This window comes from Francisella hispaniensis FSC454, from assembly GCF_001885235.1.
Lineage (GTDB): Bacteria > Pseudomonadota > Gammaproteobacteria > Francisellales > Francisellaceae > Francisella > Francisella hispaniensis.
In genome coordinates, this window is the sequence record NZ_CP018093.1 from 1 (window position 1) to 461,373 (window position 461,373).

Below are 461,373 nucleotides of genomic sequence, written 5' to 3' on the forward strand. Positions count from 1 at the left end.
ATGACTACATGGGATAAATGTTTAAAAAAAATTAAAAAAAACCTTTCTACGTTTGAGTATAAAACGTGGATAAAGCCTATCCATGTAGAGCAAAATAGTAACTTATTCACAGTTTTTTGTAACAATGAATATTTTAAAAAACATATAAAATCTAAGTATGGAAATCTTATTTTATCAACAATCCAAGAGTGTCATGGTAACGATTTAATTATAGAATATTCTAACAAAAAATTTTCTGGTGAAAAAATCACTGAAGTTATTACAGCTGGACCACAAGCTAATTTTTTTAGTACGACAACTATTGAGATAAAGGATGAATCAGAAGATACAAAATTAGTACAAGAGCCTAAAATATCGAAGAAGTCTAATACTAAAGATCTTTCTTCATCACAAGAGTTATTTGGTTTTGATGAAGCGATGCTGATTACAGCAAAAGAAGATGAGGAATACTCTTTTGGCTTACCATTAAAAGAAAAATATGTTTTTGACAGCTTTGTAGTTGGAGATGCTAACAAAATTGCTAGAGCAGCAGCTATGCAAGTATCGATAAATCCTGGTAAATTGCATAACCCTTTATTCATCTATGGTGGTAGTGGTTTAGGAAAAACTCACTTAATGCAAGCAATAGGTAATCATGCAAGAGAAGTTAATCCTAATGCTAAAATTATCTATACAAATTCAGAACAATTTATTAAAGATTATGTAAATTCTATTCGTCTACAAGATCAAGATGAATTTCAAAGAGTTTATAGATCTGCAGATATTCTTCTTATAGATGATATTCAGTTTATCGCTGGTAAAGAAGGTACAGCTCAGGAGTTTTTCCATACTTTTAATGCTTTGTATGAAAATGGTAAACAGATAATTCTAACCAGTGATAAGTATCCAAATGAAATAGAAGGACTTGAAGAAAGACTAGTTTCGCGTTTTGGCTATGGTTTAACAGTTTCTGTTGATATGCCAGATTTAGAAACCAGAATTGCTATCTTGCTTAAGAAAGCCCATGATTTAGGTCAAAAATTACCTAACGAAACAGCAGCATTCATTGCTGAGAATGTGCGCACTAATGTTAGAGAACTAGAGGGTGCTCTAAATAGGGTACTTACAACCTCTAAATTTAATTATAAAGATCCTACTATTGAGGTAGCACAAGCTTGTTTAAGGGATGTTATAAAAATACAAGAAAAGAAAGTAAAAATAGATAATATTCAAAAAGTTGTTGCTGATTTTTATAGAATTAGAGTGAAAGATTTAACTTCTAACCAAAGAAGTAGAAATATAGCTAGACCAAGACAGATAGCAATGAGTTTAGCACGTGAACTAACATCACATAGCTTGCCAGAGATAGGTAATGCTTTTGGTGGTAGAGACCATACAACAGTTATGCATGCTGTTAAAGCTATAACTAAATTAAGACAAAGCAATACTTCAATATCAGATGATTATGAGTTGCTTTTAGACAAGATTTCTCGTTAAATAAAATTAATAACTTTATCAAAGGGGTTTTAAAAAATGAATTTTGTACTAAATAGAGATGACTTACTAAAGCCTTTGCAATCTATGCTGTCAGTCGCAAATAGTAAGAGTACAATGCCTTTATTATCGTGTATATTATTTGACATTGATAATAATAATCTCAAAATTACAGCTTCAGATCTTGATACAGAAATATCATGTAATATAGCTGTTAGTTGTAACACAAGTATAAAGTTAGCATTAAATGCTGACAAAATTTATAATATTGTCAGAAGTTTGAATGAAAATTCAATGATAGATTTTAGAATTAATGAAAATAAGGTAACTATTGTCTCTAATAATAGTACTTTTAACCTTATATCATTAAATGCTGATAACTATCCTCTTATAGATAGTAATATCAATGAGCAAGCAAGTTTTGATCTTTCTCAGCAAGATTTTCATCATATTATCTCAAAAGTAGATTTTTCAATGGCCAATGATGATACAAGGTATTTCTTAAATGGGATGTTTTGGGAAATTAATGCAAATTTACTAAGAGCAGTATCTACAGATGGTCATAGAATGTCTATAACAGAGGCTATAATTGATAGTAGAGTGTTAGATAGTGCCTCTCAGTCGATAATACCAAAAAAAGCAATTTTAGAACTTAAAAAAATAGTCGGCAAAACAGAAGAAAATATCAAAATTTGTCTTGGCAAAAATTATCTAAAGGCAATATTTGGTAATTATGCTTTTATATCAAAGCTCATAGATGGCCGTTATCCTGATTATCAAAAAGTAATTCCTAAAAATAATACAAAACTATTAGCTGTCGATAAGCAGTTTTTCAAAAATTCATTACTAAGAACATCAATACTTGCTAATGATAAGTACAAAGGTGTACGTTTGAATATATCTCAAAATCAATTGCTTTTATCAGCTAATAATCCAGATAATGAAAAGGCTGAAGATAAAATCGAAGTTCAATATAATGATCAAGCAATGGAAATTTGTTTTAATTACAAATATCTTTTGGATATTATAAATGTACTTAGCGAAGAAACTATGACTATTTATCTTGATAACCCTAATATGAGCGCATTAGTAAAAGACGAAAAAGATAATAGCTTATTTATTATTATGCCAATGAAAATATAGCTAATAATTAGCCTTAACTTAGCTATTATTTTTCTAGAAAAACTATTTTGATAAATCCTTTGGAATGAATAATAAGGCAATAAAAAAAGGTATACATAAAAACATTATATATAACGCTGGGATTAGATAATTTCCAGTAGTAGTAATTAATAAAGTCATAAGAAAGGCAGCAGTTCCTCCAAATAAAGAAACGCTTATATTAAAACTTATTCCAAAACCACTATTTCTATTTTTAACAGGAAATAACCCTGCAGTATTTGCAAATATAGGACCTATTACAGCACCACTTATAATAGCAAGAGAAAAAATAGCTATAGATACTAATTGATGGTTTTTTATAATAGTTTGATATATTGGTAAAGCGGCTATAAATAGGACTATACAAGAATACATCAGAACTTTTTTACCACCAATTCTATCAGCAATATACCCAAATATAATTGAAGAAAACATTAATACTATTATATTAAGAGTACAAATCAGTAATACATGCTTAAAATCATAGTGTAAATAATGGCTTGCATAGGTGGGCATATATGAAATTCCCATAAAAACTAATACAGCTATTAATGATGATAGAAAGAAAGTAATAATCATATTATTCCATTCATATTTAATAGCGTCACTAATAGGATTTTTAACAGTTGATTTTTTTGTTTTGAGCTCCAAAAATCCTTGAGTTTCTGATGATTTATATCTGATATATAATCCCGAAAGAATAATTATAAATCCAAAAATAAAAGGAATTCTCCATCCCCACTTTAATATTTGATTATTGCTCAACAAATTTAATAAGCAATAACTAACACTGCTAGCCAGTAAAAGAGCAAAAAAAGAAGAACTTATAAGTAGAGCACCAGAAATATTTTGTCTATTTTTATTAGAGCTTTCTAAAATAAATGCAGCTGCTCCACCAATTTCCCCACCAACAGCAAATCCTTGTAATATTCTGATAAGCATCAGAAATATAGGAGCATATATACCTATAGAGGCATAGGTTGGAAGTAAAGCCATAAGTAGAGTTGGTATACCCATAAGTAATAACGAGTAGAATAATATTTTTTTTCTGCCATATTTATCGCTAAAATAGCCAAAGAAGAGGGCTCCTAAGGGTCTAATAAAAAAACCTAAAGTAAAGGTTAAGTATGTATATAAAAGAGCTATAAAGTATTCTTGTTGTGGTAAAAATAGCTTAGCAATAACTGGCGCAGCAAACATACCATACATATAAAACTCGTACCAATCTGCGATATTTCCAGCTAATGCTGGTAATATATTTTTTCTAAAATTGCTCTTACTCATGAAAACTTCCTTTGATTTATTAAGGTTTTTTTGATTCTAAATTCTATCATTATAATTTTTTAGTTTATTAAATGTTATAGTACTTTTTTTTAAAAATATTAGTCACATATTATATAAGCTTCTTTACAGTAAAATATTGATTATTTATTTTTATCTGAGTCATAATATAACTATTTTAAAATCAATATTTTATCAAAAATATGAAAAATATAAAAAAACCTAGTCTATTTACTGCTATAGCATTAAGTATCGGCACTATGCTTGGTAGTGGATGGTTATATGCACCTTATTATGCATCACAAGCAACTGGAGCAGCATCGCTATTCTCATGGATTATAGGAGCTTTTGTAGTTCTTTTGATGGCATTTTTATTATCTGAGCTAGCTGTAAAATATCCAACAAATGGATTATTTACTCGATTGGTAACTATATCACACAATCAGCATTTTGGTTTTGTGACAGGATTATCAAATTGGATGTTAGGACTTATCCTAGTGCCTTCAGAGGCTATGGCTACCACACAATATATATCTTCTATATATGAGCCAATTACACCTTATGTATTTAGTAATGGCAAGCTTACCTTTGTTGGAGTTTTAGTAGTTGCAGCATTCATGCTATTGTATACTTTGATAAACTATTGGGGTATCAAGGCATTATCAAAAATTAACAACTCACTGACATCTCTAAAGATAATCATACCAATAGCCACATCGGTGATAATTATGCTGGCAGCATTTCATTCGAGTAATTTTAGTGGAGAGAATGTTCGCTTTATGCCAGATGGTGTTAGTGGTATTTTTAATGCGATTGTTACTTGTGGTATATTTTACTCGTTTTTTGGCTTTCAAATGGCAGCTAGTTTTTCAGCAGAGTTAGAGAATCCAAAGAAAAATATCCCTATAGCGCTAGTTAGTAGTGTGCTGGTAGTGTTATTTATATATCTGATACTACAGATATCATTTATTGGTGGTGTGCCTGAGAAAATGCTAGAAAATGGTTGGGGTGGCTTAAACTTTCAGTCTCCTTTAGCTCAATTAACTGGGATATTAGGATTAAATGCTTTGGCATTGGTACTTTATGCAGATGCTTTGATTAGTCCATCAGGTACAGGTATTATTTATCTGGGTGCTAGTACACGTATGTTAAATGAAATGTCAAAAGCAAAGCAGATGCCCAGGTATTTTGCTCGAGTTACTCAAAGTGTAAATGTTTCACGTACTTCATTGGTATTTTCGTTTATTTGTTCTTTAATTTTGATATTTTTCTTTAGAAATTGGCAATTGATAGCTTCTTTGACAACGACTTTTATATTAGTATCATGTATAGCGTTACCTATTGCATACGCCAAAATTAAGAGTAACAAAGAAGATCCTTTACCATTAAGTTATTTACCTTTTTCTAGAACTATTGCTTTTCTAGTATATATGTTTTTGACGTACTTATTGATGATTGCAGGAGTGCTTAACTTAGCTATTGCTCTAGTTCTACATATAGTATTCTTCTTAATATATGCTTATATAGATAGCAGAGAAGATATTTCTAAAATTACAAAAATATTTGCCTCTTCATGGGTTATTTTTGCATATTTAATATCTGAATTGATATTTGGATATATATACGAAAATATATCTTCTTACGGATTATTTACTTTAGTATTTGTAATTATATCGTCATTTTTATATATTTTATTGGTAAAACAAAAAAATTATATCTCTAAATAAAAAACCTAATAAACACTAATTTATACTGCTAAAATTTATTATATTTCAAACAGTGCTTTTATAATTATGAATCATATTTTATTTTCTTATATTTTAGATGGTAAAGGTGGAGCAACTTCACTAGAGGTTGATGCTATCAATAAATCTATCGAAAATAATCAAAATCTTGTTTGGACACATTTAGATGCTAAAAGTCCACAAACTAAAGAATGGTTAAACCAACAGCTAAGCTCACTAGACCCTTATATTGTTGATGCTTTAGTTGCCGAAGAAACAAGGCCAAGATTTACACAAATAGATGATGGTATACTAATAATCTTAAGAGGCATTAATCCTAATAGACAGGATGCCCCTGAAGATATGATTTCAATAAGATTATGGATAGATAAAAATCGTATAATTAGTACACGCTTTAGATCTTTGAATGTGTTTGATGATATAAAAGAAAGTTTTAGAAATAAAATAGGACCTAAAAATTCGGCTGATTTTATAACAACGTTAATAGCAAAATTATCTAGTCGTATCGAGCCAGTTTTAATAGACCTTGACGATAGACTTGTAGATATAGAAGAGCAAACTATAGCAATAATAGATACTGATTTAAGAGAATCTATAGCTGAGTTACGTAAGCAAACAATAATTTTTAGAAGATATATAATTCCACAAAGGGATGTGATTGAACAACTAAGATTGAGTAGTTTAAGCTGGCTAGGAAGCTCACATAAACGTCATTTAGTAGAAATATATAATTATGTGGTACGTTATATAGAAGATCTTGAAGAGGCTCGTGATCGGCTACAAATTGTAAAAGATGAAATCAGTAATACTCTTAGTGATAAACTTAATAAAAAAATGTATTTTCTATCTATTATTGCAGCTATATTTTTGCCATTAAGCTTTTTAACAGGATTATTAGGTATAAATGTTGCTGGGATACCAGGAGCGCAAAATGTACATGCCTTTTGGATTTTTTATTAATATTATTTGTTTTAGTAATTTTACAAATATATTTATTTAAAAAATTAAAATGGTTTTGATAGTATTAAATTTTTAAGGCTTAATGATTCTGATATTAAACTCTTTTCTTATATCTTTTAATGGTGTATCTAAATAGCCATCATAGTTATACCAGTCCCATTTTTTAGTCATTCTAGAGGCTTTAAATGCTGCTAATAAACATATAGGTACATATCTTAGTATTACCAGATATACAACAAATTTATATTTATATTTTTTAAGATAGCTATTTATAATAGTTTTATAGTCAATAAATTTAAAAAATTCTTTATAACCTTTTAAGGTAACATTTGTACCGAATAAAGACCAAATATCATTTATAGCTTCACCCCTAATCTCAAAAGGAATAGTTGCAAACAGCACATGAGTAATATCATGATTTCTATACAATTTACTAGCTTGATCATGACCATCATTACAGTTTAGAAAAGGATAGTTATTATTGTATTCTTCTAAGCCTTGTTTTAGTGATAATTTACAATCTTGTTTTAGGTATTGCATTTTTACATTTTTGAAATAGCTAATTTATAGATTATTATATATAGAAAAATAACAAAAAATATACAAATAAATCTAGATTATTGAGAATTATCTTGAGTGGCTTGTTGGTTTTTATCGCAGCATTTTTTATTAGTTTGATTTTTATTGCAAGGACATTTACAGTCAGGGCCGCAGCCACAATTGCCTTTGCTATGGTATTTAGCAGCAAATAATACTAAAATTATAGATATAACTACGAGCCATGTATTTTCACGAACAGAGCCAGGGAAAATACATAGAATTAGTGTAATAATTTTTAGTGCTACAGCTACACCTAGAATCGTTAAAAATACAGCTAACGCACAAAACCAAAATTGCTTGCAACAAGATTCATTTTCTTTAAATGGACATTTCATTTCTATTCTCCTAACTCTTTTAATGACAATTATATTTTATCAAAGAAATATAGCTCTAGTATAGAAAATATTAATTTAGAAATAATGATTTAATGTTTGGTTATGTAGTTAAGGCTAACAGCAGAAAGAATAATTATCAAAGATATCCAAACAGTGATATTAGATGGATCATGGTTGATTAAAATTCCAAAGATAACACCAAACAATGGAACTAGATAATTAGTAAAAGAAGTAAAAACTGGACCTGCAAGTTTTATCAATGAAGCATAAAGGAAATAAACAATACCAGCACAAAATATTCCTAAATATACTAATGAAGATAATGCGAAAACAGAAGAGTCAATACTAGCATAGTTTGGTCTAAATATAGCTAATAAAAAGCATAATTGTATAGTAGAAGCTATAAGAATATTTCTTGAAACAATAATCGGATTATCATGAAAACATGACTTACTTAAAAGTAATAAAGCAAGGGCGAAAGATGTAGTCGCTAGCAATATCGCCAATATTCCATATATATTTATTGAATGATTTTCATTAGCTAAATTCGGATAAAATAATACTACAAGTCCTACAAAGCCAACTGAAATACTTAAGATGTTGGCAAAAGTTATTCTTGAGTTAATTACTAAAGGTCCTAATAATACGACAAAAAAAGGCACTGTCCCGGTTAATATGGCGGTGATTGAAGGGCTAGTAAATTTTTGTCCCCATGGAATTAGCATAAATGGCATAGTAGCTTCAAGAAATGCTATCAAAGAGTAAATAACGAAATCTTTTTTGAAAGATTTTGATTTTAAGCCTAAGAAATAGCAAACACTACAAAGAACAACACAACCAATAAAAGATCTTGCAAAAGCTATTAAAATAGGTGGAAAATGTTCTATAGCTTCTTTTTGGAAGATAAATTGAGATCCCCAAATTATACCTATAGCAAAAAGTAAAGAATATTTTTTTATCATATGTTTTAGAATGTCTAAATTTTAATTACTGAAGGTTATTCTATAAAAAAAATTGTCGGATAATAAACTTTTTATTAAAAAATAGTTTATTTGTATCTTTATAGCTTTTAGTTTAGAGTAAAAGATATACAAAAGGAGATAATATGAAAAAACATAATCAGTTTAGTAATTTTATTATCATTTAGTTTTTGTTACGCAAAAAATTTGCAGCCTATGCAAGCAAATATTCAAAATGTTCAGCAAGATCAAAATTATAGTGAAAATAGTCAAAAAGCAACTATCTTAATCATAGCATTTATTTGGTCAACATAAAAATCAAAGTTAGTTTTAAAATTTTTAATAGTTGAAAAAGTCAAAGAGTTTTTTATTATTTTGAGTTTTATTGATAAATAATGTTTTTTGTTGTCTTTTTACTAGAGGAGAAGAGCTAGATGTAGTATCTCTATCATATAAAGTACAGCCATTTAAGAGTATAATCACTAACGTATAAACTGATAATTTTTTCATTGTAAAAATAATGAAGGTAAGTTTTATTTAGCTAAATAATAGCTATTTAGCGATTATTATTCAAAGTTTTTTGGTGGAGGCGGCGGGATTTGAACCCGCGTCCACAAACTCTCGATCTTTGGATCTACATGCTTAGGCTAATCTATTTGAGTTTAGCTTAGCTACTCCCCAATTAGCCAGGGTAATAGTTAGCGAGTCTGTTAAATACAGCCTTAACTCCCAGACAAAAAGCAAAGACCGTCTTATGCGGAATATGAACGGATGTAAAGATAGTGTCATAAGAAAGACTATCATATCCGTGCGCATCTAGGTTATTAAGCTAGACTAGGCAGCTTTAGCAACAGCAGCAAAGTTGCTGTCGTTAGCCGCTACGCGGTTTGCTTTTTTGTTGCCAGTTATTATTGGCATTTGTACTGTTATTAACGAGGTTACGGTACTTCCTCGGCATGCACCTTAGATTTTGACATTCATGTCGAAACCATATTCGCCCCCATTTGGGTGGATACAATTTATACCTTATTATGTTAAATGTCAAATTTTAAGTATAATTCTAGAATAAAACGTAGATTGCCGAAGATAGTGCGATAATACCGACAAAAAGTATAAAACTATCAGCTAAAAAGTTTTTATAAGGCTTTAGATATTTGATTTTATATATGCTATAAATAGGCATAATAAACAGTATTACAGCCAAAACAAGGCCACCTATGCTAGAAATCATATCTAAAATATTTGGGTTTAAGTAAGCAACTAACCAGCATGATAAAAACACTACTGATAGTGTAATTGGTTTTATAGTTTTTTGATTGATTGAGTTTTTTGAAATTTTGCAAACTATACCATCTATACCTTCTTTTGAGCCTAAATAATGACCAAAAAAAGACTTACTCATAGCAACTAGAGCCACTAATGGAGCTATATAGTCCAGAGAGTAATTATCAAAATGACTTGCTAGATAAGATAATATTGAAACATTCTCTTCTTTCGCAGCCATCAAATCATCTGGCGAGAGAGTTAGCATTGAGCTAATTACAAAAATAACTACCGTAGCAATCATTAGGATGTTACTAAAAGCAATAATTCTCGATGCTTTTTTATCAGCGTTTTGTTTATATTTAGTTTTTGCATAAACTGCTAAGGATGAAATAATCGGTGAATGGTTAAATGAGAATATTAGTATTGGCATAATTATCCATATAGCCAATAAAACTCCAGAAAAACTATGATTATATTCAAAACTATTACGGAGTATATTGATATTCCAGTATGGAATCATCCAAAGCGAAAGCACTAATAATGCAATAATAAAAGGAAAAACCAAAAAGCTCATTACACGGATAATTAGCTTTTGACCGAAGTTAATGACAAATACTAGTGAGAGTATAGTAAAAAAGCTTAAAAGAAATCTATTCTCGATATCATAGTGAAGTTGATATTTGAAAAAACTAGCTAGAGTATTTGTAATACCAACGCTATAAACTAACAGTATTGGCAATATAGCAAATAGATATAAAATATTAAAAATAATACCGCCAAGTTTACCAAAATAGTCATCAGCGACTACTGTGATATCAGAGTCAGTATTTGGATTAGATATCACAAATCTACATAATGCACGATGTGATAAAAACACCATTGGAAAAATAAAAACTAATACTACAAGTATTGGTATAATTCCTGAAATTCCAGTTTGAATCGGTAAAAAAAGTATACCTGCCCCAATAGCCGTACCGTACAGGCTAAGTGACCACATGAAGTCTTCATTTCTTTTCATATTAAAATATCTAACTAAAAATAACCTATGTAGAAAGCTAAAACTAGCAATTCGTAAGCCTATTCCAAAAATAATTAATAAAATTTAATGTAAAAAAAAGAAATTGTCAAAAAACAAAGCTATAAATATCTAATTAAATTTAGTTTTATCATTTAAATACTAAAAATAACAGAGTTATTCTATAGCCTACTAGGCATAAAAGAGTACATTCTGTCACCCTTAACTCATTTCAGGATCTCAATCAAATCAATGCTTAATAGTGAGATGCTGAAATAAATTGACTATGACCTTTTTATCTGTAGGGAGCTATAATAAATTTAGCTATACGCCTGTATTTTAGATTTTCTAGAAAAGGAATTTTTAGATTCTCGAGATAACTAAATCAAACAAATCATTTAAACTTTAAAATGCTTGTATAAGCCATATAGTATTTGCAGTGAAAGGTTGTTTATCAAGTTTTTGAACTGCTAAAATTATAAATATAAAGATAATAGAGGATAATCTAATAGAGTTTTTCTCTGTACCAAAATAGGTGGCTAAAATGAGTAAGCAAGTTGGCATTATTGGTTTAGGAAATATGGGATCTGTTATTATAGATCATTTTGTAACCTCAGGATATAAAGTTTTTGTTCATAATAGGACTAAAGCGAAAGCTGAAAAATGGTTAGAAAAATCACAAGTCGTTTGGTGTGATTCTCCAAAAGAGTTGGCTCAAAACTGTAAGGTAATAATTTGTTCTCTATATGATGATATTGCTGCAAAAAATGTTTATCTTGGTGAAAATGGCTTAACTTCTATAAATTTATTAAGTCATACAATATTAGATGCGAGTACTCTTTCTGTAAGCTGTTTTGAACAACTTAATAAACATGTCACCAAAAATAATGGTAAATTAATAGATATGCCAATATCTGGAAATCCTGCGGCATTAGAAGAAAAAAGAGCTTCTCTTATGCTTGGAGCAACAGAAGAAGAATGTAAGAGTTTTGTAGATATTTTAGAAACTCTTAGTAATAAAGTATTGTATCTAGGTATTGCTGGGGCGTCACTTAAACAAAAACTTTGTATCAATGAAATGCTTTTTACTCAATGGTTTAGTTATTGTGAAGCAATGTTATTAGCAGAAAACAATGGTATTAAAAAAGAAGATTTTTTAATGCAATGTCACAAAGTGTTATATCATCACCTCTTTTGGTACAAAGAAGTCAATACTTCTTCGGATATAATGTAAATCCTGCTGATTTAAATATGATTTTAAAAGATATAGATATAATCCAAGATTTTGCAAATATAGATAACTATGTATAAAACTAATATGCATAACACTGTTCCACGGAGCAATTATGTTTTCTGATATATGCTTTTTTCTCAGACCATTTACTCTCTATTGGATTTAAATCTGGTGAGTATGGAGGTAAAAACTCTATAATATGCCCTGCATCACGAATCATTTTTAACATATCTATATTTTTATGGAATGTAGCATTATCCATTACTATAACAGTTGTAGTTTTTAAGATAGGTAATAAGAAATGTTTTACCCAAGTTGTAAACACAGTCGTATCAATATTGCTTGTAAATAGTCCAACAGCAAATAATACCTTGCCAATCAAAGCACCTATGACATTGGTTCGACCTCTAGCTCCCCAGTTGCATACCCCATAACATCTTTGCCCTTGTGTAGAGTAACCATGAGTTCGGGGCATATCTAAGGCATGACCAGATTCATCAAGATAACATATAGGTAACCCTTGATCTTTATAAGATTGAATCTTATTCCTGAATAATTCTCGCCTCTCTTCGTCTACTTTGGGGTGAATTAGAGTTTTTTTATATGTAATATTTAACTTTTTAAGGTTATAGCTTATACAAAACTCACTTACGACCAACCTAGTAGCTCTTTCTTGTAAATAACTATCAGGATAATCTATAACGTCTTGTTTTAGCTTATTCATATCAAGTTTTGTATTAGGTTTATTTCTAGTGCCTTTAGGAAGATTCCCTTTTAACCATTGTTGGATACTTCTAACACTTATATTAAATTTATCAGCCAAGATTAGAAAACTCATACCCTCTGATTTTAACTTTAATACCTTCTTTATAAAGTGATGTGAATAGGCCATAGCTTAAATAAAAAATAGTATACTACTTTTATTAATAGTTAGCTATAAATCAAAAACAGAAGTTAATTTATTACATAAATTTAGAGAAATAGTTGAATATGCTATTAAGAAAGATTTTACTAATCAAGATTTTTATGGGTTATATAGAGCTTATAAAGAAATCTATAAAAAATAAAAATTTAATTTTTAGCTATTAATAGAGATAAAAGAGCCATTCTAATAGGAATACTATATTTGATTTGGTCAAAATATTTTGCACACTCAAGTTTATCAATTGATCTATCCATCTCATCAACTCTAGGTAGAGGATGAAGAATTATAAAGTTACTAGTAGCTGAAATATGCTTTCTATCTAAGTAGCATAAATCTTTATTTTTTAGATAACCTTCTTCGTCAGGAAATCTTTCTCTCTGGACGCGAGTTACATATAGTATATCTAAGTCTTCTAAAACATCGGCACTAACTTTATCTAACTCAGTAAAAGAATTACCATTCTCCTCAACAAAATCTCTTAGCTTATTAGGGATTTGTAGTTCTTTTGAAGATATAAATTTAAACGAGGCATTATATTTAGCGAGGATATTGGTTAGTGAATGAACTGTACGTCCATATTTTAGATCTCCTAAGAAACCAACTTTTAGATTATCAAGAGAGCCTTTTTCAGAGTAGATAGTATATAAGTCAACCAATGACTGAGTAGGATGTTCATTTTCACCATCACCAGCATTTATCACAGGAGAGTTGACATATTTTGAGAACTCTTCAACACTATGTGGTTTAGGATGACGCATCACGATAATATCAGCATACTGATCCATCATTCTACCTGTATCATCAAGAGTTTCACCTTTTTGAGTAGAGCTAGAAGCGCCATTTTCTAATGATATTACTTTACCACCAAGTCTATTCATCGCCGACTCAAATGAAAACCTTGTTCTAGTGCTAGGTTCAAAAAATAAAGAAGCTAATATTCTACCTTCTAAATCTTTGATAGGCTCTGAATTAGCTAGTTTATCTTTGTAAATATCAGCTTGATTAAATAGTTTATTTAAATCATCTTTAGTAATTTGATCACCACGTAATAGCTTTTGAAATGATAGCATTTATTAATCCTCAACATTAATGTCATGCTGAATTTATTTCAGCATCTCACAAGAAGTATTGCTTTTATTGAGATCCTGAAACTAGTTCAGGATGACTGGTAAATAGTAGTTTTTTACTAACTATTAATCCATTCTTTAACAGTTTTAACATCAAAATCATTATTGATTTTGCGCATATCTTTAACAGCAATTACAAAAGCCTCAAAAGCTCCAATCGTTGTGACATAAGAAACTCTACTCATAATAGCAGCTCTTCTTAATGCTAAACTTATTTTCAGCTCTTGCCTTATTGATGTATTAACCAATAAGTCAACTTCACCCGCTTCGATTGCTTTGACAGTACTGTGTACTTGATTGTTACCAATATTATCAGAAGCCTTATCAAAAAGCTTACATTCAACACCATTTTCTTTTAAGAAACGCTCAGTACCTTTCGTCGCAAAGATATTAAAACCAAGGTCTATTAGCTCTTTAACTGGTTGCAGTATCTTAGGTTTATCAGTATCACTGACTGATATTAAGATATTTCCTTTTAATGGTAGCTTGTTAAAAGACATCTCTTGAGCTTTGTAAAATGCTACACCAAAGGTTCTATCAATCCCCATTGCTTCACCTGTAGATTTCATCTCAGGACCTAAATAGCAGTCGACATCAGCAAATCTGCCAAATGGGAATACCGCTTCTTTGACAGAGAAGTGTCTAGGTATAGGGTTGTTTAAGATAAATTCAGATAGTTTTTTACCAAGCATAAGTTTAGTAGCGATATTTGCGATACTGTTTCCAGTAGCTTTTGCAACAAATGGTACAGTCCTTGATGCTCTAGGGTTTACCTCGATTACATATAGCTCACCATTTTGATATGCAAATTGGACATTCATTAGACCTATGACATTTAGCTCTCTTGCTAGCTTGATAGTTGCTTGTTTAACCTCTTCGATTTGCTCATCCGATAATGAACGAGTAGGGATAGAACAAGCTGAATCTCCAGAGTGAATACCAGCTTCTTCAATATGCTCCATAATACCCGCAACAAATACACGCTCACAACCATCAGCTAGAGCATCAACATCTAGCTCTGTAGCATCTTCTAGGAATTTATCAATAAGTATAGGACCTTCAAGGATACATTTAGCATTTGTTTTAATGTATGTATCTAGCTCGTCTTGCGAATGGACAATTTCCATTGCTCTACCACCTAAGACATTAGATGGTCTTACAACAACAGGGTAGCCAACGTTAACGATCTTTTTCTTTAATTCATTAATTGTATAAGCAATTGTATTTAGAGGCTGTTTTAAGCCAACTTTATCAAGAAGTTCTTTAAACCTTTCTCTATCTTCAGCTAGATCAATCTTATCTGGATCTGTACCAAGTATAGGAATGTTGTTTTCATGAAGAGCTGATACAAGTTTCAAAGGAGTTTGACCGCCAAACTGTACAATAACTCCAAGAACCTTGCCTTTACGCATTTCATTTTTGATTATGTTAAGAACATTTTCAGCCATCAATGGTTCAAAGTATAATTTATCAGAAGTATCATAATCTGTAGAAACTGTCTCAGGATTACAGTTAATCATGATAGTTTCGATACCTTCTTCTTTGAGAGATTTAGCAGCGTGAACACAAGCATAATCAAACTCGATACCTTGACCAATACGGTTAGGACCACCACCTAATATTATGACTTTCTTTTTGTCCGAAATTTCAGACTCACAATCACGCACGATTTCTTCGTAGCTATAATGCTCATAAGTCGAGTATAAATATGATGATTGTGACTCAAATTCAGCAGCACAAGTATCGACTCTTTTAAATGTAGGGTAGATTTCTTTACCGAAACGGAAGTTTCTAATATATCTCTCAGTTCTACCAACAAGCTCAGCAATTTTCGCATCAGAGAATCCTAGATTTTTATAAACTGAGAATTCTTCTTTGCTATTTGGTAGACCAGTTTTTTTAAGTTTTTCTTCGGCATCTACAATAATTGCAATCTGCTCAATAAACCATGGATCTATCTTACAAGCATCATGAATTTCTTGCTGTGATATTCCGTATCTAAGCGCTTGAGCTACTCTTAGTATTCTCATAGGAGATAACTCTTCTAATGATTTTAGGATAGCTGCTTGGTTTTCTTGTTTGGTATTTGACTCACTTACACCAGCTATTTCAACTTGATCAAGACCTGTTAAACCAGTTTCAAGTGATACAAGAGCTTTTTGTAAGCTTTCTGTGAAAGATCTACCAATCGCCATCGCCTCACCAACAGATTTCATCTGTGAAGATAGATTTGATGGAGTAGTTGGAAATTTTTCAAATGTAAATCTAGGAATTTTGGTAACTATATAATCAATTGTTGGCTCAAATGACGCTGGAGTGACTTTTGTGATGTCATTATCAATTTCATCAAGAGTATAGCCAACTGCTAGTCTTGCGGCAACTTTTGCAATAGGATAGCCAGTAGCTTTTGATGCTAATGCCGAAGAGCGAGATACACGCGGATTCATCTCGATTACAACAAGCTTTCCATCTTTAGGATTCACAGCAAATTGTACATTTGAACCACCAGTCTCTACACCAATCTCTCTAAGTACAGCGATAGAAGCATCACGCATGATTTGGTATTCTTTATCTGTCAAAGTAAGTGCTGGTGCTACTGTGATACTATCACCAGTATGGATACCCATAGGATCAATATTCTCAATTGAGCAAACGATGATTGAGTTATCGGCTTTATCACGGATAACTTCCATTTCGTACTCTTTCCAACCTAATATTGATTCATCAATTAGCACTTCATTTGTTGGTGATAGGCTTAGACCATTTTTTGACAATTTTTTCAAATTCTTCTTTTGTATAAGCGATACCACCGCCACTACCACCGAGAGTAAATGATGGTCTGATAATAGCTGGTAAACCGATATCTTCTAGAGCCTTATAAGCTTGCTCCATCGTTTGTACCACAACATTTCTAGGTACTTCTAAGCCAATTTTTTGCCATGGCTTTGTTAAATCTTTCTCTATTTTCTGCTTTATCGATAGAGTCAGCCTTTGCACCAAGCATTTCAACATTATATTTTTCTAAAATACCAGCTTTGTCTAACGCTAATGCACAGTTAAGTGCAGTTTGACCACCTACTGTAGGTAAGATTGCATCAGGTCTTTCTCTAGCAATAATTTTGCCAACACTCTCAACTGTAATCGGTTCGATAAAGATCTTATCTGCAGTTGTAGGATCTGTCATGATAGTTGCAGGGTTTGAGTTTACTAGAAAGACTGTGTAGCCATCTTCTTTTAAAACTTTACACGCTTGAGTTCCTGAGTAGTCAAACTCACATGCTTGACCGATAACAATTGGACCAGCCCCTAGTACTAAAATACTTTTTATATCTGTTCTTTTTTGGCATCTTCTTAATTCCCTTTCTTACTTTCTGCTATCATCTCAGCAAATTCATTAAATAGATATTTACAGTCATGCGGACCAGGTGAACTCTCAGGGTGATACTGTACCGCAAAAGCTGGTCTGTCTTTGAATCTTAAGCCCTCAACCGTACCATCAAATAGTGAGCTCATATGAATCTCGATATTATCTGGAACCACATCGTCACATACCACGAAACCATGGTTTTGGCTTGTGATAAGAACTTTCTTAGTATCGGCATCGAGCACGGGTTGGTTCACACCACGATGACCTTTGTGCATTTTTTTTAGTTTTTAGACCAGCAGCTAGAGCTAATAACTGGTTACCTAGACAGATACCAAATATTGGCATTTTGACTTCTAGAAGTTTTTTGATAACTGGCATAGTGTAGTCAGAAGTAGCAAATGGATCACCAGGACCATTTGATAAAAACACGCCATCAGGATTATGCTTCATGATATCTTCATAAGTACTATCAGCAGGTACTACAGTTACTTTAAAACCAGCATCTACTAGGTTTCTTAGGATATTGTACTTGACACCATAGTCGATAACTACAACACTATACTTATAGCTTTCTTGTTGTTTGTATACTTGTTGACCTAATGAGAATGTATGCTCATTCCAATCATATTCTCTATTTGTAGTTACACTGATTGCAAGGTCTCTACCGTTTAGGTTTGATTTGTTTTTGATACGTGATCTGACATAATTTGCATCTAGAAACTCACCTGGTTTGACCGAAAGTATAGCAACTCTTACCGCACCTTCTTTGCGTACTTTACGTACAATTGCACGCGTATCTACACCACAGATACCTACTATATTTCTATTTTTTAGCCATGTATCTATATGCTTTTTAGCTCTAAAATTTGATGGGTTAGTTAAATTCTCTCGTACGATTAAACCCTTAGCAAATACACCTAGTGACTCGTTATCTTCGTTATTGATACCGACATTACCTATATGAGGAAATGTAAATGTGATTATCTGACCAGCATAAGAGGGGTCTGTAAGAGTTTCTTGATAACCTGTCATTGATGTATTGAAACAAATTTCGCCGTCTGTCCAACCACGAACCCCTATTGATCTACCTAGATAGTATGTACCATCTGGAAAAACCAATATCGCATTAGTCATATCGTTAGCTAATATCATAATAAAACAACCTTACTGTGATGAATGAAACTTGGAGAAAAAAGTATTTGAAAAACTTTTTTGTCATTACTTTTTACAAAGTTAATAGGCAAATTGAAAGTATTGTAGGCATTTGAGAGCTATATGTAAAGAGTGTTTTTTTAAGTTTTGCCTAAAGTTGAATTTGGTCTAGTTTTAAGGCTATTTTTATATTACAATTAATTTCTATCTCTTTTGATTTTTCACTTTTCTATAGAATTCTTAAACTAATCTATATATGAATATAAAATCATAGTTTTCATTTTTTAAAATGATAATATATTGTAAATATTAAAAAAAACGTACCTAAATCATTTATGAAAAAAATTTTTGCGACATTAATATTATTGTTATTTTTGATACCGGTAGGCTACTCAAGTAAGCTAGTTTTTGTATCGATGATTACACGCCATGGCGATAGAGCACCTTTTGCAAATATCCAAAATGCTAATTATAGCTGGGGAACTGAGCTATCAGAACTTACTCCAATTGGTATGAATCAAGAGTATAATTTAGGTCTTCAGCTAAGAAAAAGATATATAGAGAAATTTGGCCTTTTACCGGAGTATTATGTTGATCAAAGTATCTATGTGCTATCAAGTCACACAAATCGCACAGTGGTTAGTGCTCAAAGTTTGCTTATGGGTCTATATCCAGCTGGTACAGGACCGTTAATTGGAGATGGTGATCCTGCAATTAAAGGTAGGTTTCAACCAATACCAATAATGACCCTCTCAGCAGACTCGCACCTTATACAATTTCCTTATGAACAATATTTAGCTGTATTGAAAAAGTATGTCTATAACTCGCCAGAGTGGCAAAACAAGACAAAAGAAGCTGCACCAAATTTTGCAAAATGGCAACAAATACTAGGTAATAGAATCACAGGATTAAATGATGTTATTACAGTTGGTGATGTTTTGATTGTTGCTAAAGCACATGGTAAACCTTTACCAAAGGGTTTATCTCAAGAAGATGCTGATCAGATAATTGCTCTTACAGATTGGGGTTTAGCACAACAGTTTAAATCACAAAAAGTAGCCTATATCATGGGTGGTAAATTGACTAATAGAATGATCGAAGATCTAAATAATGCCGCTAGTGGTAAATCTAAATATAAAATGACTTATTATTCAGGGCATGATCTGACACTTTTAGAAGTTATGGGTACTTTAGGCGTACCACTAGATACAGCGCCAGGATATGCAAGTAATCTTCAGTTTGAGCTTTTTAAAGAAGGAGATATTTATACGGTTAAGCTTAGATATAATGGTAAGTATGTCAAATTGCCGATAATGGATAAAAATAATAGTTGTAGTTTAGATGCTCTAAATAAGTATATGCAGAGCATTAATCAGAAGTTTGGAAAATAAACCTATCAATATTTTTACTTTCTTAGATACGTTGTATAAAATTGCATAGTCATTCCTTCAGTCTTTCGATATTCAGGAATAGATTCTCTTTGCTTACTATCAATTAATTTAAATTCAATATATGGAGAGAAGTTCTTTATTAACTCAGCTTGAGTAGCGCTAAAAGGTGGAGTCTGCGATTTTTTATCATGCTCCATCACTAATAGGAGTATTTGTGTTTTATCAGAGCATACTTGTAGCATCATTTTTGCATACTTAGCTCTTAGGTTATTAGGCAAAGCGATATAAGCTCCTCGATCATACCAAATATCAAAAGTTGGTAGATTCGCTATCTTAGGTAAGTTAAAAATATCTGCTACATATATCTCAATATTATCACCTTTATAGAGTTTATAGTCATCACCTTGTATAACTTCATATTTGATATTATTTTGACTAAAAAATGATAAGACAGCTTTTTCTGATAGCTCAATACCAACTACTTTAACTCCCTTAGATAAGAAGTACAGCATATCTATACTACAGCCACACATCGGGATTAAGCATATTGAAGAATCATTTATATTCAGTTTAGAAAAGTGTTTAACCAAAAACTCATTTGGAGATTCTTGACAAAAACCGACATCATTATTTTGCCATCTATCAAGCCAATATTGATTATTATTAGTTTCTACCTTACTCATGCTTATAACTTGTAATTATTAACTTATTAGACATATTAACATGAACAATTATATAAATATTACTTTTAAATATGGTGATTTATATTATGGTTCTTTATAATTTCGATAGATTATAAAGGAGGAAAAAATGCAAAATCAAAGTTTACTTATCAAAAATGCTACAGTTGTAAATGAAGGCAAAACATTTAAATCTGATGTTTTGGTAGAGAATGGTAGAATTGCCCAAGTTGCTGCAAATATAGACAAACCAGCAGATAAGGTCATAGATGCAACAGGGCTTCATCTGCTACCAGGTATGATTGATGATCAGGTACATTTCAGAGAGCCTGGCCTTATGCACAAGGGCGATATCGAGTCAGAATCGCGTGCTGCTGTAATGGGCGGTATCACATCATATATGGAGATGCCAAATGTAAATCCAGCTACTACAGTAGTTGAGCGACTAGATGAGAAAAAAGAGCGTGCTGCAGCTAGGTCTCATGCAAATTATGCTTTCTATCTTGGTGCGACTAACGATAATGTTGAGGAGCTAAAGCGGCTAAAACCAAATGATGCTTGTGCTATCAAAATCTTTATGGGTGCCTCAACTGGTAATATGTTAGTGAATAATCCTGAGACTTTAGAAGGCTTTTTTAGAGATAGTCCACTACTAATAGTGACACACTGTGAAGATACGCCAATGATTACGGAGCTTGAGAACAAAGCGCGTGAGAAATACGGTGAGAATGTACCTTTTGACTTACATCCGGAAATTCGCTCGCGTGAGGCATGTTTTAAATCATCTGAACTTGCAGTAAATTTAGCAAAGAAATATAACTCAAGATTGCATGTACTTCATCTAACAACAGCTGAAGAGATGGTGCATTTTGATAATACTATCCCGTTAGAAGAGAAACGAATTACAGCAGAAGTTTGTGCTCACCACTTGTTTTTCTCACGTAAAGATTATGCTGATAAGGGTTCACGTATCAAATGTAATCCAGCAATCAAAGAAGAAAGCGATCGTCTGAAACTGCTAGAGTGTGTTGCAAATGATACTATTGATGTAATTGCTACAGATCATGCGCCACATACTTGGGAAGAAAAGCAAGGTACCTATTTCAAAGCTCCAGCAGGTTTGCCACTTGTTGAGCAGGCGCTTATCTCAGTATTAGAGCATTATCATAAAGGTTTCTTAACTTTAGAGCAGGTAGTGCAAAAGACAGCTCATGCTCCAGCTATAGTCTATAAGGTAAAAGATCGTGGCTTTATCCGTGAAGGCTATCATGCTGATTTGGTATTAGTAGATCTTAATGATCCGCATACAGTGACAGATGAATGTTGTCATTATAAATGTGGTTGGACTCCATTTGATGGCATCACTTTCCAATCAAAAGTTCAAACTACAATTGTAAATGGTGTAGTTAAATATCATAAAGGTAAAGTTGTGAGTGATCAAAGAGGACAGTGTTTAGAGTTTAATCATGAGTTTTGATACTGATAAAGAGTTAAGTTCCTTAAATATATCAATATGTACTTTTGAAAGCTTTAATGAGATTGATTCCTTTATAGCTTTTCATATATTATCAAGGTTAAAAAAATATTTTCCTGTTGTTAATGTTTATATGGTAAGTGACAAAAGTAATGTTACTTCAATGAATGGTATAACAATAACCATTGATAAAAGGATTTCTGAAATTATTAATGATGACATCATTATATTTGGAAGCTCTAGCAATACAGATAAAATCATAGATAATAACCAAATAATCTCTGAGTTAAAAAAAAGTATATCTCCTCAAAATCAAATTATATGTTCACAATGTTCAGGAGCATTGTTTTTAGAAAAACTAGGACTTATCCATGATGCCTCTGTTATTGCTACAGATATTAAAACAGCAAAAAAATTAAAACTTAAAGGTTATAATATTGCAGATAAGCCAATATGGGTTGATGATAATATAATATCTTCGGGAGGATGTTTATCGGCGATATATTTATCCTCATATATTATTAAAAAATATTTTGGTGTCAATATATTAGATAAGGTTTTGCAAGAAATTACTAGTACTAGTGAATTGAATATAACGATAGACAATATCCTTAAGATTATCAATTAAATCTAAAAATCATACAAAAAAGCATAAATATTTTTAAATTTTCGCTACTAACCGCTAATGTGCAGGAATTCCCCTTCAAATATTGAAGGGGTGGATTGCAAAGCAAGACGGGGTAGTATTTTCACTATTTAATATACTCATCAAACCAAGCGATCTGCTTAGCTAATATTTTCTTTAATGGTTCACCTTCATAACATTCATAATGACTAATACCCTCCAGAATCATTAGCTCTTTTGGGTTATTAGCTTTTTCATATAATATATGTGACTCTTCAATTGGATTTACAGAGTCAGTATCAGAAGCTACTATTAGTACAGGAATTTTTAAATCTCCAATATAGTTTTCAGGTTTATGCGACATAGTTTCATTAACTGTCAGAAATGGAATTTTAATATCAAAAGCATCATACTCTTTACTATATCTCTCATAAAAGCCTATAGATTGCTCATCTGTTAGTACCTTATGTAAAGGTACCATCATCTCTTTACCAGTTTTTTCTTTTTTAGCTAACATTTTATCTATCATACCGATGAATTTCTCTTTTTCTTCATCTGACATATCACCTGTAATTACTCTCTCACCATTAGCAAAAGTTAGCTGAACTGATAGACATTTGACAAGGTCATTTTGCGCAGCAGCTGTGATAGTATTAGCACCACCATAAGAAGTGCCCCAAAGCCCAATTTTATTAGAATCAACAAAATCTAAACTAGCTACATAATCAATTGCAGAATGAATATCTTCGATTTGTAGTTTTGGTACTAGTCGACCTCTTTCGCCTTCACTTTCACCAAATCCTCTATAGTCAAAGTTAAGTACAACATACCCAGCCTTTGCAAAAGCTTCTGCATACGCAGGTAGTAACACTTCTTTAAACCCAGCAAAACCATGACATAAAACTATCGCAGGATATTTGTTATTTTGATCAAAGTTTTCAGGTTTATATAGTTGTGCTGATATATTACATCCATGAGATGTGAAGTTTACTTTTTCCATATTTCTTCTAATTGCTAGTTATATATTTGTAACTTTATTTTAGCAGAAATTAACCTTGGTAACTTACAGAAGAGATTTTTATATACAAACTTATTACAACAAAAGAGTATACTAAGTGTAAGTAAACTCCATTATCAATATCAAATATGAATAAACAGCAAATAATTATAGCTACACAAAACTGGGTTAAGACATTTGTTGTAGGAATGAATCTTTGCCCATTTGCTAAACGTGAAGTTGTTAAAAATAGAGTTCGCTATTTTGTCTCAGAAGCAACAACTATAGAGCAACTATTAGCAGAAGTACAGGCAGAACTTGAGCTTTTAGAAAGTGATACGAGTATTGAGACAACGTTGGTTATTCATCCGTATATTTTACAAGACTTCTACGACTACAATGACTTTCTATATGATACAGATAACCTTTTGAATGATATGTCATTGGAAGGAGTTTATCAGATAGCAAGTTTTCATCCTGATTATCAGTTTGAAGGGGTAGACTCGGATGATGTTGAAAACTACACAAATCGTTCGCCTTATCCTATGTTGCACTTGATTCGTGAAGAGTCTCTTGAGAGAGCAATAGCAAACTATCCAAACCCTGATGATATACCTCAAAGAAATATCGATTTGATGAATAAGCTTGGAATAGATAAAGTTAAAGCTTTGTTAAAGTCTTGTATGGATATCTGAGACTAGAAAGTCGATTTGATAGCTCTTGACCTCATTAATAGGTAAAATGATATTGTATACGATGGGCACTATATCCAATAGTTTCAGATTGACTAACCATCTCATAATTAGGGACTTTTTATAGTAATATTTGTCTAATAATATACTCATTCAAAGATTCAGATATAACATCTAGAACTCTCTCGCCGACCTCTATTAGTAATAATATAAATAAGGCAATAAAGATTCCTAAAGCTCTATATGCACCATCATCAAAGCTAAAAAGTTCTGATTTTGTAGGAAAACAAACTATCATAAATACTCTATTTGCTTGTTCATAGGCATATCCATATAGTGGATGCTGTAAAGTAAAATATATAAAGATTGTTGAGAAAACTATAAATAGCGGAAATATCAAAATTGGTAAATAACTTGATATCACAATACAAGCGATACCACAAGAAACCCCTAATAAACAACCGAAAAATCGCCGATGAAATATAAGAACAGTTTTATTTATCTCAATCCCAGAGATAACTACGATAGTTATAATCATATTAATTGAGCCACCTGGGACATTCACAAACATCCAGAACAATACAGCTAAACTCATTGCGATAAATATTCTAGTTACATTTAATAGAGCATCTTTGTTTGACATTGATGGAGCTGGAGAGAACCCTTTTCCTTTTTTCATCGGTAATAACATCACAAAAACTAATGTGCATAAGACACCAACAATATTAGTAAGTATTCGATATTCAGTTAGATAAAAAGCATTGGCAGGCTCTACAATACAACCAGCTCCTATAAAAGAGATATGTAAGCCAATAAAAAGAAGAAAATAACCTTCCTTAGGATATGTTTTTGACAAAAACAAGAATATAGATCCTATTATGAAAATAATCATTACACCCACAAATGAAAATTCAACTAAGAGTATGCTTAGGTATAGTCCTATAATTGAGCCAATAATTGTTGCAACAATTCTTCTCCATGTTTTATAGAGTGTAAGTGATGAACCTGTAGAGAATATCACTATGGCAGCTGTAGCAGCCCAAAAAGGATAATCAAAATTTAGAGCATCATTAATAATAATCGCTACTGCGCCACATATGGAAATCGCTATAGATATTAGGAGTACTTCTAAAGACTCTTCTTTTTTAATATCATAAAACTTAGAACCATACATGAGCATCTCCACCTAGTCTAAAGTTTTTTGTATCTTTGGATAAAACTTCTATAAGTACTGGAAATCTGTAGTCTAATCTAACCCAGTCGATATTTCTTTCTATGTTATATAGAGCTGAGAAATTATTGTATTCTGGTCTAGTGATTCCCTTATCAATATCAACTATTCTGCCTGTATATTTTTTAAACCCTGTTAGGCTCGTTGTTATAGTGACTGTTTGCCCAATAGATAAGTATTTAATATTACTTTCTTTGACATTGGCTACTACATACCATTTATGAGTATCAACTATAGAAAATAGCGCTTGTCCTTGCTTAATAAAGTCGCCTTTTTCTAGTATAAAATTTGAGATATATCCACTAGTTGTAGCCTTGATAGTGCATCTACTTAAAGAGTATTGTTTTTGATCAATCTTTGATTGCGTTACTTTTTGATCTGATAATAGATTATTTTGTCTTATTTTTAGATTATCTACATTCTGACAAGCTCTAACAAATTGAGATTCACTAGATATTAGATTTTTTTCAGCTAGATCTTTCTGTTGATCAGATACTGCTCCTTCTTTTATTAGAATTCTATATCTCTCAAAATTTCTTTTTTCAACAATTAAACTATCTCTTGCTAGATCTCTTTGTTTTTCAGCAAGTTTTATTTTAATAATAATATCTTTGAGTTCTAGAGCTATTTTTTTCTCTTGAGATTTTAGTATATTGAGTTTTTTTGTGATGTATCTACAATCTAGTACAAATAGCGTATCACCTTTTTTTACATATGATCCTTTTTTGATATATATCTTCTCTACCCGCGCATTTTCAACACTATTTACTCTGGTAAAGTCAGCATATAGATAAGCATCTCTTTCAAAGCTAGCATCAAAGAATAAAAAAACACATATAAGAAAAATGATTATGAATAAAATTATTATAGTAGCCATTAGCTTAGATATTTTCATAATGGAATCTCTTTCGTTTATGAGCCTCTAGGGTACTGAAATAATAAGTGTCAGAATAGGCTCTTGGTTACGTTATAACTGTTGGTTAATTGTGTCTAATAGAGCAGAAGACCTAATTGAATCATCATGATCAGCACACTTAATCATAATTTTTGTGTTATTTTTGGATATTTTGGCGATAATAATTTCTAGGCGATCGTTTGGATCTTCATTATTAACAGCGGTTATTGTGGCTTTATTATTAATTTCACTATTTTCTAGTAAGTTATATGCATGACCGTTTTCATCGTAAGTAATCCCAGAACTGATAGAATTGATTGTTGCTTGATATACATCATTGAAATCATGATTAAGTTTAGCAATATAATATCCATTTTGATACCCTGTTTCGCTGTCATTCATGGAAGTACAGCCTGCAACAATGATTGTTGCTAATATTGTTAAAAGTGTTCCTAGTAATAGTTTTGAAAGCTTTTTCATAAAATTACTCCTTATATAGTGCATATTTTTATATCTAAAAATATCTTTTATATATTTTCACACTAAAATTGTTTTTAAAAAACATATAAAATAGCAATTATGTTTTTCCAAATAGGAAATAATAATATGGATAAATTTGACTGTATGAAAAGCTTCATACTAGTAGCTAAAAATCGTAGTTTTACAATAGCGGCAAGAAAACAAGGAATTGGATTAGCAAAAGTTAGTAAACAAATTAACTTTCTTGAAGAATGGCTATCATCATCACTATTCATACGCACTACTAGGAAAGTAGAACTAACAGCTAAAGGAGAGGTTTTTCTCAATTATGCTGAAGATATCATAAAACGTCTAGAAGATGCACAAAATGATATTGAAAATAGTGATATACAACCAAGAGGAGAAATTGCGGTATCGATAACTGCGGGACTTAATGTCGCTTTTTTTATTGAACACTTTGCTAATTTTTTATCAAAATATGATCAAGTAAAACTAAATATACATAATATTAATTCGCCACTTACAGTTTTAGAAGGGACTTGTGATATTTCTATAAGTTCTATAGATGTTTCTGATCCTAGATTAGTCAAATATACCTTTTGTTCATTCAAACGTAAATTATATGCTTCGCCTAAATATTTAGAAAAGCGAGGAGTACCTAGTTGTTTAGCAGATTTATCGAATCATAATACTTTGGTAAATACTCTTACTCATCCTAAGGGATGGCAGTTTGGTAAATCATCTGTAAATTTAAATTATGATTACCTGTCAAGTTCTACCGATGAGTTAAAAAATGCAGCTATACATGGGCTTGGGATTATATGGTCTATTGATCCTTTATTTAGGCAAGAGGTTAGCTCTGGACAGTTAGTCGAAATCCAAATCGATGAAGCTCAAGAGGATGTTAAGTTATATTGCTATTTTTTACAGACATCAAAACAAGATAAGAGACGAATACTAGCTGAGTACTTAGTCGAAAATGTAACAATATTATAATTATTTAATCGGTATCATAACTTCATTAGTACGTAAGAATGGTATTGTCCATGGTGGATTATAACCAGCTGCCTCAGGTTGACCGACTATCTCGTAGTTGTTGGCTTTTATCCATGTTTTAAGTTTAGTAGTATTAGTATCTATAGAGTCTTTGTCTAGGGAACCACTAAATGTAATTACAGCCATTTTTGTTTCTGGTTTTTCAACTAGTTTGACTTTATCATTAGTTGGTTTTGGAGCATTTTGTAGAGTATATTGAGCCGGTAATACAAAAGCTATAGTCCATGATTTATCATCGCTAGCTATCATTACTGGAGCAGTCATCTGAATTTTTTGTGATGATTGTTCTATTTTGACAGGAGCTGTCATTTGGATATCTTGCTTAGCAATATTTGCACCAGTTATGTATTTAAACAAGTAGCCGAAACCTTTATTGACAGCAGACTTATAGTCAGAGTCTTCGACAGTTACTTGAGCTTCAGTAAGAGGAGCATAAACTCTAACAGAGAAATTATCATCTTTTTTAATATTTGTGTATTTTGCTTGTGGAGTATTATTGATTCCAACTATGCTACAAGATGATAGTGTAAGTGCAGAGATTATTGTGAGAGATTTTTTTAGCATATCTTGAACTCCTTAAAATTTGCTGTAAAAGATATCTATATTAATAATTATAAATCACAATATAGCTATACAAGAGTTAAAGTTTTGTAAGGTTAAGTCTATTCTACTTATACAAAACTAAAAATAATGTGGGATTTTTAATATGAATAAATTGGTAAAAGTAGTGGCGGGAGTATTTTCGTTAATGTTTGGTTTTTGTTATGCAGGAGTTGATAAACCTCTTGGCCTTTTAGTTGAAAGAGCGGCTTTAATGCAAGGTGTTGGAGTATGCAAGCATAAATTTAACAGTCCTATTTATGATGCTGCACAAGAGATTAGAGTTTTACAAAATGCTCAAAACTTAGCAAAAGAAAATCATTTAGAGACTAACTCATTTCTTGCTTTCATTCAGATACAAATGGATTTATCTAAACAGATAGAGGATTACTATTGGAACAATGCAACCCAACAACAGCTTGAGCAACAAAGTACAGATTGTCTAGTTAATTATCGCGATAAGGTTAAAAAGGTTGATGAGCAACTCTATCCAGCGATAAGTAAAAATATTAAAGCGATTAGGAAAGATAAAAGATTAAATGTAAAGCTTGGTGAACTTGTTAAAAAACAAAATATTCAAGGCATTCCGCAAGATCCGAACTATATAGATTTGCTAGCAAATAGTTTACAAAGTATTAAGAAAGCTAAGTAGTGAGCTTATCGAACGAAAAACCTAAAGAAGAGTCAAAAATATCAAGTTTTTAGTTGTTTTTTATCCATCTTTGTCTTAAGTCTAAAGTGAAAGGGTACTCTTTATTCTTAGGCATTTGATGATAATTAAATTGCTTAGAACTACCTTTCTTATCAACAATAACTCTGTTAGTTTCATTACTGTAAGCAGCGTTACCTGTAGCTGATACAACCGGATCATTTTCAACAAGATCGCCTTGTGAGTGATTAAAATCCCAGTATCTGGTAATTCTACGCGATTCTGCTTCATATGAGTTAACAGGGAATGTCTCATAACTTCTACCACCTGGGTGAGAAACGAAGTAGTTAAACCCACCTATTGACCTATTATTCCATTTATCAACGATATCAAAAGTTAATGGGGTATCAACACCGATTGTAGGGTGTAAGGCTGACCAAGGTTGCCATGCTTTGTATCGAACACCACTGACATACTCGCCTTCAACATTTGTCTTTGATAATGGAATTTGCACTCCATTACATGCAACAGCATATCTCTCATCATTAAAGTTTTGGATCTTGAGCTGTAATCTTTCTACAGAAGAGTCTACATATCTTGCTGTTCCTTGAGAGCTAGATTCTTCACCTAGTACGTGCCATGGCTCTATAGCCGCTCTTATTTCACAGTGTATATTGTCAATAGTAGTCATACCATATAGAGGGAATCTAAATTCAAAGAATGGATCAAACCATTCAAGTTTAAACTCGTAGCCTTCATCATTTAGGAACTGTACAACTTCTCTGATGTCTTCTTTTACATAATGCTCTAATAGGAATTTATCATGTAGTCTTGTCCCCCAACGCACCAAGTCATGTTTATATGGTTTTCTCCAGAAACAAGATACTAATGCTCTTACTAATAGCATTTGCAGTAGCGCCATCTGAGAGTGAGGTGGCATGTCAAATGCTCTAAGCTCTAAAATACCTAGTCTACCTGAGCTACTATCGGGTGAGTAAAGTTTGTCGATACAAAACTCACTTCTGTGTGTGTTACCAGTAATATCAGTTAGCATATGTCTAAATAATCTATCAACTAACCAGAATGGTACATTTGAGTCATCATCTGGTATTTGTGAGAAGGCTATTTCTAATTCGTATAGATTCTCTAATCTTCCCTCATCAACTCTTGGTGCTTGTGAAGTAGGGCCAATAAATGCACCACTAAACAGATATGATAAACCAGGATGATGTTGCCAAAAAGTTATCAAACTTCTAAGCAAATTAGGTCTTCTTAATAGTGGTGAGTCACTTGGCTTAGCAGCACCTAGAGTGACATGGTTACCACCTCCGGTACCAGTGTGCTTGCCATCAATAGCAAACTTCTCCGTGCCAAGTCTACACTGTCTAGCATCTTCATATAAACCAAGTATATTATCACTTAACTCTTTCCATGAGTGCGCTGGTTGGATATTTACTTCGATAACACCTGGATCTGGAGTTACTTTTATTCTATCTATTCTATTATCTTGAGGAGGTTCATAACCCTCTATGATAACCGCCATATCTAACATTTTAGCAGTCACTTCGATAGATGCTATAAGATCTAAAAACACTTCTGTATCATTTATAGGTGGTAAGAAAACACAGAGTTTATTATCTCTAATTTCTGTAGAAATAGCTGTTCTTACAAAAGCGCTATAAGTATTATGAGGTGTAGTATTTGAACTAAGATTTTTTGCTCTTTGCTCAACGGGAGTTATATAGTCACCAAGAGCAGGGCATGATGCAAATAAATCAATTTCAAAGGACTTTTCAATCTCAATATGTGGTTTAAGATTTAGTGAGTCTAAAGGAAGTCTAAAGCCAAGTGGAGAATTACCTGCTAATAAAAATAAATTTCCTCTTCTGAATTCCCACTTAGAACTAATCCATTTTGTTTTACCAAAAGCTAAAGGTAAAACATATCCAACTTCTTCATCTAAACCAAAGCTAAGTTTCTCAGCAATAGTACGTCTCTCTAAAGGATCTTTTAGATTATATTTCATCGGATCTATATCTATAGGAAGTGCAGCCTCTTTCATTATGTAGTAGATAGGATCTTCAAATGCCGCGATAATATTTTGATCACTAATTCCTAAAACTAATGATAGTGTTGATAGAAACTTTTTAGCATCTGATGTTTTATATGGATATGATTTATTCATATCTGCTAACAAATTTGGGTCTTTCCATACAGGATTACCGTCTTTTCGCCAATAAACTGTTGTTTGCCATCTTGGAAGAGGCTCTCCAGGATACCATTTACCTTGAGCATGATGCAATAATCCACCATTTGTGGTAGATGCTAATAATTTTCTAGCTAATTTATTAGCTAATTCTCTTTTGTGAGGGCCGTCAGCTTCTGTATTCCATTGAGCTGACTCCATATCATCGATAGACACAAAAGTAGGTTCTCCCCCCATTGTTAAGCGGACGTCGTTTTCAACTAGATCTTTATCAACCTTAAAGCCTAAATTATAAATATCTTGCCATTGTTTTTCTGTATATGGCTTGGTAACTCTTGGAGATTCAAATATTCTTGTGACTTTATTTTCGTAGAAAAACTCTGTTTCACATACATCAGTAGCACCTTCAATAGCATGAGCACTATTATAATGAGGCGTACAAGCCAGAGGGATATGACCTTCTCCAGCAAAAAGACCACTGGTAGAGTCAAGACCAATCCAGCCAGCACCAGGTATATATACTTCTGTCCAAGCATGTAAGTCTGTAAAATCTTCTTCTGGTCCATTAGGTCCATCTAATGATTCAACATCGGCTTTTAATTGTACTAAATAGCCTGATACAAATCTTGCAGCAAGTCCAAGATGCCTTAGAACCTGTACAAATAACCAAGAAAAATCTCTGCAGCTACCTAGCTTTTTATCAAGAGTCTCTTTAGGAGTCTGAACTCCTGGTTCAAGTCGGATAGTATAATTAAGAGTATTATATATTTTTTGGTTAATCTCTACTAAGAAGTCTATTATAGATTTTTTAGATTTATCTATAGATGCGACAAAATCTCGTAACTCTTTTGAGTCATCTTCTAATTCTAAATAAGGAGCTAACTCTTTTTTCAAATCTTTTTTGTATTGAAAAGGATAATCCTTTGCTCCTTCTTCGACAAAGAAGTCAAAAGGATTAATAGTAATCATGTCAGCAATAATTTCAACATCAATACAAAACTCATCAGTTCTTTCAGGAAACACTAGCCTTGCTAAGTAGTTTCCAAATGGATCTTGCTGCCAATTAATAAAATGATTCTCTGGTTTGATTTTTAGTGAGTAAGTTTCTATTGGTGTCCTGCTATGCGGAGCTGGTCTTAACCTTATTATGTGCGGTGATAATGAAACTTTCTTATCATACTTGTATTGAGTTCTATGAGAAATAACTACTTTTAAAGCCATAATCAACCTGCCTTTTATACTTTTGTGATGAAAAATATAGATATAAATACCTACATATTATAATGATACATAAATTTAAGAATTTTATGAAAAGTAACTTAGTTTCTATAGATAAAAAATTATCCAATGTAAAAAGCAAAAAATTAGAGAAATCTTATTTATAAGCTTTGTAATATAAAATATTCTGTTTGAATATCTATGAAAGTAACAAAGTCAAAATCTCTGTACACGATGATTTTTTCATAACTTAAAGTCATAGTTTTAGTAGTTTTTTTCAACTTTTTTATCGCGTACAGACCTAGAGAGTACATTACTTGTTGATATACTTACAGAGTAGGGTAAAATTTATTTTTAATTTAACAAACCAAAATGGTGAGTATGAATGAATAGTTCTTTGTCTCCTAATGTATGTGATAAATTAAAGCTTCGGAAAAAAGCTTGGACGCTTCCTAAGTTGGATGAGGTGACACCACAGGAAGCGATCGAGAGCATAACCATCGCTGGTAAGCCTAACACTAATCCATCTGAGATCCTTGGCCTTGAAAGTCCGTCTTAAGTTGGAGGGTAGTGAGGTTCCTTGAGGATATGTGGCTTAAACAAAATATTTAGAGATGAATTTGTAGTAGTTATTAAAGTATTTAATTTGTTTAATTATCACTTCTAAAAAATTTATGAAAAGTAACTTAGTTTCTATAGATAAAAAATTATCTAATATAAAAAGCAAAAAATTAGAGAAATCTTATTTATAAGCTTTGTAATATTAAATACTCTGTTTGAATATCTATAAAAGTAACAAAGTCAAAATATAGTTTACTATCACCATAAATTAAACTAATATATAGTTTCAACATCGATTAATCGTTTGAGAAACTCAATGAAAATAATGTTCTCAGCAGATGGTATCTCTAAGTCAGATTTAGAGAAAACAGCCACTGTATCAAAGTATGTTGACTGTGTTAAGATTGGTCATATTCTATGCTCAACTCTATCTTTTAAAGAAATTCATGAGCTAGTAGGCGATAAAGATATTTTTCTAGATTTTAAGCTACACGATATTCCTAATACAGTTAAAACCGCAATTGAAAATTATTCAAAAGCTATTCCAAATTTCAAATACTTCACATTTCATGGTACTGCTAGTGATGAGATGGTCAAAGCAGCTCTTACAGCAGAGACTCAAGCTATACCATTAGCTGTGATTACTCTTAGTAGTGATGCTAATTTTGATAAGGCAGATAGTCTAGCAAAATTTGAAAGATGTGTGAATTTAGGTGTGGAAAACTTTATATGTCATCCACATTTAGTTGCAGATGTTAGAGCTAAATTTGGGGATAAAATCAAGCTATATGTTCCAGGTGTAAGGCTTGAGAGTGACTTAAGTGATGATCACTTTAATGCTTTGACACCTAAAAAAGCTAAAGAGCTTGGCGTTGACTACATCATCGTAGGTAGGCCACTACTTCGTGCTGATGATATTGTTAAGAAGTTAAAAGAGTTTGAGTGTTAAGATGCAAAATCAAGATCTTAAAAGAATAATAATTTCCCCACCTTTTGGTAAATATCTTAAATTTGCAGAAACTTCGAATGTTTATGGTTCTTTTACAGTTAATAGACGTTGGGGACTTATCAAACAAGCGATCAAAACTATCCGTAAAATAGATAAAAATGCATGGCGTAATAAAATTGGTTTGCGTAATCCGGGGTTGGCAAATGCAAATCCACCCAAAAGAGCTCAAGATATAATATCATTAGCGGCATTAGAGATATCCGACTGGCATAGTTTTGCAGAGACTTTAAAGTTACCAAAGTTTGCAAATCATAAAAATATTGAGATAAATATAGGTTGTCCTAATGCTAGTATTGTTGATTTTCCAGCTGAATTAGCTCCGATATTTGCTGGTAGAAATATTAGTATCAAAATGCCTCCAACTGTTGATCATAATGCTAAAATAAGAGAATATCTTGCGGTAGGAATTACAACTTTTCATTTATGTAATACTATTCCAACAGCTAAGGGCGGTATTTCAGGTTATCCATTACATGAGTATAGTCTGCCAGCTATCAAAAAAGCTAGAGAAGAGTTCGGTGATAGTATCACTATAATTGGCGGCGGTGGTATTTATACCTTAGATGATGCTAAAAAATATGTCGAAGCAGGAGCTGATCATTTATCACTAAGTTCTATAATGTTTAATCCTATTAGAGGTAAGAAATTAGTTAAAGAGATTGTTAAAAATTTTGGTTAGATTAATTTTTAAAAGCCTTTATTATTTGATTTCGCTACTTACTACGTAAGTTTTAGCGACATACTTTTTTCATGGCAGCCACACCCCGCCATTAAAATGGCACCCCTCTCAAGAGGGGAATTGTATGCAAAACTGCCTAGCACTACGCTATCGTAGTTTAAAGTAAATAGAAAATAAAAAACTCACTTCGTTCAAACAGTTTTATTTTCAAATTATTTACTTTTGAAACTACTAATCGCTAATGTGCGCCTTAAATTATCTAGTATTAGTGCTTATGTAAGAAGTTAGTAGCCTTTCTTTTTAAGTAATAGTTTATCTGTATTTTTATATGATTGTGGTGCAAAATTCCCCATCCATTCTTTAACTGCTTTGAAATTCTCAATAAAAGTTTGTTTGTCACCATCTGATACTTTTTCAGCATTAGCGTTTACAAATTCAGCAAATTCAGCGATAGTTTGCTGTCTTTGCTTATCTGACATAATAATATCAGCATATAAGCCAGGACCTTGACTAAAAAGCCTACCTACGATGTTTAACTCCATTTTATATACAGGGCTCGCTAGCTTTAGCATCTTTTGAATATCAACATTTTTATGCTTAAGAAATAACCCTAGACAGTAGACACTAAAATGCTCAATACCTTGGATAAAAGTCATTGCCTCATCATGTTCTTCAGCAGTCATTTTTTCGATGTTAAAGCCAATTTTCGCTAGATCATCGATAAAGTATTGATACTTATCTTGTTGCTTACCATCACAGACTACAATTACTTGGTTCTCAGGAGAACTAATTGTTGGACCAAATATAGGATGTAGACCTACTACAGGTCCATTATAATTGGCTAACATACACTCTAGAGGTTCTTTTTTAATACTGGTATAGTCAGCTAAGATAGTGCCTTCAGAAAGATAAGGTATAGTTTTTTTGATAATTTCATCGGTTAGATATATTGGCACAGAAAGTATTACAATATCTTGATTAGCAAGTTTTTGTTGAGGGTTTTGCCAGTCTCTTTCATCGAATATAGTTAGTGTATATTCAGGCAGGAATTTACTAAATATATTTTGAGTCATCTGCCCCATCTCGCCTTTACCACCAATTACACAAATTCTTTTTTGCATTTTTATACCTTAAAATTAAATGTTACAGGTCCATCATTTGTCAAAGATACTTTCATATCAGCACCAAATATTCCTGTTTGGACTTTATCATATTTATTCTTGAATATATTTACAAACTCATTGAATTTTTCTTTTGCTATTTCTGGGGGACAACCACTGCTAAAGCTTGGTCTATTACCTTTCTTTGTATCCGCAGCAAGTGTAAATTGTGGTACAAGAATTATCTCTGCATCAATATCGGCTAGTGATAGATTCATCTTACCAGCATCATCTTCAAATATACGATATTTAATAATTTTATCAGCCATTTTTTCAAAGTTTTGTTGAGTATCTTCTTTCTCAACGCATACTAGCGCTAATATACCTTTATTTATATCAGCAACTTTTTGACCATCAACTACTACATTTGCACAATTAACTCTTTGAATAATACTAAGCATGCTATTGTTTAGAAAATTTATAAATATTTTTAGATTGTATCAAAAAATAATTGATACAGTATAAGTCTTATAGTGATGATTAATAAATAATTTGGCTTTAATGTAGAATTACACTATAACGGTTTTATTGTTTCTTATATAAACTATGAAAACTAAAACAATTATAATTAAACAAAATATTGGACCAATTATAATAGGTACTTGCTTGTCGATATGCTCACCTAAAAAACCTGAAATAAATAGACATATTGAAGCACCAATAGAACCAGACATTATCAAGTAGGAAGAAACTTTTGGGCTAGAGTAGTTAGCATTGTTAATACCATATCCTAAAAGTGTCGGAAACATCGCAGCACAGCCAAAACCTAAGACAACACCTCCTATAATAAATCCAGTTAGAGTATTAGCAACTAAAAATATTATAAAGCCAATTAAAGTGATAAATGAGCTAATCATAATATACACAGCAGGCTTTATTTTTGTCAGTACAAACAAGCCAACAACTAAACGTGAAAGCGCGATAATTCCCCAAAATAAGCCGATGATAAGACCTACATCTGTAACCTTTATATGCTTTGCCTCTTGTAAGTATGGAGAGAACCAGTATGAAACAATATATTCGATATATACATAGATCATTATTGCTATAGCAATTAAGATTACACTAATATTTAAAAGTTTAGCTTTGGTCGAGTTAGCATGGTTATTAAGTTGTTTATTGATATTTACGCTGTCTTTTTCTTCAAATTTTGCCAAAGCTATAGTTATCAATAGAATTAAGTACAAACTGCCCATACCAATAAACACAGCTTGCCAAGAGAATTGCTGTACTATATGACCACCAATAAAAGGTACAAATGCAGATCCTGCTCCAAAGAAGAAATTTAGAACGTTTAATCGCGATTCACTCTTACCACTATTACTATATGCGGCATGTATTGTTTGACTAACAGCAGGTACGAGTAATCCAACGCAAGTACCATTTAAAAGAGCACAAATAGCATAGATATATAAAGGCCAAGCGCTAGCTATAGTAAATTGCGCAATAACACCGATAGCTAGTGCGATTAATAGAGTATTTCTACAGCCTAGCGAACTCATGGTTTTTGAGCTTAAAGCGTTACCTACTAGAAGTCCCAAGATATTCAAAACATCAATATAAACAATATGAGAAACATTAACACCATAATGACTAGATATTTGTGGTGATACTAGCCCAAGTATTGCTCCAAATCCACCTGTAATAAATGCTGCAAAAAAGCAAATGCTAACAGCTTTTAGTTTTAAGTTATCAGGAACTGTGAAGGTTGATAACTGGTTATTTGTATTAATTGATGCCATCTGTACATTCTCTGTTTTTTATTTCCATATTGAATTTAGTTCATATAATTTGATAGTTAGATCCTCTTGGTCTACAGCTGTTACTTTCATAGTATTTTTCATTACATTGGTTGCTTCAAATCTCATAGTAATTGATTCTTCTCCTTTATTAACAAAAAGCTCAATACTTGTTGTGTCTAAGAAGATATCTACAGATATTTCTTGCGAGCGTATATCTTTTATAAAAGCTTTATCTATAACTTCATTAAGACTATTTTTCACTAATATCTGATTATTTTGATAATGAATATTAATCACAAATCCTTGATTACCCTCTAAAAGATCTAGTTGCCAGTTATTATCCGAGCTGAAATCTAAATTTAGTTCGATAAGATTTGATGGCAGATTAATGCTTTGATTAAAGTTTACTGACTGTAAGTGTTGCACTCTGAGGTTTTTATAAGTATCAATTGGATACGATATAAGTCTATTATTTTTGATTCTAAACTGTCTCATTAAGCTCATTGCCCCAGCCGAATCCTCTTTAGCTCGGTTTTTATAGTCCTCCCAACAGTTCATCCAGCCTATGGCATATCTATTACCATTAGCTTCAAAAGTTTGTGGAGCATAAAATTCCTTCGCTGAATCTATATATCTAAGAGGAGTCTTAGGTATGAAATGTTTACCATCAAAATCACCAATATAGTAATACGATTGATAGTTAAAATCCTTTTTACCTTTAGTTTCAAATATTGACAAAATAAGAACATAGTTACCATCAAGGTAAAATAGATCTGGACACTCTAATGTTCTACCTGAGAGAGTTTTTTCTTGAAATAAGATACTATGATAAATCCAATTTTCAGCATCATCAGATCTATAGAGTACAACACTCGGATATCCATTTGCATAGGTGCCAATAACTAGGTAATAACAGTCAAATTTTTCATCAAACCACACTTTAGTATCTCTAAAATCATAAGAACAAAAATCTGGCTTACGATTTATTACAGTTTCGGTTTTGAGAAGTGAATTCCATCTTTGCTTTTGATGAGATTTTGTTTTTCTTATAAAGATATTTGGAGTATTGTCTAAATCTTCAAAGTGCTCTGTATAAGTCAGAAAAAGCTCATTATTGACAACTGTAGCACTTCCTGAGAAAGCGCCACCAATATATCTATCATCAAGATCGTTTTGTGGGTAAATAGCAATAGGTAGATGTTGCCAATGTACCATATCTTCAGATACTGCATGTCCCCAGTGTAGCATCGGTGTATGCTTACCATAAGGATAGTGTTGGTAAAACATATGATATTTACCTTTAAAGTAAACTAAACCATTTGGATCATTTAACCATGCTTCTTTCGCAGTGAAGTGATACTGTAGACGCTCAGTATTTCTTATATTCGAATTATCATGAGAATGATATGATTGCCATTTACCATGTTTTAGACTAAAGCAGATACCTCCTTGCTCAAGCAAAGAATCATCATATATCCAACCATTTTGAATATTCAAGTTTTGTATATCGCCAACTATTTCGAAAATATATTCTTGATCAGCTACTAATGACCATTCAACATGGTAATATTTTGATTTTAGATTTGTCGGTATTATCGCGACACATTCAACAATATTCCCATTATGTTTTAGTCTAAATTGACCCTGATTGACAGAGTTATAGTCAAAAGAGATTACAGAGTTATTTTTAATATTGATAGCAAAACAACTATTATTAAGTTTTTGTATGAGCATTGTTTTAAAACTAAAAGGATATAATCAAAGTTTATGTGACTAAATGATTAGAGTCAATTTTTAGATTATCTTAGCTATATTTTTTTTATAATTTGATTAGTAAATTCTTTAGTAGAAGCGAGTTTAGTTCCTTGAGTGTATATATCTTGAGTTCTAAAACCATCTTCAAGAGTTAGATTAATTGCATTTGCAATATCTTCAGCTTCTGAGACTAAGCCAAATGAATAAGAAAGCATCAATGATGCAGATAAAATCTGTGCGATTGGATTTGCTTTGCCATGACCTTTGATATCATAAGCAGAACCACCAGAAGGCTCATATAGACCAAACCCATCTTTGTTTAAGCTTATAGATGGTACCAGACCAATTGATCCAGGTAATACAGATGCTAAATCAGAAATAATATCACCAAAAAGATTACCAGTAACCATCACATCAAACTGACTAGGGTTAAGCACCATTTGCATCGCACAATTATCAACATACATATGATTAACTTTTACACTTGGATAATCTTTAGCTACTTCATTGACAATATTTCTCCATAGTCTTGATGTATCTAGGACATTTGCTTTATCAACGGATGTAAGTCTATTTGAGCGTTGAGTAGCTCTTTCAAATGCTTGTGCGACAATATTTCTAATTGTATGTTCATCATACTCAGCAATATCAGTTGCACATCTTACGCCATTTTCATCTGTAAAAGTTCTATGTTCACCAAAGTAGATATCTCTAGATAGTTCTCTAAAGATTTCAATATCTGCACCATTTGCAATACGACTATGTTTTAGTGGGCAGGCTTCTCTAAGAGCTGGAAAAATTTTGCTAGGACGAATGTTTATATTAAATCTAAAATGTTTTCTAAGGGCTAGAATGCTATTAGCTTCACAGCCTTGCCATTTTTCTTCATTTTGAGCTTCAACAGGTCCACCAACAGAGCCAAAAAGTATTGCGTCAGAGTTTTTACATATCTCTAATGTTTCTTCTGGACAGTGACTCTTATATTTATCATAAGCTGCGCCACCAACTAGAGCTTCTATATAGTTAAATTTATGATTATATTTTTTAGCGATAGCATCAAGAACTTTGATTGCTGATTCCATTACTTCAGGTCCGATTCCATCACCTGCTAATATAGCAATATTTTTTTCCATTTTAGCCTCTTTGTGATTGTTCAAATCTTTTGATTATATCTAGATGCTCAATAAGATAAGTCATATCATCAAGTCCTCTGATAAGGCAATCTTTACGGAAAGGGTCATACTCAAAGTTATAAGTATTGCCATTAGCACTAACTATCTGCTCTTGTAGATCAACAGTCATACTAAATTTTGGATCTTCTGCTTTATCACATAATTCTTTGACAGTATCTTTGTCTAAAGAGATTAACAATAATCCATTTTTAGCAGCATTATTGAAGAATATGTCAGAAAATGATGGCGCAATTATAACTTTGATACCTGCTTGAGTTAACGCCCAAACAGCATGCTCTCTTGATGAACCACAGCCAAAATTATCTCCAGCAATCAATATTTCAGAATTAGAATAGTTAGGGTTATTAAAAACAAAGCTACTATCTTTTTCCTTTAAGTTATGGAATAAACTTTTACCATAACCATCTTTTGTTGTTTGAGTTAGAAAGTTAGCAGGAATAATCATATCTGTATCAATATCACTTAGCCATAAAGGAATTGCGCTAGATGTTAGTTTTTTAAAAGCTTGCATTCTTATAGCTCCTTGTCTAATTTATCAACACTACAAATCTTACCCATAACAGCACTCGCAGCAACTGTTTGTGGTGAAGCAAGATGGGTTATACTTCCTTTACCTTGACGACCGATGAAGTTTCTATTTGAAGTACTAATACATCTTTGACCTTCTGGAACTTTATCATCATTCATTGCTAAGCACATTGAGCAACCAGGCATTCTAAATTCAGCACCAGCATCAGCAAAGATCTTATCTAACCCTTCTAATATTGCTATGTTTCGCACTTGCTCAGAGCCAGGCACTATATACATAGTGACATTTTTAGCGACTTTTCTGCCTTTTAAAATATTAGCTACAGCGCGCATATCTTCAATACGACCGTTAGTACAACTACCAACAAATGCCCATTGAATTTCCTTACCTAGGATATCTTCATCAGCATTAAATTTAGTATAATCATAAGCTTGTTGAGCTAGTTTATGTTGATGAGCTGGAATATCTTTCAAGCTTGGAATCTTAGCTGAGATACTGATAGCATGTTGAGGGTTTATTCCCCATGTAACCATTGGCTCAAGTCCTTCAATGTCGACTTTGATAGTTTTGTCATAGTGAGCATTTTCATCACTGATGAAGCTATTCCAATATTCTACAGACTTGTCAAAATCATTACCTTGAGGCACATATTTTTTACCTTTTAGATAGCTAAAAGTTTTCTCATCAGGAGAAACCAAACCAGCTCTTGCACCAGATTCTATCGACATATTACATAGCGTCATACGCTCTTCCATGGTCATATCTTTGATCGCTTGACCAACATATTCGATGACATAGCCTCCAGCACCACCAATACCAATATTAGCGATTAGCTTCATGATAATATCTTTAGCGGTAGCTGATTTTGAAGGCTTACCAACAAATTCTACTTTCATTGTCTTTGGTCTGTATTGCAAAATACAGTTAGTCGCAAGTACATGACCAACTTCAGATGTTCCGACACCGAATGCTAAAGCTCCAAAGGCACCATGCGTAGATGTATGAGAATCTCCACATACAAGAGTTGAAGCAGGTAGTGTGAAGCCAAGCTCTGGACCTATCACATGGACAATCCCTTGGTGTTGGCTTTCAAAATCATAAAAATCAATTCCAAACTCTTTAACATTGCTACGTAGCTTTTCTACTTGAGCTTGGGCAACTTTATCCTTCATTTCTAGACGATTGATAGGTGATGTTGAGATACTGTGATCTACAGTTGCAATTATTGATTTTGGATTATTTATAGGGATATTTAACTCTCTAATTTTATCGAAAGCTTGTGCTGAAGTTACCTCATGCATTAGCATTCTATCTATATACAAAATATCTGGAAAATCAGGTATTTGTTTTACAACATGAGCATCCCAGATTTTATCAATAATATTTTTTGCCATTTTATTTCCTATAGTTTGTTTCTATATATAGTTTGTTAGTTGCTACTATTAATGCTTTAAGCGAAGATATTTCAATATCTTGATCTATAGCAACACCTTCAACAGCATGGCTATTATCGCCAGTTTTAATTATGATTGTTGTTTCAGATTTAGAATTAATTCCAGCATCTTTTAGTGATCTAGAGAAGTAATCTGAAATATTTACATCAGGGATATACTCTTGGATACCTTTTAGTAAAGCCGATAGAGCAGAATTTTCGCCACGATCTGTAATTCTGTAGTCGGTATTACCAAAGAATCTTCCTTTAAGCTCAACATAGGTTTCACCATTAGATTTACCATAATCTATAGCTGAAACATCAATAGGTGATTTAATCCGTTTATAAGCCTGTATTAGCTCTTCATCGGTGATACCTTTTCTACGCTCATGATAAATATCTTTTATTTGCTGAGCTATAGCTGCTTTTTCTTTATCATCACAAATATAACCATTTTCTTCAATAATTTTTTTAGCATGGTTACCGCCAGATAGTGGACCAAAAATAAAGCTAATTTCATTACCAACAGATTCTGGGTGGAATGGCTGATATGCAAGAGGATTTTTTAATATCGCATTTGTATGTCCACCAGAAGTATGTCTTGCTGAGTTCAGTCCAGTAATAGGGTGATGAGGTTGTCTTGATAACATTCTTTTGCCAATAAAATCTGAAATAGTTTTAAAATGTGCAATATTAATGTCATTGTAGTAATGACAGTCTTTTTGCTTACCAAAAAGATTTATAAACATCACACACTGCTCTAAAGAGGCGTTACCAGCTCTCTCACCAACTCCATTGATACACCCCTCTACTTGTCTTGCTGGGCCATCAAATACTGCGTTCATAGAGTTTTCTAAAGCTAAGCCTAAATCATTATGGCAATGAGCTGACCAAATTATATTCTTATTAGGAAACTCTTTTTTGATGATTTCTGCATGTTTAGTCATATTTTTGACAAAATAGTTATCATTTTCACGCTCACATGCACCACCAATAGTATCAGGGCAGTTAATAACTTTAGCACCAGCAGATACAGCAGCCCTAAAAACATCAGTAACATAGTCAAAAGTATCACCTAGTCTTGAGTATCCTTCGGCACTAAACTCAACTTCAAAACCTTGATCACTAGCTAACTTAACTAACTCATAAACATTTGCAATATTCTGCTCGTTATCATTTTTGCTACCAAGGCTAGCTTGAGCTAGGTTTGGATCTACAGGTAAATACATATGTATTCTAGCTTTACCTATTGCTAAAGAAGGACGTAAAGCATCCATAGTGATTTCAACTTGGTTCTTTCTTAACTGGCATAATCCAGCAATAACCATATTAGAGTTTTTCTCAGCCATCCTTTTTGAGATAGTATTTACTATTTCAAAATCTGTATTACTTGCTGAAGGAAAACCTGCTTCTAATATATCGATATTTAGCTTATCTGCAAGATCTGCATATGTAATATTATCTTCAAAAGACATCCCAGCTCCAGGAGATTGTTGTCCATCTCTAAGAGTTGTATCAAAAATATAAATTTTTTGCTTATCCATACTGGACTCCTTATATGTAAGTTAGAGCTTCCTTATAAACCAATCCTTGCTTTAACTGTTCAAATACTTCTTTTATTTGATTAGTTATCGTATAGTCAGAACGCTTTAATTTATTATCATCAATGCTAGCTACTGGTGTTATCTCCGCAGCTGTTCCACAAAAAAATGCTTCATCAGCATTTATTAGTTCGTCAACTTTAAATAAGCGTTCTGTAACTTTATATCCTAAGTCTTTAGCAATTTGGATTACAATTTTGCGAGTTATACCATCTAGTATAGTTCCTAAAGGAGTTGTTATAACTTCGCTATCTTTTACAAAAAAGACATTCATTGCCGCACCTTCAGCTACAAATCCATCAGCATCAAGAAGTAGAGATTCATGATAATGTGTATCTAATGTTTCTCTAGTTGCTAACAAACTATTTACATAATGACCGCCAATTTTTGCATCACATACAGTTGAGCGCGGATGAATTCTGATATATTTACTGACTTTGATATCTACTTTATCTGCAGCCATATATTTACCCATATCTATACAATAAATAGTTATATCAACAGGATGATCTTTCGCTGGTAAAACATTAACTCCTCCTTCAGCAAAATATGCTAAAGGTCTTATATAGCAAGATTTTTTACCACTAGCTTTGACAGTATCTAATACAGCTTGACATAGCTCATCAAGAGTATATTTGCATGGCATACCTAAGACATTCATTGAGTACATAAATCTTTGCATATGTTCTCTTAGTTTTAGGATACCAACTCCATTAGGCGTATCATAAGCTCGAATACCTTCAAATACAGATGAACCATAGTGTAAAGAATGAGTATTTATACCAACTTTTGCCTCTTCATAGGAGATAATTTCGCCATTTTTCCAAATTTTATCTATCATATTGACCCTCGATATTTGTAATTATTTGTAAGTATTTTTTTATATAACAATGTCTTTAGTTATAGACAGAGGAGTTTTGTGCTGAGGGAGAGGAGTGCTTGAGAAGAATTACTTAGAGATTTGATTTTTTGGTTAAACATAGCAGTGGCTATATTGCCACCACTAAATGCTTTGACAGCAGAGAAATTATATTCCCGATGTCTTCGTATCTGTATACATGAATCTACTTTTTTATTCATTTTCCCTTAGCTTTGTGATTAAACGATATTTTATATATATAACATCGCTATTTAAAACTCGATATAGTTATTGTAGCTATATAATATTTTAGTGTAAACCTAGATTATAGCTTAATTAATGATTTTTTTTGAAAATGAAAAAATTTATGAATAAAAGTGATCATCTACGATCGGCGTATATTTTTGCTTGAGCTGCAGATAACCTTGCTATAGGAACTCTAAAAGGAGAGCAAGATACATAGTCAAGATCTAAATCATGACAGAAACCAACAGAATATGGTTCACCACCATGTTCACCACATATTCCCATTTTAGCATTAGGGTTTACAGCTTTAACACCTTCTTTAGCTATTTGCATCAGCTTACCAACACCTTTAGGATCTAGTCTAGCAAATGGATCAAAGCTTAGTATACCTTTCTCAAGATAATCTTTAATAAATTTATTAGCATCATCTCTACTAAATCCAAAAGTCATTTGGGTTAGATCATTTGTACCGAATGAGAAAAACTCGCTACCAGCTTCAGCAAGCATACCAGCACCTATAGCACCACGTGGAGTTTCAAGCATTACACCAACTTTGTAATCAATATCAATTTTTTCACGCTTTAGGATAGTATCAGCAACTTCTCTGACAATACCACTTAAGAGCTTAAACTCACCAAGAGTACTAACTAGAGGAATCATAAGCTCTGGCTTAACTTCTATACCCATACGTTTACTTGATATTGCAGCATAGATTATAGCTTTAGTTTGCATCTCAATGATTTCAGGATACGTTACAGCAAGTCTACAACCTCTATGACCCATCATAGGGTTTACTTCGCTAAGTGCTTCTATACGTGCTTCTAGTTCACTATAGCTAATATTAAACTCACGAGCTAAGTCATCAATCTCATCTATCTCGTGAGGCAAAAACTCATGTAAAGGAGGGTCTATAAATCGGATTGTTACAGCTAGGTTATCCATAGCTTCAAATAGCTCTTCAAAATCTTGTTGCTGTACTGGAAGTAGCTTATCTAGAGCTCTTTGTCTTTCTTTTTTATCTTTAGCCAAGATCATTTGTCTAACATAAGAGATACGATCCTCTTCAAAGAACATATGCTCTGTTCGACATAGACCAATACCTTCAGCACCAAATGCTCTTGCTATAGACGCATCTTTAAAAGTATCAGCATTACATCTAACACGAAGTTTACGTACGCTATCAACGAACTTCATAAACTCTTCGAAATCTTTAGTAACTTCAGGATCAACAGTCTTAATAATACCTCTATAGACACTACCTTTTGTTCCATCAAGAGATAAATAGTCACCTTCTGTAAATACTTGACCTCTTTCAAATGTTATAGTCTTCTTTTCTTCATCAATTCTTGCTGATTCTAACCCAGATACACAGCATTTGCCCATACCGCGAGCAACAACAGCAGCATGAGATGTCATACCACCACGTAGAGTTAAAATACCATTACAAGCATTCATACCTGCTATATCTTCAGGAGAAGTTTCGATTCTAACCAAGATAGTTTTCTCTTCGCCACGTGCTTTTGCTGCAAGTAGTGATTCAACATCAAAGTATATTCTACCACTGGCAGCGCCTGGTGAAGCACCTAAAGCAGAACCAAGAGGACGCTTAGAAGCTAGAGCTTTCTCATCAAATTTAGGGTGTAGTAATTGCTCTAATAAATGAGGCTCAACCATCATCACCGCTTCTTCATTTGTGATTAGCCCTTCTTTAGCCATATCAACAGCTATTTTCAAAGCTGCTTTTGCAGTTCTTTTACCATTTCTTGTTTGTAGCATGAAAAGTTTACCATCCTCGATAGTAAACTCCATATCTTGCATGTCTTTGTAAACTTTTTCTAAATTTTTAGCAATTTTCACAAAGTCGTTAAAAACTTCTGGCATTTTATCTTTTAAGGTTGAGATATGCGCTGGGGTTCTGATACCAGCTACAACATCTTCTCCCTGCGCATTAATTAGATATTCACCAAAAAGCTCATTTTCACCAGTAGATGGGTTTCTAGTAAATGCTACTCCTGTACCAGAATTATTACCAGAGTTTCCATATACCATTTCTTGGACGTTAACTGCTGTACCCCAGTTATTTGAGATATTATTAATCTCTCTATAGATGATGGCTCTTTCAGCATTCCATGATTTAAAAACAGCTTCTACAGCAGCCAGAAGTTGCTCAATTGGATCAGTAGGGAAGTCTTTACCGACTAAATCTTTATAAATTTTCTTATATTCTGTAACTATATCTTTATAATCTTGAGCTGGTAAATCACAATCATTTTTCACCTTTCTTTTAGCTTTTTTATCTTCTAGAACTTTATCAAAAGGTTTCTTCTCACAATCCATAACAACATCTGCAAACATCATTATGAATCTTCTATAGCTATCATAAACAAATTGCTCATTGTTTGTCTTTGCTACCATAGCTTTAGCAACAGTATCATTTAGTCCTAAATTAAGGACAGTATCCATCATCCCAGGCATAGAAACTCTTGCACCAGAGCGTACTGATACTAGTAGAGGATTATTGCCACCACCAAAAGTCTTACCAGTTCTTTTCTCTAAATCTTTTATATGCGCAAATATTTGTTCTTTAACTTCATTACTTAACTTTTGGCGATCATCATAATACTTAAGACATGCTTCTGTAGTTACGGTAAATCCATCTGGTACAGGTAGACCACTATTTAGCATTTCACTAAGATTTGCACCTTTTCCACCTAGTAAATCACGCATAGACTTATTACCTTCGCTAAAGGCATAGACAAACTTCGACATAAAAACTCCTCTCAAGTTTTTTATAAATTAATTTGAAAACAGTACACTCTCAAGCATACTTAAGTCTTATCCTATCACATTTTAATAGATATATTAAAGAGTTTTATTTTATTATTTCTATTATAAAATAGACTGAGAATAATGCTTTAATATAAAAGCTTTCTTCATTTATTAAGTGTTTGATATATTTTAAAGAGATCTTTTTTTGACTTTATAAAATAATTTATAGAGTTAGTATTTAAATATATGTGATTTTTATAACTTTCCATATTGGTTAAATATTTATTGAGTGAATAATATTCAGTTATATTTACTGCTTTTTTAGACTTGCTAAAACATTATCAGCTTTAGATTCGATAATATTATTGATCTGTGACTGGGATAAGCTAAAAGTTTTATCAGACTTAAATTCCATAGAATCATCATTTTCAGGAAATATAGCGGTTAATATACCCTTATCATTCTTATATATTATCGCCTGATTCGCTTTTATTACGACATCTCCAATAGCTAAGGTAGCGTTGGGTTTATCAATTATAGATCCGTAGCTTGATAAAGAGTATAAGCTCAAGATGATTAATAAAAATAGTATTCTCATTTTAAAATAGCTAAAATTAATTATTGTAATACGTTATTGTACCAATGACATAAATAAATCTTATAATTTTTACACCAAATATTTCTAGCTATTCATAATCTGTAAGAGTGGAATTTGTATATTTAAGAATAATAAAACTTTAAGCTTATTATAATTCTAATTTTTTTAAATTTTTTAAAGGTCTATTTTTAGACAGTATATTTTAAATTGGAATTTTAAGAGCATTTCTTACTACTACAACTAGAGCAACCGGTAAGATTTGCCACGAAATTTATTTTTGTTGATAAATATTTCATCAAAAAAACTATCCCAATGATGTATGCCATAGCTATAACAATACAAATGATAGCACTACTAGGATGCTCAGCAATATTGAGTAATTGATAAACAACAACAGCAGCTACATATGCGATAGAGACGCTCCAAAGTACTGATAAAATTGCCCAGCCACGTGTAGATTCTCTTACCATTGCACCAACAACGGAAATACAAGGTATATATAGCAATACGAAGAGTAGATAAGCAAAAGCAGCCGATAATGAACCGAATTTTGTTACCATATTTCCCATCGCACCATTATCCATATTAGCATCAGCTTTACTGGCTTCTATTGGATTCATAAGAGTTGCTAGATCTATACCTTTGATATTATCAATAGTTGTATTCCACGATTCTTTGATACTATCTATTAGACTAAACTTATCAGGAATGACATTGTCTTCACCTTGAGTATAAATAGTATTTAATGTTCCAACCACAACTTCTTTAGCAAGTGTACCAGTTATTAGACCAACAGTTGCTGGCCAGTTATCATCATTTATGCCCATAGGATTTAGAATTGGTGTAATTTTTTTACCGGCATATTCAAGTGCTGTGGTTTTATTACCAATATATATACTATTTAGACTACCAACAATTATAGCTACAGGAACAATAACTTTACCTGCCCTAATTAAGAAGGATTTTAGTCTATTCCAGCTATAGATCATCACTGTTTTAAATGACGGTGTATGATAGTTTGGGATATCCAAAATAAATGGAGCAGTACCACCCTTTAAAAATGTGAATTTGATGATATAGCCCGTAATTATAGCTCCAACTATACCAGCTAAATATAGCAAGAATATTACAGTAGCACCATTATGAGGAAAAAATGCACTAGCAAATACCGAAAATATCGCAAGCCTAGCACCACAAGACATAAATGGCGACATCATCAAAGTCATCAAGCGATCTTTACGTGTTTCTAAAGTCCTAGCAGCCATGATTGAAGCAACATTGCAACCAAAACCAACAATTAACGGCACAAAAGCTTTGCCGGATAAACCAATAGATTGCATAAATCTATCCATAACAAAAGCAGCTCGAGACATATAGCCAGAGTCTTCGAGTATTGACAAAAATATAAATAAAAAACCAATCTGAGGAATAAATCCTAGTACGGTATTGATACCTGTACCTAAACCATTTGCAAGAATACCTGTAATAGGCGTCGGTAGACCAAGCATGTTTGAGTAATATGCTAAGCCATCAACAAAAATTGCATGAGATAAATCATCAAACATTGGTTGTATTGCCCCACCTAATGTAATTGAAAATAAAAACATCAGATACATCATCAATAAAAATATTGGCACACCTAAATATTTGTTCATGCAAAGTGCATCGAGTGCTTTAGTAAAGTTAAAGCGAGAGACTTTTTTATTTTCAGTAATACTAGCCACAATTTCAGCGACAGCATTATACCTGACTTTAGCAACATCAATGTCAGAGTTTGATTGTAAAAGAGACTTTAGGTTATCTAGTTGGCTAGCTGTGATCTCTTGTGAGAGTTGTAGCTCTCTACCATCAATTAATTCAGTAGCAAGCCACAGACTACCAATATCATCATTTCTCTGTGTGGTTATTTGTTGTGCTAACTCAGAGACTATCCTTGGATAGTAACTTTTTAAGTTAAAACTAGAGATCTTTTGATGATCTGCTAGCGTTTCTTTTAACTCTTTAATACCAATACCTTTCGCTGCAACGACTGGTAATACTTTACAGCCTAATGCTTTCTCTAATCTATCATAGTGAATAATAAGTCCTTTTTTATTGGCAACATCAATCATATTAACCGCTAATATAACTGGTAGTCCAAGCTCAATAAGTTGCATAGTTAGATAAAGACTTCTATTTAAATTAGAAGCATCTAGAACATTGATAATAGCATTAGGTTTCTCTTTAACTATGAAAGAGTAAGCTATTTGTTCATCAATAGAATTTGCATCAGATACTGATAATGAATAAATTCCTGGAATATCAACAACTTCAACTTTTTTATCTTTTGAATTAAAAAAACCAGTTTTTTTATCAACTGTAACTCCAGACCAGTTACCAACTTTTTGGTTAAGTCCTGTTAAAGCATTAAAGATTGTTGTTTTACCGCAGTTTGGATTGCCAACTAAAGCATATTTCATAATCAATTCTCAGGGATTTATACTGTAGATTCTCTAAAGAAAGTGGGGATATTATATCAAAATGATTATTAATTGGTAGATGTAATAATGATAATTATTATCAAATATTTATTATTATATTTGAATTACCTGTGCTATCGGTATTATTATGATTATAAATCATATCACATTGAGCATAAGCTTTTATTATTCCTGAAGATATCCTTACCTTAATACCTTTTTGATATTGTGGCAAAGTTGCTGTTATTACTGAGCAATCATCTGAAAAAGAGTTTTCAGCCTTACATACTTTGATTTGAGTTCCTGTAAATGAAATATAGAGCTTTTGGTTATTTTTAAAGAATTTATCATTATTGCGATAGTAGGTTAATGTAGCAGTTGTAGTTTTATCTTTTATCGCATCAAAACTAAATGCTTGGATATCATTATTCCAATCATTAATAAATGCTTGATACTTACCATTGTCAATTACACATTGAATATATTCACCATATCTTGGATTGGCTTTTATGTCAGCTATTTGTTGTTCCTGTTGTTGTTTATAAGCTAACTCTTGGGCCCTTTGTTTAGCATCAATATCGGCTTGTTTTTGAGGAGTCATTTTTTGCCACGTTTCATCAGATATCCCAAGAGGGTGAATTGTACAGCTAGCTACCAATAAGCTAACAATCATTAAAATTAGTATTTTTTCATTTGTCGTAATTATTTTAAATTGATAAAAGTTTTTGTCGATAAAATTTTAGTTCGGCAATTGATTCACGAATATCATCTAAGGCTTTGTGAGTATTTTTTTTCTCAAAGCCTTTGCTATCGCCCCAATACTGATTAAGCAGTTTTAGAGTAGTGACATCTAGCATTCTGTAGTGACAATAGTCATCTATTTTTGGCATATACTTTGCAAGGAATCTTCTATCTTGCCAAATTGAATTGCCGCATAAAGGAGAGCTTTGGTATGGTACAAACTCTCTTATAAATTCTAAAATTTGTTGTTCGGCGGCTTCTGTAGAGATTGTACTAGCTTTGACTCTTTGTGTAAGTCCTGTTTCAGCATGAGTTTTTATACACCACTCATTCATAGTAGCTAAAACCTCATCAGGCTGATAGATTGCAATTGGCTCTGCTTCAGCGATTATATTTAGATCTTTATCAGTAATAATTGCAGCTATTTCGATAATTCTGCAGTTATCAACATCAAGACCTGTCATTTCAAGATCAATCCAGATTAGATTATCTGCTGATTGCATGCTTAGTCCTTTACTCTAGATACATAAGTTGAAGTTCTAGTATCAACTTTTATAATCTCACCAGTTTGTACAAAAAGAGGAACTCTAACAACTGCACCAGTTGATAATGTTGCAGGTTTACCACCTGTACCAGCTGTATCACCTTTTAAACCAGGATCTGTTTCGACAATCTCAAGATTTACGAAGTTTGGTGCAATAATAGAAATAGGTTGACCATTAAAAAGAATTACTTGGTATTCATCCTGATCCTTAAGCCATTTTTTTGTCTCACCAAGAGCTTCTTCAGAAACCATGTATTGTTCAAATGTCTCAGGATGCATAAATACATAGCTATCGCCATCAAAATATGAATATACAGTTGTTAGTTCTTCTACATCTGCAGCCTCTACAGATTCACCAGATTTAAAAGTTTTTTCAACTACTCTATCATTAAGTAAGTTTTTTAGCTTAACTCTATTAAAGGCTTGACCTTTACCAGGTTTGACAAACTCATTCTCAACAATAACCATAGGGTTACCATCAATCAAAATTTTTAAGCCACCTTTAAACTCATTAGTACTATAACTAGCCATTTTTAATAATCCTCAACGTGTTTTTTAATAATAAATTTAATTCCAACATTCAGTAGGGGTTTTATTTACTATACCACCATTAACCTCAATCTCTATATTTCTACATGGAGTATCAGCTGTTTGTGAACCTTGTGCTACCGCGGTTATTACATAGCTTACGCCTAAACACTCAGAATCACCCGAACAGTATGATAGATGGTAGTAGTTATTTTGAGTATTTTCATGATAGAAACTATTTATATCGCTACCAGAAGGAAATGAGCCAAAACGGATCTCAAAATTATCAGCGGCACTAGCAGCTGATAGCAGTTCAGATGTTGCTTCGCTACGATGATTTCTAAGTATGTAATTGTTATACATAGGTATACCTATAGATGCAAGAATAGCTATAATTGCTATTACCACCATTAACTCAACTAAAGAAAAGCCCTTTTTATCTAACATCTGATAAAAGCCCTAATATATTTGTGGTTCGCCGTTTGGTCTAGTTCTGTAGCGACGATGTTGCCATAGGTATTGTTCCGGATATTTTCTTACCGCATCTTCTAGGAATTTATTTGTCATTTCAGCATCTTTATAAGAGTCACCTGTAAACTCGAAAGGCTCTCCAGTTACTATTTTGTATTTTTTAAGACATTTTTCTCTAACATAGTATGCTGGAATTACAACAGCGCCTGTTTTTTGTGCAAGCCAAGGAGTTACAGTTAAAGTTGAGCATAATTTACCAAAGAAAGGAGCAAATATCGAATTCTCTAATCCTGTGCTTTCTAAACCAAAGTCTTGATCAGGAGCATACCACATTGTATAGCCTTTTTTTAAACTTTTAATCACAGAAACAAAGTTTTTACTATCAAGGCACTTATACAGGCTTTTTTCGCGATACTGTTTAATTAGTTCTTCTATAAGATCGTTACCATTTTTTTGGTACATTACTGTAAAAGGAGAAAACTCTTGCCCCATATATCTACCGATTATCTCGATACAATGAAAATGAAAACCTAAAATAATTAGTTTTTTTTCAGGATCATTGTGATATTTTTCGAATCTTTCCCTAGAGCCTTCTTCCCATTCAAACTCTATTTTATTGAACCTTTTTTTAGAAAGAAACCATGCCGCCGTTGTTTCAGCACCAGACAGTACCATTGAATAATAGCTTTTTTTGACTAGTTTTTTTATTTCTTTGTTAGATTTTTCAGGAAAAGCTATTTTAAGGTTCTCACGAGCAATATCATTACGACTTTTTAAAAAAGGTTTAATAATAAATCCAATAGTTGACACTATATATTTATGAGTAAATAAAGGTAATTTTGAGCCGCAGTTCATTATACCAACGACAATCCAAATCCCCCAATTTTTAGGACTAAACTTGTTATTATTCATTTGCTTCTTAACATTAAAACGCTATTGACATTCTAACATATACTTTAGTAATCATAAATACTAATAAATTTTTTCTTCACCTGGTGGTCTTGTTTTATAGCGGCGATGTTGCCATAAGTATTGTTCAGGGTGTTTTTTAATTATTTCTTCAAGGATTCTATTTGTTAGTTTCGCATCTTCTAGATCATTACCACTAAATGTTATTGGCTCTCCAGTTATAATACGATATCCAGAAAGGTCGGGCTTTCTGATATAGTAAGCTGGGATCACAGTAGCATTTGTTTTTTCTGCTAACCATGGTGTTACAGTTAGGGTAGTACAAAGTTTGCCAAAAAATGGCGCAAAAACTACATGTTCCTTAAAATCTTGATCTGGAGCGTACCACATAGAGACTTTTCTTTTTAAACTTTTGATAACTGCGATGATATTTTTTCTTTGGAAGCATTCAATCACATACTTTTTGCGTGATGAGGTAATGATATATTCCATCAGAGGGTTATTATGGTATTGATACATCACTGTAAACGGACTATAGTTCTCACCAATATAGCGACCAGCTATCTCAAGGCAATGAAAGTGAAAACCTAGTACCAGCAGAGTTTTATCTTTATCATAATGAATTTTATCAAATGATTTTAGGTCGTTATCAAAGGGAATTTTGTTAAAGTTCTTTTTAGTCATAAACCAAGCGATTAGACTTTCAAAACCTGCCATGCTAGCTGATTTATAACTTGCATCAGCTAGTTTTTTTATTTCTTGATCTGATTTTTCAGGGAAAGCAATCTTAAGATTAGTAATTGCTATTTGTTGCCGTTTTTTTAGTAGAGGTTTTGCTAGAAAACCAATACCTATTGCAAGACGCATTAATATTTTGTATGGAAGTATATTTACTAGAATCTTGGCGATCCAAATTATAATCCATACACCCCAATATTTTGGTTTAAGTAGAGATTTATTCATGTATGTTTATTTTTTATGAGTAGCTTGATAGTGTCTTGTAATAATCCACTGTTGTGAAATACTGATTAGGTTGTTCGTCAGCCAATATAATACTAGACCAGATGGGAACGATGCAAATAGGAAGGTAAATATTACTGGTAAGAACATCATTACCTTTGCTTGCATAGGATCAGCAGGAGCTGGTGATAGTTTTTGTTGTAAAAACATCGACAGCCCCATTAGTACTGGAAGTACAAAGTATGGATCTTTCATTGATAGATCATGAATCCAGAATATAAAAGGCGCTTGTCTTAGTTCTACAGACTCAAGTAGTACCCAGTATAATGAGATGAAAATTGGGATCTGTATAAGCATAGGTAAACAGCCACTAAGCGGATTTACCTTCTCTTCTTTATACAACTCCATCATTTTCTTACCAAGAGCTTGGCGATCATCTTTGTATGTTTCTTGCAGACGCTTAATTCTAGGCTGTAGCATTCTCATCTTTGCCATAGAGCGGTAGCTCTTCGCAGAAAGAGGGTAGAAAATAAGCTTAATCAAACACGTTACTAAAATAATTGCTAAGCCCCAGTTACCAACTAGAGAATGTATATGATTCATAACCCAAAAAATTATTTCTGAGAAGAAAGACAACATTCCATAGTCAAGAGTTTTTTCTAGATTTGGCGCTAAGTCTACTAGGTTAGCCTTTATTATTGGACCAGTATATAAAATAGAAGAAATATTTTCTGACTGGTTTGGTGCTATTGTCACACCCGTAAATGCCCCAGCTTCAAATACATCGCCATTTAGGTTTTTATAATAAATTTTTGCATTGGTAGATTGTGGTATCCATGCGCTTACAAAGTAATGCTGTAAAAATGCAACCCAACCTTGACCATCACTATTTATTACTGTTGGCTGACCATTGGTTTTTGAGATATCTTTAAAGGATTCTTTTCTAAAGCTATCTTTAGCTGTAGAGTATGCGACACCTGTAAAAGTATAGCTATGAGCGTTTAATAAGCTAAAGCTATCACCAGCAGGATCAAAATCTCTAGCAAATGAATCATCAACGATTAGATTAACTGGTGCGGATGTTGTATTTTTTATACTTTGTGACACTGTTATATTATACTTAGTATCATCAAAAGTATATGTTCTAATTATTTGTAAGCCATCAGTATTAGCAGTTAGAGTTAGGATTTGCTTACCATTTTCTGTTTTGATGCCTTGGCTTTCAAAATTGATGCTAATAGGCTGCTTATTTACGACTATCGTGCTCTTAGCAATGTATTCAGAACCTGATTTATCTGTAAGTAGACTCATTGGAGTCTTATCATCAAGACTAATAGTATAGTCTTTTAAAGACGCCGATATAATTGCACCATCTACTAGACTGACTTTTAGATCTTTGAAAACGCCAGTATTAATTGTGATACTTTTAGCATTATCATATTTAGAAAAATTAGTCTCTTTAGCTAAAGAACTTTTTGCATCAGTTGCAGTTATATTGGTATTTGTGGTTGCATCTGCATTGTCGTAATGACTATTATTTTGTGTTTCTGATGTTTGCTGTTTAGTATTGTCAGCAGGGAATGTTTGCTCCCATTTTCCCATCAATGAGATAAACATTATTGCTATTGTGACTAATAGTAATATTCTTATATGATTAGCTTTCATTGTTTATTTTAACCTTTTTTATTTTTACAAGGAACCGGGTCATAGTAGACTCTTTTTGAGAGTGGATGACACCTCAAGAGCCTACGTGTAGTTAAGTACAATCCCTTTAGTATACCATGAGTTTTCAGAGCTTCTAGAGCATATTCTGAACAAGTTGGATAATATCTACATCTAGCAGGTATAAAAGGACTGATACAGTAGCGATAGAGGTTGATTAGCATCACAAAAGGAACTAGTGTAATTCTTTTAAAAAATATTCGAACTCTGTTATAGATTGCCACAACTCTTCCTTAGTAGCTTGTGCTGCTGTTTTCTTACTTAGCACTATCAAGCTTTTGTGATCTAAGAGATCCTTGTGTAAACGAAATGATTCTTTAACTATTCTTCTACAAAGATTTCTTTTGGTAGCTTTTTTTATGTTTTTCTTTGTTAAGATCACACACAAGCCAGGGTCTTTTATGTTTCTCTTAGCTAAAAGAAACGTGAAGTGTAGCGTACCTAATTTGCTTTCTACGCTATCAAAAGCTTGTTGGATTTCACTTTTATCAAGTATATTTTGCTTTGTTAGGCAAAAATTATGCAGCAAGCTTTGCTCTACCCTTAGCTCTTCTGTTTCTGATAACTTTTCTACCACTTAGAGTTTTCATACGAGCACGGAAGCCATGAGTTCTCTTTCTTTTTAGGTTTGAAGGTTGGAATGTTCTTTTCATTTTATTTTCCTCTTAAAATTCTAATCTTTATTTAATACATTACAGAAATAGTTTCGATATTCTATAGAAAAGCCCTAAATTAGTCAAATACTATTTACTTGGGTTTGTGCATGGTATTAGGTTCATTTTACTTAGCTCGTCCCATGATTGATCGGGACACTCTTTGGGTTGTTCGGCAGGGAAGCAATAACCTTGCCAACCTCTATAATTTTCAGTACTTAAGCATTTTTTAAATTTTTTGACTTTCAAGTACGCGGGTGTCCATGTTGATGAGTCTGAACCAACTAACTGTTGATGTTGTTTTGGTTGATCTATAGTCGGAATATTATCTTCTCTTATGTCTTTACCTAGAGGAGTTGGTGTTGCATTCATTGCCATTGGCGTAGCATGATCACTTGGTTTGACTATTTTAGTTTTTTCAGTTGCTGTACTTATTACTATACTAGAACCGCTATTGCTTTGAGTTGATAGATTATTTGTAGTTATTTCATCACTAAACCCAGATACAAAACAAAAACTACAAATAAGTAAAATAGATATTTTTTTCATTTTCTTAATTAGATTATTGATTAGGTAGTTCTATAATATTTATTTTCTCTTTTGTATTCAAGCTAATCATTGGTACTATGTTATAATCTTAAAATAAACTCTTTAAAACGTTCAGTCTATGAAAGATTTGTATCATGTGATTGGTTTTCCAGTGAAGCATAGCTTGTCACCAGCAATTCAAATGAGGTTAGCACAACAATATAAACAAGATATGCTTTTTACAGCTATTGAAGTTGCACCACAAGACTTGGAAGCAAGAATTCAAGAATTTAGAGATAATCCTCAAGTTAAGGGCTTAAGCATTACTGTACCTCATAAAGAGAGAGTTTATGCTTTATCAGATGATGCTGATATTACTGCTAGAGCTGTTCAAGCAGCTAGCAATGTTATATTCACAGCCGAGCGTAAAATGATTGCTTTGAACTATGATGGGCTTGGTATAGTTAATGATATCAAAAATAATTACAATGTTGATTTTGCTGGTAAAAAAGTACTTGTGATCGGCGCTGGTGGAGCAGCAAAAGCAGTTGTTGCAGCAGTCCTTAAAGAATCGCCACTATCTCTTAGTATTACAAATAGGACACAAGCAAAAGCAGAAGCTATCAAGGAGCTTTTTAAAGCTCATGCTGAGATTGAAATTATCGATTTTCACAATATTAGTGATTCTTTTGATATAGTTATTAATTCAACATCATCTAGTATTTATGGTGAGTTACTTCCTTTAAAAGATAGTAATTTCAATAAAAATTCTTTTGCATATGATCTAATGTATGCTAATGATGGCACTATTTTTACAAAATGGTGTCAAGCTCATAATATAGCAGCAGCAGATGGTAAAGGTATGCTTAATGAGTTAAGTATTGCTGTATTTAAATATTGGCGTGGGTTGTGATTAAAAATAAGGATTGTGCTAAAATATTTATATCAGTTCATCATTATTATATTTGCTACAGAAGGCTAATTTGAATAAAAAAATATTATTTCTTGGAGTTGGTGGCATAGGAGTATCAGCTTTAGCTATTGCAGCTAAAAGGCTTGGTGCTGATGTTGCTGGTTATGACAGTATTCCAAATAAACTAACAGCAAAACTCCAAACTTTAGGAATAGCAATATTTACTAGCCCTAGTGGTGTTGATGTTGCAAATTATGATATTGTTGTATATTCAAGTGCTATACTTAATAATCATCCGCTGTTATCACAAGCTCGAACTTTAGGGATACAGTGCTTGCAAAGAGCGATGTTTCTAGCGGTTTTAATGAAAGACTTTAGTTATAGTCTTGCGGTTACTGGTACACATGGTAAAACAACTACCTCAAGTATTTTGGCGACATTGCTCTGTGAGTTAGATAAGCATAGTAGTTTTGTTGTTGGTGGTGTTGTCAAACATGTAGATTCGAATATACAAGTTAACGGGACTGATAAATTAGTTATCGAAGCTGATGAAAGTGATGCTTCATTTCTCTATCTGAGCCCACAGGTTGCTATAGTCACTAATATTGATTTAGATCATATGGCAACTTATAAAAATAGTTATCAAAACTTACTTGAAAACTTTGCAAATTTTATTAGTAAAGAAAGTGTAAAGAGTATTTATCTATGTGCTGATGATCAAGGTTGTAGAGATTTACTAGCTAAATATACTCTGACAGACAAAAATATTACATCCTATGGTTTTTCTAATGATGCTGATGTACAAATATATGATTATCATATTGCTGATGAAATTACTCATTTTAAAATTATTTATAAAGGTGATGAGTTAAGTTTTAAGCTTCAGCTACCAGGTAGATATAATGTCCAAAATGCGACAGCTTGTATTATCGCCTGTCTTGATTTAGGGTTTAAATATGAAGATATTAACAATGCACTAATTACAGTTGCTGGGGTAGCAAGACGATTTGATATCTATACGAAGATAATTTCGGGATATCAAGTGACAGTTATTGATGATTATGGACATCATCCTGTTGAGGTTGCTAATAGTCTAAGCGCAGTTAGAGATAGATATCCAAATAAGAAGATTATTCATGTTTTTCAGCCACATCGATACACGCGCAACAGAGATTTGATAAAAGATTGGCCAAAGGCTCTTGCGCTGGCAGATCAACTTATTCTATTACCGACATACTCTGCAGGTGAGCAAGTTATAAAAGGAGCAGAGAGTCAAGATATTGCTAAAGGATTATCTCAGTATCTACTTGCTGATAGTTTTGATCATGCAATATATTTTTTAGAAGAGCTTGCTAATGATGATACGGTTGTATTGGTTCAAGGTGCCGGAGATATTACAAACTTAGTGGAGATGTTGGGTGAATAATTTGGAAAAAGCAACCCTTTATGTTGTTGCTACACCTATAGGTAATTTAGAGGATATCACTTATCGAGCACTAAATGTTCTAAGTAATGCTGATGTAATTCTAGCAGAAGATACCCGTGTCACAGCAAAGCTTCTAGCAAACCTTAATATCCGTAATAATCAAAAGTTAGTTTCTTGCCATGATTTTAATGAAGAGTCGCGTGTACAATATGTTAAAGAACTTCTCGATGCAGCTAAAACTATTGCTTTAGTAAGTGATGCAGGAACACCATTGATTTCTGATCCTGGCTATAAGATAGTAGCAAACTTGCGTAAAGAAAATTACAAAGTCGTGCCAGTACCTGGAGTAAGCGCATTAATTACTGCTTTATCAGCGGCAGGGATGCCTTCGGATAGTTTTATTTTTAAAGGTTTTTTATCAGCTAAGCAAAACAAAAGACAACAGCAGATTCGTGAGTTTCAACAAATAAATACCACAGTAATCTTATATGAGTCAGTACATAGGATAAATTATCTTTTAGAAGATTTTTTAGAGCTTCTGCCTAATACTAATATTGTTGTAGCAAAAGAGCTTACCAAACAATTTGAGAACTTCGTCTTTGGTTCAGTGCAACAGGTTTATGATTATTTTCAAGCCAATCAAGATACTCTTAGAGGCGAATTTGTGGTAATTATTGACTGTAATTTTGACAGTAATCTAAATGATAGTGATAATCTGAAAATAGACATCGATGAACTTCTAAAAGATCTGCTTGATGAGATGCCGCTTAATAAAGCTGTAAAATTAGTTACAAAAATTACTCGAGCTAAGAAGAACTTTGTTTATGAAAAAGCATTAAAGCTTAAAGACGCTAGTTTACCTTAAATTTATTGGTTTCTAGCTTACTATAAAAACCAGCTAAAAATTGCTTTTTAGCATTAGTTTTTTTAAGAAAATTATATTCTGAATTATATAGCAAAGTCCCAATGATATAGCTAATCTCAGCAACTTGCTCTACTGAAAGTTTATATTTCTCTCCTTCTAAACCTGCTTTCATTCCCTTAATAAACTCTTGTTTAACAATAATCTTTGAGGTTGTAGAATTGTTTGGAATTTCAAAAAAGTTATAGCCTAAGCTATAGCTAAACTGAGAATTAGTAATTTGTTGAGGTAAAGACTTTGGATCAGTGCTAAGAAGCTGGTTTAATCTATCTTTTGCTATAAGTTCATATTTAGGCTTAAGCTGATTATAATGATCATATACTCCTTGTAACACTGTTTGAGGATTATAATGAATATTTTCTGACTTAGGACTAAAGAGCTCTCCTTTTTTTAAACTATTTGCTCCAGTAATATATCCCATGCAAAAGCTTATCTTATTTTTATCACTATCTTTGATAGCTAAGTTCTCTGAGTTATTTGAGATTTTGTCACTGAGAGCTTTATAAATTTCAGTTAAGGAGTATTTTTGTTTGGTACCACTTATAGTTCGTTGTTTAAACTTAGCTGCTACTGTAGCACCTTTGTTATAGTAACTAGAAGTTTGAGTGCTGGTTTGGGAGCAAATTCCTAGTGAAGAAAATAGCACAGAAAGTGTCATAGCTATAATTTTAAAAAATCTTATTAGCATAAGGAAAATACTCCTTTATGTTAAATAATTATTTTGTTGCTATACTATAAACACAAATTTCGAAAAAGAATACTCTATGTTACAGCGTGGATTGTATACCTTGAAACAGATGTTTAAACATCGTAAAAAACTTTGCCGATTATCACAAGGATACCAGATTGATAGTATTGTAAACCTATCGACCAAGTTATTAAGGCAACAAGGAATTAATTATTTAGCATTAGACTTTGATGGTGTTTTAGCAAGTCATGGCAAGTCTGAAATGCATCCTGAGGTTATGATTTGGCTTAAGGATTTTGTTACTGAATTTCCCCAAGAGAGAATATTTATCCTCTCAAATAAACCAACTGAAGCTAGACTTAAGTATTTTAAGGTTAATTTTCCTAAGATTAGGTTTATTGCTGGGGTCGCAAAAAAACCATATCCAGATGGACTTAATAAAATCATCCAAGTAGTAGGTTGCCAAGCAAAAGAGTTAGCTCTTGTTGATGATAGATTGCTTACAGGCTGTCTAGCATGTTTAATTGCTGGTTGCTATCCAATACTTGTTACTAAGCCCTATATAGATACAGATAACTATACTAAAGAGGAAAAATTCTTTAAATTTTTGCGTTATATTGAGCAAAAGATCTTTCTATGAATTTTAATATCTAGTATTTTATTTGATTATTACTTAACATTATATTAGTAGTTTTAAATTTAAATTTATTTATGAAAAAAATATTCTAGTAGTAATTTTGCTATCACTGTGGTGCAATGCTTTTGCAAGCTATACATTTACACAGACATTTTTTAGTTCTTATGATCATTCAGTAGAGAATAATTTTGCCTATAAAAATGATGATTATCGTGATGATGCCAAAATAGAGAAGTATAATCAAAAATTTAGCAAAGATGACTCGGATAATTATAATTGTTCTTTTGATAGTTCTGGTCAAATAAGATGTGGTGATTACAAAATCAAAAATCCTAAATATGAAGATAAAGATGTAGCTAAAAAAATCAAAGCAAATTTTAAAAAACTTCAAGATGTTAAAAATATTAGTAAAGGTGATGATTTTAATTGTGCTCTAGATGATAAAGATGATGTATATTGCTGGGGTAGCAATAAAAGAGGTCAGCTAGGTAGTGAGACTGATAAGACTAAAATCAAAAAACCTTTAAGAGTTGATATTGATAGTAAAATTAACTTTAAAAAAGTATATACAAAAGCTCACTATGCTTGTGCTTTAGATGAAAATGGCTACGCGTATTGTTGGGGTGATGGTAGTAACGGTGAGGTTGGCAATGGTGAGAAAGGACATTTCACAACACCACAAAAAGTCAAGACAGATATTCAATTTATTAGACTAAGTATGGCTAGAACCTACACTTGCGGTGTAGCTAAACAAACCAACCAAGTCTACTGCTGGGGTAAAAGTAAAAAGGGTCAGGCTAATCTTGACTCTGCAGTACCTGTTAAGATATAAGCGATGATTCAAGATTCTAAACAATTTCTGACAAATTCTAAAAAAACAAAGATATTAGATGAGATTATTAATCAGTTTGAGAATTGTGAAGAATTTATCATAAGTGTTGCCTTTATTACTTTTAGTGGTATTGTATGTATCTTAGAGGTATTACGTCAGCTAAAAACTAAAGGAATAAAAGGTAAAATTCTTACAGGCTGTTATTTAAATTTTACCGAGCCAAAAGCGCTTGAGAAACTCCTCGAGTTTGATAATATTGAGTTAAAAGTTCTTAATAATGAAAACTTTCATGCTAAGGGTTTCTTTTTTCGTAATAAAGATAGTTGGCAAATAATTCTAGGTAGCTCAAATCTAACTCAATCGGCTCTTACAATTAATAATGAGTGGAATTTGCTTTTTAAGACAACTTTGAATGATGTGACTACACAGCAAATTCTTGCAGAGTTTGATTATCTTTTTTCTAAAGCAAAATATCCTAGAGATATCTTAGATGAGTATATTCAGGTATACCAGCGTACTAGTAGGTTTGTTAACATAGGGATTGATCGTATAAGCTCTATAATAAAGCCAAATAAAATTCAATATGAAGCACTTGAAAGTTTACAGCAGCTAAGAGATGGTGGCAAAAACAAGGCCTTAATAATAAGTGCTACTGGTACGGGTAAGACTTTTTTAAGTGCTTTTGATGTTGCAAGAGTTAAGCCAAAAAGATGTTTATTTATAGTGCATCGTACAAATATTGCTATAAAAGCAAAAGAGACTTTTGCTAAAGTTATTGGTGATAAAACTTTAGGTCTATATACAGGAGATAATAAAACTTCAGCAGAGTATTTATTTGCCACAGTACAAACACTTAAAAATCCAAAAGTTTTGACTAATTTTAAAAGCCAAGAATTTGAGTACATAATCATTGATGAAGTTCATCATGCCGAAGCTCAAAGCTACAAAAAAGTTTTGGCACACTTTGAACCAAAATTTTTGCTTGGAATGACAGCGACTCCAGAGCGAAGTGATACTGCTGATATATTTAAACTATTTGATTACAATATCGCTTATGAAATTAGACTTCATCAAGCCCTAGAGCAAGATTTATTATGTCCATTTCATTATTTTGCTGTTGAAGATTTGTATCTTGAGTCCGAAGAGATTTTAGCTAAAAATTTCGCTAAGTTAGTGAGTGATGCACGTGTTGAGCATATCGTCGAAAAGATCAACTTTTATGGTTATAGTGGTCAATCTAGGGCGGCATTAATGTTTGTCAGTAATGTGGATGAGGCAAAAGAGCTTGCTGCCAAGCTTAGTGATAAAGGTATAAAGGCTAAAGCTTTATCAAGTCAAGATTCTGAGCAAATACGCCAAACAACTATAGCACAGCTTGAGAGCGGCGAACTTGAGATTATTGTGACAGTTGATATCTTTAATGAAGGGGTTGATATCCCATGTATTAACCAAATTATCCTTTTAAGACCTACCCAAAGTGCTATAGTTTATATCCAACAGCTAGGAAGAGGCTTACGTAAATATAAGAATAAGAAATTTGTTATGATCCTTGATTTTATTGCAAACTATACAAATAATTTTCTTATTGCTATAGCTTTAAGTGGTGATAATAGTTATGATAAAGATGAGCTTAAAAAGTTTGTTGTATCTCCAAATAATTACCTAGCTGGCAAAAGTACCATTAGTTTTAGTAGTATTGCTAAAGAGATTATTTATAGGAATATCCAAAAAACAAATTTTTCACAGTTAAAAAATATCAAAAGAGACTATGTTCAACTTAAAAAAGAGCTGGGTAGAATTCCAAGCTTGGTCGATTTTCAGTGGTATAACTTTATCTCTCCAGAAGTTATTTTATCTACCAAGGATACTTACTATGATATTTTAAAAGCTTTTAAAGAAGACATTATTAATTTAGATATACGCCAGTATAATATCTTGAAGTTTCTCTCAAAAGAATTTACTCCAGCGAAAAGACTTTATGAAATATTGATATTAGAAGAGCTTTTAAAATTTAATTCTATGACTATATCTGAGCTTGAAACTTCAGTAAGAGCTAGTTTAGTTGACTTTGAAGAAGCTAGTTTTACTAATGCTTTATTACACCTTTCTTTACAGATATTTACTATTAACGCAGGTAGACAGGGTTATGAGCCATTAATATCCATTAATGCTCTAAAGGTTAGACTTTTGGTTGCTGATTTGATAGTCGAGAATAGCTTTTTGTACAATCAAATTATTGATTTAATAGCTTACAATAAGCTGATTTATGCTAAAAAATATCGTAAAAATAAATCTCATGGATTAGTAATGTATGCAAAATATACTAAAAAGGAAATTGCTCATGTGCTTAACCAAGATTATACAAATGGAGGCGTAAACCTTGCAGGATATAGAGCCTTTGGTAACAAAGCACTCTTATTTATGACATTTGATGAGTATAAAAAATTTGGTATATATGATAATAAATTTATCTCACAACAGGTTTTCTCATATTATTCTAAAACTGCAAAAACCCTTGATGATCCCTTAGAAAAAGCACTTGCTGAAAATAGCTATCAAAGCTATGTTTTTGCTAGAATAAATAAGCATGATAGTTATTTTTTTCTAGGTTTGATATCTAAATGTTTAGAAGCTAAAGAACTAAATACTAGCAAAAAACTTGTCAGCTATATTTTTGAGTTACAAAATCCAATTCCTAAAGAAATCTGGCAGTATTTTACAACAATCTATAAAAATAAAAATTGATGTTTAATTAAATGCTTTTTTATTTTTGTTTGTTATAATGGAAATTAGAAGGAAAAGTAAATAGGGAGATTCCTAATGGCGTATAATAAGGTTTTATTAGCGGTAAATGTCTACGAAAACGCTGATATTGTGATTAACTCAGCTGTAGATTTTGCTAAAAAGAATAATACTCAAGTTTTGAAAGTTGTCACAGTTATTGACTGTGTAGCTCCATTTGCACCGTCGATAGTTGATTTTCAGCATTCTATTGAGCGAGAGGCAAAAGAGGCTTTAGATAAGCTGGTAACTAAAATCTTAGGAATTAAAGTTGAGCAAGAGGTGCTTGTCGGTAACCCAGCAGCAGAAATAGTTGCTTATGCAGAAGAAAGTAACTGCGATGTTATCGTTTTAGGGTCTCACGCAACTCATGGTATTAATCTACTTTTAGGTTCTGTTGCTAATGCAGTGTTACATAAAGCTAAGTGTGATGTATTAACTGTAAGAGTTAACGATGATGAAAATGCAGATAGCAAAGCTCATAATTATAAAAGGCTGCTTGTACCAACAGATCTTGAAAATGACTCTTGTGTTGTTGTTAATAAAGCGAAAGATATTGCCAAGCTATATGGTGCAAAAATTGATACAGCTTTTGTGATACCAAATGATAGTATTTCATTAATGACTTATGAAACAGATAAAGTTGAAAGTGCACTTGATAAGTTTGCTGAGAAGAATGGTATAACTGGTGAAAAGTCTGTGATGATTGGTGGCATCTCAAATAGTTTATTAGAAAAAGCGGCAGAAAATAAAAATGATCTAATTGTTGTCGGCAGCCACAGAAGAGGCGCTATCGGTAGATTCTTTTTGGGTTCAACTGCAAACAGTATTTTGCATCAAGCAGATGTTGATGTTTTAGTTGTAAGGCTTAAATAAATAGTAATTTTTATTATTTACTATCAAAAATAAATTCTAAAAAAATATCCTAATATACTCTAAAAACTATATTTTGAGCAAAAATATATTTAAATAAAAATACAATATTTTGGGAATGATTTAACTATGAAAAAATTATTAGTACTTTTGGCAAGTTCTGCTGAATGGTATGAGTTTACCGTGTATTCATTTTGTGCTGGCTATATTGGCGCAGCATTTTTTCCTGGTGATCCATTTGTTAAGTTTTTAGCAGCTTTTGGAGCATTTGCGGCAGGGTTTTTAGCGCGTCCTTTAGGAGGTATAATATTTGGTTATATTGGTGATAAAAAAAGCCGTTCTACTGCTTTAGCATTAGCAGCATTTTTTATGGGAGTTCCTACTGTCGGTATGGCGTTGTTACCATCATATGAGACTATAGGCATTTTAGCTCCGTTATTACTTGTAGCATTTAGAATATTACAAGGTATCGCAATAGGTGGGCAATATAGTGGTTCGGTAGTTATCTTGGTAGAAGCCGAATCTACACTATACGCTAAGGCTAAGGCCGGGGTAAATGTAATTACTAGTGCTTTTGGTGGGATTTTATTAGCAATCGTGACCTTTCAGGTTACTAGGTATCTGATACCAGATGAAACTATGGCAAATGGTGGTTGGCGGATACTTTTTGGTATAGCAATTATACTGGTAGTGTTATCATTTTTTATTAAGCATACCGGTGAACAAAAAAAATCACACAAGTCTGATATTAGCTTAACAAAGATTATAATTAAAAATTATAAAAGCTTAGTTTATATGATTTTGTTGTGTTTTCCTGGTGCTGTCGTTGCGTATTTTCAGATCACGATTTTACCTAATATCATTAAGGAAATTCTCAAGCAAGTTGATGTTAATGTTGCAATACTTACAACCATTAGCATTATAATGTTTATCATTACATGTAATATTGCTGCAAGATTGACAAAGTACTTCAAAATAAAAACTATTACAGCTTTTGGTTTAGTTTTGATGATTGTATTATCGTTACCTATGTATGCCTTGTATAAGGTAAATAATGATTTATTGATAGTATTCTTTGTAGTTATGGGAGCAGTATTTGGTATATTCTATGGTAATATTATGGTGCTATTTACAGAATGCTTGCCAAGAGAAATTCGCTATACAGGTTTTGCTTTAGCTTATAATATAGGCTTTGGCATATTTGGTGGATTATTACCATTTTTATGTTTTTTCTTTGCAGAAGAAGTATCAGACTATATAGCTGTTGCGATGATATGTGTAAGTGGAATTGTTGGTTTAATAACACTATATAAGCTTGAACCAGAGAGTCTTAAAAATTCAATAATAAATACAAATGACATCGAGTAACTAATTATTTAGGTGCTATTTATGAATCATTACTTTTTAAACGAAAGTTGTTTTATCTACAGTGTTAGTGATAAATTGTCTTTAGAGGATAATCTTAAAATCTTAAATATTTATCAGTATTTTATTAAGGATAGTAGTTTTTGTCGTAAATATGCTATTTATGATATTGTTCCGGCATATAATTCGATTGCTTTTCACTTTAGTTATCAGTATATTTATGATTTAGAGAGAGCTATTTTAGCTAAAATTAGAAATATAAACCTTAGTGCTAGTATTAAGGCAAAAACTCATTATATTGATGTCAGTTATACTGGGATTGATTTGCAAAATGCCGCTGAAATACTTGGGCTAGATGTTACCGAGATTATAAAAAGGCATACTCAAGTTGAATACCATATTGCAATGCTAGGATTTAAGCCATATTTTCCATATTTGTTAGGCTTAGATCCAAGCTTAAGCTTACCGCGTTTGGCAACACCACGAAATAGAATCGCTGCAGGCTCAGTTGCAATTGGTGGCTCGCAAACTACAATTTTTCCAGAGCAGTCGCCAAGCGGATGGAATATTATTGGGATATCTGATTTCAAAGATTTTGCTAAATTTAGTCCTGGCGATAAAATAATTTTTAGGGAGAAATAATGCTTTTAATAAATTGTGATTTAGGAGAGCGGGGTGTTGCTCATGCTATTGATGATAGGCTTGTTGACTACATTGATATAGCAAATATAGCTTGTGGAGGTCATGCGGGAGATAAGGCAAGTGTTGATTACTATGTAAATCTTTGTAGAAGAAAAAATGTCAAGATTACCGCGCATATATCCTATCCAGATAAACAAAATTTTGGTAGAAAAGTGATTGATATTGACCATAGTGTTTTATGTGAATCTTTTGATCAACAATTTGCATTATTTGATGGTGAGATTAGGGCTATAAAACCACATGGAGCTTTATATAATCAGTTAAATGTTGATCAAGAACTAGCAAAAACTTTCATACAATGGTGTATTAAAAATAATATAGATGAATTGCTTGTTAGTCCTTTTGGTGTGGTCGCAGCATATGCTAAAGAAAAAGGCATAAAAACCATCAAAGAGAGCTTTGCAGAAAGAGGCTATATGCTTGATAATCATAATAATCCAATGCTAATACCACGAGGTCAGCCAAATGCTGAGATTGATGATGTGATATTAGCTGTAGAGCAATATAACCAGCTCAAACAAGGATTTATCAAAATTACTGGCGAGAAGATCACTTTTAAATCTCAAACTATATGTATACATTCAGATAGTAAGATAGCCTTAGAATTAGCACAAGAGTTGTATAAAAATAAAGGTTAAGTTTATGCAAGATATTCTCTCAACAAAAGGTGGTTTGATCTTTACTGTTTCACTACGCCAATATGGCTTGCAAGATAAAGGCATATCACCTCAAGGTGCCCAAGATCAGCTTAGTTTTACTACAGCTTATAATCTTATCGGTAAGCCTACTAATTTCGAAGCTATAGAGATGATCTACCCAGCAGAAATTACAGCTAATCAAGATGCTTTAGTTTGCTTATGTGGTGCAAGCTATGAGGATACTTATATAGATTCTCATACAAAAGTGAGCTACAATCAGGCTTTCTTACTTAACAAAAGACAGAAGTTAGAATTTAAGGGTATAAAAAAAGGTTTTCGGACACTTATTTTAGCAGTTAAAGCTGAGCCCCAAATGCAAAATTTAGTAGCTAAGACAAGATCATCACAACTTGCAAGTTATATAAGCGAGAATTACCGCAATAACCTAATAAGAGTGCTTAAAGGTCCAGAGTACAGTATCCTAAAAAATAAATCGTTTTTTGAAAATACTTGGACAATTTCAGCAAACTCTAGTCAGATGGGCTTATCATTAGATGGAGTTGCTCTTGATACACAAAAAATTGAAATGATCTCCCAGCCTGTAACAGATGGTACAATACAATTAGCTCCAAGTGGTCCAATAGTGTTGTTGCGACATCGTCAAACTGTTGGTGGGTATCCGCGTATAGCAAATGTTATAGAAGCTGATATTAATAAGCTATCACAATTTCCACCTAATACTAAAGTTAAGTTTAAACTAGTAAGTTTAGATGAGGCGATACAAGAAAATATTAGATTACAAAAACTTATCGAGTAAATATTTTTATTTTGAGTTATCTACTACTAGACCTGATTTAGGATCTAAAATCAGTTTTGGTGTTTTTTGGTTTTTATTAAAATCAAACATGTTTAAGATATTGTTTGAGTATTTATCATTACTATACTTACTAACTGAGCCAATACCCCAGTTATACTCTATAAACTTAAGTACAGATGCTTGATTAAGTAATGAATGATCAACATAGTTTGCTTTAGCATAAGGAGAAATAACAAGCATTGGTAATCTTGGACCATAACCCTGTCTTCCTTTGATATCGCTAAACTGTGATTTTGGACTGTAGACATGGTCATAATCACCATCAGAGTCATCATAAATAATTATAATTGCTGTACTATCCCAGTCTTTTGATTGTTGGATTCTATTAATAGTATTGACTAACCATTCTTGCTCATCTAGAGGGTTTGAGTAACCTCCATGACCATCTTGGTAGCCAGGAGCTTTTAAGTAACTTACAGCAGGCATATTGTTTTGATCAAGAGTCTTCCAGAATTCACTTATGTCGTACTGATGATTAGCTTGGTCATTACTACCTATATATTTTTCATCACTTGGTGCTAGATGATGAGGGTTTGACGTTTCTTCCCAGTAGTTAAAAGGCTCATGATGAGGTATATAGTCTCTTGATTTTACACCGAATTTATTAGTACTCATTGCATCACATATTGCTGTTTTACCAGAGTAGCTTGTTGGTTTGAATCCGCCTTGAAACCAACCCCAAGTAATACCTTTTTGAGTTAGATAGTGTCCAATATTATAACCATCAGTAATTTTTGCTACAGCTGTATTTGTATCACCAGATTTACTTGTACCATAAGAGCAATCATCGTAGTATGGGTTAGGATCATCAATGATATAACTATTTTCAATATTTTCTAAATTACCAGTTGGACTGATTGCCGGACCATTTGCACCAGCTATAAGGTTAAGCGCTCCAGGTGTTGAAGGACCAAAAGTTGTACCAAATGTATTATCATTTAGGGCAAAGTTTTGTGCGTAATTCCATAATGCTGTGACAGTGTTACCATCATAATATCCCATAACTTGGCCATCACAGTTTTGTTTATAGGTGCCATTATCATGACCACCATGTTCAACAAATTTGTTCATTAATCCACCATTAAAAGAAGAAATTTCTTGATGATACTCATGATTTTGTGAACAAGGTTGGAAATTTCTATCTAAGCGATAAGGGTTTTTTGTATTAGGATTGCTCTCTAATAATTGTTTTGTCAGACCATTAACATTTGGAGTATTTTCTTTGGCTACAAATTTTGGCTCGCCATCTGGATTTTTGGCATTAGGATACATCCCAAAGTATCTATCAAAAGAGTTATTCTCTTGAAATATTATAACTATGTGCTTTATTGGCGTAGTGGTTTTTAGGATATTTGCATTACTAAATAATTTTTGGAATATTTTTGCAAGAGTTCCATAATCATTTGGTTTGCTATTATTTATATCTGTGGCAAAAGTCGTTGCTGCTATACCTATACTTAAAATTCCTAAAGTAATTTTATTGAGTTTCATATGATACCTTTAGTTGTTAGATTCAAAGGAAATATTAGTAAGAAAATTAAATAAATTATTGCTAAAAAATTTTTTTTAAGAAAAAGATTTAAATATTTATATTTTTGCTCTAAAATATTTACTTTTTTATATAAAACATCAATATTTAAAATAAGAGGGTGATAATTATATTTTAGACTTCGGTGTAAAAGCAATATTTTTTTGGATATTTTTTTAAAAATGATTTCTTGTTGTTATTATCTATTTTTTTGTTATAAACTTTCAACTGTTGAATATATAAAATAAGTTAGTTAGGAGATTATATAAATGCTGCGTAAGCTGGTTAAAAAACTGATTCCAAGTCAAGATAAAATCTTTTTTGATTTAATGATAGAAGCAACAGAGGCTGTTGAAGACTCGGCTAGAATTCTTGATAAGCTAGTTAAAGAAGAAGATAATTTGACTATCTCTGAGTTATCAGAAGAGCTAAGATTAACAAGAACAGTAACAGTTGAAGTAGCTAATAAAATCGATCATGAGTTAGCGCGTTACTTTGTAACTCCTGTTGATAGAGTAGAGATACATAATATCACTATTTTGCTTTTAAAATTAAATCGAAGAATTGTTAAGATTCATCGATATATGCAAATTTTGATGGAAGAAGAGCGTGGCAATGTAAATATATACTTAGCTAATAGTGTTGAAACACTTCGCAAAATGACAAAAGTTTTAGATGATATGATGAAAGCTTTTGTCAATGGTGATAATAAAGAGCTTAAAAACCTTTATATAAGACTTACAGCCTTAGATGAGAATGTTCTAGAAGAATTAGGTCATGCGCTTAAGAAATTTTCTCATTATGAAGAAGGTGATGTAATTTTTATTATGAAAGTTAAAGATATATATAAGGCTATAGAAAATGCAATATCTACATGCACATCTATAGCAGAGTCTATTATGCGATTATATGTTAAAGAAGTTTAACTAACAAGGTAGATAAGATGATTACATCAGTGCTTATAGCCATTATTGTAATAGCATTGTTTTTTGAGTTTACAAATGGTTTTCATGATGCAGCAAATGTTGTTGCAACACCTATTGCAACTAAATCACTAACTCCTTATCAGGCAATAGCTTTAGCAGCATTTTTTAACTTTTTAGGAGCTTTCTTTGGTACAGCAGTTGCTGCAACAATATCAAAAGGACTTGTAGATACTAATGTGGTTACAGATATTGTTTTGATTTCTGCGCTACTTGGAGCGATAAGTTGGAATTTTTTTACTTGGAGCTTTGGGATTCCTTCAAGCTCATCACATGCTTTGATAGGTTCTCTAGTTGGTGCAGTGATTATTAGCTCAAGCTATCAGAATGTAAGCTATATGACGGTAGTTAATAAAGTTTTGATTCCAATGGTTACTTCACCTGTTGTGGCATTCTTTTTGGCATTGATAATATGCATAGTGCTACTAAATATTTTTATGCGATTTTTTAGGGTTAGAACTACAAATAAATACATAAGAGAAATGCAGGTATTATCTACTAGTTTACTATCTTTCTCTCACGGATCTAATGATGCTCAAAAAACAATGTCAATAATAACACTAGCTTTACTAAGTGCAGGACTTGTTAAGACTACTCAAGTTCCTGACTGGGTCATTATACTTTGTGGTGTTGCTATGGGATTAGGAACTTTGTCTGGCGGTAAAAAGATAATTAAAACGCTAAGTGCTAAGCTATCAAAACTAGAACCGGTCAATGCAGTTTCAGCAGAGTTAAGTTCTGGGATCTTAGTTTTAGGGGCTTCACATATTGGTTTACCAGTTAGTACGACTCAAGTTGCATCAGGTTCTATTATGGGTGCTGGTTATGCTGACGCTGGCGTAAACTGGAAAGTCGTCAAGAAAATGGCAATGGCTTGGATTCTGACTATTCCGGCATGTATAACTGTTACTAGTATAATATATATGGTTATTTTTAATATTTTTGGAAATTTCTAAAAGCTAGAAGAATATCAGTTATTACTAAAAGAAAAAAACTTAACATGAAAAAATTATCTTAATAATCTTCCTATTAATTATAGGTGTAATACTTAGCTTTGCTGGTTGGAAAGATGGAGGGTATTTATCTCAAGACCAACTTGTTAATACAATCGATTTAATCGGAGCGCCTCCAGCTACTGATTCTTTGGCTTTTGCTAATGACAAAGCTATATTAGAATCTACTTTTAGTATTGATAAAGACTCATATCGCTATCAACAGGCTATTTATCATGCAACTAATGATGATAGTATTATTATTGCAGATTTTAGTAAGGCTTTGGTCAAAAGATTAGCGAAAATGATACGCCAGCTATTTTCAAACTATTAAATAAAGCTACTATAGATGTAAATAATGCTAAAGATATTGCTAAAGACTTTTATAAGAGAAAAAGACCTTATGTATATTTTGATAGATAGCCTTGTGATTCTTCTGAAAATCCTAATAGTTATGCTTACCCTTCGGTACACTCAACAAGATCATGGACTTATGGATTAATTTTAGCCCAGCTGAAAAAAGTAGAGTCATTTGTGGTGTGCATTGGCTTAGTGATATTAAAGCTTCACAAACCGTAGCTATGAGTGAGTTTGCAGTATTACAATCAAATCAACAGTATAAGCAAGATTTTCATAATGCTCAAAAAGAGCTAAAATAATATTATCGACAAGTTATATTAACTTTAGTATGAATCAGAAATTCTCTGGATAAATCTTAATCCTTTGGGTTTAGGTTATAGCGGCATTTTTAGTTATTGATATAACATAACTACACCAAAGAGTAGTACGTCATTCTGTCAGGCTTGACCACGGAATCTACACAAACAATTTAGTTTTAAGCTATTTCAGTTAGTATTAGTACTACTTTTATACCTAATAGGTTATTACTATATTTTGAAAACTCTTTTATAAAAAAATTTCTCTTAGGATAGAAAAAGACTATAATTTAGCATACTCAAAAACCATCACTAACTTTAATGCAAACAAAAATAAATAAGCTTATGGTATCTATCCATTGGATTACAGTCATTCTTATAATTTTAGCTTTTGTCACAATAGAGTTCAGAAGTACTTTTGGTAAAGAGACATTATTCCATGATGTTATGAAGACGTCACATTTATATATAGGATTTTTAGTACTATTTTTGACTATTTTACGCTTGATTGTAAGAAAGTTTGTTGAATTCCCAATTATTGGTCAGAGACTTTGCTATAACAAATTTAGGGCGATAGTCGCTAAAATTGTCCATGGTTTTCTGTATGTTTGGTTAATAACTATGCCTATACTAGGTTGGTGTATAATAAGTGCAAAAGGAACTTACACAATTCCATTTGGTTTACCGTCAATTACGCCAGTTTTAGCAAAAGTTTACGTTGTCAAACTCAAGGATATCCATGAGATTTTTGCATATATTGGCGTAGCTGTGATATTTGTGCATGCGACGGTGGCTATTTCAGAATATTATATTTTAAGGTTAAGATCTAAGAAATAAATTGTTTTAAAGATATTGAACTTGTATTTTTTTGATACCGGATCTGACGATTTTTATAAGCTCTTCGGCATATTTAGAATGCTTATATACAAGTATTAAGTGCGGCTCTAATGGAAATTCTATTTCAAAGCCTTCTATTTTTACGATATTATCATTATCTTTTAGTACAGCATCATAGTAAAATTTTGGCATAAAGCCTATAGTGTTTTCACTTTTAAGTAGATTGGCTTTTTGAATTTCATTATCAACGGTAAACATAACTTTATCAAGATTGAGTTTGTAGTGCTTATCGCCATGTTTAAATTCGTTTATACCCAAAGAAAAGTCATATCTGTTAAAAACAAGTGGTGCTTCTAGTACTTTTTCAGGATTATGATGTAAATCTTTTACAAACTCTCTATTACCATATACATAAGCTGGTAGCTTAACTGCATCTACTGATGAACAGACTATCCAGTCATCAAGATCTATATGTTCAAGATGTTTATTAAATATTTGTATAACATTATAAGAATCGAACTGAAACTGACTACCATTAAGGTTGTCAACTTGGTAGCTATCAAGAGCAAAGTTAAAAGCATCATTATTTATTTGCTGTATTTGTGGTAAGGCTAGATCAATTATTATTTTGATAAATAATGGTGTACCAAGTATTTTTATCGATTGACGTTGTCTAAAACCACTTTGCTTTACATTATGGATTGTGTTTTCAAGGTCATTAAATATTTTATTACAAGAGTGAAAGTATTTCATACCATCACTAGTAGGTGATATACGATTCTGTACATTTCTTATAAGCTTAAGATCAAGATATTTTTCGAGTATCTCTATTTTATTTTTTATGGTGTTTAACTCTACATTATAGTATTTTTTCACTGAGCTATATGATCCTAACTCTACTAGCTTGAGAAAATAGCGAGTCGCTTCAATTATATCTTTATGAATAGCACTCATTGGATATGTCACTTTAGTACAGTTAGTTTATTACTGATTATAATAACATCACAGTATAATTTTCTAAAGAATTAAAAGAAACTAACAAAATTATTGATAGCTTCTCTTTCAGTGCGATAATTATTTACAGCCGCACTAGTATCTTCATAACCTATAGCTATACCACATAAAAGAATATAATCATCAAATCCTGTTAATTCTTTTTTAACTATATCTGGGTAATGACCTAAAGATGCTTGTGGACATGTTGCTAAGCCTAAATCAGTAGCAGCTAAAAGAATCGATTGTATCAGCATGCCACAGTCCATGTAGCCACTAATTCCAGTATTTGGGTCTTTAAAAATAAACATTGCAGTAGGCGAATTAAACGAAAGATAGTTCTTCTTCCATTGTTCAATACGCTGTTGCTTATCTTCTCTAGCTATACCTAGAGCATTATATAAATCATGTCCACACTTAATTGCGCGCTCTTTAAGCTTACCTTCTAAAATAACATCACCATTGTAATCATATTCCATTCGAGGTTTTTCATTATTATTACAAGCTGCTAGAATTTTATCCATTAGGTCTATTTTCTTTTGTCCACTAACTACAGCTATTTTCCATGGTTGAGTGTTTTTACTAGAAGGCGTCCACCTTGCAGCATCAAAGAGTTGTTGTAGCTTTTGTTGAGCAATCGGTTTATCTAAAAATTGCCTAACACATTTACGAGTTTTTAGTGCTTGTAGAGTTTGCATAATTTCACCAATTATAGTTTATTGTCTATGATTTGCTTCAACCTTCAAAATATATACTCTACTTTGTTTAGCTCCAAAAAGTCAAATTTTAACTAGCTAATCAACAATCTAAGCATAACTTAGGCCCATAAGTTGACAAAGAAAATACTTCTTTGTATATTTTATTTTTGCCTCTTTACAAATTTAATTTGATAAAGAGGATTATATATTGAAGTTTAAAAAGGAGGTAAATATGAATTTAGCACGAATATTTACAAAGAAAATTTCTTTATCTAAGACTCTTAGTGAGAGACCTCAGGGACTTAAATGCTTGATAAAGAATCATGCTGAAGAAAACAAAATTAAAAAATAATTTTTTATTCTAAAAGCTATATAATAGTTTCTAAACGCTCAAGGAGGATAAGAAAGTGTTTACGAAGAAATTAGCTTTTACTTATTTTATTACAGTTATATTAATTTTTAATTCTGGCTGGATTGATAGCGTAGTTTTATATAACTCTTTTGGTGCCAGTGTTGCAGTAATGTCTGGAAACTTAAGAATTCTAGGTCACAGTATAGCTGGCTCAGATTGGATCTTTATGTATAAAGTAGCAATACTTATAGTTGGGTTTGTTGTTGGAGCGGCTATAAATGGTGTTATTATGAAAACTGATACTTATGTAATATCAGAAGATCATACTAAAACATTAGTTTTACAAAGTGCCGTAATGCTTACAGGTACTTTGCTTATAGATATTTTTAATAACCATCGTGTTATTGATGATTTATTTTTAGCAATCGCTATGGGGATGCAAAATAGTTTTACCACGTTATTTTTTGGAGGTTTTGCTCGAACAACACATATGACAGGAACTACTACTGATTTGGGCATTGAGATAGGCAGGGTTCTACGTGGTAATATGGATAATCTTTGGAAGATACCTTTTTTTATCACATGTATGACAATGTTTGTAATAGGTAATGCTGTGGGCGTCATTTGGGTTCAGATTACGGGAGAGTATTTTACATTAATGCTGTTCCCTTCGGTGATACTACCTATTTTTGTTGGTATTGTAATTTTATTGACTTACAATATGAAAGTTAAGAATCACAGTCTTTAATTTAAAGTTGGTAATAAATCAAAAGAGCTCATAATTTGTAAAATAATAATTAAAATCGCAATAAATATTATAAATATCGCTATAGCAGATGTGCTAACCAAGGCTTTTTGCTTACGGTAGTTAATAACCCATAGCATCATAACTGGTAGCGCAACCTGAAGTATAGCAACAAAAATACTGGCGTAGCCTAAAGCTGTTTTAAAACCATTAGGATAAGCTATAGCATAAATATATGCTGGCAAGAAAGTTATTATAAAAGCAAGTATTTTATGTTTGTGTATATTTTCTGATATTTTATAAGTGCTGCGATTAAAATCAAATAGTCCTAGAGCTACTCCTAGAAAAGATGTTGCTAAAGCAAAAAAACCAAATAAAAAAGATATTGTTGAGATATAGCCAGAACTAGTACTAAAGTGATTGATTATCACTGAGGTTATTTCACCAGAATGCTTACCTAGTATGCCAGTTGGTGTTGCAACAGGAAGTGAACCAAGAGTAGCAAAAATCCATAATAGATAAACGATCAATGGTATTGAGCTGCCTATTATAATAGCCTGGCGTAAAGATCTTTTATTTGATCCTACATAGGTTCTAAGCGTAGGAATTATATGATGAAAACCAAATGAAGTTAGTAGTATTGGAAACGCTGCCCAAATAAAATTTGGATTTTTAATTTGATAGCTAAGATGATCTAGAGAAATATGAGGTATAAGTACAGCAATTAATAATAAAAATGCTAAAAGTTTACCAGAAAACATAATTTTATTAATATGATCAACAATCCTAGTACTGATATATATAAAAATTCCAAGGATAAGGATAAAGATAATACCTGTAGTTTTTTCTGATAAGGTAATCCCAAGACTCTCAAGAGTTGTTGAGATGAGTGAGCCACCACCAACAGTATAAGCAGCTACAAGTGAATAAAGTAGTAGCACATAGCAAATCCAAACAATACCAACGCCAATTGGACCAAGAGTTTGACTTGTCATTTCGACAAAATTAGCACCATCATCCATCTTCAAATTAACTTCTGCTAAAACTAAAGCCGTGAAAGTCATTAATCCCCAAATACAAATAATTAGTATAGAGCCAATCAAAAAGCCACAACTAGCTACAGTAGCGGGAATTGCCAACATTCCAGCACCAATACAAGTGCCAGATATAATCATCGCCGCACCAAATTTTCTTGATAAAATCATATTAATTTGTGTTAAAGTTGGAGTTTAAAATCACAACTCTATCTTTTAAAGCTTATAATATAATTATTATAGCTTATATAAGATTGTTATTTCTATAAAATGGACATTATGAAAGATAAAATTAAGCAAGCTCTTAGTCAACTAAGTATTCAAGCAACTGATATGCAAATTACCCAATGGTTAGACTATCTCAAATTATTAGAGAAATGGAATAAAGTCTACAATATGACCGCGATTAAGAAGCTTGATGATATGTTAGTTAAGCATTTATTTGATAGTTTAGCAGTTGCTAAGTATATCAAAGGTGGCTCAACTGTTGATGTTGGCACTGGAGGAGGTTTGCCTGGAGTGGTTTTGGCGATACTATATCCGCAACACCAGTTTACTCTTATTGATAGTATTGGTAAGAAAATTATGTTTCTTAAAAATGTCAAAAAAAGCCTGAATTTAAATAACATTAATCCACTAAATATACGGATTGAAAACTTTGATGGTAACTTTGATAATATTATTTCGCGAGCATTTAGTTCGGTGGATACATTTTATGAATTATGTAAGCAGCTCTTAACTGAAGATAATCAAATGTTAGCAATGAAAGGTCCAGATTTAGAGGAGCGAAACTTAGAATCTTTGCCTTTAAATATTGAGAAATATAGTATTAAAGTTCCTTTCTTAAATGCTGAGAGAAATCTTATTGTAATGAGGAAGAAGTTATGATTGATAAAGAATTTATCCAAAAATCATATACTAGTATTATGCAAAATATAGACTCAAAGGCTAGGCTTTTGGCTGTTAGTAAATATCAGTCTATAGATAAAATAATGTACTTGGCAAGTCTTGGGCAATTAGACTTCGGTGAGAACTATTTTCAGGAGTTAGAGCAAAAGGCTCAAAAGTTACCTGGTCTAAGATGGCACTTTATCGGTTCGCTCCAGTCGCGTAAGATAAAACATATTGTTAAATATGCTAGTTCAATTCAAAGTGTCGAAAAGTTAGAACAACTTGAAAAAATTGACAAAGCAGCAAAGCAATTAGCCAAAAAAATAGAGGTTTTTTTACAGATAAATATAGATGACGATATTAGTAAGTCTGGTTTTGAATCGACACAGTTAGAGGAAGTTGTCGCAAGTATAATCAAAGCTAAAAGTTTTATAAACCTCAAGATAGTTGGGTTAATGTGTATCCCTGCAAAAACTAACTCTCCAGAGAAGAGTTTTGCAAAGATGAAGCATTTTTTTGATACTGTCAACTCTAGATTAAATGATGATCTAAAGCTATCGAGACTATCAATGGGGATGAGCGCTGATTATAGATTAGCTATACAATATGGTAGTACGGATGTGAGAGTAGGTAGTAGTTTATTTGGTGCAAGAACTGCCTAACCTATTCTTTTATTTACATAATTGGCAAATATCCTTTTATATATCTCATTTACTGTTAGTACAATTCCTACCGCTATAAGTGTTTCTAGTGCTCTATCTAATGCAATAGTATATAAATCTGGTTGGGACAGTGAGATCATCTCCCAGCTAATAACTATACATGAAGCAAAAAGTGATAATATTAGGTAGTAAGAAATGGAACAGCTTACTAAGAAAAAAAGGACAAATACTAAGAGAACCTGAAGGTAATAATGGTTTTTAAAGAGAGTCATCAATATTGCCATTATGATTGGACCTAGAATATTAGCTATACCTCTTTTAAATGCAGAAACCTTGACTCTTTGATAAGTGTAACCTAAAACTAAAACTATAGTCATCATAATCCACCAGGGATTGGTGTTAGGTATATATAGAGCCATAATTTTAGTTACGAAGTATCCAGCGACAAGAGAAGCCAGAGCAACGATCATCACATGATGGTATATGTCTTTGACTTTTTCTCGCTTAGAATATGGCTGATCTCTATATAGCAAAATATTTATTAAGGCATAATAAAATAGGAGTATAATAGTTATTATAGTGGCTGAAGCTATAATGACACTTAGGTTTAAATGACTGTGTCCAAAAGTACTTGAGATATATCCGATAAAACAGAATTTTGTCAGTATTTCAGGCATTAGTTTAAACTTTGTTGGTAGATAAAAAGTTAAAGCACCAATGATAAATGTAACGTATGGTACTAGCAGCGGTAGCTGAGATATAGTTGTTCCGATAATTATAGATATATTTATAGAGATGACAGTGACTATAATATATGTGTAGCTTTTCCTATATACTCCATGAATTGGGGCAGCACAAAATGCTGCAATTCCAACCAAACTAAAAACAAAAATCTTGGGTAAAATAATATAGCTTAAAAGACCAATTAACCCTATTAGTATAGTTAGTAAAAGAGATTCTATAATTATTTTCTCGCGTAGGATTAATTTTAATGTTATTTGTGACTTCATAACTACTTATTTTGTTAGAGAAGTATTGTAATGATAATTGATAAGGTAAAAGATATAAAGAAGCTATTATGCCACTAGATACAAATTTGACTATTTATGACTAAGTTTACAAACTCTTTCACTTTTGGTTGTACAAATTTGTTTTTTGGATAGTAAATATAGATATCTTGCTGATCGAAAAAATCATCTTTTAGTAACTCTATAAGTTGACCATTTCGTATTTCGTTCTTTACAATGTATTCATGAACTGAGCAAAGCCAAAATCTTTCAAAACACATTCTTTTATAAAGTCAATATTATTAGCTGAAATGCTATATGGCAATGTCTGTGGATTTATTTTGTTGTTCTTAGTATTAACAAGCGCTGTGGTTCTAGATTTATGAGGTATATAATTGTGGTTAGCTAAATCTGATAGGTTGCTTGGAAAACCATTTTTCTTTAGATATGTAGGACTTGCGCATAATATGTATCTTGTTGTTGCTATTTTACGTGCTACTATGTCTTCTGGGGGTGTCCAATTGACCGCAAAAATTATATCTACTTCATTAGCTTTGAAGTCAGGAATTTTTTCTTCAATGCTCACCTCAATTTTAACCTTGCTAAATTTCTTTGAATATTCTTTGATGAGGTTAATAAGAATATTTTGTGCAAAGAATGATGAGGTGCTTATTTTTAGAGTGCCTGATGGCTCTTTATGAAAAGATTCTGCTAAATCACGAATATTATCAATCTCACTTTGGAGTGTTTTACAATAATTGAATAAAAGCATACCTTCATGAGTTAATGATAGCGAACGTGTTGTCCTGTTAAGTAAATCAACCCTTAGTTCTTTTTCTAATTGTTTAATAGTATGACTAACGGCAGCTTTTGAAATCCCTAGAGCTTTCGCTGTATTAGTAAAGCTACCATGGACAACAAGCTTATAAAATGCTTCAAAAGGCTTATTGATATATTCTTGTGCTTGTTCATTGTTAAATAAATCTAAACTTATGTCAATATATACTTGTATTGTAAAATATATTTTTTAATTTACTATATCTCATAATTAAATTTTTATGAAGAGGATTAAATTATGAAAACTTATAAAATTATAATTTTATTGGCTTATATAAGCATAGCTAGTGCTTCTGCTGTAATTATAAACCCAGCTTTACCTAATATTGCGAAAGACTTTGGTTTGTCGAGTGGTGCGGTTGAATGGTTGGTAAGTATATTTTTATTAGGCTATGTGCTAGGTCAAATAATATATGGACCAATTGCAAAGAAATATGGAGATGTCATAACCCTAAGGGTAGGGATGATTGTAAATGTTATCGGTGTGCTAATTTGTTTATTAGCTTCTTCTATGACAATGTTGCTTATAGGAAGATTTGTAACAGCAATAGGAGCATCAGCAGGGCTTGTGTGTACTTTTATCATATTAAATAACTCAGTTGCTGCTGACAAAGCCAAATTAGCTTTATCTTTTGCAACTTTATCTTTTGCTATATCACTAACGCTAGCGACGTTAATAGGTGGGATAATTAGTGCTTATACTCATTGGTATTATTGTTTCTATGTACTATTGATACATGCTGTAATAATGTTTGGTGCTAGTTTCTTATATGAAAATAAAAAAGATTTTGAATTTAATTTAAAGGTATCAGCTATTTTTGAAGGTTATAAAGATGCTTTTAGTAGTTTTAAATTAGTGGTATTTGCATTGACATTAGGTGTTATGACGGTTTTTAGCTATTGTTATTCTGCAGCTGGACCTTTTATAGCTCATAGTATGTTTGACCTAAACAGTGCTCAGTATAGTTTATGGACTTCGATGACTATGATTGGTATTGTGCTTGGTTCAATGTTAATTGCTAAAATAATAAATAAACATGACACTCATAAGATACTTATTGTTGCATTAATTTGTTTTCTTGTGTTAGTTGTAGTTATGGCATGTTTAAAAATTGCTAATTATATGTCGCCGTTAATATTTTTTGTATTAATAACTTTGATGTATTTTGTGTGTAATTTTATATACCCTACAGCATCATACCTTGCATCAACTGCAATTGAATGTAAGTCAAACGCATCTGCAGCAATGAATTTTATAAATATGCTAACAGCTGTTGTAGCGGTTTCTATAATGGGTTATATACCGTTTGAATACATTTGGAACTTTTTATTGATGTGTGCAATACTTCCAATTATTTGTTTTGTACTAATTATCTATAATAAATTTTAAAACAAGTAATCTTTCTAGATATATCCTTGATAAGAGATTTGGTTGAGAATTTCTTTTTTTAAATTAAATATTTTAGAAAAGTGTTCTCTAGGTTTGATAAAACCCTGTCTATCTTCCTCTTTCCTTTGTTTGTATTTCGGTGTCTTTTTTTAAAACTAAAATCAAGCCTTTTAATACAATCATAAAAAGTACTTCTAGGTATTTCAGGTGCCTAAAGCTTCCCTGATATCTAAAGCACTAGCATCTGGATATTCTTTTAAGTATTTTAATATCGCTTCTTTATCTGTAAAAGTTGCCAATCTACCACAACCTAAACCTTGTTTGGATCTATACTCACCAGTTGTCTAATACAGATTTATCCATGATCTAGTCGTATTGATATCTATATTAAAAAATCGCTTAGTTGCTTTTCTGTTAAGCCTTCTTTGTATTTAGCTATTACTATATCTCTGAAATCTTGGCTATATGATGACATTTTTTCTAAATATTATAACTCTTATGTCAGGTAACCATCGGACTAACTAATATATTAAATTGAAACACCGCACATTTTTGGAGATGATAATGATTGCTTTGACTGAAGTACCTCTTTATGAGTTCTAACGGGATCAATAAAAAGTTTATTTATATAGTCTAAATCTAATTCTGATAAAAAACTGCTATTAATTCCAGTATATTCTGGAGGGATACTAGTTGTTGTTGGGAAAACTAATTTTTTTGGATATAATCTCCCACTCCATAAAGAACTTTCATCACTCATAGTTTTAACTTTTGAATGATCAATAAACTTTAACATAAAACTATCTTTAGGAAAGCGTAAACTATTTTCTGCAGCCGGAAAATCATTTTGAACCAACCATTCAACTATATTATTTTGCCTAGTTATTAATTCATCTTCTTTAAATGAAGCTGTTAAGAGTATAGGTATAATAATCCCACCTAGCTCCCTATAACGTTCAATAAACTTTAATCTATGTTCCAACTGCGCATTAGTATCTAAAGCGCTGAGTGATACCCTCATTTCAGCTTTAGTTAAAGCAATATATTTTAACAAAATATCAGGAACTTTAGTAAAAGCCTTTGTTATAAATATAGTTAATAGATCATTTTTTCTTAAAATATTAGCTATTTTATAAGATAGCAGCCAATTCCAAGATGGATCACTGTTCCAGCCACAACGTAGATACTTCTGATTTTTAGGTAACCTTAATAGATCTTTCTTTAGAAGATCTTCATCTATAATATTAGTAATTTTTTTACCAAAATCAAAACCTTTTTGCCAACTACTTTTAGCAGCAAAACACATTCCATAGCAAGCAGATGATTTAGGAAGGCACCCCATAGATACATCGGAAACTAAACTATTAAAAGGTAATCCTCCTGCAATACCTGCTCTTATTTTGGTACTAGAATATGGTTTTAAGACTTCATTATTTTTTATAAATGTTTTGTTACTATTAGATATAGCTTCTTGTATTATTTTCTCAGTAAATTGACTCAAACTTAAATCCTTCATAATATTCCTTACTCCTTAATTATTAAGCCAGGTATTTTTGTTTGAAAGTTATTATCAGGATAAATTTTCATTCCTTTTAAAAAACGGATTCCTTCAAAAGCCTCCCTTCTATGAATAAGCTTACTGTTATCAAATAATAATAAATCTCCCATATCCCAAAAATGTGAATAAATATTTTCTGGATTAAGTATTTTTTTTAGAAGAGTATCTTTAATTTTTTCTGACTCTTCTAACTTTTTTCCTTTATCAAGAAAATCTATTGTATTTTCACTAATATATAGTGAGTCTCCTGTGTTTGATTTTAAAACAACAGGATGGGATACAACAATTTTTGGAACATTATCATGATTATAAGCTGGCTTTCTAGTAGAGCTTAACTGTTTTATTTTTTCAAGGATTTCTTTAGGTAAGACAAGGTTATCTATCAAAGTAGATGCAAAACTTGTAGCACCTGTATTATGTTTTGGAGGAATTATGCAATGTAATATAGATATTGATGCTGGATCCACTCTAAATTCCTGATCAGAGTGCCAATAATCCGTAGTATTTTCTGGAAACCCAAGCAAATCATTCTTTAAAGTTTTTAAATTAGTTAGATAAGCAACGTAGCGTCTTTGTTTTGACAAGCTAATATTCCTAGCAGATTCTTCTAATTTACCATTGCCTATTTGTTTAGCAAATCGTATAAGTTGCTCATCACTCAAACACTGTCGCTTAATTATAATTAGGGGATAATAAGTCAAAAGTTTTTTAATTTCTTTTAGAATATTATCGGATATTTCTGAAATATTATTACATCTTATTTCAGCAATAAAATTATATTCAGTCTCTAGAACTTCAATCTTATCATGGTTGCTAAATTTCATCTAAGCACTCAAAAATTTTAATAAATACTTAAAGAAAAAATAATATATTTTTCTGGACTAATGGTATAATAAAGTCGGTATTAAAGCAATAGATGATATAGTAAAGTTTGACACATATATCCTACTAGATATATAGGTAGTATACTTTTTTCGTTTAATCTATGACGTATTCATATCACTTTATAAATATGTTAATAGCTGTTGTAGCAGTTTCTATAATGGGTTATATACCGTTTGAATACATTTGGAACTTTTTGTTGATGTGTACAATACTTCCAATTATTTGTTTTGTACTAATCAATCTATAATAAATTTTAAAACAAATAAGCTTTCTAGATATTATCTATTCAAAACTAGTAGCATTAAAACGTTGAACTATTTTATTATTTTGTAGGATAACGATACTTTTAGCAGGAATATTTATTTTATTATAACCCTTAGCAGCATCAGCGAAATTAGCAATTACAATAATACCATTTGAGAACTCTGTAGACTGGAGTAATCTATCGTTGCTTAAATAGTTAAAACTAGTCATTTTCTGTTGTACTAAAACCTTATGCCATTTTGACCAAATTGGTAGATATTTACTTAAGAGATTTTTCTGCTGTTTCCAAGTCGCTCTATCTAAATGTAGCAAAGGAGGGTAGTTATATAAAAATGTTTTTAAGATATTATTTTTTATCTGTGATGGGAATTTAAAAGTATTATATTCCCAGTGATCAGAAGTAATAATACTATTATTGTAAACCATTTGATAAAGAGGGACTTCAAAAATGGGATTATAATATATATAACTTAGAAGAGGTTTTAGAGGTGTGGGTTTACCATATCTAGGAGGAATACCTGACGCAGACCAGTAGCTTCCCATATAGTATTTAGACTTTTTATTTTGGCGCATGTCTTTATCCCAGATTCCTTGAGAAACTATACCTTGACCATAAACTGCTACTGGTGCAATATAGTCTTTACCATCCTCTGTGCCAACCACTAGATTATAGTGTTTTGCTGCCCATTTGAAATAATCTATTTTATTTTGAGCATCTTGAGCTTGAGACATTGGATGTTTAGTAGAAAAATCGTTATATAGAGCTCTGCACCATCACTATCAAAAAAACCATGAATTAAATTTTATATTATATATGTTTATAGCTTTATTTAAGCGTCGCTTGACTTGAGGCATTGCATATGAGGAGTTTAGTTCACGTTGCCCATTTAAAAATCCTTGTAAATATTCTCCATTTTGTTTAATTATAGCAGCATCATTAAATAAATTTTCTTTAGTATCAAAATAGGCTGTTGGCATAGAGTCAGGATCTTTTTCTATCAATGAGTTGTAAGAGTCATATGGTGCAATAAGGTATCCGACATTTTCAGCTTGATTGATAACATTAGTATGATAGATACCATCAGAAACATCATTTAGTCCCAACCAAGCATTTTTTAGACCAATATTTTGTAGCTGTTTTATCATCCATACTGAAACGCCGTTTCCCCATTGAGAAACAGGAGCCATATACTTAGAATAAGCTGACTGTATTAGATTTTTATTAAGCTCAATAGTGTTCGCAGGTGTTCTAGGTTCATCGATTAATTTAGCTGCAGTAGGATTAAGCTTAATTGAACTAAGTTCTTGTTTATTCCATAAACTAGGATATTTTACTAAATGTTTAAGTGCGTTATCAACATTTGATTTTAGAGACTCATAAAGCCATTTTTGTTTTGCAAATTCTTCGAGTGAATTATCAGAGTGTTCTTTGAGTATTTTATTAAAGTATTTTGTAGGATTATTTGTTTTGCTTGCAAGTTGTTGTTTAACAAACTGTTGGAATCCTTTCCAGTTAATGTTTGTTTCTCCAACTAGTTCATCTCCCCATAAATAAATAAATGGAGCGCCGTAGAGCTTTGTAACTTCTGGAACTATTTTAGCTTTTTCGGAGAGTGTTACAAACTGAGCTTGATCTATTTTGTGTTGACGATAAGTATTAGCAATCACTGCAGGATTATTCTCAAGTATTTTAATTGTAAACCCAAAAGGTTTATCATCATTTAGGATATTAAAAGTATGTCTAAAATGTAGAGCTAATTTTTGTTTACCTGTAAACCAGAAATTATTATCAAAAATATTATTAATTTGATAATAAATAGCATACTTTTCGAATCCTGAAGTTAAAAATTGCATTGATAAACTAGCAGTACCATTTAAAGGAGCTTTTTCACTAGTAGTCGATATTAAGTACTCTATCCAATTTTTATTATCTGTTGGGATATCCCATCCTTCAAGCATAGGCAATAAAAAAGATTTTGATCGATTAATAATAGGGAATGTGATAGTTTTATTTTCTGTTCTTGCTAGTTTTTGATTATTTTTGAAGCGTACATTTAATTCATCATTATCTAGTTTAAATTCAACATTAATATTATCGCGTATAAAATCTAACTCTTTTTTATTTTGTATTATAATTTTGAAGTCTTGTTTTGCCTGTGCGGCAGAAATAGGAAACTCTAGAGAGTTTTGTTTAAGGTTTACTTTTAAGGTTGCTGGATTAATAATAAAACAACTATCTTTTTTACAAAGATTTATAGAGTTGGAAAAAGCTGTGCTTGATACAAATAATGTTAAAGCAAATATATGTTTTAGATTCATTATCAAGAAAAAATTTATTTATAGTATCTATAATGTTATATAGATAGCTTTTTAATTAAATAATTTTTATAGCAAAGTTTAAATAGGGTTTTAGATTAAGCTGAAATACTGGCTATTACACTAGCTATCAAAAATCTAATATAGTAAAATTTTCTTAAGAGACAAGCTTAGAGAGAACAATGACTTCTTTAGACAAAATCAATAGTTATTTTGAAAGTAGTATTCAAGCTAAAATAGAAACTGCTAATGCCTTGCCACCAGCTATAGCACAAGCTGCGAAAGCAATGGTTTCTTGTCTAGAAAATGGTGGCAAAATACTAGTTTGTGGCAATGGTAGTTCAGGGGTTATCGCACAACATTTTACTTCTAAACTATTAAATCACTTTGAGATGGAGCGACCTCCTCTTCCGGCAATAGCTTTGACAGGAGATGTTGCAACTATCACAGCTGTTGGTAATCATTATGGCTTTGCACAAGTTTTTGCAAAGCAGGTTGCCGCTCTAGGTAATGAAGATGATATTTTGTTAGTTATCACAACTAGTGGTGATTCTGAAAATATCCTTAGTGCTGTTGAAGAGGCGCATGACCTAGAAATGAAAGTAATAGCTCTAACGGGAAGTAATGGCGGTAGGCTTCAGAATATGTACAATGCTGATGATATTGAACTAAGAGTGCCGTCAGATAATATAGCAAATATTCAAGAAAATCATTTTCTTATAATTCACTGTTTATGTGATATTATCGATCAAAAATTATTTGCAGGCTTAGAAGATTAATATAACGATGTTTAGACTAATAACCAAGAATCTATGTTTATTAATAGCTATGCTTAGTTTATCAGCATGTGGGATTATTGAACCTTATACGGCTCCAGTACCACAAGGTAAAGAAATAAAAAATAAAAAACTTTTTGAAATTAAGCCAAATATGACAAAAAGTGAGGTTACTTATATTCTTGGCTCTCCAGACATTATAGATACTTTTAATCCTAATGAGTATATTTATATAAATACGTATAAAAAACACATGCAGGATAAGGATTATAGTGAGTCAAAACTAATACTAACTTTTAATAACCAAGATAGGCTAATAGGTATATCAGGTAATTATGCACCACCAACTAAAGATCCTGTATTCTAGGATTTATAATAACTATTGTGTTAGAGATAATATCCTAAAAGTAGGATACAATTTGATAAAATTATTAAATTAAGCAGCTGTAGCAAGAGCTTTGATTTTAGCACTTAGACGAGACTTATGTCTAGCAGCCTTGTTCTTGTGGATTAGACCTTTAGAAGCATACTTATCTAGGATAGGAACAACCTTAGCAAAGTTTTCTTTTGCTGCTTCTACATCACCTTTTTCAATTGCATAAGCTGTTTTCTTTAAGAAAGTTCTCATCATTGAACGACGAGCAACATTGTGTTGACGATTTCTTTCAGCTTGAATAATTCTCTTTTTTGCTTGTTTTGAGTTAGCCAATTTAATTCTCCAGTTTTAATTTTTTTACTTTTTATAGTCTTAAGTTTCTCTAGGGGGATACGCGAGAAACACAAATATATAAATTAATAGCTAAAGTATTTTGCATATATTGTACATTTTTGTCAATAATATTTGTAATATAATTGACTAATATTTAGTTATTTAAATATCGCAATCACTACATTTTAAAGTCATTTTGTAGCATAATAGGTACCTAGATTTATTAAATAAACAATTACTTTCTAGTAGTAACAAGAGCTAAATATTATGAAAAATATCAGAAACTTTTCGATAATTGCTCATATTGACCATGGTAAATCAACTCTTTCAGATAGGTTTATACAAGTCTGTAATGGTCTAAGTGAGCGTGAAATGAAGGAACAGGTGCTTGACTCTATGGATATAGAAAGAGAGCGTGGAATTACTATTAAAGCTCAGTCTGTAACGCTTGATTATACAGCTAGAGATGGTCAGACCTATCAGCTTAATTTTATTGATACACCAGGTCATGTTGATTTCTCGTATGAGGTGTCGCGCTCATTGGCAGCTTGTGAAGGAGCGTTGCTTGTAGTAGATGCTGCTCAAGGTGTAGAAGCCCAGACAGTAGCAAACTGCTATACTGCGATTGAGCAGAATTTAGAAGTTATACCAATATTAAATAAAATTGATTTACCATCTGCAGAACCAGATAGAGTAGCTCAAGAGATTGAAGAGATAATTGGTATCGATGCTACCGGAGCTACTACATGCAGCGCGAAGACAGGTATCGGTGTAGAAGATGTTTTAGAAACTATTGTTGCTAAAGTTCCAGCCCCTGAGGGCGATGTTAATGCAAAGCTGCAAGCCTTAATTATAGATTCATGGTTTGATAATTATCTTGGGGTAGTTTCACTCGTCAGAGTCAAAAATGGTACTATCAAGAAAGGTGAGAAGTTCAAAGTTATGTCAACTGGAGTTGCTTATCAAGTTGATAGACTTGGAGTATTTACACCAAAAATGAAAGATCTAGATCATCTCAAAGCAGGAGAGGTTGGCTTTATAGTTGCTGGTATTAAGGATATTCACGGCGCACCAGTTGGTGATACACTCACGCATGCGCATAATCCAACAGATAAACCTGTACCTGGATTTAAAAAGGTTCAACCTCAAGTTTATGCAGGAATGTTTACTATAAGTTCCGATGATTATCCTGATTTTAGAGAAGCTCTTGAAAAGCTAAGTTTAAATGATGCTTCACTATTTTTTGAGCCAGAAGTATCTCAGGCATTAGGCTTTGGTTTTAGGTGTGGCTTCTTGGGTATGCTACACATGGAGATTATTCAAGAGAGACTAGAACGAGAGTATAACCTTGATTTAATCACTTCTGCACCAACAGTTGTTTATAGAGCTATTAAGAAAGACGGTGAAGTTATCGAAGTTGATAATCCTTCTAAGTTACCTGAGCCAGGTGCAATTGCTGAAATACATGAGCCAATTGTAAGAGCAAATATTCTTGTGCCAAAAGATTATGTTGGTAGTGTTATAACTATATGTATTGAAAAAAGAGGTGTACAGGTTGATCTTAATTATGTAGGTAATCAAGTCTCTATAACTTATGATTTACCAATGATTGAAGTTGTGTCAGATTTCTTTGATACTCTTAAGTCTGTAACGAAAGGTTATGGATCATTAGATTATGAGTTAATTCGCTATGAGCCAGCGAACATGGTGCGCTTAGATGTACTTATCAATGGTGATAAGGTTGATGCTCTGGCGAGTATCGTACATAAAGATCAAGCTAAATACAAAGGTAGAGAATTGGTTGAGCGTCTAAAGGAGCTTATCCCTAGACAAATGTTTGAGGTCGCAATTCAAGCAGCTATAGGTGGAACTATCGTCGCAAGAAGTACAGTTAAAGCGTTGCGTAAGAACGTTTTAGCAAAATGCTATGGCGGTGATGTTTCGCGTAAGAAAAAACTATTAGAGAAGCAAAAAGAGGGTAAAAAGAGAATGAAAAATATTGGTTCTGTTGAGATCCCTCAAGAAGCTTTCTTGTCAGTTTTGAAAAAGTAGAATCAACTAGTTATTATGAAGACTTCTGAAAAAACAACATTCGCTAAATCTGTTAAAGCTTCTGTATGTATTTTTATATTCAATGATAAGGAAAAGCTTTTACTCCAATTGCGTTCTGCTAATGATGATTCATTTCCATTACATTATGACTATAGTGCTGCAGGTGAGGTTGAAGTAGGAGAGAGTATCGAGACAGCTGCACATAGAGAGCTTATGGAAGAGTTAGGAGTAAAAGCTCCATTAACATATATAGGAGAAGATGAATATGATGGTGAAAAAATGTATTTATTCAAAGCTCAGTTAAATGATGGTTTTAATTTAGGCATGGAAGTTGATTTAATTAAATTTGCATCAATTTCAGAAATTTTTCAGATGATTACGGATAAGGAAAAGTTTCATCCTGACTTTTTATATGTTTTTAAGAAGCTTTTCAAATAATTCGATAAATAATATATAATCTTTACAAAATAGATTCTAAGTAATAAAAAAATGCCACAAAAAGTAATAGTTGGTATCTCAGGAGGTGTTGATTCATCTGTTTCAGCTTTGCTCTTAAAACAACAAGGTTATGATGTAACCGGTGTGTTTATGAAAAACTGGGAAGAAGATGATACAGATGAATTTTGCTCAGCAGAGCAAGATATCGCCGATGCTCAAGCAGTTTGTGACTCGATTGGGATACCTTTCAAGAAGATTAATTTTGCAGCTGAATACTGGGATAATGTTTTTGAGCATTTTCTAACAGAGTATAAGGCTGGAAGAACACCTAATCCTGATATTTTATGTAATAAAGAAATTAAGTTTAAAGCTTTTTTGAGCTATGTCCATTTGTTGGGTGGTGACTATATTGCCACAGGACATTATGCTCAAACAAGACAAGCCGCTGATGGTTCAGTACAGTTAGTCAAAGGACTTGATGATAATAAGGATCAAACATATTTTTTATATACACTAGGTCAAGAGCAACTTAGACAGACGATATTTCCTATAGGCAATATTGAAAAATCTAAAGTGCGTGAAATTGCCAAAGAAAATAATCTAGTAACATTTGATAAAAAAGATAGCACAGGTATCTGCTTCATAGGTGAACGTAAGTTTAAAGAATTTTTGTCTAAGTATTTGCCTGCTCAAAAAGGCGAAATCCATGATGAAAATGGTATCAAGATTGGTATGCATGATGGATTGATGTATTATACAATCGGTCAAAGACAAGGGCTTGGTATAGGTGGTGTAAAAAATCGCCCTGAAGTACCTTGGTTTGCTGCTAAAAAAGATCTAGCAAACAATGTCTTGATTGCTGTGCAAGGTCATGATCATCCATTACTATTTAAGCAATCACTACAAGCTATCGAGCTAAGTTGGGTTGCAGGTATGGCTCCAGCAGATAAGTTTAGATGTGCAGCAAAAGTCCGCTATAGACAAAAAGATCAATCTTGTGAAGTCGAAGTAAATCAGGATGGTTTAGTTAATGTAACTTTTGATGAGCCACAAAGAGCAATTACACCAGGACAATCAGTAGTATTTTATATTGATGATGTTTGCTTAGGTGGTGGGGTAATTATTTAGAATTACTTATTTAATTTCTATTTATTGTTACTTGCTTGAGTTGTTTTAGGTATATCTGCTGTATCAGATTGTGTAGTTGTACTAATTTTTACAGAAGGCTGCAATATGCTACCACTAGAAGTAATACTTTCATTGATGGTTGATTCTGTTTCAGCAACTTTAGTGCTACTACCACTTGCTAATTCAGCTTTTTTGTTCTGACGCTGTTGATCTACCTTAGTTATTATATCGTTATCTAACGCTGCGACACTACTTGCGACCTCTTGGTGAGAGTAGCCAGTATCTTTTTTATCGCTGTCGACAACATCTTTAAGATAGTCATCAACTTTCTTTTTAACATTTGTTTGACTCTTCATAACATCTCTTTGCATGAATTGAGCTTCATGAACAGTATCGATAGTCATGTGTGTATATAAATACTCAGGGTCAATAATAAATGGTCTAAGCTCAGTACTATACTCTTTCTCTAAGCCAGGAAAATCAACGGTATAAGCAACTTTTATACGTTTTTTACCGTCTTTATCATTAACAACCATTGCTACAAGATTTGAATCTATTTCATATTCTTTTCTAACAAGATGATATTGTTGCTTTCTATCAAGGACAATCTGCCTAACTGGAGTTGCAAAAACTTTTTTAGTTTTAATTGGTTTATTGACCGTGGTAATTCCAGCTTTTCGTAACTCTTCTATAGCGTAGTTTCCATAGTCGTCCTTAGCAAGTTTAACATCTATTTCAATCATTTTCGCTAAAACATATTCTCTAAATTCACGCGCTTGTTTTAATGTAAATGCTAAACAAGTACCTGTATCATCTTTCTGGAAACAGCCATTTCTTTTATCAATTAGCACAAAAAGTTTTTGTGTTTTATCATAATAAAGCTGATAATCAGGTGAGTTCTGACCATGACCTAGGTAAACAAACTGGTCGTTAGATAGCATACCACATGATGCTATAATTACGCTTAGTAATAATATTAATGATGTTTTTTTGAATATATTGCGCATACTAAATTCCATGATTTAACAACAATTACAGGAGATAATTTTTGCGTAATGCTGCTAAAAAGTAAAGTATTGATTATACAAAATAATCAAAAATTAACTCTTAGCATTTTCTTGCATTATTTTTTTATACTTTTTCTCTATCATTTTGCGCTTTAGTGAACCAAGATGGTCAAAGAAGGTTATACCATTAAGATGATCTATTTCATGTTGGATGCATCTAGCTAAAAAACCATCTTTTTCAACTTCAATCTCTTCACCAAATTCATTGAGCGCTTTTATCTTGACTACAGTAGCTCTATTTACCTTTGCGGAAACACCAGGAAAAGAAAGACAGCCTTCTTCATCAATTATTTTACCACTTTGCTCAATTATTTCAGGGTTAATGATAGTGATTATTTCAGGGTTTTGCTCTTCTAAGTTATCATACATAATAAAGAATCTTTTTTTGATACCAACTTGTATTGCTGCTAAACCCACGCCATTTGCTTCTAGCATTAGCTCACGCATTTCAGCAATAGTTGCACGTAAATCATCATTGATTTCATCTTTTGTAACTTCTTTAGCAACCTCTTTTAAAACTGGGTGAGGGTACTTTAGAATTTCTAAAGACATATTCATACTCCTTGTTCTAATATATCTTTCTTCATCTTTGCCATCGTTATGGCAGCTTGGATAGAGTATTTACCTTTATGACCTTTTTTGCCACCGACTCTTTCTAAGGCTTGTTCTTTGTTGTGTGTGGTTAATATACCAAAAATCACTGGTAAATTATATTCATGCATAACTTTTTGCGTACCATAACTTACTTGATCACAAACATAATCATAGTGGTCAGTCTCGCCACGGATTACGCAACCTAGTAGTACTATTGCATCAAATTCTTTAGTTTCTGCTAGGAGTTTTGCTGCATATGGAAGTTCAACTGCCCCCGGAACTTTTTTGATACAAATTTGACTATTTTTTAAGCCTTGAGTATATGCCTCTTCTAGTGCACCCTCAAGCATTTTATCAGTTATTAAAGAGTTAAATTCACTTACAACGATTGCTAACTTTCTCATAATTTATGCCTATATTCCTTTAATTGTGTGTTTTGCTTTAACTTTTTTGGTTATCAAGTAGTTCCTATTGTGAGAGTTTACAAATGCCTCACAATATACAGGTTGTGTTTCTATATCAACGTTTCTAAGAGCAGCTAGTTTTTCAGGATTATTTGATATTAGTCGACAACGATTGACATTGTTATATTTTAGGACTTGTATAGCTAGATCGTATTTTCTTGCATCAGCAGGTAAGCCAAGAGCTAAATTAGCTTCAAGGGTGTCCATATTTTCATTCATCTGCAAATTATAGGCTTTAAGTTTATTTGTTAAACCAATACCTCTACCTTCTTGATCAAGATATATAAAAAAGCCACCTTCTTCACTAATCATTTCAATTCCTTTATGTAATTGATCTTGGCAGTCACAGCGTAGCGAGCCAAAGATATCTCCTGTTATGCAAGATGAATGCATTCTTACTAAAGGGTTATTACCAGAGTAAGGTTTAGATAAAACAATAACCTCATCACCACTAAAATTATCTTTATATACGCTCATTTCTAATTCACCAATTTTCTTAAATGGTATAGTAGAGCTTGCCATTTTGGTGATAAAAATTTCAGTTGCTAAACGATATTGGTAAAGCTCAGCAATAGTTAAAAGAGGCAAGTCATACTTTTTAGCAAATGCTTCTAGCTCAGTTGTTTTCATCATGGTGCCATCTTTATTCATTAGCTCACATAGAACTCCAGCGCTATTAAAGCCACTTAGTTTCATAAGATCAACTGTTGCCTCAGTATGACCATTTCTACCAAGTACGCCTTTATCATTAGCGATAAGAGGAAATATATGTCCAGGTCGAGCTAATTCTTCTGCTTTAGCATCAGCTTTTGAGGCTACTTGGATAGTGTGTGCTCTATCTTTTGCAGATACTCCTGTGGTTACGCCTTCTTTAGCTTCTATAGTTATGGTAAATGGCGTAGTAAAAGTACTATTATTTTGATCAGCAGCTACCATGGGAGCTAAGTTTAATTGTTGAGCTTTTTTTGAATCGATTGCCAAACAAATGATGCCACTTGTATGCTCAAGCATAAATGCAATATTTTCTTCTGTAGCCTTTTGACCAGGTAGAATTAGATCACCTTCGTTTTCTCTATCATAATCATCAAGTACAACTACTGGTTTACCTTGCTTAAGAGCTCGTATGGCATTCTCAATATTATTTTTTATTTGCTTAAACATTTTCTTTAAATCCTTGTATATATTTATAGATATATTTGCCTGTTGCATCAGCTTCAAGATTTACCATAGAACCATTAGTATAGTTTTTTGCTATAGTGACCTCAATAGTATGAGGTATCAAAGTTACAGTAAATGAATCTTTGAGCACATCTATTACAGTTATACTCATACCATCTATGGTTACAAAACCTTTCTTTACTAAGTATTTTAGAAATTCTCTAGAGGCAGAAATTTCAATTAACCATGCACCACCGACATTTTGAATATTTTTGATTTGCCCTGACTCATCAATATGACCTTGTACCATATGTCCACCAACATGATCACCATAGCGCATTGCAAGTTCGATATTTACTAGTTGATTCTCCTTTAGAGTATCAAGGTTAGTTTTTTTAAGTGTCTCTGGTACAGTATCAAAATTTGCTGTTAAGTTTTGCTTATCAAGTTTTGTAACAGTAAGGCAAGTACCATTAATTGCAACACTATCACCAATGCTGCATTGAGAAGCGTTATCAAATTCGATACAAAAAGTTTTTAGGTTACCTTTGGCTGTTATCTTTTTAATTATTCCTAGTTGCTGAACTATGCCACTAAACATTCTGATTTTCCTTAAAACAAGAGTTTATTATTATATCTTCGCTTACAGAGATTTGATTAAAGCTTAGCTGTTGTTTGGGATTATAATCTGCTATTATTACTGGAGCTAAGTATGTATAAAATTCATTAACGAGCTTTTGATTGATAAAACTATTTAGAGTTTTACTACCTCCTTCAACAAGTAGGCTAGTTATTCCAATGTTACCCATCTTCTCAAGTAGAGTGTCTAAACAAACCTGACTTTGACTTTGTGGTAATAGCCAATATTCAATGCCAAGTTGGTTAAGCTTAGTGGCTATTTGTGCAGAGATCTTTGAACAAATGAAAATTGTCTTGGCATGACTTTGATCTAAAACTTGCCAGTTGTGATTTATTGTTGTCAGATGATTGGAAAGTATAAATCTAGTTGGATGCTTTATTTTATTGATATTTATTCTTACATCAAGGCTTGGATTATCATCAGTTAAGGTTTGTTTACCAATTAGGATAGCATCACAAATATTACGTAGCTGATGAGTATTTATAAATGCTTGGTGTGAACTTATTTTTTTTGAATCATCATTATTAACAGCTACCTTACCATCTAATGACATTGCCCACTTTGCATAAACAAAAGGTTTTTTGGTTTTTTGATAGTGGAAAAATATTTTATTCAACTCTTGTGCTTGTTTCTCTAGTAAGCCTACTTCGACTGTTATACCAGCATCTTTAAGCTTTTTAACACCTTTGCCAGCAACTTTTGGATTTGGATCAAGTGTGGCAATAACTACTTTTTTTATACCAGCTTTGATTAGAGTATCAGTACATGGAGGAGTTCTTCCATGGTGGCAGCATGGCTCTAGTGTTACGTATACTGTAGCTCCTTTTGCTTTGTCTCCTACTTTTGTCAGTGCATGAACCTCTGCATGAGCTTTTCCTACAGTTTCATGCCAACCTTCCGAAATGATTGTACCATTTTTTACTATTATGCAACCAACCATCGGATTAGGTGATACTGTAAGTCTACCTCTATTAGCTAGAGTAAGTGCTTGTTGCATGTAATATTTATCGATATTTTTCATTTACCCACTTAACTTACTTACATTTAGGGCAGGATGAGGGAAGAATTATTACTACAAAAATACCACAAGACTATAAAACCATATTTATAGCCACAGTGATAATAGCGTGATGATGTTTTCCTCAATCTTCTTTCATCCAGACTGTAACTGTCGGCTTTGGAATTGCACCAAATCTGCTTGTCCTTTCTGTTTTATTAGAAAGCGCTCGCGGGCTTCTGCTAAAGCAGTTACCGCCGGTAGGGAATTTCGCCCTGCCCTGAAGATTATTTTATAAGTATATCAAGATGAATTCTAAAAATAAATTATATTAACGGTATAAAGATTTTATTTATCTGATTATAATTAGCACTCAAATTGAGATGTTTAAAATTTTATAAGAAGGTTAATTTTGTCAGAATATTCTTTGTTTGTGATGCTCTGTGTTATCGCGGCTATTTCAAGCTATTTTAACTTGAGATTTCTTAAGCTGCCAAAAGCTATAGGTTTAACTGTAGTTAGTGCTTTAATATCACTAATGTTAGTAGTGCTGATCAAGCTAGAGCCTAAGTTATTTTATCCAGCATATAACCTACTAAATAGTATTGATTTTAAGATATTGGTATTAAAGGTATTACTTGGTTATCTACTTTTTGCAGCTGCAATGCATCTAAACTTTTTAGAGATAAAAAAATTTCTAGCTAGTATCATTGTTCTTTCAAGTTTAGGGGTTATTATTTCAACTTTTATAATTGGAACATTGTGCTGGCTAATTGCTCCGTTAGTTATAAAGCATGATGTTAATTATATATATTGTCTTGTAGTAGGGGCAATATTTTCACCAACAGATCCTGTTACCGTGTTTGCCGTTTTTAAAATTAGTAAAAATGTCCCAAAGAAGGTTAAGTCAATATTATCTGGTGAGGCAATGTTTAATGATGTCTTTTCGATAGTTATATTTCTAATATTGCTATCAATAGTTATTAGAGGAAAGACAGATATTAGCTTTAGCCATTTTATACTAATGTTGTTTCAAGAGGGAGCTGGAGGTATATTTTTAGGCTTACTGCTTGGTTGGCTTGGCGTTTGGTTAATGAATAAATCAGATGATGGTAATACACTTATCATAATATCTCTAGCTTTGGTAAGTTCCGGCTCTTGGCTTGCAACAAAAGTCGATGTATCTGAGCCACTTACTATGGTTATCACAGGTATAATTGTAGGAAATTCGAGATCGCAACAAGGGGTTTCAATTGATGCAAAAAGAACTTTAACAAATTTCTGGGTAATTATTGATGAGTTATTAAATGCGTTTTTGTTTGTTTTAGTAGGGATTGAAGTTCTAGAGATGAACTTTTCAGCACGATTTATTGTTGCTGGAATCATTATTTTCTTAATATCATTAGTCGCTCGATACTTAAGTGTGGCTATTTCAATATTATTGACTGAAATGTCAATAAAGAAGAACTTTTGGAAGAATAATTTAGTTATAACTTGGGCAGGATTAAGAGGAGGAGTCTCAATCGCACTGGCGTTATCAATACCTGTTGAGCACAGAATCCTGCATATTTTTTCGATAATTTATATAGCCGTATTACTTTCAATATTTATACAAGGAGTTTCTTTTAGAAGAGTATTAGAAAAGGCATATATTGAGAAATAGTAGTTAATTTAGCCGTACATTTCCTTAAGATGAGTATTAAAGAAGTTAAGAGTATTACCATAATCATACTTTCCTGTAATGACTTCTATATATACACCACTTTGGTGCTCTCTAGCTTTTTCCAGTGCTTCAGCTAACTCTTTACCTGTTTGAACCTTTATAGTTAGCCAATCATTACAACCAAAAGCTTTTGGTAAATCTTTATAGTTTAACTGTGCAAGATCATCATAACTTGGGTCAGGATCTAGTTCTAGAGCTCTCTCGACCATAAAGCCATCATTATTTATACAGATTATTATAGGATTTACTCGGTATCTTCCCATTACGCCTAGTTCATTTAGGGTTAATTGATGAGATCCCTCACCTGTAATTAATATTGTTCTAGAATCAGGATTAGCTAGTGCTACACCAAGAGTAGCAGGTGTCGCCCAGCCAATAGAGCCCCATAAAGTCTGATTATGGTATTTTACACCTTCAGGTAAAGGTAGTTTAGGCATATTAAGTGAGGATGAACCTGTCTCGACTACAAGATTATCTGTGTTCTTTAAGAATTTTAAAACTTGGGTATATAGCACTCCAAGTGTTAAGTTCTCTTGTGTTACAGGAGAGTCTTGGATAGTCATTTTAGAATATTCAGGACGATAGTCTATACTCTCAGCTTTCTCTAATAATTCATCAAGCAGTTCGGATAAATAAACATCTGCTAGATAGCTCTTCTTGTCTCCAACAAATAAAGGTCCTAGATTTAGCACCTTATCTAAATCTAAATTATTAGTAAACCCCGCCGTATTGAAATCTGACCATAAGGCATCACCTAGATTAATTATAAGATCTGCACCCTCAACTATTTCAGCAGTATTTGTGTCTGATAATAAGCCAGCATAAAAACCTATATAGTTAGGATGTGCTTCAGATATGACACTTTTATCATGAGGCATAATAGTAAAAGGGATATTTAACTTTTCTATAAGTTTGATAGCCTTTTCAGTTACTCCAAACCTGTCTAATTTTATGGATGGAATAGCAACAACTTTTTTAGCCTTGCTTAAATGCTCTAGCACTAGGTTTGTAGCTAATTCAAGCTGATGTGAGTCACTTTTTAGATAGCTGCAGTCTATATCATCGGGTGTAATATCTGTTACAGGACGATTACCACTATCCAAAGATACGCTTATATAAGCAGGCTTGCGATATTTGAACGCTTCAGCTATCACTCTATTCATCTCTCTACGAGCATTTTCAGGAGTGATAACTGCTGAGACACAGGCTGCGGAAGCTGATAGATCAAAAAAGTTTCCAAAAACACCATCCCCTAATGTATGATGAACCTGTCTCTTCTTTCCTACTGCGCCGTCACTTGGACTACCGACTAAATGAAAAACAACAAGATTTTCAGCTTTTGAGCCCATTACACCATTTAGGGCACTAAGCTCACCAACAGCATAAGTAGTCGAGAGAATTGCAGCCCCTTTGACTCTTGCGTAACCATCGGCTGCATAGCTAGCATTTAATTCATTAGCATTAATTATATTCTGTAGTTTAGGGTTATTGATTAGTGCACGATCTAATGCAAATGAGAAATCCCCTGGTATACAAAAAGAATGAGTAATTCCTAAGTCAACAAGTCTTGCAACGATATATTCAGCAACATTAGTAGCGTTTCTACTAGTATCAAAAAGCTTTTCTCCAGTTATATATTTTTCCATAACCTTTTCCCCTATAAAATAATTTTTATTGTGAACTCTATTTAAACGTATATTAGGTAAAATGTATATAGATAAGCTATTAATAGCAACTAATGTATATCTATAACCATCAAGAAGTTAATTATTTTTATTAAATACGTATTTTTCAACTATTTCACCGCCAATTAGATGTTTTTGGATAATTTCTTCTAGAACTTCAGGAGTGCAAGAATGGTACCAGACATTATCAGGATGAACTACAGCAATAGGTCCATTTTGACATATTCTTAGGCAATATGTTTTTGTTCTATAAATATGACCATTTTGTGATAAGCCTAATTCTAGAAGTCTCTTTTTTAGATATTCCCATGCTTTCAGAGAAATATCGCCGGCACAGCATTTTTGTCTTTCTTGATCACAGCATAAGAAAATATGTTTTTGAATATTATTTAATCCTAGGTTCGCTGCTTTAGTATCTAGTGTTACTGCCATTGTGTGGTTCCTGTGTTTTGATAGTGTATTTTTAAACAAATAGATTTAAAATTAATAATGAAATATTAACAAATATGGAGATAAAATGGAAAATAACATTTCCAACACAACACTAGAAAAATTAGCCCAAGCTTATCTAAAGGACATTAAGAGTAAAAGGCGTTGGCGTTTTGTCATGCGATTAATAATTATTTTAATAATTTTATTACTGATAGTGCCTGGTTTATTTAGCTCATCTAAAGAGTTGGTTCCTCACATAGCTTTGGTAAAGGTTAATGGAATAATTGCTGAAGATGCAGAGGCAAATGCAGAAAGAATTAATAAAAGTTTAGATGATGCTTACGCCAACAAGGCTGTTAAAGGTGTGATTGTTGAGATAAATAGCCCTGGAGGATCGCCTGTACAGTCTGATGAGATATATTCTCATATGCAATATTTGCAGCATAAATATCCAACTATTCCTATGTATGCTGTATGTACAGATGTTTGTGCTAGTGGTGGTTATTATATCGCTGCTGGAGCAAAAGATATTTATGCTAATCAGATGACAATAACAGGTTCAATAGGTGTTATTGGCAGTCGTTTTGGTTTTACAGGACTTATGGATAAGTTAGGTATTGAGCGTAGAATATACACCTCAGGAAAAAATAAAGATTTCTTAGATCCTTTCTCACCACAAAAACCAGAGCAGACAGCTCAGTTTAAAAAACTTCTTGATGAAACCCATCAGGTTTTTATAGCGGCAGTTGAGAAATCAAGAGGAGATAGACTAAAAGATAAGTCTATGGATACAACATTCTCTGGTGAACCTTTTAGTGGTATTCAAGCACAGCAAATGGGCTTGATAGATGGTTTTGCGTCAGTAGATCAAATTAGAAATGAAAAGTTTAATAATATTGATATTGTTGACTATACTCGACCACTTGATTTTTTAACAGCAGTATCACATAAATTAGGTAATAGTATTTATTATAAAGCTCTCTCAGAAACCAGCTTTAGTTTAAAATAAGTGTTTTAAGTGTTGAAACATACAATAACGATGATTATAATCGAAGTTATATTATGTTTTATAAACTAAACAAGCAAGGAAGAAAAATTATGAAAAAAACTATACTAGGAGCAATGATCGCTGGTGGTTTAATGGTTTCTGCAACTACAGCTATGGCTAGTGGCGTAGGTTTTGCTAATGTCCAAGATATTTTTGAGACTTCACCACTTGGCAAAGCAAAAGTAACAGCTGATGAGAAAAAGCTTAAACCACAAATGGATCAACTTAAGCAAAACATTACTGCTTTACAAGAGAAAGTAAATGCGTACACTCAAGAAAAAGATGATGTTCAAACAGATGATTCTAAAGGCGATACTAAAGATGCTCAGGCTGCAGATAAGGTAGAAAATCAAGATAAGCAACAAGCTCAAGCAGATCTTGAAAAAGCTATGAAAGACTACCAAAACCTAATGAATCAGGTTCAAAAAATGGCTTCTGATGATGCTGATGCGTTCAAAGATGCTTTAACTAAAGCTTCTGCACAGGTTGCTAAAGAGAAGCAGCTAGATGCTATTTTACCTGCTGAAATGAGTCTATATAATGTTGATAGTATTGATGTTACTAAAGATGTTATAGCTAAAATGCAATAATTTTTTCAAAACAACATTCAATTATTTTTCTAAAAACCTTTTAGGGTATTACAGTTAAAAGCAGCTTTTTTTTATATCTAAAGCTATGTATAATCTTAGTTTAGGTATAAAAATAATAAAATAACAATAACTATGGAAAATTTAGGCTATTTTGTATCACAAAACTTGCTGTTTTGTTTATCTTTTATTTTGCTGCTAGCTATTTATATAGTTTTTGAGCTGACTCAAACTAAAAAAGCTCAATATACTTTATCTGTTGCGGATGCTGTAATTACTGTCAATAAAGGCAAGGGTGTTTATCTAGATATACGTGATCATGAGACTTTTAGCAAGGCACATATTATCGGCGCGCAAAACATTCAGTTTGATGAAATAGCAACGAAGCACAACAAGCTTGCTAAATATAAAGCTAAGCCAATAGTTGTATATGGCGATAGCGCTGAAAAAGCTATGCAACAATTACGTAAAGAAGGTTTTGAGCAGGTTTTTGTACTTAAAGGTGGCTTAACAGCATGGTTACAAGCTAGTTACCCAGTTAAATCATTATCAAAGTAAAATTTATAAAAAATATTAAGGATCATAGTATGGATCAGCAAGCACAACCTCAATTTCAAATCCAAAAAGTATATGTAAAAGATCTTTCTTTCTCTATTCCAAACTCAGATAAGATATGGACTACAAATTGGAAACCAGAATTACATACAGATCTAAAAGTAGAAGCTACTAAACTTCCAGAAGAGAATACTTATGAGACAGTTCTAACTCTAGAGGTTAAAGTTGAAAATGATGGTATGGTTGCTTTTGAGGCTGAAGTTAAACAGGCTGGCATTTTTACAGTTGCTAATATGCAAGAAGCCCAAATTGAGCACGCTAAAAAAGCATTTTGTCCAAATATTCTTTATCATTATGCGCGTGAAGCGATTTCAGATTTAGTGATTAGTGGTGGATTCCCGCAATTATGTTTATCTGCGGTAAATTTTGATGCGATGTATCAAGATTCGTTGAAAGAATCAGCAGATAACAAACAACACTAAAAAACTAATAGGAGTTAGTTAATATGAGTAAAGAAAAAGCTCTAGAATCAGCCTTATCACAAATTGAAAAACAATTTGGTAAAGGCTCTATCATGAGACTAGGCGATCAAGAAGCTGCTCATGATATTGATGTTATACCTTCAGGTATTATTGCTCTTGATGTTGCACTGGGAATAGGTGGATATCCAAAAGGTCGAATTATTGAGATATATGGACATGAGTCATCAGGTAAAACAACACTGACGCTTTTAGCTATTGCACAGTGCCAAAAGCAAGGTGGTACCGCAGCATTTGTTGATGCTGAGCATGCACTAGATCCAAAGTATGCAAAGCTTTTAGGTGTTGATGTTGATAATCTGATAGTGTCACAGCCGGATACGGGTGAACAAGCTTTAGAGATTGCTGATATGCTAGTACGTTCTGGGGGAGTTGATATTGTGGTAATTGACTCCGTTGCAGCACTTACGCCGAGAGCAGAAATTGAAGGTGACATGGGTGACTCACATATGGGCTTGCAAGCAAGGCTAATGTCACAAGCACTAAGAAAGCTTACGGCAAATATCAAGCGTTCAAATACTCTAGTAATATTCATTAACCAAATTCGTATGAAGATTGGGGTAATGTTTGGTAATCCTGAGACTACAACTGGTGGTAATGCTCTTAAGTTCTATTCATCAGTAAGGCTTGAAGTTAGAAAAGGCGGTAGTATTAAAGATGGTATTGATGTTAGTGGTAATGAAATAAAAGTTAAGATAGTCAAGAACAAAGTTGCACCACCTTTTAAACAAGCTGACTTTGAGCTTATTTATGGTGAGGGTATTTCTCTTGAAGCTGAGCTTATTGATTTAGGCGCTAAGTATAACATTATTGAGAAGTCTGGTGCTTGGTATAGCTATAAGGGTAAAAAGATTGGTCAAGGTAAAGAAAAGTCAAAAGAGTATTTAAAAGAAAATATAGCTGAGCGTGATGAAATTGAAAGAGCTATTTTAGAGCTTTTACTGCCAAGTAAATACGCTAATAAAGTTTCTGATGATAACTCTCAAAAAGACTCTAAAGCCAAGGCTAAAATAAATTCAGCAGCTACTCAAGATGAGCTTATCTAAAGAAAAAAACTATCTTCTTTATTTACTTGCAAAGCAAGATTATTCACGTAAACAACTTTTTGATAAACTTACTTTACGCAATAATATTTCTCTAATAGAGATTAATAGTCTTTTAGATGAATTTGAGCAAACGGGATGGTTGTGTGATGAAAGGTTTGCCGATGTTTTTATAAGTAATGAAATTGTCAAGCTTAGAGGTGAAAAACGCATTATAAACACGGCAGTTTATCAAAAAGGGTTATCGTTAGAATTAGTTGAAAGTTGTCTTGATAGTCAAGAAATAGACTGGTTTGAGTTATGTAGGCAATGTTTGGACAAAAAGTATAAAAATATTAATAAATTACACTTAGATTTTAAGCTTAGGCAAAAAGCTATCAATTACTTGGTATATAATGGTTTTAGCTTTGATGAGATAAATTTTGCTCTTAGTTTATCTAAGTAATTTGAAAAAGTGTTTTATTAATTTAGTTTGTAGTCTCTAGTAATAATTTTAAAGTTGTTTTCATAAAAAATAGTAAAAAATTATTTGAAAGACTTATAACAATAGCATTTTTCCTGTAAGCTGTAATATTAGTAGCTTTTAATAAATATAGGAGTAAAAAATGGCTAAAGGAACTGTAAACAAGGTTATTTTGCTAGGCAGATTAGGTAATGATCCAGAAGTTAGAACGACACAAAATGGTACTGTTGTAGCAACTTTGAGTATCGCAACTAACGATGGTATGGGCGAGAATATAACTACAGAGTGGCATAGGGTTGTTATATTTGGTAAATCTGCCGAAGCTATCCAAAGGTATGCAAATAAGGGTACGCAGATTTTTGTCGAAGGCCGATTACGCACAAATAAGTGGCAAGATAAAAATGGTAATATGCAATATACAACTGAAGTAGTTGCGAGTAATTTTCAATTTATCGGTGGTGGTAGTTCTCAAGGCGGGGCTAATAACCAAAATACACCAAACTTTAATCAGCAACCGAATAATAATTTTAACCAAAGCCATCAGCAACCATCAAGACAAGATAATATGCCTGATTTTGCTGAAATTAATTCATCCAATTTTGATGATGATATCCCATTTTAAAAATCTAAAATTAAACTGTATTTCTATAAATTTAAAAATTCTTAATAGCTTAAAATCTCAGTGTTGTAACACACTAAGCACGTTATATAAAGGTTATTGTTTAAGCTTACTTTGGCAAGTATAACAAAACAAAGGTAAGCTAATATTTTGATAGTGTTCTAAAATAACTACAAAAACCTTAATCAAATTTACTATACTAAATTTTTTGTAATTTATTATGAGTTACTCTTATCTCACGTAGTCCTTGTTGTGTAAGAATATCTTTGATTTTTGTTAGTATCTGCTTTTTAATTTCATCATTAGCTATATCAAAGACTATAGTTCCTGATGAATGATTAATGCTAGCGCTATATGAGTGTAGTTGACTAGATAGAAGACTGTCATTAAAAAGTTTTTTGCCTAGTTTTATATATTCTTTATGCTGGAAGTTAGATTCTTTAACAGTATTAACCGTGATACTAAGCTGATCTTTGTTTGAGCAAGCAAAAGCATTAATACTAATACTAATACAAATTAAGTATGACTAGTAGTACGTGTTTCATGATATCTTAATTTTACTTATGTAATGATGGCAACTATAATACTAACTTTTGTTATAAAGTGTAATGTTTTTAAAACTAAATATGAAATAAATAAAAGTTTGACGTCTAAAGATTGCCTAATATGATATTGCGATTTACAAGCTGATTTTACTGCTATTAGAACTAATCTTAAAAACACAGCATACTATGCTGTTACTGTAATTTATCTTATTATATAATGTAGATATCTCTTTATATATATTTCTGATTTTTAATTATGTCAAATATTTTGGTTTTAAACTGCGGCAGTTCTTCAGTTAAGTTTGCACTTATAAATCCACGTACTTCACAATCCTTAGTTACAGGTCTTGCAGAAAATATCGCTACTAAAAATTGTAAAGTAGTTTTTAAAGCTGAGTATAAAATTGAAAAGTACCTTGAGAATGGTAGTTACAAAGATGTATTTGAAATGCTCAAAGATTTTTTGGTAGAAAATAGATATTTAGAAAAGATAGTTGCAATTGGCCATAGGGTAGTTCATGGAGGTCAGTATTTTTCTAAATCAGTAGTGATAAATGCTGATTCATTAGAAAAAATAAAAGAGTGTATTGCCTTAGCACCATTACATAATCCAGCGCATATTGAGGGTATAAGATTTTGTCAGCAAATATTTCCAGAATTACCTCAGGTAGCTGTGTTTGATACTGCATTTCATCAGACTATGACAAGCTATATAGCAGAGTATGCAATACCTTATGAGTTTACACACAAGCATAATATTCGTAAATACGGCGCACATGGCACTTCACATAAGTATGTCTCACAGCAGGCAGCAAAGATCCTAGCTCAACAAAAAGCTAATGTTATAGTTGCACATTTGGGTAATGGTTGTAGTATTACAGCTGTTGTTGATGGTAAAAGTATTGATACTAGTATGGGGCTTACTCCTCTAGATGGACTTGTTATGGGAACACGCTCAGGCTGTATAGACCCTAGTGTTTTTTCGTATATATCCAATAATCTTGGTTGGAGTGTTGAAGATATTACAAATATGCTAAACAAGCAAAGTGGTCTATTAGGTATTTGCGGACATAATGATATGCGCGAAGTTTCTCAACTTGCTGCAAAAGGAGATAGTCTAGCGAAGTTGGCTATAGAGATCTTCTGTCATAGAGTAGCAAAGTTTGTAGCTAGTTATATGATTTATTTTAATAAATTAGATGCTTTAGTATTTACAGGAGGTATTGGTGAGAATGCTGCTAATATCCGCGAGAATGTTATCTCTAAGCTAACAAATCTTGGTTTTGCGATAGATCGTCAAAAAAACACTAATTCAGAGACATTCATAAACAACAAAAATAGCTATACTATAATGATAATAGCAACTAATGAAGAGCTTATGATTGCTCAAGAAACACAAAATTTAATATAAGAGTTTGTTATGAAAAAATCTATATTTATCCTGCCAACTTCAAAACATACCGGTTTACGTTTATTAGCAAGTAGTATGGTATACGCATTACAGCAAAAAGGACTAAGGGTTAGTTCATTTCATCCTATTTATGATATGCAGATGAGTATAGAGAATATACAGGAGTATTTGCTTAATAATCGTGTTAAGGATTATGTTGAGATTGTTTTAGATAAGTTTTATCAAAAATCACAAGACTTTGATTTTATAATAATCTCTGGTTTATTTAGACAGGGTAATAATGCTCACAAACTATATCCAATAAATGCTATTGTTGATGAGCTAAATATAGAAATTATTAAAGCTTTAAGTTCAGAAATAATTATAACTTCATATCATGGTAACAAGCCATTAATCGATATCAATGATGAGCTAGATTATGCAATGCGTAGTTTACCAAAACAAATTAATATTATTGGTGCTGTAATCACTAAATTAAATGCTCCATACGATGATGATGGCAGAGTAAGCTTTAGTTTAACAGATGAGGATATTTCATCAGAGCAACAGCAACAAGTAACTGTAAATATGCTTGGGGAATTACCAGTCTTTGCACAAAAAGGTTTAAATCTAATAGGTGTTGTAGAATGGCAGCAAGAAAAAACTTCACCAAGAATATTAGATATTAAAAATATTCTTAAATTAAATCTTATCTCAAAAGTAAGCTTAGAGGCGCGTGTTGATAGGGTTATGATGTGCTCAAGAGGCGTTGATAACTTTATCAATGATTTAACGCCAAATTCTTTAGTGATAACATCTGCGGATAGATCTGATATTCTTGTGACAGTATGCTTAGCTGCAAAAAATGGTATGAAAATTGCTGGAATTTTGCTAACTGCCGAAGAGTATCTTAATGATAAGGTCAGAGAGCTTTGTGTTGAAACAGCTGAAAAAGTTGGTCTAGCAATTCTTACTACTAAGAATAAAAGTGTCAAAACTATTTTACGAATTGCTGATATTGATTTGATGGGTATACCGCTTGATGATAAAGAGCGTATTCTGCAAGTCAAAGATGTTATTTGTAATTCATTAGATAGAGATAAAATAATTAGTGCTATTACAACAGATGTGCTTGGGCATCAAGTGATGTCGCCACCGGCATTTAGATATCATCTACTGAAAATGGCAACAAAAGCTAAAAAGAGAATTATCTTACCTGAGAGCTATGAGCCAAGAACCTTACAAGCTGCAAAAAACTGTTATGAGCAAGATCTGGCCGAATGTGTGCTTATAGGAGATAGAGATAAAATCCATAAAGTAGCAGAAATGAATGGCTTTTGCCTTCCTAAAGATATACAAGTTGTTAATATTGATGATCAAGCTGAGACAAAATATCTAAATACCTTAATGGGCCTTAGAAAACATAAAGGTCTATCTGAAAGTATGGCTCGAGATGCTCTTAAAAACCCTATAGTAGTAGCAACACTTATGCTTTATCTTGGTGAAGTTGATGGACTAGTTTCAGGTGCTGAGCATACTACAGCAGATGTACTTAGGCCAGCACTACAGCTAATTAAGACTAAGCCAACTTCTTCGTTGGTATCATCAGTATTTTTTATGTGTATGCCTGATCAAGTGATAGTATTTGGTGACTGTGCTGTAAATCAAGATCCTTCGGCTGAGCAGTTAGTTGATATAGCTATACAAAGTGCTGAATCTGCCAAGAAATTTGGTATTGAACCGCGTGTCGCGATGATTAGCTATAGTACAGGATCATCAGGCTCAGGTGTGCAAGTTGAAAAAGTACGTACAGCTACAGAATTACTTAGAAAAAAAGCTCCAGATTTACTAGTTGATGGTCCACTTCAATATGATGCTGCGATGATTGAAAGTGTCGCTAAGAAGAAAGCTCCAGATAGTCAAGTTGCAGGTAGGGCAACTGTATTAATCTTCCCAGATTTAAATACTGGTAATACAGTATATAAAGCAGTCCAAAGAAGTGCTAATGTTTTAAGTATAGGACCAGTATTGCAAGGTATCAATAAACCTGTAAATGACCTTTCAAGAGGCGCGACAGTTGATGATATAACATATACAATTGCAATTACAGCTATTCAGGCAATATAAATTTAGAGGTATTTATGTCTAATAATCTTTTAAACAAAGTAATAAGTAAATATTCTTTTGCTGGTAATAGAAGCTTTAGAGTAATTAACCCTGCGACTAACGAAGTTATATGTAGCCTTGAGCAAAAATCAGCCGAATATGTTGAAGATAGTATTTTGGTTTCAAAACACGCTCAAAATGCCTTTAGGAATAAACTTGCTGCTGAAAAATCAAAGCTTTTGGCTAGGTGGTATGATTTAGTTATAAGTAATATTGATGACTTAGCAGAAATTATCACCTTAGAAAGTGGCAAGCCATTAGCTGAGGCAAAAGTCGAAGTTCAATATGGTGCAAATTTTATTCAATGGTACGCTGAGAAAGCCAAAAGAATAGACTCACGCGTTTTTGATCCTAATATTAGTAATGCTGAGGGTAGGGTGGATTATTATCCTGTTGGTGTGGTTGCAGCAATTACTCCTTGGAACTTCCCATTTGCGATGATTACGCGTAAAGCTGCTCCAGCGTTAGCTGCCGGTTGTAGTGTCATACTTAAGCCATCAGAGCTAACTCCTCTTACAGCACTTGCAGCTAGAGAGCTTTTTATCACTAGTGGAGCTGATGAGAATCTTTTGCAGGTAATTTGTGGTGATTCAAGTGTTATCGGTAAAGAACTACAAAAGAGTAGCTTAGTCAGAAAAATAACTTTTACAGGCTCTACAAGAGTTGGTAAGATGTTAATGCAACAAGCAGCAGAAACTGTCAAAAAGATTTCATTAGAGCTAGGTGGTAATGCGCCATTTATAGTCTTTGAGAGTGCTAATTTAGAAAAAGCTGTTGAGGGTCTTATTGCAGCTAAAATTAGAAATGCTGGTCAGGTATGCATAGCACCAAATCGAATCTTTGTGCATAACTCTATCAATAAAGAATTTATCATGGTATTAAAAGCCTCGCTTATAAAACTTAAACAAGGTAATGGTTTAGATAATGATGTAAAAATAGGTCCTTTAATTAATAAGGCTGCGGTTGAGAAAGTCCAACAGCATGTAGATGATGCTTTAGCAAAAGGAGCTAAGTTAGTATGTGGTGGTAGAATAAACCCAGAACTAGGTGGAAACTTCTATGAAGCTACTATTTTAGCTAATATGCAAGATACCATGATTGCAAGTTCTGAAGAAACTTTTGGTCCTATTATCGCTATTTTTGGCTTTGATTCTGAGGATGAGGTTATCCAGCGAGCAAATAATACTAAATATGGCTTAGCAAGTTATTTCTTTAGTAATGATATTAATCAAATCAGAAGAGTTAGAAATGCTTTAGCATATGGTATGGTTGGTATAAACACCGGGTCAATATCAAATGAAAAAGCACCTTTTGGGGGTATCAAAGAGTCGGGACTTGGTAGAGAGGGATCTGATGATGGTATTTATGAGTTTCTTGAAGCTAAGTATAGTTTGCAGGTTTTTGGTTAGTTAGTTAAATTAATAAATTTATTTAAGGAATTATCTTGCGTATTAAGTCAGTAATTATCTCAAGTATTGGCAGTACTTTTGAGACTTTTGATTTTCATATATTTGGTTTATTTGCTTTGCAGATATCGATGTCGTTATTACATAAAGATTCTTTTAACAGTTCACTTATCTTGATTTTTGCTATTTTCGGTGCAGGTTATTTTGCTAGACCTTTGGGAGCTGTATTTTGGGGTAATCTTGGTGATAAATATGGTCGTACCGTACCATTTAAGTGGACAGTTATTCTAATAGGTGTAGCGTCTTTAGTAATAGCTGTATTGCCAAGTAGTAGTGTTATTGGTGTATTTTCGCCATTGATATTAGCAGCTTGCCGTTTAATTCAAGGCTTTTCATTTGGAGGTGAGCTAATTGCTGCAGTTTTATTAGTCTATGAGCAGCCGGCAAAGAGTAGAAGTTTCTATACTTCAGTAGTTATTTTTTGTGCAACTTTTGGGATGATCTTAGCGTCAATAGTTTACTATCTTCTAAGCCTTGTACTTACTACAGAGCAGTTTTTTGCCTTTAGCTGGCGTTTGGCATTTGCTTTTGGCGGCATTGCTGTATTAGTGAGCTATTTTTGGCGTGCTTCAATTCAAGAAACATTAGTTACTGAGTTTACTGGTAAGCGTAGCTTTGTTGCTTTAGAGCTACTAAAAACCAATATTAGATTACTCTTGCGTTGCGTTTTAACTGCTGCAGCTACAGCAATATTTCTCTCGATGTTTATAGTGTTTTTACCAACATTTTGCCAGAAAGGTCTTGGTTTTGATAAAGTTACAACATCTGTGTATGTTTTAGTAACTATAGTAACTTATGCAGTCTCAGCTTTAGCTGGTGGCTACCTTGGTGATATTATTGGTAATAAAAAGACACAAGCGCTAGGTATAATTTTAGCGATAATTATACTTATACCACTAGCTATATCATTATTAGCAAAGTCTTCTGTGGCTTTACTATTTATAGTGTTATTTGCAATTGTGAATGGTTTGATAAATGCAAACTATATGATTGTTGTCTTAAATAGATTTAATAAATCACAGAGATTTAGTGGCTTAGCTATTACGCAGAATATTTCAATGGCTATATTTATGGGGGTTTTACCTGTATTATGTGCCTATTTAGTCGCTGATTTGAAAATCCTATCAGCACCATTTTATATTTTGTTTGTTCTATATATTGTAGCTTTGATGTCGTTGTTTGATTAGAATTTGATAGTTTTTGCTTGTACCATCAGTATTTTAACTTAGATATATAGCTTTAACTTAATTTGTTTGCTTGCTTGTTAATATTTGTGCTTAGTCTTCTTTGTCATTTCCTGCTATAATAACGTGATTAATTTTATCTATTTAAATTATTATAAAAATTTTAAAGGGTTAGTTTGGATATGAGAACACATTATAGTTCAGATATTAATGAAAAATTGCAAGGGCAAAAAGTCACAGTATGCGGTTGGGTTCATCGTCGTAGAGATCATGGCGGTGTTATTTTCTTAGATATTAGAGATAGAACAGGTTTAGTACAATTAGTTTTTAATCCTGATAATGACAATTTTAGAGTTGCTGATAGTTTAAGATCTGAATTTGTGATTAAAGCTGAAGGTGTTGTTAACTTAAGACCAGAAGGTCAAGAAAACAAAAATATTGTCAGTGGTAAAGTTGAGATAATTGGTGATAGTATAGAGGTTATTAATAAATCTAAAACTATTCCATTTCAGTTAGATGATTTCCAATCAACAGGCGAAGATGTCAAGCTTAAGTATCGTTATATTGATCTGCGTCGTCCAGAAATGCAACATAAGTTAATTACGCGTTCAAAGGCGATTAGATATGTTCGTAACTTTCTAGATAATAATGGGTTTTTAGATATTGAAACACCGTTTTTAACAAAAGCAACACCAGAGGGCGCAAGAGACTATCTTGTGCCTAGTCGTAATTTTAATGGTAAATTTTATGCGTTGCCGCAATCACCACAACTTTTTAAGCAGCTATTGATGGTTTCAGGTTTTGATAGGTATTATCAAATTGTTAAATGTTTCCGTGATGAAGATTTAAGAGCGGATAGACAGCCAGAATTTACCCAGATAGATATTGAGGCTTCATTTATCGATGAGGCTTTTATTATGTTGACTATGGAGAGAATGATAGCGGGGCTTTTCAAAGAAACTATCGGTGTTGAGTTTACAACTCCTTTCCAAGTAATGACTTTTGCTGATGCTATTGATAAGTATGGTTCAGATAAACCTGATCTAAGAATTCCACTTGAGTTTGTGAATATCAAAGAAGATATGCAAAACGAAGAGTTTAAGGTATTTTCAGGTCCAGCAAATGATCCACAATCACGAGTTATTGCAATGAGAATTCCTGGCGGTAATGACAAACTTACGCGTAAGATGATCGATGAGTATACTAAGTTTGTTGGTATCTATGGCGCTAAAGGTCTTGCATATATCAAGATTAATTCATTATCACAAGGCAAAGATGGCTTACAGTCACCAATTGTAAAAAATATCTCCGAAGAAACCTTGTTCAAAGTAATTGAGAAAACTAGCGCTAAAGAAGGTGATTTATTATTCTTTGGTGCTGGTAAGGCTAAGATTGTAAATGATTCAATGGGTGCATTAAGAGCTAAGATTGGTGAAGATCTTGATCTATTTGATAAAGATTGGGCGCCTTTATGGGTTGTTGATTTCCCAATGTTTGAGAAAGATGATAATCGTTTATATGCAATGCATCATCCATTTACAGCTCCAAAGGTTAGCTCAGTTGAAGAATTAGAGCGTAGTAATCCAGAAGAATTAAGTTCAAGAGCATACGATATGGTTATTAATGGTTATGAAGTAGGTGGTGGATCAATCCGTATTCATAAACAAGATATCCAGGCGAAAGTATTTAATTTATTGGGTATTTCTGATGAAGAAGCGCGCGAGAAGTTTGGATTTATGCTTGATGCTTTATCATATGGTACACCTATCCATGGAGGTATAGCTTTTGGCGTTGATAGACTTATTATGCTACTTACAGGAACTACAAATATCCGTGATGTAATAGCTTTTCCTAAGACACAGACTGCAAGCTGTTTAATGACAGAGGCACCTTCAACAGTTTCTTTAGAGCAGCTTAATGAGCTTGGTATAGCTGTTAAGAAAGAAGAAAGCAAATAGCAAATTAATATTTGTGTTACTGCTTTAACTTAAAATTTTTAATAATATAAATCACTCTAATAATTCTTTTATAAATACTAAAATGTATAATAAATCTATACTTATTATTTATATTATTTATTTGAGAGTGAATCATGAATATAGTACAAGTCTGTCCCGCAATTATTCCAGTTAATAATTATGGCGGCACAGAAAGGGTCATCTATTGGCTATCTGGAGCTTTAGCTGAATTAGGGCATCAGGTTTTATTGATAGCACCAAAAGGAAGTTATCATGAAAATACTAATGTCAAAATTATTGAGTGTGAAAATTTTAGTAATATAGCTAAATTAATACCACAAAATGCAGATATAGTTCATATTCATGATATGAATTATATAAATCAAGTAAAATCATTTAAGTGGTTATTAACGATACATGGCAATGATAAAAGAGCAGTTTTTAATAATCAATATCCTGAAAATATCGTTGGAGTCAGTAGAAATCATGCAATTGCTCATAACCTTAGACACTATGTATACAACGGAGTAGACTCAAAAGAGTTTATCTTTAATCCAGATAAGCAAGATCATTTTTTGTTTTTTTCTAAAGTATCTTATCGTGCAAAAGGAGTCGATCAGGCAATCAAAGTTTGCTGCAAGAGCAGTACTAAGTTAGAAATATATGGTGGTAATAGGAAAAAATTACTTAGAAATCCCAAATCATTTTTATTGAGTTTCAAAAAAAATATAAATATCAGGGGTTATGCAACTGGTCAAAAGAAGGCACAAGTATTCTCTCAAGCTAAAGCTTTATTATTTCCAATACAGTGGTCAGAGCCATTTGGGCTAGTAATGGTTGAGGCAATGATGAGTGGAACTCCTGTTATCGCTTTAAATAGAGGCTCTGTATCGGAAGTTGTTAATTTTGAATCAGGCTTTGTAGTTAATTATTTAGAACAAATGATAGATGCAATCAAGAAAATTGATACAATTGATCCATATAAATGTAGACAGTATGCGATAGATAACTTTGACATAGCTGTTTGCGCTAAAAATTATCTTCAACACTATCAAAGAGTTATTACAGTTACTAGTTAATTCTATTTCATATCTCTTATAAACAAGATATAAGCTTTGCTATTTTCTTTAAAAGTTATTGAGAGGATAAAAAGAGCTTTTATATAGATTAGTTGATATCTTTATAAGTACTTAGTTTTAGTTGTTAGAGAATATTAGGATTTAGTAGGTAGAAAACAAAATAAAGTAGTATTAAGATTAATTCAACAAATTACTCAAATGAGAAAATCTTAATTTGAAAAAGAATAACAACTCATTGGATTTACCTAAGTATTTATAGTTATATTTAATAAGGGGAGCGATTTTGGTCATTAAAACTCCTTCAAGATCTGAAAAAAATCTATTAATTTCAGTAGGTCTAGTTTTAAGAATAAAATCATTTATTGTATATTCAAGTTCTTTTTGATTACTCCTAGTTATTGCTTTATTTCGAAATTGACTCATCATCATATGTGAAGTAACCGTTGACGGTCTTCCAAGGCGTATTTTATGGCCTAATTCTAAGATTCTTGAATTTGCTTTAACAGGACTAAAACGCATTGATTCTAAAAGAAGAAATAAACTAGACATAGATTTTTTTTTAAGTAATTCTTGAAAATTCTGCGAGACCTCTGTCATAAACTTTGCATATTTTAAAGTATCCCAAAAACTTACAATATAATCGTGATCTATTTTGGTATAATAACGTTTTCCATTAAATAGTCCTGTACCAAAATTACAGATATGAAAATCATTTTCTATTAACACGCAAACATAAAATAAAATTTGTATTAGTCCAGGGTAATCTTTTTGATCTCCATTGAGTGATTTATATTCTTGAAAATCACTTATGCCTTTTGAAGCAATACCAATAATTTTCTTTTCATGCTCAGATAATAATAATAGAGATTTTGAAGCACGACTTCCAATAAAATAATTCCAAATTTGAGCATAGATAACTTCAGCAATTGCATTTTCAACTTCATTATTATTGAGAGATTTAACAAAATAATTTATTTTTTCATTCTTTTTATCTTTATAGCGAGTCACTACATGTGCAGAAGCTGTAGAATTTCCTATTTTGGAAATATTTTGAACAGGTAAGAAAACATCAAAAACAGGATTATTTGTAATAGGTAAATTGTTTTCTATGGGAGCTAAATTCTTGGTTTGTTGGAAAACATTGTTAACATAAGTCCACAAAGAGCTTGGATGCTTATTTCCTCCCCTTAATAATGAAGCATCAGCTTTTATTTCTACTTTACTAATTGTTTTTTCATGTTGTAATTTGAGTTTTAAAAGAACCTTTTCTAGTTCTTCAGATTTCTCTAAATAATGTTTGATTAATTGATTCATTATTGTTAATGTAGGACAGTACAAGATATAATCTTTTAATAGCTTTGCTCTTTGAATACCGGTGTTGCTATGTCGATGATGTATATTTAAAAAGTGGCTTTTATGTGGGTGGTTAATATAGATATCAATTGATTGCAGAAAATCTTTGCGTATTATTTCAAAATTTTTCATAAACGACCACCCGTTAAGACTTTAGGATCAGTACATAGTATCAATAAATAATTTTCTCTACAAGCTAGTGTTATAGCGTCTTATAAAACACACCTTATATCAATTTTTCGATTAGATAGAATATATTACGGTAATTTAGCATAAACTGGATATATAAAATTATGATAGAATTCAACTTGTATGAAGTATACTTGAATGTAAAAATAAGAGCTTATACAACGAAAGTTTTGCTTAATAAACCTTATTCAATAATGAAATATATATTTATATCTTTTGCTATTAAGTTCTAAAACAGAAGATTATCTAACTCAGATAAATGTGCTAGTTAATGTTAAAAAATCTTTGATAACATACTTTTTTTGAAATCTGTATTATTTAAATATAAAACGATGCTTTAATAAATCTTCCAAGCTTAGTTATATCTTTTGTTTACAAGCCTTTTTAAGAAAATTTTTTACTTTTCAACTAAAATTTATTTTGCTATGCTGCTTATAGCTTATAGCTTATAGCTTATAGCTTATAGCTTATAGCTTTAATTAATATTGAGGAAATATAAAAATGACTGCCAGAAAGAAGCTATTAATAGGAACCGCGATTATATCCAGTGCAGCTATCTTAGGAAGTTATAGCAAGAGTGAAACCGATACTGAGTTACGCATAGTAGATCAATGTAATACTGCCAATGATCTATGTAAGTTTGAGCTAACTAATGCTGTAGTATCGCGTTATACTAACTTATTAGGTAAAACTATAGAAAGAGTAGAAAGCCAACTTCCACTACAAGATATCCAAGGGACGATTACATGGAATCCGCCAGCTGGAGCTACACCAGCGAATAATGCAGATGTAGTGACACAGCTTGGTTCAGGTTGTCAGAATGATAGTTGTATTGTAAATGCTAACCCAACTGCTTATAATCTAGCAGCAGGGAGTAACGCTATCAGTGTATCAGGTAATGTTACTGTCAATGGTAAGACAGTTGATTTAGCTACAGCTGTACCACCTGTAACTGTTGATACCATTCAAGTTTCTCATGTGTTTCAATGGGCAGCGAGTCCAACTCTCCCTACCCGTCAAACAATTCAAGACGTAGTGGATGCGCTCAACGAGCACCAGGCTGAGGCTCATGGGGTATTTTCTGTCGAGGGTAATAGCTGGAAGATAACATGTAATCCTGGATATCAGTGGCTTAATGATCAGGATCCCGCGTGGGGGGGAGTCCAGAGAAACTGGTGGACTTAGTAGAATTTCCTCCATGGTGCGTTGGGGCGGAACATCTTGGAGAGCTGGGTCGATATCCTCAAATGTCACGCGGAATAATTATTCAAACTTGAGAGTATTTACCGCAGGTTGTTGGCCAGTTTCATGACATCATTAATTTCCTTTATTCTGTAAAGAATATAGCTATAAAACCCGCAAATAATACGTAATATTCTCTTAATCATAGGTAATTCTAGTTGGTATAGTTAGAAATAAATATAACTAGAAAGTTTTTTCTAAAATAGAGTTTTTTATCAGGATGTTTTATTTAAATTAAAATACTTCTTCATGACAAGTAAAGAAATCAGATCTTCTCTTTGTTTGTTTTTGAATTGATTGATATATTCGTTTGCATTTTTAATTATTTTCAGAGCTTTTTCTGGATGGTTATTATAATAGTCGATTTTTTCTTGAAGGTCTGAGTAGTCTTCTTTTAAAAGTACATAGTGATGATTTGGTATTAGGGCACCTTCCATAAACCAAGTTTCATATTTTGGTTTAGTCATAAAACAAAGTGAATTTGAGTTCATAATCCATTTGAGATTAGTAGCTACATCGTAGCCCTCTATACTAATAATATATTTGTATTTAAGCTGGTCTTGTATGCTCAAAAAGCCTTTGTTATATGGTTGACCAATTGATTCTTTGCGTGTGTCACCAAAATTTGTATTAGGCAAGTCATAATAATTTCTTATAAAATATTGTCGAGCAGGTTGATGACAAGCTCCTCTGAATACTGCCATATTAAGTTTATCTTCAAATTTTTGATTGTCTTCAAAAAGGCTAAAGTGTCTTAGCTTATCAAGCTTTAGAATAATAGAGTTTTGATTATCATCGGCTATTGGCCTACTTTTTACAAAAGTTGGTTGTTGGGGTATTTTAGTAAGATCATAAAAAGCTGTAGCAAAACTATCGGTTTTGCTAAAGTATACTAAAAATTCTTTAAAATCATAGAAGTATGCTGAGTTAATAGACTTTCTGACAAAACTGTGGTCAATAATGTCAAATACTGGGAGATTTCTTTTAAAGGTTTTCCAGTTAAAACTATTTTCTAGTGAAAAGGGTTTAGATAGCTTGTTATAGTAACTAACTCTATAATTGACATATTCTTTGTCAAATTTTGCGATGTTTTTTAGCTTATGCTCCAAACTTAACTCAAAAAGCTTTTTAGGTATAATAGCTCTGCTAATATTTTTTATATAATATTTTAATTTTTTCATATTTTATGTACCTAATCTTTTCAAAATAAAATATATTCGTTTAGTGCGATGATTAAGCTTAGCGGCTTGCTAATATTATTTTATACATAGCAAGCCATAGATTTTAAGACTAAACTTTTACTTCATCTAGCAATTGAGTAGAATATCTATAATTAATAAGAATGATACAGAAAAATGCAAAAAAATTCTCTAGTAATATTTAAATCTAAACCAGCAAAGGTTATTAATATCTTAGATAAAAAAATTGAAATTGAGACTTTAGATGGTAAAAATATTAAGTTACCTGCAAAGAATGTTCAATTACTCATAGAATCAGAAAAGAATTTTGAACTTGAAAGTTTAAAAGAGCTAGAGATAGCTGAACTTGAAATTACATGGGAACTATTACAAGAGCAACAACAAACATCTGTTGAAGAACTAAGCGAGTTACTTTTTGAATCTGTGGGGGTAAATCAGGCTTATACAGTATGGCTTTTAGTTTCAGAAGGAGAGTATTTTAGCTTTAATGATGATTTTACTATCAACATCCACTCACAAGAACAAAAAAATGCAATAGTTAGAGAAAAACAAGAGAAGATTAAAAAAGAGCAAGAGCTTAATGATTTTATTGAACGTCTAAATAACAAAAGTTTCAATGAAGAGGATAGGAAATTTATTAAAGAAATAGAAGCTTTAGCGACACTTAAAAGTACGAAATGTCGTTTTTTCAAGTATTTAAACATGGAAGAGTCTGAGAATAGTGCTTATAAGTTACTCTTGGATATTGGTTATTGGGATGAGTTTTTTAATCCTTATTTACATCGATATGGTGCAGAGTTAGAACATAATTCTGTAGAGTTTAACTACAATTCCAAATCAGATAACCAGCGAGTAGATCTGACATATCTAAAGGCTTATGCTATAGATGATGAAGGTAGCAATGATCCTGATGATGCAATTAGTTGGGATACCCAAAAAAATAAAATGTGGGTGCATATTGCTGATCCTTCTTCTAGTATTAATTTTGGAGATGAAGTCGATCTTCAAGCTAGAGCACGAGGGTCTAATTTATATGTGCCTGAAAAGATAGTTATGATGTTACCTCCTCAAGCAACAGCAAAATTAGGCTTAGGCTTACAGGAGATATCTCCTGCTGTATCTGTAGGATTTAGGCTTGATGATAAAGGTGATATCAGCGATATTGAAATATGCTTTAGTAATATAAAAGTTACGCGATATTCTTATGAATTTGTTGAAGAAAATATCGACGCTCTAGAGCTTGGTGATATAGTAAATTATGCAAAATATTTCACTGATAAGCGTTTATCTAAAGGTGCAGTTGAGCTTGATTTCCCAGAGATAAAGATATCATTAGATGATAATAAGAATGTTAAGCTGACTGATTTACCACGTTTAAATTCAAGAACACTTGTGCGAGATACAATGCTAATGGCAGGTGTTGCAGTAGCACAGTTTTGTATTGAAAATAATATTAGTGTACCTTTTTCGACACAGCCAGAGCATGACATCGAGCAAGATGGTTTAGAGAATCAAGATTCAATAGCTGAAATGTTTGCAATACGTAAGAAACTCCAAAGAGGTAAATATTCTACGCAACATAGTATTCATGCGGGGATGGGATTAGAAGTCTATGTACAGGTAACAAGCCCACTAAGAAGATATCTTGATTTAATTGTGCATTATCAGTTACGCAATTTTTTGCAGCATAAAGAGATGATAAGTACCCAAGAGATTGATAATATAATTGCTCAAGTAGATATTCCTATAAAATCAAATAGACAAACTGAGCGTTTCTCAAATTCACACTGGAAGTTGGTTTATCTAATGCAAAATCCTAATCTAGAGTTTCAAGCAACAGTTATTGAGAAATTAGAGAAAGGTAGATTAATGGTTTCTATCGCAGATTTAGCGATGACAAAGAAACTTTCTGTAAGTGGTAAATATGATTTAAATGATCAAATAAAATTACAAAATACCTCTGTAAACCTTGTCACACAAGAGGCTTTCTTTAGAGTTATAGAAGAAAACTAACTATATCCTAACAATAAATCAACAGTCTTATCCACAGGGTGTGAAAAATACTTATAAATAAGATATTGAGTACTATTTAGATCTTCAAGATATTGAAAATAAAGCCTTTGAGATGGGTGATTAAAATTTGCCATACTAATAAATTAACATTTTTCACAAAAATCTCATATAGATATAAACAAACTTATCCACAGAGGATGTTGATAATATTTTTCTAAAGCTTGAATTACCTAGTGTGCAATACTTTGAGATAGGTTTAGTTTTTTAGATATTAATAAATTTCTTAAATTAATGTATCATTCTACCTAATATTAGAAGATTTAGAAATTTTATGAATTACGAGCTTATTGAGCCAGCAAAGCAGGCTAAGTTTTGTGTTATTTGGCTGCATGGCCTTGGTGCTGATGGTCATGATTTTATAGATATTGTTAACTATCTTGATGTTTCTTTGGATGAAATCAGATTTATTTTTCCTCATGCAGATGTCATGTCTGTGACTATAAATATGGGGATGCAAATGCGTGCATGGTATGATATTAAGTCACTTGATGCAAATAGTTTAAATAGAATAGTTGATGTTGAAGGTATATATAGCTCAATAGCAAAACTCAATAAATTGATAGATAGTCAGATCAGTCAAGGTATTGCTAGTGAAAATATTATCTTAGCAGGATTTTCTCAAGGTGGAGTGATTGCAACTTATACAGCTATTACTTCTGAAAGAAAATTAGGTGGTATTATGGCTTTATCGACATATTTACCAGCATGGGATGACTTTAGAGAGAAAATTACCTCTATAAATAAAGGTTTGCCTATATTAGTGTGTCATGGAACTGATGATCAAGTATTGCCTGAAATTCTTGGCCATGATTTATCAGATAAACTAAAAGCTAGCGGTTTTGCTAATGAATATAAACATTACGTAGGTATGCAGCACTCTGTATGTATAGAAGAAATAAAAGATATCTCAAACTTTATCGCAAAGACATTTAAAATATGAAACAAATAACTATCGCTAGTAGAGAAAGCAAGTTAGCATTATGGCAGACAAATTTTGTTAAAAAATATATTCAAAAAGAGCTAAATATTCCTTGTGAAATAACTACTATGAAAACACAGGGTGATATTATTTTGGATAAGCCGCTAAACAAAGTTGGTGGTAAAGCATTATTTATGAAAGAGCTAGAAATAGCTATGCAGAATGGCAAAGCAAATATTGCCGTACACTCTCTAAAAGATGTTCCATATCAATTACCACAAGGTTTTTGTTTAGCAAGTTTTATGCCGAGAGAGGATCCTCGAGATGCTTTTGTATCAAATAAATATAGCTCTATAGATGATTTACCTAAAGGAGCTATTGTTGGTACCTCTAGTCTACGTCGAAAGGCTCAACTTCTGCACTATAGAGATGATCTTGTGATTAAAGACCTAAGAGGAAATGTCCAAACAAGGTTATCGAAGCTTGATAATGGTGATTATGATGCGATTATTTTAGCTAGTGCGGGACTTATTCGTTTAGAGCTTAATGAAAGAATAACTCAGTTTATCCCAGTAGAAATATCTCTGCCAGCAGTAGGTCAAGGTATAGTAGTTATAGAGGCTTTAGATAGAGATGTTGAGCTTTTAGAAAAATTACAAAAATTAAATTGTAGTACGAGTTTTCGTATGGCAACAGCTGAGAGAGCTTTTAATCAAGAATTAAAAGGCGGCTGCCATGTAGCAATAGGAGCTTATGCAGAATTAAATAATAATCAAATAACTCTGACAGCAATGGTTGCAAGTAGTGATGGTAAGAAAATTCTCAAACGAAAGATGATTGGGGATGATCCTACTAAGCTTGGTAAATTATTAGCTCGAGAAATGATAGAGCTAGGAGCATATAAAATATTGGAGAGTTAAATGGGACTTTTATTATTGTTGGTAGGTGTTGGTGGTGGTGTTGGTGCAATGGCAAGGTTTGGATTGACTCAAGCAACCGCAGGTATTTCTAAGCAAATTCCTTTAGGGATTTTATTATGTAATGTTATTGGCTCACTAATTATTGGTATGATGGCTGCATTCTTGATAGAAACTAAGCTTTTTAATGAAGATGTTTCGACGTATGTCAGATCTCTTTTAGTTACAGGATTTTTGGGAGGCTTTACTACTTTTTCTAGTTTTAGTTTGGATATTCTAAACTTATTACAACGAGGAGAGATTTTCATAGCTATAGGATATATTATTGTTAGCGTCTTAGCATCATTAATAGCAGTTATATTAGGGTTTTATATAATTATGGGAGTTTATAAGTGAGAAGAAAAATAATAGCGCTATTTTTATTCTGTTTGCTTATAGCAAGTTGTATGCCTTTTTTAGGAGGTAATATGATTGTTAGAGATAATCGCTTTGAGACTGATGGTGGACAACATATTCTCCAGATGCAACAAGGTATAACTGTTAAACAATTATATGATGCAATAAGAAAGGCTGTAAAAGCTAATCCTGGTGAGTTTGATATAAAGGCTGATGATTATAGTAATCAAAAAGCTACATTATGGACATTTTCAAACAAATATAATCAACCAGTTACTTTCGAAGCGGCACAAAGAGCCGGTCAAGTTTATTTAGGTATAAGTATAGGTGAAGAGGGGCAGGCAAGAGTGAATAACGAGGTTATTTATTATCTACAAGATTTAGTTTTGAATAATTTATAATAGCCTTTGCTTTAGAACCTGCTATTATATCTATCAGAAATTTTTATATCATATATAAATAATACTAGTTTAAATTTTCATAAGTTTAATATTAAAATTATAAAAAATAATAAAGCTAAACTCGGATCACTTAGGGAAGTTATGCGGAAATACTCACCGATTATTTTGTCACTGTTGTTAATATCATGTTCAAGTAATCCTGAAATCACAAGAATAGGTCCTGGAGTTATTAAGTCTGAACAGCAACTGATTAGTCCAGAACAACTAAAAAAAGATGAAACCAAAAAAGATGTTCTAGCTGGAGCAGGTGTAGGAGCTGGTTCAGGAGCAGCAATTGGTGCTGGTAGCGGAGCTATGGCGGGAGCTATGATAGGTGGGATGCTTGGAATAATTGGAGGAGGTATTTGTACAATTCTCACTTTTGGGCTTGGTACAGTACCTTGTTTCGCTGGTGGTGTTGGTGGTGGTATGGCAGTAGGAGCAGGAGTAGGTGCTGGTACTGGAGCATTAATTGGAGCTGGTACTGGAGCTTTGGTTGGAGCTGGCGGTGGTTATATTTATGTATCAAATAAAGACGACATTATTGGTAAATATAAATATGAAGTTTTAGAAGATGGAAAAACATCACCAATAACTTTTGAACAATTTCCTGATAAAAATTATTCGGTAGGTGAAAAAGTTGATATATATACAAGTAAATATAAGGGAGAGAAAACTTATTTTATTAAAGCAATAGAACAAGTTTATAAAGAAGATTAGGATTCTTTTTCTACTTTAAAAGTCGTTCCACAGTAAGGACAACTATTAGTTTTTTTGTCTTTTAAGTCAATATATACCCTAGGGTGTAAATTCCAGTTTTCATGATATTTCGTTGGGCAAGAAACACGCTCGCCTGGACGAACTTTAATCACTTTTTGCTCTTTTTTCATCGTATTTTAAAATCTAGCAACTATTCAATAGCTAAATTTTAACAAAAATATTATCAAATTAGTAATACAAAAATAAATATAAATAACTTATACTAACAGCGTTGTTAAAAAAACAAAGAGATTTGACATATGAAAAGGTTGTATAGCACTAATATGTCAGCAAAGGTTTCTCGCACAAAGTGGGATATTTTAGCTTTATCAATTATACTTTTAATATTAAGTATCTTTGTATGGTCAACCTCTGACCTTGGTGGCTCTATTGATTATAAAAGTCAGGCGAGTGTTCTAAAATACTCAGATATTTCTTTAAGTCTTTGGCTCTTGCCTTACTATACAGCAGAAACGACGATTAGAATGTTTATAGGTTTGTTTATTTCACTACTTATAACATTTATATTTGGAACATGGGCAGCAAAAAATAAAAGAGCTGAAAGTATAATTATACCGCTTGTTGATATTCTACAGTCAATACCAGTTCTTGGTTTCTTTGCTATTACTGTAACCGGATTTTTGGTTATATTTCCAACCTCACTATGGGGAGCACAAGCTGCCGTAATTTTTGGAATCATAACAGCTCAAGCTTGGAATATGATTTTAAGCTTCTATCAGTCATTAAAGACAGTGCCAAAAGAGCTAAGAGAAGCTGCTGATATGTACCAACTTTCAGCTTGGCAGAAATTCTGGAAACTAGAAGTACCATTTGCTATGCCTGGTTTAGTTTGGAATACGATGATGTCAATGTCAGGAAGCTGGTTTATGATAGTAGCTTCTGAGACAATTATGGTTAATTTTAGTGCATCGCAGTCAATTCCGATAAATTTACCTGGTATTGGTTCTTTTATTGATGCTGCTAATAATGCGCAGAACTTTACAGCAGTTGGTGCGGCAATAGTTACTATGTTAGTTACAATAGTTCTATATGATCAACTTTTATTTAGACCATTAGTTGCCTGGTCTGAAAAGTTTGTTATTGGAGATAATCCATCAGAAACATATAGTAAATCATGGTTTTTAACTATTTTACAGAAAGCGTATGTTGTTAAAATTTTCACAAGATTTTGGACTAAATGTTCTAATAATATAGTAAATATCAATTTTTTTAAGAAAAAACTTGATAAAGCCTATAATCAAAAAGTTCATAAAAAAGCAGAAAAGCATGAAAGTACAATCAAGAGAATACTCTGGAATGTTATTATCATTTTGATGATATTAGCATTGCTATATTTTGTCTATCAGACAGTTTATGCCAAAGATAAAGATATAGGTATTGAAGAGACATTTAAAGTATTTGTATACGGGTTATTTACAGGCATCAGAGTTGCAGCACTTATATTGATAACTTCATTAATATGGGTTCCGATAGGAATATGGATTGGCTTAAGACCTAAGATAGCTCAAAAAGTTCAGCCTTATGCGCAAATGGCAGCGGCTTTCCCTGTGAACGTGCTATATGGTGTATTTGGAACACTAGTAGTAATGTTTAATCTTAATTTTGATATATGGTGTATCCTACTTATGGCACTTGGAACACAGTGGTATATTCTATTTAATGTTATCGCTGGGGCTTCAGCTATACCAGAAGAGTTAAAATTAGCTGCTGAAAATATGCAATTAAAGGGTATTATCAAGCTTAAGAAATTCCTTGTGCCTGCAGTGATGCCATATTACGTCACTGGAGCTATAACAGCGGCGGGAGGTTCATGGAACGCAAGTATTATTAGCGAATACATAAACTGGGGTAAAGACTCTGTAATTCAAGCCTCAGGAATAGGTGACTATATTACAAAGTATACTAATATGCCAGGAGATCATACTTCAAATGTTCTTTTAGGTGTGATAGTGATGTGTATCCTAGTAGTAGCCTCAAATAGGCTGTTTTGGCGCAGATTATATAACTATGCAGAAAATCGTTTTAGTATGAATATGTAAGGCATAGGAGATTTTATAATGACTAAGAAAATATTTACAGTAGAAAAAGTTAATAAAGAATTTAATATCAAAGGTGGCCATTCTCTTAAAGTTTTGGATAATATAAATTTTACTCTTTATGAAGGTGAAATTGTTGCTCTATTAGGTAAGTCCGGCTCAGGTAAGTCAACCTTATTAAGAATAATTGCAGGCCTTTTAAGTCCAACTAGTGGTGATGTACTCTATCGCGGTAAAAAAGTCTCTGCACCTGTACCAGATATTTCTATGGTTTTTCAGAGTTTTGCACTGATGCCATGGTTAACAGTTTTGCAAAATGTTGAGCTTGGGCTTGAAGCACGTAAGATAAGCTTAGAAGAACGTCGACAAAGAGCACTAAAGGCTATCGATATGGTTGGTTTAGATGGTTTTGAGAATGCTTATCCAAAAGAATTATCCGGTGGTATGAAACAGCGAGTTGGTTTTGCTAGAGCTCTTGTACTTGAGCCGGATGTTTTATTGATGGATGAGCCTTTTTCTGCACTTGATATTCTAACAGCTGAGAACTTAAGAGAGGACTTACTGGATCTATGGGAAAATAATGACGCTATGAAAGGTATTTTGTATGTGACCCATAGTATCGAAGAGGCAGTTTTAACAGCAGATAGAATAATTATATTTGGTAGTAACCCAGGATTTATCCGTGGTGAGCTAAAGATAAATATTCCACATCCAAGAAGCTCTCAGGATCCTGTAGTTGCTGATCTTGTTGATCAGGTTTATCGTATGATGACTACAGCTCAGACTAAAGAGCTTACAGAGCGTATGAACAAAAAGACTGCGATGACTATCGGCTATCGTCTACCGGATGTTGATATTTCTGAGATGAATGGTCTTTTAGATGAGATGGCAGAGATTAAGAATGTTGATGCGGTTGATTTACCACAGCTTGCTGATGATTTACATCTTGATATTAATGATTTATTCCCAATCATTGAGATTTTATCAATTTTAAGATTTGCTGAAGTTTCTGATGGCGATATCAAAATGACGGCAATCGGGCGTAAGTTTATTGATTCAAATATTGATGAGAGAAAATTTATCTTTGGACGCTTATTCTTGAAATACATACCATTAGCGCGTCATGTAGTTAAGATTCTTAGCGAAAGAGAAAGTCAGTCAGCTCCTAGAAGTAGGTTTTTAGCAGAGTTGGATGATTATTATCCAATGGATGTTGCTGAGCGAGTTTTTGACACATTTATTGACTGGGCTCGTTATGCTGAACTTATCTACTATGATGCAAATACCGGAGTAATATCTTTAGATGAAAATGCTGCGCAATATATCAAGAAAATGTAGTTAAAATATTTGCTGTTTAAATTTTTTTAAAAACAGTGTCGAGAATATAATAACTCTAAGGGTGAATAATCTCGAGGGATTGCTGTGAATTTTTTTATAAAAATTCTAACAGTTTTCCTGATGATTGCTTTTCTGTTTAGTATTGGACGCTCTGCTATTAAGCAAACAGATGAAGAACAGAATCTAAAAAAGGATATATCAGTCCTGCGACTTCAGATCTTTTCATTAAAAAAGCAAATAAATCAGGTTGAGGAATATCAAGATTCTAGAAATACTAGCTTATGTTCAGATTTTGCTATTTACAGTTCAAAAGTAACTAATACTTTGTCTTCTGTAAGTCCAATGAAAGTAGATGTTCGTTTAGGATCTAGATCTAATAATATTGCAAGAAGGATATCAAGTAATGATTCATTTGACCAGAACTTATTTATACATGGAAATAATCAAGGCGTCTTTTTTTCAAATGGTTCGATTGATGTTGGTAATGCCCCAGCTATAACAACTCAAGGACAGATAACCTATTTAGGTTCATATTCTGGTAATAATACTATACCGCTTGGGCAAATATCAAAGAATCTATATGCTTCTACAATAATTGGTCAAAGAAATAAGTTTCCTAATTACTCAATGTTTTTTGGAGGATACTTTGAAGAAGATGCTCAAACATGGTTCGGTAGTCAAATAGGTAGAATTGGTGGAGCTTCTGATTTCCCAGCGACTGGTCAAAATATATATATGACAACAGTGGACTTATATTTCCTAGCTAATGTAGGAAAATATATTACAGCGGTGTTTGATTTTCTTACTAATGATAATAGTGATTTTGGACTTAGGAATGGTTTTGTTATCTTAGGTAATTTAGATACATCACCTTTTTTTATTACCGTTGGGAAAAATAGAAGAATATCTGTAGGAACATATGGTGGTGGAGGACCATGGAGTAATGGACTTTCAGAGGATTTTCTGGCTCCCGGATCAGTTACGAATATATCATTAAATTATAAAACTAGTTCGATAAATGCCAATATAACAACCTTTGGTACACAAAATAATCATTTGGACTTTTCAGCTGCTATTTTTTATGCTAATAAGTTAACAACTAACCTTTCTTATGGTCTTAATTTTGGATACATATTTAACCTTGCAGGAGCTGATAATACGAGTATCTCCAAGTTTCTTGATGGTATAGGCAAGAGTAATGATAGTGTTGGTACAATAGATGTTGATGGAACACTAGCATATTCAATTTTAGGTGGGGTTTTACAGCTCCAAAGTGGTTGGGCGACGACGACAAATAAGGAAGATTTTAATAAGAATGGGACAAATGTAAATACTGGAGCGTGGTATTTTGGTTTAGCTTATGGAGTTAGATTATATGGTAGGAATACAAATTTTAACTTTAGTTATGCACAATCATACAATGCTGCAAATATACCAATGTCTTTATCAATTGCTTCACCAAATTTTGGACTTACTGATTCAGGAATAAAAAAACAAATAATCGTTTCGTCTCAGAGATCATATTTTGATAATAATGTGCTAATAGGACCAGAATACTCATACCAAAGTCTATATAATGGCGAAGATAGACTTATCGGTATATATATAGTTTACGTTTATCGTTATAACATTGATAAACAAGTCAATATCATATAATATTTAGAATTCTTACTACAGCGTTTTTATATTCAGGGTATTTATTTTGAATAATAGTATGGAGCTATTTGTACATTCTTCTAATTATATTTTACTAGCATCTGGCTTGATATTGTTTTTTGCTATTGTGTCTCAATTTTTATCTTGGAGATTAAGGCTACCATCGATACTTTTTTTAATTCTAAGTGGAATTATCTTAGGACCTTTATCAGAGGCAATATTTCAAGGTGGTTTCAAGCTTGTCGATGGTAATATCATATTTGGTGAAGCGTTGTCACCTTTTGTCTCAATCTGTGTTGCAATAATTCTCTTTGAAGGTAGCTTATCACTAAATTTTAGTAAGATAAAAAGTGTAAGTAGCGTTGTTATACTTCTAACTACTGTCGGCTTAGCAATCACTGTTGTGCTTACAGCATTGTTCTGTTATTACATTGTTGGTTTGAATCTAGAGTTATCTATGCTTATTGGTGGTATTACTTGTGTGAGTGGTCCAACTGTTGTACCTCCTTTGATGAGAACTATTAGACCTAAAAAGCATATTGCGAATATCCTAAAATGGGAATCTATACTTGTAGATCCTATAGGAGCATTAGTTGTTGTATTTATGCTAGCATGGTTTGTTATAGGGGGTAATTTCGCTAACCAACCTAACGCAATAAGTACATTTATAGCGTATATCGTGTTTGTATGTATTTTAGGAATAACATCGGGATTTATTTTTGGCTATTTAATTGGGTTAAGCTTTAGAAAACATTATATTCCTGAGTATCTAAAAAGCTTCTTTGTACTAGCAGTAATTGTGCTGGGTTTTATTATTTCTGATGCAATCATGCATGGTGCTGGACTGTTAATGGTAACAGTAGCAGGTCTGGTAATGGCAAATATGAAAGATATTAAAATGTCTGATATTGTCTCATTTAAAGAGAACCTAAGTATTGTGATTATTTCTGTTCTTTTTATTGTTCTAGGAGCAGAGATAGACTTTAGTTTATTTAAAGATTATTGGTTAGATCTAATTGAAGTTTTTTTATTTTTACAATTTATTTTACGACCGATAGTTGTTTTCTTATGTTGCTTAGGCTCTAAAACAACTTTTGCAGAAAGAGTCGTTATGGGGATTATTTATCCTCGAGGTATTGTGGCAGCCTCAGTAGCAGCCTTAGTAGCAGTTAAGATTATTAAATCACATCCTGAATTATACACTGAAGCGAATACTCTAGTATTCTTTGTCTTTATGATAATTGTTTTTACAGTTGTTTTCCAAAGTATCGTTACGCCATATATTTCAAAAGTGCTTGGGGTTACTGAACCCGAGGGTAAAGGCTTCTTGATAATAGGTGGTAATAGATTCGCACGCGAATTAGCAGAAATTTTTGTTAAGAATGATATCGAAGTTGTAATTACAGACTCTTCTTGGGGTAACGTGCAAAAATGCCGTCAATTGGGTTTAAATACTTATTATGGTAGCCCTGTTTCTATCCATGCTGATTGGAGTATTAATTTGGTTGGCATTGGCGCGATGCTTGGATTATCAACTAGTGAGTATGTAAATGCTGTATCAGCAATGAAATATAAATATGAATTTGGCTCAAGTAATGTCTATGTATTGCGTACAGCGCAAAAGGAGAGTTACAAAGGTATTGGTGCTATAGAAACAAATCTTGCTAATTTATTATTTGATGAAGGTGTTGATTTTAATATCTTGATAGAGATGCTTAATCAAGGAGCTAAAATCAGAAGTACAAATATTACTCCTAATTATACATTAGAGAAGTTTTTTAGTGATAATCCCAATGCTATTGGATTATTTATTATTGATGATAATAGTTATGCACAACCTTTTAGTAAGAATAAAAAGATTAAATTTGAAAGTTATAGTTTGATATCATTAAGAGATGATAAAAGTAAGGATCAGCTATGTCTAGATGTATAAGAGGCTTTAATGGTAGAGATCCTAAAGTAGCTGATTCAGCTTATGTTGATGAGTCAGCAGCAGTAATCGGTGATGTTATCTTAAAAGAAGATTCATCTATATGGCCACAGGTCAGTGTAAGAGGAGATCTCTTAACAATCACTATTGGTAAAGGCACTAACATACAAGATTGTAGCACACTTCATACTACTGAATACCCTAAAGATTCTGGTCAAGGCTTTGCCTTAACTATAGGAGACTATGTGACGGTGGGGCATGGCGTTATCTTACATGGCTGTGAGATAAAAAGTAACTGCCTAATAGGTATGGGTTCGATAGTTCTCGATGGAGCAGTAATTGAGCCTTGGGTTTTTTTAGGTGCAGGTAGTTTGGTACCGCCAGGAAAAACTCTTGAGTCAGGTTATATGTACTTAGGTTCACCAGTTAAAAAGATCAGACCAATAAGTGAGCATGAAAGACAAATTATTAAAGAAAATGCTGAACACTATGTCAAAGTTAAAAATAGATATAAAGCACAGATTTAGTTTAGTTATTGCTTTAATATTGATTATCTTGTTGTCATCTTGTGCAACAACTCAATCTAATATTACAGCTATTAGTACTAAGATGGTTTTTAATCAAGAAAATACTTACAATAAGTTACTTAACCTTAAAAAATGGCAAGCCAACGGTATTATTGGTATTATTTATGATAATCAGGCTGAATCCGCTAATTATACATACCTACAAGATGGTGATAATTTTAGTATCAAACTTTATGGACCACTAGGGATAGGTAGTGTTGAGATAAAAGGTGATACAAATAGTGTTTCGCTAGAGAATAGTAAAGGACAAAAGCTAACAGCAAAGGATACTAAAACCTTGATGCTTGAACAATTAGGTTGGTATGTTCCAGTAGACGGATTAAAGTATTGGATAAAAGCGATAGCAATACCAAGTATTAGGCAAACATCAGAATTAAATACGAATAATCTTTTAAATAAACTATCCCAAAATGGTTGGAATATTGTGTATAGTAATTATCAACTAGTTGATTCTACATATCCATTACCAACAAAGATTAGGATGTCTAGAGATAATCTAACTCTAAAAATTGTTATAAAATCATGGCAAATATAAAAGCTAAAAAATACTATAGTCATGCAAAGATAAATCTATTTTTGCATGTATTAAACAAACGCACAGATGGCTATCATAATTTACAGACTTGGTTTACCTTTTTGGACTTAAAAGATCAACTAACTTTTAGTTTTAATAATTCGGGAGAGATTAATATCTCGAGTAATATTAAGATTGCTGCAAAACAAGATAATTTGGTATACAAAGCTATCAAAAAATTTCAGCAAAGCTATAGCGTGCAAGACATAGGTGTTGATATTGAAATTAAAAAAAATATCCCGATGGGAGCAGGGCTTGGTGGTGGAAGCTCAAATGCCGCCACTACACTTATAGCTTTGCGTGATTATTATTTGCCGCAGTTATCAAATGAGGAGATGATTCCATTAGCAGCAAAACTTGGTGCCGATGTGCCAATATTTGTTTATGGTAAATCTGCATGGGCAGAAGGTATAGGTGAGATATTATGCCATAAGGATTTTGATCCGCAGTATGCACTATTGATTAAACCGGATATCCATATTAGTACAAAAGAGTTTTTTACAAGTGAGGATTTAATTAAGTCTACAGTTCTAATATCTAAAAATTTAGGCTTTGATAAGAGCATTATGCATAACAATTTTGAGAATGTTTTTTATGCAAAATATCCAGAATTTAGTCAATATCTAAAAGAGTTAGATAGTGATTTTAGAATGACGGGTACAGGTTCTTGTTTTTATTTACTTTCATCAGATAAAAATAAACTTGAGCAACTTGCAAGAAAAATTAATAAACCTCTTGACAAATGGCTAGTCAAAACATTAAACTATGTCTACTAACTTAATGTTAGTCTCTGTTGGGCTATCGCCAAGCGGTAAGGCAACGGGTTTTGATCCCGTCATTCCCAGGTTCGAATCCTGGTAGCCCAGCCATAAGAAACTCAAAATTAATTTATAAATAAAAATATTTAAATTTTAATTAATTTAATATAGAATAAAGTCAATGTTTAGTTAAATTTTATCCTAACCCAATGCTATTAAATATATTTTCTTACTTGCAACCACTTTTACTTTTGATTTTTGTATACTTTTTGATAAGACAAAAAAGGGTTGCATGGCTATTTGTTACTTTGGCATACGCTTACCCATTACTGAGTGAGATTATTAATTTTAGTCAAGCAGTTACAGTACCTGTAGATTATTATTTATATGCTATCCCAAATGCTTTATTGTACCTTGTGGTAGCTATATATGGGCTGTTATCATCAAAATTTCAACAGCTAGTAGCTATTAGACAAAAGAGTGATTATATTAAGGTGTTCTTTAGAACAGCTATAGTATTGTTTATCTATTTAATTATTAATCTAATAATAGCTTTTCGATTTACCATAGAGAATTTTGAAGCGAATACTTTTTTGTCGGCTTTATATATGCTAGATGATATTTTTACGTTATTAGGTTTGGTATTAGCTATCCTACGTTACAGGATTTGTTTGTTATTTTTACTGGTAGGTTTTACTTTAACAGGATTAATAAATATTTATTTTATTTTTTCTCTACCACAATATTATCTACATTCTATAGCTAATTATTATTTCTTAATAATAACAATCTTAACTGTGATAGTACTACTATATGGTTATCTAAAAAATAATAGATAAAAATTTTGCAGAGATAGGCTATTAATCGTTATACTATTTGCATAAGTGAATTTTATTAAATGGAATTAATATGTCTACACAATATCATATCGGAACGCCTGGTAAAAAGTGGGGCTCTCAAGAAAAAAGTCAATGGCTATCAGAGCAAATTAAAAAAAGATCATATCAAGAAGAAGCTGAAAAAAAGATTTTAGCATTGTCAGCATATTTTGATATTGATGAATACGGTCAAATTAATTATCCAGTTGGTGATTATAAACTATATGCACTAAGAACTAAAAATTGGGATGCTAGTAAACCTTATGTTTTAGTTACAGGAGGTGTACATGGTTATGAAACAAGCGGTGTTCAAGGCGCAATTAGCTTTGCTGCAACTAGAGCACAAGAGTTTACTAGCGACTATAATATACTTATCTTGCCTTGCTTGAGTCCTTGGGGGTACGAGACAATCAATCGTTGGAACCCTAATGCTGTAGATCCTAATAGATCATTCTATTTAGAAAGTGGTTGTCAGGAGGCAGTTTTAGCAATGAAATATGTTTTCTCATTAGGTGTTGAATTTTTGATGCATATCGATTTACATGAGACAACAGATACAGATGATAGTGAGTTTAGACCAGCATTAGCAGCTCGTGAAGGAATAACTATTAATAAATGGGGTATTCCAGATGGTTTTTATTTGGTTGCAAATAATAGAAATCTACACTATGACTTCCAAAAATATATAATTGATGCTGTGGCCAAAGTCACTCATATAGCTCCTACTGATCCAAGCATAAATATATTAGGCGATGATATTATCAGAGATGGAATTATGGCTTGTGATTCTGATAAAGAAAAGCTTTGTATGTCATTCACATCTGCAGAGTATACAACTACAACAGAGGTTTATCCTGGCAGTCCAAGAACAAACCCGCAAGAGTGTATTTTAGCCCAAGTAGAGGCGATAGTTGCAGGATTAAACTTTCTTAAGCATAAAAAGTAAAAGGAATAATAAAATATGTTAAATGCCTTAATTAATGTTGCAAGTTTTTTAATAAATATAATCTTTGGATTATATGCGTTTATATTGCTATTTAGGTTTTTTCTCCAGTGGGTGAAGGCAGATTTTTACAATCCAGTTTGTCAGTTGATTATGCGTGCAACAAATATTGTCATTCTGCCACTAAGAAAATTTATTCCTGGATTTTTAAATCTAGATTGGTCGTGTATAGTTGCAGTTTATATTGTATTTGTTATTGAGGATTTACTTCTGGGTTGGCTTCATGGTTTTAGTTTTGAGTTAACTTTTATTTTGCTTAAGCCCATTATAGATATAATCTTCGCAATAATAAATATGTACGTTTATTTGATAATAATAAGGGCTATCTCTAGTTGGTTTGTCCAAGGAGGTTATAATCCACTTATTATGGTTGTATACCAAGTTACAGAACCACTCTTAGCAAAGGCAAGAGAGATAGTTAAACCTACAAAATCAGGTTTTGATTTCTCACCGGTTATAGTATTAGTTGGATTATTATGTATTCAGATATTTCTTCAAAGTATTATTGTGTAACTTTTTCATTTTTAGTATTTAGCTAATGAGTTTTATTTTGGTTGTCTATATTCACATAATTTTACTAAAAGTGAAGTTTGCCGAGTTTCTGATAGGCTGCCAAAGATAACGTAGCCTCTCCAGCTGTAGATGGCAAGCAAACAAAGCTTTGGTTGAGCTTATTGCTAAAGAGCAACATTTAGAAAAAATTATTAGAAATAAAGCTCTTCTAAATTCCAGATAACTTAGACTCGATATAATTTGTAAATTAATTGTTTTATAGTTTATTATAAAATAAACAATCCATATAAGATTCTCTTATAAAAAGGTATGATATGAAAAAGGTAATTTATATTTTAATAAGCATGTTTATATTTACACATATACAAGCTTCAGTAATCTTTGTTAATTCATTAGCGGCAGGTAAGAATACTGGTCAAAGCTGGCAAGAAGCTTATACAAGCATACAATCAGCTTTGGAACTGGCAAAAGCAAATGATCAGATTTGGGTAGCAGAAGGTACTTATTATCCAACTAAAGGTAATAATAGAGATAAAAGTTTTATTATACCAGAGAAGGTTACTTTGCTAGGAGGTTTCAAAGGTGATGAGAAAAGTATAAATCAACGAGATTTTGAAAAAAATAAAACTATACTAAGCGGCGATATTCTTCATAATGGTATCAAAGAAACATTTAGTAAACATATTGTATTTCTAAAAGATGATGCGGTCATTGATGGTTTTACTATTGAAAATGCATATAATATCGAGACCTTAGCTAATAAATCAAATCATCTAACTCCTACTCTAATACAAAATAGTAATTTAGAAGGAACAGGCGGTGCTGTAGTTAATTTTAAAAGTACTGGAATAGTCAATAATTGTATTATTCAAAACAATACCGCGGAGAAAGGAGCTGGGGCATATAATATGGCCTCTGGTAAAACAGCAATATTTAATAATGTGCAGTTTCTAAGAAATTATTCAACTGTACGTGGCGGAGCAATGAGTAATGACTTGGGAACAAATGTAATTTTATTAAATAGCAAATTTGAAAAAAATAAGTGTGATGATAAGGGTGGAGCCGTATATAATGATTTCTTTTCCAATACATTAATAATAAATACTACTTTCACAAAAAATGAAGCAGAGAATGCAGCAACAATAGGTAATGATGGTGGTTCAAAAGCTATTTTACTTAACTCAGATATTACAGATAATACAGCTCAAATACTTGGCTCAGCTTTATATCAAGGCTCGTATAATGCTAACATAAAAGATGGCAGCAATTCTATGGTGCTAATAAATAGTACTCTTAGTAATAATATTTCTTTAACAAATGGTACAAGCATTTTCACTTGGGGCGATGATAAGTACTATTTTTATAATACAAATGTCAAGGATGGCTAGATCAAAGTATTAATGATATCCCGCAAAAGTATGATGTTTTAATTAAATTGGTTAGTCAAAATGTAACTATAAATACGATTAAAAATATTAAGCAATGGATGGAAAAGGAGTTTTCTCTACCATCAAAAGAAAATGGGGAAACTTCTTTTAATGATGAAGATGCTAAAGTAAATACTAGTATTAATATACCAAATAACATATATTTTGTAGTACAAAATAATAAATCTAAAAAGCAACTGGATGGACTTTCTTGGGACAAAGCATTTAATTCTATACAGCAGGCTATAGATACTGCTGCTAAAAGTGGTGGTGGCCAGATATGGGTTGCTAAAGGAACTTACTATCCTAGTATAGATAAAAAAATCCCCAAGGGAGTCAAGCTTTAGGATGAAAGAAAATATAGCTATTTATGGAGGCTTTAGTGGAAATGAAACGTCAGCTTCCCAGAGAGACTTTGTTAAAAATAAGGTTATCTTAAGTGGTGACATTGGTAAAGTGCTTGGGAAAGATATTCATAGTTATCATGTAATTATAGGAGCTAATAAGAGTCTAATAGATGGTGTGACAATTACAGGAGGCATTGCTGATGGCCAAGGAAGTAATCGTTATGGTGGTGGCATACAAATGATTGGATTTGGTCAAGCAATGAATGTAGAGAATTGCATATTCAAAAATAATGATGCTTATTATGGTGGAGCAGTTTATGCTTTCAATAATGTTTATAGTTATTTGAATAATGTCTTATTTATAGATAATACGGCTATTATGGGGGGGAGGTATTTATATGTCATTTGGCTCAAATATGTCTATCAATAATAGCGCATTTGTAAGAAATATAGTTAAAAGTAGAGGCGGCGCTATAGTTGTAAACTATGGTTCAAACCCTACAATTACAGATGGAGTTTTCGCCAATAATTATTCTAATGGAACTGGAGGAGCTATTTGGGTATATGATCAAGCTTCTCAATTCGGAGGAACTAGTTTAAATATATTATCATCTAAATTTATTGATAATAAATCAGACTATAAATCTAATCAAGTAGAAATAGTTAGTGGAGGAGTTACTTATAAGGGAGAAAATAATTTAGTATTTTCTTCTTAATAGCATTTTATAAGCACTATCACCATTCTCATAATAATTATTAATTTGCTTATTTGTAACAAATCCTAGCTTCTGATATAGAGAAATAGCTATTAGGTTATTTGTATTTACTTCTAATGAAATATTTTTGTTAGTGTTGTTTAAGATATATTCTAAGAGTTTTTTGCCAATTCCATGTCCTTGATAGTTTTTGCTTACAGCAAGGGAATACACCCTAATCGTTTTTTTATACTCAAAACATAGAATATAACCAGCTAACGAATCTTGTCTCTTAGCGACAAAAAAATATTTTTGCTTGTTAATATTGTAGGTAAATTGTTTTCTTGAAATTTTATCTGACAAAAAAGTAGAGTTTTCTAGATCTATAAGTGCTTGAAGATCAGTCAGTTGAGCCTTAGATATTTGCATATGGTAACTTCTTGTAGTTCATTCTGTTTAGAAATTCTAGCATTATAGTGGTATAGAGTTGCTCACCGATATAAGCATCCTCAATATCTGAATCTATAGATGGATTATCGTTAATTTCAATAATAATTGGCTTATTATCAACAACTTTTATATCAATGCCATATAAACCATTACCGATAGTTTTAGCGGCCTTAAGAGCAATTTTAATTACAGATTTATCAACTTGATGAATTGCAAATGCTTCGGAGCTACCGTGCTGAGTGGTTTTCTTATTATGGTTAGTAATTTGCCAATGACCTTTTGCCATGAAGTACTTACACGCATATATTGGCTTATTATTTAATATACCAATACGCCAGTCAAAATCAGTATAATAATATTTTTGCGCTATTATTATCGAAGACTGCTCAAACATATCGTTAAGTATTTGCTGCAATTCACCCGCAGAGTTAGCTTTTTTGACACCTTTTGAAAATGAGCCATCAGGTATTTTTAGAACTATTGGTAAACCAAGCTCATCGATCAATTTTTGTGGTGAAAAGCTTTCATCTTTGAAAATAAGTTTACCTTCTGGAGTTGGAATTTTATTTTTAATCATCAAATTATGTAGATAAACCTTATTAGTACAACAGGTTATCGATTTTGTATCATCAATAACCACAAGATTATTATCTTCGGCTTTTTTTGCAAAACTATAGCTATAATGATTAATTGAAGTCGATGTTCTAATAAAAAGTCCATCGTATTCAAGCAAACTCATATAATCATCTTTAGTAATTAGATCTGTATAAATCCCTAAACTATGAGCAGCTTTTTGAAAATTCTTAAGAGCCTTACTATCACTAGGAGGCAATATCTCGTCAGGATCATGTAATATTGCTAAATCATAATAGTAGTTCTTTTTGATTTTTCTCTTACGCCAAACTTTACTACTAAATTTGTTTAGAGCATTTGCAAAAATTGTTTGTTCAGTATCACTAAGTGAGCTTATGCGCCCTATAGCTATTTTCTTGATTTTCCATAAAGAACTTTGTTTTTCTAATATTACTTCTAATATTGGTGTAGGATATGTTTCAAATATTTTTTTAGCTATTTTTTCAATACCTTTTATATTAGCAACTCCAAAGAAAATCTTAATAGCTAAAAAATCGACATTTAAAGTGTTTAAAGATTTATAATCTTTATTATTAACCAAATTAGATAGTAGAGTTTGTTCGAAATGACTAATACTATTTAAAGTTTCAACGGTTGGTATAATCGTATCTTTATTTGAATGTGCTAAAAGACAAGCATAATAGCCTTGCTCTAGGTAATTCATCTGTTCAGATAGATTTATAATATAGTTAGGTTTGGTACTAATATTTTGTAGATATTCGTGAGTTGTTTCTAAATTTGAATAAGGATAATACGGTGACCATATATCTTTGTTATCAATAAGTATTTTTAAAGGTTTCATATAACCTCTTGTTAGAACTAAGGCGAGCGTATTATCTGCTTTTTTTTATAAATTGCAAGAGTTTTTATAAGTCTTATCTTAGTAACTTTTATTTATAAAAAAAGTAAAGTTGTTAGTTGTAGATTAATTAGGGTAAGATTGTACTTAAGTAATAATATTTTGATGTCTATATGTCAGTTAGACAAAGATGTTTATTAGCTATACTTTTATTTATAAGTAGCGTTTGTTCTAGTTATACTTATGATAAGCTTGAGGAATTTAAATATAATCAAAATATTTTACTTACTGGTATTGTCAGTGGCATTCCAAAACTACAAGATGATCAGTATGAGTTTATTTTTCATAGCTATAAGTATGGTGATATATTACTCAAGGCAGCTAAGTCGTATCGCCACTATATAATACCAGCCAATAAGCTAGAAATAGAAGCAAAAATCTATAAGCCGCATGAGTATGATAATTTAGCTGCTTTTAATTATGCTGAATATCTTGAGCATAATGATATTATTGCTCTTGGCAGGGTTATTGATAACTCAGCTATTGCATACAAGGGTACAGCAAGCTTATATTTGCCTGAGCGAATAAGGTATTATCTATATAACTATCTACAAAATCACTTAAGAGATTATAAACAAAAAGATTTTGCTATAGCACTACTTATTGGAGATAAGAATTTTAATCAGTTTCAGCAGAATCTTTTGATTAGTTCTGGAACCTCACATCTAATGGTAATTTCTGGGCTACATGTTGGACTTTTAGCACTTATTGCATTTATTATTTTTAGAGGGTTATGGTCATTATCTCCACGTTTATGTCGCAAGTTGCCAGCACAATATATTGGGGTTATAGCTTCTGTTATTATAGCTTTTATCTATAGTTTACTAGCTGGCTTTAGCTTACCAACACAACGAGCATTAATAATGCTTTTAGTAGTAGCTATGTTATGGCTTTTTGGAAAGCGCATTTCGATAGTTAAGTCGTTACTAGTTGCTTTTGTCATAATACTTTTGCTTGATTTTGAGTCAATTTATAGTATTAGTCTTTGGTTGAGTTTCTCAGCTGTGATCTTATTGGTTATTATCTCCATAGCACTGCAACAGTATAGGTCAAAGTTAGCAAAAACTTTGCTTGCACAAACTTATTTAGCAATCTTTTTAGTGCCTATATCAGTTTATTATTTTGGTGGTTTTTCTATTGTTTCAATTTTAGCAAATATCGTTGCGATTCCTTTAGTGAGCTTTGTGATCGTACCGTTATTACTTTTATCTTTGTTGTTGTCTTTTATTGGCGTTAAGCTATGGTTATTACCGATGTTATTTTTAAAATTTCTAGTTGCTTATTTAAGTTTTCTGACTAATTACGCTGGCTTTATAAGCTATTGGAGTTATTTTTCATTTTTTAGTCTAGTAATTACAATTCTAGGGATTATTTTAGTAATTTTTCCTTTTAGTAAATCTCTTAGGATCCTTGGATTAGCTATGTGCTTAGTATTTTTCCAGTCTTCACAAAACAATACTGAAAAATATCAACGCTTTCAAATAGATATTTTTGATACTCAAGATCAAATGGTATTAGTTCAGGATGAAGGTAAAAATCTTTTATATACCACCGCAAAAAATTTAGCTAATGAGTATCTTTTAGTAAATATACTAGAAAGCTATTTAAGATTCACAGGCATTAAACAAATAGATTATCTTATAATTGTTGATGGTAATAAAAATCTAAACCTTAAGCTTATTAGGCAAATTACTTCGATCAAAACAGTTATTACAAATATATCTACTAATGAAGATGTACAAAAATGTAGTTATACTAATAATTTTAAATTAAATAATCACTCGTCAGTTAAGCTACTATCAAATGCTCAAAGTTGTTTTATTTCATTAAATTATCAAAGTAAAGAGTTTTTATTAGCAGATAACTCAAATCAGAAGGCACAGCAGCAGCTCTACATTTTGTATAATAGAGTTATTAAGCCACAGATAATAATTACATCAGCAATTTTAGATTCTAGATTTTTAAGCCAAGGTGTAGATTATCTAGTCTATATTTCTAATAAACCTTTGAAGGGACAAAATGATCAAAATACTAAACTAAAGATTTTTGATACTTATGCAAATGGTGCGATAGCTATTACTATTGATAATCATAATAACATTACTATTAGTTCACAATTGAAGCAATACTAAACTATCTATAATAGCAGATATATACTGTTTATAACTCTAATTTTGATTAAGTTAAAGCAGCTTTAAAAGTTAATATTCGTTAATTTTATCTCTATAGCCTTTTAAAAAGTCTTATATAAATGATACTATTTAGGTAGCAAATAACAATTTATAACAATATTAAATGATAAATATATTGAAGTATGGCTACTATGCACTATTTTCTGTAGTCTGTTTTGCATCTAGTGCTACTATTGCTTTTATACCGATACTTATTTTTTCGTTAGCTAAGCTTTTAATACCAATAAAGCGTGTGAGACATTTATGTACCTCAGCAGTACAATTATCTGCAAGTTTATGGGTAAGTTTTGCTATTTTAATAACTAGATTATTCTCTCCAACAAAATTTGAGCTTGAGCAAAATGCAAAACTTGATAATCAAGGATCTTACTTAATTATATGTAACCATAAAAGTTGGCTAGATACTTTTATATTGATGTTGGTATTTCACAAAAAAATAGCATTCCCTAAATTTTTTATGAAATTTCAGGTATTTTTTATACCAGTGTTAGGCTTGATTGCATGGGCATTAGAGTTTCCGGCAATGAAACGTTATTCAAAAGAATATTTAAAGCAACATCCAGAAAAAAAGGGTGAAGATCTACAAAAAACTCTAGCATATTGTAAAAAACTATCGCCAAGACCAACTACAATTGTAAATTTTGTTGAGGGTACTAGATTTACCTTAAACAAAGCACTAAAAAGTAACTATAAAAATCTCCTTAATCCTAAGGCAGGTGGAATAGCTGTAATTCTAAAAAGCTTATCAGATAGAATGGTAGGTATTTTAAATACAACAATAATTTATGATAATCCAGAACAAAATCTATGGGATTTTATGGTTAGAAAGACAAAGAAGATAAAAATAAAAGTCGAACTAATCCCTATATCTGAAGTCCCAGTAGGTGATTATTTTAACGATGATAAAGATAAGCATAACTTTCAACTTTGGTTGAATAAACTTTGGCAGAATAATGATCAATATATCTCAGAGCAGTCAAAAAATATTTATTAGAAAGTTATTACAATTTGACTAATATTAGAGATTAATATTATTCTATAATTAAGTATATTGATAGATTATTTGAGCGAGAAAGATTATTTGAGTGTAAGCGCTATAAGCTAGTTAGCTTGAGAATCAAATTCATCTAATTAGTTTATATAGTTAAAATTATCAATAAGCTTCAATTTAATTTCTTAGTGAAAATTATACTAAAGGTTTAACTTACACTACTACTTGAATATAGAGATCTAGTGCTAGATTAAAATTCATAATGTGGGCTTCAAGGAAGTGGCGGAATAATAAAACTCTTTCTGATTAACTATATGTTTTAAATTAATACCGCGATGCTACAATTAAATCGTATACATGAGATTAGTAGTTTTAGAGACTGAGGCATTATTCAAAAAGATTATTATTTAATATCAGAAAAATAATTACTAGCTTAAAGTATGAGGTAACCAAGCAATTTCAACAAATAAGAATAATGCTGTATAAATACCCATGAAGATAAAAGGCATATATATTTCTAATATTCTAATAGGCTTAAACGAACCTTTTTCCTCAGCGATGTGCTCTTCTGTTAACCATACTCTTGAAGGAAGACGTCTTTCAAGTGATGGCACAATACTATTTTTTATTTGTATGTGGTGTCTAAAGAACCTAATAATTTTCCACCACGCATAGCAAAATACCAATCCAGCAAAATATGGAATACTCACAAGTATACCAGAGGGAGGATTTTCGACATTAATATTGTTACTGATAGCTAAAGCAACAACTCCAACTAGAACAAGATTAAAAACTAAAAAGAATAGGTTAATAACAATTCTTCTATAGCTAGTTCTATCTGTTAATTCAACATAAATTCTATACTGTTCGATCAGCAGTGAATTATATTGCTCATTTGATAAATTACTTTCGTCTTCATTACTCCATAATTTATCTTGTATATCTTTATGACTAATCTTTTCCATTTTATTCCTTTCTAATCCAGTTATCCAAAAGAATTTACACTGATAATGCTATTACATTTTAAGCTATTTATCAAACTTTTCGTATATCAATAGTTATTTATCTATACTGCTGTTCGCTAATTATATCAATAATTCTAGATGGTTGTGAAGACCTAACTTCTGTTTCTAGTACATAAATATTATCAAAGGTTTTAGTTATCGATTTAGCATCATTGATGAAATCTTCTCCCGATATATTAGCACTAGTTGAAATAATAGCATCATTAATATTTTCACAAATATAAGTTACTATTTCAGTTGTTACTAAGCGTATGGCAATAGTTGTTTTACCACCAGTTAACCATTGAATATCCTTCTTACCTGGTACTATCCAAGTAGTTGGTTGAGTTTGTTTAGAGGATATTTTATTGATTTGCTGATTAGATATTTTAGTTGTATCTGCATACTTGAGTAAATGTTCATAATTATGTGATATTATAATAAAACCTTTACTTGAATCTCTTTTTTTTAAGTTTATAACTTTTGCTACTGCATCTTTAGAGATGTTGCAACTTAAGCCATATACTGTATCTGTAGGAATACTAACAACATTATCTTTTATTATTTCACTGATGATTTTATCCAAATCTTTTGTAAGCATATTTTATCGAACATGTAACTAAATTAGGCATATTTTATTACATTTTACAAATAAAAAAACCTATAGGCTATTGATTTATTAGCTTATAGGTTTAGATTATTTAAGAGTGTTAGATATAGAAGTTAAATTTACTTCTTATTTAGTTGTTCTTTGATTAGATCGCCAAGAGTTGTAGGAGTCATTTGCTCTACTTTGTAGTTAGACTTACCTGCAGCAGAGTTATCTTCATCAACAGCTTTGATAGAAAGAGCGATACTTCTCTTCTTAGCATCAATGTTGATAATTCTAGCTTCTACTTCTTGTCCCTCGCTTAACTCATCACGAACATCTTTTGTATGCTCAGCAGAAATTTCAGAAATTCTGATGAAACCATCAATGTTGTTATCTTCGTCAAGCATAACTACCGCACCATTATCTTGTACTTTAGTCACTTTACCTGTTACTAAAGAACCTTTAGGGTGGATATTTATGAAGTTCTTGAATGGATCTTCAGAAAGTTGCTTCATGCTAAGAGCAATTCTCTCAAGGTCAGTGTTGACAGAAACTAGTACAGCTTCTACTTCATCACCTTTCTTAAGTTCTTTGATAGCTTTAGCTGGATTATCCCATGCAACATCTGAAATATGTACAAGACCATCAATGCCGCCTTCAAGACCAATAAACACACCAAATTCAGTAATTGATCTGATCTTACCAGTAACTTTGTCACCTGGCTTGTAGTTTTTCTCAAACTCGCTCCAAGGATTAGGTCTGCATTGCTTGATACCAAGAGATATTCTATGATTATCAGCATCTAATTCAAGTACGATAACTTCAACTTCTTGACCAATAGATACAGCTTTATGAGGGTTAACATTTTTATTAGTCCAATCCATTTCAGATGTATGCACAAGACCTTCGATACCTTCTTTTAGCTTAACAAAACAACCGTAGTCAGTAATGTTAGTTACTGTACCCATAAGTTTAGCACCTACAGGAAGTTCATTAGCAATATTTAACCATGGATCTTCACCAAGCTGCTTAATACCTAAAGATATTCTTTGCTTCTCTTTGTCGAACTTGATTACTTTAACATCGATTTCTTGACCTATAGATAATACATCTGTAGGGTGGCTGATTCTGCTCCAAGAGATATCGGTAATATGTAATAGACCATCAACTCCGCCAAGATCGATAAATGCACCGAAATCTGTGATGTTTTTAACGATACCTTTAAGAACGCTACCTTCAGAGATTTTTTCTAACATAGCATCTCTATCACCAGAGTTGTTCTCTTCGATAACTGCTTTTCTAGAAACAACAATGTTGTTTCTCTTAGTATCGATTTTAACAACTTTTAACTCGATATCTTTATCTTCTAAATGAGCTACATCTTTGATAGGTCTTGTGTCAACTAATGAACCAGGTAAGAATGCTCTTAAACCTTCAACATCCATAGTGTAACCACCACGAACGTGATTAGTGATTTTACCAAGAACTGTTTCGTTATTTTCGAAAGCTTTTTCAATTCTATCCCAAAGCTCGATTTTCTTAGCTTTATCTCTTGATAATCTAGTTTCACCGCAGCTGTTATCTAGAGCTTCTAAAACAACGTTGATTCTATCACCAGCAGCAACTTCTAGTTCACCATTGCTATTTTTTAGAGAAGACACAGGAATGAATGATTCTGACTTAAGACCAGCGTCAATCATTGCGAATTCTTTGTCTATGCTTACTACAGTTGCTTCGATGATTTTACCTATTCTCATCTCTGTTTGTTTAAGAGATTGCTCAAATAGTTCTTTGAAATTTTCTGACATTTTTTGATTTCCATTTCCAGTGTGGTTGGTTATACATAGTTTGGCAAGTACCCACCGGATATTATATAAAAAGTACTAGCAAACAATTATGTAATATATTATCTTATCTAAGAGACTCAAATTCTTCAAGAAGAAAATACTAAAACTTATGTCTAATTATTCAAATGAAGATATTTTTTTTATGCAAAAAGCCTATGAGCAGGCATTATTGGCTCATCAGGCTGGTGAAGTTCCGATAGGGGCGGTACTTGTTAGGGATAGTCAAATAATAGCAGAAAATTTTAATCAAACTATAACCTTAAATGATCCGACAGCACATGCTGAAATCTTGGTTTTACGCTCAGCAGCACTAGAAGTGGGTAACTACAGATTAATTAATACAAAATTGTATGTTACTTTAGAGCCATGTATAATGTGCTTAGGTGGTTTGATTCAGGCAAGAGTATCTGAATTGGTTTATGCTTGTGATGATAGTCGAGTAGGAGCTTTTTCACGTGAGAAGATTCATCAAAATAAGAATATTAACCATAACCTTGGAGTAACAGCTGGAGTAATGGCTGATGAATGTGCCAAACTTCTGAAGGATTTTTTTAAACAAAGAAGAAATTAAATTATGAAAAAGGAAAAAATTGTTGTTTTATATGGTGGCGACTCCCCAGAAAGAGAAGTTTCTTTAAAATCTGGTAAAGCAGTTTTGGATTCTTTAATAAGCCAAGGTTATGACGCTGTAGGTTTAGATGCTAGTGGTAAAGAGCTAGTAGCAAAACTTTTAGAGTTAAAGCCAGATAAGTGTTTTGTTGCATTGCATGGTGAAGATGGTGAGAATGGTAGAGTATCAGCGTTACTTGAAATGCTTGGAATTAAGCATACAAGCTCATCGATGAAATCATCGGTAATTACTATGGATAAAATGATCTCTAAAGAAATATGGATGCATCATCGTATGCCTACGCCAATGGCAAAATTTCTTACTGCTAAACTATTTGCCGAAGACGAAATTAGTTTCCCTGTTGCAGTTAAGCCAAGTAGTGGAGGCTCAAGTATCGCTACTTTTAAAGTGAAATCTATACAAGAGCTCAAACATGCCTATGAAGAGGCATCGAAATACGGTGAGGTAATGATTGAACAATGGGTCACAGGTAAGGAAATTACTGTAGCTATTGTTAATGACGAGGTTTATTCTTCTGTCTGGATAGAGCCGCAAAATGAGTTTTATGATTATGAGTCAAAGTATAGTGGTAAATCAATCTATCATTCACCAAGTGGTTTATGTGAGCAGAAAGAGCTTGAGGTTCGTCAATTAGCTAAGAAAGCTTACGACTTGCTTGGCTGTAGTGGGCATGCAAGAGTAGATTTTATCTACGATGATAGAGGTAATTTCTATATTATGGAGATAAACTCTTCACCAGGAATGACCGAGAATAGCTTATCACCTAAGTCAGCAGCTGCAGAAGGAGTTGATTTTGATAGTTTTGTGAAGAGAATAATAGAACAGGCGCAATGATAAAAATTATCAAGAAGTTTTTAATACTGAGCTTGTTACTGTTAGTAATTTTAGGTTCGTCTATTTTTGTTGCTGCTAAAACAGATAAAACAGTTTCAAAGATTGATGTCGTATCTAATGATGGACTTATTTATATATCTAAGCAAGATTTAATCAACAAAATTGCTATGCTTGATAATAAGCAATGGTTTGGTATTAATATTGCTAGTATTGAGAAATATATTTATTCAATTGATGGGGTTGACTATACGTTAGTAAAGAAAGTCTGGCCATCTACGTTAGTAATATATTTATATGACCATAAGCCTATAGCTTATTGGAATAATAATCAGATTCTCCTTGATAATATGCAAATTATCACTCCAACAGTTTTTAACTATAATGGCGATTTACCATATATCCAAAGCAAAGATGATAGTAGTAAAGACTATATATATCAAACCTATAATGAGTTAAATAGAATTGCCAAGCAAAATCATATGCAAATACTCAAAATCTCTTATAACGGTAACCAGTTTAGTATTTTACTCTCAGATGATATTGAAGTTGTGCTTGGATCAGTTAAGCTAAAGAAGCGCTTAGAATTATTTTTTAAATCTTATATGAAAATTAAAGATTATAAATCAGTTAAATATTTTGATATGCGCTATAGTGATGGCTTCGCAGTAAAGTATAAATAGAAAAGTGTTTATTTTATTGGTTTTCTATGATAATAAGCTTATAATGTAATATAAGTATATTATTTAAGTAAATTTATCTGTCTTTGAGTTGGGGCTAATTAAATGGGTTTTGGGAATAGTAGTTTTTGTGCTGTAGATTTAGGCTCACACAAAATAACAGTTGCAATTGGTCAACTTGCTGAGAACAACAGTATAAAGATATTGGGAGTTAGTCAGAAACAATCAAAAGGAATCAAGCAGGGTTCTGTAATTAACCTTGAAATGGCTATGGAAACGCTTAATGCGGCTCTTGATGAGGCTAAAAGTATAGCGGGCGTGGATGTTAAGGAAGTTACTCTAGGGATTAGTGCTCCTAGTATTAGTGGCTTTAACTCGTATGGTTTAGCAGCAGTTGAAAACGGCGAAGTCAGTATTGAAGACTTAGCTATGGCGATTAAAACTGCAAAAGCGGTTCCAATGTCAGCAGATACAGAGATGTTACATGTTTTACAAAGGGATTATATTGTCGATGGTCAGCCTGGAGTTACAGAGCCAATAGGTATGTTTGCTGTAAGGCTAGAGTCTAATGTGCATATAATAGTGGCATCATCACGCTTATTACAAAATGTGCGTAAATGTGTTTCAAGTTGTGGTTATACTATTAGTAATCTTGTTGTTGAGCATTTAGCCGCAAGTAGTGCAGCTCTTACTGACAATGAAAAAGAAATGGGTGTTTGTCTTGTAAATATTGGTGCTGACTCAACAAGTTTTTCAGTGTTTACTGATGGAGGTATTTGTTATACCTCAAGTATTAAGACAGGCGGTGCAAGTATTTCTTCAGATATTTCTAAAGTATTTAGACTTCCTATAGAGGCAGCTGAGAGCTTGAAGTTACAATATGGTTATGCTGCAAGCAAATACCTTAAAAATCCTGATGAAAAAATAGATATACCAAACTCATTAGGGAATGCTAAAAAAAGGATATCATTACAAGACTTATCTTTGGTTATTGAAGCAAGAGTAGAAGAGATATTTGAAGCATTATATCGTGAGTTGGATCAACGCCGACTGTTAGAAGTTATTTCATCAGGTATTGTTTTCACAGGAGGTGGAGCTAAGCTTAAGGGCCTTGCTAGACTTGCTGAAGACATGTTTAAGCTACCAGTAAGGGTTGGTGGACCTATTGAGGTCTCTGGAGCTAATGAAGTTATTCATAATCCATCGTATGCAACTGTTGTTGGACTATTAAAGTATGCAGCTGAGAATAGTGATACAAGTAGTGAGCAGAAGATTGAAGAAGATGTGATGGAAATAGATGAAAACACTGGGAAGTCTAAGAAAAAGATAATCTCATCTGTAAAGGGCTGGTTTTCAAATAATTTTTAAGTTTAAGTGGTTTTAAAGGTGAATCTAAAGTAAAGGAGTAAAATATGTTTGATTTTAACGATTCAATGGTTTCAAATGCCATAATTAAAGTTGTTGGTGTTGGTGGCGGTGGTGGTAATGCTGTACAACACATGTGTGAAGAGGTTTCTGATGTTGAGTTTTTTGCCCTAAATACAGATGGTCAGGCGTTATCAAAATCAAAAGTTCAAAATATATTACAAATTGGTACAAACCTAACAAAAGGTTTAGGTGCTGGTGCTAATCCAGAGATTGGTAAGAGAGCTGCAACTGAAGACAGAGCTAAAATCGAGCAACTTTTGGAAGGTGCTGATATGGTTTTCATTACTGCTGGTATGGGTGGTGGTACAGGTACAGGTGGAGCACCTGTAGTTGCAGAAGTAGCAAAAGAAATGGGTATACTTACAGTAGCTGTAGTCACTAAGCCTTTCCCTTTTGAAGGACCAAGAAGAATGAAAGCTGCTGAGCAGGGTATAGATGAGTTAACAAAGCATGTTGATTCAATAATTACTGTACCAAATGAGAAGCTTCTAAGTGTGCTTGGCAAAGGTGCATCGTTAATAGATGCGTTTAATGCGGCAAATGATGTTTTGGGTAATGCGGTAAAAGGCGTATCTGAACTTATTACTAAACCTGGTCTTATCAACGTTGACTTTGCTGATGTCAGAGCAGTTATGACTAATATGGGCTTAGCAATGATGGGTATGGGTGAAGCTAGTGGTGAAAATAGAGCTAGAGAAGCTGCAGAAGCTGCTATCTCAAGCCCACTTTTAGAAGATATTAACCTTGATGGTGCTAAAGGTGTAATTGTAAATATTACAGCTGGTATGGATATGTCTATTGGTGAATTTGAAGAAGTTGGTGAAGTGATTAGATCCTTCATTTCTGATGAGGCTATCGTGATAGCTGGTACAGTTATTGACCCAGATATGACTGATTCTATGAAAGTGACTGTTGTTGTTACTGGTATAGAGAAAGTTGCGATGAAAAGAGGCTTTGGTATAGAGAAGACATCTAACCAACAACAAGGTACTTCAAGTTTTACAAATAAAACAGCAGCACCTTTTTTAAGAAAAGAGACTGAGATTGTTGCTGGTGCTACTAATACACCAAAAACTGATTCTGATGATGTAAATAAATCAGATATTCCTAGTTTCTTAAGAAGAAGATAATCAGAAAATAAAAATTAAGAGAGAATGATGAAACAAAAAACTATAGCAAAAGAATTTTCTGTAACCGGTGTTGGTTTACATTCTGGTGTAGATGTTTCTATGACTGTTAAGCCAGCTGATGTTGATAGCGGTATAGTATTTCGTCGTGCTGATTTAAATCCAGTTGTTGATATCAAAGTTACTCCATCTAGTATTAAAGAAGCTATTATGTGTACACTTTTAACAAAAGATGGTGATCAAAATCTATCGGTATCAACAATTGAACATTTGATGTCTGCATTTGCTATGTTTGAGGTTGATAATGTCTTGATTGAGGTTAATGCTCCAGAGTTGCCAGTAATGGATGGTAGCTCTTATGAGTTTACACAGTTACTAAAAGAAGTTGGTATCATTGAGCAAAACTCTGCTAGAAAAGGTATCAGAATCTTAAAACCTGTAAGAGTTGAGCATGAAGATAAGTTTGCTGAGGTTTTACCTAGTGAGACATTAAAATATGAGTTTAAGATTCACTGGGATCATCCTGTAATTGCAGCGACAAATGATCATATAGTTTTTGAGTATGATCTTGATGAATATATTAAGATGGTTTCAAAGGCTAGAACATTTGGTTTCTATGAGCAGCTTGCATATTTACATCAAAACAATCTTGCTAAAGGAGCATCGTTAGATAATGCCGTTGGTATTACTAATGAAGGTGTCCTTAACGAAGGCGGTTTGCGTTATGATGATGAGTTTGTCAGACATAAGCTTTTAGACGCGATTGGTGATTTCTATGTTGGTGGTTATATCTTAGGTCATTTCAATTGTTTTAAGTCAGGTCATACTCTTAATAACAAGCTTCTGCATGCTATCTTTGCGGATAAAGGCGCTTGGGAATATATCTAGGTTTTTAAATCTAATCTGTTAAAACTATATTTTGATCTTTTATATTAATTGCTAGAGCTTGTTTAATAAGCTTTGTATTCTCATCATTATGAATCTTATTTATAGCATTTTCACGCTTAATCTCAGCTGGTGACTTTTGAACAGTTGAGACTCTATCTATAGGTAGGTTTTTGATATCTAATCTAAAACTAGCATTATTAAGGTACTCACTAATACTTGCTTGAAGTTTAGCTATACTTTGAGGATCAAGCTCAAGGATTTTTTTGGCATCTTCATTTAGATGGATTACAAATGTTTCAGTATCATCACTAATAAGATGACTATTAAAAGCTAGTGTTTTTGTGAAACCCTTTAATTTTATCCTATTAAGTAGATTAAACCATTTTTTATCTAATGATTGTTCTTGAGTATTTTCACTAGCTGTTGAATTATTATTTTGTGTTACAATAGGTTTTGTAGCTTGTTTAGGCGGTTCTGACTTAAATGTGTTTTTAAGTAGATTTATATCATTCTTAGAAATTATTGGGCTAATATCCGTCTTAGAGACTTGGGTTGTATTAATTAGGGTTTTTTTTTGAAATGCTATAAGTCTAAGTAGAGCCATAGTTACACCAGTTTCGAAATTTGGTGCTAAAGCAATATCTTTTTTGGCAGTTATTGTTAGTTGATATAAAAAATGCGCTTGTTCGATTGATATTTTTGCCAAAATATTATTGATTATATCAACATCAATATCATTAACAGCATCTAAAGACCGTGTAAAGCTATAGATACAACAAGCAAACCAAATTTCTGCAATTCTATCTAGTACGCTATCAGCACTACTTTCTGTAAGTGCTAAATTTTTTACAGCTGGCAGTATGGCTTTTGGATCATTATCAATAATTGCATTGATAATACTATATACTTCCTCACTATCGATAATTCCAAGCATTTGTTTAATCTGAGCTTGCTTAAGTTCACCACCACAAAAGCTAATAGCTTGATCAAGTAAGCTTAAAGCATCTCTTAAGCTGCCTTTAGCATGATAAGCTATATACTCAAGTGACTGCTCATCTGAGTTTATATTCTCTTTAGCTAGGACTGTTTTTAGTTGATCTTTGATATCAGCTTGTGAGATATGCTTCAGATGAAGTTGAATACATCTAGAAAGTATCGTAACAGGGATTTTATGATAATCTGTAGTTGCTAGGATAAATTTGACATACTCTGGTGGTTCTTCAAGAGTCTTTAGCAAGGCGTTGAAGCTTTGCTTAGATAGCATATGTACCTCATCTATCAGATAGACTTTATAGCGTCCTTGTGAAGGCATATATTGGATATTATCTAGGATTTCTTTAGTCTCTTCGACACCTGTACGTGAAGCAGCATCGATCTCAATCAAATCTATAAAGCTGTTATTATTGATTGCTATACAGTTTTCACATTTGTTACAAGGTTCAGCAGTAACACCAGTTTTACAATTTAAACATTTTGCTAAGAGTCTACCAAGCGTTGTCTTACCAACTCCACGCGTACCTGTAAATAAGTAGGCATGGTGGACTTTTTGAGTTTCTAAAGCATGCACTAAACTGTTAAGAGCATGCTGTTGTCCAGCTACTTCTGAAAATGACTGAGGACGATATTTTCTTGCTAATGCTTGATATGACATTTACAAATTAATCTATTAGAAAATCTTATATTAAATAATAACAGACTTAAGCTAAAAGAATAAGAGGGTATTTAGATAACTTTCAAGAGTCTTTGTTTGTAAAATCTAGTGTAAAAATATAAAATCTATAGACAAAATTTATACTAGTAAAAATCTAAAAATGGAATCTATAAATTATAAGCTTGTGTTAAAAGATTTAACGGCCCGTATTCAATCTTTACGGGACTATCTTTGACTATGATGCTAAGAAAGAAAAGCTAACAGAAGTGCTAATGGAGCTCGAGGATGGTTCTATTTGGGACAATCCAGAATATGCACAAAATTTAGGTAAGCAAAAAGTTGAGCTAGAAAATGTCGTGCATAATTGTGAGCATATTTCAGAAACATTACAAACTCTAACTGAGCTAATTGATCTTGCTGAAGAAGATGAGTCTTTGATGCAAGAAATTGCTAAAGATACACAAGATGTAGCTAGTGAAATTGAGAAGCTTGAGTTTCGGCGGATGTTTTCAGGTAAAATGGATGCTAATAACGCCTTTTTGGATATTCAGTCAGGCTCTGGAGGTACAGAGGCGCAAGATTGGGCAGAGATGCTAATGCGGATGTATATGCGTTGGGCAGATAGTCATGGCTTTAAGGTAAGTGTTGATAATGTCTCAGATGGTGATGTTGCAGGTATCAAAGGGTGCACCTTAAAAATAGAGGGAGAATATGCCTATGGTTGGCTACGTACCGAAACTGGTATTCATAGATTAGTACGTAAATCACCTTTTGACTCAAACAGTAAACGTCATACATCTTTTGCATCAGTGTTTATCTCACCTGAAGTTGATGATGATATTGATATTGAGATAAATCCTGCTGATTTACGAGTCGATACTTATCGCGCATCAGGTGCTGGTGGTCAGCATGTCAACAAAACTGATTCAGCTGTGAGAATAACGCATATTCCAACAAATATTGTGGTACAAAGTCAAAGCGATAGGTCACAGCACAAAAACAGAGATAATGCCATGAAACAGCTTAAGTCAAAGCTATATGAGATGGAGCTACAAAAGCGTAATGCTGAGAAGAATGCACTCGAAGATTCAAAGGCAGATATTGGTTGGGGTAGTCAGATTCGTTCGTATGTGCTAGATCAGTCGCGTATAAAAGATTTAAGAACAGGAGTTGAGAATACTAATACTCAAGCAGTATTAGATGGTGATTTGGATAAGTTTATTGAGGCTAGCTTAAAAAGTGGGCTATAATAAATAAGTTATTATAAATAAGAAGTTTTCGCTACTTACTACGTAAGTTTTAGCGATGTACTTTTTGATGGCAGAAAAAGTATGCAAAACTGCCTAGCACTTGCTGACTTATTTGGATAATAATGGTATCTATAAAAGTTGTGCAAGCTCAAACAGCTGTAGATACTTTTGATTATGATTTGCAAAAGTTAACCACGTAACGACAAAAGTGCAAAAAATATAGGGTGAAAAGATGAGTAGTAAATTAAAAGATTTTATAAAAACAGCGATAAAAGAATATTTAGAAGCTAATGATATAACAGTTAAAGATGCTATTAGAGGCAAGATTAGAGAGCAGATTAGTGAGTTTTTAGGCGAAGTAAATGAGATAAATGAGCAGGTCAAAGAACAAGTCGCAGCACTTGTGAAAAAGCATATAACAGAATTACAAGAAAGCTCACAAATTGCTTTAAGAAAAGAAAAACTAAAAAATTTAGCTCAACAAAATAATGGTATAAGTCATCCAAATAGTTTCCGAAGAAATGCTGTTGCTACAGAGTTGCAAGCTCGCTATGCTGATAAGACTAAGCAAGAACTAGAGGAGTTAGATAACAAACAGCAATATAAATTGACAGGTAGAGTAGTTCTTCGTCGCGTGATGGGCAAAGCATCTTTTATAACACTACAAGACTATACTGGTAGAATCCAAGTTTATCTAAAAAAGAGTGATTTACCAGAAGGGCAGTATGAAACTTTCAAGAATCTATGTGACTTAGGTGATATTGTAGGTATTTCAGGAACTATGTTTAAGACAAATACCGGTGAACTTTCTGTTGAAGCAAATCATTTTGAGATTTTGACAAAGGCAATTCGTCCTTTACCTGATAAATTCCATGGTTTAGCAGATCAAGAAATGAGATATCGCCAAAGATATGTTGATTTAATTACAAATGAAAAGGCACGAGAGGTCTTTAAAGTACGCTCAAAAGTTGTTAGCTTTATCCGTAACTACTTTGACAAGTTAGATTTTATGGAAGTAGAGACACCAATGATGCATGTTTTACAAGGTGGTGCAGCGGCTAAGCCATTTAAGACGCATCATAATGCTTTGGATATGCCTTTATATCTGCGTATAGCTCCAGAACTTTATCTTAAAAGGCTCGTTGTTGGTGGTTTTGAACGTGTTTATGAGATAAATCGTAACTTTAGAAACGAGGGTGTATCTTCACGCCATAACCCAGAGTTTACAATGCTAGAGTTCTATATGGCGTATGCTGATTATAACGATCTTATGGATCTTACAGAAGATATGCTTTCTAAGCTTGTACAAGAAGTTATCGGTAGCGAGGTACTTGAGTATGGAGAGTATAAAATCAACTTTGGTGGTAAGTACGAGCGTATCTCAATGGTTGACTCAATTGTTAAGTATAATGATGATATTACTAAAGAAGATTTGGTAACATTTGAATCTGCTAAAAAGATTGCTGAGAAACTAAAAATAAAAGTCGAAGCTTACCATGAGCTCGGACATTTAATAAATGAAATATTTGAAGAAACTGTTGAACATCAACTTATTCAGCCGACATTTATTACAGATTATCCAGCAGTAGTTTCACCTTTAGCGCGTAGACAAGACAGTAACCCTGAGTTTACCGATAGATTTGAGTTTTTTATTGGAGCACGTGAAGTTGCTAACGGTTTCTCTGAGCTAAATGATGCTGAAGATCAAGCAGAGCGTTTCAGAAAACAAGTTGAAGCAGCAGCATCTGGAGATGATGAAGCAATGCCTTATGACAAAGACTATATCCGCGCACTAGAGTATGGTTTACCTCCTACAGCGGGACAAGGAATCGGTATTGATAGACTTGTAATGTATCTAACAAACTCACAATCAATTAGAGATGTCATTCTATTTCCGCATATGAAGCCTGAGTAAAAGGTTAGCAATCTAGAATTTTTATTTTGTATATTCGTAACTTTTTGCTAAGTTGATCGTAGAAATATGAAATTTCAGCAGAGAAGTTCTCATTTCCAATATATTTCTGATAAATAGACATTTTTATATTGTCTATTTTTTTTCCATCAGTTGGGTTCATGTGAATATTTGTAATAAAATGTGCTAAGTAATGGCAAAAATTTCGGTCTTTATATAATTTATTATTTTTTAATGTTGTACACGCATTTTTATAAAATATAGGTATGATATTTTCCTTGTCGGAAATCGGCAGCTTGAGTTTATCAGAACAGTATTTTAAAAAAGTAAATTTTTTAAAGCCGTTAAGGCGGATCAGCTCAAACTCTTTTTCAATTTTATCTATTTGAAGTTCACCTTCTGAAAATATTTTAGATCTAATATACTGACTTTTATCAAGATTACTGTAGGAAGCTTTTTGTTCTAGTAGATCTAGTTCTTGCCGATTCAATCTTACATAAGTTCTTCTGGTTCTTAAATCTTTTTCTTTCATTTGGAGTCTTATAGAGTCTATAAGACTCCAATATTAAGTATTAAAATCAGAATTGTCAAATTAATACTATTCTTTTTATGTGTTTATCATTAAAAAGAGGAATATTTATGAGAAGTCTAATAATAAAATTATCAGAAATAATTATTGTAAATTTTGTTGTTTGCTGCTTATTTAACTTAAATGGATTTGAAGAAATAATACTGAATATATTGGTTATAATAAATATAAAAATTTACTTAAAAGTTGATTTAAGAATAATTGTTTCTTAGAAATATCTGTTAGGAATAACTCTTTAGATATTTTTTAAAAGCTTAGTTATTTAAATATGTTTTTTACTAAGTTAAATGCAAATACTTCGTTTTGATCGAAGATTAGAAAAATAGGTTTATTGTAAAAGACAAAAATTTAATGATCATCATCATAGCTAGCTTTATGAGATTTGCCTTCAATAAACGAAGTAAATGCAATAAGTAGCGCAGATATTACAAATACCATATGTATAGTGGCAGACCATGCTAAATCTCTGTCAGTTGCCTGAGAAACTTCTAGGAACTTCTTTAAAAGAGAAATAGAAGAAATACCTATAATTGAGCCAGCGATCTTTAATTTAACAGCATTTGGAGATAACTTTTTGATCCAAACTGGTTGGCCACCACTTTTTTTATCAAGGTTCATTTTACTTACGAAGTTTTCATAGCCACTAATAACTACAATTACGACAAGGTTTGCAACTAGTACAACATCACATAGTGTTAGAGCTATTATAATAAGTTGGTCTTCATCAATAGTATGGTAATGAGTAAATAGATGATATAACTCATGATATATCTCATAGATAAAACCAAATAGAACTAGTGATAGAAGTAAATATATTGGTGCTTGAATCCAGCGAATTCCAAATATGAACATTTCTATTATTGATAATATTTTGTTTATAAATTTACTCATGAATCTAATCCTTATAGATTTTAATTGATTAATCCGTAATTAAAGATATATGAGTTAAAAAACAAAAGCAACTAAAAGAGATATTTGATAACGAATATCACAATATCTGACTAGAAGATTTAAAAAACCTATGAATTTATGAAGAAACCTTTTCTAAGAGTCTTGCTATATGATGGTGATTATTAGCTATAGCATCTTCAAGAGGAGTTCTGTTCCATCTATCTTTGGCATTTAGATTGGCACCTTTGCGTATAAGATATTTGACAATATCTTCATGACCCTCTGCCGCAGCTAAGTGAAGAGCGGTCCTTTTATCATAATCACCCTTACTAATATCAACCCCTAGAGCAACGGCTCTTTTGATTTCTGATAAATCACCATTACTCGCTGCCCAAATTAGTTCAAGAGTTAGGTTTGAATCTATAGTTCCTCTACCTTCAACAGGATTGATTTTATCGCAATGTGCAATATGATCATAGTTATGAAAACTAAATTTTTCTACTAATCTTTTACTAAACTCAACACCTCTAACAGAGTTATGATTATTATCTAAACGTGGAGAAAAAATTGCGAATCCGCCTACATTAGGTATAGCTATAGCTAGTGCTCCTGAGACACCTGATTTAGCTGGTAATCCAACTGAGAATGCATATTCACCAGAAAAATCATACATTCCGCATGAATACATCATTGATAAGCAGTTACGAATCGTTGTTGGAGAGAATATTTTTTTGTGTGTGAAAGGGCATATACCTCCATTAGCAATAGAGCTCATAATCTTTGACATTTTTTTCGCATTTACTTGTATAGAACATGTTTGGAAATAAAAATCGAGAGAAGTGTCAATATTTGTATTCTGTGGAAACGCTCCGACCTCTTTCATAAAGTATGCTAAAGCATAGTTTCTGTTAGCCGTTTCTTTTTCAGAATGATACACAGCGTTATCAAAACCTATAGTTTCACCACCAGCTAGATTCTCCCAAACATTAGTTATATATTCAAATCTATCAGCAAGGTTCCACTCTGGTTTAATCAATGAGCACATCATTATTGCGCCAGAGTTTATCATTGGATTGTGAGGGCGGTCATATTTATTTAGTGCTATTGCATTAAACGTAATGCCACTAGGCTCTCTACCAACATGCTTATGAACCTTATCTTCACCATTCTCCTCTGTTGCGATACAATATGTTATAGGCTTAGCTGTTGATTGAACACAATATGGATGTTCAAAGTCGCCAAGTGTAATCATCTGACCATCTACACTACAAAAAGCAACAGCAAAAAGTTCGGAGTCTACTCTCGCTAATTGAGGAATATATGTAGCGTTTTTACCAGAAACATTTTTTTTAGTTTCTTCATAGATTTTCTCAATCTCTTTTCTAAAGTCTTTAAAATTTGGGATTATAAAACCTTTATTAACAGCTTTTTCAATAATACCTGTACTATCTGAAGTCATTTCCCTAAATTTTTTAAAGTCGATCTTATCGATGACTGTTAGTTTATTTATTTCAGCTCTTAATTTTGTAGTACGGGGATTATCACTAGCAATACCTGCATCATCTAAAATAGCTAGAATATCAACCTTTGTCAGAAAACCATCTTTATCACAAATAGCATTGAAAATATTTGTATAGTAGTCCTTACCAGTAGATCCAGCTCTAATTAATTTTGTTTTCATTTATTATAGTGTTATTAAAAATAGTATGGATTTATTTTACCGAAAAAAAGAAAGATTTGATATAAAGATAATATTAGTTAATAGCAGCATTTGCTAGAGCCATAGCAACTACATAAGGATCTGCATTTGCGCCAGGTCTTCTGTCTTCAAGGTAACCATAACCTTTAAGTGCAACAGGTCTAGGAATTCTAATAGAACATCCTCTATCAGCATCACCGACACTGAAAGTGTTCATGTCAGAAGTCTCTAACTTGCCTGTTAATCTTTCATGAAGATTGTGACCATAGTTTAAGATATCTTTTTTATGATTTTTTTCTAATGCTGCGCATATCTTTTTAATAGCTTCTCTACCAGTTTCAGGATTTCTAGTTTTACTCGTAGAGAAGTTAGTATGAAGACCCGCACCATTCCAGTCACCTTTGATAGGTTTGTTATCAAAGGATATATCTATACCATATTCTTCACCAAGCCTCTCTAGTAGCCATCTAGCAAGATGAGTATGGTCCGCAACATTTAATATCCCAGCATCCTCACCATCTACACCTCTATAGCCAATTTGAAATTCCCATTGCCCTGGCATAACTTCGGCATTTATACCATAGAATAAAATTCCCGCTTCTAGGCACGCCTGCATATGAGCCTCAACTAAGTCACGACCAAAAGCTTTGCTATTACCAGCACTGCAATAATAAGGACCTTGAGGACCAGGAAATCCAGTAGTAGGCCATCCAAGCGGTCTACCATCTTTGAACATTGTGTACTCTTGTTCAAAACCAGCCCACATATCTTGGCAGTCAGCACTAGCTAATAGAGCTCTTAGCTTAGCACGATTATTTGTCGCATGCGGAGTTTGCCCATCTGGATTATAAACTTCACATAATACTAAGTAACCATAATCTCTTAGTGGATCAATTACAAAGTTAACAGGTTTAAGAATACAATCTGAATTATCTCCTGTAGCTTGGTTTGTTGAAGAACCATCAAAGCTCCATTCTGGGAAGTCATCTGGAGTTTCAAATTCTTTAAATGGTAAAACTCTTGCTTTAGATCTAAGATGAGGCACAGGATCCGAACCATCAACCCATATGTATTCAGCAGTTATTACTTTCATATCTTTACTATATTCCTTAACATTGGTTAATTCTGTTTAATGATATCAATTGTCTAAAAAAAGTAAATGCTGCTATTACAGTTGCAATTAAAATTTAGCAAAAATCTTAGATAGTTTTTTAGAAGATATCAAAAACAATTTCATTAAGCTTAAGCTGAATATTGCCTTTTCTTGCGCCTTTGATACATAGGTCAGTATCAAGGCATTTTTCCAGTCCTGCTGAAATTTTTTTAGAACTAAGCTTATTTGCTAAACTAGTATAAAACTTCTGTTTGGCTGGCCAAATATTATTATCTTTAAATATTTTTTGATGATAAGTTATTTGAGTGTTTTTTAGTTGGGATAGTATCCTTAATTCTCTTTTTAGTGCCCAGAGTACAAGAGGAGGTTTGTCATTTTCATTTAGAATGCTATTAAGTATCTTTAGTGCTTTGCTTTTATGTTGAGAGAGAATTGCTTCAGAAAGATCAAATACATCAAAACTGGCATGTTCATGAAGAAAAGGACGAATTGAATTTTCATCAAATATTTGACTACCTTGGCGTGAGAGTAGTTTTATGATTTGTTTTGTTGCTATCAAATTACCTTCAGTCTTTAATGCTAAAAGTTGAGTTGCTTCTTTTGTAAGACTTAAGCCGAGTTGTTGTGTTTCATGATTTATGATATTTATAGAATTATCTAAACTTGGTTGAAAAATACGAATATGAATAGCCTTATGCTCTAAGCTTTGAAACCACTTTGCTGTAGTGTTTTGCTTTTTCATGCCACTAAAAACAAGTAGATAAACATTATCATCATCATTTATAAGCTTATCAACCAACACTTGCTGAAGCTTTTTCTGTGGAGGTTTATCAAAGTTAAATTGGATAAATTTATCGATGCTAAATAAGCTAAGACTATCAACTTCGTTATACAAAACATCTATATTTTGTTCACTCAAATCATGATAACTGATTTCATAATTTTTAGCTTTAAACTGATTAGTTATTTTTTCAATAGTATTGTGTTTTTGTAGAGGTTCATCGCCTGTTATGATAAAAAGTTTATAGGCAGTGAGATCATTTTTTTGTAGTAGCTCAAAATAACTTAATTCCATAATATTAAAAACTTTTAACTATTGTTATATATCGTAGTTAGTTTACTATACTGTTTAGCATATAAAAAATCAAAAGAGGTTTAATTATGAAAAAGTTAGTTTTAGTAATACTAACAACAGCACTAATGTTGCTGTCAGGTTGTGTAACCAAACCAGCAAATATAAACCCAGTTGAAAACTTTCAAGCGGATAAATACCTTGGCAAATGGTATGAGATAGCAAGGTTTGATAATAATTTTGAAAAAGGTATGACAAATGTTTATGCTGACTATAGTCTAAATCCAGATGGAACTATAAAGGTAGTAAATAGCGGTATCACACCATCGACTGGTAAGAGAAGTTATGCTACTGGAGTTGCTAAATTTGTCGAAGATAAAAATATTGGTTATCTTAAAGTATCTTTCTTTAGACCTTTCTATGGTGCGTATGTGGTATTTAAGCTTGATGATAATTATAAATATGCGTATGTGGCTGGTGCTGATAAAGATTATTTGTGGTTGCTTGCGCGAACAAAAACAGTACCACAAAATATCAAAAATGATTTTATCAAACGAACAAAAGCATTAGGTTATGATACTGATAAATTAATTTGGGTTAAGCAGTAAACAAGATTGAGTATAAATATATTAGCAAAGCTTGATTTAGTATAAATTACTAGTATGTCTATCATCCTGTGATTGATAAGTTAATTTTTATCAATAATGCTTTAACCATAAGTTGAAAATGTTGTTATTTAGGCATTTTTAATTAGCTTCAAAGAGGTTAAAATATAAGCCATATTTGTGTATATTGTTTTTAAATGAAGAGTTTACGGAATTTTGATAGCTTTGATTTTGGTTGGCTAGTTGTCAGTATCGGTATGGCTGTTGGTGCGGGTATAGTTTTGGTGCCAGTAAGTGTTGGTGTGGTTGGCTTTGCTGTTTTTGTAGTATCGATACTTATAGCATATCCAGGTATTTACCTTTTCCAGAAGCTGTATATCGAGACTTTATTTGCTGCAAAAGAGCCAAGACCATATAAGGAAACGATTGCTGAACTATTAGGCGGAAAATGGGCGACTTTTTTAGGAGCATTGTATTTATTAATGATGTTAACATGGACAGTAATCTATGCTGAAGTTGTGGCAAAGTCTCTAGCCGCTTACTTGTATATGTTTAAACTTACTGCTAACCCACAACTTGAGCATAATGCTTTGTACAGTGCGATTTTGATGATAGTGCTAATTTTCATAGGCATGAAAAGTCAAAAGCTTTTTGTTAGAGTATCAACTTTTTTAGTTGTTATTTTGATTGTGGCAATTATTTTAGCATCTATTTTTTTAATTCCACTATGGTCATTTAATAATGTGTTACAGTTACCTGCTGATAGTGGTGAGTTTATCGCTAAGAGTATTATTATGCTGCCATTTTCCTTAACATCAATTTTATTTATCCAGTCATTAAGTCCTATGGTAATAGGCTATAGGTTACATTATCGTAAAAAAGAAAAAGAATTTGTCTTGGCTAAGACACTTAAAACAATGACTTTAGCGTTTATTATCTTAGTTATCATTATTGGCTTTTATGTGCTTTCATTTTCATTAGTTATCCCAAGAGCAGATGCTTTAGAAGCTACACAACATAATCAATCAGCGTTTATACTCTTAGAAAAACAAGGCTTATCTAATGGTGTATTGTATGTATGTGGGATTATTATTAGTTTGTGTGCTATTTTAACTTCGTTTTTAAGTGTTTTAGCAGGTATGGAAGAATCCTTAAAAGGATTATTGAGAAAAACGGTAACAAGTCTAGGTTTAAAAGATGATACTAATAATATCTTAAGCTTAAATACACTTGTAGTAGTTATAATTTTTCTACTGACATGGCTTTCAATAGTCTTTGATGCGCCAGTATATAAGTTAGTGCCTTTATCTGGTCCTGTATTTGGTATATTAGGTTGTTTGGTACCGGCATATATTGTTTTTAAAACACCAAAGCTAGAAAAATATCGTACTAAAAGTATCTATTTTGTTATTTTTGTTGGACTTATATTAGTAATATCGCCGTTTTTGACTTCGGCGTTATCTTAAAGAGCAGTGGCTATATAATCCAGAAGATATAAATGGCTAAACATAGTTGAAGTCTATATTTTAAAGTAAAAGTTTATTTCGACAAGCTCAACGCACTTTTATTAGACTTATTGGACAATACCTTAAAGTATTAGAGTGGTTTTTAACCATCAATGTCTAAAATGTCTCATTCCTGTGAAGACCATAGTTATACCAGCTTTGTTAGCTGCATCAATAACTTCTTGGTCATTCTTTGAGCCGCCTGGTTGGATTACAGCTGTTGCTCCAGCTTTGATACATTCTTCTAAACCATCAGCAAATGGGAAGAAAGCATCTGAAGCAACTACTGAGCCTTTAGCTCCTTGATGAGCTTGGGCTTTTTCAGCACCAATACGTGCAGAATCAACTCTGCTCATTTGTCCTGCACCAATTCCTACTGTTTGAGTATCTTTAGCATATACAATCGCATTTGATTTGACATATTTTACAGCTTTCCAGGCAAACATCATATTAGTCCATTCTTTATCAGTAGGGACTCTATCTGTAACTACTTTACAGTCAGCAATATCAACACCACCATTATCATAAGATTGTGACAGAATACCACCATGGATATTTTTGCTTATCATGCGTGATGATTTTGTATCAAAAACTTTTTCAGTTTCTAATACTCTTAGGTTTTTCTTCGCTGCTAAAATATCTAAAGCTTCTTGAGTATAGCTTGGTGCAATTATTACCTCTAAAAACATTTTACCTAGAGATTCAGCAAATTCTTTATCAACTTCACAATTAAATGCGACAATACCACCAAATGCTGAAATTGGGTCACAAGCTAGAGCTTTTGTCCAAGCTTCAAAAGCATTTTTACCAGAAGCAATACCACAAGGATTAGCGTGTTTGATGATTGCACATGAAGGTTCAGAATATTCACAAACCATTTCAAAAGCACCATCAGCATCATTTAGATTATTGTACGATAATTCTTTGCCTTGTAATTGTCTTGCATTTGTAATGCTTACACAGTCAGCATCTGTAGAGTATATAGCTGCTTTTTGATGAGGGTTTTCGCCATATCTTAGAACCTGCTTTAGAGTTCCTACAGAAAAGAGTTTCTCAGGATATTCTTCATCTAGCTGTTTACTAAACCAATTTGCAATATGACTATCATATTCAGCTGTATGGGCAAACGCTTCTTTAGCAAATTTACGACGTGTTGCTAGAGTAGTTTGGCCATCATTCTCAGCTATTTCTTTAATAACTAATTCATACTGACTAGGATTAGTCACGATAGTTGTATGCTTATGGTTTTTTGCACATGAGCGCACCATAGAAGGTCCGCCGATATCTATGTTTTCGATACAGATATCAAAATCAGCACCTGATTTAACAGTATTTACAAAAGGGTATAGATTAACTACTACCATATCTATTGCACCGATATGATTTTCTGTCATAGCTTGTATGTGCTCAGGATTATCTCTATCTGCTAAGATCCCACCATGAATTAGCGGATGAAGTGTTTTTACACGACCATTCATGATTTCTGGAAATTGTGTATGCTCTGAAACATCTATTACATTTATTCCAGCATCTTTAAGGGTTTTTGAAGTTCCACCTGTTGAAAGTATTTCGATATTATACTTACTTAATTCTCTGGCAAACTTAATTATACCTGTTTTATCAGATACAGATATTAGTACCCTTTTTATTTTTGACATGCTTATTCCTTGTTATTGCTTATTTAAAGTCAGATTTTAACTATCATTATAACAATTTTAATCATAAATTCTTAGTTAAAACACTTTTGTTAAGCGATATTTTACTAGTAAATTAGTTACTAATATATTAGTATATTTACTATCAAAATTTTAATCTCATAGTATTCAAATTTAATATGTCAAATATCGTAATCGTAGGCGCTCAGTGGGGTGATGAAGGTAAAGGTAAAATAGCAGATACTTTAGCTGAGAAAGCGGATTTGGTTGTTCGCTATCAAGGTGGCAATAATGCTGGTCATACATTAGTCGTAAATGGTAAGAAGACATTTCTTCACCTAATACCTTCAGGGGTTTTGCATCAGCATACCAAATGTGTAATTGGTCATGGTGTAGTTTTAGACCCTGTTGCCTTAGATGAGGAAATTGCACGTTTACAAGCAACAGGTATAGCAATTTCAGCAGAGAATTTATTTGTTTCTGAATCTTGTACGATTATTACTTCTTATCATAAGCTTTTAGATGCAGTTAGAGAAAGTAACACTAGTGAAAAAATAGGTACAACTGGTAAAGGTATTGGTCCAGCATACGAGGACAAAGTATCGCGTAAAGGTATCAAATTTAAGCATCTATTTGATAAGGATGTATTAAGATCAAGATTGGCAATTTCTTTAGCAGAGAAAGAAACTTTATTTAGAGATTTATATAAAATTGAATACCCAACACTCGAGCAAGAGCTTGATAAACTTTTTGCTTTAGGTCAAAAACTTAAACAATATGCAGCAGATACTTTTTCAATAATAGATCAAGCAATTGCAGCAGGTAAGAATGTTGTTTATGAAGGCGCACAAGGTGTGCTTTTAGATGTTGATTATGGTACTTATCCATTTGTAACATCTTCTAATACTTCAGTAGCAGGAGTGTATTCTGGTGCAACAACTGCTGGGCATAGTTTAGATCATGTGATAGGTATTACTAAAGCTTATACTACAAGAGTTGGTGAAGGACCTTTCCCAACGGAACTTTTTGATGATGTTGGTAAATCTATTCAGCATAAAGGTGGTGAAATAGGTGTGACAACTGGCAGAATTCGTAGATGTGGCTGGTTAGATTTGCCTCTTTTAAAATACTCAGCAAAGTGCTCAAACTTAACGTCAATAGCTTTAACAAAAGTTGATGTTTTATCTGGTATGGAGACATTAAAAGTTTGTATTGGATATAAGTATGAGGGTAGAGAAATATATTGTGCTTATCCTGGTATAGATTTGTCCAAGGTTGAGCCAATTCTTGTTGATATGGAACCATTTTGTATAGATGAAACTGTAACAAAAGATAATATACCGGCAGCACTTAAGACATATCTTAAGACCATAGAGAATCATATTGGTATTCCAATATCTTCATTAGCATATGGACCGTCTAGAGAACAAATTTTATTCTTTGAGGATTATTTCAAAAAGGGTTGATTTATGACTTATTCTGCAGAAAATACCGAAGTTTATATAACAAGCCAACAACTTGAACAAGCTGTTACTAAATTAGCGGAACAGATTAATCAAGACTATTCAGGTCAAGAAGTTACGCTTGTGTGCGTTTTAAAAGGGTCTTTTATGTTCTTTGCTGATCTTGTGAGAAAGCTGCGAATTGATCTAAGGACACAGTTTATTACAGCATCATCGTATGGTTCTAGTACTAAAAGTTCTGGTGAAGTAACTTTGACAGAGACATCTCTAAAAGAAGAGTATGTTAAAGATAAAAATATTATCATCATTGAAGATATTGTTGATACTGGACATACTTATCATAAGCTAATAGAGGGGATTAGTAAATATAATCCCAAAACTCTAAAGTTTGCAACTTTATTATTTAAGCCAGCAAGACTTGAAAGAGATGTTAAGCTTGATTATATTTGTTTTGAAATAGAAGATAAATTTATCGTTGGCTATGGCTTAGACTTCGATGAGAAATATCGTGAATTACCGTATATTGGTCTTATAAAATAGATATTCTCTATATTAATAATAACTACTTAGAAAAGCCTCTCTAAGAAAATCTTCAGCTAATCTCCAAGCTCTTTTATTTGAAAGTTTATTAAATACTGTACCAAACTCAGGATCATTGGCATTAGGATTTGTGAAAGCATGATAAGTATTGCCAAAACTGTGCAGCTGCCAATCTGCTTTACGCTTATCCATTTCTTGCTGAAATTTGTTGACTTGTTCTGGTGGCACCATTGGATCATTATAGCCATGTAATACTAGTATTTTGGTATCTATATTTTGCTCTTTGACGATATTAGACTCTAGTAAACCATGAAAGCTAATAGCAGCTTTAAGCTCAAAATTTGATCTAGCCATATCCAAAACACATTTACCACCAAAGCAAAAACCTATTGCAGCGATATTTGACTTATCAACTTTTGGCATTCTTTTTACTGTACTATACGCTGTTCTAAGCCTTGTCATTAAGGCATATTTTTCAGCTAAGAGATTATTCATCAAGGTAGCATTTTCTTGTTTAGATTTACCTACTTTTGCATCACCATAGATATCTATAGCAAAGCCAAGATAGCCTTTTCTAGCCATCGCTATTGCTTTATCACAGGCAAAATCATCTCTACCTGCCCATGTTGGTGCTATTAGTACGGCTGGTAAATGAGCGCCTCTATCTGGGTATGCGCAAAAGCCTTTTAGCAAGATACCATCACCACGATATTCAATTTCTTTTGTAATTATCATTTTAGTTCTCTGGATTAGCTTAAACTATTTAGAATTAGCGTAATTATAAATATAAAGCTAGTTCTGGTATAGTCAAATAATTGTAGATTAGTAAAAATTATTGAAACTTATTTTTTATGACGCTTACTAGGTATAAAATACAGATAATAGTTGTAATAAAAAAACTAATTGGTACATCGATGTAGTAGGCGGCAACTATACCTGACCACACTGTCAAAACTGAAATTAAAGTGCTTAGAGCAATAGGTTTATAAAAGCCGTCAACCCATTGAGTTGCAATAGCAGCAGGCCCGATTAAAAGTGAGAATACTAATAAAATACCAACGACTTGGCAAGCCATAGATACAGTTATTGCAATACATATAAAAAGTAACATAGATAAAATTTTATTTGATACTTTTTTTGACTCAGCAAATACCGGATCTATTGACGATATGAATAGTGGTCGTGCAATTACCGTAAGCAGTGCTATCGTAAATATTGCTAAACCTACCAAAATATATATTTGTTCAAGACTAACTGTGAGTATATCTCCAACAAGGATAGACATTACAGAACCAGAATAACCACTCTGGTATAAGAATAAAAAGTAAGTTCCTAAACCTAAGAAAAAAGTTAGAACAATACCTATAGCAATATCATTCTTTTTAATCTTATCACCAAAAGCCCCCATAAGTAATCCAGCAACAAGATTTATAGCAAGTTGTCCAGTCATCGCTGATAGATTGAGCAGCACAGCACCAGATGCTCCTGTAAGACTAATATGTCCTAAGGCATGTGAAGCAAATGATAATCTTCTAATTATGACAAAAAAGCTAATAATGCCACAGATAACCGCTATTATTGTTCCTGCTATAAAAGCATATAGCATAAAGGTGTAACTAAACACAAATATCCTCCTGTAAACAAGGTAGCTCATTACAATAATGGCATTGACCATCCTTGAAATGAATAAAAGCATCTAGTTGAGTGCTAATCTCTTTCATATCATGTGATATTATCAATAAAGTGATATTTTCTTTCTTATGAATTTCTTTCAAGCAAGCTAAGAATTGTTGCTTTGCATCTGGGTCAAGATCAGATAATGGCTCATCTAAAAGAAGTATTTTTGGTTCATTAATCAAAGCTTGTACTAAATATACGCGTTTTTTTTGACCACCAGAAAGGTTCTTAAAAGGCTTATGAATATAATCTTGAGTTTGCGTTAGTGTGATAAGGTACTCTAGTTTTTCTTTAAAACTTTTATTAAATAATGGTAGCCCCCATGAGTTTGGTTTATAACTATATTTAACAAGCGTAAAGCCAGAAGTTTTTTCTTCAAAGTTTATTTCTCGCTCTTGAGGAATATAGCTAATAGTATCGACATCTATCTTTTTATTATTAATAGTTATTGAACCAGAAATAGTTGGTATTTTACCTAGGAGTGTCTTAAAAAACGTTGATTTACCAACACCATTCTTACCAACGATACCAATCCATGCATTTGTTGGGATTTCTAGGTTTGGTGCAGATATAATTGGCTTATTATAGCCAATCACAAGGTTAGTACATTTAATCATTTTATTTTTGTACTTTATCTAATGCGGCGGCAGTTGCTTGTAATGTTTCAATCATCCAGTTGATAGCGTCATCATTTACAGGCATAGTTTCGGTAATACCGACCACTGGTATATTATTTTTCTTAGCAAGTTCTAAGACATCGCTTGTGACATTATCTGTGACTTGTTTGTTATAGAAAAGCACTTTAACTTGTTTATCGTTAAAGAGTTTCTGATAATCAATCATCATTTTAGGGCTAGGTTCAGAGTCGTTCATTATCACCCATTGGAATGCAAGACCTTTCATATCCAATCCTAATGCATTAGCCATATAGCCAAATAATGGTTCTGTAGCAGTTACAGGAGTACCTGAGCTTGACTGTTTTATTTGTTTAACTAGATCATAAACTTTTTGATATTTATGATTAAAGTTTTCAAGATTTTTTTCAAATAAGCTATTATCGATGGAATCTTGCTTAGAAAAAACATCTTTTAGTTTCTCTGCTAAAGCTGGGAATGTATCAGGGTCATACCAAAGATGTGGATTAATACCAAGTTTTTTGGTTTGTGGATAGTTTATTAGGTCTTGTACCTTAATAATTTCGGCATTTTTATTACTTTTTAATATTGGTGTAATCCATGAGTCATAATTGGCACCATTATAGATAATTACATCTGCTTCAGCTAAAAGTTTAGCATTTTTTATAGAAGAGACAAAAGTATGTGGATCACCATCAGCATTATTTATTATGTTAGTAACTTTAACATTACTACCACCAATAAGCTTAGCGATACTACCATATTGATTTTCAGCGGCAACAACCGATATATCATGACTACCTTTGGTTGTCTGTGGCTTATCACTTTCTGTCAGAATATTGATAGCTACCAAAGCTACAATAACAACAGCGGCTAAAGCTATTAGTATATATTTTTTCATGATTTATATGGTATTAAAATTTTTGTACAACAAATAATAGAATAAAAAAAAGCGAGAGTAAAGTAGTATTATTCTAGCTATTAGAATCTTTGATAAATATAGCTATTATAAAAGACAGTAACATCAAAATAGGAATGATTACCAATGTTGTTTGGAAAGCATAAAGTGCTTGGTGAGTTTCTTTGAGATAGGTAATCATCGTTCCTGTAATTGGTTGTAATATACCACCACTTAGTGGTAAAAACATATTTACTACAGCTAAGCCAGTAGCTATTTGAGTCGCTGATACTGTGTTTCTTAGTGCAGAATAGTTAAGTACATGTACAGCTTGAACGCCACCGAATAAAACGCAAAGGATATATGCAACAATAATATTTTGATTGTAAAATAATAAGTAAGTCACGATGAAAAAACCAAATATAGGAGAAATTAGAAGAAATCTTTTCTCGCTATTTACGGCAGATGCTATAACTCCCCAAATCGGACTAAAGATACATACGCCGATAAAGATTAGTGAAGTACAAAGACCAGCTTGACTTTGACTAAAACCATATAAGGTCAGATATCTTATACCCCATAAATCTGCAAATAGTACAGTAGTGCCATATATCGTAAAACAGAATAAACCGTTAAACCAGATTTGCTTGTTCTTTAAAACTGCTAAAATATCTTTTAGGGTTTGGCTTTGTTTGTTGTTATGTTTATTTTCTTTTTTATAATCAGGATGAGTTTTGATAACAAAAATAGTGAATAGTAGTAGTATAAAAGAAATTACAAATATTAAAGCCATAATTTCTGAGATGCTAAGATATTCAGACAGAAAAACTAAAGGGGCAGCAGAAAGTGTCGCACCAATGTATAACACAAATTGAGTTAGACCTGTAAATGCTGGAAATAACCTATTTGGTAACCAAATAGCTATTGATTTTATTGCACATAATATAGCAAAACCGCCACCAAATCCTGCTAGAATTCTATATGTTAGAAGCATAGATTCAGAGTGAGCTATAGTTGCAATAAGCATAGCTACAGAAAATATAGCACTGCTAACTATCATTACCTTTTTAACACCAAATTTATCAACTATTATTCCTGCTGGTATTTGTGAAATTATATAACTCCAATAGAAAGATGAGCTAAACAATGCTGTTGAAGCAATACTAAGGTTATAAGGTTCTTTCATAAAATCATCAAGCAAGGCGCCTGTTGAAGACCTTACAAAGTACTCAAGGGCGTAAAAGAAAGCACAAATAAACCAGATACTTAATCCTAAAGTAGTAATCTTTGTCTTATACATTTAATCTAAATTCCTCTTTTTTAAAAATTAGCTAAACGTTAGTGTACTGTTAGCTTCTCGAGAATAGCGGATTATATACTAAATGATAATTATTATGAAAGCAAATTTTACTTATTTTTAATTTTATACTTAAGCTCTTGCAGGTACTATTCGAGTATTATTACCAGACATATATATAGTCACTTGATCACCAATATTAAGACCATGCTTATCTTCTTGTAATATTGCTATGGTTCTTCCGCTATCAAGTTTTAGTGTAAATTGATAGCCTTTTGATGATGTTATAACATCTTCCGTTGCTCCACCAGCAATTCCTCCTACTATTGCCCCACCTATTGAGCCTGCGATACTTGTAAAGATATTACCACTTCCTGCTAGAGCTCCTCCTAGACCACCAGCTAAGCCACCAACTCTTGCACCGATATTATCAGAGCCTTTGATATTGACTTGTTGGATATCAATAATTTGTCCTTGTTCAACTTGAGATACCTGACCTACAGAGTTAGCTGAATAGCTTGGTTCAGAACTAGAGCAGTTTGTCAACAAAAAGCATAATAATAAAAGCCAAATCCAAAAAAATCTCTTCATTTATGTTCTCCTAGCAAGATAATTTATTAGCGATTTCAGCAACGCGTTTGCCTAGTGTTTTACATATTTTTATCTCATCGTCAGACATAGTTTTATTAGGTGAGAATGTGTTTAAATGTGAGGCTCCATAAGGTGTACCGCCAGTACGAGTATGTTCTAAGGCTTGCTCACTATATGGTACGCCAACTATCAAGCAACCATGATGAATAAAAGGAATCATCATTGATAATAGAGTACTCTCATGACCAGCATGCATTCCTGATGCGGCTGTGAAAAAACCTACTGGCTTACCGATTAGGCTACCTTTAAACCATAAATCACTATGTATTTCTAGAAAGTATTTAAGTGGCGATGCCATATTACCAAAATATGCAGGACTTCCGACTATTAGACCATCACAATTAGCCAAATCTTCTTTTGTTGCATAGAGGTCACCATTATCTGGGATTAAAGGCTCAACTTGTTCAGTTTTTGCTGAAATATTTGGCACAGTTCGGATAGTTGCTGTCGCTCCTGTAGCTTCAACTCCAACGGCTATAGTATGCGCCATTTTCTTTGTACTTCCACCTTGGCTGTAGTATAGTATTAGTATGTTTTTCATTGTCATTATTCTATGTTTGATATCAGATTATACAAAAAATATTTGCTAATATTAAAAAACTATTGGATCTGGGTCTTTAAAGAATATCTCCGTAAAGACTGTCCCACAGTAGCTGCTTCAATAACTCTTACGAGTTTGTTTGCTATCGTACCAGCTTTTTTCATTATAATAAATATTTTAGATGCTTTTAATGCTTTTAGTTCGCTTTCTGAGAGTCTACAAAATTTTCTTTTTGAAAATATGCTTCCAGAGACAGCAACAACAGTTCAGCAGTATATCACAAAGATTTCTCATAAAATGACTTCTTTACCTATTACATCAGTTATAGTCTTACTTGTGGTGATCTTTTTGATGATAAAAAGACTAGAAATTACCCTAAATAAAATCTTTTATGCAAATAGGCAACGTCCCATGCTTCAAAGTTTATTGGTATACTGGGCACTAATGACAATGGGACCACTATTGATGGGATTTGTATTTATTTCAAGTACTTATCTTATATCTATGGCGTGGTTTGTTAAAGATATTGGCATGGAGCAATATCTCTTAAGTGGTTTATCGCTTATTTTCTTAACAGCGGGTTTTTTTGTTGTCTATAAAATATTACCTAATACAAAGATCAATTCACAAATTGCCTTATTAGCAGCATTTTTAGTCGCAATTGTATTTACTCTTGCTAAGAAGATCTTCGCTTTATATATGTTTTATGTCCCTACATATTCAGTAATCTATGGATCATTATCATTAATACCAATATTTATTCTTTGGGTTTTTGTTACATGGCAAATCACACTTTTAGGTGCGGTAATGATTCGTGCGATGCAGTATATGAAGGTAACTCTAAATTTTAAAAAAGAAGTAAAAAGAGATGATCTTAGTATAAGTGTTAGTATGCTTAAAGAGTTACACCTTGCGCAAAAAGAACTAAAAAATGGTATGAGTATTAATGATTTATACCAAAAAACTTCAGTAGCAGATTATGATAAGATTAAAAAAATTCTTTATGCCTTAGAAAAAGCTAATATCATTAGGATTACAGTCCAAGATATTTGCTACTTAAATTGCGATGTTTTTGATATAAGCTTATATAAAATTTACTTGGCTTTTAATCCTACAATTAATTTTAAAACTAGTTCTATTAGAAAAATTAATGTTATAAAATCTCAGCTATATAAACAACTTGATATAAAATTATACGAGTGTTTTTAAATAAATAAGGATTGGATTTATAATGTTGTTTGAGACTCTTGATTATTCTGGATTAGTTATAAATGTCTTATATACTATCTACTTGGCTAGATTAAAAGTATGGTCTTGGTCATTGGGTATAGTTGGAGCCATACTGCTATTGTTTCTATTTGCAATTAAAGGTACTTACTCGTTAGTACTATTGCAATTTGTTTATGTGATATTTTTCAGTTATGGTTGGTATAAATGGTATACCCAAGGTGTTGATGGAGAACATAAAACTGTTAAGTGGATGAAGTTTGCTGATTACATTCGTTATTTAGTTTATGTGATTGTTTTGTGTATATTCAGCATTGGTTTTAACTATATTACAGCTTCGACTGATATTATTTCTACTGGTATACTCACTGGTATTACATTTACAGCTATCATTATGACCATAGAAAAATTTATGGAGAATTGGATAGTTTGGATTATTTCTGATTTATATTTTGTTGTGGTGATGTATCAACAGCAGTTATATGGTCAAGTTGTACAAAATTTCATATTTTTTATTACTGCTGTTTATGGTTTTTACTATTGGTATATGAATACAAAGGTAGTGGAAACTGAGAAATGATTGTTAAGGTAGCTTTACCAGTACCACCTAATTATATCCTTGATTATAGTGTTGATAGCCAAAAGGTAGAGCTGTTTGAGCGGGCCTTGGTTCAAGTAGGCAAGCGTCAGCTGATAGGATTTATCATAGCAAAAGATGTCAAGATTGATTATGAACCTGAAAAGGTCAAAACTATTATAAGGACTCTTGATAAACCGATTAGTCCTGCGATACAAAATCTAATATTATGGTTATCACAATATTACTGCTGTGATATATACAGTGCAATACGCTTAGCTTTACCAAATGACTTTCTCAAGCTGCAAGAGATTAAACCACAGCAAGATACATATGTATATATTAATCAAGTAAAGTTGCAGCAGCATAAACTAACAGCAAAGCAGCAAGCTTTAATAAATGCTATTGCTGCAGAAGATTTAATTAAATTAGAAGAGCTAAAACAGTTAGCTTCAAGCTATGTTATTAATAAATTATTTGACAATAATATCATTAACAAAACTTATAAGCTAAAACAAAGCGAAAATACTCTAAATGCTGATAAAGCTAGGAATCTTAATCAAGAACAACAATATGTGCTAGAGCAAATATTAGCTAATACAAAATTCAATGTATCGTTGCTATATGGTATTACTGGGAGTGGTAAAACTGAAATTTATTTACAAGCTATAGCTGAGTTTTTAGCTAAATCTCGACAGGTATTGATTTTAGTTCCGGAAATAAATCTTACTCCGCAAACAATCAAAAGATTTGAAAATAGGTTTGTAGATAAAAGTGTTGTTGCGCTACACTCTAAATTAAGTGATAAAGCTAGGTTGACTAATTGGCTAAAGATAAAGCGAGGTAAAGCAGATATTGTAATTGCGACACGTAGTGGGGTCTTAGCTGATTTTGATAATCTTGGAATAATTATAGTTGATGAAGAGCATGATAGTTCATTTAAGCAGCAAACTACTACTATTCGCTACAATGCTCGAGATGTTGCGATATTTAGGGCCAGACAGCTTGATATACCGGTAATACTAGGAAGTGCAACACCTTCACTGCAGAGCTACTATAACTGTGTTACTGGTAAATATCGTCTACTTAAACTAACACAAAGAGCATTAAACTCGTATAAAAATCAAATTGAACTTTTAGATTTAAAATCAACTATTGTTGATAATGGCGTTAGTAGTCAGCTTTTTAATCTTTTACAAAAAAATATTCAATCACATCAGCAATCTCTAGTTTTTATCAATAAACTAGGTTTTGCTAAAGCATTAGTATGCAAAAGTTGTGGTGAAGTTGTTGAGTGCAAGAAATGCGATAAACCTTATACTCTACATACGCAACCATATCAATATTTAGAGTGTCATTTTTGTGGTTCGCGTAAGCCGTTGGTTACAACATGTCCTAGCTGTGGAGTACAAGAGTTATTTCCTTATGGTTGTGGGACTGAAAAAATCCAAGCTCGAATAGAAGCAAAATTTCCTTATAATAGAGTTGTACGTTTTGATCGTGCAAATATTAAAACTATAACTGATTTACATGCTATCAACCAGTTGATAAATGATAATCAGGTTGATGTTATAGTTGGTACACAAATGATTGCAAAAGGACATCATTTTGAAAATATTACTCTAGTTGGCTTAATAAATATTGATTCAGGTTTATATAGTAATGATTTTAATGCTATTGAGAAAACAGCGCAGCTGATTGTACAGGTTGCTGGCAGAGCAGGCAGGGCAGATAAACCTGGGAAAATTGTATTGCAAACTTATCAACCAGAAAATAAGCTACTTCAGTTATTAGTAAATAATGATTATTTAGAGTTTTTAGATTATCTTTTACAGCAAAGGGAATATGCCGGTTACCCACCTTATACATATCAAGCGCAAATTATCGCAGAATCAAAAAAGCAAGAGCAAATTCTAGAGTTGTTGAATGATATATATTCAAGCATATCAGGCAGTATAAATATCAAAGTATCTAAGCCTTTGCCAGCATTACACCTTAAACGTAATAGTGTTTATAGATATAGCTTATTACTAACAGCAAAAACGCGTAAAGAGATTAACTCTATAGTTAATTGGCTTGGTAATAAATTCATTATAAATATACCAAGTTCAGTAAAAATGTATTTTGATATTGATCCTATTGAATTACTATAAGTGTTAAAGTGAAAATTTAATTTTGTTACTACCGGATAAGACACAAAATACTATATTAGCTTTTTGTTTAATTGATTTTGCTAGTTTTGGCTAGCTGCCAAAGTATAATTGCTAGACAGCTAAGCAATATGAAAATAAACACTATTTGTAAAATACTTTCAAGCTTAATGTATGAAAATATTATTAATCCAACACCTGTAAAAAACATCTTAATAGCACTTTGTACTGCACTAGCTATGCCTTTATCTTTTTTAAAGCCTTGCATACACATTGATAGTATTAATGGCGCGATAATACCGCATAGAAAAGCTGTACCAATGCCAAATATAGTTATGGTAAAAGTATTTGTGTATAACTTAAATAATAATATATATACTATAAAATGAAATAAAAATAACCCAAGTAGTAGAGCGAGAATTTTTTCGGAAGCATATCTATATAAGAAACGTTGTAATGAAAAAGCTCCAGTAGCTAAACTTATAGCGTAGAAGCTGTTTATAAAACCATTGGTAATTACTGGTATGCCTAAGTGATGCAATACAAAAGGCAACATATTATAAAACCCTATAGAATAAACATAAAATAATGCTGAAAGAAGACTCATTGTAAAAAAGTAACGATTTTTGAAATAATACAAATACTTATCTAAAGTGGTTTTATAGTTTATTTTATATTCGAGTCTTCTTGAAGTTTCAGGCATTATTAACAAGATTAACAAAAAAACAATCACATTTATTAACAACAGGGTCATTAAAGAAAATCTCCATGAGCTAACTGATTGTATAAATGCGCCTAGTACTGGTGCAATACATGGCGATATCTGACTAGCTAAGGCATATGAAGAAAATGATTTCCTTAATCTCTTAGGATTATGTGAAACATCAGCAATTATTGATCTACTTATTACAGGACAACCAGCACTACCAATCGCAGTTACAATTCTACCGATGTAGAAAGAAACGATTCCTTGAGCAAAAGCTGATATTAAAATACCTAGAATTGTTATCAATAGTGAAATTAACACAAGTTTCTTGCGTCCATATCTATCACTTAAAAATCCATATGGTAGTTGAAATATTCCTAGGATAAGCATATAGGTTAATACGCTATTTTTAAGTAATGTTTGAGATGTTTCAAAGTCAGATTTAATGTAGGGTAGGGATGGGCTAATAAAATCGATCGACATCAATCCTGTAAGTACAATTAAGCCGCTAAAAAATAAGGCAATACGATATGTTCTAAGCATTTAGAATTTATTTATAAAATAGGTTATATAAAGGATATTTTCTTATAATAAATGCTACTTAGAAAGCTTTATTTAAGATTTTGTATACTTTTTGATAATAGTTGGGTTATTGCTTAACCAGTTATCAAACTCTTGAGCAATTTTCTTACCTTGTGATGTATTATTGAACATAAAAGCTTTGTAGTATTGATTATCATCAACTTTTACAGGTATTTGGCAGATTTTATGATTTTTCGAATGCTGATAAGCTATTTCTAAAGTATCTGTAAACATAATATCAGGATGAATATTATCTATACCTTTTATAATAGAATTTATTGCTTGGTTATTATCGCTTATTATTAGCACTTTAGCATTTTTTAATTTCTGCAATGCAAATACTTGATTTGTACCACCTCTATTTTCAATAACTAATGTTTTTGGATTATCAATATCACTAAAAGTTTGGTACTTATTTAACTTTTTACAAGCAGTCATAGCTGCTTTATTAAATGGTATTAGTGGGTTTGAAAAGACAAATTCTTTTTTACGCTCAGGAGTTATTGTCATTCCTCCAACAAAAACATCAAATTTATTATTTTTTAAATCATTTTCAGCAGTTGCCCAAGAAGTTTTGACAAACTTGATTTGTTCTTTTTTGCTTTTTGCAAAAGCTTCTATGAGCTTTATATCTTTACCAGAGTATTTATTATCTTTGGGATTATAGATTGAAAATGGCGCATAATCGCCAGTTGTTCCTACGGTAATATCAGCATATGCGCTAGAAATCATAACTACAACAGTGGTTGTAACGGCGAATATAGATTTTTTCATTTTTTTAAAAACTATTGTTTTGATGATAAGATTTTACACCAAAGCACAAAAAATAGAATAGCTTAGATAATGATTTTTATTGAGATTGATCTTCTTTTTTTTCTAACCAAGTAGCTACAAAACAACCTACGGTAACCGCTAGACCAGCTGATATAATCCATGCTAAATAATACATATATTTTCTCCTTATTTAGTACATTTCGTGTGAATTAGCTCTAACCTCTTCAGCTGATATTCTTCGACCATTAGCCCACATTTTCTTATATACAAAGAATGTATAGCTAAATATGATCGGAAGAATTATAACAGCTGCGCATAATATACCTATCAGCGATGTTTGGCTACTACTTGCGTTGTAGACGGTTAGACTATACATATAGTCACCAATATTAGATACCATAATAAATGGAAATAAAGTAAAGCCAACGGTTAAAACAGCACCAAGTAAAGACGCCATACTAGCTAAGAAAGCCGCACCATCTCTATCTTGATTGTTAAATCTAATAACAAATATGGCGCCAACAAAAGCTAGTATAGGTGCAAACCACATCCATACATGTGCATGGTTGAAATTATAGTACCATGAATATTCAGTAGTTACTTTACCAGATGTAAAAGCATGATTTAAAGCATCTGATAAATGAGCTAAACTAGCATCTGGGGTAAACTGATAACCAGGTATAAAAGTTATCCAAATTGCAGCGATTATGAATAAAACTATATATACACTTGCTGTTGCATTAGTAATTTTTCTGAATCTGTCACGTAAAATACCACTAGTTCTAAGCTTAGCATAAGCAGAACCGTGCATTAGTGCCATATTTAATGCAAACACACCAAATAATAATGCAAATGGTGTTAGTAAATGTAGTAACGTGATCCACATCGACTGATATTGACCATTTGTTACCGTACCATAAATCAGTCTGGCAGTATCATCATAAGAGATTGGAAAACCTAAATAAAGATTACCAACAGCTACTCCCATCACAACTATAGGGATTATACTTCCAAGTACAAGCATCCAGTCCCAGAAATTGCGCCATTTAGGATTGTCTATTTTCTTTCTATACTCAAAAGCTGGAGGTCTAAGGAAAAGTCCCCATAGTACTACTAAAATTGCAATATATAATCCTGAGAAGCTAGTAGCATATACTTGAGGCCAGATTGCAAATATAGCACCGCCAGCCGTGATAAACCAAACTTGGCTTCCGTCCCATGTAGGTCCTACGGTATTTATGATAGTTCTTTTCTCGTAGTCGTCTTTACCAACGAATTTCGCAAGAATTCCTACACCAAAATCAAAACCAACTGTAGCAGCTACTAAAAATATTAGCACCCCTACAACTAGCCAAGAGATAATTTGTAACACGTCTAATAACATTTATCTCTCCTTATTTACTTTTTTTGTTTTGTTCAAAATAGTATTTACCAGTACCTAGAGAGCTAGGACCAAGTCTTGCATATTTGAACATTAAGAATACCATTACAGCAAATAACGCAGTGTCTATCAAGAAGAATATCGCCATTGATGTTCCAACGTCAGCAGCAGTTAATGCTGAAGAGCTAATACTTGTAGGTAGTTGGTCATAAACAGTCCAAGGTTGACGACCATGTTCAGTTACATACCAGCCAGCAATACATGCAATATAAGGTAATGGTATTGACCAAATCATAACCCTTAGGATAAATCTACTAAATGCATTACTAGTAAGAGCATTTCTAGTAAGTAGAATTAGTCCAACAACTATTAAGGTAAACATAAAGAACCCTATGAATACCATTATTCTGAAGCTCCAGAAAACACTAGCAACATCAGGAACCATATTAGTAGCAACAGCTCTTACTAGTTCTGGATCATTTGCAGCTTTAGTAATTGTTGCTGAATCAGCTACACCATACTTCTCTTGAGCAGCTTGTACTAACATTTTACCAAATCCCATGTACTTCTGATAAGTAGGATTGTTGTAGTTAGTGTAGCTGCTATCAGGAGTGTCGCCACTATGGCCTGTCTCACGCCATTTTAAAAGATCAGCATATGCAAGACCACCTTCTCTAATCATTATTAGAGCAGAAGGTACTTTTTCATATTTGCTTGGATTTGCAGCAGCATCTTGAGGTGAGACATCAGCAGTTTGACCTGTTTTAATATCTCTGTAGTATGCAAGATTTGGATCTCTTGTGCCATCAGCTGTCTTTTTACCATAGAGTATAGCTTTGATTCCAGGAATTTCTGTATCTGTAGAGTGAGTTGCAATCAGACCTAATACAGCTGGGATAGGAACATCAAAATTATTTTTTTGTTCTTTTTGACTTGGTAGAGCTACTGCATTAAATGCTGCTGGAGCTTTAGAAGTATCCCATTCTGCCTCAATAGCTGCCATTTTTAGTGGTTGTACTCTAAAAGCGTCTACACCATTTGCATCACCGAAGATAATTGCAACTATACATGTAATTAAACCAAAACCTAAGCCAATCGCGATAGATCTCTTAGCAAACGCCACATCACGACCTCTAATCAGATAAAATGCACTTATACCGATTACGAAGATTGCTGCAGTAGTATATCCAGCAGTCATCACATGGCCAAAGTTTGTTTGAGCTGTGTGGTTAAGGAATAGGTCTAACAAGCTAACAGTCTCCATTCTCATAGTTGATGCCACAAATTCAGAGCCAACAGGATGCTGCATGTAGCCATTTGCAACTAAGATAAGTAAAGCTGAGAAGCTTGAACCAATTGCTAAGCAAAATGTTGATAGTAAATGTTGTTTTTTTGTAAGTTTATCCCAGCCAAAGAAAAATAAACCAGCAAATGTAGACTCAAGCATAAATGCTGCTAGACCTTCAATAGCTAGCGGTGTACCAAAAATATCACCTACTGATTGAGAGTAGTATGACCAGTTAGTACCAAATTCAAACTCCATGGTTAGACCAGTAATAATACCTAGGGCAAAGTTTATTCCGAGTAATTTACCCCAAAACTTCACCATATCTTTATAAACTTCTTTACCTGTTCTTATATACATTAGCTCCATTGTGAATAAGATCCACGTTAGACCTAAAGTTAGAGGAACAAATAAGAAGTGAAATGACGCTGTTAAACCAAACTGCAATCTTGCTAAGTCAACAGACATGAGCGTTGGTAACATATTTATTTTCTCCTCATAGTTCGAGTAACTAAATGTTGTTAAATTTTTCTAAAAAGAAACTTGGAAGAAAAAATAGGCTGATCTGGGTTGTAGTCACTTTTTCTCACCTTTAATTGTGTTGTTCAAATTGTAACACATTAATTATTTAAATCAAAAAATAAATTCCGCTGAAAGCATTGAAAATAAAGGCTTTGAGTATACTAAAATGGTATAGATTAAATATACTGAAACGGTATAGATTTATGTAAGAATAGTATTTTAGTTGCTGATGGCTATCTGATGCTATTTATAGTTGGCTTTAAATACAAAGGTTATTTGTTTAAATAATTATATATTTAAAGTAAATATTACTTTAATCTTTAATTGGTTTGTGATTGAGTTTGGTTGGTTTGATGCTTGATGATTTTGTATTGAATCAATGGTATATTGTAAGATATTTGATAAAGCTATAAACTTGAATCAGCTAAGCTTTTAAAGTCTTTAAACTGACTTATGAATGCTCTTTCTACGCTTGATTTGTAGTGATGAAATTAATTTTTCCAAGAAGATCTTTTTCATCAAATTCTTTTTTATCAACCTTGATATAGATAGCATTTTCCTCTAAACAAATTATTGATTCATATACACCTTTTTGTTTTTGGAGCAGCTGATCTAATTTTGCTTTTAGGTTTGGTGTTAGTTTATCTAGTCTATAAACTTTTGAATTTAAATAAGTAGGCTCAGCCATTATCAGACTAATTATAAACCAAGATACTGATAAGGCTGTACATAATATAAGCACACCAGCAATACCAAAATGATGGTAAATAATACCGCCAATCATACCACCGATAAAAATGCCAAAAAATTGACAACTAGAAAATACTCCCATAGCGGTCCCTTTACTACCAATGGGAGCTATTTTTGATACCCATGAAGGTAAACAAGACTCTAGAAATGTAAACGCAGCAAAGAAAAATGTTAGGATAAGAGCTAGTAAGAACGTATGTTTGTAACTTATTACTAAAAGTGCTAGACATATACCTAATAGCGCTACTGCAACAATAAAATACTTTTTCATTTTGCGTTGTACTTCGGCAATCATCACAAAAGGAAACATCATGCTAAATGAGATAATCAAAACTGGTAAGTATACTAACCATTGACAGTCAGCATCTATGTTAAGAACATTTGTTAAAATTGGTGGAATTACTATAAACAATGCTGTTAGCGTAGCATGAAGAGTGAATATGCCATAATTAAGTTTAAGTAGCTCTTTGTGAGAAATTACATCTTTGATTAGTTTAAGAACCGGCTTTGCTTCATGATGAAAACTAGGTACTTTAGGTGTAGGTATCTTTGTGAGCATAAAAATGCTTAGTCCACCAAATACTGCAGTGAGCCAAAAAATTCCTGATAAGCCTATAAGACTATTTAGTATAGAGCTAAACATCATTGCTACTAAGAATGAAAAACCAATCGACATACCAATTAAAGACATCGCTTTGAGGCGATTCTCTTCTTTGGTTGAATCAGCGACAAGTGCGGTTAGGGTACTACCTATTGCACCAGCTCCTTGGATTGCTCGACCGATGATTATGCCATATATAGTGCTTGAACAGGCAGCAACTATACTACCGATGATGAAAAATATTAATCCTACAAATATTATTGGTTTGCGTCCAAATTTATCTGATAGAATACTTAGTACAATTTGAAGCATTGCTTGACTTAAGCCATACACTCCAAGAGCTAGACCTATCAAAAATGGTGTGGCATATTCTATATGATTGATGTATAGACTGAAGATAGGGAAAATTATAAATAACCCAATCATTCTAAAGCTATATATCAGTGATATGTTGATAGTTATTTTGGTTTCGTTGTTATACATTGTTTAAATTGATTTTAATAAGATAGTCATGAGTATAATTAATTGATTTTTATAATTAAACATTAATATGCTCTAATCACGATGATTTTTTGATAAATTAAGCTTTTTTATTTACCACTATTACAAAATTAAACATACGTTTGCTGTTTTATTAAGTCATTTTCTTTATTTTTTTATTAGTCTCAAATTCAATTATTAATTAAATTCTCTAGATAAATTTCACGTTAGGTGAAAGAGTTGCTTTTTAGCATATTCGAAATAACCGATATATAAGGTTTTTATTCAGTTATCTCAACTTTTTTATTATGTACAGAGATTAATACGTTAAATTATTACTGGAATGTTTTTTTTTTTAGACATGTTATATATAATGTATTAGTTTGGTGAAATGTGTGTTTGCTTATAAACATAATATTTTAATCGTAAATTAAAAGGGAATGTATTTAAAATGAACTGTAAAAAATACTTGCTAATCTTGTCTAGTGTTGTCGGAGTTCTGTCTTTATCTGGTTGTAAGGGTGGTATCTGGAATCCGATGGGTGTTATTACAGCACAAGAAAAACAATTGCTTATCTTTGCAATAGTCCTTATGCTTTTTGTAGTAGTACCAGTTATAATCTTGACTCTTTGGTTTGCTTGGAAGTATCGTGATGGTGCTAATGCTGAGTATCGCCCAACTTGGAGTCACAGTAACAAGCTAGAGATAATCTGTTGGGGTGTGCCATTTATAATAATTTTGATATTAGCAATTGTTACATGGAAAACTACACACTCATTAAGTCCATATAAACCATTAGAATCTGACAAAAAGCCTGTTGAGATAGATGTGGTAGCATTAAACTGGAAGTGGATGTTTATTTATCCTGAGTACGATATCGCTACGGTTAACTATATTGAGATTCCTAAGGATCGTCCAATTAACTTTAAGATAACTTCAGCAGCGCCGATGAACTCATTTTTTATACCAGAGTTAGCTGGTCAGATTTATGCTATGACTGGTATGACTACGCAACTGCATTTGATAGCGACTCAAGAAGGCAAGTACAGAGGATTTTCAGCAAATTATACTGGTATAGGCTTCGCTGAGATGCAGTTTTATGCAAAAGTTACCAGCCAAGCTGATTTTGATAAATGGGTTAAAGAAGTTAAGAATGGTAAACATCAATCTTTGACATGGGATTACTTCTGGAGCGATCTTGTCAAAGATTCTATAGATAATCCGGTAGCTTACTATTCTCATGTGGATAAGAACCTATTTAACGATATTATTATGTATTACATGATGCCAAACTATAAACCAGGAGAAATGGCTGGTAATATGTCTGGTATGCATATGCATCATAATATGTAGTGTTATTAATAAGTAGTAGTTTTAAATAGGAGACAAATATGCTAGAAGCATTAATTGGAAAACTAAGTAATCCACATTTAGTGTTTCCATACCTATATGAACCAGTAAGCCAACAGTTAATTATATTAACAATGTTTATTGGTATCGTAGTTGCAGGTGTGGCACTAATAGGTGGTATTACATATTTTAAAAAATGGGGTTACTTATGGAATGAGTGGTTCACTACTATTGACCATAAGAAAATAGGTACTATGTATACTATCGTAGCGTTAGTGATGCTGTTCCGTGGTTTTGTCGATGCTGCAATGATGAGAACACAGCAGGCGTTAGCATCTGGTGATAGTACAGGATATCTAATCCCTGAGCATTTTGATCAAATCTTTACTGCTCACGGGGTTATTATGATCTTCTTTGTGGCAATGCCACTTATATTTGCACTAATGAATTGGGTAATTCCTCTACAGATTGGTGCTAGAGACGTTGCATTTCCATATATGAACTCTTTGAGTTTTTGGTTGTTTGTAGTAGGTGCGATGTTGATAAACATTTCACTATTAGTTGGAGATTTCGCACACGCTGGTTGGTTAGCCTATCCGCCATTTTCGGAAACAACTTATAGCCCTACAGTAGGAACAGATTATTATATTTGGGGTCTACAAATATCTGGTATTGGTTCACTAATGACAGGGATTAACTTCTTTGTAACTATTATCAAAATGCGTTGCAAAGGTATGACTTTAATGAAGATGCCTATCTTCACATGGGCTTCATTATGTTCAGTTATCCTTGTAGTTGCTGCTTTCCCAGTTCTAACTGTGACTTTAGGCTTATTGACTTTAGATAGATACTTTGGAACTCACTTCTTCACTGTTTCAGGTGGTGGAGACCAAATGATGTATGTCAACCTAATCTGGATTTGGGGACATCCTGAAGTTTATATTCTTGTATTACCTTTATTCGGTGTATTCTCAGAAGTTGCTGCGACATTCTCTAAGAAGCCACTTTTTGGATATACAACAATGGTTTGGGCAAGTATAGTTATTACTATCTTGTCATTTACTGTATGGTTACACCATTTCTTCACAATGGGTGCAAGTGCGAATGTTAATGCCTTCTTTGGAATTATGACAATGATAATTGCAATTCCTACAGGTGTTAAGATCTTTAACTGGCTATTTACAATGTATAAAGGTCGTATTACATTTGCAACTCCAATGATGTGGTTGATTGGTTTCATGATAGTTTTCTCTGTTGGTGGAATGACAGGGGTATTATTATCTGTACCAGGTGTTGACTTCCAAATGCACAATAGTGTGTTCCTAATCGCACATTTCCATAATGTTATTATCGGTGGTGTTGTATTTGGTGCCTTTTCTGGTCTTAGCTTTTGGTTTCCAAAAATATTTGGTTTCAAGCTAAATGAGCGTTTAGGTAAGTATTCATTCTGGTGTTGGTTTATTGGCTTCTTTGTAGCATTTATGCCATTGTATATATTAGGTACTATGGGTATGACAAGAAGACTGTATCATTATGATGCTGCTACAGGATATCAACCATTGCTTATAGTTGCTTGGATTGGTGCAATCATTATTGGTTTGGGTATATTGCTACAAGTTTTACAGATTATAGTAAGTATTAAGCAAAGAGACCAAAATCGTGTTGGTGCTGATGCTTGGGGTTATGGTCGCACATTAGAGTGGGGTATACCTTCTCCAGTGCCTTTCTATAATTTCTCGCATGATCCAGTGGTTGAAGAGCGTGATGCATATTGGGATCATAAGCAAAAAGGTCTAAATGTAGATAATACTCCTGTAGGTAGTGCTAAGAAATATGAAGATATTCATATGCCAAAAAATACAGCTGTGGGTGTTATAATTGGAGCATTTAGCTTTGTGTTTGGTTTTGCTGCAGTATGGCATATTTGGTGGCTTGCTATCGTAGGTGTTGTAGGTATCATTGGTACTGTATTGTACAGATCATTTGATTATGATATCGACTACTATGTCAAGGCTGATGAAGTTAAAGAAGTTGAAGGTAGATATAATCAACAAGGAGAGTTACAAGTATGAGTACAGTAACTGCAGAACATAACCATCATCATGAACATCATTTTGATGGTTCAAAAAATGTTTTTGGTTTTTGGATATATATTATGAGTGACTGTGTGCTTTTTGCGACATTATTTGCAACGTTTGCAGTATTTCATAAGCATACATTCGGTGGTCCTGGTGCACAGGAGCTATTTAGCCTGCCATACGTATTTGTTGAAACAATGTTGCTACTGATAAGTAGTTTTACATTTGGTTTGGCAATGCTAAACCGTAACTCTGAAAATATTAATCATGTGATTAAGTTTTTATGGATTACTTTCTTTTTAGGTTTAGGATTCATAGTAATGGAAGTACATGAGTTCTATGAGTTAGCTATCGAAGGTCATACATGGTCTTCAAGTGCATTCTTATCATCATTTTTTACATTAGTAGGAACTCATGGATTACATGTTAGTATGGGTCTTATTTGGATTGTGAGTATGATTTTCCAACTTAAGAAGTATGGCATGAATCCTATGGCTAAGACTAAGCTTACTTATTTAGGATTATTTTGGCACTTCTTAGATATCGTATGGATATTTGTATTCTCAATAGTTTACTTATTAGGAGCAGTGTAATATGGCTAAAGAACACTTATATGATCATGATACAGGTGCTGCATATGGTACTCATAAAAGCTATATACAAGGTTTTGTGCTATCTGTAGTTATTACTACAATAGCTTTTGTTTTAGTTGGATTTAAGCTTTTATCTCCAGTTGCTTTATGTGTGACAGTAGCAGTATTAGCTGTAGTACAGCTTTTTGTACAATTAGTGTTTTTCTTGCATTTAAGCACAGATTCAAAAGCACGTTGGAACTTAGTAAGTGCAATTTTTGCAATTATTGTAGTTATAATTGTAGTTGCTGGTACTATGTGGATCATGTTTGACTTATATGACATGATGATGTAATTTCTTTTTTAAATATTTTCTTATTATGTATTTCAAAAGATATCTTCAATTAGCTAAGCCAGGTATTATTTTTGGTAATCTTATTACCCTCATAGGCGGGTTTTTATTAGCTACACATCGAGAAATAGGCTTTGAGTATCTGCCTTTGTTTGTATATGTGATGATAGGTGTTGCATTAATGATTGCAGCAGGCTGTGTCTTTAATAATATTTATGATAAAGATATTGATAGTAGTATGACACGCACACAAAAGCGCCCATTAGTTACTGGAGATATCTCTGTAATACAAGCGACAATATATGGTTCAATACTACTTATATTAAGCTGTTTAGTTTTGTATTACTTAGTAAATCTATTGACATTATGGATTATAATTATAGGTTTTATAGTCTATGTTGGTGTTTATACAGTTTCAAAACGCTTAACTATACATGCTACAGTTTTAGGTGGTATCTCAGGAGCAATTCCCCCAGTAGCTGGTTATACAGCTGTAGTTAATACATTAGACTACAATGCTTTAGCTTTGTTTTTAATTCTATTCTTTTGGCAAATTCCACATTCGTATGCTATAGCGATACTATATATGGATGATTATAAAAAAGTTAAGTTACCAATGCTTCCAATAGTCAAAGGTATGGCTTACACTAAAAAAATTATGTTATTTTATCTAGCTTTATTTGTGGTTTCATGTGCTTTACCGGCAGTGCTTGGAAGTGCAGATTTGTTTTCATTTGTTGTATGTATGCTTGTAGCACTATTTTGGTTGTATAAATCTATACAATCTTATAAAAATGATGTAGATAAAGTTTTTGCTAAAACTGTATTTAAATTCTCCATAATCGTTATTACAGCTATTTGTCTGACGATGGGTTAGTTGTTTTCATTCGATAATAAAAATATATATGCTACTGATTTAATCTGATTTGGCTTTAATTCTTAGAGGCTCTGAAGAGTGGAAGCTAATAAAATCAATACTTATAGTGAGATGCTGAAATAAATTCAGCATGACCTTTTTTGTGTGTAGTTAGCTATAATATTAAAGATCTATATTTAGGCTTTTAGCAATAGCTTTGAGTTTTTTCATGGTCTCTGGGAGCTTTCTAATAGCAATCCATTGTTTGGCAAGTTCACTATCTTTATAAGCAGGGTAACCCATATGGCTTTCACCAGCAGGGACATCCCACATAACTCCAGCTTTACCACCGATACGTGCGCCACTACCAATATTTGTATGATCTTTGATACCAGCGTTACCGGCGATTATAACGCCATCACCAATTGTTACTGAACCACTTATACCAGCTTGCCCACAAATCATACAGCCTTTACCTATAATTACATTGTGACCTATCTGAACAAGATTATCAATTTTGGTATAATCACCAATTATAGTTGAGCCATATTTAGCATTGTCAATACAAGTATTTGAACCAATATCAACAAAGCTACCGATAACAACATTGCCAATATGCGGAATCCTAACAATTGTTCTACCATCTTCAGAAGGTCTATAGCCAAAACCATCTGAACCAATTGAGCAGTTTGAGTATAACCTACAAAAATGTCCTATAATAGTTCTATCGCGAATTGTCACACTTGGCCATATAATACAGTTAGTCCCAATTTTTGCATCATTGTATATACATACATTAGCATAGATAATAGTATTATCACCGATCTCAACATTTTTACCGATATATGCGCCGGGTCCAATGGAGACATTTTTACCAATTTTAGCAGTTGGGTCGATTACAGCTTTCTCGTGGATGCCATTTTGTTCAGGATATGGTACGGAGAAAAGCTCTAATATTTTAGCCATAGCTAAATCAGCATTATTAACTACAATTAAAGGTTTATCATTTATTTGTGCTAATTGATCACTAATTTTTTTACTTACAATAGCTGCAGCCGCTTTTGAATTTTGCCAAAGCTTAATATGTTCTTGTTTATCAATAAGAGTTAGATCATTTTCTTTTGCTTGTTCAGCGTAATTAAGACCTGAAATAATAACTTCATCATTTGGTTGATTGATTACTTTTGCATCTAAGTGCTGAACTATTTGTTTTAGAGTGTATTGCAAACGTTTTCTCCAAATTTATTGTGCTTAAATAATCATAGCAGATTAAGCCATACTTTGATAGTAAGCTTTAAGATTTAGTCACCAACACCAAAGTCAGTATTACTAACAAGTATTTCAAATTGAGGATCTTTAAATAATTCTTTGTATTCTTCTAAAAACCAGCTTTTGAGTTGCTCATCAGCTTGAATGGTGGTAGTGTTATTCACATATAAGTTCAAAGTAGTGTGCTTGAAGTATTTCTTAGCTATTTCGATATCTTTTTTGATAATTTCTTTGGTTTGTCCTTTAACTCCTATCAATAAACACACCGAGTCAAAAAGTTGGCTTAATTGTTGAGGTGAATCATGATAGAAACCTTTGTTAAGGAGCTTCTCTCTAAAATTATTATCAAAGCTCTCCAAGCCTGTTTTTATAAAGATATCTGTTTCAAAAATATCTTTAATTTTGTGTAGATGATCTTTATACATCCAGTGTGCTTCGACAAAAAGTAGCTTGATATTCTTTTGCTTTATTATTTCTTTGATACGCTGTTTAGTTGCTTGAGGAAGTTCAAAAACATTACCAGAATTAATTACTTCTAAGATACCAAATTCACCGGTAACATTTGCTAAAACTTCAAAATTTATCGCATTGATCTCATCAATATTTCTAGAGTTGTCTAGAATATAGTCACAAAATGTACATTTGCCGTAAGCACATGGACGACTTTTAAGCAGTACAATTTCTCTTTTGTAATTATGCACATTTGTAATTTTACTATAGCGATCCATTATCTAATATACTCCTGTGCTTGAATTAGCGCTAGCTCATCAGTGTTTAGATCATGAGTTACTCTAAAAATACCATCTAAGCACTTTGTCACTGCTTTGAGAGTTTCATCTAAGTTTTTACCTTTTAACAGATAACTTAAAAACATTGCTGCTGTAATATCACCAGAGCCACTAACTTTAGATTGAACCTTGTATTTAGGTGATTCAAGATATGAGAAGTTACCATGATGGTATATGGCTATGCCAGTTTTATCTTTGCTAAAAGATACGCTAGTTACGATTATTATTTGGTTGAGATTGCCTGTTTTATTGATGAGTTTTTTACAAGCTATAATAATATCATCATAATTGCGTATTTGAGAATCACTCAAAATACTAAGCTCGAATAGATTAGGTGTGATGATATCAGCTAAAGGTAATAAGTGACTTAAAAAAATATTAGGATGATCAGCAGATGCAAAAATATGCCCATTTTCATCTTCATCATACTTGTCACCAAAGACAGGGTCGCAGCAATATAAGCTGTGGCTGTTTAATTTTTTGAGTTCTACAACTGTATTTGCAATAACCTTGGCAATTTCTAAGTTACCAATATACCCAGATAAGATAGCATCTTGTTGTGCTAAAAAACCATTTACTATGATACCATCAATAACATTTTGAATATCTTCGGCACTAAAAAAAGATCCTTTGTAGAAATCATATTGAGTATGGTTTGAAAGTTGTACTGTGTATATTGGTGAGACTTCTATGCCAAGCTTTTGCATTGGGAAAACTGCCGCTTTATTACCGGCATAGCCATGGGCGACATGCGATTGGATAGATAATACTTTAGGGATTTTTAAAGACATTGATAATTATATACCTAAGTTAGTTTGGATGTTTGCAAGTAGGTCAACAGATGCTTGCTTATCACCAAGTTTGCCTATTTTCATAAATAAGTTAACAGTGTTTTGGTTGCCTTTAACAAGTCTAATAGCAAAATCATCTTGTCCAGACTTATTAAAGAAATTTTTATCTGTAGCATAAGTACCAGTGATTTCAGCATCTTGGCTGTTGATGGTATTATTCTTTACGCTATAGATATTGCTATTATTTAGTGCTAGTAGTGTAGCATTATAAACGCTTTGTAAACTAGTATTATAAAGTTCAGCATAAAATGTACCGTTTACAAATCTGACAATAGAATCACCTGCCGAATTTAAATCATTAGAAAGACTAGCATTATTTGAGCAGCTAACTAGGGTAAGTGTAGCTAGTACATATGCAGCTAAAAGTTTGATTTTTTTCATTGTATTGCTTGATTTATAGTTTAATGTTTAGATTTTATAATAGTATTTAGTCTTTGTAAATTAACTATATCAGAGTTAAGCTCTTGAAAAACAAATAACAAACCCTATACTCTACAAAGGTACTTTAAGATTTTGGAGTAAATCTGTGTCGGTATATAATCATTTTCAAGAATTATTAGAGTTTTTAAACAATCGTGTTGTAGGTCAAGAAAACCTTAACAAACGCTTATTAATCGCTCTATTAGCAGGAGGGCACCTGCTTGTAGAGGGGGCGCCTGGTTTAGCTAAAACAACTGCTATTAAAACATTATCTGAGAGTATAGATTGCTCATATCATAGAGTACAGTTTACTCCTGATCTTTTACCTGCTGATTTGACAGGTACAGAAATTTATATATCACAGCAACAAAGCTTTGAATTTCAGTCTGGACCATTATTTCACAACTTATTGCTTGCTGATGAGATTAACAGGGCTCCTGCTAAGGTACAATCTGCATTGCTTGAGGCTATGGGTGAAAAGCAAATAACAGTTGGTAAGAAAACTTATCCACTATCTAACTTATTTATGGTGATGGCAACACAAAACCCTATTGAGCAAGAAGGAACCTATCCGCTTCCTGAAGCGCAATTAGACAGATTTATGTTATTTGTCAAAATTGAATACCCTGATCCTAAAACAGAGGCAAAAATCTTAGCTATAAGCCGTGGTGAGGCACTAGGACATAAGCTAAAGCATCCTAATATTCACCAAGAAACTATTTTTAAAGCACAAAAAGAAGTACTAAATGTCCAAGTTTCTCAAGCATTAGAGCAATATATTATCGAGCTAATATTAGCAACTAGAGATCCAGCAAAATACAATCAAAATATCAAAAAATGGATTGCGTTTGGTTCTAGTCCTAGAGGTACTATAGCTTTAGATAGAGCGGCACGAGCACACGCGTGGCTTTCAGGTAATGATTATGTCTCTCCTAGTGATGTTCATGCGGTAATTTATGAAGTTCTACGCCATAGGATACTATTAACTTTTGAGGCTGATGTTGATGGTGTAACCAGTGATGATGTTATTACCGAATTACTAAAGGCAGTGCCTATCCCGTAGAGATTAGCTTAGATGAAAAGTTATAAAGGTGTCAAGCCGGATATCAAAGAGCTTTTAAGCTATCGCTACCAAGCCAGAGCATTAAAGCTATTTGCTAATCAAAGGGTAAATACTACTAATGCTGGTAACAATATTTCTAAGGCGAAAGGTCGTGGTATGGATTTTGATGAGGTAAGACATTATCAAGCGGGTGATGACATACGTCTAATGCATTGGTCTTTGACTGCAAGACTTGGCAAGCCATACACTAAAGTTTATCATGAGGAGCGTGAACGTAACCTTTATTTTATTTTAGATCAAAATACTACAATGAACTTTGGTACTAGGGAGTGCTTTAAGAGTGTTAAGGCAGCAAATATTTTAGCTTTGCTTGGCTTTGGAGCTTTAGATGCGCATGATAAAGTCGGAGGTGTTATTTTTGATGACAAAGGCTATAACTATTATACTGCTAAACAAGATAAGTCAGCTTTAATTAAGATGTTTAATTTTGTTGCTGGTGATACTAAGCAATATCAACTAACTTCAGATAAAAAGCTAGCTGATGCGATAAAATTTCTTTATGCAAAAATTCACAGTAATAGTGTTGTAATTGTGATTAGTGACTTTAGTAGTTTTGATGAGCAAGCAAAACAATATCTTAAACTTTTAAGTGCTAAAAATGCTGTAATCAATATTTTTAGTTATGATCCTATAGAAAAAGAGTTGCCAGCTTTGGATACTTTTTATTTCAGTGACGGTAAGCAAAGAATTGCTATAGATAGTGCGAGTAAGCAGCAAAGTAGTATTTATAAGAATTTATATCAAAATAGATATACTGCAATAAAGGATTTTTCGCGTAAGAATAAAACAGGTTTTATTGAAGTAGCAACAAATGATGATTTGGTTAAAGCAATAAATTATGGGATAGCTAGCTATGCAAACTAATAATCTTTTGGAGCAATTAAAAGATATTTATTTGCCAGAGAAGGTTTCTCAATGGTGGCCATTAGCGTATGGTTGGTGGTTACTTTTAGCAGCAGTTATTTTGGTTATTATTGTTAGTTTAGTATTTTTACATTTACGCAGAAAAGCAAAGCGCTATAAAGATTGTATAATAGCTGATTTTAGAAAAACTGTAGAAATTACTTATCAGCAAAAGCCTAAAGAAGTTCTACAAGATATTTCAGTATATCTAAAAAGAGTCGCTTTACAAAAGTTTCCTAATGAGTCAATTAAAACTTTGCACGGTCCGCAATGGCTTGAATTTTTAGATACAAAACTTAAGCAACAAAGTTTCAAAAATACTAAAGCTAATATGCTTGGCAATAGCTATAAGCCAGTTGAGCTAGATAAAGCAACATTAAATGAGATTATGACTGTGGCTGAGCAGTGGTTAAGGAGAGTTCTATGATAAACATAGAATATCCATGGTTTTTCGCTTTGATTATTTTACCATTTTTGGCTTATTGGCTGCTGTCAAGAGCAAAGCGAGATAAACAGCTAGCTTTGAAAACGCCATTTTTTGAACAGCTAGAGTCTCAAATTGGTAATGCTGGTACTCGTAATTTTAAAAGAGCAAATTACCTTAAATATTTATTAGGTGTTATTTGGATACTTTTGATTATCTCAGGGTCAGGTATCCAATGGCTAGGTAAACCAATTAGTTTACCTCAAAGTGGTAGAGATTTGATCATGGCTATAGATTTATCTGGAAGTATGGCTATCCAAGATATGAAAAAATCTAATGGACAAATGGAGTCAAGATTTGATCTAGTGATGCGTGTTGCTAATCAGTTTCTTGATACACGAAAGGGTGATAGAGTTGGTTTGATACTTTTTGGAACTAGAGCATATCTACAAACTCCATTAACTTTTGATATTGCTACAGTCAAAAAAATGCTTGATGATGTTAGTATTGCCTTACCCGGCCCGCAGACAGCTATTGGTGATGCTATAGGCTTAGCAGTTAAAAAACTCAAAAAATACCCTGGAGATTCTAAGGCGTTAATTTTACTAACGGACGGTGAGAATAATTCTGGGACACTACAGCCGCTACAGGCAGCAGAGATCGCCAAACAGTATCATATAAAAATTTATACTATTGGCTTAGGTGGTGGTCAGATGATTGTTGAGACTACTTTTGGTCAGAGATTGATAAATACCTCTGAAGACCTTGATACAACTGTCTTGGAAAAAATTGCTGCAATGACTGGAGGTAAATACTTTAGAGCACAAAATAGTAGTGACCTTAAGAAAGTATATGAGTCGATAGACAAACTTGAGCCAATAGAATCAGATAAAACTGTTGTTAGGCCAGTTACATATTTATATCCATGGAGTCTTGGTTTAGCATTGATTTTGAGTTTTATTATGGCAATTATATGGTTAAAACGCAGGAGAGGATATTAAAATGGTTTTTCATTTTTTAAGACCTTGGTGGCTTTTAGCTCTTATTCCTGTCGTGATTTTTGTGATATTGCTTTTGAAGCATTCATCACAAGCAAATGGTTGGGCTAAGTATTGCGATAGCGATTTATTAGAGCATATAGTCGTTGGTCAGCAATCAACACCAAAAAAGTCACTTATACCATTGATATTTTTGCTTATTTGGTTTGTCACTATTTTTAGTCTGGCTGGACCAACTTGGAAATACAAGGATGTGCCAGTTTACCAAAAAAATATCTCAAGAGTTATAGCATTAGATGTTTCGCAATCTATGGATACTACAGATGTTTCACCAAGTAGGCTAGAGCGAGCTAAGTATAAGATATTTGACATTCTGCGTCGCATAAAAGAAGGACAAGTCGGTATGATAGTTTTCTCAAGTGAGCCATTTGTAGTATCACCACTTACTTCAGACGCTAATACTATTGAAAATCTTGTTACGGTAATTAACTCAGATATAGTTCCAGTACAAGGTCATAATATTTATAAAGCCCTCAAAAAATCAGCACAGCTAATTGAGCAAGCTGGAGCACAGCAAGGACAAATAATTTTAATAACAGACTCATCGCCATCGCCACAAGCAATAAGTCAAGCAAAGCAGCTTGCACAGCAAGGAATAAAAACTGATGTTTATGCAATAGGAACTCCTATGGGGGGAATAGCTAAGGATGAGAAAGGTAATTATCTAAAGGATAGTCAAGGCAATATTCAATACTTTGGTATAGATTTAAGTAAACTTGAAAGCTTAGCAACTGCTGGAGCTGGGAAATTAGTAACGCTGACAGCTAATAATAGCGATGTTAAAAGCTTATTGTCAGAGCAACAAGTAAGCTCAACAAAAAAATCAAAAGAGCAGTCAGCAAATATTTTTTGGCAAGATGGGGGTATATATTTTATATGGTTGGTGACTATTTTGAGTGTATTTCTTTTTAGAAGAGGTATTTTGGAGAGAGTATGTCGCTAAGAAAATTAATATTTGTCTTGTTATTATTACCATGTTTTTGTTTTGCGAATAAGTGGAATGATTTATGGCAAACAAGAGATCAACAAGGTATGAGCTATTATGAAAGTGGTAATGCAAAAAAGGCGGCTGAAGCTTTTGAAAATAGTAATTGGAAAGGTTCTTCATACTATAAGGCTGGAGACTATCAAAACGCATACCAAGAGTTTAAAAAAGATGATTCAGCTAAAGGGTTGTACAATCAGGGTAATGCCTTAACGCATATGGGCGAATACAAAAAAGCTATAGACGCATATACAAAAGCTATACAAAAAAGACCAGATTTTGCAGATGCAAAAAATAATTTAGAAGTTGCTAAAGAGTTAGAAAAACAACAAAAGCAACAGCAAAATAATAACAAAGATAATAAAGATAATAAAGATAATAAAGATAATAAAGATAATAAAGATAATAAAGATAATAAAGATAATAAAGATAATAAAGATAATAAAGATAATAAAGATAATAAAGATAATAAAGATAATAAAGATAATAAAGATAATAAAGATAATAAAGATAATAAAGATAATAAAGATAATAAGGATAATAAGGATAATAAGGATAATAAGGATAATAAGGATAATAAGGATAATAAGGATAATAAGGATAATAAGGATAATAAGGATAATAAGGATAATAAGGATAATAAGGATAATAAGGATAATAAGGATAATAAGGATAATAAGGATAATAAGGATAATAAGGATAATAAGGATAATAAGGATAATAAGGATAATAAGGATAATAAGGATAATAAGGATAATAAGGATCAAAATGAACAAGCTAAAATTGATCAGCGTCAAAAAGAGCTTAATAATAAGGAAGCAAATAAACTTTTATCAATGATATATGATGATCCCGGTGGACTTCTTAAAAATAAATTTGCACGTGACTACCAGAGAATGATAGGAGACAAGCGTGAAAACTAAGTTATTTAAACTAATAAGTATATTTATACTATCAGTAACTATTTTGAATTTAAGCTATGCTAATGTTTCAGCTAGTATTGATAGAGCTCATCTTGAAAAAGGCGAGACATTTGAACTGGTGTTACATTTAGATAATTTTGATACACAACCAGATTTAGATGTTTTAAATAAAGATTTTACTGTTTATAACACTAGCACTAGTAGTAAAACCACTGTCATTAATGGACAACAGAGCTCTCAATTTGAGATGATCGTCACGCTTATGCCAAATAAAACAGGAAAGCTAACCATACCGGCAATCAAAGTTGGTAACCAAAGTACAAAACCTATAAATATAGAGGTTGATAAAGAGCTTTCAAATGAGGAAGAGCGTAATTATCAAGATTTGTTTGCTATAGGTTCATTGGCTACAGATGAAACTTACGTTAATGTGCCGGTTTTATATACTTTGAGACTATATTATGCAACACCTATCCTAAGCTTACAGCCTAAGCCATTTGATATAAAAAATTCTACAATAAAGCAGACAAATCATAGAAAAACTTACCAAAAACGTATCAATGGTAAAATGTATGATGTTGTTGAAGAAAGCTTTTTGATAATTCCTAATATTACCGGGACTATACGTATACCAGCTATTGTTTTAGAAGCAACAATTCCAAACACTTTTGGGCAGCTAGGTACTCGAGTAAAATATTTCTCAACTGAGGCAAAACTTCTCAAGGTTAAACCAATTCCAAATGATATAAGTATTAATGATTGGTTTCCAGCAGCTGATGTGCAAATTAGTGATAACTGGTCTGCTGACAAAAATATCAAAGAAGGTGAGCTTCTAACAAGAACAATCAAGATTAAGGCAAAAGGTGTCTTAAGTAATGATATACCAAAGCTAGAGTTTAAATCTTCTGATACTTTTAATGTCTACCCTGAAAAACCAGAGCTTCAAGATATTGAGCAGGCTGGTCAACTAACTGGTGTTGCTACCTATAAAATTGGTTACATGCCAGTTAAACAAGGTAAAGCAATTATCCCAGCAATCAACCTTAAGTGGTTTGATGTCGATAATCATAAATCAAAAGTAGCTAGCATAGCTGCAAAAACTTTTGATGTGCAAAAAGGTAATATCTCAAGTTCTAATTTTGTTGCTAATAGCCAGCCATTATCTTCACAGGTTGTACAAAAGATCGTTAAAGATACTTTTTGGCGTGATGTTGCTATAGGACTTTTTATCTTATGGCTTATAACATTTATATTGCTTATAAAATGTAAAATTACAAAAAAAATCACTATCAAAGCTGGTGAAAAGCAAGGTGATTTATATCAAAAAAATACTGGCTTAAAAGAGATAAAAAAAGCATGCAACAAAAAAGATAATGTTCAGCTACAAAGAGCAATTATTGGTTGGGCAAATACTCAAGTTGATAAACAAGTATTTTCATTACTTGAAGTTGCAGAGGTATTTCCACACTTAAAAGATATCTTAAAAGAGCTAAATGCTGGAATATATGCTGTGAAAGATTTTAATAATTATCATGAGCTGCTAAATTTAATTAAAAGTACAACTAAAATTACTAAAACAAAATCTAGTAATTTAATTAAAGGTTTATACGAGTAGGTGATTATGAAAAAAATTTTATTATGCATATTTATGTTTGTGGCTTTTGTTGCTTCAGTAAATGCACAAACTGTATTGATAACGGGCTTTGCACCTTTTGGTGGCGAGAAAATAAATCCATCTTGGCAAGCGGTTAAGCAACTTCCTGATACTATCGATGGAGCCAAAATCATTAAAAAACAAATTCCAGTTTCTTTTAGGGGCTCGGTTAATGATTTAGACAAATTAATTAAGGAATATAATCCTGATGTAATTATTGCAGTTGGCGAAGCTGGCGGTCGAGCAGCAGTATCCATCGAAAGAGTGGCGATAAATGTTGATGATGCTAGGATCCCAGATAATGATAACTATCAACCTAAAAATATTAAGATATCAATAAATGGCAAGAATGCTTATTTCTCTAAACTGCCAATTTATCAAATCCAAGAAGCGATACAAGCACAAGGCATTCCAGCTTATATATCTGATAGCGCTGGGACATATGTTTGTAACCATGTAATGTATCATCTATTAGAAGTACTGAGCAAAAAGTATCCTAATAAGATAGCAGGATTTATACATGTACCATACGCACCAGAGCAAGTTGTTGATAAATCAGATATGCCTAGTATGAGTACTGATCAGGCTACGCAAGCATTAAAAATAGCTATACAAACATCGATAACTAAGCAGTAGGTAGTTTGTATGCAAAAAGGCTGGAAATATTATTTAGGCATATTACTGTTTGTTTTATCGTTTGTGCCTTATATTGTGGTTTTTTGCATAATCCCTTTTCTAGGGCTATCTACATCTAATTATTTGGCAATTTCATCAATTTTACTTATCAGTGCCGAGGGTATTTTTTTAGTATCTGTAATGTTGCTTGGTAAAGTTATAATTGATACGATAAAATCAGCGATAAAGAAAGTTTTTAAGTCAGCATTTACAGCTCAAAATCCTATTAGTCGTATAAGGCATAATATTGGATTGATTATGTTTTTCGCTAGTTTGATATACCCAACGTTATTGCTAGAGATGATACTTATTTTTGACAAAATTAACCAAGTTGGGCAGCTAAATATGATGCTTATCTTGTTTAGTGGTGATATTGTTTTCATAGCTAGTTTCTTTATCTTAGGTGGTGAGTTTATTAGTAAGTTAAAATCTTTATTTAAGTATCATAAATGATAATCTTTAATTGTTGGAGTAACTAGATTTATTATGAAAGTAGAGTTTAAGGTTTTGCAAACACAAGATATTAACCAAATGCTAGAAGTGTTGATTACTACAGTTATCAAAGAGTATAGCGAGCGCAAAACTATAGCGATTCTTGCGCCTACAGGTATTGCAAAACAACTTGATGATGATTTATGGCAAGATGGTCAAGATTCTTTTATCCCACACCATTGTGCTATAAATGCTAGAGAATATAACCAATATAAAAATATTCCAATTCTTATTACAGATAATTTATTTATCACTTCAGGTTATGATGTTTTAATAAATATTATGGAAGTAGCAGTTGATCCTCAACGAGTTAAAGTCAAAGAGCTAAAAGAGTTTGTCTATCAACAAGATAGCGCTTTACAGGCTTCACGTAAAAAGTATGTTTTTATAAGAACTCAAATTTAGAAATAACTACTACTAAAAATATTTAGTTTAATTTTTTATAAAAAATATATTATCTTTATATTTGTGATATAATTCTTTTTTTTAAATTATAAATTGAAAAAGTGAATTCAATTATAACCCCGCCTATTTTATTCTTTTTTCTTGGTCTTATCGCTGCGATATTTAAAAGTAACATTAGTATTCCTGATGATATAAAGAAGTTTCTTTCAATATACCTGCTTATTTCAATTGGATATAAGGGAGGTTTTCAAATATATAATAACGGAATAGATAGTTATGCTATTTTTGTAATACTAATATGTATGCTATTTTCATTTTTCATGCCTTTTATTTTATTTTTTCTTTTAAAAAAGTGGGTTTTAAAAACAGGACCTGACTCAGTTTTAATAGCATCATCCTACAGTTCCGTAAGTGCTGTTACTTTTATAACAGCTTTAAATGTATTGATAGCCGATAATATTGACTATAATGGGTATATGATAGTTGCGCTAACAGTTATGGAGTTTCCAGCTATAATTGCGGGGATGATGATATATTATCTCTTCGTAGTGAAAGGAAGTGCTTCTGTATCTCAATTGACAACTTTTAGAAGGTCAGCCAAAGAGGCTTTGTTAGATTATTCAGTTGTTCTATTAGTGGGGAGCTTAATTATAGGCTTCTTATGTGGAGATGGTGGAAATCTAGATATGGCTCCATTAACTTCATCTTTGTTTAAAGGAATGCTTGCTCTTTTTCTTTTAGGTATGGGAGTTTCTGCTGGTCAGCAGATAAGCTTATTAAGAAAAGCAGGGGTAAAGCTAATAGCTTTTGCTGTATTCGTGCCAATAGTTTTATCATGCTTGGCTATTTTAATAGGATCGTCTATACATTTGGGAGAAGGTAATACATTATTGCTAGCAATACTTTTTGGTGGTGCATCATATATAGCTGTTCCAGCAGCTATGTCAGAAACAGTTGAAGGTGGTAATATTGGATTAATGGTAGCTTTGGCACTTGTGGTTACTTTTGTTTTTAATATTAGTGTAGGGATTCCTCTATATCTGAAAATTCTTTCTTAATAGTTGTTTAAATTATTTTAGTTTCTATATTTTTTCTCTCAACCTTGCTAAAATTATTTGCATTAATTTTTCTATAAACTTAGATATTTACGGCGCTATAAATGACTCAAGAAATGAATAAAAACTATAATCTAAAAGAAATAGAACAGTCTAATTATCAAAATTGGGAAGCTTCAGGCAAATTTGCTTGTGGTAACTCAAATTCAAAAGATACTTATACAATTATGCTACCACCACCAAATGTAACAGGTACTTTGCATATGGGACATGGTTTCCAGATGTCGTTGATGGATATTTTAATCCGTTATAATCGTATGTCAGGCAAAGATACTCTATGGCAACCTGGTACCGATCATGCTGGTATTGCTACGCAAATGGTAGTTGAAAGACAGCTTAATGCTCAAGGTATCTCAAGACATGATTTAGGACGTGAGAATTTCCTAAGCAAGGTTTGGGAATGGAAAGAGTTATCAGGTGGAACTATCACATCACAGATGCGTAGAATAGGAGCTTCTCCAGATTGGGATCGTGAGAGGTTTACAATGGATGATGGCTTATCTGATGCAGTTAAGAAATGCTTTATTAAATTATATGAAGATGGCTTAGCATATCGTGGCGAGAGATTAGTAAATTGGGATCCTAAATTAAAGACAGCCGTTTCAGACTTGGAGGTTGCTCAAGTAGATAAGCAAGGCTCACTTTGGCATTTTGTATATCCTGTGGCAGATAGTGATGAGAAGATCATAATCGCAACAACTCGTCCGGAGACAATGCTTGGTGATATGGCGGTTGCGGTTCATCCAGAAGATGAAAGATATACTCACTTAGTAGGTAAGATGATAAATCTGCCACTTACAGATAGACAGATTCCAATTATCGCTGATGATTATGTCGAAAAAGACTTTGGTACTGGCTGTGTCAAGATTACTCCAGCTCATGATTTTAATGATTATGAAGTGGGTAAAAGACATGATTTGCCAATGCTAAATATTCTAACTGATGATGCGACATTAAATACAAATGTGCCATCAAAATATCAAGGTTTAGATAGATTTGAAGCGCGTAAGCAAATAGTTGCTGATATGGAAGCTTTAGGTCTTTTAGATAAGATAGAGCCACATGCTCTTAAAGTACCAACAGGTGATAGAACTGGGGAAGTTTTAGAACCATATCTAACTAAACAATGGTTTGTCAAAGCTGATGTGCTAGCAAAACCAGCGATTGAAGCAGTTGAAAAGGGTGATGTAAGGTTTGTTCCGGATAATTGGAAAAATACTTATTTTGCGTGGATGAGAGATATTCAAGATTGGTGTGTATCTCGTCAGTTATGGTGGGGACATAGAATCCCAGCTTGGTATGATGAAGCAGGTAATGCTTATGTAGGCGAAGATGAAGCAGATGTTAGAGCTAAATATAATCTAGCTGATGATATCGCTATCAAACAAGATGAAGATGTCTTTGATACATGGTTTTCATCAGCATTATGGCCATTTAGTACATTAGGTTGGCCTGAGCAAACTCCTGAGTTAGCAAAATACTATCCAACAAGTGTACTTGTGACAGGTTTTGATATTATCTTCTTCTGGGTTGCTAGAATGATGATGTTTGGCATGTACTTTATGAATGATGTGCCATTTAAAGATATTTATATCACTGGTCTTATTCGTGATAGCGAAGGGCAGAAAATGTCAAAATCTAAAGGTAATGTTTTAGATCCTGTAGATTTGATAGATGGTATTTCATTAGATGAGCTTCTTAAAAAGAGAACTACTGGTCTAATGCAACCACAAATGAAAGCTAAAATTGAGGAAGCGACTAAAAAAGAATTTCCTGAAGGTATCAGTGCGTATGGTGCTGATGCAGTGAGATTTACTTATGCAGCATTAGCTTCTACATCGCAAGATATCAGCTTCGATACTGCGAGAGTTGAGGGTTATCGTAACTTCTGTAACAAGCTTTGGAATGCTTCAAGATTTGTGATGATGAATCTTGATGACTATAAGGTTTGTGATAACTATGAGTTAGGTGTTGCTGATAAGTGGATTTGGAGCGTGTTAAATACTGCTACTACTGATGTACATAGACATCTTGCTAACTATCGTTTTGATTTGGTAGCAAATACTATTTATGATCTTGTATGGAATAATTATTGTGACTGGTATGTTGAGTTTGCTAAGGTTACTCTAAAAGATGATTCACTATCTGAGCAACAAAAAAATGGTATTAAATATACACTTACTAAAGTTTTGGAAAATATCTTAGCTTTAGCGCATCCGCTTATACCATTTATTACAGAGAGTATTTATCAGCAGTTAAAAGCACATTTAAATGATGCTAAAGATACAATTATGGATGTATCTTATCCTGTAGCTACTCAAGATTTAGAAGCTCCAGAAGCTGAAAAAGCTATCGCATGGCTACAAAATGTTGTTACAACTCTGCGTAATATGCGTAGTGAAGTAGGTATCAAGCCATCTTTAGAGATTTTTTTAATTGTTAAAGATGTTGCTGATAAAGTAAGAGATTACTTAGCTCAAACAGAAGGTTTTATAAAGGCTCTAGCAAGAGTAAATAATATTGAGTTTAATGATAATCCGCCAACATCTTTATCACAGATTGCTGAAGGGCTTGAGTTAAATATTCCATTAGCAGGTTTGGTTGATATTGATGCTGAAAAAGCAAGATTAGATAAAGAACTAGACAAGCTAAAAGGCGAAGTTGATAGAGTACAAAAGAAACTTTCTAATGAAAGATTTGTCTCAAATGCTCCAGAAGCTGTAGTTGCTGCAGAGCAAGAAAAGCTTGCTAAGTATCAAGAGCTATATGCTAAAACGCTTGAGAAGAAAGAGGCTTTGGGGTAAGTGAATGAAGAATTAAAAAAGATATATAATTATAGAAGACTTGATAAAGTTGAAATTGATGGAATTACTATAAGTTCAGCAATAAAAGGAGAAAGAGTCAAGCTTTCTCAGAGAGCATTTATAACTTCGTATGAGGATGGGTTTGATACTATTGCAAATCAATTTTGTAGTTTGCTTAGTTTAAGTAGTGCATCACTTAATAAATGCTTGGTGATCATACATGAAGATAATAGTGCCGATTTATATTTCAATCCTCCTATGACTCAAATAGTCAATTTGAAGACCGCTACTAAAAAAGGAGATGTTATTACTAAAAAAGATATTTTTGATATTTCCGAAGTCTTTTTTAAAGATTCAATAACAGACTTAACCCCTCAAGAAGTGGATAAAATTATTTTTATATTCAGAGAGGGTTTTAGGTTTGGGATATTCTATGACTTTACTAAAAAAAATAATATAGCTTCTTTAAACAAAGAAATTGGTAATTGTTATAAAAAACTTCACTTTTATGAGCAAATATCATTTTTAAGAGAAGAAGAGTGTTTCGATAATATTACTGCAGATGGTTGGTTTCCCTTTATTGCATTAATAAGTTCTGAATTTAGTGAGATTATACATTTATACCAAAGTGAAAAGGAAGCTTCTAAACGGAACTACTTTTTAGAAGAGTTATTCGCTAAGAAATTTGATAGTAACAAAATATTATCGCTTACAAATAATTGGTGGCAAAAAGAACAATTTTCCGCAAAGAAAAAGTTTATAGAAGCTGGGATAAATTGCTTTTTAGAGGGGAATTATATTAGTTGTTTAAGTACTTTGTATCCAATAATTGAAGGTATTGTCGGTATCGACTATTTTAATCAAAATGGAAGAAAACCAAAATTTAAAGAGTTGGTCGAATATATTCAGGAAAAAGCTGATATTAAATATTCATGTCCTAATTCTTTAGCGTATCCGAGAGAGTTTTATGATTATTTAAATAAGGTTGTATTTAAGAATTTTAATTTAGAGACTGGGGATGTTGATTTGTCACGACATTCAGTATTGCATGGATATGCCAGTGAGGAAGATTTTAATATGACTAGATCATTACAGTTAATTCTTACTCTTGATCAAATTAATTTTTATTTATGATAGAAGTATAAACTTATGTTTATTGAAAGTAGTAAGTTTAGAAAGGAAGATCTTTAATTAAATTATCACTTTTATATAGAATTCTGATTAGCATTTATATTAGCTGCTAGAGATTTTTTGATTATAGTTTTCAGAAGCTTTTTATGCCTATGATTAGGGTTTTTTCTTAGGCAATTTAATGCATATTGTTGCAATATAACCAAAGGTAGAGTTATATCATCCCTCATTTTGATAGATCTATCTTTGACAGGATTTGCATGTAAGAAGTTTTCATCCTTTTCAGTTACAGCTAACAAATACTTTTTAGCTAACTGATGCTCATCGAACAGTTGTTGCCAAAATGCACAGTATTTAGGATCCTTACTTATATGTTTTGTAATATTGAAATTTGTTTGAGCGATACTCTGTAGAGCATTGTCAAATATTCCTTTGATTATAAGTGAGCGTTTATATATTTTTTGTAGAGCGGTTAGATTGTTGTTAATCTTTTGTCACTACGGTACTTATAGCCGTTCCTAAGCCATAAAATGCTAAGATACTCTGTCTCATTTGCGTCCAAGCAGCACCATAAGGTATAGCTCGAAGATCATCTAGTTCAATTTTATCGTTAGAGTTTCTTTTAGCAGGGCGAGATCCGACATTCATTTCACTAATATATTTCAAAGGGGTGATTTCGGTAATATAGTCAATAAATTGCGGATGATTCTTTAGATTTATATAGGTATCGAAAGATAGTTTTCCTAACTCATTGATAAGGGCGATCTCGGTGGGATTAAGCTTATGTGCATTATGTAAGTTCAGTTTGCCATATAAGCCAGATGTCAAAATCTGCTCAAGATTATATTGAGCGCTATTAGTATTGCCAAATTTTGAAGAGATACTTTGTCCTTGGATAGTTATCTGTACATCATGATTTGAGACAACATTAGATAGTCCTTTGTAGAATAGAAACATATCTCCACCTCCACGTGAAGGAGGACCACCACGACCATCAAAAAATATTGGTTTGATACCTTTTGAGCTAAGATATCTACTTAAGGCTCTTTTTGCCTCAAGGATAGACCAGTTAGCCATGAAATAGCCACCATCTTTGGTACCATCAGAGAACCCAAGCATAATCGTTTGAGTATTTTGCCATACTTTGAGATTGTCTGTGTAGAGCTGTATTTTGAGTAGTTCATCAAGTATTTTGGTAGAATTTTTGAGATCTTCCATAGTCTCAAATAAAGGTACTACTTCAATCTTTATCTCACTATCAGCTTTTGAACCTTTATTAAAGAGTTTGAAGATTGTCAAAACTTCCAAGATACTTACGCTAGAATTTGCGTTACTTATGATATATCTTTGAATAGCATTATGACCATTATGTTGTTGAATATATTGTATAGTTTCTATTGTTTCTATAACTTCTTTGGCTAGATCACTATTAACTTTTAGTTCTCTAAGAGATTTTTGTTTAGCAAGCTTGACTAGGTGTTTGATTTTCTCAGAGTTATTGAGTGTTTGGTAATCAATATTATAGTTGTCACTAAAAATCTCATTAAAAAACTGCTTGTGTACTCTAGCATTTTGACGAATATCTAATTTTGCAAAGTAGAAGCCAAAAGTTTTTACTTTCAGAATAAGATTATCAAGTCTATCAACAAACAAAGAGTCATATTCTGTGTCTACGATATTTTTAACTTTGATTAGATCAGCTAAGAACTGTTCGGCATTAGAGTATTTGTTGATTTTTAGATTTTGTCTTATCTTTGTTAGTTCTTCATGAACATTTTCAAAAGTAAGCTTTTTAATTAGCCTCTTTAGGTCTTTTTTGTAGCAATTTAATACATTTGTTCTTAAATGCTTTGAAACCTTCTTAGTAACCTTTGCTGTGACAAAAGGATTACCATCACGATCTCCACCAGGCCAAAAGCCAATTTCAATATTGGTATTATCACTTGTAAGTTTATACTGTATTTTAGGGATTACATCATAAAAAATATTATTTAGATACCATATTATCGAAACAGCTTCATCTTCAGGTGTGGGTTTGGTTTTATTGCTAAACCTAGTTTTTCCCATTTGTAAAAAAATATCCTGAATTTTATTTATATCATTGGCGATAATAGCTTTTTTCAAATCATCAATAATTGGTAAAACTAGCTTTGCATAGAACTGCGTAGGATGGGCTGTGAGTACAAGTCTAGTTTTATATTCTTGTAAAGCTTTATTTAGAGCATTTTGTTTGTCATATCTTTCAACTCTTCTAGCTAGTCTTGTGATACTGTATTCACCATTTAGATCATGTGTTTTGGCATAAGCAGCTTCTTCAAGAGCATCTATCAAGACTATTTGTCGCTCAATATAGCGTATGAATTTGATAAAGATTTGAAGCTTTTGCTCTTCTGACATTTCAGGATATAGATGTTCAATCGTTCTATCGGGTCTTTAGCATTATCTATAAGATTTTTACAGATATTAGAGAATGTTGCTAGCATTGCATTTGCGTTATGCTCTTTATCAAGAGGAGTGTTAAAGAAAAGACCATTTAGCATCTTATATTTAAGCTCAACTTGAGATTTGTAGTTTTCTAAGAGTTCATCTTTAACAGAATAAAATGGCATTGTTAGCCTCAAAAAATATGATAAACATAGTAAATATTTAAAACTATTTATGATCAAGAGTATATGTTTATACGCTTATTTTAGTAACTTTCTAGAATTTTAAAGCTTATTACTTTATTTCTTAGATTGCTGGGCCAATCCGCTGCAAAGAATTACTGCTTATCTGATTGGCTATAGTTTTAATTTAAGAAATGAGAGCTTATTAAAGGACTATCTTGAAACAATCAAATTTCTAGTTTAATCTTTAAGTAATTTTATTTAATGATATTCTAAATTTTGTAGATATAGGATTGGTTGAAATATGAAGAAAGCATATATATTACTTGATTACTTCTTAAAAGTTTTATTTATAGCGATATTTTGGTTTGTCGCTGGTATTTTTATAGGTTATCCAGCAGTATATTTGATGTCATATGACTATATTTATAATATTTTACAGCCATATGGATTTATTTGGATATCAATATATGGGGCAATAAAGATATCTGGTTTCGGCGCTATGATTTTTGCTGTGATTTTTGCGGTATTTGATACTAACAAAAAGTTATTGATAGCTCCACTGATAATTTCAATCATAGTTTTATACTTTATTCAACATCTTGTTTCTGCTGAGATATTATATTATTTAAGTGCTTAAGTATTTCTTCTTTATCAAAATTGATTTGTCTACATTATTAATATCAGTATGTCCACAAAGTGCCATAGTTTTATCCATTTCTTGATAAAAGATTTCTAAAACTCTCTGAGCTCCTTTTTCACCATAAGCACCGACACCATAAACCATAGCTCTACCAATTAGTCCAGCTTTAGCACCTAAAGCTTTTGCTTTGAGTAAATCTTGACCACAACGAATGCCACTATCGATTAGAACTTCAAGCTTTGAGTTGACTGTATCAATAATTTCTTCAAGAACAGATATGCTTGATGGGGAGCCATCTAGTTGACGCCCGCCATGGTTTGAGACAACAACCGCATCAGCACCAGTATTTTGAGCCATAATAGCATCTTCTGTATCCATAATACCTTTGATAATCATAGGACCATCCCATTGTTTTTTTACCCACTCAACATCACTCCAGTTTAGACTTAAATCAAATTGCTCATTTGTCCATTTACCTAAAGATGCAAAACCGCCTTTGTTTGCGGCATGATTTAAAATATTACCAAATGTTCTATTGCTAGTTTTGAGCATATTTAAGCACCAAGGCAGTTTAGTACTTAGGTTAATTAAATTTTTAAGCGTTGGCTTAGGCGGTACTGTTAGACCATTTTTTATATCGGCATGACGATCGCCAAGCATTTGTAGGTCAGCAGTTAGCACTAGGGCATTACAACCAGCATGCTTAGCGCTTGCTATAAGATTTGCCATAAACTTTCTATCTCTCATCATATACAACTGAAACCAAAATGGTTTTGTTGTATGCTTAGCAACTTCTTCGATAGAGCAAATAGACATTGTCGATAGTGTAAAAGGTATACCAAATTTCTCAGCTGCTCTAGCAGCGTGAATTTCACCATCAGCATATTGCATTCCAAGTAGGCCTATAGGAGCAAATACTAAAGGCATTTTATACTCTTGACCTATGATTTTAGTTTTTAGTGAGCGGTTTTGTATATCTGTGAGAACTTTTTGCCTAAAAAGATAATCGCTAAAATCTTGTTGATTATTTTTTAGGGTTTGCTGTTGCCATGAACCTGATTCACAGTAGTCAACAAACATTTTAGGAACTCTACGATGATAAACTTTACGCATATCATCAAGTGATGTGATTTTAGTTAAATTAGTTTTCATTGAGATATTTCCGATAGATATAATAGCTAAACTTCAGTAAAGATTTTTTCCTCAGGAAGTCTTGATTTAGGTAACTTAGCATTAAAATCATCTTCAGAGCTATAGCCAGCAGTGACAATTACGGAGGTTTTAAGTCCCTTTTCTGCTAGGTTAAACTCAGTATCAATTATATGTGGCTCGATACCTTCCATTGGGGTGGCATTTATTTCTAGAGCAGCTAAGCCAAGTAAAATATTACCAAGACTGATATAAACTTGTTTCTCAGCCCAGTGTTGTAAGTCTTTAGGATTATAGTTATATAGAGATGTGAATTTTTTACGTGCTGCTTGTTGAAGTTTTTCAAATTCAGCGCTAGGAAAACGACCATCTTTTCTTTCTTGAGCTAAGAGTTCTTCAAGATAGTTATCATCAAGATTGGTTTTAAGGCAAAGTACGATAACTAAAGCACAGTCCTTAATATTTGCCACATTTTTAGGGTGAATATTTTCAGCAGCTTTAGCAATTTTAGCTTTAGCTTGGTCAGAAGTTGCTAAGATAAAGTGCCAAGGTTGAGAATTTACACTTGATGGTATAAATCTAAGGATATCTTTTATTTGCTGAATTTGCTCATTTGATAGCTTTTTTGTTCGATCATAAGCCTTAGTAGTGTAGCGAGTTTTAGCATATTCGACGATATTCATAATTCAGAGTAAAATTTTATCAAAGATTAACTTAGTATATTTGATTCAAAAATATACAACAATGCTTTTTGGGCTAGAGATATTTTTATTTTTTGTAATTATTAATTTTTATATTTAAGGATATATAATATTCAGAAAAAAAATGATAAAAACTTCAGCTTTAATTTGTGTCAAGGATAATAAGATCCTTCTTGTAAAGGTGCGTGATAATACTGTTTGGTATTTTCCAGGTGGTAAGATAGATCTCGGAGAGTCACCATTACAGACTATTATTCGTGAGCTTAATGAGGAGCTGAATATCCAAATGCAACCAACAGAACTAGACTATCTTGGTGAAGTTGTTACAGATAATCATGATAGGACAGATATTGTATCAGTGCATTGTTATGCTGGTGAAATCACTCAACAAATTATACCAGCTGCAGAGATATCAGCTATAAAATGGTTTGATTTAGATGATACTAAATTTATGGCGCCAGCTGTAATTGAAAGTATTGCTAGATGGTTTAAAAATCCTTGATATATTTTTACTTGTAAAACATAGCCAAGACAGCAATATTTCGTTCTAAAAACTAATAGATTTTGCTGTGGCAGCATATTTTGTTTTTGTAGCTTTTGAATGTTATCTTTGATAGTTAGTTATAATAGCTATATGATTTATGATGTTATTTTGGTTCATAGGAGATAAGTTTTGCGTAGAGTAGAAACAGACAGTACCGGTCAAATAGAAGTTGATAATGACAAATATTGGGGTGCACAAACTCAGCGATCTATAGAGCATTTTTCGATAGGTGATGATCTGATGCCGATTGAAGTTATTAAAGCTTTAGCAATTATCAAAAAAGCTGCAGCTATGACAAATCATCAGTTAGGTATCTTAGCGCAAGCTAAAAAAGAAATTATCATTAAAGTTGCTAATGAGATAATTGCAGGCGATCTTGATGAGCATTTTCCATTACGTGTTTGGATGACTGGTAGTGGTACGCAATCAAATATGAATGTTAATGAAGTGATTTCAAATAAGGCTATCGAACTTCTAGGTGGTAAAAAGGGTAGTAAGAATCCTATCCATCCAAATGATGATGTTAATATGTCTCAATCATCAAATGATACTTTTCCAAGTGCGATGTATATTGCTACCGCGGTTGAGGTAAATAACAGACTTTTACCTGCTGTTGAGTATATGCAACAACAATTAGCTGACAAAGCAAAGCAATGGGATGATATTGTCAAAATTGGTAGAACACATATGCAAGATGCTGTGCCACTAACTCTCGGACAGGAATTTTCAGGCTATGCAGCGTTACTTGAGAAAAATATTGGAAGAATTAAAGAATCTCTAAAAGATGTATATGAATTAGCTCTAGGTGGAACAGCTGTTGGTACTGGATTAAATGCTCCAATCGGATTTGCAGATATTGCTGCTAGTAATATTGCTAAGATTACAAGCTTGCCATTTGTTTCAGCTACTAATAAATTTGAAGTACAAGGCTCACATGATGCTTTAGTTGCGATTATGGGGCAACTCAAGACTTTAGCTAATTCATTATTCAAGATTGCTAATGATATTCGTTTACTAAGTTGTGGACCAAGAGCTGGTTTTCATGAGTTACTAATTCCTGAGAATGAACCAGGCTCATCAATTATGCCAGGAAAGGTTAATCCTACTCAATGTGAAGCTATGGCAATGGTTGCTGCTCAGGTTATGGGTTATGATGTTGCGCTTAGTATAGGTGGTTCAGCAGGTTATCTAGAGATGAATGTCTATAAACCATTAATTATTTTTAATATCATTCAGTCGATTAAGATTATCTCAGATAGCTGTATAAATTTTACAAGGTATCTTTTAGAAGGGATGAAGCCAAATCATGACAAAATAGAGTTTTATCTCAAAAATTCACTCATGCTTGTGACTGCTCTTAGCCCAGTTATAGGGTACGATAAGGCAGCAAAAATGGCGCATTATGCTGAGCAAAAAAATATTTCTTTAGCTGAGGCAAATCAAGAGCTTAAATTTTTGTCAAAAGAAGAATTTGATAAAGTTGTTGATCCTTATAAAATGACTAAAGGTGGTATCTTATAAGCATTAATTTTTTTCAAAAATAATATTCTTATTAGATGTATTAACACTTATTAATCATTTGCTTTAATTCTTGAAAGAAACTCGTTTCTAGTTTAATCTTTAAGTAATTTTATATCTAAGGTATTTATAATATGATTACAACAAGATTTGCACCAAGTCCAACAGGGTTTTTACATGTTGGTGGAGTGCGTACTGCATTATTTAGTTGGTTATATGCCAAAAACAACAATGGTAAATTTATTCTAAGGATAGAGGATACGGATCTAGAGAGATCTACCCAAGAAGCAGTCGATGCTATTTTAGATGGAATGAGTTGGTTGGGGCTAAAAAATGATGGCGAAATCTACTATCAAACAAAGCGCTTTGATAGATATAAAGAAGTGATCCAAGAACTTATTGCAGCTGGCAAAGCATACTACTGTAGCTGTTCTAAACAAAGATTAGATGAGCTAAGAGAGTATCAGCAGGCAAATAATCTTAAAACTGGCTACGATGGTAAATGTCGTGATGCAAACTATATTCCTCAAGAAGGAGATAGCTTTGTGGTACGTTTTAAGAATCCTCAAGATGGGGTAGTCAGCTGGGATGATGCAGTCAAAGGTCGAATCGCGATCTCAAATCATGAGCTTGATGATATGATTATTCAAAGAGCAGATGGTTCACCGACATACAATTTCTGTGTTGTTGTTGATGATATTGATATGGCTATTACACATATTATTCGAGGTGATGATCATGTTAATAATACCCCGAAACAAATCAATATATACAAAGCTTTGAAAGCTAGTGTGCCAGTATTTGCTCATGTACCAATGATACTTGGTCCAGATGGTGCAAAACTCTCTAAGCGTCATGGTGCTGTCAATGTTATGCAGTATCGCGAAGATGGCTATTTACCTCAGGCGATACTTAATTATCTTGTTAGGCTTGGTTGGTCGCATGGAGATCAAGAGATTTTTTCTATCGAAGAAATGATAAAAGCTTTTAATTTAGAGCACATTAACGCATCACCATCACGTTTTGATTTTGAAAAACTTAAGTGGCTGAACAAACATTATATCAAAGAGTCTAAGTTTGATGATATTCAAACAGAAGTTGAGTATGACTTTGCTAAAGCTGGTTTAGATATTAGTAATGGTCCAGATTTAAAAGAGCTTCTAGCTGTGATGGCAGAAAAAGTTGATACATTAGTTGAACTGGCAGAGAAATCTAGTTATTTTTATAATGATGATATCAGTTATGATGAAAATGCTGTAAAAAAACATATCAAAGCTACAACAGGTGAGATATTTGTTAAGTTGTTAGAAAACTTTGAGGTTTTGGATGCTCAGCAGTGGCAAGATCCAGATGCTTTACATAACATAGTTAGCGTGACAGCAGAGCAGTGCCAAGTTGGTATGGGTAAAGTTGGTATGCCGTTGCGTGTGGCTATTACTGGTTCTGGCCAATCACCAGATATTGGTATTACTCTAAAGCTAATTGGTAAAAATAAAGTAATTGCTAGACTCACTAGAGCAATTAAAGAGTTATGTAAGTAATGAAAATTAGGAAGTTAAGTCTAGTTATAGTAGTTTTTTTGCATACTATATTAGGTTATGCAAATAACCATTTTGGTAATAACTTAGCTGGCTGTGGTTTGAGCTTTGATCCAATAAATTTGCAAGATACAGCAAATTGGAAAGATAAATTAATCAAAAATAATGATCAAAGTAAACTAAAAATCATTCATAAGAGTATTCAATTTAATACCACTAAGCGTAATTATATAATTTCACCTTTAGATGCAAAATTAGCAAATTCTTTGCCAGCTGTAGGTAAATGGATGATGGTAAATACAAGTAGTTACAACAAGCCAAATTTACCTCAAGAAATTGCAGCAGCATGGGTATATTGGCGCGGAGCTAAAGATTTTATTATCAATGGTGTAGCTCAACCACAAAGTTACACTGTAGAACCTATTAATGCTGTTTTGTACTTGAAGGTTTCTTAACTGCAAAGGAAGCTAATAATTATCTAATTAACTTATTTGCACAGCTTGGCTATTCTAATACTGATTCAATAAATCATAGTGGTGGTTATGGTGTATATTTTGATGGAAAGTTATATCCACAATTATCAGGAGCGCCGACAAATACTAATGATACAAATGTTGCTTTAACATTTGAAAAAGATATAGCAGACTTTGCTGATCATTTTAGACTTATGGGGCCATATATCTTGCATCAAAATGATACAAAAAAGTTTATCTATGCAATATCAATATCACGAGAATCATCATGGTTTAAAAGTAACAAAATTAATTGTGGCAATTTGTATATATCTTTTAGGCAGGCAGAAAATGCTTTGATAACTAGTGTCATAAATCAATTACCTGCAGTTAAAATATATTCAGCGTCTTTAGATAATTATATCGAGGCTGATACTAATGTTGATACATCAACTACTGGGGATCATACTCGTGATAGTAGTTTTGTAAGTGTATTTATAGTTAATAAAAATAATTAATTATTTTTACGAAAGCTCTTGACTAAGTTATAAAAGTCATTATAATACACATCATATCGCTGGAGACAGTGATTTAAGTCTTAAGTCCCGTTCGTCTAGAGGCCTAGGACACCGCCCTTTCACGGCGGCAACAGGGGTTCGAATCCCCTACGGGATGCCAAAATATTCAAATAAATTATCAAAAAATAACATAAAAAATAAAACTTCAAAAATCTTTATTTGATTTTATGGTTTTAGTATCTCCGCTACCATACATCTAGCAGTACCACCGCCGACATCTTCAATAGTTTTTACATGGCATGGGAGTCTTGTGCAGTGAAGATCTATGAGTTGTTTTTGCTGTTCGGTAAATCCCATATCTGCTGTTGCTGATAAGATCAGATAAATTTTACCCTGTTTGTTTTTTACTTCTAAATTATTACAGCAGCGTAGGTGGACTTGCTTTTGCGATACATCTACTATTGTTTTGTTAGATTGATGTAGTGCTTGAGCAACTATATCTCTGTCCTTATCGCACTTTATAGATTCCAAACAAACAAATATTAGTTTTTCTCCAATACTTAGCATTTGTGTTGTCTGATAAATCGGTCTGTCTTTATAGTCATAACTTGTAAATGTTATGAGTTCGTATCCTAACTCATCAGCTACTTTTTTTGCTAGACTCTCATCTGCACGTGATGATTTCGATAGAAAAACTTTTTTAGTAGAATTATCAAAAACTAATGCAGCATTACCCTCAAGCGCTTTTGAGTGATCGCCACGAAAGTCTTTGAGTTTATATTTTATTCTAAGTTCCGATTCTAGAGTTTGCAAAAGTTGCTGGGGTTGTACTTCGCATCTACGACTTTCTGAATACATTGGATATATAAAAATATAACCCTGTCCATCAATTACGTGTGTAGAGAGCCAGTCATTTGTGAATACGGCGTCAGCTGCATTTTTGGGTGATTTCATGATAATGACTTTTATATCTTTAGATCTTATGTAATTAACCATCTCATAGAATTCATCTCGAGCTAAGGCTTGGATGGCTTTCTCATTTAGCCTAACTGCTCTTCTAAAAGCATCATCACTGTCTGTTTTTTGAGTATTGAAAGCAAAGTATTCTGGATCGACCATTAATACTGTATCTGAGACTTGAATTGACATTGGCTTATAAAAAATTAAGACCTTAGTTAGTTTTAATCTACATTATCGCTATTGAAAATTCTACTAAAATGACCTTGCTAAATTACAATTTTTTAATCTTTTCAAAAACACTAAATGTAAAGTCAAACTCGTTTTTATCATCTTTTTTGAATTTTTTGTGGCCGATGCGCTTGAATTTTGATTTATCCCATTGTGGAAAAAAAGCATCAAGATCAGTCATTTCAGTGTTTACTTCAGTTACATATAGTCTATCAGCATACTCTATAAATTCTTTATAAATTTGAGCACCACCGATTATAAAAATTTCATAGTGAGGCTTTGACTGAGCAAAATTTAGGATATCTTGAGTACTATTAATAATAAGACATTTATCTTGCTTATAGTTTTTGTCTCTTGTTAATATGATGTTTTTGCGATTAGGAAGGGGGCGACCTATTGATTCAAAGGTTTTTCTACCCATGACAATATAGTTGTTTTCAGTTATCTTTTTAAAATTTTTAAGATCTTCTGATAGCTTCCATGCTAGAGTGTTTTCTTTACCTATACCAAAGTTTTTATCATAAGCAACGATTAGTGAGATCATTTTGAGAAATCTATTTTTAGCCATTTTGGTGTATTTTAGCATTTAAAACAAATATAAAATACCCTTTGTAATTTATAAATTAACTATGGTAGAATCTTACCGCTTGTACTTTGTATTTGAGTATAAGTAGTGTTTAACTAATAAATCATGTATCTTGTTAAATGCTTATGTCAAAGGGTGTCCTTAAGGATATTTGGCATAGCTAAGGTACTAGATATAACCCAAATAAGGAAAATAAAAATGTCTTTAATGAAAGAAATGTTATCTGCAGGTGTTCACTTCGGACACAAAAAAGCTTTCTGGAATCCACAAATGAAAGAATACATCTTTGGTATTAACCATGGTGTACATATCATTAATTTGGAAAAAACAGTTCCACTTTTCCAAGATGCAGTTAACTTTGTTGGTAAAACTGTTGCTAACGGTGGAAAAATTCTATTTGTTGGTACAAAAAGACAAGCACAAGATATCGTTGAAGCTGAAGCTAAAAGATGTGGTATGCCGTATGTGAGCCACAGATGGTTAGGTGGTATGCTTACTAACTACAAAACTGTTAGACAATCTATCAAGAGACTAGCTCAGTTAGAAAAAATGAGAGAAGATGGTACTTTAGAATCTTTAACTAAAAAAGAGATGCTACAAAATATCAGAACTATCGAAAAATTAGAGAAGGTTCTTGGTGGTATCAAAGAAATGGGTGGTTTACCTGATGCAATCGTTGTTATCGATAGCAATAAAGAGCATATTGCTATTCAAGAAGCTCAAAAGTTAGGTATTAAAGTTGTATCAATCGTAGATACAAACTCAACTCCGGAAGGTATCGATTACATTATTCCAGGTAATGATGATGCTGTTAAGTCAATATCTTTTTATATGAAAAAATTTGCTGATGCTGTTATTGATGCTCAAGGTCTAGATAGAGCAGTAGAAGCAAAAGCTGATGAAGCTGCTCAAGCATAAGAAACAAACAAGGATAAAACAATGTCAAATATTTCTGCTAAATTAGTAAAAGAACTTAGAGAAAGAACTGGTGCGGGTATGATGGAGTGTAAAAAAGCTCTAGTTGCCGCTGCTGGGGATATTGAAAAAGCTGCTGAAGAAATGAGAATTTCTGGTCAAGCAAAAGCTGATAAGAAAGCTTCACGCGTTGCTGCTGAGGGTGTTATCGAAGTTTATGCTGCTGACGGTAGAGCTATTTTGCTTGAGATCAATTCAGAGACTGATTTCGTTGCTAGAGATGAGACTTTCAAGAAGTTTGCTCAAGAAGCTGTAAAAGCTGCTCATACTGCTCATGCTAAGACTATCGAAGAAGTTTTGGCTGCTAAAACTTCAAATGGCGAAACTGTTGAAGAAGCTAGAAAGTCACTAATTGCTAAAATCGGTGAGAATATTCAAGTGCGTAGAGTTAAGACTGTTGAAGCTAATACTTTAGGTGCTTACATTCATGGTGGTAAGATAGGTGTTGTTGCTGCTCTAGAGGGCGGTGACGAAGATCTTGCTAAAGATGTTGCTATGCATGTTGCTGCTGCAAACCCTATGGTTGTATCTGGCGATCAAGTACCAGCAGATGTTGTTGCTAAAGAAAAAGAGATCTTTACAGCTCAAGCTAAAGAGAGTGGTAAGCCTGTTGAGATCATTGAAAAGATGATCGTTGGTAGAATTCGTAAGTTCTTAGATGAAGTTGCTCTTTTAGGTCAAGATTTTGTTAAAGATCCTGCAATTAAGGTTGAAAAGCTAGTTAAAGATAAAGGTGCTAAAGTAGTTAACTTTATTAGATTGGATGTTGGTGAAGGTATCGAGAAGAAGGAAGAAGACTTCGCAGCAGAGGTGATGAGTCAAATTAAAGGTTAATATATGTCTAATGATTCGTCAGAGTGTTCTCAAAAACTTCCTAAACTTAAGAGAATTCTTCTTAAATTAAGTGGAGAATCTTTATCAGCAGATCAAGGTTTTGGTATAAGTGTTAAATCTGCTCAACCTATCATAAATCAAATTAAAACTCTCACTGATTTGGGTGTAGAGTTGGCAATAGTTGTTGGTGGTGGTAATATCTTACGTGGTGGCAAAGCTAATTTTGATGACAAGATTAGAAGAGCTACAGCTGACTCAATGGGTATGATTGCTACTATGATAAACGCGCTAGCTCTTCGAGATATGCTTATCAGTGAAGGTGTTGACGCTGAGGCTTTTTCAGCAAAAGGCTTGGATGGCTTATTAAAAGTTGCTAGCGCACATGAGTTTAATCAAGAACTTGCCAAAGGAAAGGTTTTGATATTCGCAGGGGGTACTGGTAACCCATTTGTGACAACTGATACTACCGCTAGTTTGAGAGCTGTTGAGATTGGCGCTGATGCCTTGTTAAAAGCCACAACGGTTGATGGTGTATATGATAAAGATCCAAACAAATATTCAGATGCTAAGCGCTTTACTAAAGTAACTTTCTCGGAAGTGGTTAGTAAAGAACTTAATGTGATGGATTTGGGGGCATTTACTCAGTGTAGAGATTTCGGTATTCCGATATATGTATTTGATTTAACTCAGCCTAACGCTTTAGTTGATGCTGTTTTGGACTCAAAGTATGGTACTTGGGTTACTTTAGACTAATTAATTTTTTAAAAGGATTATTTTTTATGATAAATGAGATTCTAAAAGATGCTGAGAGTAGAATGAAAAAATCATTAGAGGTTTTAGCTGATGATTTAGCAAAAATTAGAACTGGTAGAGCGCATCCTGATCTATTGGCACATGTTACAATAGACTATTATGGTGTTGAGACGCCAATATCTCAAGCAGCTAATATAACAGTTCTTGATGCTAGAACTTTGGGGATTACTCCTTGGGAAAAAGGTTTATCAAGCAAGATTGAAAAAGCGATATTGACTTCTGATCTTGGGCTTAATCCTACTAACTTGGGTGATTCATTAAGAGTTCCTATGCCTGCTTTGAATGAGGAGAGAAGAAAAGAATTAGTTAAACTAGTCAAATCTGAAACAGAAGCGGGTAGGGTGTCTATCAGAAATATTCGTCGTGATGCTAATGGTGATATCAAAGAACTTCTAAAAGAAAAAGAAATCACTGAGGATCAAGCTAAAAAAGCTGAAGATGATATTCAGAAGATTACTGATAAAATGATTGCTCAGGCTGATGCTCTTGCAGCTAAAAAAGAACAAGATCTAATGGCTGTGTAATTGCTTAGATTTCCCAATAATAACTTGTATTTTTGTTTATTCTTTCTTATCATTTAGCTAACTTAATTTTTTTCATAATATTTATGACATCGGCTAAAGAAAATATTCTAAGGCATCTTGCTATTATTATGGATGGTAATGGTCGGTGGGCAAAGAGTAGATTAAAGCCGAGAATATTTGGTCATAGAAATTCGGTCTCGAGTGTTGATGCAACTATAGAGTACTGTGTTGAAAATAATATTGAAATACTTACTCTTTTTGCTTTTGGTCGAGATAATTGGCTAAGACCTGCTCAAGAGGTCGCTGATCTTATGGATCTTTTTTATAAAACTCTAAAAGATAAGACTCCAAAGCTACATGATAATAATATTGTTCTTACTGTTGTTGGAGATCGCTCACGCTTATCTGATAAGCTTATTAGTATGATTGAATGTAGTGAGTCATTAACTAAGTCAAATACGGGACTAAAGCTTAGATTAGCTGTTGATTATGCTGGTCGATGGGATATAGTTGAGGCTACTAAAGCTATTGCTAGAGAAGTTGATACTGGTAAGCTTGGTGTTGATGAGATTGATCAGAACAGTTTCGCTAAATATTTGGTTGGAGGTGATATGCCTGTCGACTTACTTATTCGTACAAGTGGAGAAGTGCGTCTGAGTGATTTTATGTTGTGGCAGTTAGCCTATGCGGAGATGTATTTTACAGATATCATGTGGCCAGATTTTTCTAAGCAAGAATTAATTAAGGCTGTTGAATATTTTTATTCTCGCCAAAGAAGATTCGGCAAAAGTGGTGAACAAATTTAATTAAGAGGAATTTATGAAAGAAAGGATTGTGACTGGTATAGTTTTAGTCGCTGTGGTTTTTAGTTTTTTGGTTTTTGCTTCTGACTATCTGTTTGGTGTTGGTGTATTTTTAGTTGCTTTATTGTCAGCATATGAATGGCTAAAACTTACAAAAATTGATCAGCGAGCAATATTCAAGAATCTTATTATATTTACGATAGTGGTTTTTGTAGTTGCACAATTTTTTATATATCTTCAGTATATTTTTCCAATATTTTGGCTGTATGCAATTTATAAATTAGCTAGCTATGAGCGTGAGAAAATCAATACAATAGCAATTAATGAAATGCTAGTGATGGGAATGTTTACTATATCTCCTTTTGCTGCGGCTTTATATATATTGCATGCTAATGGTGTTGCATGGATATTTATGTTTATTTTGGTAATTGCTGCAGCTGATAGTGGAGCATATTTTACTGGTAAGGCTATTGGCAAACGTAAAATGTTGCCGCGACTAAGTCCGAATAAAACTATTGAAGGTTTATTGGGAGGTTTGATTTGCGCTGTTATTGTTGCAGTGATTTTTCTTATGTATATGAATTTAAGTTTTGGTCAGTATATTTATATGGTGATAGTGTCTGCTTTAATAGCGTTGTTATCTGTTGTAGGTGATGTTTTTGAGAGTATGATGAAGCGAATAGCTGGTGTTAAAGATAGTGGTAGTATTTTGCCTGGACATGGTGGTGTACTTGATAGGTTGGATGGATATATGCCAACTTTACCAATATTTGTGCTGCTTGGTTACTTAGCGGGAGTTTTTATTTTTTAAGGGGAGATATATGAAGGTAGAGCTAAAAATTTTAAATAAAGAACTTATAAAAGAGTTACCTAGCTATGCGACTGAAGGTTCAGCAGCTATTGACTTAAGAGCATGTATCTCTGAGAGTGTTTTTCTCAAGCCAGGTGAATGCAAACTTGTTGCAACTGGTATAGCTATTAATATTGCTAATCCAAGTTATGCGGCAATGATTTTACCAAGATCTGGTTTGGGACATAAGAAAGGTTTGGTACTAGGTAATGGTACGGGGCTTATAGATTCTGATTATCAGGGTGAGCTTATGGTTTCTTGTTTTAATCGCTCACAAGAGACTATTGAGATAGAACCGCTAATGAGATTTGCTCAGCTTGTAATTGTTCCTGTGGTACAAGCAAATTTTGAGATTGTTGAAGATTTTTCACAGCAAAGTGCCCGAGCTACTGGCGGCTTTGGACATACAGGGGTTTGATTTATGTTTTTTAATATCCCTAATATTCTGACTTTTGGTCGTTTGATATTAATTCCTTTTATAGTGGTGTGTTATTATTTTAATTTTCCACATCATCATGGTATTACGGCGACTTTATTTTTACTTGGGGCGGCGACTGATTGGTTAGATGGTTATTTGGCACGTAAATGGAAACAAACTAGTAAGCTAGGTGCATTTTTAGATCCTGTTGCTGATAAGCTTATTGTTGCTACAGCACTTTGTTTGTTTATAGAGATGTATCCATATTGGTGGGCTACTATACCTGCTATTGTGATGATTTGTAGGGAGATCGTTGTTTCAGCTTTGCGTGAATGGATGGCTGAACTCGGTCAGCGTAGTGTTGTTAAGGTCGGTGTTTGGGGTAAGGTGAAGACTGCAGCACAAATGGCAGCATTATTTATATTTTTAATTAAACCAGCTATAGATTTTAGACATTCTATAGACTATACAAGTTTCAATACTTGGTTCATATTCTTAGGCTTTTTGATGCTTTATGTTGCGGTTGTACTAACGATTTATTCTATGTGTAACTATCTCTATGTGGCTTTTAAATCAGTTTTTGGTGCTTCGGATAACTAATTACTTTTTCTTTGCTTTTTTTTGCTTTTTTGATATTATTATTGTCTAATGCTATTTTTGCATAGCAAATGCTCTTATCGAGTATTTGGATTAATTTAATATAAAAACTGATAAAAAACGGAGAATAATAACTAATGGCAACTATAAATCAGTTGGTGAACAACCCTCGCAAGAGATCGGTTGTTAAGTCTAAGGTTCCTGCGTTGAAGGCATGTCCTCAAAGAAGAGGGGTTTGTACTAGGGTTTATACTACAACTCCTAAAAAGCCTAACTCAGCACTTAGAAAAGTGGCTCGTGTGAGATTGACGAGTGGATTTGAAGTGACAAGCTATATTGGTGGCGAAGGTCATAACCTGCAAGAGCATAGTGTTGTGCTTATCAGGGGTGGTAGGGTAAAAGATTTGCCAGGTGTGCGTTACCACATTGTTAGGGGTGCTTTAGATACTTCAGGTGTTAATAATCGTAAGCACGGTCGTTCCAAGTATGGTACAAAGCGTCCTAAGTCTTAATTTGTGTTTAAAATTTAACATTTGAAGAAGGTGTAAAAATGTCTAGAAGAAATAGAGCTCCTAAAAGAGATATTCTACCTGATCCTAAGTATAAGAGTCAGGTTGTTGCTAAGTTTGTTAACCATATTATGCTAAGTGGTAAAAAATCAATAGCAGAAAAAATCGTATATGGTGCGTTTGATAAGATTAAAGCAAAAGATGCTTCAGCTAAGGAAGTTGAGGTGTTTGAAAAAGCATTAGAAAGTGTTAGTCCAATGGTAGAAGTTAAATCTCGTCGTGTTGGTGGTGCTACATATCAAGTCCCTGTAGAGGTTAGACCAGAGCGTCGTCAAACTTTGGGTATGAGATGGATTATTGATGCTGCGCGCAAGAGAAAGGAAAATACTATGGGTGATAGAATAGCTGCTGAAATTCTGGAAGCTGTAGAGGGTAGAGGTGCTGCTGTTAAGAAGAGAGAAGATACTCATAAGATGGCTGAAGCTAACAAAGCATTTGCTCACTTTAGATGGTAATAGGAGATTAGAAGATGCCTCGTAATACGGCTTTAGAAAAATATAGAAATATTGGTATCTGTGCTCACGTTGATGCAGGTAAAACGACTACTACAGAGCGTATTTTGTTCTATACAGGTTTATCTCATAAGATTGGTGAGGTACATGATGGCGCTGCTACTATGGACTGGATGGAGCAAGAGCAAGAAAGGGGTATTACAATTACTTCTGCTGCGACAACTACATTTTGGTCTGGTATGGATCAACAGTTTGAGAAACATCGTATTAACATTATTGACACACCGGGTCACGTTGATTTCACGATTGAGGTTGAGCGTTCGCTACGTGTACTTGATGGTGCAGTAGTGGTTTTCTGTGGTTCATCGGGAGTTGAACCTCAGTCTGAGACAGTATGGCGTCAAGCTAACAAGTATGGTGTGCCAAGAATTGTATTTGTTAACAAGATGGATAGATCTGGCGCTGATTTTGAAAGAGTATGTGCTCAGATTAAAACAAGATTAAAAGCAAATGTTGTTCCTGTGCAATTAAATATTGGGGCTGAAGAAGAATTTAAAGGCGTAATTGATCTTATCAGAATGAAAGCAATTATGTGGAATGAGGAAGACATGGGTCTTACTTATGAGCTTGTTGATATCCCTGCGGAACTTCAGGATAGAGCTGAAGAATTGCGTATGGAGATGATCGAGGCAGCTGCAGAAGCTTCAGAAGAGCTTATGGAAAAATACCTTGAAGGTGGTGAGCTTTCTGAAGATGAGATTCATCAAGGTCTACGTGCTAGAGTTCTTAATAACGAAATCGTTCTTGCTTTCTGTGGTTCAGCATTTAAAAACAAAGGTGTTCAGGCTGTTCTTGATGGTGTTGTTAGATATCTGCCAGCGCCAAACCAAGTTCCAGCTATCAAGTGTGAAACAGAAGATGGTGAGCCAGCTTCTAGACCATCATCTGATGAGGCACCATTTGCAGCATTGGCATTTAAGCTAGCTACAGACCCATTTGTTGGTAACCTAACATTTATCCGTGTTTACTCGGGAGTGCTTAAGTCTGGTGATGCTGTTTACAATCCGGTTAAGGGTAAGAAAGAGCGTGTCGGTCGTATAGTACAGATGCATGCTAATAAGCGTGATGAGATCAAAGAAGTTCGCGCTGGTGATATTGCAGCATGTATTGGTTTAAAAGATGTTACAACTGGTGATACTCTTTGTGATCAAGAAGATGTTGTAATCTTAGAAAAAATGGATTTCCCAGAGCCGGTAATATCTGTTGCTGTTGAGCCTAAGTCAAAAGCTGATCAAGAGAAGATGTCAATAGCTTTAGGTAAGCTTGCAGCAGAGGATCCATCATTTAGAGTTAAAACTGACGAAGAGAGTGGTCAGACAATTATCTCTGGTATGGGTGAGCTTCATTTGGATATTATCGTTGATCGTATGAGACGTGAGTTTAAAGTTGAGGCTAATGTTGGTAATCCACAGGTTGCATACAGAGAAACAATTAGATCAAAAGTCGAGCAAGAAGCTAAGTTTGTGCGTCAGTCCGGTGGTCGTGGTCAGTATGGTCACGTTTTTGTTAGATTTGAGCCTCTAGATGAAGTTGATGAGAATGGCGAAGCTAAAGTCTTCAAGTTTGTTGATGAGGTTGTTGGTGGTGTAGTTCCTAAAGAGTATATTGGCTCAGTTGCTAAAGGTATTGAAGAGCAGTTGAATAATGGTGTTCTAGCGGGCTACCCTATGATTGGCGTTAAGGCGACTTTATATGATGGTTCATATCATGATGTTGACTCATCTGAGATGGCGTTTAAGATTGCTGGTTCTATGGCATTAAAAGAAGGTGCTAAGAAAGCTAATGCTTGTATTCTTGAGCCAATCATGAAAGTTGAGGTTGTGACTCCAGAAGATTACTTAGGTGATGTTATGGGAGACCTAAACAGAAGAAGAGGAATTATTGAGGGTATGGATGAGAATCCAAGTGGAAGAGTTATCAATGCTCTAGTTCCTCTGGCAGAAATGTTTGGTTATGCTACTAACGTACGTTCTATAAGCCAAGGTAGAGCTTCATTCTCTATGGAGTTTAAGAAGTACGCTGAAGTACCAAATAATATTGCTGATGAAATCATCAAGACACGTAACTCATAATTTTAGAAGGATTAATTAAAATGGCTATAAATAATCAACGTATCAGAATTAGATTAAAAGCCTTTGATCATAAGCTTATTGATATTTCTACACAAGAAATTGTTGATACTGCTAAGAAGACAGGGGCTCAAGTTAAAGGACCTATTCCTTTACCGGTGCGTAAAGAGAGATTTACAATTCTTATTTCTCCGCATGTAAATAAGAAAGCAAGAGATCAATATGAGATTAGAACTCACAAGAGATTAATCGATATTGTTGAACCTACAGATAAGACTGTAGATGCTCTTATGAAACTAGATTTAGCGTCAGGTGTTGATGTTCAGATCAGTTTAAGCTAATATATACGTTACTTTTTTGAAAGTTTTCAAAAATAGTATTAATTAGGTCTCTGTGGTCAATCGTAATCACAGGGTTAATATAATAATAATAGAGGATTAAATAATGTCTTTAGGATTGGTTGGTCGCAAATGTGGTATGACTCGTATATTTACTGAAGATGGTGTTTCTATTCCTGTAACAGTTGTTCAAGTTGAGGCTAATAAGGTTACTCAGGTTAAGACTGCTGAAACAGATGGGTATAATGCTATCCAAGTAACTACTGGTTTTAAAAAGCGTTCTAATGTAAACAAGCCTGTAGCAGGTCACTATGCGAAAGCTGGTGTTGAGCCAGGTAGAGGTTTATGGGAGTTTACTATTGATAACGCTTCTGAATATGAGGTTGGTGCGTCTATAGATGCTACAATTTTCGAAGCAGGTCAGAAGGTTGATGTCAGAGGTGTATCTAAAGGTAAAGGTTTTCAAGGTGGTGTCAAGCGTCACAACTTTGCAACTCAAGATGCTACTCATGGTAACTCACTATCTCACAGAGTTCACGGTTCTACTGGCCAAAACCAAACTCCAGGTAGAGTATTCAAGAACAAGAAGATGGCTGGTCATTTAGGTAGCGAGAATGTTACTATTCAGTCACTTGAAGTTGTGAGAGTGGACGCGGAAAATGGTTTATTGCTTTTAAAGGGTGGTATTCCTGGTTCAGTTGGTGGAGATATTATCGTTACTCCAGCTGTGAAGAGTTAGTAGATAAATATTAATTATACCGGAGAGTTGTTGTGGACTTAAATATAAAATCTTTGGCTGGTCAAGAGGCTGGGTCTTTAGGTGTTGCAGAAGGTGTTTTTGCGGCAGACTATAACGAGGCCTTAATTCACCAGGTTGTTGTTGCCTACATGGCAGGCGCTCGTCAAGGTACAAAGGCTCAAAAAACTAGATCAGAAGTTTCTGGTGGTGGTGCTAAGCCTTGGAGGCAAAAAGGTACAGGTAGAGCAAGGGCTGGTACTATCCGTTCGCCTATCTTCAGAAAGGGTGGTGTTACATTTGCAGCTAAGCCTAAAAGCTATAAGCAAAAAGTAAATCGTAAGATGTACTCAGGTGCAGTTAAATCTATATTATCTGAGCTTGTAAGATCAGATAGAATGACTGTGGTTGAATCATTGAAATTAGAAACTCCTAAAACAAAAGAATTTAAATCAATAGTTGATTCATTAGGTGTTAAAGACGTTCTTTTTGTTGTTGGTGTAGAAGAGTTTAATGAAAATTTATACTTATCTTCTAGAAACCTTAAGAATGTAGCAGTATGTGATTCTGTGGAAATTAATCCAGTTTCTTTGGTTTGTTTTGAAAATGTGGTTTTCACTAAGCAAGCTATCAAGGAAATAGAGGAGAAGCTAGTATGAATTCTCAAGAAAAATTATTAAAAACAGTTGTTAGACCTCATATTTCTGATAAAACTTATGGTCTTTCAGATGCTAATTCAACTATAGTATTCGAAGTAGCTAGAACTGCAACTAAGCAGGATGTGAAAAATGCTGTAGAGAAGCTTTTTGAGGTAAAAGTTGAGTCTGTGAATATCCTTAACGTTAAGGGTAAGGCGCGTAGATTTGGTCGTGTTGAGGGTAGAACAAAGGCTTGGAAGAAAGCTTATGTGAAGCTTGCTGAAGGACATGATATCAATTTTGTTGGTGCAGAGTAATTTAAAGAAGGTTTATAATCATGATTGAAATAAAAAAAGCTAAACCTACTTCACCTGGCCGTCGCCACGTAGTGAGCGTAAAGAATACAGAATTACATACAGGTAAGCCGTTTAAGGGTTTAGTAGAGGTAAAGAAAAGTAAGGCTGGTAGAAATAATACTGGTAGAATTACAGTTCGTCATCAAGGTGGTGGTCACAAGCAGCATTACCGTATAGTAGACTTCAAGAGAAATAAAGATGAGATTACAGCTAGGGTTGAGAGAATCGAGTACGATCCTAATCGTAGTGCAAATATTGCTTTAGTTCTTTATGCTGATGGTGAGAGACGATACATCATTGCACCAAAAGGTTTAAAGAAGGATATGTCTGTAGTATCTGGTGAGAAGGTTGATGTTGCTGTAGGTAATTGTATGCCGCTTAGAAATATACCTCTAGGTACAGTTATACACAATATCGAAATGAAGCCTAAAAAAGGTGCGCAGCTAATTAGAAGTGCTGGTGCTTTTGCTCAGTTGGTTGGTAAGGATAATGCTTATGCAATTATTCGTTTAAGATCAGGTGAGATGAGAAGGGTGCTTTTAGATTGTAGAGCAGTTATAGGTGTGGTATCTAATTCTGAGCATAACTTAAAATCTTTAGGTAAGGCTGGTGCTAAGCGCTGGAGAGGTATAAGACCTACTGTAAGAGGTGTGGCGATGAACCCGGTAGATCATCCACATGGTGGTGGTGAGGGACGTACTTCTGGTGGTAGACATCCAGTTACACCATGGGGTATCCCAACTAAAGGTTATAAGACGCGTAGAAATAAGCGTTCTAATAAGTTGATTGTTCAAAAACGTAAGTAATTAGGGAGAAGGTTGTGCCTCGTTCATTAAAAAAAGGACCTTTTGTAGATCATCATCTTTTAAAGAAGGTTTTTGAAGCGCAAGAAAGTAATTCTAAAAAGCCAATCAAAACATGGTCAAGAAGATCAATGATTGTGCCAGATATGATAGGTTTAACTATAGCTGTACACAATGGTCAGCAGCACGTGCCTGTTCTTATGACTGAAGAAATGGTTGGTCATAAGTTGGGTGAGTTCGTTGTTACTCGTAACTACCGTGGTCATGCAGCTGATAAAAAAGCTAAGAAGAAATAGTTGGGGTTAAGATACATGGAAGTACAAGCTAAATTAAAATTTGCAAGAATCTCAGCTCAGAAATGTAGATTGGTTGCTGATCAGATCAGAGGTCTGCCTGTTGAGCAAGCTATTAATCTTTTGACTTTTAGCAATAAGAAAGCTGCAGTATTGATCAAGGGTGTTTTGAGCTCTGCAGTTGCTAACGCTGAGCATAATGATGGTATGGATGTTGACTCTCTAGTTGTGTCAACTATCTTCGTTGATGAAGGTCCTACAATGAAGCGCTTTGAAGCTAGAGCAAAAGGTCGTGGTAATCGTATTCTAAAAAGAACTTCACATATAACTGTGAAAGTTGCTGAGAAAAAATAAGGGGTGTAGTAAAAATGGGTCAAAAAGTAAATCCTAATGGTATTCGCTTAGGTTATATAAGAGACTGGCGTTCAACGTGGTATGCTGACTCTTCTAGCTACGCTACTAAGCTTAATGAAGATATTAAGGTTAGAGAGTTTTTGCACAAAAAACTTGCAGCAGCAGCAGTTAGTAAGATTCAGATTGAGAGACCTGCTCAAAATGCTAAGATTACAATCCATACAGCTAGACCTGGTATTGTAATCGGTAAGAAGGGTGAGGATGTTGAAAAGTTGCGTGCTGAGGTTCATAAGCTGATGGGTATTCCAGTTCAGATAAATATTGAAGAAGTGCGTAAGCCAGAAATTGATGCTAAATTAGTTGCTGAAAGCGTTGCTCAACAGTTAGAGAAAAGAGTAATGTTTAGAAGAGCAATGAAAAAAGCAATGCAAGCTGCTATGAAATCAGGTGCTAAAGGTATCAAGATCATGGTTAGTGGTCGTTTAGGTGGTGCTGAAATTGCTCGTTCTGAGTGGGCTAGAGATGGTAGAGTTCCTCTACAAACATTTAGAGCGGATGTGGATTATGCTACAGCAGAAGCTTTAACAACTTATGGTGTCATTGGTGTTAAAGTCTGGATCTACAAAGGCGAAATCCTTCCAGGTCAAATTGCTGAGAAGAAAAATAATAAAAAAGGAGCTAAATAATGCTACAGCCTAAGCGTACAAAGTTTCGTAAACAGCAGAAGTTGCGTAATAGAGGCTTAGCTCACAGAGGTAATAAAGTAAGCTTTGGTGAGTTTGGTCTTCAAGCGACATCTAGAGGTAGAATCACTGCTAGACAAATCGAGGCAGGAAGAAGAGCGATTAGCCGTCACATTAAGCGTGGTGGTAAAATTTGGATTAGAATCTTCCCAGATAAGCCTATAACACAAAAGCCTCTTGAAGTTCGTATGGGTAAAGGTAAAGGTTCAGTTGAATATTGGGTAGCTCAAATTCAACCGGGTCGTGTACTATATGAGATTACTGGTGTTAAAGAAGAGTTGGCTCGTGAGGCTTTTGCTAGAGCAGCTGCTAAAATGCCAGTGCAGACAACTTTTGTTGAAAAGCAGGTGATGTAATGAAAAGAAAAGATACTTTAAAAGATTATAGAGGTAAAAGTATTGACCAATTGCAAGAGGCGAAAATAGAGTTATTGCAACAATTATTTTCTCTTCGTATGCAGAAAGGTACAGGGCAATTAAAAAAGAATCACTTATTTAAAAGTGCAAAAAGAGATATTGCTCGTATAAATACAATAATATCAGAAAAGAATAAATAGGTGCCTTGAAAGATGAGCGATAAAATTAGATTGTTAGAAGGTAAAGTTTCTAGCGTAGCTATGGATAAAACTGTAGTTGTCAGAGCTGAAAGATATGTTAAGCACCCTTTGTATGGTAAGTTCGTTAAGAAAACTACAAAGTACTATGTTCATGATGAGAAAAATGAATGTAAAGAAGGTGATGTTATCAAGTTCAAAGAAACTAGACCATACTCAAAAACTAAAAAGTGGTGTTTAGTCGATATTATCCATAGAGAAAAATAATAAATTTGATTTTATTTTTGTTTATTGGTATATTTATCAGACTGCAAAATTACTCTGCAGTCTTATATAATAATAAATAAGGGTTATTTGTATGATTCAAATGCAAACAGAACTCCAAGTTGCTGATAATAGTGGCGCTAAGAGAGTAGAGTGTATAAAAGTTTTGGGTGGTTCTCATCGCAGATATGCATCTATAGGAGATGTTATCAAAGTAACTGTGAAAGAAGCTTCTCCAAGAGGTAAGGCTAAAAAAGGATCTGTATATAATGCTGTTGTTGTTAGGACAGCTAAAGGTGTACGTAGAAAAGATGGTTCTAAAGTTCGTTTTGATGGCAATGCTGCCGTGCTTCTAAATGCTAACGGACAACCAATTGGGACTCGTATCTTTGGCCCTGTTACTAGGGAGCTTCGTACTGAGAAGTTTATGAAGATCGTATCTTTAGCACCAGAAGTATTATAGTTATTTATTGAGGTGTAGATAATGAATAGATTAAAAAAAGGTGATGATGTAATAGTTATCGCTGGAAAAGATAAAGGACGCAGAGGTGTTGTTAAGTCATTCGCTAAAGGCGGTTCTTTAGTTTTGGTTGAGGGCATAAATGTTGTTAAAAAACATATTAAGCCTAATCCAAATAGAGGTGTTGAAGGTGGGGTTGTTGAAAAAGAGCTTCCTGTCGATGCATCTAACGTTGCTATCTTTAATCCAACTACTGAAAAAGCAGATAGAGTGGGTTATAAGTTTGTTGATGAGAAAAAGGTTCGCTATTTTAAGTCTAATGGCGAGCTTGTAGACTTATAGGACTAGGTTTTATGGCAAGATTAAAAGATTATTATCAAAAAGAGCTTGTTGCTAAGTTAAAGACTGAGCTTGGTTTAGATAATATAATGGAAGTACCTGCTATTAAGAAAATTACTCTTAATATGGGTGTGGGTGATGCTGCAAAAGATAAGAAAATTATGACTTTTGCGTTGAATGATTTGACAGCTATTGCTGGTCAAAAGCCAGTTGTTACTAAGTCTAAAAAATCAATTGCTGGTTTCAAAATTCGTGATGGATGGCCTATTGGTGCTAAAGTTACACTACGTGGCGATCGTATGTATGAATTTTTAGATAGACTTATAACAATTGCTATTCCTAGAATTAGAGATTTTAGGGGGTTAAGTGCTAAATCTTTTGATGGAAGAGGTAATTATAGCTTAGGTATGAGAGAGCAAATTTCTTTCCCTGAAATTGATTATGATAAAGTTGACTCTATCAGAGGTTTAGATATTTCGATAACTACTACAGCTAAAAACGATGACCAAGGAAGAGCTTTGCTAAAAGCATTTGGTTTTCCTTTTAAGTCTTAATCTAAATTGGGGTTTTAAATGGCAAAAAAATCAATGATTCAGAGAGAGTTAAAGAGAGAAAAATTAGTAGCTAAATATGCTCAAAAAAGAGCTGAGCTTAAGGCTATTATTCTTGATATAAATTCTACTGAAGAACAAGTATGGGAAGCTCAAATTAAACTGCAAAAGTTACCGGTAAACTCATCAGCTTCTAGAGTTCAAAGAAGATGTAAAGTTACAGGTAGACCACATGCTGTGTACAGAAAATTCGGCTTATGTCGTAATAAGCTTAGAGAGTATGCAATGGCAGGTGATGTTCCTGGTTTGAAGAAGGCTAGTTGGTAATAAGGAATTTTAAGTTATGAGTATGCAAGATCCTATCGCGGATATGTTTACAAGAATCAGAAACGGACTTTCTGCTGAAAAAGAATTTGTTTCTGTACCATTCTCAAAGATGAAAATGGAAATCGCGAACTTTTTAGTTAACGAAGGTTATATTAAAAGTTGTTCAAAAGGTACAACTTCAATGGGTCATCCTTCTATTGAAATAGAGCTTAAGTATCATGCAGGTGTTCCTGTTATTGAAATGATCAAAAGAGTTTCTAGACCAAGTTTGAGAATCTATAAGTCACACGCAGACCTACCTAAAGTGTACGGTGGTTATGGTGTTGCTATTGTTTCTACATCAAAAGGTTTAGTAAGTGATAGAAAGGCTAGAGATCTTGGTGTTGGTGGCGAAATAATTGGCTACGTAGCTTAAGTTTGGAAGGAGATTGATATGTCAAGAATAGGTAAAAAACCTGTTGTTATCCCAAGCGGTGTTACGATTAGTGTTGCTGCTGGTAACAAGGTTGAAGTTAAAGGTGCAAAAGCAACTTTAAGTAAGACTTTTTCTACTGATGTGACTTTTAATGTTGCTGATAATGTTGCAACTATAACACCAAATAATAACAGTAAAAATGCTGTTGCGCAATCTGGTACTGCAAGAGCGATACTTAGTAATATGGTAGAAGGTGTTAGTAAAGGTTTTGAAAGGAAGCTCAAAATTATTGGTGTTGGTTATCGTGCTAAAGCACAAGGTAACGAGCTTAATCTTACTTTAGGCTTCTCACATCCTGTAGTATATAAGTTGCCACAAGGTATAACAGCTGAGACTCCAGCTCCTACAGAAATTATTCTAAAAGGTGCTGATAAAGAGCTTTTAGGCAAGGTAGCTTCAGAGATAAGAGAATATAGAAAACCTGAGCCTTATAAAGGTAAAGGTGTTCGTTACGAAGATGAGTATGTAGCGAAGAAAGAAGCTAAGAAGAAGTAGTTAGGTAAGGGATAGTATAATTATGGATAAAAAAACTGCTCGTTTAAATCGTAGTAAGCGTACTAGAATTAAACTAAGAGAGCTTGGTCATACTAGACTTTGTGTTTATAGAACACCAAGACACGTTTATGCGCAGGTGATTTCTGGTGATGGTTCTACTGTATTGGTGGCTGCGTCTACTGTAGAGAAAGATGTTAAGGCAAAATGTAAATATACTGGTAATGTAGAATCTGCTGCTATTGTGGGTGAAATCATTGCTAATAGATGTAAAGAAAAAGGTATTTCTCAGGTTGCTTTTGATAGATCTGGATATAAGTATCATGGACGTGTTAAAGCTTTAGCAGAAGCTGCTAGAGAGCATGGTCTTCAGTTTTAATAAATAAAATATGGATGATTATTCATTATGTCTAATGAAGTGAAAAAAAACGAAGAACTGATTGAAAAGTTAGTTAGTGTTAAAAGACACTCAAAAACAGTGAAAGGTGGTAGAATTATGAGCTTTGCTGCTTTAACTGTTGTTGGTGATGGTAAAGGTAGAATTGGTGTTGGTAGAGGTAAATCAAGAGAAGTGCCTGCTGCTATCCAAAAAGCTATGGAAAACGCTAAAAAGAACATGGTATCAGTAAACTTAAACAATGATACATTATGGTATCCTGTAATGTCTAATCATGGTGCTTCTAAAGTATTCATGCAGCCAGCATCTGCGGGTACTGGTATTATTGCTGGTGGTGCTATGCGTTCTGTTTTTGAAGCAGTTGGTGTACACAACGTTTTAGCAAAAACATATGGCTCAACTAATCCAGCGAATGTTGTAAGAGCAACTATTGCAGGTTTGGCAAAAATTAAATCACCAGAAGAGATCGCTGAGAAGAGAGGTCTTTCTGTTGAAGAGATTCAGGGGTAATTAAAAATGACTCAAGCTAAAACATTTAAAGTTACTTTAGTAAAAAGCCTAATTGGCCGTAAAGAAAACCATATAGCTTCAGCTAGGGGTTTGGGCCTAAGAAAAATCAACCACACAGTAGAAGTACTAGATACTCCTGAGAATCGTGGTATGGCTAACAAAATATATTATATGGTTAAGATAGAGGGGTAGTATAAAATGAAATTAAATACACTTGCTCCTGCTGCTGGCTCAAAAAGCGCTCCAAAAAGACTAGGTCGTGGTATCGGAAGTGGTTTAGGTAAAACTTCTGGTAAAGGTCATAAGGGTCAAAAAGCGCGCTCAGGTGGCTATCATAAAGTAGGTTTTGAAGGTGGACAAATGCCTTTACAAAGAAGACTACCAAAATTTGGTTTTACTTCTGCATCTAAAAGATATGTTGCTGAGATCAGACTTCATGAATTAAATAATGTCGTTGCTGATGAGGTTACGTTAGATACTCTAAAAGATTTTGGTCTTATTAGAAAAGATATCAAAACAGTGAAAGTAATAGCTAGTGGAGAAATCCAAAAAGCTGTTAGCCTAAAAGGTATAGCTTGCACAAAAGGTGCTAAAGAAGCTATCGAAAAAGCTGGTGGTAAAGTAGAGTAAGATTAGAGATATGTCAAAGTATAATAGTGCTTCTGGTACAACAGGCGAATTGAGATCTAGACTAATTTTTGTAGTTATTGCTATCTTGGTATTTAGACTGGGAGTGTATATTCCTATACCAAATATAGATCCTACTAAGTTAGTGGAGATTATTTCAAATCAACATTCATCAACTGGTGGTTTGATGAGTATGTTTAATATGTTCTCTGGTGGCGCTCTTACTCAAATGAGTATCTTTGCATTGGGTGTGATGCCTTATATTTCGGCATCTATCATTTTTCAGATGCTTTCAGCTGTATATCCAAAATTTATAGAGCTAAAAAAAGAAGGTGAATCTGGCCAAAAGAAAATCACTCAATATACAAGATATTTAACTCTTGCTTTGGCTATAGTACAATCATTTGGTATTGTTGCATTTGTATTACATCAAGATGGTTTAGTAACTACAAATAATATGGCGTTATTTTATTTGACGACTATTGTTTCTGTTACAACAGGTAGTATGTTTTTGATGTGGTTAGGTGAGCAAATTACTGAAAGAGGTGTGGGAAATGGTATTTCACTACTAATCTTTTCAGGTATTGTTGCTAACTTGCCATTTGAAATTTCAAACACTCTATCTCAAGCAAACCAGCATGTAATATCTTACTTGTCTGTATGGGTGCTTTTAATTTTGCTACTTTTAGTTATCGCATTTGTAGTATTTATGGAAAGTGCTCAAAGGAAAATTACAGTAAACTATGCTAAGAGACAGCAAGGCAGAAAAATGTTTGCTGCTCAAACTAGTCACTTACCTCTGAAGCTAAACATGGCAGGTGTAATTCCAGCGATTTTTGCGTCATCAATATTGATGGTTCCTGGTGTGTTGCTTGGTTGGTTATCTAATTATAACTCACTTAGCTGGTTGGCAGATGTTGCAGAAATGTTGCAGCCAGGCAGTATAGTTTATACAGTAGTTTTTGCTGCGACAATTATCTTTTTCTGTTTCTTTTATACTTCGTTGGTATTTAATCCTAAAGAGACAGCAGATAATTTAAAGAAATCAGGTGCTTATATTTCTGGTGTGAGACCTGGTGAGCAAACAGCTAAGTATATAGATGCAGTTATGACTAGATTAACTTTGGTTGGTTCACTATATATCACAGCTATATGTTTATTACCAATTTTTGTGGTGAAGTTCTTTGCTCAAGGATTGTCATTCACATTTGGTGGTACGTCTTTGCTGATTGTTGTAGTTGTGATGATGGACTTTATGGCTCAAGTTAGATCGCATATGATGTCAACACAATATGATTCTTTACTAAAAAAAGCAAATCTTAGTGGTAAGAGAAAATAGAGAAATATTTTTGGAGAAATATAATGAAAGTTAGAGCTTCAGTTAAAAAAATGTGTAGAAACTGTAAAGTTATCAAACGCAATAGAGTAGTTCGTGTGATATGTACAGATCCTAGACATAAGCAAAGACAAGGATAGTCAGTCAAGCATAGTTAAATAAAGCTTGATTATTTGTTTTTAAAAAGCTATCCTAGCAAGTTACAAATTGCATGAGATAGCAACTAAATTAAGAATAATTATTAGGAGTGAAGTAGATGGCTCGTATAGCTGGTGTTAATATTCCTGTTCATAAACATACAGTGATAGGATTAACTTCAATTTATGGAATAGGTAAAACAAGAGCGCAACAAATTTGCCAAACTTGCAATGTAGACCCAACTGTTAAGATTAAAGATTTATCAGAAGATCAGGTTGAATCTTTAAGAACAGAGGTTGCTAAATTTACGGTAGAAGGTGATTTACGCCGTGAAGTTTCTATGGACATAAAAAGACTTATGGACTTAGGCTGCTTCAGAGGTAGAAGACATCGTCGTAGCCTTCCTGTAAGAGGACAAAGAACGAAGACTAATGCACGTACTCGTAAGGGTCCAAGAAAGCCAATTAAGGCGTAAAATACAATTATAACTATAAGATTAAAGGGTAGATTATATGGCTAAGTCTGTTAGATCATCAAAGAAAAAAGTAAAAAGAGTAGTGACTGATGCAGTTGCTCATATTTACTCATCTTTTAATAACACTATAGTAACTATTACAGATAGACAAGGTAATGCTTTATCTTGGGCGACTTCTGGTGGTAGTGGCTTTAGAGGTTCGAGAAAAAGTACACCTTTCGCTGCTCAGGTAGCTGCTGAGAGAGCTGCTGATATGGCTGCTGAGTATGGTGTAAAAAACGTAGATGTTTTAGTAAAAGGACCAGGTTCAGGTAGAGACTCTGCTGTTAGAGCTTTAAACGCTAAAAACTTGAAAGTAACAAGCATAACAGATGTGACTCCATTACCTCATAACGGTTGCCGTCCTCCTAAAAAACGTCGTGTTTAATATTTTAAAGGGAATTTAATAATGGCTAGATATCTAGGACCAAAATGTAAACTTTCTAGAAGAGAAGGTACTGACTTATTTTTGAAAAGTGGTGTAAAAGCTAACGATGAAAAATGCAAAATGAATACTGCACCAGGTCAACATGGAGCAAGAAGAGCGCGCCTATCTGACTATGGTTTACAGTTAAGAGAAAAGCAAAAGGTTCGTCGTATGTATGGTATTTTAGAAGGTCAATTCAAGAAATACTATGTTGAGGCTAGCAGAAGAAAAGGTAATACTGGTGCTACATTGCTAGAGCTACTAGAGTCAAGACTAGACAATGTTGTTTACAGAATGGGTTTTGCTGCTACACGCGCAGAAGCAAGGCAGCTAGTAGTTCATAAAGGTATCATGGTGAATGGGCATACTTGTAATGTTCCATCTGCTCAAGTGAAAGCTGGTGATGTAGTTGCAGTTAGAGAAAAAGCTAAGAAACAACTAAGAATTCAAAATGCTGTAGAACTTGCTAAACATAGAAAAGAACTTTCTTGGATTGATGTTAATACTGATTCATTAGAAGGTACTATGAAATCTTCACCAGATAGATCTGAACTATCAGCAGATATAAATGAACAATTAATCATCGAGCTTTACTCTAAGTAATAATTTATTATTATTTTTTAGTGACTCGTTTATAGCCTTATTTCAAGGAGATTTTTTAGTGAGTAATAATAATTCAAAGCAGGAATTTGTACCTAATATACAGCTTAAAGAAGACTTAGGAGCTTTTAGCTATAAAGTTGAACTTTCTCCTGTAGAAAAAGGTATGGCTCATATCCTTGGTAACTCTATTAGAAGGGTTTTATTATCTTCACTATCAGGTGCATCTATAATTAAAGTAAACATCGCTAATGTATTACATGAATACTCTACTTTAGAAGATGTCAAAGAAGATGTTGTTGAAATTGTTTCTAATTTGAAAAAGGTTGCGATAAAGCTTGATAAAGGTATAGATAGACTAGATTTAGAACTATCTGTAAATAAGTCAGGTGTAGTTAGCGCTGGAGACTTTAAAACAACTCAGGGTGTAGAAATAATAAATAAAGATCAGCCAATAGCTACTTTGACAAATCAAAGAGCATTTAACTTGACTGCTACTGTGAGCATAGGTAGAAATGTTGGTATACTTTCTGCGATACCAACGGAACTTGAGAGAGTTGGTGATATAGCTGTAGATGCTGATTTTAACCCTATTAAGAGAGTTGCTTTTGAGGTTTTTGATAATGGTGATAGTGAGACTTTGGAAGTATTTGTAAAGACAAATGGTACTATAGAACCACTAGCGGCTGTTACAAAAGCTTTAGAGTATTTCTGTGAGCAAATATCAGTGTTTGTATCTTTAAGAGTACCTAGTAATGGTAAAACAGGTGATGTATTAATAGATTCTAATATTGATCCTATTCTTCTTAAACCAATTGATGATTTGGAACTAACTGTGAGATCATCCAATTGTCTGCGTGCTGAGAATATCAAGTATCTTGGAGATTTAGTGCAGTATTCTGAATCACAGCTAATGAAGATACCTAATCTAGGTAAGAAATCTCTTAATGAGATCAAGCAAATTTTAATAGATAATAACTTATCTCTAGGTGTTCAAATTGACAATTTTAGAGAACTAGTTGAAGGAAAATAACAAATATAGTAATCATATAATATTAACTATAAAGGAGTAATTACTATGAGACATCGTAAACAAGGTAGAAAGTTTGGAAGAACTAGTAGTCATAGAAAAGCTATGTTTAAGAATATGTCAGCTTCTTTGATTAATCATGAACTTATCAAAACTACTTTACCAAAAGCTAAAGAATTAAGAACAATCGTTGAGCCTTTAGTAACTTTAGCTAAGAGAGAGCATAAGTTAAGAAACGAACTAGACACTAACTCAAATGAGTTTAAAGCACAATCAGTTGCTTTAAGAAGACAGGCGTTTGATTTCTTAAGAAATAAAGCTGCTGTAACTAAACTTTTTGAAGAGTTTGGTGCTCGTTATGCAGAAAGAGCTGGTGGTTATACTAGAATTCTTAAATGTGGTTATAGATTTGGTGACAAGGCTCCTATGGCTTTCATTGAATTGGTTGATAGACCAGAAGTTGAAGAAGCAGCTGACGAAGAATAATTCTTTTGTATTTTATCTAAATTTCATTCCTAAAAAAATTCTTTTTACCCTGATAGATTTTTATAGTTTGTATAGATATAAATGTAAAAATTACTTGAAAAAACTAATTACCACTCTCATATAGTTATTTGTTTAAGATTATTTATAAATGTATAACAAGAGAGGGTTATATAAATGTCAGAAAAAAAATATACTTTTGAAACTGAGGTAGATAAATTACTTCATCTTGTAATTCACTCACTATATTCAAATCGTGAGATATTTTTAAGAGAACTTGTCTCGAATAGTTCTGATGCTATTGAGAAATTAAGATATGAGAGTATTTCAAATGCAGCTTTGAATGAAGATGATACTGATTATGCTATCAGAATTGATTTTGATAAAAATGCAAAAACTATAACAGTTAGCGATAATGGTATCGGTATGACTGAAGAAGAAGTCATCGAAAACCTCGGTACAATTGCTAAGTCAGGTACTAAGAAATTCTTGGAAAGTTTAACTGGTGATAAGAGCAAAGATAATGATTTAATTGGTCAGTTTGGTGTTGGTTTTTATTCATCATTTATCGTTGCTGATAAAGTTACAGTTAGAACTAGAAAAGCAGGTCAGGATAAATCTCAAGCTACTAAATGGGTTTCTGATGCACAAAATGGCTTTACAGTTGAGACTATTACAAAAGAGAAGCGTGGTACAGAAATAATTCTTCATATCAAGAAAGAACATCTAGATTTGCTTGAGTATTACGTACTTAAAGGACTAGTTAATAAGTATTCAGATTGTATCAATACTCCAATTCAAATGAAAAAAGTTGAGCATGATAAAGATGGTAAAGAAACTATCAAAGATGAGTATGAGACAATAAACAATACTAAGGCTATTTGGCTAAGATCTAAAGATGAAGTTACTGATGAGGAATATCAAGAGTTCTATAAGTATATTTCCCATGATTTTTCGGATGCTTTAATGTGGATACATAATAAGGTTGAAGGTAATCTTGAATATAATAGCTTACTTTATATTCCACAAAATAAACCTTTTGATTTCTGGAATAGGGATAAGGATTATGGGTTATCGCTATATGTGCGTAGAGTCTTTATTATGGAGAATAAGGAATTATTACCTCCATATTTAAGATTTGTTAAGGGTGTGATTGATTCTGCTGATTTACCACTTAATGTATCACGTGAAATATTACAGCATAATAAAGTTATCGATAAGATTAAAAAAGCGATAACTACTAAAATCCTAAGCGAATTGAAGAAGCTAGCTAGTAAAGATACAGAAAAATATCAAAAATTCTGGGATAGTTTTGGTCAAGTGCTGAAAGAAGGTGTATCTGATGATTACTCAAACAAAGAAAAGATTGCAGGCTTATTAAGATTTGCGACTACTGAAAGTGGCGATGCTAAGCAGACTGTATCATTAGCTGATTACATCTCACGCATGAAAGAAGGTCAAGATACAATTTACTATATCACTTCTGATAGTTATAAGGCTGCTGCAAATAATCCTCAGCTTGAAGCATTCAAGAAGAAAGGTATCGAAGTTATCTTGATGACAGATAGAATTGATGAGTGGATGATGTCTACGTTGACTGAGTTTGATGGTAAGCATATGAAATCAATTATCAAAGGTGATATTGACCTTGATAAGTTTGAAACTCCAGAGAACAAAGAGAAATTTGAGAAAGAGTCAAAAGACTTTGAGAAAGTTCTAAAAGAAATTAAAGAAGTTCTAAAAGATAAAGTTGAAGATGTACGCTTGTCTAAGCGTTTGACAGATTCTCCAAGCTGTGTGGTTGTAAATGACTATGGTATGAGTTTACACATGCAGAAGATGATGGAAGAGGCTGGTCAAGGGTTTATGCCTGGTATGGGTATGAAGCCTATCTTAGAGCTTAATGCAGAGCATAATCTTGTACAGAAGCTAAAAAATGAAGCAGATACAGAAATATTTGCTGATTTATCTGAGCTTTTACTTCTTCAGGCGATGTTTGTTGAAGGTGCTAAGATAGAAGATCCAATGGCTTTTGTTAAGCTTGTCAATAAATATATCAGATAGTTTTTATAAAAAAATAAGTTCTTTTTTTACAGGGGTTGTCCTACTTGAAATCGTTGTTTAAGGAATTCTATAAGAAAGTGTTTTACCACCATTAAAAGAAATACTAATGATAGTGCCACTACTACAGGCACTAAATGCAAAAATTGCATTATCAACGATAAAACTATCTGCTTTATAAGTGTTTCCTGAAGTTGGTGCTGGACTATTTAAACTACCATTTGCATTGCCTGCAACTGGATTTGTGCATGTTCCATTGGCAAAGCTAAAATTATAAGCTATAGCTTGCGAAGATGGTATAGATGCTGGAACAACAAATTCTGGAATACTTGGATTTGAAGTATCAATAGTAATATCAAGCTCATTATTTTTGTTGTTTATGCAGCCTGTAAGTAATAGTAATATTGTAACAATCGAACAAGTTAATAATTTTTTCATTGGTTAAATTAGTTTTATTTAAATTTAAGCATAAGTATATATATATATTGAAAAGTCAATGTATAAGATCGTTAATTTAATCTGATCTAGCTTTAATCATTAGAAGCCCTGAAGAGTAAAAGCTAATAAGTTTAATTCTTTTATTTATATCCAATATAAACTGCAATAAGTATCATAATTGAGCTTAAAGTCATCAGATATATATAGAATTTAAAGATGAATTTTAGCCATAAACCATAAGGTATTCTGGCAACACCTAAAACAGCCATAAGTGTAGCAGATGTAGGCATTAGACAGTGTGTCCAGCCATCGCCAAGTTGGAAAGCTAAGACTGCGATTTGTCTACTTAATCCCGTTAAGTCTGCTAATGGTGACATAATTGGCATGGTAAGAGCTGCTTGACCTGAGCCAGAGGTGACAAAGAAGTTAAATATCGATTGGAAGAAAAACATTCCTAATGCGGAAACATATTGATTAGTACCAGAAATAATCTCAGATGCATAATGTAAGATAGTATTTAGCATCGTATAGTCTTCAGGGTTTGAACCACCCATAAGATATATCAGACCATAAGCAAAACCAATGATTAAACAAACAGGTAAAAGATCTTTGGCACCATTTTTAAAAGCATCAATAGCAATGCTTAAGTTCATACCATTTACTTTACCAACTATAGCAAACATTCCAGTTAATAAGCCTAATATTGTAAAAAGTGTCGCAATTTCTGGGATATAATAGCCAAGCTCTACTACGCCATACACTAGCCACACAATGGTAGCGATTAAACTCAAAAGTATTAACCATGAGTAGATACACATCTTTTGAATTTGCTCAAGATTATGCTCATCTGAGTTTCTATAGAGATTATCATGAATATACATTGTTGATGATTGAGGATTTTTCTGTATTTTTAACGCATAAAAAACCGCAAAAATACTTATCGATAATGTAAATATAAACCACATAATTATTCTAAAAAGGCTTCCTGATAAGATAGGAAGCTCGGCAATCCCTTGTGCGATACTAACTGAGAAAGGATTCATCCATGAGGTTGCAAATCCAATTTGAGTAGCTAAATATATGACTACAGTACAAGTGAAAGCATCAAAACCTATAAGTACAAAAATAGGTACTAAAAGCATAATAAAAGGTATTGTCTCCTCACCCATGCCAAATACCGCACCACCCAAAGAAAAAATAAAACATAAGACAGGGAGTAGGATAATTTTGTTATTTTGAAATTTATTAACAACACGAAGTATTGACTGATCAATAACTTTTGTCCTAAGAAGAACTCCAAAAGAACCACCTATAATTAACAAGAAAGCTATAATTGCAACAGCACCGCCATCTTTAGAGCCCGAGGTAATACCATCATAAATAAAGTTTGTAAAACCTCTATTCTCAGCATTTTCAGTTGCAAATATTTTAACAGGAGCTGTTTGGGGATTACCTTGAGAATCTAGTTTGTATCTAAAACTATCTGCAATAAGTACACTTCTTGAATATGTCTGACCATCAGAAGCGTATTGAATCTTTTTTACATTAAACTTACCTACAGGTATAAAATAACTTGTGATAGCTACAAGGATAGCAATACAAAACAATATTGCTAGAGTATCAGGCATTTGTATTTTTCTCAAACTTTTCATAAAAGAATTTGTTTATTGGTTTATATATTTAGATTATCAGTATTTGCTAGCAAATAAATATAAAAATCATACCATTTGAAAATTTTTTGAACTATTTCATTATGTAGTTATTGTGCTTAGTTTGTAGATGTTTTGGTAAGTTAGAATGTTTAGCTATTATGATGAAGGCGATCTTTTAACTTTTACTAAATGTAAAAATTAACTAATAATGTATTTTGAAATGGTAACATTTTTTTAAAAATGTTATTATTATGTTCCATGATTTTTTATATTTTCATGTGTCTAAATGAATTCTAACACTAAAATTATTTTTGTCACAGGTGGGGTAGTATCCTCACTTGGGAAGGGCGTAACAGCCGCATCTTTAGCTACTCTTTTAGAAAGTCGTGGTCTTAATGTAACAATGATGAAGCTTGATCCATATATCAATGTTGATCCTGGTACTATGAGTCCATTGCAACATGGTGAAGTTTTTGTAACCGAAGATGGTGCCGAGACTGATCTTGACTTAGGTCATTATGAGCGTTTTATCCGTAATAAGATGACTCAAGCAAATAACTTTACAACAGGTAAGGTCTACCAAAGTGTGTTAAGAAGGGAGCGTAAGGGTGATTATCTCGGTGCTACTATCCAAGTAATTCCACATATCACTGATGAGATCAAAAGGCGTATTTGTAGTGGTATCGCAGATGATGTTGATGTTGCAATTGTAGAGATTGGTGGTACTGTTGGTGACATCGAGTCGCAACCATTTTTAGAGGCAATTAGGCAGCTAAGAATAGAGTTAGGTAGAAATAGAACATTGTTTGTACACTTAACTCTTTTACCTTATATAAAAGTTGCTGGCGAACTCAAGACAAAACCAACCCAACATTCTGTCAAGGAGTTAAGAGGAATTGGAATACAAGCTGATGTATTAGTTTGCCGTTGCGAGAAAAAGTTTGATGATAGTGAGAAACGTAAAATCGCACTTTTTACTAATGTTGATCAGGACTGTATATTTACAGCAGAAGATGTTGATACGATTTATGAAGTGCCACTTAAGTATAACCAGCAAGGTTTTGATGCAAAACTTGTTGAGCTTTTAAACTTAAATACTAAAGAAGCTGATCTATCTGAATGGCAAGATGTTGTAAATACTATCAGAAATGTCAAAGGTGAAATCACTATTGCAATGGTTGGTAAGTATGTTTCATTAACAGAAGCATATAAATCACTAAATGAGGCACTGTATAATGCAGGATATAAAAAAGGCGTTAAAGTAAAAATAAAATTTGTTGATTCAGAAGAGGTTACTGATAATAACGTTGAATCATACTTCAAAGATGTTGCTGCTATTTTAGTACCGGGTGGTTTTGGTAGTAGGGGGGTTGAAGGCAAGATAACTTCGATAAAATATGCCAGAGAGAATCAGATTCCTTTCTTGGGAATATGTCTAGGAATGCAGTTGGCTGTTATAGAATACGCTAGAAATATTCTAGGTATAAAAGACGCTCATTCTAGTGAGCTAGAACCAACAACAGCAAATCCAGTGATTGGATTAATAACAGAATGGCAAGCAGAAGATGGCACGCTTCATCAAAGAACTCATAATTCAGACTTAGGTGGAACAATGCGTCTAGGCGGCTATAAGTGTGTCTTAAAGCAAGGTTCGCGTGCTAGAGAAATATACCAAGCTGATGAGGTGATCGAAAGGCACCGTCACCGCTATGAAGTAAATAGTAGCTATGTTGAGCGCCTTGAAGAAGCTGGTTTGATTTTCTCAGGAAGATCTGAAGATAATAAATTGATGGAGCTTATAGAAATTCCTGAGCATAAATGGTTTATAGCATGTCAAGCGCATCCAGAGTTTACTTCTACACCGAGATATGGGCATAAATTGTTTGAATCTTATATTCAAGCAGCTATCGAAAATTCTAATAATTAATTACTACTTTTGATATTTCATGAATAAAAGTGCTATAATTTGACTTAATTAACTATTGGAGAATAATTTAAAATGACTAAACAAAGAACTTTATCTATAATTAAGCCAGATGCTGTAGAGAAAAATGTAATTGGTGAGATCTATAGCCGCTTTGAGAAAGCAGGATTAAGAATTATTGCAGCTAAAATGAAGCATTTGTCAAAAGCAGAAGCTGAAGGATTTTATGCTGTACATAAAGATAGACCTTTTTTTAGTGCGCTTGTTGAGTTTATGATTTCAGGCCATGTGATGATACAAGTTTTAGAAGGTGAAAATGCAATAGCAAAAAACCGTGAGTTAATGGGCGCAACAAACCCTAAAGAAGCTAAAGCAGGCACTATTAGAGCTGATTTTGCTGATAGTATCGATGCAAATGCTGTCCATGGCTCAGATGCAGAAGATACAGCAGTACAAGAGATAAGATATTTCTTCAGTGATACTGAGATTTTCGGCTAAGATATATCTGATCTAATAAATATTTAGGAGGAGATTGGAAATGAGTTGGTTAACTAGAGTAATTGGTAGAAGTCTTGGTTTAGAAGCACAGAAAAAAGATATGCCATCTGGAGTTTGGAGTCAGTGCCCTAATTGTGGTGTAACTCTATATTCAGAAGAACTACATAACAATAAGTCAGTGTGTCCAAGCTGTAATTACCACTATAGAATTTCTGCTAGAAACAGACTAAACCTATTCTTTGATAGAGATAGTATGCAAGAGTATTTTGCAAATGTCTCGCCTGTTGATATGCTTAAGTTTAAAGATACAAAAACTTATAAGGATAGATTAGCTCAGGCACAGAAAAAAACTGAAGAGCAAGATGCTTTAGTGGTAATGGAAGGAACTGTTAAAGGTTTCCCTGTAGTTGCTGCAGCTTTTAACTTTATGTTCCTAGGTGGTTCTATGGGTTCTGTAGTAGGTGAGAAATTTGTTAGAGGTGTCAAGCTTGCTATGGAGAAAAAAGTACCATTTATCTGCTTCACAGCAAGTGGTGGTGCTAGAATGCAGGAATCATTGTTCTCACTAATGCAGATGGCAAAGACTAGTGCAGCTTTACAAAAATTAGCAGAAGCTAAACTACCATACTTGGTAGTGTTGACAGACCCAACAACTGGTGGTGTGTCTGCTTCACTTGCTATGCTTGGTGATATCCATATTGCAGAGCCAAAAGCTTTGATTGGATTTGCTGGCCCTAGAGTAATCGAGCAAACTGTAAGAGAAAAATTACCGGAAGGTTTCCAGAGAAGTGAATTTTTAGTAGAGAAAGGTATGGTTGATATGATTGTTGATCGTAGAAACTTAAGAGGTGAAGTTGCTAAACTAATAGATAAACTAATGCCTAATCTTACAAAAATAAACTATTCTCAACCTTTAGAGTATAAGTCTGAACAACAAGCTTAATTTGTAATCAAAAAATGAGCGTCGAAATTAAAATAGCTAAATTAATGGCTAAGTCTGATGCTCTTTGCTGTGATCTTCTTGATTTATCACTAATTCTTAGTAGATTTAATTTTACTAAAAAGTTTAAAGTCATAACTATAGCTGGTACTAATGGTAAAGGTACGACAGTAGCTATGTTAGAAGAACTATTAGTATCGAATAACAAACAAGTTTTAAGTCACACTTCGCCACACGTTTTTAAATTTAATGAAAGGATTTCACTAAATAAAGAGCCAATATCTGATAGTGTTCTTTTGGAGGTATTAGAGAGATTAGAAGAATTAACTCCTGAATATCGCCTCTCGTATTATCAGATTGCTTTTTTATGCCTTTGTATTTATTCGCAGAGAATAGCGCTTGATTATTTGATTTTAGAAGTTGGTATTGGCGGTAGATTAGATGCAGCAAATATAATTGATGCTGATATAACAGCTATTACAAATATTGACTTTGATCATTGTGAGATATTGGGTGATACTCTTGATAAGATAGGTTTTGAAAAAGCTGGAATATCAAGGTCACAGGTTCCTCTTTTTCTGGGTTCACAAATGCCACGGAGTGTCTATGAATATGCACAAACAATAGGTGCGATAGTTTATCAAAATAATTATGAATATAGTTCAAAACAGTGTTTTACTCATAGTTATAATATTGCCATGGGGATAGCAGAATATCTTTTTTATAGAATGCAAATAGCATATATCCCAAATCTTGAGGATATAAGGGCAAGAGCAAGGTTTGCAACCCTAAAGAATGATTCATTAAATAATAGTTATGTTGTAGTTGATGTTGCGCATAATCCTGCTTCTGTCAGACATTTGTTTGAGCTCTTAGAGAGTAAATTTGCAGACAGAAATATTCGCTATGAGGCAATATTTGGCATCTTAGCAACCAAAGATATACGCGAAGTACTTAATATAGCTAAAGAGCGTATCTATAAGTGGGATGTCATAGATCTTAAATATCTTGACTCAAGAGCAGCTGATCTTGAAAAGATAAAACAAGAATTTAAATTACAACAGATAATTCGTGTAGATTATAACAAAGATTTAAGTAGTGTTTATCTAGCAAAAAAAGATACGGTCACGGTAGTGTTTGGATCTTTTGTGTTAGCAGGAGAGTTTATAAGACATTATGAAAAGTATACTAGTAAATGATGAAGAACAAATGTATCAACTTGCCAAAGAGTATGCTCAACAGCTAAAGCCTGGTCAGATTATCTATTTGTACGGTGATTTAGGTGCGGGTAAGACTACGTTTGTCAAGGGTATACTCAAGGCACTTGGTTATACTGGTAATGTAAAAAGTCCCACTTATACTCTAGTTGAGAGTTATGAATTTGACAAATTTGATATTTATCATTTTGACTTATATAGGTTGGCTGACCCAGAAGAGTTAGAATGGATAGGTGCACGTGATTATTTCAATCAAAAAGATATTTGCTTTATCGAGTGGCCTGAGAAAGGTAAAGGTTTTTTACCATTAAATACCACTAAGATACATATAAAATATCTAGCTCAAGGTAGACAAGTAGATTTTTACTAAAAATCTCTATAAATCTTATGCAAAAGTGTATTATACTTTTAAAAATGTGACGCTTGATGTTTTTGTATTGCAGGAGAAATAGATGAAAGCTAAATTTATAGTTGCTTTTTTATCAATATTGTTTTTTAGTTCATCATATGCGACTTTGGAGCAATGTTATAAAGATGGTTTAAATCAACACTATGAAAAAGTTTTAGAGTCTTGTAAGCCATATTTGAAAACTGATGCGCGTGCAACTGGTCTTCTAGCAGAGGCAAATATTCAACTTGATTCAAGTGATAAGACAGCTCTAGAAGATGCACTATGGGCAGTAAATTTTTACCAAAAAAATGGTGCTCCAAAAAATCCAGAAGGTGCTAGATCATACGCGTACTTAGTATATTTGATTGGGGAATTATATTTCTTTGGTTCTGATGATGTCAACGTAGATCAGAAAAAAGGTATACAATATATTATAAAATCAGCTAATTTGGGCTATGATATTGCTCAAAATCAATTAGCAAACCTTTACGTCAGAGCAGGTAAAGTTCCTGGTCCAAATTTTTCTAAGGCTTATAAATGGTATAAGTTAGCTATTGCTAATGGTAGTCTAGATGCACGTAACGCTTACTTGATGAATAATGAAAGAAGCTTTATAGAAAACTATCCATACTGTATATCGATTGGTAGAGCACTAATTGGTGATACATATTTAAGTGGTTTGGCAGGTTTACCAAAGAGTCCTGACTTTGCTATTCAATGGTATCAAAAAGCGTATGAGCTAGACCATATATCTCCTGTAGAAACTGGTCTAGCAAAAGCATATATAGCAAAAGGAGATAATAAACTTGCGTATAAATATGCGCGTGAAGCGATACAGCAGCCATATGCTCCAGCATTTGTTGTAATTGCAGATTTAACTGATAACAAAGTCGCTAAATATGCTTATCTAGCAGAAGCTATCGAGTTATATAAAAATCCAGCACTTAGATTCTGGACTCAGTTTAATGAGTACTGTATGCCAGATATCTCTGATAAAGGTCTTAAACAAGCCCAGCGAAAACTTGCTAAAATTAAATTATCAAAACAAGAGTTAGAGCTAGCTACCAAAGAGCAGGAAAGTTTGAGAAGTAGCTGGCAAAATGCTGTAGCTTCTAAATAGCACCTATTTACTCTACTAAAAAATGCGAAAATTCTTCTCAAACAGTTTAATCGTTTCTATATTTTTGTTTTTATCAAAACTGCTCGGCTTTGTTAGGGATTTACTATTAGCAAGTTTTTTTGGCAGTGGAACAGCTTTGCAGGCATTTTTAGTCGCTTTTAGATTTCCTGAGTTTATCCGTAAGGTAACCTCTTCAGGAACACTAACACAGATTATAAACCCATATCTAAACGGTAGCATTAATCAAAGAAATAATAAATTCATTATAACGATCTTATATTTTATAGCTTTGTTTTTGTTTATTGTTACGCTCTTGGCGATAGCATTTAGTAATATTTGGGTTGGTATTTATGCTTATGGTTTTATTGATGAAATAAGTGTTTTAGCACTCGTGAAAAGCATGTTTGTAATAATGATACCGTATGTGCTTTTTAATGGTGTTATGGGAGTAATTTCAGCAATTTTAAATAGCTATAGTAAATATGTTATATCATCATTATTGCCAATAGTTCTAAATGTGGTGATGATTATTGGTGTGGTTATATCTCCTAGATTTAATGTACCTATATATAGTGTTGCTTATGCTGTTTTGTTAGCTGGTATTATTCAGGTAAGCATAGGTGGTTATAGCCTTATAAAATTAATCGGTAAAATTAGCTTTAGTGGGGATGTTTTTTTAGTTAAGGATAATCGCGCAAAGATTTTTCTGCGTAAACTTCCTGGGGCTTTTCTTGGTACGGCAATATTACAGATTAATGGCCTTGTTGAGACATTCTTTGCATCATTTTTACTTTCGGGAAGTCTAGCATGGCTGTATTATGCTGATAGAGTCAATCAATTTTTGTATGGAGTTTTTGGTACAGCAATTGCTACGGTGATGATCCCATATTTGATTGATTGCAGAAGGGATAAACAGCAATTCTTTAAGACTTTAGCAGCAATTATAAGTTTTACACTGTTAGTGACAATCCCTGCTATAGTTGGTTTATTCGTGCTAGCAAAGCCTATAGTTATTTCATTATTTTACTATGGTAAATTTAGTTTAAATGATGTTGATTTTACTTATTTAGCAATGCTTGGATATTTAATGTCATTATTTTGTTTTGTAGTAGTTAGAGTTATTGTTTCGGCACTTTATGCACAAAATAAGACAACGATAGTTTTTTACATAAGTTTAGTATCTTTGATAACTACAATATGCTTAGATATATCTATTGTAAATTTCTTTAGTTATGACAAATATGCTTTTGTATATTTGGCATTAGCTAGCTCATCTGTGGCGTTTCTAAATTTATTTATTCAGCTGTGGGTGCTTTGTGATTTTAGTTTTAAACTATTTATAGCTACTTATTTACCTTTTATAACAATTATTAAAATTATAGTTGCCAGTACAGCTATGGTTTTGGTATTAAAATTATTTAATCTAAGTGATAGTTATTGGATTACATTATCAATGTTTGGTAGACTCAAGAGTATAGCTTTGATAGTGTTTATAGGAGTATGTGTTTACTTAGTAACTATCCTGCTATTAGGAGGATTTAAATCTCTAAAAACACTAAAATAATAATTTAATAACTAGTTTAAAATCATTAGTGAAAAACTTATTTAGGATAATAATGTACGATTTCAAAAAAATAAATAATCTACGTGGTATAGAAAGAGAAACTTTAAGAGTTACTGATTGTGGTAATTTAGCAACTTCTAATCACCCTGATGGTTTAGGTCATAAACTGACTAATAATAGTATTACTGTTGATTTCTCTGAAAATTTGCTTGAGCTGATAACTAAACCGCATGATAGTATAGATAAAGCCATTAGTGAGCTATATCAACTATCAGCGTTTACTCTAGAGAACATGCCCAATGATGAAATTATCCTTAATACAAGTATGCCATTATCTGCTAACGATAATGATATACAGGAAGCAGATTTTGGGAGCTCAAATTCCGGGCGAATGAAGCGTGTTTATCGCAAAGGACTATCTGCGCGATATGGTAAAATTATGCAGATAATTTCTGGGATACATTATAATTTTTCTTTTGATAAAGACTTAATTAGTAATATTGCTAATAAGAAGCAAGTATCAATATCAGATATTTATTTTGATGTGCTTAATAACTATTTTGAGTTTATGTGGCTTTTACCGTATCTTTTTGGTGCTAGTCCTATATGTGCTAAGACTTCTGTTAAAAATAAACCTGATTATTTATCAGTTTTGGATGATGAGTTTTATGTTGGTGAATATGCTACAAGCTTGAGAATGAGTGACCTTGGCTATACAAGCCCTGCACAAAAAGATTTAGCAATATCATATGATAATGTTAAGGCATATGTTAAAGATTTAATCCAAGCTACTGATGATACTTTTGCTGATTATAAGCGTATAGGTCTTTATAATTCTCAAGGACAAAGAATACAGTTAAATGATAGTATTTTACAGATAGAGAATGAATATTACAGCGCAATTAGACCTAAGCAAATTGCTAAAAGATGCGAGAGACCTGCTTGTGCTTTATATAACCATGGTGTTGAGTATATTGAGGTTAGAGTTCTTGATGTCGATCCATTTGAGCCGGTGGGTATAAGTAAAGATACAGCACTTTTTGTTGAAGCAATGTTGATGACTTGTCTAGAGAAAGATGCTAAAAAATATCATAAAGATATTATCAAACAGGCAAAACAAAATTTAACTGCAGTTGCAATACAAGGACGTAATCCACAACTTAAGCTTAAAAAACTTGATGATAATAGTGAAATACTTTTAAAAGATTATGCTTTACAATTATTTGACAAAATTGAAGCAGTTGCTAAGAAAATGTCTAAAGAATATTTAAATGCTGTTGAAATTCAAAAGCGTAAAGTATTAGATATCTCGCAAACACCTTCAGCTAAAATAATAGAATTAGCTAGAGAGCATGGTTATAAAAATTTTATCTTAGAGATATCTCGTCAAGTATCGCAACAATTTAGAAGTTATGAGCTTCCATCAGTAGTTGTCGCTAGATTAAAAGAGCAAGCTAGCCAATCTGTTGTTGCAGAAAAAGAATTAGTTGCTAATGATAAAATTTCCTTAGATGAATATATTAATAGATATTATGAGTCTTCAATGGGTTGTTGCTAGTTGGGGGTGTAATGCTAGTAAAAAATTTGTCTATAACGCCTAGATTTATATAATCTACCATAAAAATCTCATATTTAATTCGTTTGCTGAGTGAGCCAAAATAAAGTGTTTTGAGATGACTGATCTTAATTTCTGAGATTGAAATAAAAAAAGATACAAAAAAACCAGCACAAGGCTGGTTTAATTTGCTGCGATAAATGAAAAAACTAATTATATTTTTTTCATGCCGCCAAATCTCTTCTTGAACTTATCAACACGTCCAGCAGTGTCAACGATTCTTTGCTTACCAGTATAGAATGGGTGGCATTCTGAACAGATATCAATGTTCATTTCTTTTTTACCAACTGTTGATCTTGTAACGAAAGTGTTACCACAGCTACAAGTTACAGTTACTTCTGTATATTTAGGATGAATTTCTTGTCTCATTTTTATAGTTTCCTTATTTTTATAATCTGACATCGCCACTTAGACTCTCTCATCTAAGCACCATATCCTCTTTAGTAGAATAGCTTAGCGATTTTAGCCTAAATTATCCACAGTATCAAGTTTAATTCGAAGAAATATACTTTTCACGGCGAACATTTTTAGCGTTAAATCCAGCTTGTGTAAGCATTTCATATGATTCATCAATCATATTTGGGTTACCACAAACATAGACTACATCTTTTTCAGGATCTAAACCTATTTTCTCAAACTGATTTTGTACATATCCTGAAATTTCATAATCTTTAAGATCTTGAGTTTCTCTACTTAGGCATAATTTAAAGTGGATATTATGATGCTTTTTAGCAAATTCAATAAAATCATCTTGATAAAGTGCATCTTTGCGATATTGCACACCCAGAAGAATATGTATCTCAGTAGTATCAGCTTTTTCTAGTAGTTCTGGGAACATTGCTCTATATGGAACAATACCAGTGCCAGTACCAACTAAAATTAGCTTTCTGATTTCTTCATCTTTTTTTAGTACTAGTCTACCAGCTGGTCCCATCGCAGCTGCGCTATCACCAACTTTCATATTAAAAAAAGTATCTGTGGCGATACCTCCCTCAACATAAGTCATACCTATCTCTAAAAGCATATTATCAGAAGGTAATGAGCCTAAACTATAGCTTCTACGCTTTATATTGCCTTCTGCATCTGTGAGCAGAAACGTAATAAATTGTCCCGCAATAAAATCAAGAGGCTTACCATCTGTTCTTTTGAAAACAAAGTGTCTAACCTTATCAGTAATATCTTTAAAAGATACTAATTCAAGTTCAAATTTTTCTAGTGCCATTTTATGAAAAATTAATATGTATATTTGTAACAGCTGTAATTGTATAATAATTTTATCTAGATGATAAGTTTGTATTTAAGATATGCGACGAATATTTAGTTTTTTGCTATTTTTTCCTTGTCTAGGTTTAGCAACTATGACTCAAGCAGAAGTTGATAAGCTATATACAAAACCTGTAGTTTTAAGTAGTAAACAATATACCTTTAATATAGAACTTCCGGTAGACTCTATAGATGGTTACAGATGGTTTTTAATCTCGCCAGATTATGATTACATTGATGATGATAGCTATAGTCACGAGAGTGTAGATATACAAAATTCAAAATGGGGTGGTATGGATAACTTTAAGCTTAAACTTACCAAGAAGTTTAGAAAGGTTCCGTATAAAATAGTTTTGCATTTTGAATGCTTGCGACCATTTGAGAGTAATCCAAAAGTTTTAACAAAAGACGTGACAGTTCTATCGCTGCCAGATTAGGAGAATTTATGAAGAAAATAATTATAATAATAGCCTCTATGCTAATTGCTTTGACAGCAAACGCAACAGGAGATTGTAGTGATAAAAGTTTTGATGATATAAAAAATAAGGCTATACAAATGGAGCAGGCTTGGGATTCTGCAAATGTTGAAAAAGTAGTTTCGTTTTATGCTGATGATTTTATATATATGAGTGGTGGTAAGCCTTATACAACTAAAAACGCTGTATTAAAACATTATGTCGATGACTTTGCTGCAAACAGTTCTGGTAAAAGAGATATGGGTAAACTTAAGCTTAATTATGAATACTGTAGAAATCTTGATCAAAATCATCAATTAGTCATACTGAAATTTATTTGGACAAGTTCGGATGGTAAGGTTGCCTCAGGTCATGATTTACTTGTTTGGCATAAAGATAGTAAAGGTAATTATGAAATTATTGTAGATTTTCCACAGTAGTAGTTTATATAAAATAGGAGATATAAAATGTTGATGGTTTGGTTGATATTCTTGATAGTGTTGGCAGTATTTCTATTAGCTTTTTCGATAAGTATAGTTGCAACACAATCTGTAAATGTTATAGAGAGATTCGGTAAGTTTGTAAGAATTCAACGAGCAGGACTTAATTTTAGAATCCCTTTTATCGAGAGAATAGCTGGTAAAGTGAGTTTGAGAGTTCAGCAGCTTGATATCGTCGCAGAGACTAAAACAAGAGATAATGTATTTGTGCATATGAAAGTATCGGTACAATTTCTAGTTGAAGAGTCAAAGGCTGTAGATGCGTTTTATAAGCTCACAAATGCCAGAGCTCAGATGGAATCGTATGTTTTTGATGTGATTAGATCATCATTGCCGCGTATGAGTTTGGATGAGTCTTTTGAGAATAAAGATGCTATAGCATTAGATATCAAAAAAGAGCTATCAGAAGAAATGAGTACTTATGGGTATACGATAATTAAATCATTAGTCGTTGATATTAATCCTGAGGAAAATGTCAAGCGCTCAATGAATGAGATCAATGCGGCACAAAGACAGCTTGAAGCAACAAAAGCAAAAGCTGAAGCTGAGAAGCTTATCAAAATCAAGGAAGCTGAAGGTCAAAAAGAGTCAATGAAACTACTTGGTGAAGGTATCGCAGAGCAGCGCAAAGCAATAGCTAGAGGCTTACGTGTATCTATAGAAGATGTCAAAGAAGGTACCGGAGAAGGAGTTTCTTCTGAGTATATTTCATCCTTAGTAATGATGTATCAATATTTAGATACACTAGAAAATATGACAAAATCTGGCAAGTCAAATGTAATATTTACTCCTAATTCACCAAAAGGCTTCAACAATCTAACTTCAGAAATGATAAGTGCTTTGTCTGCTGTTAAGGATATCTAACTTATTTTCTTATTTTGATACTTCTAGCAATAGCTAAACCAATTAAATATAATAAAAATTCATACACTTATTTCTATTAATTCAAAATTTACTTACAGGAAAAAAGTAAACGAGTTGTTACGCAAGATTTTTAAGACTCATGGTCTTATGCGTTGTTATAAGGCTTAAAGCATTGAAAATAAAGGGAGAGATTGTGGTAGCTATGACTGGACTTGAACCAGTGACCCCAGCATTATGAATGCTGTGCTCTAACCAACTGAGCTACATAGCCACAAAAGATGAATCATATTATATGTAATTTATGAAAATTGTCAATATTAATTCATATTGATGTTAAAAAAAATATTACTGATGTTTTATTGCTTGCTAAATATATTAGTTTTGTAGTACGATATAACTCAAGTGTACAAAGGGTTTACCCTATATAACTATTAATAAAATAAAAAATGTCTGAAGGTAGAAATAAATTAAACGATTTTTCACTGTTACAATCTTTGTTAGGTGGCTCTTCTAAAATAGAAGAAAAAACTTCTAGAATGAAGCAAGCTAGAGATAAGAATATCTCAAAGAATAAGAGTATTCCTAAGCCTACAGTGGCTAAGAAAGTTGAAGAGAGAGATACTTCTTTTATCCGTATTCCACAGTACGGTCATAGAATAAATAATAAAATAGTAGATGAACTTCAAAATCCACAACTTGAAGATAACCAAGAAATCTTAGTAACTGTTGATATTGAGAAAGAAAGACAAAAAGAAGAAGCTAGATTATTTAAGTGGTTATGCCATCGTTTTCCAAAGTGTTTTGATCCAATCAATAAAAAACCACTTAAGATTGGTATAAGTGAAGAGATCGAAATAATCTACCAGAATGAGAATTATGCGCCAGTTGATAAGATGGTACTTCGAAATGTATTACGCCGCTATGTCGGTGATACTCGTTACCATAAAGCAGTTTTTGAGCTTAAACAGAGATTTAACTTACAAGGTCAGCCAGTTGAAGACTATGCTCCTGAGCATGTCGAGTACTCTAAGAAGCGTCTAGATGAGATAGCAGAAAAAGCCGAATTTAGAGCTAAGGGTTTGTCTATGAAAGACTACTACGAGTATAAAAAACAGCAACAACAAGAAAAAATTGATACTGAAGAATAATAAATAAAAATCAGTATAAATTTATTGCCTCTCTACCTTTTTGGGTTTATTCTTTTATTTACGGTCTTTAAATTATCTGTTATAACTATGTATTCAAAAAAAGTAAAAATCGTTTTTTCTAAGAAAATAATTATAGCTATATTTATGACTTTGTTGGTGGCTAGTTGTGCAACTGATAAATATCAAGCTCGAGAACTTCCTTTACTAAAGCACGGCTACTCCAAAAAGAAGTTAACAGCATATAATACTTTTGGATTCCGTTATGATTCTACTCCAAGTGGAATTTTTAATATTATTGATAAAAAACCAACTGAGTTTCTTGTAAATATGTATATTGGTGATAATCAAGGCTGTAAATTTATCTATACTGCAGATACAAAAGGCAAACAAGGTGAGATTACTAAAACGGGCTCATTTACAGCTTATCTCTCTGGTAGAAATGAGTTGTTAAAATTAGAATGCCAAGGTAAAAATTCTAATATAGACTACAAAGTTATCACATATGCAAATGCTATCGAGTACGATAGGGTTGGTAACTTATCATATTTAGTTGAGTCTGGAGGGCTTTAATATATTTTATTTAAAGGTATTATTTTCTCCAAAAATCTGGCATAAATAACACTAGAATTGTAAATATCTCAAGTCGCCCTGCAATCATCGCAAAGTCACATATCCATAGAGCTTCTTTAGGGAGGTTTTTGAAATTTGAACCGATATCGCCTAGTCCTGGACCCACATTAGATAAGGTAGTAGCAATTGTTGAAAATGCCGTAGTGATATCTAGACCACAACCTAGCAAAGCTAGCCAGCCACCAGCAAAAATTATAATATAAACAGAGATAAATCCAGAAACTCTATTAAGAGCTTGTTCTGATATATGGATATCACCTAGTTTGACAGTAAAAACACCTTGTGGATGGATGACACGTTTAGCCTCAAGTATAGCTTTTTCTTTAAATAGAATTGCTCTAATCATCTTTAAGCCACCAGCAGTAGAACCACCACAGCCACCAATTATAGCAATAAACATTAGCATAATTGGCAAGAAGCTAGGCCATAAGTAATAGTTATTATCAGAAACAAAACCGGCACTTGAACTGATAGATATTACCTGAAATATACTATTAGTAACTATGGAGAAGATATTTGAAAGATCATTTGTATGCGCAATCATTGTGATACATACAACAAGTGAAGTAAAAAACAAGAAGTAAAAATATGCTTTAAACTCAATATTTTTAAAATAGTGACTTATTTTAAATTTTGACAGAGCTATATAGTGAGCTTTAAAGCTAGTAGCTCCTAAGAAAAGAAAAATCGCACATACAACAAGCATCCCGAATGGTTTATCGGTCATGCTTGCATCTGAAGGTGCAAAACCACCAGTTGATACTGTTGAGAATGTATAGCATACTGCATCAAATGGTTCTACTCCAACAAGTAGATAAGAGATAAAGCATAAGAAAGTAAGTAAAAGATATACCATCCAAAGTGCTTTAGCGGTGCTTGAGATTTTAGGTGCGATTTTATCATCCTTCCATTGGCCTGATACTTCTGCTTTGTATAGTTGCATACCACCAACACCTAATAAAGGCAGAATTGCCACTGATAGGACAATAATACCCATACCTCCGAAAAATTCAGTTTGTTGACGATAAAATAAAATACTATGAGGAAGTTTATCAAGCCCTTCAATCACTGTGCCACCAGTTGTAGTAAATCCAGAAACAGACTCAAATACTGCATCTGTAAAAGATAAGTTTAGTCCAGGAAACGACATATACGGTATTGCACCAAAAACTGTTACAAACATCCAAACAAGCGTAACTATGAGAAATCCATCTCTATTTGAAAGTTTCTTATTTGATCTACGTGAAGTAAGCCAAAGTAAAAAACCACATAAAAATGTTACCGTAAAACTCAATAAAAATGGATAAGCATTATCTTCATCATATATATAGTCAACCAATAAAGGAGTAAGCATGGTAAGACTAAGGAACATTAAAAATATACCAATTATTTTTGGTTTTTGGCTTAACGTCATCTGCTAATACTTAAAAGCTTAATGTTTATGGGTGACTTTGATGTTTAGTTTAGTATAATTACTTGCAAGCTACAAGATAATTTATAAATGGTATTTAAGAGAGGTCAGTCTATGATGAAACTTATATTGCGCTTAGCTCATTTGTTTGACAATAAAAAAGATAGAGCGTATGTGAGTGAGGTTGACAGATTTTTACAGGAGTTTGATAGAGCAAATCCACAAAAATCTGAATCTCAAAAGAAAGAAATATTAAAACACCGAAATATCTTCAAGAGAGAAGCAAAGCCAAAAGTTAGTTTTCTTGATAGTGAGTAATTTGATTGTCTAATACTGGTTCTAAGCTTTTAGCACAAGAGTTTTTGTATTTGTCTATTAGATATTATAAATTGTTCTATAATTTTTAGTTTTTATACTTAAGCTTTCTCTAGAAAATTACTTTGATATTTTTAAAACAGTTAATATTTATATAGGTTAGGATTTTTGTCAAAAAGTTTGTGCTTGTGCTTGTAATCAAATTAGTTTTCTTGGTATACTCAATTCTAGAATAGTTTTATATTATTATTTCTTATATGAGGAAAAGCTATAAGTTATTAATAGTGGCTGTATTAGCTATGTCACTGAATAGTTGTATTTGGCTGGCTGTTGCTGGTATTGGCGCTGCTGGAGGAGCAGCTGGTGCTTATATGGTTGAGAAAAAGTAGCCAAATATCTATGTAGATTTCGTTTCATCAATTATATCAGTATTTTCAGGTGCTCTAAAATTAAAACTTGTATCACTTATATTCACATCAGTTTTTACATCGCTAAATTCAATTTTGGTAAATTGATTTAGTGATGTTGAGATTTCTAAATACTCAAGCTGGTTAGTTGAAGTAAACTTAATTTTTATGCTGTCGATCATTTGGTCATTTTTAGGTTTTAGAATATAGCTATTGTTATTTTGCTCTGTGACAGTAAAAAGTTTATTGATGTTATTGGTGTTTCTTGACAAAAGAATTAGGTAAGGAAACTGAGCTATATCATTAGAAACTTTTTTTATGATAAGTTGATCTAAGTCACCATCATAGATCCATAAGTTTGTACCATTAGAGACAATTTCTTGGTTATTTGGAGAAGTTGTTATCCATTTAAAATATTGTGGTTTTTTAAGGCTCATATTGCCTTTTGAATTAAGGTTATTGCTAGTTTGTCCATCTATAAGTTTTTGATTGAAGTTAGCAGTCATTGAGTGAATATTTTTTATTTTTTCTATAAGGTCGCTAGCTGGATCAGCAAAGCTAATATGAATACTAAAAAAAAGTATAAAATATATAATTATCTTCTTCATTTAAGAGTCTCTCTTTATTAGAACTTCACGCATACCATTTTGATTCATTTCTGAAACAATTCCATTCTCTTCCATTTCTTCCATCAGTCTTGCTGAACGGTTATAGCCTATTTTTAGCTTACGTTGTACCGCAGAGATTGATGCCTTTTGTGTTTTGATTACAATTTCTACTGCTTCGTTATAGAGTGGGTCTTCGCTGTCGCCACCGCTACCTGGGCTACTGCCATTTTCAGAATCTTCTGATGCTTCTAAAATGTCTTGGACATATTCTGGCTCACCATATTCTTTCCAAGCTTCTACTACTCTATGTACCTCATCATCATCAACAAAAGCACCATGAATACGCATAGGAGCACCAAAACCTGGTTTAAGATAAAGCATATCGCCTTGTCCTAGAAGTTGCTCAGCGCCTTGTTGATCGAGGATTGTCCTAGAGTCAATTCTAGATGATACCTGAAAAGACATCCTTGTTGGGATATTTGCCTTTATTAGTCCAGTTACAACATCCACAGAAGGTCTTTGTGTTGCTAGAATTATATGAATACCAGCTGCACGGGCTTTTTGAGCAAGTCTAGCAATTAATTCCTCAACCTTTTTACCAACAACCATAATCATATCAGCAAACTCATCTGCGACAACGACAATATATGGCATTTTTGTGAGTAATGGCGCCTCATGAGCTCTTTCAGGATTCATCTTAATAAACATCGTATCTTTGAGAGGTCTACCAGCTTTCTCTGCTTGCTCAATCTTATCATTAAGTAAGGCAATATTTCTCACTCCAGCAGCTGACATTAAGGCATAGCGACGTTCCATCTCTTTAACACACCAACGCAAAGAGTTAGCAGCTTCTGTCATATCTGTAACAACTGGAGTCAATAAATGTGGTATACCATCATAGATTGAAAGCTCAAGCATCTTTGGATCAATCATGATAAATTTAAGCTCATCAGGACTACATTTGTATAGCATACTAAGAATCATTGCATTGACACCAACAGATTTACCTGAGCCTGTTGTACCAGCTACTAAAAGGTGCGGCATTTTTGCAAGTTCTGCAAATGTTGGTTTACCAGATATATCTACGCCTATTCCCATTAGGGTAGGGGCTTTAGATTTTACAAACTCTGGTGCTGCTAATACTTCTTTAATTCGCACCATCTGTCTAGTTGGATTAGGTAATTCTAAGCCTACGTATGGTTTACCAGGGATTACCTCAACAACTCTAACCGCAGTAGTAGATAGAGCTCTAGCTAAATCTTGGGCAATATTTGTAAGTTTGCTGACCTTTGTACCTCTTGCAAGATCTATCTCATACCTTGTGATTACAGGTCCAGGGTATGCTGCAACGACTTTTGCATTAATATTGAAGTCATTTAAAGTTTGCTCAAGTAATGAAGATGTCTCATCAAGCTGTGCTTGAGAAATAACAGTTTGTTTTGCTTCTGGTTCTATAAGTAGATCTAAAGCTGGCAGCATTTTTTTATTGAGAGCTTTATTAGCATTTGAGCTTGTTAGTGTCGATGTCGTTGTTATCGCCCTTAGTTGCTCTTTTGTCATTGCTGGTTTAGTTTCATTATCTGACAGTGATAATAATTCTGAATCCAGATCAACATCGACATCGACATCTAGGTCTAAGATTGAATCTGAATCTGCCAATATTTCTAAATCCGGTTTTTGAAACAATTCAGTTTTAGGATCTTTGAATGAAAGCTCATTTGTAACTTTTGTATTGTCTAAAACTTCTCTAAAAACATCTTTTTTATGAGTTTGTTGGTTATCTTCAAAGATGCTTGAGACTACTTTATTATCTTTATTAAGTGGATTTGTTAAGTTATTTTTGGCTTCAAAAGTTTCAAAGTTACTTATATCTGGAATATTTTTATCATCATTAGTTTTTGCTTTTGTGATATAACTAAATGCTTTGGTAACAAATATCACTAAGTTTTTGAAAAGATATATCCATGTTGTGCCTGAATATAGCGTTAGACCTACTAATAACGCTATCAATAATGCAAAGCTACCACCTACTGAGCCTAAATATTTGATTGTGAGTTTGACTGATTCATAACCTAGAATACCGCCTGAGCGTTGAGGTACCCAATAGTTAGCAAAGCTAAGATAAAGCTCAGCAAGCCCACAGCAGGATAGAATGAAAACAATAATTCCAATAGTTTTTACGGCGAATAAAAGATAGCTAAGACTTTGTTGTTTTCTCTTGATAAGGAGAATTCTGACAAAATCAATAAGTAAAAAAGGTAAAATAAAGCCGATAACACCAAATATTGAGAGTATGAAGCTTGCTATGTATGCACCAACAGGTCCAGCGTAATTTTTTATTGTGGTTTCAGATGAAACGCTACTCCAGCCTGGGTCATTAATATTAAAGCTAAACAAAGCGATAAAAAGATATATTATGCTAGCTGTTAAAATAACTACTAAGGTTATCTTTAACCTACCAATTGCATGATTTGTTTTGTTTATGTTGTTATCTGTCATATTTTTCTAAAATAATTATGCTTAATAAGTAAAACCAATTGATAATTTTAACAAAAAAAACTCTAAAAATGTTAGACTATACTACTAATTTATTAAGCTTGAAGGTTTAGAGAGGTAGATTTTGGCAAGATTTCATATCATATTGGGTTTAGTTGTTTGTTTTTTTGCATGGATATTCTTTCTTATATTCCCAATTTTAGATATACAATTCGCAGGACATTTTTATAACTCGTCCGCACATCAGTTTATTGGTGGTTATGATGGCTTTTTAGGATTTTTGCATTGGTTTGCTAGGTTTTTTCCAATATTTTTCTCAATAATTGTAATTTTATTTCTTTTAGGATCACTATTTATCGATAAGTTTAAGATTAAGTATAGAAAAGCTATATTCTTTGTTGCAGTGTGCTTATGGATAGGCCCTGGTTTAGTTGTTAATTATGTATTTAAGGATCATTGGGGGCGTCCAAGACCAGTGATGGTTGAACAATTTGATGGTGATAAAATTTTCCAGCCACCATTTGTTATATCTTCGCAATGTGATAAAAACTGCTCGTTTGTATGTGGTGATGCCTCGATGGGATTTTGGCTTTTTGCATTTATGCCATTATTAGCTACAAGAAAAAAGAAGCTCGTTGCGTTTATGGCAGCAGTAGTTGCTGGTGGAGGTTTGGGATTGATGAGAATGTCTCAGGGAGGGCACTTTTTTAGTGACGTTGTCTTCTGTGGTATATTTGTATATATCTCTACATGGGTTGTTTATGCGCTAATGTATCATAAAAAAGAATATTGATTTAAATTTGATAAACATAGATAATAAAAATTGAATACGTTAAAAGAGGTACGATGATGGATTTGGGTTTTGTTTTTATGGCACAGATTTGGAATATCTAGAGAGAAGTTTAACTCTCTGGTAATTCTATTTTGTCATTTAAATATTTCTCAAATTCCCTAAATCTTGTCTCAATCGTGAAGAGTTAAATATATTAAAGCTCTTAATTTTTTTAATTAATACCTTTTTGGAGGGAAATAAAATAGATGTCGCAGAAACTTAAACGTGGTTTGCATACTCGTCATATGTCGATGATAGCTCTAGGTGGCTGTATTGGTACTGGTTTATTTGTAGCACTTGGTGGTGCAATCGCTGATGCTGGTCCTGGAGGAACTGTCTTGGCGTATGTAATTATAGCCATAATGGTTTATTTCTTGATGGCGAGTCTTGGTGAAATGGCTGCGCATAGTCCTGTTAGTGGCACATTTTGTGAGTATGCCACACGTTATGTTGATCCAGCTCTGGGTTTTAGTACAGGCTGGAGCTATTGGTTTAATTGGGCTATTACAGTTGCTACTGAGGTTATTGCTGCAGCATTAATTATGCAATATTGGTTTCCGGATAGTTCAATTCTGTTATGGAGTGGATTTTTCTTTGTATTAGTTTTTGCTTTGAATATCTTCTCAGTAAAGATATATGGTGAAGTTGAGTATTGGTTATCTTTTATAAAAGTCTCTACAGTTATTATATTTATAATTGTTGGTTTCTTATCAATACTTGGTCTAGTGGGTAATCACCAAAGTGTTGGCTTTCAGAATTGGCATATCGGAGATGCTCCTTTTCATAATGGTTGGTGGGGCTTTATATCAGTATTTATGATTGCGGGATTTTCTTTCCAAGGTAGTGAGCTTATAGGTGTCACAGCTGGAGAAGCGAAAGATCCAAATACGTCTATACCGAAAGCAATTAAACAAACATTTTGGCGTTTATTTATATTTTATATACTTGCTGTAGTAATTATTAGTTTCTTAATTCCATACAATAATCCATCTTTGATAAAAGCTGGTGCGAATAATGATGTTTCTGTTAGTCCATTTACAATAGTTTTTGAAAATGTTGGTTTGAATTCGGCTGCAACTATTATGAATGTAATTATATTAACAGCAATAATATCTGCATGTAATGCAAGTATGTATAGTGCGACAAGAGTTTTATGGCATTTAGGCAAGATCAGGCAAGCGCCTCAGTTTTTTGCCACTACAAATTCAAAAGGTACACCAATGATTGCTCTTTTGGTTACAGCAGTTATAGGTTCATCATTCTTTTTTGTATCTTTTGTTGGTAGTGGATATATATTTACATGGTTAGTCAACGTTTCAAGTTTGGCTGGATTTATTGCATGGTTTACAATTGCACTTAGCCATTATCGTTTTAGAAGAGCATATATCAAGCAAGGTAAAAGCTTAGAAGATTTGCCTTATGTAGCAAAATTTTTCCCATGGGCGCCTATCATTGCTCTAGTTATGGTAAGTATAGTAATCGTTGGTCAAGGTGTTACAATGTTGACAATGGATGGTAGAACTTGGTTTAGTGTAATAATAGAATTTGTATCAACTTATATAGGTTTCTTTGCATTTGTGATACTATATTTTGCATATAAGTTTATTAAAAAGACAAAACTGATAAGACTAGAAGATTGTGATCTTACTAGAGAATCTTAATTGTAGTAGTTATGAACACTTTTTTTATTCAAGGTCAAGTTGGTCGTATTGAGGCGGCTTATGATAAAGTCAAAGACGCTAACAAGGATATTGTCGCTGTAGTATGTCATCCTCATCCACTATATCAAGGTAGCATGCATAACAAAATTGTCACAACTATTGTTAGAGCGATGAAAACTTTTAATATAGAATCTTATAGATTTAATTATCGAGGTGTTGGTGAAAGTCAAGGCCAATATAGTGATGGGGTTGGCGAGCTAGAGGACTTACTTTCAGTATGTGACTGGATTAAACACAATTCAACAGCAAAAAAAATAATATTATGTGGCTTTTCTTTTGGTGGCGCTATAGCCTATAAAGGTTTAAGTAGCCTAGATAATATTGTAAGCCTAATAACTATAGCTCCAGCTGTAGATAGATTTGATCTAACTAAATTCAGTCAACCACAAGATATTCCATGGCTTGTGGTACAAGGTATAGATGATGATACGGTTAACCCAAATTCTGTCTTTGACTTTACTCTTAAAGCTATTAAATCTGATCTAACTTTGGTTAAAATGAACCAGGTTGGACACTTTTTCCATGGTAAGCTTATAGAACTTAAGACAGTTATAGAAAACTTTTTAACACCAATAGTCGATAAACTTTAAATAAAAGGACCAAAATAAATGAATAGAAAAGTAGCACTTGAAGCAGTCAGAGTTACCGAACTAGCAGCATTAGCATCATGGAGCCAGATGGGTAGAGGTGATAAGATAGCAGCTGATCAAGCTGCCGTTGATGCAATGAGAAAGGCACTTAATGAAGTTGATATTGATGGAACAGTTGTAATTGGTGAAGGTGAGCTTGATGAAGCACCGATGCTATATATTGGTGAAAGAGTTGGCGCAGGCGGCTGTGAGGTTGATATTGCCTTGGATCCTCTAGAGGGTACTACAATCACATCAAAGGGTGGCGCTAATGCACTTACTGTTTTAGCTATGGCAGATAAAGGTGGTTTTCTAAATGCCCCAGATGTATACATGCAAAAGATTGCTGTTGGTGGTATTAATGCGCCTAAGGGTATAGTTGATCTAGATGATTCTGTAACAAACAATCTCAAGAGAATTGCTGAATTCAAAGGTGTACATATGTCTGCATTAGTTGTGTGTACTATGGATAGACCTAGACATGAGCATATTATCAAAGAAGCACGAGAATGTGGTGCTAGAGTAATTCTGATAAATGATGGTGATGTATCAGGTGTAATAGCTACAGCAACAGAAAATTCTGGGATAGATGTCTATATTGGTACTGGTGGAGCGCCTGAAGGTGTTCTTGCGGCAGCAGCTCTTAAGTGTTTAGGTGGGCAAATGCAAGCAAGGTTAGTATTTAATGATGATGAAGAAATAAAACGCGCTCACCGTCTTGGTATTACTGATCTTAATAAAAAATATGATATTGATGATTTAGCATCTGGTGATATTGTTTTTGCTGCAACTGGAGTTACTGATGGTAATATGCTTCAAGGAGTCAAACGAGTTAAGAGCACACGTAGAGGCTCTTATGCAGTTACACATAGTGTAGTTATGCGTTCTACAACAAAAACAGTTAGACATATAACCGCAGAACATAGTTTTGACTTCAAAGATGGTATAGAAAAATTCATGTCATAATTTGTAGACGATTTATTTAATTTTTAAAAGCTCGCTAAGTATAAGTGGCTGGTTATTAACACCGTTATCTAAATGCTATAATTAGCAAAATCTACTCACTGTATAACTCGTTTATTTAGTGTATTAACTCATATAATCATGAGTATTAAGCTAGCTAGAAGAAGAATTTTAGCGAGTATTTTCTTATGATTTTAAAATAAAAAGTTCTTCCTGGAAGTTTTTGTAAATTTACTAAACAAACTTTTAAAAAGCTTTTAAAGATGTTAAATTGATGTAATTGTTTTTTTAAAAAAAATCTACGGATGAATCATAATAACATACTTTGGATTACGTTTATAATATACATCATAATCATTTTTGGTATAGGAATATACTCATATTTTCAAACTAAAAAAGTCTCAGATTATATGCTAGGTGGTCGCTCTCTAAGTGCGCCAATTGCTGCACTAGGTGCTGGAGCCTCTGACATGGGTTCATGGTTGTTATTAGCACTTCCTGGAGCTTTTATGGTCTCAGGTATTAATCAAATATGGCTACCGTTGGGATTGACAATTGGAGCGTTTATAAACTGGGGTGTTATCGCGAGGAGATTGCGAATATATACTGAAATAGCAAAGGATTCTATTACTATCCCGGCATATTTTGAAAATAGGTTTCATGATAATAAAGGGATGATAAGATCCTTGACTGCTATAGTTGTAGTAATATTTTTTACGATATATATCGGAGCAGGTTTTGTCTCTGGTGGAGTATTATTTAGTTCAATGTTTGGCATTTCATACCATCAAGCATTATTACTTACAGCTGCAATAATTTTTATTTATACATGTGTTGGTGGTTTCTTAGCGATATCTTGGATTGATTTTTTCCAAGGTAGTTTGATGCTGTTAGCTTTAATTATTGTTCCAATTGTAGTGTATTTTGATATTGGTAGTACAAATATTAGCTCGGTATTATCAAATATTGATATCAAAGGATTTTACGATATTACATCAGGTGTGCCTTTAATTACGATTATCTCTCTTTTGGCATGGGGATTGGGGTACTTTGGTCAACCACATATTATTGTACGCTTTATGGCAATAAAAGATCCAAATAAAACCTCAAAAGCGATGTTTATCTGTATGACATGGATGATTTTGGCATTACTTGGTGCTGCTTGTGTTGGTATTTTGGGAGCTGTATATTATAAAGATGGGATAGCAAATCCAGAATCTGTATTTTTGAAGTTATCAGCAGTGTTTTTTAATCCATGGATGGAGGGTGTTTTATTAGCTGCAGTATTATCAGCGGTAATGAGTACTTCATCAGCGCAATTGCTATCACTATCTAGTGCCTTTTCGGTAGATGTGTATGCTAAATTTATTCGTAATAAAGCAAGTCACAGAGAGTTACTAAATGTCAGTAGATTAATAGTACTTTTAGTAACAATTGCGGCAGTTATATTGTCATATAACCCAGATACTACGATTTTAAACTTGGTTGGCTTTGCATGGGCTGGTCTTGGCAGTTCGTTTGGAGCTGTCGTAATTTTTTCTCTATTTTGGTCAAGGATGAATAAAAATGGAGCTATAGCAGGAATTTTATCAGGCTCATTAGCTGTTTTAATTTGGCCTATGTTTGAGCATTTGGGTGGTTGGTTTAAAGTATATGCGATGGTGCCTGGTTTTGCACTAAGTAGTGTATGTATAATCATATTTAGCTTGTTAACTTCGAAACCAGAAGAGTCAGTACAGTTAGAATATCAAAAATACAAACGATCATTATAGATTAAATTAATTATTGTTAGTCTAATTTTTTTCAAGTAAAATTCACATCATTTGACTTTAATCATCTTATATGAAAAAAACCTTAGTCTTAATATTAGCTATGCTAGTATTGTATTGTCTTTCACTAGCTGGAGAGACTTTTGCTGGAATAACTATGTTATTGTTGCTATTTTGCTTTGTTTTTTATTTATTTATTACTTCTAAGTCGCGTAATTTTAATCTTATAACTAGTATTTATGTTGTGCTAAGTTTTGCTTTTGTAGTTTGTGCTACACAAGTGTTACTGAGTGTTGACTATAGCAGATATCCGTTTATATCGATGTTAATTTTATTTGTTTTATTACCAACTTTTTTCTTGTTAGGATATAGAATTATTTTAAGTATTCATTGTTTTATTGACAGTTTTTTAGCTCGAGATAAGATTTTTGTTGAAGAGGCTGCTGAGCTTGAGTGCTCTATAGTTATAACAACGCGTAATGAGCCTTTTGATGTTTGTAAATTCACATTTGATTCAGCTTGCAGTTTGGATTATCCAGCAGAAAAATTAGAAATAGTTGTGGTGGATAATAGTGATTTAAGCCATAAAGATTTTGCTAGATGGCAGGAATATGTTAATCAACATAATATGCTTGAGGGAATTAGTTGTAAGTTTATCCATAGAAATGGCACTGAAGGTTTCAAACCACGTAATCTTGATATTGCTATGGAGCATATTAGTTTTGATTATGTATTATTTTTAGATGCAGATTCAACATTACCCGAAAACGCACTAAAAGTAGCCTTACCTGAGTTTAAACAAAATTCTAAACTTGGGTTTGTTAGTTTTTTAATAGAAAGTACTAATTATAGTACAAATTTAGTTGCTAAAGTTGCGAGTATCTTTCAAAACACTATTCGCTATTTCAATGAATTTGTTGGTAAATATGGTTATTGTAATTACCAAGGGCATAATGGTATATGGAGTAGAAAAGCTTTAGAAGCAACATCTAAGTGGGAAGAGTATTACAAATCTCAGGTTATGGTAACAGAGGATATTGCTGCAGGATTTAGATGCTATGAGGCAGGCTTTATAAGTAAACCTATATTTCTCAAAACTGGAGAATGGGTTCCCACATCTCTCAAAGAGTTTGAGAAAATGTGGCTAAGATGGTCTTTTGGTGGTATGCAAGTGATGCATAAATATATGTCGAATATTATCAGTTCTTCAAACTTATACTTTAGGGTAAAGTTAGATATGCTCTATCTGTTGTTCAAAGTTGTCGCATCTGGTTTTCCAATATTTGCATTACTATTAGTACTTTTCCCTAGAAGTAATCTGGCTTTTGTATCAATTGTTAACGTAACGCTTGTACCATTATTAATTTTAAGTCTCTGGTATTACTTATATGGTGATATTAAAGGAAGCTTTTTGAGTAAAATCTCACAAATTTATATGGCGATGTTTATGTTGTCATCATTTGTATTTTGGTGCGGAATCAAAGCAGAAATTAACTATTATCTAAATAAACCACAAGGTTGGAAACCAACAAGTAAGGTTTTTGATAAAGTAGATGGTTGGGCAAGGATTATTTATGATAATATTGGCAAACTAAGTTTTTCTGCATTTGGTTTAATCATAGCAGTGTATTCTATTTGTAAATTTTATCCACAGCCAAACTTTCATATGTACTTATTATGTATGTTGCCAAGTATTTTACTTTTCTTAAATACTGTCTTATGTGTTATGGTATTAGGTAGAGCAAAATATTAGCTAAATTATTATGATTGGCTACAATAACATAGTTTATATAGCTATAGCGTTTGGATTTGTACTATTAAATGCTTTTTTTGTTGTAGCTGAATTCTCATTAGTTAAGCTTAGAAGCTCCCAAGTTGAGATTTTACGCAATAAAAAAGCACTACAAGGTAATATCCTCTATAAGGTACATAATAATATCGATATCTATCTCTCTGCTTGTCAATTTGGTATTACGCTAGCATCGCTAGGTTTAGGTTGGATTGGTGAACCAGCTTTTTCTAAACTTTTGGAGCCTCTTTTTTTATTTTTTGGGCTTACACAAAGTCTTTCAAAATTTATTGCTTTTGCAACTGGATTTATAATCATATCATTTTTGCATATAGTCATAGGTGAGCTTATGCCAAAATCTATGGCGATTAGACAAACTGAGAGATTATCACTAGTTACATGTGTTCCTTTATATATATTTTATTGGCTAATGTTTCCATTTATATGGGTATTAAATACTACTGCAAATAAACTTTTAGGACTATTTAAACTAGACTCAGTTACCGAAGCTGAGTATGGTTATACTACAGATGAGATTAAAGTGATTCTAAAAAGTAGCTATCTTAAAAAGCCTCTAACAGAAGAACATCGAGATATTTTACTAAGGATGGTTGAGTTTGCACATTTACACGCTATAGATGCAATGCGACCAATCAAAGAAATGGTTTTAATAGATTATGATTTATCTAATTGTGATAAACTTGAAGTTATCAAAGAGTTTCTATACACAAGATACCCAGTTTATCAAAAAGATAAAAATAATATCATTGGTGTTGTTCATACAAAAGATATTTTATGTGCTTTAGATACAGAGTTAGCGAAACAAGATTTACGTCCAATATTAAAAGTCTCATACCATGATCGCTTAATAGATGTACTACATAAATTTCAACAAGGTAGGCCACACTTTGCTTTAGTTTATAAGAAAAATCAACTCATTGGTTTTATTACTTTAGACAATCTATTGACTATATTAATTGGTAGGATATCTGATGAATTTCATCTGGTAAAAGAACCATGGATTACATTGGCTAATAATAAATTTTTGATAAAAGCTGATGCTCCAGTATATGCAATAGAAAGATTAGCAGATATAGATTTATCAGAATATCCTGCTGATACAATTTTAGATTTACTACAAATTATTTTAGTTGAGGAAATCTCTACTAATACTATATGGGAGCATGATAAATTTATACTTAAGGCATATAGAGTTGATGAAGGTAGTTTAAAAGAAGTTATTCTAGAATTAAAACCATTAGATAAAACAAAATTTAACTAGCAAAAGTGATTTAGTAAAAAAGCTATGCTACTATATTGCAACAGTTTTAATTTTGAAAAAGATTAAGTCGTGAAAGCTAGGTTTTCTACTACAAGCAAACAGCAAGGATTGTCTCTAGTTGAGAGTATAATTTCATCAGGTTTGATCCTATTTGTATTACTTTCATCTTTTTTAGTAATAAACTCAGTAATTACGACATCTGTTACAGTTGAGAAGAAAGTTCAGTTATTGCAGCAGCTCGATAAAAAAATAGCTCAGTATATTCTAACAGGAAAATTTAGTACTACATCTATAGCTAAGAGTGACTTTTTACAAACAAAATCATCAAACTCAAACTTAGTTAAGTTCGTTGGTATAAATCAAAACTTTGGAATTAAAGTTTCCAGAGAAGTAATAAAATATGGCACAACGTTTTAATAAAATTTCTATAAATAGTTTTATTAGAGGCTTTACTTTAGTAGAGCTTATGGTAGCACTTACTATATCAGCTATAGTTATCGTTATGGCTATAAATATTTATTTTTCGGCTAAGCAAAATTATCAAAAGGCAAAACAAGATGCTGATCAAGATATTAAAGCATTAGTTACCAAAAAAATATTTTATGATGCGCTAATAACGGCTGGGCTATCATGTAAGTATGGTTCAAAAAAACAACAATATATAAATAAAACTGCGGAGAATCAAATAAATGCTAATTTTATTTATAATGGCTCAGCTATTAGAATAGGTAAAATCTCTGAGATAACAGATTTGATTCAAGACAGTTTGGGCAATAATAAAGGCTTTTTATACCAGTATGATACTAATTACATAATGGTAAAGAGCGAAAAATCATTTACAAGTTTAGCTTCAACACCGATAAATTTGAGTTTACCTTTAGCTACTAGTCAGCAATGGCATAGTGGTGATTATTTAGCACTTTGTAATAATGATTATGTTGATATTGTCAAGGTAGCATCAATTGATAAAAATAAACGTAAAGTTAATCTGGTTGTTGCTCCAGCTAATGAATTTGATAGAGGTGATTATGTTGGTAAATTTAGTATCCAGATATTCTACATAGCAGCAACACATGACCCCAAAGATTCACAAAAAATAATCTATTCTCTGTATATATATAACAAAGACGGCTCAGCTGCTGCTGTGGCATATCCACTTGTAGAGGGAGTATCTGACCTTAATATAAGTTATGCGCTAATTGATAAAGATAATTTAACATGGAGAGATATTACGACAGCTACGGATCTTGATGATTTAAAAACAAAAGCGCTGAAAATATCATTTAAAATAAATGATAAATATTTTGAGAAAATAATTTTGCTATAAAGAATATGAAATTAAAAAAATCTACAAAACTTTCAGGTTCTTCACTTGTTTCTGTAATGATATTTAGTTTTGTTGTTTTGGTGACCGTGTCAAGTCTTGTTTATGTAGTTAGATTTAACCTTTTAGGTATAAAAAGTTTAACTCAACAAGAAGCTGTGATAACAGCAGAGCAACAATATATCGATAATATATTTGCCAAAGACTCAATCAAATTAGGTAAAAATAACATCGGTGACTATGATTTCGAGAATGTATTAAAAAGTAGTTTAGCTATTTTTTCTAATACAAATGTTGATGTTTCGCTTTACAATGCGCAACCTACTGCTATAAGCAATAATATAATCCATAGATTATTTTATAAAGGCAATCTTAAGTTAACAAAAGATATTATCTATAAAGATCTATCTAAGCATTCAATGATTAATTATGATTCTGAGTTTGTACCAATTAATGTTCCGTATATTGATATTACTAGGATGAATAGTTCACAGCAGTTCTATCACCTAAATCAAGAGCTACAAATCAGTGATAATCAGCATGGTTTTATTGGCGTTATAGAAAAGGAATACGATTGGATACTGATATCGTTAAATAATGGTAAAACTCAAGTTATAAGTTTAAGTGGGTTAAATATCGCTGGGGATTATAAAATTAGTATTGGCTGGCAGCTTAGTAAAGGGCGATGGCAGTTACTATTAGCTATATATGATAATCAACATTTGTATATCTTTAAGACGGCACTTAAAGATCTTATCAATAATTTTGACAAAGCTATATTAGACTTATCAACGCCTATAAATATTATTGATCCACCAAAAGATATTGTCACATTAAGTTGGTATTATCAGCATGATAATTCACAACCGAGTTTAGTTGTATTGACAAAGCGTAATGATAGTGCTGGTAACACTAGAGTAATTGTAGAGGACATTGAGTATAACAGTCTTAATAATACCTATAGAACTTCTATTAAAGATGCTATAAATGGACTGGGAAAACTTGATAATACTAATATTTATGTAGAAGCTGTAGATCCAAATTATACCTTAGCAAAAAGCCCGCTATATCTGTTTGCTGGGGATAAGTTAATACTATATAACTTAGCTAAATCTAATACAAATGACACATTAATAGTGCCGCTACAAAATATAGTCAAGCATAAACCTATAATAGTAAAAAAAGATCTTTATGAGTATTATATCTTGACTTACAGTGGAGATCGTTATTATCAATATAAATATACTAGTAATACTAATATTATAAGTCTTGCTAACACGGTAATTTATCCTGAACAAAAAATCGAAAATATAGTTGTGAGATATGGCTTAAAATTTATAATTACAAATAAAAAAATATATGTTGATGATTTTGCTAATAAACAGCTCAGTGAAGTTGCTATATAGGTATTATTAAATGTTAAAAATAAGCTTAATTTTTTTTGTGTTATTTCTGAGTATTTGTAATATTTACGCGACTAACTGTCAGCTTATAGATACTCAAAATGGTTCTAATGGTTTAGTAGAATTTACTTGTGACCAAGATATTTCCTTAGATGATAACAAAGTAATTTTTTATATCGTTGGCAAGAGTGTTGAGATTGATTCTATTAGAGTATCACGTGGTAATGTTGACTTTACTATTGATCAAGTCGCTAAAAATGTTAAACGAGTGAGTCTAAATATCGTTAAGAAAACTATTCTGGATTTTGAGCTGGACTATATTGCTTATAGGCAGCAACCAGTTAAATTAATGATACAAGCTAAAAAAGGTAGTAACTTTGATTATCAAATTCTATGGGGAGGAGTGGTAAAAAACTCTTACACAAATAAAAAAAATAAAAATAAAAACTTTCAGTTCTATACAACAAAATCAAAGCTTTTTGTAGTTAAAAATGGTTTAGAGTGCTCAATCAAAGGTGATTGTGACGCTAACATTAATATACTAGATCAAAATGACTCGCCACAAGCAACTGAACTATTTCAAAAACTAGCTACTTATTTTGATTTTGGTATTGTTCATCAAAGATTAGTTTAATTAAATCCTTAGTAGGGTAAGTTAGAACTTTATGCTAAAATAATTGTGATTAGGCAGGTTTAGCAAAAATGGATTATTTTAAGGTGCGTTGTAAGAGTAACACAAAGCATATGAGAGACAAAGCAATCAAAGGATTTACAATAATTGAAGTGCTTATTGTTGCAGCTTTGGGTTTATTTACTTTGATGACGGCATTTTATGCTATAGGTAATATACTATCTAACGCCATTCTCACAGAAAAAAAAGTAGAGTTGGTTGACGAGCTAGAAACTAGAGTTGATGAATATATGTTAACGGGGAATTTTGATAATAGTTCCTTAGGAGATATCAGTTTTTCTGAAGCTAGTAGTGGTAGCATCCGTGAGTTTACTGCGACAAATAATAAATTCTCTTTAGAGGCTGTTAAAAGAGCGTATGCTAGTGTAGATCCTTTAACCGAGCTAATAAATCAACAGCTTGGTCCATACATGCAGCGAGCAAACGAGATTTATGTAAATGCAAATGCTACAGTAATTGATGACCCAGCGGTATTATCAGATATAGAAGTTGCTAGAAATACTCTTTTATCACCAAGTACGGCAAAATGGTCATCAAATACAGGGGTGTTATTAAACTTAGGAAATACTCAAATTGTTACAGCTGTTCCTTTAGATGATCCACCGCTTGGCTCAGGTGCTTATATAACTGTAGCACCATTTACTAATGCAGATATAACACCAGCTATTAGATGGCAGTGTACTGCTTTTGGATTTAATAGTGAGCTACTTCCTTCTTGGTGTGTTTTATAGTTTTAGAATGGAGATTTAATGTCATTAAAACTTAGTCAAAAAAAGCTAGCAGGTTTGACAATCATAGAGCTTCTAATCTCTACTGCTATAGCCGTAATGATACTTTCGGCATTAATTACTACTTATATCGCCGTAAAGAGTAAATATAGCGAATATAAAGATAAAACTACAACAGAAGCAAAAGAATTATTGGTAAAAAATATACTCTATAACTTTGTCAAAGATGTTGGTTTTGCATGTAAATTTGGCTCTTCACAACAAACATACTATGATAGAACCTCCGATTCTTTGGATAGTATTTTTTATAGTCCTGCTATGATTCGCGTTGGTAGATTACCTTTAGCTACTTCAAGTCATTTCCCACAATCATTAGAGGATGGTTGCTCAGGAGAATGTTATCTGACTGGAACAGATTATATAATGATTAAGAAAGAAGAAAGTCATTCTAGTCTTACTCAAATAAACTCACCTAGTACAACCTTACACCTTCGTTCTGTTGATGGTCTTACAGCAGATGATTATTTATTTTTATGTAATAAAAATAGTATTAATTTAGTCAAAGCATCAAGTATTAATAGTGGCTCAAGTATTGTTAATTTAACACAATCACCACAAGGTGGCGATTATTATCCTGGTGATTACGTTGGCAAATACTCACTTGAGATTCTTTATGTTAGAGATACTGGTGAACAAGATAGACAAGGTCAAGATATTTATTCATTATACGTGTATATTAAAGATAGTGGTGCAAATGGGATGTCTTATGAGCTTATAAGAGGAGTTGAGAACTTACAAGTTGAATATGCAACAGTTAGTAATAATGTCGTAACTTGGAATAATGTTACTACGGATATTGACATAAACAGCACTAGTAACCCTGCGTTGAGAATATCTTATAGTATTGCTGGTCAGACATTTAGTAAGATAATTAGCATATAGGGTTGTATAGTTATGATAAGAAAAAATAGAGGATCATCATTACTAGCAACTTTAATTTTTGCTTTTGTATTAATGATAGTGATATCAGCTCTTGCGTATAACTTTAAAGCAGATTCTCTAGCTATTAATACTTTGGTTGATGAGAAAAAAAACCGAAGTGTTCATGAGGGGTATTTTGGCAATATTATTGGAACCGTCGATTTAGCAGTCACTACAGATGAAAATATAGGTGATTTCAGGTTTGTCACAACTCCTAATTCAATTACCCCTAGATTTGAGTATGAAAATACTAATGCTGAGCTGTATAATGCTGAAGCTTATCTTATAAGCTATGATGTTACACATCAGTTTTATGATAATGGTGTTCTTAAGTATATTAGAAATTTTATTTATAATTTATTACCGAGTTTTACGCTAACTCAATATGAAAAAACAGTGATACCTTTAAATCTACCATATGTGAATATTGATGGTATGACTAATTCAGTATTCAGTTATAAAATAGGAAGTCAAAATAATAAATCAACTATTGAGGGAGGATATATAGGATATCTAAGAAAACCTATAATAGATGGCTATGACGGTAGTGGATCAAGATCAGATTATATTGTTGAGCAAGGTAATGGTAATATAAAATATATTATATGTCATAATCCTGAAAATGGCGGAAACACAATTGTTGTGTCTGAAAATTCTTGGGATGCTCATCACGATCATGGTGATTATAGAGGACCATGTTTAAATAATAGCTCACAGAGTTTTACAATTAATATTTATGGGAATATATTAAGTATTAGTTATCCGGAGGCGTTAGCTTTAAGCTATTATGATTTTAGTGTGGGTTGGGAGCTAAAAAATAATGAATGGACGCTACTTTTAGCAATACATGATTTAGATAGGGTTTATACATCATCAGCATCTTTAAATGATATCAAAAATAATCCACAAACTGCGGAACTTGCTTTATCCGATTGGAAAGAGGTTTCTAGTCTAGAGGAATTTGATGGTGGTGATATAGTTAATGTGGGCTGGTACTTTGACAATAATCAGAGTAGTCCAAAGCTTTTAATTTTAGAAAAATTTCTTAGAAATGGTAATTATGATATAGATGCTTATAAAACAACTTATAATGCTCTTACTAAAACTTATGCAGCTGAATTTACTGATAGGTTAATAGCAGGAACATCAGATTTTAGTGATAAAGATGTTTATGATCTAGTCCCGGATAGTTTATTCACATTGCAAGGCAATTCTCCATTAATTTTTCAGGGTAGGAATATTGTAGATTTTAATTATGCTTTGCCATATAAATTAGGAGATGGTAATGGTTCAACGAAATCATTATTAGTAGCTGATGTGACAGATCAACCACTTTTAATTAAGAAAAATGCTACTCAGTTATTTATAATGTATTTCAATGGTAGTACATATTATAAATACTCATATACTCCTGGAGCAACTGCTCCAGTATTGTTATCTTCTCCTAACTTTCCAGGAGAAACTATACAGAAGATAATAGCTAAGTTTGGAGCACTATTTGTTATAACTAATAGTAACATTTATGTTAGAAGTATAGAAGATGATTCTACAATCAGTAGTGTAGCAATAGCTGGCTCAAATTATCAGATCCTCAGAGATAGTGATGGACGAATATATGCAATAGCAGATGGTTTAAGTTGTACTATAGATTCTAACTGTAGTAGTGCAGCTAGAGTTTATTTTGATACTGGTTGTGCTGCATATAATAGTTGTAGTAGTTTAGAGACTCTAGAAAATGTTCAGCCATATCTTAATATGGTTTATAAAGGTTTTGAGTATTAGAATTAGTTTATAAAAGGGAATCATGAAAAAGATAAGAGGGTCATCGTTAGTAGCGGCTTTAATTTTTGCCTTTGCATTAATGATAATAATATCAGCTCTTGCCTATAACTTTAAAATGGATTCTCTTTCTATAAATACTTTGGTTGATGAAAAACAAAATTTAAATGTAGATGAGGGTTATTTTGGTAACATTGTTGGTACTACAGACTTTTCATCAACTACAGAAGAGAATATTGGCGATTTTAGTTTTATAACCAGACCAAATTCAATAGTTCCTAAGTTTGATTATGAAAATACTAATGCTGAGTTATATAATGCCGATCCTTATCTTATAAGTTATGATATCAGACATGAATTCTATAATGCTGGTGTACTTAAGCATATTAGGAATTTTATTTATAACATATTGCCTAATAGCATAATGACACAATATGGTGAAAACACATTTCCTCTAAATGTGCCATTTGTCAATTCTGATGCTATGACCGGTAATATAGCAAATTATAAACTTAATATAGATGGTGAGGTTTTAGATAAGTTACAAGGTTATATTGGATATATACAAAAAAATGCTAATACACTAGGTATTTATGCTACTTCAAATTCATCAGTGAATGTCCCGAGTGATCTAAATGTCAATGATTATAAATTATCTATTGGTTGGAACCTCAGTGGTGGATATTGGAGTATTTTTTTGATAGTTTATGATGGAAGTAAAGCTTATACATCATCTACCACTCTTAGTAATTTAATAACTAATAATATACAAGCACAGACAGATCTATCTAATTGGCAGCAAATACAAGATGTACCAATATATTATCCAATATATCTGGCTGGTACAACATATCATAACGGCGATATTGTAGCTTCAGGCAACAATCTATATATATGCAAAGAAGCTGGATGGTGCTCGAGTGTATCTTCATCATATTATGAACCAGGTAATGGTTCAGCATGGCAACAAGCTTGGGATCTAGTTGGTAGTTTGGATCCTGATCAAGTAGGAGATCCAGGTAATATCATAGTAGCTACATGGTATCATGATGCTAATAATCAAGAGCCGAAGCCTTTAATACTGCGAAAGACTCAAAGATCGGGTAATTATGATCTTGATGTATATATGACTACGTATAATAGTGCAACAAAGATTTTTACGGCAAATTTAGCAGATAGCTTTACTACTGGCGCAACAGATTTTGATGACTCTCAAGTGCATATAGTTATTCCTGATAGCTTGTTTGTTTTAGGTGCTGGTGTACCATTGATTTTCCAAGGGACAAATATTTTTGATTTTAACGCTTTGGGGACTCATCTATTAGGCAGTGGCACAGGCTCAACTAGGGGAGTATTAGCAGCTGCAGCTACTGATAAACCAGTATTGATAAAGAGAAATGCAACACAGCTGTTTATAGTTTATTTTAATGGTAATACATATTATAAGTATTTGTATAGTTTAGGGGTGGCTGCACCAACATTATTATCTTCTCCTAACTTTCCAGGAGAAACTATACAGAAGATAATAGCTAAGTTTGGAGCATTATTTATTATAACTAATAGTAATATTTATCTTAGAAGTATAGAAAATGATTCTACGATTAGTAGTGTGGCAATAGCTGGTTCAAATTATCAGATACTCAGAGATGGTGATGGGCGGATATATGCGATAGCAGATGGTTTAAGTTGTACTATAAGTTCAAATTGTAGTAATGCAGCTAGAGTTTATTTTGATAGTGGTTGTGCTGCACATAATGGTTGTAGTAGTTTAGAGTCTCTAGAAAATGTTCAGCCATATCTTAATATGGTTTATAAAAGTTTTCAGTAATAAGATTTTTTCCAAAAATATTAAAATTTAGTTATACTGATAACTTATAATTATAAGATTCAAAGAGATGGATTTTTGCTTTATGATTTTTTATAACTCTTTATCAGGACAAAAAGAACAATTTAAGCCAATTGAGGCTAATAAAATCAAAATGTATGCTTGTGGTGTGACAGTTTATGATGATTGTCATATTGGTCACGCTAGGACTTATATAGCTTTTGATGTAATCAACAGATATTTTAAATATCGTGGTTATGACGTCACATTGGTTAGAAATATTACTGATATTGATGACAAGATTATCAAAAGAGCTAATGAAAATGGTGAATCTACCACTGAGTTAGTTGAGAGAAATATCAAGGCAATGCACGATGTTTTTGCTAGGCTTAATATTCTTAAACCTTCTAAAGAACCAAAAGCTACAGAAACAATTCCGGAAATGATAGCAATGATCGAGACTTTGATTGAGAAAGGTTATGCTTATCAAGGAGCTAATGGCGATGTTTTTTATCGAGTCAGTAAATTTGCTGATTATGGTAAGTTAAGTAAACAAAATCTTGAAGCTCTTCAACAAGGTTCAAGAGTTGATGTAGTTGAGGAAAAAGAAAATCCAATGGATTTTGTACTTTGGAAGATGGCAAAAGAAGGTGAGCCAGCTTGGGATTCGCCTTGGGGTGCTGGTCGTCCAGGTTGGCATATAGAGTGTTCTGCGATGTCTAAGAAACTTTTGGGCGATACTTTTGATATCCATGCTGGTGGTTCTGATCTTAGATTTCCACATCATGAGAATGAAATAGCGCAATCAGAAGCTTGTAATGAATGTACTTTTGCAAATTATTGGCTGCATTCTGGTATGGTCAAAGTAAATGCTGAGAAAATGTCTAAATCTTTGAATAACTTTTTTACAATAGTTGAGGTTTTAGAGGAGTATCATCCTGAAGTTGTGAGATATTTCTTAGCTTCGACAGTATATAGAAGTGAGATTAACTACTCAAAAGAGAACCTTGAAAATGCAAAGGCTTCTGTAGAGAGATTATTTAATACATTAAGAGATATTGAGCCAGTTGAGGTCAATCTTCCTGATGATGCTAGTGAGTATGAGGAAAAATTTATCAAAGCTATGGATAATGACTTTAATACTCCAGAAGCTTTAGCTGTTTTATTTAGCTTAGCTAAAGAAATAAATACTCTTAAGACAACAAATAAATATAAAGCTAGTGGCTATGCATATTTATTGCGTAAACTTTGTGATGTATTGGGTATTTTATTTACTGATATTGAAGAGTATTTCAAGCAAGGCGATAGTGTTGATGTTGGTGAAATTGAGAGGCTTATACTTGAGCGCACTCAGGCTAAAAAAGACAAAAACTATCTGCGTGCCGATGAGATAAGAAATCAGCTTCAAGAGCAGGGGATAATATTAGAAGATAGCGCAACTGGTACTACATGGAAGAAAGGTTAATAAATGTATAGTCAAGAAAAGCAACAAGATATTATAAATAATTTACATACAATCAGAGATTATATACGCTGGTCAATTTCAGAGATGACATTAAATAATGTTTATTTTGGACATGGTTCAGAGTCTACCTGGGATGAGGCTGTGTACCTTGTACTTAGTGCAATAAATGTATCGAATGATATTGATAGTAACATGGTTGGTTCAAGACTGCTTATAGAAGAGAAAAAAATAATTATTGATTATGTTTATCAAAGAGCATGTCTACGTAAGCCATTACCTTATATTTTAAAAAAAGCTTGGTTTGCAGGTATGGAATTTGATATTGATGAGAGAGTTATTATTCCACGATCACCAATAGCCGAACTTATACGTAATGAATTTTCGCCATGGATCAATGATATTGATGATGTTACTAACGTGCTTGATTTATGTACAGGTAGTGGTTGTATAGGTATCGCATGTAGTAATGTCTTCGAAGAGGCAAATATAACTTTGGTAGATATATCTGATGATGCTTTAGCTGTAGCAAATCATAATATTAAAAAGCATCAGTTAAGTGATAGGGTAAGGGCTATTAAGTCGGATCTATTTGATAATCTTCAAGGTCAAAAATTTGATTTAATTGTATCAAATCCTCCTTATGTTGATAGAGAAGATTTAAACAGTATGCCGCAGGAGTATCATTATGAGCCTAAACTGGCTCTTGAAGCTGGTGATGATGGTCTAGAACTTGCAAAAAAGATTATCCTTGAAGCTGATCAATATATGACAGAGAATGGTGTATTGATAGTTGAGGTTGGCAATAGCCAATACGCACTAATGGAGATGTGTCCAGATATTCCATTTACATGGTTAAGCTTTGCCGATGGTGGAGATGGAGTGTTTTTGCTTACTTATGATGAGCTAGTTAAATATAAAGATGCATTTAAAAAATATTTCCAAAAATAAAATTTAGATTATAATCTCTCCAAAACCTTTTTATTATTAAACTTAGGATTAGCATATGTCTAATGATCCTTTTAAGAGGATATCTTCTGATAAAACAGTTATCTTGATAATTTGTCTTTTTGGTTTGATGTCACAATTTGCCACAGATAGTTTTACACCATCACTGCCACATATTGCTGAATATTTTCAGGCTGCTGCTAAAGATATTAAGCTAACAGTAGGTGTGTATTTTTTTGGTATGACCTGCTCAATGTTGGGCTTTGGTTATTTATCAGATAAGTATGGGCGTAAGCCAGCTTTAGTAGCTGGATACTTAGTGTTTTGTTTTGCAAGTATTTTATGTATGATTGCCCAGAGTGAAACACAGTTGCTGTTTTTTAGATTTTTACAAGGTATCGGTATGGGTAGTTCTTTTGTATCTTTCCGTGCTATTATGAAAGATGTTTTTAGTGATAGCCAATCACTAGCTAAAGTTAGCCTTGTGATCACTAGTATTGTATCATTAACTCCGCCCCTAGCTCCGATTACAGGAGGTATCATTCAAGAAACTATTGGTTGGCGTGGAAATTTTGCCTTACACTCAATAATGGCAATAACTATCACAGTTTTAATTATAAAATATTTACATCTTAAAACTATTCCTAAAAGTAATTATAAAGTCTTAGAGGCTTACAAGAGGATACTAACTCATAAAGTTTTTGTTCTAAATGCTATTTGTAGTGGTTTAGCATTGTCTTTAGTTTTTATCTTTGCAACACTTTCCCCTTTTTTCTTTCAGATTAAATTAGGCTTTTCTGCTGTTGAATATTCATTTATATCAGCTTGAGTAATTATACCTTCTGCAATATTTTTAATATTATTCAAAAATATAATCAGTAGACTAGCTATGGATAAAGTTATACTTTACTGTGGCTTTTTTTCCGCATTAAGTGGCTTAATGCTTGCTTTTTCTTATTTTGTTTTTGGTTTAGATGCTAAAGTGATTATTATCTTATGTGCTTTGGCATTTTGTGGTAATGTTTTTCAATATACTGCTACATATGTATGTGCATATAAGGATATTCATACGGAGATCGGCGTGGCATCGGCAATATTTGGATTTATACAAATAGCTGTGACAACTATTTCATCGTCACTTGTTTCTAGTATCACCTTACATAATCAATTTATCTTTGGATTATTAATGACTGTGCCACCTTTATTAATAGTCATCTTAAAAACTATTGATCTCAAAAAACTCTTGTAAATCAGGCGTATATGATTAAATTAGAAAAATTTACAGAAAGCAATATATCTGATCTTTTGTCTGAATTGGAAGGATATGATATTCGTTTTTTATATCAGTTTGGTGGTATTAATTATCAATTTCCTCTTGATTACCTTCAGATAAAACAAACTATGGATAATAAACTAAACTTACTCTTTAATGTTGTAAATGATGAAGGTAAATCTATTGGACATTGTCAAATAATTAGATTAGATCAGGCTAACAAAAAAGCTTCTATAGGTAGGTTGCTTATATATGAGCAATATAGAGCAAAAGGTTTTGGCAAGTTAATGATCAAAAAGCTTTTAGAATTTGCTAAATCAATTGGTTTACAAAAAATAAGCTTGAGAGTTTTTGATTTTAATAGCTCAGCAATTAAATGTTATGAGACTATAGGATTTGAGAAAACTATAGAAGAATATATTGATATTCCTAGTTTAAAAGAAAAATGGAAGATAATCTCAATGGAGATTGAGATTTAAGAAAAGATTATAATATTATTTACGAGTATTTTTAGCTATTTCTTTGAGATTATCATTGATCTTAAAAAGCACGATAAGTATTTCGCAGAATACTTTAACGAAAATTGCTCCTAATATAATCTCTAGAATTCCTGCAATGAAATAGCCAGAAAAAAAGGCTGCTAAACCGCTAAAGCATACGCCTATAATACTAAGCCAAAAAATAAAAACAATTATGCTTGGAGTAAGAAAACTCTCAAAACTTATAAATTTTTTTAGAAAATTAACCACAGGATTTTGATTTGTTACTTCGTTCATTTTGGTATCTCCTTAATCTTCAACTATGTTAGCTTGATTAGCTGTTTTTTTACAATAAGCCACATAGCGTTTGTCTGTAACTGTTAGATAGAATATAGCGCCAATTAGACCTTCAAAATAGGTATGATCTATAGGTGATATAATACATACAAATACTACGAAAGGCATTATTAGTATAACTAAACTTTTAAAACCAACTCTATTATATTCAAAAATACCAAAGATCGACATAAGAATAACAAGAATTATACTCAGATGAATATTAGTCTCTACCTCAACAGTGTTTAGTAGCATGGTTAGTAGTACAAAGACAATCATGCCAAATATTCTTGTCTTAGGTGCAATTGCTCCCATACTAATAGGTGCAGCCATATAACCAATAATATTAAATCCTGTCACAATAAGCATTAGAGCAGCCCAGTTATCAGAAAAGATTAAGAAACCAGCACAAATTAAAAAGTTAGCTATTAACGATCTTCTTGAAATATTAACCTTTTTATTAATTTTAGCAAAGTATCTTGGCATTTGACCTTCAGCTGACATCGCGTATAGCATTCTTGAGGAAGCGCCAAGATAGCTATAACCTGTCGCAGAAGGACTAACAATACTATCTATAATTAATAAAACAGCTATATAACCAAGACCTATCAGTGTAGCTACTTGTAAAAGAGGGGATTCAAAGTCTAGGCCAGCCCAGCCACCTTTTGAGATTAGATATTCATGCGGTACGGCTTGCATGAAAGCATACTGTAATCCCATATAAAGTAGTAGTACTAAAGCTAGAGATAAGATAATTGCAAGAGGCACATTTCTTGAAGGATTCTTAATTTCACTACTATATGCTACGACAATCTGAAAGCCATTAAATGTATATACCAAACCACCAGCCACTATTGCAGTCAAAGCATTACCGACTGTAAAGTTATTGTTAGGAATATCTGCAGAAATCAAACTATGGTGATCGGCACTATGAGTGAAAGCATATACAATAAAGATAATAACTATTGCTGCGGGTACAAACATTTTAAATACTGTTATACCATTATTTACGCTAGCAAGTAATTTGACTCCGTAGAAGTTAATAATTAGGTAAATGACTAATATGAATAATGATAATAACATTCCATAAGTTGATATAATACCATTGTGCATTAGCCACTCAAAACCTTTAATTCCAGCAAGATATTGTGTTGTTGCTTGTGCCTCAGTAGATATCATTACCACGATACCAAACCAGTTAGCAAAAGCAAAGGGCATTGCAAAGACACTATTATGTGATAGAGCGCTTGACCTTGTTGTAGCCCCTCTTACTGGAAATACTGACACTACTTTTGCTAAACATAAACCAACCATCATAATCATGATCGCAGCTAATATCCATGCTAAAAAAGCCCAATTTCCCGCTGTTTTTGCTGTAAGTTGCGCACTAAATAGCCAGCCTGAACCAACCATTGATGTCACTCCAATAAGGATTGCACTAAACAAAGACATCTTTTTTGATGTATTAATTTCCATTACAAAAAACCTATATTTGAAATACTAATATAATTTAACTATATACATAACTAGTTGTGATTAGCAATACAATCTTTACCTAAAAGTTTATTGTTACTAGTTATTTGAAAATAGCTTTAAAGCTAGTATTCAAAAATACAAGCTACTCATTATACCAATATAACCACCACGAGTTTCATTTTGAGCTTGAATAGAAAAATTGGTTTTTTTATTGTTGATTTTTAGATTGTTATTAATATCATAGTGTACAAATTAGAGTTAGTTAAGTATGTTGGTAAATGGTTAGTTAAATCATAACTATTGGATATTGTCGCAGCAGAAAATGGTAAAAAAATATCCAAAATAAAGGTTTTTTCATATCGAATAAAATAGTAGATTTAATGGCGAAAAATCTAGAGCTTCCCTGAAAGGATTATCAATATTTCTAATATATTTTTTTACCATTTTATGATGAATCTTATTAATTTTTTCTAATGGTTTAAGCTTTTTATCAACAATTATTTTTTTATAAAGTCCTAGCCACTGAGTAGTTATATCTTTGAAATCTTGGCTAGACATAGTTGGTGAGATTCTATTATCAAAGCAGATTTGATTATAAAAATGCTTAGGTATGCAAAAAATATGTCTAATTATTTCGTTATTAGCATTTATTTGTTCTATTTTATTATTATCAATTGCTGCAAAATCATTTAAATATAAGGCTTTGAGAGTTTCAATACCTAAGAAGTTCTTTGAAAAATGTTGTTTGTGGTCTCTTTGTGTAGCACTACTGTTATCAATAGAAAGGCTAATATCTTGAATAAGTTTTTGATAGAGAATTTCTTGATCAAAAACTTGTGCTAACTTTTTTAGTTGTGGGGACGATAAATTGTTTTTATTAGTGAGGTTATTTACTTCCTTTAACCACCAATTCATTTTTTGATTAGCTACTTCAAGGTTATTATAAAGCTCAGTACATGAAATTATTTGTGATTTAAGCTGATCGAGTAAATAAATTATTTGCTGTTTATCAGTATTTAACTTGCGGTACGCAAAGTAAATTACAGAACCATAGGGTGGTAGCTTTTCATTCGGATAGTTAAAATAATTATATTGCATTTTTATACCTTTCTAAAAGCTATAATATAATTAACATCAGCACCACTAGCAAGTTTGAAATTGTTTGTAAGAGGGTTATAATGCACACCTATTATTTCCAATGCTACAAAACCATATTTCTCAGCAGTTTTTATCAGTTCATAAGGTTTGATAAATTTATTATATTGATGTGTGCCTTGTGGTACCATTTTTAGAATATGCTCAGCAGCAACTATTGATAGTAAATATGACTTAAGATTTCTGTTTAAGGTCGAAGCAAAAAATAAGCCGTCTTTTTTAATTAGTTTTGCGATCGAGGCGATGATACTCTCTGGATCTGGAACATGCTCCAACATTTCCATACAAGTTACAATATCAAAGTCTAAATTTCCTTGCGCGGCAAAATCCTCTATAGTTGAGTTTATATAGTTAATTTTAAGCTTATTCTGCTTAGCGTGCTGCTTAGCAACATTTATAGCCTGTGAAGAGGCATCTAAACCATAAACATTATTATCATTTGTCGTAAGTGATTCGCTAAGTATTCCGCCACCACAACCGATATCGATTATTTTTTTATTATTAAGGCTTGTAAATTTTTTGATAAATTCTAATCTTAGTGGATTAACTTGATGTAGAGTTTTTAACTCACCATTATGGTTCCACCAGCTATCAGCTAGGCGAGAGAACTTATCAATTTCATTGTTATCTATATTAATCATATAATTTTGATTTTTTTATATTACTTTCTAAATAATATCAAAGATGAACCACTAAGAAAATTTTTATTAGAGTTTTGTATACTAATTTACTATAATAAGACTTGTATTTTTTTGCCAACCTAAATATGAGAATAATTTTGATGAAACTAAATGCTAAGTCTACTTTATTATTATCACTGTTAGGAGCGACTTTGAGTAGCTGCTCAAGTTTGAAAGCTACTAAAGATAATCGTGATCCTTTTGAGAGCTATAATAGATCAATGTATGCTTTTAATGATAAGGCTTATGAAACTTTAACTCCAGCTGCTAATGCGTATGAAAAAGTTGTTCCAGATACTTTAAAGAGTGGGATATTTAATATTTTCCAAAACTTAGCTGAGCCTGCTAGGGTTGCAAATGATATGTTTCAAGGCGAATGGGATTATGCTGGAGATGATGGTCTTAGATTCTTGACAAATACTACTTTAGGTTTAGCAGGTTATTTTGATGTGGCGGATAGTTGGTTTAACAAACCTATGAGATATCATCAAAGTTTTGCAGTTACTCTTCATAAGTGGGGTGTATATGATGATAACGAAGCCTCTCCTTATGTGGTATGGCCGCTTATTGGCCCAGGAACTTTAGAGGATATTACTACAGGCGTTGATGCGTTGTTTAATCCTTTAACTTATATATTCTTCTTCGCTCCAGTTGGTGCTGCCGTATCTTGGGGAGTAAGTGTTGGTACGACAGGCGCATATTATGTTAACCAAGGAGTATCATATCTACCATCGTATTCAAATCTTAAAGAAGTTTCAATAGACCCTTATATAGCAATGAGAAATGCGTATCTGCAGAATTATGATTATGGCATGGCGAAAGTACTAAAACAACAATTAAGCAAAGATGATGCAACTATTCAGACCGATCAAGCCGTACTAGGAGTATTAGGATTAGATAGTGATAACGTCAATGCTCAAATTGCTACTACAGGTAGTACTAAGGTCAAGTCTTCTGAGCCTCCGGTTATATTCAAGAGCAGTATTAGTACCGTTAACAAAGCATCACAAGTTGAGGAAGCATTTGATCAGGACTATTCAAATGATAGTACAGCTCTTGATTTGGCTAATGTTGATAATGATGATACAACACAGAGTGAAGCTAGCAAGCTAAAAACTGAAATAAGAGATGCCAAAGCAGATCTTCCAGGTGATGCAGACTCTCCAGCATCAGCAGTTCAAACTCTTGCCGAGCAGGGGTAGTTTAAGTTTAGTTTTCTATATCATATTGATTTAATAATATAGCTCTATTTTTTAACGATCTAAACTTTTTAAAGTTTATTGAAAAGTAAGATTTGATTTGACTAAACCAACTTGATTTTAGTTTTTTAATACATCAATAATCTTTTAGTTTACATAACATCATATTATTTAAACTCGATAAAAATTTATAGTAATATAATAAAAAAGAGAATAAAAGACTTATTTAACTTCATTAGTAGCTATAGTTTTCATTGCTATAGCATGTAATTCACCAGAAAGGATATATTCATTTATTTTTGAATAGACTAATTGTTGCCTTTTAACTTTGCTAGGCATATCATTAAATTCTTCGGCAATTATAGTTGCTGAGAAATGTACATTATCATCGCTTTGAATATCAGCACTACAGTTTGTTAGTGAATTTTCTAAGATGTCTTTAAGTTGTTCTTTTGTCATTTTTTCTCCTGATATATTAACTAATATATTCTTCTAAAATAGTTTTAGCACCATGCACATTTGATAAAGAAAGTGTTTTTTGGTTAATATTTTTCAATACAATTTGTATATTATTTTTTCGAGCATATTTTATGTATTCAATTATTAGTGATAGGCCTGCGCTATCGATCCTATCAGATTTAGCGAAATCGATAATCCAAGTTTTATCTATTTTTTTTAGATTTTTTCTAAAATATCTATACATGCTAGCAACAGTTTTTAGCGTCAATTCTGTTTCTATAGTCCAGTTATTATTAGTTACGGTTATCATTATACGCTTTGAAGATTATAATTTTTATCTAAAAGTTTAGGGTATGTTTTTTCTTTGATCTTAGTTGTAACTTTTTCTGCAGCTTTTGTCATATCAACAACATTTGGATATGGTGCAAATTGCTGTTGATATGTTCTTAGGATACTTACGCCAGCCACATCAAAATCATAGATATGCCATTTAGCATCTTTTTGGAACATTTTTACAGCAAAATCTGAACTTTGGTCATTATCTATGTTGGTAATTTTACCATTTACGATAACAATTGGTTTATTTTCCCAGCTTGTATCATTTTTGTTAAAAGGGAATAATGTAAGTTTATACTTTCCAGCATATGCGACGTTTTTAGCATACATAAATGCTAGCATCTCTGTAGCTGAACGAATAAATTGTTTTTGCTCCGCTGGAGTTGCTTTTTTCCATTTTGGGGTGCCGACAACAAGCTGAGCAATTACACTAGGTGCAACCACTGGAATTATTTCGCGATCAACAAGACGTAGTAGCTTGTATGGATCTTGTTTGTATTCATCAGCATTTTTTATAAGTTTATCCTGGGTTTTTACAATAGTTCTGTTTAGCATATCAACAGGGTTTTCTATCGCCCAAGCACTTGAAACCATCAATATTATTAATGATAAAAAAATCGAAATTTTACGTAGCATAACCAAAAGCTCTTAAAGTTAATTTGTGATCCTAAATTTTAATACAAAAAAAATATATTTAAAAGCAGCAATTATTATTCCTTACTTTTATCATCATCTTTGCCTGCAACAAAGGTGTTAATTAGTGATCCTAAATCTATTGCTGATTGAGTATTTTCTAATTGTATCACACTTCCTTGATGCAGATATTTATCTTGCTCTGAAGAGCTAGCAGCATCAGCTATACCAGCAATAGCCATTATATCTTCACTAGGAGGACTTAAGGCAACATAGTTATCACCCAAGATTCCTGACATAGCAATAGATGCAGAGTAATTAGCAGGAATTTTTTTATCACTATTTATCGCCATAGTGACAACAGCCATAAATCCATTATAGCTTTTTTCAAGGGCAATTTTAGTTACTCTACCAATTTCTACACCAGCTATTTTAACAGAGGCATTTGTACGTAATGAACCTACATTTTTAAAATCAGCAGTAATGGTATATTCTTGTGTATTAAATGCTTTAAATGATGTACCACTGACTTTAAATGTTAAAAATAACAGGCATAGCACACCTATTATTATAAAAATTCCTACTGAGGTCTCAAAATATTTGTTCCTCATCAAACTCCTCCAAACATAATCGATGTTAAAATAAGATCTGCACCTAAAACACTCATACAGCAATAAACAACCGTTTTTGTAGTAGCTTTGGCTATGCCATTTGAGTCTGGTATGCAATAATAACCTTGGTATAAAGCTATCCACGCAGTTATAAAAGCAAATACAATGCTCTTGATAATTCCGTTAGATATATCAGAAGCTGTAACTGATGACTGGATATTACTCCAAAATTCTCCATAGCTAATTCCTAAAGCTGCTTCTGCAAGTATAAAACCTGCAAGTATTGCAACAGTTGCAAAGATAAGAGCTAAAATTGGACCACTTATCATACATGCCCAAAACCTTGTAGATAATATGAAGCTTATAGGATTAACATTCATAACTTTGAGGCTATTGATTTGATCTGTGGCTTTCATTAGTCCAATTTCTGAAGTTATTGAGCTACATGCTCGCCCAGCAAAAAGCATCGCTGTAACTACTGGCCCAAGTTCTCTAAGTACACTAAGAGCTACCATTACACCTAGCAATGAATGAGCACCAAATTTTGATAGGGTATAATAGCCCTGTAAGCTTAAAACTAAGCCTATGAAAACACCAGATGTAACTATGATAATAATTGAGTTAACCCCAACAGCTTTTATTTGAATAATACAATCTCTAATACTCAATTTACTAATAACTATTCTAAGTATTAAGCTAAGAGATTTTACTAAGCTATATATTAAAGAGAATGTAAGAGTATATACTTTGCTGAATATTGTCACAACTTAGCTCCCTAAAATCTCTTTTTTAAAGAAATTTTTCTCTAAATCATTATGATTATGATAATTATAATCTAGTGGTTTACCAGCTAGAAAATTTTGTATTTGCTGATTTTTAGTATTTTTTATATTCTCTGGTGAGTCGCTAGCTATAATTTTCTTATTACCGACTATAATAATATGATCAGATATGCTCAAAGATTCCTGGATATCATGCGAGACTATTATTGAGGTCATATTTAGAGATTCATTTAAGGTAGATATCAATTCTAATAATTTGTTAAATGATGCCGGATCCTGTCCTGTAAAAGGTTCATCATACATCATAATATCAGGATCCATAGCAATCGATCTTGCAAGAGCCACTCTACGTGCCATACCCCCAGAAAGCTCACTTGGCATCATATTAATTGTATGAGCTAATCTGACAGCTTGAAGTTTTAATAATACAATATTTCTTATCAGCTTTTCATCAAGGTTGGTATTTTTACGTAATGGGAAAGCAATATTGTCATAAACACTCAAATGAGTAAAAAGGGCGCCTGACTGAAAGAGAAAACCCATTCTATGGCGTAGCTTTTCTAGCTGTGTTTCTTTGGTATTTTTCTCAATAGTCGCATCATCAATACAGATTTTCCCTAAGCTTGGTTTGATTAGCCCAGCTATAAGCTGTAATATCGTAGTTTTACCTGCGCCAGATGGTCCGAGTATTGTCGTTATTTTATTCGTTGGAATTGTAAAAGTAATATCATTGTAAATACAGCGACTATCTCTATAAAAAGAGACATTTTTGAAACTAATATCACACATTATCAAAATAAGTAATTAGTTAAAAGGAATATTAACTTCTATAGTTGAGTTTTTGCTACTATCTTCAACTTTTAGATCAATGTCTCTAATATTCTCTTCAGACAAAGCAACATATTTTTTGACAACTTCGATTATTTCATCTTTTAGTTCTGCAAGTAAGTGGCTACTTATCTTAGAAGATCTTGGATGTAACTCACTTCTTTGATGAGCAACGATGATCTGTAGCCTCTCTTTAGCTACTGAAGCACTCTGTTGTTTTTTACTTAATCCAAAAAGTTTAGCTAGCATAATTATGATTTACCTATCAATTTTTTGAAGAAACTAGTTTTTTGTTCAGTATATCTCATTGGTACGTCTTTACCAAGTATTCTATCCACAGCATCGAAATAGGCTTTAGCGGCAATCGAGTCACTAAAGTGTGTAATTGGATGACCGCTATTTGAAGCCTCTAGGATGTCTTTAGACTCTGGAATGATACCAACAATAGGTGTGTATAGTATTTCACTAACGTCTTCAGCCTTAAGCATTGCACCAGCTCTTGCTCTAGCAGCATCATATCTATTAAGAAGTAGATGTATTTCTTTGAATTCACCTTCTCTTTGAGCTTTAAGAGTTTTGCTAGAAAGCATTCCGAGTATTCTATCAGAGTCTCTAACAGATGATACTTCAGGGTTAGTGACTATAATTGCAGCATCTGCACATCTCATAGCCATTAATGAACCTTTCTCAATACCTGCTGGAGAATCGCATAAAACAATATCAAAAGAGTTTCTTAATTCTTCAATGAGTCTATCAACACCTTCTTCAGTTAGCGCATCTTTATCTCTAGTTTGTGATGCTGGAATAATGTATAAATCATCGATTCTTTTATCTTTGATAATAGCTTGATTTATAGTTGCTTCTTCTCTGACAACGTTTATCAAATCATAAACAACTCGCCTTTCGCAACCCATTATAAGATCAAGGTTTCTCAAACCAACATCAAAGTCAATAACAACTGTTTTAAGGCCCTTTTTAGCAAAAGCATATGCAACAGCAGCACTTGAAGTAGTCTTACCAACACCACCTTTACCAGAAGTAACTACAAATACCTTGCCTTGTTTTTTTTCACTCATCTTAGCCTAAGCCTCTTTGATTTAAATTTCTTTAAAAAATTAAAAACCTTCTATATGTATCTTATCATCTTGTAGATAGACTATATATCCATCATTGCTAGTATTTCCTACAGGTATACTCTCATTATTTAATGTTACATATTTACCTGCTATTGATACTAGTTCTGCTCTTAGGTCCTTACAAATTATTTTAGCATCTTTATTGCCGGAACTGCCGGCAATTACTCTACCACCAATTCTACCATAAACAATAATGCTACCATCAGCAATAATTTCAGCACCATTATTAACATTTGCAGTAACAATGACATCGCAGTCACGAGCATTTATTGATTGACCAGTGCGTACAGGAGTAGTAACAATTTTAGCGGAAGTAAAGTTTTTATCTTCTTCTATGCTAGTTTCTTTAGACTTACCACTTTTTAGAATATTGTGACCAGCTTTAGCTAATTTTGTTTTTAGTTCTTTGTTGTCAACAACAAATCCTATAGGAATCATTCCATTAGCTTTAAAGGTGGAAATTACTTTTTCTAAAAAAATAACTGAGCATTTTTCATCTTGATCAATATCGCGAATATCAATAGCAAAAGGGGTATTGTGAAAAAATGATTTAGACTGAGAAATTTTTGAGTTTAATAAACTCTCAATCTGAGTAAATTCAGTCACATTGATGTTAATTGCACTTATAGTGTAGCTACCACCTTTGAAATGAAAAGCTTGCTTCATGTGTAAGACCTTAAGATTAAGAAGGTTATCGCAATTATTTTATTTTAGCTTCTTTATACATTACATGCTTACGAACTACTGGATCATATTTTTTTATTTCCATTTTGTTAGGCATTTCTTTTTTATTTTTTGTAGTAGTGTAGAAGTGTCCTGTTTTCGCAGAAGAAACTAGTCTGATTTTTTCTCTCATGGTATTTTCCTTATGAAAAGCTTTTATTAAATTTTATGACCTTGAGCTCTAAGATCGCTAAGTACAGTATCAATACCTTTTTTGTCAATGATTCTCATACCTTTAGAGCTAACTCTTAGTTTTATATATCTATTTTCACTTTCTACCCAAAATCTATGTGTGTGAAGATTAGGTAAAAATCTTCTTCTTGTTTTATTTTGTGCATGTGAAACATTATTTCCAGTAGCAGGTCTTTTACCTGTAACTATACAAACTTTAGACATTTAGAAACCCTCCCTGGGCAAATTTTATTATTTTTATACAATATCTCAACGATTTTATTATTTTTTGACTTAAAAGTAAACCTGTAAATAAGTAAGTTTTATTGTTTTGTCTCGGTTGAATATTGATTAGGTCTATATATTAGGAGTTCCTCCTGCATTTTGAGAGTTTTGTATATTGTTGTTATAGTTAAAGTTATTTTCTCCCTCAAATAGTTCACTAGTAGTTGGATTATTATTAAGTGCAGGAGCGCTTGGATCATTGTCTACTTTAGTTGTAGTATCACTTTGATTATCACTTGTTGAAGTAGAATTACTTTGTTGATTTTGCTTAACAATACTAGAACTAGATTTTGCAAGAGTTGATCCAGAGCTCGCTTTGTCTTCATCAGGCAGGTATAAAGGTCCTGTTTGACCGCATGCACTTAGTACTAATATAGCTATTGTGATTGATATTACAAAAAGTTGTTTTTTCATGGTTTAGAAATAATTCAAGTATTTGTAGTTTAGAATTTAACAATAAATGTTTGGTTTGGCAATTCAATTATCTATTTAAATACTAAAATGCTAAAATTTTAATTAGTTTATTTATTGTTGATAATTTTATGAGGTTTGTTGATTTTAATGGTGTCGGTGAGGCAACTGTCAGGGCATTAGCTAAATATAACTTACATAGCCCAAATGATCTATTAACTATTTTTCCAAAAGACTATAAGGATACACGGGTTGTAACACCTATTGATCAACTTGTTGCTGGTAAGAAAAGTTTGATCCAAGGGCGGATTACTAATCTTACATATAAAAAATTTGGTAAGAAATTTTTGCGTTTTAATGTTAGCGATAGTACTGGTTTTTGTAGCGCGATATTATTTAAATTTTACCCTAATCAAATAACAATGCTTGAGAAGTCTGAGTATGTACGCTGTTATGGGAAAGTTGAATTAGCTTTGAATCCACAAATGATTCATCCAGAGTGGGCTGTTGTTAAAGATGGTAAGTGTGCTTTAAAACAGGGATTTTCGCCGGTTTATCGTCTTAAAAAAATTCCTGATAGATTGATTTCTAAGATGATCATGAAAATGTTACAAGATAATAAGGTTGAAAATATTATTCCCACAAAGCTGTTGCTCAAATTTAATTTAATTAGTTTTTCTGATGCTTTATATTATGTCCATGGGCTGACAAACCATATTGATGATAAGTATTTGCATAAAGCGAAATTCTCTATTAAGTTTGAAGAAATGCTTGCATATAAATTGGCCGAGCAAAATATTTGTAAAAATACTGTAAAATCGCAATCGCCACAATTGTGTTTAACTGCAACAGAACAAAGGAAATTTTATGATAAGTTGCCATACCAGTTAACTAGTGCACAACAGCGAGCGATTAAAGAAATTCTTGGAGACATTAAAAAATCTAATACAATGAATAGACTTCTGCAAGGCGATGTTGGGGCAGGTAAGACTATTGTTGCGACTATGGCAGCATATGCTGCAGCTAAATCTGGTTATCAGGTTGCTATAATGGCGCCTACTGAAATTTTAGCTGAGCAACACTTTAGTTTTCTTTGTCAATATTTAGCTAGTTTTGATATAAAAGTCATCCCATTATTGGGTAAATTATCAGCAAAACAAACTCGTGAAAGTTTAGAGATAATTAAAAATGAAAAAGACTGTGTAGTTGTTGGTACTCATGCAATTTTTCAAGAGCGAGTTGAATATTGTAATCTAGGCTTGGTAGTTGTAGATGAACAGCATAGATTTGGTGTTGAGCAGCGTTTAGCCTTGATAAATAAATCATCATCAAATGCTAGCAAACTAACGCCACACCAATTAATAATTTCAGCAACACCTATTCCGAGAACTTTAGCGATGACGTTATACGGTAATCTCAAATTATCTATTTTAGATGAGCTACCACCTAAACGTAAACCAATAGTTACAACTGTTTTAAATAGAGCTAAAAAACAGAATTTAATTGAAAAAGTTAAACAAGCGGTATCACGTGGTGAACAGGTATACTGGGTATGTCCATTAGTTGAAGAGTCTGAAAATTTGGATTTTTTGCAGGATGTCAAAACCTTATATCAAGAGTTAATTGTAGCTTTAGGTAAAGAAAATGTTGGACTTATCTATGGTAGTATGAAATCTAAAGATAAACTCGAAGAAATGGCTGCATTTAAGGCTAAAAAATATGCAGTACTTGTAGCAACAACAGTCATAGAGGTTGGAGTTGATGTACCAAATGCAACTATTATGATAATAGATAATGCTGAAAGGTTAGGTATATCACAACTTCATCAGCTTCGTGGTAGGGTTGGTAGAGGGGCTAAAGAAAGCTATTGTATTTTGCTTTATAGTGATAGAATTAGCGAGGTTGGCAAGAAGAGGTTGTCACTAGTAAGAGAATCTCAAGATGGTTTTTATCTAGCTGAAAAAGACTTAGAAATTCGTGGTGCTGGTGATATCCTTGGCAAGGAACAGTCAGGAATATCAATCTTTAAAACTTTTGACATTAATGAATATTATGATAATTATGATAAAGTTGTAGAGTTTGCTGATCTTTTAGATAAAGGTTATCCAGAGTTGGTTGATAAACTAATCCAACGTTGGTTTGATAAAAGAGTGAATTATGTGGAAGTTTAAAAAATGATTTTACTAAGCGTAATATCAATACTTATAGCTTTAATAATTACTATTGTGGTAGCTAAAATACTGTATAAATCTAGTTTTAGAAAAAATAAGTTAAATTCAACTAAAGACTTATTGATAAATGCGACTATAGTTACTTTTATATTCTTCTGCGTTTGTAGTTTGATATATGTGTTTTTGCTAAATATTGTCTAGATTATGTTGTTAATTTGTTACTAAAATATTAATAACTGAAGTTGCGTATAGCTAAACACACAAAAAGGTCATGCTGAATACTGAAATAAGTAGTATGACAGAGTGTATTATTACCTTATGACTAGTAGTTATACTTTAATTTATGTAGTTATTTTTATGAGCAGTCTGATTAGCAGCAAAAGACAGTTGATAGAATTATTATTTTTATAAAATTAGGTCGACCTGAGCAGAGTCAAAGTCTCATTTTACCTGATTTATGAAAGTCATTTCGACGGGCTTTATGGTCTTTTTGAGATTAAATCAGCAGTCTTTCATTATGGTTAGCTGCTTTGGCGTGATTGGATTTTTATTGGTGTGGTACAAACCTTTCTACAAATCAGTTACAATGGTTATTAGTGCTAATTATCTCATATGATGTAATGAGCTAGATTAGATCTTTTATCAAATCAGAGTAGCTATAATTTGATAACTTATACTAAAAGATAATCTAGCTTAAAAATTATGGTATTGCTGTTATAATACTTAGAAGTATCAGTTTTTTCAAAAGATAAGAGGGTTTAATAAATGGCTGTTATTAAAGCAGAAGATTTAGTAAATAGTGTTGCAGAAGCATTACAATATATATCGTATTATCATCCAAAAGATTTTATAGATGCGATGTATCAAGCGTATCAGCGTGAAGAGTCAAAACCAGCTAAAGATGCGATGGCGCAAATCCTAATAAATTCAAGGATGTCAGCAATCGGTAAGCGTCCAATTTGTCAAGATACTGGGATGGTATGTGCTTTTGTCAAAGTTGGTATGGATGCAAAACTTGACAAGACTGATAGAACAATTACAGAACTTGTTAATGAGGGTGTGCGTCGAGGCTATAATGATCCGCATAATCCTCTAAGAGCATCAATGGTTTTTCCACCACATGGAGCTAGAAAAAATACTAAAGATAATACTCCAGCAATTGTTCATATTGATTTAGTTCATGGTGATAAAATTGAGGTTGATATTGCTGCAAAAGGTGGTGGATCTGAATTTAAATCAAAATTTAAGGTACTAAATCCTAGCGATAGCATAATTGATTGGGTTGAAGAGATGCTCCCTACTATGGGTGCTGGCTGGTGTCCACCTGGAATCATTGGTATAGGTATTGGAGGCACTGCAGAAAAAGCGATGCTTTTGGCTAAGGAATCTCTTAGTGAAGAGATTAATATCCAAGATATTATCAAAAATGGTCCACAAAATGACACAGAACAGCTAAGATTAGATATCTATAATCGTGTTAATGCTTTGGGAATAGGTGCGCAAGGTTTGGGTGGTTTGACAACTGTTTTAGATGTTAAAATAAATGAATACCCAACACATGCTGCATGTAAACCAGTTGCTTTGATTCCTAACTGTGCGGCTACTCGTCATGTTCATTTTGTTTTGGATGGCTCTGGAGCTGTTGATCTACCAGTACCTAAGATAGAAGACTGGCCAGTGATCGAACAGGCACAAAATGATGATGTTAAGAGAATAAATCTTGATACAGTTACTAGAGAAGAAATTGAAGCATTAAGGTCAGGAGATAATGTTTTGATTAGCGGTAAAATCTTAACTGGTCGAGATGCTGCACATAAGCGTTTGCAAGATATGTATAGTGCTGGAGAAGAGTTTCCTGTAAGCTTAAAAGATAGATTCATATATTATGTGGGGCCTGTAGATCCAGTTGGTGATGAAGTAGTGGGTCCTGCTGGTCCAACTACTGCTACACGTATGGATAAGTTTACACCATTTATGTTAGAAAAAGCTGGTATTATGGGTATGATAGGTAAGTCAGAGCGAGGTCAGGCAACTATTGACTCTATCAAGAAAAATAAAGCTATTTACTTAATGGGTGTAGGTGGTGCTGCTTATCTGATATCTAAATCGATCAAAAAAGCAGAAGTCGTTGCATTTGAAGATCTTGGTATGGAAGCAATTTATGAGTTTGAGGTTGAGGATATGCCAGTAACTGTGGCAGTTGACTCTTTAGGTGTTTCTGCTCACCAACAAGGTCCTAAGCTTTGGAAACAAAAAATAGCTAAAATTAATAGGGTTTAATCTATGGAGATGTTAGTATTTTTTATAATTAAGATTTTCTTTGTAATTTTAGCTATTTCTGTAGTTGGTATAGTTAGTGCTGTAGTCATAAAAAACTTTAAGCAAAGCAAAGAAGATAAATTATCATCAGATAATCAAAAACGTAATTAAGAAAATTAGTAGTAGTTAGCCATCCTTACTATACTGTAGCTTTTATTTCTTTGTTGTTCACTAATATTTCCAAAATTAAATTCTAAATATGTTCTAAGTATATGATTTTTCTAGTCTTGTTCTGAATAATTTGAATCCATCAGTTTATTTATTGGTTGACTGGACATTAAAGTATTTGTATAAAAACTTTTTATGGTTGCAATTATGTTTAATATAAACTGCTTCATATACATTTATTTTCTTATAAATTATATCGAGGCTAAGTTTAATCGTTAATCTTGAAATATATATGTGGTATATTTTATTTTATTTGCTTTAAAAAGATAAATTAATGCTTAAAGATAAAATATTTGAGTTTATAAAAAAAGTTCAAGCTATATCTCATACTGGAGTAGTCTATTCTAAATGCCCATATGCTTTAGATAATTACCATGAGCTACTAGAGTTAAGCTCAAAAATGCTACATGAATATATCAAGTCAGATGTCCAGCCATATGATATCTATAGAGATATGTATTATCCTACACCACAACCTGGAGTACGCGTGGTTATATTTAAAGATAATAAACTTATGATGGCTGAGGATGCTGATACACCAAATGAGTGGACTATCCCAGGTGGTTGGTGTGATATTGATCTTTCACCGGTTGAAACATGTATCAAAGAAGTGAAGGAAGAAACAGGTTATGATATCAAAGTAGTTAAATTTTTAGCTTTAATGGATAGAAATAAATATACGCAAAGTGAGATATATAATGTTTATAGCTTGGTGTTTCTAGCAGAAATTATTGGTGGTGAAAATAATCCGAACTTTGAGGTTAATAAAGTTGATTTTTTTGAAATTGATAAGTTGCCAAAGCTATCACATAAGCTTACAAAAGCAGAGCTTGATATTATTTTAGAAGCATATAAGCAAGATAAAATATATTTTGAATAGTATTTAAAATAGTCGTGAGGAGGTAAAATATGATAAAGGTATTTGGGATAAATAATTGTACAAGTGTAAGAAATGCTCTTAAGTTCTTTGAAGAAAAGGGTAAAAAAGTCGAATATGTAAATCTCAGACAAGAAAAGCCAACGTGGCAAGAAATGCAAAAGATAAAACAAATTGGCAATTTTGAAACTATTGATTTGTTTAATTCTAATGGTAAGCTTTTTGCTGAAATGGGCCTTAAAGATAGATTTGATAGTTTGTCAGAGGAGGAGGTATTTAAGCTTTTAGTTACCGATGCCTTGTTATTTAAAAGACCTCTAGTTGTAGATGGCAACTATGCTAGAACTGGCTGGAATAAAAAAGAATATGAAGAAAAATGGGGGTAGAATAATTTAAAATTTGACGTGTTTTATTCCGTTGCATCAGATTTTGCTTTTTCAATTTGTGCATCTAGGCTAGCTGCTTTTGAAAGATTTTGTTGGGCTTCTGCATTTAGAACATTCGCTTGATCTTTTTCATATTGAGATTTAGAACTATCTGCTTTAGATTCCTTATCAAGGTTCGCTGCATCAGTTGTGAGATTATTTGCTTGCAGCTGATCATCTTTTGCTTGTTGATTTAGCTGTTGCTGCTGTTGCTCAAGATCTTGTAAAGCACGTTCTTTTTTGTTTGGTCCGCATGATGCTAGCAATGTTATACATGCCAATGATGTTAGTACTAGTGTTGAAAGTTTCTTTATTGTCATTGTTAATTCTCCTATAGATAGTTAAAAAATATTGGTAGAAAAACTTTACCAATTTCAATTATGCTAAATAATAACTTGGTTGTAAATATAAAAAGATTAATGGCTTTATAAGTTGAGTATGGTGATAGCTTATTTACCAATAATGGAGAATTTTTTGCTAATAGTAGTATCTGAAAAGCTAAGAGATTCCAAAGCTTGTTCCACCCCCAGATGTTGAGCTTGTCACATTCTCTTGTTTATTGAAAGTGTATGTATCATTACTGATAAACTCTGTGCCCTGGGATGTAACTTTTTTTTCTTGAGAGTAAGCATTATTTGCCTGCTCGAGAATGCTTATATCCTCTTGGCTTGTAGTGCCACAAGAAGAAATTAAAGCTGTAGAAAGAGTCAAAAGGATAGTTGTTAATTTATTATTTAAAGTCATGTTATCAATCTTTGTCCTTATAACAGTATTATTATAATTATGCTTAATAAAAATTTCTTAGTAAACAAAAGTGAAATTTTTTAGAATAGATTAACAGCATGAAGGAACATGATTGCACAGAAAACTGTAATAATACCAGCAGTGATATTTAACTCTTTTCTATTGCAAAAAATAGATATTAAGAACCAGACTAAGATACCCGTAGCAATACCTGTTGATATTGATGATGCGAGAGTCATCATTATTATGGTGAAAAATGCTGGTGTAGCTTGGACGAAGTCATTCCAATTAACATTTGCTATTTGTTGCATCATCATTATCCCTATTAATACTAGTGCCGGAGAAATCACTTCTATTGGAATAGAGCTAATTAATGGTGATAGAAATAAAAATGGTAAAAACATTAACCCCGCAAAGATAGCTGTAAGACCAGAACTTGCTCCTTGGGCGATACCTACACCAGATTCTACAACTACTGTAGATGGACTAGATCCTAGTATACCAGCTACTGTAGCGCTTGTAGCATCAGCAAGGAAGGTTTTCTTTAGTTCTTTATCTCTATGATTGTGCTCTTTTTGCATACTTCCATATAAGCTTGATATGGTTCCAGTACCATCAAAAAGACTTAAAAAGCAGAATGTGAATATTGTTGGTAAAATAGCGAATTTTAAGCCACTTATAAAATCTATTTGACCTATTAAAGAGAAATCAGGAGCACTTATTATAGTATTTGGTAGAGCTATTATTTTTTCATGAGAAAGATGCTCTAAAGGTATAGACAATATATAGCCTATTATGATTACTATAATAATTGGGGCAGGAATTTTTTTTATGAAAAGTATTACTAATAATATTAAACAGGCCATAAATAATATCGTGTGTGGATTGATGCTATTTAAAGTTAATAAGCCTTCGTTAGAAGTAATAAAACCACTATTTATAAAGCCGATATATGCAATAAAGAGTCCAATACCAGCTCCTAGTGATTGTTTGATTGACTTAGGGAGACTTAGCATAATTTTTGTACGAATATTTAAAATTACTAATAAGCTAAATATTATCCCTGACCAAAATGTCGCGCCTAATACAGTTTGCCATGGTAAGTGATACACTGATACAGCGGTATATGAGAAGAAAATATTCATTCCCATACCAGGAGCTACTACAAAAGGATTGCGTGTAAATAACCCCATGATTATGCTACCAAAAGCAGATACTAAGATTGTGCTTGTTACCAAAGCATTGCTGGGCATACCAGTAGCAGCTAGTATTTTTGGATTTACTACGATGATATAAGAAATCGCTAGAAAGGAAGCTAATGCTGCTAGGAATTCTTTTTTTATTGAGGTGTTATTTGCTTTTAGATCAAAGAATGATTCTATTGTTTTCAACATATTTTACAGCTAAATCACTAAAAGCTATATTGTAGTAATTAGTATGACAAAAGTCTATTTGGTTTTTAGATTTAGCAAGATTTTTTATACTCAGAATATAGGTTGTCTAATTGTTGTCTAATATTGATTCCTATATTTCTATAATCACACTCGCGTAAATTTGCTAAAGAGACTCTAGCAGAAGGATGTAGCACATCAAAACCTTTGCCAGGGAGTAAGACAATTCCTGTCTCCGCAGCTAGAATTTTTAGCGCCTCAGGACCACTATGATTTTTTATCAACCATTGAGAGAAATCTTTATCATATATCTTACATGAAATTTCTTCTAGATCTAGTAACGTGTAGTAACCGACATTATTCTCATCTAAACTTTGTTGTAATTTAGGTGAAATAGAGCTATATAGAATATTATAACGTCTACGTATGAGGTCTTTTGCTTCTTTACGATAAATATCTTGATTGTCTAACAAGCTAGAAAGTGCAAATAATCCCATTTGTAATTGCTGTGGTAATGAAATACCCGCAGTATGATTTAGTGCAACTGAGCGGCTATCAGCAACTAATCTATCAATAAACTTTAATGTTTTTGAATTTCTTGTAAGAGAACTGTAATGCTTATCAAGCTCTTGCAGTTTTTTATCATCAAGTTCGCTAATTAGTTTATCAAAAATATTATCTTTGTGTAGAGCAATTGTACCGATACGCCAGCCAGTTGCTCCAAAGTACTTGGAGAATGAGTAAACGCAAAGGGTGTTATATGCACATTTTGAAAACAATGACTCAAACTCATCTGAAAAAGTTGCGTAAACATCATCGGTAATAATCATTAAATCAGATCTATGATTATCAATTATATAAGCTATTTTTTCTAGAACTGAGTCACTGATTTTGACTGAGGGCGGATTACTTGGGTTTACTAAGCAAAGTATTTTGATCGTAGGGTCTAGTAGTTTTTCTAGCTCTTTGTCAGTAACTTGCCAAACTGCTTGTTCATCAGCATAGATGTGGACTATAGTATTGTTATATTCTGGAAGCTCTGGAATTTCAAGATATGGCGAAAAAATAGGCGTAATCATTGCTATTTTATCATGAGCATTAAGCAATCCATTTATTTTTGCAGACTGAAAGATATATGTCATGGCAGCAGTTCCACCTTCTGTTGCAAAAATATCAAACTCTAAGGGGATATCTGTATTTTTATAGAGCTCCTCGCGTAGATAGTGCATTACAATTTTTTCAGTGATAGAAAGCATCCTTGGTGGCGAAGGATAGTTGCATCCAAGATATGCATTAGTCATTTCATATAAAAAGTCTTCTTTGTTGATGCCTAAATGATCATCAACAAAAGAGATTGCAGCTCTAAGAAAATCAATACCATCTTGCTTATCATGGGTTGAACAATAGTAGTCAAATCTTTCTAACATACCTTTTTTCTCTGGTAGTCCACCAAAGATGTTGTTAAGGTAGGAATAAGATCTTTCAGATTCTTTAAGCGCAAAATCACCAAGACGTAAAAAAGCATGTCTTGGAACTGTTGCCAAAAAATTAGGATTACCACGACCGGCATTTAACATTAATCTATCAGCTTTACTTGTTGCTAATTTTATTAATTCATCTTTAAATTCAAATGGACTTAAATCTTGTTGGCTCATAAAAATATCCTTTTACTTAGTTAGGTATGATTGTTACTAATGCAACTATTACAGATCCCCACAGAGTCAACCATATATTTGCTAAAGCGTATGATGATGTAAATGGAATTACAGGGGTAGCATTGCCAGCTCGTTCTAATAAAGCAGCAAAACCAGGATTTGCACTTCTACCACCAGCAATGGTTGCTAATAATACAATAGGATTCTTAATTTTAAGTAGATAGTACGATATATAAAAAGAAATTACTTGAGGTATTATTGTTACACCAATGCCTAAGAAAAATAGAGTAAGCCCATGTTCCTTGATAGCAGTTATGGCTTGAGGTCCGGCAGTAATTCCAACACTAGCTACAAATATTGCTAAACCGAGATCTCGAATAAAATTAGAAGCTCCTAGTGGCAGATTACTAAATTGAGGTTTCACTGATCTGATCCAACCAAAAATCAAGCCTGATAGCAAGCAGCCAACGCCAGCTCCTAAAGTTATTGAAATGCCAAAGATATTGAAACTTATTAAGCCCAAAATATAGCCTAAAACCATTCCTAAACCAAAGAAAATGAAATCAGTGATAGGGGCTTCAGAAATAAAAGTTCCTATCTTGTCGCTTATTTTATCAAGATCTTCGGGTTTACCAACAAGTCTAATCTCATCACCTCTTCTTAGCTTTAGATCGTCAGAAATAGGAAGCTTTTGCCCGGAGCGAATAACTTTTTGTAAAAATACGCCATAATAATTTTTGTCTTGAATTATATCTTTGGCTTCTTTAATTGTTTTGTTGAATAGATTTTTATTAGTCAATATTAGGGATCTTCTCTCTTCAATAAAGTTAAACTGCTCGGGTTTAGTAACCTCAATATCTTTTGAAATAATTGATTGGATATCTAAATCTTCATAGAATGTTATAGATACTATATCATTTGTGTTTATAGTGGTTTCAGGAGTTATAGCTAGCAGCTTATTATCACGAATTATATTTTCTATCACTACTTTATACCTGTATGTCTTATACACTTCTACTAAAGACTTACCGAGCAACTGAGAGTCATGACTAATTTTATATGCTCGCGTAGTATACTCGCTAAAAGCAGAGAATTGACCAGCCTCTAGGTCTAAATTCCCATCAGACTGTTCTGTTGCTAATTTAATTGCTTCTTTTCTAAGATCCCACTTCATCACCAATGGAAAAATTGTTGCAAGCAGAATTATAGGGCCAAAAGATCCAAAGATATAGCATACAGCATATCCTACCGCAACATTGGTCTGCATTGTGTGGATGGTCGATTCGGATACTGAGCTTATCATGGCTATTGCATTATTTGCTGAACCTATCATAGCTGATTGAGTTAATCCTCCTGCACCTAGTCCGGCTGCCGTACCTTTATCTAATTGGAATATCCAAGCAAAAGCTAATACACATATTAACCCTAAGAGGCATGTTATAGTTGAAGAAGCTAACAATAAAAGAGTGCTTTTATTTAATGACCTAAAAAATTGAGCTCCTCCTTGATAACCAACTGCATATATGAATAATGCAAAAAATAAAGAGCCAATATCTGGTGAGATGGTGATGTTAAGTTGCCCTATAATTACACCAATTATAAGAGATCCTGATATTCCGCCTAACACAAAAGTTTTGTATTTTATTTTGCCAACTAAGTAGCCTAAATTTAATGTTAAAAATAGTGCTATAAAAGGATTTCTTAAGACATTAAGAATTACTTCATGAAACATTTATAATTTAAGTGGAGTTGCATAAAGATAAGTATAACAAACCTCAATAGCTATAATAATAATCTCTGAGCAAATTATTGAATATTTATATAGCCACCAGGAATAGACTCAATCAATGATTTAAGCTCTAGCTCAAATAAAATTGATGTTACTTGATTGTAGGGGAGTTTTGATTTGATGATAATTTTATCAATTGTAGTTAGCTCTTTACCTATACTATCTAAAATTATTCTCTCAGATTCGTTTAATGAGATGATTTTATTAAATTGATTATCTGTACTTGATATTTGTGTAGTATTTGAGATTATATCTATTTCTTCAAGGATATCATTAATGTTACAAACAAGCTTAGCCCCTTGTTTTATAAGCTCATTGCAGCCTTGGCTAGTAGTACTAAAAATATTACCAGGTATAGCAAAAACTTCTTTGTTTTGCTCTAACGCAAGTTCAGCCGTTATCAAAGAGCCACTTTTGCTAGCAGCTTCTACCACAACCACTCCTTTAGATAAGCCACTGATTATACGATTTCTTTGCGGGAAATTATAGCGTAATGGTCCTGTTCCCAAGGGAAATTCAGAAACTATTAATCCATTGGTGTTAATTATCTTGTTATAAAGCTCTTTATTTGAGCTAGGGTATACGACATCTACACCAGTACCTACTACAGCAATAGTGTTAAGATTGTTATCGATAGCATATCTATGAGCTAAAGTATCTATACCGTATGCTAGACCAGATATTATGGACAGTTCTAAACCTTTAAGTTCTGCACAAAGTTTTGCTGCGACATTCTTGCCATAACTAGAATGATTTCTGGCACCAACTATAGCTAATTGCTGGCTATTAAGAAGGTTACTATTACCACTACAATATAGTATCAAGGGAGGGTTGCTTATTTGTTTGAGACCGGATGGATAACTATTGTCTAGGTATGTGATTATTTGATTTTTGCCGCTAGAATCCAACCACTTATAAACTTTGTCTAAATACTCTAGATATTTTCTTTGATCAAGAAAATCTATACTCTCTTGACGTAGTGATAAAGTTTTTATGTATTTGGTTGGTGAACTAATAATCTCATTAAAGTCAAAATTGTTTTCTTTAGCTTTAGTAAATCGCGCATTACTAAAATAAGGTGTAATAGAAAGCGCAATCAAACTTTTGGTAGTATTATCGATCATTATAAAATAGTTGTTGCCATTGAATTGCTTGTGATTTCCTGTAATGAATTAACGATTAGAGCTATAGAGTAGTGTTGAGATTCTCTATAGATAAAACCATAACCAATATATTTAGGTGGGACTGGAAAACCATCTACTCTGGTTTCTGGTTCATATAAAATAACTTGAGCGCCTACTTTCAAGCCATCAGCAGCGCCTTTGTTCAATAGAATACTATTATACGAAGATGAGAATGTATTAGTATTCATTACATCTTCAAGTACATTAGCTGTTATTTTACTTTTCATTTTAAAGGTTTGTTCTGGTAGTTGTTGTGAAACAATATCATTAGGTATTACATAATTGCCTACACTAGCTTCACGACTTAGATTAGTTATTGTCAATGCTGTTATACCTTTGAAAGTATAATCATATTTTGCTGTGCCTAGTCTATAGACTTTTTTATCATCATTAAATGAAGATATTGGTTTTGGTTCGGATATTATTATGAAGTTACTGTTATCCTTGGCTGCTGTATATTCTTTGTTAGCAAAGATTTTAAAGTTAATTCCGAGTATTGGGCGCTTCTCCCTAGAATCATATATCCTTGAAACATTATCTAACTGATTGTCATCAAGTAGGTAAACATTTGAGAAGAATTTTGTGTATTCAGCCGGTCTGACATGCTCTAAATTACTTTCAATATTATCAATTTGCTCTATAAGTCTACTTTTCAGAGTGATTTCAACACGCTGATTTATAGCTCTACTTGAAGTTGAGTCATTAGGAGCAATAGGGTCTTGATAGCCTAAAGCTTTGATAGTAATTCCATCACTAGAATCAAGCCCTTTGTTTACAAGATATTCTTCGACACTACTAGCACGGTTTTTTGATAGTCTAATATTATAGTCAGTCAAGATTTTTTGATCTGTGAGAATTTTAGACTCAACTTTTCCAGCATAGCCTTTGATTGTAAATCTCGTTGTATCAGTTAGTTTCAAATAAGCGAAAAGTTTATCTAAAACTTCTTTAGCTTGGGCATTTAGTGTATAGCTATCAGCATCAAATTTTATATTTGTTTCGATTAGATCAGGACCTGCTTGTTCTTTTACACATATGAAAGATTTATTTGACTGAAGTAACTCCGGAGTGCAAGGTTCTAAAGTTGGAAATGTTAGCGGACCTTTATTCTTATCTTTATCGGCTGTTGTTTGGCATGCTACAAGTGTTGCAAGCAATGATGCTATTAAGCATAATTTTGATAATTTTTTCATATCATAAAACGTAAAATAGTATTTTATGATTTTAAGTTTACTATAAACTTATGAGTGTGAATAGTATTTGTAGTAGCTCTAATCAATTTAATAATCTATTGAGATATTAAAATAAGTAGTATCGACGCAAACAAAAGATGACTAAACCTTCTAAATATGGTATCTTGGAGTGCAAAAAGTATATAAGTAAATAGTATGAAAATCGCGCCAGATAGTTTTGTAAAAATGCATTTTAAATTTAGACTTAAAGATGGCTCTATTGCTGAAGATACCGAGAATTATAATAGACCTTTTGTATTTCAGATGGGTCAGGGTTGTTTTACTGAGAAAGTAGAAAATGAGCTTGTTGGAACAACTATTGGTGAAACCAAACGAGTAGTTTTAATGCCTGAAGAGGCTTTTGGAGAGAAACATCCTGCAAGTATCTATTCGGTGCCTAAATATAGATTTCCTAAAGATATGCAGCTAGAAGAAGGACTTATAGTTTCTTTTAGCCAAAAGGATGGCTCTAAGCTACCGGGATTGATTACTGAAATCAATGAGCAAGATGTCACTGTAGATTTTAATCATCCATTATCAGGACAGATAATCGTGTTTGAGGCTAAAATTTTAGATGTGGCTGAGAAAGAGGAGGATTTAGGTGAAGATATTACTAGCTAATCCAAGAGGCTTCTGTGCCGGCGTAAGTCGTGCTGTTGAGACTGTAGAGAAAGTTTTAGAAGTAGAGAAGTCACCAGTATATGTGCGCCATGAGGTCGTACACAATAAGGTTGTTGTGGATTCTCTTAAGAAAAAAGGTGTGGTTTTTGTCAAAGAAGTTGATGAAGTACCAAATGATGCAGTATGTATATTTAGTGCTCATGGAGTTTCTCTAAAGGTTGAAGAAGCTGCCGCTAAGAAAAATCTAGTACTTTATGATGCAACATGTCCTTTAGTTACCAAGGTGCATAGAGGGGTGCGTTTAGCAAGTAATAATGATGCTGAATGTGTCTTGATTGGTCACAAAGGTCATCCAGAAGTTCAAGGTACTATGGGTCAGTACCGTAGCAAAAAAGGCGCGATTTATCTTATAGAAAGTGAAGAAGATCTTAATAAATTAACAATAAAAGATCCTGATAATCTATACTATGCTACTCAGACTACTTTGTCAGTAGATGAGACGCAAGGGATAATACAGGCTTTAAAAGATAAATATCCAAATATTAAAGGACCTAAAAAAGAAGATATTTGCTATGCAACACAAAACCGCCAAACAGCTATAAAAGCAATGCTTAAATATATTGATGTTTTAGTTGTGGTAGGCTCACAGAACAGTTCTAACTCTAACAGGCTAAAGGAGCTAGCAACCTTAGAAGGTATAGATGCTTATCTTGTTGATAATCCTAAAGATGTTGATAAGTTATGGTTTGATAATAAGAAAGTCTGTGGCGTCAGTGCTGGAGCTTCTGCTCCAGAATACTTAGTTCAGCAAATAATTAGTCAAATATCTAAAGTTTGTTCGGTACAAGTTGAGGTTGAGGAATTTGAGGGTATTAAAGAAGAGGTCTATTTTCCATTACCAAGACTTTTAAAACAAAAGATTGGCTCAGGTAAGGTGGAATAGTATGCAAAGATCAATTAGAGGTGCTACTACTGTAGACAAAGATAGCAGAGAAGATGTCATAAGCGCGACAAAAGAGCTTTTGCAACAAATTATCAAGCATAATGATGTTAATGCTAGTGACATCGTAAATATTATATTTACTGCGACTACTGATATTAAATCAGAGTTTCCGGCTGTTGCAGCGCGCGAACTTGGGTTAGTTGATGTTCCTTTGATAGATTGTCAGCAGATGATCCGTAATGGAGCTTTAGAGTATTGTATTAGAGTTATGTTGACATATAATACGGACAAAACACAAGCGGAGATTAAACATATTTACTTGCGTCGAGCAGAAGTGCTAAGACCTGATTTATTAAGAAAATAGAAGGTGAAATGATTATGTGGTTGTTAGAAAATATAGATATGAAAAAATCAAAGTATATACTACCTAGTTTGTTTACTAGCGCTAGTTTATTATTTGCTTTCTTAGCAATTATAGCAGCTTTTAATGGTAATTTTGTTTCATCTGCAGTGTATATGCTGTTGGCAGGTTTTGCAGATGCTTTTGATGGTAGGGTTGCTAGATATACACACACTCAAACAGAATTTGGTGCTGCTTTAGATAGTCTTGCTGATGTGGTTTCATTTGGAGCTACTCCAGCCTTAGTTATGTATTTTTGGAGTTTACATAATATTGGTGCTCTAGGCGCAGCTATTTCGTTTTTGTACTTGCTTGCTGTAGCTTTAAGATTAGCTAAGTTTGATACTATGCCTGCTGGTGATAATTCAGAGGAAAGTATAATTGAGCGCCGCTTGTACTTTTATGGTATGCCATGCCCAGCTGGTGCTGTGACTATATCAGGATTAATCTGGATGGGGCAAAGAACATTTGTTGGTGATTACGCTTTTATAACTGTGATCTTAACTGTTTTTACCGCTTTATATCTTGCTTTTATGATGGTTAGTGATATTAAGTTTAGAAGTTTTAAAGATAGTGATGGTAAAGGTAATATTAGTAAGTTGTATGTAATTTGTTTTATTTTGATTATTCTTATGTTATTTACGATGCCTGATAAATTACTTTACTTGATTATGATAGGTTATGCTTTATCAGGTCCAATATCTCACTATAGATATAAAGCTAAAATTAAAAATAGTGATCTAAATGAACATTCATCGGTTGATGGTAAGAAAATAATAGATATTGAGAAGTAAATTTTTACTCTTTGATAGTAATAAAAGCATCATGGCTTGGATGACCTTGCTCAGCAATAATCCCAGCTGATACGCCTCCAGGTTGTTGCATAGGACCTGGCTCATTTGATTCTAGGTCTTGCTCAGTCGGTGGAGGAGCCACATATCCAAACGAATCACCTTGATTGCTTGCACATGATATCAAAGCAGTAGAAATTACAGCTAAAGTCAATAAAGTCGTTTTTTTCATGATATACCTTATAAAGTTTTTTGTGCCTTAATAATAACACAGATTTATATTTAATTTAGATGCATTAAATAGTTTATAATTGATAGTAGTTTTCGTATAATTAATTGCAGTGTATTTAGGAAAATAAATAATTACAGTTTTTTGGGAATATTTATGGATAATTCTATTTCTTTAGTTGAGCTAATATTACACGCTAACTTTATAGTTCAGCTTATTATGTTGGGTCTAGTCGCAATGTCCGTTTATTCATGGGCAATTATGTTTGAAGTCAATAATCGTGTTAAAAAATATCGTAATGAACAGGTTCAGTTTGATAAGCTATTTTGGGCAGGTCATCATATCCAGAAGTTATATGATTATTATCTACAACATAAAGAAAATATTTTTGGCAAATCAATAATATTTTGTTCTGGTCTAAGAGAGTTTAATAACCTTAAGGATACTTGTATGCTAAGAGGAGATACTATCCTAGAAGGCATGGAAAGAACTGTTAGTATAGCAATAGCACAAGAAGCAAAAGAGCTAGATAGAAAACTGCCAGCATTGGCAACAATAGGAGCTGTAGCACCCTATATCGGTTTAGTCGGAACTGTATGGGGGATTATGTCATCATTTAATACTCTAGGTGGTGTTGAGCAGGCGACAATTTCGGTAGTTGCACCACATATTGCTGAAGCTTTAATAGCTACAGCATTAGGTCTTTTTGTTGCTATTCCCGCAGTTATTGGTCACAGTAAACTATCTAACCAAGTTGATGATATTTTATCAAGCTATGAGTCATTCCAAGATGATTTGTGTATTTTACTTCTAAAAGAAGCACATAGAGATGAAATTCAACATCAGAATCAAGAAAGCTTGTAATAAAGACTTTTGCTTATGAAAAAAAGAAATAAAAGATTTTTTAGAAAACAGCGACCTATGGTACAAATCAATGTAGTGCCTTACATTGATGTTATGCTTGTTCTACTAGTAATTTTTATGATCACAACACCTATTTTAACTCAAGGTGTAAAAGTTGATCTACCGAAAGCACAATCTGAAAAGATACCTTCAAATGATAGTAAACCAATAGTTGTTACGGTAAATAAGCAGGGTGAGTATTTTATTAATCAAGGAGTTAATGATCCTAAGACAGCTTTAAGTTCAGGCGCATTAGCAAATGCGGTAGTTAGTTTATCACAGCAAAATCCTGGTAAACCTGTTTATGTAAGAGGTGATAGCAGCGCAAGTTATGGTGAGGTTGTAAAAGCTATGGCTCTTATTCAAAGAGCGGGAGTTGATAAAGTGGGGTTAGTCACAGAAGATGGCAAATCTTAATTATCATAAATTTTTACGGTTCTGCAACAAGCAAATAGATGAGAATCCGTTTTTAGTCAAGGCTATATTAATTCATATTGCTTTGATAATTTTGCTGTATATTTTGTCTTTTGTCAGTAGCTTAAAGTTTGAGAAAACACAAGCATCTTTGAGTGCGCAAGTTTCAAATATGCCAAAGAAATTTGAGATTATCCAAGCTACCTCAATAAGTAGTAGTGAGTTAAATAAACAAATATCTGCTTACGAGAATCATCAACAAGAATTAAAGCAGGCTAGAGAAGATATCAAACAAGCTAAGCTACAGGCTCTTAAAAAACATCAGCAGCAATTAAAAGAAAAAGCTGAGGCAGAGAGAAAAGCTAAACAACAAGCTATCCTAGAAGCCAAGAAAAAGGCTCAGCAAGAAGCTCAACGCAAAGCTGAGCAAGAAAAGCAAGCAAAACTTGAAGCAGAACGTAAGGCAAAAGTAGAGGCGGAGCAAAAAGCGCAACAAGAGTTACAACGCAAAAAAGAGCAAGAGCTTAAAGCAAAACAACAAGCTGAAGAAAAAGCGCGCCAAGAGAGATTAGCAAAAGCTAGAGCAGAGGCAGAAGCAGCTGCTAGGAAACAAATTGAGCAGAATCAGGCACAATCAGCTATTTCTAGTTACATCGCTGCATATCAAGATAGAGTTGGAGCTAACTGGATTAAGGATTCTTGTAGAGGAATTTATGATTTACCTCGCGCAATTATTAGAGATGGTAAATTTATTAAACTTACTGGTACATCTGGTAATTATAGATGTGATCAGTCTTTAATTGATGCTATTAAAAATACTACGCCACCTACAATTACAAATAATGTGGCAAGAAAAACTATACAAACAGAAAATATAAGCTTTATATTTAAACAAAGTTAATGAGGAACGGTATGAGAAAAATCATTGCAGGCGTTTTGATATTTGTTTTTTTGATCTCTAGTCTATACGCAGACTTAGTTGCAGAAGTGACTACTGGAGTAATTCAAAAGCCATTAGTTACGGTTGTTAGTGATAATGTTGTTGATCAGTTTCCGCAGCAGGTAAATTCTGTAATAGTTGCAGACTTAAATCATAATGCGAAATTACAAGGTAATGATACAATTAAGTATGAGATTAAGCAAAAGCAAAATATTCCTTGGAAGAGCTTAAAATCTGACTATGTTGTATTAACAAAATATACGAAGAACTCATATAATAATTATACTGTAGAAGTACAGATTCTAAAGAGAAATGACACAAGTTATTTACAAGCAATTACTTATAAAAATATAAATATTTCTCTAATGAGAACATTAGCACATAAGATTTCTAACTATGTTTATCATAAGCTTACAGGTGAGCAAGGCTTCTTTTTAACTAAGCTTGCATATGTCAAAGTAAGTAATCCATATGCAAGATACGGTAGGTTATATGAGCTTATTATATCTGATTATGATGGTTATAATAAGCATGTTGTACTAAGACAAACTGATAACCCAATAGCAACACCTTCATGGTCAAATGATGGTAGATATATCGTTTACTCTAGTTATAGTGGTGGTAGTATGGGAGTATATACTCTAGAAATAGCTACTGGTAAGGTTACACGTGTAACTAACTACAAAGGTATAAATAGCTCACCTTCGTTCTCGCCAGATGGTAAAGAAATTGCTTTAGCGCTATCAAAAGGCTATTCTGACCAAACTAATATCTACATCATGAACTTAGTTACAAAAGCACTAAAGAGAATCACTATAAATGGTATAAATACAGCACCAAAGTTTTCTCCAAATGGTCAAAGCATAGTGTTTACATCTGATAGAGAAGGTAGACCAAATATTTATGTAGCATCGGTAAACTCTAAATACCCACAATCATCAATATTAAGTACAAAAATACATCAGGCATATGAGCCAAACTATACACCAGATGGCAAAAATATAATATTTATGAACCAAAGCTCGCGCACAAGCGGTACGCAAATTGCTGATTTTAATTTAGCTAATGGAAGTGTAACAAATATTACAGATGGTAAAGCAGACAGTTCACCTACAGTTTCGCCATATGGTGATATGATTGCATATATCTCAACCAACACTAGAGGTTATAGCTCATTAGATATGGTATCATTAGATGGTGATAATCATTTTAATATTGAGACTGCTGATAATGGGAATATTCTAATACAATCACCAAGCTGGTCGCCAAAAAACTTTTAAGGAATGAGTATGCAATTTGCTATTAAAATATATTTGATTGGTTTTTTCGCTTTGTTAGTTACAAGCTGTGCATGGTATAAAGGACCAAGTTTAATGCCTAATGCAAACGGTAGTTTAGATGGTTCTTCTCTTAATCAAAGTAGTGGACCAGGCTTTATTAGTACCCTTAAATCAGCTGATAATTATGGTGCGAGTGATACAGGATTTGCTGATGGTGGTGGAAATTATGTTGTTTCAAGTTTTGATAATGATTAAAAATAATAGGAGTTTAAAATGATGAAAAAAAGGATAATGAACTTAGCAGTTATAGGTTCTATGCTTATGTTGGCAAGTTGCTCTAGTACTAGACCAGATAATAGTGACTTAATCAAAGATAAATATGCTGGAGTAGATAGCTCACAAGCTTTAGAAATGTCATCGCAGATTTATGGTTCTGATAAGATGAGTTCAGATCAAGTTGAACAAATGAAAAAAGAACTTATGAATATTAACTGTAGATCAGTATATTTTGGTTTTGATAGCTATAATATTACTGATGACGCTAAAGAATGCCTTGATAAGACGGCGGACTACTTGATAGCTCATCCAGATCAACCAATTAAACTATCTGGTAATACTGACCCAAGAGGTAGTGAGAAGTATAACTTTAACCTTGGCCAAAAACGTGCTGAAGCTGTATATAACTACCTACTAGGTAAGAATGTTAATAAAGATCAAATCTGTGTAGTAAGCTATGGTAAGCTAAAACCAGCTGCAGAGCCAACTCAGTTCTATGATGAGTTCTGTAAAGATGGTGTTAATGATGCATGTATGTACAAGGCATCAGAAAAAGCTTACTATTTAGATAGAAGAACAGAGATTGATTTTGGTGCTAAATGTGATGAGAGCAATTCATAGAACTAATAACTAATCTAAATCTAATCTTACAATTTTATCTTTTACTATTTTTTTATCTTAAATTGTTCTAAAATAGTCGCATAATTTTTTGTTTGAATTAAGTACTATGATTAAAATCCCTAAAATTGGTTTTGTCAGCTTGGGTTGTCCGAAAAACCTTGTTGATTCTGAGCGTATAATAACTAAGTTAAAAGCTGAAGGTTACGACCTGGTTGATAGCTATGATAATGCTGATATGGTTATTGTTAATACTTGTGGATTTCTAAACTCTGCTATTGATGAATCTCTAGAGGTTATTGGCGAAGCTATCGCGGAAAATGGTAAAGTACTTGTAACAGGATGCCTTGGGAATAAAGCTGATCTTATCAAAGAAAAACATCCAGAGGTTCTAAGTATTACAGGACCTCAAGATTATGAAAATCTAATTGAGGCTGTGCACACTCATGCTCCGATATTTGCAAATGATTTTGTATCTTTGGTACCGCCACAGGGGATTAAATTAACACCAAGACATTATTCATATTTGAAAATATCAGAAGGGTGTAACAATACTTGTACTTTTTGTATTATCCCAGATATACGTGGTAAATTAAAAAGTCGCTCAATTGATAACATCATGAAAGAAGCTGAAAAACTTAAAAATGCTGGTGTTAAAGAACTACTTGTAATATCTCAAGATACTTCTGCGTATGGTGTCGATATTAAATACAAACCGGGTGTTTGGAATAATAAAGAATATCAAAGCAACATTATTGATCTTGCTACTGCTCTTGGTGATTTAGATATGTGGACAAGACTACATTATGTCTACCCTTATCCTCATGTTGATAAAATTGTACCACTTATGGCTCAAGGAAAGATACTCCCTTATTTAGATGTACCTCTACAACATTCATCTCCAGAGGTTCTAAAAAGAATGAAGCGTCCAGCACATACACAAAAAACTTTTGATAGAATTAATAAATGGCGTGATATATGCCCAGATATAACTATTCGTAGTACATTTATAGTAGGTTTCCCAGGTGAGACAGAGGCTGACTTTGAGCACTTATTAGATTTTGCTGAGAAAGCGCAGCTTGATAGAGTCGGTTGTTTTAAATATTCAGAAGTCGAAGGTGCAAAGGCTAACCAGTTTGATAATCTGATTTCTGAAGAAGTTAAACAACAGCGTTTAGATGAGTTTATGGGATTACAAGCACAAATAAGTGCCGATAAACTACAAAGATTTGTTGGAACTGAACAGCAAGTAATCATAGATGTTATAAATAAAGATGAAAACTATGCTATAGGACGGACTAAATATGATGCTCCTGAAGTTGATGGTCAAGTAATTGTCGGTGATGCAGCAGAGAGAGGTCTAAAAGTGGGTGAATTTGCTAAGGTTGAGATTACTGAGTCTACTGAGTATGACTTGATAGCGGATTAAGGAAAATATAGTTTTGAAAGAAAGTGATATTGAACAACATTTAATAGATAAGCTTCAAGAACTAAAATATACCTATCGTAAAGATATAAATAATAGAAAGTCTTTAGAGGATAATTTTAGAGAAAAATTTAATGAATTAAATAGAGTGACTTTAAGCGATAATGAATTTGAAAGATTAAAGTTACAAATAATTCAGCCAGATGTTTTTGAGGCTAGTACAATTTTACGCTCTCAAAATACATTAAAAAGAGATGATGATACACCACTACACTATACTTTGGTTAATCTAAAAGATTGGTGTAAAAATTCATTTGAAGTGATTCATCAGCTTAAAATGAATACTACTTATAGCAATCATAGATATGATGTGATTTTACTTATAAATGGTATTCCTGTTGTTCAAATAGAGCTAAAATCTTTGGAAATCAGTCCGCGTAGAGCGATGCAACAAATAGTGAATTATAAAAATGATGAAGGTAATAGTTATCATAATTCGCTTTTATGTTTTATGCAGCTTTTTATTGTGAGCAATCGGATAAATACTTTATATTTTGCAAATAATAATACTGAGCATTTTAGCTTTGATGCGGATGAGAGATTTTTACCAATCTATCAGTTTGCAGAGAGAGATAACTCTACTAAAATCAAAAACCTGTTTGAGTTTGCAGATAAGTTTTTATCTAAGTGTATATTAGGTGAAATGATTAGTCGCTATATGGTTACAGTTGCAAGTGAAAAGAAGCTTTTGATGATGCGACCATATCAAATATATGCAGTTAAAGCTATTGTTGAAAAAATACATAAAAATAATGGCAATGGCTATATTTGGCACACTACGGGAAGTGGTAAAACTCTTACATCTTTTAAAGCATCGACCTTATTGAAAGATAACCCTGAAATAGACAAATGTTTGTTTGTTGTTGATCGTAAAGATTTAGATCGTCAAACTAGAGAAGAGTTTAATAAGTTTCAAGATGGTTGTGTGGAAGAAAATACTAATACTGAAACACTTGTGCAAAGGCTTCTGTCTGATGACTATAGTGATAAAGTAATTGTTACAACTATCCAAAAGCTAGGTTTGGCGTTAGATGAAACTAGAAAAATTAGGGGTAAAGCAAAAAACTATAAAGAAAGGCTAAAACCGCTACAAAACAAAAGAATAGTGTTTATTTTTGATGAATGTCATCGTTCACAATTTGGCGAGAATCATCAAGCTATTAAAAACTTCTTCCCAAATTCCCAGTTATTTGGTTTTACAGGAACACCTATTTTTGAAGATAATGGAACTTATAAAAAAATAAATGGTGAAGAGGCTTATATAGTTGAAACAAAAGATATTTTTCAAGAAGAGTTGCATGCTTATACAATCACAAATGCCATAGAAGATCGTAATGTTTTACGCTTTCATATTGATTATTATAAGCCTGATGAAAATACTAATATATCAACCCCAACAAAAGAAACGATAGTTAAAACTATTTTACAAAAGCATGATTTTGCAACAGCAAATAGAAAGTTTAATGCAGTGCTTGCAACAGCTAGAATTGATGATGCTATAGTTTACTATAAATTATTTAAGCAAATACAAGCCGATAAGCAGCAGCAAGAAGCTAGTTTTAAACCTTTAAATATAGCTTGTGTATTTAGTCCACCAGCGACGGGTAATCAAGATATCAAGCAACTCCAAGAAGATTTGGAGCAGGAGAAAGAGGATAATAAACATAATCCTGAAGAGAAGAAAAAAGCTCTAAAAGAGATTATCAGTGACTATAACAAGCAATATAAAACAAACTATAAGCTAGATACTTTTGATTTGTATTATCAAGATATACAAAAACGCATAAAAGACCAACAGTATTCAAATCAAGATTTAGCACATGATGAGAAAATTGATATTGTAATTGTTGTAGATATGCTTTTGACAGGTTTTGATTCTAAGTTTCTAAATACTCTATATGTAGATAAAAATCTTAAATATCATGGACTGATACAAGCATTTTCAAGAACTAATAGAGTTTTAAATGATACTAAGCCGTATGGAAATATTTTAGATTTTCGTTCGCAATGTGAAAATGTTAATAAGGCAATAGCACTATTTTCTGGTGCAGAGAAAGATAGAGCTAAAGAGGTTTGGTTAATTGATCCAGCTCCTGTAGTGCTTGAGCAACTAAATGATGCTGTCAAAAAGTTAGATGATTTTATGACAAGTCAAGGTTTGGAGAATAAACCTGAGCAAGTAGCAAATCTAAAAGGTGATACGGCAAGAGCTGAGTTTATAAGATGTTTTAAAGAGATACAAAGATTAAAGACACAGTTAGATCAGTATACAGATTTAACGGCGGATAATAAGCAAGCTATAGATAATCTCATTGATGAAGAGACGATGAGAGCATTTAAAGGAGCTTATCTAGATGTTGCTCAACGCTTAAAATCTCAACAAGATAAAAAAGATATACCAATAGAAAAAGAAGTTGAAAATCTTGATGTTGAGCTTGTACTTTTTGCTTCTGCGATGATTGATTATGATTATATTATGAATTTGATAGCTAATTACACTCATGCAACACCAAGTAAGCAAGAGATAAGTAAGCTTGAGTTATTAAGGTTGATAGCTTCAGATTCAAAATTTATTGATGAAAAAGATGATATCAAAGCTTATATAGATACTCTACAATTAGGAGAAGCTCTAAATGTAAAACAGATCCGTGAAGGGTTTGAAGAGTTTAAAGCTAATAAATCAGCTCAACAAATTACAGATTTAGCAGAGAAGTTTGGTTTAGAGCCAAAAGCACTCCAAGCATTTGTTGATAAAATAATTTTGCGAATGATATTTGATGGTGAAGAGTTGACTGACTTGATGGAGCCATTAGGCTTAGGATGGCTAGCAAGATCTAAAAAAGAAACTGCTCTAATGGAAGAGCTGATTCCTATTTTAAAGAAACTAGCAAATGGTGAGGAAATATCAGGTTTAGATACTTATGAGTAAAAAAAAGCAGTTTAATAAAACCGTTTCATCTAATAGAGAGAGTCTTGATGATATAACCACCCCACCTACTGGCGTAGGCACCCCTCCAACGGAGGGGAATTATTCCCCTTCTGTGAAGGGGTGGCAGTCGCAGACTGACGGGGTAGTTTTAGAATCTAAGCAAAGCAGGACGGTTTCTAAAAATATCCCCGAACTTCGTTTCCCAGAGTTTAGAGATGCCGGGGAGTGGAAAGAAACTAAAATAATTGAAATAGCAGATAAAAAAGTTAAAAGGAGCTTTATTGGAGGACCTTTTGGCTCAAATTTAAAATCTACAGATTATACTTCTAGTGGGGTACGAATAATACAGTTACAAAATATAGGGGATGGAATCTTTCATAATGACTATAAAATATATACATCAAAAGAAAAAGCAGATGAACTAATAAGCTGTAATATATACCCAAATGATATTATTTTATCTAAAATGGGCGATCCTGTCGCTAGAGCATGTATTGTACCTAGTTATGAAGAAAGATATGTGATGTGTTCTGATGGAATTCGCTTAGCTGTAGATGAGAAAAAGTTTAGTAAATACTTTGTATATTCTTATATTAATTCTAGCTTTTTTAGAGATTTGGCAGAAAAATCATCAACAGGATCTACACGCAAAAGGATTGGTTTAGATGTATTAAAAAAATTATCAATACTTACGCCTAGCTTTAAAGAACAACAAAAAATAGCGGATTGTTTATCATCGGTAGATGAATTGATAGAGGCACAAAGTCAAAAAGTAGAGTTACTAAAAGAACATAAAAAAGGCTTAATGCAAAAGCTATTTCCAGTAGAAGGTAAAACTACGCCAGAGTATCGTTTTCCCGAGTTTAGAGATGCTGGGGAGTGGGTTGAGCGAGAGCTTGGGGATTGCTTAAATTATATTCAGCCATCAAAATATATAGTCAAAAGTACAGAATATAATGATTCTTATAAAACTCCTGTTTTAACAGCGGGTAAGTCATTTATTTTAGGATATACCAATGAGATAGATGGTGTATTTTTAAAAGATTTGCCTGTGATTATATTTGATGACTTTACAACTGCTTCAAAGTTTGTTGACTTCCCATTTAAAGTCAAATCATCAGCTATAAAAATCTTGCTATCAAAAAAAGATATAAATGTTAAATTTGTTTATGAAGCTATGCAAAATATAAAATATGAAGTTGGGGTTCATGAAAGACATTGGATTTCTATTTTTAGTAAGCTTAATATTAGAATTCCAAATCCTAAAGAACAACAAAAAATAGCGGATTGTTTATCATCAGTAGATGAGTTGATAGAGGCACAAAGCCAAAAAGTAGAGCTACTTAAAGAACATAAAAAAGGACTGATGCAAAGGTTATTTCCAGTAACCACCTCAACCTAGGTTGGAGTTATTCCCCTTCTGTGAAGGGGTGGCAGTCGCAGACTGACGGGGTAGTTTTAAAAGGAAAACCATAATATAGAAAAGTACTAAAAATATGAGAAAAACGAAAAGTTATTATTCACTACCATATAATCCAGCTCTTAAACAAAGAGCTAAGGAGCTAAGAAAGGCAGGAAATTTAGCAGAGGTACTTTTATGGAATCAAATAAAAAATAAACAATTCCTAAATCTTGATTTTGATAGGCAAAAAATAATTGGTAATTATATTGTAGATTTTTTCTGTGGTGAGAAAATGCTAGTTATAGAAATAGATGGTTATAGCCATAATGATAAGCATGATTATGACTATAAACGGGATAAGTATTTAAAAAGTTTAAATCTAAAGATAATCCATTTATTAGATAATGATGTAAAAAATGATATTAATACTGTTTTGACCTTTTTAAGAAACCCCCCCGACCTAAAGGTCACCCCTCCAGCGGAGGGGAATTATTCCCCAGATGTTATTGAACAAGATGGTGGAGGTATTTAGTTATGAGTGGTAGTCCAAAAATATACTCCTATAAAACTTTAGATAACTTAGTCACTAACCGTTTAAGAAATGATTTAAATGATTGCGATCTAATTCTACTATTTGCCTATAATGGTACTGGTAAAACTCGTCTATCTATGGAATTTAGACAAAAAGATAAAAAAAATAAAAATAGAGATACTTTGTATTTTAACGCTTTTACAGAGGATTTATTTTATTGGGATAATGACTTAGAAGCAGATAGTAATAGAGTACTACATTTTAGAGAGTCTCATTTTTTTGATGGGTTAGAAGAGCTAGAAATGGAGAGCCGTATAGCAGAGTATCTAAACCGTTATGCTGATTTTGATTTTAAAATTGATTATAAAAATAGAACGGTTACTTTTAGTAAACAAGAGTTAGTTTTAAATCATAGAACTGAAGAGAAAAATTTACAGTTAGTTGATAATATAAAAGTTTCTCGTGGTGAGGAAAATATTTTTATATGGTGTTTTTTTCTTGCGGTGGCTCGCTTAGCTATAGAAAAGCAAGAGGCTTATGCTTGGGTTAAATACCTATATATAGATGATCCTATATCATCATTAGATGATAATAATGCTATAGCAGTAGCTAGTGATTTAGCTCAGTTACTGAAAAGTAGTGATAATAATATAAAAACAGTCATATCATCACATCATGGATTGTTTTTTAATGTTTTACATAATGAGTTTAGAAGCTCTAAGAAATTCAAAAGCTATTTTTATCATCGTCCAAATAATGAAAATGTTTATACATTAAGAACTACAGAAGATACCCCTTTTTTTCATCATGTATCGATACTAAGTGAACTAAAAAAAGCTTGTGAGAGTGGGCAGTTATTTACTTATCATTTTAATATGTTGCGTAGTATTATGGAAAAGACAGCAACATTTTTTGGTTATAAAGATTTTTCGGTATGTATAAAAGGTATTGATGATGAGGTTTTATACTCAAGGGCTTTAAATTTACTAAGTCATGGTAAATACTCTATTTATGAGCCTAAACAAATGGTTGAAGATACAAAAAAGTTATTTAGCGATATGCTAAATGCTTTTTTAGATAGGTATAAATTTGAACTACCTAAAATAATTAAAGAGAAATAATAATGAGTGAACAAGAGTCGAATGTAATTATTTATAATACTGTAGATGGAAAAGCTACTGTTTCACTACTTGCAAAAGATGGCACAGCATGGCTAAGTCAAGCAAAATTAGCAGAGCTATTTGCTACAACAAAGCAAAATATAAGTTTGCATATATCAAATATTTTTGAAGAAGGTGAGCTAGATAAAAATTCAGTTGTAAAGGATTACTTGACAACTGCCAGCGATGGAAAAAGCTATAATGTTACTCATTATTCATTAGAGATGATTTTGGCAATAGGCTTTAGAGTTAGAAGTAAAAGAGGTACTCAGTTTCGTCAGTGGGCGAATAAAAATCTAAGTGAATATATGATAAAAGGGTTTGTTATAGATGATAACAGGCTAAAAAATCCAGATGGTCGCCCAGATTATTTTGATGAACTTTTAGCTCGAATTAGAGATATTAGAGCTTCGGAAAAAAGGTTTTATCAAAAAGTAAGAGATCTTTTTATGCTTAGTCAAGATTATGATGCCACTGATAAAGAAACACAGCTTTTTTATGCTGAAACTCAGAATAAATTATTATTTGCTATAACTGGTCAAACAGCAGCTGAACTTATAACTAGTAGGGCAGATCATACTCAGCCAAATATGTCTCTTACAAGTTTCAAGGGTGATAGAGTTAGAAAACAAGATATTTATATAGCAAAAAATTATCTTACTGCAGATGAGTTAGATAGTCTAAATAGATTTGTAATAGTCTTTTTAGAGACTGCTGAATTAAGAGCTAAAAATCGTCAAAATATAAATATGAGTTTTTGGAAAGAAAATATTGATCGTATCATAGAGTTTAATGATAAAGAAGTACTTAAAGGTGCTGGAAGTGTCAGTCGTCAACAAATGCAAAAAATGGTTGAAAGAGTATATTCTGAATTTGATATGAAAAGAAAAGAACAAGAAGCAATAGAAGCAGACATTCAGGATATAGAAGAGCTTAAGCAAATTGAACAAGACATAAAGAGAAATAATAATGAGTGAACAAGAAAAAAAACAACTAGGTGAAACATTGTGGAAAATAGCAGATGAATTGCGTGGCGCGATGAATGCTGATGATTTTCGTGATTACATGCTTTCATTTTTATTTTTACGCTATTTGTCAGATAACTATGAAGAAACTGTAAAGAAGTTTTTAGGTGATGAATATCCTCAAGCAAGAGAAATAAATGTTGCAATTGAAATAGATGATAACTCTGATATAAAGAAAAAAGAGAAACATACTGAAAATGTTACTAAAATAATTTCACCATTAAAAATTTGGTACGATGAAAACCCACAGCATGTAGAAGAATTTGAAAAAGAAATTAGAAAAAAGACACACTATATTATTAATCCAGACTACCTATGGAGTAATATTGTAAATTTAGCAAAAACTCATCATATAGATTTATTAAAAATTTTACAAAGAGGATTAAAATATATTGAAAACGAGTCTTTTGGAAGCTCTTTTAAGGGGTTATTCTCTGAGATAAATCTAGATTCTGATAAGCTTGGGAAAAGTTATCCATTACGAAATAAAAAGCTTTGTACTGTAATTAGTAAAATAGCTACTGGTATAGCTGGATTTTCTACAGATAGTGATACGCTAGGAGATGCTTATGAGTATCTTATCGGTCAGTTTGCTGCTGGGTCTGGTAAAAAGGCTGGAGAATTTTATACTCCTCAACAGATTTCTACAATTCTTTCTGAGATAGTAACTTTAGATTGCCAAGACCCTAGCTTGGGTAAAAAAAAGCATTTAGATAAAGTCTTAGATTTTGCTTGTGGTTCTGGGTCATTGTTACTAAATGTTCGCCAACAAATCAAAAAAGAAAAAGATGGAAGTATTGGCAAGATCTACGGACAGGAAAAAAATATAACAACTTATAACCTTTGTCGTATGAATATGCTTTTACATGGTTTGAAAGATTCTGAGTTTGAAATTTTTCATGGAGACTCTTTGGCAAATGATTGGAGTATTTTACAAGAAGAAAACCCAAGCAAACAAATAAAGTTTGATGCTATTGTGGCAAATCCACCATTTAGTTATCGTTGGGATCCTGATGATAGACTAAAAGAAGATACTCGTTTTAAAAGTCATGGAGTCGCTCCAAAATCAGCAGCTGATTTTGCCTTTCTGTTACATGGTTTTAACTTTCTTGATAATGGCGGAACTATGGCTATTATATTGCCTCATGGTGTGCTGTTTAGAGGTGGGGCAGAAGTAAATATTCGTACGAAGCTTTTAAAGGATAGTAATATTGATGCTGTAATAGGGCTACCTTCAAATCTATTTTTCTCAACAGGAATACCAGTTTGTATATTAGTTCTTAAAAAGTGTAAGAAATCAGATGATATATTGTTTATAAATGCAAGTTCTGAAGAAAACTATAAAAAAGGTAAGCGACAAAATACTCTTGAAAAAGAGCATATACAAAAGATTATAAACACTTATCAATATCGTAAAGAAGAAGATCGTTATTCGCGTTGCGTATCGCTAGAAGAAATTGAAAAGAATGACTTTAATTTGAATATATCTCGTTATATAAGTACAGCTAAGCCAGAACCTAAAGTTGATATTAAAAGTGTAAATAAAGATTTGATAGATATTGAAAGTAAAATAGAATTAAGTAAAAGTAAACATAATGAATTCTTGAGAGAGTTAGGGTTAGAGTTGATTCCTTAGCTTCTTGAGTATGTTTGTTTAAAATTAAACTTTCTTAATATTCATTTATCTGTATAAAAAATCTATAATCTTATTTGTATACTTGTAGTACTAGAGCATAATTTTGGGAGAGTACTATGAGTGGTAATTTAGTTGTTATAGGTGCCTCTGGTGCTATAGGTAGTGCGGTAACCAAGAGATTAAGTCAATTATATCCAAATGCTAATATTTATGCTTTTTCGCGTGCTAAAGTAGTTGATTGTGTAGAAGGTGTAGTTTATGAACAGATTGATTATACTGATGAATCAACAATCGAAAAAGCAGCAAAATATGTTTATGATAAATCAGGTTCTATTAATCTGGTATTTGTTGCTACTGGCATATTACACACTCAAGATATAAAACCAGAGAAGTCGCTAAAAGAACTATTGGCAGATAAATTTATTGAGCTTTTTAAAGCAAATACAATTTTCCCTGCTCTTGTTGCAAAACATTTTATCCCAAAACTAGCCAAAGATACCAAATCTATATTTGCAGCTATTTCTGCAAGAGTTGGTAGTATATCTGATAATCAGCTTGGTGGTTGGTATGCTTATAGAGCTTCAAAGGCTGCTTTAAATATGTTTATCAAAACAGCAAGTATTGAAGCTAAGCGTTTAAATCCAAGTGCTGTGATAGTAGGGCTTCATCCAGGGACTGTCGATAGTTATCTTTCTGAACCTTTCCAAGCTAGGGTACCTGAGGGTAAGCTTTTCAGACCAGAGTATTCAGCTAGTAAGCTAATTGAAGTTTTAGATAGTTTGAAAGCAGATGATAGTGGTAAATGTTTTGCATGGGATGGTGAAGAAATTGCTCCATAATTATAAATTTTTAGGTTTTATTTATGAATGATAGAAATATAACAACTAGTGAAATTATAGAAATGGCATGGTGTGATAAAACATCATTTGATGCAATAAAAAATATAACAGGGTTATCAGAACCTCAGGTTATAAAGATTATGCGAAATAATCTTAAGCCGAGTAGCTTTAGGCTTTGGCGAAAAAGAGTAACCGGAAGAGTTGCAAAACATCAAAAAAGGTTAAATCATACAAATGCAAGTGGTTTGGTTTAAGCGTGATTTACGCATAAATGATAACTTAGCCTTATCTTTAGCATCTGAAAAAGGAGATGTTTTACCTCTATACATAATTGAGCCTGAGCTTTGGCAACAGCCAGATATGAGCTATAGGCAATATTTGTTTTTATCAGAGTGTCTAGAAGAGCTAAATACTGGGCTCACAAAATTGGGGCAATCTTTAATTATAATGGTTGGCGATGCTGTAGAGATTTTTGAACAGCTAATACAAAAATATTCTGTTAAGAATATCTGGTCACATCAAGAAACATGGAATAACTGGACATATCAGCGTGATATTAAGCTTGAGAAGTTTTTTAAACAAAATAATATTACATGGCATCAACCATATCAAAATGGTGTAGTTCGTTGTTTAGCTGATAGAGATAAATGGGCTTTGCTATGGCATAAACGTATGAGTGAAAAGCTTATCAAAGCACCTACTGAACTTAAATTTATTTGTGAAAATCAAACTAAAATACCTACTGCTGAGAGCCTTGGTTTAGAGTATGATAACTCCTATAAAAGACAAAAAGGTGGTCGTATTCGTGCGCTTAGAATTCTTGATAGTTTCTTGTATGAAAGAGGTTGTGGTTATACCAAAGAAATGTCCTCACCTGTGACAGCTTTTAAAAGTTGTTCAAGACTATCTCCATATATAGCTTTTGGAGTTATATCGATAAAAGAAGTATATCAAGTTGCTAATCAGCGTAAAAATGAAATCAAAGATAGCAGTATAAAAAATAAAACAAAATGGCTAAGCGCAATGCGATCATTTTTATCGCGTCTGCGTTGGCATTGTCACTTTATGCAAAAGTTAGAGGATCAACCAAGTATTGAGTATAAAAACCTACATCCAGCTTATAATCAACTACGTAAAGAACCAATAAATAAACAATATTTTGAAGCATGGAAAACTGGTAATACCGGTTATCCGATGATAGATGCATGTATGCGAGCCTTGATTGCAACAGGGTGGTTAAATTTTCGGATGCGAGCGATGCTTATGAGTTTCGCAAGTTATCATTTGTGGTTAGATTGGCATATCACATCATTGTATTTAGCAAGATTATTTACTGACTATGAGCCAGGTATTCATTACTCACAGGTACAAATGCAATCTGGAACTACAGGTATAAATAGTATCCGTATTTATAATCCTATTAAGCAGAGTATTGATCAAGATCCTAATGGTGAATTCATTAGAAGATGGGTACCTGAGCTAGAAAATGTAACTGATGAAAATATTCATACACCATGGCTAGAAAAACATAATGCTGTAGATTATCCAGATCCAATTGTTGATGAGAAACAGGCACGGAAATTTGCTGCGGATAATGTTTATAAGATTAGAAAAAACTCAAAAAATAGTCAAGAAACTAAAAATATTGTCAAAAAACATGCTAGTAGGAAAAAGCCTAGAAAAATAAAATCTACTCAACACAAGGTGGAGAGTATACAAGGAGAATTATTCTAATGAGGACTTTACGATTAATTCTAGGAGATCAACTGTCACAGAGTATCTCTAGCTTGAAAGATTGTTATAAAGCAAATGATATTGTAATGATGTGTGAGGTAATGCAAGAGGCTAGTTATGTTAAGCATCATAAAAAGAAGCTTGTATATGTTTTCTCAGCAATGCGCCATTTTGCACTTAAGTTACATAAATTAGGCTATAAAGTTTGTTATACAAAACTAGATGATCCAAAAAATACCGGTTCATTTTATTCAGAAATACAGCGAGTTGTTGAAAAGCTTGGCATACAAAAGCTTATTATCACTGAGCCAGGCGAGTATCGCGTATTAAAAGATATCCAAAGTTGGCAAAAAGATTTTTCAATAGATGTTGAGATACGCACAGATGACAGATTTTTAGCTACAATTGAAGAGTTTACAAATTGGGCAAAAGGCTATAAACAATTACGCATGGAATATTTCTATCGTTATATGCGTACTAAAAATAATATTTTGCTTGATAGTGATGGCAAGCCAGAAGGTGGACAGTGGAATTATGATAGTCAAAACCGTAAAACACCAAGTACTAATACTAAAGTTCCAGAATCATATAAAAGTACAGCAGATGATATAACTAAGCGTGTAATTGATCTGGTTGAGAAAACTTTCAGTAATAATTTTGGTGATATTGAGCCATTTAATTATGCAGTTACTCGAGAAGAAGCTCTCAAAGCATTGGACTTATTCATTAAAGAAAGGCTTGGTAGTTTTGGTGACTATCAAGATGCTATGCTTGAGGGGCAAGCATGGATGTATCATTCACATATTTCTATGTATATCAATAGTGGCTTACTGCTACCTTTAGAATGTATCAAAGCTGCGGAAAGCGCATATTATAATGGCAATGCTCCTTTAAATGCTGTTGAGGGCTTTATCCGTCAGATTCTTGGTTGGCGAGAGTTTGTGCGTGGAGTTTATTGGTTGAAAATGCCAGATTATCGCGATATGAATTATCTTGAAGCTACACGTAAGCTACCTAATTTCTACTGGGATGCTGATACCAAAATGAATTGTCTGCATCAATGTATCAAAGAAACTAAACAGAATGCCTATGCTCATCATATTCAAAGACTTATGGTTTTGGGTAATTTTGCATTATTAGCTGGGATTGATCCTAAGTATGTCAATGAGTGGTATTTGTTGGTATATGCCGATGCTTATGAGTGGGTCGAGCTACCAAATGTATCAGGAATGGTGCTTTTTGCTGATGGTGGACATTTGGCAAGTAAGCCTTATGCTGCAAGTGGTAGCTATATCAAAAAGATGTCTAATTACTGTGATAATTGTGGTTATAAAGTCAGTAAGAAAAATGGAGATGATGCTTGTCCATTTAATTACTTATATTGGGACTTTTTAGCGAGAAATAACACAAAGCTAGCTAATAATCCACGCTTAGCAATGATATATAAATCTTATGAAAAGATGACTGATGAGAAGAAAGAACTAATTAGGCAAGATAGTAAAAAATTTCTTGAGGATTTGCGAATATGAAAAAACAGCATCTCCCGACAAAAAATTGTATCGTTTGTGGTCTGCCATTTACTTGGCGTAAGAAGTGGGCAAAAGTATGGGATGAGGTAAAATACTGTTCTGAAAGATGTCGTAGATCAAAAAATAAAAAGTAGCTATTAAAAAAATATCTAGTCAAAGTTTTTCAAGCTTATTTCTTATCTTATATGTTATAAAAGATGAAAATCTATTCTTATATTTAATTTTTTATGTAAAATAGTTCAAAAAAATTTACTTAAGAATGATGAAAATGAACTTTATCCAAAAATATTTTGCAATTATAGTGATAGCGGGAGTTGTTTTAGCAATTTCAATACCTTCTGTATTTATACCATTAAAGCCTTATATTACTTATTTATTGGCTGCTATTATGTTGATTATAGGGCTGCATTTACAAGCAAAAGACTTTGTGAAGGTAGCTAATCTCAAGGGAAAGCTACTCGTTATATTGGTGCTGAAATTAACAGTTACATCAATAGCGGCCTATATAATTGGTAAGTTCTTTGGTTTAGATTTAACAGCGTTGATAGGTTTAGTTATTGTTGGGGCCTGCCCTGGAGGTACAGCTTCTGGGGTTATGGCTTTATTAGCTAGAGCAAATATATCATTGGTTGTCAGTTTAACTTTTTTGACTACTTTATTAGCACCAATATTTATGCCATTAATCATTTATTTTTTCTTTGCAAAGAGTATTAAGTTGGATTGGTTTGGTATGTTTGAAACTATGGCAATAATAGTTATTGTACCTATAGTTTTAGGAATTTTAATTAGTAAATTTACCAAGCTAAATGATTCAACTTTAAAGAAAATCTCTAATATTCCGATACTTTTGATTATGTTGATAGTAATGGTCGTAACAGCTTTAAACAAAGATACTATGATGCTTGTACCAACCGATATTATTCTAAGCGTTATAATACTTAGTATATTTGCTAATATTTTTGGTTATTTAATAGGCAGAGTTTTAGGTCTAGATATTGATAGTAGGCTAGCGTTATTATTTGAGTTTAGTATATTAGATGTTGGTTTAGGAATTGTGATAGCTTTAGCTTTCTTTGGTAATCAAGCAGCAATTGCTGCAACTTTTTATGCAATTTGGCAGAATATTATTGGACCTATAATTGTTAACTTTGTAAATATATGTCGCAATGCTAAATTGAAATCTTCTTGAAATATTATTGACAAAAAAGTCTAAATTAGAATAAAATATCTAAAAAATAATTTTGGTTATAAAAATGAGGCCGGAATTAAAAACATTTATAAATGTCGCAGATGCTATAAGTAAGCTTTTACATCCTTTTGCAGAAGTAGTAATTCATGATTTATCTAAGAACAAGATAGTAGCGATTTTTAATCCTATTTCTAAAAGAGAGATCGGAGATATATCATATTTAGACCATATGGATTTAGATGCCTATGATGATTTTGTAATAGGACCATATGATAAGGTAAATTATGATGGTCGTAAGATGAAGTGTATTGTTACTGTAATCAAAGATTCAACTGATAATGCCGTTGGAACATTATGTATAAATTTAGATGTTTCTGTATTTGATAGATATCAAAACTTAATAAATGTGTTTCTAAATAATAACAATATGCAAATATCGCAGCAGCAACAGAGCCTTTTTAGAGATACTTTTTATGAAAAAATTAACAATTTTGTTCAGAGATATTGTATAGATAATAATTTATCAATTGATAATCTAACTAGGGATCAAAAGAAAAATTTGATTTTGGAACTTAAACAACAGGGCGCGCTAGATGCTAAGAATGCTAGTAAATATATTGCAAATGCACTAAGTATTAGTCGCGCAACAGTCTATAACTATCTTAAATAAAATAACTTTAAAAAGGAAAAAATATGCTAATTATATTTGGGGCAATAGTTGGTTTTGTAGCTAGTTTTATTTCTACGCTACTTGGTGGTGGTGCAGGTTTAATAGCTGTACCGGCATTCTATTTTATAATTGTACATACTTATGGGGCGGACTTTGCTATGCAAATAGCTATAGCAACTTGTTGTGGGATGTCTATATTTTTAAGTTCAATAGCAACATACAAACACTATCGTAAGGGTAATATACACTTAGGAGAATTAAAGTATTATTTAGTATATTTATCTATAGGGGCGCTAGTAGGCTCAATAGTCGCAAAATATATAAATACAGATCTATTAAAAATAGTCTTTGCAATATTGTTGTTTGGTAGTGGTATCTGGATGATATTGCATAATGATAATAAGGCTGTCAAATTACCTAGAAGTGCTAGATATAGTATTTTTAGTTTTTGTGGTGTTTTGAGTGTTTTGGCAAGTTCGACAACATTTGCAACAATGTTTTTTATAAAGATTGGTATAGATATCAAAAAGGCTATAGCCATAACTAGTGTCTGTGTACTTATAAACTCATCAATAGCAGCATTTGTACTTACTTATGGGATTAGTATTAATGTACCATCAACTCTTGGCTACCTAAATATTCCATTGCTGGTATCATCGGGTATATTTGCATTACCTGGTAGCCTTATGGCAGTTAATTATTTAGGGATAATTTCACCAAAGCTTTTAAAGAGCTTATTTATAATTTTGATGTTTGTCTCTGGTGGAGTAATGATTATCTAAAAGTTGAAAATATAAGCTTTTACTGTATACTTAATATTTCTTTGGAGAGGTGTCCGAGTGGTTGAAGGAGCACGCCTGGAAAGCGTGTATAGCTTAACGGCTATCGAGAGTTCGAATCTCTTCCTCTCCGCCATAGTCTAATTTCAACTAGATTTAACCAATATCAAAAATCAAATAAAATCAATAAAACAAAGCCTTTCATAGTATCAAACGTTATCAACTAACATCAACTAAGCACTTGCTAAAACGTATCATAAGTTGAGCGATGCGATAATTTTAAATTAGGGATAAAATAGGGTGGCTAAAACCTATATAGTAAAAAAATATAGAACTTTTAAAGCTATTATAGATTGTCAGATGACCAAGGCAAATTGGTCGTACGGGTCAAGGATTGCAAACTACAAGTAAATAAAGATAAAAACAATTGCTACAAAAAAGCATTGAGGGTTTTAGAACTCTTTCTTTAGATATTGCTTATATTTGAAAAAAACATTATAGAATAACTTAATTTATATAAAAGCTAGCGTTTACAGAGACAAAATACTCAGATAATTTAACCTTTTTATATAGCAATTTCTTATATAAACTCCTAGACATATTTTATTTAGTTATAAAGGCTAAAATAATGCGTTTATTAATTACAACTTTATCATTGATTCCAAGTATCATACTAGCTGCTCCTCAGTCATATAATTCAAAAGATAAATTTATAAACGAAGAAATCAAAAAACATTATCTAAAATTTAGCACTTTTACTTATCCAGGATTATATCAAGATAAACTCAAAAATGATTTACCTGATGATATTCGGGAAATTGGACTTTTGGTTCGCAAAAACTTTATTCACCGTACAACTCTTGCAGCTGGAAATACTGGCACTAACGCTGATTTAAAGTTCGGCAATATGCAAAAAGTCCCATGGTGGAGACAACCAGAGGATGATATCTTAGTGACTGCTGGCGCTATGCTCACCGAACTGTATCGACGTAATAATAGTGGATTTGTAGAGGATCGCGAACCAAAAGATAAATTAGTTTTAACTTGTCGTTTTGTTTCAATAATGGTCGCAAGTATTTTGAAGTCAAAAGGAATTCCAGCGCGAGTTCGCGCCGGTCACGCTGCATATTTTGATATGGGTGAACTTGGAAATGTAAGCACTGATCATTGGATAAATCAGTATTGGAACGAACAAGAAAATCGCTGGATAACGATTGATGTAGACGGTAGTTTTAGTTTGAATGAGAATTTTGATCCATACGATATACCAGAGAGGAAATTTGATTTTCCTGCTGATGCTTGGCTTGGCATTCGTGCTGGGAAACTTGATCCGCAGCATTTTTATAATGCTAAGCCAGAAAGAGGAGCTATTGTTGTGTTGTGGTCGTTGTTTTATGACTTTCATGCATTGATGAATAACGAAATTATTTATACCTATGGACCAGCTGGTGGATATGGTGGCTATGATAAGTTTAATAGTCTAACTAAAGATGAGTTTGAAAAAATTGATAACCTTGCTCACCTTATGCAAAATCCTGATGAAAATTTTGATGAGTTAGTCAAAATTTGGGAAACTGAAAAAGATTTTAGATTACTAACTGGTGGATTATTATAAAATAGCTATCCAGTTTAATTGGTATCAAATTTGGTTGCAGAAACCAATCGCGCACAATCAATTTACTATTTTTGCCTAAAAAAGTTTGAACTTTGACTAAAAAAACACTGCCATTTTTATTATATTTTGTCTATTGTATTTTACTAATAAATCTAAAAGGCTATAAATATATGATAATTCCCATAATAGTTTTGATAGGTGTTTTTATACTTATTGCGATTAGACAAATTGGTAATATAAAACTTCAAATCTGGCAAATAATGCTTTTAGGCGCAATTATCGTTTTAATCACACGACAAATTTCTGTTGCTGATGCTTTAAAGTCGATAAATTTAGATGTGATGATGTTTTTATTTAGTATGTTTGTGATTGGTGTGGCGCTTGAAGAGAGTGGCTATCTTAGTTTTTTATCTTATAAGATATTTAAAAGAGCAAAAAATATAAATCAATTATTATTATATATTTTGTTTGGAGCAGGATTAGCTTCTGCAGTTGTCATGAATGATACTTTAGCTATTATTGGTACGCCTATGCTTTTATTAGTTGCGAGAAAATATGCTATTAATCCAAAAGTACTTTTATTGACATTAGCATTTGCCGTGACAATAGGTAGTGTGATGAGTCCTCTTGGTAATCCACAAAATTTCCTTATTGCGACACAAGCTGGTTTAGATAATTCATTTATAACTTTTTTTCGCTATTTGTTTATTCCAACACTGATAAATTTGTTTGCCGCATTCCTACTAATAAAAATTTTCTACAAAAAACAACTTAATAATGATTATCAACTTAATAATCATACATATGAATCAATAAAAGATCCGTACTTAGCATTATTAGTTAAAGTGTCTTTGGCTATATTGCTGTGCTTAATACTTATCAAAATTATTTTGGCATTTTTGCATCTTCAAATACAAATTAAACTGGTTTATATAACTGTTATTGCAGCCTTACCAATTTTGTTTTTTAGTAAAAGTAGACTTAGGATAATAACTAAAGTAGATTGGCATAGTTTAATTTTCTTTGCGGCAATGTTTATATTAATGGCAAGTGTATGGCAAAGTGGATTTTTCCAATTAGTTATAAATAACCTTGATATAAACCTTATCTCGATCCCAGTTATATTAGTGGTCAGTGTTGTGCTTAGTCAGTTAATTTCCAATGTACCATTAGTAGCTATTTATTTACCACTACTTAGTCATTTGGGCGCAACTGACAAAGAGATTATGGTGTTAGCAGCCGCTAGTACTATAGCTGGTAACTTACTGATACTTGGAGCTGCAAGTAATATCATCATAATCCATAATGCAGAAAAAAAAGCAGCTATAACAATAACTTTCTTAGAATTTGCTAAAATTGGTATCCCGATGACAATAATCAATATTTTTATCTATTGGATATTTTTAGCGTGATTATCTATAAAATTATTTTGATAGACGCTTTTTCAGAGAGATAGCTGCTATTGCTAGGCTAATCCATGCAAGCATTAAAATGGTTCCACCTATAGGAGCAAGTTTCATAAGACTTTGTATATTGCAAATTATAGAGATATAGATACTAAAACTAAAAAGTACTGTACCAACGATAAAAAGCAAACTACTTAATTTAAGCATTAAGCTTTGAGTTAGATGTTTACTACTTATTAGAGCTAGTCCTATACCACTAATTATAATTGCATAGATTTGATTATAGCGTAGAGCGGTCATGATAAAATTAAAATGCTCGGCTGAGATTTGTGATTTCAGACCATGCTCAGCATAAGCTCCAAAAGCTACTGATATAAAACCTAAGATTGCACCAATTATTAAGTTCATTTATTTTTTCCTATTTAAACTATTTTATCTTACAGTGATCTAAACGATTAAAACGCCATTTTGCAAATAGACTATATATAATTTTAGCAAAATTGTATATCAGTGGTAATTTAACAATAGTTGCTAATTTTCGCCATCTATTAAGCTGGCTCCATATTATTATAAATGCATCGATTCCTATATGTAATTTATCATTATTATCTTTTACATGGAGTGCTTTTAGACATGAGATAACATCTAGATTTTCTTTTGCAATAATTGATTGATCTATTTCTGTTATATCAATCCAGCTAAAAATATTCTTTGGAGCTATCTTTTTGTAGTGGTTTATTTCTTTAGTGCAAAGACCACATTTACCATCATAGAAAACTTTTATCATAAAAATTCCTTGATTATGTATATTGTATCACTACCATAATAAAAATTACCAAGCCAATCCAATGATTAGCAGAAAAAGCATTTATACAATTAGTGATGCCTAATTTTTTATATAAAAAATAATTTCTAATGAAAAATAAACCGCAAATAATAACACCTAAATAAAAAAAGCTATTAAAATCACAATAAATACCAAGAATTATTAAAAGAAGCAAAGATAAGAAGTTAAATAATAAAATATATCTAAATACTTTATTACCAAATAAAACAGCAGATGACTTTATACCGATTTCTAGGTCAAACTCTCTATCAGCTAGTGCATAGATAGTATCGTAAGCTATAGTCCAGCATATTGTTGATAGATAAAATATCCACGCTTCGACTGGTATTTGGTTTTGTATTGCAGAAAAAGCCATAAAAATACCAAAATTAAATGCTAAGCCGAGTATAAGTTGCGGTATTGCAAAAAATCGTTTACAAAACGGATATAGTATTGCTAAAAATAGTGCTACAAATGATAATAAGATCGTGTATAAGTTCAAAAATAATACACATATAAAAGCAACTAATGTAAGAAAAATACAAAGCCAAATAGCATTTTTAATACTTAATTGTCCACTTGTTAAAGGTCGAGTATTTGTGCGAGCTACATGTTTGTCAAAATCTATGTCAGCTATATCATTAACAATACAACCTATAGTACGCATCACTATTACACCGATAGTGAAAATAACTAGATACATAATATCTGGCATACTATGACTTGCCAAAACTAATGCAGTAAGAGTAGGCCAAAGAATCAATAATATTGGAATGGGACGATGTAATCTCATTAGCATAAAATATGCATTTAATTTCTCTTTATTAAGCATCATATTGTTCCGGTAAAATTAGAAAATATTCTGTAATCAAAAATTTAAGTTCTGAGTTATCTTTATATTTAAATATTGAGCTACGTGAGAATATTTTACCAGTTGTGTTTCTACCAGTTTCCTTATAAAAATCTTCAGCAGTTAGTTCACGAATTATAAATTCATCTCTGACAAATTTAGCTTTATCAAAGAGTAAATTGTCACCAATAGGTTTAGTACCAAGGTTATCTAGTTCTTTAGTAAAATGTTTATAAGTATTATCAGGAATAATTGTCCTAGCAAAAACTAAGGTTTGGTTGATACTTGAGAGAGTAATTTGTCTTACTAGTGCTGTTTGAGTTGCTAAGAGAGATTGCTCAAGAGAATTTACATCAGTAAATTTTTGAGAAATTTTATCTAGCTGAATTTCTCCATAAAATTTGGATAAACTCGTAACTAGGTTTTTAGCATCATTAAGCCAATATCTTTGCTGTTTGATTAGGTTTTCTTTGTTAATAATATTCATATATCAGAAATACCCTAAAGTTAAGGTTTCTTATTTTAATTTCGATTTGTATAATTATACACTCATAAGGCTATGAAATTAATTAAAAGGATTCTAAAATGCGTCCAAGTGGTAGAAATAATGATCAACTACGTAATCTAAAAGTTACCCATAATTTTACAAAACATGCCGAGGGCTCTGTCCTCATTGAATTTGGGGATACTAAAGTTATCTGTACAGCTTCTGTAGTAGCAGGTGTGCCAAAATTTAAAAAAGATAGTGGAGAAGGTTGGTTAACAGCAGAATATGGCATGTTACCGCGTTCAACTCATACGCGTATGGATAGGGAGGCAGCACGTGGTAAGCAATCTGGAAGAACTCAAGAAATTCAGCGCCTGATAGGTAGAGCATTGCGTGCTAGTGTTGATCTTACAGCTATCGGAGAAAATACTATTAAGGTTGATTGTGATGTGATTCAAGCTGATGGTGGTACGCGTACTGCATCGATCACCGGCGCATCATTAGCCATAGCTGATGCTATAGAATATATGAAACAAAATGGTATGTTAGATGAGCAGGCAAATCCACTATTATCACAAGTGGCAGCAATATCTGTAGGTATTTATAATAACGAGCCAGTACTTGACCTTGATTATGATGAAGATTCAAACGCAGAAACTGATATGAATGTTGTGATGAATTCAAATGGCGGTATAATCGAGATTCAAGGCACTGCTGAGGGCAAAGACTTCTCTGAAGAAGAGTTTGCAAAAATGCTTGGTCTTGCTAAAAAAGGTATCAAAGAGATTTTTGCAACAGTATTCTAGTCTACAAAATTGCAATCAAAAAACACTTACTTTTACTAATACTAATTTAAAAGCTACAGGTTATTTATAAAAGAATTAATTTTTACAAGTAGTTCAAAATCTTTTGATTTTAATTCAAATAAAAAATCTTGTAATGGTTCACTCTTGGCAAACAATAGTCTTTGCTCTATTTGTTTGATTTGCTCTTCGAGAGTTTTTCTTTGTTGATAAAGCTCACGAAGTTCTTTATTAGTATTTTTAAAAAAGTTTTGGATATTATCTTCTGTTTTTGCTTGTAGTTTAGTTTTTAGATTAACACTTAGGCTAGATACTCTAGTTGTAGATGGTTTTTTTCTATCGCCTAATGATAGTTTTTTACGTGGTTGTTGTTCTGACATTTATTTACTTCTTTCGTAGTTAGTTAATGTTTGTTGTTTAGGATTATATGGTTTTGAGTAAAAATTCCTAGTTATTATAGTATATTTAAATTAGAAATAGTAGTTTAAACAATTTTTCCGGGAGTGATTTTTAAAGAATTTAGATCAATAAGCGCACCGTAGCTTTCATCTCTACCAGCTTCTCGTATTGAAAGTTTCGAAGATTCTGCATTTTCAACATTGCTCAGATCTATACTTATTTTTTGCCATTCTTGTGAGAAATTATTGTGTGTATAAATTAGTTGATCGCCTAGATAGACTTCAAAGTTACTTGAGTCATCTCCAGTTCTTGGATAATAGTCAAAATTAAGTGACATATCTTTGAAATTATGGGATGCTAAATCATGTGATAATTCGACGATTTCATTTGTATCACCATCTAACTCTACAACATTATCACGGCGGTCAGATATTCTGTCAAAGTTATTCCAAAGCTCAATTTCCTCATCACCACCAGAGACTGTCCAATCACCGAGGAATGGATGATCTTTATGAATTTTGCCCCAATCATTATTAGCTACAGGATTATTGTTTAGATCGAAATTTTCTTCGGCACTAATCATATTATTATCCTTTAGGATTCTAAAGAAAATACTTGAGCCTAAGATGCAATGATTAGGTATACTTGATTCTGATAAGCCATCACCATAAACGATACAACGCCAGCGTACAGAATCAGGATCTACTGCTTCTGGTCGTATCATAACCTCAGCATTACCTTTAATAATATTAGCTCCTGATTCACCAATATTTTTTGTAACTGCACCATAATCATTAACCGTAGAATTATCGAAGTTTAGGTAAAAATCCTTACCATCTTTTTTTAGATCATACACTTGACGTGCATGTGCAGTTACTAAAGATACTTGGTTAGCTATCTTTGTTCTAGTCGCATAGTTTGAATAGGTAGACGTTACAAACACTGCTAAAATACTAATTATAGTCAAAGTTATGACTAGTTCTGAGATTGTCATTCCTTTAATTTTTTGTAAAAACTTTGAATGTTTTTTAATCATATCTAAACCTATTTCTTAGCTATTTAATTATAGCCTATTTCTTTACTAATAGTAGGCTAAACCAAGTATTAAAAGGTTTTTAATTGATGATAAATTGGCTGGATTATCTAAGTTTTACACCGATTGAGGCAAGTCTTTTTTCGATAGATGGGTGAGTAGAAAATAAATCAGACATATCACCACTGCTGATTCCAGCACTAAGTGGATCAAAAATATACGATGCTCGACGTAAATTTTCATTTTTATTATGCTTGTAGCTGTATTGAGCTTCTGCAGATTTACTATCATTTGCAATTTTTATCAACGCATTTGCCATTGGCATGTTAGTACGCATTAGCTCAACAGCTCCGGCATCGGCCATATATTCTCGCGTACGGCTTAAGAATAGCATCATAAATATCGTAAATATTTGTAACACATATCTTAAGATCATTATGATGATAAAAAATGCAGCAGCATTATTATTACGGTTGTTATTATTATTGTTATTACTATTGCTTGAGAAAAGTGCTGAATAAAATAAAAAGTCCATAATAATAAGCATCATATTAGATAAAACCATAGTAAATAAATTTAACTTGATATCTTGGTTTCTAATATGCGTTAACTCATGTGCCATAACTGCTTGTAGTTCATCACGATTAAGCGCGTTTGCAAGTTTTGTGGTGATAGCCACCATTGCTGATTTTTCAGAATATCCTGATGCAAAAGCATTCATATAATTAGCATCAATAAGAAATACTCTAGGCATATATCGCATACCAGCAGCAACTTTCATCTCTTCGACAACATTATAGACACGGCGAGCTAATGGATCTTGGTTATCTGCAGTAATTTGCTGATATTCTGTGCCAGAGAGCATGATCTTATCATACATACTAAACGTAACAAATACCCAAATTACTGCAGCAGCAGAGATTATCATAGTTGCATAAGGAGGTATTTGGAATGTTGCTAATGAGTAAAATACTTTTGATATAGGTAATTCAATACCGTATCTATTGTAGTAAGCATTTGCAAATTCACTATAGCGCCATATTGTATCAACAAAGATTCCTAATAAGAAAAATACTATAAGGAATGTTGTAATTACAAAATAAGTGCGATAAGTGTTCTTACGCACAACTTCGCGCCAATTTACAGAGCCATATTCTAGATTATCAGCAGCTGCCATTTTTTATAGTTCCACTCTTGAATCTTCTAGTTGTTGTTTTTTCTCTTCAGAAATATTCCAGTAAACAAAGTCTTCATTAAGCTTTTTAAATATACTAACCACAATTCCAGCAAAAAAAGACTTCTTATGTGCGTTATACCTTTCTATTGAATCATTAAGAGCTTGTTTAGCGAAAGCAAGCTTGTTCTCAGTGGAAGTGATTTCTTCTTGAAGCTGAATTACATTTTGGTTAGCTTTTAATTCTGGATAATTTTCAAACTGTACATTTATTCCTTTAGCAAGATCAGAAATCTTATTTTCGGCATTTATTCTTTCTTGGATATCGCCGTTTTCTTTGGCAAGGTTAGCTTGATTTCTTAGTGCTACTACTTGTTTTAGAGTTGTTTGCTCATAATCCATGTATTTTTTAACAACGTTAACTAATGAGTCAAATACCTTAGCACGTCGATCTAGTTGTACATCTATTTGTTTTTCAGAGTTTTTAACAGTTTCAATTTCTGCAATTAACTTATTATATGTTATAACTACATACACAGCTATCACAGCTACTATTATGAGTAGAATTATCCCTATAGACATTTTATCTCCTTAGATTTAGATTTAATTGTCTACATATAAAGATGGCGTTAAATACCAAAAATTTCAAGCCTTATATTCTTAGCTATTTAAAATCTTTCTCTATAAAATCACAGAATGCTTGTGTTAGAGCAGTATGATATTTCTTTTTATGTAATAATTTGTAAAAATTTCTCGTTAGATCAAGATCTTTTGTCTCAAGAATATTATATTTAGTAGCATCTAATCCTTGGGTAGTAATTACCTCAGATATGCAGGCTAAGCAATCACTGTAGGTAATATATTGTTTTATCGCTTCTGAGCTGCGTAAAGTAATTGCTTTTTTAATACTAGAAATCTTATCTCCTAAAGCATTGAAAAATATTTCAAATGTACCAGATCCTTGTTCTCGTATAGCCCATTCATATTCTAGCAAATCTTTTATTTTTAGATTTTTTTTGTCAGCTAATGGATGATTAGCGCGACAAACTATTTTTAAGTTGTCTTTTGTCCATAAAGTTGTAGCTATCATCTGACTATTACACTCACCTTCAACAAAACCAACATCACATTTTAGTGATTCAACACTATTGATAATCTCTTTAGTATTACCAGAGATAATCTCAAAATCGGTATCTGGATGAAGTTTCCTAAACATAGCAATATATTTAGGTAAAATATAGTTTGCTATTGTAGTACTTGCACCAATAACTATTTTTCCAGATAATTGCGAACTATTAAGACTTAATGATTCAAACTCTTCAATTTCATCTAGGATTTTAATAGCTTTAGCCAAGAGGCTTTTACCATTTGCGTTTAACTTCATGCGTTTGCCAACTCTATCAAACAGAGTAGTATCAAGCATATTTTCAAGCTGTGATAAGGACATACTAGCTGCAGCCTGAGAGATGAAACATTTTTCAGCACCTGCACTAATCGATTCAGATTTTGCAGTATTTACAAACACTTGAAGCTGTTTTAGAGTAATACGCATTATTTATATTTTAGTAAAGCTTATATCATGTGATTCTATTATAAGATTTTCTGATATTCAATATTACTAATATTTATTTAAACACTTATCAAATACTTGGCTATAATAGTCTCTAGGCAAAATAATCAATAAGTTTGTATGAAAAACCTCATAAAATATAAATGGGCTGTAGTTGGTGCCGGTCCTGCTGGTATGACTGTTGTTGGTCAGCTTTTGGATAATGGTATAAAAGCAAGAGATATACTTTGGTTAGATCCGAGTTTCAATGTGGGTGATTTTGGCAGTAAGTGGGGTGAGGTCAGTAGTAACACAACTGTAGAGTTGTTTCTTAGATTCCTAAATGATATACAAGCTTTTGAATATGCAAAAAAAGCATACAAATTCGCTATTGATGACTACGCTAAACAAGGATTTACGCAATTAAAAGATGTCAGCGAACCATTACAATGGATCACAAAAAATCTATTACAAAAGGTTGATTATAGTTTCGACACTATTAGCGATATGAAAATAGCTCAAGGTGTTTGGAATTTATACGGTACGAGAGAGAACTATATTGCTGAGAAAGTTGTTCTAGCTACAGGTTCTTTAGCAAAATCTTTAAATATCCATAACTTTGAGATTACCAAAGAAATACACCTTGCTAAGGCTTTAGCACCTTCTAAGCTAAAAAATGAGCTTCACAAAGGTGATAACGTTGCAGTTTTTGGCTCATCTCATTCAGCAATGATAATTATTAGAAACTTGCTTGAACTTGGAGTTGAGGATATTGCAAATTTCTATCAACAGCCTTTAAGATATGCTGTTAATATGGGTGATTGGATCTTGTATGATAACTCTGGCTTAAAGGGTGAGACAGCTAAATGGGTTAGAGAGAATATCTCTCAAAATCTTGATAGTCGAGTTAAAAGATATTTATCAACGGATGAAGAAATAAATAAACATCTACATAAGTATACTAAAGTTATCTACGCAGTAGGTTTTGAACAACGAGTGCCTAGTGTTGAGGGTATCGATGTGAGAATATATGATCCTACTACTGGTATTATCGCTCCAGGGCTTTTTGGTGCAGGTATAGCTTTTCCACGTAGGGTTACTGATCCTAATGGTAATGTTGAGCTAAATGTTGGTTTATTTAAATTTATGAGAGATATTAGACATTTTCTACCATTATGGTTAAAGTATGATATCTAAGCTATTTCAGTAGTCGCAGCGAGTTTATTATCACAATTAAAGTAGCTCCCATATCAGCAGCTATTGCCATCCACAAAGTAGCTAAATCAAGCATAGCTAAAGATATAAAAATAGCTTTTATAGCTATAGCAAAGCTTATATTTTGTTTTATTATTGACAATGTTCTCTTTGAATGTTTGATAAGCCAACTAAGCTTTGAGATGTCATCTGTCATCAAAGCAATATCTGCTGTCTCTATCGCGATATCGTTGCCAATTGCAGCCATTGCAATTCCCAAGTTAGCTGTTGCTAGAGCTGGGGCATCGTTAATACCATCACCAACCATCGCAACGCTAGCATAGTTATTAACTAACTCTTCAATCTTAGTAACTTTATCTTGTGGTAGTAGTTCAGCATAAAAACTATCAATTCCAGCTTGTTTTGCAATAGACTTTGCAGTTGCAGTATTATCACCTGTAAGCATGATTGTTTGCTTAACCCCAAGGTTTTTTAGCTGTTTTAGGCAGTCGTTAACGTTAGTTTTTATCTTATCTTGTATGGCTATAATACCAATTATGTCCTTACTATTTCCTACAAATATAAGTGTCAAACCATTATTTCCGAGTTCGGTAGCTTTTTGATGTAAGAGACTATTATTACAAAGCTGTTTTTCATGAGCAAAAACATGATTACCAAGCCAAAAAGTATTATTATTAATCTCTCCAATTACGCCTTTACCACTGATAACTTGAGTATTGCTAGCTTGAGTGAATACTATACTATTGTTATTAGCATAATCTAAAATAGCCTTAGCTATTGGATGATCAACTGTACTTTCAAGACTTGCTGCTATAGTGATCAAATATTGTTTAGAAAAATTCTCAGCTACGAGTATCTCAGTAATCGTAGGCTGTCCTAAAGTCAAGGTACCAGTTTTATCAAACGCAATAGCTTTAAGTGTTGCTGGTATTTCTATAAACTCCCCACCTTTTATTAAAATACCATTTCTAGCAGCTTTTGCTAGGCTTGAAACTATCGAAATTGGTGTTGATATTACTAATGCGCAAGGACAAGCTATAACAAGTATAACTAATGCTTGATATATCCATTTAAGCCAAGCTTGCCCGAGTAATAAAGGTGGCAAGATCGCTATTAGTAGAGCTAAAGCTATCATTGTAGGGGTATAAATTCGTGCGAATTTGTCAACCCATTTTTCTGCTTTAGAGCGTTTTGCTTGCGCGTGTTCAATAGCTTGGATTATTTTTGCAACTGATGAATTATCGACAGTTTTTGTTGTTTTTATTTCAATAGTAGAGCTACCATTTATACTCCCAGCAAAAACTTCATCATTGATTGTTTTCTCAACTGGAATTGATTCACCAGTGATAGGTGCTTGATTGATGTAACCGCTACCTTTGATAATAACTCCATCTAGAGCTATTCTTTGTCCTGGTTTTATCAATACTCTTTTGCCTATATTTATTTCTGCTATGGGTTTTTCTTCAAATTGTTTATCATGACAACAGTAAACTAACGCTTTATCTGGAGTTAGTTGCATAAGCTTAGTGATAGCTGAACGAGCATTATTGACACTCCAAGACTCAAGTAAAAGTGAAAAAGCAAATAAAAAACTCACCACAGCTGCCTCAAGATGTTGACCGATAATTATCGCGCCAACTATAGCAATTAGCATTAATAGATTCATATCAGCACTAAATCTCTTAAGCGATGCTAGAGCCTTAGGCACAACAAACCAACTGCCAAATAATATAGCTAACAAATAAGATATTTGTGAAATCAAGGGAGTTAGCTGTGTAGAGCTATCATTAGCAATAAATGCATCTATAAATCCAACGGTTAAAGCATGATAAACATAGCCAAAAACAATAAAGATACCGCTGATTATCGTTGTAATTAATCTTGAATATTTACTGTAAAAATTAGTATCGTGATTTTTTGAAATATATTGATCCCACGTCGATGCTTTTAACCCTGATTTGTTTATCAAAGCAATAATTTCTTTTGTAGAGATATTGCTAGAGCTGATTGAAAGTTTGCCATTAAGTAGATCAAACTGCATATGCTCTTCAGCAACTTTTTTATTTAATGCTTTTTTAATGATATTAACTTCTTCGATACAATCTAAACCATATATTTTAAAATTTAGATATTGTTGTGTATTACTCATAGGATATTCTCCTTTGCATGTATCTCTGGTAGATGTTCAAGTTCTTGAGCTATTAGCTGTTTTACGAGTTTTTGATCAGACTGAATAATTTCATCATCTGCAAGAATATCAAAAAGCCAGTTTAGCTGCTGCTGGTAAGCAGAATTAAAATAAAAGTAATGAAATCTACCTTGTTTACGCTTATGAATAAATCCATTGCGCCTAAGTATATCTAGGTGTTTAGATAGGGTTGAGTTAGCAAGTTTAAAAATATGTGCTAAATGACAAAGGCATAACTGGTGTTGATAGATTACCATTAGAATTCTAATCCTAGTTTCATCTCCCAAAGCTTTTTGGAAGTCAACGATGTTGGCTAATTTCATTCTTATAACTATATTTCGCTAAATAACGAAATAATATAATCAAAAAGTTTAAAAAGCAAATTTAATATAGCAGGTTCTAATTTCTTTTTCCGTAAACGATGCTAAAATCTCTCAAATTTGAGATTTAAGGAATTTAGTTGAGATGTTCAAAAGAATAATTTTAGGCTTAATAATTTTTATTTTTGCGATAAGTTTGAATTATAGCTATGGAGAATATGCTAATAAAACTTATATACAAAATGTTGTAAAAACATTTAACTTATCAACTGATAAAAATATAAAAATATTAGATATAAAAGGCTATCAACAAACTACGGATTATACTTGTGGACCATCTGCTGTTATGAGTTTACTTAACTATTATGGAGTTATCAAAGATTCACAGATGAACCATCAAACTGAGTTAGAGATAGCCAAACAAATGAGTACAAATGATGACTATGGCACTACAATGCAACAAATTGCGAAATGGCTTAGAAACCATGGTTTTGAAGTAAAATATGCAACAGATGGTGATATTAAATTACTTTATCAAAATATAGATAAAGGAGTACCTATATTAGTAAACTGGATCGATTGGGGAGGACATTGGACTTTAGTATCTGGCTATCAAAAACTAGGTAAGACAGTTGATGATGATAAAGATATGTTATTTATGATTGATCCAGCAGCACATTTTAATAATGTTAGGAGTGTTTATGGCCTAAGTGCAATTAATCCAGATAGATTTCAGTATATGTGGCAAGACTCTAAAGGAGTGAAAGGCATATATATCATAGCATATCCTAAAAAGTAAGTTATCATATATTATGCTGCTAAGGTCAATACAGGCTCAGGGAATGATTGGCTAGATAGACTATTTATTGGGTGTAAACTATAGCTAAATCCAGTTGTAGTAATACTAAGAGTTATTAATGCTATTGATATAATTTTTTTCATTTTGTTCTACTTAAAAATATTTAAAATAATCGATATGGCTATTATTACATTTGCATTATGTATAGTTAAATATATTGATTTTATTACATTTATAAGTAAAAGTTATATTAAAGAGGTGTTTACACTTTGGCAACTATAGAATATATTAGAACTAAAAGATTCGATGAATTTAACTTATGCAAAAAAATATACTTGTTTTAGGAGCGGGAGCTTGGGGTACAGCACTAGCATTACAGCTTGCTTATAGAGGACATAACGTCAGAATTAACTCTTGGAAAGCTGAGCATAATGAGCAAATGCTAAAGGATAATAACAATTATAAATATTTGCCAAATATAGATAAGTTTCCTGCTAGATTAAAAGCTATTCAAGATTGGCAAGCTAGTATTAGTGAGTTTGATGATATATTAGTTGCAACTCCAAGCTCTGGTTTTAAAAATACTATTTTAGAGTTAAAAGAGTGTATCTTACCTCGGCAAAATATCATCAGTGCTACAAAAGGTTTTTGCCATGATAGTTATGCATTATTAAGTGAAATAGCCGAGGGTATTTTACCAACTACAAAGTTTGCTTTATTAACAGGACCAAGCTTTGCTAAAGAGTTAGCTAATCAGCTCCCAACAGCTGTAGTAGTAGCCTCAAAAGATATTGCTTATGCACGTTATGTCCAAGAACTTTTCAGTAACGAGAATTTTAGATGCTACACAACAACTGATATCATCGGTGCTCAAGTTGGTGGTGCTGTCAAAAATGTCTTAGCAATCACAGCTGGTATTGCTGCAGGTATGGAGTTTGGTGTTAATGCGCATGCTGCATTGATTACCCGTGGTCTTGCTGAAATAAAAAAACTAGGACTTAAGTTGGGTGCAAACCCAGAAACTTTTATTGGGCTTAGTTGTTTAGGAGACTTATTGCTGACATGTTCTGACAATCAGTCGCGTAATCGTAGATTTGGGTTATATTTAGGTCAGGGTATGACTATACAGCAAGCGTTAAAAGAGGTAAATAATGTTGTTGAAGGTTATTTCACTGCAAAAGCTGTTTATAATCTTGCTAAAAAACATAATGTTGAGATGCCTTTGGTATTTGCTACTTATAGAATTTTGTATGAAGCTGCTGATCCTAGAGATATCGTCAAAGAACTTATGACTCGTCAGCTAAAAAATGAAAATTAATTAACCGCTTGCTACTTGCTTTGGTACATAATCTTTAAGGTTAGTTTGTTGCATTTTGACTTTGGTATTAAAAGCATAATCACCGACCTTTACAAGAGGTTGAACTAAAGTAGAATTTTGCCATAATGAATTATCTTTGACAGCATCAAAAGAGTTTAGGGTTGAGCAAAGTATAGCAAATATAAAACCAAAACGTACTAGAGCGATAAAAAAAGCAAACAAAGTGTTTGAGAGGCTTTCTTTTTCCTTGTTATTGCGTAGAAACACTTTCATGATACCAAAAATTATTAAGTAAGCACAGAGTAGTACCAGAACAAACGATACTACATAAGCTGTGCCTGGATCTTCAATTATTGAACTAATATATAATTGCTGAATTTTTTGCGCTAAAATTCCAGATAAAATAACAGCAAAGACCATTAATATTAATAATACAATATTTTTAAACAATCCTTTAACAGCAGCAAATAGACTTAAGATTAGTATGACTATTATTATTAAAAAATCTAAAAAATTAAGATTTGATAGAAATTCCATTTTGCTATCCTGTGATTATATCTTTTATTTGGTTTAAATTGGTTATACCAATAATATCAATATCTTCAGTTTTTAAAGATTTTGAAACATTTGCCTGTGGCACAATAATTTTCTTGAAACCGTGTTTTTTGGCTTCATTTATTCTCTCAATTCCATATGGGATAGGGCGAATCTCACCGGATAGACCAACTTCTCCCATTATAAGCATATCATGAGGAATTTCTATTTCTTTGATACTAGAGTAGATAATTAAAATTAGTGCTAAGTCGATACTAGTTTCATTAATCTTTATACCACCAACTACATTTAAAAAGACATCTTTATCATATAAATCAATATGCATATAACGTTGTATAATAGCTAATATCATCGCTAAGCGATTGCTATCGATACCGACACATAATCTCCGCGGTGGTTGATTTATATTTTTATCTACTACAAGCGACTGTAATTCAACTAATAAAGGTCTAGTTCCTTCCCATACTGAGACAATTACACTACCAATCAGATTAGTACGACCATTATTTAGAAATATCGCAGAGGGATTTTTTACCTCTTTCATTCCTTTGTCAGTCATTGCAAAGACACCAATTTCATTTACAGCACCAAATCTATTTTTAAGTGCACGCATCATTCGATATCTACCATTATCTTGTGACTCTATAAATATTACCGCATCGACTATATGCTCTAGCACTCTAGGCCCTGCGACTTCACCTGATTTTGTTACATGACCTACTAAAAACACAGCTATTTCATATTGTTTGGCTATTTGTGTGATATAAGCACTAGATTCTCTTACTTGAGAGACACCGCCAACCATTGACTGAATCTCTGGATTATACATTGTTTGAATTGAATCTATTACTATAACTTCAGGTTTATGCTCTACCATATAACTAGAAATTTGTTCGATATTGGTTTCACACATTACCAGTAGATTATCTTTGGCAAGGTTTAATCTCTCAGCACGAAGTGCTATCTGCTCTAATGACTCTTCACCACTGACATATACGACTTTTTTTTGTAAAGATAAAAAAGACATTATTTGTAGTAATATTGAAGACTTACCTATACCAGGATCGCCACCAACCAATATTACTGAACCTTTGACAATACCACCACCTAAAACTCTATCAAATTCACCTATATGAGTAGATATTCGAGAATGTTCTTTACCTTTGATAGCTGATAATGAAGTCGCTTTAGAAATACTTCCAGCAAATCCGGCGCGAGATTTAGCTACTTTTTTGGGATCTGCTTTAAGCTCCTCGACAAAAGTATTCCATTGGTTACAACTATGGCACTGACCTTGCCAGCGTGGAGACGTTGCACCGCATTCTTGGCATATAAAAACTGTTTTTTGTTTAGCCATAATTTATTTACTTTTGTTTATATCCTAATAAATACTTTGAAAGTACTCTCTCAGTTTCTGGGGCATTAGGACCTATAAATTGTACAATATAGCGGTATTTGTCATTATTGTGTTCAATTGATAAAGGGAGACTTTGAGGAAATACTGAGACAACTCTCGCCTCACAGCCTACTTGTTCTTTGAGCTCGGTTAAAGTTACAGATATCCTGATAATATCATGTAAATAGAGAATTTTGGGGCTACTAACCTCGATACCTCCATCTTTGATTAATTTAACATAATGATTATAAAGCTGATCACGCTGATCAAATGAGTATTCAAGCTCAAGCTTTATATCTTCTTCGCTATAATCAACACTTATAATACCTTCAACAATATCGTTATCTTCGTAATCATCATTATCATCAGTAGAATGGTTATCTGACAATGATTTCTGCTTTTGGCTTTCATCTTCACTTTCATCATCTTCACTAACCAACGTTGGATCTATAGCTAATCCTTCACTTTGATCAATATCAATTTCAATTACGTTGATATTTTCTTGCGACTCTTCATCATTTGTATCATCATCTATTTGATACTCAGTTATAGGTGCATCTTCTAGTTCATTCTCAAAATTATCTTCAGCCAAGATATCATCATTTAAATCATCAATACGTTGTTGTGATTTTTGAGTTTTCTCAGTTAGCATTCCTCCGCGAGGATTTTTTGTACTCGGATTTTGTGGTTTTTTACTCTGTAGAGTTGCTTTTTTTAGCAGATCTAACCTACTCATCTAATGCGCCTCTTTGATCGTGATCGTGATCGTGATCGTAATATTCTATAACTAAGGTATATGATACTCGAAACTAATATAAGTATAAATATTGATAAGTGCTTATTATGTGATATCCAATCTTTGATATCAGTATTATCAATAAATCTTAGAATAGTATTACCAAATAGGTAACCTAGAGAAATATATATTATTGACCAGACAAAACTACTGATACTATCTAGACAGATAAACTTAATTCTATTTACTTTACTAAGTCCAACCACCAACAAGGTTATAGTACGTAATCCATACAAAAATCTAATGCTAAGGATTGCTAAAGATTCATACTTATCTAAAATCTCTAGTGATTTTTGAGCTTTATAGTACCATGATGCTTTTTTCTCAAAGATTTTTTTGCCCATGAATTTAGAAAATATAAATAGACCATTATCATGTAAAATCGCGGCAAATGTCGCTGCTAAAATTGCTAGAGGATAACTAAATAATGTTGTTGCAGTTGCGATACCTACCATAATTAAGAATATTTCACCTTCGATAAAAACTCCTAGCATGATAGCTAAGTATCCCCAATCAATTAGTAAGCTTGAGAATTCACTTTCACTCATACCTAATTCCTATAAGATCGCGTAATTAGGAGTTCATCAACTAAAACTAATGCTAACATCGCTTCAGCTATTGGTATACCTCTGATGCCAACACAAGGATCATGTCTACCTTTTGTGATAACAGTGGTATCGTTACCCTGTATATCAATACTCTTACCCGGTTGTAGAATACTTGATGTTGGTTTGAATGCTAACTTAGCGATTATATCTTGACCTGTTGATATACCTCCTAAAATTCCTCCTGCATGATTTGATAAAAAGCCTTGCTGTTGGGTAATTTCATCACGATGTTGGCTACCTTTCTGTGCGACACAGTCAAAGCCATCGCCAATACTGACTGCTTTGACAGCATTTATACTCATCATTGCATAAGCAATACTAGCATCAAGTCGATCAAAAACTGGTCTACCTAATCCTGCCTCTAGCCCGGTTGCTACTACAGTTACCTCAGCACCAATAGAGTCGCCTTGCTTGCGAATGTTGTGAATTAAATCCTCGCAAGCCGTAACCGCATTTTTATTGGCAATAAAAAAAGGATTCTGATTTATAAAATCTTTATCAATAAAATCTATCTTAAGACTACCTATTTGTGAGCAGAAGCCGTAGACTTCGATACCATAATGCATAAGTATTTTTTTGGCAATTGCTCCAGCGGCGACACGCATTGCTGTTTCTCTTGCTGATGACCTACCACCACCACGATAGTCACGAATTCCGTACTTTTTGAAGTAGGTATAATCAGCATGACCAGGACGAAATTTGTCTTTTATTTCACTATAGTCTTTTGATTTTTGATCTTGATTTTTTATTATCAGACCGATAGGCGTACCTGTTGTTTTACCCTCAAAAACACCAGAAATTATCTTAACTTCATCTGGTTCCTTACGCTGAGTAGTGAATTTTGATTGACCTGGTTTGCGTCTATCTAGTTCTGCTTGAATATCTGCCTCACAAAGAGGTATATTACTAGGGCAGCCATCAATAATAGCTGCAAGGGAGTCACCATGACTTTCGCCACAAGTGGTTACTGTGAAAATTTTACCAAAAGTATTTCCTGACATTATTGATAATCATAAGTAGTTTGTCTTTTTATAATAGCATAAATAAGAGGTGATTTTGTCGTATATAATGTGGATTTTATTACAAAAAATTAATTTAATCATACTAATGTGTATGACTTATAAAAATAGCCAAGTTAATCGCTTTTATCTATAGTAGAATTTCTGAATTACTAAGATTGATATAATAGGGAACATTACAACAGCATTTATCTTAAAGATTAAATCCCACCCAAGTATAAAGCTACTTGCGATATAAAGACAAGTTCCAATCAAAGCAATTAATATAAATGCTAAACTAAAACCATCAAATCTTTTTTGTTTATAATTTTTATACATTTGTGGGAACCAGTAGAGAGTATTAACTACAAAGCCAATATAACTAGCAAGTTGGTAAACTAAGTGATAGTTTGAACCCATTGCAAGCATAGCTATAGCAAATAAGAAAATAAAACTGATATTAACTATTTCTGGTATTTTTTTACAAAATATAGATATCTGTAATTGCTGTATGCAAACTCCAAGTAAATATATAATAGCAACGACAGCATATTGCCACTCATAGCCAAATCCTATAGTTTCAACTATATTGCATAATACGGTAATAAAGATACCAAACTGTGTCAAAATACTAATATTTGATAATGCTTGTCTATTTCGAAAATTATGTATAACCTGTGGAACAAATTGAATAGAATAAAGCAAAAAAGAAGTATTAAGTGCTATCTGTCCAAAAAAATGAGTATTAATAGCATAGCTCCAGCTTCTGATAAGTTGATTTAATAATATCATGTATTAGTTTTTTAACAACTATTGTAAGTTTCCGATTGAATTTTTGTTATTAAACAAATATAGATATTTGCCATAACCACTTTTTTGCATATCTTGTTTAGGAATAAATTTAAGAGCTGCTGAATTCATACAGTATCTTTTCCCGCTAGGCTGAGGACCATCATCAAAAACATGACCTAAGTGCGAATTAGCATATCTTGAGAGAACTTCTGTGCGAGTCATAAACCAGCTATGATCAGTTTTTGTTTTTATAAATGAGTCATCAATAGGTTTAGTAAAACTTGGCCAACCTGTACCAGAGTCGTACTTATCAGTAGAACTAAAAAGTGGTTCTCCAGAGACAACATCGACATAAATGCCTTGTTTATGATTATTCCAATATTTATTGTTAAATGCTCGTTCAGTTCCACCTTCTTGAGTCACATAATATTGTAGTCTAGTTAGTTTAGCTAGTGCTTGTGTTTTATCAAAATTTTGCCAGTTTTGTGTATCAGCTAAAGCGATAATTGGTATAAAAATTAATATGAGAATAGTTTTTTTCATCGATTCTAATCCTTAAAATGAATATGAACAATATTTTAACATTCTAGATTTAATTTTTAGATGATATACAGCTGTTTAATCATATTTTAATATAGATAATATTTTTAAATATTTGTATGATTAGAAGGTCTATGACCTAAAATTTGGAGGTGCAAAATGACTAACTTTTATAAACTATCCTGTGTAAGCATGCTTTCACTTGTATTGGCAGACTGTACATTCTTGGCAGCAAATAAGTCTTATGATCGTACGCATGATGGTGAGTTAATTGTACATATGAAAGATGTCAATACTCATAAAGAGGTTGGAACAATCACAATATCACCATATATTCATGACGGTAGTCAAGAAGGGATGTTGATTACACCACACTTATATAATTTACCTGCTAATACTACTCATGGCATGCATATTCATATTAATCCTAGTTGTGAAGATAATGGTATGGCAGCAGGAGGGCATTGGGATCCAGATAATACCCAAAAGCACCTTGGACCATACAATGATAAAGGTCATAAGGGAGATTTGCCTGTATTAGTTGTTAATGCAGATGGGACAGCAACTGAGCCTGTTGTGGCACCAAGACTTGATTCTCTAGAAGAATTGGTTGGTCATAGTTTGATGCTTCATGCAGGAGGCGATAATTACTCTGATAAGCCACAACCTCTAGGCGGTGGTGGCACTAGGATGTGGTGTGGAATCATAACAGACTAAACTATGAATTACGAATTAGTAGCACGCTTGGGTTTTTTCTTATTGATACTCTTTATAGTATCATTGTGGGAGCTACTTGCACCAATGCGTGAGCAGAAAATCTCTAAGCAAACTCGATGGATTAATAATTTACTTCTCGTCTTTTTAAATACCTTGTTATTAAGGTTGATATTTCCTACTGCGGCTGTTGGTGTTGCAGTATTTTGTCAGTATTATAATCTTGGTTTGCTAAATGTAGTAGCTATACCAATGTGGTTGAAGATACTAATAGCTTTTCTAGCTCTAGATTTTACAATATATCTTCAGCATGTGCTATTTCACTACTTACCATTGTTATGGAGATTTCATAAGGTTCATCATATTGATTTAGATTATGATGTGACTACGGGTCTGCGTTTTCATCCAGTCGAGATAGTTTTATCAATGTTGATAAAATTTATGGCAGTATTTCTTGTTGGGGCTCCAGTATTAGCGGTTATAATTTTTGAGATTGTTCTAAATTGTACTTCATTGTTTAACCATGGCAATATTCGTTTGCCACGCTACTTTGATAAGTTTTTGAGATTGTTTATGGTTACACCAGATACACATAGAGTTCATCACTCAACTATTCTAAAAGAAACAAACTCTAACTTTGGTTTTAATCTAATATGGTGGGATAAGCTTATGGGAACTTATCTTGCACAGCCAAAGAAAGGTCATATTGATATGGACATCGGCCTAAGTGAGTATACAAATCCTAAGCAAACGCAGAATCTTATCAGTATGCTTAAAATACCTTTTTTAAAGAAATAGATCTATCAACGAGCTTTGTGTTTTTCTTTTTTGATACAAAGAAATATATACAACAAGGTATAATCATCGCAGGAGCACCAAAATAGAAAGCACCTCTTAGCTCATCGTTAAATAATGTTAAAACCAAACATAAAACTTGTACCCATATGCCAAATAATGAGATATAAGGAAATAGAGGCGCTTTAAATAGCATTTTATCAGTAGCATTTCGTTGTATAACTTGTTTTCTAAAGTTATATTGCGACCAGCATATACAAATCCAACAAATTGTTGCAGTAAATCCTGACATTGCTAATAGGTTAGTAAAGGCAGCAGAAGCTGATAATTTAAATGAAAGTATTAAAAATGTCCATACAGCTATTATACTTACATAAACTGCAAAGTGCGGTATTGCTGATGAATTTAGTTTTCTAAATATGCTCGGAGCCATTCTTGCTCTGGATAAGCCATATAATGAGCGAACAGCCGCATAAAAGCCACTATTAGCACAAGAAAATGCAGCTATAAGGACTACAAATGCAAATACCGCAGCAAATTTATCTAGATGGTAATATTGCAGAGCTGTCGCAAAAACAGAATCATTTAAGTTCATCTCTTGCCATGGGAAGATTGTTGCAAGGAGGAAAACTGGTATTACATACAGGCCAACTATTCTTATTGCAACATGTTTAGCGATTCTTGGCATTTGTTTTTCAGCGTTATTAGATTCGCTTGCAGCTAATCCAATAATCTCTGAACCTTGGAAATTTACTAATAGTATCACCATAGTTGTTATTAAGATAAGTTTGCCTTTAGGAAAAAAGCCGCCATCGCTAACTATATAAGTGCCTCCTAGCGTACCACCAGTATTATTTTGAATGATGTCAAAAAATATCAGTATCGCAACTATACTAAATAGGCCAAGTGCTATAATTTTTATTAATGCCAGCCAAAACTCAATCTCACCAAAAATTTTTACTTTAGTAAGATTTATGATAGTTATAAATAAGCCAAATAAAGTAGCCCACATATAAGTAGGTACTGCAGGTAGAAATGTATGCATGATTATTCCACCAGCAATACATTCTGAAGGGATATAAATTATCCAGTTAAGCCAATATGACCAGCCCATGCCACATGCTATAGCTGGTGACACATATTTGGCAGTGTAATATATAAATGATCCAGAATTTGGGGAATTGGCTGTTAGTTCGGCTAAGCATAAAGTCACTGCATATACGATGATTCCAGCTAGAATATAGGCCAAAATAGCAGCTGGTCCAACTTCTGCTAATACGTAACCTGTACCTAAGAAGAAACAAGAGCCAATGATACCGCCTAAAGCTATTAGCTCTATGTGGCGAGGTTTTAGAGTTTTAGCAAGTGCCATAATTTACTCCAAAGCAGCTAGGGTAAGCGAATTATAGACTTGGTTTTAGCTTTGTCAACAAAAAATGCACTTTTTGCCTACTTGAATTTATAAAATATTTATTTGATAATGATATTCAAAGTAAATTCTACTAACTAGAGAAAGGTTGAAATGTCTGAAATAAACCAACTAGGCAAAGTCTATGAGCGCCCATGGGGAACTTATCAAACAATTAATTTTACTGACAAAAGCCAAACAAAAATAATTACTGTAAAACCACAAGGTCAACTTTCATTACAAAAGCATTTTAAGAGAGCTGAGCACTGGGTGGTTGTAACTGGTAGACCAACTATTACTGTAGATGATAATGTACGTGAATATAATGTTGGTGAGCATATATTTATACCTAAAGAAGCTATACATAGGCTTGAGAATTTTACAGATAGCGATATTCAGATTATAGAAGTACAAGTTGGTGATTATCTTGGTGAAGATGATATCGTGCGCTTAGAGGATATTTATAAGCGTAATTAAGCTTTTCAAATTGTATAAAAAAAATACTTATTTAGTCTTTAATCATCTAAAATAAATTCTATAACTAATCTAAATCATCATGGATATGTCAGATGAGTGTAAAGTCTAAAGCTGCTGTAGCATATAAAGCGGGTGAGCCGCTTTCTGTAGAAATTGTCAATGTAGGTTTACCCAAAGATAATGAGGTGTTAGTTGAAATTAAGGCAACTGGAATCTGTCATACAGATGCATATACATTATCAGGTAGAGATCCCGAGGGGCTCTTTCCTGCTATATTGGGTCATGAAGGTGCTGGTGAAGTAATAGCAGTTGGTAAAAATGTTACTTCTGTTAAGCCAGGTGACCATGTAATAGCATTATATACACCAGAGTGTAGAGAGTGTGAGTATTGTCTAAACCCTAAAACTAACCTATGCCAAGCAATTAGGCAAACTCAAGGTAGAGGAGTTATGCCAGATGGTAGCTCAAGATTTACTACTCTAGACGGCAGAGAAATTTATCATTATATGGGTTGCTCGACATTTTCAAACTATACAGTATTACCAGAAATTGCGGTTGCTAAAATTCGCAAAGATGCGCCTTTAGATAAGGTTTGCTATATTGGTTGTGGTGTTACAACTGGCATTGGTGCTGTAGTTAAGACAGCTAATGTTGAAGCTGGCTCAAGTGTGGTGGTGTTTGGCTTGGGTGGTATTGGCTTAAATGTAATCCAAGGCGCTAAACTTGTCGGTGCTGGGCAAATAGTTGGTGTTGATATTAACAATGATAAAAAGTCACTAGCAGAAAAGTATGGTATGACAGACTTTGTTAATCCTAATGAAATTGATGAAGATTTGGTTCAACATCTTATCCGCTTGACTGGTGGTGGGGCAGATTATAGCTTTGAATGTATCGGTAACACAACAGTTATGCGTCAAGCTTTAGAATGTGCGCATAAAGGCTGGGGAGTTAGTGTGATTATAGGAGTTGCCGGAGCAGGTGAAGAGATCTCTACACGGCCATTTCAACTAGTGACAGGACGTACATGGAAAGGTTCAGCATTTGGGGGAATGCGCGGTAGGACAGATGTACCAATGATTGTTGATTGGTATATGGATGGTAGGATCGATATCGATAATCTTATTACAGCAAATATCAAAATTGATGATATTAATAAAGGTTTTGCCGAAATGCACAATAATATTAGAACAGTTGTTACTTTTTAGATTTCTTAAGATAATTTAGAGGATTTATAAGGAAATATTACAAAGAGTTTTTATTTGTTGTTATAAGCTTTGATAGCTTTATCTAAAAGTTCGAGAGCTCTTTTAAGAGATTTTTCTTCTAAGATATATGCGATTCTTATCTCATCTTTACCAAGGCCTTTAGTTGCATAGAAGTCACCAGCAGGAGAGATCATTACAGTTTCGCGATTATCTTCAAAGTCTGTTAATAACCATAGTGCAAACTTCTCAGCATCATCAATAGGTAGTTTCGCAATTACATAAAAAGCACCAGTAGGCTTTTCACAAACTACATTATCCATTTTTGAAAGAGCTTCGAAAGTGATATCTCTTCTTTTTTGGTATTCTGTATTTACTTCTTTTAGATAATCTTCTGATACTTCATAAAGAGCAGCAGCACCAATTTGCTCAAGAGTTGGAACACATAGTCTAGCTTGGCATAGTTTTGTAGCTTCTTTAATAAACTCTTTATTTTTTGAACAAAGAGAGCCAATTCTAGCACCACAAGCACTATAGCGCTTAGATACAGAGTCAACGATAATTACACGATCTTCGACACCTTTGATATTACCAAAAGATGTACATACAAGTCCATCATAAGTGAATTCTCTATATACTTCATCACTGATTATAAATAGATCTTTTTCTTTAGCAACTTCTGCTAAAGTTTCTAATTCTTGTTTTGTATATACAACACCAGTAGGGTTACCAGGGTTAGAAATCATGATAGCACGAGTTTTATCAGTTACACATGCTAGGATTTCTTCTTTTGAAAGTAAATGGAAACCTTCTTCAGCTTTTGTTGTGATTGGTCTTATAGACACATCAACTGCGGTTGTAAAGCCATTATAGTTTGTATAGAAAGGTTCTGGTACAAGTATCTCATCACCAGCATTACAAGTGGCAATAGCAGCAAATATTAGCGCCTCAGAACCACCGTTAGTTATTAATATTTCATCCTCAGCAAAGTCCATATCAAATCTGTAGCATCCATGAACTCACTAGGAGTTTTGATATCAGGCTGACCAATATTAAGGTGGTATACCTTTTTACCTTGCTTTTGAGCTGCTATAGAATACGGCACTAACTTACGTACTGGAGAGGCTTGCATTGCCTTTACTCTTCTTGATAATTGCATCTAATAAATCCTTCTATGTTTTTGATATTAGTCAAATAGGCCACAAGCGATTATAATATATTTTTATTATGGAAAGAATATTTAATTTATTGATATTTTACTTTATTGCTATGGTTATTAACTTTTTTAGTACTAGTTATATTAGTTATAATTTATAATTAACTTTATAAATATATCGTATATATTTACATAACAACAATTTATGAAATTTGACGAACAATTAGAGAAAAAAACTTTAAAAACAAATTTGATAGTAGCTTCTATTTATGCTTTATTTTCTATAATAATAGTGTATTTTGCTCAATCTTTGACAGTGTTATTAGATACTGGCTACTCCGTTATATCAATATTAATTTATGCGGTATCAATATATGTTTTAAGAAAGATTAATCAACCTGCAAATAAATACTATCACTATGGTTACTATCGACTAGAGCCTATATTTATTATGCTAGAATCTTGGTTTGTATTACTTATTGCTTTTAGTGTTATTCTGATAGCTATATTTAATATTTTCACTCATACAATCAAGCCAAATTATGGGATAGCATTATTATCAGAAATAGTAGGTACTTTGGTATGTGTTGTTATGTTCTTATATGTTAATAAAAGAGCTAAAAAGACAGGCTCAAAGATTTTATTTTCTGATGCGTTAATGTGGAAAGCTGATGCTTTATTAGGCGTTGGTGTAATTTTTAATATATTTATAGGTTTTGTTTTAGAAAAGTTAGGCTATGTCAAGTTAGCTTTATATGTCGATCCTATAGTAGCAATCCTTATTGGATGTTACATCATGATAAATCCAATAAAGCTTGGCAAAGAAGCGTATTCACATTTACTCGATGCTGCTCCAGATATTGAGTTTAGAAATCAAATTAGACAAATTGCAAAACAAGTTGCGGAAAGTTATTTTCTATTGATTAATAATATCAAAATCACTCAGTCTGGTCGTTTTATGTTTATAGATGTGTATTTAGAATTACCTGAAGTTATAGAAACTAAAAAAATACTTATGTTTAAGTCAAAATTGCAGCAGCAGCTACAAAACTCTTTTGCTCAAAATAAGCTAAAGGTTTATGTTAGTTTTTAAATATAAAATCGACAGTTTATTACTTGTATAAGTAGACAAGAGCATATATATTAAACTAGTTGTAATATTAATCATCTAAAGATCTATGCTACTACATTTATCAATCAAAAACTTTGCGATTATAAAATCTACTGAAATTGATTTTAGAGAGGGTATGACTGTTTTAACTGGTGAGACCGGTGCGGGTAAGTCGATTTTACTTGATGCGCTTAGTTTTGTACTTGGTGCAAGGTTAGAAAAGACATTTCTACAAGATGATAAGCTGACAGAAGTTTCGGCTACTTTTTGTATCAAAGATAATCACAAGGCAAAACGTCTTTTAGATGAGCTTTTTATTGATTATGAAAATGATGAGTGTACATTTAGGCGTGTGGTTAATAAATCTAAGCAGAGTCGCCTATTTATAAATGGCAGTGTTGCCAAAGCTGCAGATGTCAAAAAAGTTTCAGATAAGCTGATAAACATCTATAGTCAAAATTCGCATCAAGATTTACTTGATCCTAAATCACAGTTAAGCTTGCTAGATAGCTTTGCAAATAATGATGACCTGCTAAAGAAAGTTACGGATTCATTTTATCAGTTACAAAAAATAAATTCTGAAATAGCGCAATTACAAGAGTACATAGATACACAAAATAGTCAGCGAGAATTACTTGAGTATAAGCTAGATGAGCTAGTAGCTCTAGAGCTAAATGAAAATGAATTTGAGCAGCTAGCACAACGTCAAAAGAATTTATCAAGTGTAGATGATATCGGTTATAGTCTTAATCATATTACAAGCTTAATGTATGATGATGAGATAAATATAATCGCGATGCTTAGCGACCTTGAGAAAGAAGTAGCAAAGCTAGATGAAGGCTCATTTAGAAATCTCCAAGAGCTGATATCTCAAACCAAAGTGTATGCCCAAGAAAGCTATGCTGAAGCACAAAACCAACTAGAATCACTAGAGCAGGATCCAGAGGAGTTAGCAAAAGTAGAACAGCGCATGAGTCAAATATATGATCTTGCGCGTAAGCATAAGGTTGAGCCTAACTATATGTACCAGTATATCCAAGAATTACAGACAGAGTTAGATAATTTTGCTCAAGATAGTACGCGGCTATCACAGTTAAATGAGCAAAAGCAAAACCTACAACAGCAATACAGCGAATATGCTAATAAGCTTAGTCAAGCACGTAAACAAGCCGCTAAAGAATTCTCAAAACAAGTTGAGAAAAATATTCGTTCTCTTAATATCCCCAAAGGTAGTTTTGAGGCACAGATTTTGCCAACTCAAACAAAAACTTCAAAGGGTGTAGATGAGTGCCAATTTATGATTAACTTCAACCTTGGTGAGCAACTAGCTCCTGTAAAAAAAGTTGCATCAGGTGGTGAGCTAAGTAGGATTGGCTTATCGATACAAGCAGTATCAGCAGCAAAAAGATCCTATCCAACTTTAGTTTTTGATGAGGTTGATGTAGGTATTTCTGGAGCTACTGCAGAGATAGTTGGTAAACTACTTAAGAAATTATCTGAGAGATTACAGGTTTTATGTATCACCCATCAGGCACAAGTCGCGGCTCAAGGTCAGACACATTTACATGTATCTAAGAAGTATCTTAAAGATACTACGGAGTCAAAGATTATAGAGCTAAATCAACAGCAGCGTATTGAGGAAATAGCTAAGATAGTAGGCGGAGTAGATATTTCAGAGAATACGTTATCTCATGCTAGGGAGCTTTTGGGCTTGTGATTGAATTATGTTGTAGAGGCTAACCAATGTGTTAGCCCTTGTGGTATTGGTGTTAAAGGAGGGTTAACACATGGTTCAACCCCTACAAAAACTGTTGCCATCCGCACGTAGGTGGGAATCTTTTAGCTTTGCCCATATTTAAGAGGTGCTGCACTTCGGCTAGGCTCAGTAACTACTTGTCGAAATGACTTTTATAAGCTAAGTAAAATGAGACTTCGACTTTGCTCAGCCAATTAGATTTAAAATCATCTAAAATAAACATAAATACTAATCACTGGTTACTAGGTATTGATTAGCTAAATATTACGATATTGCCAAGAGTTAAACTTATCACCGATTTGACCAAAGTTATGAGCATTATAATCTTGACCCTGATAGGTATCAACCCTATCGACATTTACTGCCGAGTTGTTAATACTAGATTGTAGTGAGTCCATAGAGTTATTATATTGTTCATAAGCACTGTTATAGTCGTTATCAAAGCCTTGGCTAGTATTACCATTAATTGAGCTTGATACATTTCTCTGCTGGTCTTGTAGCTCAGTATACCTTGTGTTAGCACCTTCTCTATTTTGGTTATAGATATCACGTTGTTGATCAAAGAAAGTAGCGGCTTCTTGAGCATTGTTATAATTGCTACCAGCTTGGCTAGATAGCGAAGATTGGACACTATCTATTAGGCCTTGATAATGATCAATAGTGCTTTGATATTGTGCAATTTCGTTATCATCTGTAGCATTATCAATAAGTCCTTGATAGTAGTCTATAGTACTTTGATAATTAGCGATATCTTGGTATTTGTTATAATCACTAAAGGCAGTATCGGCTCTAACTTCAGCAGCATCCATATTATTTTTTAAATCATTATAGTCTTGATCTTGAGCTGCAGCGATAGCTGTACGTTGTTGCCATGCGTTTAGAGCTTGGTTGTGACTATTCATAAGTTCTGTATCTAGCGTCTGTCTTTCAGATCTATATGCTTCGAAATCAGTATTTTGGTTGCTATCTGTAGCATTACAACCTCTTGGTAGGACACTACTGCTTGGAGCGGCATATGAGCCACTATTATTATCAATAAACCCAAAAAAGACTTGACCATTATAGTTATTATCAAAGCTAGCGTCTTCTTCAACTATTGAAATAGCGCATGACCAGTTGAATGTACCACCTTCTATTCTTGGAGTCAAAGCTATTTGGTAAGTTGTGCCTTTGATCGTGCTTACACCAACTATTTTACCATTATGACCTACTATATCACTCATTACGCTAGTAGTATCACTACCGATATCAGCATGATCTGTGACATCATAGTTTTCTAATTGTTCTTGGGTTGAGACACCATGGGAGATAAAATAAGATTGAACATCTTTTTTATAACCATCTAAAACTGTCAAGGCTTCTGTCAATCTAGTTCTAGTGACATAATTTGAATAGGCTGGGATAACTAATATCGACAAAATGCCTATAATAGCTATAACAACAAGTAACTCAGTGAGTGAAAAACCTTTTTTGGATTTTACAGTTATCATACGCTAAGATTTTATAAAAACTAACCTAATTATATATGATAAAATCACAAATTCAATTAATGATTTTTATTATCAGTTGACTAGTTTTACTAAGGTTTTGAATTGGTTATAAAGGGTGGTTTTGTATAGATTGCGAAGCAGGTCAGGGTAGTGCTTTAAAATCCTAAGCGCTAAAAGTAGTTGAGCAAGTATGTGGAACATTACTAGCTGTTAATGTTGACGCGTTGACATTATGTGAGCAAGTCCATTGGAAAGTACTACCGCTAACTACACCACTAAGTCTGATAATATCGTTGTTATTGCTGAAGTATCGTGGTGCAGTTTGACTTAAATTTATCTCAATAGTAGCTCCAGATGAAGAGCCATTTATAACCCTAACTCCAGTAGGAGCATCATAAGTTTGTTGTGATATATCTTTGCTGTTATTAACATCATTCTCAATATTGGCTTTGATATTACCAATAATATTGAAAGACTCAATAATAGCAGCACGCTCTTTGTAATTTGAGTAGATTGGTATCGCCACAGCTGCTAATATTGCGATTATGGCAATTACTACCATTAGCTCAATTAGTGAGAAACCTAGCTGATCTTGTTTTTGCATATATTTGTACAAAAAATGAAAAATACAGTAAAGAAATTATATGCTAAAAAAAATAAAATAGAAGTAATAAATAAAATGTATAAAAAATTGAATTTATTTGTAGTTTAGTGAAAAAATAGATAAAGGTGATTGTTATTGGCATCCGTTAGGTAGCTGAGATGATGTAAGCGTACCTGTATGGTTACAAGCCCAAGTAATAGCCCCAGAACCTACAGTAGGAGTTAATGTTAATGCTGTGCCTGCAACTATGTCTGCTGTACTTTGTGTGATCACTCCATCAGCTACAGTTGCACCTGAAGGAAGATTTGCTGCAGCAACAGTTACCCCGGTCACTGAACCATTGTTATTTGCGATCCCTTCGGCGATTTCTGCCTTAACTCCTCCAAGCTGAGCTAATCTTGTACCAAGGTTAGCACGTGTAGTGTAGTTAGAGTACATTGGGATAGCTACAGCTGCTAGGATAGCGATGATCGCGATCACTACCATTAACTCAACTAGTGAGAAACCTTTTTGCATTTTCTTTTTCATGATTTGTTTTCCTTCTTTATAGTTTAGTTTACATTCTAATAATATGATAAAAAACAATCTTTACCATATGCACTTTATTATATTGGTTAAAATGTATCATGCAAGTAATTTCTTAAAATCTTAACGATATTTTTATGATAATTTTATGATATTTTTATAAGAAATGTTGATTTGAGGGTAAAAGATTATTGAGTACTTTTTACGCTCAACAACTAAGTTTAGCATTTTTATTAGTTTGGGATTATTATAATTTCCTTGTCATTCCGGATAACGATGCGTTATCTCATTGTTTTGCACTGTATTTAGGATATGCTAAATCGAGTTTAGCATAATGGTGTTGGGAAGCTTAAGATGATAGAAAGTATATTTCTATTAGGCATAATTCAAGCAACAGCCTATCTTAGGTGTATAGTTAAGTGAGTGAATAGTAGCAAGATTTTATAGACTAGTGAAATAATATTATTTTGTTATACTAAGCTTGTAACTATCTATTAACTGGAAATTTTCATATATGCTCAAACAGACATTACAAACAAACTTTCAAGATTTTAAAGATATTTTTAGAAAACCAAAATTACATAATGATAAATTGCCTAAATATCTGCAGTTAAAGTATACATTTATACCATTATTGCTCTTGGTAATCTTTGCATATTATAATTTAGATACGCCAGTTGAGAACTATATCAAGCATTCTATGCCAAGTACTATTGGTGCGATCTTTGGTAAAATAACCGATGTTGGTAAGGCTGAGTATATCTTGATAATTTGCGGCGTGATAGTATTAGCACGTTTATTTACAGATAGCCAAAAATTATCTACTAGTACTAGGGATTTGTTTAATAAGGTATCTGCATATGCGGGTTTTATCTTGGCGACTGTAGCTATTAGTGGTATTTTAGGACAAATACTCAAGATGATAATAGGTAGAGCGCGCCCTAAGTTTTTCTTGGAGTATGGTTCACATTATTTTCAACATTTTCATGCGCCTGGATATGATTTTGCAAGTATGCCATCAGGACACTCGATTACGGTTGGAGCGATGTTCATCTCATTTTTTTATATTTTTCCTAAGTTAAGATATTTTTGGTATCTGCTAATAGTGATATTTGCAGGTAGTAGAATTATAGTTGGTTCACATTACCCTAGTGATGTAATCTTTGGCGTTGCTTTTGGCTGCTACTGTACAGCATATATATACTATTGGATGAAAAATAGAGAGATTATTTAGTTATTGTAAATCTCACTAAAATTATAATTTATTTTATAAAAACTTTATAAAAATATCCTCAAAAAAAATCCCAAAGATAGTCTAAAATTTGTTATCATATTAACTATCTTTTTTAGTTATACAGATAAGCTATCAAATAATGATTTTAATCGATGGTAAGTCTCTCTCAAAAGACCTTAAAGAGAGATTAGCAAATCAAGTCCAAGAATATAAGCATAATACAGCAATAACTCCAAAACTTGTCGCAATAATTGTTGGTAATGATCCGGCAAGTAAGACATATGTTGCCTCAAAAGAAAAAGCCTGTGCCCAAGTTGGTATAGATTCACAAGTTATTACACTGCCAGAGCATACGACAGAGTCAGAGCTTTTGGAGCTGATCGATCAGCTAAATAATGACTCTAGTGTCCATGCGATTTTAGTGCAGTTGCCACTGCCAGCACATATCAATAAAAACAATGTGATATATAGTATAAAACCAGAAAAAGATGTTGATGGTTTTCATCCTACAAACGTTGGGAGATTGCAGCTTAGAGACAAAAAGTGCCTAGAGTCTTGTACACCTAAAGGTATCATGACTATGCTAAGAGAGTATGGTATAAAAACAGAGGGCGCTTATGCGGTAGTTGTTGGTGCAAGCAATGTCGTTGGTAAACCAGTATCACAGCTACTTTTAAATGCTAAAGCTACGGTGACGACTTGTCATAGATTTACAACTGATCTTAAATCACATACTACAAAAGCAGATATCCTAATTGTTGCGGTGGGTAAACCTAACTTTATCACAGCTGATATGGTCAAAGAGGGGGCTGTAGTTATCGATGTTGGTATTAATCATGTAGATGGTAAGATAGTTGGTGATGTTGATTTTGCTGCTGTCAAAGATAAGGTCGCAGCTATTACTCCAGTACCTGGCGGAGTTGGACCAATGACAATTACTGAACTTTTGTATAATACTTTTCAGTGTGCTCAGGAGTTAAATCAGATAGTAGACGTATCTAAATGAAATGAAAATAAGAAGTGTCATACTGAACTTGATTTAGGATCTCTTGACAGGAACAATTAAGTAATAAAATTGTGGATTGAGTCCGGAATGACATATATTTTTAATTGATTAAAAAGGAAATAAAATGGCAGGCTTAAAATATGAAGATGCTGGTGTAAATATCGAAGCTGGCAATCAAGCTGTAGAAAGAATGAAAAACCATGTCAAAAAAACCTTTACACAAGATGTTTTGACAGGCTTGGGTAGCTTTGGTTCTTTGTACTCACTAAAAAATATCATCAATAACTATCAAGATCCTGTTTTAGTACAATCAATTGATGGTGTCGGTACTAAAACAAAAGTAGCAGTAATGTGTGGTAAGTTTGAGAATCTTGGTTATGATCTTTTCTCAGCTGCTACAAATGATATTGTTGTAATGGGTGCCAAGCCAATTACATTTCTAGACTATGTCGCACATGATAAGCTTGATCCTGCGATTATGGAAGAGCTTATTAAAGGAATGTCAAAAGCTTGTGCTGAGTGTGGAGTCTCTTTAGTAGGTGGTGAGACTGCAGAAATGCCTGGTGTATATCAAGTTGGCGAGATTGATATGGTTGGTGTTATCACCGGTATCGTTGATAGAAATAAAATTATCAATGGTGAGAATATCAAACGGGGTGATATAGTCTTTGGTCTTAGCTCATCAGGGTTACATACAAATGGTTATTCTTTTGCACGCAAACTATTTTTTGATGTAGCGGCTAACAAGCATACTGATACTTACCCAGAATTAGAGGGTAGAACTATCGGTGATGTGCTACTTGAGCCACATATCAACTACACTAATATTGTCCATGATTTCTTGGATAACGGTGTTGATATCAAGGGTATGGCTCATATCACAGGTGGCGGGTTTATTGAGAATATTCCACGCGTATTGCCACAAGGATTGGGTGTGGAAATTGTCAAAGATAGTTTTGAAACTCCAGCTATTTTTAAGCTAATGCAGAGAATTGGTGATATTAGCGAGTTTGAAATGTATCGCTCATTTAATATGGGTATTGGTATGACTATAATTGCTAACCAAGATCAATTTGGCAAGATGCAAGATTTAGCTAAAAAACACACTAATACAAAATTATATCAAATTGGTAAAATCACAAACTCAGGAAAGGTAGAAATTATCTGATGCTTGATAAACAAATTATCGCTAATAATATAAAGAATGTTTTAAAATCAACAAATCTTGATATCAAGAATAAATATACAGGTAAAGTAAGAGATATGTACTTTACTGATGATAAGAGTATTTTGATATCTACAGATAGACAATCTGCTTTTGATAGATCTTTGGGCTTTATACCATTTAAGGGGCAAATCCTCGCACAATCATCAGTTTGGTGGTTCAAAGAAACAGCACATATTGTTAAAAACCACTTTATAGCATCCCCAGATCCAAATGTTGTCATCGCAAGAAAAGCAAAAGTACTTCCGATCGAGTTCGTGGTCAGAGGTTATATAACAGGTTCAACTTCTACATCATTGTGGACACATTATAAAAATGGTAGTCGTGATTATTGCGGCAATATCCTACTAGAAGGTTTAAAAAAGAATCAAAAGTTACCACAAAATATCCTTACACCAACGACCAAAGAACAAGACCATGATAGACCAATCTCAGCTGAGGATATCGTCAAGGAAGGTTGGTTAACTCAACAGCAGTGGGATTTTGCTTCACAAAAAGCTTTAGAGTTATTTGAATTTGGTCAGCAAAAAGCCCTAGAACATGGTTTGATATTAGCAGATACAAAGTATGAATTTGGAGTTGATGAAAAGACAGGCGAAATTATTTTAATTGATGAGCTTCATACTCCTGATAGCTCAAGATTTTGGCTAAAAGAAAGCTATGCTACAAGATTTGAAAATGGTGAAGAACCAGAGAATATTGATAAAGAGTTTTTTAGATTGTGGTTTGCAAAAAATTGTGATCCATATAATGATGAAGTTTTACCACAAGCACCACAAGAGTTAGTTGTTGAATTATCTCAAAAATATATAACTCTTTTTGAAATGATAACAGGACAAAAGTTTGAAGTACCTAGAGATTTAGAAAATATAAATCAACGTATTGTTAAAAATGTTACAGATTACTTAAATATGGAGAAGCCAGTGAATATTCTTCTAGTAGGATCAGGAAGTAGAGAGCATGCGATAGCAGAAGCTGTTAACAGAAGTACTATTGCAAATAAGCTTTTTTGTATAAGTACAGCGATTAACCCTGGGATAGATAAGATAGCACAAGGTTATCAGATCGCTGATATTTGTAATTGTGATCAAGTACTAGAATATGCAAAATCACAAAGTATTGATATTGCTATTATCGGTCCTGAAGCACCACTTGAGTCTGGTCTAGCTGATGCACTTAAGACAGCAGCAATTGGCGTAGTTGGTCCAACCAAAAAATTAGCACAACTAGAAACATCAAAAGGTTTTACAAGAGATTTGATCCGTGACTATGGTATTGGTGCTAATCCATTCTTTAGAAAGTTTAACTCAATGGATGGAGTCGAGGAGACTCTCAAAGAGTATCAAAATCAATTTGTCATAAAAGCTGATGGTTTGTGTGGTGGTAAAGGTGTGCTTGTTTGGGGTGATCATTTGCATAGCCTTGATGAGGCGATTAGACATTGTCAGTCATTAGTAGATGCAGGTAAAGAGTTTGTTATCGAGGAGAAGCTTGTTGGGCAGGAATTCTCGCTAATATCATTTACTGATGGTAAAAATTTTATTCATATGCCAGCAGTTCAAGATCATAAGCGTGCCCATGAAGGCGACAAAGGACCTAATACTGGAGGTATGGGTACTTACTCTGATGCTAATCATAGTCTACCATTTTTATCTGACGCTGATATTGATAAAGCAAAACAAATAAATGAGAAGGTTGTTAAAGCTTTAGCTGATAAATTTGGTGAACCATACCAGGGTATTCTCTATGGTGGCTTTATGGCGACAAAGGATGATACTAAAGTGATTGAGTATAATGCACGTTTTGGTGATCCAGAAGCGATGAATTTACTTACTCTGCTAGAGACAGATTTCGTTGAGATTGCTCAAGCGATTACACAAGGTACACTTGATAAAGTCAAAGCTAAGTTTAAAAATCAAGCAAGTGTATGTAAGTATTTAGTACCGCTTGGTTATCCAAACCAATCAGTTAAAAACTTTGAGATAGATATTTCACAATGCCCTGATAATGTCGAGCTTTTCTTGGGTGCTGTGGATTATAAAGATGGTAAGCTAATCGGTACAGGCTCTAGGGCGATAGCGGTGCTTGGCCTAGGTGATACAATAGCTGAAGCAGAGCAAAAAGCTGAAAATGCTGTCAAAAATATTTATGGTAAACTATTCCATCGTCCAGATATTGGTACCAAGGAGCTAATCAATAAGCGTATCAAGCACATGAATTTGTTGCGTGGTAATAAGTATCAGGAGCTTAAATAAATAATGTCTAAGCTAAATCTTGTTATATTAGGTTCTACACGTGGAACTAATATGCAAGCTATAATAGATGCGATAGCAAATAAGCAGCTAAATGCTCAGATAAATCTGGTAATCTCAAATAAGCAAGATGCTTATATATTACAAAGAGCAGTAGCTCATAATATCACAGCTAAGTATATCACAGCTAAAGACTTAACTAGAGAGCAGTATGATCAGATTGTCGTTGCTGAAATTAAAAAGTATAATCCTGATCTGATTTTACTGATAGGTTTTATGCGTATTTTAAGTCCTGTGTTTATAAAAGCTTTTGAAGGTAAAATCTTAAATATTCATCCATCACTACTACCCAAATATGCTGGATTAATGGATTTAGCAGTACATCAGTCGGTAATAACTGCTGGTGATAATGTTTCTGGCTGCACTATCCATCAAGTAAGCGAAGAGGTCGATGGTGGTGATATTGTTTTGCAACTTAAGTGTGATGTTACTAAAGATGATACTGCTGAAAGCTTAAAGACTAAAGTACAAGCTTTGGAAAGTAAAGCTTGGATACAAGTTATTAAAAATTGGAAGAAAACTTAATCTTTAAAAGATATCCTGAACTTGTTTTAGGATTTCAATAATATGGCAATTAAGATAGATGCTGAAATAAACTCAGCATAACATTTTTTTAGCCTAAAAGGAGATGATAAATGAGTGTACAAGTTGGCGTAATAATGGGATCTAAATCTGACTGGAGCACAATGAAAGAGTGTTGTGATATCTTAGATAGTTTAGGTATTGGTTATGAATGTGAGGTAGTATCTGCTCATAGAACTCCAGATAAGATGTTTAAGTATGCCGAAACAGCTAAATCTAGAGGACTTAAGGTTATAATAGCAGGAGCTGGTGGTGCTGCGCATTTACCTGGAATGGTTGCGGCAAAAACCACTTTACCAGTATTGGGTGTACCAGTTAAATCAAGTACACTTAATGGCCAAGATAGTTTATTATCAATAGTACAGATGCCAGCAGGCATTCCAGTAGCTACTTTTGCAATAGGTATGGCAGGAGCAAAAAATGCCGGCCTTTTTGCTGCAAGTATCCTACAACATACAGATACAAATATTGCAAAAGCACTAGCTGAGTTTAGAGCTGAGCAAACACAATTTGTTTTAGATAATCCTGATCCTAGGGAGCACTAATAATGAAAATAGGTATTATCGGAGCTGGTCAACTTGCGAGAATGTTAAGTTTAGCAGGCACACCTTTAGGTTTAGAATTTCATTGCCTTGGCAAAACTGGAGATTGCGCCGAAGAAGTTGTAAAAACTGTTACAGATATTGAACTAAGTAAGGTAAATGATGTTGTAGCTTGGGCAAAGCAGTTTGATGTAATAACTTTTGAAAATGAAAATATATCTCATGAACTTATCAAAGCTATAAATCATGAGGTAAATGTGTATCCATCAGCCAAGGCTATAGCTATTTCTCAAGATCGTTTGCTTGAGAAATCCTTTATGCAAGATCATGGTATTGCTACTGCAAAATCTGTAAATATCGATAGTTTGGCAAAATTGCAAAGTGCGGTAGATGAACATGGTTTGCCAGCTATACTAAAAACACGTCGATTTGGTTATGATGGTAAAGGCCAGTTTGTGATTAAATCCCAAGAGGATATTACGAAAGCATGGGATAGGCTCAAGGATGCTCCAGATGGACTTATTTATGAGGCTTTTGTTGATTTTGATTATGAAGTTTCACAAATATGTACAGCTGATCTAAAAGGTAATATCGCATTTTATCCATTAGCTAAAAATACTCATAAACAGGGTATTATCGTTGAATCAGAAGCACCTTTTGAAAATGTTGTACTTGCAGAAAAAGCACAACAAATAGCTAAAATTTTAGTCAACGAGTTTGCATATGTTGGTACTTTGGCGATTGAGTTTTTTGTCAAGGGCGATGAGCTAATAGTCAATGAAATAGCGCCACGTGTGCATAATAGTGGACACTGGAGTATTGATGGTGCGGTTACATCACAATTTGAGAATCATGTACGAGCTATTGCTGGATTGATTTTAGGTGATACAACTAGCCGTAAGACAGTTATGCTAAATTGTATCGGTGGTATGCCAGCGACAAAAGATTTGGCAGCTTTAGATAGAGTTAAAATTCATAGTTATAACAAAGAACCTCGCAAGGGGCGTAAAGTAGGTCATTTAAACCTTAACTTAAATGATGAAACTGATGAGTATCAGCTATTTCAAGCTAAAAAATTAATTGCTCTTTCTGAAGAGATTTAGATTACTCCAAAAGCATTCTTTATCCAGTTAATATTACCTTCATTGATCGCAATTAAATCAAAACGACACTGATAATCTTGATATTGGGGATTGTGTTGTAAGTAGATATTTGCACTATTTACAAGTTTTTGTTGCTTGCTATAGGTCAGCATTTCTTCAGCTTGAGCAAATTTGGTTTTACTGCGATATTTTACTTCAATAAAGACTAGAGTATCTTTATCCAAAGCAATGATATCTATTTCACCATATGGTAAAGCTTTGAAGTTTTGGGCTAGAATTTCTAATGCTTGAGTGTGTAGAAATTTACACGCTTGTAGTTCTGCTTTGTTACCTATTTCTATTGTTTGCATGTTCTTTATGGTGCTGTCTTGTCAGTTTTTGGTTGTCACCGCTTCAATAATTTGAAGGGTACTATTCTTAAATGTAAATCTTTAGTTAATGCCACTATGTCTAAGTAGCGCGTCTTCGTTTGGTTTGCGTCCCATAAATGCGACAAAGTTATCCATAGCATCACGTGATGATCCTTTAGAAATAATATTTTCTAACAACTCATTACCAACTTTACTATTTAGTATTCCTTCTTGCTCAAAGCGTGAGAATACATCTGAAGATAAGATTTCTGCCCATTTATAGCTATAGTAACCCGCAGCATAGCCACCAGCAAAAATATGTGAAAAGCCATTTTGGAATTTATTATAACTTGGCGTTTTGATTAGATTAATCTTTTCTCTAATACTATCTAACTCTTTTTGTACCTCAGCTGCAGTTGTTAATTTTTTATGGTGAATATTCATATCAAATATACCAAACTCAAGTTGTCTAACCATCATTAGAGCTGAATGAAAATGTCTAGTACCTACAAGCTTATCTATCTGTTTGCTGCTGAGTGCCTTACCATCTCGTGATCCAGATATAAGTGCTAAACCTTCTTCACACCAGCAGAAATTCTCCATAAATTGACTTGGTAACTCAATAGCGTCCCATTCAACACCATTTGTACCAGATATAGAAGGAATTGTCACTTGTGATAATATATGATGCAAAGCATGACCAAACTCATGAAAGAGTGTTACAACATCATTATGAGTTAAGTTCGCACCATTTTTTGAAGGAGGTAGGAAATTACAGTTTACATAAGCTACGGGATTTTGTTTTGAGCCACTAGAAGTGATAAAAGCTGTACGTGAACCATCCATCCATGCACCACCGCGTTTGTTATCACGAGCAAAGAAATCACAAATTATACTACCTACGTATTGATTATTTCTGAAAAAATCAAAGGTCTGCTGTTCAGGTACATATTTTGTATATTGAGTATTTTCTTTTACATCTAAATTATATATTTGCTTGAGTATTTTAAATAATCCATCTTGTACTTTTTCTAATGGGAAATACTCTCTAAGTTCTTCTTCTGTGAAGTCAAATTTGGCTTTTTTGAGTTTCTCAGAATAGTATGCGCTATCCCACGGTTGTAATGCATCGACAAGACCGGCATCCTCTGCAAATCTACGTAACTCATTAAGTTCTTTTTTGGCTTGTGGTAGAGATTTTTCTAGTAGTTTGTTTAATAACTCTAAGACTTGCTCTGGAGTTTCAGCCATTTTTGTAAAAAGAGAATTTTCAGTATAACTATCAAAGCCAAGTATTTGAGATTTCTCGATACGTAATTTTAGGATTTTTTTAATATTTTCATCATTATCGAAATTTTTATTATCAGTTTTTTTTGACGCTTTTGTGCAATACCCTTTGTAGAATTTTTCACGAAGTTCTCGATTATCTGCTTGTCGCATTACAGCCAAGTATGTTGGGATATCTATACCTAGAGCATATTTTTCAGCGATATTCTTTTGCTTAGCTTTAGCTTTTGCTGACTCTATAGTATGTTGTGATAAGCCTTTAAGTTCTTTCTCATCATTGGTAATATATAACCAGTCCATAGTCGCATCTAGAACATTATTTTCAAATTTAGTGCTTAGTTGGGCAAGCTCTTGAGAGATTTCTTGTAGCCTTTTTCTCTTAGCTTCGTCAAGATTTACACCTGATTGCTCAAATCCAATAATAGCTTTACGTACTGCTTGAGCTTGTTCAGTAGTTAAATTATCTTCTTGGATCTGCTTGTAGAGGTTATATAAGTTCTTGTTTTGTCCTAATTTGGTATAATAATCAGTAAGCTTAGATATAGCGTATTCATAGCTTTCACGTAGCTCTTTGGAATTACAAACAGCATTCATATGTGAAATGGTTGAAAATGCTTGACTTATTTTCTCGTCATCTTCCTCTAAATTTAGTAATGTCTGCCAACTAGGATTTTGAGTTTGTAGCGCTTTTTCAAGATTAGTTTCTGCTTGGCTAAAGAGGTAATCTATAGCAGGTTTTACTTCATCTACTTTAAATTCAGCAAGTTTAGGTAAATTAGAGTCTTCAATTATCGAATTCATAGTCGCCTCAAAATATTGTTTAGATATGTTATTGATAAGTTATAATCTATATATAGTTAACTATATTATTACAATCAAGGTTTTTTTGCTATGATGACTTTACAAGAAGAAAAAATACAAGCCCCAGTTTTTTTTAAAGAATATATCAAAGGTAAGTTTATCCTTAATATAGGTGAGTATAATCAACCGTTGATTCTGTCAGCGACACAACTACTTGAGTATCAAGATAAAATCGATGATATCCAAAGTATCAATAAAAGACATCTTGATCTTATCTTAGCGACTAACCCTGAAATAATACTCATAGGTACCGGAGAAAAACAACTTTTACCACCTCTTGAAATAATTAACGAAATCGCAAAAGTAGGTAAAAGTGTTGATTTTATGGCGAGTGATATTGCTTGTAAGACATATAACTTACTTGTTAATGAAAACCGTAATGTTAGTTGTATTATCATTTAATAAACAGCTGTTTATTTTATTGTAATTAATGTTATAATCGAATTTGAGTATATGTGAATATGTAAAAGTAGGAGTATCTATATGAAAAAAATAATCAAGCTTAGTATTTTATCTTTATCAATTGCAGGTTTAGCAAGCTGTTCTACTCTAGGTTTAGGCGGCTCTGATGATGCAAAAGCATCAGATAAGGGCGCCGCTGCAACTATGCAAGCTACTGCTAAGCAAACAGGTGTATCTAAGCCAACTGCAAAGGTAAGTTTAAAGAAACTTGGTCAGGATAAAATAAAAGCAACTGTATATACAACATACAATAATAACCCACAAGGAAGTGTAAGATTACAATGGCAAGCTCCTGAAGGTTCTAAGTGCCATGATACAAGCTTCCCAATCACTAAGTATGCTGAGAAAAACGATAAAACTTGGGCAACTGTAACAGTTAAACAAGGTGCTAACTACTGCAGTGGTAAATGGACAGCTAATGTAGTTTATGATAAAGAAGTAATTGCTTCTGACTCAATAAATGTTTAATTTCTTCAAATATCTATAATTTTTGTTTTTCCCAAAAAAACGATTGTCTAACTAACTTTGCTTAGCCAGATTGGTTACTCTTTTGACTTTTCACTAAAAATATCTGTTTTAATTGTTTAAACATAACAATAAACAAATAGTCATAGTTTAATGAAAAATATTGTATCCTCATTGATGATATTCTCTATACTAGCTGTACTTAGTTCATGTGCGCCAAGCACAGCAGAACAGCTACAACAGCTACAGCAAACGCAAAATAGCTTAAACAGTCAAGCATCGTCAAATCTCGCAAAGATAGATGATCTACATACAAAAATTGCTAAATATCGCCTTGAAGCTGATCAGTTACAAAAGCAGTCTAATAGTTTGGCTAATGATATTGCAAGTATCAATAAGGCTTATAGTAACTTTAAAGATCCTAATAGTGATAGTGCTATAGCTGTTAGTAAAGAACTAGTTCAAAGAACTCTACAAAAAGTTAAGATTGATGAGAAAATAAATCGGTATAGGACATTAGCAAATGATTACCAAGCACAAATAAATGATTTAAAGGCAATTTCTCAAACACAAGCAAATCAAACAGCTAAAATATCACAGCAAATTAGCGAATTAAAATCACAAGTTAAATAGTGCAAATATTTTTTTATTATTGTGATACTAATATTCTTTACTTAGATACTCTAGCTGTTAAAATATAAGCTTATAAGACTTTAGAGATAAATTTAATTCTATGAAAAAGAATATTTCCACTTATTTGTTAATAATAGTTACTATCATTAGCTTTATGTTAGCTAGTTGCGCATCTAAAAGTGAAAAGTTAAATGAGTTAGAGCAGAGTCAGCAGAAGCTAGAAAAAGAGATGACTACTATCGAGAAAGAAGCTGATGAAGCTAAGCAAAGAGCAGAAAAGTATGAAAAGCTTACTGAGAAATACAAAAATCTACTAGACAAAAAAGAACAGGAGCTCAATCAGCTACAAGCTGCATATGCAAAACTAAATAATAAAAATGAAGCAGCAGCTGTAGCAGCTAAAAAAGCTATTCAAGAAAAGCTTATAAAGGCTGCTCAAGATTCGGTACATTTACAAAAGAGATTAAAACGTTATACTAAAAAGGCTGATATTTATAAAGAAAAGTCTCAACAACTAAATGATCAAGCAAAACAGACTCAGCAAAGTGTTGACAAAACGACCCAAGAAATTGAAGAAATAAAAAAAGAGATTGGTACTGAGCAAGGAAAAACTCAATAAAACAAATAAATAGGTAATACTAATGAAAAAAATTCTAATTTTTACTCTGATGACAGTAACTTTAGCAGGCTGTAGTAAGTATAATGCTTTTATTGATAAGCTTTATGATTCTGATAATTCAATAAAGGTTAATCCTGATGACAATCTTGATAATCCAGATCAGGATGGTGAGGTTGTTTCCGAAGATAAGCCAACAGCAACACTAAAATTAAAATATAAAGCTGCGACGCATGAAATTGATGCTAGGATAGTAACAAATTGGAATGGTGCGCCACAAGGGACAATATATCTAACATGGGTAGCACCTAAAGATACTAATTGTTATAGTACATCTTTCCCTATTACTAAATTTAATGAAACACAAGACTATACAGTTGATAGTCAAAGCGTCCTTAGTGATGGCAAAGTTTGTAATGGGACATGGACAGCATTGATAGTTAATAAATCAGATAATTCAGAACTTGCTAAAGCCTCTCTTGAAATCAAATAATTTTTGCCGTTTTTTTATAAGAATTAAGATGATATTTTTGCTAAACTATCACAATTAAGTTTCAACATATTTGTGATAGCAGTGATAAATTACCTAAAAAAAATATCTTACGCTGATTGTATTTTTTACTTTTTAACTTTAGCGATTTTCTTTGTGTTTTTAATGCCTTTTATGCATTACACCGTATTAAATTTAGTCAAAGTAACATCAGGAAGTACAGTTAGCTATTTTAATGATACATTGGCAGCTAATATTTACCTATTTATAGATCGATATTATATCTTTTATACAGTACTTGGTGTTGCTAGTGTGGCTATTTTTCTAAATAAAAGAATATTTTCTGAGGTGATCGAATTATTTAGTAGTTTTAATTTGTCAATTAGATACGCTATTGCTTTATTTTTTATATTTGGGGTTATATCATCAGTTTTTGCGATATCTCCTTCTATAGCTTTTAAAGGCGTCAGCGTAACATTTTTACAATTTTTTTGTATTTTATTTATAGCTGTTTATATTAAGGATAATTCTAGAGCAGTACGATTTTTTTATATAATTATTTTGCTATCGTTAATATTTTTTGGTGGATCTTTGTTTTTACAATTATCTTTAGCTCATTACTCGGTATATGGATCATATATTGCTAGTAATATCCAAAAAGTTTTGCTGTATACGTATAATTGCTTAAATCCACGTTTTTTAGATAATTATTTTAGTTGGTTTATGCCATTGTTAGTTTTGCCTTGGTTTGTTGATCTAAGACCTATATATAAGCTCGGCTCATTTATAGCTTTGACTTTAGCATGGTTTATCTTGATCAATCATGGTTTTAGAACAATTTTTGCAGAGTATATTGTTATATTGCCGTTACTTTATATTTTTGCACGAAGATATTTTAAAACAGCAGTTGTAGTGTTTGGCTTAACTTTAGTTTATGCTGGCTTGTTAGACTTATTTTATAATTACTTTATAGCCGTTATAGAGCATTCAAATATTGAATCATCAGCAGATCTTGTTAGAGGGGGGTTTAGTGGTAGAATTCCATTATGGAAAGAAGCCTTTTGGGTTGGGATTGAGCATCCTTTAACTGGAGTAGGGCAATGGAATTATTTAGCAGTTACTAAACGTCCGGATGGTTATCCGCATAATCTATTGTTAGAAATATGGTCACAATGGGGTATTCCTGCGTTTATAGCTGCTGCTATAGTTATTATTACAGCTATTAGAAACTTATACAAAAAACGCCTTGAAATATGCTTAAATCCTTATCAATGTATATTTATGATGATGTTAACAGCTGGGATGGTTGATGGGATGCTAAATGCGATGTTTAAAACATCCTTAGGTTTATTTGGTTGTGTTTTTGTCTTTGGTTTTTGTTTATCTATTTTTGCAAAACAGCCTCGACAAAATATAGATATATCAGTTGTCAGCTATGTAGTAGTTGGGTTATCAATATTTGTGAGTATATTTTGTATTGCAATTTTACCACTTATATTCCCACCTTTGTGGATATGATAAGTTATTTTAAACATACGGAATAGTCGATAAATCTAAGTTTGAAAGGATTTTTTTATTTAGCTTCAAATGGTACAGCATAGTCACACTCGCTATTAGGGCAAGCTTTCTGTTCACCATCTTTTTTGGTTGTCTTGTGTAATAGTATTGGTGAGTGGCATTTAGGACACTCTTCTTTTATTGGTGGATACCAATAAGCATTTTTACACTTAGGGAAGCCTGCACAAGCATAGAAAACTTTACCTTTGCGAGACTTTTTCTCAACAATATGGTTTTTGTTACACTTAGGGCAAACTACACCAGTATCTTTAGGTTTTTCAAGAGGCTCCATATGTTTGCATTCAGGATAATTTGAGCAACCAATAAACTTACCATAGCGCCCCTGCTTAATATGCAAATCAGAGCTACACTTAGGGCATTTTCTATCTTCTACGACTACAGGCTCTTCTTTGATAACTTCTTTAGGATCACTATCTACTGGACGAGTATATTTACAAGTTGGGTAGTTTGTACAGCCAATAAATCTACCATTTTTACCAAGCCTAAGCGATAACTTACTACCACACTCAGGGCAGTCTTCATCTAGTTCTTCTTGCACAACATCTTTGCGTGAGACATCTTCAGAAATCTTATTGATTCTTTCAATAAATGGATGCCAGAAATTATTTAGTACACTTAGATAATCATTTTTGTGATGAGCAATTTCATCAAGCTCTTTTTCTAAGCCTGCAGTATAAGAATATTCAACATATTTTTTGAAATATTCAGTTAGAAATTTATTTACGATACGGCCTTTATCTGTAGGGATAAAACGACGTTTATCTACCTCAACATACTCGCGTTGCTGTAAAGTAGAGATGATTGTGGCATAGGTTGAAGGTCTACCAATACCATATTTCTCTAATGCTTTAACCAAAGATGCTTCGGTATAGCGAGGTGGTGGCTCTGTTGAGTGAGCTTTGATAATTACATCATTTAGTGTTATTTTTTCACCTTTTTCAAATTTTGGTAAAGTTTGCTCATCATCGGAGTCTTTTTCATCTTCGTCTTTTTCAACATTATAAATTTTCAAGAATCCAGCATCAACAATAACTGTACCGGTAACTCTAAACTTATGTTTAGTATTTTCAGTAATTAAATCTACTGATGTACTATTTAAAGTTGCATGTTTCATTTGGCATGCAATAGTTCGATTGTAGATTAGGCTGTAAAGCTTAAATTCATCACTAGTTAAAAACTGCTTTATTGATTCTGGAGTTCTATTCGCAGCTGTGACACGGATAGCTTCATGAGCCTCTTGAGCATTCTGTGATTTTTTTTCAAAAACTCGTGGCTTAGCTGGTAGCATATCTTTATCATATTTTGCTTGAATGAAGTTTCTAATATCATTAAGAGCATCGTTAGAAATGTTGGTTGAGTCTGTTCTCATGTACGAGATAAGACCGACGGATTCACCATTGCCTAAATCTATACCTTCATATAACTTTTGTGCTGTAGACATTGTCCTTTTAGCGGTAAAGCCGAGTTTTTTTGAAGCCTCTTGTTGTAATGTTGACGTTATAAATGGAGGATATGGGTTTCTGCGTGTTTTTTTCTCAGTAATGCCATCAACTATCAAAAAACCATTAGCGTCTTTTAGGATATCGACTTTTGCATTTTCAGCATCTTCTGCTGTTGTGAAAGTGAACTGCTCAACTTTATTTTTATTAAACTCAATTAGGTTTGCAAATATTTGTTTTTGTTTGAAAGTATCTGCTGTTAGACTCCAATAGTCTTGTTTGATAAAGTTTTCACGCTCTATTTCACGTTCTACAATCATCCTTAGTGCGGGACTTTGTACTCTACCTGCCGATAGGCCACTTGTGATTTTACGCCATAATAGTGGGGAGAGATTAAAACCAACAAGAAAATCTAGTGCCTGACGTGCTTTTTGAGCATCAACTAAATCCATAGATAATTCTTTTGGATTTTCTATAGCATTTGTCACTGCTGATTTGGTGATTTCGTTAAATGTGACACGATAGACATTCTTATCTTTAAGTAAGCGCGCACTTTTTAATACTTCTTGCACATGCCATGATATCGCTTCTCCTTCTCTATCTGGGTCAGTAGCAAGATAGATGTTTTGTGCATCTTTAGCTGCTTTTTTGATTGCATCTAAATGTTTTTTGCTTTTTTCACTAGTTGTGAATTTAATTTTGAAATTATCATTAACATCGATAGAAGTATCTTTGGAGGGTATTTCGCGTACATGCCCAAATGATGCTAAGATTTCAAATTCGTCACCAAGATATTTTTTTATAGTCTTTGTTTTGGCTGGAGACTCTACAATTACTAAATTTTTTGCCATTTTTAACCTTTGAAATAATTTTTTATAAAAAGAGTACTTATGTGAATACTCAGCAGTGATTTAATAAAATATAAGAAAACAAGCAGCTTATCAATAGTTAATCTACAAAAGTTGGTTTTATAGCAGACAAATATAGACTATAATTTGCTAAGTATTTTATATAATAAAATAATTCGTATATTTTAAGGTTCAAAAAAAATGAAGCAAAAAAATGCAAAAGTAGTTTCTTTGCTACAGCAAAAGGGTGGCTCAGGAAAAACCACAACAGCAATTAATATTGCCTGCGGTCTAAAAGAGCTTGGCTATAAAGTTGCTATAATTGATATGGATAAGGATAAGCCTGATGCTTATATGTGGATGACTAAAAATAATCAGGAAAGTAATTTCGTGTATAGTCTCGATGAGAAAAATGTGCGTGAAAAAGTTATTGAGCTTAAGCAAGGCTTAGATTTTATTGTTATTGATACACCGCCTAATTTCCAAACTGCAGCGCTAAAATCAGCATTATTATCTGATCTAGTAGTTATACCATGTTCACCTAGTGGTATGGACTTATCAGGACTTATCGAAGCAAAAGATTTAGCGCTAACTGCTGAAAAACCTTATAAATTCTTTGCTAACAGAGTACAAATGCAGTCAAATATGGCAAAAAGTTTGTTAGAATTCTTTGAAGAAGATGGCAATTTTTTTGAAGCGTATGTTTCCCAAAGTGTTAAGTTTATCGAGGCCGAAGCTGAAGGCGTTTATGTTGGTGACTACGCTAAGCAAAGTAAGGTTCATATACAGGTTAAAAAACTAGCAAGAGAGATAGTTGAGTTCTTTGGAGAGCATAATGGCTAAAAAAGTTTCTTTGATGAACCGTAAAATTAATCATAAGATTCACGATACTGTTGCTCAAGAGAAAAAAGATATCCTCAGAGCTATGCAGCTACAAGAGCTAAACGAACAGGCAAGCAAGGTTGGTCAGCTTTTTGAATTACCTTTAACTATCGTAAAACCAGATGCTAATCAGCCACGTAAGACATTCAAAAATATTGATTCTCTTGCTGATAGCATCAAAGAAAATGGTGTAATTCAGCCAATTATCGTTACTGCTAAAAAAGCTGATGGTATTCATTGTATAATAGCTGGTGAACGAAGATATTTAGCAAGTAAACAAGCTGGTCTAACAACAATACCATGTATAGTTAGACAAGAGGAGTCTGATGCCAATATTGTGCTATTACAGCTTTTAGAAAATGATCAAAGGGAAAATGTCTCACCGTTTGAAGAGGCTGATGCTTTAAGAGATTTGATAGAAAATAAGAATGTCAAAAAATCTGATATCGCTAAGGTTTTAGGTAGAGATAACAGCTGGATATCTATGCGTCTAAAGATAGCTGATGCTGATGATAATATTCGTGAGCTGTCAAATAGAGGTATTATTGAAGATGTTAGAACTTTATATGAGCTTAAAAAGTTTGCTGAAGAGATTCCACAAGGAGCTCAAGAGTTTGTCAAAAAGGCTTTAGAAAATAAAATATCAGGCTCATATCGTAGCGCAATTACTCGCTATCGAGATAATTGGAAGCGTAAAGCTGAAATTTTAGATAGTACAAAAATTGATGTGATAACTATCAAAGATATCGCTAAAGATGGTAACCTTTTAAAAATAAAAGGTTCGCGTTGTGGAACAAAAAGCTATACATATACTTTCGAAATAACACCAGAGTTTAAAAAAATACTCTTTGATGCATTAATAAATTAGTAATAAAAATCACATGAAAATAGCAATTTTACAAACAGATCATATCCCAGAACATCGTCGTGGGGTTGCAGGAGGTAATTATCCTGAAATGTTTGCTAATCTTTTTTTCAAGTTATCCGTAGTGGTTGATTTTGATATTTTTGATGTAACTATACAGGAGTATCCTAAAGACTATAATATATATGATGGTTTTATCATAACTGGGAGTAAAGCTACGGCTTTTGATAATCTTGCTTGGATTATTAAATTAAAAACAGAGATTGTCAAGCTTCATGATAACCATAAAAAGATTATAGGTATTTGTTTTGGACATCAAATTTTAGCTCAAGCTCTAGGTGGTAGAGTTGAACGAGGTCCTAAAGGATTTGCAGTGGGAGTGCGTAACGTTGAGATTTTAACTAGAAAGCCATGGATGGAGCCATTTCATAATTATTTGAGTTTATTGTTTTATCATCAAGATATGGTTGTTAAATTACCTCAAGAGGCTGAACTGATAAGTACCAGTGATTATTGCAAAGTACAGATGTTTTGTATAAATAATCATATACTTGGTATACAAGCCCATCCTGAAATGCTTAAGGTACATAATCATGCGCTTATCAAAGAATATCAAAATGATATAAAAAACGAGTTTCATCATGCTTTAGAAAGTCTAAGAATTAGAGATAATAGCTTAATAATAGCCCATTGGATGGTTAATTTTTTTGAGTACAAGGATTAAATATGCGACAAATAAATAGACTGGTAGTTTTTGGAGATAGTCTTTTAGATAATGGTAATATCATGAAGACATTAGATATACCAGGTAAGCCATATCATGATGGCAGATTTTCAAATGGTCTAGTATCAACCGAGGTTTTAGCGCAGATGCTTGCTAAAGACCAGAAGCTATCAGAAATTAAACATAAAAATTATGCAATTGGAGGGGCGTTGACACATGGCACAAATCCATCATCATTGCTAAAGTATCATTCTTTTGCTGTATCAGAACAAATTGTTAGGTTTGAAAATGAAGAAGGAAGATTCGCCGATGATGATTTGGTTGTAATAAACGGTGGAGCAAATAATTTTATGTTTATGGTTTATAATGAGATTCCATATATAAACCTAGTGCCAAAATTTAGAGTAGCTAGAGACCTAAATAAGATTGTTAGAAAAGCTATAAAAATGGGTGCTAAAAATATAATATTGTGGAATATTCCTGATGTTACTAAGGCGCCGGCATATAAAGATTATCTGTCTAATTGGGTAGGTAAGTTTTTTAAATCATATATGCAAATAAATGTTAATCTCCAAAATGGATTATTAAGAAATCGTGTTTCTGAACTACAAGCAATTTTCCCTCATATAAACCTTAAACTTTTTGATTTTTATAGTTTATTAAATGATTGTGTTGAGAACCCTGCTAAATATGGCTTTGAAAATGTTACCGATGCTTGTGTTGATAGTTATGGTGGCGCTGATTCACTTGGTAATATTCAATATGATATAGAAATAATGGGCGATCCAGAAAAGTACTTATGCTGGGACTATTGCCATCCAACAGCAAAGGCCAATAGGCTAGTTGCAAATAAAATGTTTGATTTATGGAAAAATGATATATGAGCCAAGATTTAGTAGCTCAGCTTGAGTTTATTAGCGAGCTTGAGAAGCTAAAAAGAGTTTATCGCCAAACTTGGTTACCATGTGATGGTAATCGTCATGAGAATAGTGCTGAACATAGCTGGCAAGTTGCTCTAACTGCTAATATTTTGGCAGAGTATGCCTGTGTAAGCTTAGATATTGCTAAAGTTACTAAGATGCTTTTGATTCATGATATCGTTGAGATCTATAGTGGTGATACTTTTGCGTTTGCTGATAGTCAAATATTAGATTTACAAAAACACAGCGAACTTGTCGCAATTCAAAGAATAGCTAAAATTTTACCTAAATCTCAAGGAGAGCAGCTAGAGCAGTTATGGCTAGAGTTTGATAGTGCTTAGACAGATGAAGCAAAATTTGCTAATGCTATAGATAGGTTAATTCCAGCAATACAGAACCTTAATAATGGTGGAGGTACATGGAAAAAACATCGTATTACTAAAGCTAAAGTTTTAGAAAGAAATAAGTATCTAAATGAAATAGCACCAAAATTACATGATTATCTGCTTGAAAAGCTAGAAGAAAATTTCGTAGGAGATTTTTTTAAATAAACTACTAAAATAGATTAATCTTAAAAATGTTATTCATTTTAAATGATAAATTAACCCTTAAATCCAGTTGCGATAACATAGAACTCTCGTGACTTTGCTCTTGAAGACTTTGGTTTAAATTGAATGACTTTATTGAAAGAATCCCTTACTAGTTTGAGATATTCATCACTGCCTTCACCTTGAAAGACTTTTGCAACAAAACTGCCATTTTTATTAAGATTCATATTTGCAAAATCTAAAGCTAACTCAAGTAGATATATCGATTTTGCTTGATCTGAAGTTTTATTCCCGCTTAGATTTGGCGCCATATCAGAGATAACACAATCAATTTTTTGATTATTGACAAGAGTATTGAGTCTTTGGTAAGTCTCATCACTGCAGAAGTCGCCTTGAATAAATTCAACTCCAGCTATGGGAGCCATCTCTAATAGATCTAGAGCAATAAGTTTACCATTTTTACCTATATATTTTATAACTTGCTCAGACCAACCACCTGGAGCTGCACCAAGATCGACAACAAACATATTTGGTTTAAATAATTGATATTTATCTTGTATTTCAAGAATTTTAAAACTTGCTCTACTACGATAGCCAAGCTTATTTGCTTGAATGACATAATAGTCCGAAGTATGCTCATGTAACCATTTTTTAGTACTAGAACCTTTTGACATTTATATAACTAATTATTTTTTTGTATATTGTATGGATATTTTCATCATAAATAAAGATTTGTGGTGTTATTAGAATTGTATATTCTAAAAGCTTATAAAATACCTAGTTTGTAGTTATAATTACATTAACGAATATTTTAGCTTATTAGGTCTAAATATGCCCAAGAAAATTTTTACTCTTTGTTTGGTGAGTTTGGCACTTGCATCTTGTACTGTCAAAAGTGATATAGAAGATAATATTACCCATTACGAGAAATTAACAAGATATAGCATGATTAAAGAAGTTGATTTTAGCAAAAATACAAATGACATTGATGGCGCAAGATTCTTAGTAGCAAATTATCCAGATCAAGTTATTCGACTTAATGGTACTGATTTTGATAATAAGTATGATAAGTTAGTTAGCTATTTAAAAACTAATGGCTATACAATTATGGTGAATGAAAAATTACCTTTGACAGCTACGATTATCGCTGAACTTAATAACCCTCTTCCAAATGTTAAATATATTGGGATTATTATGCAACAGGATTCAAGAATGGGTCAGACAATCTTCAATATATCTTATGGTGGTAATGAATTTAAAGCACGTCAATTCTATACAGATTACAAAAAAACATTATGATTTCTTTTTGGTAAATAATGATGCTGCTACTAAAAGGATAACACCACATGTAATAGCTGAATCAGCTATATTAAAAGATGGCCAGTGATAGTTACCTATATGAAAATCTAAAAAATCAATTACATAGCCCTGAAAAGCACGATCGTAAAAGTTGCCTAGAGCGCCACCTAAAATAAGAGCAAAAGAGAACAAGTTAATTTTCTCAGTAATCGGCTGCTTAATAATTAGATAAATAAGTACAATAGCAGCAAGCAAAGAAATTATTGAAAACATTACCATCTGCCATGATGTTTGATCATTGCTTAAAAGGCTAAACGCTGCACCATGATTGTATAGTAAAGTAAGATTAAAGAAACTGGTTATCTTCACAGATTGAGCAAATTCTAGGTGTGTATTTGCTAGATACTTAGTGTATAAGTCAGCGGCAATAATTAAAATTGCTAAAATAAAATATTTTATTTTTGGTTTAAGCAAATTCACGCGACTCTCCAGCTTCTGTAGTTATATTCTCAACACAACGACTACAGATATCTTCGTAGTGAGGATTCTCTCCAACAGTCGAGCTACGATGCCAACATCTTTCACATTTAGGCTCTTCTATTTTGGTTATTTCAATTGATAAACCTGGTATGTTGGCAGCGATTGAGCTACTTGTCTTTTCTTCAATCGCTTTTAGGTTTGCTTTTGATGATATTAGTAGGAATCTAAGTTCATTACCAAGTTTTTCTAATAGCTTATAATTATCGTTGTCAGCATAAATTGTAATTTTAGCTTCTAGTGAGGCTTTGACAATATCTTCATTTCTTTTAATCTCAAGTACTCTATTTACTTCAGAACGAATTTCTTGGATTTTTGCCCAGTATTCTAGATTTAGTTCAGCATCCTTATCAAAAGATTTAAGTTCTGTATACCACTCACAAAGCTGGATTGGTAAATCAGTAGTCTTTGGCGTAGCTTCCCAAATTTCATCAGCAGTGAATGAAAGTATAGGTGCCATCCATCTTACGAGAGCATGAACTATATGGTAAATAGCTGTTTGCGCAGACTTGCGTGGATGTCCATTAGTTTTTGCAGTATATTGTCTATCTTTGATAATATCTAGATAAAAACTTCCCATTTCAATAGAGCAGAAATGATGTATTAATTGTGCAACTGTATGAGTTTGATATTTATCATAAGCTTCAATAATCTTATCTTGGAATTCTTTAGTCTTTGCAATCGCCCATTGATCTAGCTTAACTAGTTTATCAAATTCGATAATATCAGTCTCAGGACTAAATCCATCTAGATTTGAGAGTAAGAATCTAGCAGTATTACGTAATCTACGATAAGTATCTGCGGTTCTTTTTAGGATTTGGTCAGATACAGCCATTTCACTCTTATAATCAGTTGATGCTGTCCACAGGCGTAAGATATCAGCTCCAAGAGTATTATATATATCTTGAGGAGATGTTACGTTACCTAGAGATTTAGACATCTTACGACCATGCTCATCTACTACAAAACCATGTGTGAAAACTTCTTTATATGGTTGACTACCTTTAGCAGACATTGCTACTAAAAGCGATGTTTGGAACCAGCCACGATGTTGGTCAGATCCTTCTAAATATAAGTCAGCTGGATAGCTTAGGTTTTTATCTATGTCTAATATACACATACTAGATGAGCCAGAATCAAACCAAACATCTAAAGTATCTTTGACAGACTTATACTGATCAGTTTCTGTAATGAATTCACTATCATCAGCATTAAACCATGCTTCAATACCACCTTTTTCAATTTTTTCAGCGACTTTATGTAGTATTTCAATAGTATTTGGATGTAGCTCTTCAGTTTCCTTATGGATGAATAAAGGCAAAGGAACTCCCCAAGTTCTTTGACGTGATATACACCAATCAGGCCTATCTTTGACCATACCCTCGATACGTGCTTGTCCCCAGCTAGGTGCCCAGCTAGTTTCTTTGATTGCTTGTACAGCTTTATCACGCAGTCCTTGTTTCTCCATGCTTATGAACCATTGTGGTGTCGCTCTAAACATAAGAGGGGCTTTGTGACGCCAACAGTGAGGATAGCTATGCTTAATTTTATCAGAGTTCATTAGGCGTTTTTTCTCGCCAAGAAGCTCGATAATTCTATCATTAGCCTTAAATATAAATTCTCCGGCAAATAGTTTGGTATTTTCGCTATAGCAACCATTACCTTTGACAAAAATTTCCATAGACAAATTATGCTCCTTTCCTAAAGTGAAGTCATCAACACCATGAGTAGGAGCTGTATGAACCAAACCTGTACCAGAATCATCAGTAACATGATCACCATGTAAAATTGGCACATGACGACTGTAGAAAGGGTGCTCGGCTATAATTCCAGTTAGTTTGTCACCTGTCGTTGTAGCAATTATCTCGGCATTTTCTATCGCATATCTTTTAAGTGTTTGCTCAACTAGATTCTCAGCCAAGATAATATAAAAATCTTCAATCTTAATTAAACTATAATTAAGTTGGTTATTTACTGCAATTGCTTGGTTGGCAGGAAGTGTCCAAGGAGTAGTTGTCCAAATAATTGCAAAAGCATCGTGATTTAATGAATCTAAACCAAATGCTTGAGTAAGTTTGTCTTTGTCTTTGATTTTAAATTTAACATCGATAGCAGGAGAAACTTTATCAGCATATTCAACCTCAGCCTCAGCAAGCGCTGAACCACAATCAGTACACCAATGAACTGGTTTAAATCCTTTGCTTAGATGACCATTCTCGATAATTTTAGCTAATGCTCTAATCATATTAGCTTCATAATCAAAATTCATTGTCAGATATGGCTGCTCCCAGTCACCTAGAACACCAAGTCTTTTGAAATCTTTCTTTTGGATTTCTACCTGTTTTTTGGCATATTTACGACATTCTTTCCTAAAATCATCTTCTGATATACTTTGACCAGCTTTACCATGTTTTTTTTCAACTTGTAACTCAATTGGTAAACCATGACAATCCCAAGTAGGGATGAAAGGGGCATCATAACCACTTAATGTTTTTGACTTTATGATTATGTCTTTGAGAATTTTATTAACCGCATGACCAACATGAATACTACCATTAGCATATGGAGGACCATCATGAAGAACAAATTTCTCGCGTCCAGCAAAGTGTTCTCTAATTTTCTTATAAATACCCTGTTTTTCCCATTTACTAAGAATCATTGGTTCTTTATTGGCAAGGTTACCTTTCATCGAAAAAGATGTTTTTGGCAGATTTAAGGTGTCTTTATAGTCACTCATGTGGATTATTCCTTAGGTATTAAAATTAATATTGAGAAATTTAAAATTACTTGAATCAAATTATAAAGTACAAAGCTGATTATGTTAATAGTCTACAATGTACTTATTAGTTTTTTTGCAGTTTGAATATCTTTAGATATTTGCAATTTTAATTCTTCAAAAGAGTTAAATTTCATTTCTGATCTAATAAAACTTACTATTTCTGTAGTTATATGTTTACCATAAATTTCTTGATTAAAGTTAAAAATATGAGTCTCAAGCAGGTTGTTTTTACCATCTATGGTTGGTCTTGTACCCGCATTAGTCACTCCATAGAAAATAGCATTATCGATAAAAACTCTAGTTAGATAAACTCCCTTTAGTGCAGAGTTCTTAGGTAATTTCTGATTGGCAGTATTAAAACCAATTTTTCTGCCATTTTTTTGACCATGTATGACACGGGAGTTAATTTTTAGTGATTCACCTAAGAGTTTATTTGCTTCTATTAAATTATGGGTGATAAGAGCTTGACGAATATCACTACTACTAATGCGGTGGTTATCTAGGTTTAAAGTAGAAACTTTATCTACACTAAAATCATGAGTTTGTGAGTATTGATTTAAAAGCGCATAATCGCCACCACGGTTTTTACCAAATTTAAAGTCATCACCGATGATTATATGTTTAGTGTTTAGTTTCTTGACAAGAAACTCTTCGATGAATTCATTTGCAGTGATATTTGCAAATTTTGTGTTAAATTTTTGACAAATTATATGTTTGATACCAAGTTTATGTATGTTGATTACTTTTTTTCTAAAATCATATATTCTCAATGGAGCTTTATCTTTGAGAAAAAATTCTTTAGGTAAAGGCTCAAAGAATAAGATATACGGTACAAGGTTGTTCTTTTTAGCTATAGTTAGGAGTTTTTTTATTATTGCTTGGTGTCCAAGGTGTACACCATCAAAAGAACCAATAGCTATTGCTTTAGGTAGAGGATCTTTGGTTTTATTTAGGTTTGTAATAATTTTCATTATAAAAAGAAAGTTTAAAGCAAATTCATTTAGAAGTATAATATTGTATAGTATTCATTTTTTGTTGAAAAAAAGCAACTACTGATAGATACTTAGTTGTTAGATGTTTTTGTTATAGTTTAATGTAAAATTTTATAAGTGGTTTGGGTCATGGAAAGACGTGAAAAAAGAATAAGAAAGTTAAGAAACAAAATTGGTAAAGTTTTTGCAATAGAAACTAACCTTACTGGCAGACAGCTTTTAAACAATAGAGTTTTAAATAAAGATGTTGCTTTTAGTCAAGAAGAAAGAATTGCTTTTGATCTCATAGGCTACCTACCAGAAAAAGTTGAAAGTATCGAAGAGCAGGCTATTAGAGTAAGAAGGCAGCTTGATTTAAAACCTAATTCTCTTGAGAAATATGTATTCCTAAATAGGCTTCATGATTTGAATACCACACTCTTCTATCACTTCGTGCGCGAGAATTTAGAAGAAATAATGCCAATTATATATACACCAACAGTAGGTGAGGCTGTCCAAAAATATAGTAGTTCATTTAGAAAGCAAAGTGGTTTATTTATCTCTATAAGTCATAAAAAACATATTGCTAGAATATTGGAGCGATATGAGTATAACAGTATTGACTTGGTACTTGTTACTGATGGTGAAGCAGTACTTGGAATTGGTGATCAAGGCATTGGTGGCATGAATATCAGTATTGGTAAGATTATGGTTTATGTTGCTGCAAGTGGTATAGATCCAGCTAGAGTTTTGCCAGTACAGCTTGATATGGGTACAAATAATGATGCTTTGCTTAATGCCCCTGGTTATTTGGGTGTACGTTTACCAAGAGTATCAGGTGAAACTTATGATGAGTTTATTGAAGAGTTTGTTACACAGGTCAAGGCTAGATTTCCAAATGTATTTTTACACTGGGAAGATCTAGGGCGTGATAATGCTACGCGTATCCTAGAAAAATACAAAGATAAGCTATGTACATTTAATGATGATATTGAGGGTACGGGTATTGTTGCAGCAGCTAACTGTATAGCTGCTGTCAAGACAGCAAGTACTATAAGAATAAATGCAGGTGAGATAACAGTTGAAGAAGCATTAAATGGTATATGTGATATCAAGGTAATTATTTTTGGTGCAGGTAGCGCTGGTTGTGGTATCGCTAGACAGCTTGCAGATGTGATTGCTGATAGGGCTGGGGTGTCGATAGAGAAAGCTAGAAGCAGTATTTATTTAGTAGATAGATATGGTCTAATTTGCGATAGGCTAAGAGCAAAAAGAATTACTCCGGAACAAAAACCTTTTGTCAAAACTAGTGAAGAAATTGATAAATGGAAAGTTGAAGACTTTAACTATATTACACTTGAGGAAACAGTTAAAAATACAAAATGTGATATTTTAATTGGTACATCTGGTCAACCAGGATCATTTACTAAAGAGATTGTTAAAACTATGGCAAAAAATAATAACTATCCTATTATTATGCCACTATCTAATCCTACATCTCTTTGTGAGGCTTTACCTGAAGACATTATTAAGTGGACAAATGGAAAGGCTCTAATTGCCGCAGGTAGTCCATTTCCCGATGTGACATATAATGGTCGTGATTACCGCATTTCTCAAGGTAACAACGCTTTTATATTCCCAGGTTTAGGCTTAGGCTCAGTAGCTGTGCATGCGCGAGTACTTACAAAAGGAATGATTAGAGCTGCTTGTTATAGGTTAAGTGAATTATCGCCAATGGTAATCAATGAGGATATTACTCAACCATTATTGGCTAGAATAACAGACTTGGTTGATGTCACTAAAGAAATTACCAGAGCAGTAGCTAAACAAGCGATTCTAGAGGGTGTCCATGGTGTTGATGTTGATCTAGAAGATCTGACAGACACTGAACTTGATGAAGAAATTGAAAGATTAATTAATCTTTCATCGTGGACGCCGACATATGCGCCATATATGCCAATCTAAAGCAGTTTATATTTTGTGCTTTAGAAAGAGTTTATAAATATACAAGGCTTAGTCATTTTATAACTTTTTATAGGGTGTGAAATCTATTGAAATAAAATATATGATTGTGCTAGAATCAATGAGATTTTCTTTGTTTTGCTAGTTTTTTATTAGAGGGAAGTTTTACTGTGGTGCGTAAGTTTAAAAAAACCTATTTAGTAGTTAGTAGTTTATTAGTTTGTTGTGGATTAGCTTATTCTGAAGATTCTCCTCAGGTCGTTTCACAAGGAGGACCTCTAGGAGCTACTAGTATCGGAGATCAGAATCTTGGTCAGCCAGATCCAAATGCTAGTGGATCGTCTTCGACAGCTCAGACTAGCGGAACAAATCTAAATGACAGAGAGCTTTTGCTAAAATTGCAGCAGCAAGTACAGCAGCTTCAAGGACAATTACAACAGCTAAAAGCACAAGGTAATGGACAAGGCAGTAGTGGTGGATTACAGAATACGTCTAATGGTAGCTCGCAATTTACTACTTATAGTTCAAAAGTTGATGGTAATAAAAATCCTCGCACACTTGGTGGTAATGGCGCAAGCAGAGATCTAAGTCAGGCGTTGATCGGCGATAGTACTTCATCTGATATAATGGAGAATGTTGATGCTAGTAACTCCATCATTAATTTAGCTTCCCAGCCATTAGGGGGCGTCTTTAGCCCTAATGGTGGTATTGACGTAGGTGGAGCTCCGGCGATTACAACACAAGGTCAAGTTACCTACTTAGGTTCATACTCTGGTAACAACAGTATTCCAATTGGACAGATTTCCTCTAACCTTTTTGCTTCTACATTATTAGGGCAAAGAGAGAAATTCGATGATTACTCAGTATTCTTTGGTGGCTTTATTGAAGCAGATGCTCAAGCTTGGTTTGGTAGTGGTATTACTAAGGCTCAAAATGGACGGTTATCTAATAATGGTCAAAATATATACTTAACAGGAGCTAATTTATATTTCTTATCGAATTTGGGTCATTATGTAACAGCGCAATTTGATTTTGATACTGATGAGTCTGGAAGCTTTAGCTTAGGTAATGCCTTTGTGATCTTTGGTAACTTAGATACATCACCATTTTTCGTAACAGCAGGTAGAAATAGGATATCAGTTGGTTCATATGGTGGTGGTGGTACTTGGACAAGTGGTATCACAAGATTTTTAAGACCGGGTCAGGTTACTAACGTATCTATTGACTATAAAGATCAAGTTTGGAACGCCAATATTGCGGTATTCGGTTCAGATGATAAACGTGCAAACTTTTCAGCCGGCTTATTCTACGCAGATAGTTGGACACCAAATTTAGCGGCAGGTTTTAACGTCGGTTATGTCTTTAATATTGCTGGTGCTGGTAGTTCTTCTATTGCAAACTCATTAGCTAACTTAAATCGTAGTAATGATAACGTTGGTGCTTTAAACGTTGACGGTAACTTAACTTATGCAGCTTTGGGCGGATTCATAAACTTAGGTGCGGGTTGGGCTAGTACCACAAATTCAGAAGAATTTAATGGTGTCGGTACAGGTAATGTGCTTGCAGGGGCATGGTATGGAGCACTTAACTATTCTGCAATTCTTGGTGGTAGAAATACTAACTTTGGTGTGACCTATGGGCAATCATATAATGCTGCAGCTATCCCAATGGGTACAGCTAATGCATCACCAAGCTTTGGTCAAACAGCAGCAGGTATCAAACAACAACTTATCTTCTCGGCTCAGCGAGCTTACTTTGATGATAATGTTTTATTTGGTCCGGAATATGCGTATCAAAGACTATATACTGGTGAGCATATGAATACAATTACATTAGATATGTCTGTATACGTATAAAAATATACCTTATGAATGTTTAAAAAAAAGCTTTTAGTTCTTATCATATTATTGTTTTTCTTAAACATCAGTTACGCATTAGTTAATCAAGTTAATAACTCTCAACAATTAGATACTGATGAAGTGAATGAGCTTGCTAATAAGATTAAGCTTTTGCAAGCGCAGATTGCTAAGCTTGATAATCAAAAAATAATCGATGATGCTGTTGTTGGACTTGGTTCACAGCAAAAAGCTTCTATTGGTCAATTTAATGATTTTGATAAAAGTTCAAAAGTCAGAGATCAATTCTTACAAGAGCAAGTTGCTTTAGGTTCATCTGATGTTGATAGAGAGGTCGATGTTGGTAATCAGGTCAAGATTACTACTCAAGGTGAGGTTTCATATGTTGGATCATTCTCAAGTAACAACACTGTACCAATTGGGCAGTTACCAAGTAACCTTTTTGCCTCCAGTATCCTAAGGCAAAGAGCTTTTTTTGATGATTATTCAATATTCTTTGGAGGATTTATCCAAGTTGATGCACAAATCTGGAATGGTACTGATATTACTACTAGAAGTGCAACAACTTTTCCAGGTAATGGCGAAAATATATACTTAACTAGTGCGACACTATATTTTTTAGCTAATCTTGGACACTATGTAACAGCAAATTTAGATTTTGTGGCTAATCAGAATAATAACTATGACTTGCAGGATGCATTTGTAATTTTTGGTAATCTTGATACAACACCAATATTTGTATCAGTTGGTAAATATAGACCTTCTGTTGGATCATTTGGAGGAGGTGGTCCTTGGACAACTGGTATCACTGCGAATATGTTTAGACCACTTAGAGTTACCAACGCAGCAATAAACTATCGTGGTGATACCTCAAACGCTAATTTTACTGTGTTTGATGCAAAAAACCATGCAACTTTCTCTCTGGCGTATTTTGATGCTGTGAGTATTCCAAATATAGCTCAAGTTGGTTTTAACTTAGGTTATATGCATGATATTCGTGGTGCTAATAACAGATTTAATTTTATTGATAAGCGGGTTGGGGAATTTAATATTGATACAGCTATAAACTTTGAGAGTATTCCTTTTCTGCCAGGAAATCTAAATATAGGTGCAGGTTGGGCAACTACTACAACTCAAAGTACACAATTTAATGGTCGTAGTAATGCATTTGCAGGAGCTTTTACAGTACAAGCAGCATATACATTTAAACTATTTGGTAGTGGTCAGAATATTAACGCGAGTTATGGTCACTCTTATAATGCCGATAATATCCCCATGCCACTATCTGCTGGAGGTAGTTTTTTCTTAGCAGCTTCTGGGATTAAAGATCAAATTCTAGTATCGACACAAAGATCATTTTTTGATGATAATGTTCTTATCGGTCCTGAATATTCATGGCAGAGCCTTTATAATGGGCAGCGTATGAATACTCTTACATTAGATCTTTCAGTTTATATTTAAGATTTTTTATCATCATATCTTAATAAACTTTAAATAAATTCTGATAATACTAATGAAAATTTAGAAATAGTTTAATAGGCATATATCATTAACTGATATCTAGAATTTAATTAACAATCAAATTATTCTCAGTGATTTTTTATTAGCTTTATTAAAATGGTGAAATAGAGTAAGATTAATCATAAATATTTAAGTTATAGAATTATTGAGTAAAAATGTCTTTTTTAGTTGCAATTGTAGGTAGAGCCAATGTTGGTAAATCTACTCTTTTTAATGTATTAACAAATTCGCGTGATGCCTTAGTTTTTGATTTTGAGGGAGTCACTCGTGATCGTCAATATGGACAAGCAAAGTATGATGATTTGGATTATCTAGTAGTTGATACTGGAGGTATTTCAGATAAAGATATAGGCTTTGACGAGTTTATGGCTAAACAATCACAGATTGCTATAGATGAAGCAAATTTAGTTTTCTTTGTTGTCGATGGTAGAGCTGGGCTGACAGCTGGAGATGAGTATGTTGCTGGTCTTTTACGCCAAAAAGATAAGAAAGTAGTGGTTGTAGTAAACAAGGTTGATGGTACTGAAGAAGAAGCAGCAATGGCAGATTTCTATAGTTTTGGCTTTGACAAGGTATTTGCAATTTCTGCAGCGCACCGTAGAAACACGCAAAAGCTAGTTGATAAGTTCTTAAAAAAACCATTAAATGAATACTATCAAGACTATACTCAAACACAAGAGCATAAAGAACAACAGCGTCATGGTATCCATTTTTCATTGATTGGTAGACCTAATGTTGGTAAATCAACACTTACAAATAGAATGCTTGGCGAAGATAGGGTTGTTGTATTTGATATGCCAGGCACTACAATTGACAGTGTCAGTATTCCATTTGAGCGCCATGGCCACAAATATACTATAGTTGATACAGCTGGTGTGCGCAAAAGAGGCAAGGTAAAGCAGACCTTAGAGAAGTTCTCTGTTATAAAAACTTTACAAGCAATACAAGATTCAAATGTTGTAGTTGCAGTAGTTGATGCAAGACAAGGTATATCAGATCAAGACTTGAGTCTGATACATTTTGCTATCAAAAATGGTAGAGCATTAGTCTTAGCTGTAAATAAATGGGATGGTATGACAGAAGAAGATCGTACTCAGGTTAAACAAGATCTTAAAAGAAAGCTTTTTTTCTTACAAGATTATGTTGATATACACTTTATTTCAGCATTGCATGGTACTAATGTTGGCCATGTTTTTGAGTCAATCGATACTGCATATGCATGTGCAAATAAAAAAATAACTACAGCTGATGCTACGCGTCTAATGCAGCTTGCAGTAGAGGCGCATTCACCACCAATGGTAGGTAAATTTAGGATTAAACTTAAATATGCTCATGTTGGAGGTCATAATCCACCAGTTATCGTAATACATGGCAACCAAGTAAGTAGATTACCGAACTCATATAAAAGATACTTAGAAAATTTCTTTAGAGAAGCTTTAGATTTCCGTGGTACGCCAATAGTATTTGAGTTTAAGCAGTCAGAAAACCCTTTTGCAGATAGAAAAAATAAGAGATCAAAAGATGAAGGCAGTAAGAGTAAAAAAGTTAAGTAAGATTGCTGATGAAATAACCATTAATATTAGTGGTGCAAAAAATGCTTTGTTGCATTTGATTTTTGCAAGCTTAATTCCTGATACTAAAACAAAATTCACTAATGTTCCGACTACTCTTTTAGACTACAAAGGTGCTAAGGAGATCTTAGAAAATGTTGGTGCTAAAGTTATTGAAAAGGGTGAAGATGTAACTATTGATACTGCTGCTATCTCAAATGAAACTTTAGAATTATGTGGAGAGATGACATCTAAAACACGTTGTTCCTTAATGCTTTTAGGTTCATTACTTAAGAAAAAGGGTCGTGTTAAAATTGGTTTTCCTGGCGGCTGTAGTTTTAGTGAAAAGAGACCTTTTGACATACATTTAAATGGCTTAGAAGCGTTAGGTGCTGAGGTTAAATTAGCTGATGATCATATAGAGGTTATTTACAAAGAAGAAAAAAATGCAGAGTTTAAAATGCCTTTTCCATCGGTTGGTGCAACTATGAATCTAGTAATGTATGCTGTGACCGGAAACTCTGAGGTTATACTTGAAAATGTTGCTTTAGAGCCAGAAGTTGTTACATTAATAGATTATCTTAATCAATGTGGTGCAAATATTGATTTTGATGCTGATAGCAGAAAAATAAAAATCTTAGGTGTTATGAGATTAAATGGCTGTGAGTTTGAAATTATTTTTGATCGTATTCAAGCTATGACCTATGCCGCTATGGCGTATCTGTACAAAACAAATGTTACAATTACAAATATTAATACTCAAGATACATATAGTATCAAAAAGCCTTTGGAAAAATTGACTAATGCAGGAGCTAAATGGGAGTATAACCAAGCTAATCGTGGTATTAAGTTTTTTGGTAAGGATAGTTGTATTAAAGGGGTTGATATAATTGCTGCACCTTTCCCACATTTTCCTACTGATTTGCAGCCAATATATGCAGTGATGTTATTTATGGCAAATAGCTCTAGTACTATTCAAGATACGGTTTACCCTGAGCGTATAAACTATGTGTATCAAATTCGTAAAATGGGTTTTAATATATCTATAGATAATACTCTTATAAAAATAAAACCACTTGAAAACCTAAATGATATACGTCCAGCGGTTATGAGTGTCAAAGATTTACGTGCTGGTATGGCATGCTTAATGGCAGGATCATTATTAGATGAATTTTCGACTATTAATAATGCTCATCAGATATTTAGAGGTTATAATAATCTTATAGAAAATATGTCTCATTTTATGCAAATAGAGATTTTAAGTGATAATGTTTAGGTGACTAATGTCAGAATATATATCTTTAGAACAATATAATACATATCGTATTAAGTCTTTTGCTAAATATGTTTATTTTCCTACTAATGACCAAGAGTTATTAGACATTGTTAATAAACATCAGAAATTATTTTTCCTTGGAAACGGTAGCAATGTTATTTTTTCTAAAGAATATTATGATGATGTAGCATTTGTGATTTTTACTAAGAAATTCAACTCTTTTAAGATTATTGATAATTATGCTAATGTTCAGGCTGGAGTATTATTACAAGATCTTGCATTAGCTACATATCGTGCTGGTTTAAGTGGTATAGAAACTTTTTATGATGTGCCAGCTAGTGTTGGTGGAGCATTGATTATGAATGCTGGTGCGTATGGTGATGAGATATATACTTATGTTAAAAGTGTCACAATACTTGACCTTAACTCCAAACAGATAAAAAAATATCTAAAAGATGATATAGAGTATGGTTATAGATACTCTATGTTTAAGTATATGAAAGATATTTGTATTTTATCAGCAGAATTTGAGTTTGAGTACAAAACAAAGCAAGAAATCAAAGCAAAGCTAGATGATATTTATTCACGTAGATTATCTAATTTACCGCAAAAGCCAACGGCTGGAAGTGTTTTCAAGAGACCGCAAGCAAATATGCCTGTGGGAATTATGGTAGAGCAGCTAGGATTAAAGGGCAAGCAAATTGGTGATGCGCAAATCTCTCCAAAACATGGTGGCATAATAGTGAATAATGGCAATGCAACTGGTCAAAATATTTTAGATCTTATCGAGTTTATAAAACAACAAATTTTAGAGCATTATAATATCGAGTTACACGAGGAGCAAATTGTTATTTAAATTGCTTTAGATAAAACCTCTTTCTTATACGCGTAATATCTACTATACTTTGCATAGGAAAAATTTTTTTGATAAGTTATGAAAAAAAAAGTTTTATCTTCTTTGATAATTACCTTTTTATTCTGCTGTAGTGCTATAGCTGATACAATTAATGCTAAGGCAGAGCAAGCAGTTAAAATTGATGCTAAGGACAATCCACTACGCCAGTATGCTGCAAAGAATTCTATAAAAGCTGACTCTGCATTAGTATCTGAAAATGAAGTTGCTAGTGGCTCCACTATTAAACAAGATCAAGTTCCTAAAGCTAATGATTATGGAGATGCTTTGAGTAGTCTTGTTGACACTAGTGATGATGGTTATGAAAAGCTTTTAGCTGAAGCCGAAGAAATACTAAAAGATAATTCACCATCAGAAACTAAAAAGAAGATAGATGCTTTTAATCGCGAACTTGATAGTAAAGCTAGGCAAGAAAAACAAAAGCTTAAAAAATCAACAGCTACTGTTCTGAGTGAAGCACATAATATAGTTAAAGAAAATCATAATATCAATCAAGATTATAAAAAATCGCAGAACTACTACAAAGTTAAGTCAGCTAAAGATTATATTGATGAAGATGTTAAAAAATACAATAGTCAATATAAAATAAAAAATTATAAAAATCTTTTAGACAATATTAGTACACCAGAAGAAATAGATAAATCATTTGAGCAAATAGATGATGAAGATGAAGATAGTCAAGGTTTTAAGTATAAATTATCAGATGGTTATCCTATTGAACAAATTACTACAGTGGGATTATTGAGCGGTGAGCAAAAGCGTTTTAAAAAATGTTTGATAATGAAAACATATGGTGGTGGTACATGGAGAACATATTGCCAGCCACTTAAGAAGCCAACACAATGTTCTGATTATGATTGGCAGCAGCTATCTACTATGCCTGTAATGTATTGCTAAAATAATCATATTAAGAATTTTTCTTGAAATCAGCAATTTGTTTTTTTAGTTCTTCTAAAGTTATTCTATTTGGGTTTGCCCGAGATTTTAAGGTGTTATCTTGTGCCTTACGTACAGCATAACCATACAGAGCTTCTATTTCTAACTGTAAATTTTGCTTGAATTTTTTAACAAAATGATGCCAAATATTTTTCCCAGTTAGCCCAAACTGCATATTTGTATCAGCTAGAGGTTCATTTAGATGTCTTATATCCTCAAAAAGAGTATTTATATTCTCATAAGTAAAAGTAATAAGGTCTGACTCAATAGCTGGAGTTTTGTATTGGCTTGCTTGTAGTGTGTTCCCCCAAGTTAGAAGATCAATCATGGAGTTGGTATGCTTATAATTACTAACACTTGCAAAAGCTTCTTTGAGTGTTGTAAATGATTTATCCCCAAAAGTCGAAAAAAGTAAAATACCATTATCGTTAAGTAGTTGATAATAATTATCTAACTCTTGTGATAAATTATCTGTTATATGAATAATAGAATTTGAGAAAATAATATCAAACTGTTGTTTAAGACTTTGACTGGTGTGAATATCTGCATTAGGAAAACGTTTGTTTAATTTCTCAAGATAATCATTATCACTATAGCCAGTGACTAAGATATCTTTTGGATCTAGTTTTATAAACTCCAAACGCTTAAGTAGTCTTTGGGCAATTTCATTTTTTATAAAAGATTGAGGGTATAGTTTTCTTTTTGATAGTCGATTAAGAAAAAGATTATAATTGAACATATAAAAACTTTTTTATAATTAATTATGAAAATTATAACAAAAATCATCAAAATACTCTCGTATCAAAATTGCTTATTATGTAAACAATCAGCTGATGATACTATTTGTAATTATTGTTTTGACAGTTTATTAAACCAATTAAATTTCCAAAAGCAACAAATAGAGCTTAATTTGAGTTTTGATTATTTTTATTTACTTAGATATTCTCCCGAAGTTAGATTTTTGCTACAGAGATTTAAGTTTAATAAAGATTTATTAGCTGCTGAGATTTTTTCTAAAGTGATTAGATATTGGTGGGATAATATTGCACAGCAGCACTTCAAAGATGTGGATGCTATTGCAGCAGTACCAATACATAGGTATAGGTATCTATATCGTGGTTTTAATCAAGCTGAAGTATTAGCTAAAACCCTATCAGAATATACTGGCATTAGATCAACTTTTGAGAACTATGCTAGAATTAAGTATACAAAATCTCAAGCTAAATCATCAAAGCAAAAAAGAGCTATACAGATAAAAGGAGTCTTTAGCTTAACTAAGCCAATTAAAGCTAAGCATTTAGTTGTATTTGATGATGTTTTAACTACTGGTTCAACACTTCGTGAGTTTATTGAGACTCTTGCAAAAGATAGTCAAATTGAAAAAATATCAGTAGTCACATTAGTTCGGCCTGAATAATGATATTTCTTATAAGTAAATGTTATTGAAATTATAAAAACTATATATTTAACATCATGGATATATTTTGTAATAATTGTCATATAGGAATTAGAAATATTTATATAGGTACTAAAATGAGAAAAATAATATTAACAGTAGTAATGGTTACTAGTTTATCAACGATGAGTTTCGCACAAGGTTTACATCAGATAAATAGCTTCTCAAATAGCTCTTTCCCACCACCGAGTTTGAGTTTAGCAAGCTAGTTTAAACTTAAAGTAATTACTCAGGAAGCTTAGATCTGATTTTACCTCCTAGAATATGCGCATGGAGATGAAAAACCATCTGTCCCCCTTCTTTACCAGTATTAAAGACGGTCTTAAAACCTTTTAGTCCGATTAGTTTAGCAACTTTGGGAATACTAAGCATAAATTTTCCCATAAGCTCTTGATTTTGTTCTGTTAGATCATTTAAGCTAGCAATATGTCTTTTGGGTATAACAAGGATATGCACGTCAGCAGCAGGGTTGATATCATAAAAAGCAAAGACATTTTCATCTTCATACACTTTTTTAGATGGTATTTCACCACTAATAATTTTGCAAAAAATACAATCTGACATGATGCCTATTTCTCCTTCTTAAAACTATAATAAATCAAGCATACAATTCCGACAATTATAAAACTAGTACTATGATTACTAATAAAGTTTTGTAGTTTAATTAGTGGTGTTGTATCTTTATCCAAAGTATATATTACCCCAATAGTTGTCAAAACTAATCCACAGCCCAAAGCAAATCTATATTTTTTCTTAGGTTCTTTTAAGTTATTAAATTGTGAAGATGTAGTAGTATTTTTTAGATTGATTTGTGTTTGTTGCAATATATCAAAAACCATGCGCGGTAATTCTGGTAGTTTATCACTAACCCTAGGCATATTTTCAATTGAACGATGATAGAAACCTCTTAGCCCCATTTGCTCTTTCATCCATTTTTCTAGAATTGGTCGAGATGTTTCCCAGATATTTAATTCAGGACAAAGTTTCTGTCCAAGACCTTCGACATGAAAAAGAGTTTTTTGTAATAGTGTAAGTTGCGGTTGGATATTCATATTGAAACGACGCGCTACTGCAAAAAGTTGCATTAAAGTATAGCCTAGAGATATTTCTTTCATCGGTTTTTCAAAGATTGGTTCACATACTGTTCTAATTGCTGATTCAAGAACATCAACACGCGTATCACTTGGAACCCAGCCAGATTCTATATGTAACTCAGCAACTTTACGATAATCTCGTTTAAAAAATGCCAAGAAGTTACCTGCTAAATAACGCTGATCATCACGATTAAGAGTACCGACGATTCCAAAGTCTATCGAAATATATTTTGGATCAGCTGGATTTGATACATCGATAAACATATTGCCAGGATGCATATCAGCATGGAAAAAACAGTCATCAAAGACTTGTGAATAAAAAATTTCTACCCCACGTTGCGCTAGTAGACGACGATCGACACCTAAAGCATCTAGAGTTTCTATATCAGACACTCTTACGCCACCAACTCTTTCCATCACCATTACAGTAGAACTAGTATATTCCCAATATATTTTAGGTACATAATGTATGGTAGAGTTTTCAAAATTTCTACGAATTTGAGAAGCATTTGATGCTTCACGGACTAGATCAAGCTCATCAAAAAAGCTTTGATTTATCTCTTTGACAATCTCTACAGGCTTAAATCTTCGAATTTCTTTAAGTTTACTAAGTAAAGTTGCAAAAAATAGCATCAAAGAAGTATCAAGTTTAAGAATTTTCTCAATGCCTGGACGTAATACTTTGACTACTACTTTTTCGTCATTTTGCAATACTGCAGCGTGCACTTGAGCTACAGACGCAGAAGCTAAAGGAGTACTTTCAAAGCTTTTGAATATTTCAGATATGGATTTTTTTACCGCTTTTTCAATTTGTTGGGCTGCAACTTGATTATCAAAAGGTGGAACGTTATCTTGAAGTTTTGAAACTTCTTTTATTACATCTGGCGGTAGTAAATCGGCTCTGACTGATAATGCTTGACCGAATTTAATAAAAATAGGTCCAAGTTTTTCTAAAGCCTCTCTAATACGCACACCATGCTCAAGTCTGCGTACTCTTGGAGAGTAGTAAAATGGATTTAGCAATAATAACACTCTTAGAGTTTTTATTTTTGTCGCTCGAATTGGCTCATTGAGTAGACAGTATTTATTTATAATGTAAAAAATGTAAATAAGCCTTAGAAATTTTTTAATCATTGTTTAAGCCTTGTAATAATTTTAGCTTTGCCTCTATTCTATCAGTAGCTTGCTTTAGCTCTTGAACTTGGCGATAAAAGATATTAATTTCATTTTGAGATATCAGAGTCTTTTTCTCCTCTGTTAGGAAATCTTTGATATCGACAATAGTCTCTTGTCGAGATGTTTTTAAGTATTGTTTTGCTTTTTGAAAAGGTTTAGCAACAATTCCAGCAAATTCAGGACTGGTGAGTTCAGATATTCTATAAACTAGATCTATATCAATAGCATTCAAAAATTTATTAAAAGTATTAAGATCTTTTAAACTACCTTGATAATCAAGCTTCTCAGCTATTATCAACTCTTGTAGATTTTTATTGAAAATAAGCTCCAAAATATAAGCCAATTTACCTTTTAAAATGTTTTTGGTAGGTTCGTTACTAGCATATATTTTAGAATCTTCTACTTTAAGCGTGATTACAAAGTCAATATCAATAATATCAACACTTAAGTTTTTACCATTTAGAGGTAACAGTAGAGAATTTACCTGGGGATCAAGTTTAGGCAGAAGACTTAAGGCAGTGTTTACTAGTTTTAGCATGTTAATATTTATATCCAATATGTAGTGCTACAATTCCACCAGTCATATTTTGGTATTCGACATTATCAAATCCTGCATTATACATCATCTGTTTTAGCGTTTGTTGATCAGGATGTTTACGGATTGACTCGGCTAGGTATTTGTAGCTTTCAGCATCTTGTGTAATAATTTTACCTAAAAATGGCAGTGCTTTGAAAGAGTATTCATCATAAACTTTAGAAAGTAAGGGTATGATTGGCTTAGAGAATTCTAGAACCAACAAGCGACCACCTGGTTTTAGAACTCGACACATTGATGCTAACGCTTTCTCTTTGTCTGTAACATTTCTAAGCCCAAATGATATCGTAATACAATCAAAATAATTATCAGGAAATGGTAGACACTCAGCATTAGCTTGGACATATTCAATATTGCCAACACAACCTTTGTTTGTAAGTTTTTCTTTGCCTACTTCAAGCATTGAAGAGTTAATGTCACTTAAGATTACTTTACCTTGTGGGCCAACCATTTGACAAAATTTATATGCTAAGTCGCCAGTACCGCCAGCAAGATCTAAGACATTATCACCCTTACGAATTCCAGATTTAGCAATGGTTTGTTTTTTCCAGATACGATGAATTCCAAATGACATTAGATCATTCATCAAGTCATATTTGGCTGCTACTGAATGGAATACCCCAGCTACTTTTTTTTGTTTTTCTTCCCAAGGCACTTGTGTAAAACCAAAATCTGTTGTTTTATTTTCTTTAGACATCTAAACTAAATTATAATATTGAGATATTATTTCATTATAGCAGAATATCAATTATTTGTATTGGCAAGATACCATTAAATAGGGAGTATAAGTATGTATATATTATCAGGAGATATCGGTGGCACTAACACTAGATTAGAAGTTTCTCTTTTAGAAAATGGTGTGACACAAAGTATAGCTATAAGAAAGTATAAAGGTGCGAATTTCAATTGTTTATCTGATATCATTGATAAGTTTTTATCTGAGGTAGACCTAGTAGGTCAAATAGATTCTGTTTGCCTTGCAGTAGCTGGATTTGTCTCTAATGGCGAAGTTGAAGTGACTAATTTGCCATGGATGGTTTCTGAGCAATATATCTCAGAAGGACTTGGTATAGACAAAACTAAGGTTAAAGTGATCAATGACTTTGAGGCAATTGGTTACGGTATAGAATCTCTAGATAGAGAAAAAGATATTATCACAATCCAAGAAGGTAAAAAAGACAATGATAATCTATGTGCTGTGGTTGGTGCCGGCACAGGCTTAGGAATGTGTTTAGTCAGCTATGATAAAGATGATAAACCAAGAGTTTATAAAACAGAGGGGGGGCATGTTGATTTCTCACCTGTTGATGATGAGCAGGTTGAGTTATTCAAGTTTATGCGCAAGACTTTCCATCGTATTTCTCCCGAGAGATTCTGTAGTGGCTACGGCATTTATAATATTTATAAGTATGTGGTGCGTCATCCATTATACGATCAACCTGAATGTATGGATTTACGTAGAGCGTTATTTAGTGTTTCAGATTCTGATAAGGCAGCAGTAATTGTTAAGTATGCTATTGAGCATAGAGAGCCATCAGCATTAAGGACGATAGATATATTCTTAAGTATATATGGTTCAGTTGCTGGTAATTTAGCACTTACAAGTTTACCTTTTAGAGGTCTTTATATTGCTGGAGGTATTGCACCTAGGCTCATCAAACAAATAAAAGAGAGTAAATTCTTAGAGAAGTTTAGAGATAAAGGTAGAATGTCTAATATGATGAAAGACTTTCCAGTGCATATAATTATGAATACAGATGTTGGTCTGATAGGCGCGCGTACTTATGCTGCTGGATTAGTAAAGTAATTTAGTTATTGCGGATATTTTTATTTTTTTCTTGATAATGGCTTGATAATTTTTTAATACCTGCAGCAGATATATATATCACTCCAAAGCTTAGGATGATAATATAAAAAATAGCGAATACCATAAAAATACCTAATAGTATCGCAATCTCACTAATACAAAATATTGCAAGGATAATTACTAAACAGATACAGCCTAATATGTTTTTATATGAGCAGGCTTTCTTTTTTGCTAAATGGGATTTGTCAATATTTATAGTTTCTTCGCTCATCTTTTGCTTATGTTGTTGTCGTGTGCTAATTATACATATATGAAATATTGCTTTGCAAACTAAAATGTTAAAATTATCTTTTAATATGTTTGGATAAATAGATAGATTGTATTATCAAGAATACAAAAGTTATACCTAAAAGACCAAAAAGTTTAAAATCCATCCAAATATCAGTAGAGAAGAAATACGCTACAAATAGATTAAGTGTGCCTAGAACGGTAAAATAGGCTCCCCACATATTGTTGATTTCTTTCCATTTATGTTCTTTTAGATCGACAGCATCTTTGAGAATTTTTTGCATCGGAGTTTCTTTCATTGTATAGGTTGTAATTATCAGACCGATACCCATTAACCAGTTAATTATGCTTACTTTCCATTTTATGAATTCTTCATTATGAAAATATAAGGTAGCACCGCCAAAAACAGCAACTAAGATAGCTATAATAATTTGTGCTTTAGCAACTTTTTTGTGGGCCACATATTCCCAAACAACTTGTGCTATTGTTACTATAATCAATGCTGCTGTAGCAAAAAAAATATCATATATCTTATAGATACCAAAAAACACAATCGCTGGAAGCAAATCATTAATCATTTTATTCATTTTTATTGATACTAAGTGTTGTATAATAATTTTAGAAGTATAACGCTTGTTGTAGAAATTATGAAGAGTTTAATCGAATTATATAGTTATAGTAATAATCTTTCTGAACTAAAAGAGCTTGCTAATATTTTAGATAATGATGGTGTTATAGCTATACCAACTGATTCAGGATATGCTTTAGCTTGTCGCATGAAATCAAAGAAAGGTATAGATAAAATTATTAAAATAAGAAATTTAGATAGTAGTCATAACTTTACACTTTGTTGTAAAGATTTATCAGAGATATCAGAATATGCAAAAGTTGATAATAATGCCTATAGATTATTAAAAAGATATACTCCTGGCCCATATACATTTATTTTAAATGCGACGAAAAAGGTATCATCATTATTAGTTACTAAATCTAAGAATACTGTAGGTATTAGAGTTAGTGAACATTATGTGCCAAAAGCAATATCAGCGGAGATTGGTGAACCATTAGTTGTCAGTAGCTTTATAATACCTGGACATCAGCATGTTGTAACAGACTGTGCTGATGTTGATAACCAGATAATGAATTATATAGATGCGGTAGTTGAGTCAGACTATTGTGGTTATGATCCAACAACAGTTGTCGAGCTACTAGAATTACCGTACCAAATTCTAAGACAAGGGGCAGGTGAGATAGATCTATAGCTATTCAAAAGCTTAGTAAAATCGAAAATTGAAATAAGATAATCAATTATGAATGGTTACAAAACAATATCTGAAAATATAGAATTTGAAATTGCCCCAATAAAAAAATCTCGCTTTATTGCATATATATGTAAGGTTGCAAATCATATAGAGGTATTAAATAGTCTAAATGCAATAAAAAATAGCTATCCTGGAGCTAATCATTATTGTTGGGCTTATTCTTTACTCGATAATAATCAGTATAGATTTAATGATGATGGTGAACCAAGTGGTTCTGCAGGTAAGCCAATCCTTTCGCATATACAGGGTTTTGAAGTGACAAACGTGCTAGTTGTTGTTGTCAGATATTTTGGTGGTACTAGGCTCGGAGTTGGTGGGCTCATCAGAGCTTATGGTCAGGCGGCTAAAGAAGGATTGGCTTTAGCCAAGATTATCCATGTAGAGCATCAGATTCAAATTTCTATAGAGTATGATTACTCCGAAACAGCAATTGTAGATACTCTAATAAAATACTATGACATTAAAATTGTAAAAGAGGATTATTCTGATTCTATTTTTAGGATTCTCAAGATTGATACACTTAATAAGGATATATTTTTAAAGGAAATTAAAAATATGACAAAAGGTAAAATAAAAATTACAGTACACTAAATTGTCTCATTTTGAACTCGTTTATCGCGAATAAGCATATATATTATTGAGCCGAATAAACAAATAATTCCACTGAATATAAATATAATCATAAAATTATCATTTGTTGATTGTAGTATTATTCCTGTAATAAGTGGTGCAAGCCCAGCGCCAACAAAATTAGCAAAGTTTTGTAATCCACCAATTGTTCCTACTAAACTGTATGGAGAAATATCAGCAACTAATGCCCATGTTGGAGATATTCTTAGTCCAAGGCAAAAGATAGTGACACCAATTACACAAACGATAACAAAAATATTATCAATAAATGGCAATGCTAGGATTGCTATAGACGCAACTAGGCATCCAGCGATTATAGGAGTTAGGCGCGCAAAGACAGGAGTATACCCCTTTTTTATCATAAAATCAGAGATAATTCCACCTAGCATTACAGAAGCAACTCCTGAAATAAAAGAAGCAGATGTTGCAATACTCATTTGTGAGAGGGTTAGATGTTTTACTTTTATGAAATAGAAGGGTAGCCATGTTAGAAATAGCCAGTAGGCATAAGATGAACATAGATTTCCGATACATAAATAAACAACATTTTTATTTTTTAGAGTCTCGGAAATAGAAACCTTTTGAATCTTTTTAATAATTGTTGTTGTATGTTCTGGTGTTTCTTTAGTATGTAGAAGCTTCCAGCCAATCGCAGCGATTAGTCCTATAACTCCTAATATTATAAACATACCACGCCAATCTATTAGTAGCATTAAACCAACTAATATCAAAGGTGCAAGGATATTTGCTAACCTTGGTCCTAAAGCAATTATTGATGACATGAGTCCTCTTTGAGAACTTGGAAAACGATGTTGGATTATCCTAGTAGCAACTATAAAAAAAGGAGCTTCAGCAAGGCCAAGCAGTATACGTGTTAGCAGGATTGAGTAAAATCCTATTACAAAACCTCCTAATATACACGCTACAGACCATGCAATCATACTTATTAACATTACTTTATTAACACCTAAACGATCAACCATATATCCTGCTGGTAAACTAGCAATAGCATATGGCCACATGAAAGCCGATAGTAATATCCCCATTTCTGTTGGCGTTATGTTAAAAGCGTTAGCTATTTCAGTATTAGCTATACTTAGAGTTGATCTGTCAATATAGTTTAATAATGCCAAAAAGAATAGTAGGAGAATTATTAAAGTGTTGTAATAATATTTTTTCATTGTGGTGAGCTTATATTATTTGACACGCATGCCTGGTTGGGCACCCTCATGTGGCTCAAGTATATATATACCTTTACCATCTCCAGCAGCTAAAACCATACCCTCAGACATTCCAAATTTCATTTTTCTAGGAGCTAGATTCGCTACCATTACAGTATGCTTGCCAATTAAATCTTCAGGGTTATAAGCAGATTTGATACCAGCAAATACTTGTTTTGTAACACCACCTAGATCCAATATCAGTTTAAGTAATTTATCCGCACCTTCAACATGTGAAGCTTCAACGATTTTAGCTACGCGTAGATCAACTTTCATAAAATCATCAAAAGTGCATTCAGCTGCTATATCTAGTTTAGAATCTTCTTTTTTAGATTGCTGAGCCGGTTCACTATCTAACATTTTTTTTGTATCCTCTAAAATTTTATCTACTTTTTCTTTTTCAATACGAGTTGCTAGAGGTTTAAACTTATTTATTTTATGATTCATTGAGAATCTTGGAGCATCATCCCAGCTTATGAACTCTATATTTAAAAATCTCTCTGCCTCAGCAACAATACTAGGAATAATAGGCTTAAGATAATTAACTAAAACCTTAAACATATTTATGCCTTGTGAGCAAACTTGGTGAACCTTTTGTTCTTGTCCTTCTTCTTTAGCTAGTTGCCATGGCTTATGATAATCTATAAATTGGTTAGCTTTATCTGCCAGCGACATTATTAATCTCACAGCTTGGGCGAACTCTCTTTTTTCAAAAGCTTGAGTTATAGAATTGTGGTTTTTACTAAATTCACTTTCTAATTCTGGGTCAAAAATCTCATTAGACAAAGTACCATCAAACTTCTTATGGATGAATCCAGCACAACGACTTGCAATATTGACTACTTTGCCAACTATATCAGAGTTTGATTTAGTGACAAACTCTTCGAGGTTTAAATCTATATCATCAATACGAGATGTTAGCCTAGAAGCAAAGTAGTATCTTAAATAGCTAGGTTCCAAATTATTTAAATAAGTTCTTGCTTGAATGAATGTTCCTCGAGATTTTGACATCTTTTTGCCATTTACAGTTAAGAAACCATTAGCAAATACACTAGTAGGAGTTTTATAACCTGTAGATGAAAGTATTGCTGGCCAAAATAGCGCGTGGAAATAAATAATGTCTTTACCAATAAAATGATAAAGCTCACTTTCACTAGAACTATCTCCCCAGAAATCATCAAAATTAATATTATTCTTATTACAATAATCTTTGAAGCTTGCAATATAGCCCATCGGAGCATCTAACCAAACATAAAAGAATTTTTGCTCATTTGTATCAGGGATTGCAAAGCCAAAATATGGCGCATCACGCGAGATATCCCAACTTTGTAAGCCTTGCTCAAACCATTCTGCTAGTTTGTTAGCAACTTCAGGTTGTAAGAGTTTATTAGATTCTATCCAATCTTTTATATTTTTTTCTAAAGCGGGTAAATCAAAAAAGAAATGTTCAGAGTTCTTTTGTATCGGAGTTTTCCCTGAAACTACCGATTTAGGATTTATTAACTCTGTAGGATCATATGTTGCACCACAAACTTCACAGCTATCACCATATTGATCTTCAGCCTTACATTTTGGACAAGTACCCTTAACGAATCTATCTGGTAAAAACATTCTAGCTTCAGGGTCATAAGCTTGAGCTATAGCTTTTTTTGAAATAAGATTCTTGTTGTTAAGCTTGCTGTATATATCTTCTACAATTTCTTTATTTAAAGTATTGTGAGTAGAGTGGTAGTTATCGAAATTAATTTCAAAATCAGCAAAATCTCGTTGATGATTATTAGAGTATTTTGCAACTAATTCTTCTGGAGTAATTCCAAGGCTCTTAGCTTTGAGCATTATTGGTGTACCATGAGTATCACTACCGCAAACAAAAATACACTGATTGCCTTGCAGTTTCTGGAATCTAACCCAGATGTCGGATTGTATATAGCCGAGCATATGACCTAAATGTAAATCACCATTAGCATATGGCAGAGCATTAGTAACGAGTATCTTTCGCATTTTTTGATTATAGTATCAATTTATTAACAATGATTTTGCTATTATAAAGTTTTTTAACTATTTTGTTTAGCTAAATTGTGCATTAATACTGCTAAAATTGTTGATAGCATATAAAAATAGTGTAATGTTCTCTTGACACTGTGTTTTATGTATATATAATAAGATTTTACATGGTTTAGGAGAGGTGGCCGAGCGGCTGAAGGCGCTCCCCTGCTAAGGGAGTATAGGCGTTAAACCCTATCGAGAGTTCGAATCTCTTCCTCTCCGCCATCCAAAAAAGTTTTCGATCTTTTTAAAATCGGGTGCTTAGCTCAGCTGGGAGAGCATCGCCCTTACAAGGCGAGGGTCGGGGGTTCGAACCCCTCAGCACCCACCACTTTTTATTGATTATAATTATCTGTTTTTTAGTTATTATCTATTTAACTTCTGATTTAATTAAATATAATTTTCTGACAATTGGCAATTGACTCGCTAAAATCTTATTTTGAGTTTAATTTATTTTTAACTAAAGCAATAGGTGAAGTTAATGAAAAATAAAATAAAATTTTAGCTGGGATAATGGTAGTTGGTGGAGCTATATTTCTCTCAGGGTGCAACAAGCAAAAAAAATCGTCCCACTAACTCTTTGGCTTATTTTGGTACGTATACTGGTTCAGGAAATGTTACCACTCCCGAAGGGGCTAAAGCTACAGTAACTTCTTCAAGTGTGACTTTGACATGTCCTCCAGGTTTATATGTACCAATAGCTTTAATTAATAACATTCCTGCGTTTGGCAGTGCGATTGAGATTATTTATAATGGAACTGTTGAAACACCTGCTGTTTTCTCAGTTTTTTCCCAAATTTGACTCCGCCAACAGGTTTCTCGAATAGTCGCAGTATCTCTAATGGTGCTAATTATTTTGTTCGTAACGTCGCGGATCAGGCTACCCTGCCATGTGTTCCTTTATCAGCTATTGACTCTTTTAGTTTGGCTTAATTGGTTTAATGGTTAAACAATATTAGTAAATATCTTTTACATAGGGCTTTAGTCGATTTTTATAATTGTGCTATGAATCTATAATTTGTATCAAAATTTTTGTGAAACTAAATTATCTAGAGAGATATTAATTTAAAAATATTTTCCATATGCTTACTAATGCACATCTTAAATAGCCATTTATATTCACATCCTTATTAAAAATCGCTAATTTTAAGTTTAATTTATTTAAAACTGAGATTGGGGATGTTGAGTGCATTACAAGCTTTTGATTTATCAAGTTTGCAAAGCAGTTTTTTAATAATTATGTATGTGTATTATAAAATAAGAACCTAGATAAATAATTTTTGTATCGTTTTAAATTAATAGTGATTAGTTCTTTTGCATAGAATTTAATCGACTTGTTCATAAACAATAATGAGAGTTTTACATACAAATCAATTTTTTGCAGAGCGATTTATGATGATTTTTAAGAAGTTTTAAAAAAAAGTGTAAAAAAGTTTAATTTTTTTTAAAAAAGTACTTGCGTTGTTGATGAGTGATGTGTATTATATGTCTTCACCGGCTGACGAGTGATGTTAGCGGTTTGAAGCTAAGGTTTCTAAGGTATTTAAGAGATATATTATATACAAACACTTTGTTAAAGAATTTGAGTAATCAGTAGTTAGAGTCAGAATTTGAGAATTAAACTGAAGAGTTTGATCCTGGCTCAGATTGAACGCTGGTGGCATGCTTAACACATGCAAGTCGAACGGTAACAGGTCTTCGGATGCTGACGAGTGGCGGACGGGTGAGTAACGCGTAGGAATCTGCCCATTTGAGGGGGATACCAGTTGGAAACGACTGTTAATACCGCATAATATCTGTGGATTAAAGGTGGCTTTCGGGCTGTCGCAGATGGATGAGCCTGCGTTGGATTAGCTAGTTGGTGGGGTAAGGGCCCACCAAGGCTACGATCCATAGCTGATTTGAGAGGATGATCAGCCACATTGGGACTGAGACACGGCCCAAACTCCTACGGGAGGCAGCAGTGGGGAATATTGGACAATGGGGGCAACCCTGATCCAGCAATGCCATGTGTGTGAAGAAGGCCTTAGGGTTGTAAAGCACTTTAGTTGGGGAGGAAAGCCTTAAGGTTAATAGCCTTGAGGAAGGACGTTACCCAAAGAATAAGCACCGGCTAACTCCGTGCCAGCAGCCGCGGTAATACGGGGGGTGCAAGCGTTAATCGGAATTACTGGGCGTAAAGGGTCTGTAGGTGGTTTGTTAAGTCAGATGTGAAAGCCCAGGGCTCAACCTTGGAACTGCATTTGATACTGGCAAACTAGAGTACGGTAGAGGAATGGGGAATTTCTGGTGTAGCGGTGAAATGCGTAGAGATCAGAAGGAACACCAATGGCGAAGGCAACATTCTGGACCGATACTGACACTGAGGGACGAAAGCGTGGGGATCAAACAGGATTAGATACCCTGGTAGTCCACGCTGTAAACGATGAGTACTAGCTGTTGGAGTCGGTGTAAAGGCTCTAGTGGCGCAGCTAACGCGATAAGTACTCCGCCTGGGGACTACGGCCGCAAGGCTAAAACTCAAAGGAATTGACGGGGACCCGCACAAGCGGTGGAGCATGTGGTTTAATTCGATGCAACGCGAAGAACCTTACCTGGTCTTGACATCCTGCGAACTTTCTAGAGATAGATTGGTGCCTTCGGGAACGCAGTGACAGGTGCTGCACGGCTGTCGTCAGCTCGTGTTGTGAAATGTTGGGTTAAGTCCCGCAACGAGCGCAACCCCTATTGATAGTTACCATCATTAAGTTGGGTACTCTATTGAGACTGCCGCTGACAAGGCGGAGGAAGGTGGGGACGACGTCAAGTCATCATGGCCCTTACGACCAGGGCTACACACGTGCTACAATGGGTATTACAGAGGGCTGCGAAGGTGCGAGCTGGAGCGAAACTCAAAAAGGTACTCTTAGTCCGGATTGCAGTCTGCAACTCGACTGCATGAAGTCGGAATCGCTAGTAATCGCAGGTCAGAATACTGCGGTGAATACGTTCCCGGGTCTTGTACACACCGCCCGTCACACCATGGGAGTGGGTTGCTCCAGAAGTAGATAGCTTAACGAATGGGCGTTTACCACGGAGTGATTCATGACTGGGGTGAAGTCGTAACAAGGTAGCCGTAGGGGAACCTGCGGCTGGATCACCTCCTTAACGGAAATACGAAAGAATAAGAAATAAGCTTTAACTGCTGTTCAAGTGATTTAGCATAGTGTTTGTAGGTAATGTATTTTAGTGTGAATAGAATACGGGTCTGTAGCTCAGTTGGTTAGAGCGCACCCCTGATAAGGGTGAGGTCGGTAGTTCAAGTCTACTCAGACCCACCATTTTAGGTTTAGTTGGGGCCATAGCTCAGCTGGGGAGAGCACCTGCTTTGCACGCAGGGGGTCAGCGGTTCGATCCCGCTTGGCTCCACCAATATTTTATTTACATGAAGATAGAGATATTTAACAATTTAGTATAGAAATAGACTTAAGAAAATAAGTGCAAGCGGTGGATGCCTTGGCATTCAGAGGCGATGAAGGACGTGATAATCTGCGATAAGCTTCGGTTAGCTGGTAAATGAGCTATGACCCGGAGATTTCCGAATGGGGGAACCCACCTGACACAAGTTAGGTACTCACTCGATATAGAGTGTAGAGCGAACGAGGGGAACTGAAACATCTAAGTACCCTTAGGAAGAGAAATCAATTGAGATTCCCGTAGTAGTGGCGAGCGAAGTGGGAAGAGCCTGGTATGATATAGTCTTAATTATAGTAGAACAAGTTGGGAAGCTTGACGATAGAGGGTGATAGTCCCGTATACGAAATAATCAAGATGGAACTAAGCATACGAACAAGTAGGACGGGGCACGTGGAACCTTGTCTGAACATGGGGGGACCATCCTCCAAGGCTAAATACTCCTGAATGACCGATAGTGAACTAGTACCGTGAGGGAAAGGTGAAAAGAACCCTTATAAAGGGAGTGAAATAGAATCTGAAACCGCTTGCATACAAGCAGTAGGAGCATGATTTAGTCATGTGACTGCGTACCTTTTGTATAATGGGTCAGCGAGTTACTTTTAGTGGCGAGGATAACTGAATAAGGGATCCGTAGCGAAAGCGAGTTTTAATAGGGCGACTAGTCGCTAGGAGTAGACCCGAAACCGGCGCGATCTATCCATGGCCAGGTTGAAGATTAGGTAGTACTAATTGGAGGACCGAACCCAATACTGTTGCAAAAGTATGGGATGAGCTGTGGATCGGAGTGAAAGGCTAATCAAGCACGGAGATAGCTGGTTCTCCCCGAAAACTATTTAGGTAGTGCCTCGTGTATAACTCATTGGGGTAAAGCACTGTTTCGACAATGGGGGTTTTACGACCTTACTGACTCGATGCAAACTCAGAATACGATGAAGTTCGATCACGGGAGACACACTGCGGGTGCTAAGGTCCGCAGTGGAAAGGGAAACAGCCCAGACCGCCAACTAAGGTCCCAAAGTCATAGCTAAGTGGGAAACGAAGTGGGAAGGCCCAGACAGCCAGGAGGTTGGCTTAGAAGCAGCCACCCTTTAAAGAAAGCGTAATAGCTCACTGGTCGAGTCGGCCTGCACGTAAGATTTAACGGGGCTAAGCTATGCACCGAAGTTGCGGAATATATTTAGTATATTGGTAGGGGAGCGTTCTGTAAGCCGATGAAGGTGAATTGAGAAGTTTGCTGGAGGTATCAGAAGTGCGAATGCTGACATGAGTAACGTAAAATAAGTGAGATTCTTATTGGCCGAAAACCCAAGGATTCCTACGCAATGTTAATCAACGTAGGGTAAGCCGGCCCCTAAGGCGTAGCTGAAGAGTGAAGTCGATGGGAAACAGGTTAATATTCCTGTGCCGCTTATATGAACGAAGGAGGGACGGAGAAGGTTAGGTAGGCCTGGCGAATGGTTGTCCAGGTGAAAGTATGTAGGTAGAGGTGCTAGGCAAATCCGGCATCTTGTTAATCTGAGATACGAGACGAAGTCAAACTTGTTTGACGAAGCTATTGATACCATGCTTCCAGGAAAAGCTTCTAAGTATATTGTATAAGCGACCGTACTGTAAACCGACACTGGTGGGTAGGTAGAGAATACTAAGGCTATGAGATAACTCTGGTGAAGGAACTAGGCAAAATGACACCGTAACTTTGGAAGAAGGTGTGCCCTTGATGGTGATGAGACTTGCTCTTTGAGCTGTTGGGGGTTGCAAATACCAGGTGGCTGCGACTGTTTATCAAAAACACAGCACTCTGCGAAATCGTAAGATGAAGTATAGGGTGTGACGCCTGCCCGGTGCTGGAAGGTTAATTGAAGGGGTTAGCGCAAGCGAAGCTCTGGATCGAAGCCCCAGTAAACGGCGGCCGTAACTATAACGGTCCTAAGGTAGCGAAATTCCTTGTCGGGTAAGTTCCGACCTGCACGAATGGCGTAACGATGGCCACACTGTCTCCACCAGAGGCTCAGTGAAATTGAAATCGCTGTGAAGATGCAGTGTACCCGCGGTTAGACGGAAAGACCCCGTGAACCTTTACTACAGCTTTGCACTGGACTTTGAATATTTATGTGTAGGATAGGTGGGAGACTATGAAGCAGCTACGCCAGTAGTTGTGGAGTCGACCTTGAAATACCACCCTTGAATATTTGAAGTTCTAACTCAGGAGAGATTCGAGGACAGTGTATGGTGGGTAGTTTGACTGGGGCGGTCTCCTCCTAAAGAGTAACGGAGGAGTACGAAGGTGCACTCGGTACGGTCGGAAATCGTGCCAAGAGTATAAAGGCAAAAGTGCGCTTGACTGCGAGAGTGACGGCTCGAGCAGGTACGAAAGTAGGTCTTAGTGATCCGGTGGTCCCGAATGGAAGGGCCATCGCTCAACGGATAAAAGGTACTCCGGGGATAACAGGCTGATTCCTCCCAAGAGTTCATATCGACGGAGGAGTTTGGCACCTCGATGTCGGCTCATCACATCCTGGGGCTGAAGCAGGTCCCAAGGGTATGGCTGTTCGCCATTTAAAGTGGTACGCGAGCTGGGTTCAGAACGTCGTGAGACAGTTCGGTCCCTATCTGCCGTGGGCGTTAGAGATTTGAGAAGAGTTGCTCCTAGTACGAGAGGACCGGAGTGAACGAACCACTGGTGTTCCGGTTGTTTCGCCAGAAGCATTGCCGGGTAGCTACGTTCGGACGGGATAAACGCTGAAAGCATCTAAGCGTGAAGCCTCCTTCAAGATTAGATCTCTCTGATGAAAATCAGTAAGGAACGTTGGAGACTACGACGTTGATAGGCTGGGTGTGGAAGTACAGCAATGTATGAAGCTTACCAGTACTAATGATCCGAGAGACTTAAGTCTATTTCTATGCTGAATTGTTAAATATCTTTATAACCCCAAAACACAGTTTTGGCGATGATAGCTTGTAGGAACCACCTGATCCCATTCCGAACTCAGAAGTGAAACTACAAAACGCCGATGATAGTCTGGCATTGCCCAGGTGAAAGTAGGTAGTCGCCATCTTTTTCCATTCAAAGTCTTACATAATAAGCACGAATCAATTAGCCTTATATAACATAGGGCTCTTCTGTTTTAGTGTTTATAAACTTGTGTATACATATCACTTTTTTCTTATTAGTGACTTTAAGAATTTTGTATCAATATTTTTGGTTATTGATATAATTTGATTGTACAATAATATAAAGATTCTTGTCACATAGAGAGGTGATTATATGTCAAATGATGCTAAGTACTTTGAATATACACAAGCTGCAAATATTAAAATGCCGGCTATTTTAGCTCAGTATCTAGTGAATGATCAGCAATAGACTATTTGTACTTTGGATTTGAGCACTCAACTACAAACAGATTACCGAGCCACATCCCCACAGTATGTTTGGTTAGCTTTATGAACTTAAAAAAAGATCAATCATTAGAAATATCTGCTAATGCTAGTTCACATGTTTTTGTAGTTATGCAAGGCAGTGGTGAAAGTAGACAGGGAGATATTGTTTTTAGATGGACAAAAGGAGATGTCTTTAGTTTTCCTACTGATAAAACAAACAATACGACACTTATGCAGTGATGCGGCTACTTTATAATTATGTAAATGATGTACCTTTATTAAACTATTACACCTACCTTATGGTCATTATATGATGTATTACCTAAAAATAGTGTTCAATTACCCCATAGACATAATTCGGTTGCTTTAGATCTATTTTTATCGGCACCAACATCTAGTTGCTATACATTAATCAGTGAAAAGATAGATTCTCAAGGTAACCATATAAATCCAGTACGTTTGGATTGGTCTACTAATGGGGCATTTATAACTCCACCTGGCTGTATTGTGGTTTAATAAAACTGTAGGGATTTTAAGCCTTGATATATACTAATACTATAAGATAAAAAAAGTGATGAAGATGCGGTTGTTCTGCCGATACAAGATGCTGGCTTACAGACTTATTTACGTACTTTATTTATAAGTTTCTTTGGATCCAATGGATAAGTTTTTAAAGTTATCAGTAGTTATTTGATATTATAATAATATCTGTGTTTCTATGTGTTATCAATTATGGTTATTGATCTTTTTGCTTGTTCCTAAATAATTTTTTTTTAAAATAATAACTTAAAGAATAGTATCTATTAGTATAATTATTTATCATAACCTATTTTGCAAATATAATTGTAAATATAGTACGACAATTATTAAATAATAACTAGTTTAATGTAAATAGATAAAATAAAGAAAAGTTATCAAAACTAGGTAGCTGATAGGAAAAGCAAATCTTGAGAATATATCGACTTTTTTAGCTAGTTTATCTCTATTTAATTTTATTAGCCAGTAAACAGCTAAGCTTTCTAAAACGGTTGAAAATAAAATAGAAAAAGATAGTAATAAAAATCCATCAGTAAAAGTTAAATAGTCAATATCAGGCATTTCTCCTTCGATTAAAAATTGATATGCGATCACAGATAAAATTCCTATAAATGCTATGTTTAATCTATCTGATAAAGCTTTTGTATCCATCCAAAATATTGCCCACATTGCTAATACTAACAATGTCAATGGAATTAGTACTTTTAAAATAATATTAGTAGGTTTTCTCTTTAGTGAAATACTAAATTCAATCATTGATATTTTTTCTGGCTTTCCGTAGTAATATTTTGTCGGTTCTGTATTTGCTAGATTGAAATTAGTAAGGTGCCATTCTGCTATATTTATATTTGGATGTTCTTTAACATAGTCTTTGACTGTAATTTTATCGTTTGGCTCTACTTTTAGCTGTACTTCTTTAGAATTATAGCCAAATGGTATTATATAAGCTTTTAAAACTTGTTTATCGAAAGGAAATTTCTTAAGTTGCATTGGAGTTTCAAGTTGTAAAGTACGTTGCTCGATGTATATAACATCTCCATTAGGATAAATTTTTATCTGTCTAGCTTTTATTTGAGGAGATCCAATCTCATTAATTATAGAAATTTGTGGTTTCCAGCCTTCAAAAACCTCATCATATTGAAAGTCGCCTTGATATAACTTATATGGATTTTTTACTTTATTTTCATTAAATTCTAACCTTGGATCATTCCAGCTAAATATAAAAATCACATCAATTTGTAATTGTTCACTCACTTCATCTAAGCTATGAATATCAGTAATGAATGCGGATGTTTTTACAAGCGTTGGCTTTTGTGGAGGAGTATTATCATATCCAAATATATCCGAGTAGAATATTGTTACTGTACTTAATACTAATATAATTCTATATATACTTCTCATTTATTATAAAATTTAACATTCTTAGTTTATTTTACTAAATAACTAACTATATGCCAAATTTACTAAATAATTGTTTCCGAAAATAATTCTTAAATATTAAGAAAAATATACCTTAGAAAATTATAAATTGAATTAAGTTTATAATTGCTGTTATAAATGGTTGGATTATAAAAAACAATAAGTTTGAACCATTAAAAGGTATAATAACTAGTGCCAAAATTATAAGAAAGCCATATTTTTCTATACTATTATACTTATATGCTAAATTTATAGGTAATAAAGATGAAATTATTCTACTACCATCTAATGGAGGGATTGGTAGTAAATTTAATATCATCAATACTGCGTTGATCATTATTCCATAAAAAGCCATTCCTTGGATGTATGGATGGAGAGTAATATATTTTGCGACTATTGCCCAAATAAAAGCCATTGCTAAGTTTGCTAATGGTCCTGCAATTGCGACTAATATAGTATCTATCTTAGGTCTTCTGAGTTTTGTATAGTCAATAGGGACAGGTTTTGCCCAACCAAAAATAAAAGGAAATCCAAATGAAATTGATGAAATAATCATTAGTCCAGGAAATACAATAGTGCCAATGGGATCAATATGAGATACAGGATTTAATGTTACTCTGCCCAATCTATAGGCGGTATCATCACCACGAATTTTAGCCACGAAACCATGAGCAGCTTCATGGATAGTGATTGCAAAAATCAGTGGAATAACTGCCATTAATACAGTTATTAAAATATGATCAAAGTCCATTATAGATATAAAATTTTACAGTATTTATAAGCAACAGATTATAAAGGTTCAATATCTAAATATGAAGTTAAAATAGATATAATAATTAGAAATATTTAAAAAAAATAAAAAAATGCTTAAATTACTACTTTTTATGTGGTATAAATTTAGATGTAATCTAATTATTTTAAATATTTAGATTTTGGTGTTAAATATATAGGGAGATAATAGTTATGAAAAAAATAATTGCGATTGTTTTAGTATCATGTGTACTAGCTTCATGTGTATCAACGTATCAGCCACTACCTGCAGATCAACAATCACAGCAGAAAGCATAACAAGGGAGATCAGAGTTATGAAAAAAAACATTTTTAGAATCATAATAATAGGATTATTTTCGGTGACTTTAATGTCATGTATAGTTAAGAATCAGTGCCCTACTAAGAAAGATGCCAACGGTAATGAGTATTTAGATCGTAATGCTTGTACATCTACACCATATTTAGTAGGTCTTATCCCTCTAGCATAAATCTATCAGTCTTTCTTCCTCAGTATATATTCATTACACAAGTTTTTGATTAACTAGGATAGATTATATTTTAGCAATCTTGTTACTTGAATATCGAATCAATATTTTTCTCAATATAATCAATTATAAAATATATATTATGTGAAAAATGGATCATTATCTGATTGCTATTTGATAGCATAATAGTCAAATAATAAGTCTGATAAATAACTATTAAAACTACTCATATATTTTTAAGTATGCTACTAAATACTCCCATCTAGGAATACATTACATTTTAAAAAACAAATACAGTGTATTATAAATATTGCAATTTAATTTCGGCGTGATAATATTTATAGTGTAAAAGATACATCGTATCATTTTATAGGGTTAGTTAAATAACCTTAATTTTATGAATAACTTTGACGTCTTTATTAATAAGCTATAAAAAGTTTATATTACGTTAAAAAAAATACTTGATGGTTTATTATGCTAAGAAGTCTTTTTATCTTTTGCAACTAAAATATAGATAAGTAAAAAATTTATTATTTAAGAATATTTATTTTTTTTTAAAGAAAATTATTTTAAACATTATCTAAATTTAATAAAGCTATTAAAGTTAAATAATTGCTGTATAAAAGGTTGTTGCAAATGATAAAAAATGTAACATGAATAGCTCAAGGAGGGTCATTCATATTTTAATATTAATTAAAGGAGACTCGTTATATGGCGAATCAATATTCTGGAAATTTTGAGCAAATTGTCAAAAATAGATTTAAATGCTCAGCGAGAGAGATCTTGTTAAAGTGTCAAAGAGAAGGCTTAAGTTACCAAGATGCCGAAAAAGTCCTGGGTTTTAAGCATGTTACTATCAGAAAGTGGGCTAAAAGATTTGATATTAAGCTGCCACCTAGATTCAGATCTCATGATGAGCACCTTGAACAAAAAAGAGAGATAGCTTATGTGAATCAATGTAAATTGAATAAAATCAATAAAAGAAATGTTTTTAGTCGCTGTTGGATAAATATGAATCTTTATTCTGTAATTAAGGCTAAATCTTGATTTACTTGTATTTTAATATTATTTTGACTCTCTTTAAATTTGAAATTGACACTATTTCCAGAAGTTAAAAGAATTACGGTTGAACCAAAGTTAAACCATCCAAGTATATCGCCTTTGTTGAATTTGATATTAAATTTATCACAACTATAGTCCCAAGTTTGTATATCTTTGTAGTAGTTTGGAGCAATTTTACCATGCCATACTGTTTCTATGCCTGCAACTAAAAGAGCGCCAACAAAAATTACTGCAATTTCTCCAATTATCGTATCAAAGTAGCAGATTAATCGTTCATTTTTTGCAAAGAGATTATCAATTCTGTCAGCTGTTATTTTGTTAACCGAGAAAAGTTTACCTGGAATATAAACCATCTTTGTAAGCTTTCCATCTATAGGCATATGTACTCTATGATAATCTTTCGGTGAAAGATAGATAGTTGCGAATTTGGTGAAGTTAGTTGTTGAACTAGTAGCAATCAATGACTCTAGAGAAAATAACTTGCCCTTGGCTTGAATTAAGCTATTGTTGTTGATTATTCCAAAATGGCTTAATACACCATCTGCAGGTGAGGAGATAACATTTTTATTATCAGAAATAGGTCTTAAATCATCTTTAAGTTCTCTTATGAAAAAATCATTAAAAGATTTGTATTTATTTAAATCAGTTTCTTTAGCTTCAGCTAAATTAATTTTGAATTTTTTAATAGCAAGGTTTATTAAGTAGTTCTTAATAATTTTATTTTTTGAATCAGCAAGCTTACTAACTAAGCGTGATGTAATAGCGTGAGGAAGTAGATATTGTAAAAATATAAATAAATTATTTTTCATTAGATTGCCTGATTTTATTATTTAAAGCTTTTATTATATTAGTATAGCACTGTGTTATAATGGTAAGTCAATTTAATTAGTTAGTTATGTTACTAAAAATGAGAAATACTATCAAGGTAGTCATTTTATTGAGTCTTGGAATATTATTGCAGAACTGTACTACTAGTGATGTTGAAAATGATTTTTCTTATGAAAAACTGACAGATACTATAAGTGATTCACCATTCAGAAATAGAAAATATGATTATGCTAGAGTAAAGGTTTCTGAAGAACCAGCACTAAAAATTCCAACAGGATTAAATGGTGAAAAGATAAAGCCAGCATTGAAACTTCCAGATGGTGATAATAATTATGCTAGATCACAAGTGAATGAAGCACAAAAGCAAATGCTACCACCAAATTACTCAGACAAATTTGATATGGCGAAAATTATTAGTGATCAAATATCGAAAGTTTCAATTAGTGTTGTCTATGATGATACTGGGTCATTAAAGCTTGTATTTAGGGAACCTTTATCGATAACTATTAATCTTTTAGATAATTATTTTAAAGAACATCCTGAAAGTTATGTAATTACTACCGAGAAAGACGAGATTTTATCTGGACACTTGATAACAGTAAAAGATACAAAGAAAGATTTAATTTTTGTAATATTAGCTCGAAAAGTAGATGAATTATCAAGTTTAGTCAAAGTTAATGCAGTATTTACTAGTGATGGTAAAACTTTAGCTCCAAATCATATAGATGAAGGAGTTAGGATTTTAAGTGATATTCGTAAAGATTTAAATAATACTGAGCTTAAAAATGATAATAATATTCAGATTGCAAAACAAGCTGAAGCCAATCTAGCAGCTTCAGAAGCAAATCCTAAAAATGGTAGATCTAGTCTTGGAGGATTGTTAGGCTCAAAGAAAACTAGTTTTGGCTTTGGCTCATACGATAGAAGAATTGATAGCTCATTAGAGCAGCAAAAAACTAATATAAACCAAGAACAGCAGCAAGATTATACACAAATGACAGCGCCAGCTGATGATAAGGTCTATGATAGTCAAACACAGCCTCAAGTATTAAATACATAGGTGATTATATGTATGATATTTCAGTTTTTATAGGAAGGTTTCAGCCTTTTCATAAGGGTCATTTGCATAATGTAATAATAGCGCTACAAAATAGCAAAAAAATTATAATTAATATTGGTAGTTGTTTTAATGCTCCAAATATAAAAAATCCTTTTTCTTTTGAGCAAAGAAAACAGATGATAGAGAGTGATTTACAAGTTGCTGGAATTGATTTAGATGCTGTAGTCATAGAGCCTTTGGCTGACTATTTTTATCAAGAACAAAAGTGGCAGGATGAATTGCGTAAAAATGTTTATAAGCATGCTAAAAATACTAATAGTATCGCTATAGTTGGTCATATCAAAGATAATTCTAGTTATTACATAAAAAGTTTTCCTGAATGGGGTTATATAGCTGTTGATAATTATAAAAACTTTAATGCCACTGAATTTAGACAAAAGTTTTATAAGGGAATTATATCAAAGCAATATATGTGTAATGATATCCCTAATTTAGGTACTTATAATTTCTTGCGAGAATTTATGACTAAACAGGTATATCAAGACTTAGTTGCAGAAAATAATTATGTTATTGAGTATAAAAAATTATGGCAGAAAGCGCCTTTTAAGCCAATTTTTGTGACAGTTGATGCTTTGGTTATAGTAAATGATCATATTTTGATGGTGCAGAGAAAAGCTTTTCCTGGTAAAGGTCTATGGGCACTGCCGGGGGGATTTTTAGAGTGTGATGAAACTATATCACAAGCTATAATTCGAGAATTGTTTGAGGAAACAAATATTAATTTATCACATGAGCAGCTTACTGTAGCAAAGTGCTGTGAAAAGGTTTTTGACTATCCTGATCGTTCAGTAAGAGGCAGAACAATTAGCCATGTCGGACTGTTCGTTTTTGATCAATGGCCAAGTTTACCGGAAATTTCTGCAGCTGGTGATGTAAAAGAGGTCAAATGGATATCTTTAGGCTCAAATATTAAAAATATCTGTGATAAAATGCTAGAAGATCACTATCAAATTATCACGCTTTTATTAGAGGAATGTGGTAAGAAACTATAAGGAGTTTTTTATTATGGGTTTATCAGTTGTTATTTTGGCTGCAGGTAAAGGTTCAAGAATGAACTCAAATAAACCAAAAGTTTTACAAACATTAGCAGCAAAACCTCTTATTGAACATGTTGTAAGTTCTGTTGAGAAGTTAAACCCAGATAATATAGTTGTTGTTACAGGACATTTAAAAGAGCAAGTTGAAGAAGCATTGCTAGGAAGGAATATAACATTTGTCTATCAACAGCAGCAACTCGGTACTGGTCATGCTGTATTACAAACTTTACCTTACTTAAAAGATCAGAAAGTTCTTATTCTCTATGGTGATGTGCCTTTAATTTCGACTGAAGTTTTAGAAAACCTAGTTGATACTACCAATGATGATGATCTTGGCGTACTGACAGCATTTGTTGAGAACCCTCAAGGTTTAGGTAGGATTGTTAGAGATAAATTTGGTGCAGTTACAGAGATTGTTGAAGAAAAAGATGCTAATGATATCCAACGCCAGATAAAGGAAATTAATACAGGAATTTATTGTGTCCATAAAAATTTACTGCAAAAATGGTTACCAGAAATAAAAGCAAATAATGTCCAGAAAGAATATTATCTAACAGATATAATCACATTTGCAAAAGCCGATCATGTTTCGATAAATGTAACACATCCAATTAATGAGTTTGAAATTTTAGGTGTTAATGACAGGGTACAATTAGCTAGTCTTGAGCGAGTTTGGCAAAGAAATGTTGCTGAAAAGATTATGGCTAAAGGTGTAAGTATTGCTGATCCGAATAGATTTGATGTGCGTGGTAATCTTGATGTTGGTAAAGATTGTTGGATAGATATTAATGTAATAATCAAGGGTAATGTCAAACTTGGTAATAATGTTGTCATTGGAGCTAACTGTATACTCAAAAATTGTATTATCGAAGATAATGTTAGAATCAAATCTAACAGTATGGTCGATGGTTCTATTATTCGTGAAGGTGCAATAGTTGGTCCATTTGCACGTGTTAGACCTGAATGTGATGTTAAAGAGGGTGCTGTTATTGGGAACTTCGTTGAAGCTAAAAAAACGATTCTTGGCAAAGGCTCAAAGGCATCTCATTTAACTTATCTTGGCGATAGTGAAATTGGTGCTAATTGTAATATAGGTGCTGGAGTAATAACTTGTAATTATGATGGGGTCAATAAGCATAAAACAGTTATAGGGGATTATGCGTTCATTGGCTCTGATTCACAATTAATAGCCCCAGTTAATATTGGTCAAGGTGCAACTGTTGGTGCTGGATCAACTATTGCGAAAGATGTTCCTGCTGATAATCTTGCAATTTCAAGAGCAAGACAGCGTCATATTGATACTTGGCAAAGACCTGTCAAGAAAACAGATAAATAATAAAAAATAAGGTTTGTGTTATGTGTGGAATAGTAGGTGCTAACTCTACAAGAAATGTTACTAATATTTTAATTGAAGGTTTAAAAAAATTAGAGTACAGAGGTTATGATTCTGCTGGCTTAGCAATAATTGATGATAAAAATCATATAGATATATGTAAAGAGGTTGGCAAAGTTGTTGAGCTAGAGAAATCTGTGCATAATTTAGCTGATTTTAAAGGAGATATAGGAATAGCTCATACTAGATGGGCTACTCATGGTAAACCATCTAAGAATAATTCTCACCCCCATGCTTCGGAAAGCTTTTGTATAGTTCATAATGGTGTCATAGAGAACTTTGCTGAGCTTAAAGAGACTCTTATTAATGATGGTTATAAATTCAAGTCAGATACTGATACTGAGGTTATCGCACATTTGCTACAAAAAGAATGGCGTGATAATTTTAGCATAGTTGATAATATTAAACATGTCATAGCTATGCTTAAGGGAGCATATGCCTTAGCAATAATCTCACAAAAATTCCCTGATAAAATTGTTGCGGTGCGTTCAGGTTCGCCACTTGTAATTGGTGTGGGTATAGATGAGAATTTTATTTCATCAGATGCGTTATCATTATTACCAGTTACAAATAAATTTTCTTATCTTGATGAAGGTGACATTGCAGTTATTTCTAAAGATAATATTGAGGTTTTTGATAATAATGGTGTAGCAAAAAATCTTGAGGTTGAGGAGTATAATTACTCTTCATCAAGTGCCTCTAAAGATGGTTATAAACATTATATGGTCAAAGAAATATATGAGCAACCAGAAGCTGTTTCAAATACTATCTTAGCATCATTGGCTGATGGTGAAATTAGTCTAGATAGTTTTGATAAAAGAGCTAAAGAATTATTTGAGAAAACTAAACACATTTGTATTGTTGCGTGTGGAACTAGTTATAATGCTGGTATGACAGCAAAGTATTGGATTGAAAAGTATGCAAAAGTTCCATGTAGTGTCGAAATAGCGAGTGAGATTAGATATAGGGATAACGTTGTAGTTGATGGTTCTTTATTTGTGAGTATTTCTCAATCTGGTGAAACAGCAGATACTCTAGAGTCGCTTAGAAAGAGCAAAAAACAAAATTATATTGGTAGTATGTGTATTTGTAACGTGCCGAATAGTTCGCTTGTGAGAGAATCTGATATCGCTTTTATGACAAAAGCCGGTATTGAGATTGGCGTAGCTTCAACCAAGGCATTTACAACACAGTTAGTGGCATTGGCAATATTTACATTAGTAATGGCTAAACTCAAAAATAGTTTATCAGATCAGCAGATAGCTAAATATACTGAAGAACTCAAAAATATCCGAGCTTTGGTTATGGGAGCCTTAAAACTAGATGGCGAGATAGATCAAATAAGTGAGTACTTTTCTGATAAAGAACATACTATCTTTTTAGGACGAGGGCTATATTATCCTATAGCTATTGAAGGGGCGTTAAAACTCAAAGAGATTTCTTACATCCATGCTGAAGCATACCCATCAGGAGAGTTAAAGCATGGTCCTTTAGCTCTAGTTGATAAGAATATGCCAATAGTTGCAGTTGTGCCAAATGATGAATTATTAGATAAAACCTTATCTAACTTACAGGAAGTACATGCTCGAGGCGGCAAGCTAATTCTTTTTGTTGATAAAGTTGTTAAAGAAAGAGTTAACTTTGATAATAGTATTGTGCTAGAGTTAGATGGAGGACATGATTTTAGTGCCCCTGTGGTATTTACGATACCACTTCAACTATTATCCTATCATGTGGCTATAATCAAAGGTACAGATGTTGATCAACCTAGAAACTTAGCTAAATCTGTGACTGTTGAGTAAAGCTTAAACTGCCTCACTTTCTAATCATCTATTTTTTCAAAGTTGCCAGTCATTAGTATATCGATAGTTTTTTTAAATAAGTAAGGTGGTTTTATGGACTTTAATAAATCTCTCTACTATGAGGATGTTAGACTTCAGATAATGTCTCAAGATGATTTTGATGAGCTGTTTGAGATCGCTAAAGATCCTGAAATATGGACACAACATAATGATAAATCACGGTGTGAGTTAAATGGGTTTAGAAAGTATTTTGAAGGTGGTTTAAATAATACGCAAAATTGTTATATTATTTTTTATAAAAATAAATTGGTTGGTTCAACTAGATATTATGAGTATGATTCTAGTACAAAATCACTAAAGATAGGTTATACATTTTATGCTAAAAAATATTGGGGAACAGAACTAAATAGAAAAGTTAAAAAGCTAATGATAGATTATGCTTTTGAATTTATTGATAATATATTTTTTGATGTTTGGGATAAAAACTTTCGTTCACAAAGAGCAGTAGCAAGGCTAGGAGCTAAATTTCATATGAAAGATAGTTTTCGTCAAAGAATTGTTTTTATATTAAATAAAAAAGATTGGGAAATGTTAAGAAATAATTAGATGTAAGCTCTTCTCTGAGAAATCCTTGCTCTTTTGACAGCTTGACGTTTTGCTATCTTTCTTTTTTCTGTTGGCTTTACGTAGTGCTGTCTATCTCTAAGCTCTTGCTTAATACCAGCTTTTTCGCAAGCACGTTTGAAGTTTCTTAAACTTATATCAAAAGGTTTGCGCTCATCTACTCTAATACTTGGCATTATAGTACCTCAATATTGATAGCTTCAGGGCCTTTTCTACCTTCTTGAGTTTCAAAAGTAACTTGCTGACCTTCAGCAAGAGTTTCACCATTTAATTTTGATATATGTACAAATACGTCTTTTCCACCATTTTCAGGAGTGATGAAACCAAATCCTTTTTGCTCATTGAAAAATTTTACTGTACCTTGTGATTTATTATTCATTTTTATTCTCTTTTGTTTTTTGTTTATTTAGTTTTTATAGCTATAAAAGCTATTTGTTAGTGTATGGAATTATCGAATGACAATTTAAGAGATTAAGCAAAAACTGAAATTAAATAATGAAAATTTAAATTGAATAGAAATTTTCTTTTATCCTTACAAAACTAGATTGTAGTACAAAATATTACTAAAAGATATATGTAACTGCAAAATATTCAAACTTATATATGAATTGTTGCTAGAGTAGTTCTAGATTTAATCTAACTTAATCCTTTTAGCTTTGAGTAAACCTTTAGCTTTATTCCATTGTTGTACTCGAGGTTTTAGAGTTTGGATTTTTTCTGCAAACTCAGTCTCTAAATCTATGTTATAGACATTTGCTAGTTCAAGTAAACTTACAAATACATCTGTAAGTTCGGCTTTGATTTTTTGATTGTTATTGGTTTCTTCGTAGATTTCCTTTTGCATTATTTCATTTGCTAATTCGCCAACCTCTTCTGATAAAGCAATAAAGCTAGCAAGCCTTGGATGAGTTATATCTTTAAAAAGTTCGGCGATAGTTTGTTGAGCTTGTTTTATTTGCATAGTATTGATCGATTAATTTTATTTTACTTTTCCAATAATTTTAACATCCTTTTGTAAGATCTATATATTCATAAACTGATGGTTTATAATGTATGAATAGATTTTCTTTAAAGTGTTGATTACAGATGAGTCAAATAATAATAAAAACTCCACAAGAAATAGAAAAGATGCGCGTTGCTGGTAGGTTGGCAGCAGAAGTTTTAGAAATGATTTCTCCTTTTGTTAAAGAAGGAGTAACAACTGCAGAACTTGATAGAATTTGTCATGAATATATAGTTAAAGAGCAAGATGCATATCCAGCGCCGCTTAATTATCATGGGTTTCCTAAATCAATTTGTACTTCAATAAACCATGTTGTTTGTCATGGAATTCCAGCTGATAAAAAGCTTAGGAATGGTGATATAGTAAATATTGATATCACAGTTAAAAAAGATGGTTACCATGGTGATACAAGTAAGATGTTTCTGATAGGTGAACCATCAGTTATGGCTAAAAAGCTAGTTGAAGTTACTTATGAATGCTTATGGAAAGGTATAGAAGTTGTTAGACCTGGTAACCATTTTGGTGATATCGGAGCAACTATAGAAAAGCATGCAAAGAAGTTCGGTTATTCTATAGTTGATGCTTTTTGTGGTCATGGAATCGGTGCTAATTTCCATGAACCTCCTCATGTTATGCATCATGGTAAAGCTGGTACTGGAGCAATGTTTGAAGAAGGAATGATATTTACAATCGAACCGATGATAAATATCGGTAAAAGAGCAGTATCCGTACTAAAAGATGGTTGGACTGCTGTTACAAAAGACCGTTCACTCTCAGCACAGTGGGAGCATACAATTTTGGTTACAAAAGATGGTTGTGAAGTCCTAACACTAAGAGAAGAAGAAAAAAAATAGTATGTTAAAACAAGTAGCTCAGAAGCTGGTAAATCAAAAATGTGATCTTTTAAGATCTCAAAATGAAGAGATTACTGTCAATAAGGTTAGAAAGCTGATTGGTGAGGGTGTCTCTATTATTGATTTGGTAGAAAAAGTTACCTTGTATAAAGAGAATAAAAAACAAGCTTTAGCAATTGCTGAGCAAGAGACACTAGAGCCTAATCAACCAGTGCGCGATCAACTGCTTGAAACCATAAGATTTACGCTAAAACAGTTTGATATTGATAGAGATGATATTGCTTTTAGTTTACGTAATGACATTATGCAATATATTCAACAACAAATATCTAAAAGTACTAATAAGCTTAAGCATAAGCAAGTTGAGCTTTCTAATAAAAATGATAGTTTAGAAATCTCTAATCTTAGCTTAGAACGTTGCTATAAAGAATTACTCGAAAAATATAATCAACTCAAAGAGGAAGCTTATAGTTTAAAACAAAGTTATAATACAAAGTCTATAAAGTTTTTAGAAAAAGAAACAACAGAGAAAATGCTTTTAGCTTGGGAAGATTTTAAAGGTATCAAAGAGCAATTAGCTAGCTTGACGATGTATTCTAAGGTTGCTGCGTATGATAAGAGTGGTGTTATTGTTATTAAGTTTCCAGCAACAGATTTTTTGACTCAAGAGTGCAGAGCAGGAGTAAGTAGATACCTAAAAGCAAAAACTGTGTTTGATTATAATATTCAAGCTTGGGTTCTCTCTGGATTTAAGGATATTTTGAAAACTTTAGATTTTTTACAAAGAAATAAATTTGTATTCTCAAAAGAGTTAGAAACTATTGCTTACTTAAGAAGGCAGAAGAGTTAAGTATAATAGGCGTTTTTGAATACTAATAGTTAGTTATCTAGTATAGTAAGTTCTGTTAATATATAATTTAGCAAATAATTACTTAATATTTTCTATATATACATGGATTTATTCTCAAGTTTAGAAAGCACTCGCTCTGTAGCTGAATTTTCGGAACAAGCATATCTAAATTATTCAATGTATGTGATTTTGGATAGAGCTTTACCACATATTTCTGATGGTCTTAAGCCCGTACAAAGACGTATTATATACGCTATGAGTGAAATTGGATTAAGCCATTTATCTAAGTATAAAAAATCAGCGCGTACAGTTGGTGATGTTTTAGGGAAATACCATCCACATGGTGATAGTGCTTGCTATGAGGCTATGGTATTGATGGCACAAGACTTTTCATATCGCTATCCTTTTATTGATGGGCAGGGTAACTGGGGTTCTATAGATGATCCAAAGTCATTCGCTGCGATGCGTTATACTGAGTCGCGTTTGTCTAAATATGCAGTATTACTTCTAGATGAATTAAAAAAAGGCACAGTCGATTGGGTCAAAAACTTTGATGGAACAATGGATGAACCAAAGCTTTTGCCTGCTCAAGTGCCAAATATATTACTTAATGGTGCTATGGGTATAGCTGTGGGGATGTCGACATATATTCCTCCTCATAATATTACAGAGATTATAAATGCTTGCTTGCAATTATTATCTAAGCCTGATTCCACTATTGAAGAAATTCTTGAGATCATTGAGGCTCCTGATTATCCTGGTGGTGCCAATATTATTAGTAGCAAAGAAGAAATTGCCGAAGTATATAAGTCAGGTAATGGATCGATACGTCAGCAGGCAGTTTATGAGTATGATAATCATGGTAATGTTGTGATTACAAAACTACCTCATCAAGTTTCAAGTGCTTCGGTAATGGAGCAAATCGCTAATGAACTTAAGCAACAGAAGATCACCTGGATAAAAAATATCCAAGATGAATCAGATGATAAAGAGCCAGTGAGAATAGTTTTATATTCAGCAACGACAAAGAAGAATATCAAGAAAATAATAGGACATTTGTTAGCAACTACAGATCTTGAGAAAAGCTTTCGTGTTAATATGAATATGATCGGCTTAGATAATCGTCCACAAGTTAAAAATCTTTTAGATATACTTAAACAATGGCTTGAATATCGTAAGAATACTTTACGAAGAAGACTACAGACTAGTTTAGATAAAGTATTAGATCGTTTGCATATATTAGAAGGTTTATTAATAGCATTTCTAAATATTGATGAAGTGATTGATATCATTAGAAACTATGATGATCCAAGTGACGAATTACAAACTAGATTTACACTTTCTGAAATCCAGGCTGAAGCTATTTTGAACATCAGATTACGTAAGTTAGCAAAGATTGAAGAAATTGAGATCAAAAAAGAGCAAAAGGAATTACAAAGAGAAAGAGAATTACTCGAGGGTTATTTAAATAGCGAAGTTAAGTTTAGAAACTTAATGAAGAAAGAATTTAAACAAATATTAGCGGATTTTGGTGATTCTAGACGCTCGAAAGTTATTGCTGCAGAAAAGGCCCAAGCTCTAGAAGAAAAGGATCTAATGCCTAGTGAGAGAGTAACTATTATTTTGTCAAAAGCTGGTTGGATTAGATGTGCTAAAGGTGAGAATATTGATCCAGCAGGTTTAAGCTATAAACCTGAGGATAAGCCATTCTTAGTAACTACAGGTAATAGTAATATTAAACTGGTATTTTTTAGTAAGCTTGGTAAGGCGTATTCTATGTATGTAGATAAATTGCCATCTGCAAGAGGATATGGTGAGCATATAACTACATATATCCCTTTGGATAAGCAAGATCAGATTATAAGCATGGCTTTTGTAAATGCTGCAGAGTATTTCTTAATCGCTAGTGAAAGTGGTAAAGCCTTTGTTATACCAGCTGAAGATCTTATTACAAATAAAGTAACGGGAAAAAATATTTTTGATGCTGATGATGTCTTTAAGTTTATACCATTTGAACAGGATCATAAGATGTTAGCTATAAGTTCAGAAGGTAGAGTTATTATTCGTGATTTTGCAAGTTTTGCATTACTTAAAAAAGGTAAGGGTAAATCAATTATTAGACTAGACAAAAAAGACAAACTTAAATTTATTGAGCTATTTAGAGCAAATCAAGAATTAACACTAAATGCTGGTAAGAGATTTATTCGTATTGATAGTAAAAATATTGAGACTTATTATAGCGATAGGCCATCTGGCGGTGGTGTGCTATTACCTCAAGGTTTTAGAAAAATAACAAAAATTGATATAGAAACTATAGAGAGTAAATAATGAAAAAAATTGCAATATTAGGCGCAATGGAGATAGAGATTCAGCCAATCCTAGATAAGTTAAATAGCTATGAGACTGTAGAGTATGCAAATAACAAATACTATCTAGCAAATTATCAGGATAAAGAGCTTGTAATAGCTTATAGTAAAATTGGTAAAGTATTCTCAAGCTTAACAGCAACGATAATGATTGAGCGCTTTGGTGTTGAGGCATTGTTGTTTAGCGGAGTTGCTGGAGGGCTACAAGATTTACAAGTAGGAGATATGATTGCTGCAACTGCTACAGTACAACATGATGTTGATGTCACTGCCTTTGGTTATCCATATGGTAAGATTCCTATTTCAGAAGTTGAAATTAAAACATCAACTAAACTTTTAAAACAAGCACAAAATGTTGCTAATGAACTTGGTCTTAATCTACACACTGGTGTTATAGCTACAGGTGATCAATTTGTCCATTGTGCAGAGAGAAAAGATTTTGTAATCAAAGAGTTTGATGCAAAGGCTATAGAAATGGAAGGGGCAAGTGTTAATCTTATCTGTAATGAAATGGGTGTGCCAAGTTTAATTCTAAGAAGCATTTCTGACACTGCTGACGGTAATGCGCCTGAAAATTTTGATGAGTTTGCTAAGATGGCTGCTAAAAGATCCGCAAACTTTATAATGCAAATACTTAGTAATATATAATCTTATCTTTATGCTGTTTATTTTTTGTTGTGATGAATAAAGCTCGGGATATCTCAATAACACATATGACTAACAAAACTGGGTCTAAGAGATAGTTCCATATATTATTCTGTAAGATACCACTAAAGTACGCAATTGTCGCAATAACTATAATAATATTGAATAATATAAATCGATTAGAAATTACAAGTAGCATTAGCCCATAGGCAAATACACAAGTTAATACTAAATATGCGCTATAACCAATGTCGTAAAGCTTATATGATACGATAAAGAATAAACCATAAAATATAATAAGTATCAATAAAAAAGCTGTGCAGGTATATGGAAAAATAGCAATTCTTTTGCTTATAAGTGTAGTTACTATGATGAATATAAACAAGACAAATGAAGAAAAACTAAAATAGTTTATAAATCCAGTAACAAAATAAAATATAGTCTGATTGTCAGAGGTTATATTTATAAAATTAAAGCAAAGAAGTATTAGTATTACTAGTAATAGTAATCTTTTAGGTAGAAAAGTAAATATTCTTAAAAAAATATATATTACAAAAAGGTTTGCTGTCAAAAGGTTATAATAATTAAGCATTAGAATCTTCTCCTTTGATCTCAACAACTCTTATTGTCCCTTTAGTTTTATCAGAAAATGCTAAAATAATATTATTTTGATATAGGCTAAAGGCAGGATATGAGAGTTCTGCTTTAGTTTTATTTGGGAATGTATAGATATTTTGCCACTGTTGAGAATTATCTGCCTTGAATGCTAAACTAAGATCTGCGCGACTATTGGTAGCGTTGTTATAAGCTAAAAGTATACCATTTTGTATTTTTATTGCGGCAATACCAGCATCTGGGTTATCTAGTTGTGTTGGCTTTACTTTTGACCATGATATACCACTATCAGCCGTTTCGTTTGTGTATATTTTTTTTATTGGGCTATGCATTTGTCTATATAGTGCTAAAGCATGTGTTTTTGATAGTGGAACTACAGTAGGTTGTAAATTTACACCATCATTAGTCATCTCTGAAACAAATATAAGCTCACCATTTTGATTAAAGATGAACCATCTACCATTAAGGTTATTAAATTCTTTGTATACAGGAATCGCAAATCTATTATTATCTAGCTCGATCGCGGATCCTCTTGTTAGTGTACTAAAGTTTAGGATATTTGAAGATAGTATCGTTTTAGGCTGACTCCAAGTTTTACCTAGATCATTTGAGTACATGATGTTTAAAGAAGAAGTTGTCCAACCACCGCTAGATGAGGTAAAAACTAACCATAATTTTTTTCCTTGCGAATATATAATTGGATTACCTAAATGATGAATATGTTTTTTCAATATAGATTGAAATTTTTGACGATCGATAATAGATCTGGCTTCATCAAAGTGCCACTTTCCGGCTACTTTCTCAGCTGTTGCAAGCATTATCTTAGTATTTGGTGCTGTTTCTTGATCACCACTATACCAAGTGATAAATAATTTATTATCAATAGTTGTCATCGATGAAGCATGATTATATTTGAGGTATCGTAGATTAGCTATAGTCTTAATATCTAATTTTTTTGTAATACTGTTATTTTTAGATGTCGATATTGCAAAAGAATAATTATGTTGTATACGAGAATAATAGAAAACTATCAATAAAATCAAGTAGATAAAGGCAAACACGAAAACTAGCTTTAGTTTATCTTTCACAGTTTAAATAATTTTAGTAAATATTATTTGTATTATTGTAATTTAATTAAACTAAATATACTAACTTTTGCTTATGAAAATCTATAAAGTTTTGCTATTTCAAATTATGGTTATTATCACTGAAGTTTGATAATTATTAGTTTTTTGATATTAATAATGTTAGTATTCTTAGTAAAATAATTTTCTAGTTGTCAAACTATTGTGTTTAATAAAAAGTTCATAACAAGTTGCTTATTGATTTTATCTAGTGCTATTGGTTATAGTCTCACAACACAACAAATTGAATATTCTCAAAAAGCTATAAATGCGTTAGATAACAAAGATTATAAATTGTATTATTATTATAAATCAAAACTTAAAAGTACTAGTATTTACCCTTATTTACAATATAAAGAAATAAGTACAGATCCAGATATTTTTCAGCAATCAACAATAGATGAGTATTTTAAGCAAGACAATAATAGCTATTGGCAAAATCGCCTTAGTGAAGATTTGGCGCAATATTATGCTCAAAAGCAGGATTGGAAGCTCTTTGATAAGTATTATAAAGGTGATTTAGGTACATCTGGTAAGTGTTGGAGCATGCAAGCAGAATATGAATCAGGCGACAAAAACAAAGCATTAAATGAATATGGTCAGCTTTGGCAAAACCGTGTATATATGCCTGCTGCATGTAATGCAATGCAAAAATATTGGGATAACTCTAAGTATAAACCAAGTGCTTACATAACAACTAAAGCATATACCCTTGCATTTGCTAATAAATTTGATGATAGCCTATGGTTATTAAATACTTATGTCAAAGATAACAAAGATTATCTTAATTATATAATTGCATGGAAACAAGCTACTAAAGATCCACGTAAATTGGATAGCTTCATTAATAGATTTCATAACTATAATTATTTTGACAAAGTATTTGTTGATATTTCTAGAGATTTAATAAGAAAAGATGTTGAAGGCTATGCAAAAGTATGGGATAAACTAAAAAATAAAAGATATCTAAGCACAAAAGTAAAACAACAAGTTATTTCAGCAATAGCAGTAAGTTTTGCAAGGTCGCAGTCGTCACAAGCAAAACAATGGCTAAGTAGAGTTGATAAGAAATATCTTGATACAACAGCATGGGAATGGTTATTAAGAGTTGACCTGTATAATGAGAACTTCAAAGGTTATATACAAACATACGATCAGCTACCTAAAAATTCCCAACAAGATCAAGCATGGAAATATTGGCTAGCTTATAGTTATGAACAAACAGGAGAAAAAGCAAAAGCTGATGAGATATTTGAGAGTTTGACTAGAACTCCACTAGATTATTATTCATTCTTAGCAGCTGATAAGCTTGGTAAAGCATATAACTTTGGTAATGATATCACTACAGCATTAAGTAATAGTGAGACTAAAAAACTACTCACAGAAGATGCTACTGCACAGGCTATCGATTTATATCAGATCGGACAATACAAAGATTCAACAAGTATTTGGCAATGGGCAATTAGAAATAAGCTTAGAGATAAACGGATTGATGAGATTAAACAACTTGCAAATTTAGCTGAAGATAATCAAATGTATTATGCAGCTATTTTCAATATGTCGGTTATTGGTAGTTACAATAGTATTGATACGCTCTTTCCGAAAGCTTTTATAAATGTAATTAATCAAAATGCTCAAAAATTTGGAATTGATAAAGACCTTGTGTTATCAATTATGCGTAAAGAATCACTATTTGATATTAGTGCAGGTTCCTCAGCTGGGGCAAAGGGATTGATGCAGGTTACAGAGCCAACCGCAAAATTCATAGCTCAAAAGTATAAATTATCTCTAATTGGTGATAAATCTCAAGGTATGGCTAGTCAGATATTTATCCCAGAGAATAATATTAAACTTGGGACAGCTAATTTATTTTTCCTAGAAAAGCTTTTTGATAAGAATAATGTACTAGGAATAGCAGCTTATAATGCTGGTCCTGGTAATGTTGCTAAGTGGCTAAATGAAAAAGAAATTCCAGCAGCAATTTGGATAGAGAATATTCCATTTGGTGAAACACGTCATTATGTAAGAAAAGTTCTGATGTATATGATTGTGTACAATAATTTTATATTTAAAGATAAAAAACATCATATTAGTAATTTCTTGGATTATAAAATATCTGATAAGCAAAGTTTTAGAAAATAATACCAAGATTATTTTAGAAAGAATACTGTAAACCTGATGTGACAAAGTTTTGCGAGTTGCCTGAAAAAGAAATACTATATGTATAGGTTACTTTAAGACTAAGGTTATCCATATATTTGATTGGAAACATTATACCTACAGGAAAAACTGCAAACCCTCCCCAAGTATTATTTGTTGCTAAATAGCTATTTGGAGCATTTTGTTGATTGGCTATTCCATTAATGTTGGTATGACCAATACCAAGTCCAGCGGCAGCATATGCGGTTACATAATCATTAATTTTATAATAGTACTTTGCTGCACCGGCAAAATAGTTATTAACTTGAGTAGTATTATATTGGCTAACTAGAAAGTTTTGATAAACAAATTCTATGGCATAAGATTGACTAAATCTATATCCAAGATTTGCAACTACAGTTCCCCACCTTTAGACATATTAGTTTGCTGTCCCCAACCACCATTAATAGCAATATATAGTGATGGTTTAAATATTTTCTTAGTTATACGATCAAGATGATTAGTGGTGTAGTAATTTTTAGGTAAGTTATAAAGATCATTAGTATCTTTTTCTAAATTTGATGCTGTATTAGCATTTGTAAAAACAAAAGCAAATAGTAAAACAAAGCCTACAATATGCAAGAAAATTTTTTTTATAGTCATTACTATAAGCTAGTTATTTATTTACAACTATTAATTATAGCAAAGCTTATAATCATATATAATCTAAAGTCTTAGATTATATAGTTTGTGTTGGAAATACTTATAAGCTGTTGCTCATTAATAGGGTAATTCAACAATGATTTCTGATCTAAGATAGTTCATACCAGATTTTCTGTCTTGATAGTGCCTAAATGAACTTTTTGCTGTTTCTAGGTTTTTTTATATATTCAGTTAAGTTAATATTTTTTAAAACAAAAGTTAAAATATTTTATTTAAAAGTTGTGTTTTAAATTTGCACATATAAATTCTTTTAAAATCTTTGAGGATGTCTAAATGACAAAATTATTTTTTTTATTAAAACATCAGTTGTCTATAATTAGGGATAAATTATGGTTTCAACCTATAACTTACAGTATTTTAGCAGTAATAAGTGTTTATAGTTGCTACCTACTTCAAAGATATGAAATTTCCTTTTATACACATAAAATTAATTTAGAAACAGTAAATAATTTACTTTCAATTATCACCACAAGTATGCTTACAATAACAGTCTTTGCAGTAGGCTCTATAGTAAATGCTTATAATTCAGCTAGTAACGTTGGTACCCCTCGTATATTAAATCTATTGCTACGGGATAGTTCTTCACAAAGTGCGCATTCTAAATTCATTGGCGCTTTTATTTATGGAGTGGTTGCTACTGTTGGTATTAAGTCAGAAATATTTAATCAAAGTGGTATATTTTTTATTTTTATAACTACTATTATAGTGTTTATTGTAGTTATTTCTACTTTTATAATTTGGGTAGATGAGATTGTCAAGCTTGGTCAAGTAAGAACCTCATTATCTAAGTCTGAAAAATATGCTTTCGAAAATATCAAGAAGTATGCTAAAGACCGATATATGGGATGCAATAAGTTTACACATAATAAAATACTAAAAAGTGTTCCTGTCTATGCAGGAAAATATAGTTTTTTAACTGATATTGACTTAGAAAATTTAAATACGTTATGTGAAAAAATTAACGCAAAGGTGTATATTTTAAGATACAATGGCGAGCATTTAATAAGTTCTGATATAGTAGCTTATGTGAGCTCATCTAAGCCTCTTTCTCAAGAAAGTTTTAATGAAGTAGTTAAGAATTTTATATTCTCTCAAGAAAAGAGTTATTCAGGCGATTCCCTTTTTGGGCTTACAATACTCAGTGAAATCTCAGCTAAAGCATTTTTTAATAATGATCCTGGTACAGTTATTAAAGTCATTGATTCTCTTACAGGGATACTAGATTGTTTATTTGAAACAAAATCTAGTCAAAATGTGATTTATAACAATTTATATGTAAAAGAGATTGCTATTGAACGGTTTATTAAAAGCAGTTTTGAGCACATTAGAAGCTACGGGAGTAGTAATATTTTAGTAGTCAAACGTTTACAAAAGAGCCTTATGCACATTGCTAAGCAACTTAAAAATGATGATGAAAAATTTGTTTTAGAATACTCAAGAAACTGCTTTGAACAAGCAATTCTAGAGCTTACTCAAAACTTCGAAAAAAATGAGTTAGAAAAATTTGTTAAAGATTTGCAATATAATAGCAACTAGTAAACTTTATATAAATCAGTCTAATAATAAACTCATAATATAAGTTGATGTATTAATTATTTTTGTTTATTTTTAGCCTAAAGAAGATCTTAAGCTTTTAGTTCATGTAGTTTTAAAACATCGAGCTAAATTCAAAATAATAAAACCAGGTAGCTAGATCATTTTTTAAATAAGTTTCGAACTTATTACTTTTATAGTAATATTTGTAGCTAAGTTCATAAAAAAACATAATCGAACAATGATTTCTCATCTAAGAGTTCATACTGGATTTTCTGTTGTTGATAGTACAGTACGCCTAAGTGACCTTTTTGCAAGAGCAAAAGATAAAAATATTGCTGCGGTGGCTCTCACTGATGTATGTAATTTATTTGCTGCAGTTAAGTTTTATAAGCAAGCTTTAGCTAGTAGGATTAAGCCAATCTTTGGAGTTGAGCTAAAGGTTGATACAGAATTTGGTGTATGTGATTTAGTATTATTAGCAGAGAATAATCAAGGTTATCAAAATATTGTTAATCTAGTTTCAAAAGCATATCAAGAAGCTGATAGGTTCGGTTCAATTCCTCTTATACCTAAATCTTGGCTTGGCGAGGTAAAACTAGAAAGTGTCATTTGTTTAAATGGTGGCCAGCAGGGAGAGCTAGGCAAAGCTATCTTGACTAAGGATTATCGCAAGGCAGATGAGATTATTAATCAAAATGTTGAGATATTCGGAGCCAATAATTATATTATCGAGATTCATAAGTTAGAGTATGAAAATGAGGGTTTGTACAATCAAAAGGCTCTAGAATATGCTAGCAAGTATAATCTCATAGCTGTAGCAACAAACTTAACCGTATTTATGGAAGCAGATGATTATGATATTCATGAAATTAGAGCTTGTATCAATGAGAAAACAACTATCTTAGATGAGTCACGTAAATCTAAATTTACTAAAGAACAGTATCTAAAATCGGCTGAAGAAATGTATGAAACTTTTTCTGCACTGCCAGTGCTTGTAGATAATACTCTAGCTATTGCAAAGCGTTGTAACGTTATATTTGAATTAGGCAAGCCGTGTCTGCCCACAGTAGATATTCCAGCAGGTTTGACAGAAAAGGAGTACTTCTCAAAGTTATGTTATCAAGGATTAGATAAGCGTTTAGAAAAAATATTAGCGAATAGGCCAGCTGATAAGCATGAACATATCATAAAAGTTTATAAAGATAGGTTACAACGTGAGATTGATATCATTTGCGATATGGGATTCTCTGGTTACTTTCTAATTGTTGAGGATTTTATTAGGTGGTCAAAAGAAAATGATATCCCAGTAGGACCAGGGCGAGGCTCTGGCGCGGGGTCGTTAGTAGCGTATTCTTTGTTAATTACTGATATAGATCCATTACCTTATGGATTACTTTTTGAGAGGTTTTTGAATCCTGAAAGGGTATCGATGCCCGATTTTGATATAGATTTTTGTATCCAAGGTAGAGATAGAGTTATCAAGTATGTAGAGCAAAAATATGGCAAAGAGAGCGTTGCACAGATTATTACCTATGGTACGATGGCTGCTAAAGGTGTTGTACGAGATGTTGTAAGAGTAATGGGGCAAAGTTTTGGTTTTGGTGATAGGATCGCAAAGCTTATTCCAGAAACACCAGGCACAACTTTTAATAAGATCCTAAAAGAAGGCGAACCATTATATGATGAAATGCAAGCAGATGAAGAAGTTGCTGAGATTATTGAAAGAGCCCAAAAACTAGAAGGCTTACCACGTAGTTTAGGTAAACACGCTGCAGGTATTGTAATTTCGCCAACAAAAATTTCAGATTTTGCACCTATATATTGTGAGGATAAGGGCGGTGATATTGTAACTCAATTTGATAAAGGCGATGTTGAAGATGTTGGCCTAGTTAAGTTTGACTTTTTAGGACTAAAAAACTTAACGATTATCAATAATACTATTAAAAGCATTAATGCTAAAAGACCAGCTGATCAAAAACCTTTAGATATAGCTGATATACCTTTAGATGATCAAAAAACATTTAAGCTTTTGCAAGCTGGTAATACCACAGGAATATTTCAGCTTGAATCACAAGGTATGCGTCAGATTGTCAAGGATCTTGGAACTTCTAATTTTGAAGAGATTATCGCCTTAGTAGCACTATATCGTCCTGGGCCAATGGAGAATATCCCAACGTTTATCGACCGTAAGCATGGTAGAAAACAGATTGCCTACTTACATCCTTTACTTGAAGAAGTACTAAAAGAGACTTATGGTATCCCAGTATATCAAGAGCAAGTTATGCAGATGGCACAAAAACTTGCTGGGTATACTCTTGGTGGTGCGGATTTATTGCGTCGTGCTATGGGTAAGAAAAAACCTGAAGAAATGGAGCAGCAGCGTAAAATTTTTAAAGAGGGCGCTGCTAAATACCACAATATCGATGCCAAGCTTGCTGATGAGATATTTGACCAAATGGAAGCTTTTGCTGGTTATGGTTTCAACAAATCACATGCTGCTGCCTATGCACTAATTGCTTATCAAACCGCTTGGTTAAAAGCACATTATCCTGATGAATATATGGCTGCTCTTATGTCTGGAGATATGGGGAATACTGACCAGCTTGTTAAATTTATCCTAGATTGTAAAAATATGGGTATTACAGTTCTAGCACCTAATGTAAACAAAAGTGTCTATGACTGTATAGCTATTTCAAAAGGTACAATCTTGCTTGGCTTAGGAGCTATCAAAGGACTTGGTGGCGAGGCTATTAAAAGTATCCTTACAGAGAGAGATGCTGAAGGAGAGTTTAGTTCTATATTTGATCTGACACGTAGAGTAGATTTACGTAAGGTTAATAAAAAAGCTCTTGAAGCACTCTGCTTTGCAGGAGCTATCAAAGATATATCTAGAAATAGGGCTACAGCATTTAACTCTATCGAAAAAGCTATCAAAAATGCTGGTTATGTCAATGAAATGAATGCTGCAGGACAGGATGATTTATTTGGCTTTACAGAGCAAGAGAGTGATACTGATACAGAGCTTGAAAAAGAATGCATAGTAGAAGAGTGGAGTCTAAAAGAGCTACTTATTAATGAGAAAAAAGCTTTAGGGATGTATTTTTCTGGACATATTATTGATGAAGAGAGCCATTGGCGCAATCATGTTAGCTTTAGTGATCTTAATAAAATTCAGCAACCGAATATTGATGGTAATTCTGTGAGAATTATCGCAAGTATGATAACACCAGCTATACGTCGAAAGACTAAAATAGGAAAAGTTCTATATATTATCAATATTGATGATGAGTTTGATAGAGCTGATTGTCTAATTAGTGAAGAGGTTTTTGCTAGTGTTAAAGATAGTATTCAAGTTGATGATATTGTGGTTGTAGAGGGCAAAGTTAGCCGTGATGTGCAACGGGAGTGTAATAAGCTAAGTGTTGATAAAGTCCAACCAATATCACAATATATTGATGAAAATTTTAGTAAAGTTGAACTAACATTAAGAAGCCAAAATGTAAATCCAACTAATCTCAAAAAAGTGCTTAGTAATCTCAAAGAAAATATAGCCTCAACTAATATCCAAAAACAAAACATTTTAGAGATAACAATTTCTCTTGATGACGTTGATGGTAAGTTTGATTATTTACAAAAGCCATTTTCTATCTACAAATTTGTCAATGATGTTAGCAAGCTAATAGCTGAGGGTAGTACAGTTAGTTTGAGTGGAGTTTGATAATTTATTTGAAAGTTTTGGCTACTTCCAAGCCATGTATGACATAGCAAAACTTTGCTATAATCATTAACATACAAAATTATGATGGTTGTAAAAGCTAAAACGAAATGCAACAAATAAAATCGCAATTTATACAATATAATGACATAAATAATCAAGTTCTATATCAAAAATGTAAACCTGTGTCAGAGATAAAAAGTCTAGAAATACAAAACATCATCACCGAAATGTATGAAAAAATGCAAGGTAATGGTATAGGACTTGCAGCTAATCAAATTGGCTATCCTTATCAAATATTTATGATAGAGTTTGATAGTTCTAATGCAAGATATCCATTAAGCTTTGATGGTGTCCCATATCAGGTGTTTATTAACCCTAAAATTACAAAAGTTTCAAAACAAAGAGTAAGTTTTTGGCATGGATGTTTGAGTGCGCTAGGTGAAAAAAGAGGCAAGCTTGCAACATACAAAGAGATTGAATATGAGGCATATAACCAACACGGTGAGAAAATTACAGGTAAGCTTGACTCTATAGCAGCTGTGATATTTCAGCATGAATTTAATCATCTACTTGGCTCTGTCTATGTTGATTTTGATACCGAATATATGGATAGCGAAGAGTTACAAGCCAAATTTGCTAGTGGTGAACTTAAAGCTTATCAAGAATGTGGCGAGGAAGTTCCACTATTATTAGAAAAATACCAAATAGGTAAAAATATATAAGTTTTTTTAGTAATATCAAAACTAATGGTTGACATATGAATTAAGAAGAGTATTATAGCATGCATTGACGATGATAGCAGTCTGGAACCACCTGATCCCATTCCGAACTCAGAAGTGAAACGGTCTTACGCTGATGATAGTCTGGCACTGCCCAGGTGAAAGTAGGTAATCGTCAAGCCTCTTTTAATTTTTCATTATCATTTTTTACATACTCACGACTATAATTCAAATAGTTTCATTTTAAATATCGCTAGTTAAGATCTATTCTAGAAAGCTTATTGATTTGCGATATCAGGTGTCTGTCCTATGTGGTGGGGAAGAACAGCGTTTGTTTTAGCTATCTAAGATATTAGTTTAACTAGGCATATTTAGACAAAATTTCAGTAATTGTGATAGCTAATGTTAAGTAAGCAATAGTTAATAAACCAAGGTATATGCTAATCTTATGGATTTGAGATTTTATTAAATTTCTCATTTTATTGCTTATCCAAATATTATGTTGCGCTAATAATAACCTAAGCGCTTTTTACTAACAATTGGTAAAAATTAATAAGACTAATCATTTTTTAATAGTTAATTAATTTCACTGTAATACAGAAATGGTTTTTGTAATATAACTTGTGGTAATTTGCTTAGATGCTTTTGAAATGTTTTTTCATAGCTTAATATGTTATTCTATAGAGTAATTTTTATTGCTAAAAAAGAATTTTAATGTTTAAGAGTCTGCCACTATTTATTGGATTGAGATATATCCGTGCTAAGAAGCGTAATCGGTTTATATCTATTATTTCGGCAATATCATTTTTGGGTATTTCTCTAGGTGTAGCTGTACTTATCACAGTGATGTCAGTTATGAATGGTTTTGATCAACAGATCAAAAGCAAAATTCTAATGATGGTACCACCATTAAAGGTATATCAATTAGGTGGGGAAGTTACTGATTGGCCCACATTAGCCAAAGAGGTTGAGAAAAGTACCTCAAGTGTTACTGCAGTAGCTCCAATAGTAGAATCACAAGGTTTACTTAGCGCAAATAGTGGTGGTAGCACGACAGCATTTGTACAAATTCAGGGTATAGAACCTAAGTATCAAACCAAAGTACTTCCTATAGCTGAGCATATTGTCGATGGTAAGCTGTCATCATTAGATGATAATCAAGGTTATAACATAGTTTTAGGTAGTGTCTTGGCTGATAATTTAGGTGTTAAAGTTGGTGATAAGGTGACTTTAATCGTGCCAAAGATTAGTCTAACACCAGCTGGGATGATCCCAAGGATTAAGCAATTTAGAGTGTCTGGAATATTCTCTGTGAGCTATCAGTATGATGCTTATTATGCAATGATTAATATCAAGAATGCACAAAAAGTTTTTGAAACTGGTAATTCGGTATCATCTCTTCAACTAAGTGTAAAAAATATCTATGATGCACCACTTGTTAAAGACAAACTTAATGATGGCGCTATTCCACCTTACTATTTTACTCGTGATTGGACAGATGAGAATAAATCTTTCTTTGACGCCTTAAAAATGGAAAAAACGATGATGTTTTTTATCCTATTGCTAATAATTACAGTTGCGGTATTTAACTTATTATCATCTTTAGTTATGGTCGTTACTGATAAGCGTAGTGATATAGCTATTCTTAGAACTATGGGAATGTCATCACGACAAATTATAACGGTATTTATATACCAAGGTTTTATTATTGGTTTGATAGGTACAGTTATTGGTGTATTGCTTGGTATACTTCTTTCAACTTATGCTACAGAGATAGTTAATTTTATCCAGAATGTTACTGGTAAGCAATTTTTGAGCGCAAGTGTTTATCTTATAAATTATATCCCATCGGAGCTTATGTGGTCAGATGTTATAAAAGTTACTTTGGTTTCTATGTTTTTAAGTTTCTTAGCGACACTTTATCCTGCTTGGAGTGCTTCTAAGGTTCAGCCAGTGGAGGCTTTAAGATATGAATGATGTTGTTTTAAGCTGCAAAAATGTTTCAAAAAAATATACAGAATTTAAAACTGATATAGCTATCTTAAAAGATGTAAATCTTGAAATTAAAAAAGGTGAAAAAGTTGCTATCCTTGGATTATCCGGATCAGGTAAGACTACATTGCTAAATGTTTTAGGTGGACTAGATAAATGTAGTGCCGGTGAAGTATATCTGATGAGTGAGAGGTTTGATAATCAATCTGTTAATAAGCGTGCAAAAATGCGTAATAAGCATCTGGGATTTATTTATCAATTACATCACCTATTGCCAGAGTTTACAGCTATTGAAAATGTTATGATTCCATTAGCTATCACTAAAAAATATACTAAAAAAGAGTCAATAAAACTTGCTAATGAAATTCTCAAAAAAGTTGGTCTTGAGCATCGTGCTGATCATAAACCAGCTGAACTTTCAGGTGGCGAGCGCCAAAGGGTAGCTATTGCTAGGGCATTGGTTACAAATCCTAACTGTATCTTAGCTGATGAGCCTACTGGTAACCTAGATAGCCAAAGATCAGAGAGTATATTTGCATTGATGCAACAACTAAGTGATGATTTTGGTACAAGTTTTGTGATTGTCACTCATGATGAGAAATTAGCTAGCCGTATGAATAAAATTTATCGCTTAGTAGATGGTGAATTAGAATTAGTTATAAATTCTAACTAGATTGGGGTGGCTATATTTTTCTATTATTTATGATAAAAAAATATTTTTAATTTGGGTACTTTTAGTATACTGAGTTAATAATATAGTTATTTCTCTAAGTCGTAAAATTATGAAAACCGTTGTATTTGTCTATAAAGATACCTTAAAATCATATAAAGAAAAATTTTTACTAAAAATTGAGAAAGATCTTAAAAATCATCACGAATACTATACTTTGAAACTTGATGATTTATCCGAAGTTGTTGAAATTCTTGAGGAGAACTCTAGGATATGCTGTATTGTTTTAGATAGAGCTAGTTTCAATATCGAAGCTTTTCATAATATTGCGCACCTTAATACAAAGTTGCCAATATTTGTGGCGTCTGACTATAGTCAAAGTATTAAGCTTAATTTGCGTGATTTTAACTTAAATATCAACTTTTTGCAGTATGATGCTTTAGCTGGTGAAGATTCTGACTTTATTCACAAAACTATCACAAATTATTTTAATGATATATTGCCACCATTGACTTATGAGTTGTTTAAGTACTCTAAATCTTTTAATTCGGCTTTTTGTACTCCAGGACATCAAGGAGGTTATGGTTTTCAGCGTTCTGCAGTAGGAGCTTTGTTTTATGATTTTTATGGTGAAAATATTTTTAAGACAGATTTGTCTATTTCAATGAAAGAGCTAGGAAGCTTGCTTGATCATTCTGAAGCACATAAAGACGCCGAAGAATATATATCTAAAGTCTTTAAATCAGATAGATCGCTTATTGTTACAAATGGTACTTCAACAGCAAATAAAATAGTTGGTATGTATAGTGTTGCTGACGGTGATACTATTTTGGTTGATAGAAATTGCCATAAATCAGTGACACATCTAATGATGATGGTTGATGTTAATCCAATATATCTAAAACCGACAAGAAATGCTTATGGAATAATTGGTGGGATTCCTAAAAAAGAGTTTAAAAGAGAAACAATTCAAGAAAAGATAGATAGTAGTAATATTGCTGATAAGTGGCCTGAATATGCGGTGGTTACAAACTCAACTTATGACGGTATCCTTTATAATACTGATACGATACATCGAGAGCTTGATGTTAAAAAACTACATTTTGATAGTGCTTGGATTCCATATGCAATATTTCATCCAATTTATAAGCATAAGTCAGCGATGCAGATTGACCCACGACCAGAACATATAATTTTTGAAACACAGTCAACACATAAGCTTCTGGCAGCCTTTAGCCAATCATCAATGTTACATATAAAAGGCGACTATAATGAGGAAGTTTTAAATGAAGCGTTTATGCTGCATACTTCAACCTCGCCTTTTTATCCCATAGTTGCTAGTGTTGAGACAGCAGCAGCAATGATGGAGGGCGAGCAAGGTTATAATCTTATCGACAAGACTATTAATTTAGCTATAGATTTTAGAAGAGAGTTAATCAAACTAAGATCTGAAGCGAACGGTTGGTTTTTTGATGTTTGGCAACCTGATAATATCTCAAATAAAGAGGCATGGCTTCTAAGAAATGCTGATAAATGGCATGGATTTAAAAATGTTGATGGTGATTTTCTCTCATTAGACCCTATCAAAATAACAATTCTAACTCCTGGAATAAAAGATAACGATGTGCAAGACTGGGGAGTACCAGCAGATGTGGTTGCTAAATTCTTAGATGAGCATGATATCGTGGTTGAGAAGTCTGGCCCATATTCATTACTATTTATATTTAGTTTAGGTACAACGAAAGCTAAATCAGTAAGGCTAATCTCGGTATTGAATAAATTCAAACAGATGTATGATGAAAATACACTGGTTGAAAAAATGCTACCAACTTTATATGCAGAAGATCCTAAATTTTATGAGGATATGAGAATTCAAGAGGTTAGTGAAAGGTTACATCAGTATATGAAAGAAGCTAATCTTCCTAATCTTATGTACCATGCTTTTAATGTGCTACCAGAACAACAACTTAATCCTCATAGGGCTTTTCAGAAATTATTAAAAGGTAAAGTAAAGAAAGTACCATTAGCAGATTTATATGAGCATACTTCTGCGGTTATGATATTACCATACCCACCTGGAATACCTGTTATTTTTCCTGGTGAGAAAATAACCGAAGAATCTAAAGTGATATTGGATTTCTTATTAATGCTTGAGAAAATAGGTTCGATGTTACCTGGATTTGATACAGACATTCATGGTCCTGAAAGAGCAAAAGATGGCAAGCTCTATATCAAAGTTATTGATGATAAATAATATCTTATTTTTTGAAACAAAATGCTTATAAAATACTAAAAAAAAATGTATAGTGTGATTATCGAGCATAATTTTTTAGGTGGATAGTTCATGCTGAAAACTCCTCTTTATGAATCACATATAGCAGGTAATGCTAAGATGGTTGATTTCTCAGGTTGGTCAATGCCAATTAACTATGGTTCACAAATTCAAGAGCATAATAATGTTAGAGAAGATTGTGGTATCTTTGATGTGTCGCATATGTTGGCAGTTGATATTCAAGGTTCTGAAGCTGAGAAGTTTTTGCGCTATCTTTTAGCTAATGATGTTGCTAAATTACAAGAGAATAAAGCGCAATATGGTTGTATGCTAAATCATGATGCTGGTATAGTTGATGATTTGATTACTTATAAAGTTGATGCTGAGCATTTTAGAGTTGTTGTTAATGCTGGCAATAGAGAGTCAGATGTTGCATGGTTTAATCAAAATATTCAAAAATTTGATGTTACGATAACACCACAGACTGATCTAGCTATAGTTGCCGTACAGGGACCAAAAGCTGTTGATGTTATTAAGCGTGTTGTTACTAAAGAAATTGCTACTGAAATTGAAGCGCTTAAGCCCTTTTCATTTAAGTTTTTTAGTAAATGGATGGTGGCACGTACTGGTTATACAGGCGAAGATGGATTTGAGGTGATTCTCCCTGCCGAGCAGGTAAAAAAATTTTGGGATAGTCTACTTGAAAATGGTGCACAACCTGCGGGTTTAGGTGCTCGTGATACATTAAGATTAGAAGCAGGAATGCACTTATATGGTACTGATATGGATACCTCTACTACACCTCTAGAAAGAGGCTTAGGTTGGAGCGTTGATTTATCTGATGAGCATAGAGATTTTATTGGGAAGAAAGCATACCTTGCTAAAAAAGCACAAGGAGTTGATACTAACTGGGTCGGCGTAGTACTAAAAACAAAAGGTGTCCTTAGAGCAGGTCAAGAGATTGATTTTGATAACGGTCAAAAAGGCTATATAACAAGTGGTAGCTTTTCGCCAACTTTGAAAGTTGCTATTGGCTTAGCTTATGTGCCTAAACAAGCTGATAATCCGGTAGTAAATATTAGAGGTAAAAAGCTTGAGCTTGAGCTAGTTAAACCTAAGTTTGTTAAAAATGGTAAATCTTTGATATAAAGTAAATAAGTATTTTTCAAAACAATTAATCGTAGTCAATACGGAGGTATAAAAATGTCAAATATTCCTAAAGAATTAAAGTATACAAAATCGCATGAGTGGGTCAAAATAGATGGTGATGAAGTTACTGTAGGTATTACAGCACATGCACAGTCGTTATTAGGTGATTTAGTATATGTTGAGTTACCAGAAGTAGGTGAAGAGTTCGCAGCTGGTGATGATTCTTGTGTGGTTGAATCTGTCAAAGCAGCATCTGATGTATACGCTCCTGTTGATGGTGAGGTAATTGAAATAAATGAATCTTTAGTAGATGACCCTTCACAAGTAAATCATACACCATATAAAGA

General features: G+C 32.9%; 445 protein-coding genes, 8 tRNA genes, 4 rRNA genes, 1 other RNA gene, 18 pseudogenes and 1 riboswitch (1 of these 477 only partly in view). Of the genes and pseudogenes, 295 read left to right on the plus strand and 181 right to left on the minus strand.

All coding sequences use genetic code 11. The features are described from left to right. Window positions 1-1,476 carry a chromosomal replication initiator protein DnaA gene (gene dnaA, locus FSC454_RS00005; RefSeq protein ID WP_014547340.1) on the plus strand — a complete coding sequence of 492 codons (1,476 nt, stop codon included), beginning with the start codon at window positions 1-3 and terminating at the stop codon, window positions 1,474-1,476. A gap of 36 nt (window positions 1,477-1,512) precedes the next feature. Beyond that, window positions 1,513-2,616 (plus strand): DNA polymerase III subunit beta, encoded by a 1,104-nt coding sequence (dnaN, locus tag FSC454_RS00010; RefSeq protein WP_066044907.1) that lies wholly within the window; start codon window positions 1,513-1,515, stop codon window positions 2,614-2,616. 42 nt (window positions 2,617-2,658) lie between these two features. Here dnaN and FSC454_RS00015 read toward each other — a convergent pair whose 3' ends face one another. Then, complete coding sequence (locus tag FSC454_RS00015; protein ID WP_066044905.1) at window positions 2,659-3,918, minus strand: MFS transporter; 1,260 nt, start codon at window positions 3,916-3,918, stop codon at window positions 2,659-2,661. A gap of 200 nt (window positions 3,919-4,118) precedes the next feature. Here FSC454_RS00015 and FSC454_RS00020 point away from each other — a divergent pair, with 200 nt between their 5' ends. Beyond that, the gene (locus tag FSC454_RS00020) at window positions 4,119-5,642 is read left to right on the plus strand and encodes an APC family permease (protein WP_066044903.1); all 1,524 of its coding nucleotides are present in this window, start codon (window positions 4,119-4,121) and stop codon (window positions 5,640-5,642) included. 66 nt (window positions 5,643-5,708) lie between these two features. Beyond that, window positions 5,709-6,679: pseudogene (locus FSC454_RS00025) on the plus strand (zinc transporter ZntB). Between the two features lie 13 nt (window positions 6,680-6,692). Here FSC454_RS00025 and FSC454_RS00030 read toward each other — a convergent pair. The 5 genes from FSC454_RS00030 to FSC454_RS00055 form a co-directional block, all read right to left on the minus strand. Continuing rightward, window positions 6,693-7,160 (minus strand): hypothetical protein, encoded by a 468-nt coding sequence (locus tag FSC454_RS00030; RefSeq protein WP_066044899.1) that lies wholly within the window; start codon window positions 7,158-7,160, stop codon window positions 6,693-6,695. A 77-nt stretch (window positions 7,161-7,237) separates the two neighbouring features. Further along, the gene (locus tag FSC454_RS00035) at window positions 7,238-7,555 is read right to left on the minus strand and encodes a hypothetical protein (RefSeq protein ID WP_044247098.1); all 318 of its coding nucleotides are present in this window, start codon (window positions 7,553-7,555) and stop codon (window positions 7,238-7,240) included. Between the two features lie 89 nt (window positions 7,556-7,644). Next, a complete protein-coding gene (locus FSC454_RS00040; protein WP_014547347.1) occupies window positions 7,645-8,517 on the minus strand; it encodes a DMT family transporter in 873 nt (290 codons plus the stop codon). Between the two features lie 578 nt (window positions 8,518-9,095). Continuing rightward, window positions 9,096-9,516, minus strand: a transfer-messenger RNA (tmRNA) gene (gene ssrA / locus FSC454_RS00050). A 58-nt stretch (window positions 9,517-9,574) separates the two neighbouring features. Next, window positions 9,575-10,798: an aromatic amino acid transport family protein gene (locus FSC454_RS00055; protein ID WP_066046761.1), complete on the minus strand. Its 1,224-nt coding sequence runs from the start codon at window positions 10,796-10,798 to the stop codon at window positions 9,575-9,577. Between the two features lie 541 nt (window positions 10,799-11,339). Between FSC454_RS00055 and FSC454_RS00060 the strand changes: the two are divergent. Then, window positions 11,340-12,088 (plus strand): annotated as a pseudogene (locus FSC454_RS00060) (NAD(P)-dependent oxidoreductase); the annotation flags it as partial. A 20-nt stretch (window positions 12,089-12,108) separates the two neighbouring features. Here FSC454_RS00060 and FSC454_RS00065 read toward each other — a convergent pair. Further along, a complete protein-coding gene (locus FSC454_RS00065) occupies window positions 12,109-12,921 on the minus strand; it encodes an IS630 family transposase (protein WP_071794746.1) in 813 nt (270 codons plus the stop codon). A 46-nt stretch (window positions 12,922-12,967) separates the two neighbouring features. Between FSC454_RS00065 and FSC454_RS09890 the strand changes: the two are divergent. After that, window positions 12,968-13,096 (plus strand): annotated as a pseudogene (locus FSC454_RS09890) (NAD(P)-dependent oxidoreductase); the annotation flags it as partial. A gap of 4 nt (window positions 13,097-13,100) precedes the next feature. Here the strand turns inward: FSC454_RS09890 and pyrB are convergent. The 3 genes and pseudogenes from pyrB to carA all read right to left on the minus strand — a co-directional run bounded on the left by pyrB (window position 13,101) and on the right by carA (window position 18,600). Next, the gene (gene pyrB / locus FSC454_RS00070; protein ID WP_066045213.1) at window positions 13,101-14,024 is read right to left on the minus strand and encodes an aspartate carbamoyltransferase; all 924 of its coding nucleotides are present in this window, start codon (window positions 14,022-14,024) and stop codon (window positions 13,101-13,103) included. A gap of 116 nt (window positions 14,025-14,140) precedes the next feature. Further along, window positions 14,141-17,409 (minus strand): annotated as a pseudogene (gene carB, locus FSC454_RS00075) (carbamoyl-phosphate synthase large subunit). Window positions 17,410-17,432: 23 nt separating this feature from the next. Next, a pseudogene (gene carA / locus FSC454_RS00080) lies at window positions 17,433-18,600 on the minus strand (glutamine-hydrolyzing carbamoyl-phosphate synthase small subunit). A gap of 335 nt (window positions 18,601-18,935) precedes the next feature. On the opposite strand from carA, the gene FSC454_RS00085 reads away from it, so the two are divergent. Continuing rightward, window positions 18,936-19,991, plus strand: coding sequence for a histidine-type phosphatase (locus tag FSC454_RS00085; RefSeq protein ID WP_066045210.1), 1,056 nt, complete (start codon window positions 18,936-18,938; stop codon window positions 19,989-19,991). Window positions 19,992-20,005: 14 nt separating this feature from the next. Here the strand turns inward: FSC454_RS00085 and FSC454_RS00090 are convergent, their stop codons facing one another. Beyond that, window positions 20,006-20,674 (minus strand): thiopurine S-methyltransferase, encoded by a 669-nt coding sequence (locus FSC454_RS00090; RefSeq protein ID WP_066045208.1) that lies wholly within the window; start codon window positions 20,672-20,674, stop codon window positions 20,006-20,008. 127 nt (window positions 20,675-20,801) lie between these two features. On the opposite strand from FSC454_RS00090, the gene FSC454_RS00095 reads away from it, so the two are divergent. Together FSC454_RS00095 and FSC454_RS00100 are read left to right on the plus strand one after the other, a co-directional pair. Continuing rightward, window positions 20,802-22,148, plus strand: a complete 1,347-nt coding sequence (locus tag FSC454_RS00095; protein WP_066045206.1) for a dihydroorotase — start codon at window positions 20,802-20,804, stop codon at window positions 22,146-22,148. Further along, on the plus strand, window positions 22,138-22,773 hold the full coding sequence (locus FSC454_RS00100) for a DJ-1/PfpI family protein (protein WP_044247105.1): 636 nt from the start codon (window positions 22,138-22,140) through the stop codon (window positions 22,771-22,773). The genes FSC454_RS00095 and FSC454_RS00100 overlap by 11 nt, the downstream gene beginning before the upstream one ends. Before the next feature lie 124 nt (window positions 22,774-22,897). On the opposite strand, the gene uilS is transcribed toward FSC454_RS00100, so the two are convergent. After that, window positions 22,898-23,770 (minus strand): UilS family quorum-quenching N-acyl-homoserine lactonase, encoded by an 873-nt coding sequence (gene uilS / locus FSC454_RS00105; RefSeq protein WP_066045203.1) that lies wholly within the window; start codon window positions 23,768-23,770, stop codon window positions 22,898-22,900. Window positions 23,771-23,916: 146 nt separating this feature from the next. On the opposite strand from uilS, the gene FSC454_RS00110 reads away from it, so the two are divergent. Next, window positions 23,917-24,462, plus strand: coding sequence for a DUF1415 domain-containing protein (locus FSC454_RS00110; RefSeq protein ID WP_066045200.1), 546 nt, complete (start codon window positions 23,917-23,919; stop codon window positions 24,460-24,462). Between the two features lie 118 nt (window positions 24,463-24,580). Here the strand turns inward: FSC454_RS00110 and FSC454_RS00115 are convergent, their stop codons facing one another. The 3 genes from FSC454_RS00115 to FSC454_RS00125 all read right to left on the minus strand — a co-directional run bounded on the left by FSC454_RS00115 (window position 24,581) and on the right by FSC454_RS00125 (window position 27,065). Beyond that, window positions 24,581-25,633 carry an FUSC family protein gene (locus FSC454_RS00115; protein ID WP_066045198.1) on the minus strand — a complete coding sequence of 351 codons (1,053 nt, stop codon included), beginning with the start codon at window positions 25,631-25,633 and terminating at the stop codon, window positions 24,581-24,583. After that, window positions 25,620-26,585 (minus strand): HlyD family secretion protein, encoded by a 966-nt coding sequence (locus FSC454_RS00120; protein WP_066045196.1) that lies wholly within the window; start codon window positions 26,583-26,585, stop codon window positions 25,620-25,622. The genes FSC454_RS00115 and FSC454_RS00120 overlap by 14 nt, the downstream gene beginning before the upstream one ends. 72 nt (window positions 26,586-26,657) lie before the next feature. After that, entirely contained in the window at window positions 26,658-27,065 is a 408-nt protein-coding gene (locus FSC454_RS00125; protein WP_066045194.1) for a DUF3568 family protein, read from the minus strand. 126 nt (window positions 27,066-27,191) lie between these two features. On the opposite strand from FSC454_RS00125, the gene FSC454_RS00130 reads away from it, so the two are divergent. Then, window positions 27,192-28,061 (plus strand): LysR family transcriptional regulator, encoded by an 870-nt coding sequence (locus FSC454_RS00130; protein WP_066045192.1) that lies wholly within the window; start codon window positions 27,192-27,194, stop codon window positions 28,059-28,061. Here the strand turns inward: FSC454_RS00130 and FSC454_RS00135 are convergent, their stop codons facing one another. Continuing rightward, complete coding sequence (locus tag FSC454_RS00135) at window positions 28,062-28,685, minus strand: SOUL family heme-binding protein (RefSeq protein WP_066045190.1); 624 nt, start codon at window positions 28,683-28,685, stop codon at window positions 28,062-28,064. 142 nt (window positions 28,686-28,827) lie between these two features. Between FSC454_RS00135 and FSC454_RS00140 the strand changes: the two genes are divergently transcribed. Next, window positions 28,828-29,373: a chorismate mutase gene (locus FSC454_RS00140; protein WP_066045189.1), complete on the plus strand. Its 546-nt coding sequence runs from the start codon at window positions 28,828-28,830 to the stop codon at window positions 29,371-29,373. Window positions 29,374-29,422: 49 nt separating this feature from the next. On the opposite strand, the gene FSC454_RS00145 is transcribed toward FSC454_RS00140, so the two are convergent. After that, complete coding sequence (locus FSC454_RS00145) at window positions 29,423-32,797, minus strand: transglutaminase family protein (protein WP_066045186.1); 3,375 nt, start codon at window positions 32,795-32,797, stop codon at window positions 29,423-29,425. 874 nt (window positions 32,798-33,671) lie between these two features. On the opposite strand from FSC454_RS00145, the gene pyrF reads away from it, so the two are divergent. Next, window positions 33,672-34,304, plus strand: coding sequence for an orotidine-5'-phosphate decarboxylase (gene pyrF, locus FSC454_RS00150; protein ID WP_197456244.1), 633 nt, complete (start codon window positions 33,672-33,674; stop codon window positions 34,302-34,304). 1 nt (window position 34,305) lies between these two features. Continuing rightward, window positions 34,306-35,048: pseudogene (locus FSC454_RS00155) on the plus strand (diguanylate cyclase). A gap of 279 nt (window positions 35,049-35,327) precedes the next feature. On the opposite strand, the gene tyrA reads toward FSC454_RS00155, so the two are convergent. The 23 genes from tyrA to FSC454_RS00270 form a co-directional block, all read right to left on the minus strand. After that, on the minus strand, window positions 35,328-36,164 hold the full coding sequence (tyrA, locus tag FSC454_RS00160) for a bifunctional chorismate mutase/prephenate dehydrogenase (protein WP_066045182.1): 837 nt from the start codon (window positions 36,162-36,164) through the stop codon (window positions 35,328-35,330). A 2-nt stretch (window positions 36,165-36,166) separates the two neighbouring features. Then, complete coding sequence (gene dtd / locus FSC454_RS00165; protein WP_066045179.1) at window positions 36,167-36,604, minus strand: D-aminoacyl-tRNA deacylase; 438 nt, start codon at window positions 36,602-36,604, stop codon at window positions 36,167-36,169. 108 nt (window positions 36,605-36,712) lie between these two features. After that, a complete protein-coding gene (locus FSC454_RS00170) occupies window positions 36,713-37,945 on the minus strand; it encodes an MFS transporter (RefSeq protein WP_066045177.1) in 1,233 nt (410 codons plus the stop codon). Window positions 37,946-37,963: 18 nt separating this feature from the next. Then, window positions 37,964-39,679, minus strand: coding sequence for a GH32 C-terminal domain-containing protein (locus FSC454_RS09895; protein WP_156860525.1), 1,716 nt, complete (start codon window positions 39,677-39,679; stop codon window positions 37,964-37,966). Window positions 39,680-39,753: 74 nt separating this feature from the next. Further along, window positions 39,754-40,833 (minus strand): 3-isopropylmalate dehydrogenase, encoded by a 1,080-nt coding sequence (gene leuB / locus FSC454_RS00180; protein WP_066045173.1) that lies wholly within the window; start codon window positions 40,831-40,833, stop codon window positions 39,754-39,756. 1 nt (window position 40,834) lies between these two features. Beyond that, on the minus strand, window positions 40,835-41,404 hold the full coding sequence (leuD, locus tag FSC454_RS00185; RefSeq protein WP_066045171.1) for a 3-isopropylmalate dehydratase small subunit: 570 nt from the start codon (window positions 41,402-41,404) through the stop codon (window positions 40,835-40,837). 2 nt (window positions 41,405-41,406) lie between these two features. Beyond that, window positions 41,407-42,816, minus strand: coding sequence for a 3-isopropylmalate dehydratase large subunit (leuC, locus tag FSC454_RS00190; RefSeq protein WP_066045169.1), 1,410 nt, complete (start codon window positions 42,814-42,816; stop codon window positions 41,407-41,409). 1 nt (window position 42,817) lies between these two features. Further along, window positions 42,818-44,398, minus strand: coding sequence for a homocitrate synthase/isopropylmalate synthase family protein (locus FSC454_RS00195; RefSeq protein ID WP_066045167.1), 1,581 nt, complete (start codon window positions 44,396-44,398; stop codon window positions 42,818-42,820). Window positions 44,399-44,408: 10 nt separating this feature from the next. Next, a complete protein-coding gene (locus FSC454_RS00200; protein WP_066045165.1) occupies window positions 44,409-45,296 on the minus strand; it encodes a branched-chain amino acid transaminase in 888 nt (295 codons plus the stop codon). Window positions 45,297-45,695: 399 nt separating this feature from the next. After that, complete coding sequence (gene ppdK / locus FSC454_RS00205) at window positions 45,696-48,329, minus strand: pyruvate, phosphate dikinase (RefSeq protein ID WP_066045163.1); 2,634 nt, start codon at window positions 48,327-48,329, stop codon at window positions 45,696-45,698. A 310-nt stretch (window positions 48,330-48,639) separates the two neighbouring features. Continuing rightward, window positions 48,640-48,927 (minus strand): hypothetical protein, encoded by a 288-nt coding sequence (locus tag FSC454_RS00210; RefSeq protein WP_197456243.1) that lies wholly within the window; start codon window positions 48,925-48,927, stop codon window positions 48,640-48,642. 215 nt (window positions 48,928-49,142) lie between these two features. Then, on the minus strand, window positions 49,143-51,386 hold the full coding sequence (gene feoB / locus FSC454_RS00215; RefSeq protein ID WP_066045161.1) for a Fe(2+) transporter permease subunit FeoB: 2,244 nt from the start codon (window positions 51,384-51,386) through the stop codon (window positions 49,143-49,145). Between the two features lie 100 nt (window positions 51,387-51,486). Beyond that, window positions 51,487-52,059: a hypothetical protein gene (locus FSC454_RS00220; RefSeq protein ID WP_066045159.1), complete on the minus strand. Its 573-nt coding sequence runs from the start codon at window positions 52,057-52,059 to the stop codon at window positions 51,487-51,489. Window positions 52,060-52,093: 34 nt separating this feature from the next. After that, window positions 52,094-52,630: an oligoribonuclease gene (orn, locus tag FSC454_RS00225; RefSeq protein ID WP_066045157.1), complete on the minus strand. Its 537-nt coding sequence runs from the start codon at window positions 52,628-52,630 to the stop codon at window positions 52,094-52,096. Between the two features lie 2 nt (window positions 52,631-52,632). Further along, window positions 52,633-53,202, minus strand: a complete 570-nt coding sequence (gene efp, locus FSC454_RS00230; protein WP_066045155.1) for an elongation factor P — start codon at window positions 53,200-53,202, stop codon at window positions 52,633-52,635. A 36-nt stretch (window positions 53,203-53,238) separates the two neighbouring features. Further along, window positions 53,239-53,646 carry a type IV pilin protein gene (locus FSC454_RS00235; RefSeq protein ID WP_014547388.1) on the minus strand — a complete coding sequence of 136 codons (408 nt, stop codon included), beginning with the start codon at window positions 53,644-53,646 and terminating at the stop codon, window positions 53,239-53,241. Window positions 53,647-53,658: 12 nt separating this feature from the next. Then, window positions 53,659-54,582 carry a lysophospholipid acyltransferase family protein gene (locus FSC454_RS00240; protein ID WP_066045153.1) on the minus strand — a complete coding sequence of 308 codons (924 nt, stop codon included), beginning with the start codon at window positions 54,580-54,582 and terminating at the stop codon, window positions 53,659-53,661. A gap of 60 nt (window positions 54,583-54,642) precedes the next feature. Then, complete coding sequence (locus FSC454_RS00245; protein ID WP_066045151.1) at window positions 54,643-55,542, minus strand: lysophospholipid acyltransferase family protein; 900 nt, start codon at window positions 55,540-55,542, stop codon at window positions 54,643-54,645. Window positions 55,543-55,548: 6 nt separating this feature from the next. Further along, the gene (gene yidC / locus FSC454_RS00250; RefSeq protein WP_066045149.1) at window positions 55,549-57,204 is read right to left on the minus strand and encodes a membrane protein insertase YidC; all 1,656 of its coding nucleotides are present in this window, start codon (window positions 57,202-57,204) and stop codon (window positions 55,549-55,551) included. An 8-nt stretch (window positions 57,205-57,212) separates the two neighbouring features. Then, window positions 57,213-57,461 (minus strand): membrane protein insertion efficiency factor YidD, encoded by a 249-nt coding sequence (gene yidD, locus FSC454_RS00255; protein WP_197456246.1) that lies wholly within the window; start codon window positions 57,459-57,461, stop codon window positions 57,213-57,215. Continuing rightward, window positions 57,437-57,790 carry a ribonuclease P protein component gene (gene rnpA, locus FSC454_RS00260; protein ID WP_014547393.1) on the minus strand — a complete coding sequence of 118 codons (354 nt, stop codon included), beginning with the start codon at window positions 57,788-57,790 and terminating at the stop codon, window positions 57,437-57,439. Before rnpA ends, yidD begins: the two co-directional genes overlap by 25 nt. After that, window positions 57,780-57,914: a 50S ribosomal protein L34 gene (gene rpmH, locus FSC454_RS00265; protein ID WP_003014180.1), complete on the minus strand. Its 135-nt coding sequence runs from the start codon at window positions 57,912-57,914 to the stop codon at window positions 57,780-57,782. Before rpmH ends, rnpA begins: the two co-directional genes overlap by 11 nt. Window positions 57,915-58,004: 90 nt before the next feature. Beyond that, window positions 58,005-58,463 carry a hypothetical protein gene (locus tag FSC454_RS00270; RefSeq protein WP_066045148.1) on the minus strand — a complete coding sequence of 153 codons (459 nt, stop codon included), beginning with the start codon at window positions 58,461-58,463 and terminating at the stop codon, window positions 58,005-58,007. 118 nt (window positions 58,464-58,581) lie between these two features. Between FSC454_RS00270 and aroE the strand changes: the two genes are divergently transcribed. The 3 genes from aroE to rsmI all read left to right on the plus strand — a co-directional run bounded on the left by aroE (window position 58,582) and on the right by rsmI (window position 61,646). Continuing rightward, window positions 58,582-59,355 (plus strand): shikimate dehydrogenase, encoded by a 774-nt coding sequence (aroE, locus tag FSC454_RS00275; RefSeq protein ID WP_066045146.1) that lies wholly within the window; start codon window positions 58,582-58,584, stop codon window positions 59,353-59,355. A gap of 70 nt (window positions 59,356-59,425) precedes the next feature. Further along, window positions 59,426-60,781: a UDP-N-acetylmuramate--L-alanine ligase gene (gene murC / locus FSC454_RS00280; protein ID WP_066045144.1), complete on the plus strand. Its 1,356-nt coding sequence runs from the start codon at window positions 59,426-59,428 to the stop codon at window positions 60,779-60,781. Then, window positions 60,774-61,646, plus strand: coding sequence for a 16S rRNA (cytidine(1402)-2'-O)-methyltransferase (gene rsmI, locus FSC454_RS00285; protein ID WP_044247109.1), 873 nt, complete (start codon window positions 60,774-60,776; stop codon window positions 61,644-61,646). The genes murC and rsmI overlap by 8 nt, the downstream gene beginning before the upstream one ends. Here the strand turns inward: rsmI and FSC454_RS09745 are convergent. After that, window positions 61,633-62,391 (minus strand): hypothetical protein, encoded by a 759-nt coding sequence (locus FSC454_RS09745; protein ID WP_066045142.1) that lies wholly within the window; start codon window positions 62,389-62,391, stop codon window positions 61,633-61,635. The two genes, rsmI and FSC454_RS09745, sit on opposite strands and share 14 nt — an antisense overlap. 76 nt (window positions 62,392-62,467) lie before the next feature. Between FSC454_RS09745 and FSC454_RS00295 the strand changes: the two genes are divergently transcribed. From FSC454_RS00295 to FSC454_RS00330, 8 genes are all read left to right on the plus strand, one after another. Then, window positions 62,468-63,031: a YqeG family HAD IIIA-type phosphatase gene (locus FSC454_RS00295; protein ID WP_066045141.1), complete on the plus strand. Its 564-nt coding sequence runs from the start codon at window positions 62,468-62,470 to the stop codon at window positions 63,029-63,031. 97 nt (window positions 63,032-63,128) lie between these two features. Continuing rightward, window positions 63,129-63,860 carry an RCC1 domain-containing protein gene (locus FSC454_RS00300; protein WP_244148260.1) on the plus strand — a complete coding sequence of 244 codons (732 nt, stop codon included), beginning with the start codon at window positions 63,129-63,131 and terminating at the stop codon, window positions 63,858-63,860. A 3-nt stretch (window positions 63,861-63,863) separates the two neighbouring features. Next, window positions 63,864-66,605: a DEAD/DEAH box helicase gene (locus tag FSC454_RS00305; RefSeq protein ID WP_066045137.1), complete on the plus strand. Its 2,742-nt coding sequence runs from the start codon at window positions 63,864-63,866 to the stop codon at window positions 66,603-66,605. 75 nt (window positions 66,606-66,680) lie between these two features. Next, window positions 66,681-67,517 carry a universal stress protein gene (locus FSC454_RS00310; RefSeq protein WP_066045135.1) on the plus strand — a complete coding sequence of 279 codons (837 nt, stop codon included), beginning with the start codon at window positions 66,681-66,683 and terminating at the stop codon, window positions 67,515-67,517. A 126-nt stretch (window positions 67,518-67,643) separates the two neighbouring features. Beyond that, a complete protein-coding gene (locus FSC454_RS00315) occupies window positions 67,644-68,882 on the plus strand; it encodes an MFS transporter (protein ID WP_071794749.1) in 1,239 nt (412 codons plus the stop codon). Window positions 68,883-68,903: 21 nt separating this feature from the next. Continuing rightward, window positions 68,904-69,521, plus strand: a complete 618-nt coding sequence (locus FSC454_RS00320) for a 5-oxoprolinase subunit B family protein (RefSeq protein WP_066045133.1) — start codon at window positions 68,904-68,906, stop codon at window positions 69,519-69,521. After that, complete coding sequence (locus FSC454_RS00325; protein WP_014547405.1) at window positions 69,521-70,219, plus strand: 5-oxoprolinase subunit PxpA; 699 nt, start codon at window positions 69,521-69,523, stop codon at window positions 70,217-70,219. Before FSC454_RS00320 ends, FSC454_RS00325 begins: the two co-directional genes overlap by 1 nt. A gap of 4 nt (window positions 70,220-70,223) precedes the next feature. Beyond that, window positions 70,224-71,036: a 5-oxoprolinase subunit C family protein gene (locus FSC454_RS00330; RefSeq protein ID WP_066045131.1), complete on the plus strand. Its 813-nt coding sequence runs from the start codon at window positions 70,224-70,226 to the stop codon at window positions 71,034-71,036. 6 nt (window positions 71,037-71,042) lie between these two features. Here the strand turns inward: FSC454_RS00330 and FSC454_RS00335 are convergent, their stop codons facing one another. Further along, the gene (locus FSC454_RS00335; protein ID WP_071794750.1) at window positions 71,043-72,587 is read right to left on the minus strand and encodes an alkaline phosphatase family protein; all 1,545 of its coding nucleotides are present in this window, start codon (window positions 72,585-72,587) and stop codon (window positions 71,043-71,045) included. A 306-nt stretch (window positions 72,588-72,893) separates the two neighbouring features. On the opposite strand from FSC454_RS00335, the gene FSC454_RS00340 reads away from it, so the two are divergent. The 5 genes from FSC454_RS00340 (at window position 72,894) to FSC454_RS00355 (ending at window position 76,092) form a co-directional block, all read left to right on the plus strand. Continuing rightward, a complete protein-coding gene (locus FSC454_RS00340; protein ID WP_014547409.1) occupies window positions 72,894-73,550 on the plus strand; it encodes a hypothetical protein in 657 nt (218 codons plus the stop codon). Between the two features lie 17 nt (window positions 73,551-73,567). After that, the gene (locus tag FSC454_RS00345) at window positions 73,568-74,563 is read left to right on the plus strand and encodes an inorganic phosphate transporter (RefSeq protein ID WP_014547410.1); all 996 of its coding nucleotides are present in this window, start codon (window positions 73,568-73,570) and stop codon (window positions 74,561-74,563) included. A 187-nt stretch (window positions 74,564-74,750) separates the two neighbouring features. Next, window positions 74,751-74,933, plus strand: a complete 183-nt coding sequence (locus FSC454_RS09600; protein ID WP_066045126.1) for a hypothetical protein — start codon at window positions 74,751-74,753, stop codon at window positions 74,931-74,933. A 151-nt stretch (window positions 74,934-75,084) separates the two neighbouring features. Next, window positions 75,085-75,258: a hypothetical protein gene (locus tag FSC454_RS09605; RefSeq protein WP_156470852.1), complete on the plus strand. Its 174-nt coding sequence runs from the start codon at window positions 75,085-75,087 to the stop codon at window positions 75,256-75,258. 318 nt (window positions 75,259-75,576) lie between these two features. Further along, entirely contained in the window at window positions 75,577-76,092 is a 516-nt protein-coding gene (locus tag FSC454_RS00355) for a cytochrome b (RefSeq protein ID WP_071794751.1), read from the plus strand. A 6-nt stretch (window positions 76,093-76,098) separates the two neighbouring features. Here the strand turns inward: FSC454_RS00355 and FSC454_RS00360 are convergent, their stop codons facing one another. Both FSC454_RS00360 and FSC454_RS00365 read right to left on the minus strand, forming a co-directional pair. After that, window positions 76,099-77,046, minus strand: coding sequence for a LysR family transcriptional regulator (locus FSC454_RS00360; protein ID WP_066045124.1), 948 nt, complete (start codon window positions 77,044-77,046; stop codon window positions 76,099-76,101). Window positions 77,047-77,117: 71 nt separating this feature from the next. Beyond that, window positions 77,118-77,783, minus strand: a complete 666-nt coding sequence (locus FSC454_RS00365; RefSeq protein ID WP_066045122.1) for a nitroreductase — start codon at window positions 77,781-77,783, stop codon at window positions 77,118-77,120. A gap of 407 nt (window positions 77,784-78,190) precedes the next feature. Here FSC454_RS00365 and FSC454_RS00370 point away from each other — a divergent pair, with 407 nt between their 5' ends. Further along, window positions 78,191-78,883: a YoaK family protein gene (locus FSC454_RS00370; RefSeq protein ID WP_066045119.1), complete on the plus strand. Its 693-nt coding sequence runs from the start codon at window positions 78,191-78,193 to the stop codon at window positions 78,881-78,883. Here FSC454_RS00370 and FSC454_RS00375 read toward each other — a convergent pair. Next, window positions 78,880-80,085, minus strand: a complete 1,206-nt coding sequence (locus FSC454_RS00375; RefSeq protein WP_066045117.1) for an amino acid permease — start codon at window positions 80,083-80,085, stop codon at window positions 78,880-78,882. The two genes, FSC454_RS00370 and FSC454_RS00375, sit on opposite strands and share 4 nt — an antisense overlap. A gap of 99 nt (window positions 80,086-80,184) precedes the next feature. Here FSC454_RS00375 and rsmG point away from each other — a divergent pair, with 99 nt between their 5' ends. Both rsmG and FSC454_RS00385 read left to right on the plus strand, forming a co-directional pair. Then, complete coding sequence (gene rsmG / locus FSC454_RS00380) at window positions 80,185-80,802, plus strand: 16S rRNA (guanine(527)-N(7))-methyltransferase RsmG (protein ID WP_066045114.1); 618 nt, start codon at window positions 80,185-80,187, stop codon at window positions 80,800-80,802. Then, a complete protein-coding gene (locus tag FSC454_RS00385; protein WP_066045112.1) occupies window positions 80,799-81,467 on the plus strand; it encodes a YggS family pyridoxal phosphate-dependent enzyme in 669 nt (222 codons plus the stop codon). Before rsmG ends, FSC454_RS00385 begins: the two co-directional genes overlap by 4 nt. On the opposite strand, the gene FSC454_RS00390 is transcribed toward FSC454_RS00385, so the two are convergent. Both FSC454_RS00390 and FSC454_RS00395 read right to left on the minus strand, forming a co-directional pair. Beyond that, a complete protein-coding gene (locus tag FSC454_RS00390; protein WP_082810686.1) occupies window positions 81,464-82,345 on the minus strand; it encodes an FUSC family protein in 882 nt (293 codons plus the stop codon). The genes FSC454_RS00385 and FSC454_RS00390 overlap by 4 nt on opposite strands. A 206-nt stretch (window positions 82,346-82,551) precedes the next feature. Next, a pseudogene (locus FSC454_RS00395) lies at window positions 82,552-83,446 on the minus strand (LysR family transcriptional regulator). Window positions 83,447-83,549: 103 nt separating this feature from the next. Between FSC454_RS00395 and FSC454_RS00405 the strand changes: the two are divergent. Further along, on the plus strand, window positions 83,550-84,701 hold the full coding sequence (locus FSC454_RS00405) for a multidrug effflux MFS transporter (protein WP_066045108.1): 1,152 nt from the start codon (window positions 83,550-83,552) through the stop codon (window positions 84,699-84,701). A 92-nt stretch (window positions 84,702-84,793) separates the two neighbouring features. On the opposite strand, the pseudogene FSC454_RS09750 reads toward FSC454_RS00405, so the two are convergent. From FSC454_RS09750 to FSC454_RS00420, 3 genes and pseudogenes are all read right to left on the minus strand, one after another. Next, window positions 84,794-85,176 (minus strand): annotated as a pseudogene (locus tag FSC454_RS09750) (COG3415 family protein); the annotation flags it as partial. A gap of 54 nt (window positions 85,177-85,230) precedes the next feature. Continuing rightward, window positions 85,231-86,217 (minus strand): hypothetical protein, encoded by a 987-nt coding sequence (locus FSC454_RS00415; RefSeq protein WP_066045106.1) that lies wholly within the window; start codon window positions 86,215-86,217, stop codon window positions 85,231-85,233. Window positions 86,218-86,225: 8 nt separating this feature from the next. Further along, complete coding sequence (locus tag FSC454_RS00420) at window positions 86,226-87,083, minus strand: TauD/TfdA dioxygenase family protein (protein ID WP_071794752.1); 858 nt, start codon at window positions 87,081-87,083, stop codon at window positions 86,226-86,228. A 176-nt stretch (window positions 87,084-87,259) separates the two neighbouring features. On the opposite strand from FSC454_RS00420, the pseudogene FSC454_RS09620 reads away from it, so the two are divergent. Then, a pseudogene (locus FSC454_RS09620) lies at window positions 87,260-87,401 on the plus strand (MFS transporter); the annotation flags it as partial. 25 nt (window positions 87,402-87,426) lie between these two features. Here FSC454_RS09620 and FSC454_RS10160 read toward each other — a convergent pair. Beyond that, a pseudogene (locus FSC454_RS10160) lies at window positions 87,427-89,727 on the minus strand (glycoside hydrolase). 179 nt (window positions 89,728-89,906) lie between these two features. Here FSC454_RS10160 and FSC454_RS00430 point away from each other — a divergent pair. Then, window positions 89,907-90,503 carry a D-sedoheptulose-7-phosphate isomerase gene (locus FSC454_RS00430; protein ID WP_066045102.1) on the plus strand — a complete coding sequence of 199 codons (597 nt, stop codon included), beginning with the start codon at window positions 89,907-89,909 and terminating at the stop codon, window positions 90,501-90,503. 7 nt (window positions 90,504-90,510) lie between these two features. Further along, window positions 90,511-90,867 (plus strand): outer membrane protein assembly factor BamE, encoded by a 357-nt coding sequence (locus FSC454_RS00435; protein WP_014547426.1) that lies wholly within the window; start codon window positions 90,511-90,513, stop codon window positions 90,865-90,867. A 69-nt stretch (window positions 90,868-90,936) separates the two neighbouring features. Here the strand turns inward: FSC454_RS00435 and rpsT are convergent, their stop codons facing one another. Continuing rightward, window positions 90,937-91,209: a 30S ribosomal protein S20 gene (rpsT, locus tag FSC454_RS00440; RefSeq protein WP_003017608.1), complete on the minus strand. Its 273-nt coding sequence runs from the start codon at window positions 91,207-91,209 to the stop codon at window positions 90,937-90,939. A gap of 267 nt (window positions 91,210-91,476) precedes the next feature. On the opposite strand from rpsT, the gene lepA reads away from it, so the two are divergent. Genes lepA through mnmA form a run of 3 tightly spaced genes read left to right on the plus strand, consistent with a single transcriptional unit; the run spans window position 91,477 to window position 94,827 of the window. Then, window positions 91,477-93,261, plus strand: a complete 1,785-nt coding sequence (gene lepA / locus FSC454_RS00445; protein ID WP_014547427.1) for a translation elongation factor 4 — start codon at window positions 91,477-91,479, stop codon at window positions 93,259-93,261. 15 nt (window positions 93,262-93,276) lie between these two features. Continuing rightward, window positions 93,277-93,699: an NUDIX domain-containing protein gene (locus tag FSC454_RS00450; protein WP_066045100.1), complete on the plus strand. Its 423-nt coding sequence runs from the start codon at window positions 93,277-93,279 to the stop codon at window positions 93,697-93,699. Window positions 93,700-93,750: 51 nt separating this feature from the next. Beyond that, on the plus strand, window positions 93,751-94,827 hold the full coding sequence (mnmA, locus tag FSC454_RS00455) for a tRNA 2-thiouridine(34) synthase MnmA (RefSeq protein WP_066045098.1): 1,077 nt from the start codon (window positions 93,751-93,753) through the stop codon (window positions 94,825-94,827). A gap of 17 nt (window positions 94,828-94,844) precedes the next feature. Here the strand turns inward: mnmA and FSC454_RS00460 are convergent, their stop codons facing one another. The 6 genes from FSC454_RS00460 to ribD all read right to left on the minus strand — a co-directional run bounded on the left by FSC454_RS00460 (window position 94,845) and on the right by ribD (window position 99,771). Further along, on the minus strand, window positions 94,845-95,846 hold the full coding sequence (locus FSC454_RS00460; protein WP_082810685.1) for an FTN_0109 family protein: 1,002 nt from the start codon (window positions 95,844-95,846) through the stop codon (window positions 94,845-94,847). An 81-nt stretch (window positions 95,847-95,927) separates the two neighbouring features. Next, window positions 95,928-96,446, minus strand: coding sequence for a peptide deformylase (gene def / locus FSC454_RS00465; RefSeq protein ID WP_066045095.1), 519 nt, complete (start codon window positions 96,444-96,446; stop codon window positions 95,928-95,930). Between the two features lie 2 nt (window positions 96,447-96,448). Then, the gene (gene ribH, locus FSC454_RS00470; RefSeq protein WP_066045093.1) at window positions 96,449-96,892 is read right to left on the minus strand and encodes a 6,7-dimethyl-8-ribityllumazine synthase; all 444 of its coding nucleotides are present in this window, start codon (window positions 96,890-96,892) and stop codon (window positions 96,449-96,451) included. Between the two features lie 9 nt (window positions 96,893-96,901). Beyond that, window positions 96,902-98,113 (minus strand): 3,4-dihydroxy-2-butanone-4-phosphate synthase, encoded by a 1,212-nt coding sequence (ribB, locus tag FSC454_RS00475; protein ID WP_066045091.1) that lies wholly within the window; start codon window positions 98,111-98,113, stop codon window positions 96,902-96,904. Then, a complete protein-coding gene (locus FSC454_RS00480; protein ID WP_066045090.1) occupies window positions 98,106-98,711 on the minus strand; it encodes a riboflavin synthase in 606 nt (201 codons plus the stop codon). Before FSC454_RS00480 ends, ribB begins: the two co-directional genes overlap by 8 nt. Then, window positions 98,704-99,771 (minus strand): bifunctional diaminohydroxyphosphoribosylaminopyrimidine deaminase/5-amino-6-(5-phosphoribosylamino)uracil reductase RibD, encoded by a 1,068-nt coding sequence (gene ribD, locus FSC454_RS00485; RefSeq protein ID WP_066045088.1) that lies wholly within the window; start codon window positions 99,769-99,771, stop codon window positions 98,704-98,706. The genes FSC454_RS00480 and ribD overlap by 8 nt, the downstream gene beginning before the upstream one ends. Window positions 99,772-99,891: 120 nt before the next feature. Continuing rightward, window positions 99,892-100,039, minus strand: a riboswitch (FMN riboswitch). A 120-nt stretch (window positions 100,040-100,159) separates the two neighbouring features. On the opposite strand from ribD, the gene FSC454_RS00490 reads away from it, so the two are divergent. Next, window positions 100,160-101,410, plus strand: a complete 1,251-nt coding sequence (locus FSC454_RS00490) for a cation:proton antiporter (protein WP_014547436.1) — start codon at window positions 100,160-100,162, stop codon at window positions 101,408-101,410. Between the two features lie 8 nt (window positions 101,411-101,418). Here the strand turns inward: FSC454_RS00490 and FSC454_RS00495 are convergent, their stop codons facing one another. Both FSC454_RS00495 and FSC454_RS00500 read right to left on the minus strand, forming a co-directional pair. Continuing rightward, window positions 101,419-103,116, minus strand: a complete 1,698-nt coding sequence (locus FSC454_RS00495) for an alpha-keto acid decarboxylase family protein (protein WP_066045086.1) — start codon at window positions 103,114-103,116, stop codon at window positions 101,419-101,421. Window positions 103,117-103,233: 117 nt separating this feature from the next. Further along, window positions 103,234-103,587, minus strand: a complete 354-nt coding sequence (locus tag FSC454_RS00500; RefSeq protein WP_014547438.1) for a (2Fe-2S) ferredoxin domain-containing protein — start codon at window positions 103,585-103,587, stop codon at window positions 103,234-103,236. 85 nt (window positions 103,588-103,672) lie between these two features. Here FSC454_RS00500 and sppA point away from each other — a divergent pair, with 85 nt between their 5' ends. The 13 genes from sppA to FSC454_RS00570 all read left to right on the plus strand — a co-directional run bounded on the left by sppA (window position 103,673) and on the right by FSC454_RS00570 (window position 118,229). Next, window positions 103,673-104,596 carry a signal peptide peptidase SppA gene (gene sppA / locus FSC454_RS00505; RefSeq protein ID WP_066045084.1) on the plus strand — a complete coding sequence of 308 codons (924 nt, stop codon included), beginning with the start codon at window positions 103,673-103,675 and terminating at the stop codon, window positions 104,594-104,596. A gap of 89 nt (window positions 104,597-104,685) precedes the next feature. Beyond that, complete coding sequence (locus FSC454_RS00510; RefSeq protein WP_014547440.1) at window positions 104,686-105,225, plus strand: OmpH family outer membrane protein; 540 nt, start codon at window positions 104,686-104,688, stop codon at window positions 105,223-105,225. Between the two features lie 132 nt (window positions 105,226-105,357). Beyond that, entirely contained in the window at window positions 105,358-105,780 is a 423-nt protein-coding gene (locus FSC454_RS00515; protein ID WP_014547441.1) for a rhodanese-like domain-containing protein, read from the plus strand. 29 nt (window positions 105,781-105,809) lie between these two features. Then, a complete protein-coding gene (gene secB / locus FSC454_RS00520) occupies window positions 105,810-106,259 on the plus strand; it encodes a protein-export chaperone SecB (protein WP_014547442.1) in 450 nt (149 codons plus the stop codon). A gap of 23 nt (window positions 106,260-106,282) precedes the next feature. Then, window positions 106,283-107,362, plus strand: a complete 1,080-nt coding sequence (gene recA, locus FSC454_RS00525; RefSeq protein ID WP_066045082.1) for a recombinase RecA — start codon at window positions 106,283-106,285, stop codon at window positions 107,360-107,362. Beyond that, window positions 107,349-107,804, plus strand: a complete 456-nt coding sequence (locus tag FSC454_RS00530; RefSeq protein WP_066045081.1) for a regulatory protein RecX — start codon at window positions 107,349-107,351, stop codon at window positions 107,802-107,804. The genes recA and FSC454_RS00530 overlap by 14 nt, the downstream gene beginning before the upstream one ends. Before the next feature lie 160 nt (window positions 107,805-107,964). Then, a complete protein-coding gene (locus FSC454_RS00535) occupies window positions 107,965-108,444 on the plus strand; it encodes a single-stranded DNA-binding protein (RefSeq protein ID WP_014547445.1) in 480 nt (159 codons plus the stop codon). Window positions 108,445-109,242: 798 nt separating this feature from the next. Continuing rightward, on the plus strand, window positions 109,243-110,397 hold the full coding sequence (locus FSC454_RS00545) for an acetate/propionate family kinase (protein WP_066045079.1): 1,155 nt from the start codon (window positions 109,243-109,245) through the stop codon (window positions 110,395-110,397). A 9-nt stretch (window positions 110,398-110,406) separates the two neighbouring features. Next, on the plus strand, window positions 110,407-112,503 hold the full coding sequence (gene pta / locus FSC454_RS00550; RefSeq protein WP_066045078.1) for a phosphate acetyltransferase: 2,097 nt from the start codon (window positions 110,407-110,409) through the stop codon (window positions 112,501-112,503). Window positions 112,504-112,517: 14 nt separating this feature from the next. Beyond that, the gene (locus FSC454_RS00555) at window positions 112,518-113,951 is read left to right on the plus strand and encodes an NAD-dependent succinate-semialdehyde dehydrogenase (protein WP_066045075.1); all 1,434 of its coding nucleotides are present in this window, start codon (window positions 112,518-112,520) and stop codon (window positions 113,949-113,951) included. Between the two features lie 35 nt (window positions 113,952-113,986). Beyond that, window positions 113,987-115,195: an MFS transporter gene (locus FSC454_RS00560; protein ID WP_066045073.1), complete on the plus strand. Its 1,209-nt coding sequence runs from the start codon at window positions 113,987-113,989 to the stop codon at window positions 115,193-115,195. Window positions 115,196-115,374: 179 nt separating this feature from the next. Beyond that, on the plus strand, window positions 115,375-117,150 hold the full coding sequence (gene aspS / locus FSC454_RS00565; RefSeq protein ID WP_066045071.1) for an aspartate--tRNA ligase: 1,776 nt from the start codon (window positions 115,375-115,377) through the stop codon (window positions 117,148-117,150). Between the two features lie 134 nt (window positions 117,151-117,284). Continuing rightward, entirely contained in the window at window positions 117,285-118,229 is a 945-nt protein-coding gene (locus FSC454_RS00570; protein WP_066045070.1) for a glycosyltransferase family 4 protein, read from the plus strand. A gap of 177 nt (window positions 118,230-118,406) precedes the next feature. On the opposite strand, the gene FSC454_RS10165 is transcribed toward FSC454_RS00570, so the two are convergent. Beyond that, on the minus strand, window positions 118,407-118,778 hold the full coding sequence (locus FSC454_RS10165) for a hypothetical protein (RefSeq protein ID WP_044247125.1): 372 nt from the start codon (window positions 118,776-118,778) through the stop codon (window positions 118,407-118,409). A 1,494-nt stretch (window positions 118,779-120,272) separates the two neighbouring features. Between FSC454_RS10165 and FSC454_RS00585 the strand changes: the two are divergent. Further along, window positions 120,273-121,083 (plus strand): annotated as a pseudogene (locus FSC454_RS00585) (DUF3281 family protein). Window positions 121,084-121,228: 145 nt separating this feature from the next. Here FSC454_RS00585 and FSC454_RS00590 read toward each other — a convergent pair. Then, window positions 121,229-122,194, minus strand: a complete 966-nt coding sequence (locus FSC454_RS00590; RefSeq protein ID WP_066045068.1) for a glycosyl transferase family 90 — start codon at window positions 122,192-122,194, stop codon at window positions 121,229-121,231. A 174-nt stretch (window positions 122,195-122,368) separates the two neighbouring features. Here FSC454_RS00590 and FSC454_RS00595 point away from each other — a divergent pair, with 174 nt between their 5' ends. From FSC454_RS00595 to FSC454_RS00620, 6 genes are all read left to right on the plus strand, one after another. Further along, window positions 122,369-124,225, plus strand: coding sequence for a ribonuclease catalytic domain-containing protein (locus FSC454_RS00595; protein ID WP_066045066.1), 1,857 nt, complete (start codon window positions 122,369-122,371; stop codon window positions 124,223-124,225). 331 nt (window positions 124,226-124,556) lie between these two features. Further along, window positions 124,557-125,225: an alpha/beta hydrolase gene (locus FSC454_RS00600; protein ID WP_066045065.1), complete on the plus strand. Its 669-nt coding sequence runs from the start codon at window positions 124,557-124,559 to the stop codon at window positions 125,223-125,225. Next, window positions 125,222-126,124: a hydroxymethylbilane synthase gene (gene hemC / locus FSC454_RS00605; protein WP_066045062.1), complete on the plus strand. Its 903-nt coding sequence runs from the start codon at window positions 125,222-125,224 to the stop codon at window positions 126,122-126,124. The genes FSC454_RS00600 and hemC overlap by 4 nt, the downstream gene beginning before the upstream one ends. Beyond that, window positions 126,125-126,517, plus strand: coding sequence for a fluoride efflux transporter CrcB (gene crcB / locus FSC454_RS00610; protein ID WP_066045061.1), 393 nt, complete (start codon window positions 126,125-126,127; stop codon window positions 126,515-126,517). It begins immediately after the preceding gene. After that, window positions 126,514-126,918 (plus strand): hypothetical protein, encoded by a 405-nt coding sequence (locus FSC454_RS00615; protein ID WP_066045060.1) that lies wholly within the window; start codon window positions 126,514-126,516, stop codon window positions 126,916-126,918. The genes crcB and FSC454_RS00615 overlap by 4 nt, the downstream gene beginning before the upstream one ends. A 141-nt stretch (window positions 126,919-127,059) precedes the next feature. Next, the gene (locus tag FSC454_RS00620; RefSeq protein ID WP_156470848.1) at window positions 127,060-127,677 is read left to right on the plus strand and encodes a hypothetical protein; all 618 of its coding nucleotides are present in this window, start codon (window positions 127,060-127,062) and stop codon (window positions 127,675-127,677) included. Here the strand turns inward: FSC454_RS00620 and FSC454_RS00625 are convergent. Then, window positions 127,674-127,847 (minus strand): zinc-finger domain-containing protein, encoded by a 174-nt coding sequence (locus FSC454_RS00625; RefSeq protein ID WP_003014123.1) that lies wholly within the window; start codon window positions 127,845-127,847, stop codon window positions 127,674-127,676. The two genes, FSC454_RS00620 and FSC454_RS00625, sit on opposite strands and share 4 nt — an antisense overlap. 129 nt (window positions 127,848-127,976) lie before the next feature. Between FSC454_RS00625 and FSC454_RS00630 the strand changes: the two genes are divergently transcribed. From FSC454_RS00630 to FSC454_RS00700, 15 genes are all read left to right on the plus strand, one after another. Beyond that, window positions 127,977-129,776, plus strand: coding sequence for an ABC transporter permease (locus FSC454_RS00630; protein ID WP_066045059.1), 1,800 nt, complete (start codon window positions 127,977-127,979; stop codon window positions 129,774-129,776). A gap of 18 nt (window positions 129,777-129,794) precedes the next feature. Beyond that, window positions 129,795-131,111, plus strand: coding sequence for an ABC transporter ATP-binding protein (locus FSC454_RS00635; protein WP_014547463.1), 1,317 nt, complete (start codon window positions 129,795-129,797; stop codon window positions 131,109-131,111). Between the two features lie 84 nt (window positions 131,112-131,195). Then, a complete protein-coding gene (locus FSC454_RS00640; protein ID WP_231865137.1) occupies window positions 131,196-132,767 on the plus strand; it encodes a DUF3573 domain-containing protein in 1,572 nt (523 codons plus the stop codon). Window positions 132,768-132,813: 46 nt separating this feature from the next. Next, on the plus strand, window positions 132,814-134,700 hold the full coding sequence (locus FSC454_RS00645; protein WP_066045057.1) for a cation:proton antiporter: 1,887 nt from the start codon (window positions 132,814-132,816) through the stop codon (window positions 134,698-134,700). After that, complete coding sequence (locus FSC454_RS00650; protein WP_014547466.1) at window positions 134,685-135,224, plus strand: gamma carbonic anhydrase family protein; 540 nt, start codon at window positions 134,685-134,687, stop codon at window positions 135,222-135,224. The genes FSC454_RS00645 and FSC454_RS00650 overlap by 16 nt, the downstream gene beginning before the upstream one ends. Beyond that, window positions 135,175-135,819 carry a lipoprotein insertase outer membrane protein LolB gene (gene lolB, locus FSC454_RS00655; protein WP_082810683.1) on the plus strand — a complete coding sequence of 215 codons (645 nt, stop codon included), beginning with the start codon at window positions 135,175-135,177 and terminating at the stop codon, window positions 135,817-135,819. Before FSC454_RS00650 ends, lolB begins: the two co-directional genes overlap by 50 nt. Further along, window positions 135,807-136,634: a 4-(cytidine 5'-diphospho)-2-C-methyl-D-erythritol kinase gene (gene ispE / locus FSC454_RS00660; protein WP_066045053.1), complete on the plus strand. Its 828-nt coding sequence runs from the start codon at window positions 135,807-135,809 to the stop codon at window positions 136,632-136,634. Before lolB ends, ispE begins: the two co-directional genes overlap by 13 nt. Before the next feature lie 18 nt (window positions 136,635-136,652). Then, a tRNA-Gln gene (locus FSC454_RS00665) sits at window positions 136,653-136,727 on the plus strand. A 158-nt stretch (window positions 136,728-136,885) separates the two neighbouring features. Continuing rightward, the gene (locus tag FSC454_RS09905) at window positions 136,886-137,455 is read left to right on the plus strand and encodes a hypothetical protein (RefSeq protein ID WP_244148261.1); all 570 of its coding nucleotides are present in this window, start codon (window positions 136,886-136,888) and stop codon (window positions 137,453-137,455) included. 70 nt (window positions 137,456-137,525) lie between these two features. Beyond that, entirely contained in the window at window positions 137,526-138,440 is a 915-nt protein-coding gene (locus FSC454_RS00675) for a M14 family metallopeptidase (RefSeq protein WP_066045050.1), read from the plus strand. Window positions 138,441-138,455: 15 nt separating this feature from the next. Next, the gene (locus FSC454_RS00680; RefSeq protein WP_066045048.1) at window positions 138,456-139,010 is read left to right on the plus strand and encodes a YggT family protein; all 555 of its coding nucleotides are present in this window, start codon (window positions 138,456-138,458) and stop codon (window positions 139,008-139,010) included. 314 nt (window positions 139,011-139,324) lie between these two features. After that, window positions 139,325-140,398 (plus strand): hypothetical protein, encoded by a 1,074-nt coding sequence (locus FSC454_RS00685; protein ID WP_156470847.1) that lies wholly within the window; start codon window positions 139,325-139,327, stop codon window positions 140,396-140,398. A 98-nt stretch (window positions 140,399-140,496) separates the two neighbouring features. Further along, window positions 140,497-140,784 carry a hypothetical protein gene (locus FSC454_RS00690; RefSeq protein ID WP_071794753.1) on the plus strand — a complete coding sequence of 96 codons (288 nt, stop codon included), beginning with the start codon at window positions 140,497-140,499 and terminating at the stop codon, window positions 140,782-140,784. 1 nt (window position 140,785) lies between these two features. Further along, window positions 140,786-141,214 carry a hypothetical protein gene (locus tag FSC454_RS00695; protein WP_071794754.1) on the plus strand — a complete coding sequence of 143 codons (429 nt, stop codon included), beginning with the start codon at window positions 140,786-140,788 and terminating at the stop codon, window positions 141,212-141,214. Continuing rightward, window positions 141,183-141,500 carry a hypothetical protein gene (locus tag FSC454_RS00700; RefSeq protein ID WP_071794755.1) on the plus strand — a complete coding sequence of 106 codons (318 nt, stop codon included), beginning with the start codon at window positions 141,183-141,185 and terminating at the stop codon, window positions 141,498-141,500. Before FSC454_RS00695 ends, FSC454_RS00700 begins: the two co-directional genes overlap by 32 nt. On the opposite strand, the gene FSC454_RS00705 is transcribed toward FSC454_RS00700, so the two are convergent. Both FSC454_RS00705 and FSC454_RS00710 read right to left on the minus strand, forming a co-directional pair. After that, the gene (locus tag FSC454_RS00705; RefSeq protein ID WP_066045042.1) at window positions 141,483-141,908 is read right to left on the minus strand and encodes a GNAT family N-acetyltransferase; all 426 of its coding nucleotides are present in this window, start codon (window positions 141,906-141,908) and stop codon (window positions 141,483-141,485) included. The two genes, FSC454_RS00700 and FSC454_RS00705, sit on opposite strands and share 18 nt — an antisense overlap. After that, the gene (locus FSC454_RS00710) at window positions 141,895-143,364 is read right to left on the minus strand and encodes a RimK family protein (RefSeq protein WP_066045040.1); all 1,470 of its coding nucleotides are present in this window, start codon (window positions 143,362-143,364) and stop codon (window positions 141,895-141,897) included. Before FSC454_RS00710 ends, FSC454_RS00705 begins: the two co-directional genes overlap by 14 nt. Before the next feature lie 170 nt (window positions 143,365-143,534). Between FSC454_RS00710 and FSC454_RS00715 the strand changes: the two genes are divergently transcribed. After that, window positions 143,535-145,553 (plus strand): ComEC/Rec2 family competence protein, encoded by a 2,019-nt coding sequence (locus FSC454_RS00715; protein ID WP_066045038.1) that lies wholly within the window; start codon window positions 143,535-143,537, stop codon window positions 145,551-145,553. A 163-nt stretch (window positions 145,554-145,716) separates the two neighbouring features. After that, on the plus strand, window positions 145,717-146,607 hold the full coding sequence (locus FSC454_RS00720) for an acyltransferase (RefSeq protein ID WP_066045036.1): 891 nt from the start codon (window positions 145,717-145,719) through the stop codon (window positions 146,605-146,607). 425 nt (window positions 146,608-147,032) lie between these two features. Here FSC454_RS00720 and FSC454_RS00725 read toward each other — a convergent pair whose 3' ends face one another. The 3 genes from FSC454_RS00725 to rpsA all read right to left on the minus strand — a co-directional run bounded on the left by FSC454_RS00725 (window position 147,033) and on the right by rpsA (window position 150,008). Further along, a complete protein-coding gene (locus FSC454_RS00725) occupies window positions 147,033-147,569 on the minus strand; it encodes an intracellular proliferation membrane protein RipA (protein WP_066045034.1) in 537 nt (178 codons plus the stop codon). Window positions 147,570-147,666: 97 nt separating this feature from the next. After that, window positions 147,667-148,209 (minus strand): L-threonylcarbamoyladenylate synthase, encoded by a 543-nt coding sequence (locus tag FSC454_RS00730; RefSeq protein WP_066045032.1) that lies wholly within the window; start codon window positions 148,207-148,209, stop codon window positions 147,667-147,669. Between the two features lie 128 nt (window positions 148,210-148,337). Continuing rightward, the gene (gene rpsA, locus FSC454_RS00735) at window positions 148,338-150,008 is read right to left on the minus strand and encodes a 30S ribosomal protein S1 (protein ID WP_066045030.1); all 1,671 of its coding nucleotides are present in this window, start codon (window positions 150,006-150,008) and stop codon (window positions 148,338-148,340) included. Between the two features lie 148 nt (window positions 150,009-150,156). Between rpsA and tadA the strand changes: the two genes are divergently transcribed. The 6 genes from tadA to lpxC all read left to right on the plus strand — a co-directional run bounded on the left by tadA (window position 150,157) and on the right by lpxC (window position 155,632). After that, window positions 150,157-150,618, plus strand: a complete 462-nt coding sequence (gene tadA, locus FSC454_RS00740) for a tRNA adenosine(34) deaminase TadA (protein ID WP_066045029.1) — start codon at window positions 150,157-150,159, stop codon at window positions 150,616-150,618. Window positions 150,619-150,621: 3 nt separating this feature from the next. Further along, window positions 150,622-151,512: a D-alanine--D-alanine ligase gene (locus FSC454_RS00745; RefSeq protein WP_014547482.1), complete on the plus strand. Its 891-nt coding sequence runs from the start codon at window positions 150,622-150,624 to the stop codon at window positions 151,510-151,512. After that, window positions 151,509-152,192: a cell division protein FtsQ/DivIB gene (locus tag FSC454_RS00750; protein ID WP_066045027.1), complete on the plus strand. Its 684-nt coding sequence runs from the start codon at window positions 151,509-151,511 to the stop codon at window positions 152,190-152,192. The genes FSC454_RS00745 and FSC454_RS00750 overlap by 4 nt, the downstream gene beginning before the upstream one ends. A 102-nt stretch (window positions 152,193-152,294) precedes the next feature. Then, a complete protein-coding gene (ftsA, locus tag FSC454_RS00755; RefSeq protein ID WP_066045025.1) occupies window positions 152,295-153,557 on the plus strand; it encodes a cell division protein FtsA in 1,263 nt (420 codons plus the stop codon). Between the two features lie 44 nt (window positions 153,558-153,601). After that, the gene (gene ftsZ / locus FSC454_RS00760; RefSeq protein WP_014547485.1) at window positions 153,602-154,747 is read left to right on the plus strand and encodes a cell division protein FtsZ; all 1,146 of its coding nucleotides are present in this window, start codon (window positions 153,602-153,604) and stop codon (window positions 154,745-154,747) included. Window positions 154,748-154,771: 24 nt separating this feature from the next. Continuing rightward, window positions 154,772-155,632 carry a UDP-3-O-acyl-N-acetylglucosamine deacetylase gene (gene lpxC / locus FSC454_RS00765; protein ID WP_156470846.1) on the plus strand — a complete coding sequence of 287 codons (861 nt, stop codon included), beginning with the start codon at window positions 154,772-154,774 and terminating at the stop codon, window positions 155,630-155,632. Window positions 155,633-155,642: 10 nt separating this feature from the next. On the opposite strand, the gene dnaX is transcribed toward lpxC, so the two are convergent. Next, window positions 155,643-157,283: a DNA polymerase III subunit gamma/tau gene (dnaX, locus tag FSC454_RS00770; RefSeq protein ID WP_066045021.1), complete on the minus strand. Its 1,641-nt coding sequence runs from the start codon at window positions 157,281-157,283 to the stop codon at window positions 155,643-155,645. A gap of 160 nt (window positions 157,284-157,443) precedes the next feature. On the opposite strand from dnaX, the gene prfB reads away from it, so the two are divergent. Both prfB and lysS read left to right on the plus strand, forming a co-directional pair. Then, window positions 157,444-158,533 (plus strand): peptide chain release factor 2 gene (gene prfB, locus FSC454_RS00775; protein WP_156470845.1). Its coding sequence is split into 2 segments (ribosomal slippage): window positions 157,444-157,515 and window positions 157,517-158,533, totalling 1,089 coding nucleotides; the frame shifts between segments, so codons are not numbered across the junction. Between the two features lie 232 nt (window positions 158,534-158,765). Next, window positions 158,766-160,448, plus strand: a complete 1,683-nt coding sequence (gene lysS, locus FSC454_RS00780; RefSeq protein ID WP_066045017.1) for a lysine--tRNA ligase — start codon at window positions 158,766-158,768, stop codon at window positions 160,446-160,448. Between the two features lie 4 nt (window positions 160,449-160,452). Here lysS and FSC454_RS00785 read toward each other — a convergent pair whose 3' ends face one another. The 5 genes from FSC454_RS00785 to holA form a co-directional block, all read right to left on the minus strand. Continuing rightward, window positions 160,453-160,977 (minus strand): hypothetical protein, encoded by a 525-nt coding sequence (locus FSC454_RS00785; RefSeq protein WP_066045015.1) that lies wholly within the window; start codon window positions 160,975-160,977, stop codon window positions 160,453-160,455. 405 nt (window positions 160,978-161,382) lie between these two features. Next, window positions 161,383-161,925 carry a TIGR00645 family protein gene (locus FSC454_RS00790; RefSeq protein WP_066046320.1) on the minus strand — a complete coding sequence of 181 codons (543 nt, stop codon included), beginning with the start codon at window positions 161,923-161,925 and terminating at the stop codon, window positions 161,383-161,385. 136 nt (window positions 161,926-162,061) lie between these two features. Next, the gene (gene glsA, locus FSC454_RS00795) at window positions 162,062-163,606 is read right to left on the minus strand and encodes a glutaminase A (RefSeq protein WP_066046321.1); all 1,545 of its coding nucleotides are present in this window, start codon (window positions 163,604-163,606) and stop codon (window positions 162,062-162,064) included. A 73-nt stretch (window positions 163,607-163,679) separates the two neighbouring features. Then, the gene (locus FSC454_RS00800) at window positions 163,680-164,717 is read right to left on the minus strand and encodes a glutamine synthetase beta-grasp domain-containing protein (RefSeq protein ID WP_014547493.1); all 1,038 of its coding nucleotides are present in this window, start codon (window positions 164,715-164,717) and stop codon (window positions 163,680-163,682) included. A 118-nt stretch (window positions 164,718-164,835) separates the two neighbouring features. Then, window positions 164,836-165,813, minus strand: coding sequence for a DNA polymerase III subunit delta (gene holA, locus FSC454_RS00805; RefSeq protein ID WP_066046322.1), 978 nt, complete (start codon window positions 165,811-165,813; stop codon window positions 164,836-164,838). 86 nt (window positions 165,814-165,899) lie between these two features. On the opposite strand from holA, the gene FSC454_RS00810 reads away from it, so the two are divergent. Both FSC454_RS00810 and FSC454_RS00815 read left to right on the plus strand, forming a co-directional pair. Next, window positions 165,900-166,418, plus strand: coding sequence for a lipocalin family protein (locus FSC454_RS00810; protein ID WP_066046323.1), 519 nt, complete (start codon window positions 165,900-165,902; stop codon window positions 166,416-166,418). Window positions 166,419-166,612: 194 nt separating this feature from the next. Then, window positions 166,613-167,881 (plus strand): aromatic amino acid transport family protein, encoded by a 1,269-nt coding sequence (locus FSC454_RS00815; RefSeq protein ID WP_066046324.1) that lies wholly within the window; start codon window positions 166,613-166,615, stop codon window positions 167,879-167,881. 149 nt (window positions 167,882-168,030) lie between these two features. Here the strand turns inward: FSC454_RS00815 and purH are convergent, their stop codons facing one another. Beyond that, window positions 168,031-169,578, minus strand: a complete 1,548-nt coding sequence (gene purH, locus FSC454_RS00820; RefSeq protein ID WP_066046325.1) for a bifunctional phosphoribosylaminoimidazolecarboxamide formyltransferase/IMP cyclohydrolase — start codon at window positions 169,576-169,578, stop codon at window positions 168,031-168,033. Window positions 169,579-169,754: 176 nt separating this feature from the next. On the opposite strand from purH, the gene FSC454_RS00825 reads away from it, so the two are divergent. Both FSC454_RS00825 and hpt read left to right on the plus strand, forming a co-directional pair. Then, window positions 169,755-171,041, plus strand: a complete 1,287-nt coding sequence (locus tag FSC454_RS00825) for an adenylosuccinate synthase (protein ID WP_066046326.1) — start codon at window positions 169,755-169,757, stop codon at window positions 171,039-171,041. A gap of 3 nt (window positions 171,042-171,044) precedes the next feature. Further along, window positions 171,045-171,578 carry a hypoxanthine phosphoribosyltransferase gene (hpt, locus tag FSC454_RS00830; RefSeq protein ID WP_014547499.1) on the plus strand — a complete coding sequence of 178 codons (534 nt, stop codon included), beginning with the start codon at window positions 171,045-171,047 and terminating at the stop codon, window positions 171,576-171,578. 12 nt (window positions 171,579-171,590) lie between these two features. Here the strand turns inward: hpt and FSC454_RS00835 are convergent, their stop codons facing one another. The 7 genes from FSC454_RS00835 to wrbA all read right to left on the minus strand — a co-directional run bounded on the left by FSC454_RS00835 (window position 171,591) and on the right by wrbA (window position 177,283). Beyond that, window positions 171,591-172,313, minus strand: coding sequence for a dienelactone hydrolase family protein (locus tag FSC454_RS00835; RefSeq protein WP_014547500.1), 723 nt, complete (start codon window positions 172,311-172,313; stop codon window positions 171,591-171,593). Window positions 172,314-172,410: 97 nt separating this feature from the next. After that, on the minus strand, window positions 172,411-173,253 hold the full coding sequence (locus FSC454_RS00840; protein WP_156470894.1) for a metal ABC transporter permease: 843 nt from the start codon (window positions 173,251-173,253) through the stop codon (window positions 172,411-172,413). Continuing rightward, window positions 173,195-173,872, minus strand: coding sequence for a metal ABC transporter ATP-binding protein (locus FSC454_RS00845; RefSeq protein ID WP_066046328.1), 678 nt, complete (start codon window positions 173,870-173,872; stop codon window positions 173,195-173,197). The genes FSC454_RS00840 and FSC454_RS00845 overlap by 59 nt, the downstream gene beginning before the upstream one ends. A 1-nt stretch (window position 173,873) precedes the next feature. After that, complete coding sequence (locus FSC454_RS00850; RefSeq protein WP_066046329.1) at window positions 173,874-174,791, minus strand: metal ABC transporter solute-binding protein, Zn/Mn family; 918 nt, start codon at window positions 174,789-174,791, stop codon at window positions 173,874-173,876. A gap of 73 nt (window positions 174,792-174,864) precedes the next feature. Continuing rightward, window positions 174,865-176,088: an MFS transporter gene (locus tag FSC454_RS00855; RefSeq protein WP_066046330.1), complete on the minus strand. Its 1,224-nt coding sequence runs from the start codon at window positions 176,086-176,088 to the stop codon at window positions 174,865-174,867. Window positions 176,089-176,217: 129 nt separating this feature from the next. Beyond that, on the minus strand, window positions 176,218-176,676 hold the full coding sequence (locus tag FSC454_RS00860; RefSeq protein WP_066046331.1) for an outer membrane lipoprotein: 459 nt from the start codon (window positions 176,674-176,676) through the stop codon (window positions 176,218-176,220). A 10-nt stretch (window positions 176,677-176,686) separates the two neighbouring features. After that, window positions 176,687-177,283 (minus strand): NAD(P)H:quinone oxidoreductase, encoded by a 597-nt coding sequence (gene wrbA, locus FSC454_RS00865; RefSeq protein ID WP_080555293.1) that lies wholly within the window; start codon window positions 177,281-177,283, stop codon window positions 176,687-176,689. 6 nt (window positions 177,284-177,289) lie between these two features. Here wrbA and FSC454_RS00870 point away from each other — a divergent pair, with 6 nt between their 5' ends. Genes FSC454_RS00870 through priA form a run of 3 tightly spaced genes read left to right on the plus strand, consistent with a single transcriptional unit; the run spans window position 177,290 to window position 181,234 of the window. Continuing rightward, window positions 177,290-178,486, plus strand: coding sequence for a YhjD/YihY/BrkB family envelope integrity protein (locus FSC454_RS00870; protein WP_066046332.1), 1,197 nt, complete (start codon window positions 177,290-177,292; stop codon window positions 178,484-178,486). A gap of 22 nt (window positions 178,487-178,508) precedes the next feature. After that, a complete protein-coding gene (gene pnuC, locus FSC454_RS00875; RefSeq protein ID WP_014547508.1) occupies window positions 178,509-179,084 on the plus strand; it encodes a nicotinamide riboside transporter PnuC in 576 nt (191 codons plus the stop codon). Beyond that, on the plus strand, window positions 179,081-181,234 hold the full coding sequence (priA, locus tag FSC454_RS00880; protein WP_066046333.1) for a replication restart helicase PriA: 2,154 nt from the start codon (window positions 179,081-179,083) through the stop codon (window positions 181,232-181,234). The genes pnuC and priA overlap by 4 nt, the downstream gene beginning before the upstream one ends. Before the next feature lie 67 nt (window positions 181,235-181,301). On the opposite strand, the gene FSC454_RS00885 is transcribed toward priA, so the two are convergent. From FSC454_RS00885 to FSC454_RS00910, 6 genes are all read right to left on the minus strand, one after another. Further along, window positions 181,302-182,480 (minus strand): MFS transporter, encoded by a 1,179-nt coding sequence (locus FSC454_RS00885; RefSeq protein ID WP_066046334.1) that lies wholly within the window; start codon window positions 182,478-182,480, stop codon window positions 181,302-181,304. A 72-nt stretch (window positions 182,481-182,552) separates the two neighbouring features. Continuing rightward, window positions 182,553-183,293 (minus strand): transporter substrate-binding domain-containing protein, encoded by a 741-nt coding sequence (locus FSC454_RS00890; protein ID WP_066046335.1) that lies wholly within the window; start codon window positions 183,291-183,293, stop codon window positions 182,553-182,555. Between the two features lie 76 nt (window positions 183,294-183,369). Then, complete coding sequence (locus tag FSC454_RS00895; protein ID WP_071794756.1) at window positions 183,370-183,468, minus strand: CydX/CbdX family cytochrome bd oxidase small subunit; 99 nt, start codon at window positions 183,466-183,468, stop codon at window positions 183,370-183,372. 15 nt (window positions 183,469-183,483) lie between these two features. Next, a complete protein-coding gene (cydB, locus tag FSC454_RS00900) occupies window positions 183,484-184,677 on the minus strand; it encodes a cytochrome d ubiquinol oxidase subunit II (RefSeq protein ID WP_066046336.1) in 1,194 nt (397 codons plus the stop codon). A gap of 10 nt (window positions 184,678-184,687) precedes the next feature. Further along, window positions 184,688-186,442, minus strand: coding sequence for a cytochrome ubiquinol oxidase subunit I (locus FSC454_RS00905; RefSeq protein ID WP_066046337.1), 1,755 nt, complete (start codon window positions 186,440-186,442; stop codon window positions 184,688-184,690). Window positions 186,443-186,947: 505 nt separating this feature from the next. Continuing rightward, window positions 186,948-188,315, minus strand: coding sequence for an MFS transporter (locus tag FSC454_RS00910; RefSeq protein ID WP_066046338.1), 1,368 nt, complete (start codon window positions 188,313-188,315; stop codon window positions 186,948-186,950). Between the two features lie 448 nt (window positions 188,316-188,763). Here FSC454_RS00910 and cyoA point away from each other — a divergent pair, with 448 nt between their 5' ends. Genes cyoA through cyoE form a run of 5 tightly spaced genes read left to right on the plus strand, consistent with a single transcriptional unit; the run spans window position 188,764 to window position 193,542 of the window. Next, on the plus strand, window positions 188,764-189,666 hold the full coding sequence (gene cyoA, locus FSC454_RS00915; protein ID WP_066046339.1) for a ubiquinol oxidase subunit II: 903 nt from the start codon (window positions 188,764-188,766) through the stop codon (window positions 189,664-189,666). Between the two features lie 38 nt (window positions 189,667-189,704). After that, the gene (cyoB, locus tag FSC454_RS00920; protein ID WP_066046340.1) at window positions 189,705-191,735 is read left to right on the plus strand and encodes a cytochrome o ubiquinol oxidase subunit I; all 2,031 of its coding nucleotides are present in this window, start codon (window positions 189,705-189,707) and stop codon (window positions 191,733-191,735) included. Beyond that, window positions 191,732-192,334 (plus strand): cytochrome o ubiquinol oxidase subunit III, encoded by a 603-nt coding sequence (cyoC, locus tag FSC454_RS00925; RefSeq protein ID WP_014547519.1) that lies wholly within the window; start codon window positions 191,732-191,734, stop codon window positions 192,332-192,334. Before cyoB ends, cyoC begins: the two co-directional genes overlap by 4 nt. 1 nt (window position 192,335) lies before the next feature. Continuing rightward, complete coding sequence (gene cyoD, locus FSC454_RS00930; RefSeq protein ID WP_066046341.1) at window positions 192,336-192,668, plus strand: cytochrome o ubiquinol oxidase subunit IV; 333 nt, start codon at window positions 192,336-192,338, stop codon at window positions 192,666-192,668. A 25-nt stretch (window positions 192,669-192,693) separates the two neighbouring features. Next, the gene (gene cyoE, locus FSC454_RS00935; protein ID WP_066046342.1) at window positions 192,694-193,542 is read left to right on the plus strand and encodes a heme o synthase; all 849 of its coding nucleotides are present in this window, start codon (window positions 192,694-192,696) and stop codon (window positions 193,540-193,542) included. Between the two features lie 162 nt (window positions 193,543-193,704). Here cyoE and lpxD read toward each other — a convergent pair whose 3' ends face one another. The 4 genes from lpxD to FSC454_RS00955 all read right to left on the minus strand — a co-directional run bounded on the left by lpxD (window position 193,705) and on the right by FSC454_RS00955 (window position 196,810). Further along, window positions 193,705-194,748 carry a UDP-3-O-(3-hydroxymyristoyl)glucosamine N-acyltransferase gene (lpxD, locus tag FSC454_RS00940; protein ID WP_014547522.1) on the minus strand — a complete coding sequence of 348 codons (1,044 nt, stop codon included), beginning with the start codon at window positions 194,746-194,748 and terminating at the stop codon, window positions 193,705-193,707. A 74-nt stretch (window positions 194,749-194,822) separates the two neighbouring features. Next, complete coding sequence (locus tag FSC454_RS00945; protein ID WP_066046343.1) at window positions 194,823-195,518, minus strand: radical SAM protein; 696 nt, start codon at window positions 195,516-195,518, stop codon at window positions 194,823-194,825. Further along, window positions 195,518-196,369, minus strand: a complete 852-nt coding sequence (pdxY, locus tag FSC454_RS00950; protein WP_066046344.1) for a pyridoxal kinase — start codon at window positions 196,367-196,369, stop codon at window positions 195,518-195,520. Before pdxY ends, FSC454_RS00945 begins: the two co-directional genes overlap by 1 nt. Before the next feature lie 6 nt (window positions 196,370-196,375). Beyond that, the gene (locus tag FSC454_RS00955) at window positions 196,376-196,810 is read right to left on the minus strand and encodes a DUF3568 family protein (RefSeq protein ID WP_066046345.1); all 435 of its coding nucleotides are present in this window, start codon (window positions 196,808-196,810) and stop codon (window positions 196,376-196,378) included. 145 nt (window positions 196,811-196,955) lie between these two features. On the opposite strand from FSC454_RS00955, the gene FSC454_RS00960 reads away from it, so the two are divergent. From FSC454_RS00960 to FSC454_RS01020, 13 genes and pseudogenes are all read left to right on the plus strand, one after another. Further along, the gene (locus FSC454_RS00960) at window positions 196,956-197,912 is read left to right on the plus strand and encodes an AAA family ATPase (RefSeq protein WP_066046346.1); all 957 of its coding nucleotides are present in this window, start codon (window positions 196,956-196,958) and stop codon (window positions 197,910-197,912) included. A gap of 12 nt (window positions 197,913-197,924) precedes the next feature. Then, window positions 197,925-198,836 (plus strand): DUF58 domain-containing protein, encoded by a 912-nt coding sequence (locus FSC454_RS00965; RefSeq protein ID WP_066046347.1) that lies wholly within the window; start codon window positions 197,925-197,927, stop codon window positions 198,834-198,836. Next, window positions 198,826-199,302, plus strand: a complete 477-nt coding sequence (locus FSC454_RS00970) for a DUF4381 domain-containing protein (protein WP_066046348.1) — start codon at window positions 198,826-198,828, stop codon at window positions 199,300-199,302. The genes FSC454_RS00965 and FSC454_RS00970 overlap by 11 nt, the downstream gene beginning before the upstream one ends. Then, on the plus strand, window positions 199,299-200,300 hold the full coding sequence (locus FSC454_RS00975; protein ID WP_066046349.1) for a vWA domain-containing protein: 1,002 nt from the start codon (window positions 199,299-199,301) through the stop codon (window positions 200,298-200,300). The genes FSC454_RS00970 and FSC454_RS00975 overlap by 4 nt, the downstream gene beginning before the upstream one ends. Window position 200,301: 1 nt before the next feature. After that, the gene (locus tag FSC454_RS00980) at window positions 200,302-201,300 is read left to right on the plus strand and encodes a vWA domain-containing protein (protein WP_066046350.1); all 999 of its coding nucleotides are present in this window, start codon (window positions 200,302-200,304) and stop codon (window positions 201,298-201,300) included. Continuing rightward, on the plus strand, window positions 201,291-202,265 hold the full coding sequence (locus FSC454_RS00985; protein ID WP_071794757.1) for a tetratricopeptide repeat protein: 975 nt from the start codon (window positions 201,291-201,293) through the stop codon (window positions 202,263-202,265). Before FSC454_RS00980 ends, FSC454_RS00985 begins: the two co-directional genes overlap by 10 nt. Then, on the plus strand, window positions 202,255-203,880 hold the full coding sequence (locus tag FSC454_RS00990; protein WP_066045941.1) for a BatD family protein: 1,626 nt from the start codon (window positions 202,255-202,257) through the stop codon (window positions 203,878-203,880). The genes FSC454_RS00985 and FSC454_RS00990 overlap by 11 nt, the downstream gene beginning before the upstream one ends. Window positions 203,881-203,886: 6 nt before the next feature. After that, complete coding sequence (gene pcp, locus FSC454_RS00995) at window positions 203,887-204,555, plus strand: pyroglutamyl-peptidase I (protein ID WP_014547533.1); 669 nt, start codon at window positions 203,887-203,889, stop codon at window positions 204,553-204,555. A 9-nt stretch (window positions 204,556-204,564) separates the two neighbouring features. Then, entirely contained in the window at window positions 204,565-205,047 is a 483-nt protein-coding gene (locus FSC454_RS01000) for a transporter suffix domain-containing protein (protein ID WP_066045938.1), read from the plus strand. 33 nt (window positions 205,048-205,080) lie between these two features. After that, window positions 205,081-205,517 (plus strand): annotated as a pseudogene (locus FSC454_RS01005) (DNA polymerase III subunit chi). A gap of 75 nt (window positions 205,518-205,592) precedes the next feature. Next, a complete protein-coding gene (locus FSC454_RS01010; RefSeq protein WP_066045932.1) occupies window positions 205,593-206,549 on the plus strand; it encodes a sodium-dependent bicarbonate transport family permease in 957 nt (318 codons plus the stop codon). 101 nt (window positions 206,550-206,650) lie between these two features. After that, window positions 206,651-209,410: a valine--tRNA ligase gene (locus tag FSC454_RS01015; RefSeq protein ID WP_066045929.1), complete on the plus strand. Its 2,760-nt coding sequence runs from the start codon at window positions 206,651-206,653 to the stop codon at window positions 209,408-209,410. Beyond that, complete coding sequence (locus FSC454_RS01020) at window positions 209,411-210,544, plus strand: hypothetical protein (protein WP_066045926.1); 1,134 nt, start codon at window positions 209,411-209,413, stop codon at window positions 210,542-210,544. It begins immediately after the preceding gene. A 71-nt stretch (window positions 210,545-210,615) separates the two neighbouring features. Here FSC454_RS01020 and FSC454_RS10080 read toward each other — a convergent pair whose 3' ends face one another. The 3 genes from FSC454_RS10080 to FSC454_RS09910 are packed head-to-tail and all read right to left on the minus strand — an operon-like array spanning window position 210,616 to window position 213,150. Then, window positions 210,616-211,029 (minus strand): phosphoenolpyruvate carboxylase, encoded by a 414-nt coding sequence (locus tag FSC454_RS10080; RefSeq protein WP_269446660.1) that lies wholly within the window; start codon window positions 211,027-211,029, stop codon window positions 210,616-210,618. After that, window positions 211,025-212,938, minus strand: coding sequence for a phosphoenolpyruvate carboxylase (locus tag FSC454_RS01025; protein WP_269446659.1), 1,914 nt, complete (start codon window positions 212,936-212,938; stop codon window positions 211,025-211,027). Before FSC454_RS01025 ends, FSC454_RS10080 begins: the two co-directional genes overlap by 5 nt. Further along, window positions 212,875-213,150 (minus strand): hypothetical protein, encoded by a 276-nt coding sequence (locus FSC454_RS09910; protein ID WP_231865149.1) that lies wholly within the window; start codon window positions 213,148-213,150, stop codon window positions 212,875-212,877. Before FSC454_RS09910 ends, FSC454_RS01025 begins: the two co-directional genes overlap by 64 nt. Window positions 213,151-213,451: 301 nt before the next feature. On the opposite strand from FSC454_RS09910, the gene FSC454_RS01030 reads away from it, so the two are divergent. After that, a complete protein-coding gene (locus FSC454_RS01030) occupies window positions 213,452-213,787 on the plus strand; it encodes a hypothetical protein (RefSeq protein WP_066045923.1) in 336 nt (111 codons plus the stop codon). On the opposite strand, the gene FSC454_RS01035 is transcribed toward FSC454_RS01030, so the two are convergent. Next, window positions 213,776-214,942: an alpha-hydroxy acid oxidase gene (locus tag FSC454_RS01035; protein ID WP_066045920.1), complete on the minus strand. Its 1,167-nt coding sequence runs from the start codon at window positions 214,940-214,942 to the stop codon at window positions 213,776-213,778. The genes FSC454_RS01030 and FSC454_RS01035 overlap by 12 nt on opposite strands. Before the next feature lie 26 nt (window positions 214,943-214,968). Beyond that, the gene (nfsB, locus tag FSC454_RS01040; protein WP_066045917.1) at window positions 214,969-215,622 is read right to left on the minus strand and encodes an oxygen-insensitive NAD(P)H nitroreductase; all 654 of its coding nucleotides are present in this window, start codon (window positions 215,620-215,622) and stop codon (window positions 214,969-214,971) included. Window positions 215,623-215,764: 142 nt separating this feature from the next. Between nfsB and FSC454_RS01045 the strand changes: the two genes are divergently transcribed. The 5 genes and pseudogenes from FSC454_RS01045 to FSC454_RS01065 all read left to right on the plus strand — a co-directional run bounded on the left by FSC454_RS01045 (window position 215,765) and on the right by FSC454_RS01065 (window position 220,370). Beyond that, window positions 215,765-216,142 carry an NUDIX hydrolase gene (locus tag FSC454_RS01045; protein WP_066045913.1) on the plus strand — a complete coding sequence of 126 codons (378 nt, stop codon included), beginning with the start codon at window positions 215,765-215,767 and terminating at the stop codon, window positions 216,140-216,142. 171 nt (window positions 216,143-216,313) lie between these two features. Further along, complete coding sequence (fumC, locus tag FSC454_RS01050; protein ID WP_066045911.1) at window positions 216,314-217,705, plus strand: class II fumarate hydratase; 1,392 nt, start codon at window positions 216,314-216,316, stop codon at window positions 217,703-217,705. Between the two features lie 131 nt (window positions 217,706-217,836). Continuing rightward, complete coding sequence (gene gltX, locus FSC454_RS01055; RefSeq protein WP_066045907.1) at window positions 217,837-219,243, plus strand: glutamate--tRNA ligase; 1,407 nt, start codon at window positions 217,837-217,839, stop codon at window positions 219,241-219,243. Continuing rightward, window positions 219,243-220,210, plus strand: a pseudogene (locus FSC454_RS01060) (hypothetical protein). Before gltX ends, FSC454_RS01060 begins: the two are co-directional and overlap by 1 nt. 84 nt (window positions 220,211-220,294) lie before the next feature. Next, window positions 220,295-220,370, plus strand: a tRNA-Glu gene (locus FSC454_RS01065). A 65-nt stretch (window positions 220,371-220,435) separates the two neighbouring features. On the opposite strand, the gene FSC454_RS01070 is transcribed toward FSC454_RS01065, so the two are convergent. Further along, complete coding sequence (locus FSC454_RS01070) at window positions 220,436-221,359, minus strand: arginine deiminase-related protein (protein ID WP_066045903.1); 924 nt, start codon at window positions 221,357-221,359, stop codon at window positions 220,436-220,438. Between the two features lie 82 nt (window positions 221,360-221,441). Further along, window positions 221,442-221,984, minus strand: a complete 543-nt coding sequence (locus tag FSC454_RS01075; protein ID WP_044247159.1) for a dihydrofolate reductase — start codon at window positions 221,982-221,984, stop codon at window positions 221,442-221,444. 198 nt (window positions 221,985-222,182) lie between these two features. Between FSC454_RS01075 and rpsB the strand changes: the two genes are divergently transcribed. The 40 genes from rpsB (at window position 222,183) to htpG (ending at window position 246,796) form a co-directional block, all read left to right on the plus strand. Continuing rightward, window positions 222,183-222,902 (plus strand): 30S ribosomal protein S2, encoded by a 720-nt coding sequence (gene rpsB, locus FSC454_RS01080; protein WP_014547549.1) that lies wholly within the window; start codon window positions 222,183-222,185, stop codon window positions 222,900-222,902. A 21-nt stretch (window positions 222,903-222,923) separates the two neighbouring features. Continuing rightward, the gene (gene tsf, locus FSC454_RS01085; protein WP_066045900.1) at window positions 222,924-223,793 is read left to right on the plus strand and encodes a translation elongation factor Ts; all 870 of its coding nucleotides are present in this window, start codon (window positions 222,924-222,926) and stop codon (window positions 223,791-223,793) included. Window positions 223,794-223,796: 3 nt separating this feature from the next. Next, window positions 223,797-224,546, plus strand: a complete 750-nt coding sequence (gene pyrH, locus FSC454_RS01090) for a UMP kinase (protein WP_066045895.1) — start codon at window positions 223,797-223,799, stop codon at window positions 224,544-224,546. A gap of 26 nt (window positions 224,547-224,572) precedes the next feature. Next, window positions 224,573-225,130, plus strand: a complete 558-nt coding sequence (frr, locus tag FSC454_RS01095; protein WP_066045892.1) for a ribosome recycling factor — start codon at window positions 224,573-224,575, stop codon at window positions 225,128-225,130. A gap of 83 nt (window positions 225,131-225,213) precedes the next feature. After that, on the plus strand, window positions 225,214-225,936 hold the full coding sequence (uppS, locus tag FSC454_RS01100; protein WP_066045888.1) for a polyprenyl diphosphate synthase: 723 nt from the start codon (window positions 225,214-225,216) through the stop codon (window positions 225,934-225,936). A 13-nt stretch (window positions 225,937-225,949) separates the two neighbouring features. Further along, window positions 225,950-226,744, plus strand: coding sequence for a phosphatidate cytidylyltransferase (locus FSC454_RS01105; RefSeq protein WP_014547554.1), 795 nt, complete (start codon window positions 225,950-225,952; stop codon window positions 226,742-226,744). A 10-nt stretch (window positions 226,745-226,754) separates the two neighbouring features. Next, the gene (dut, locus tag FSC454_RS01110) at window positions 226,755-227,201 is read left to right on the plus strand and encodes a dUTP diphosphatase (protein WP_014547555.1); all 447 of its coding nucleotides are present in this window, start codon (window positions 226,755-226,757) and stop codon (window positions 227,199-227,201) included. A 3-nt stretch (window positions 227,202-227,204) separates the two neighbouring features. Then, on the plus strand, window positions 227,205-227,801 hold the full coding sequence (gene pgsA, locus FSC454_RS01115; protein ID WP_066045886.1) for a CDP-diacylglycerol--glycerol-3-phosphate 3-phosphatidyltransferase: 597 nt from the start codon (window positions 227,205-227,207) through the stop codon (window positions 227,799-227,801). 134 nt (window positions 227,802-227,935) lie between these two features. Further along, window positions 227,936-228,310 carry a 30S ribosomal protein S12 gene (gene rpsL / locus FSC454_RS01120; protein WP_003035357.1) on the plus strand — a complete coding sequence of 125 codons (375 nt, stop codon included), beginning with the start codon at window positions 227,936-227,938 and terminating at the stop codon, window positions 228,308-228,310. A 38-nt stretch (window positions 228,311-228,348) separates the two neighbouring features. Then, complete coding sequence (rpsG, locus tag FSC454_RS01125) at window positions 228,349-228,822, plus strand: 30S ribosomal protein S7 (RefSeq protein ID WP_014547557.1); 474 nt, start codon at window positions 228,349-228,351, stop codon at window positions 228,820-228,822. 14 nt (window positions 228,823-228,836) lie between these two features. Beyond that, window positions 228,837-230,951 carry an elongation factor G gene (gene fusA / locus FSC454_RS01130; RefSeq protein ID WP_066045883.1) on the plus strand — a complete coding sequence of 705 codons (2,115 nt, stop codon included), beginning with the start codon at window positions 228,837-228,839 and terminating at the stop codon, window positions 230,949-230,951. Between the two features lie 20 nt (window positions 230,952-230,971). Further along, entirely contained in the window at window positions 230,972-231,289 is a 318-nt protein-coding gene (gene rpsJ, locus FSC454_RS01135; protein ID WP_003027204.1) for a 30S ribosomal protein S10, read from the plus strand. Window positions 231,290-231,392: 103 nt separating this feature from the next. Then, entirely contained in the window at window positions 231,393-232,025 is a 633-nt protein-coding gene (gene rplC / locus FSC454_RS01140) for a 50S ribosomal protein L3 (protein WP_066045881.1), read from the plus strand. 32 nt (window positions 232,026-232,057) lie between these two features. Continuing rightward, entirely contained in the window at window positions 232,058-232,681 is a 624-nt protein-coding gene (gene rplD / locus FSC454_RS01145; protein ID WP_014547560.1) for a 50S ribosomal protein L4, read from the plus strand. Beyond that, complete coding sequence (rplW, locus tag FSC454_RS01150) at window positions 232,678-232,977, plus strand: 50S ribosomal protein L23 (RefSeq protein WP_014547561.1); 300 nt, start codon at window positions 232,678-232,680, stop codon at window positions 232,975-232,977. The genes rplD and rplW overlap by 4 nt, the downstream gene beginning before the upstream one ends. Window positions 232,978-232,997: 20 nt before the next feature. Further along, window positions 232,998-233,822 (plus strand): 50S ribosomal protein L2, encoded by an 825-nt coding sequence (gene rplB / locus FSC454_RS01155; RefSeq protein WP_014547562.1) that lies wholly within the window; start codon window positions 232,998-233,000, stop codon window positions 233,820-233,822. Window positions 233,823-233,836: 14 nt separating this feature from the next. Next, on the plus strand, window positions 233,837-234,115 hold the full coding sequence (rpsS, locus tag FSC454_RS01160) for a 30S ribosomal protein S19 (protein WP_003027195.1): 279 nt from the start codon (window positions 233,837-233,839) through the stop codon (window positions 234,113-234,115). A gap of 15 nt (window positions 234,116-234,130) precedes the next feature. Beyond that, complete coding sequence (gene rplV / locus FSC454_RS01165; RefSeq protein WP_014547563.1) at window positions 234,131-234,466, plus strand: 50S ribosomal protein L22; 336 nt, start codon at window positions 234,131-234,133, stop codon at window positions 234,464-234,466. Between the two features lie 14 nt (window positions 234,467-234,480). Beyond that, window positions 234,481-235,152 (plus strand): 30S ribosomal protein S3, encoded by a 672-nt coding sequence (gene rpsC / locus FSC454_RS01170; RefSeq protein ID WP_011733588.1) that lies wholly within the window; start codon window positions 234,481-234,483, stop codon window positions 235,150-235,152. Continuing rightward, on the plus strand, window positions 235,152-235,565 hold the full coding sequence (gene rplP, locus FSC454_RS01175) for a 50S ribosomal protein L16 (protein WP_003027191.1): 414 nt from the start codon (window positions 235,152-235,154) through the stop codon (window positions 235,563-235,565). Before rpsC ends, rplP begins: the two co-directional genes overlap by 1 nt. After that, window positions 235,565-235,765, plus strand: coding sequence for a 50S ribosomal protein L29 (gene rpmC / locus FSC454_RS01180; RefSeq protein ID WP_003017801.1), 201 nt, complete (start codon window positions 235,565-235,567; stop codon window positions 235,763-235,765). The genes rplP and rpmC overlap by 1 nt, the downstream gene beginning before the upstream one ends. A gap of 12 nt (window positions 235,766-235,777) precedes the next feature. Further along, a complete protein-coding gene (rpsQ, locus tag FSC454_RS01185; protein ID WP_014547564.1) occupies window positions 235,778-236,029 on the plus strand; it encodes a 30S ribosomal protein S17 in 252 nt (83 codons plus the stop codon). 91 nt (window positions 236,030-236,120) lie between these two features. Continuing rightward, window positions 236,121-236,489: a 50S ribosomal protein L14 gene (gene rplN, locus FSC454_RS01190; protein ID WP_003014346.1), complete on the plus strand. Its 369-nt coding sequence runs from the start codon at window positions 236,121-236,123 to the stop codon at window positions 236,487-236,489. A gap of 21 nt (window positions 236,490-236,510) precedes the next feature. Then, on the plus strand, window positions 236,511-236,828 hold the full coding sequence (gene rplX, locus FSC454_RS01195; protein ID WP_066045878.1) for a 50S ribosomal protein L24: 318 nt from the start codon (window positions 236,511-236,513) through the stop codon (window positions 236,826-236,828). Between the two features lie 11 nt (window positions 236,829-236,839). Next, the gene (gene rplE, locus FSC454_RS01200) at window positions 236,840-237,379 is read left to right on the plus strand and encodes a 50S ribosomal protein L5 (protein WP_003014352.1); all 540 of its coding nucleotides are present in this window, start codon (window positions 236,840-236,842) and stop codon (window positions 237,377-237,379) included. 18 nt (window positions 237,380-237,397) lie between these two features. Beyond that, window positions 237,398-237,703 (plus strand): 30S ribosomal protein S14, encoded by a 306-nt coding sequence (gene rpsN / locus FSC454_RS01205; RefSeq protein WP_004286604.1) that lies wholly within the window; start codon window positions 237,398-237,400, stop codon window positions 237,701-237,703. Between the two features lie 16 nt (window positions 237,704-237,719). Next, on the plus strand, window positions 237,720-238,118 hold the full coding sequence (rpsH, locus tag FSC454_RS01210; protein WP_014547566.1) for a 30S ribosomal protein S8: 399 nt from the start codon (window positions 237,720-237,722) through the stop codon (window positions 238,116-238,118). Between the two features lie 18 nt (window positions 238,119-238,136). Beyond that, complete coding sequence (gene rplF / locus FSC454_RS01215; protein WP_066045876.1) at window positions 238,137-238,673, plus strand: 50S ribosomal protein L6; 537 nt, start codon at window positions 238,137-238,139, stop codon at window positions 238,671-238,673. 22 nt (window positions 238,674-238,695) lie between these two features. Then, window positions 238,696-239,049 (plus strand): 50S ribosomal protein L18, encoded by a 354-nt coding sequence (gene rplR / locus FSC454_RS01220; protein ID WP_014547568.1) that lies wholly within the window; start codon window positions 238,696-238,698, stop codon window positions 239,047-239,049. 27 nt (window positions 239,050-239,076) lie between these two features. After that, window positions 239,077-239,577 carry a 30S ribosomal protein S5 gene (gene rpsE, locus FSC454_RS01225; RefSeq protein ID WP_014547569.1) on the plus strand — a complete coding sequence of 167 codons (501 nt, stop codon included), beginning with the start codon at window positions 239,077-239,079 and terminating at the stop codon, window positions 239,575-239,577. A 6-nt stretch (window positions 239,578-239,583) separates the two neighbouring features. Then, window positions 239,584-239,769 (plus strand): 50S ribosomal protein L30, encoded by a 186-nt coding sequence (gene rpmD, locus FSC454_RS01230; protein ID WP_003014363.1) that lies wholly within the window; start codon window positions 239,584-239,586, stop codon window positions 239,767-239,769. Window positions 239,770-239,775: 6 nt separating this feature from the next. Beyond that, window positions 239,776-240,207 carry a 50S ribosomal protein L15 gene (gene rplO, locus FSC454_RS01235; protein ID WP_003032892.1) on the plus strand — a complete coding sequence of 144 codons (432 nt, stop codon included), beginning with the start codon at window positions 239,776-239,778 and terminating at the stop codon, window positions 240,205-240,207. 10 nt (window positions 240,208-240,217) lie between these two features. Then, on the plus strand, window positions 240,218-241,543 hold the full coding sequence (gene secY, locus FSC454_RS01240) for a preprotein translocase subunit SecY (RefSeq protein ID WP_014547570.1): 1,326 nt from the start codon (window positions 240,218-240,220) through the stop codon (window positions 241,541-241,543). A 23-nt stretch (window positions 241,544-241,566) separates the two neighbouring features. Then, window positions 241,567-241,680 (plus strand): 50S ribosomal protein L36, encoded by a 114-nt coding sequence (rpmJ, locus tag FSC454_RS01245; protein ID WP_003017816.1) that lies wholly within the window; start codon window positions 241,567-241,569, stop codon window positions 241,678-241,680. A gap of 116 nt (window positions 241,681-241,796) precedes the next feature. Then, window positions 241,797-242,153: a 30S ribosomal protein S13 gene (gene rpsM, locus FSC454_RS01250; RefSeq protein WP_014547571.1), complete on the plus strand. Its 357-nt coding sequence runs from the start codon at window positions 241,797-241,799 to the stop codon at window positions 242,151-242,153. A gap of 37 nt (window positions 242,154-242,190) precedes the next feature. After that, complete coding sequence (gene rpsK, locus FSC454_RS01255; protein WP_014547572.1) at window positions 242,191-242,580, plus strand: 30S ribosomal protein S11; 390 nt, start codon at window positions 242,191-242,193, stop codon at window positions 242,578-242,580. Between the two features lie 21 nt (window positions 242,581-242,601). After that, window positions 242,602-243,222 (plus strand): 30S ribosomal protein S4, encoded by a 621-nt coding sequence (gene rpsD, locus FSC454_RS01260; RefSeq protein ID WP_003014378.1) that lies wholly within the window; start codon window positions 242,602-242,604, stop codon window positions 243,220-243,222. A 58-nt stretch (window positions 243,223-243,280) separates the two neighbouring features. Next, the gene (locus tag FSC454_RS01265; protein WP_014547573.1) at window positions 243,281-244,252 is read left to right on the plus strand and encodes a DNA-directed RNA polymerase subunit alpha; all 972 of its coding nucleotides are present in this window, start codon (window positions 243,281-243,283) and stop codon (window positions 244,250-244,252) included. A 45-nt stretch (window positions 244,253-244,297) separates the two neighbouring features. Further along, on the plus strand, window positions 244,298-244,735 hold the full coding sequence (gene rplQ, locus FSC454_RS01270) for a 50S ribosomal protein L17 (RefSeq protein ID WP_066045873.1): 438 nt from the start codon (window positions 244,298-244,300) through the stop codon (window positions 244,733-244,735). 174 nt (window positions 244,736-244,909) lie between these two features. Beyond that, entirely contained in the window at window positions 244,910-246,796 is a 1,887-nt protein-coding gene (gene htpG / locus FSC454_RS01275) for a molecular chaperone HtpG (protein ID WP_066045869.1), read from the plus strand. 57 nt (window positions 246,797-246,853) lie between these two features. Here the strand turns inward: htpG and FSC454_RS01280 are convergent, their stop codons facing one another. Both FSC454_RS01280 and yfcC read right to left on the minus strand, forming a co-directional pair. Further along, window positions 246,854-247,231 carry a hypothetical protein gene (locus FSC454_RS01280; protein ID WP_066045865.1) on the minus strand — a complete coding sequence of 126 codons (378 nt, stop codon included), beginning with the start codon at window positions 247,229-247,231 and terminating at the stop codon, window positions 246,854-246,856. Between the two features lie 140 nt (window positions 247,232-247,371). Then, entirely contained in the window at window positions 247,372-248,883 is a 1,512-nt protein-coding gene (gene yfcC, locus FSC454_RS01285; protein WP_066045863.1) for a putative basic amino acid antiporter YfcC, read from the minus strand. A 286-nt stretch (window positions 248,884-249,169) separates the two neighbouring features. Between yfcC and FSC454_RS01290 the strand changes: the two genes are divergently transcribed. From FSC454_RS01290 to gshA, 8 genes are all read left to right on the plus strand, one after another. Then, complete coding sequence (locus tag FSC454_RS01290) at window positions 249,170-250,810, plus strand: CTP synthase (RefSeq protein WP_066045860.1); 1,641 nt, start codon at window positions 249,170-249,172, stop codon at window positions 250,808-250,810. A gap of 72 nt (window positions 250,811-250,882) precedes the next feature. After that, complete coding sequence (gene ndk, locus FSC454_RS01295; RefSeq protein ID WP_066045858.1) at window positions 250,883-251,305, plus strand: nucleoside-diphosphate kinase; 423 nt, start codon at window positions 250,883-250,885, stop codon at window positions 251,303-251,305. A gap of 40 nt (window positions 251,306-251,345) precedes the next feature. Further along, complete coding sequence (gene accD / locus FSC454_RS01300) at window positions 251,346-252,248, plus strand: acetyl-CoA carboxylase, carboxyltransferase subunit beta (protein WP_066045855.1); 903 nt, start codon at window positions 251,346-251,348, stop codon at window positions 252,246-252,248. A 14-nt stretch (window positions 252,249-252,262) separates the two neighbouring features. Further along, complete coding sequence (locus FSC454_RS01305; protein ID WP_066045852.1) at window positions 252,263-253,444, plus strand: bifunctional folylpolyglutamate synthase/dihydrofolate synthase; 1,182 nt, start codon at window positions 252,263-252,265, stop codon at window positions 253,442-253,444. Beyond that, window positions 253,422-253,832: a tRNA (adenosine(37)-N6)-threonylcarbamoyltransferase complex ATPase subunit type 1 TsaE gene (gene tsaE, locus FSC454_RS01310; protein WP_066045850.1), complete on the plus strand. Its 411-nt coding sequence runs from the start codon at window positions 253,422-253,424 to the stop codon at window positions 253,830-253,832. The genes FSC454_RS01305 and tsaE overlap by 23 nt, the downstream gene beginning before the upstream one ends. Window positions 253,833-253,914: 82 nt before the next feature. Next, entirely contained in the window at window positions 253,915-254,973 is a 1,059-nt protein-coding gene (locus tag FSC454_RS01315; RefSeq protein WP_066045847.1) for a tetratricopeptide repeat protein, read from the plus strand. A gap of 22 nt (window positions 254,974-254,995) precedes the next feature. Then, window positions 254,996-256,537 (plus strand): murein biosynthesis integral membrane protein MurJ, encoded by a 1,542-nt coding sequence (gene murJ / locus FSC454_RS01320; protein WP_066045846.1) that lies wholly within the window; start codon window positions 254,996-254,998, stop codon window positions 256,535-256,537. A gap of 52 nt (window positions 256,538-256,589) precedes the next feature. Continuing rightward, complete coding sequence (gene gshA, locus FSC454_RS01325) at window positions 256,590-258,095, plus strand: glutamate--cysteine ligase (protein WP_066045843.1); 1,506 nt, start codon at window positions 256,590-256,592, stop codon at window positions 258,093-258,095. A gap of 210 nt (window positions 258,096-258,305) precedes the next feature. On the opposite strand, the gene rpmE is transcribed toward gshA, so the two are convergent. Together rpmE and FSC454_RS01335 are read right to left on the minus strand one after the other, a co-directional pair. Next, on the minus strand, window positions 258,306-258,521 hold the full coding sequence (gene rpmE, locus FSC454_RS01330; RefSeq protein ID WP_011733590.1) for a 50S ribosomal protein L31: 216 nt from the start codon (window positions 258,519-258,521) through the stop codon (window positions 258,306-258,308). A 121-nt stretch (window positions 258,522-258,642) separates the two neighbouring features. Further along, window positions 258,643-259,374: a ferredoxin--NADP reductase gene (locus FSC454_RS01335; RefSeq protein ID WP_014547586.1), complete on the minus strand. Its 732-nt coding sequence runs from the start codon at window positions 259,372-259,374 to the stop codon at window positions 258,643-258,645. An 82-nt stretch (window positions 259,375-259,456) separates the two neighbouring features. Between FSC454_RS01335 and FSC454_RS01340 the strand changes: the two genes are divergently transcribed. Genes FSC454_RS01340 through FSC454_RS01350 form a run of 3 tightly spaced genes read left to right on the plus strand, consistent with a single transcriptional unit; the run spans window position 259,457 to window position 261,234 of the window. Beyond that, entirely contained in the window at window positions 259,457-259,852 is a 396-nt protein-coding gene (locus FSC454_RS01340; protein ID WP_044247172.1) for a hypothetical protein, read from the plus strand. A gap of 8 nt (window positions 259,853-259,860) precedes the next feature. Next, window positions 259,861-260,310: a Cif family virulence factor gene (locus tag FSC454_RS01345; protein ID WP_014547588.1), complete on the plus strand. Its 450-nt coding sequence runs from the start codon at window positions 259,861-259,863 to the stop codon at window positions 260,308-260,310. A 27-nt stretch (window positions 260,311-260,337) separates the two neighbouring features. Next, window positions 260,338-261,234 (plus strand): SPFH domain-containing protein, encoded by an 897-nt coding sequence (locus FSC454_RS01350; RefSeq protein WP_014547589.1) that lies wholly within the window; start codon window positions 260,338-260,340, stop codon window positions 261,232-261,234. 194 nt (window positions 261,235-261,428) lie between these two features. Here FSC454_RS01350 and FSC454_RS01355 read toward each other — a convergent pair. Further along, window positions 261,429-261,505, minus strand: a tRNA-Met gene (locus FSC454_RS01355). A gap of 175 nt (window positions 261,506-261,680) precedes the next feature. Here FSC454_RS01355 and FSC454_RS01360 point away from each other — a divergent pair. Next, complete coding sequence (locus tag FSC454_RS01360) at window positions 261,681-262,382, plus strand: ProQ/FINO family protein (protein WP_014547590.1); 702 nt, start codon at window positions 261,681-261,683, stop codon at window positions 262,380-262,382. A gap of 24 nt (window positions 262,383-262,406) precedes the next feature. Further along, window positions 262,407-262,952 (plus strand): FTL_1709 family lipoprotein, encoded by a 546-nt coding sequence (locus tag FSC454_RS01365; protein ID WP_066045840.1) that lies wholly within the window; start codon window positions 262,407-262,409, stop codon window positions 262,950-262,952. 19 nt (window positions 262,953-262,971) lie between these two features. Here the strand turns inward: FSC454_RS01365 and FSC454_RS01370 are convergent, their stop codons facing one another. Continuing rightward, window positions 262,972-264,426: a potassium transporter TrkG gene (locus tag FSC454_RS01370; protein WP_044247176.1), complete on the minus strand. Its 1,455-nt coding sequence runs from the start codon at window positions 264,424-264,426 to the stop codon at window positions 262,972-262,974. Window positions 264,427-264,537: 111 nt separating this feature from the next. Here FSC454_RS01370 and FSC454_RS01375 point away from each other — a divergent pair, with 111 nt between their 5' ends. Further along, the gene (locus FSC454_RS01375) at window positions 264,538-264,741 is read left to right on the plus strand and encodes a CBU_0585 family protein (RefSeq protein ID WP_014547593.1); all 204 of its coding nucleotides are present in this window, start codon (window positions 264,538-264,540) and stop codon (window positions 264,739-264,741) included. Between the two features lie 394 nt (window positions 264,742-265,135). On the opposite strand, the gene lolA is transcribed toward FSC454_RS01375, so the two are convergent. Further along, entirely contained in the window at window positions 265,136-265,753 is a 618-nt protein-coding gene (gene lolA / locus FSC454_RS01380; protein WP_066045837.1) for an outer membrane lipoprotein periplasmic chaperone LolA, read from the minus strand. Further along, on the minus strand, window positions 265,754-268,252 hold the full coding sequence (locus tag FSC454_RS01385; RefSeq protein WP_066045834.1) for a DNA translocase FtsK: 2,499 nt from the start codon (window positions 268,250-268,252) through the stop codon (window positions 265,754-265,756). It abuts the gene before it with no gap. Window positions 268,253-268,373: 121 nt separating this feature from the next. On the opposite strand from FSC454_RS01385, the gene lpxF reads away from it, so the two are divergent. From lpxF to FSC454_RS01485, 19 genes and pseudogenes are all read left to right on the plus strand, one after another. Then, window positions 268,374-269,042: a lipid A 4'-phosphatase LpxF gene (gene lpxF, locus FSC454_RS01390; RefSeq protein ID WP_066045831.1), complete on the plus strand. Its 669-nt coding sequence runs from the start codon at window positions 268,374-268,376 to the stop codon at window positions 269,040-269,042. A gap of 245 nt (window positions 269,043-269,287) precedes the next feature. After that, window positions 269,288-270,742: an amino acid permease gene (locus FSC454_RS01395; protein ID WP_066045827.1), complete on the plus strand. Its 1,455-nt coding sequence runs from the start codon at window positions 269,288-269,290 to the stop codon at window positions 270,740-270,742. A gap of 11 nt (window positions 270,743-270,753) precedes the next feature. Next, the gene (locus tag FSC454_RS01400) at window positions 270,754-271,392 is read left to right on the plus strand and encodes an alpha/beta hydrolase (RefSeq protein ID WP_014547599.1); all 639 of its coding nucleotides are present in this window, start codon (window positions 270,754-270,756) and stop codon (window positions 271,390-271,392) included. A gap of 18 nt (window positions 271,393-271,410) precedes the next feature. Beyond that, a complete protein-coding gene (gene glpX / locus FSC454_RS01405; protein ID WP_066045825.1) occupies window positions 271,411-272,397 on the plus strand; it encodes a class II fructose-bisphosphatase in 987 nt (328 codons plus the stop codon). 302 nt (window positions 272,398-272,699) lie between these two features. Beyond that, window positions 272,700-274,166 (plus strand): sodium/proline symporter PutP, encoded by a 1,467-nt coding sequence (gene putP / locus FSC454_RS01410; protein WP_066045822.1) that lies wholly within the window; start codon window positions 272,700-272,702, stop codon window positions 274,164-274,166. Between the two features lie 70 nt (window positions 274,167-274,236). Then, window positions 274,237-275,916 (plus strand): glycosyltransferase family 2 protein, encoded by a 1,680-nt coding sequence (locus tag FSC454_RS01415; protein ID WP_066045819.1) that lies wholly within the window; start codon window positions 274,237-274,239, stop codon window positions 275,914-275,916. 10 nt (window positions 275,917-275,926) lie between these two features. Beyond that, entirely contained in the window at window positions 275,927-277,234 is a 1,308-nt protein-coding gene (locus FSC454_RS01420) for a hemolysin family protein (RefSeq protein WP_066045817.1), read from the plus strand. A gap of 69 nt (window positions 277,235-277,303) precedes the next feature. Further along, window positions 277,304-277,651, plus strand: a complete 348-nt coding sequence (locus FSC454_RS01425) for a PulJ/GspJ family protein (RefSeq protein ID WP_014547604.1) — start codon at window positions 277,304-277,306, stop codon at window positions 277,649-277,651. Further along, window positions 277,635-278,561: a PilW family protein gene (locus FSC454_RS01430; RefSeq protein WP_066045814.1), complete on the plus strand. Its 927-nt coding sequence runs from the start codon at window positions 277,635-277,637 to the stop codon at window positions 278,559-278,561. The genes FSC454_RS01425 and FSC454_RS01430 overlap by 17 nt, the downstream gene beginning before the upstream one ends. Beyond that, a complete protein-coding gene (locus tag FSC454_RS01435; protein ID WP_066045812.1) occupies window positions 278,558-279,964 on the plus strand; it encodes a hypothetical protein in 1,407 nt (468 codons plus the stop codon). The genes FSC454_RS01430 and FSC454_RS01435 overlap by 4 nt, the downstream gene beginning before the upstream one ends. A 10-nt stretch (window positions 279,965-279,974) precedes the next feature. Next, window positions 279,975-280,595 (plus strand): hypothetical protein, encoded by a 621-nt coding sequence (locus tag FSC454_RS01440; protein ID WP_066045809.1) that lies wholly within the window; start codon window positions 279,975-279,977, stop codon window positions 280,593-280,595. A 110-nt stretch (window positions 280,596-280,705) separates the two neighbouring features. Then, window positions 280,706-281,383 carry a type II secretion system protein gene (locus tag FSC454_RS09915; protein ID WP_231865150.1) on the plus strand — a complete coding sequence of 226 codons (678 nt, stop codon included), beginning with the start codon at window positions 280,706-280,708 and terminating at the stop codon, window positions 281,381-281,383. An 18-nt stretch (window positions 281,384-281,401) separates the two neighbouring features. Further along, entirely contained in the window at window positions 281,402-282,322 is a 921-nt protein-coding gene (locus FSC454_RS01455) for a PilW family protein (RefSeq protein ID WP_066045806.1), read from the plus strand. Window positions 282,323-282,334: 12 nt separating this feature from the next. Further along, window positions 282,335-284,143: a hypothetical protein gene (locus tag FSC454_RS01460; RefSeq protein ID WP_066045804.1), complete on the plus strand. Its 1,809-nt coding sequence runs from the start codon at window positions 282,335-282,337 to the stop codon at window positions 284,141-284,143. Between the two features lie 22 nt (window positions 284,144-284,165). After that, window positions 284,166-285,968, plus strand: a complete 1,803-nt coding sequence (locus FSC454_RS01465) for a hypothetical protein (RefSeq protein WP_066045802.1) — start codon at window positions 284,166-284,168, stop codon at window positions 285,966-285,968. Window positions 285,969-286,050: 82 nt separating this feature from the next. After that, complete coding sequence (gene cysS, locus FSC454_RS01470; RefSeq protein ID WP_066045953.1) at window positions 286,051-287,430, plus strand: cysteine--tRNA ligase; 1,380 nt, start codon at window positions 286,051-286,053, stop codon at window positions 287,428-287,430. Window positions 287,431-287,433: 3 nt separating this feature from the next. Continuing rightward, window positions 287,434-288,378, plus strand: a complete 945-nt coding sequence (prmB, locus tag FSC454_RS01475) for a 50S ribosomal protein L3 N(5)-glutamine methyltransferase (RefSeq protein ID WP_066045800.1) — start codon at window positions 287,434-287,436, stop codon at window positions 288,376-288,378. A gap of 55 nt (window positions 288,379-288,433) precedes the next feature. Continuing rightward, window positions 288,434-289,624: pseudogene (locus FSC454_RS01480) on the plus strand (MFS transporter). Between the two features lie 11 nt (window positions 289,625-289,635). After that, entirely contained in the window at window positions 289,636-290,127 is a 492-nt protein-coding gene (locus tag FSC454_RS01485) for a GNAT family N-acetyltransferase (protein WP_066045797.1), read from the plus strand. Between the two features lie 15 nt (window positions 290,128-290,142). Here FSC454_RS01485 and FSC454_RS01490 read toward each other — a convergent pair whose 3' ends face one another. The 5 genes and pseudogenes from FSC454_RS01490 to ubiG all read right to left on the minus strand — a co-directional run bounded on the left by FSC454_RS01490 (window position 290,143) and on the right by ubiG (window position 293,735). Next, window positions 290,143-290,424: a DUF4282 domain-containing protein gene (locus tag FSC454_RS01490; RefSeq protein ID WP_066045794.1), complete on the minus strand. Its 282-nt coding sequence runs from the start codon at window positions 290,422-290,424 to the stop codon at window positions 290,143-290,145. A 12-nt stretch (window positions 290,425-290,436) separates the two neighbouring features. Then, on the minus strand, window positions 290,437-291,939 hold the full coding sequence (locus tag FSC454_RS01495) for an APC family permease (RefSeq protein WP_066045791.1): 1,503 nt from the start codon (window positions 291,937-291,939) through the stop codon (window positions 290,437-290,439). A 129-nt stretch (window positions 291,940-292,068) separates the two neighbouring features. Further along, window positions 292,069-292,304, minus strand: a pseudogene (locus FSC454_RS10215) (hypothetical protein). Further along, entirely contained in the window at window positions 292,294-293,037 is a 744-nt protein-coding gene (locus FSC454_RS01505; RefSeq protein WP_014547618.1) for a hypothetical protein, read from the minus strand. The pseudogene FSC454_RS10215 and the gene FSC454_RS01505 overlap by 11 nt, the downstream one beginning before the upstream one ends. Before the next feature lie 2 nt (window positions 293,038-293,039). Then, window positions 293,040-293,735: a bifunctional 2-polyprenyl-6-hydroxyphenol methylase/3-demethylubiquinol 3-O-methyltransferase UbiG gene (ubiG, locus tag FSC454_RS01510; protein WP_066045788.1), complete on the minus strand. Its 696-nt coding sequence runs from the start codon at window positions 293,733-293,735 to the stop codon at window positions 293,040-293,042. Window positions 293,736-293,875: 140 nt separating this feature from the next. On the opposite strand from ubiG, the gene FSC454_RS01515 reads away from it, so the two are divergent. Further along, the gene (locus FSC454_RS01515; protein ID WP_066045782.1) at window positions 293,876-294,976 is read left to right on the plus strand and encodes an MlaA family lipoprotein; all 1,101 of its coding nucleotides are present in this window, start codon (window positions 293,876-293,878) and stop codon (window positions 294,974-294,976) included. A 219-nt stretch (window positions 294,977-295,195) separates the two neighbouring features. On the opposite strand, the gene FSC454_RS01520 is transcribed toward FSC454_RS01515, so the two are convergent. From FSC454_RS01520 to lptM, 12 genes are all read right to left on the minus strand, one after another. Then, complete coding sequence (locus FSC454_RS01520) at window positions 295,196-295,432, minus strand: BolA/IbaG family iron-sulfur metabolism protein (protein ID WP_066045779.1); 237 nt, start codon at window positions 295,430-295,432, stop codon at window positions 295,196-295,198. A gap of 16 nt (window positions 295,433-295,448) precedes the next feature. Then, window positions 295,449-295,742: an STAS domain-containing protein gene (locus FSC454_RS01525; protein WP_066045776.1), complete on the minus strand. Its 294-nt coding sequence runs from the start codon at window positions 295,740-295,742 to the stop codon at window positions 295,449-295,451. Then, window positions 295,742-296,404: an MlaC/ttg2D family ABC transporter substrate-binding protein gene (locus tag FSC454_RS01530; protein ID WP_066045775.1), complete on the minus strand. Its 663-nt coding sequence runs from the start codon at window positions 296,402-296,404 to the stop codon at window positions 295,742-295,744. The genes FSC454_RS01525 and FSC454_RS01530 overlap by 1 nt, the downstream gene beginning before the upstream one ends. A 74-nt stretch (window positions 296,405-296,478) precedes the next feature. Further along, entirely contained in the window at window positions 296,479-297,012 is a 534-nt protein-coding gene (mlaD, locus tag FSC454_RS01535; RefSeq protein ID WP_066045772.1) for an outer membrane lipid asymmetry maintenance protein MlaD, read from the minus strand. Next, complete coding sequence (locus FSC454_RS01540; RefSeq protein WP_066045769.1) at window positions 297,012-297,776, minus strand: MlaE family lipid ABC transporter permease subunit; 765 nt, start codon at window positions 297,774-297,776, stop codon at window positions 297,012-297,014. Before FSC454_RS01540 ends, mlaD begins: the two co-directional genes overlap by 1 nt. Window positions 297,777-297,779: 3 nt before the next feature. Continuing rightward, window positions 297,780-298,583, minus strand: a complete 804-nt coding sequence (locus FSC454_RS01545) for an ABC transporter ATP-binding protein (protein ID WP_066045766.1) — start codon at window positions 298,581-298,583, stop codon at window positions 297,780-297,782. A gap of 15 nt (window positions 298,584-298,598) precedes the next feature. Continuing rightward, window positions 298,599-298,871, minus strand: coding sequence for a cell division topological specificity factor MinE (gene minE / locus FSC454_RS01550; protein ID WP_003014812.1), 273 nt, complete (start codon window positions 298,869-298,871; stop codon window positions 298,599-298,601). A 2-nt stretch (window positions 298,872-298,873) separates the two neighbouring features. Further along, window positions 298,874-299,698: a septum site-determining protein MinD gene (gene minD / locus FSC454_RS01555; RefSeq protein WP_003014814.1), complete on the minus strand. Its 825-nt coding sequence runs from the start codon at window positions 299,696-299,698 to the stop codon at window positions 298,874-298,876. A 39-nt stretch (window positions 299,699-299,737) separates the two neighbouring features. Continuing rightward, window positions 299,738-300,424 carry a septum site-determining protein MinC gene (gene minC, locus FSC454_RS01560; RefSeq protein WP_014547627.1) on the minus strand — a complete coding sequence of 229 codons (687 nt, stop codon included), beginning with the start codon at window positions 300,422-300,424 and terminating at the stop codon, window positions 299,738-299,740. 34 nt (window positions 300,425-300,458) lie between these two features. Further along, window positions 300,459-300,614, minus strand: a complete 156-nt coding sequence (gene rpmG, locus FSC454_RS01565; RefSeq protein ID WP_003014820.1) for a 50S ribosomal protein L33 — start codon at window positions 300,612-300,614, stop codon at window positions 300,459-300,461. 26 nt (window positions 300,615-300,640) lie between these two features. Beyond that, complete coding sequence (gene rpmB, locus FSC454_RS01570) at window positions 300,641-300,877, minus strand: 50S ribosomal protein L28 (protein ID WP_014547628.1); 237 nt, start codon at window positions 300,875-300,877, stop codon at window positions 300,641-300,643. A gap of 132 nt (window positions 300,878-301,009) precedes the next feature. Continuing rightward, window positions 301,010-301,351: an LPS translocon maturation chaperone LptM gene (gene lptM / locus FSC454_RS01575; RefSeq protein ID WP_066045763.1), complete on the minus strand. Its 342-nt coding sequence runs from the start codon at window positions 301,349-301,351 to the stop codon at window positions 301,010-301,012. A gap of 128 nt (window positions 301,352-301,479) precedes the next feature. Between lptM and FSC454_RS01580 the strand changes: the two genes are divergently transcribed. The 5 genes from FSC454_RS01580 to FSC454_RS01600 all read left to right on the plus strand — a co-directional run bounded on the left by FSC454_RS01580 (window position 301,480) and on the right by FSC454_RS01600 (window position 307,269). Beyond that, on the plus strand, window positions 301,480-303,519 hold the full coding sequence (locus tag FSC454_RS01580; RefSeq protein ID WP_066045760.1) for an ATP-dependent DNA helicase RecG: 2,040 nt from the start codon (window positions 301,480-301,482) through the stop codon (window positions 303,517-303,519). A 765-nt stretch (window positions 303,520-304,284) separates the two neighbouring features. Then, window positions 304,285-305,799: a fumarate hydratase gene (locus FSC454_RS01590; RefSeq protein ID WP_014547632.1), complete on the plus strand. Its 1,515-nt coding sequence runs from the start codon at window positions 304,285-304,287 to the stop codon at window positions 305,797-305,799. Window positions 305,800-305,802: 3 nt separating this feature from the next. Next, window positions 305,803-305,949, plus strand: a complete 147-nt coding sequence (locus tag FSC454_RS09755) for a hypothetical protein (protein WP_167359440.1) — start codon at window positions 305,803-305,805, stop codon at window positions 305,947-305,949. Between the two features lie 331 nt (window positions 305,950-306,280). After that, entirely contained in the window at window positions 306,281-306,886 is a 606-nt protein-coding gene (locus FSC454_RS01595) for an NUDIX hydrolase N-terminal domain-containing protein (protein WP_014547634.1), read from the plus strand. Between the two features lie 29 nt (window positions 306,887-306,915). Continuing rightward, window positions 306,916-307,269 (plus strand): arsenate reductase family protein, encoded by a 354-nt coding sequence (locus tag FSC454_RS01600; protein ID WP_014547635.1) that lies wholly within the window; start codon window positions 306,916-306,918, stop codon window positions 307,267-307,269. Between the two features lie 23 nt (window positions 307,270-307,292). Here the strand turns inward: FSC454_RS01600 and FSC454_RS01605 are convergent, their stop codons facing one another. The 7 genes from FSC454_RS01605 to FSC454_RS01635 all read right to left on the minus strand — a co-directional run bounded on the left by FSC454_RS01605 (window position 307,293) and on the right by FSC454_RS01635 (window position 315,264). Continuing rightward, window positions 307,293-307,628 carry a hypothetical protein gene (locus FSC454_RS01605; protein ID WP_014547636.1) on the minus strand — a complete coding sequence of 112 codons (336 nt, stop codon included), beginning with the start codon at window positions 307,626-307,628 and terminating at the stop codon, window positions 307,293-307,295. Window positions 307,629-307,806: 178 nt separating this feature from the next. Beyond that, the gene (locus tag FSC454_RS01610) at window positions 307,807-308,052 is read right to left on the minus strand and encodes a hypothetical protein (RefSeq protein ID WP_066045758.1); all 246 of its coding nucleotides are present in this window, start codon (window positions 308,050-308,052) and stop codon (window positions 307,807-307,809) included. Window positions 308,053-308,132: 80 nt separating this feature from the next. Then, the gene (locus tag FSC454_RS01615) at window positions 308,133-309,446 is read right to left on the minus strand and encodes an NCS2 family permease (RefSeq protein ID WP_066045756.1); all 1,314 of its coding nucleotides are present in this window, start codon (window positions 309,444-309,446) and stop codon (window positions 308,133-308,135) included. A 71-nt stretch (window positions 309,447-309,517) separates the two neighbouring features. Beyond that, window positions 309,518-311,098 carry a bifunctional aspartate transaminase/aspartate 4-decarboxylase gene (locus FSC454_RS01620; RefSeq protein ID WP_066045747.1) on the minus strand — a complete coding sequence of 527 codons (1,581 nt, stop codon included), beginning with the start codon at window positions 311,096-311,098 and terminating at the stop codon, window positions 309,518-309,520. 16 nt (window positions 311,099-311,114) lie between these two features. Further along, a complete protein-coding gene (gene aspT, locus FSC454_RS01625) occupies window positions 311,115-312,830 on the minus strand; it encodes an aspartate-alanine antiporter (RefSeq protein WP_066045744.1) in 1,716 nt (571 codons plus the stop codon). Between the two features lie 74 nt (window positions 312,831-312,904). Further along, window positions 312,905-314,011 (minus strand): DNA-processing protein DprA, encoded by a 1,107-nt coding sequence (dprA, locus tag FSC454_RS01630; protein ID WP_082810695.1) that lies wholly within the window; start codon window positions 314,009-314,011, stop codon window positions 312,905-312,907. Next, window positions 314,011-315,264: an OmpA family protein gene (locus FSC454_RS01635; protein ID WP_066045739.1), complete on the minus strand. Its 1,254-nt coding sequence runs from the start codon at window positions 315,262-315,264 to the stop codon at window positions 314,011-314,013. Before FSC454_RS01635 ends, dprA begins: the two co-directional genes overlap by 1 nt. Before the next feature lie 195 nt (window positions 315,265-315,459). Between FSC454_RS01635 and fkpB the strand changes: the two genes are divergently transcribed. The 4 genes from fkpB to FSC454_RS01655 are packed head-to-tail and all read left to right on the plus strand — an operon-like array spanning window position 315,460 to window position 318,061. After that, window positions 315,460-315,924, plus strand: a complete 465-nt coding sequence (gene fkpB, locus FSC454_RS01640; RefSeq protein ID WP_066045736.1) for an FKBP-type peptidyl-prolyl cis-trans isomerase — start codon at window positions 315,460-315,462, stop codon at window positions 315,922-315,924. Then, window positions 315,905-316,867 (plus strand): 4-hydroxy-3-methylbut-2-enyl diphosphate reductase, encoded by a 963-nt coding sequence (gene ispH / locus FSC454_RS01645; protein ID WP_066045733.1) that lies wholly within the window; start codon window positions 315,905-315,907, stop codon window positions 316,865-316,867. Before fkpB ends, ispH begins: the two co-directional genes overlap by 20 nt. A 1-nt stretch (window position 316,868) precedes the next feature. Next, on the plus strand, window positions 316,869-317,231 hold the full coding sequence (gene aroH / locus FSC454_RS01650) for a chorismate mutase (RefSeq protein ID WP_066045731.1): 363 nt from the start codon (window positions 316,869-316,871) through the stop codon (window positions 317,229-317,231). Window positions 317,232-317,239: 8 nt separating this feature from the next. Then, the gene (locus FSC454_RS01655) at window positions 317,240-318,061 is read left to right on the plus strand and encodes a CDP-alcohol phosphatidyltransferase family protein (RefSeq protein WP_080555301.1); all 822 of its coding nucleotides are present in this window, start codon (window positions 317,240-317,242) and stop codon (window positions 318,059-318,061) included. 4 nt (window positions 318,062-318,065) lie between these two features. Here FSC454_RS01655 and FSC454_RS01660 read toward each other — a convergent pair whose 3' ends face one another. Then, window positions 318,066-318,290, minus strand: coding sequence for a hypothetical protein (locus tag FSC454_RS01660; protein ID WP_066045729.1), 225 nt, complete (start codon window positions 318,288-318,290; stop codon window positions 318,066-318,068). 153 nt (window positions 318,291-318,443) lie between these two features. Between FSC454_RS01660 and tolQ the strand changes: the two genes are divergently transcribed. The 24 genes from tolQ (at window position 318,444) to FSC454_RS01780 (ending at window position 342,655) form a co-directional block, all read left to right on the plus strand. Next, window positions 318,444-319,151 carry a protein TolQ gene (gene tolQ, locus FSC454_RS01665; RefSeq protein ID WP_066045726.1) on the plus strand — a complete coding sequence of 236 codons (708 nt, stop codon included), beginning with the start codon at window positions 318,444-318,446 and terminating at the stop codon, window positions 319,149-319,151. A 15-nt stretch (window positions 319,152-319,166) separates the two neighbouring features. Beyond that, the gene (gene tolR / locus FSC454_RS01670; protein WP_014547649.1) at window positions 319,167-319,607 is read left to right on the plus strand and encodes a protein TolR; all 441 of its coding nucleotides are present in this window, start codon (window positions 319,167-319,169) and stop codon (window positions 319,605-319,607) included. Further along, window positions 319,594-320,505 carry a cell envelope integrity protein TolA gene (gene tolA / locus FSC454_RS01675; RefSeq protein WP_066045723.1) on the plus strand — a complete coding sequence of 304 codons (912 nt, stop codon included), beginning with the start codon at window positions 319,594-319,596 and terminating at the stop codon, window positions 320,503-320,505. The genes tolR and tolA overlap by 14 nt, the downstream gene beginning before the upstream one ends. 11 nt (window positions 320,506-320,516) lie before the next feature. Beyond that, a complete protein-coding gene (locus FSC454_RS01680; RefSeq protein WP_066045720.1) occupies window positions 320,517-321,824 on the plus strand; it encodes a PD40 domain-containing protein in 1,308 nt (435 codons plus the stop codon). A 9-nt stretch (window positions 321,825-321,833) separates the two neighbouring features. After that, window positions 321,834-322,079: a hypothetical protein gene (locus FSC454_RS01685; RefSeq protein ID WP_066045718.1), complete on the plus strand. Its 246-nt coding sequence runs from the start codon at window positions 321,834-321,836 to the stop codon at window positions 322,077-322,079. Window positions 322,080-322,097: 18 nt separating this feature from the next. Next, window positions 322,098-322,721, plus strand: coding sequence for an OmpA family protein (locus tag FSC454_RS01690; protein ID WP_066045715.1), 624 nt, complete (start codon window positions 322,098-322,100; stop codon window positions 322,719-322,721). Window positions 322,722-322,827: 106 nt separating this feature from the next. Next, window positions 322,828-324,147, plus strand: coding sequence for a 30S ribosomal protein S12 methylthiotransferase RimO (rimO, locus tag FSC454_RS01695; RefSeq protein ID WP_066045712.1), 1,320 nt, complete (start codon window positions 322,828-322,830; stop codon window positions 324,145-324,147). A 13-nt stretch (window positions 324,148-324,160) separates the two neighbouring features. Further along, entirely contained in the window at window positions 324,161-327,133 is a 2,973-nt protein-coding gene (locus FSC454_RS01700) for a type I restriction endonuclease subunit R (protein ID WP_066045709.1), read from the plus strand. Further along, complete coding sequence (locus FSC454_RS09525) at window positions 327,126-328,535, plus strand: restriction endonuclease subunit S (RefSeq protein ID WP_082810694.1); 1,410 nt, start codon at window positions 327,126-327,128, stop codon at window positions 328,533-328,535. The genes FSC454_RS01700 and FSC454_RS09525 overlap by 8 nt, the downstream gene beginning before the upstream one ends. A 94-nt stretch (window positions 328,536-328,629) precedes the next feature. Next, window positions 328,630-329,067 carry an endonuclease domain-containing protein gene (locus tag FSC454_RS01710; protein WP_071794759.1) on the plus strand — a complete coding sequence of 146 codons (438 nt, stop codon included), beginning with the start codon at window positions 328,630-328,632 and terminating at the stop codon, window positions 329,065-329,067. Between the two features lie 2 nt (window positions 329,068-329,069). After that, the gene (locus FSC454_RS01715; RefSeq protein WP_066045706.1) at window positions 329,070-330,188 is read left to right on the plus strand and encodes an AAA family ATPase; all 1,119 of its coding nucleotides are present in this window, start codon (window positions 329,070-329,072) and stop codon (window positions 330,186-330,188) included. 2 nt (window positions 330,189-330,190) lie between these two features. After that, on the plus strand, window positions 330,191-331,204 hold the full coding sequence (locus FSC454_RS01720) for a virulence RhuM family protein (RefSeq protein WP_066045703.1): 1,014 nt from the start codon (window positions 330,191-330,193) through the stop codon (window positions 331,202-331,204). Beyond that, complete coding sequence (locus FSC454_RS01725) at window positions 331,197-332,888, plus strand: type I restriction-modification system subunit M (RefSeq protein WP_066045699.1); 1,692 nt, start codon at window positions 331,197-331,199, stop codon at window positions 332,886-332,888. Before FSC454_RS01720 ends, FSC454_RS01725 begins: the two co-directional genes overlap by 8 nt. A 116-nt stretch (window positions 332,889-333,004) precedes the next feature. Continuing rightward, a complete protein-coding gene (locus FSC454_RS01730) occupies window positions 333,005-333,727 on the plus strand; it encodes an SDR family NAD(P)-dependent oxidoreductase (RefSeq protein ID WP_066045696.1) in 723 nt (240 codons plus the stop codon). 23 nt (window positions 333,728-333,750) lie between these two features. After that, the gene (locus FSC454_RS01735) at window positions 333,751-333,981 is read left to right on the plus strand and encodes a TIGR03643 family protein (RefSeq protein ID WP_014547656.1); all 231 of its coding nucleotides are present in this window, start codon (window positions 333,751-333,753) and stop codon (window positions 333,979-333,981) included. Beyond that, complete coding sequence (locus FSC454_RS01740) at window positions 333,962-335,461, plus strand: FAD-binding domain-containing protein (protein WP_066045692.1); 1,500 nt, start codon at window positions 333,962-333,964, stop codon at window positions 335,459-335,461. The genes FSC454_RS01735 and FSC454_RS01740 overlap by 20 nt, the downstream gene beginning before the upstream one ends. Continuing rightward, complete coding sequence (locus FSC454_RS01745) at window positions 335,461-336,990, plus strand: cryptochrome/photolyase family protein (protein ID WP_066045690.1); 1,530 nt, start codon at window positions 335,461-335,463, stop codon at window positions 336,988-336,990. Before FSC454_RS01740 ends, FSC454_RS01745 begins: the two co-directional genes overlap by 1 nt. Then, on the plus strand, window positions 336,987-337,124 hold the full coding sequence (locus FSC454_RS01750; protein WP_014547659.1) for a DUF2256 domain-containing protein: 138 nt from the start codon (window positions 336,987-336,989) through the stop codon (window positions 337,122-337,124). Before FSC454_RS01745 ends, FSC454_RS01750 begins: the two co-directional genes overlap by 4 nt. A 125-nt stretch (window positions 337,125-337,249) precedes the next feature. Next, window positions 337,250-338,179 carry a bile acid:sodium symporter family protein gene (locus FSC454_RS01755; protein WP_080555306.1) on the plus strand — a complete coding sequence of 310 codons (930 nt, stop codon included), beginning with the start codon at window positions 337,250-337,252 and terminating at the stop codon, window positions 338,177-338,179. A gap of 46 nt (window positions 338,180-338,225) precedes the next feature. Further along, on the plus strand, window positions 338,226-338,849 hold the full coding sequence (locus tag FSC454_RS01760) for a helix-turn-helix transcriptional regulator (RefSeq protein ID WP_066045687.1): 624 nt from the start codon (window positions 338,226-338,228) through the stop codon (window positions 338,847-338,849). A gap of 23 nt (window positions 338,850-338,872) precedes the next feature. After that, the gene (locus FSC454_RS01765; RefSeq protein WP_066045684.1) at window positions 338,873-339,631 is read left to right on the plus strand and encodes a sulfite exporter TauE/SafE family protein; all 759 of its coding nucleotides are present in this window, start codon (window positions 338,873-338,875) and stop codon (window positions 339,629-339,631) included. A gap of 43 nt (window positions 339,632-339,674) precedes the next feature. Further along, window positions 339,675-339,764 (plus strand) — tRNA-Ser (locus tag FSC454_RS01770). Between the two features lie 492 nt (window positions 339,765-340,256). Beyond that, on the plus strand, window positions 340,257-341,243 hold the full coding sequence (locus FSC454_RS01775; protein ID WP_066045681.1) for a transglutaminase-like domain-containing protein: 987 nt from the start codon (window positions 340,257-340,259) through the stop codon (window positions 341,241-341,243). A 170-nt stretch (window positions 341,244-341,413) separates the two neighbouring features. After that, entirely contained in the window at window positions 341,414-342,655 is a 1,242-nt protein-coding gene (locus FSC454_RS01780) for an ArsB/NhaD family transporter (RefSeq protein WP_066045677.1), read from the plus strand. A 12-nt stretch (window positions 342,656-342,667) separates the two neighbouring features. On the opposite strand, the gene FSC454_RS01785 is transcribed toward FSC454_RS01780, so the two are convergent. The 4 genes from FSC454_RS01785 to FSC454_RS01800 are packed head-to-tail and all read right to left on the minus strand — an operon-like array spanning window position 342,668 to window position 344,812. Then, window positions 342,668-343,057, minus strand: coding sequence for a DUF423 domain-containing protein (locus tag FSC454_RS01785; RefSeq protein WP_066045674.1), 390 nt, complete (start codon window positions 343,055-343,057; stop codon window positions 342,668-342,670). 19 nt (window positions 343,058-343,076) lie between these two features. Continuing rightward, window positions 343,077-343,436: a thiol-disulfide oxidoreductase DCC family protein gene (locus tag FSC454_RS01790; RefSeq protein WP_066045671.1), complete on the minus strand. Its 360-nt coding sequence runs from the start codon at window positions 343,434-343,436 to the stop codon at window positions 343,077-343,079. Between the two features lie 13 nt (window positions 343,437-343,449). After that, complete coding sequence (gene ubiA, locus FSC454_RS01795; RefSeq protein WP_066045668.1) at window positions 343,450-344,307, minus strand: 4-hydroxybenzoate octaprenyltransferase; 858 nt, start codon at window positions 344,305-344,307, stop codon at window positions 343,450-343,452. Further along, window positions 344,300-344,812, minus strand: coding sequence for a chorismate--pyruvate lyase family protein (locus FSC454_RS01800; RefSeq protein ID WP_066045666.1), 513 nt, complete (start codon window positions 344,810-344,812; stop codon window positions 344,300-344,302). Before FSC454_RS01800 ends, ubiA begins: the two co-directional genes overlap by 8 nt. 98 nt (window positions 344,813-344,910) lie before the next feature. Between FSC454_RS01800 and rph the strand changes: the two genes are divergently transcribed. Beyond that, window positions 344,911-345,618, plus strand: coding sequence for a ribonuclease PH (gene rph / locus FSC454_RS01805; protein WP_003020838.1), 708 nt, complete (start codon window positions 344,911-344,913; stop codon window positions 345,616-345,618). Between the two features lie 53 nt (window positions 345,619-345,671). On the opposite strand, the gene FSC454_RS01810 is transcribed toward rph, so the two are convergent. The 5 genes from FSC454_RS01810 to FSC454_RS01835 form a co-directional block, all read right to left on the minus strand. Continuing rightward, complete coding sequence (locus FSC454_RS01810; RefSeq protein WP_003014552.1) at window positions 345,672-345,995, minus strand: hypothetical protein; 324 nt, start codon at window positions 345,993-345,995, stop codon at window positions 345,672-345,674. Between the two features lie 104 nt (window positions 345,996-346,099). Then, window positions 346,100-347,050, minus strand: coding sequence for a type IV pilin protein (locus tag FSC454_RS10170; RefSeq protein WP_156470869.1), 951 nt, complete (start codon window positions 347,048-347,050; stop codon window positions 346,100-346,102). Between the two features lie 103 nt (window positions 347,051-347,153). After that, on the minus strand, window positions 347,154-348,224 hold the full coding sequence (htpX, locus tag FSC454_RS01825) for a zinc metalloprotease HtpX (protein ID WP_066045663.1): 1,071 nt from the start codon (window positions 348,222-348,224) through the stop codon (window positions 347,154-347,156). A gap of 3 nt (window positions 348,225-348,227) precedes the next feature. Beyond that, the gene (locus tag FSC454_RS01830) at window positions 348,228-348,803 is read right to left on the minus strand and encodes a LemA family protein (RefSeq protein ID WP_066045659.1); all 576 of its coding nucleotides are present in this window, start codon (window positions 348,801-348,803) and stop codon (window positions 348,228-348,230) included. Window positions 348,804-348,885: 82 nt separating this feature from the next. After that, window positions 348,886-349,773: a LysR substrate-binding domain-containing protein gene (locus FSC454_RS01835; RefSeq protein WP_066045655.1), complete on the minus strand. Its 888-nt coding sequence runs from the start codon at window positions 349,771-349,773 to the stop codon at window positions 348,886-348,888. A gap of 138 nt (window positions 349,774-349,911) precedes the next feature. On the opposite strand from FSC454_RS01835, the gene FSC454_RS01840 reads away from it, so the two are divergent. After that, window positions 349,912-350,967 carry an FAD-dependent oxidoreductase gene (locus FSC454_RS01840; RefSeq protein ID WP_066045652.1) on the plus strand — a complete coding sequence of 352 codons (1,056 nt, stop codon included), beginning with the start codon at window positions 349,912-349,914 and terminating at the stop codon, window positions 350,965-350,967. A 1-nt stretch (window position 350,968) separates the two neighbouring features. Here FSC454_RS01840 and FSC454_RS01845 read toward each other — a convergent pair whose 3' ends face one another. Continuing rightward, a complete protein-coding gene (locus FSC454_RS01845) occupies window positions 350,969-353,134 on the minus strand; it encodes a heavy metal translocating P-type ATPase (protein WP_066045649.1) in 2,166 nt (721 codons plus the stop codon). After that, window positions 353,131-353,496 carry an ArsR/SmtB family transcription factor gene (locus FSC454_RS01850; protein WP_003026546.1) on the minus strand — a complete coding sequence of 122 codons (366 nt, stop codon included), beginning with the start codon at window positions 353,494-353,496 and terminating at the stop codon, window positions 353,131-353,133. The genes FSC454_RS01845 and FSC454_RS01850 overlap by 4 nt, the downstream gene beginning before the upstream one ends. Before the next feature lie 142 nt (window positions 353,497-353,638). Between FSC454_RS01850 and FSC454_RS01855 the strand changes: the two genes are divergently transcribed. Next, window positions 353,639-354,292, plus strand: a complete 654-nt coding sequence (locus FSC454_RS01855; protein WP_066045646.1) for a C39 family peptidase — start codon at window positions 353,639-353,641, stop codon at window positions 354,290-354,292. A gap of 11 nt (window positions 354,293-354,303) precedes the next feature. Here FSC454_RS01855 and FSC454_RS10085 read toward each other — a convergent pair whose 3' ends face one another. Beyond that, entirely contained in the window at window positions 354,304-354,435 is a 132-nt protein-coding gene (locus FSC454_RS10085) for a hypothetical protein (RefSeq protein WP_156470868.1), read from the minus strand. Window positions 354,436-354,611: 176 nt separating this feature from the next. Here FSC454_RS10085 and FSC454_RS01860 point away from each other — a divergent pair, with 176 nt between their 5' ends. After that, a complete protein-coding gene (locus FSC454_RS01860; protein WP_066045644.1) occupies window positions 354,612-355,610 on the plus strand; it encodes an NAD(P)H-dependent glycerol-3-phosphate dehydrogenase in 999 nt (332 codons plus the stop codon). On the opposite strand, the gene FSC454_RS01865 is transcribed toward FSC454_RS01860, so the two are convergent. The 7 genes from FSC454_RS01865 to msrB form a co-directional block, all read right to left on the minus strand. Then, window positions 355,611-356,147, minus strand: coding sequence for a CvpA family protein (locus tag FSC454_RS01865; RefSeq protein ID WP_066045642.1), 537 nt, complete (start codon window positions 356,145-356,147; stop codon window positions 355,611-355,613). It abuts the gene before it with no gap. Window positions 356,148-356,151: 4 nt separating this feature from the next. Next, entirely contained in the window at window positions 356,152-357,522 is a 1,371-nt protein-coding gene (radA, locus tag FSC454_RS01870) for a DNA repair protein RadA (protein ID WP_066045639.1), read from the minus strand. Between the two features lie 7 nt (window positions 357,523-357,529). Then, entirely contained in the window at window positions 357,530-358,297 is a 768-nt protein-coding gene (locus tag FSC454_RS01875) for a PilZ domain-containing protein (RefSeq protein WP_066045636.1), read from the minus strand. Continuing rightward, on the minus strand, window positions 358,294-358,905 hold the full coding sequence (locus FSC454_RS01880) for a DedA family protein (RefSeq protein ID WP_066045633.1): 612 nt from the start codon (window positions 358,903-358,905) through the stop codon (window positions 358,294-358,296). Before FSC454_RS01880 ends, FSC454_RS01875 begins: the two co-directional genes overlap by 4 nt. A gap of 2 nt (window positions 358,906-358,907) precedes the next feature. Continuing rightward, window positions 358,908-359,966, minus strand: a complete 1,059-nt coding sequence (gene aroC, locus FSC454_RS01885) for a chorismate synthase (protein ID WP_066045630.1) — start codon at window positions 359,964-359,966, stop codon at window positions 358,908-358,910. A gap of 144 nt (window positions 359,967-360,110) precedes the next feature. Next, window positions 360,111-360,755 (minus strand): PQ-loop repeat-containing protein, encoded by a 645-nt coding sequence (locus tag FSC454_RS01890; protein WP_066045627.1) that lies wholly within the window; start codon window positions 360,753-360,755, stop codon window positions 360,111-360,113. Window positions 360,756-360,773: 18 nt separating this feature from the next. Next, entirely contained in the window at window positions 360,774-361,298 is a 525-nt protein-coding gene (msrB, locus tag FSC454_RS01895; RefSeq protein ID WP_066045624.1) for a peptide-methionine (R)-S-oxide reductase MsrB, read from the minus strand. A 156-nt stretch (window positions 361,299-361,454) separates the two neighbouring features. Here msrB and FSC454_RS01900 point away from each other — a divergent pair, with 156 nt between their 5' ends. Then, complete coding sequence (locus tag FSC454_RS01900; protein WP_066045619.1) at window positions 361,455-362,012, plus strand: superoxide dismutase family protein; 558 nt, start codon at window positions 361,455-361,457, stop codon at window positions 362,010-362,012. 3 nt (window positions 362,013-362,015) lie between these two features. Continuing rightward, window positions 362,016-362,807 carry a sterol desaturase family protein gene (locus FSC454_RS01905; protein WP_066045616.1) on the plus strand — a complete coding sequence of 264 codons (792 nt, stop codon included), beginning with the start codon at window positions 362,016-362,018 and terminating at the stop codon, window positions 362,805-362,807. Here the strand turns inward: FSC454_RS01905 and FSC454_RS01910 are convergent. Next, complete coding sequence (locus FSC454_RS01910; RefSeq protein ID WP_066045613.1) at window positions 362,782-364,176, minus strand: amino acid permease; 1,395 nt, start codon at window positions 364,174-364,176, stop codon at window positions 362,782-362,784. The genes FSC454_RS01905 and FSC454_RS01910 overlap by 26 nt on opposite strands. Window positions 364,177-364,326: 150 nt before the next feature. Here FSC454_RS01910 and FSC454_RS01915 point away from each other — a divergent pair, with 150 nt between their 5' ends. After that, entirely contained in the window at window positions 364,327-364,689 is a 363-nt protein-coding gene (locus FSC454_RS01915; RefSeq protein ID WP_014547691.1) for a phosphomannose isomerase type II C-terminal cupin domain, read from the plus strand. Between the two features lie 92 nt (window positions 364,690-364,781). Further along, entirely contained in the window at window positions 364,782-365,894 is a 1,113-nt protein-coding gene (locus tag FSC454_RS01920) for an S-(hydroxymethyl)glutathione dehydrogenase/class III alcohol dehydrogenase (RefSeq protein ID WP_066045610.1), read from the plus strand. A gap of 50 nt (window positions 365,895-365,944) precedes the next feature. Here FSC454_RS01920 and FSC454_RS01925 read toward each other — a convergent pair. Further along, window positions 365,945-367,050, minus strand: a pseudogene (locus tag FSC454_RS01925) (pyridoxal phosphate-dependent aminotransferase). 202 nt (window positions 367,051-367,252) lie between these two features. On the opposite strand from FSC454_RS01925, the gene FSC454_RS01930 reads away from it, so the two are divergent. Both FSC454_RS01930 and recN read left to right on the plus strand, forming a co-directional pair. Beyond that, a complete protein-coding gene (locus tag FSC454_RS01930; RefSeq protein WP_066045605.1) occupies window positions 367,253-368,140 on the plus strand; it encodes a cation diffusion facilitator family transporter in 888 nt (295 codons plus the stop codon). A gap of 85 nt (window positions 368,141-368,225) precedes the next feature. Further along, window positions 368,226-369,875 (plus strand): DNA repair protein RecN, encoded by a 1,650-nt coding sequence (recN, locus tag FSC454_RS01935; RefSeq protein ID WP_066045602.1) that lies wholly within the window; start codon window positions 368,226-368,228, stop codon window positions 369,873-369,875. Between the two features lie 296 nt (window positions 369,876-370,171). Here recN and FSC454_RS01940 read toward each other — a convergent pair whose 3' ends face one another. The 3 genes from FSC454_RS01940 to FSC454_RS01950 form a co-directional block, all read right to left on the minus strand. Continuing rightward, window positions 370,172-371,404, minus strand: coding sequence for a pilin (locus FSC454_RS01940; protein ID WP_066045599.1), 1,233 nt, complete (start codon window positions 371,402-371,404; stop codon window positions 370,172-370,174). Window positions 371,405-371,567: 163 nt separating this feature from the next. After that, entirely contained in the window at window positions 371,568-372,008 is a 441-nt protein-coding gene (locus FSC454_RS01945; protein WP_066045596.1) for a prepilin-type N-terminal cleavage/methylation domain-containing protein, read from the minus strand. Window positions 372,009-372,140: 132 nt separating this feature from the next. Beyond that, window positions 372,141-372,536 carry a pilin gene (locus FSC454_RS01950; RefSeq protein ID WP_066045592.1) on the minus strand — a complete coding sequence of 132 codons (396 nt, stop codon included), beginning with the start codon at window positions 372,534-372,536 and terminating at the stop codon, window positions 372,141-372,143. Window positions 372,537-373,047: 511 nt separating this feature from the next. Between FSC454_RS01950 and lpxE the strand changes: the two genes are divergently transcribed. The 7 genes from lpxE to FSC454_RS01985 all read left to right on the plus strand — a co-directional run bounded on the left by lpxE (window position 373,048) and on the right by FSC454_RS01985 (window position 380,537). After that, window positions 373,048-373,767 carry a lipid A 1-phosphatase LpxE gene (gene lpxE / locus FSC454_RS01955; protein ID WP_066045589.1) on the plus strand — a complete coding sequence of 240 codons (720 nt, stop codon included), beginning with the start codon at window positions 373,048-373,050 and terminating at the stop codon, window positions 373,765-373,767. Between the two features lie 139 nt (window positions 373,768-373,906). Beyond that, window positions 373,907-374,773 carry a bifunctional methylenetetrahydrofolate dehydrogenase/methenyltetrahydrofolate cyclohydrolase FolD gene (folD, locus tag FSC454_RS01960; protein WP_066045587.1) on the plus strand — a complete coding sequence of 289 codons (867 nt, stop codon included), beginning with the start codon at window positions 373,907-373,909 and terminating at the stop codon, window positions 374,771-374,773. Between the two features lie 124 nt (window positions 374,774-374,897). Then, window positions 374,898-375,941, plus strand: coding sequence for a phosphoribosylformylglycinamidine cyclo-ligase (gene purM / locus FSC454_RS01965; RefSeq protein ID WP_066045585.1), 1,044 nt, complete (start codon window positions 374,898-374,900; stop codon window positions 375,939-375,941). Further along, on the plus strand, window positions 375,941-378,253 hold the full coding sequence (locus tag FSC454_RS01970; protein ID WP_066045582.1) for a phosphoribosylaminoimidazolesuccinocarboxamide synthase: 2,313 nt from the start codon (window positions 375,941-375,943) through the stop codon (window positions 378,251-378,253). Before purM ends, FSC454_RS01970 begins: the two co-directional genes overlap by 1 nt. Window positions 378,254-378,256: 3 nt before the next feature. Continuing rightward, window positions 378,257-378,835: a phosphoribosylglycinamide formyltransferase gene (purN, locus tag FSC454_RS01975; RefSeq protein ID WP_014547703.1), complete on the plus strand. Its 579-nt coding sequence runs from the start codon at window positions 378,257-378,259 to the stop codon at window positions 378,833-378,835. 110 nt (window positions 378,836-378,945) lie between these two features. Continuing rightward, window positions 378,946-379,437 carry a 5-(carboxyamino)imidazole ribonucleotide mutase gene (purE, locus tag FSC454_RS01980; RefSeq protein WP_014547704.1) on the plus strand — a complete coding sequence of 164 codons (492 nt, stop codon included), beginning with the start codon at window positions 378,946-378,948 and terminating at the stop codon, window positions 379,435-379,437. Between the two features lie 2 nt (window positions 379,438-379,439). Further along, entirely contained in the window at window positions 379,440-380,537 is a 1,098-nt protein-coding gene (locus FSC454_RS01985; protein ID WP_066045579.1) for a 5-(carboxyamino)imidazole ribonucleotide synthase, read from the plus strand. Here the strand turns inward: FSC454_RS01985 and FSC454_RS01990 are convergent. Further along, window positions 380,534-380,887: a YraN family protein gene (locus FSC454_RS01990; RefSeq protein WP_066045576.1), complete on the minus strand. Its 354-nt coding sequence runs from the start codon at window positions 380,885-380,887 to the stop codon at window positions 380,534-380,536. The two genes, FSC454_RS01985 and FSC454_RS01990, sit on opposite strands and share 4 nt — an antisense overlap. A gap of 81 nt (window positions 380,888-380,968) precedes the next feature. Next, a complete protein-coding gene (locus FSC454_RS01995) occupies window positions 380,969-382,975 on the minus strand; it encodes a M3 family metallopeptidase (protein ID WP_066045573.1) in 2,007 nt (668 codons plus the stop codon). Between the two features lie 90 nt (window positions 382,976-383,065). Between FSC454_RS01995 and FSC454_RS02000 the strand changes: the two genes are divergently transcribed. The 6 genes from FSC454_RS02000 (at window position 383,066) to FSC454_RS02025 (ending at window position 387,219) form a co-directional block, all read left to right on the plus strand. Beyond that, window positions 383,066-383,437, plus strand: coding sequence for an Mth938-like domain-containing protein (locus FSC454_RS02000; protein WP_066045569.1), 372 nt, complete (start codon window positions 383,066-383,068; stop codon window positions 383,435-383,437). Window positions 383,438-383,518: 81 nt separating this feature from the next. Then, window positions 383,519-383,965, plus strand: a complete 447-nt coding sequence (lpnA, locus tag FSC454_RS02005) for an outer member lipoprotein TUL4/LpnA (RefSeq protein WP_066045567.1) — start codon at window positions 383,519-383,521, stop codon at window positions 383,963-383,965. Between the two features lie 150 nt (window positions 383,966-384,115). Next, the gene (locus FSC454_RS02010) at window positions 384,116-384,595 is read left to right on the plus strand and encodes a hypothetical protein (RefSeq protein ID WP_066045564.1); all 480 of its coding nucleotides are present in this window, start codon (window positions 384,116-384,118) and stop codon (window positions 384,593-384,595) included. Between the two features lie 100 nt (window positions 384,596-384,695). Beyond that, window positions 384,696-385,214: a hypothetical protein gene (locus FSC454_RS02015; RefSeq protein WP_066045561.1), complete on the plus strand. Its 519-nt coding sequence runs from the start codon at window positions 384,696-384,698 to the stop codon at window positions 385,212-385,214. A gap of 22 nt (window positions 385,215-385,236) precedes the next feature. After that, complete coding sequence (gene lpnB, locus FSC454_RS02020) at window positions 385,237-385,704, plus strand: TUL4 family outer member lipoprotein LpnB (protein ID WP_066045558.1); 468 nt, start codon at window positions 385,237-385,239, stop codon at window positions 385,702-385,704. A gap of 72 nt (window positions 385,705-385,776) precedes the next feature. Further along, window positions 385,777-387,219, plus strand: a complete 1,443-nt coding sequence (locus FSC454_RS02025) for an O-antigen ligase family protein (RefSeq protein WP_066045555.1) — start codon at window positions 385,777-385,779, stop codon at window positions 387,217-387,219. 55 nt (window positions 387,220-387,274) lie between these two features. Here the strand turns inward: FSC454_RS02025 and topA are convergent, their stop codons facing one another. Next, a complete protein-coding gene (topA, locus tag FSC454_RS02030; RefSeq protein WP_066045551.1) occupies window positions 387,275-389,569 on the minus strand; it encodes a type I DNA topoisomerase in 2,295 nt (764 codons plus the stop codon). Window positions 389,570-389,767: 198 nt separating this feature from the next. Between topA and FSC454_RS02035 the strand changes: the two genes are divergently transcribed. From FSC454_RS02035 to FSC454_RS02055, 5 genes and pseudogenes are all read left to right on the plus strand, one after another. Continuing rightward, window positions 389,768-390,409 (plus strand): ParA family protein, encoded by a 642-nt coding sequence (locus tag FSC454_RS02035; protein ID WP_014549400.1) that lies wholly within the window; start codon window positions 389,768-389,770, stop codon window positions 390,407-390,409. Next, entirely contained in the window at window positions 390,402-391,316 is a 915-nt protein-coding gene (locus FSC454_RS02040) for a ParB/RepB/Spo0J family partition protein (RefSeq protein WP_066045548.1), read from the plus strand. Before FSC454_RS02035 ends, FSC454_RS02040 begins: the two co-directional genes overlap by 8 nt. 13 nt (window positions 391,317-391,329) lie before the next feature. Beyond that, complete coding sequence (locus tag FSC454_RS02045; RefSeq protein WP_014547717.1) at window positions 391,330-392,037, plus strand: glutamine amidotransferase-related protein; 708 nt, start codon at window positions 391,330-391,332, stop codon at window positions 392,035-392,037. A gap of 2 nt (window positions 392,038-392,039) precedes the next feature. Beyond that, on the plus strand, window positions 392,040-392,921 hold the full coding sequence (locus tag FSC454_RS02050) for an SGNH/GDSL hydrolase family protein (protein WP_066045545.1): 882 nt from the start codon (window positions 392,040-392,042) through the stop codon (window positions 392,919-392,921). Beyond that, window positions 392,918-393,508 (plus strand): annotated as a pseudogene (locus FSC454_RS02055) (HD domain-containing protein). The gene FSC454_RS02050 and the pseudogene FSC454_RS02055 overlap by 4 nt, the downstream one beginning before the upstream one ends. Window positions 393,509-393,558: 50 nt before the next feature. Here FSC454_RS02055 and rlmE read toward each other — a convergent pair. Beyond that, window positions 393,559-394,179, minus strand: a complete 621-nt coding sequence (gene rlmE / locus FSC454_RS02060) for a 23S rRNA (uridine(2552)-2'-O)-methyltransferase RlmE (protein ID WP_066045542.1) — start codon at window positions 394,177-394,179, stop codon at window positions 393,559-393,561. 157 nt (window positions 394,180-394,336) lie between these two features. Between rlmE and FSC454_RS02065 the strand changes: the two genes are divergently transcribed. Continuing rightward, complete coding sequence (locus FSC454_RS02065) at window positions 394,337-394,804, plus strand: hypothetical protein (protein WP_066045539.1); 468 nt, start codon at window positions 394,337-394,339, stop codon at window positions 394,802-394,804. Here the strand turns inward: FSC454_RS02065 and lspA are convergent. From lspA to ribF, 3 genes are all read right to left on the minus strand, one after another. Next, window positions 394,799-395,284 (minus strand): signal peptidase II, encoded by a 486-nt coding sequence (gene lspA / locus FSC454_RS02070; RefSeq protein ID WP_044247213.1) that lies wholly within the window; start codon window positions 395,282-395,284, stop codon window positions 394,799-394,801. The genes FSC454_RS02065 and lspA overlap by 6 nt on opposite strands. Further along, entirely contained in the window at window positions 395,271-398,078 is a 2,808-nt protein-coding gene (ileS, locus tag FSC454_RS02075; RefSeq protein WP_066045537.1) for an isoleucine--tRNA ligase, read from the minus strand. Before ileS ends, lspA begins: the two co-directional genes overlap by 14 nt. A 92-nt stretch (window positions 398,079-398,170) precedes the next feature. Next, window positions 398,171-399,091, minus strand: coding sequence for a bifunctional riboflavin kinase/FAD synthetase (gene ribF, locus FSC454_RS02080; RefSeq protein ID WP_066045534.1), 921 nt, complete (start codon window positions 399,089-399,091; stop codon window positions 398,171-398,173). A 150-nt stretch (window positions 399,092-399,241) separates the two neighbouring features. Here ribF and FSC454_RS02085 point away from each other — a divergent pair, with 150 nt between their 5' ends. The 7 genes from FSC454_RS02085 to FSC454_RS02115 all read left to right on the plus strand — a co-directional run bounded on the left by FSC454_RS02085 (window position 399,242) and on the right by FSC454_RS02115 (window position 409,066). Then, window positions 399,242-401,056, plus strand: a complete 1,815-nt coding sequence (locus FSC454_RS02085) for an NAD-dependent malic enzyme (protein ID WP_014547725.1) — start codon at window positions 399,242-399,244, stop codon at window positions 401,054-401,056. A 167-nt stretch (window positions 401,057-401,223) separates the two neighbouring features. Then, window positions 401,224-402,909 carry a DUF3573 domain-containing protein gene (locus tag FSC454_RS02090; protein WP_066045531.1) on the plus strand — a complete coding sequence of 562 codons (1,686 nt, stop codon included), beginning with the start codon at window positions 401,224-401,226 and terminating at the stop codon, window positions 402,907-402,909. A 15-nt stretch (window positions 402,910-402,924) separates the two neighbouring features. Next, window positions 402,925-404,370 (plus strand): DUF3573 domain-containing protein, encoded by a 1,446-nt coding sequence (locus FSC454_RS02095; RefSeq protein WP_066045528.1) that lies wholly within the window; start codon window positions 402,925-402,927, stop codon window positions 404,368-404,370. Between the two features lie 215 nt (window positions 404,371-404,585). After that, entirely contained in the window at window positions 404,586-405,983 is a 1,398-nt protein-coding gene (der, locus tag FSC454_RS02100) for a ribosome biogenesis GTPase Der (RefSeq protein ID WP_014547728.1), read from the plus strand. After that, window positions 405,952-407,256, plus strand: coding sequence for a UDP-N-acetylglucosamine 1-carboxyvinyltransferase (locus FSC454_RS02105; protein WP_066045524.1), 1,305 nt, complete (start codon window positions 405,952-405,954; stop codon window positions 407,254-407,256). The genes der and FSC454_RS02105 overlap by 32 nt, the downstream gene beginning before the upstream one ends. Before the next feature lie 7 nt (window positions 407,257-407,263). Further along, the gene (gene murB, locus FSC454_RS02110) at window positions 407,264-408,112 is read left to right on the plus strand and encodes a UDP-N-acetylmuramate dehydrogenase (RefSeq protein ID WP_066045521.1); all 849 of its coding nucleotides are present in this window, start codon (window positions 407,264-407,266) and stop codon (window positions 408,110-408,112) included. 78 nt (window positions 408,113-408,190) lie between these two features. Then, window positions 408,191-409,066, plus strand: coding sequence for a hypothetical protein (locus FSC454_RS02115; RefSeq protein ID WP_066045518.1), 876 nt, complete (start codon window positions 408,191-408,193; stop codon window positions 409,064-409,066). A 10-nt stretch (window positions 409,067-409,076) separates the two neighbouring features. Here FSC454_RS02115 and FSC454_RS02120 read toward each other — a convergent pair whose 3' ends face one another. Then, the gene (locus FSC454_RS02120) at window positions 409,077-409,844 is read right to left on the minus strand and encodes a methyltransferase domain-containing protein (RefSeq protein WP_014547732.1); all 768 of its coding nucleotides are present in this window, start codon (window positions 409,842-409,844) and stop codon (window positions 409,077-409,079) included. 24 nt (window positions 409,845-409,868) lie between these two features. Between FSC454_RS02120 and FSC454_RS02125 the strand changes: the two genes are divergently transcribed. Together FSC454_RS02125 and FSC454_RS10090 are read left to right on the plus strand one after the other, a co-directional pair. Next, on the plus strand, window positions 409,869-410,522 hold the full coding sequence (locus FSC454_RS02125) for a ComF family protein (RefSeq protein ID WP_014547733.1): 654 nt from the start codon (window positions 409,869-409,871) through the stop codon (window positions 410,520-410,522). Window positions 410,523-410,638: 116 nt separating this feature from the next. Then, window positions 410,639-410,770 carry a hypothetical protein gene (locus tag FSC454_RS10090; protein ID WP_014547734.1) on the plus strand — a complete coding sequence of 44 codons (132 nt, stop codon included), beginning with the start codon at window positions 410,639-410,641 and terminating at the stop codon, window positions 410,768-410,770. A 16-nt stretch (window positions 410,771-410,786) separates the two neighbouring features. Here FSC454_RS10090 and FSC454_RS02130 read toward each other — a convergent pair whose 3' ends face one another. Genes FSC454_RS02130 through ubiE form a run of 4 tightly spaced genes read right to left on the minus strand, consistent with a single transcriptional unit; the run spans window position 410,787 to window position 414,123 of the window. Continuing rightward, window positions 410,787-411,125 (minus strand): histidine triad nucleotide-binding protein, encoded by a 339-nt coding sequence (locus FSC454_RS02130; protein WP_066045515.1) that lies wholly within the window; start codon window positions 411,123-411,125, stop codon window positions 410,787-410,789. Between the two features lie 5 nt (window positions 411,126-411,130). Then, a complete protein-coding gene (gene ubiB / locus FSC454_RS02135; protein WP_066045512.1) occupies window positions 411,131-412,789 on the minus strand; it encodes a ubiquinone biosynthesis regulatory protein kinase UbiB in 1,659 nt (552 codons plus the stop codon). After that, window positions 412,782-413,369 carry a ubiquinone biosynthesis accessory factor UbiJ gene (locus FSC454_RS02140; protein WP_066045944.1) on the minus strand — a complete coding sequence of 196 codons (588 nt, stop codon included), beginning with the start codon at window positions 413,367-413,369 and terminating at the stop codon, window positions 412,782-412,784. Before FSC454_RS02140 ends, ubiB begins: the two co-directional genes overlap by 8 nt. Before the next feature lies 1 nt (window position 413,370). Continuing rightward, a complete protein-coding gene (ubiE, locus tag FSC454_RS02145) occupies window positions 413,371-414,123 on the minus strand; it encodes a bifunctional demethylmenaquinone methyltransferase/2-methoxy-6-polyprenyl-1,4-benzoquinol methylase UbiE (RefSeq protein WP_066045509.1) in 753 nt (250 codons plus the stop codon). Between the two features lie 93 nt (window positions 414,124-414,216). On the opposite strand from ubiE, the gene glk reads away from it, so the two are divergent. Then, window positions 414,217-415,233: a glucokinase gene (glk, locus tag FSC454_RS02150; RefSeq protein ID WP_066045507.1), complete on the plus strand. Its 1,017-nt coding sequence runs from the start codon at window positions 414,217-414,219 to the stop codon at window positions 415,231-415,233. 1 nt (window position 415,234) lies between these two features. Here the strand turns inward: glk and FSC454_RS02155 are convergent, their stop codons facing one another. Together FSC454_RS02155 and FSC454_RS02160 are read right to left on the minus strand one after the other, a co-directional pair. Next, a complete protein-coding gene (locus FSC454_RS02155; protein WP_066045503.1) occupies window positions 415,235-415,504 on the minus strand; it encodes a hypothetical protein in 270 nt (89 codons plus the stop codon). A gap of 73 nt (window positions 415,505-415,577) precedes the next feature. Then, on the minus strand, window positions 415,578-416,108 hold the full coding sequence (locus tag FSC454_RS02160) for a septation protein A (protein WP_014547741.1): 531 nt from the start codon (window positions 416,106-416,108) through the stop codon (window positions 415,578-415,580). 60 nt (window positions 416,109-416,168) lie between these two features. Between FSC454_RS02160 and FSC454_RS02165 the strand changes: the two genes are divergently transcribed. Continuing rightward, window positions 416,169-416,783, plus strand: a complete 615-nt coding sequence (locus tag FSC454_RS02165) for an L-threonylcarbamoyladenylate synthase (RefSeq protein ID WP_066045500.1) — start codon at window positions 416,169-416,171, stop codon at window positions 416,781-416,783. Between the two features lie 48 nt (window positions 416,784-416,831). After that, on the plus strand, window positions 416,832-417,434 hold the full coding sequence (locus FSC454_RS02170) for a YigZ family protein (RefSeq protein ID WP_066045496.1): 603 nt from the start codon (window positions 416,832-416,834) through the stop codon (window positions 417,432-417,434). On the opposite strand, the gene FSC454_RS02175 is transcribed toward FSC454_RS02170, so the two are convergent. Together FSC454_RS02175 and metG are read right to left on the minus strand one after the other, a co-directional pair. Then, window positions 417,431-418,654, minus strand: coding sequence for an MFS transporter (locus FSC454_RS02175; protein ID WP_066045492.1), 1,224 nt, complete (start codon window positions 418,652-418,654; stop codon window positions 417,431-417,433). The two genes, FSC454_RS02170 and FSC454_RS02175, sit on opposite strands and share 4 nt — an antisense overlap. Window positions 418,655-418,669: 15 nt before the next feature. After that, a complete protein-coding gene (gene metG / locus FSC454_RS02180; RefSeq protein ID WP_066045489.1) occupies window positions 418,670-420,694 on the minus strand; it encodes a methionine--tRNA ligase in 2,025 nt (674 codons plus the stop codon). A 178-nt stretch (window positions 420,695-420,872) separates the two neighbouring features. Between metG and FSC454_RS02185 the strand changes: the two genes are divergently transcribed. The 9 genes and pseudogenes from FSC454_RS02185 (at window position 420,873) to FSC454_RS02225 (ending at window position 428,239) form a co-directional block, all read left to right on the plus strand. After that, a tRNA-Ser gene (locus FSC454_RS02185) sits at window positions 420,873-420,964 on the plus strand. 30 nt (window positions 420,965-420,994) lie between these two features. Continuing rightward, a tRNA-Val gene (locus tag FSC454_RS02190) sits at window positions 420,995-421,070 on the plus strand. A 189-nt stretch (window positions 421,071-421,259) separates the two neighbouring features. Further along, window positions 421,260-421,541: a hypothetical protein gene (locus FSC454_RS02195; RefSeq protein WP_156470865.1), complete on the plus strand. Its 282-nt coding sequence runs from the start codon at window positions 421,260-421,262 to the stop codon at window positions 421,539-421,541. Between the two features lie 817 nt (window positions 421,542-422,358). Further along, window positions 422,359-423,886: ribosomal RNA gene (locus FSC454_RS02200) — 16S ribosomal RNA — on the plus strand. Between the two features lie 96 nt (window positions 423,887-423,982). Beyond that, window positions 423,983-424,059, plus strand: a tRNA-Ile gene (locus FSC454_RS02205). A gap of 14 nt (window positions 424,060-424,073) precedes the next feature. Beyond that, a tRNA-Ala gene (locus FSC454_RS02210) sits at window positions 424,074-424,150 on the plus strand. A gap of 52 nt (window positions 424,151-424,202) precedes the next feature. Beyond that, window positions 424,203-427,089 (plus strand): 23S ribosomal RNA (locus tag FSC454_RS02215). A gap of 47 nt (window positions 427,090-427,136) precedes the next feature. Then, a 5S ribosomal RNA gene (rrf, locus tag FSC454_RS02220) occupies window positions 427,137-427,251 on the plus strand. The 16S, 23S and 5S rRNA genes sit together here with 2 tRNA genes alongside, the layout of an rRNA operon. A gap of 308 nt (window positions 427,252-427,559) precedes the next feature. Then, window positions 427,560-428,239 (plus strand): annotated as a pseudogene (locus tag FSC454_RS02225) (cupin domain-containing protein). Window positions 428,240-428,455: 216 nt separating this feature from the next. On the opposite strand, the gene FSC454_RS02230 reads toward FSC454_RS02225, so the two are convergent. Further along, window positions 428,456-429,511: a ligand-gated ion channel gene (locus tag FSC454_RS02230; protein WP_071794760.1), complete on the minus strand. Its 1,056-nt coding sequence runs from the start codon at window positions 429,509-429,511 to the stop codon at window positions 428,456-428,458. A 112-nt stretch (window positions 429,512-429,623) separates the two neighbouring features. Next, complete coding sequence (locus FSC454_RS02235; protein ID WP_071794761.1) at window positions 429,624-430,280, minus strand: site-2 protease family protein; 657 nt, start codon at window positions 430,278-430,280, stop codon at window positions 429,624-429,626. Window positions 430,281-430,614: 334 nt separating this feature from the next. On the opposite strand from FSC454_RS02235, the gene FSC454_RS09765 reads away from it, so the two are divergent. Both FSC454_RS09765 and fevR read left to right on the plus strand, forming a co-directional pair. Beyond that, window positions 430,615-430,788, plus strand: a complete 174-nt coding sequence (locus FSC454_RS09765; RefSeq protein WP_167359441.1) for a hypothetical protein — start codon at window positions 430,615-430,617, stop codon at window positions 430,786-430,788. Window positions 430,789-431,496: 708 nt separating this feature from the next. Continuing rightward, on the plus strand, window positions 431,497-431,832 hold the full coding sequence (gene fevR, locus FSC454_RS02240) for a transcriptional regulator FevR (RefSeq protein WP_003017929.1): 336 nt from the start codon (window positions 431,497-431,499) through the stop codon (window positions 431,830-431,832). Here fevR and asd read toward each other — a convergent pair. Beyond that, window positions 431,805-432,656: an archaetidylserine decarboxylase gene (gene asd, locus FSC454_RS02245; protein WP_066046691.1), complete on the minus strand. Its 852-nt coding sequence runs from the start codon at window positions 432,654-432,656 to the stop codon at window positions 431,805-431,807. The two genes, fevR and asd, sit on opposite strands and share 28 nt — an antisense overlap. 98 nt (window positions 432,657-432,754) lie before the next feature. On the opposite strand from asd, the gene FSC454_RS02250 reads away from it, so the two are divergent. The 5 genes from FSC454_RS02250 (at window position 432,755) to FSC454_RS02270 (ending at window position 438,633) form a co-directional block, all read left to right on the plus strand. Further along, on the plus strand, window positions 432,755-433,735 hold the full coding sequence (locus FSC454_RS02250) for a hypothetical protein (protein ID WP_066046693.1): 981 nt from the start codon (window positions 432,755-432,757) through the stop codon (window positions 433,733-433,735). An 8-nt stretch (window positions 433,736-433,743) separates the two neighbouring features. Continuing rightward, window positions 433,744-434,787, plus strand: a complete 1,044-nt coding sequence (locus FSC454_RS02255) for a bifunctional nicotinamide-nucleotide adenylyltransferase/Nudix hydroxylase (protein ID WP_066046695.1) — start codon at window positions 433,744-433,746, stop codon at window positions 434,785-434,787. Between the two features lie 13 nt (window positions 434,788-434,800). Beyond that, complete coding sequence (glmU, locus tag FSC454_RS02260; protein WP_066046697.1) at window positions 434,801-436,168, plus strand: bifunctional UDP-N-acetylglucosamine diphosphorylase/glucosamine-1-phosphate N-acetyltransferase GlmU; 1,368 nt, start codon at window positions 434,801-434,803, stop codon at window positions 436,166-436,168. 20 nt (window positions 436,169-436,188) lie between these two features. Then, window positions 436,189-438,027, plus strand: a complete 1,839-nt coding sequence (gene glmS, locus FSC454_RS02265) for a glutamine--fructose-6-phosphate transaminase (isomerizing) (RefSeq protein ID WP_066046699.1) — start codon at window positions 436,189-436,191, stop codon at window positions 438,025-438,027. A gap of 93 nt (window positions 438,028-438,120) precedes the next feature. After that, the gene (locus FSC454_RS02270) at window positions 438,121-438,633 is read left to right on the plus strand and encodes a GNAT family N-acetyltransferase (RefSeq protein ID WP_066046701.1); all 513 of its coding nucleotides are present in this window, start codon (window positions 438,121-438,123) and stop codon (window positions 438,631-438,633) included. Here the strand turns inward: FSC454_RS02270 and rpsU are convergent. The 3 genes from rpsU to FSC454_RS02285 all read right to left on the minus strand — a co-directional run bounded on the left by rpsU (window position 438,630) and on the right by FSC454_RS02285 (window position 439,612). Beyond that, on the minus strand, window positions 438,630-438,827 hold the full coding sequence (rpsU, locus tag FSC454_RS02275; protein WP_066046703.1) for a 30S ribosomal protein S21: 198 nt from the start codon (window positions 438,825-438,827) through the stop codon (window positions 438,630-438,632). The two genes, FSC454_RS02270 and rpsU, sit on opposite strands and share 4 nt — an antisense overlap. Beyond that, window positions 438,827-439,030, minus strand: a complete 204-nt coding sequence (locus FSC454_RS02280) for a cold-shock protein (RefSeq protein WP_003017957.1) — start codon at window positions 439,028-439,030, stop codon at window positions 438,827-438,829. Before FSC454_RS02280 ends, rpsU begins: the two co-directional genes overlap by 1 nt. A 252-nt stretch (window positions 439,031-439,282) precedes the next feature. Further along, on the minus strand, window positions 439,283-439,612 hold the full coding sequence (locus tag FSC454_RS02285) for a MazG nucleotide pyrophosphohydrolase domain-containing protein (RefSeq protein WP_014547759.1): 330 nt from the start codon (window positions 439,610-439,612) through the stop codon (window positions 439,283-439,285). Window positions 439,613-439,737: 125 nt separating this feature from the next. Here FSC454_RS02285 and map point away from each other — a divergent pair, with 125 nt between their 5' ends. The 4 genes from map to FSC454_RS02305 all read left to right on the plus strand — a co-directional run bounded on the left by map (window position 439,738) and on the right by FSC454_RS02305 (window position 444,372). Then, window positions 439,738-440,508, plus strand: a complete 771-nt coding sequence (gene map / locus FSC454_RS02290; RefSeq protein ID WP_071794762.1) for a type I methionyl aminopeptidase — start codon at window positions 439,738-439,740, stop codon at window positions 440,506-440,508. Between the two features lies 1 nt (window position 440,509). Then, the gene (locus tag FSC454_RS02295) at window positions 440,510-441,358 is read left to right on the plus strand and encodes a hypothetical protein (protein WP_066046707.1); all 849 of its coding nucleotides are present in this window, start codon (window positions 440,510-440,512) and stop codon (window positions 441,356-441,358) included. A gap of 102 nt (window positions 441,359-441,460) precedes the next feature. Then, window positions 441,461-443,686, plus strand: coding sequence for a DNA topoisomerase IV subunit A (gene parC / locus FSC454_RS02300; RefSeq protein WP_066046709.1), 2,226 nt, complete (start codon window positions 441,461-441,463; stop codon window positions 443,684-443,686). Next, entirely contained in the window at window positions 443,686-444,372 is a 687-nt protein-coding gene (locus FSC454_RS02305; protein ID WP_066046711.1) for a 5'-methylthioadenosine/adenosylhomocysteine nucleosidase, read from the plus strand. Before parC ends, FSC454_RS02305 begins: the two co-directional genes overlap by 1 nt. On the opposite strand, the gene FSC454_RS02310 is transcribed toward FSC454_RS02305, so the two are convergent. Together FSC454_RS02310 and FSC454_RS02315 are read right to left on the minus strand one after the other, a co-directional pair. Continuing rightward, window positions 444,359-444,961 (minus strand): hypothetical protein, encoded by a 603-nt coding sequence (locus FSC454_RS02310; RefSeq protein ID WP_066046713.1) that lies wholly within the window; start codon window positions 444,959-444,961, stop codon window positions 444,359-444,361. The two genes, FSC454_RS02305 and FSC454_RS02310, sit on opposite strands and share 14 nt — an antisense overlap. Continuing rightward, complete coding sequence (locus FSC454_RS02315) at window positions 444,954-446,072, minus strand: exo-alpha-sialidase (RefSeq protein WP_066046715.1); 1,119 nt, start codon at window positions 446,070-446,072, stop codon at window positions 444,954-444,956. The genes FSC454_RS02310 and FSC454_RS02315 overlap by 8 nt, the downstream gene beginning before the upstream one ends. Before the next feature lie 201 nt (window positions 446,073-446,273). Here FSC454_RS02315 and FSC454_RS02320 point away from each other — a divergent pair, with 201 nt between their 5' ends. Further along, on the plus strand, window positions 446,274-448,250 hold the full coding sequence (locus FSC454_RS02320) for a lytic transglycosylase domain-containing protein (RefSeq protein WP_082810679.1): 1,977 nt from the start codon (window positions 446,274-446,276) through the stop codon (window positions 448,248-448,250). Window positions 448,251-448,661: 411 nt separating this feature from the next. Here the strand turns inward: FSC454_RS02320 and FSC454_RS09920 are convergent, their stop codons facing one another. After that, window positions 448,662-448,910, minus strand: coding sequence for a hypothetical protein (locus tag FSC454_RS09920; protein WP_231865131.1), 249 nt, complete (start codon window positions 448,908-448,910; stop codon window positions 448,662-448,664). A 333-nt stretch (window positions 448,911-449,243) separates the two neighbouring features. Between FSC454_RS09920 and FSC454_RS02330 the strand changes: the two genes are divergently transcribed. The 9 genes from FSC454_RS02330 to gcvH all read left to right on the plus strand — a co-directional run. After that, entirely contained in the window at window positions 449,244-450,506 is a 1,263-nt protein-coding gene (locus FSC454_RS02330) for a DUF2254 family protein (protein WP_071794763.1), read from the plus strand. 238 nt (window positions 450,507-450,744) lie between these two features. After that, entirely contained in the window at window positions 450,745-454,224 is a 3,480-nt protein-coding gene (dnaE, locus tag FSC454_RS02335; RefSeq protein WP_066044809.1) for a DNA polymerase III subunit alpha, read from the plus strand. Between the two features lie 107 nt (window positions 454,225-454,331). Beyond that, window positions 454,332-454,946 carry a peptide deformylase gene (locus tag FSC454_RS02340; protein WP_156470838.1) on the plus strand — a complete coding sequence of 205 codons (615 nt, stop codon included), beginning with the start codon at window positions 454,332-454,334 and terminating at the stop codon, window positions 454,944-454,946. Between the two features lie 63 nt (window positions 454,947-455,009). After that, a 5S ribosomal RNA gene (gene rrf, locus FSC454_RS02345) occupies window positions 455,010-455,124 on the plus strand. Window positions 455,125-455,657: 533 nt separating this feature from the next. Continuing rightward, window positions 455,658-456,920 carry a lipoprotein-releasing ABC transporter permease subunit gene (locus FSC454_RS02350; protein WP_014547775.1) on the plus strand — a complete coding sequence of 421 codons (1,263 nt, stop codon included), beginning with the start codon at window positions 455,658-455,660 and terminating at the stop codon, window positions 456,918-456,920. Further along, window positions 456,913-457,608 carry an ABC transporter ATP-binding protein gene (locus FSC454_RS02355; protein ID WP_066044811.1) on the plus strand — a complete coding sequence of 232 codons (696 nt, stop codon included), beginning with the start codon at window positions 456,913-456,915 and terminating at the stop codon, window positions 457,606-457,608. The genes FSC454_RS02350 and FSC454_RS02355 overlap by 8 nt, the downstream gene beginning before the upstream one ends. Window positions 457,609-457,717: 109 nt before the next feature. Then, complete coding sequence (locus FSC454_RS02360) at window positions 457,718-459,859, plus strand: lysine decarboxylase LdcC (protein ID WP_014547777.1); 2,142 nt, start codon at window positions 457,718-457,720, stop codon at window positions 459,857-459,859. Window positions 459,860-459,949: 90 nt separating this feature from the next. Next, complete coding sequence (gcvT, locus tag FSC454_RS02365) at window positions 459,950-461,026, plus strand: glycine cleavage system aminomethyltransferase GcvT (protein WP_066044813.1); 1,077 nt, start codon at window positions 459,950-459,952, stop codon at window positions 461,024-461,026. Between the two features lie 54 nt (window positions 461,027-461,080). Then, window positions 461,081-461,373 carry the 5' portion of a glycine cleavage system protein GcvH gene (gcvH, locus tag FSC454_RS02370; protein ID WP_014547779.1) on the plus strand. Its footprint extends 91 nt past the window's final position, so only the first 293 of its 384 coding nucleotides appear in the window; it begins with the start codon at window positions 461,081-461,083; the stop codon falls past the right edge of the window.

Excerpts from the sequence above, each read along its gene's own strand:
- dnaA (WP_014547340.1), top strand. The coding sequence starts at position 1 with ATGACTACATGGGATAAATGTTTAAAAAAAATTAAAAAAAACCTTTCT.
- dnaN (WP_066044907.1), top strand. The coding sequence starts at position 1,513 with ATGAATTTTGTACTAAATAGAGATGACTTACTAAAGCCTTTGCAATCT.
- FSC454_RS00015 (WP_066044905.1), bottom strand. The coding sequence starts at position 3,918 with ATGAGTAAGAGCAATTTTAGAAAAAATATATTACCAGCATTAGCTGGA.
- FSC454_RS00020 (WP_066044903.1), top strand. The coding sequence starts at position 4,119 with ATGAAAAATATAAAAAAACCTAGTCTATTTACTGCTATAGCATTAAGT.
- FSC454_RS00030 (WP_066044899.1), bottom strand. The coding sequence starts at position 7,160 with ATGCAATACCTAAAACAAGATTGTAAATTATCACTAAAACAAGGCTTA.
- FSC454_RS00035 (WP_044247098.1), bottom strand. The coding sequence starts at position 7,555 with ATGAAATGTCCATTTAAAGAAAATGAATCTTGTTGCAAGCAATTTTGG.
- FSC454_RS00040 (WP_014547347.1), bottom strand. The coding sequence starts at position 8,517 with ATGATAAAAAAATATTCTTTACTTTTTGCTATAGGTATAATTTGGGGA.
- FSC454_RS00055 (WP_066046761.1), bottom strand. The coding sequence starts at position 10,798 with ATGAAAAGAAATGAAGACTTCATGTGGTCACTTAGCCTGTACGGTACG.
- FSC454_RS00065 (WP_071794746.1), bottom strand. The coding sequence starts at position 12,921 with ATGGCCTATTCACATCACTTTATAAAGAAGGTATTAAAGTTAAAATCA.
- pyrB (WP_066045213.1), bottom strand. The coding sequence starts at position 14,024 with ATGCTATCATTTCAAAAGCTATTACGTGGTGATCAAATTACTAAAGAT.
- FSC454_RS00085 (WP_066045210.1), top strand. The coding sequence starts at position 18,936 with ATGAAAAAAATTTTTGCGACATTAATATTATTGTTATTTTTGATACCG.
- FSC454_RS00090 (WP_066045208.1), bottom strand. The coding sequence starts at position 20,674 with ATGAGTAAGGTAGAAACTAATAATAATCAATATTGGCTTGATAGATGG.
- FSC454_RS00095 (WP_066045206.1), top strand. The coding sequence starts at position 20,802 with ATGCAAAATCAAAGTTTACTTATCAAAAATGCTACAGTTGTAAATGAA.
- FSC454_RS00100 (WP_044247105.1), top strand. The coding sequence starts at position 22,138 with ATGAGTTTTGATACTGATAAAGAGTTAAGTTCCTTAAATATATCAATA.
- uilS (WP_066045203.1), bottom strand. The coding sequence starts at position 23,770 with ATGGAAAAAGTAAACTTCACATCTCATGGATGTAATATATCAGCACAA.
- FSC454_RS00110 (WP_066045200.1), top strand. The coding sequence starts at position 23,917 with ATGAATAAACAGCAAATAATTATAGCTACACAAAACTGGGTTAAGACA.
- FSC454_RS00115 (WP_066045198.1), bottom strand. The coding sequence starts at position 25,633 with ATGTATGGTTCTAAGTTTTATGATATTAAAAAAGAAGAGTCTTTAGAA.
- FSC454_RS00120 (WP_066045196.1), bottom strand. The coding sequence starts at position 26,585 with ATGAAAATATCTAAGCTAATGGCTACTATAATAATTTTATTCATAATC.
- FSC454_RS00125 (WP_066045194.1), bottom strand. The coding sequence starts at position 27,065 with ATGAAAAAGCTTTCAAAACTATTACTAGGAACACTTTTAACAATATTA.
- FSC454_RS00130 (WP_066045192.1), top strand. The coding sequence starts at position 27,192 with ATGGATAAATTTGACTGTATGAAAAGCTTCATACTAGTAGCTAAAAAT.
- FSC454_RS00135 (WP_066045190.1), bottom strand. The coding sequence starts at position 28,685 with ATGCTAAAAAAATCTCTCACAATAATCTCTGCACTTACACTATCATCT.
- FSC454_RS00140 (WP_066045189.1), top strand. The coding sequence starts at position 28,828 with ATGAATAAATTGGTAAAAGTAGTGGCGGGAGTATTTTCGTTAATGTTT.
- FSC454_RS00145 (WP_066045186.1), bottom strand. The coding sequence starts at position 32,797 with ATGGCTTTAAAAGTAGTTATTTCTCATAGAACTCAATACAAGTATGAT.
- pyrF (WP_197456244.1), top strand. The coding sequence starts at position 33,672 with ATGAAAATAATGTTCTCAGCAGATGGTATCTCTAAGTCAGATTTAGAG.
- tyrA (WP_066045182.1), bottom strand. The coding sequence starts at position 36,164 with ATGCAAAAAAGAATTTGTGTAATTGGTGGTAAAGGCGAGATGGGGCAG.
- dtd (WP_066045179.1), bottom strand. The coding sequence starts at position 36,604 with ATGCTTAGTATTATTCAAAGAGTTAATTGTGCAAATGTAGTAGTTGAT.
- FSC454_RS00170 (WP_066045177.1), bottom strand. The coding sequence starts at position 37,945 with ATGGCATCAATTAATACAAATAACCAGTTATCAACCTTCACAGTTCCT.
- FSC454_RS09895 (WP_156860525.1), bottom strand. The coding sequence starts at position 39,679 with ATGCTCATACAAAAACTTAATAATAGTTGTTTTGCTATCAATATTAAA.
- leuB (WP_066045173.1), bottom strand. The coding sequence starts at position 40,833 with ATGGAAAAAAATATTGCTATATTAGCAGGTGATGGAATCGGACCTGAA.
- leuD (WP_066045171.1), bottom strand. The coding sequence starts at position 41,404 with ATGCAAGCTTTTAAAAAACTAACATCTAGCGCAATTCCTTTATGGCTA.
- leuC (WP_066045169.1), bottom strand. The coding sequence starts at position 42,816 with ATGGCAAAAAATATTATTGATAAAATCTGGGATGCTCATGTTGTAAAA.
- FSC454_RS00195 (WP_066045167.1), bottom strand. The coding sequence starts at position 44,398 with ATGGATAAGCAAAAAATTTATATTTTTGATACAACTCTTAGAGATGGA.
- FSC454_RS00200 (WP_066045165.1), bottom strand. The coding sequence starts at position 45,296 with ATGATAGATAAAATTTGGAAAAATGGCGAAATTATCTCCTATGAAGAG.
- ppdK (WP_066045163.1), bottom strand. The coding sequence starts at position 48,329 with ATGTCGAAGTTTGTCTATGCCTTTAGCGAAGGTAATAAGTCTATGCGT.
- FSC454_RS00210 (WP_197456243.1), bottom strand. The coding sequence starts at position 48,927 with ATGAGAATACTATTTTTATTAATCATCTTGAGCTTATACTCTTTATCA.
- feoB (WP_066045161.1), bottom strand. The coding sequence starts at position 51,386 with ATGAAATATGCTTTAGTTGGCAATCCAAACTGCGGTAAAACAACAATC.
- FSC454_RS00220 (WP_066045159.1), bottom strand. The coding sequence starts at position 52,059 with ATGATTGTTAGCTTATTGGTAGCTAGCTGTACAATTCACCCTCTTGGG.
- orn (WP_066045157.1), bottom strand. The coding sequence starts at position 52,630 with ATGCAATCAGCAGATAATCTAATCTGGATTGATCTTGAAATGACAGGT.
- efp (WP_066045155.1), bottom strand. The coding sequence starts at position 53,202 with ATGGCTAGTTATAGTACTAATGAGTTTAAAGGTGGCTTAAAAATTTTG.
- FSC454_RS00235 (WP_014547388.1), bottom strand. The coding sequence starts at position 53,646 with ATGTTAGATAAAAAGGGCTTTTCTTTAGTTGAGTTAATGGTGGTAATA.
- FSC454_RS00240 (WP_066045153.1), bottom strand. The coding sequence starts at position 54,582 with ATGAATAATAACAAGTTTAGTCCTAAAAATTGGGGGATTTGGATTGTC.
- FSC454_RS00245 (WP_066045151.1), bottom strand. The coding sequence starts at position 55,542 with ATGAATAAATCTCTACTTAAACCAAAATATTGGGGTGTATGGATTATA.
- yidC (WP_066045149.1), bottom strand. The coding sequence starts at position 57,204 with ATGAAAGCTAATCATATAAGAATATTACTATTAGTCACAATAGCAATA.
- rpmH (WP_003014180.1), bottom strand. The coding sequence starts at position 57,914 with ATGAAAAGAACATTCCAACCTTCAAACCTAAAAAGAAAGAGAACTCAT.
- FSC454_RS00270 (WP_066045148.1), bottom strand. The coding sequence starts at position 58,463 with ATGAAAAAAATATCTATTTTACTTATTTGTAGTTTTTGTTTTGTATCT.
- aroE (WP_066045146.1), top strand. The coding sequence starts at position 58,582 with ATGAAAGATTTGTATCATGTGATTGGTTTTCCAGTGAAGCATAGCTTG.
- FSC454_RS09745 (WP_066045142.1), bottom strand. The coding sequence starts at position 62,391 with ATGCTAATAAGATTTTTTAAAATTATAGCTATGACACTTTCTGTGCTA.
- FSC454_RS00295 (WP_066045141.1), top strand. The coding sequence starts at position 62,468 with ATGTTACAGCGTGGATTGTATACCTTGAAACAGATGTTTAAACATCGT.
- FSC454_RS00305 (WP_066045137.1), top strand. The coding sequence starts at position 63,864 with ATGATTCAAGATTCTAAACAATTTCTGACAAATTCTAAAAAAACAAAG.
- FSC454_RS00310 (WP_066045135.1), top strand. The coding sequence starts at position 66,681 with ATGGCGTATAATAAGGTTTTATTAGCGGTAAATGTCTACGAAAACGCT.
- FSC454_RS00315 (WP_071794749.1), top strand. The coding sequence starts at position 67,644 with ATGAAAAAATTATTAGTACTTTTGGCAAGTTCTGCTGAATGGTATGAG.
- FSC454_RS00320 (WP_066045133.1), top strand. The coding sequence starts at position 68,904 with ATGAATCATTACTTTTTAAACGAAAGTTGTTTTATCTACAGTGTTAGT.
- FSC454_RS00325 (WP_014547405.1), top strand. The coding sequence starts at position 69,521 with ATGCTTTTAATAAATTGTGATTTAGGAGAGCGGGGTGTTGCTCATGCT.
- FSC454_RS00330 (WP_066045131.1), top strand. The coding sequence starts at position 70,224 with ATGCAAGATATTCTCTCAACAAAAGGTGGTTTGATCTTTACTGTTTCA.
- FSC454_RS00335 (WP_071794750.1), bottom strand. The coding sequence starts at position 72,587 with ATGAAACTCAATAAAATTACTTTAGGAATTTTAAGTATAGGTATAGCA.
- FSC454_RS00340 (WP_014547409.1), top strand. The coding sequence starts at position 72,894 with ATGCTGCGTAAGCTGGTTAAAAAACTGATTCCAAGTCAAGATAAAATC.
- FSC454_RS00345 (WP_014547410.1), top strand. The coding sequence starts at position 73,568 with ATGATTACATCAGTGCTTATAGCCATTATTGTAATAGCATTGTTTTTT.
- FSC454_RS09605 (WP_156470852.1), top strand. The coding sequence starts at position 75,085 with ATGGACTTATGGATTAATTTTAGCCCAGCTGAAAAAAGTAGAGTCATT.
- FSC454_RS00355 (WP_071794751.1), top strand. The coding sequence starts at position 75,577 with ATGCAAACAAAAATAAATAAGCTTATGGTATCTATCCATTGGATTACA.
- FSC454_RS00360 (WP_066045124.1), bottom strand. The coding sequence starts at position 77,046 with ATGAGTGCTATTCATAAAGATATAATTGAAGCGACTCGCTATTTTCTC.
- FSC454_RS00365 (WP_066045122.1), bottom strand. The coding sequence starts at position 77,783 with ATGCAAACTCTACAAGCACTAAAAACTCGTAAATGTGTTAGGCAATTT.
- FSC454_RS00375 (WP_066045117.1), bottom strand. The coding sequence starts at position 80,085 with ATGATTTTATCAAGAAAATTTGGTGCGGCGATGATTATATCTGGCACT.
- rsmG (WP_066045114.1), top strand. The coding sequence starts at position 80,185 with ATGGACATTATGAAAGATAAAATTAAGCAAGCTCTTAGTCAACTAAGT.
- FSC454_RS00385 (WP_066045112.1), top strand. The coding sequence starts at position 80,799 with ATGATTGATAAAGAATTTATCCAAAAATCATATACTAGTATTATGCAA.
- FSC454_RS00405 (WP_066045108.1), top strand. The coding sequence starts at position 83,550 with ATGAAAACTTATAAAATTATAATTTTATTGGCTTATATAAGCATAGCT.
- FSC454_RS00415 (WP_066045106.1), bottom strand. The coding sequence starts at position 86,217 with ATGAAGGATTTAAGTTTGAGTCAATTTACTGAGAAAATAATACAAGAA.
- FSC454_RS00420 (WP_071794752.1), bottom strand. The coding sequence starts at position 87,083 with ATGAAATTTAGCAACCATGATAAGATTGAAGTTCTAGAGACTGAATAT.
- FSC454_RS00430 (WP_066045102.1), top strand. The coding sequence starts at position 89,907 with ATGACTTCTTTAGACAAAATCAATAGTTATTTTGAAAGTAGTATTCAA.
- FSC454_RS00435 (WP_014547426.1), top strand. The coding sequence starts at position 90,511 with ATGTTTAGACTAATAACCAAGAATCTATGTTTATTAATAGCTATGCTT.
- lepA (WP_014547427.1), top strand. The coding sequence starts at position 91,477 with ATGAAAAATATCAGAAACTTTTCGATAATTGCTCATATTGACCATGGT.
- FSC454_RS00450 (WP_066045100.1), top strand. The coding sequence starts at position 93,277 with ATGAAGACTTCTGAAAAAACAACATTCGCTAAATCTGTTAAAGCTTCT.
- mnmA (WP_066045098.1), top strand. The coding sequence starts at position 93,751 with ATGCCACAAAAAGTAATAGTTGGTATCTCAGGAGGTGTTGATTCATCT.
- FSC454_RS00460 (WP_082810685.1), bottom strand. The coding sequence starts at position 95,846 with ATGGAATTTAGTATGCGCAATATATTCAAAAAAACATCATTAATATTA.
- def (WP_066045095.1), bottom strand. The coding sequence starts at position 96,446 with ATGTCTTTAGAAATTCTAAAGTACCCTCACCCAGTTTTAAAAGAGGTT.
- ribH (WP_066045093.1), bottom strand. The coding sequence starts at position 96,892 with ATGAGAAAGTTAGCAATCGTTGTAAGTGAATTTAACTCTTTAATAACT.
- ribB (WP_066045091.1), bottom strand. The coding sequence starts at position 98,113 with ATGTTTAAGCAAATAAAAAATAATATTGAGAATGCCATACGAGCTCTT.
- FSC454_RS00480 (WP_066045090.1), bottom strand. The coding sequence starts at position 98,711 with ATGTTTAGTGGCATAGTTCAGCAACTAGGAATAATTAAAAAGATAACA.
- ribD (WP_066045088.1), bottom strand. The coding sequence starts at position 99,771 with ATGAAAAATATCGATAAATATTACATGCAACAAGCACTTACTCTAGCT.
- FSC454_RS00495 (WP_066045086.1), bottom strand. The coding sequence starts at position 103,116 with ATGGAAAAATATATAACTGGAGAAAAGCTTTTTGATACTAGTAGAAAC.
- FSC454_RS00500 (WP_014547438.1), bottom strand. The coding sequence starts at position 103,587 with ATGGCAGTAACACTAGATACTAAAGCAGCGAACCTAGGATTAAATAAT.
- sppA (WP_066045084.1), top strand. The coding sequence starts at position 103,673 with ATGGAAAATAACATTTCCAACACAACACTAGAAAAATTAGCCCAAGCT.
- FSC454_RS00510 (WP_014547440.1), top strand. The coding sequence starts at position 104,686 with ATGAAAAAAACTATACTAGGAGCAATGATCGCTGGTGGTTTAATGGTT.
- FSC454_RS00515 (WP_014547441.1), top strand. The coding sequence starts at position 105,358 with ATGGAAAATTTAGGCTATTTTGTATCACAAAACTTGCTGTTTTGTTTA.
- secB (WP_014547442.1), top strand. The coding sequence starts at position 105,810 with ATGGATCAGCAAGCACAACCTCAATTTCAAATCCAAAAAGTATATGTA.
- recA (WP_066045082.1), top strand. The coding sequence starts at position 106,283 with ATGAGTAAAGAAAAAGCTCTAGAATCAGCCTTATCACAAATTGAAAAA.
- FSC454_RS00530 (WP_066045081.1), top strand. The coding sequence starts at position 107,349 with ATGAGCTTATCTAAAGAAAAAAACTATCTTCTTTATTTACTTGCAAAG.
- FSC454_RS00535 (WP_014547445.1), top strand. The coding sequence starts at position 107,965 with ATGGCTAAAGGAACTGTAAACAAGGTTATTTTGCTAGGCAGATTAGGT.
- FSC454_RS00545 (WP_066045079.1), top strand. The coding sequence starts at position 109,243 with ATGTCAAATATTTTGGTTTTAAACTGCGGCAGTTCTTCAGTTAAGTTT.
- pta (WP_066045078.1), top strand. The coding sequence starts at position 110,407 with ATGAAAAAATCTATATTTATCCTGCCAACTTCAAAACATACCGGTTTA.
- FSC454_RS00555 (WP_066045075.1), top strand. The coding sequence starts at position 112,518 with ATGTCTAATAATCTTTTAAACAAAGTAATAAGTAAATATTCTTTTGCT.
- aspS (WP_066045071.1), top strand. The coding sequence starts at position 115,375 with ATGAGAACACATTATAGTTCAGATATTAATGAAAAATTGCAAGGGCAA.
- FSC454_RS00570 (WP_066045070.1), top strand. The coding sequence starts at position 117,285 with ATGAATATAGTACAAGTCTGTCCCGCAATTATTCCAGTTAATAATTAT.
- FSC454_RS10165 (WP_044247125.1), bottom strand. The coding sequence starts at position 118,778 with ATGTCTAGTTTATTTCTTCTTTTAGAATCAATGCGTTTTAGTCCTGTT.
- FSC454_RS00590 (WP_066045068.1), bottom strand. The coding sequence starts at position 122,194 with ATGAAAAAATTAAAATATTATATAAAAAATATTAGCAGAGCTATTATA.
- FSC454_RS00595 (WP_066045066.1), top strand. The coding sequence starts at position 122,369 with ATGCAAAAAAATTCTCTAGTAATATTTAAATCTAAACCAGCAAAGGTT.
- FSC454_RS00600 (WP_066045065.1), top strand. The coding sequence starts at position 124,557 with ATGAATTACGAGCTTATTGAGCCAGCAAAGCAGGCTAAGTTTTGTGTT.
- hemC (WP_066045062.1), top strand. The coding sequence starts at position 125,222 with ATGAAACAAATAACTATCGCTAGTAGAGAAAGCAAGTTAGCATTATGG.
- crcB (WP_066045061.1), top strand. The coding sequence starts at position 126,125 with ATGGGACTTTTATTATTGTTGGTAGGTGTTGGTGGTGGTGTTGGTGCA.
- FSC454_RS00620 (WP_156470848.1), top strand. The coding sequence starts at position 127,060 with ATGCGGAAATACTCACCGATTATTTTGTCACTGTTGTTAATATCATGT.
- FSC454_RS00625 (WP_003014123.1), bottom strand. The coding sequence starts at position 127,847 with ATGAAAAAAGAGCAAAAAGTGATTAAAGTTCGTCCAGGCGAGCGTGTT.
- FSC454_RS00630 (WP_066045059.1), top strand. The coding sequence starts at position 127,977 with ATGAAAAGGTTGTATAGCACTAATATGTCAGCAAAGGTTTCTCGCACA.
- FSC454_RS00635 (WP_014547463.1), top strand. The coding sequence starts at position 129,795 with ATGACTAAGAAAATATTTACAGTAGAAAAAGTTAATAAAGAATTTAAT.
- FSC454_RS00650 (WP_014547466.1), top strand. The coding sequence starts at position 134,685 with ATGTCTAGATGTATAAGAGGCTTTAATGGTAGAGATCCTAAAGTAGCT.
- lolB (WP_082810683.1), top strand. The coding sequence starts at position 135,175 with ATGCTGAACACTATGTCAAAGTTAAAAATAGATATAAAGCACAGATTT.
- ispE (WP_066045053.1), top strand. The coding sequence starts at position 135,807 with ATGGCAAATATAAAAGCTAAAAAATACTATAGTCATGCAAAGATAAAT.
- FSC454_RS00675 (WP_066045050.1), top strand. The coding sequence starts at position 137,526 with ATGTCTACACAATATCATATCGGAACGCCTGGTAAAAAGTGGGGCTCT.
- FSC454_RS00680 (WP_066045048.1), top strand. The coding sequence starts at position 138,456 with ATGTTAAATGCCTTAATTAATGTTGCAAGTTTTTTAATAAATATAATC.
- FSC454_RS00685 (WP_156470847.1), top strand. The coding sequence starts at position 139,325 with ATGAAAAAGGTAATTTATATTTTAATAAGCATGTTTATATTTACACAT.
- FSC454_RS00690 (WP_071794753.1), top strand. The coding sequence starts at position 140,497 with ATGGAAAAGGAGTTTTCTCTACCATCAAAAGAAAATGGGGAAACTTCT.
- FSC454_RS00695 (WP_071794754.1), top strand. The coding sequence starts at position 140,786 with ATGAAAGAAAATATAGCTATTTATGGAGGCTTTAGTGGAAATGAAACG.
- FSC454_RS00700 (WP_071794755.1), top strand. The coding sequence starts at position 141,183 with ATGTCATTTGGCTCAAATATGTCTATCAATAATAGCGCATTTGTAAGA.
- FSC454_RS00705 (WP_066045042.1), bottom strand. The coding sequence starts at position 141,908 with ATGCAAATATCTAAGGCTCAACTGACTGATCTTCAAGCACTTATAGAT.
- FSC454_RS00710 (WP_066045040.1), bottom strand. The coding sequence starts at position 143,364 with ATGAAACCTTTAAAAATACTTATTGATAACAAAGATATATGGTCACCG.
- FSC454_RS00715 (WP_066045038.1), top strand. The coding sequence starts at position 143,535 with ATGTCAGTTAGACAAAGATGTTTATTAGCTATACTTTTATTTATAAGT.
- FSC454_RS00720 (WP_066045036.1), top strand. The coding sequence starts at position 145,717 with ATGATAAATATATTGAAGTATGGCTACTATGCACTATTTTCTGTAGTC.
- FSC454_RS00725 (WP_066045034.1), bottom strand. The coding sequence starts at position 147,569 with ATGGAAAAGATTAGTCATAAAGATATACAAGATAAATTATGGAGTAAT.
- FSC454_RS00730 (WP_066045032.1), bottom strand. The coding sequence starts at position 148,209 with ATGCTTACAAAAGATTTGGATAAAATCATCAGTGAAATAATAAAAGAT.
- rpsA (WP_066045030.1), bottom strand. The coding sequence starts at position 150,008 with ATGTCAGAAAATTTCAAAGAACTATTTGAGCAATCTCTTAAACAAACA.
- tadA (WP_066045029.1), top strand. The coding sequence starts at position 150,157 with ATGTCTAATTATTCAAATGAAGATATTTTTTTTATGCAAAAAGCCTAT.
- FSC454_RS00745 (WP_014547482.1), top strand. The coding sequence starts at position 150,622 with ATGAAAAAGGAAAAAATTGTTGTTTTATATGGTGGCGACTCCCCAGAA.
- FSC454_RS00750 (WP_066045027.1), top strand. The coding sequence starts at position 151,509 with ATGATAAAAATTATCAAGAAGTTTTTAATACTGAGCTTGTTACTGTTA.
- ftsA (WP_066045025.1), top strand. The coding sequence starts at position 152,295 with ATGGGTTTTGGGAATAGTAGTTTTTGTGCTGTAGATTTAGGCTCACAC.
- ftsZ (WP_014547485.1), top strand. The coding sequence starts at position 153,602 with ATGTTTGATTTTAACGATTCAATGGTTTCAAATGCCATAATTAAAGTT.
- lpxC (WP_156470846.1), top strand. The coding sequence starts at position 154,772 with ATGATGAAACAAAAAACTATAGCAAAAGAATTTTCTGTAACCGGTGTT.
- dnaX (WP_066045021.1), bottom strand. The coding sequence starts at position 157,283 with ATGTCATATCAAGCATTAGCAAGAAAATATCGTCCTCAGTCATTTTCA.
- lysS (WP_066045017.1), top strand. The coding sequence starts at position 158,766 with ATGAGTAGTAAATTAAAAGATTTTATAAAAACAGCGATAAAAGAATAT.
- FSC454_RS00785 (WP_066045015.1), bottom strand. The coding sequence starts at position 160,977 with ATGAAAGAAAAAGATTTAAGAACCAGAAGAACTTATGTAAGATTGAAT.
- FSC454_RS00790 (WP_066046320.1), bottom strand. The coding sequence starts at position 161,925 with ATGAGTAAATTTATAAACAAAATATTATCAATAATAGAAATGTTCATA.
- glsA (WP_066046321.1), bottom strand. The coding sequence starts at position 163,606 with ATGAAAACAAAATTAATTAGAGCTGGATCTACTGGTAAGGACTACTAT.
- FSC454_RS00800 (WP_014547493.1), bottom strand. The coding sequence starts at position 164,717 with ATGAAAGTAATAACTGCTGAATACATATGGGTTGATGGTTCGGATCCT.
- holA (WP_066046322.1), bottom strand. The coding sequence starts at position 165,813 with ATGGAATTAAGTTATTTTGAGCTACTACAAAAAAATGATCTCACTGCC.
- FSC454_RS00810 (WP_066046323.1), top strand. The coding sequence starts at position 165,900 with ATGAAAAAGTTAGTTTTAGTAATACTAACAACAGCACTAATGTTGCTG.
- FSC454_RS00815 (WP_066046324.1), top strand. The coding sequence starts at position 166,613 with ATGAAGAGTTTACGGAATTTTGATAGCTTTGATTTTGGTTGGCTAGTT.
- purH (WP_066046325.1), bottom strand. The coding sequence starts at position 169,578 with ATGTCAAAAATAAAAAGGGTACTAATATCTGTATCTGATAAAACAGGT.
- FSC454_RS00825 (WP_066046326.1), top strand. The coding sequence starts at position 169,755 with ATGTCAAATATCGTAATCGTAGGCGCTCAGTGGGGTGATGAAGGTAAA.
- hpt (WP_014547499.1), top strand. The coding sequence starts at position 171,045 with ATGACTTATTCTGCAGAAAATACCGAAGTTTATATAACAAGCCAACAA.
- FSC454_RS00835 (WP_014547500.1), bottom strand. The coding sequence starts at position 172,313 with ATGATAATTACAAAAGAAATTGAATATCGTGGTGATGGTATCTTGCTA.
- FSC454_RS00840 (WP_156470894.1), bottom strand. The coding sequence starts at position 173,253 with ATGGTCAATGCCATTATTGTAATGAGCTACCTTGTTTACAGGAGGATA.
- FSC454_RS00845 (WP_066046328.1), bottom strand. The coding sequence starts at position 173,872 with ATGATTAAATGTACTAACCTTGTGATTGGCTATAATAAGCCAATTATA.
- FSC454_RS00850 (WP_066046329.1), bottom strand. The coding sequence starts at position 174,791 with ATGAAAAAATATATACTAATAGCTTTAGCCGCTGTTGTTATTGTAGCT.
- FSC454_RS00855 (WP_066046330.1), bottom strand. The coding sequence starts at position 176,088 with ATGTATAAGACAAAGATTACTACTTTAGGATTAAGTATCTGGTTTATT.
- FSC454_RS00860 (WP_066046331.1), bottom strand. The coding sequence starts at position 176,676 with ATGAAGAGATTTTTTTGGATTTGGCTTTTATTATTATGCTTTTTGTTG.
- wrbA (WP_080555293.1), bottom strand. The coding sequence starts at position 177,283 with ATGACAATGAAAAACATACTAATACTATACTACAGCCAAGGTGGAAGT.
- FSC454_RS00870 (WP_066046332.1), top strand. The coding sequence starts at position 177,290 with ATGTTTGATATCAGATTATACAAAAAATATTTGCTAATATTAAAAAAC.
- pnuC (WP_014547508.1), top strand. The coding sequence starts at position 178,509 with ATGTTGTTTGAGACTCTTGATTATTCTGGATTAGTTATAAATGTCTTA.
- priA (WP_066046333.1), top strand. The coding sequence starts at position 179,081 with ATGATTGTTAAGGTAGCTTTACCAGTACCACCTAATTATATCCTTGAT.
- FSC454_RS00885 (WP_066046334.1), bottom strand. The coding sequence starts at position 182,480 with ATGCTTAGAACATATCGTATTGCCTTATTTTTTAGCGGCTTAATTGTA.
- FSC454_RS00890 (WP_066046335.1), bottom strand. The coding sequence starts at position 183,293 with ATGAAAAAATCTATATTCGCCGTTACAACCACTGTTGTAGTTATGATT.
- FSC454_RS00895 (WP_071794756.1), bottom strand. The coding sequence starts at position 183,468 with ATGTATTATTTAGCATGGATTATATCAGCTGGTCTAGCGGTTACCGTA.
- cydB (WP_066046336.1), bottom strand. The coding sequence starts at position 184,677 with ATGTTATTAGACGTGTTACAAATTATCTCTTGGCTAGTTGTAGGGGTG.
- FSC454_RS00905 (WP_066046337.1), bottom strand. The coding sequence starts at position 186,442 with ATGTTACCAACGCTCATGTCTGTTGACTTAGCAAGATTGCAGTTTGGT.
- FSC454_RS00910 (WP_066046338.1), bottom strand. The coding sequence starts at position 188,315 with ATGTATAACAACGAAACCAAAATAACTATCAACATATCACTGATATAT.
- cyoA (WP_066046339.1), top strand. The coding sequence starts at position 188,764 with ATGAACTGTAAAAAATACTTGCTAATCTTGTCTAGTGTTGTCGGAGTT.
- cyoB (WP_066046340.1), top strand. The coding sequence starts at position 189,705 with ATGCTAGAAGCATTAATTGGAAAACTAAGTAATCCACATTTAGTGTTT.
- cyoC (WP_014547519.1), top strand. The coding sequence starts at position 191,732 with ATGAGTACAGTAACTGCAGAACATAACCATCATCATGAACATCATTTT.
- cyoD (WP_066046341.1), top strand. The coding sequence starts at position 192,336 with ATGGCTAAAGAACACTTATATGATCATGATACAGGTGCTGCATATGGT.
- cyoE (WP_066046342.1), top strand. The coding sequence starts at position 192,694 with ATGTATTTCAAAAGATATCTTCAATTAGCTAAGCCAGGTATTATTTTT.
- FSC454_RS00945 (WP_066046343.1), bottom strand. The coding sequence starts at position 195,518 with ATGGATCGCTATAGTAAAATTACAAATGTGCATAATTACAAAAGAGAA.
- pdxY (WP_066046344.1), bottom strand. The coding sequence starts at position 196,369 with ATGTCTTTAAAAATCCCTAAAGTATTATCTATCCAATCGCATGTCGCC.
- FSC454_RS00955 (WP_066046345.1), bottom strand. The coding sequence starts at position 196,810 with ATGAAAAAAATCAAACTTTTAGCTGCATATGTACTAGCTACACTTACC.
- FSC454_RS00965 (WP_066046347.1), top strand. The coding sequence starts at position 197,925 with ATGAAAAGTTATAAAGGTGTCAAGCCGGATATCAAAGAGCTTTTAAGC.
- FSC454_RS00970 (WP_066046348.1), top strand. The coding sequence starts at position 198,826 with ATGCAAACTAATAATCTTTTGGAGCAATTAAAAGATATTTATTTGCCA.
- FSC454_RS00975 (WP_066046349.1), top strand. The coding sequence starts at position 199,299 with ATGATAAACATAGAATATCCATGGTTTTTCGCTTTGATTATTTTACCA.
- FSC454_RS00980 (WP_066046350.1), top strand. The coding sequence starts at position 200,302 with ATGGTTTTTCATTTTTTAAGACCTTGGTGGCTTTTAGCTCTTATTCCT.
- FSC454_RS00985 (WP_071794757.1), top strand. The coding sequence starts at position 201,291 with ATGTCGCTAAGAAAATTAATATTTGTCTTGTTATTATTACCATGTTTT.
- pcp (WP_014547533.1), top strand. The coding sequence starts at position 203,887 with ATGAAAAAAATTTTATTATGCATATTTATGTTTGTGGCTTTTGTTGCT.
- FSC454_RS01000 (WP_066045938.1), top strand. The coding sequence starts at position 204,565 with ATGCAAAAAGGCTGGAAATATTATTTAGGCATATTACTGTTTGTTTTA.
- FSC454_RS01015 (WP_066045929.1), top strand. The coding sequence starts at position 206,651 with ATGACTCAAGAAATGAATAAAAACTATAATCTAAAAGAAATAGAACAG.
- FSC454_RS01025 (WP_269446659.1), bottom strand. The coding sequence starts at position 212,938 with ATGTCAGAAGAGCAAAAGCTTCAAATCTTTATCAAATTCATACGCTAT.
- FSC454_RS09910 (WP_231865149.1), bottom strand. The coding sequence starts at position 213,150 with ATGCCATTTTATTCTGTTAAAGATGAACTCTTAGAAAACTACAAATCT.
- FSC454_RS01030 (WP_066045923.1), top strand. The coding sequence starts at position 213,452 with ATGAAGAAAGCATATATATTACTTGATTACTTCTTAAAAGTTTTATTT.
- FSC454_RS01035 (WP_066045920.1), bottom strand. The coding sequence starts at position 214,942 with ATGAAAACTAATTTAACTAAAATCACATCACTTGATGATATGCGTAAA.
- nfsB (WP_066045917.1), bottom strand. The coding sequence starts at position 215,622 with ATGAATATCGTCGAATATGCTAAAACTCGCTACACTACTAAGGCTTAT.
- FSC454_RS01045 (WP_066045913.1), top strand. The coding sequence starts at position 215,765 with ATGATAAAAACTTCAGCTTTAATTTGTGTCAAGGATAATAAGATCCTT.
- gltX (WP_066045907.1), top strand. The coding sequence starts at position 217,837 with ATGATTACAACAAGATTTGCACCAAGTCCAACAGGGTTTTTACATGTT.
- FSC454_RS01070 (WP_066045903.1), bottom strand. The coding sequence starts at position 221,359 with ATGTCAATTCAAGTCTCAGATACAGTATTAATGGTCGATCCAGAATAC.
- FSC454_RS01075 (WP_044247159.1), bottom strand. The coding sequence starts at position 221,984 with ATGCTAAAATACACCAAAATGGCTAAAAATAGATTTCTCAAAATGATC.
- rpsB (WP_014547549.1), top strand. The coding sequence starts at position 222,183 with ATGTCTTTAATGAAAGAAATGTTATCTGCAGGTGTTCACTTCGGACAC.
- tsf (WP_066045900.1), top strand. The coding sequence starts at position 222,924 with ATGTCAAATATTTCTGCTAAATTAGTAAAAGAACTTAGAGAAAGAACT.
- pyrH (WP_066045895.1), top strand. The coding sequence starts at position 223,797 with ATGTCTAATGATTCGTCAGAGTGTTCTCAAAAACTTCCTAAACTTAAG.
- frr (WP_066045892.1), top strand. The coding sequence starts at position 224,573 with ATGATAAATGAGATTCTAAAAGATGCTGAGAGTAGAATGAAAAAATCA.
- uppS (WP_066045888.1), top strand. The coding sequence starts at position 225,214 with ATGACATCGGCTAAAGAAAATATTCTAAGGCATCTTGCTATTATTATG.
- FSC454_RS01105 (WP_014547554.1), top strand. The coding sequence starts at position 225,950 with ATGAAAGAAAGGATTGTGACTGGTATAGTTTTAGTCGCTGTGGTTTTT.
- dut (WP_014547555.1), top strand. The coding sequence starts at position 226,755 with ATGAAGGTAGAGCTAAAAATTTTAAATAAAGAACTTATAAAAGAGTTA.
- pgsA (WP_066045886.1), top strand. The coding sequence starts at position 227,205 with ATGTTTTTTAATATCCCTAATATTCTGACTTTTGGTCGTTTGATATTA.
- rpsL (WP_003035357.1), top strand. The coding sequence starts at position 227,936 with ATGGCAACTATAAATCAGTTGGTGAACAACCCTCGCAAGAGATCGGTT.
- rpsG (WP_014547557.1), top strand. The coding sequence starts at position 228,349 with ATGTCTAGAAGAAATAGAGCTCCTAAAAGAGATATTCTACCTGATCCT.
- fusA (WP_066045883.1), top strand. The coding sequence starts at position 228,837 with ATGCCTCGTAATACGGCTTTAGAAAAATATAGAAATATTGGTATCTGT.
- rpsJ (WP_003027204.1), top strand. The coding sequence starts at position 230,972 with ATGGCTATAAATAATCAACGTATCAGAATTAGATTAAAAGCCTTTGAT.
- rplC (WP_066045881.1), top strand. The coding sequence starts at position 231,393 with ATGTCTTTAGGATTGGTTGGTCGCAAATGTGGTATGACTCGTATATTT.
- rplW (WP_014547561.1), top strand. The coding sequence starts at position 232,678 with ATGAATTCTCAAGAAAAATTATTAAAAACAGTTGTTAGACCTCATATT.
- rplB (WP_014547562.1), top strand. The coding sequence starts at position 232,998 with ATGATTGAAATAAAAAAAGCTAAACCTACTTCACCTGGCCGTCGCCAC.
- rplV (WP_014547563.1), top strand. The coding sequence starts at position 234,131 with ATGGAAGTACAAGCTAAATTAAAATTTGCAAGAATCTCAGCTCAGAAA.
- rpsC (WP_011733588.1), top strand. The coding sequence starts at position 234,481 with ATGGGTCAAAAAGTAAATCCTAATGGTATTCGCTTAGGTTATATAAGA.
- rplP (WP_003027191.1), top strand. The coding sequence starts at position 235,152 with ATGCTACAGCCTAAGCGTACAAAGTTTCGTAAACAGCAGAAGTTGCGT.
- rpmC (WP_003017801.1), top strand. The coding sequence starts at position 235,565 with ATGAAAAGAAAAGATACTTTAAAAGATTATAGAGGTAAAAGTATTGAC.
- rpsQ (WP_014547564.1), top strand. The coding sequence starts at position 235,778 with ATGAGCGATAAAATTAGATTGTTAGAAGGTAAAGTTTCTAGCGTAGCT.
- rplN (WP_003014346.1), top strand. The coding sequence starts at position 236,121 with ATGATTCAAATGCAAACAGAACTCCAAGTTGCTGATAATAGTGGCGCT.
- rplX (WP_066045878.1), top strand. The coding sequence starts at position 236,511 with ATGAATAGATTAAAAAAAGGTGATGATGTAATAGTTATCGCTGGAAAA.
- rplE (WP_003014352.1), top strand. The coding sequence starts at position 236,840 with ATGGCAAGATTAAAAGATTATTATCAAAAAGAGCTTGTTGCTAAGTTA.
- rpsN (WP_004286604.1), top strand. The coding sequence starts at position 237,398 with ATGGCAAAAAAATCAATGATTCAGAGAGAGTTAAAGAGAGAAAAATTA.
- rpsH (WP_014547566.1), top strand. The coding sequence starts at position 237,720 with ATGAGTATGCAAGATCCTATCGCGGATATGTTTACAAGAATCAGAAAC.
- rplF (WP_066045876.1), top strand. The coding sequence starts at position 238,137 with ATGTCAAGAATAGGTAAAAAACCTGTTGTTATCCCAAGCGGTGTTACG.
- rplR (WP_014547568.1), top strand. The coding sequence starts at position 238,696 with ATGGATAAAAAAACTGCTCGTTTAAATCGTAGTAAGCGTACTAGAATT.
- rpsE (WP_014547569.1), top strand. The coding sequence starts at position 239,077 with ATGTCTAATGAAGTGAAAAAAAACGAAGAACTGATTGAAAAGTTAGTT.
- rpmD (WP_003014363.1), top strand. The coding sequence starts at position 239,584 with ATGACTCAAGCTAAAACATTTAAAGTTACTTTAGTAAAAAGCCTAATT.
- rplO (WP_003032892.1), top strand. The coding sequence starts at position 239,776 with ATGAAATTAAATACACTTGCTCCTGCTGCTGGCTCAAAAAGCGCTCCA.
- secY (WP_014547570.1), top strand. The coding sequence starts at position 240,218 with ATGTCAAAGTATAATAGTGCTTCTGGTACAACAGGCGAATTGAGATCT.
- rpmJ (WP_003017816.1), top strand. The coding sequence starts at position 241,567 with ATGAAAGTTAGAGCTTCAGTTAAAAAAATGTGTAGAAACTGTAAAGTT.
- rpsM (WP_014547571.1), top strand. The coding sequence starts at position 241,797 with ATGGCTCGTATAGCTGGTGTTAATATTCCTGTTCATAAACATACAGTG.
- rpsK (WP_014547572.1), top strand. The coding sequence starts at position 242,191 with ATGGCTAAGTCTGTTAGATCATCAAAGAAAAAAGTAAAAAGAGTAGTG.
- rpsD (WP_003014378.1), top strand. The coding sequence starts at position 242,602 with ATGGCTAGATATCTAGGACCAAAATGTAAACTTTCTAGAAGAGAAGGT.
- rplQ (WP_066045873.1), top strand. The coding sequence starts at position 244,298 with ATGAGACATCGTAAACAAGGTAGAAAGTTTGGAAGAACTAGTAGTCAT.
- htpG (WP_066045869.1), top strand. The coding sequence starts at position 244,910 with ATGTCAGAAAAAAAATATACTTTTGAAACTGAGGTAGATAAATTACTT.
- FSC454_RS01280 (WP_066045865.1), bottom strand. The coding sequence starts at position 247,231 with ATGAAAAAATTATTAACTTGTTCGATTGTTACAATATTACTATTACTT.
- yfcC (WP_066045863.1), bottom strand. The coding sequence starts at position 248,883 with ATGAAAAGTTTGAGAAAAATACAAATGCCTGATACTCTAGCAATATTG.
- FSC454_RS01290 (WP_066045860.1), top strand. The coding sequence starts at position 249,170 with ATGAATTCTAACACTAAAATTATTTTTGTCACAGGTGGGGTAGTATCC.
- ndk (WP_066045858.1), top strand. The coding sequence starts at position 250,883 with ATGACTAAACAAAGAACTTTATCTATAATTAAGCCAGATGCTGTAGAG.
- accD (WP_066045855.1), top strand. The coding sequence starts at position 251,346 with ATGAGTTGGTTAACTAGAGTAATTGGTAGAAGTCTTGGTTTAGAAGCA.
- FSC454_RS01305 (WP_066045852.1), top strand. The coding sequence starts at position 252,263 with ATGAGCGTCGAAATTAAAATAGCTAAATTAATGGCTAAGTCTGATGCT.
- tsaE (WP_066045850.1), top strand. The coding sequence starts at position 253,422 with ATGAAAAGTATACTAGTAAATGATGAAGAACAAATGTATCAACTTGCC.
- FSC454_RS01315 (WP_066045847.1), top strand. The coding sequence starts at position 253,915 with ATGAAAGCTAAATTTATAGTTGCTTTTTTATCAATATTGTTTTTTAGT.
- murJ (WP_066045846.1), top strand. The coding sequence starts at position 254,996 with ATGCGAAAATTCTTCTCAAACAGTTTAATCGTTTCTATATTTTTGTTT.
- gshA (WP_066045843.1), top strand. The coding sequence starts at position 256,590 with ATGTACGATTTCAAAAAAATAAATAATCTACGTGGTATAGAAAGAGAA.
- rpmE (WP_011733590.1), bottom strand. The coding sequence starts at position 258,521 with ATGAGACAAGAAATTCATCCTAAATATACAGAAGTAACTGTAACTTGT.
- FSC454_RS01335 (WP_014547586.1), bottom strand. The coding sequence starts at position 259,374 with ATGGCACTAGAAAAATTTGAACTTGAATTAGTATCTTTTAAAGATATT.
- FSC454_RS01340 (WP_044247172.1), top strand. The coding sequence starts at position 259,457 with ATGCGACGAATATTTAGTTTTTTGCTATTTTTTCCTTGTCTAGGTTTA.
- FSC454_RS01345 (WP_014547588.1), top strand. The coding sequence starts at position 259,861 with ATGAAGAAAATAATTATAATAATAGCCTCTATGCTAATTGCTTTGACA.
- FSC454_RS01350 (WP_014547589.1), top strand. The coding sequence starts at position 260,338 with ATGTTGATGGTTTGGTTGATATTCTTGATAGTGTTGGCAGTATTTCTA.
- FSC454_RS01360 (WP_014547590.1), top strand. The coding sequence starts at position 261,681 with ATGTCTGAAGGTAGAAATAAATTAAACGATTTTTCACTGTTACAATCT.
- FSC454_RS01370 (WP_044247176.1), bottom strand. The coding sequence starts at position 264,426 with ATGACGTTAAGCCAAAAACCAAAAATAATTGGTATATTTTTAATGTTC.
- FSC454_RS01375 (WP_014547593.1), top strand. The coding sequence starts at position 264,538 with ATGATGAAACTTATATTGCGCTTAGCTCATTTGTTTGACAATAAAAAA.
- lolA (WP_066045837.1), bottom strand. The coding sequence starts at position 265,753 with ATGAAGAAGATAATTATATATTTTATACTTTTTTTTAGTATTCATATT.
- FSC454_RS01385 (WP_066045834.1), bottom strand. The coding sequence starts at position 268,252 with ATGACAGATAACAACATAAACAAAACAAATCATGCAATTGGTAGGTTA.
- FSC454_RS01395 (WP_066045827.1), top strand. The coding sequence starts at position 269,288 with ATGTCGCAGAAACTTAAACGTGGTTTGCATACTCGTCATATGTCGATG.
- FSC454_RS01400 (WP_014547599.1), top strand. The coding sequence starts at position 270,754 with ATGAACACTTTTTTTATTCAAGGTCAAGTTGGTCGTATTGAGGCGGCT.
- glpX (WP_066045825.1), top strand. The coding sequence starts at position 271,411 with ATGAATAGAAAAGTAGCACTTGAAGCAGTCAGAGTTACCGAACTAGCA.
- putP (WP_066045822.1), top strand. The coding sequence starts at position 272,700 with ATGAATCATAATAACATACTTTGGATTACGTTTATAATATACATCATA.
- FSC454_RS01415 (WP_066045819.1), top strand. The coding sequence starts at position 274,237 with ATGAAAAAAACCTTAGTCTTAATATTAGCTATGCTAGTATTGTATTGT.
- FSC454_RS01420 (WP_066045817.1), top strand. The coding sequence starts at position 275,927 with ATGATTGGCTACAATAACATAGTTTATATAGCTATAGCGTTTGGATTT.
- FSC454_RS01430 (WP_066045814.1), top strand. The coding sequence starts at position 277,635 with ATGGCACAACGTTTTAATAAAATTTCTATAAATAGTTTTATTAGAGGC.
- FSC454_RS01440 (WP_066045809.1), top strand. The coding sequence starts at position 279,975 with ATGTTAAAAATAAGCTTAATTTTTTTTGTGTTATTTCTGAGTATTTGT.
- FSC454_RS09915 (WP_231865150.1), top strand. The coding sequence starts at position 280,706 with ATGAGAGACAAAGCAATCAAAGGATTTACAATAATTGAAGTGCTTATT.
- FSC454_RS01455 (WP_066045806.1), top strand. The coding sequence starts at position 281,402 with ATGTCATTAAAACTTAGTCAAAAAAAGCTAGCAGGTTTGACAATCATA.
- FSC454_RS01460 (WP_066045804.1), top strand. The coding sequence starts at position 282,335 with ATGATAAGAAAAAATAGAGGATCATCATTACTAGCAACTTTAATTTTT.
- FSC454_RS01465 (WP_066045802.1), top strand. The coding sequence starts at position 284,166 with ATGAAAAAGATAAGAGGGTCATCGTTAGTAGCGGCTTTAATTTTTGCC.
- cysS (WP_066045953.1), top strand. The coding sequence starts at position 286,051 with ATGATTTTTTATAACTCTTTATCAGGACAAAAAGAACAATTTAAGCCA.
- prmB (WP_066045800.1), top strand. The coding sequence starts at position 287,434 with ATGTATAGTCAAGAAAAGCAACAAGATATTATAAATAATTTACATACA.
- FSC454_RS01485 (WP_066045797.1), top strand. The coding sequence starts at position 289,636 with ATGATTAAATTAGAAAAATTTACAGAAAGCAATATATCTGATCTTTTG.
- FSC454_RS01490 (WP_066045794.1), bottom strand. The coding sequence starts at position 290,424 with ATGAACGAAGTAACAAATCAAAATCCTGTGGTTAATTTTCTAAAAAAA.
- FSC454_RS01495 (WP_066045791.1), bottom strand. The coding sequence starts at position 291,939 with ATGGAAATTAATACATCAAAAAAGATGTCTTTGTTTAGTGCAATCCTT.
- FSC454_RS01505 (WP_014547618.1), bottom strand. The coding sequence starts at position 293,037 with ATGCAATATAATTATTTTAACTATCCGAATGAAAAGCTACCACCCTAT.
- ubiG (WP_066045788.1), bottom strand. The coding sequence starts at position 293,735 with ATGATTAATATAGATAACAATGAAATTGATAAGTTCTCTCGCCTAGCT.
- FSC454_RS01515 (WP_066045782.1), top strand. The coding sequence starts at position 293,876 with ATGAAACTAAATGCTAAGTCTACTTTATTATTATCACTGTTAGGAGCG.
- FSC454_RS01520 (WP_066045779.1), bottom strand. The coding sequence starts at position 295,432 with ATGACAAAAGAACAACTTAAAGACATCTTAGAAAATTCACTAACAAAC.
- FSC454_RS01525 (WP_066045776.1), bottom strand. The coding sequence starts at position 295,742 with ATGATAACCGTAACTAATAATAACTGGACTATAGAAACAGAATTGACG.
- FSC454_RS01530 (WP_066045775.1), bottom strand. The coding sequence starts at position 296,404 with ATGCTACGTAAAATTTCGATTTTTTTATCATTAATAATATTGATGGTT.
- mlaD (WP_066045772.1), bottom strand. The coding sequence starts at position 297,012 with ATGAGGAACAAATATTTTGAGACCTCAGTAGGAATTTTTATAATAATA.
- FSC454_RS01545 (WP_066045766.1), bottom strand. The coding sequence starts at position 298,583 with ATGTGTGATATTAGTTTCAAAAATGTCTCTTTTTATAGAGATAGTCGC.
- minE (WP_003014812.1), bottom strand. The coding sequence starts at position 298,871 with ATGCTAGCTAAACTTTTTGGATTAAGTAAAAAACAACAGAGTGCTTCA.
- minD (WP_003014814.1), bottom strand. The coding sequence starts at position 299,698 with ATGAGTGAAAAAAAACAAGGCAAGGTATTTGTAGTTACTTCTGGTAAA.
- minC (WP_014547627.1), bottom strand. The coding sequence starts at position 300,424 with ATGAAGCAAGCTTTTCATTTCAAAGGTGGTAGCTACACTATAAGTGCA.
- rpmG (WP_003014820.1), bottom strand. The coding sequence starts at position 300,614 with ATGAGAGAAAAAATCAGACTAGTTTCTTCTGCGAAAACAGGACACTTC.
- rpmB (WP_014547628.1), bottom strand. The coding sequence starts at position 300,877 with ATGTCTAAAGTTTGTATAGTTACAGGTAAAAGACCTGCTACTGGAAAT.
- lptM (WP_066045763.1), bottom strand. The coding sequence starts at position 301,351 with ATGAAAAAACAACTTTTTGTAATATCAATCACAATAGCTATATTAGTA.
- FSC454_RS01580 (WP_066045760.1), top strand. The coding sequence starts at position 301,480 with ATGAGGTTTGTTGATTTTAATGGTGTCGGTGAGGCAACTGTCAGGGCA.
- FSC454_RS01590 (WP_014547632.1), top strand. The coding sequence starts at position 304,285 with ATGGCTGTTATTAAAGCAGAAGATTTAGTAAATAGTGTTGCAGAAGCA.
- FSC454_RS09755 (WP_167359440.1), top strand. The coding sequence starts at position 305,803 with ATGGAGATGTTAGTATTTTTTATAATTAAGATTTTCTTTGTAATTTTA.
- FSC454_RS01595 (WP_014547634.1), top strand. The coding sequence starts at position 306,281 with ATGCTTAAAGATAAAATATTTGAGTTTATAAAAAAAGTTCAAGCTATA.
- FSC454_RS01600 (WP_014547635.1), top strand. The coding sequence starts at position 306,916 with ATGATAAAGGTATTTGGGATAAATAATTGTACAAGTGTAAGAAATGCT.
- FSC454_RS01605 (WP_014547636.1), bottom strand. The coding sequence starts at position 307,628 with ATGACAATAAAGAAACTTTCAACACTAGTACTAACATCATTGGCATGT.
- FSC454_RS01610 (WP_066045758.1), bottom strand. The coding sequence starts at position 308,052 with ATGACTTTAAATAATAAATTAACAACTATCCTTTTGACTCTTTCTACA.
- FSC454_RS01615 (WP_066045756.1), bottom strand. The coding sequence starts at position 309,446 with ATGTTGAAAACAATAGAATCATTCTTTGATCTAAAAGCAAATAACACC.
- FSC454_RS01620 (WP_066045747.1), bottom strand. The coding sequence starts at position 311,098 with ATGAGCCAACAAGATTTAAGTCCATTTGAATTTAAAGATGAATTAATA.
- aspT (WP_066045744.1), bottom strand. The coding sequence starts at position 312,830 with ATGTTTCATGAAGTAATTCTTAATGTCTTAAGAAATCCTTTTATAGCA.
- dprA (WP_082810695.1), bottom strand. The coding sequence starts at position 314,011 with ATGATCGATAATACTACCAAAAGTTTGATTGCGCTTTCTATTACACCT.
- FSC454_RS01635 (WP_066045739.1), bottom strand. The coding sequence starts at position 315,264 with ATGAAAAAATTATCAAAATTATGCTTAATAGCATCATTGCTTGCAACA.
- fkpB (WP_066045736.1), top strand. The coding sequence starts at position 315,460 with ATGAAAATCGCGCCAGATAGTTTTGTAAAAATGCATTTTAAATTTAGA.
- aroH (WP_066045731.1), top strand. The coding sequence starts at position 316,869 with ATGCAAAGATCAATTAGAGGTGCTACTACTGTAGACAAAGATAGCAGA.
- FSC454_RS01655 (WP_080555301.1), top strand. The coding sequence starts at position 317,240 with ATGATTATGTGGTTGTTAGAAAATATAGATATGAAAAAATCAAAGTAT.
- FSC454_RS01660 (WP_066045729.1), bottom strand. The coding sequence starts at position 318,290 with ATGAAAAAAACGACTTTATTGACTTTAGCTGTAATTTCTACTGCTTTG.
- tolQ (WP_066045726.1), top strand. The coding sequence starts at position 318,444 with ATGGATAATTCTATTTCTTTAGTTGAGCTAATATTACACGCTAACTTT.
- tolR (WP_014547649.1), top strand. The coding sequence starts at position 319,167 with ATGAAAAAAAGAAATAAAAGATTTTTTAGAAAACAGCGACCTATGGTA.
- tolA (WP_066045723.1), top strand. The coding sequence starts at position 319,594 with ATGGCAAATCTTAATTATCATAAATTTTTACGGTTCTGCAACAAGCAA.
- FSC454_RS01680 (WP_066045720.1), top strand. The coding sequence starts at position 320,517 with ATGAGAAAAATCATTGCAGGCGTTTTGATATTTGTTTTTTTGATCTCT.
- FSC454_RS01685 (WP_066045718.1), top strand. The coding sequence starts at position 321,834 with ATGCAATTTGCTATTAAAATATATTTGATTGGTTTTTTCGCTTTGTTA.
- FSC454_RS01690 (WP_066045715.1), top strand. The coding sequence starts at position 322,098 with ATGATGAAAAAAAGGATAATGAACTTAGCAGTTATAGGTTCTATGCTT.
- rimO (WP_066045712.1), top strand. The coding sequence starts at position 322,828 with ATGATTAAAATCCCTAAAATTGGTTTTGTCAGCTTGGGTTGTCCGAAA.
- FSC454_RS09525 (WP_082810694.1), top strand. The coding sequence starts at position 327,126 with ATGAGTAAAAAAAAGCAGTTTAATAAAACCGTTTCATCTAATAGAGAG.
- FSC454_RS01710 (WP_071794759.1), top strand. The coding sequence starts at position 328,630 with ATGAGAAAAACGAAAAGTTATTATTCACTACCATATAATCCAGCTCTT.
- FSC454_RS01715 (WP_066045706.1), top strand. The coding sequence starts at position 329,070 with ATGAGTGGTAGTCCAAAAATATACTCCTATAAAACTTTAGATAACTTA.
- FSC454_RS01720 (WP_066045703.1), top strand. The coding sequence starts at position 330,191 with ATGAGTGAACAAGAGTCGAATGTAATTATTTATAATACTGTAGATGGA.
- FSC454_RS01725 (WP_066045699.1), top strand. The coding sequence starts at position 331,197 with ATGAGTGAACAAGAAAAAAAACAACTAGGTGAAACATTGTGGAAAATA.
- FSC454_RS01730 (WP_066045696.1), top strand. The coding sequence starts at position 333,005 with ATGAGTGGTAATTTAGTTGTTATAGGTGCCTCTGGTGCTATAGGTAGT.
- FSC454_RS01735 (WP_014547656.1), top strand. The coding sequence starts at position 333,751 with ATGAATGATAGAAATATAACAACTAGTGAAATTATAGAAATGGCATGG.
- FSC454_RS01740 (WP_066045692.1), top strand. The coding sequence starts at position 333,962 with ATGCAAGTGGTTTGGTTTAAGCGTGATTTACGCATAAATGATAACTTA.
- FSC454_RS01745 (WP_066045690.1), top strand. The coding sequence starts at position 335,461 with ATGAGGACTTTACGATTAATTCTAGGAGATCAACTGTCACAGAGTATC.
- FSC454_RS01750 (WP_014547659.1), top strand. The coding sequence starts at position 336,987 with ATGAAAAAACAGCATCTCCCGACAAAAAATTGTATCGTTTGTGGTCTG.
- FSC454_RS01755 (WP_080555306.1), top strand. The coding sequence starts at position 337,250 with ATGATGAAAATGAACTTTATCCAAAAATATTTTGCAATTATAGTGATA.
- FSC454_RS01765 (WP_066045684.1), top strand. The coding sequence starts at position 338,873 with ATGCTAATTATATTTGGGGCAATAGTTGGTTTTGTAGCTAGTTTTATT.
- FSC454_RS01775 (WP_066045681.1), top strand. The coding sequence starts at position 340,257 with ATGCGTTTATTAATTACAACTTTATCATTGATTCCAAGTATCATACTA.
- FSC454_RS01780 (WP_066045677.1), top strand. The coding sequence starts at position 341,414 with ATGATAATTCCCATAATAGTTTTGATAGGTGTTTTTATACTTATTGCG.
- FSC454_RS01785 (WP_066045674.1), bottom strand. The coding sequence starts at position 343,057 with ATGAACTTAATAATTGGTGCAATCTTAGGTTTTATATCAGTAGCTTTT.
- FSC454_RS01790 (WP_066045671.1), bottom strand. The coding sequence starts at position 343,436 with ATGATAAAAGTTTTCTATGATGGTAAATGTGGTCTTTGCACTAAAGAA.
- ubiA (WP_066045668.1), bottom strand. The coding sequence starts at position 344,307 with ATGCTTAATAAAGAGAAATTAAATGCATATTTTATGCTAATGAGATTA.
- FSC454_RS01800 (WP_066045666.1), bottom strand. The coding sequence starts at position 344,812 with ATGAATATTATTAACAAAGAAAACCTAATCAAACAGCAAAGATATTGG.
- rph (WP_003020838.1), top strand. The coding sequence starts at position 344,911 with ATGCGTCCAAGTGGTAGAAATAATGATCAACTACGTAATCTAAAAGTT.
- FSC454_RS01810 (WP_003014552.1), bottom strand. The coding sequence starts at position 345,995 with ATGTCAGAACAACAACCACGTAAAAAACTATCATTAGGCGATAGAAAA.
- FSC454_RS10170 (WP_156470869.1), bottom strand. The coding sequence starts at position 347,050 with ATGATTAAAAAACATTCAAAGTTTTTACAAAAAATTAAAGGAATGACA.
- htpX (WP_066045663.1), bottom strand. The coding sequence starts at position 348,224 with ATGGCAGCTGCTGATAATCTAGAATATGGCTCTGTAAATTGGCGCGAA.
- FSC454_RS01830 (WP_066045659.1), bottom strand. The coding sequence starts at position 348,803 with ATGTCTATAGGGATAATTCTACTCATAATAGTAGCTGTGATAGCTGTG.
- FSC454_RS01835 (WP_066045655.1), bottom strand. The coding sequence starts at position 349,773 with ATGCGTATTACTCTAAAACAGCTTCAAGTGTTTGTAAATACTGCAAAA.
- FSC454_RS01840 (WP_066045652.1), top strand. The coding sequence starts at position 349,912 with ATGAAAAACCTCATAAAATATAAATGGGCTGTAGTTGGTGCCGGTCCT.
- FSC454_RS01845 (WP_066045649.1), bottom strand. The coding sequence starts at position 353,134 with ATGAGTAATACACAACAATATCTAAATTTTAAAATATATGGTTTAGAT.
- FSC454_RS01850 (WP_003026546.1), bottom strand. The coding sequence starts at position 353,496 with ATGAAATTAGCCAACATCGTTGACTTCCAAAAAGCTTTGGGAGATGAA.
- FSC454_RS01855 (WP_066045646.1), top strand. The coding sequence starts at position 353,639 with ATGTTCAAAAGAATAATTTTAGGCTTAATAATTTTTATTTTTGCGATA.
- FSC454_RS10085 (WP_156470868.1), bottom strand. The coding sequence starts at position 354,435 with ATGAAAAAAATTATATCAATAGCATTAATAACTCTTAGTATTACTACA.
- FSC454_RS01860 (WP_066045644.1), top strand. The coding sequence starts at position 354,612 with ATGCAAAAAAATATACTTGTTTTAGGAGCGGGAGCTTGGGGTACAGCA.
- FSC454_RS01865 (WP_066045642.1), bottom strand. The coding sequence starts at position 356,147 with ATGGAATTTCTATCAAATCTTAATTTTTTAGATTTTTTAATAATAATA.
- radA (WP_066045639.1), bottom strand. The coding sequence starts at position 357,522 with ATGGCTAAACAAAAAACAGTTTTTATATGCCAAGAATGCGGTGCAACG.
- FSC454_RS01875 (WP_066045636.1), bottom strand. The coding sequence starts at position 358,297 with ATGAGTAGGTTAGATCTGCTAAAAAAAGCAACTCTACAGAGTAAAAAA.
- FSC454_RS01880 (WP_066045633.1), bottom strand. The coding sequence starts at position 358,905 with ATGAGTGAAAGTGAATTCTCAAGCTTACTAATTGATTGGGGATACTTA.
- aroC (WP_066045630.1), bottom strand. The coding sequence starts at position 359,966 with ATGTCAGGAAATACTTTTGGTAAAATTTTCACAGTAACCACTTGTGGC.
- FSC454_RS01890 (WP_066045627.1), bottom strand. The coding sequence starts at position 360,755 with ATGATATTATTAAATCAACTTATCAGAAGCTGGAGCTATGCTATTAAT.
- msrB (WP_066045624.1), bottom strand. The coding sequence starts at position 361,298 with ATGAAAAAAACTATTCTCATATTAATTTTTATACCAATTATCGCTTTA.
- FSC454_RS01900 (WP_066045619.1), top strand. The coding sequence starts at position 361,455 with ATGACTAACTTTTATAAACTATCCTGTGTAAGCATGCTTTCACTTGTA.
- FSC454_RS01905 (WP_066045616.1), top strand. The coding sequence starts at position 362,016 with ATGAATTACGAATTAGTAGCACGCTTGGGTTTTTTCTTATTGATACTC.
- FSC454_RS01910 (WP_066045613.1), bottom strand. The coding sequence starts at position 364,176 with ATGGCACTTGCTAAAACTCTAAAACCTCGCCACATAGAGCTAATAGCT.
- FSC454_RS01915 (WP_014547691.1), top strand. The coding sequence starts at position 364,327 with ATGTCTGAAATAAACCAACTAGGCAAAGTCTATGAGCGCCCATGGGGA.
- FSC454_RS01920 (WP_066045610.1), top strand. The coding sequence starts at position 364,782 with ATGAGTGTAAAGTCTAAAGCTGCTGTAGCATATAAAGCGGGTGAGCCG.
- FSC454_RS01930 (WP_066045605.1), top strand. The coding sequence starts at position 367,253 with ATGAAATTTGACGAACAATTAGAGAAAAAAACTTTAAAAACAAATTTG.
- recN (WP_066045602.1), top strand. The coding sequence starts at position 368,226 with ATGCTACTACATTTATCAATCAAAAACTTTGCGATTATAAAATCTACT.
- FSC454_RS01940 (WP_066045599.1), bottom strand. The coding sequence starts at position 371,404 with ATGATAACTGTAAAATCCAAAAAAGGTTTTTCACTCACTGAGTTACTT.
- FSC454_RS01945 (WP_066045596.1), bottom strand. The coding sequence starts at position 372,008 with ATGCAAAAACAAGATCAGCTAGGTTTCTCACTAATTGAGCTAATGGTA.
- FSC454_RS01950 (WP_066045592.1), bottom strand. The coding sequence starts at position 372,536 with ATGAAAAAGAAAATGCAAAAAGGTTTCTCACTAGTTGAGTTAATGGTA.
- lpxE (WP_066045589.1), top strand. The coding sequence starts at position 373,048 with ATGCTCAAACAGACATTACAAACAAACTTTCAAGATTTTAAAGATATT.
- folD (WP_066045587.1), top strand. The coding sequence starts at position 373,907 with ATGATTTTAATCGATGGTAAGTCTCTCTCAAAAGACCTTAAAGAGAGA.
- purM (WP_066045585.1), top strand. The coding sequence starts at position 374,898 with ATGGCAGGCTTAAAATATGAAGATGCTGGTGTAAATATCGAAGCTGGC.
- FSC454_RS01970 (WP_066045582.1), top strand. The coding sequence starts at position 375,941 with ATGCTTGATAAACAAATTATCGCTAATAATATAAAGAATGTTTTAAAA.
- purN (WP_014547703.1), top strand. The coding sequence starts at position 378,257 with ATGTCTAAGCTAAATCTTGTTATATTAGGTTCTACACGTGGAACTAAT.
- purE (WP_014547704.1), top strand. The coding sequence starts at position 378,946 with ATGAGTGTACAAGTTGGCGTAATAATGGGATCTAAATCTGACTGGAGC.
- FSC454_RS01985 (WP_066045579.1), top strand. The coding sequence starts at position 379,440 with ATGAAAATAGGTATTATCGGAGCTGGTCAACTTGCGAGAATGTTAAGT.
- FSC454_RS01990 (WP_066045576.1), bottom strand. The coding sequence starts at position 380,887 with ATGCAAACAATAGAAATAGGTAACAAAGCAGAACTACAAGCGTGTAAA.
- FSC454_RS01995 (WP_066045573.1), bottom strand. The coding sequence starts at position 382,975 with ATGAATTCGATAATTGAAGACTCTAATTTACCTAAACTTGCTGAATTT.
- FSC454_RS02000 (WP_066045569.1), top strand. The coding sequence starts at position 383,066 with ATGATGACTTTACAAGAAGAAAAAATACAAGCCCCAGTTTTTTTTAAA.
- lpnA (WP_066045567.1), top strand. The coding sequence starts at position 383,519 with ATGAAAAAAATAATCAAGCTTAGTATTTTATCTTTATCAATTGCAGGT.
- FSC454_RS02010 (WP_066045564.1), top strand. The coding sequence starts at position 384,116 with ATGAAAAATATTGTATCCTCATTGATGATATTCTCTATACTAGCTGTA.
- FSC454_RS02015 (WP_066045561.1), top strand. The coding sequence starts at position 384,696 with ATGAAAAAGAATATTTCCACTTATTTGTTAATAATAGTTACTATCATT.
- lpnB (WP_066045558.1), top strand. The coding sequence starts at position 385,237 with ATGAAAAAAATTCTAATTTTTACTCTGATGACAGTAACTTTAGCAGGC.
- topA (WP_066045551.1), bottom strand. The coding sequence starts at position 389,569 with ATGGCAAAAAATTTAGTAATTGTAGAGTCTCCAGCCAAAACAAAGACT.
- FSC454_RS02035 (WP_014549400.1), top strand. The coding sequence starts at position 389,768 with ATGAAGCAAAAAAATGCAAAAGTAGTTTCTTTGCTACAGCAAAAGGGT.
- FSC454_RS02040 (WP_066045548.1), top strand. The coding sequence starts at position 390,402 with ATGGCTAAAAAAGTTTCTTTGATGAACCGTAAAATTAATCATAAGATT.
- FSC454_RS02045 (WP_014547717.1), top strand. The coding sequence starts at position 391,330 with ATGAAAATAGCAATTTTACAAACAGATCATATCCCAGAACATCGTCGT.
- FSC454_RS02050 (WP_066045545.1), top strand. The coding sequence starts at position 392,040 with ATGCGACAAATAAATAGACTGGTAGTTTTTGGAGATAGTCTTTTAGAT.
- rlmE (WP_066045542.1), bottom strand. The coding sequence starts at position 394,179 with ATGTCAAAAGGTTCTAGTACTAAAAAATGGTTACATGAGCATACTTCG.
- FSC454_RS02065 (WP_066045539.1), top strand. The coding sequence starts at position 394,337 with ATGCCCAAGAAAATTTTTACTCTTTGTTTGGTGAGTTTGGCACTTGCA.
- ileS (WP_066045537.1), bottom strand. The coding sequence starts at position 398,078 with ATGAGTGACTATAAAGACACCTTAAATCTGCCAAAAACATCTTTTTCG.
- ribF (WP_066045534.1), bottom strand. The coding sequence starts at position 399,091 with ATGAAAATTATTACAAACCTAAATAAAACCAAAGATCCTCTACCTAAA.
- FSC454_RS02085 (WP_014547725.1), top strand. The coding sequence starts at position 399,242 with ATGGAAAGACGTGAAAAAAGAATAAGAAAGTTAAGAAACAAAATTGGT.
- FSC454_RS02095 (WP_066045528.1), top strand. The coding sequence starts at position 402,925 with ATGTTTAAAAAAAAGCTTTTAGTTCTTATCATATTATTGTTTTTCTTA.
- der (WP_014547728.1), top strand. The coding sequence starts at position 404,586 with ATGTCTTTTTTAGTTGCAATTGTAGGTAGAGCCAATGTTGGTAAATCT.
- FSC454_RS02105 (WP_066045524.1), top strand. The coding sequence starts at position 405,952 with ATGAAGGCAGTAAGAGTAAAAAAGTTAAGTAAGATTGCTGATGAAATA.
- murB (WP_066045521.1), top strand. The coding sequence starts at position 407,264 with ATGTCAGAATATATATCTTTAGAACAATATAATACATATCGTATTAAG.
- FSC454_RS02115 (WP_066045518.1), top strand. The coding sequence starts at position 408,191 with ATGAAAAAAAAAGTTTTATCTTCTTTGATAATTACCTTTTTATTCTGC.
- FSC454_RS02120 (WP_014547732.1), bottom strand. The coding sequence starts at position 409,844 with ATGTTCAATTATAATCTTTTTCTTAATCGACTATCAAAAAGAAAACTA.
- FSC454_RS02125 (WP_014547733.1), top strand. The coding sequence starts at position 409,869 with ATGAAAATTATAACAAAAATCATCAAAATACTCTCGTATCAAAATTGC.
- FSC454_RS10090 (WP_014547734.1), top strand. The coding sequence starts at position 410,639 with ATGAGAAAAATAATATTAACAGTAGTAATGGTTACTAGTTTATCAACG.
- FSC454_RS02130 (WP_066045515.1), bottom strand. The coding sequence starts at position 411,125 with ATGTCAGATTGTATTTTTTGCAAAATTATTAGTGGTGAAATACCATCT.
- ubiB (WP_066045512.1), bottom strand. The coding sequence starts at position 412,789 with ATGATTAAAAAATTTCTAAGGCTTATTTACATTTTTTACATTATAAAT.
- FSC454_RS02140 (WP_066045944.1), bottom strand. The coding sequence starts at position 413,369 with ATGCTAAAACTAGTAAACACTGCCTTAAGTCTTCTGCCTAAACTTGAT.
- ubiE (WP_066045509.1), bottom strand. The coding sequence starts at position 414,123 with ATGTCTAAAGAAAATAAAACAACAGATTTTGGTTTTACACAAGTGCCT.
- glk (WP_066045507.1), top strand. The coding sequence starts at position 414,217 with ATGTATATATTATCAGGAGATATCGGTGGCACTAACACTAGATTAGAA.
- FSC454_RS02155 (WP_066045503.1), bottom strand. The coding sequence starts at position 415,504 with ATGAGCGAAGAAACTATAAATATTGACAAATCCCATTTAGCAAAAAAG.
- FSC454_RS02160 (WP_014547741.1), bottom strand. The coding sequence starts at position 416,108 with ATGAATAAAATGATTAATGATTTGCTTCCAGCGATTGTGTTTTTTGGT.
- FSC454_RS02165 (WP_066045500.1), top strand. The coding sequence starts at position 416,169 with ATGAAGAGTTTAATCGAATTATATAGTTATAGTAATAATCTTTCTGAA.
- FSC454_RS02170 (WP_066045496.1), top strand. The coding sequence starts at position 416,832 with ATGAATGGTTACAAAACAATATCTGAAAATATAGAATTTGAAATTGCC.
- FSC454_RS02175 (WP_066045492.1), bottom strand. The coding sequence starts at position 418,654 with ATGAAAAAATATTATTACAACACTTTAATAATTCTCCTACTATTCTTT.
- metG (WP_066045489.1), bottom strand. The coding sequence starts at position 420,694 with ATGCGAAAGATACTCGTTACTAATGCTCTGCCATATGCTAATGGTGAT.
- FSC454_RS02230 (WP_071794760.1), bottom strand. The coding sequence starts at position 429,511 with ATGAGAAGTATATATAGAATTATATTAGTATTAAGTACAGTAACAATA.
- FSC454_RS02235 (WP_071794761.1), bottom strand. The coding sequence starts at position 430,280 with ATGGACTTTGATCATATTTTAATAACTGTATTAATGGCAGTTATTCCA.
- FSC454_RS09765 (WP_167359441.1), top strand. The coding sequence starts at position 430,615 with ATGAAAAAAAACATTTTTAGAATCATAATAATAGGATTATTTTCGGTG.
- fevR (WP_003017929.1), top strand. The coding sequence starts at position 431,497 with ATGGCGAATCAATATTCTGGAAATTTTGAGCAAATTGTCAAAAATAGA.
- asd (WP_066046691.1), bottom strand. The coding sequence starts at position 432,656 with ATGAAAAATAATTTATTTATATTTTTACAATATCTACTTCCTCACGCT.
- FSC454_RS02250 (WP_066046693.1), top strand. The coding sequence starts at position 432,755 with ATGAGAAATACTATCAAGGTAGTCATTTTATTGAGTCTTGGAATATTA.
- FSC454_RS02255 (WP_066046695.1), top strand. The coding sequence starts at position 433,744 with ATGTATGATATTTCAGTTTTTATAGGAAGGTTTCAGCCTTTTCATAAG.
- glmU (WP_066046697.1), top strand. The coding sequence starts at position 434,801 with ATGGGTTTATCAGTTGTTATTTTGGCTGCAGGTAAAGGTTCAAGAATG.
- glmS (WP_066046699.1), top strand. The coding sequence starts at position 436,189 with ATGTGTGGAATAGTAGGTGCTAACTCTACAAGAAATGTTACTAATATT.
- FSC454_RS02270 (WP_066046701.1), top strand. The coding sequence starts at position 438,121 with ATGGACTTTAATAAATCTCTCTACTATGAGGATGTTAGACTTCAGATA.
- rpsU (WP_066046703.1), bottom strand. The coding sequence starts at position 438,827 with ATGCCAAGTATTAGAGTAGATGAGCGCAAACCTTTTGATATAAGTTTA.
- FSC454_RS02280 (WP_003017957.1), bottom strand. The coding sequence starts at position 439,030 with ATGAATAATAAATCACAAGGTACAGTAAAATTTTTCAATGAGCAAAAA.
- FSC454_RS02285 (WP_014547759.1), bottom strand. The coding sequence starts at position 439,612 with ATGCAAATAAAACAAGCTCAACAAACTATCGCCGAACTTTTTAAAGAT.
- map (WP_071794762.1), top strand. The coding sequence starts at position 439,738 with ATGAGTCAAATAATAATAAAAACTCCACAAGAAATAGAAAAGATGCGC.
- FSC454_RS02295 (WP_066046707.1), top strand. The coding sequence starts at position 440,510 with ATGTTAAAACAAGTAGCTCAGAAGCTGGTAAATCAAAAATGTGATCTT.
- parC (WP_066046709.1), top strand. The coding sequence starts at position 441,461 with ATGGATTTATTCTCAAGTTTAGAAAGCACTCGCTCTGTAGCTGAATTT.
- FSC454_RS02305 (WP_066046711.1), top strand. The coding sequence starts at position 443,686 with ATGAAAAAAATTGCAATATTAGGCGCAATGGAGATAGAGATTCAGCCA.
- FSC454_RS02310 (WP_066046713.1), bottom strand. The coding sequence starts at position 444,961 with ATGCTTAATTATTATAACCTTTTGACAGCAAACCTTTTTGTAATATAT.
- FSC454_RS09920 (WP_231865131.1), bottom strand. The coding sequence starts at position 448,910 with ATGACTATAAAAAAAATTTTCTTGCATATTGTAGGCTTTGTTTTACTA.
- FSC454_RS02330 (WP_071794763.1), top strand. The coding sequence starts at position 449,244 with ATGACAAAATTATTTTTTTTATTAAAACATCAGTTGTCTATAATTAGG.
- dnaE (WP_066044809.1), top strand. The coding sequence starts at position 450,745 with ATGATTTCTCATCTAAGAGTTCATACTGGATTTTCTGTTGTTGATAGT.
- FSC454_RS02340 (WP_156470838.1), top strand. The coding sequence starts at position 454,332 with ATGCAACAAATAAAATCGCAATTTATACAATATAATGACATAAATAAT.
- FSC454_RS02350 (WP_014547775.1), top strand. The coding sequence starts at position 455,658 with ATGTTTAAGAGTCTGCCACTATTTATTGGATTGAGATATATCCGTGCT.
- FSC454_RS02355 (WP_066044811.1), top strand. The coding sequence starts at position 456,913 with ATGAATGATGTTGTTTTAAGCTGCAAAAATGTTTCAAAAAAATATACA.
- FSC454_RS02360 (WP_014547777.1), top strand. The coding sequence starts at position 457,718 with ATGAAAACCGTTGTATTTGTCTATAAAGATACCTTAAAATCATATAAA.
- gcvT (WP_066044813.1), top strand. The coding sequence starts at position 459,950 with ATGCTGAAAACTCCTCTTTATGAATCACATATAGCAGGTAATGCTAAG.